This window comes from Psychrobacter alimentarius, assembly GCF_001606025.1.
GTDB classification, from domain to species: Bacteria; Pseudomonadota; Gammaproteobacteria; order Pseudomonadales; family Moraxellaceae; genus Psychrobacter; species Psychrobacter alimentarius.
This window is the reverse complement of record NZ_CP014945.1, coordinates 1,038,083-1,499,455: the sequence shown is the minus strand read 5'-3', so window position 1 is coordinate 1,499,455 and position 461,373 is coordinate 1,038,083. Positions and strand designations below refer to the sequence as shown.

355 protein-coding genes, 3 tRNA genes, 1 other RNA gene and 2 pseudogenes (2 of these 361 only partly in view) are annotated in these 461,373 nt (G+C 42.8%); 175 read left to right on the top strand and 186 right to left on the bottom strand.

What is annotated here, in order from left to right:
* The 11 genes from A3K91_RS06175 to A3K91_RS06125 all read right to left on the bottom strand — a co-directional run.
* On the bottom strand, nucleotides 1-2,014 hold the 5' portion of the coding sequence (locus tag A3K91_RS06175; RefSeq protein ID WP_062844477.1) for an IucA/IucC family protein. Its footprint begins 209 nt before the window's first position; the window shows 2,014 of its 2,223 coding nt (coding positions 1-2,014); its start codon is at nucleotides 2,012-2,014; the stop codon falls past the left edge of the window.
* Nucleotides 2,008-3,939, bottom strand: a complete 1,932-nt coding sequence (locus A3K91_RS06170) for an IucA/IucC family protein (RefSeq protein ID WP_062844476.1) — start codon at nucleotides 3,937-3,939, stop codon at nucleotides 2,008-2,010. The genes A3K91_RS06175 and A3K91_RS06170 overlap by 7 nt, the downstream gene beginning before the upstream one ends.
* A gap of 176 nt (nucleotides 3,940-4,115) precedes the next feature.
* A complete protein-coding gene (locus A3K91_RS06165; protein WP_062844475.1) occupies nucleotides 4,116-5,549 on the bottom strand; it encodes an MFS transporter in 1,434 nt (477 codons plus the stop codon).
* Between the two features lie 68 nt (nucleotides 5,550-5,617).
* Nucleotides 5,618-6,223 (bottom strand): GNAT family N-acetyltransferase, encoded by a 606-nt coding sequence (locus A3K91_RS06160; RefSeq protein ID WP_062844474.1) that lies wholly within the window; start codon nucleotides 6,221-6,223, stop codon nucleotides 5,618-5,620.
* Between the two features lie 98 nt (nucleotides 6,224-6,321).
* Nucleotides 6,322-7,752: a lysine N(6)-hydroxylase/L-ornithine N(5)-oxygenase family protein gene (locus A3K91_RS06155; protein WP_062844473.1), complete on the bottom strand. Its 1,431-nt coding sequence runs from the start codon at nucleotides 7,750-7,752 to the stop codon at nucleotides 6,322-6,324.
* 204 nt (nucleotides 7,753-7,956) lie between these two features.
* Nucleotides 7,957-9,768, bottom strand: coding sequence for an IucA/IucC family protein (locus tag A3K91_RS06150; RefSeq protein ID WP_062844472.1), 1,812 nt, complete (start codon nucleotides 9,766-9,768; stop codon nucleotides 7,957-7,959).
* The gene (locus A3K91_RS06145; RefSeq protein WP_062844471.1) at nucleotides 9,755-11,284 is read right to left on the bottom strand and encodes a pyridoxal phosphate-dependent decarboxylase family protein; all 1,530 of its coding nucleotides are present in this window, start codon (nucleotides 11,282-11,284) and stop codon (nucleotides 9,755-9,757) included. Before A3K91_RS06145 ends, A3K91_RS06150 begins: the two co-directional genes overlap by 14 nt.
* 107 nt (nucleotides 11,285-11,391) lie before the next feature.
* Nucleotides 11,392-12,741: a diaminobutyrate--2-oxoglutarate transaminase family protein gene (locus A3K91_RS06140; protein ID WP_062844470.1), complete on the bottom strand. Its 1,350-nt coding sequence runs from the start codon at nucleotides 12,739-12,741 to the stop codon at nucleotides 11,392-11,394.
* A gap of 387 nt (nucleotides 12,742-13,128) precedes the next feature.
* Nucleotides 13,129-15,354: a Fe(3+)-hydroxamate ABC transporter permease FhuB gene (gene fhuB, locus A3K91_RS06135; protein WP_062844469.1), complete on the bottom strand. Its 2,226-nt coding sequence runs from the start codon at nucleotides 15,352-15,354 to the stop codon at nucleotides 13,129-13,131.
* Nucleotides 15,351-16,364, bottom strand: a complete 1,014-nt coding sequence (locus A3K91_RS06130) for an ABC transporter substrate-binding protein (RefSeq protein WP_228139926.1) — start codon at nucleotides 16,362-16,364, stop codon at nucleotides 15,351-15,353. The genes fhuB and A3K91_RS06130 overlap by 4 nt, the downstream gene beginning before the upstream one ends.
* Before the next feature lie 55 nt (nucleotides 16,365-16,419).
* On the bottom strand, nucleotides 16,420-17,184 hold the full coding sequence (locus tag A3K91_RS06125; protein WP_084387385.1) for an ABC transporter ATP-binding protein: 765 nt from the start codon (nucleotides 17,182-17,184) through the stop codon (nucleotides 16,420-16,422).
* A gap of 144 nt (nucleotides 17,185-17,328) precedes the next feature.
* On the opposite strand from A3K91_RS06125, the gene A3K91_RS06120 reads away from it, so the two are divergent.
* Nucleotides 17,329-18,480, top strand: a complete 1,152-nt coding sequence (locus A3K91_RS06120; protein ID WP_062844467.1) for a siderophore-interacting protein — start codon at nucleotides 17,329-17,331, stop codon at nucleotides 18,478-18,480.
* 59 nt (nucleotides 18,481-18,539) lie between these two features.
* Here the strand turns inward: A3K91_RS06120 and cobA are convergent, their stop codons facing one another.
* The 5 genes from cobA to A3K91_RS06095 form a co-directional block, all read right to left on the bottom strand.
* On the bottom strand, nucleotides 18,540-19,415 hold the full coding sequence (gene cobA / locus A3K91_RS06115; protein ID WP_084387277.1) for a uroporphyrinogen-III C-methyltransferase: 876 nt from the start codon (nucleotides 19,413-19,415) through the stop codon (nucleotides 18,540-18,542).
* A gap of 237 nt (nucleotides 19,416-19,652) precedes the next feature.
* A complete protein-coding gene (locus tag A3K91_RS06110) occupies nucleotides 19,653-22,907 on the bottom strand; it encodes a molybdopterin-dependent oxidoreductase (RefSeq protein ID WP_062844466.1) in 3,255 nt (1,084 codons plus the stop codon).
* Nucleotides 22,904-24,487, bottom strand: coding sequence for an NAD(P)/FAD-dependent oxidoreductase (locus tag A3K91_RS06105; protein ID WP_228139925.1), 1,584 nt, complete (start codon nucleotides 24,485-24,487; stop codon nucleotides 22,904-22,906). Before A3K91_RS06105 ends, A3K91_RS06110 begins: the two co-directional genes overlap by 4 nt.
* 69 nt (nucleotides 24,488-24,556) lie before the next feature.
* Nucleotides 24,557-26,605: a bifunctional protein-serine/threonine kinase/phosphatase gene (locus A3K91_RS06100; protein WP_062845893.1), complete on the bottom strand. Its 2,049-nt coding sequence runs from the start codon at nucleotides 26,603-26,605 to the stop codon at nucleotides 24,557-24,559.
* A gap of 158 nt (nucleotides 26,606-26,763) precedes the next feature.
* A complete protein-coding gene (locus tag A3K91_RS06095) occupies nucleotides 26,764-28,278 on the bottom strand; it encodes a NarK family nitrate/nitrite MFS transporter (protein ID WP_062844465.1) in 1,515 nt (504 codons plus the stop codon).
* A 590-nt stretch (nucleotides 28,279-28,868) separates the two neighbouring features.
* On the opposite strand from A3K91_RS06095, the gene nirB reads away from it, so the two are divergent.
* Together nirB and nirD are read left to right on the top strand one after the other, a co-directional pair.
* Complete coding sequence (gene nirB / locus A3K91_RS06090; protein WP_099046723.1) at nucleotides 28,869-31,490, top strand: nitrite reductase large subunit NirB; 2,622 nt, start codon at nucleotides 28,869-28,871, stop codon at nucleotides 31,488-31,490.
* Nucleotides 31,491-31,575: 85 nt separating this feature from the next.
* Nucleotides 31,576-31,926, top strand: a complete 351-nt coding sequence (gene nirD / locus A3K91_RS06085; RefSeq protein WP_062844463.1) for a nitrite reductase small subunit NirD — start codon at nucleotides 31,576-31,578, stop codon at nucleotides 31,924-31,926.
* Between the two features lie 110 nt (nucleotides 31,927-32,036).
* On the opposite strand, the gene nhaC is transcribed toward nirD, so the two are convergent.
* The 4 genes from nhaC to hppD form a co-directional block, all read right to left on the bottom strand.
* A complete protein-coding gene (nhaC, locus tag A3K91_RS06080; protein WP_062844462.1) occupies nucleotides 32,037-33,443 on the bottom strand; it encodes a Na+/H+ antiporter NhaC in 1,407 nt (468 codons plus the stop codon).
* A gap of 104 nt (nucleotides 33,444-33,547) precedes the next feature.
* Entirely contained in the window at nucleotides 33,548-33,892 is a 345-nt protein-coding gene (locus A3K91_RS06075; RefSeq protein WP_443508795.1) for a 4a-hydroxytetrahydrobiopterin dehydratase, read from the bottom strand.
* A gap of 134 nt (nucleotides 33,893-34,026) precedes the next feature.
* Entirely contained in the window at nucleotides 34,027-34,962 is a 936-nt protein-coding gene (gene phhA, locus A3K91_RS06070) for a phenylalanine 4-monooxygenase (RefSeq protein WP_062844460.1), read from the bottom strand.
* Between the two features lie 185 nt (nucleotides 34,963-35,147).
* A complete protein-coding gene (hppD, locus tag A3K91_RS06065; RefSeq protein ID WP_062844459.1) occupies nucleotides 35,148-36,248 on the bottom strand; it encodes a 4-hydroxyphenylpyruvate dioxygenase in 1,101 nt (366 codons plus the stop codon).
* A gap of 144 nt (nucleotides 36,249-36,392) precedes the next feature.
* Between hppD and A3K91_RS06060 the strand changes: the two genes are divergently transcribed.
* The 5 genes from A3K91_RS06060 (at nucleotide 36,393) to A3K91_RS06040 (ending at nucleotide 42,252) form a co-directional block, all read left to right on the top strand.
* Nucleotides 36,393-37,322, top strand: coding sequence for a LysR family transcriptional regulator (locus A3K91_RS06060; protein WP_062844458.1), 930 nt, complete (start codon nucleotides 36,393-36,395; stop codon nucleotides 37,320-37,322).
* A gap of 164 nt (nucleotides 37,323-37,486) precedes the next feature.
* A complete protein-coding gene (locus A3K91_RS06055) occupies nucleotides 37,487-38,683 on the top strand; it encodes an amino acid aminotransferase (protein WP_062844457.1) in 1,197 nt (398 codons plus the stop codon).
* 379 nt (nucleotides 38,684-39,062) lie between these two features.
* A complete protein-coding gene (fahA, locus tag A3K91_RS06050; protein ID WP_062844456.1) occupies nucleotides 39,063-40,352 on the top strand; it encodes a fumarylacetoacetase in 1,290 nt (429 codons plus the stop codon).
* 110 nt (nucleotides 40,353-40,462) lie between these two features.
* Entirely contained in the window at nucleotides 40,463-41,038 is a 576-nt protein-coding gene (locus A3K91_RS06045) for a VOC family protein (RefSeq protein WP_062844455.1), read from the top strand.
* A 161-nt stretch (nucleotides 41,039-41,199) separates the two neighbouring features.
* Nucleotides 41,200-42,252, top strand: a complete 1,053-nt coding sequence (locus tag A3K91_RS06040) for a TRAP transporter substrate-binding protein (protein ID WP_062844454.1) — start codon at nucleotides 41,200-41,202, stop codon at nucleotides 42,250-42,252.
* Nucleotides 42,253-42,306: 54 nt separating this feature from the next.
* Here A3K91_RS06040 and A3K91_RS06035 read toward each other — a convergent pair whose 3' ends face one another.
* A complete protein-coding gene (locus A3K91_RS06035; protein WP_062845892.1) occupies nucleotides 42,307-43,185 on the bottom strand; it encodes an IclR family transcriptional regulator in 879 nt (292 codons plus the stop codon).
* A 186-nt stretch (nucleotides 43,186-43,371) separates the two neighbouring features.
* Between A3K91_RS06035 and maiA the strand changes: the two genes are divergently transcribed.
* Nucleotides 43,372-44,010, top strand: a complete 639-nt coding sequence (gene maiA / locus A3K91_RS06030) for a maleylacetoacetate isomerase (RefSeq protein ID WP_208855377.1) — start codon at nucleotides 43,372-43,374, stop codon at nucleotides 44,008-44,010.
* 188 nt (nucleotides 44,011-44,198) lie between these two features.
* Here the strand turns inward: maiA and A3K91_RS06025 are convergent, their stop codons facing one another.
* From A3K91_RS06025 to A3K91_RS06015, 3 genes are all read right to left on the bottom strand, one after another.
* Nucleotides 44,199-49,232: a YadA-like family protein gene (locus A3K91_RS06025; protein ID WP_062844452.1), complete on the bottom strand. Its 5,034-nt coding sequence runs from the start codon at nucleotides 49,230-49,232 to the stop codon at nucleotides 44,199-44,201.
* Between the two features lie 411 nt (nucleotides 49,233-49,643).
* The gene (locus tag A3K91_RS06020) at nucleotides 49,644-51,251 is read right to left on the bottom strand and encodes an ATP-binding protein (RefSeq protein ID WP_084387383.1); all 1,608 of its coding nucleotides are present in this window, start codon (nucleotides 51,249-51,251) and stop codon (nucleotides 49,644-49,646) included.
* Between the two features lie 14 nt (nucleotides 51,252-51,265).
* On the bottom strand, nucleotides 51,266-51,952 hold the full coding sequence (locus A3K91_RS06015) for a response regulator transcription factor (RefSeq protein ID WP_062844450.1): 687 nt from the start codon (nucleotides 51,950-51,952) through the stop codon (nucleotides 51,266-51,268).
* Between the two features lie 228 nt (nucleotides 51,953-52,180).
* Between A3K91_RS06015 and A3K91_RS06010 the strand changes: the two genes are divergently transcribed.
* On the top strand, nucleotides 52,181-52,702 hold the full coding sequence (locus tag A3K91_RS06010; RefSeq protein WP_062844449.1) for a Spy/CpxP family protein refolding chaperone: 522 nt from the start codon (nucleotides 52,181-52,183) through the stop codon (nucleotides 52,700-52,702).
* A gap of 167 nt (nucleotides 52,703-52,869) precedes the next feature.
* On the opposite strand, the gene A3K91_RS06005 is transcribed toward A3K91_RS06010, so the two are convergent.
* Complete coding sequence (locus tag A3K91_RS06005; RefSeq protein WP_062844448.1) at nucleotides 52,870-54,471, bottom strand: hypothetical protein; 1,602 nt, start codon at nucleotides 54,469-54,471, stop codon at nucleotides 52,870-52,872.
* A 44-nt stretch (nucleotides 54,472-54,515) separates the two neighbouring features.
* Entirely contained in the window at nucleotides 54,516-56,549 is a 2,034-nt protein-coding gene (locus A3K91_RS06000; protein WP_062844447.1) for a hypothetical protein, read from the bottom strand.
* A gap of 330 nt (nucleotides 56,550-56,879) precedes the next feature.
* Between A3K91_RS06000 and ggt the strand changes: the two genes are divergently transcribed.
* Complete coding sequence (gene ggt, locus A3K91_RS05995) at nucleotides 56,880-58,832, top strand: gamma-glutamyltransferase (RefSeq protein ID WP_062844446.1); 1,953 nt, start codon at nucleotides 56,880-56,882, stop codon at nucleotides 58,830-58,832.
* Between the two features lie 79 nt (nucleotides 58,833-58,911).
* On the opposite strand, the gene A3K91_RS05990 is transcribed toward ggt, so the two are convergent.
* Nucleotides 58,912-59,721, bottom strand: coding sequence for an AraC family transcriptional regulator (locus A3K91_RS05990; protein WP_228139924.1), 810 nt, complete (start codon nucleotides 59,719-59,721; stop codon nucleotides 58,912-58,914).
* A gap of 288 nt (nucleotides 59,722-60,009) precedes the next feature.
* On the opposite strand from A3K91_RS05990, the gene A3K91_RS05985 reads away from it, so the two are divergent.
* The 9 genes from A3K91_RS05985 (at nucleotide 60,010) to cysE (ending at nucleotide 73,097) form a co-directional block, all read left to right on the top strand.
* Entirely contained in the window at nucleotides 60,010-61,005 is a 996-nt protein-coding gene (locus A3K91_RS05985) for a proline racemase family protein (protein ID WP_062844444.1), read from the top strand.
* A 99-nt stretch (nucleotides 61,006-61,104) separates the two neighbouring features.
* Nucleotides 61,105-62,361, top strand: a complete 1,257-nt coding sequence (locus A3K91_RS05980) for an NAD(P)/FAD-dependent oxidoreductase (protein ID WP_062844443.1) — start codon at nucleotides 61,105-61,107, stop codon at nucleotides 62,359-62,361.
* Nucleotides 62,362-62,467: 106 nt separating this feature from the next.
* Nucleotides 62,468-63,334, top strand: coding sequence for a 4-hydroxy-tetrahydrodipicolinate synthase (gene dapA / locus A3K91_RS05975; RefSeq protein WP_062844442.1), 867 nt, complete (start codon nucleotides 62,468-62,470; stop codon nucleotides 63,332-63,334).
* Nucleotides 63,335-63,434: 100 nt separating this feature from the next.
* The gene (locus tag A3K91_RS05970; protein ID WP_062844441.1) at nucleotides 63,435-64,919 is read left to right on the top strand and encodes an aldehyde dehydrogenase; all 1,485 of its coding nucleotides are present in this window, start codon (nucleotides 63,435-63,437) and stop codon (nucleotides 64,917-64,919) included.
* A 129-nt stretch (nucleotides 64,920-65,048) separates the two neighbouring features.
* Nucleotides 65,049-66,497 carry an alanine/glycine:cation symporter family protein gene (locus tag A3K91_RS05965; protein ID WP_062844440.1) on the top strand — a complete coding sequence of 483 codons (1,449 nt, stop codon included), beginning with the start codon at nucleotides 65,049-65,051 and terminating at the stop codon, nucleotides 66,495-66,497.
* A gap of 393 nt (nucleotides 66,498-66,890) precedes the next feature.
* Nucleotides 66,891-70,580: a DNA polymerase III subunit alpha gene (gene dnaE, locus A3K91_RS05960; RefSeq protein WP_062844439.1), complete on the top strand. Its 3,690-nt coding sequence runs from the start codon at nucleotides 66,891-66,893 to the stop codon at nucleotides 70,578-70,580.
* 73 nt (nucleotides 70,581-70,653) lie between these two features.
* The gene (locus tag A3K91_RS05955; protein WP_062844438.1) at nucleotides 70,654-71,034 is read left to right on the top strand and encodes an Hpt domain-containing protein; all 381 of its coding nucleotides are present in this window, start codon (nucleotides 70,654-70,656) and stop codon (nucleotides 71,032-71,034) included.
* On the top strand, nucleotides 71,034-71,936 hold the full coding sequence (locus A3K91_RS05950; RefSeq protein ID WP_062844437.1) for an RNA methyltransferase: 903 nt from the start codon (nucleotides 71,034-71,036) through the stop codon (nucleotides 71,934-71,936). Before A3K91_RS05955 ends, A3K91_RS05950 begins: the two co-directional genes overlap by 1 nt.
* Nucleotides 71,937-72,182: 246 nt before the next feature.
* Nucleotides 72,183-73,097: a serine O-acetyltransferase gene (gene cysE, locus A3K91_RS05945; protein ID WP_062844436.1), complete on the top strand. Its 915-nt coding sequence runs from the start codon at nucleotides 72,183-72,185 to the stop codon at nucleotides 73,095-73,097.
* 158 nt (nucleotides 73,098-73,255) lie between these two features.
* On the opposite strand, the gene A3K91_RS05940 is transcribed toward cysE, so the two are convergent.
* The 6 genes from A3K91_RS05940 to pheA all read right to left on the bottom strand — a co-directional run bounded on the left by A3K91_RS05940 (nucleotide 73,256) and on the right by pheA (nucleotide 80,303).
* On the bottom strand, nucleotides 73,256-73,810 hold the full coding sequence (locus A3K91_RS05940; RefSeq protein WP_228139923.1) for a 2-amino-4-hydroxy-6-hydroxymethyldihydropteridine diphosphokinase: 555 nt from the start codon (nucleotides 73,808-73,810) through the stop codon (nucleotides 73,256-73,258).
* Nucleotides 73,782-74,168, bottom strand: a complete 387-nt coding sequence (folB, locus tag A3K91_RS05935; RefSeq protein ID WP_062844434.1) for a dihydroneopterin aldolase — start codon at nucleotides 74,166-74,168, stop codon at nucleotides 73,782-73,784. The genes A3K91_RS05940 and folB overlap by 29 nt, the downstream gene beginning before the upstream one ends.
* 78 nt (nucleotides 74,169-74,246) lie before the next feature.
* Complete coding sequence (gene rarD, locus A3K91_RS05930; protein WP_062844433.1) at nucleotides 74,247-75,197, bottom strand: EamA family transporter RarD; 951 nt, start codon at nucleotides 75,195-75,197, stop codon at nucleotides 74,247-74,249.
* Between the two features lie 222 nt (nucleotides 75,198-75,419).
* Complete coding sequence (locus A3K91_RS05925; protein ID WP_237182761.1) at nucleotides 75,420-77,762, bottom strand: bifunctional prephenate dehydrogenase/3-phosphoshikimate 1-carboxyvinyltransferase; 2,343 nt, start codon at nucleotides 77,760-77,762, stop codon at nucleotides 75,420-75,422.
* 100 nt (nucleotides 77,763-77,862) lie between these two features.
* The gene (hisC, locus tag A3K91_RS05920) at nucleotides 77,863-79,005 is read right to left on the bottom strand and encodes a histidinol-phosphate transaminase (protein ID WP_062844431.1); all 1,143 of its coding nucleotides are present in this window, start codon (nucleotides 79,003-79,005) and stop codon (nucleotides 77,863-77,865) included.
* Nucleotides 79,006-79,121: 116 nt separating this feature from the next.
* Complete coding sequence (pheA, locus tag A3K91_RS05915) at nucleotides 79,122-80,303, bottom strand: prephenate dehydratase (RefSeq protein ID WP_062844430.1); 1,182 nt, start codon at nucleotides 80,301-80,303, stop codon at nucleotides 79,122-79,124.
* 394 nt (nucleotides 80,304-80,697) lie between these two features.
* Here pheA and A3K91_RS05910 point away from each other — a divergent pair, with 394 nt between their 5' ends.
* A complete protein-coding gene (locus A3K91_RS05910; protein ID WP_062844429.1) occupies nucleotides 80,698-81,639 on the top strand; it encodes a transaldolase in 942 nt (313 codons plus the stop codon).
* 123 nt (nucleotides 81,640-81,762) lie between these two features.
* Nucleotides 81,763-82,281 carry a hypothetical protein gene (locus A3K91_RS05905; RefSeq protein ID WP_062844428.1) on the top strand — a complete coding sequence of 173 codons (519 nt, stop codon included), beginning with the start codon at nucleotides 81,763-81,765 and terminating at the stop codon, nucleotides 82,279-82,281.
* A 102-nt stretch (nucleotides 82,282-82,383) separates the two neighbouring features.
* Here A3K91_RS05905 and A3K91_RS05900 read toward each other — a convergent pair whose 3' ends face one another.
* Nucleotides 82,384-82,950, bottom strand: coding sequence for an adenine phosphoribosyltransferase (locus tag A3K91_RS05900; RefSeq protein WP_062844427.1), 567 nt, complete (start codon nucleotides 82,948-82,950; stop codon nucleotides 82,384-82,386).
* A gap of 355 nt (nucleotides 82,951-83,305) precedes the next feature.
* Here A3K91_RS05900 and A3K91_RS05895 point away from each other — a divergent pair, with 355 nt between their 5' ends.
* Nucleotides 83,306-83,470 (top strand): rubredoxin, encoded by a 165-nt coding sequence (locus A3K91_RS05895; RefSeq protein WP_021814629.1) that lies wholly within the window; start codon nucleotides 83,306-83,308, stop codon nucleotides 83,468-83,470.
* A gap of 27 nt (nucleotides 83,471-83,497) precedes the next feature.
* Nucleotides 83,498-84,535 carry an alpha/beta fold hydrolase gene (locus A3K91_RS05890; RefSeq protein ID WP_062844426.1) on the top strand — a complete coding sequence of 346 codons (1,038 nt, stop codon included), beginning with the start codon at nucleotides 83,498-83,500 and terminating at the stop codon, nucleotides 84,533-84,535.
* A gap of 140 nt (nucleotides 84,536-84,675) precedes the next feature.
* Here the strand turns inward: A3K91_RS05890 and A3K91_RS05885 are convergent, their stop codons facing one another.
* Nucleotides 84,676-85,707: a WG repeat-containing protein gene (locus A3K91_RS05885; protein WP_062844425.1), complete on the bottom strand. Its 1,032-nt coding sequence runs from the start codon at nucleotides 85,705-85,707 to the stop codon at nucleotides 84,676-84,678.
* Between the two features lie 298 nt (nucleotides 85,708-86,005).
* On the opposite strand from A3K91_RS05885, the gene A3K91_RS05880 reads away from it, so the two are divergent.
* The gene (locus A3K91_RS05880; RefSeq protein ID WP_062844424.1) at nucleotides 86,006-86,938 is read left to right on the top strand and encodes a DMT family transporter; all 933 of its coding nucleotides are present in this window, start codon (nucleotides 86,006-86,008) and stop codon (nucleotides 86,936-86,938) included.
* A 97-nt stretch (nucleotides 86,939-87,035) separates the two neighbouring features.
* Here the strand turns inward: A3K91_RS05880 and A3K91_RS05875 are convergent, their stop codons facing one another.
* On the bottom strand, nucleotides 87,036-88,484 hold the full coding sequence (locus tag A3K91_RS05875) for a solute carrier family 23 protein (protein ID WP_062844423.1): 1,449 nt from the start codon (nucleotides 88,482-88,484) through the stop codon (nucleotides 87,036-87,038).
* A gap of 565 nt (nucleotides 88,485-89,049) precedes the next feature.
* On the opposite strand from A3K91_RS05875, the gene A3K91_RS05870 reads away from it, so the two are divergent.
* On the top strand, nucleotides 89,050-90,483 hold the full coding sequence (locus A3K91_RS05870; RefSeq protein WP_062844422.1) for an L-serine ammonia-lyase: 1,434 nt from the start codon (nucleotides 89,050-89,052) through the stop codon (nucleotides 90,481-90,483).
* A 101-nt stretch (nucleotides 90,484-90,584) separates the two neighbouring features.
* Here the strand turns inward: A3K91_RS05870 and A3K91_RS05865 are convergent, their stop codons facing one another.
* The 3 genes from A3K91_RS05865 to xthA all read right to left on the bottom strand — a co-directional run bounded on the left by A3K91_RS05865 (nucleotide 90,585) and on the right by xthA (nucleotide 93,531).
* Nucleotides 90,585-90,983, bottom strand: coding sequence for a DUF4377 domain-containing protein (locus tag A3K91_RS05865; RefSeq protein WP_062844421.1), 399 nt, complete (start codon nucleotides 90,981-90,983; stop codon nucleotides 90,585-90,587).
* A 405-nt stretch (nucleotides 90,984-91,388) separates the two neighbouring features.
* The gene (gene argJ / locus A3K91_RS05860) at nucleotides 91,389-92,612 is read right to left on the bottom strand and encodes a bifunctional glutamate N-acetyltransferase/amino-acid acetyltransferase ArgJ (RefSeq protein WP_062844420.1); all 1,224 of its coding nucleotides are present in this window, start codon (nucleotides 92,610-92,612) and stop codon (nucleotides 91,389-91,391) included.
* Nucleotides 92,613-92,706: 94 nt separating this feature from the next.
* Nucleotides 92,707-93,531, bottom strand: a complete 825-nt coding sequence (xthA, locus tag A3K91_RS05855) for an exodeoxyribonuclease III (protein ID WP_062844419.1) — start codon at nucleotides 93,529-93,531, stop codon at nucleotides 92,707-92,709.
* A 197-nt stretch (nucleotides 93,532-93,728) separates the two neighbouring features.
* Between xthA and A3K91_RS05850 the strand changes: the two genes are divergently transcribed.
* The 4 genes from A3K91_RS05850 to A3K91_RS05835 all read left to right on the top strand — a co-directional run bounded on the left by A3K91_RS05850 (nucleotide 93,729) and on the right by A3K91_RS05835 (nucleotide 98,233).
* The gene (locus A3K91_RS05850) at nucleotides 93,729-94,298 is read left to right on the top strand and encodes a thioesterase family protein (protein ID WP_062844418.1); all 570 of its coding nucleotides are present in this window, start codon (nucleotides 93,729-93,731) and stop codon (nucleotides 94,296-94,298) included.
* A gap of 36 nt (nucleotides 94,299-94,334) precedes the next feature.
* Nucleotides 94,335-95,153 carry an ABC transporter ATP-binding protein gene (locus tag A3K91_RS05845; protein ID WP_084387276.1) on the top strand — a complete coding sequence of 273 codons (819 nt, stop codon included), beginning with the start codon at nucleotides 94,335-94,337 and terminating at the stop codon, nucleotides 95,151-95,153.
* A 112-nt stretch (nucleotides 95,154-95,265) separates the two neighbouring features.
* A complete protein-coding gene (locus A3K91_RS05840) occupies nucleotides 95,266-96,057 on the top strand; it encodes an ABC transporter permease (RefSeq protein ID WP_084387275.1) in 792 nt (263 codons plus the stop codon).
* Nucleotides 96,058-96,541: 484 nt separating this feature from the next.
* Nucleotides 96,542-98,233, top strand: coding sequence for an AMP-binding protein (locus A3K91_RS05835; RefSeq protein WP_062844416.1), 1,692 nt, complete (start codon nucleotides 96,542-96,544; stop codon nucleotides 98,231-98,233).
* 84 nt (nucleotides 98,234-98,317) lie between these two features.
* Here A3K91_RS05835 and A3K91_RS05830 read toward each other — a convergent pair whose 3' ends face one another.
* The 5 genes from A3K91_RS05830 to sohB form a co-directional block, all read right to left on the bottom strand.
* Nucleotides 98,318-99,187 (bottom strand): SDR family oxidoreductase, encoded by an 870-nt coding sequence (locus A3K91_RS05830; RefSeq protein ID WP_084387274.1) that lies wholly within the window; start codon nucleotides 99,185-99,187, stop codon nucleotides 98,318-98,320.
* Nucleotides 99,188-99,387: 200 nt separating this feature from the next.
* Nucleotides 99,388-100,152 carry a histidine phosphatase family protein gene (locus tag A3K91_RS05825; RefSeq protein ID WP_062844415.1) on the bottom strand — a complete coding sequence of 255 codons (765 nt, stop codon included), beginning with the start codon at nucleotides 100,150-100,152 and terminating at the stop codon, nucleotides 99,388-99,390.
* Between the two features lie 36 nt (nucleotides 100,153-100,188).
* Entirely contained in the window at nucleotides 100,189-101,439 is a 1,251-nt protein-coding gene (locus A3K91_RS05820; protein WP_062845889.1) for a phosphotransferase family protein, read from the bottom strand.
* Between the two features lie 228 nt (nucleotides 101,440-101,667).
* Nucleotides 101,668-102,921 (bottom strand): acyl-CoA dehydrogenase family protein, encoded by a 1,254-nt coding sequence (locus A3K91_RS05815; RefSeq protein ID WP_062845888.1) that lies wholly within the window; start codon nucleotides 102,919-102,921, stop codon nucleotides 101,668-101,670.
* Between the two features lie 242 nt (nucleotides 102,922-103,163).
* Nucleotides 103,164-104,150: a protease SohB gene (sohB, locus tag A3K91_RS05810; RefSeq protein ID WP_062844414.1), complete on the bottom strand. Its 987-nt coding sequence runs from the start codon at nucleotides 104,148-104,150 to the stop codon at nucleotides 103,164-103,166.
* Nucleotides 104,151-104,506: 356 nt separating this feature from the next.
* On the opposite strand from sohB, the gene aspS reads away from it, so the two are divergent.
* From aspS to A3K91_RS05790, 4 genes are all read left to right on the top strand, one after another.
* Nucleotides 104,507-106,321 carry an aspartate--tRNA ligase gene (gene aspS, locus A3K91_RS05805; protein ID WP_062844413.1) on the top strand — a complete coding sequence of 605 codons (1,815 nt, stop codon included), beginning with the start codon at nucleotides 104,507-104,509 and terminating at the stop codon, nucleotides 106,319-106,321.
* A gap of 58 nt (nucleotides 106,322-106,379) precedes the next feature.
* Entirely contained in the window at nucleotides 106,380-107,363 is a 984-nt protein-coding gene (locus A3K91_RS05800; protein ID WP_323053123.1) for a lysophospholipid acyltransferase family protein, read from the top strand.
* 133 nt (nucleotides 107,364-107,496) lie between these two features.
* Nucleotides 107,497-108,297, top strand: coding sequence for a hypothetical protein (locus A3K91_RS05795; RefSeq protein WP_062844411.1), 801 nt, complete (start codon nucleotides 107,497-107,499; stop codon nucleotides 108,295-108,297).
* Between the two features lie 93 nt (nucleotides 108,298-108,390).
* Entirely contained in the window at nucleotides 108,391-109,248 is an 858-nt protein-coding gene (locus A3K91_RS05790; protein WP_062844410.1) for a hypothetical protein, read from the top strand.
* Nucleotides 109,249-109,254: 6 nt separating this feature from the next.
* On the opposite strand, the gene A3K91_RS05785 is transcribed toward A3K91_RS05790, so the two are convergent.
* Nucleotides 109,255-110,367: a glycosyltransferase gene (locus tag A3K91_RS05785; RefSeq protein ID WP_062844409.1), complete on the bottom strand. Its 1,113-nt coding sequence runs from the start codon at nucleotides 110,365-110,367 to the stop codon at nucleotides 109,255-109,257.
* 300 nt (nucleotides 110,368-110,667) lie between these two features.
* Between A3K91_RS05785 and A3K91_RS05780 the strand changes: the two genes are divergently transcribed.
* From A3K91_RS05780 to A3K91_RS05765, 4 genes are all read left to right on the top strand, one after another.
* Nucleotides 110,668-111,675 carry a Stealth CR1 domain-containing protein gene (locus tag A3K91_RS05780; RefSeq protein ID WP_062844408.1) on the top strand — a complete coding sequence of 336 codons (1,008 nt, stop codon included), beginning with the start codon at nucleotides 110,668-110,670 and terminating at the stop codon, nucleotides 111,673-111,675.
* An 86-nt stretch (nucleotides 111,676-111,761) separates the two neighbouring features.
* Nucleotides 111,762-112,928 carry a nucleotide sugar dehydrogenase gene (locus A3K91_RS05775; protein ID WP_062844407.1) on the top strand — a complete coding sequence of 389 codons (1,167 nt, stop codon included), beginning with the start codon at nucleotides 111,762-111,764 and terminating at the stop codon, nucleotides 112,926-112,928.
* Complete coding sequence (locus A3K91_RS05770; protein ID WP_062844406.1) at nucleotides 112,928-113,953, top strand: NAD-dependent epimerase/dehydratase family protein; 1,026 nt, start codon at nucleotides 112,928-112,930, stop codon at nucleotides 113,951-113,953. Before A3K91_RS05775 ends, A3K91_RS05770 begins: the two co-directional genes overlap by 1 nt.
* Nucleotides 113,954-114,034: 81 nt before the next feature.
* The gene (locus A3K91_RS05765) at nucleotides 114,035-114,802 is read left to right on the top strand and encodes a hypothetical protein (RefSeq protein WP_062844405.1); all 768 of its coding nucleotides are present in this window, start codon (nucleotides 114,035-114,037) and stop codon (nucleotides 114,800-114,802) included.
* Here the strand turns inward: A3K91_RS05765 and A3K91_RS05760 are convergent.
* From A3K91_RS05760 to glnE, 6 genes are all read right to left on the bottom strand, one after another.
* Entirely contained in the window at nucleotides 114,783-115,931 is a 1,149-nt protein-coding gene (locus tag A3K91_RS05760) for a glycosyltransferase (RefSeq protein ID WP_062844404.1), read from the bottom strand. The genes A3K91_RS05765 and A3K91_RS05760 overlap by 20 nt on opposite strands.
* Before the next feature lie 57 nt (nucleotides 115,932-115,988).
* A complete protein-coding gene (locus tag A3K91_RS05755) occupies nucleotides 115,989-117,080 on the bottom strand; it encodes a glycosyltransferase (RefSeq protein WP_062844403.1) in 1,092 nt (363 codons plus the stop codon).
* 69 nt (nucleotides 117,081-117,149) lie between these two features.
* Nucleotides 117,150-118,016, bottom strand: a complete 867-nt coding sequence (locus A3K91_RS05750) for a glycosyltransferase (protein ID WP_062844402.1) — start codon at nucleotides 118,014-118,016, stop codon at nucleotides 117,150-117,152.
* A 117-nt stretch (nucleotides 118,017-118,133) separates the two neighbouring features.
* Nucleotides 118,134-118,970: a hypothetical protein gene (locus A3K91_RS05745; protein WP_062844401.1), complete on the bottom strand. Its 837-nt coding sequence runs from the start codon at nucleotides 118,968-118,970 to the stop codon at nucleotides 118,134-118,136.
* 104 nt (nucleotides 118,971-119,074) lie between these two features.
* Nucleotides 119,075-120,004 (bottom strand): branched-chain amino acid transaminase, encoded by a 930-nt coding sequence (locus A3K91_RS05740; RefSeq protein ID WP_062844400.1) that lies wholly within the window; start codon nucleotides 120,002-120,004, stop codon nucleotides 119,075-119,077.
* Between the two features lie 287 nt (nucleotides 120,005-120,291).
* Nucleotides 120,292-123,171 (bottom strand): bifunctional [glutamate--ammonia ligase]-adenylyl-L-tyrosine phosphorylase/[glutamate--ammonia-ligase] adenylyltransferase, encoded by a 2,880-nt coding sequence (gene glnE, locus A3K91_RS05735; protein WP_099046695.1) that lies wholly within the window; start codon nucleotides 123,169-123,171, stop codon nucleotides 120,292-120,294.
* Between the two features lie 214 nt (nucleotides 123,172-123,385).
* Between glnE and tusD the strand changes: the two genes are divergently transcribed.
* From tusD to A3K91_RS05715, 4 genes are all read left to right on the top strand, one after another.
* A complete protein-coding gene (gene tusD, locus A3K91_RS05730; protein WP_062845886.1) occupies nucleotides 123,386-123,835 on the top strand; it encodes a sulfurtransferase complex subunit TusD in 450 nt (149 codons plus the stop codon).
* Nucleotides 123,836-123,907: 72 nt separating this feature from the next.
* Nucleotides 123,908-124,231 (top strand): hypothetical protein, encoded by a 324-nt coding sequence (locus A3K91_RS05725; protein WP_062844399.1) that lies wholly within the window; start codon nucleotides 123,908-123,910, stop codon nucleotides 124,229-124,231.
* Between the two features lie 76 nt (nucleotides 124,232-124,307).
* Nucleotides 124,308-124,637 carry a hypothetical protein gene (locus tag A3K91_RS05720; protein ID WP_062844398.1) on the top strand — a complete coding sequence of 110 codons (330 nt, stop codon included), beginning with the start codon at nucleotides 124,308-124,310 and terminating at the stop codon, nucleotides 124,635-124,637.
* Between the two features lie 11 nt (nucleotides 124,638-124,648).
* Nucleotides 124,649-124,978, top strand: coding sequence for a TusE/DsrC/DsvC family sulfur relay protein (locus A3K91_RS05715; protein WP_062845885.1), 330 nt, complete (start codon nucleotides 124,649-124,651; stop codon nucleotides 124,976-124,978).
* A gap of 69 nt (nucleotides 124,979-125,047) precedes the next feature.
* Here the strand turns inward: A3K91_RS05715 and A3K91_RS05710 are convergent, their stop codons facing one another.
* Nucleotides 125,048-125,608 (bottom strand): tRNA (cytidine(34)-2'-O)-methyltransferase, encoded by a 561-nt coding sequence (locus A3K91_RS05710; protein ID WP_062844397.1) that lies wholly within the window; start codon nucleotides 125,606-125,608, stop codon nucleotides 125,048-125,050.
* Between the two features lie 251 nt (nucleotides 125,609-125,859).
* Between A3K91_RS05710 and A3K91_RS05705 the strand changes: the two genes are divergently transcribed.
* A complete protein-coding gene (locus A3K91_RS05705; RefSeq protein ID WP_062844396.1) occupies nucleotides 125,860-126,000 on the top strand; it encodes an entericidin A/B family lipoprotein in 141 nt (46 codons plus the stop codon).
* Between the two features lie 125 nt (nucleotides 126,001-126,125).
* Here A3K91_RS05705 and hemW read toward each other — a convergent pair whose 3' ends face one another.
* Complete coding sequence (gene hemW, locus A3K91_RS05700) at nucleotides 126,126-127,448, bottom strand: radical SAM family heme chaperone HemW (RefSeq protein WP_099046722.1); 1,323 nt, start codon at nucleotides 127,446-127,448, stop codon at nucleotides 126,126-126,128.
* A 321-nt stretch (nucleotides 127,449-127,769) separates the two neighbouring features.
* Between hemW and A3K91_RS05695 the strand changes: the two genes are divergently transcribed.
* The 5 genes from A3K91_RS05695 to accC all read left to right on the top strand — a co-directional run bounded on the left by A3K91_RS05695 (nucleotide 127,770) and on the right by accC (nucleotide 133,302).
* The gene (locus A3K91_RS05695; RefSeq protein ID WP_062844394.1) at nucleotides 127,770-128,267 is read left to right on the top strand and encodes an EVE domain-containing protein; all 498 of its coding nucleotides are present in this window, start codon (nucleotides 127,770-127,772) and stop codon (nucleotides 128,265-128,267) included.
* Between the two features lie 139 nt (nucleotides 128,268-128,406).
* Complete coding sequence (locus A3K91_RS05690) at nucleotides 128,407-129,447, top strand: hypothetical protein (RefSeq protein ID WP_062844393.1); 1,041 nt, start codon at nucleotides 128,407-128,409, stop codon at nucleotides 129,445-129,447.
* A 289-nt stretch (nucleotides 129,448-129,736) separates the two neighbouring features.
* Nucleotides 129,737-131,104, top strand: coding sequence for an MATE family efflux transporter (locus A3K91_RS05685; RefSeq protein ID WP_062845884.1), 1,368 nt, complete (start codon nucleotides 129,737-129,739; stop codon nucleotides 131,102-131,104).
* Nucleotides 131,105-131,351: 247 nt separating this feature from the next.
* Nucleotides 131,352-131,783, top strand: a complete 432-nt coding sequence (gene accB, locus A3K91_RS05680; RefSeq protein WP_062844392.1) for an acetyl-CoA carboxylase biotin carboxyl carrier protein — start codon at nucleotides 131,352-131,354, stop codon at nucleotides 131,781-131,783.
* A gap of 157 nt (nucleotides 131,784-131,940) precedes the next feature.
* Nucleotides 131,941-133,302, top strand: a complete 1,362-nt coding sequence (accC, locus tag A3K91_RS05675; RefSeq protein WP_062844391.1) for an acetyl-CoA carboxylase biotin carboxylase subunit — start codon at nucleotides 131,941-131,943, stop codon at nucleotides 133,300-133,302.
* Between the two features lie 89 nt (nucleotides 133,303-133,391).
* Here accC and A3K91_RS05670 read toward each other — a convergent pair whose 3' ends face one another.
* Both A3K91_RS05670 and leuA read right to left on the bottom strand, forming a co-directional pair.
* Nucleotides 133,392-134,015 (bottom strand): hypothetical protein, encoded by a 624-nt coding sequence (locus A3K91_RS05670; protein WP_062844390.1) that lies wholly within the window; start codon nucleotides 134,013-134,015, stop codon nucleotides 133,392-133,394.
* A gap of 245 nt (nucleotides 134,016-134,260) precedes the next feature.
* The gene (gene leuA, locus A3K91_RS05665; protein ID WP_062844389.1) at nucleotides 134,261-136,045 is read right to left on the bottom strand and encodes a 2-isopropylmalate synthase; all 1,785 of its coding nucleotides are present in this window, start codon (nucleotides 136,043-136,045) and stop codon (nucleotides 134,261-134,263) included.
* A 218-nt stretch (nucleotides 136,046-136,263) separates the two neighbouring features.
* Here leuA and A3K91_RS05660 point away from each other — a divergent pair, with 218 nt between their 5' ends.
* Nucleotides 136,264-136,752 carry an Lrp/AsnC family transcriptional regulator gene (locus A3K91_RS05660; protein ID WP_062844388.1) on the top strand — a complete coding sequence of 163 codons (489 nt, stop codon included), beginning with the start codon at nucleotides 136,264-136,266 and terminating at the stop codon, nucleotides 136,750-136,752.
* A gap of 17 nt (nucleotides 136,753-136,769) precedes the next feature.
* On the opposite strand, the gene A3K91_RS14285 is transcribed toward A3K91_RS05660, so the two are convergent.
* From A3K91_RS14285 to A3K91_RS05640, 5 genes are all read right to left on the bottom strand, one after another.
* Nucleotides 136,770-136,892, bottom strand: coding sequence for a hypothetical protein (locus A3K91_RS14285; RefSeq protein ID WP_257722198.1), 123 nt, complete (start codon nucleotides 136,890-136,892; stop codon nucleotides 136,770-136,772).
* 96 nt (nucleotides 136,893-136,988) lie between these two features.
* Nucleotides 136,989-138,341, bottom strand: coding sequence for an ABC1 kinase family protein (locus A3K91_RS05655; protein WP_062844387.1), 1,353 nt, complete (start codon nucleotides 138,339-138,341; stop codon nucleotides 136,989-136,991).
* A gap of 47 nt (nucleotides 138,342-138,388) precedes the next feature.
* Nucleotides 138,389-139,189, bottom strand: a complete 801-nt coding sequence (locus tag A3K91_RS05650; RefSeq protein WP_062844386.1) for a HesA/MoeB/ThiF family protein — start codon at nucleotides 139,187-139,189, stop codon at nucleotides 138,389-138,391.
* 60 nt (nucleotides 139,190-139,249) lie between these two features.
* Nucleotides 139,250-140,119 carry a peptide chain release factor N(5)-glutamine methyltransferase gene (gene prmC / locus A3K91_RS05645; protein WP_062844385.1) on the bottom strand — a complete coding sequence of 290 codons (870 nt, stop codon included), beginning with the start codon at nucleotides 140,117-140,119 and terminating at the stop codon, nucleotides 139,250-139,252.
* Between the two features lie 86 nt (nucleotides 140,120-140,205).
* Nucleotides 140,206-141,834 (bottom strand): AmpG family muropeptide MFS transporter, encoded by a 1,629-nt coding sequence (locus A3K91_RS05640; RefSeq protein ID WP_062844384.1) that lies wholly within the window; start codon nucleotides 141,832-141,834, stop codon nucleotides 140,206-140,208.
* Between the two features lie 551 nt (nucleotides 141,835-142,385).
* Here A3K91_RS05640 and katG point away from each other — a divergent pair.
* The 4 genes from katG to A3K91_RS05620 all read left to right on the top strand — a co-directional run bounded on the left by katG (nucleotide 142,386) and on the right by A3K91_RS05620 (nucleotide 149,813).
* Complete coding sequence (gene katG, locus A3K91_RS05635; RefSeq protein ID WP_062845883.1) at nucleotides 142,386-144,575, top strand: catalase/peroxidase HPI; 2,190 nt, start codon at nucleotides 142,386-142,388, stop codon at nucleotides 144,573-144,575.
* A gap of 284 nt (nucleotides 144,576-144,859) precedes the next feature.
* Nucleotides 144,860-145,789 carry a LysR substrate-binding domain-containing protein gene (locus A3K91_RS05630; RefSeq protein WP_062844383.1) on the top strand — a complete coding sequence of 310 codons (930 nt, stop codon included), beginning with the start codon at nucleotides 144,860-144,862 and terminating at the stop codon, nucleotides 145,787-145,789.
* A gap of 208 nt (nucleotides 145,790-145,997) precedes the next feature.
* On the top strand, nucleotides 145,998-148,544 hold the full coding sequence (locus A3K91_RS05625; RefSeq protein ID WP_062844382.1) for a membrane-bound PQQ-dependent dehydrogenase, glucose/quinate/shikimate family: 2,547 nt from the start codon (nucleotides 145,998-146,000) through the stop codon (nucleotides 148,542-148,544).
* Between the two features lie 264 nt (nucleotides 148,545-148,808).
* The gene (locus A3K91_RS05620) at nucleotides 148,809-149,813 is read left to right on the top strand and encodes an LLM class flavin-dependent oxidoreductase (RefSeq protein WP_062844381.1); all 1,005 of its coding nucleotides are present in this window, start codon (nucleotides 148,809-148,811) and stop codon (nucleotides 149,811-149,813) included.
* Nucleotides 149,814-150,095: 282 nt separating this feature from the next.
* Here A3K91_RS05620 and A3K91_RS05615 read toward each other — a convergent pair whose 3' ends face one another.
* From A3K91_RS05615 to ispF, 6 genes are all read right to left on the bottom strand, one after another.
* Nucleotides 150,096-151,055: an AEC family transporter gene (locus A3K91_RS05615; protein ID WP_062844380.1), complete on the bottom strand. Its 960-nt coding sequence runs from the start codon at nucleotides 151,053-151,055 to the stop codon at nucleotides 150,096-150,098.
* 131 nt (nucleotides 151,056-151,186) lie between these two features.
* Complete coding sequence (locus A3K91_RS05610; protein WP_062844379.1) at nucleotides 151,187-151,396, bottom strand: ChaB family protein; 210 nt, start codon at nucleotides 151,394-151,396, stop codon at nucleotides 151,187-151,189.
* A gap of 208 nt (nucleotides 151,397-151,604) precedes the next feature.
* Nucleotides 151,605-153,503, bottom strand: coding sequence for a tRNA uridine-5-carboxymethylaminomethyl(34) synthesis enzyme MnmG (gene mnmG / locus A3K91_RS05605; RefSeq protein ID WP_062844378.1), 1,899 nt, complete (start codon nucleotides 153,501-153,503; stop codon nucleotides 151,605-151,607).
* 233 nt (nucleotides 153,504-153,736) lie between these two features.
* A complete protein-coding gene (locus tag A3K91_RS05600; protein ID WP_062844377.1) occupies nucleotides 153,737-154,276 on the bottom strand; it encodes a hypothetical protein in 540 nt (179 codons plus the stop codon).
* Between the two features lie 230 nt (nucleotides 154,277-154,506).
* The gene (gene grxD, locus A3K91_RS05595; RefSeq protein WP_062844376.1) at nucleotides 154,507-154,857 is read right to left on the bottom strand and encodes a Grx4 family monothiol glutaredoxin; all 351 of its coding nucleotides are present in this window, start codon (nucleotides 154,855-154,857) and stop codon (nucleotides 154,507-154,509) included.
* 161 nt (nucleotides 154,858-155,018) lie between these two features.
* Nucleotides 155,019-155,519 (bottom strand): 2-C-methyl-D-erythritol 2,4-cyclodiphosphate synthase, encoded by a 501-nt coding sequence (ispF, locus tag A3K91_RS05590; protein WP_062844375.1) that lies wholly within the window; start codon nucleotides 155,517-155,519, stop codon nucleotides 155,019-155,021.
* 369 nt (nucleotides 155,520-155,888) lie between these two features.
* Between ispF and mnmA the strand changes: the two genes are divergently transcribed.
* The 3 genes from mnmA (at nucleotide 155,889) to A3K91_RS05575 (ending at nucleotide 159,132) form a co-directional block, all read left to right on the top strand.
* Nucleotides 155,889-157,001, top strand: a complete 1,113-nt coding sequence (gene mnmA / locus A3K91_RS05585) for a tRNA 2-thiouridine(34) synthase MnmA (protein WP_237182768.1) — start codon at nucleotides 155,889-155,891, stop codon at nucleotides 156,999-157,001.
* A 70-nt stretch (nucleotides 157,002-157,071) separates the two neighbouring features.
* Nucleotides 157,072-158,463, top strand: coding sequence for an adenylosuccinate lyase (gene purB, locus A3K91_RS05580; protein WP_062844373.1), 1,392 nt, complete (start codon nucleotides 157,072-157,074; stop codon nucleotides 158,461-158,463).
* Nucleotides 158,464-158,490: 27 nt separating this feature from the next.
* A complete protein-coding gene (locus A3K91_RS05575; RefSeq protein ID WP_062844372.1) occupies nucleotides 158,491-159,132 on the top strand; it encodes a DUF2238 domain-containing protein in 642 nt (213 codons plus the stop codon).
* A gap of 1 nt (nucleotide 159,133) precedes the next feature.
* Here the strand turns inward: A3K91_RS05575 and A3K91_RS05570 are convergent, their stop codons facing one another.
* Entirely contained in the window at nucleotides 159,134-159,319 is a 186-nt protein-coding gene (locus A3K91_RS05570) for an NF038104 family lipoprotein (protein WP_062844371.1), read from the bottom strand.
* A gap of 130 nt (nucleotides 159,320-159,449) precedes the next feature.
* On the opposite strand from A3K91_RS05570, the gene A3K91_RS05565 reads away from it, so the two are divergent.
* Nucleotides 159,450-160,622, top strand: coding sequence for a cupin domain-containing protein (locus A3K91_RS05565; RefSeq protein WP_062844370.1), 1,173 nt, complete (start codon nucleotides 159,450-159,452; stop codon nucleotides 160,620-160,622).
* Nucleotides 160,623-160,786: 164 nt separating this feature from the next.
* On the opposite strand, the gene A3K91_RS05560 is transcribed toward A3K91_RS05565, so the two are convergent.
* The 3 genes from A3K91_RS05560 to A3K91_RS05550 form a co-directional block, all read right to left on the bottom strand.
* Nucleotides 160,787-161,479 (bottom strand): hypothetical protein, encoded by a 693-nt coding sequence (locus tag A3K91_RS05560; protein ID WP_062844369.1) that lies wholly within the window; start codon nucleotides 161,477-161,479, stop codon nucleotides 160,787-160,789.
* 11 nt (nucleotides 161,480-161,490) lie between these two features.
* Nucleotides 161,491-164,757 (bottom strand): bifunctional proline dehydrogenase/L-glutamate gamma-semialdehyde dehydrogenase PutA, encoded by a 3,267-nt coding sequence (gene putA / locus A3K91_RS05555; RefSeq protein ID WP_062844368.1) that lies wholly within the window; start codon nucleotides 164,755-164,757, stop codon nucleotides 161,491-161,493.
* Between the two features lie 713 nt (nucleotides 164,758-165,470).
* Entirely contained in the window at nucleotides 165,471-166,766 is a 1,296-nt protein-coding gene (locus A3K91_RS05550; RefSeq protein ID WP_062844367.1) for an NCS2 family permease, read from the bottom strand.
* 585 nt (nucleotides 166,767-167,351) lie between these two features.
* On the opposite strand from A3K91_RS05550, the gene tolQ reads away from it, so the two are divergent.
* From tolQ to A3K91_RS05530, 4 genes are all read left to right on the top strand, one after another.
* Nucleotides 167,352-168,074 (top strand): protein TolQ, encoded by a 723-nt coding sequence (gene tolQ, locus A3K91_RS05545; protein WP_062844366.1) that lies wholly within the window; start codon nucleotides 167,352-167,354, stop codon nucleotides 168,072-168,074.
* Nucleotides 168,071-168,529, top strand: a complete 459-nt coding sequence (gene tolR / locus A3K91_RS05540; RefSeq protein WP_062844365.1) for a protein TolR — start codon at nucleotides 168,071-168,073, stop codon at nucleotides 168,527-168,529. Before tolQ ends, tolR begins: the two co-directional genes overlap by 4 nt.
* A gap of 60 nt (nucleotides 168,530-168,589) precedes the next feature.
* Nucleotides 168,590-169,594 carry a TonB C-terminal domain-containing protein gene (locus A3K91_RS05535; protein ID WP_228139922.1) on the top strand — a complete coding sequence of 335 codons (1,005 nt, stop codon included), beginning with the start codon at nucleotides 168,590-168,592 and terminating at the stop codon, nucleotides 169,592-169,594.
* 143 nt (nucleotides 169,595-169,737) lie between these two features.
* Nucleotides 169,738-171,030, top strand: coding sequence for a PD40 domain-containing protein (locus A3K91_RS05530; protein WP_062844363.1), 1,293 nt, complete (start codon nucleotides 169,738-169,740; stop codon nucleotides 171,028-171,030).
* Between the two features lie 335 nt (nucleotides 171,031-171,365).
* On the opposite strand, the gene A3K91_RS05520 is transcribed toward A3K91_RS05530, so the two are convergent.
* Nucleotides 171,366-171,983: a flavodoxin family protein gene (locus A3K91_RS05520; protein ID WP_062844361.1), complete on the bottom strand. Its 618-nt coding sequence runs from the start codon at nucleotides 171,981-171,983 to the stop codon at nucleotides 171,366-171,368.
* 448 nt (nucleotides 171,984-172,431) lie between these two features.
* Here A3K91_RS05520 and A3K91_RS05515 point away from each other — a divergent pair, with 448 nt between their 5' ends.
* Complete coding sequence (locus A3K91_RS05515) at nucleotides 172,432-173,694, top strand: YeeE/YedE family protein (protein WP_228139921.1); 1,263 nt, start codon at nucleotides 172,432-172,434, stop codon at nucleotides 173,692-173,694.
* A gap of 130 nt (nucleotides 173,695-173,824) precedes the next feature.
* On the opposite strand, the gene A3K91_RS05510 is transcribed toward A3K91_RS05515, so the two are convergent.
* Nucleotides 173,825-174,733, bottom strand: coding sequence for a purine nucleoside phosphorylase YfiH/LACC1 family protein (locus A3K91_RS05510; RefSeq protein WP_062844360.1), 909 nt, complete (start codon nucleotides 174,731-174,733; stop codon nucleotides 173,825-173,827).
* A gap of 106 nt (nucleotides 174,734-174,839) precedes the next feature.
* Nucleotides 174,840-176,063: an RluA family pseudouridine synthase gene (locus tag A3K91_RS05505; RefSeq protein ID WP_084387382.1), complete on the bottom strand. Its 1,224-nt coding sequence runs from the start codon at nucleotides 176,061-176,063 to the stop codon at nucleotides 174,840-174,842.
* An 838-nt stretch (nucleotides 176,064-176,901) separates the two neighbouring features.
* Between A3K91_RS05505 and A3K91_RS05500 the strand changes: the two genes are divergently transcribed.
* The 3 genes from A3K91_RS05500 to rpoD all read left to right on the top strand — a co-directional run bounded on the left by A3K91_RS05500 (nucleotide 176,902) and on the right by rpoD (nucleotide 182,822).
* Nucleotides 176,902-178,119, top strand: a complete 1,218-nt coding sequence (locus tag A3K91_RS05500) for an outer membrane protein assembly factor BamD (RefSeq protein ID WP_062844359.1) — start codon at nucleotides 176,902-176,904, stop codon at nucleotides 178,117-178,119.
* A gap of 157 nt (nucleotides 178,120-178,276) precedes the next feature.
* On the top strand, nucleotides 178,277-180,415 hold the full coding sequence (locus tag A3K91_RS05495) for a DNA primase (RefSeq protein ID WP_062844358.1): 2,139 nt from the start codon (nucleotides 178,277-178,279) through the stop codon (nucleotides 180,413-180,415).
* Between the two features lie 484 nt (nucleotides 180,416-180,899).
* Complete coding sequence (gene rpoD, locus A3K91_RS05490; protein WP_062844357.1) at nucleotides 180,900-182,822, top strand: RNA polymerase sigma factor RpoD; 1,923 nt, start codon at nucleotides 180,900-180,902, stop codon at nucleotides 182,820-182,822.
* 70 nt (nucleotides 182,823-182,892) lie between these two features.
* Here rpoD and A3K91_RS05485 read toward each other — a convergent pair whose 3' ends face one another.
* Nucleotides 182,893-184,389, bottom strand: a complete 1,497-nt coding sequence (locus A3K91_RS05485) for a SulP family inorganic anion transporter (protein ID WP_062845880.1) — start codon at nucleotides 184,387-184,389, stop codon at nucleotides 182,893-182,895.
* A 556-nt stretch (nucleotides 184,390-184,945) separates the two neighbouring features.
* Between A3K91_RS05485 and A3K91_RS05480 the strand changes: the two genes are divergently transcribed.
* From A3K91_RS05480 to yfaE, 7 genes are all read left to right on the top strand, one after another.
* Complete coding sequence (locus A3K91_RS05480) at nucleotides 184,946-185,872, top strand: bestrophin family protein (RefSeq protein WP_062844356.1); 927 nt, start codon at nucleotides 184,946-184,948, stop codon at nucleotides 185,870-185,872.
* A 239-nt stretch (nucleotides 185,873-186,111) separates the two neighbouring features.
* Nucleotides 186,112-186,489, top strand: coding sequence for a YbeD family protein (locus tag A3K91_RS05475; protein WP_084387272.1), 378 nt, complete (start codon nucleotides 186,112-186,114; stop codon nucleotides 186,487-186,489).
* A gap of 505 nt (nucleotides 186,490-186,994) precedes the next feature.
* On the top strand, nucleotides 186,995-189,271 hold the full coding sequence (gene nrdA / locus A3K91_RS05470; RefSeq protein WP_062844355.1) for a class 1a ribonucleoside-diphosphate reductase subunit alpha: 2,277 nt from the start codon (nucleotides 186,995-186,997) through the stop codon (nucleotides 189,269-189,271).
* A gap of 81 nt (nucleotides 189,272-189,352) precedes the next feature.
* Nucleotides 189,353-190,336 carry a DUF4238 domain-containing protein gene (locus A3K91_RS05465; protein WP_062844354.1) on the top strand — a complete coding sequence of 328 codons (984 nt, stop codon included), beginning with the start codon at nucleotides 189,353-189,355 and terminating at the stop codon, nucleotides 190,334-190,336.
* A gap of 313 nt (nucleotides 190,337-190,649) precedes the next feature.
* Entirely contained in the window at nucleotides 190,650-191,006 is a 357-nt protein-coding gene (locus A3K91_RS05460) for a hypothetical protein (RefSeq protein WP_062844353.1), read from the top strand.
* 86 nt (nucleotides 191,007-191,092) lie between these two features.
* Nucleotides 191,093-192,226, top strand: a complete 1,134-nt coding sequence (gene nrdB, locus A3K91_RS05455; protein ID WP_062844352.1) for a class Ia ribonucleoside-diphosphate reductase subunit beta — start codon at nucleotides 191,093-191,095, stop codon at nucleotides 192,224-192,226.
* A 160-nt stretch (nucleotides 192,227-192,386) separates the two neighbouring features.
* Nucleotides 192,387-192,653: a class I ribonucleotide reductase maintenance protein YfaE gene (gene yfaE / locus A3K91_RS05450; protein ID WP_062844351.1), complete on the top strand. Its 267-nt coding sequence runs from the start codon at nucleotides 192,387-192,389 to the stop codon at nucleotides 192,651-192,653.
* A gap of 112 nt (nucleotides 192,654-192,765) precedes the next feature.
* Here the strand turns inward: yfaE and A3K91_RS05445 are convergent, their stop codons facing one another.
* The gene (locus A3K91_RS05445) at nucleotides 192,766-194,085 is read right to left on the bottom strand and encodes a S1C family serine protease (RefSeq protein ID WP_062844350.1); all 1,320 of its coding nucleotides are present in this window, start codon (nucleotides 194,083-194,085) and stop codon (nucleotides 192,766-192,768) included.
* Between the two features lie 357 nt (nucleotides 194,086-194,442).
* Here A3K91_RS05445 and A3K91_RS05440 point away from each other — a divergent pair, with 357 nt between their 5' ends.
* Both A3K91_RS05440 and A3K91_RS05435 read left to right on the top strand, forming a co-directional pair.
* Nucleotides 194,443-195,276, top strand: coding sequence for a Nif3-like dinuclear metal center hexameric protein (locus A3K91_RS05440; RefSeq protein WP_062844349.1), 834 nt, complete (start codon nucleotides 194,443-194,445; stop codon nucleotides 195,274-195,276).
* 996 nt (nucleotides 195,277-196,272) lie between these two features.
* Entirely contained in the window at nucleotides 196,273-197,481 is a 1,209-nt protein-coding gene (locus A3K91_RS05435) for a transglycosylase SLT domain-containing protein (protein WP_062844348.1), read from the top strand.
* Between the two features lie 135 nt (nucleotides 197,482-197,616).
* Here A3K91_RS05435 and A3K91_RS05430 read toward each other — a convergent pair whose 3' ends face one another.
* The 3 genes from A3K91_RS05430 to A3K91_RS05420 form a co-directional block, all read right to left on the bottom strand.
* Nucleotides 197,617-200,619 carry a LysM peptidoglycan-binding domain-containing protein gene (locus tag A3K91_RS05430; RefSeq protein WP_062844347.1) on the bottom strand — a complete coding sequence of 1,001 codons (3,003 nt, stop codon included), beginning with the start codon at nucleotides 200,617-200,619 and terminating at the stop codon, nucleotides 197,617-197,619.
* Between the two features lie 134 nt (nucleotides 200,620-200,753).
* Nucleotides 200,754-201,248, bottom strand: coding sequence for a hypothetical protein (locus tag A3K91_RS05425; RefSeq protein WP_062844346.1), 495 nt, complete (start codon nucleotides 201,246-201,248; stop codon nucleotides 200,754-200,756).
* A gap of 363 nt (nucleotides 201,249-201,611) precedes the next feature.
* Nucleotides 201,612-202,916, bottom strand: coding sequence for a hemolysin family protein (locus A3K91_RS05420; RefSeq protein ID WP_084387271.1), 1,305 nt, complete (start codon nucleotides 202,914-202,916; stop codon nucleotides 201,612-201,614).
* Between the two features lie 516 nt (nucleotides 202,917-203,432).
* On the opposite strand from A3K91_RS05420, the gene yajC reads away from it, so the two are divergent.
* The 6 genes from yajC to A3K91_RS05390 all read left to right on the top strand — a co-directional run bounded on the left by yajC (nucleotide 203,433) and on the right by A3K91_RS05390 (nucleotide 210,120).
* Entirely contained in the window at nucleotides 203,433-203,759 is a 327-nt protein-coding gene (yajC, locus tag A3K91_RS05415; RefSeq protein ID WP_062844345.1) for a preprotein translocase subunit YajC, read from the top strand.
* Between the two features lie 382 nt (nucleotides 203,760-204,141).
* Nucleotides 204,142-206,019 carry a protein translocase subunit SecD gene (gene secD, locus A3K91_RS05410; protein ID WP_062844344.1) on the top strand — a complete coding sequence of 626 codons (1,878 nt, stop codon included), beginning with the start codon at nucleotides 204,142-204,144 and terminating at the stop codon, nucleotides 206,017-206,019.
* Between the two features lie 9 nt (nucleotides 206,020-206,028).
* Nucleotides 206,029-207,288 (top strand): protein translocase subunit SecF, encoded by a 1,260-nt coding sequence (gene secF / locus A3K91_RS05405; RefSeq protein ID WP_062844343.1) that lies wholly within the window; start codon nucleotides 206,029-206,031, stop codon nucleotides 207,286-207,288.
* Nucleotides 207,289-207,491: 203 nt separating this feature from the next.
* Nucleotides 207,492-208,916, top strand: a complete 1,425-nt coding sequence (locus A3K91_RS05400) for an MATE family efflux transporter (protein ID WP_062844342.1) — start codon at nucleotides 207,492-207,494, stop codon at nucleotides 208,914-208,916.
* Between the two features lie 123 nt (nucleotides 208,917-209,039).
* A complete protein-coding gene (locus A3K91_RS05395; protein WP_062844341.1) occupies nucleotides 209,040-209,771 on the top strand; it encodes an AzlC family ABC transporter permease in 732 nt (243 codons plus the stop codon).
* A complete protein-coding gene (locus A3K91_RS05390; protein WP_062844340.1) occupies nucleotides 209,761-210,120 on the top strand; it encodes an AzlD domain-containing protein in 360 nt (119 codons plus the stop codon). Before A3K91_RS05395 ends, A3K91_RS05390 begins: the two co-directional genes overlap by 11 nt.
* 167 nt (nucleotides 210,121-210,287) lie before the next feature.
* Here A3K91_RS05390 and purF read toward each other — a convergent pair whose 3' ends face one another.
* From purF to A3K91_RS05335, 11 genes are all read right to left on the bottom strand, one after another.
* Complete coding sequence (gene purF / locus A3K91_RS05385) at nucleotides 210,288-211,823, bottom strand: amidophosphoribosyltransferase (RefSeq protein ID WP_062844339.1); 1,536 nt, start codon at nucleotides 211,821-211,823, stop codon at nucleotides 210,288-210,290.
* Nucleotides 211,824-212,141: 318 nt separating this feature from the next.
* On the bottom strand, nucleotides 212,142-212,639 hold the full coding sequence (locus tag A3K91_RS05380) for a CvpA family protein (RefSeq protein ID WP_062844338.1): 498 nt from the start codon (nucleotides 212,637-212,639) through the stop codon (nucleotides 212,142-212,144).
* A 124-nt stretch (nucleotides 212,640-212,763) separates the two neighbouring features.
* Entirely contained in the window at nucleotides 212,764-213,798 is a 1,035-nt protein-coding gene (locus A3K91_RS05375; protein ID WP_062844337.1) for a quinone-dependent dihydroorotate dehydrogenase, read from the bottom strand.
* Between the two features lie 211 nt (nucleotides 213,799-214,009).
* Nucleotides 214,010-214,543, bottom strand: a complete 534-nt coding sequence (locus A3K91_RS05370; protein ID WP_228139920.1) for a DUF4870 family protein — start codon at nucleotides 214,541-214,543, stop codon at nucleotides 214,010-214,012.
* A 304-nt stretch (nucleotides 214,544-214,847) separates the two neighbouring features.
* Nucleotides 214,848-215,417 carry a type II secretion system protein GspM gene (gspM, locus tag A3K91_RS05365; protein WP_062844336.1) on the bottom strand — a complete coding sequence of 190 codons (570 nt, stop codon included), beginning with the start codon at nucleotides 215,415-215,417 and terminating at the stop codon, nucleotides 214,848-214,850.
* A gap of 32 nt (nucleotides 215,418-215,449) precedes the next feature.
* Complete coding sequence (gene gspL, locus A3K91_RS05360) at nucleotides 215,450-216,781, bottom strand: type II secretion system protein GspL (RefSeq protein WP_062844335.1); 1,332 nt, start codon at nucleotides 216,779-216,781, stop codon at nucleotides 215,450-215,452.
* A gap of 44 nt (nucleotides 216,782-216,825) precedes the next feature.
* On the bottom strand, nucleotides 216,826-217,284 hold the full coding sequence (locus A3K91_RS05355; protein WP_062844334.1) for a SixA phosphatase family protein: 459 nt from the start codon (nucleotides 217,282-217,284) through the stop codon (nucleotides 216,826-216,828).
* Nucleotides 217,285-217,383: 99 nt separating this feature from the next.
* On the bottom strand, nucleotides 217,384-218,679 hold the full coding sequence (locus A3K91_RS05350) for an NAD(P)H-dependent glycerol-3-phosphate dehydrogenase (protein ID WP_062844333.1): 1,296 nt from the start codon (nucleotides 218,677-218,679) through the stop codon (nucleotides 217,384-217,386).
* Nucleotides 218,680-218,807: 128 nt separating this feature from the next.
* Nucleotides 218,808-219,467 (bottom strand): nitroreductase family protein, encoded by a 660-nt coding sequence (locus tag A3K91_RS05345; protein WP_062844332.1) that lies wholly within the window; start codon nucleotides 219,465-219,467, stop codon nucleotides 218,808-218,810.
* A 157-nt stretch (nucleotides 219,468-219,624) separates the two neighbouring features.
* The gene (gene zapE, locus A3K91_RS05340) at nucleotides 219,625-220,725 is read right to left on the bottom strand and encodes a cell division protein ZapE (RefSeq protein WP_062844331.1); all 1,101 of its coding nucleotides are present in this window, start codon (nucleotides 220,723-220,725) and stop codon (nucleotides 219,625-219,627) included.
* Nucleotides 220,726-220,852: 127 nt separating this feature from the next.
* Nucleotides 220,853-221,512, bottom strand: coding sequence for an alpha/beta hydrolase (locus A3K91_RS05335; protein ID WP_062844330.1), 660 nt, complete (start codon nucleotides 221,510-221,512; stop codon nucleotides 220,853-220,855).
* A 329-nt stretch (nucleotides 221,513-221,841) separates the two neighbouring features.
* Between A3K91_RS05335 and A3K91_RS05330 the strand changes: the two genes are divergently transcribed.
* The 3 genes from A3K91_RS05330 to xseB all read left to right on the top strand — a co-directional run bounded on the left by A3K91_RS05330 (nucleotide 221,842) and on the right by xseB (nucleotide 224,424).
* Nucleotides 221,842-222,210 (top strand): hypothetical protein, encoded by a 369-nt coding sequence (locus tag A3K91_RS05330; RefSeq protein WP_062844329.1) that lies wholly within the window; start codon nucleotides 221,842-221,844, stop codon nucleotides 222,208-222,210.
* A gap of 359 nt (nucleotides 222,211-222,569) precedes the next feature.
* Nucleotides 222,570-224,069, top strand: a complete 1,500-nt coding sequence (gene xseA, locus A3K91_RS05325) for an exodeoxyribonuclease VII large subunit (RefSeq protein WP_062844328.1) — start codon at nucleotides 222,570-222,572, stop codon at nucleotides 224,067-224,069.
* Between the two features lie 109 nt (nucleotides 224,070-224,178).
* Nucleotides 224,179-224,424, top strand: coding sequence for an exodeoxyribonuclease VII small subunit (xseB, locus tag A3K91_RS05320; protein ID WP_062844327.1), 246 nt, complete (start codon nucleotides 224,179-224,181; stop codon nucleotides 224,422-224,424).
* A gap of 5 nt (nucleotides 224,425-224,429) precedes the next feature.
* On the opposite strand, the gene pncB is transcribed toward xseB, so the two are convergent.
* The 5 genes from pncB to A3K91_RS05295 all read right to left on the bottom strand — a co-directional run bounded on the left by pncB (nucleotide 224,430) and on the right by A3K91_RS05295 (nucleotide 232,966).
* Nucleotides 224,430-225,656 (bottom strand): nicotinate phosphoribosyltransferase, encoded by a 1,227-nt coding sequence (pncB, locus tag A3K91_RS05315; RefSeq protein WP_062844326.1) that lies wholly within the window; start codon nucleotides 225,654-225,656, stop codon nucleotides 224,430-224,432.
* 278 nt (nucleotides 225,657-225,934) lie between these two features.
* Entirely contained in the window at nucleotides 225,935-227,734 is a 1,800-nt protein-coding gene (gene msrAB, locus A3K91_RS05310; protein WP_062844325.1) for a bifunctional peptide-methionine (S)-S-oxide reductase MsrA/peptide-methionine (R)-S-oxide reductase MsrB, read from the bottom strand.
* A gap of 401 nt (nucleotides 227,735-228,135) precedes the next feature.
* Nucleotides 228,136-229,095, bottom strand: a complete 960-nt coding sequence (locus A3K91_RS05305) for an ATP-binding cassette domain-containing protein (protein ID WP_062844324.1) — start codon at nucleotides 229,093-229,095, stop codon at nucleotides 228,136-228,138.
* Between the two features lie 95 nt (nucleotides 229,096-229,190).
* A complete protein-coding gene (locus A3K91_RS05300; RefSeq protein WP_062844323.1) occupies nucleotides 229,191-231,119 on the bottom strand; it encodes a glycine betaine ABC transporter substrate-binding protein in 1,929 nt (642 codons plus the stop codon).
* Nucleotides 231,120-231,535: 416 nt separating this feature from the next.
* Entirely contained in the window at nucleotides 231,536-232,966 is a 1,431-nt protein-coding gene (locus A3K91_RS05295; RefSeq protein WP_062845876.1) for a coniferyl aldehyde dehydrogenase, read from the bottom strand.
* Nucleotides 232,967-233,410: 444 nt separating this feature from the next.
* Here A3K91_RS05295 and lipB point away from each other — a divergent pair, with 444 nt between their 5' ends.
* The 4 genes from lipB to A3K91_RS05275 all read left to right on the top strand — a co-directional run bounded on the left by lipB (nucleotide 233,411) and on the right by A3K91_RS05275 (nucleotide 236,354).
* Complete coding sequence (gene lipB / locus A3K91_RS05290; RefSeq protein WP_062844322.1) at nucleotides 233,411-234,265, top strand: lipoyl(octanoyl) transferase LipB; 855 nt, start codon at nucleotides 233,411-233,413, stop codon at nucleotides 234,263-234,265.
* A 200-nt stretch (nucleotides 234,266-234,465) separates the two neighbouring features.
* The gene (locus tag A3K91_RS05285) at nucleotides 234,466-234,996 is read left to right on the top strand and encodes an inorganic diphosphatase (RefSeq protein ID WP_062844321.1); all 531 of its coding nucleotides are present in this window, start codon (nucleotides 234,466-234,468) and stop codon (nucleotides 234,994-234,996) included.
* A 161-nt stretch (nucleotides 234,997-235,157) separates the two neighbouring features.
* Nucleotides 235,158-235,625, top strand: a complete 468-nt coding sequence (locus tag A3K91_RS05280; protein ID WP_062844320.1) for a hypothetical protein — start codon at nucleotides 235,158-235,160, stop codon at nucleotides 235,623-235,625.
* Nucleotides 235,626-235,850: 225 nt separating this feature from the next.
* Complete coding sequence (locus A3K91_RS05275) at nucleotides 235,851-236,354, top strand: hypothetical protein (protein ID WP_062844319.1); 504 nt, start codon at nucleotides 235,851-235,853, stop codon at nucleotides 236,352-236,354.
* 1,152 nt (nucleotides 236,355-237,506) lie between these two features.
* Here A3K91_RS05275 and A3K91_RS05260 read toward each other — a convergent pair.
* Nucleotides 237,507-238,394, bottom strand: coding sequence for an SDR family NAD(P)-dependent oxidoreductase (locus A3K91_RS05260; protein WP_062844316.1), 888 nt, complete (start codon nucleotides 238,392-238,394; stop codon nucleotides 237,507-237,509).
* A 184-nt stretch (nucleotides 238,395-238,578) separates the two neighbouring features.
* Here A3K91_RS05260 and A3K91_RS05255 point away from each other — a divergent pair, with 184 nt between their 5' ends.
* Nucleotides 238,579-238,977, top strand: a complete 399-nt coding sequence (locus A3K91_RS05255; protein ID WP_062844315.1) for a DUF1622 domain-containing protein — start codon at nucleotides 238,579-238,581, stop codon at nucleotides 238,975-238,977.
* A gap of 19 nt (nucleotides 238,978-238,996) precedes the next feature.
* Here the strand turns inward: A3K91_RS05255 and dusB are convergent, their stop codons facing one another.
* From dusB to A3K91_RS05240, 3 genes are all read right to left on the bottom strand, one after another.
* Nucleotides 238,997-240,028 (bottom strand): tRNA dihydrouridine synthase DusB, encoded by a 1,032-nt coding sequence (gene dusB / locus A3K91_RS05250; protein ID WP_084387270.1) that lies wholly within the window; start codon nucleotides 240,026-240,028, stop codon nucleotides 238,997-238,999.
* A 119-nt stretch (nucleotides 240,029-240,147) separates the two neighbouring features.
* The gene (locus tag A3K91_RS05245) at nucleotides 240,148-242,193 is read right to left on the bottom strand and encodes a BCCT family transporter (protein WP_062844314.1); all 2,046 of its coding nucleotides are present in this window, start codon (nucleotides 242,191-242,193) and stop codon (nucleotides 240,148-240,150) included.
* A gap of 278 nt (nucleotides 242,194-242,471) precedes the next feature.
* Nucleotides 242,472-242,912 (bottom strand): HIT family protein, encoded by a 441-nt coding sequence (locus A3K91_RS05240; protein ID WP_062844313.1) that lies wholly within the window; start codon nucleotides 242,910-242,912, stop codon nucleotides 242,472-242,474.
* Nucleotides 242,913-243,130: 218 nt separating this feature from the next.
* On the opposite strand from A3K91_RS05240, the gene A3K91_RS05235 reads away from it, so the two are divergent.
* The 3 genes from A3K91_RS05235 (at nucleotide 243,131) to A3K91_RS05225 (ending at nucleotide 247,534) form a co-directional block, all read left to right on the top strand.
* On the top strand, nucleotides 243,131-243,910 hold the full coding sequence (locus A3K91_RS05235) for a hypothetical protein (protein ID WP_099046692.1): 780 nt from the start codon (nucleotides 243,131-243,133) through the stop codon (nucleotides 243,908-243,910).
* A 191-nt stretch (nucleotides 243,911-244,101) separates the two neighbouring features.
* A complete protein-coding gene (gene ilvD, locus A3K91_RS05230) occupies nucleotides 244,102-245,988 on the top strand; it encodes a dihydroxy-acid dehydratase (protein WP_062844311.1) in 1,887 nt (628 codons plus the stop codon).
* Between the two features lie 301 nt (nucleotides 245,989-246,289).
* Nucleotides 246,290-247,534, top strand: coding sequence for a cation:proton antiporter (locus A3K91_RS05225; protein ID WP_062844310.1), 1,245 nt, complete (start codon nucleotides 246,290-246,292; stop codon nucleotides 247,532-247,534).
* Between the two features lie 23 nt (nucleotides 247,535-247,557).
* Here A3K91_RS05225 and A3K91_RS05220 read toward each other — a convergent pair whose 3' ends face one another.
* The 4 genes from A3K91_RS05220 to A3K91_RS05205 form a co-directional block, all read right to left on the bottom strand.
* Complete coding sequence (locus tag A3K91_RS05220; protein WP_062844309.1) at nucleotides 247,558-248,994, bottom strand: serine hydrolase domain-containing protein; 1,437 nt, start codon at nucleotides 248,992-248,994, stop codon at nucleotides 247,558-247,560.
* 158 nt (nucleotides 248,995-249,152) lie between these two features.
* Nucleotides 249,153-249,809: a protein tyrosine phosphatase family protein gene (locus A3K91_RS05215; protein ID WP_228139919.1), complete on the bottom strand. Its 657-nt coding sequence runs from the start codon at nucleotides 249,807-249,809 to the stop codon at nucleotides 249,153-249,155.
* Nucleotides 249,810-249,862: 53 nt separating this feature from the next.
* Nucleotides 249,863-250,780, bottom strand: coding sequence for a MaoC family dehydratase (locus A3K91_RS05210; RefSeq protein ID WP_062844308.1), 918 nt, complete (start codon nucleotides 250,778-250,780; stop codon nucleotides 249,863-249,865).
* Nucleotides 250,781-251,084: 304 nt separating this feature from the next.
* Nucleotides 251,085-252,485: a 3-oxoacyl-ACP reductase gene (locus A3K91_RS05205; RefSeq protein WP_062844307.1), complete on the bottom strand. Its 1,401-nt coding sequence runs from the start codon at nucleotides 252,483-252,485 to the stop codon at nucleotides 251,085-251,087.
* Between the two features lie 556 nt (nucleotides 252,486-253,041).
* On the opposite strand from A3K91_RS05205, the gene A3K91_RS05200 reads away from it, so the two are divergent.
* Together A3K91_RS05200 and ppk2 are read left to right on the top strand one after the other, a co-directional pair.
* Nucleotides 253,042-254,442 (top strand): acetyl-CoA C-acetyltransferase, encoded by a 1,401-nt coding sequence (locus A3K91_RS05200; RefSeq protein WP_062844306.1) that lies wholly within the window; start codon nucleotides 253,042-253,044, stop codon nucleotides 254,440-254,442.
* A 413-nt stretch (nucleotides 254,443-254,855) separates the two neighbouring features.
* Nucleotides 254,856-255,869, top strand: a complete 1,014-nt coding sequence (gene ppk2, locus A3K91_RS05195; RefSeq protein ID WP_228139918.1) for a polyphosphate kinase 2 — start codon at nucleotides 254,856-254,858, stop codon at nucleotides 255,867-255,869.
* Between the two features lie 124 nt (nucleotides 255,870-255,993).
* On the opposite strand, the gene A3K91_RS05190 is transcribed toward ppk2, so the two are convergent.
* From A3K91_RS05190 to rsmG, 10 genes are all read right to left on the bottom strand, one after another.
* Complete coding sequence (locus tag A3K91_RS05190) at nucleotides 255,994-256,341, bottom strand: PilZ domain-containing protein (protein WP_062844305.1); 348 nt, start codon at nucleotides 256,339-256,341, stop codon at nucleotides 255,994-255,996.
* Nucleotides 256,342-256,447: 106 nt separating this feature from the next.
* Complete coding sequence (locus A3K91_RS05185) at nucleotides 256,448-257,596, bottom strand: DNA polymerase III subunit delta' (RefSeq protein WP_228139917.1); 1,149 nt, start codon at nucleotides 257,594-257,596, stop codon at nucleotides 256,448-256,450.
* A 14-nt stretch (nucleotides 257,597-257,610) separates the two neighbouring features.
* On the bottom strand, nucleotides 257,611-258,426 hold the full coding sequence (gene kdsB, locus A3K91_RS05180) for a 3-deoxy-manno-octulosonate cytidylyltransferase (protein WP_062844303.1): 816 nt from the start codon (nucleotides 258,424-258,426) through the stop codon (nucleotides 257,611-257,613).
* Between the two features lie 60 nt (nucleotides 258,427-258,486).
* Nucleotides 258,487-259,614, bottom strand: coding sequence for a tetraacyldisaccharide 4'-kinase (gene lpxK, locus A3K91_RS05175; RefSeq protein WP_062844302.1), 1,128 nt, complete (start codon nucleotides 259,612-259,614; stop codon nucleotides 258,487-258,489).
* Between the two features lie 92 nt (nucleotides 259,615-259,706).
* Entirely contained in the window at nucleotides 259,707-261,485 is a 1,779-nt protein-coding gene (gene msbA, locus A3K91_RS05170; protein ID WP_062844301.1) for a lipid A export permease/ATP-binding protein MsbA, read from the bottom strand.
* Between the two features lie 98 nt (nucleotides 261,486-261,583).
* A complete protein-coding gene (locus tag A3K91_RS05165) occupies nucleotides 261,584-262,015 on the bottom strand; it encodes an ExbD/TolR family protein (RefSeq protein ID WP_010198193.1) in 432 nt (143 codons plus the stop codon).
* Between the two features lie 70 nt (nucleotides 262,016-262,085).
* A complete protein-coding gene (locus tag A3K91_RS05160; protein ID WP_228139916.1) occupies nucleotides 262,086-262,817 on the bottom strand; it encodes a MotA/TolQ/ExbB proton channel family protein in 732 nt (243 codons plus the stop codon).
* An 84-nt stretch (nucleotides 262,818-262,901) separates the two neighbouring features.
* On the bottom strand, nucleotides 262,902-264,050 hold the full coding sequence (locus tag A3K91_RS05155; protein WP_062844300.1) for a ParB/RepB/Spo0J family partition protein: 1,149 nt from the start codon (nucleotides 264,048-264,050) through the stop codon (nucleotides 262,902-262,904).
* A 158-nt stretch (nucleotides 264,051-264,208) separates the two neighbouring features.
* Nucleotides 264,209-264,988 (bottom strand): ParA family protein, encoded by a 780-nt coding sequence (locus A3K91_RS05150; protein WP_062844299.1) that lies wholly within the window; start codon nucleotides 264,986-264,988, stop codon nucleotides 264,209-264,211.
* A gap of 261 nt (nucleotides 264,989-265,249) precedes the next feature.
* On the bottom strand, nucleotides 265,250-265,966 hold the full coding sequence (gene rsmG, locus A3K91_RS05145) for a 16S rRNA (guanine(527)-N(7))-methyltransferase RsmG (protein WP_062844298.1): 717 nt from the start codon (nucleotides 265,964-265,966) through the stop codon (nucleotides 265,250-265,252).
* 440 nt (nucleotides 265,967-266,406) lie between these two features.
* On the opposite strand from rsmG, the gene A3K91_RS05140 reads away from it, so the two are divergent.
* The 3 genes from A3K91_RS05140 to A3K91_RS05130 all read left to right on the top strand — a co-directional run bounded on the left by A3K91_RS05140 (nucleotide 266,407) and on the right by A3K91_RS05130 (nucleotide 271,208).
* Nucleotides 266,407-269,169 carry an ATP-binding protein gene (locus tag A3K91_RS05140; RefSeq protein WP_228139941.1) on the top strand — a complete coding sequence of 921 codons (2,763 nt, stop codon included), beginning with the start codon at nucleotides 266,407-266,409 and terminating at the stop codon, nucleotides 269,167-269,169.
* A 187-nt stretch (nucleotides 269,170-269,356) separates the two neighbouring features.
* Nucleotides 269,357-270,478 (top strand): helix-turn-helix transcriptional regulator, encoded by a 1,122-nt coding sequence (locus A3K91_RS05135; protein ID WP_062844297.1) that lies wholly within the window; start codon nucleotides 269,357-269,359, stop codon nucleotides 270,476-270,478.
* Between the two features lie 82 nt (nucleotides 270,479-270,560).
* Entirely contained in the window at nucleotides 270,561-271,208 is a 648-nt protein-coding gene (locus tag A3K91_RS05130) for a TerD family protein (RefSeq protein WP_062844296.1), read from the top strand.
* A gap of 103 nt (nucleotides 271,209-271,311) precedes the next feature.
* On the opposite strand, the gene A3K91_RS05125 is transcribed toward A3K91_RS05130, so the two are convergent.
* Nucleotides 271,312-272,295 (bottom strand): ion transporter, encoded by a 984-nt coding sequence (locus A3K91_RS05125; protein ID WP_062844295.1) that lies wholly within the window; start codon nucleotides 272,293-272,295, stop codon nucleotides 271,312-271,314.
* Nucleotides 272,296-273,091: 796 nt separating this feature from the next.
* On the opposite strand from A3K91_RS05125, the gene A3K91_RS05120 reads away from it, so the two are divergent.
* On the top strand, nucleotides 273,092-273,733 hold the full coding sequence (locus A3K91_RS05120; RefSeq protein WP_062844294.1) for an OmpW/AlkL family protein: 642 nt from the start codon (nucleotides 273,092-273,094) through the stop codon (nucleotides 273,731-273,733).
* Nucleotides 273,734-273,901: 168 nt separating this feature from the next.
* On the opposite strand, the gene A3K91_RS05115 is transcribed toward A3K91_RS05120, so the two are convergent.
* Both A3K91_RS05115 and aceE read right to left on the bottom strand, forming a co-directional pair.
* Nucleotides 273,902-275,587: a 2-oxo acid dehydrogenase subunit E2 gene (locus A3K91_RS05115; RefSeq protein WP_062844293.1), complete on the bottom strand. Its 1,686-nt coding sequence runs from the start codon at nucleotides 275,585-275,587 to the stop codon at nucleotides 273,902-273,904.
* A 24-nt stretch (nucleotides 275,588-275,611) separates the two neighbouring features.
* Entirely contained in the window at nucleotides 275,612-278,428 is a 2,817-nt protein-coding gene (aceE, locus tag A3K91_RS05110) for a pyruvate dehydrogenase (acetyl-transferring), homodimeric type (RefSeq protein WP_062844292.1), read from the bottom strand.
* A gap of 660 nt (nucleotides 278,429-279,088) precedes the next feature.
* Here aceE and A3K91_RS05105 point away from each other — a divergent pair.
* The 5 genes from A3K91_RS05105 (at nucleotide 279,089) to A3K91_RS05085 (ending at nucleotide 290,399) form a co-directional block, all read left to right on the top strand.
* Nucleotides 279,089-281,071 (top strand): hypothetical protein, encoded by a 1,983-nt coding sequence (locus A3K91_RS05105; RefSeq protein ID WP_062844291.1) that lies wholly within the window; start codon nucleotides 279,089-279,091, stop codon nucleotides 281,069-281,071.
* A gap of 267 nt (nucleotides 281,072-281,338) precedes the next feature.
* The gene (locus A3K91_RS05100) at nucleotides 281,339-281,803 is read left to right on the top strand and encodes a hypothetical protein (RefSeq protein WP_062844290.1); all 465 of its coding nucleotides are present in this window, start codon (nucleotides 281,339-281,341) and stop codon (nucleotides 281,801-281,803) included.
* 45 nt (nucleotides 281,804-281,848) lie between these two features.
* Nucleotides 281,849-283,993 carry a beta strand repeat-containing protein gene (locus A3K91_RS05095; RefSeq protein WP_062844289.1) on the top strand — a complete coding sequence of 715 codons (2,145 nt, stop codon included), beginning with the start codon at nucleotides 281,849-281,851 and terminating at the stop codon, nucleotides 283,991-283,993.
* Nucleotides 283,994-284,125: 132 nt separating this feature from the next.
* The gene (locus A3K91_RS05090; protein ID WP_062844288.1) at nucleotides 284,126-289,465 is read left to right on the top strand and encodes an SdrD B-like domain-containing protein; all 5,340 of its coding nucleotides are present in this window, start codon (nucleotides 284,126-284,128) and stop codon (nucleotides 289,463-289,465) included.
* A gap of 145 nt (nucleotides 289,466-289,610) precedes the next feature.
* The gene (locus A3K91_RS05085) at nucleotides 289,611-290,399 is read left to right on the top strand and encodes a hypothetical protein (protein WP_062844287.1); all 789 of its coding nucleotides are present in this window, start codon (nucleotides 289,611-289,613) and stop codon (nucleotides 290,397-290,399) included.
* 63 nt (nucleotides 290,400-290,462) lie between these two features.
* Here A3K91_RS05085 and A3K91_RS05080 read toward each other — a convergent pair whose 3' ends face one another.
* The 4 genes from A3K91_RS05080 to glpK all read right to left on the bottom strand — a co-directional run bounded on the left by A3K91_RS05080 (nucleotide 290,463) and on the right by glpK (nucleotide 295,231).
* Nucleotides 290,463-291,155 (bottom strand): TetR/AcrR family transcriptional regulator, encoded by a 693-nt coding sequence (locus A3K91_RS05080; protein WP_062844286.1) that lies wholly within the window; start codon nucleotides 291,153-291,155, stop codon nucleotides 290,463-290,465.
* A gap of 253 nt (nucleotides 291,156-291,408) precedes the next feature.
* A complete protein-coding gene (locus tag A3K91_RS05075; RefSeq protein ID WP_062844285.1) occupies nucleotides 291,409-292,434 on the bottom strand; it encodes an endonuclease/exonuclease/phosphatase family protein in 1,026 nt (341 codons plus the stop codon).
* Nucleotides 292,435-292,685: 251 nt separating this feature from the next.
* Nucleotides 292,686-293,201 (bottom strand): hypothetical protein, encoded by a 516-nt coding sequence (locus A3K91_RS05070; protein ID WP_179288341.1) that lies wholly within the window; start codon nucleotides 293,199-293,201, stop codon nucleotides 292,686-292,688.
* Between the two features lie 449 nt (nucleotides 293,202-293,650).
* Nucleotides 293,651-295,231 carry a glycerol kinase GlpK gene (gene glpK, locus A3K91_RS05065; protein WP_062844283.1) on the bottom strand — a complete coding sequence of 527 codons (1,581 nt, stop codon included), beginning with the start codon at nucleotides 295,229-295,231 and terminating at the stop codon, nucleotides 293,651-293,653.
* A gap of 548 nt (nucleotides 295,232-295,779) precedes the next feature.
* Between glpK and A3K91_RS05060 the strand changes: the two genes are divergently transcribed.
* The 5 genes from A3K91_RS05060 (at nucleotide 295,780) to A3K91_RS05040 (ending at nucleotide 302,080) form a co-directional block, all read left to right on the top strand.
* Nucleotides 295,780-297,432 carry a TolC family protein gene (locus A3K91_RS05060; protein WP_062844282.1) on the top strand — a complete coding sequence of 551 codons (1,653 nt, stop codon included), beginning with the start codon at nucleotides 295,780-295,782 and terminating at the stop codon, nucleotides 297,430-297,432.
* 107 nt (nucleotides 297,433-297,539) lie between these two features.
* Nucleotides 297,540-298,403: a YihY/virulence factor BrkB family protein gene (locus A3K91_RS05055; protein ID WP_062844281.1), complete on the top strand. Its 864-nt coding sequence runs from the start codon at nucleotides 297,540-297,542 to the stop codon at nucleotides 298,401-298,403.
* Between the two features lie 48 nt (nucleotides 298,404-298,451).
* Entirely contained in the window at nucleotides 298,452-299,651 is a 1,200-nt protein-coding gene (locus A3K91_RS05050) for an HlyD family secretion protein (protein ID WP_084387267.1), read from the top strand.
* Nucleotides 299,652-299,654: 3 nt separating this feature from the next.
* On the top strand, nucleotides 299,655-300,881 hold the full coding sequence (locus A3K91_RS05045; RefSeq protein WP_062844280.1) for an ABC transporter permease: 1,227 nt from the start codon (nucleotides 299,655-299,657) through the stop codon (nucleotides 300,879-300,881).
* Complete coding sequence (locus tag A3K91_RS05040) at nucleotides 300,881-302,080, top strand: ABC transporter permease (RefSeq protein ID WP_062844279.1); 1,200 nt, start codon at nucleotides 300,881-300,883, stop codon at nucleotides 302,078-302,080. Before A3K91_RS05045 ends, A3K91_RS05040 begins: the two co-directional genes overlap by 1 nt.
* Before the next feature lie 144 nt (nucleotides 302,081-302,224).
* Here A3K91_RS05040 and sthA read toward each other — a convergent pair whose 3' ends face one another.
* From sthA to ppsR, 3 genes are all read right to left on the bottom strand, one after another.
* Nucleotides 302,225-303,874, bottom strand: a complete 1,650-nt coding sequence (gene sthA / locus A3K91_RS05035; protein WP_062844278.1) for a Si-specific NAD(P)(+) transhydrogenase — start codon at nucleotides 303,872-303,874, stop codon at nucleotides 302,225-302,227.
* Between the two features lie 112 nt (nucleotides 303,875-303,986).
* Complete coding sequence (locus A3K91_RS05030) at nucleotides 303,987-304,391, bottom strand: hypothetical protein (RefSeq protein ID WP_062844277.1); 405 nt, start codon at nucleotides 304,389-304,391, stop codon at nucleotides 303,987-303,989.
* A gap of 84 nt (nucleotides 304,392-304,475) precedes the next feature.
* The gene (ppsR, locus tag A3K91_RS05025; RefSeq protein ID WP_062844276.1) at nucleotides 304,476-305,372 is read right to left on the bottom strand and encodes a posphoenolpyruvate synthetase regulatory kinase/phosphorylase PpsR; all 897 of its coding nucleotides are present in this window, start codon (nucleotides 305,370-305,372) and stop codon (nucleotides 304,476-304,478) included.
* Nucleotides 305,373-305,849: 477 nt separating this feature from the next.
* Here ppsR and ppsA point away from each other — a divergent pair, with 477 nt between their 5' ends.
* The 6 genes from ppsA (at nucleotide 305,850) to A3K91_RS04995 (ending at nucleotide 311,387) form a co-directional block, all read left to right on the top strand.
* Nucleotides 305,850-308,234: a phosphoenolpyruvate synthase gene (gene ppsA, locus A3K91_RS05020; protein WP_062844275.1), complete on the top strand. Its 2,385-nt coding sequence runs from the start codon at nucleotides 305,850-305,852 to the stop codon at nucleotides 308,232-308,234.
* 139 nt (nucleotides 308,235-308,373) lie between these two features.
* The gene (locus A3K91_RS05015) at nucleotides 308,374-309,363 is read left to right on the top strand and encodes an RDD family protein (protein ID WP_062844274.1); all 990 of its coding nucleotides are present in this window, start codon (nucleotides 308,374-308,376) and stop codon (nucleotides 309,361-309,363) included.
* Between the two features lie 291 nt (nucleotides 309,364-309,654).
* Nucleotides 309,655-310,059, top strand: a complete 405-nt coding sequence (gene rpsF, locus A3K91_RS05010) for a 30S ribosomal protein S6 (RefSeq protein ID WP_062844273.1) — start codon at nucleotides 309,655-309,657, stop codon at nucleotides 310,057-310,059.
* 16 nt (nucleotides 310,060-310,075) lie between these two features.
* Nucleotides 310,076-310,306, top strand: coding sequence for a 30S ribosomal protein S18 (gene rpsR, locus A3K91_RS05005; RefSeq protein ID WP_010198808.1), 231 nt, complete (start codon nucleotides 310,076-310,078; stop codon nucleotides 310,304-310,306).
* A 20-nt stretch (nucleotides 310,307-310,326) separates the two neighbouring features.
* Nucleotides 310,327-310,833 carry a 50S ribosomal protein L9 gene (gene rplI / locus A3K91_RS05000; protein WP_062844272.1) on the top strand — a complete coding sequence of 169 codons (507 nt, stop codon included), beginning with the start codon at nucleotides 310,327-310,329 and terminating at the stop codon, nucleotides 310,831-310,833.
* 329 nt (nucleotides 310,834-311,162) lie between these two features.
* The gene (locus tag A3K91_RS04995; RefSeq protein ID WP_062844271.1) at nucleotides 311,163-311,387 is read left to right on the top strand and encodes a hypothetical protein; all 225 of its coding nucleotides are present in this window, start codon (nucleotides 311,163-311,165) and stop codon (nucleotides 311,385-311,387) included.
* Nucleotides 311,388-311,483: 96 nt separating this feature from the next.
* On the opposite strand, the gene A3K91_RS04990 is transcribed toward A3K91_RS04995, so the two are convergent.
* From A3K91_RS04990 to cobT, 3 genes are all read right to left on the bottom strand, one after another.
* Nucleotides 311,484-312,047 carry a histidine phosphatase family protein gene (locus A3K91_RS04990; RefSeq protein ID WP_062844270.1) on the bottom strand — a complete coding sequence of 188 codons (564 nt, stop codon included), beginning with the start codon at nucleotides 312,045-312,047 and terminating at the stop codon, nucleotides 311,484-311,486.
* Nucleotides 312,048-312,074: 27 nt separating this feature from the next.
* Nucleotides 312,075-312,848, bottom strand: a complete 774-nt coding sequence (gene cobS / locus A3K91_RS04985; protein ID WP_228139914.1) for an adenosylcobinamide-GDP ribazoletransferase — start codon at nucleotides 312,846-312,848, stop codon at nucleotides 312,075-312,077.
* Between the two features lie 80 nt (nucleotides 312,849-312,928).
* Entirely contained in the window at nucleotides 312,929-313,981 is a 1,053-nt protein-coding gene (gene cobT, locus A3K91_RS04980) for a nicotinate-nucleotide--dimethylbenzimidazole phosphoribosyltransferase (protein WP_062844268.1), read from the bottom strand.
* Between the two features lie 212 nt (nucleotides 313,982-314,193).
* Between cobT and A3K91_RS04975 the strand changes: the two genes are divergently transcribed.
* Together A3K91_RS04975 and A3K91_RS04970 are read left to right on the top strand one after the other, a co-directional pair.
* Nucleotides 314,194-315,552, top strand: coding sequence for a GntP family permease (locus A3K91_RS04975; protein WP_062845870.1), 1,359 nt, complete (start codon nucleotides 314,194-314,196; stop codon nucleotides 315,550-315,552).
* Nucleotides 315,553-315,661: 109 nt separating this feature from the next.
* Nucleotides 315,662-316,798, top strand: a complete 1,137-nt coding sequence (locus A3K91_RS04970; RefSeq protein WP_062844267.1) for a glycerate kinase — start codon at nucleotides 315,662-315,664, stop codon at nucleotides 316,796-316,798.
* Nucleotides 316,799-316,878: 80 nt separating this feature from the next.
* Here A3K91_RS04970 and A3K91_RS04965 read toward each other — a convergent pair whose 3' ends face one another.
* The 3 genes from A3K91_RS04965 to A3K91_RS04955 all read right to left on the bottom strand — a co-directional run bounded on the left by A3K91_RS04965 (nucleotide 316,879) and on the right by A3K91_RS04955 (nucleotide 320,895).
* On the bottom strand, nucleotides 316,879-317,217 hold the full coding sequence (locus A3K91_RS04965) for a RidA family protein (protein ID WP_062845869.1): 339 nt from the start codon (nucleotides 317,215-317,217) through the stop codon (nucleotides 316,879-316,881).
* Between the two features lie 59 nt (nucleotides 317,218-317,276).
* On the bottom strand, nucleotides 317,277-318,524 hold the full coding sequence (locus tag A3K91_RS04960; RefSeq protein WP_062844266.1) for an NAD(P)/FAD-dependent oxidoreductase: 1,248 nt from the start codon (nucleotides 318,522-318,524) through the stop codon (nucleotides 317,277-317,279).
* A 205-nt stretch (nucleotides 318,525-318,729) separates the two neighbouring features.
* Nucleotides 318,730-320,895: an ATP-dependent helicase gene (locus A3K91_RS04955; RefSeq protein ID WP_062844265.1), complete on the bottom strand. Its 2,166-nt coding sequence runs from the start codon at nucleotides 320,893-320,895 to the stop codon at nucleotides 318,730-318,732.
* Between the two features lie 268 nt (nucleotides 320,896-321,163).
* Between A3K91_RS04955 and ychF the strand changes: the two genes are divergently transcribed.
* The 4 genes from ychF (at nucleotide 321,164) to A3K91_RS04935 (ending at nucleotide 325,282) form a co-directional block, all read left to right on the top strand.
* Nucleotides 321,164-322,255, top strand: a complete 1,092-nt coding sequence (gene ychF, locus A3K91_RS04950; RefSeq protein WP_062844264.1) for a redox-regulated ATPase YchF — start codon at nucleotides 321,164-321,166, stop codon at nucleotides 322,253-322,255.
* A gap of 135 nt (nucleotides 322,256-322,390) precedes the next feature.
* Entirely contained in the window at nucleotides 322,391-322,927 is a 537-nt protein-coding gene (locus A3K91_RS04945) for a hypothetical protein (protein ID WP_062844263.1), read from the top strand.
* 155 nt (nucleotides 322,928-323,082) lie between these two features.
* Nucleotides 323,083-324,501, top strand: coding sequence for a deoxyguanosinetriphosphate triphosphohydrolase (locus A3K91_RS04940; protein ID WP_062844262.1), 1,419 nt, complete (start codon nucleotides 323,083-323,085; stop codon nucleotides 324,499-324,501).
* 100 nt (nucleotides 324,502-324,601) lie between these two features.
* On the top strand, nucleotides 324,602-325,282 hold the full coding sequence (locus A3K91_RS04935) for a TetR family transcriptional regulator (protein WP_062844261.1): 681 nt from the start codon (nucleotides 324,602-324,604) through the stop codon (nucleotides 325,280-325,282).
* Nucleotides 325,283-325,303: 21 nt separating this feature from the next.
* On the opposite strand, the gene gspK is transcribed toward A3K91_RS04935, so the two are convergent.
* From gspK to tsaA, 8 genes are all read right to left on the bottom strand, one after another.
* Nucleotides 325,304-326,371 (bottom strand): type II secretion system minor pseudopilin GspK, encoded by a 1,068-nt coding sequence (gspK, locus tag A3K91_RS04930; RefSeq protein WP_228139913.1) that lies wholly within the window; start codon nucleotides 326,369-326,371, stop codon nucleotides 325,304-325,306.
* A gap of 69 nt (nucleotides 326,372-326,440) precedes the next feature.
* Complete coding sequence (gspJ, locus tag A3K91_RS04925; protein WP_062844260.1) at nucleotides 326,441-327,274, bottom strand: type II secretion system minor pseudopilin GspJ; 834 nt, start codon at nucleotides 327,272-327,274, stop codon at nucleotides 326,441-326,443.
* Nucleotides 327,271-327,774 (bottom strand): type II secretion system minor pseudopilin GspI, encoded by a 504-nt coding sequence (gene gspI / locus A3K91_RS04920; RefSeq protein ID WP_062844259.1) that lies wholly within the window; start codon nucleotides 327,772-327,774, stop codon nucleotides 327,271-327,273. Before gspI ends, gspJ begins: the two co-directional genes overlap by 4 nt.
* Nucleotides 327,775-327,777: 3 nt before the next feature.
* Complete coding sequence (locus A3K91_RS04915) at nucleotides 327,778-328,605, bottom strand: prepilin-type N-terminal cleavage/methylation domain-containing protein (protein ID WP_084387265.1); 828 nt, start codon at nucleotides 328,603-328,605, stop codon at nucleotides 327,778-327,780.
* Between the two features lie 158 nt (nucleotides 328,606-328,763).
* Nucleotides 328,764-329,447: a TetR/AcrR family transcriptional regulator gene (locus A3K91_RS04910; RefSeq protein WP_062844258.1), complete on the bottom strand. Its 684-nt coding sequence runs from the start codon at nucleotides 329,445-329,447 to the stop codon at nucleotides 328,764-328,766.
* A 233-nt stretch (nucleotides 329,448-329,680) separates the two neighbouring features.
* On the bottom strand, nucleotides 329,681-330,469 hold the full coding sequence (locus A3K91_RS04905; protein ID WP_062844257.1) for a TatD family hydrolase: 789 nt from the start codon (nucleotides 330,467-330,469) through the stop codon (nucleotides 329,681-329,683).
* A 161-nt stretch (nucleotides 330,470-330,630) separates the two neighbouring features.
* A complete protein-coding gene (gene tfpB / locus A3K91_RS04900; RefSeq protein WP_062844256.1) occupies nucleotides 330,631-332,418 on the bottom strand; it encodes a type IV pilus assembly ATPase TfpB in 1,788 nt (595 codons plus the stop codon).
* A gap of 137 nt (nucleotides 332,419-332,555) precedes the next feature.
* Nucleotides 332,556-333,410, bottom strand: coding sequence for a tRNA (N6-threonylcarbamoyladenosine(37)-N6)-methyltransferase TrmO (gene tsaA, locus A3K91_RS04895; RefSeq protein WP_062844255.1), 855 nt, complete (start codon nucleotides 333,408-333,410; stop codon nucleotides 332,556-332,558).
* A gap of 445 nt (nucleotides 333,411-333,855) precedes the next feature.
* Here tsaA and A3K91_RS04890 point away from each other — a divergent pair, with 445 nt between their 5' ends.
* Nucleotides 333,856-334,629 carry a ferredoxin--NADP reductase gene (locus tag A3K91_RS04890; RefSeq protein WP_062844254.1) on the top strand — a complete coding sequence of 258 codons (774 nt, stop codon included), beginning with the start codon at nucleotides 333,856-333,858 and terminating at the stop codon, nucleotides 334,627-334,629.
* A 147-nt stretch (nucleotides 334,630-334,776) separates the two neighbouring features.
* Nucleotides 334,777-334,863: transfer RNA gene (locus tag A3K91_RS04885), tRNA-Leu, on the top strand.
* Nucleotides 334,864-335,837: 974 nt separating this feature from the next.
* Here A3K91_RS04885 and A3K91_RS14065 read toward each other — a convergent pair.
* The 20 genes from A3K91_RS14065 to A3K91_RS04790 form a co-directional block, all read right to left on the bottom strand.
* Entirely contained in the window at nucleotides 335,838-335,990 is a 153-nt protein-coding gene (locus tag A3K91_RS14065; protein WP_157769648.1) for a hypothetical protein, read from the bottom strand.
* A gap of 32 nt (nucleotides 335,991-336,022) precedes the next feature.
* Nucleotides 336,023-336,568 (bottom strand): hypothetical protein, encoded by a 546-nt coding sequence (locus A3K91_RS04880; RefSeq protein ID WP_062844253.1) that lies wholly within the window; start codon nucleotides 336,566-336,568, stop codon nucleotides 336,023-336,025.
* Nucleotides 336,569-336,916: 348 nt separating this feature from the next.
* Complete coding sequence (locus A3K91_RS04875) at nucleotides 336,917-338,302, bottom strand: GIY-YIG nuclease family protein (RefSeq protein WP_084387264.1); 1,386 nt, start codon at nucleotides 338,300-338,302, stop codon at nucleotides 336,917-336,919.
* Nucleotides 338,256-340,457 (bottom strand): DEAD/DEAH box helicase, encoded by a 2,202-nt coding sequence (locus A3K91_RS04870; RefSeq protein WP_208855359.1) that lies wholly within the window; start codon nucleotides 340,455-340,457, stop codon nucleotides 338,256-338,258. Before A3K91_RS04870 ends, A3K91_RS04875 begins: the two co-directional genes overlap by 47 nt.
* Nucleotides 340,458-340,519: 62 nt before the next feature.
* A complete protein-coding gene (locus tag A3K91_RS04865) occupies nucleotides 340,520-343,297 on the bottom strand; it encodes a DNA methyltransferase (protein WP_062844251.1) in 2,778 nt (925 codons plus the stop codon).
* Nucleotides 343,298-343,501: 204 nt separating this feature from the next.
* Nucleotides 343,502-343,801: a helix-turn-helix domain-containing protein gene (locus tag A3K91_RS04860; RefSeq protein ID WP_062844250.1), complete on the bottom strand. Its 300-nt coding sequence runs from the start codon at nucleotides 343,799-343,801 to the stop codon at nucleotides 343,502-343,504.
* Between the two features lie 162 nt (nucleotides 343,802-343,963).
* Entirely contained in the window at nucleotides 343,964-344,545 is a 582-nt protein-coding gene (locus A3K91_RS04855) for a TubC N-terminal docking domain-related protein (protein ID WP_062844249.1), read from the bottom strand.
* Nucleotides 344,542-346,737: a DUF3631 domain-containing protein gene (locus A3K91_RS04850; RefSeq protein ID WP_084387263.1), complete on the bottom strand. Its 2,196-nt coding sequence runs from the start codon at nucleotides 346,735-346,737 to the stop codon at nucleotides 344,542-344,544. The genes A3K91_RS04855 and A3K91_RS04850 overlap by 4 nt, the downstream gene beginning before the upstream one ends.
* Nucleotides 346,724-347,083, bottom strand: a complete 360-nt coding sequence (locus tag A3K91_RS14150; protein ID WP_062844247.1) for a CHC2 zinc finger domain-containing protein — start codon at nucleotides 347,081-347,083, stop codon at nucleotides 346,724-346,726. Before A3K91_RS14150 ends, A3K91_RS04850 begins: the two co-directional genes overlap by 14 nt.
* A gap of 2 nt (nucleotides 347,084-347,085) precedes the next feature.
* A complete protein-coding gene (locus A3K91_RS04840) occupies nucleotides 347,086-347,316 on the bottom strand; it encodes a helix-turn-helix transcriptional regulator (protein WP_062844246.1) in 231 nt (76 codons plus the stop codon).
* A gap of 650 nt (nucleotides 347,317-347,966) precedes the next feature.
* Nucleotides 347,967-349,328, bottom strand: a complete 1,362-nt coding sequence (locus A3K91_RS04835) for a tyrosine-type recombinase/integrase (protein ID WP_084387262.1) — start codon at nucleotides 349,326-349,328, stop codon at nucleotides 347,967-347,969.
* Between the two features lie 273 nt (nucleotides 349,329-349,601).
* Nucleotides 349,602-350,399: a tetratricopeptide repeat protein gene (locus A3K91_RS04830; RefSeq protein WP_062844244.1), complete on the bottom strand. Its 798-nt coding sequence runs from the start codon at nucleotides 350,397-350,399 to the stop codon at nucleotides 349,602-349,604.
* Nucleotides 350,400-350,786: 387 nt separating this feature from the next.
* Entirely contained in the window at nucleotides 350,787-352,106 is a 1,320-nt protein-coding gene (locus tag A3K91_RS04825) for a short-chain fatty acid transporter (RefSeq protein ID WP_062844243.1), read from the bottom strand.
* A 257-nt stretch (nucleotides 352,107-352,363) separates the two neighbouring features.
* Complete coding sequence (locus A3K91_RS04820; protein WP_062844242.1) at nucleotides 352,364-352,663, bottom strand: AtuA-related protein; 300 nt, start codon at nucleotides 352,661-352,663, stop codon at nucleotides 352,364-352,366.
* Between the two features lie 3 nt (nucleotides 352,664-352,666).
* The gene (locus A3K91_RS04815) at nucleotides 352,667-354,007 is read right to left on the bottom strand and encodes an acyclic terpene utilization AtuA family protein (protein WP_062844241.1); all 1,341 of its coding nucleotides are present in this window, start codon (nucleotides 354,005-354,007) and stop codon (nucleotides 352,667-352,669) included.
* Between the two features lie 35 nt (nucleotides 354,008-354,042).
* Nucleotides 354,043-355,332 carry a CitMHS family transporter gene (locus A3K91_RS04810; RefSeq protein ID WP_062845865.1) on the bottom strand — a complete coding sequence of 430 codons (1,290 nt, stop codon included), beginning with the start codon at nucleotides 355,330-355,332 and terminating at the stop codon, nucleotides 354,043-354,045.
* A 195-nt stretch (nucleotides 355,333-355,527) separates the two neighbouring features.
* On the bottom strand, nucleotides 355,528-356,901 hold the full coding sequence (locus A3K91_RS04805; protein WP_062844240.1) for a tripartite tricarboxylate transporter permease: 1,374 nt from the start codon (nucleotides 356,899-356,901) through the stop codon (nucleotides 355,528-355,530).
* 93 nt (nucleotides 356,902-356,994) lie between these two features.
* On the bottom strand, nucleotides 356,995-357,420 hold the full coding sequence (locus A3K91_RS04800) for a hypothetical protein (RefSeq protein WP_131694887.1): 426 nt from the start codon (nucleotides 357,418-357,420) through the stop codon (nucleotides 356,995-356,997).
* 113 nt (nucleotides 357,421-357,533) lie between these two features.
* The gene (locus A3K91_RS04795) at nucleotides 357,534-358,817 is read right to left on the bottom strand and encodes a hydroxymethylglutaryl-CoA reductase, degradative (RefSeq protein ID WP_062844238.1); all 1,284 of its coding nucleotides are present in this window, start codon (nucleotides 358,815-358,817) and stop codon (nucleotides 357,534-357,536) included.
* Nucleotides 358,818-359,157: 340 nt separating this feature from the next.
* Nucleotides 359,158-360,525 carry an aminotransferase-like domain-containing protein gene (locus A3K91_RS04790; RefSeq protein WP_062844237.1) on the bottom strand — a complete coding sequence of 456 codons (1,368 nt, stop codon included), beginning with the start codon at nucleotides 360,523-360,525 and terminating at the stop codon, nucleotides 359,158-359,160.
* A 191-nt stretch (nucleotides 360,526-360,716) separates the two neighbouring features.
* On the opposite strand from A3K91_RS04790, the gene dinB reads away from it, so the two are divergent.
* The 7 genes from dinB (at nucleotide 360,717) to infA (ending at nucleotide 369,316) form a co-directional block, all read left to right on the top strand.
* Complete coding sequence (gene dinB, locus A3K91_RS04785) at nucleotides 360,717-361,802, top strand: DNA polymerase IV (protein ID WP_062844236.1); 1,086 nt, start codon at nucleotides 360,717-360,719, stop codon at nucleotides 361,800-361,802.
* A 178-nt stretch (nucleotides 361,803-361,980) separates the two neighbouring features.
* Nucleotides 361,981-363,183, top strand: coding sequence for a tRNA preQ1(34) S-adenosylmethionine ribosyltransferase-isomerase QueA (queA, locus tag A3K91_RS04780; RefSeq protein ID WP_062844235.1), 1,203 nt, complete (start codon nucleotides 361,981-361,983; stop codon nucleotides 363,181-363,183).
* Nucleotides 363,184-363,293: 110 nt separating this feature from the next.
* On the top strand, nucleotides 363,294-365,063 hold the full coding sequence (locus A3K91_RS04775) for a type IV pilus assembly protein FimV (RefSeq protein WP_062844234.1): 1,770 nt from the start codon (nucleotides 363,294-363,296) through the stop codon (nucleotides 365,061-365,063).
* A gap of 55 nt (nucleotides 365,064-365,118) precedes the next feature.
* On the top strand, nucleotides 365,119-366,849 hold the full coding sequence (locus A3K91_RS04770) for a FimV/HubP family polar landmark protein (protein ID WP_062844233.1): 1,731 nt from the start codon (nucleotides 365,119-365,121) through the stop codon (nucleotides 366,847-366,849).
* 162 nt (nucleotides 366,850-367,011) lie between these two features.
* Nucleotides 367,012-368,097, top strand: coding sequence for an asparaginase (locus A3K91_RS04765; protein WP_062844232.1), 1,086 nt, complete (start codon nucleotides 367,012-367,014; stop codon nucleotides 368,095-368,097).
* A gap of 33 nt (nucleotides 368,098-368,130) precedes the next feature.
* Nucleotides 368,131-368,988 (top strand): tRNA pseudouridine(38-40) synthase TruA, encoded by an 858-nt coding sequence (truA, locus tag A3K91_RS04760; protein WP_062844231.1) that lies wholly within the window; start codon nucleotides 368,131-368,133, stop codon nucleotides 368,986-368,988.
* A 106-nt stretch (nucleotides 368,989-369,094) separates the two neighbouring features.
* Nucleotides 369,095-369,316, top strand: coding sequence for a translation initiation factor IF-1 (gene infA, locus A3K91_RS04755; RefSeq protein ID WP_021814850.1), 222 nt, complete (start codon nucleotides 369,095-369,097; stop codon nucleotides 369,314-369,316).
* Between the two features lie 261 nt (nucleotides 369,317-369,577).
* On the opposite strand, the gene A3K91_RS04750 is transcribed toward infA, so the two are convergent.
* The 5 genes from A3K91_RS04750 to leuC all read right to left on the bottom strand — a co-directional run bounded on the left by A3K91_RS04750 (nucleotide 369,578) and on the right by leuC (nucleotide 375,361).
* Nucleotides 369,578-370,699, bottom strand: coding sequence for a L,D-transpeptidase family protein (locus A3K91_RS04750; protein ID WP_062844230.1), 1,122 nt, complete (start codon nucleotides 370,697-370,699; stop codon nucleotides 369,578-369,580).
* A 386-nt stretch (nucleotides 370,700-371,085) separates the two neighbouring features.
* On the bottom strand, nucleotides 371,086-372,189 hold the full coding sequence (leuB, locus tag A3K91_RS04745; RefSeq protein WP_062844229.1) for a 3-isopropylmalate dehydrogenase: 1,104 nt from the start codon (nucleotides 372,187-372,189) through the stop codon (nucleotides 371,086-371,088).
* 119 nt (nucleotides 372,190-372,308) lie between these two features.
* Nucleotides 372,309-373,037, bottom strand: a complete 729-nt coding sequence (locus A3K91_RS04740) for a hypothetical protein (protein ID WP_062844228.1) — start codon at nucleotides 373,035-373,037, stop codon at nucleotides 372,309-372,311.
* Between the two features lie 130 nt (nucleotides 373,038-373,167).
* A complete protein-coding gene (gene leuD, locus A3K91_RS04735; RefSeq protein WP_062844227.1) occupies nucleotides 373,168-373,818 on the bottom strand; it encodes a 3-isopropylmalate dehydratase small subunit in 651 nt (216 codons plus the stop codon).
* Between the two features lie 124 nt (nucleotides 373,819-373,942).
* Entirely contained in the window at nucleotides 373,943-375,361 is a 1,419-nt protein-coding gene (leuC, locus tag A3K91_RS04730) for a 3-isopropylmalate dehydratase large subunit (RefSeq protein ID WP_062844226.1), read from the bottom strand.
* Between the two features lie 321 nt (nucleotides 375,362-375,682).
* On the opposite strand from leuC, the gene A3K91_RS04725 reads away from it, so the two are divergent.
* Both A3K91_RS04725 and putP read left to right on the top strand, forming a co-directional pair.
* Nucleotides 375,683-376,555, top strand: a complete 873-nt coding sequence (locus tag A3K91_RS04725) for a LysR family transcriptional regulator (protein WP_062844225.1) — start codon at nucleotides 375,683-375,685, stop codon at nucleotides 376,553-376,555.
* Between the two features lie 465 nt (nucleotides 376,556-377,020).
* Entirely contained in the window at nucleotides 377,021-378,520 is a 1,500-nt protein-coding gene (gene putP / locus A3K91_RS04720) for a sodium/proline symporter PutP (RefSeq protein WP_062844224.1), read from the top strand.
* Nucleotides 378,521-378,984: 464 nt separating this feature from the next.
* Here the strand turns inward: putP and A3K91_RS04715 are convergent, their stop codons facing one another.
* From A3K91_RS04715 to A3K91_RS04705, 3 genes are all read right to left on the bottom strand, one after another.
* The gene (locus A3K91_RS04715; protein ID WP_062844223.1) at nucleotides 378,985-380,451 is read right to left on the bottom strand and encodes an outer membrane protein transport protein; all 1,467 of its coding nucleotides are present in this window, start codon (nucleotides 380,449-380,451) and stop codon (nucleotides 378,985-378,987) included.
* A 374-nt stretch (nucleotides 380,452-380,825) separates the two neighbouring features.
* Entirely contained in the window at nucleotides 380,826-382,316 is a 1,491-nt protein-coding gene (locus A3K91_RS04710; RefSeq protein ID WP_062844222.1) for a hypothetical protein, read from the bottom strand.
* A gap of 219 nt (nucleotides 382,317-382,535) precedes the next feature.
* Nucleotides 382,536-382,796 (bottom strand): SlyX family protein, encoded by a 261-nt coding sequence (locus A3K91_RS04705; protein WP_062844221.1) that lies wholly within the window; start codon nucleotides 382,794-382,796, stop codon nucleotides 382,536-382,538.
* 239 nt (nucleotides 382,797-383,035) lie between these two features.
* Here A3K91_RS04705 and A3K91_RS04700 point away from each other — a divergent pair, with 239 nt between their 5' ends.
* The 6 genes from A3K91_RS04700 (at nucleotide 383,036) to A3K91_RS04675 (ending at nucleotide 389,381) form a co-directional block, all read left to right on the top strand.
* Nucleotides 383,036-384,979, top strand: coding sequence for an ATP-binding cassette domain-containing protein (locus A3K91_RS04700; RefSeq protein WP_062844220.1), 1,944 nt, complete (start codon nucleotides 383,036-383,038; stop codon nucleotides 384,977-384,979).
* A gap of 495 nt (nucleotides 384,980-385,474) precedes the next feature.
* Entirely contained in the window at nucleotides 385,475-386,059 is a 585-nt protein-coding gene (gene petA / locus A3K91_RS04695) for a ubiquinol-cytochrome c reductase iron-sulfur subunit (RefSeq protein WP_062844219.1), read from the top strand.
* Between the two features lie 22 nt (nucleotides 386,060-386,081).
* Nucleotides 386,082-387,287, top strand: a complete 1,206-nt coding sequence (locus A3K91_RS04690; RefSeq protein ID WP_208855372.1) for a cytochrome b — start codon at nucleotides 386,082-386,084, stop codon at nucleotides 387,285-387,287.
* A complete protein-coding gene (locus A3K91_RS04685; protein WP_062844217.1) occupies nucleotides 387,287-388,003 on the top strand; it encodes a cytochrome c1 in 717 nt (238 codons plus the stop codon). Before A3K91_RS04690 ends, A3K91_RS04685 begins: the two co-directional genes overlap by 1 nt.
* Before the next feature lie 197 nt (nucleotides 388,004-388,200).
* A complete protein-coding gene (locus tag A3K91_RS04680) occupies nucleotides 388,201-388,815 on the top strand; it encodes a glutathione S-transferase N-terminal domain-containing protein (RefSeq protein WP_062844216.1) in 615 nt (204 codons plus the stop codon).
* A 131-nt stretch (nucleotides 388,816-388,946) separates the two neighbouring features.
* Entirely contained in the window at nucleotides 388,947-389,381 is a 435-nt protein-coding gene (locus A3K91_RS04675) for a ClpXP protease specificity-enhancing factor (RefSeq protein WP_062844215.1), read from the top strand.
* A gap of 108 nt (nucleotides 389,382-389,489) precedes the next feature.
* Here the strand turns inward: A3K91_RS04675 and dcd are convergent, their stop codons facing one another.
* The 5 genes from dcd to A3K91_RS04650 form a co-directional block, all read right to left on the bottom strand.
* A complete protein-coding gene (gene dcd, locus A3K91_RS04670; protein WP_062844214.1) occupies nucleotides 389,490-390,065 on the bottom strand; it encodes a dCTP deaminase in 576 nt (191 codons plus the stop codon).
* Nucleotides 390,066-390,207: 142 nt separating this feature from the next.
* Entirely contained in the window at nucleotides 390,208-391,425 is a 1,218-nt protein-coding gene (gene apbC / locus A3K91_RS04665; RefSeq protein ID WP_062844213.1) for an iron-sulfur cluster carrier protein ApbC, read from the bottom strand.
* Between the two features lie 207 nt (nucleotides 391,426-391,632).
* Nucleotides 391,633-392,433, bottom strand: a complete 801-nt coding sequence (locus A3K91_RS04660; RefSeq protein ID WP_062844212.1) for a 3-hydroxybutyrate dehydrogenase — start codon at nucleotides 392,431-392,433, stop codon at nucleotides 391,633-391,635.
* A 145-nt stretch (nucleotides 392,434-392,578) separates the two neighbouring features.
* A complete protein-coding gene (locus A3K91_RS04655) occupies nucleotides 392,579-393,208 on the bottom strand; it encodes a CoA transferase subunit B (RefSeq protein ID WP_062844211.1) in 630 nt (209 codons plus the stop codon).
* 78 nt (nucleotides 393,209-393,286) lie between these two features.
* Entirely contained in the window at nucleotides 393,287-394,000 is a 714-nt protein-coding gene (locus A3K91_RS04650) for a CoA transferase subunit A (protein ID WP_062844210.1), read from the bottom strand.
* A 386-nt stretch (nucleotides 394,001-394,386) separates the two neighbouring features.
* Here A3K91_RS04650 and A3K91_RS04645 point away from each other — a divergent pair, with 386 nt between their 5' ends.
* The 14 genes from A3K91_RS04645 (at nucleotide 394,387) to A3K91_RS04580 (ending at nucleotide 415,152) form a co-directional block, all read left to right on the top strand.
* A complete protein-coding gene (locus A3K91_RS04645) occupies nucleotides 394,387-395,811 on the top strand; it encodes a GntP family permease (RefSeq protein WP_062844209.1) in 1,425 nt (474 codons plus the stop codon).
* Between the two features lie 343 nt (nucleotides 395,812-396,154).
* On the top strand, nucleotides 396,155-398,251 hold the full coding sequence (gene metG, locus A3K91_RS04640) for a methionine--tRNA ligase (RefSeq protein WP_062844208.1): 2,097 nt from the start codon (nucleotides 396,155-396,157) through the stop codon (nucleotides 398,249-398,251).
* 395 nt (nucleotides 398,252-398,646) lie between these two features.
* The gene (locus tag A3K91_RS04635) at nucleotides 398,647-399,696 is read left to right on the top strand and encodes an ABC transporter substrate-binding protein (protein ID WP_062844207.1); all 1,050 of its coding nucleotides are present in this window, start codon (nucleotides 398,647-398,649) and stop codon (nucleotides 399,694-399,696) included.
* Nucleotides 399,697-399,789: 93 nt separating this feature from the next.
* Nucleotides 399,790-400,827, top strand: coding sequence for an ABC transporter substrate-binding protein (locus tag A3K91_RS04630; RefSeq protein ID WP_062844206.1), 1,038 nt, complete (start codon nucleotides 399,790-399,792; stop codon nucleotides 400,825-400,827).
* Nucleotides 400,828-401,146: 319 nt separating this feature from the next.
* Complete coding sequence (locus A3K91_RS04625; protein WP_062844205.1) at nucleotides 401,147-402,046, top strand: ABC transporter permease; 900 nt, start codon at nucleotides 401,147-401,149, stop codon at nucleotides 402,044-402,046.
* A 31-nt stretch (nucleotides 402,047-402,077) separates the two neighbouring features.
* Nucleotides 402,078-402,872, top strand: a complete 795-nt coding sequence (locus A3K91_RS04620) for an ABC transporter ATP-binding protein (protein ID WP_062844204.1) — start codon at nucleotides 402,078-402,080, stop codon at nucleotides 402,870-402,872.
* A 237-nt stretch (nucleotides 402,873-403,109) separates the two neighbouring features.
* The gene (locus A3K91_RS04615) at nucleotides 403,110-405,464 is read left to right on the top strand and encodes an FdhF/YdeP family oxidoreductase (protein WP_062844203.1); all 2,355 of its coding nucleotides are present in this window, start codon (nucleotides 403,110-403,112) and stop codon (nucleotides 405,462-405,464) included.
* A gap of 88 nt (nucleotides 405,465-405,552) precedes the next feature.
* Nucleotides 405,553-406,587 carry a formate dehydrogenase accessory sulfurtransferase FdhD gene (gene fdhD / locus A3K91_RS04610; RefSeq protein ID WP_062844202.1) on the top strand — a complete coding sequence of 345 codons (1,035 nt, stop codon included), beginning with the start codon at nucleotides 405,553-405,555 and terminating at the stop codon, nucleotides 406,585-406,587.
* A gap of 271 nt (nucleotides 406,588-406,858) precedes the next feature.
* A tRNA-Cys gene (locus tag A3K91_RS04605) sits at nucleotides 406,859-406,932 on the top strand.
* Nucleotides 406,933-407,044: 112 nt separating this feature from the next.
* Nucleotides 407,045-407,131: transfer RNA gene (locus tag A3K91_RS04600), tRNA-Leu, on the top strand.
* A 163-nt stretch (nucleotides 407,132-407,294) separates the two neighbouring features.
* The gene (locus A3K91_RS04595) at nucleotides 407,295-408,656 is read left to right on the top strand and encodes a tyrosine-type recombinase/integrase (RefSeq protein ID WP_062844201.1); all 1,362 of its coding nucleotides are present in this window, start codon (nucleotides 407,295-407,297) and stop codon (nucleotides 408,654-408,656) included.
* 98 nt (nucleotides 408,657-408,754) lie between these two features.
* Nucleotides 408,755-410,776 carry an McrB family protein gene (locus A3K91_RS13945; RefSeq protein WP_084387261.1) on the top strand — a complete coding sequence of 674 codons (2,022 nt, stop codon included), beginning with the start codon at nucleotides 408,755-408,757 and terminating at the stop codon, nucleotides 410,774-410,776.
* Nucleotides 410,777-410,821: 45 nt separating this feature from the next.
* Nucleotides 410,822-413,230, top strand: a complete 2,409-nt coding sequence (locus A3K91_RS04585; protein WP_062844200.1) for a DUF2357 domain-containing protein — start codon at nucleotides 410,822-410,824, stop codon at nucleotides 413,228-413,230.
* An 86-nt stretch (nucleotides 413,231-413,316) separates the two neighbouring features.
* Complete coding sequence (locus A3K91_RS04580; protein ID WP_062844199.1) at nucleotides 413,317-415,152, top strand: DUF4209 domain-containing protein; 1,836 nt, start codon at nucleotides 413,317-413,319, stop codon at nucleotides 415,150-415,152.
* 11 nt (nucleotides 415,153-415,163) lie between these two features.
* On the opposite strand, the gene A3K91_RS04575 is transcribed toward A3K91_RS04580, so the two are convergent.
* Entirely contained in the window at nucleotides 415,164-416,222 is a 1,059-nt protein-coding gene (locus tag A3K91_RS04575; protein ID WP_062844198.1) for a hypothetical protein, read from the bottom strand.
* Between the two features lie 111 nt (nucleotides 416,223-416,333).
* On the opposite strand from A3K91_RS04575, the gene A3K91_RS04570 reads away from it, so the two are divergent.
* The 5 genes from A3K91_RS04570 to A3K91_RS04550 all read left to right on the top strand — a co-directional run bounded on the left by A3K91_RS04570 (nucleotide 416,334) and on the right by A3K91_RS04550 (nucleotide 420,853).
* Nucleotides 416,334-417,230, top strand: coding sequence for a competence protein CoiA family protein (locus A3K91_RS04570; RefSeq protein WP_062844197.1), 897 nt, complete (start codon nucleotides 416,334-416,336; stop codon nucleotides 417,228-417,230).
* 35 nt (nucleotides 417,231-417,265) lie between these two features.
* Nucleotides 417,266-417,811 carry a Holliday junction resolvase-like protein gene (locus tag A3K91_RS04565; RefSeq protein WP_062844196.1) on the top strand — a complete coding sequence of 182 codons (546 nt, stop codon included), beginning with the start codon at nucleotides 417,266-417,268 and terminating at the stop codon, nucleotides 417,809-417,811.
* A 112-nt stretch (nucleotides 417,812-417,923) separates the two neighbouring features.
* Entirely contained in the window at nucleotides 417,924-419,015 is a 1,092-nt protein-coding gene (locus A3K91_RS04560) for a hypothetical protein (RefSeq protein ID WP_062844195.1), read from the top strand.
* Nucleotides 419,016-419,200: 185 nt separating this feature from the next.
* Nucleotides 419,201-419,650 carry a hypothetical protein gene (locus A3K91_RS04555; protein ID WP_062844194.1) on the top strand — a complete coding sequence of 150 codons (450 nt, stop codon included), beginning with the start codon at nucleotides 419,201-419,203 and terminating at the stop codon, nucleotides 419,648-419,650.
* A 3-nt stretch (nucleotides 419,651-419,653) separates the two neighbouring features.
* Nucleotides 419,654-420,853, top strand: a complete 1,200-nt coding sequence (locus A3K91_RS04550) for a protein kinase domain-containing protein (protein WP_062844193.1) — start codon at nucleotides 419,654-419,656, stop codon at nucleotides 420,851-420,853.
* Between the two features lie 329 nt (nucleotides 420,854-421,182).
* On the opposite strand, the gene A3K91_RS04545 is transcribed toward A3K91_RS04550, so the two are convergent.
* The 6 genes from A3K91_RS04545 to A3K91_RS04520 all read right to left on the bottom strand — a co-directional run bounded on the left by A3K91_RS04545 (nucleotide 421,183) and on the right by A3K91_RS04520 (nucleotide 426,263).
* On the bottom strand, nucleotides 421,183-421,434 hold the full coding sequence (locus A3K91_RS04545; protein WP_062844192.1) for a helix-turn-helix transcriptional regulator: 252 nt from the start codon (nucleotides 421,432-421,434) through the stop codon (nucleotides 421,183-421,185).
* A 167-nt stretch (nucleotides 421,435-421,601) separates the two neighbouring features.
* Entirely contained in the window at nucleotides 421,602-422,513 is a 912-nt protein-coding gene (locus A3K91_RS04540) for a recombination directionality factor (protein WP_062844191.1), read from the bottom strand.
* Nucleotides 422,514-422,620: 107 nt separating this feature from the next.
* Nucleotides 422,621-423,745 carry a YqaJ viral recombinase family nuclease gene (locus A3K91_RS04535; RefSeq protein WP_062844190.1) on the bottom strand — a complete coding sequence of 375 codons (1,125 nt, stop codon included), beginning with the start codon at nucleotides 423,743-423,745 and terminating at the stop codon, nucleotides 422,621-422,623.
* A gap of 113 nt (nucleotides 423,746-423,858) precedes the next feature.
* Nucleotides 423,859-424,851, bottom strand: a complete 993-nt coding sequence (locus tag A3K91_RS04530) for a DUF932 domain-containing protein (RefSeq protein WP_062844189.1) — start codon at nucleotides 424,849-424,851, stop codon at nucleotides 423,859-423,861.
* Between the two features lie 56 nt (nucleotides 424,852-424,907).
* Entirely contained in the window at nucleotides 424,908-425,189 is a 282-nt protein-coding gene (locus tag A3K91_RS04525) for a hypothetical protein (RefSeq protein ID WP_062844188.1), read from the bottom strand.
* Between the two features lie 138 nt (nucleotides 425,190-425,327).
* Entirely contained in the window at nucleotides 425,328-426,263 is a 936-nt protein-coding gene (locus tag A3K91_RS04520; RefSeq protein WP_062844187.1) for a YagK/YfjJ domain-containing protein, read from the bottom strand.
* A gap of 525 nt (nucleotides 426,264-426,788) precedes the next feature.
* On the opposite strand from A3K91_RS04520, the gene A3K91_RS04515 reads away from it, so the two are divergent.
* The gene (locus A3K91_RS04515; RefSeq protein WP_062844186.1) at nucleotides 426,789-427,787 is read left to right on the top strand and encodes a hypothetical protein; all 999 of its coding nucleotides are present in this window, start codon (nucleotides 426,789-426,791) and stop codon (nucleotides 427,785-427,787) included.
* Nucleotides 427,788-428,423: 636 nt separating this feature from the next.
* Nucleotides 428,424-429,197: a sulfite exporter TauE/SafE family protein gene (locus A3K91_RS04510; RefSeq protein ID WP_228139912.1), complete on the top strand. Its 774-nt coding sequence runs from the start codon at nucleotides 428,424-428,426 to the stop codon at nucleotides 429,195-429,197.
* A gap of 99 nt (nucleotides 429,198-429,296) precedes the next feature.
* On the opposite strand, the gene A3K91_RS04505 is transcribed toward A3K91_RS04510, so the two are convergent.
* Nucleotides 429,297-429,518 carry a hypothetical protein gene (locus tag A3K91_RS04505; protein ID WP_062844184.1) on the bottom strand — a complete coding sequence of 74 codons (222 nt, stop codon included), beginning with the start codon at nucleotides 429,516-429,518 and terminating at the stop codon, nucleotides 429,297-429,299.
* A gap of 295 nt (nucleotides 429,519-429,813) precedes the next feature.
* Here A3K91_RS04505 and A3K91_RS14355 point away from each other — a divergent pair, with 295 nt between their 5' ends.
* Together A3K91_RS14355 and A3K91_RS14350 are read left to right on the top strand one after the other, a co-directional pair.
* Nucleotides 429,814-430,038: a DUF1828 domain-containing protein gene (locus A3K91_RS14355; RefSeq protein WP_084387258.1), complete on the top strand. Its 225-nt coding sequence runs from the start codon at nucleotides 429,814-429,816 to the stop codon at nucleotides 430,036-430,038.
* 24 nt (nucleotides 430,039-430,062) lie between these two features.
* A pseudogene (locus tag A3K91_RS14350) lies at nucleotides 430,063-430,302 on the top strand (DUF1829 domain-containing protein); the annotation flags it as partial.
* Between the two features lie 255 nt (nucleotides 430,303-430,557).
* On the opposite strand, the gene ssrA reads toward A3K91_RS14350, so the two are convergent.
* Nucleotides 430,558-430,916: a transfer-messenger RNA gene (ssrA, locus tag A3K91_RS04495) on the bottom strand.
* An 85-nt stretch (nucleotides 430,917-431,001) separates the two neighbouring features.
* Nucleotides 431,002-431,673 carry an alpha/beta hydrolase gene (locus tag A3K91_RS04490; RefSeq protein ID WP_062844182.1) on the bottom strand — a complete coding sequence of 224 codons (672 nt, stop codon included), beginning with the start codon at nucleotides 431,671-431,673 and terminating at the stop codon, nucleotides 431,002-431,004.
* Nucleotides 431,674-432,032: 359 nt separating this feature from the next.
* Here A3K91_RS04490 and A3K91_RS04485 point away from each other — a divergent pair, with 359 nt between their 5' ends.
* From A3K91_RS04485 to A3K91_RS14060, 3 genes are all read left to right on the top strand, one after another.
* Nucleotides 432,033-432,803, top strand: coding sequence for a response regulator (locus A3K91_RS04485; protein WP_062845863.1), 771 nt, complete (start codon nucleotides 432,033-432,035; stop codon nucleotides 432,801-432,803).
* A gap of 39 nt (nucleotides 432,804-432,842) precedes the next feature.
* Complete coding sequence (creC, locus tag A3K91_RS04480; RefSeq protein WP_062844181.1) at nucleotides 432,843-434,579, top strand: two-component system sensor histidine kinase CreC; 1,737 nt, start codon at nucleotides 432,843-432,845, stop codon at nucleotides 434,577-434,579.
* Between the two features lie 164 nt (nucleotides 434,580-434,743).
* A complete protein-coding gene (locus tag A3K91_RS14060) occupies nucleotides 434,744-434,944 on the top strand; it encodes a hypothetical protein (RefSeq protein ID WP_131539974.1) in 201 nt (66 codons plus the stop codon).
* A 167-nt stretch (nucleotides 434,945-435,111) separates the two neighbouring features.
* Here A3K91_RS14060 and aroC read toward each other — a convergent pair whose 3' ends face one another.
* Both aroC and prmB read right to left on the bottom strand, forming a co-directional pair.
* A complete protein-coding gene (gene aroC / locus A3K91_RS04475; RefSeq protein WP_062844180.1) occupies nucleotides 435,112-436,215 on the bottom strand; it encodes a chorismate synthase in 1,104 nt (367 codons plus the stop codon).
* Nucleotides 436,216-436,276: 61 nt separating this feature from the next.
* Entirely contained in the window at nucleotides 436,277-437,449 is a 1,173-nt protein-coding gene (gene prmB / locus A3K91_RS04470) for a 50S ribosomal protein L3 N(5)-glutamine methyltransferase (RefSeq protein WP_062844179.1), read from the bottom strand.
* A gap of 384 nt (nucleotides 437,450-437,833) precedes the next feature.
* On the opposite strand from prmB, the gene A3K91_RS04465 reads away from it, so the two are divergent.
* On the top strand, nucleotides 437,834-439,216 hold the full coding sequence (locus tag A3K91_RS04465) for a L,D-transpeptidase family protein (protein ID WP_179288343.1): 1,383 nt from the start codon (nucleotides 437,834-437,836) through the stop codon (nucleotides 439,214-439,216).
* A 112-nt stretch (nucleotides 439,217-439,328) separates the two neighbouring features.
* Here A3K91_RS04465 and A3K91_RS04460 read toward each other — a convergent pair whose 3' ends face one another.
* Nucleotides 439,329-439,529, bottom strand: coding sequence for a hypothetical protein (locus tag A3K91_RS04460; RefSeq protein ID WP_062844178.1), 201 nt, complete (start codon nucleotides 439,527-439,529; stop codon nucleotides 439,329-439,331).
* Nucleotides 439,530-439,799: 270 nt separating this feature from the next.
* Here A3K91_RS04460 and A3K91_RS04455 point away from each other — a divergent pair, with 270 nt between their 5' ends.
* The 5 genes and pseudogenes from A3K91_RS04455 to A3K91_RS04435 all read left to right on the top strand — a co-directional run bounded on the left by A3K91_RS04455 (nucleotide 439,800) and on the right by A3K91_RS04435 (nucleotide 446,910).
* Nucleotides 439,800-441,359, top strand: coding sequence for a DUF389 domain-containing protein (locus A3K91_RS04455; RefSeq protein WP_062844177.1), 1,560 nt, complete (start codon nucleotides 439,800-439,802; stop codon nucleotides 441,357-441,359).
* A 158-nt stretch (nucleotides 441,360-441,517) separates the two neighbouring features.
* Entirely contained in the window at nucleotides 441,518-444,190 is a 2,673-nt protein-coding gene (gene alaS, locus A3K91_RS04450; RefSeq protein WP_062844176.1) for an alanine--tRNA ligase, read from the top strand.
* A gap of 289 nt (nucleotides 444,191-444,479) precedes the next feature.
* On the top strand, nucleotides 444,480-445,766 hold the full coding sequence (locus A3K91_RS04445) for an aspartate kinase (RefSeq protein WP_062844175.1): 1,287 nt from the start codon (nucleotides 444,480-444,482) through the stop codon (nucleotides 445,764-445,766).
* A 425-nt stretch (nucleotides 445,767-446,191) separates the two neighbouring features.
* Nucleotides 446,192-446,359, top strand: a pseudogene (csrA, locus tag A3K91_RS04440) (carbon storage regulator CsrA); the annotation flags it as partial.
* A 176-nt stretch (nucleotides 446,360-446,535) separates the two neighbouring features.
* Nucleotides 446,536-446,910 carry a HopJ type III effector protein gene (locus tag A3K91_RS04435; RefSeq protein WP_062844174.1) on the top strand — a complete coding sequence of 125 codons (375 nt, stop codon included), beginning with the start codon at nucleotides 446,536-446,538 and terminating at the stop codon, nucleotides 446,908-446,910.
* Nucleotides 446,911-446,984: 74 nt separating this feature from the next.
* On the opposite strand, the gene A3K91_RS04430 is transcribed toward A3K91_RS04435, so the two are convergent.
* Both A3K91_RS04430 and A3K91_RS04425 read right to left on the bottom strand, forming a co-directional pair.
* Nucleotides 446,985-447,296, bottom strand: coding sequence for a YeaC family protein (locus A3K91_RS04430; RefSeq protein ID WP_062844173.1), 312 nt, complete (start codon nucleotides 447,294-447,296; stop codon nucleotides 446,985-446,987).
* 56 nt (nucleotides 447,297-447,352) lie between these two features.
* Nucleotides 447,353-448,357 (bottom strand): NAD(+) kinase, encoded by a 1,005-nt coding sequence (locus tag A3K91_RS04425; RefSeq protein ID WP_062844172.1) that lies wholly within the window; start codon nucleotides 448,355-448,357, stop codon nucleotides 447,353-447,355.
* A gap of 287 nt (nucleotides 448,358-448,644) precedes the next feature.
* Here A3K91_RS04425 and A3K91_RS04420 point away from each other — a divergent pair, with 287 nt between their 5' ends.
* Nucleotides 448,645-449,367: a Bax inhibitor-1/YccA family protein gene (locus A3K91_RS04420; RefSeq protein ID WP_062844171.1), complete on the top strand. Its 723-nt coding sequence runs from the start codon at nucleotides 448,645-448,647 to the stop codon at nucleotides 449,365-449,367.
* A gap of 104 nt (nucleotides 449,368-449,471) precedes the next feature.
* Here the strand turns inward: A3K91_RS04420 and A3K91_RS04415 are convergent, their stop codons facing one another.
* Nucleotides 449,472-452,309, bottom strand: a complete 2,838-nt coding sequence (locus A3K91_RS04415) for a heavy metal translocating P-type ATPase (protein ID WP_062844170.1) — start codon at nucleotides 452,307-452,309, stop codon at nucleotides 449,472-449,474.
* 409 nt (nucleotides 452,310-452,718) lie between these two features.
* Between A3K91_RS04415 and mrcB the strand changes: the two genes are divergently transcribed.
* The 6 genes from mrcB (at nucleotide 452,719) to purH (ending at nucleotide 460,716) form a co-directional block, all read left to right on the top strand.
* On the top strand, nucleotides 452,719-455,193 hold the full coding sequence (mrcB, locus tag A3K91_RS04410) for a penicillin-binding protein 1B (protein WP_062844169.1): 2,475 nt from the start codon (nucleotides 452,719-452,721) through the stop codon (nucleotides 455,191-455,193).
* A gap of 48 nt (nucleotides 455,194-455,241) precedes the next feature.
* On the top strand, nucleotides 455,242-456,063 hold the full coding sequence (locus A3K91_RS04405) for a tetratricopeptide repeat protein (protein ID WP_062844168.1): 822 nt from the start codon (nucleotides 455,242-455,244) through the stop codon (nucleotides 456,061-456,063).
* Between the two features lie 128 nt (nucleotides 456,064-456,191).
* Entirely contained in the window at nucleotides 456,192-457,118 is a 927-nt protein-coding gene (gene prmA / locus A3K91_RS04400; RefSeq protein ID WP_062844167.1) for a 50S ribosomal protein L11 methyltransferase, read from the top strand.
* 179 nt (nucleotides 457,119-457,297) lie between these two features.
* A complete protein-coding gene (locus A3K91_RS04395; RefSeq protein ID WP_062844166.1) occupies nucleotides 457,298-458,455 on the top strand; it encodes a zinc-ribbon and DUF3426 domain-containing protein in 1,158 nt (385 codons plus the stop codon).
* A 164-nt stretch (nucleotides 458,456-458,619) separates the two neighbouring features.
* Nucleotides 458,620-458,982, top strand: a complete 363-nt coding sequence (fis, locus tag A3K91_RS14280; RefSeq protein WP_062844165.1) for a DNA-binding transcriptional regulator Fis — start codon at nucleotides 458,620-458,622, stop codon at nucleotides 458,980-458,982.
* Nucleotides 458,983-459,135: 153 nt separating this feature from the next.
* Complete coding sequence (purH, locus tag A3K91_RS04385; RefSeq protein ID WP_062844164.1) at nucleotides 459,136-460,716, top strand: bifunctional phosphoribosylaminoimidazolecarboxamide formyltransferase/IMP cyclohydrolase; 1,581 nt, start codon at nucleotides 459,136-459,138, stop codon at nucleotides 460,714-460,716.
* A 101-nt stretch (nucleotides 460,717-460,817) separates the two neighbouring features.
* Here purH and A3K91_RS04380 read toward each other — a convergent pair whose 3' ends face one another.
* Nucleotides 460,818-461,373: the final stretch of a SurA N-terminal domain-containing protein gene (locus tag A3K91_RS04380; RefSeq protein WP_062844163.1), read on the bottom strand. Its footprint extends 1,319 nt past the window's final position; 556 of the gene's 1,875 nt are visible here — the last part of the coding sequence; the start codon falls outside the window, past its right edge — the gene reads right to left on this strand; it ends in the stop codon at nucleotides 460,818-460,820.

The following is a 461,373-nucleotide window of genomic DNA, read 5'->3' as shown; positions in this document are numbered from 1 at the left end:
GCGCTTGATCGGTATCAAAATCGATACTTGCCAGCGCATTGTCGAGACTGCTCATTGCCTCAAGCCACAGCCCCTTTTCACTAAGCTCATAATGTTCAGACAGGGCTTCAATAATGGCGCGGATATTGACCAATATACCCAATGACTGTAAATAAAATATCAATGCTTGCGGGCTGTCTCGGTACAATCGGTTTTTAAAATTGGGCATGCTTAAATACTCAGGGTCTTCGATTTGATGACGCGCAAGCCATGGTAGGTAAATGCGTAACGAATCATGGTCGCGCAGTAATACACTGGTAAAACGATGGCGTTTGCTGACCATCACAACGTTCTGCCCATGCATCTCGGGTGCAAGCCCCAAACGTAAGCAGCGCAGCATCGTACCCAAAAACACATCACACAAGTTTTTGAAGCACTCGATAGCCGCAGATTTTATGTATTCTGCGTTTATAGAGGCTGATTGATTAGACACTGACGGATGACCTGAATACTTTGCTTGAATCATCTCATCAAAAGGATGGTGACTGACGCCATCTTTGTAGACTAACATACCTAAGCTTGCCATAGGCATCAGGCGAACTTGATCCTCGCACAGATCGGCAGGCAAACTTCTGAGCATTGCCCCCAGATGCGTGGGTTTTTCTTGATAGAAATACGGGTTGGTCGAGCGTTTGTCTTGTAGATGCATCGGCGACATATAACCCCACCAAATACGCTCATCCCAAAGCCTCAGCGTCGCTGCCAATGCTTTGTCTATATGTCTTGCCCGCATCAAAATGGCTTGGTTTTTTTCACCATTAATCAGTTTTAGAGCTGGCAAATACCGTTTGGAGTTTAAGGCATACACACCGATCGGTAGCTTGATACTGTGGGGTGTATCCGCACTCAATAACATACTGCGCATTGAAGCACTGGCATAAGTCACTGCCGCATCAAACGTGAGTTTGACAATCGTGCCATCTGTCAGATCGTTGGCATAGCTATCCTTACTGTTATTCGTAGCATCACTATCACTAACAACAGAATCGGTAGCAAAAAAACCCTCACTCAATTGAGTCAGTTGCCAAGGATGGACAGGTAGCGCCATATGCGTATTGCTCAAATGACGCTCTACCATCTCCTCTGCCAATTTTTTCTGCTGCGCTGTATCTAATAAATAAGCTGCTGGATTTTGTTGGTCAATGTTCTCTACCTGATCCGCCACCATAAGATGGGTTTTGGCAACCGCTACCCATGCCAACGCAATGGGCTGATTAAACTCTGCCATGTAATGCTCATACTCTGTGACCGTAAAACCCAGCTTACCCTTTGCCAATGGATGAAAAGGTCGATCCATCAATGAACCCCATTGCTCAGCGGCAATTAAGGTTTGGTACCAATGTGGTTGACCATAAACTGTCGTGGTAATGCTGGCACGAGCAGATTGGGTCTTGGCAATGATCGCTGCTTGTAAGCTCTCTTTTAGCTTTAGTATTCCGCTCTCACTTAAGGAGGAGCGATCCATCGCAGACAGTAAAATATCCAGCAGCGTCTCTACGGTTTCGATTGGTTCTAGTGCCGGAAACGAATAATTACGAGAGCTATCGCCATCGTGGTCAGAGCTTTTGGGATAAGACGTATTTTTTTGGTGGTATAAAACCGGCAAGCAAGATTTATGCAATCGCCACGGCGCCGTATATCCCGGCTCTACCAGTAACAGTAAGCGATCGTCTTTACTTGTCTGAATCACCAATAACGGATTATCCTCAGCAAAAAACGTTTGATAAGCACTTGGTAATGACGTCAAATGCGGTTGCAACTTTTGACTTGCGAGATAATCTGTTGTCGTTGTTACCTCAATCAAAGGCGCTTTTATCCACTCCTCAAGCAAGACACACTCGATCAGATATGTGATTAATGCACTTTGTATTCTTGCCGCATCTGGTTTTATAGCTGGATGATCAGTCTGAACCGGAAATAAAGTTGGCAAGATTGGCATTATCTTTATCTTGGCAGTTTTATCGTTACTTAACATGATGCGTGTGCTCGGCTTTTGGCTAATGGGTTATTGATGTATTTGATTGGAAATACCTGATCACCGAACAAGCGACGCTTCGCCAAAGATTCAATACGCGTTTGCGGAGCGAAGACATCAAACAACTCAAACCTTGCCTCATGCTCTGGGTGACAAGATTGGTACTCTGTGACGCAGTCAGACACCTGTTGCCAAAATTCGGTCTCAGGATAGTGATAATGGGTTTGCATAAAAATAGCAATGTCCGCAAATGCCACAAAAAATAAGCAAGCAACCGTCATGTCTCGAATGCCATCAGTATCCTCTGTTTCAATAAATGAGCCACGATTGAGCGCTGCGTGAACAGCTGGCAGGCTATGAAAATTGGGAATTAAGTCTTGTCGAGCCAGATGTTTTGGGGAATAGCGCACCCCATCATGCAAGTCTTTTAGTAGGACTTTTATAGGAAAGCCTGCTTCGTGTACCAGCACGATGTTTTGCGCATGACACTCGAGGGCAACGCCATGACCAAACAAGATATGCAGTATCGGAGCCACCGTCACCTTGATAAGCTGGGCCGTCCAAGCCTCAATGCCGTACTTTTTAATCCAAGGATCAATAAGTATAGAGCCGTCCATGTTGACATAGCTGACCCCATTTAAAGGAAAGGCCGTTTGATTGCTCGATAAATACTGGCTCACGTTTTCACGCCAAATTGCGCCCAGTCCTCCATAGATATGAGGGTGCTGATAGCCACGCTGCTGTAGCACCTCATGATCTAGACTGACACCCACTGTCTCACCTAAAAAGGCAATAGATAGCGCATGCGCTGTCGCATCCTCTGCCACCAATTGATTCAACCATTTGGTCACGATCGCCGCGTTCATCACCGTGTGCTTGCCTAAAATACGGGTACTTGAGGTATTCATCAGATGCATACTGAGCTTGAGGTAAGCCTTGTCTTCTTGCAACATAGACAAGGAGCGGATCGACTGCTGGGCGCGATATTGGTTACCCGTACTACCCAAATAGATGACGTCTTGTGTCTTAATGAGGGGTTGTAGCGCTAAAATTAAGGTTTTTTGCCATTGCCAAGGATGCGCTGGTATCAAACCATAAGCATTGGCTTTAACATCAGTATTGGCATTGGCGACAATGGCTTCATTTTCACTTTGCTCACTCGTGGTCGTAAGGATATGATTTAGCTTATCATGTAACGCGGCAAACTTATCCATATCCACATAGTCTTTAATCCACTCATCGACATCTATATTGGCAGCGGTATTACTGACCAACAAATCCTTTTTGACCGCCAACCACACCACCTCGATATTTTGATCAAACTCTGGCCCATAGTCATAATTGTCTTGTAAATCAAAACCGATACGCGACTTAAAACAAGGATGATAGGGATGTCCGGCCATCAAATAGCTTTCGAGTTGCTCGTAAGTCAGCCTATCAATAGCCGCTGGCATGTTTGGTACTGATAAATGAGGTGACAGTCGCTGTGCTTGGGTTTCATTAATTAAAGTGTGACGCAGCTCTTTGATAAAACTGTCTTTTAGCGTGGCATCTTCTATCTTTAATAAGATATCGTTAATGACATTCTCAAGCGTAGCATCGTGACTCTTACCATCAATGACGCACTGTACGTTGTGATCATTAAATCGAATGATGTCAAAACTATAATGAATATAGCCTTGAGCCTGATAGTGGATATGATTAGCGGTCTTGATGGTAAAGTCTAAAAGCGTGTCGTCATCGCTCGATGCTGCATTTTCATAATCAAACTCAATAATGTTTTCATATAGTAGGGCTTGTAGTAGTTGTTTAATCACCCGCTGCTCTACGCGCTGCATGGCCTTGTGATCGATTGGCGCTTGCCACGGCGCAGTCACGTCAGTTTTTTGGTTATGGTTTTTTTGGTCTATTTGATGATTTTTCATAATTAAATATCCTCTCTCAAAACTAAAAAATAAGTGGTTGAATAAAGTCGATATAATCAATAAATATTAAAGCGAATGAGAATTATTTACGTTTTTTATTTAAAAAAATGCCTCAATTCGGTTGGTTTGACACATTCACCACATAGGTTCTATAAAGCGTTTGATCACTTACTAATTCAGACCGCTTTTGGTAATCGCCGCGCCGAAAAAATGGTCAAAAATAGAATTACAGCCAAAACAACAAAAATCTCTTGAATAGCCATACCAACACTTTGCCTATTACCCGTCGCTAACAACTGTGCCCCGCGTCCTGCGACGTAAACTGTCACCAATGTTATAAAAATAGTAGAGACGATTCGGCGACTGATGTTGTTAAGTGCGGCACCTTCTGTCACCACCTCTTTGGCTAAGCTACTAAAACCGACCGTGGTGGTGGGCAGATAGGCCATTCCCACACCCACACCTTGTAAACTCATAATCACTATCAATAACCAAAGCCTCGGCTGATACAAGCACCATGCCAACAGTAGCATGGACGACGCACTAAGTACGATGCCCAAAATCCCTATGTCTCTAGCGCCATACTTATCCACGCGCTTGCCAGCAAAATGCGTGGTGATACTAGACAGCAGCGTCGCGGTCATCAAAATCACGCCAGTCCACAAGGCACTCTTACCCATGACCTCCTGAACTAAAATAGGCAATAACAACAAACCCACCATCAGGCCCAAGGTTTGTGTCACGCTGATAATCGTACTGTGCAAATACACGGTATTGCTAAACAGGCGTACGTTGAATAACGGCTGACTCTGATGGCGCTCATACGCCCACCAAACCATAAAAGATATCAAGAATATGGCAGCAATCAGACTGGTCTCAATCACGCTCATAAGATTGCTATAAAAATCTGTTTTGAGCGTGCTCAGCCATGTCATCAAAGCCAGCAGCCAAACCAACAAGCTGACAAACCCTTTCACATCAAAAGTCTTATCAACCTTGGGCGAGCCGATATTTGGTAAAAATCGCCACACCATCAGAGTGACCGCTGCACTTAGCGGCAGCGTCACGGCAAACAGTGTCCACCATGTAAATTGCTCAACCAAGTAAGCGCCAACTAACGGACCAAATGCCAGTGACATCATAATAACGATGCCCCACAGCGCCATCACTCTACCGTGTCTATGCTGCGGATATATCTGGTAGAGCATGCCGATAGATATCGGAATCGTCAGACCACCACTCAGCCCTTGTATAGCACGCGCTATGATTACCATCGTCATGGAGGTCGCGCACATCCCAATCACTGAACCCAGCATAAACCCGATGATTGCGGTCAAATAAACTGGCCTAAACGCAAACTTTTTATGCAAGTAACCACTGAGCATTAGACCCACGCTCATAGACAGCACATAAGCATTCAGCACCCAGCCGCCCATCACAATATCGACATCGAACACCGACATAAAAACAGGAATAGCAGGATTGAGGGCGCTATTGCTAAAGCTGATAACCGTGCCGCCAAGCAACAAGGTCAAAAGCACCTGTCGACGCGGCTTGCCTGTCAACTTCTCACTGCTTAATTTTTTACTGCTATCAAGAGATGCCACCATTTATATCATTGACCTGTGATGACATGACGAGTACAACGCGTTTACTCCAGCAATCACAAAAAATTTAATCATAAAGCAGCCGCACCATAAAATTTGAGATAGCCACTCGATTCAAAAAACTCATCACGATTACAAAAGTAAAGCGATGCCTTTTTTTCAGGCATATCGATCAATCGTTGTAACTGATAGGCAAAACCATCAGCAACCCATTTATAGGCCTCCACCTTACTATCAGGTTCGCCCACTATTTTTTTGGCGTCGGTATGCTCGAAAACAAACTTACTGAGCATCATCACTATTGGTTTGAGATACCCTTTGCCAACGACGGCAGTATCACCCAATAATAGATGCCAGCCCATGTCATTTTCTTCGGCTTTATAATAGTGAGACAAGCGATCGCGAGCACCTTCGTAGATCTCTACATAGCCGATCGGCATATCCTCACAAAGTACGATGTAGAGACGCTGATGGTCATCGGCTAGCATTTTTTCAAAATGTACTTGCAGCTGCGGCATAGGCAGATGTAGCTGCCATTGCTCTACCACATGCTCAGCGTGCATCCATTGATAGAGCATTGGCATGTCTTCAGGATATTTGACCGCTCGTAGCCCAAACGTTTTCTCATAAGCGTCTGCGGCAAAGGTATCTGGCAGATTCTGTGTGATGGTCGGCATAAATAGCTCCTTATTTTGTGTGATTTAGAGGTGAAATCTCTCTCAGTAGAGACGTACACTTTTTAAAATAAAATGACACTGACATTAAGACGACGACATTAGACCGACGCGCCAAATTGTTGGAATACTTCTAACGCATCAGTGTCATATACGGTCTTACCTATCAATTGATTGATGATTTGCCCAGCTCTATAGGCGCCCAATCCCAAGTCAGGTGTGCCCACGCCATGAGTATGAATTTCTTGATTTTGTACGAATATTTTACCGCTATTATTATCATGATTTTGATACACCAATGCGTAATGCCGATCAATCTTTGGTTGTCCAAACTCATCATACTCAATGGCATATAGCAATGAATTTAGGCAGGGAGGCAGCGCATGACGATAACCCGTGCCAGCGATGAGACAGTCGTAATCCGCCATAAACATCTGCTGCTGCTCACACTGTTCAAACGTTATCTTTAAGGTGTCATCCGATAAAGTATCATCAAGGGTTGCCTCAACCACTGCACAATTGGACAACAGTGTCGTGTGTGGTGATTGATTGCCAATGCTGCGCTCATAGAGCTTATGATAAATATCGCGTATGGTGTCGAACCCCATGCCTTTGTAGAGCAAGTCCTGCTTGGGCGCGACTTTTGCTTTGGTCGCGCCGTCCAACTGATAAAAATAATCGGTATAAGCGGGACTAAAATGCTCTAACCCCAATGGCGAGTATTCCATCGGAAAAAAGCCAGATGAGCGGGTTACCCAGTCCAATTGGAACTTTGGTTCATCGTTGCTATCAAGTTGTTGGTCAAACAATTCGCGATATACCTCAGCCGATGACTGACCAGACCCTAAGACCACAATTTTGGTTAATCTATCATCTGCCTTATGACTATTACTTTGGCTATTCTCCTGATTGCCTTGTACTTTAATCGCTTCAAAATCGAAATTATTGGCAAAGTGCGCAGTGTGCATACAGCGCTCAGGGACTTGCTGAGCAAGCTTTTGCAACACAGACGGTAGGGTTGGCTGTGTACCCGTTCCTATGACTAGGTTTTTGGCATAATACGTTTTTCGCTCGCCTCGCTCTTGAACTGTGACGACAAATCCCTGATGCGTAATAGCACTGGCATTGGTATTGGCGCTATTGTCATTATCGAAGCCAGTACCGTTGTCATTAAACGCCACGTCTATCACTTTCGCATCAAATACCAAACTATCTAGTTGCCCTGCTACCCATTGGCAGTAATGATTGTATTCTTTGCGATAAATCTTAAAGTCCTCTAAAAAATAAAACTTGAGCAATCGATGCTGCGTATGTAAGTAGTTCAAAAATGAATGGGGACTGGTCGGGTCTATCAATGTCACCAAATCCGCCATAAATGGGACTTGTAGCGTGGTGTGCGGTAAAATCATACCTTTATGCCAATTAAATCCGGCCTTTTGCTCAAAGAATTTGGCATTGACGTCTGTTTTGTCGAGCAATGCCGCTAGACTAAGATTAAATGGCCCCAAACCGATACCAAGAATATCTAACACGTTGATTCCTTATTGCTTTATAGCACTTATTCACATATTGATTTGTATCGAGCTATCGTCAGGTCACTATAAAAGCCTGTCAGCAGAACTGGCATAAAGGTTCCAAAACCTCTGTCATCGTCGATGCAGCAAGTAAGGAAATGGTTATCAGTTCTGCAGGATAATGACTTGTACCTGTTTCATTGAATATTGACCATACTTGCCCTAAGCGCTCATAGGATTGGGAATATCAACATAGATAGACTGAGTTTCAACAGGCGCCGTCAGCTCATCCAACGCATAAAGTCTAGTCAGCAAATTGCCTTTGAATGGCAATGTCGGACTACGCAGCAATAGATCGATTAAAGAGCAGTGCGGATACTGGCTGTCTAGCGTCTCTAAGCAATCTCGAAACGTCGCTAGTAACGCAGTTTCACTGACAAGCTGGGTGCGAGCTATCGCGGTAATAAGACCAAAGATCGTATTACCCACTAAATAATAAGCAATACGCGAGTCAGCAAAATCTTCTGGAATAACACACTCTGCTTCACTGATGAGCTCAGGATACGCATCGATAAGCGGCTTGGCGTATTCAGCAATATAGCCAAAGCTTTGATTATCTCTTGCCCAAAACTTTGCAGGATAGCCGTCTTTTAGCTCTATCAGACTGTTTTGCTGATGCACCTCAAACGCAAGCCCATGCTTGTAGTACATATGGATGAGCGGTATAAAACCAACTTTTAGATAAGTATCAAACCATTCGGTCGCAATCTCGTCCAACTGCTTACCGGTACGCTCATGAATAGACTGAAATAAAGTGGCAAAGCGATTGGTGAGACGAGTGGGATGGTCTTGACTCAAACTTGCAAGATTGGTGACTTGCATGGACTGGGTAAAAGGATTATCACGCAAGATACAAATGGTCTCATCAATGATTTTGCCGTCTATAGACAACGCAATCCAAGCAGGATCATTTAATACCGCAATCGTGGGATATTCAGCGCCCAACTGCTCACCGTAGTCGCTACGCCATATTCGACAAGCATGCATACCGCGCTTACACTCTTTTGGCAAATTGATACGCACCGAATTGGTAATCGCTACCGACAGCGACAGTTTGAACATCCAAGGTGCCTCAAATGCCGCAAGTGTACGTACCGAGGTTGTCGGATGCAAATGCCACCCAAGTGCGCCCAAATCAAAGAGCTGACCTTTTTCAGTTAACGCCTGATACCATGCTTGTTGCTGCAAAAACGTCGCTTGCCAAGGATGCAATGGCAATAGCTTATGGGTGGGATACTTGGCAATAAGCTGTCGTTGATAATCGCTCATATCCGCGAGCAGCTTGGTCTTTAGCTCAGCGGTAATACTATCGCCATCGACGAACTCTTCGACAATAAAATTAGGATGCACCAGCCAATAGTTCAGCTGTGTTTTACTATTGGTTTCGGGGGCATACTTTGCCCATTCAGCACCATAAAAACCTGCGCGTCCTTTGGGCGTTGGATGCATGGCATGTCCATAAATCAGACTTTGCTCAGTTTGAATAAAATCTTGTGTGTCATCGACAATATCATCCATCTCATCACTACGATGCTCTAAAATAATTTGCAAGCCCTCGTAGCTCTCAAGCCAGCGTTTGAGCACGCCATTACCATCTAGTTTTACATCCTCTTTGTGCTGATGCACGATGTCTTCGATAATAAAAGACGCAAGGCTCATAGCAGAAGGCTTTAGCCATTGGGGTTCTGACTGCGTATCATTTGTCGAAGGTGTTTTTAACGAAGCTGCATTGAATACAGAAGGTGTATCCGCAAAACGGTGCTGACCCAATTGGCTGACTCTATCCACTGGCACCGCCATAATGGTGTCATGCGGGGCAAGGTTTAATACCAAAAGAGGCTTATCTTGTGAGATTTGTTTGTATTGCCCATCCTGCTGCTCTACGGGTACGATCTTGCCGCGACCTGTCTCATAACTGTAGGCGTTCACTAAGTTTTGTAGTGTCAAACGATCAAGCGTTTTATGGTGCATCATAGTATTGTCCCTCATAATTTTGGAGTCGATCAAAACCAGTGATAGTCATCTGTTCTATAATATTGTCGATGTCACAGGCTTGCGTATTAGGATTTAAAATAGTGAATTTTAGGCAAAGATGCTGCTCAAATTGAGTGGTAGCCACGTTGGCAATATTATTGATTAACAAGTCCTGCGCAATTTGGCGATTTAATTGCGACAGCTGCTTGTCTGACAATGCGGTATTTTTTGGCTTAAAATAAAATAAGACACTGCTAATAATCGGCTGATGCACCAACACAAAATCTGCATGGTTTTCAATCCGCTTTGCCGCTTGTCTCGCTGTCCTAAGACAGTTGTCAATCAAAACGCCATAATCCTTTGTCCCCAAAAAATCAAGCGCCATCCAAAGCTTTAAAGCGTCAAATCGACGCGTGGTTTGAAGAGAATAAGTAACCAGATTTGGGATATTGTCTTTTTCATCATCGGGAGAATTGAGATACTCGCTATGATGACGGATGCTCTCAAAGTCTTGTTGATTTTTTAATAAAAAGGCACCGCAGCTGATCGGTAAAAAGAAATGCTTGTGAAAATCCAATGTAATGGAATCCGCTGCTTGGATACCCTCAATAAGGTGTCGATAACGCTGAGATAGAAGTAACGCCCCGCCCCATGCTGCATCTATATGTAGCCATATTTTTTGGTCACGACATATATTAGCAATATCTATTAAAGGATCAATGGCGCCCAAATCTGTGGTGCCAGCCGTAGCGACCACTGCCATCACATTATCCGCGCCTGTCTCCTCTATTTTTTGCTGTAGATGAGACATAAGCATCGCGCCACTCGCATCACTCTTTACCTTTTCAACGCACCGAACGCCAAGCCCTAATAATGCTGCATTTTTTTCGATAGAAAAGTGCGCTTGATCTGAGCAAAGAATGATGCCACGCGGCTGACCCAGCATGCCCTCTTTATGTACATCAACCCCTTTAGCGGTATAGAATTTATTGCGTGCCAACAGCAGTCCCATTAGATTGCTTTGGGTACCACCACTGGTAAACACGCCACCTGCCTTGTGTCTCGCTTGGTTATCAACCGGAGCGTCTGTTTGGGTGTGTATTTGAACATCATCATTGGTTTCAAACTGGCACAGCTGACACAGCCACTCAACCAAATCTTTTTCGATATAAGTGGCGGCAGGGCTTTGATTCCAAGAATCCATGCTTTGATTGGTTGCGGCAATAATCATCTCAGCAATTTGACCGATCACCAAGGTTGGCGGGTGCAAATGCGCTAGGCAATGACGGTGTGCCGTGGACACACAATTGGGCAAAAATTTGTCTTGTATGTCTGCCAGTATGGCCTCGATATCTCGTCCTTGTGGCTGGATATTGATTGAGGTCGCCGCTTGTACTTGCTGCGGTGTGCCGCCTGAATACACATTATTGTCATTAAGCCACTCTTTAATAATGGCGCTCGTTTTGTGTATCTGTGTGAGGTATTGCTCACTGGTTTGCTCGTTTAATAAATGCAAAGTATCCTCACCAGTTTATCTTGCGTCTCTATTCACATGAGAGAGGCGATGGTTGTTATACGTTTTTTTTAAAAAGTCATACAGGTATGACGATGTGCCACTGAGCGCTATTGGTTTTCTTGTAACGCCCGCTCAAGCTTATCTAATACTTGGTGTAGCTCGTCTTTGGTCACGTTAAGCGGTGGTAAGAGACGCAGCACAGTGCCGCCGCGTCCTCCTTTTTCGATGACCAAACCGTGTCTAAAACATGCCTGTTGAATGCTCGCCGCCGCTGCACTATCGGCAGGATAACTACCATCGCTTTGTCTGGGAAGATCTGGATCTATAATCTCCATGCCGATCATCAGACCTCGACCTCTGACATGACCAATTCTAGGATAGCGTTTTTGTAACCCGTTTAGCTCTGCCATAAACCAAGCGCCCATCTCAGCCACATAAGACGCCATATCATGGTCTTTTAGATACTCAAGGGTCGCAAGTCCTGTTGCCATCGCTAGCTGATTGCCACGAAAGGTGCCAGAGTGGTTGCCCGCTTGCCAAGCATCGTATTGTTTTTTGATACCAAGTACTGCCAGTGGCAAACCACCACCAATGGCCTTTGACATGACAATCATATCGGGATCAATGCCTGCATATTGATACGCAAACCAGCGTCCTGTACGGCAAAACCCTGTTTGCACCTCATCGATAATCAATAAGATATCCAGTTCTTTGGTCACCCGTCGCACCTGCTTGAGCCACTCAATCGGTGCTGGATTGACCCCGCCTTCACCCTGAATCACTTCTAAAATAACGGCCGCGGGTTTGACCACGCCGCTCTCTACATCTTTTAAAAAGTTTTCAAAATAAGATATATGAGCGCTAACGCTTTGCTCAGAAGACAAACCAAAAGCGCAGCGATACGCGTTGGGGTATGGTAAAAATTGTACCGGGCTCATCAGGCCTTCGATGCCTTGCTTAGGTGCCAAATTACCAGTGACAGCGAGCGCGCCATGCGTCATCCCATGATAGCCACCGCTAAAGCTGACAATGCCTGAGCGACCAGTGACTTGTTTTGCCAATTTAAGCGCTGCTTCTACAGCATCAGCGCCCGTCGGTCCACAGAACTGTAAGCAATACTCGTCTTTCTCGGTCGCTAAGAGCGTGTACATGAATTCGCTAAATTTGTCTTTTAATGGCGTGGTAATGTCTAAGGTGTGCATTGGTAGATTGCTGTCCAACAGCTGTTTGATACTCTCAGTGACCACAGGATGATTGTGTCCAAGTGCCAGCGTCCCTGCTCCTGATAGACAATCTATGTATTTATTGCCTTCCACATCAGTAATCCAAGCGCCTGTGGCTGATTGGATCGCAAAAGGCAATTTGCGAGGATAACTGCGCACCTTCGATTCGAACTGAGCTTGGCGATGTAAATAGCGTTTGTTATTGTTTTTTTCTTTTAAAAAAGACGTAGACATAGCATCGAACCTTATTCGTTTTATGCACTAAAACTCGACTACAAGTTTTACTGTTTGCAGACTGCTTATGGACATCATTGAACACACAGTTATTGATGTGGTCGTTACAAAGACAGTCGGCATCATTTAAAAAACGTAGTGTAAATCCACTACAACCTCAATAAAAATATTAAATGATAATAAAAGTGATAATCATTATCATTTGTGAGACGTATTATTGATGACCTTTACTCTGCTGTCAACCCACTTTATTCATTTTTAAATGATTGGCTTGAGAATTTACACAAAATGAAGCTGTATTCATGCTTACTAGAACGCGAATAATTCATATTCATGAGCATAAACCCATGAATATGAATTATTCGCCTGTCTCTTTAATATCAGAAGCTATCGACTGACAGCAATCGGTACTTTCCGAATCAGCCATAAGAAATAAGCACCGCCAATAATGGCAGCAACCGTGCCAGCAGGCAGCTCATATGGAAAGATGACATAACGCCCTATCCAATCTGCCAATACCATCACCCCTGCACCCAATAATGCCGCCAAAGGCAATTGACGCTCAAGTTTCACCGCGCCAAGAGAGGTCGCCAAATGTGGCACCATTAACCCGATAAAACTTAGTGGCCCTACTGCCAGCGTACTGACCGTACTTAGCGCTGCCACCAATGCCAGTAATGCTATCGTCACTGGTGTCACCGCCACTCCTAGCGTGCGAGCAACACCTGAACCTAAACCCAGCACACGTAACGGCTTGATGAGTAATAGGCTTAAGACAAATAAGACAAGCGCAATACCAATGAGATACCAGACAGTACTCGGTTGAGCGCTATAAGTCGTTCCTGATAACCAGCTGAGCATCGCCTGCAGACGCGGGTCACCAGAGAGTTTGACCATGTGCATCACCCCATCCATCATGGCGGCAATGCCGATACCGACCAAGAGCAGATACCCTGAGCTTACTCGACGTGCCAGCCAAATAATCAGTAGCAATACGGCTATCGCACCAGATAATCCTGAAATCAGCAAGGTACCTGAGCCAGCAGATAATCCCAAACTGGGTAAGACTAAAAATCCTAAAATAACGCCAAGCGCGGCTCCGGAGCTGACCCCCAATACTTCTGGACTTGCCATCGGATTGCGCGTGAGTGTTTGTAATAATACGCCTGCAACAGCCAGCATCAGACCTGTTGCTGCCGCACTCAAGCTGCGAGGTAGCCTGTACTGCTGAGTAATTGCCCACTCTGTACTCAGCCCCCAACCACTTAAATCTTGTACAAACAAACATGCCAGTACAATCATTACCATCACACCAACGCCCCATCGCCAAAGCACAACAGGCGTATGAGTGCCTGTCAGCATGGGGGTCACCGTCTCTATTCGCTCATGGCGCTGGCGTAAAATCAACCAAATAATGAGCGGTGCTCCCAGTATTCCTGTCATTGCGCCAGCTGGGATTTGCATACTTAGGATTGGTTCAAGCAATAAAGCCAGATTGCTGGTGAGCCACAATAGCAGCGCACCTAAGCAAAAAGCCGCGACCAAACGTTTGCTAATTGATGACACGCCCAGCGCATTGACCAGACTGGCAGCACCAAGACCAATAAACCCAATCAGACCCACCTCACTGACCACTAACGCGGTCACAATGGCTACGATAAGTACCACGATGGCACGTATGCCGTTAATAGGCACACCCAAACGCTTGGCTTGCATGTCGTCTAGACTCATCAAGGTCAATGGCTTCAATAAAGGCAAACACAGAACCGTCATCACAATTGCAGTCATCGCAAGCATCACACTGGTGTGCCAGCTGTTTTGCGCCAAAAATCCTGCCGCCCATGACAACATCCCATTGCTACGTTCAGCAAAAAACAACACCAACACATTGGCAACGGCCGCGAGTAAAATATTCACCACCAAGCCTGCCAATATTAATATCAAAGGATTAAAGCGACTGGGCGCTGACAAGGCAAAGACCAGCCCCATACTGATGATGGCGCCAACAAAGGCCACATAAATCCCGCCATAAATCGCCAAGCTTGGTAAAAAAAGTGTGACGATCAACATCGCCAATTGTGCGCCAACGCCCACACCCAAGGTGGTATCTGAAGCAAGTGGGTTTTTGACCAATTGCTGGAGCAAGATACTAACCACACCAAGTAACCCGCCTGCCAATAGCGCCACAATACTGGTCGCCACTATATGTAGCTGCGTTGCCATACTGGCGATATCCAACTGCGAGCTTGGAAGAAACAACTCGCTTATAGGACGCGTCCACTCCTGAGCAATCAATGCCCAACCACTCCATACACACAAACTTATCAGCATAATGAGCATGAGCCAAAATCGCCAAGAAGCATTAGACGCCAGAACGTTTTTTTGTCGTGGTAGATTCGGTGGTGGGCTATTAGGTTGCCCACGCTGATTTGAACGTTTGTTAGAGTGTGTTTTAGACAGTGTGGTAGATAAAGCCGCTGATGACTGTACTGGCTGAGAAGTAGGAAGTGATGTCATAGAATTGGTATTACTTATAGTATTATCAGTATTGGTGTAATCAGCATTATGATGACCAGTAGTACGGTGCGGATGATTGGTAGTATTGACGGTCATGATGCGTCCCCGCCTTTTAATTCAACTTCCGACAAGTTATTTGCCAAACTTACTAACGATGACATCCCCCCATAAATCCATACAGGCGGTAACTCACCCACACAGCGATTATTGCCATAACCTAAACGCTGCCAAATCAAACTGTCCTTAATCTCGGCTTTTGTGATGGGACTTAAGGGGTCTATGATCAACAAACAAACGTCTTCGTCTAACTGTGCCAAATCTCCCATCCGTATGGGAACAAACCCCCATGAATTGCCTTCACCTAGCACCATAAGCTCTTTTTTCATCTGCGTGAGTGCTGGTTGAAATAGGCTATTGGCGACATACATGCGCATGTTGTTGGCATCAGAGAACTGTACCACCGCAAACTTTTTGACTTTTGGATAACGCTGTTGGAGTCGCGCACCAGCGATGCTTATATCGCTTTGGCTTTTGGCAATATAATCTTCCGCAAGCTTAGGCTCCTCAATCAGTTTACCCAGCTGCCGAGTTGGCTCGGCATAATCCGCCCAAGTCGCACTCTTCCCTTTGGCAGCAAACATCACCGCCTCGGCTGGAACGTCACCATAAAGATTGCGAGCATGCTCATAAAAAAAGTTATCCACTACCATATCGACGGGTAACTGAGCAATCAGTTCAGCATTAGGCTGATAACGGATACCAACATCGACTGTTGAGGTTGGCAGTTCTGGTGTGCCAACCCATCTATCCCACACTCTGACATCGCCTGTCGCAATTGGTGGATAACCCATGGCGGTCAACGTTGCTGCATTGCCCCAATCGGGAGAAGCAATATTGATTTTAACGTTCTCAGGCTTGTCTGTTTGGGCATCTTTTTGTACCATCGTTGGTTGCTGACAGGCAGTAAGCGCAATCGCTAATGTCAATAGTAAGGCAATAGATATAGGGAGCGAGATTGCTTTAGTGCCAGCTGAGCTGAGCCGTTTTATGATTAAAGGTTTTATGATGGATCTAGAGGATTTAACGTTGGTCAGGACAGAGAACATAACAGTCTATCTTTTTAGGCAAATATGAAAGGGATAAATGAAGCGGACTCAGATATTACGCGACGGCAACAGGATGTCCTGTGATAGGGTGGCTCAGCAGTTGCATGTCCACATTGAAGATACTGCGCAGTATGTCCGGCTGCATGGTGCTTTTGATAGTGCCATTGTGACAAATACGACCATTTTTTAGGGCAATAACACGATCAGCATATTGCGCTGCCAAATTGATGTCATGCACGATAATAATCACACTCAAGCCTTGCTCATCGACCAAGCGACGAATGAGCTGAATCACTTCGAGCTGATAATGCATATCAAGCGCCGCTAATGGCTCATCGAGCAACAGATATCGCGTGTCTTGTGCCAAACACATCGCAAGCCAAACTCGCGCGCGCTCGCCACCTGACAGTGTGGTCGTCGTACGCTCAGCAAACGCCTCTACCTGAGTGGTACGCATCGCTTGTTCGACCTTGTCTTTATCAATCTGACTGGGTTTTTGCAACCATTTTTGATGCGGATAGCGTCCGAGCATGACCAGCTCACGTACTGTAAATCCAGCTGCATCTGGCAATTGCTGAGGCAGATAAGCCATTTGCTGAGCGAGCTCCTTATTACTGTAATCAGCGATATGGCGCTCGTCTAGGCTAATACTGCCTCCATTGACCCTCATCTCGCCTGCCAACGCTTTAATCAATGTGGATTTGCCTGAACCATTGTGTCCAACTAAGGCAATCAATTCATTGCTACTTAATTCACAACTTATGTTGTCTAGCAAAGTATTGCCTTGTCGGCTGATGGTTAGTTGGTTTACACGTAGCATATAGATACTCATTATCGATTAAAGTCGTTATGGTCATATTGGAAAGTCAATAAAAAGTGATTTTACTCGTAAATGATAATAAAAACAATTATCATTAACCAATATACTTTCTTTTTTCATTTACTATTGTTCGTGAGTATCCCTATGACCCATTCCTTATCTTCTCTTAATCATGCTGGCTACGACCAAACAAACCTATATACACCCTTGAAATTTCCTGAGATTGCTAGTGCCATCACTCATATCAATGAGGAACATTATGATGAGTTAATTGGATTTTTGACGGCTTTTACTACTTTGTCTTCAGAAGATATAGGCGAGTCAACTGTACAACTGGTTGATATCTATGCCGAGGTCATCGTTTTACAAATACAACCGACAGACGCAAAAAAAACGTCCACTCAGAGCTCTGACCAGACGTTTTTTATTCCCTTTACAGCACCCATCACTCAGTTCAGCGACTTAAATACGCAATATATTTTGCTCAAACAAAAAGCGGATAAAAAGCTTGGCAAAAAAACCATCAAGCTGACCACTCAGACTTTTGTCGTACAAGACAGCTATAAGGTCAGTCAAAACATGCTTCGCCTTGAGTTAATAGGGCCTACTATAGATACTTCTTCCAACAATGCTATTCCCGTTGATGAAGCAGGCTATGCTTATTTGTTTGATTTGGCTCATAACTTCACCAGCGCAAAAAGCGATAACACCACTCTGACACGCGCTCATTGCTATTACACTTTGCGAAAAGCGTGGCAAGCTTCGGATGGCGTACGCGCATGGGTCGATGTATTTTTGCATGGTAATACGCCAGGCGGTGACTGGGCACGCTCGTTACAAGCGGGCGATACGGTCTTGAGTAAGCGCGAGTTTCCTGAAAAAACGGCTCACTTACAAGACGGTCAGGCCTTGCTGATCGCTGATGAAACCTCAATGCCTACCGTTGCCCGATTGTTAGAGCTTTGGGAAAACCCCATACCGCCTTTGGTTATTTGTGTCACTCAAGATGCCGCTGATCAAGCGTACTTTGATGAGATAAAAATGATGACGAGCCAGACAGACATCCAATTTACGCTGATGCCTGTCATAACAGGGAAAGTTAATTCAGGTAAAACGTTGGCTATTTTGATTGACGATATACTGGGCAAATATTTGACCACGCATCCATTGCAGATTGAAAAGGTTTGGGGGGCAATGGAGGCTGGCACAGCCAAAGCACTTCGAGGACTTATCCAGCAAAGGTTAGGGTTAGAGCGCACCGATTCAGTCATTAAGGTCTATTGGCGTCATGATTGATGACTGATTATCAAAGTCTGGTGGTATAAACATGCGTGTGAAAATATCTTGCCACCTTCTTATACACAGCTGACCTCCAAAGTTTGATTAAGTGCGGCAAGGTTATATTGGGCAAACTCTTGATGCAAATTGACCACCTCGCCCATGATCAGCAATGCTGGTGTGGGCAGATTGGCAGATGCTTGCTGCTCAGCAATATCCTCTAATGTGCCAATGAGCACTTGCTGCGTGGGTAGGCTTGCGTGACTGATGATGGCAAATGGGGTCTCCCTGTCTCGACCTGCCGCCATTAGTCCTCTGGTCATCTCAGCCAAACGATGCAGCCCCATATAAAACACCACCGTCTGAGTGCTATCGAGTAATTCACTATAGTCGTCGTTGGGTGCGCCCAGTTTTTTGCAGGCCGTGACAAACTGCACCAATTGAGCATGATCGCGATGGGTCAGCGGAATACCCGCGCGATTGGCTGCCGCACTGGCAGCCGTGATACCCGGAATGGATTCAAAGCAGATACCATGACGCACCACCTCTTGAATCTCTTCACCGCCCCGCCCAAAAATAAAAGGATCACCGCCTTTTAATCTGACCACGGTTTTATTGGCAAGCGCATGTTTGACCAAAAGCTCGTTGATACCCTCTTGTGGTAGCGCATGATTGGCACGGCGCTTACCGACGAATATTTTTTCGGCTGTCACCGCACACATATCCAAAATATCTTCAGAGACCAGACTGTCATAAAGCACCACATCGGCACGCTGCATCACTCTCAACGCTTTGAGGGTCAATAACTCAGGATCGCCAGATCCTGCACCCACCAGATACACCACACCCTTGTCATGAGTCAAGTGAGTATTTTCTAATCTGTTCTCTACATTATTTTGACCAGTCGAGTCATAAGCTGCACTGATGTGAGTAAAGTCAGGTAAATGGGTCATGATGGTCGCTCCTGAGGACAGTATGGATACGCTAAAACAAAGTGATAAAGATCATGTGATAAAAGTAGCTTGATTCAGATAACGTGATAACAATAAAGTAGCTCGGTAAACAGCGATTTCCACTCAGTCAGTTTGAATCGCATAAGTTTGAATCGCATAAGTTTGAATCGCATAAGTTTGAATCGCATAAGTTTGAATCGCATATAAGACACTGCAAGCGACATGCCATCTGCTTTATTAAGCCTGTGCCAATTGCGCATACTCTGCAATCAACTCATTAATCTGACCCACACAAGAGCCACAATTGGTACCTGCTCGGCACTGCTTCCCAACAGCGGCCGCACTGATACAGCCTTGCTGCGTAATCGTTTCAATAATGGTATTTTTGCCAACTGACATGCACGAACAAACCAGCGTTCCAGGATCGACATAGCCACTGGCAGGACGTCCAGCCAATAGCCATTTATAACGTTGATTGACAGGGATTTGGCTGGCATCGGCAAAGCATCTGTCAAGCCAATGTATGCTGGGTAAGTATTTGAGCATTGGTGCAAGATAAACCGCCATGATGAGCAGCTCATGAGATTTCTGATGGCTTGTCTCAATCTGGTCTACCGCTGTCAGATCATGAAGCGATTGGGTCATGATTAGGCGCAATTGATCTTGCTTTTTATTGATGATATGCGCTGTATTGATGGTATGCGGCTGTGATAGCAATGGTTTGGAAGACTGTAATGATTCTGCCATTTGCTGCCAAAAGTTAGGGGCACTCAGTATCTGACTCACATCAATGCTTGGGCAAGCAAAATTGATCAATACGCTGTTTGCTTGACGACTGAGATTCCAAGTAATCACGGTACAGCGGCTTTCTGAATCAGACTTATTTACTATGTCTTGGTTTTTTTTAAGCCCTGTCTTTTGCAGCGTTTTTGCCTCAAAATCATCCAAAATCTTACGCAATTGCCCTATAACAGCGTCTTGCCAATCCGGATGCACCAAAATCTTGCCAAATATGTGCATTGGCACTGCGCTGATACTAATTGCGGAGTTTTTAAGCTCAGGCTGTCCTGAGTGTGGATCGACAATCGTTGGAATAAGTGAGCCCACACGAGCAAAGGTAGCAAACGCGTTGCTCCAATGCATGGGCATAAAGGCATCACCCACTCGCATCGCATCGCTGATCGCCACTTGTACCAGCACAGGACTGGCCCCTTCATCAGCTGACATGCCTGCTTCATCTTGACGCTGGAGTTGTACAAAATCATCGCTCATCAAACCAAGTTGGCTGGCATCATCAGGGTGTATGGTCAACATGGGCACCGATTGATGCTGATTCAGCTGCGATGCTAGCCCCGTACGAGTCATCGTGTGCCATTGATCGCGCAACCTACCAGTAATGAGACGCAAATCAAGGCTTGGCGCACTCTGCCTGAACGATGTATCTCTATCTTGACGTTTGTTCCTTTGCTTTTGTCGGTGCCGATTGGGCACACTGGCATCAGCAGCAGGCACAATGGCGATGAGCTGTGCCTTCGTACAAGACATAGTGGCGCTAGCAGCATCATTTGCTGGCTTAGCTGACCATGCACGCTTGGTATCAATCATGGGTATACGCGTGCCGCCCCACTGAAATGGGGGCATTGCGTCATAATCTTCATTGCTAAGTGCAGCTGGCATGTGCCTACAGTGAGTCGCCTGCCCGCCATTCTCAACCTCTGCCATAAAAACAGACAAGTCTTTAGCGAGATTGAGATAACGAGGCTGGTTTTTGGTGGATAGGGTTTGATTCTTATCATTACCATAGGCCGTCAAAGCCACATGCTCATTGAATATCTCGCTAGGATGCCGATAATCAAACCCTGAAAATCCCATACGTTTGGCGACCTGCGACAATATCCACCAATCAGGCTTTGCCACTCCGGTTGCAGGCACCAAAGCGCGCTGGCGCGAGATACGTCGCTCAGAATTGGTCACTGTTCCTGATTTTTCGCCCCAACCTTGTGCAGGGAGCACCATATCAGCACATTTTACCGTGTCACTGTCCACAGAGCAGTCAGACACAATCACTAAATCGCATTTTGCCAGTGCTTGGCGAAACCTATTTGCTTCTGGCAAGCTCACGACAGGATTGGTGGCCATAATCCAAATGGCTTTAATGCGTCCATCCAATATTGCGTCTGCAGCCTCGCAAGCCTTGATGCCGACATTTGCGGCAATCGACTGCGGTGATGCCCAAAAATCCACCACCAGCTGACGATGATCGATGTTGTCTAAGTCCAAGTGCGCTGCCAACAAATTGGCCAGCGCACCCACTTCTCGCCCGCCCATCGCATTGGGCTGACCGGTCAATGAAAATGGACTTGCCCCTATTTTACCCACACGACCTGTCAATAAGTGGGTATTGATAATGGCATTGACCTTGTCCGTACCACTTTTGGATTGATTCACCCCCATGCTAAACGCTGTCACTGTTTTGTCATTGGCAGCGACCAACTCATAAAACTGACGAATGCGAGCGCTTGATACTTGGCAAGCACTTGCCACCTTGTCGATTGTCCACTCTCTGGCCGCAGTCAAAGCCTCCTCAGCGCCCGTGCTTTGACTGGTATATGTCTTATCTTGGCAGCCTTGTTGTTCTAGGTAATGCAACAAGCCATTATATAAATGCGTATCAGTGCCAGCCGCAATGGGCAAATGCAAATCGGCAAACTCACAAGAGTCGGTACGGCGCGGGTCAATCACCACCAGTTTTTTGTTTGGATTCAATTTTTTGGCAGCCAAAAAACGCCCAAATAGAATGGGATGACACCATGCCATGTTTGAGCCAACCAATACCAATAGCTCACAGGCTTCCAAATCCTCGTAATTACCCGGTACCAGATCGGCACCAAACGCACGCTTATGCCCTGCTACCGCTGATGACATACATAGCCGAGAATTGGAATCAATATTATTATTACCAATAAAACCTTTGATAAATTTATTGGCAACGTAATAATCCTCCGTCAATAGCTGGCCTGAGACATAAAACATAATACTGTCTCGCCCGTATTTTGCGATGGTGTCACTCAAACGCTCAGCAATATCACCCAATATCGTGTTCCAATCGGTATGCTCAATCAGCGGCTGCGTATCAGGCAATTTTATCGCAGTAGCGTCTGCGGATATCTCTGGCGGCATCCTATGATGCTGCCACATGGATGCTGACTTGTTTTGATAATAAGGCTGCGTCAATCGGCGCTCAGTGCCTAGCGTTTGCGCAAGGGCGCTACCTTTTGAGCACAATTTGCCGAAGTTGGCAGGATGCTTAGGATCTCCTTTGACGCTGATTGCGCCTACCTCATCAATCTGAGCAAGCACGCCGCAGCCGACTCCGCAATAAGGGCAAGTGGTGCGAATGGTTTTGGTTGCGCCATTCGCCGTGTCTAGTAATGGTAATTGGTTCACATCTTTGTCAGCGCTTATGGTATGAGTGGCAATCGTTTGAGTCATGACGCCTCCTCCATTAATTCAGTCACCTCTACCTCATCGCTTAAGCGATCAGTGGTGGTATCACTCATGGCCTGTGCGTCTAAATCACAATAAGCACTGCCAAATATTAAGTCGTCTTTGATAAGCGATATATCGACACTGTCAGTGATGAGTTGGCTATAAAAGCTGCCATCATGGACATCACCATAGAGTACGGCGCCGATGACTTTATTGTCCTTTAAATAAAGGCAGTGATAATGGTTTAAGGTAGGCTGATGATACACGAGCATTTCAATGCTCTCAGCCTCCGTGTCGCTAAAGGCGATTTGACCGGCCGAAAATACTGCCACGCCAGATATTTTTAATTTTAATGATAAGGGTTTGCTGATAAAAGGTTGCCAGTGCGCTTGTAAGAATTTGGTATCGCCTGCTGTAGTAGCACTTGATATCACCGCTTCTTTTAATACCGTAACGAGCGTATCGACTTGCTGATTGACAGGCGCAACCATCCCAAACAACTCCCCATCCAGCTCGACACATTCGCCAATCGCATACACATGAGGACAGCTAGTGTGCATACAATCGTCCACCACAATACCGTGACCCACATTCAGTCCGCTGGCTTTAGCTAAAGACGTATTGGGCATGACACCGACTGCCATAACGATAAAATCCGCTGGCAAGGTACGGCCATCCTTTAAAACCAAACCGCACACCTCATCCTTATCATTGATGGCAATGGCTTCTGTATGGGTAGACAGCTCTAGGCTCACACCGCGACGACCCAGCTCGTCTTGTAAAAGCTGAGCAGCAGGCAAGTCCAGCTGTCGATTGAGCACATAATCACCTGTATGCACGACGGTCATGCTCGCACCTTGCACAGCCATTGCACAAGCAGCTTCCAAGCCTAGTACGCCACCCCCGATCACCAGCCCTGTTTTGTTTTGATGCGCATAGTTGGTCAATGCGGTGACGTCGGCCACATCTCGAAACACATGGACGCCTTTTGCCGTATGATTGGGAAATGGGAGGATTCTGGCAGTGGATCCAGTCGCAATGACCAATTTGGCATAATGGCGGACTTGCCCATCATCGAGCTTAATATACTGCTGCTCTGTGTTGATGGTATCCACGCTCAAACCAGCCAGTACCGTAATGCCGAGTGCCTCATAATCCGCTTTGTCATACAAATAAGTGTCCTCAAATGCCGTCTCTCCTGACAAGACAGGCGACAACATGATTCGGTTGTAACCCACCTGCGGCTCTTTGCTAATCAGCGTAATGGGCAATGGCACATCAGCGTCTGTCACCTGCATGCCGCTTAAGTGAGTATTTTTTTGTTGTATGCTGTGCTGCTGCGCTCTCGCAAGCTCAATGGCAAATCGACTGCCTGCCATGCCCGCACCAATGATGATGACACCTGCTCTGTTATTTTTATCATGACCCTGTTTGTTTTTATAACCTTGCGTACTATTGGCGCTATCCGTATCAATCTTATGCGTACTGGGTTTATAAGCGCTGGATTGATGAGTATCCGATTGACTCATACCACGTGTATCAGCAACAAGATTGGCGGCAGTTTTTGATGTATGGAGCAACATAAAGCGAAGTTCCTTAGCAGCATAACGCAGCAGTAAACGGGGGGTGGTATGTCATTGAAAATAGGCACGCTACGACAAATACGCCCACAACAATAAAACGATGATGACAGTCTGTACGAAGCAAATGCCATGCCATACCAACAAAGGATTGCTTTTGATGAGCGGCTCAGAATCACGGCTGCGCGTGCTATTGTCTGGATTGAAGTCTTGTAGAAACTCACCAATCGCTTGATAACGCACCTTAGTATTGGGATGCAGCGCTCGTATCAGCGCTTGTTGGCTCGTGGCTGGGACATTGTGTTGTCGAAGCGGCTTTGTTGGCATGACCAAAGCTTGCTGCGGGTTCATTAATTCTTGTGAACCAAATGGCAGCTGCCCTGTCAATAGCTCATAACCTATCACCGCGATTGAGAATAAATCAGAATGAACCCCTTTTGGTGCATTGGTGTAATACTCTGGTGCAGCATAGTGCAGATCGCCATTGGGTGGTCGCGTACTGTCTTTTAAGATTGACGAGCTTGCAGAACCAAAGTCGATCAATTTTATGGCACCTGATTTGGTCAGCAGAACATTTTCAGGCTTGATGTCTTGATGCAACAGATAGTTGCGGTGCATCACTCGGGCAGCCATGCCGATTTTGGTAAGTAAGTCATAGGTCTGCCAGACATCGCATGGCGCATGACTATTGATAAAATCTCGTAAACTCTCACCTTCTATATACTCAGTTAAGTGATACAAATAGGTGGTACTGGCAGGCACGGGATAATAACGCAGCAGCCCTGATACATTTAGCCCAGATCCGATTACGTGAGCGTTGGCCTTGTTTGACTCCGTTATTGGCAAGTGATTTGGATCGGATTGATTGTAAGCAGACTCGCCAGCTCGGCGGTGTTTTGACAGACTCAGACCAATTTTGCGCTCTTGTAAAAAATCACGTAAATAATGCCCGTCTTCGATCGTGTCGAGACTAGGCGACTTTAGTACAAAGTCATGATCACTCTCATCTTTTACCCAATAGACCTGACTGCGAGCCGTACGTGCAATGATACTCATGACGGTAAAACCATCAATGCTGTCTCCTATATCTAACACTGGCGGCAGCTGATAGTGATGACTGTCATGAATCACGGCATCAGGATTTATAGGTGTATCCAATTTTTCTATATGGTTATCTATGTCAGCACGGTTTTTTATGCATTTAGACAAGGTCGGCATCGCGTTCATACTCAGCATAATCATACTCAAATTATCATGACTGCCCTCTGCAAAAGCCTGCTCGCAAACCGTCTGACTGACACAAAAATCCGCTGGTGAACTAGATGTCTTAGATAACGTCTGACCCATCTGTGTCGCCGCTGTACACAGCTCAAACGCCAACTCGACCTCGTCGATATGCTCATAAACACCATCAGTCATGATGGCCAAGCACTCGTTTTGATGCAGTGTAAATACCGATTGTTGCAAGTCCAGCTGTCCATCTGCGCCAATAGCAGCCGACAGCGCGCCTTTGTCTTGACCACGATGAATCCGGTGGTCGTCACTCAAAACCGTCAGACTGTCTGGTCCAATTCGATAAATACGTGAGTCGCCTGTATGGAACAAATGAATACGATCGCCAATACACAACAATCCTGATAACGTCGATAATAACGGCGGTACTCGCTGGTAGGTTTGCGGAAAATACAGCATATCATTGGCTTTGTTCACCGCCATTTTGATGATGCCAGCCAATTGATCATCATCAAAATCTACTGACATCGTTTGCGCTGAGTGCTGTCTCTCAGGCGATACAGACGCCAGCTTTGATAACGCTAATGTGATTTTTTCTGCCACCGTATTGACGACCAGCTGGCTTGCCTGCTTTGGAAACTGGCAAGCACTGACCCCATCTGCCATGATTACCAAGAGTGGCGCTTTCGACAATGAAGATGGCAACATCGTCGGTTGCGTGGATAGACTTTGCTCACTCAATGCCAGCGGCGACAAACGAGGCAACAGACAAGTGGTGATCAGCAAACTGTCTTGGTTTTCGGCTTTACGACCTTTTGTGGTAAAAAAATCCAGCCACCACAAGGCCATATCTTCTCTAGGATGACTGAGCTCACCACCCGTACTCATAGCAGCACTTGCCTCCGTAGTTGCCTGCTTCGCGCTTATGTGAGCACGGTGTTGATGACTTTTTTGATTGGCGTTTCGCTTGGCTTTTAGCATCGTATTCAATGTCATTCCTATTTATTTTTCTTGTCTTAGCTATAACTGACTTAGCTGTGACTGACTTAGCTGTGACTGACTTGGATCTCGGCAAACGTCCCATCGGGCATCTCTTCAATGATGACCCCTTCCGGTTCTTTGAGTAAAAATAGCGCAAAAAACCCAACCACAGCCGTTGCAGCAATCACAAAGAAAAACACCTGATAAGACACCAAACTGAGAATCGTGAGATACACTACAGAGCCTACGTTGCCGTACGCGCCCGTCATGCCAGCGAACTGCCCTGTCATACTACGCTTAATCAATGGAATCACCGCAAACACAGCGCCTTCGCCTGCCTGCACAAAAAACGAGCAAAACATGGTAATTAATAGTGCAAGCGCCAGTGGCCACGTTGAGTCCAAAATGCCCATCAACAGATACCCAACCGCCAACCCTGCGGTCAAAATCAACAAGGTAATCTTGCGACCGAATTTATCACTGAGCCAACCACCACCTGGGCGCGACATCAGGTTCATAAAGGCATAACTTGATGCCAGCACACCTGCCATCACAACCGATAGATTGAAGGTTTCTTGATAAAATAAAGGCAACATGGAGACAACCGCCAGCTCTGAGCCAAAAGTCGCAAAGTACAAGATATTGAGAATACCAACTTGCTTAAAATCATAACGATGCACCTCTGGTACCGGCGTGGTAAAAACCTCTTTATTAAAGCGGTAACTGCTGATGAACTCATAGACATACAGTACCGCAAGGCCAATATAAATGAGTGTAACGCTAGACTGGCTAAGCAAACTGACACCAGCAGGCGATAGCTTCCACGCCAATAGTGCCAAGGCCAAATACATCGGCAACTTAAAAGCCATCATCAGCCAAAAATCACCAGCGGAAGTCACCATCATCGCACCTGATTTTTTGGGCTTAAAGTAGGTCGCGCCTTTAGGGGTGTTGCGTGCCATTTTATAAAAAACCACACTATAAAGCGCCATCACCACACCTGACATGGCCGTGGCATAACGCCAGCCTTCATCGCCGCCCACAATCGCAGCTGCCACGATTGCCACCGTTGGTAATAGTAGCGCCGCTGCGGCTGAGCCAAAGTTGCCCCAACCGCCATAAATTCCTTCAGCCGTGCCAAGCTCATTGGGCGGGAACCAGTCACTCATCAAACGAATACCCACCACAAAACCTGCACCAACAAAGCCCAATAAGAAACGAGACAGTGCCAAGGTGTTGTAATCTTGCGCGAACGCAAAGGTAAAACAGGGTATGGCACCGATAGCCAAAATCGCTGTATAGACAACACGCGGACCAAAACGATCTGTCAACATGCCAATAATGACACGGGCTGGAATCGTCAATGCCACGTTTAGTATCAGTAGTGTTTTGACTTGGTCGGTTGTGAGATTTAACGTCTCACCAATCGCGGACAAAAATGGTGCATGGTTAAACCATACAAAAAAAGTCAGAAAAAACGCCATCCAACCTAAGTGAAGGATTTTGTTTTTACCTGAGAAAGACAACACGTTCAGCTTATCTTTAGTAGTAGCAACAGAGTTCGATGATGGCGATGACATAGGCGGCAGCTTCCTTAAATGGTGAAGTTCTCGGTTATTACAAAGCGTCAATTGCTCATAAAATACTTTATGAGACATTTGAGGCGGTGCAATGGCTATGCCAGTTACGTTGTGAAGCTGCCTCCAAAAAATGAGTTTGGGTACTCAATCAGTGCTACAACGCCTTTTTATCAAGGTGTGAGCAGTAGTAACAACGTTGGATGAATGTTTAGATATTGATGACTAACTGCTTATAAAAGCAAACATCGTCATTTATTTAATAAGTGGCAGTTAAGTCTAAATTGGTGCATTAATTTGTCTATTTTGGTGCAATAGCCTGATGACTGACTCTTCAAACAGGACAAAAAATTCACCTCCCTATTATGAGTCTAAACAGTGATACCTACGTCCCTTTTGTTTCGGCTGAATCTTTGAAAACCACTAAGACGCTTATGGTTCACGCTTATATGTCAGCCAACGCTTGTAAGCACACTCTTCAAAAACACACCAATATAAAACTGCTTGGCACAATTATTGAATGCTCTGTATCAGTAGGCATCTAAATGTCATTTATCAGCGATATAGAGGACAGACGCATGAGCAGCACTACAATGGGCAAAAACGGCACGATTGAAAAAAACGCAGTCATAAAAAATAAGGGCAATTTGATTGTCATTGGTAATGGCATGGTCGGTCACCATTTTGTTGAAAGAGCCATCGAGCAAGGCTTGCATGAACAATTTGAGATTCATGTCTTTGCAGAAGAAGACCGCCCTGCTTATGACCGCGTGTATTTATCCAGTTATTTTGAACATAAAGACGCTAGCAAGCTGAACTTAGTGGATCTGAGTACTTATGAGTCATCGCAGATACAGCTGCATCTAAACCAGCAGATTGTGACTATTGATTCCGCCAATCAATCTATTACCACAGCAAGTGGCGAGCAGATTGAGTACAGTGAGCTGGTACTGGCAACGGGTTCTTATCCTTTTGTGCCTCCCATTGCAGGGCGCGAGCATCCACACTGTCATGTGTATCGTACGATTGCAGATTTGGATGATATTTTAGCGATTGCTGAACTGCCTAAAGTCAAAAAAGGCGTGGTGGTCGGTGGTGGTCTGCTGGGGCTAGAAGCAGCAAAAGCATTGGTTACGCTAGGGCTGGAGACTTATGTGGTCGAGTTTGCCTCGCAACTAATGGGCGTGCAGCTTGATGCCTCGGGTGGTGAGATTCTAAAGCGCAAAATCGAGGCGCTGGGCGTCACAGTCCTAACAGGTAAGAACACCCAAGAGATTATTTCTCATACAGATAGCGCCTCCGACGCTGATGATACAGACGATGACGCCCGTTATCTCACCATGCAGTTTGCCGATGGCACCACGCTGGACACCGATATGATTGTGTTTAGTGCAGGCATTCGACCACAGGATGCCATCATCAAAAATAATCCTGAGTGCGGTATTGTCATGGGTGCGCGTGGTGGCATTTGGATCGATGAGCACTGTCGCACCAATGCCGATCATGTCTATGCCATTGGCGAATGCGCGGTATGGGACAATCAGATATTTGGCCTTGTGGCACCCGGTTATAGCATGGCCAGTATTTGTGCCGCGCAGATTGCAGGCCATAATGAGCAAATCTTTACAGGCGCTGATATGAGCACCAAGTTAAAACTGATGGGTGTCGATGTCGGCAGTATTGGTGATGCTCATGGCACGACTGAAGGCGGCCTGAGCTATCTGTATCAAAACCCCGCTGAAGGCATTTATAAAAAGCTGGTTACTACTGCTGATAATAAACGCTTGCTTGGTGCGGTGTTGGTTGGTGATACCGAAGATTATAACAATTTATTGCAACTCTACTTAAACGACATTGACCTGCCAGCCCATCCTGAAAGCTTGATCCTACCCAACGTCGAAAAACCCATGATGGGCATCGACAATTTGCCCGATAATGCCATGATTTGCTCTTGTTACAACGTGACAAAGGGCTCAATTTGCTCAGCGGTCGAAAACGGTGCGTACTCAATAGCAGATGTAAAAGCGGTGACGAAAGCAGGTACGGGCTGCGGTGGTTGTGCACCCATGGTAAAAGACACCGTGAGCTATCAGCTAAAAACGCTTGGCTTTGAAATCAAAAACGACTTATGCGAGCACTTTACATATTCTCGTCAGGAATTGTACAGCCTGATTCGCGTACACGGCATCAAGACATTCGATGAGCTGCTAACCGAGCATGGTCACGGTCATGGTTGTGAGATTTGTAAACCGACTGTCGCCTCTATCTTGGCATCGTGCTGGAATGACTATGTGCTCAAACCTGAGCTGACACCGCTACAGGACAGCAACGATTACTATTTGGGCAACATCCAAAAAGACGGCACCTACTCAGTCGTGCCGCGCGTACCGGGTGGCGAGATTACAGCCGACAAACTCATCGTGCTGGGGCAAGTCGCAAAAGAGTTCAATCTCTACACCAAAATCACGGGCGGACAGCGTGTGGATTTATTTGGTGCTCGTATGGAACAGCTGCCAGATATTTGGACACAGTTAGTAGAGGCAGGATTTGAGACTGGTCATGCGTATGGCAAATCGCTACGTACGGTCAAGTCTTGTGTGGGTAATGACTGGTGCCGATATGGGGTCGACGACAGTATGGGTCTGGCCTTGAGGTTGGAGGATCGCTACAAGGGCGTGCGCTCACCGCACAAAATCAAAATGGGTGTTTCAGGCTGCATGAGAGAATGTGCCGAAGCGCAAAGTAAAGACTTTGGCATGATTGCGACTGAAAACGGCTGGAACTTATTTATCGGTGGTAATGGCGGTATTACCCCGCGCCATGCAGAGCTGTTTGCCACTGGTATCGATACCGAAACATTGGTCAGATATATCGACCGTATCATTATGTTTTATATCAAAACAGCCGACAAGCTCCAGCGCACCTCAAAATGGCGCGAAAGTCTAGAAGGTGGGCTTGAGTACTTACAAGCAGTCATCATTGAAGACAGCTTAGGCATCGTAGATGAACTCGAAGCACAAATGGAACTTCTTATCCAAAATTATGTCTGCGAATGGGCTGAGACGATCAATGACACCGAAAAGCTCAAACGTTTCCGTCATTTTGTGAATAGTGAGCAAGGCGATGACAACGTCGTGTTTGTGACCGAACGCGAGCAAATTCGCCCTGCCACTGATTCTGAGAAGTCCGCCATTAGAGTGGTTGAGTTGGCCTAATGACTTTATAACTTTGCATGTGCTTTGTTTTTTAGCAAAGCACACCATCGTCGCTTATCGCTATAACTTTTAAGGATAACACGCTATGAAACAGCACACCATTTGCCCTCTTAACGACATTCTCCCTGAAACCGGCGTGTGCGCATTGATAGACGGCAAGCAAATTGCGATTTTTCGCACCAAAAAAAACGACCTTTTCGCCATTGATAATTATGACCCCTTTAGCCAAGCCAATGTACTGTCTCGCGGTTTGATTGGCGGCACGACGATTGTCAATGAGGCTGGTATGGATGAAGAAGTGCTTTATGTCGCCTCGCCAATTTATAAGCAGCGTTTTAATCTCGCCACAGGACAGTGCTTAGATGATGTGGACGTGACATTAGCTGCCTATCAAGTAACGTTAAATAAAGACACTGTCATGCTAGAAGGCGTTTAAATAAAAGCCCTTAAAAAAGGCATTCAAAAAAATTAGGGCGCACCTTTATTTGAGATGCGCCCTACTTTTTATCACTTTTATTATCAAGACATTAGTGGTTTAAAAACCTCTCACACTGCTTTGACTGGCTCATGGCTTTTTACGCGGCTAATAGTAATACCGGTAAAGCCAAATAGTATCGTCAACAGTAGCGATAGATAACAGAAAAACGCATAAGGCAAGTAATCAAGCACAGGCACTTCTAACGCTTGACTGATAAAGACACCGCAGACACTCCAAGGCACCAAAGGATTGATAACCGTGCCTGCGTCCTCAATCGTACGAGACAAGTTTTTGGGATGCAAATTTAAGCGCTCGAACGTGGGACGAAAGGCTGTACCAGACAGCAAGATACTCAGATATTGCTCGCCGATCAGCACGTTAATACTCAAAGCCGACATGGCAGCCGCAAATATGGCGCGTCCAGACGTGGTCAAAGTGTCTTTAATACCAGATAGCAAGGCAGGCAAAATACCGAGTGCCGTCAGCAGTCCACCAAGGCTCAATGCCAATATCACAATCGCTTGCGTAAAGAACATGCTTTGTACACCGCCGCGTGACAGCATACCACCTACTTCACCCAGCTCTAATGACTCAGCAGGCGCATAACCTGCAAATAAATACCCACCCAACTGACCAAAGCTTGGTGAGCTATGCAAATAAGTAATGATTAAAGCGACTGCGATGGTACAAATGATGGTATAGATCGCATTGACGCGAAAAATAGCCAGCCCAACCAGTACCACAAAAGGCAGCACTGCATACCAATGTACCAAGCCACTCTCTATCAGTTGGCCTTGCAATATGGTCACTTCGCTAAGATCAGAGCCTGCCGTCTGTCCTGAGAAAAACCAAAAAAGGAGAACTGTCAATATCCACGCAGGTACAGTGGTATACATCATATTACGAATGTGTTCAAACAGATCAATGCCCACAACCGATGAAGCGATGGTACAAGTGTCTGATAAAGGCGACATCTTATCACCAAAGAATGCGCCCGATACCACTGCGCCCGCCGCAATCGCCACATTGGCGTCAAAGGCATTACTCATACCAATAAAAGCCACACCCAACGTCGCCGCTGTCGTCAAACTACTACCCAAGGCAATACCAATAATAGAGGTCAAGACAAAGGCAGAAATATAATAGTACTCAGGTGATATCAGCTGAAAACCAAAATACATCAGCGTTGGAATGGCACCTGACATCATCAAGGCGGCGACCATCAAACCAATAAAGAAGAATAAATATATCGCACCAATACCCCGCATGACCCCTGATGCCATTTGCATTTGCATATCATCAAAGCTCAAGCCTTTATACAAACCGATAGCCAATAAAAAACAAATAGCGAGTATCAATGATAAATGTGGTACCCAGCCGAAACCAATCATGGTCACGCCCATGATGGCAATGACAATGGCAGAAATCATAAATGCCAGTTGCGGTGAAATTTGGGTTAATATTTTTGGCGGCATCACACATCCTTAAAGCGCCAGTGCAATCTGGCGTTAGGTTGAATTTAAATATGGAATTTAAGTGGGGCAAGTTTAATGAGTTTGCTTGGCGATTGCCAATCGGATTACGAATCCAATAAGCGATCGGTCTTAGCCGCCATAACAAAATCGTTGTGATGCAAGCCTTTGATGCTATGCGACCACCATGTCACAGTTGCTTTACCCCACTCTACCAAGATACCTGGATGATGCCCTTCTGCCTCGGCGATGTCTGCAAGTTGATTGGCGAACGCCATTGCTTTGACAAAATTTTTGAATTTATACTGCCGCTGTAATTGTTTGATGCCATCCACTTCGATCAATGACCAATCAGGAATTTGTTGTAATAGCTCGTTTGCTTCAGCCGCGTCCACTGTCGGTGCGCCGATACGGCAGGCTTCACAGCTGGCTTGTGATAATGCAGTCATCATAATATCCTTTTATGTTAGAAAGTATTTTTATATTAGAGAGTCTTTTTAATTGATGTATATCCATGTTGATGTGGTGCGACCACCATTCAAACATTTAATCCTAAAACCGTACTGATAGGGTCTTTAGAGAGACATTAACGGGTTTTTATCTGATAACTTGGCTCAAACAGTCCCAATGACATGGCCTTTTTGACCATGCCCATGATGTCACTGTCAACGATATCAAAGAGTGTGTCCAAATCATCAATAACATAGTAAATCGGCTGAATCTGATCGATACGATACGGTGTACGTAACACATCCAACAAGTCAAAGGCTCGGCACTCTGGGCTGGACAGTGATGGGTTTTGCGAATGATTTTGCAACTGATTGCTAAGCGCGTAGATCGTCTCAGACGGCGAGCTGAGAATGCCGCCGCCGTAGATTCTGCGATCCTCACGGCTACGCCCAACCAAACCAAACTCAATGGTGAACCAATAAAGCCGTGCCAAAAACCATCTTTCTTCTTTAGTCGCTTCAAGACCCAACTTGCCATAAGTTTCATTAAAAGTTGCAAATGCAGGATGTGTCAGCAGCGGGCAATGTCCGACGATTTCATGAAAAATGTCAGGCTCTTCGATATAATCCATGTCTTCAAATCGACGGATAAAGGTCGCCACAGGAAAGGACTTATTGGCGAGCAGTTTAAAAAATTTGCCGAAGCTGATTAACGCAGGCACAGCCGCCGTCTGCCAGCCTGTGGTGGCTTGCAATACCTCATCAATGTCACTGAGCTGCGGAATGTGCGTAGCAGGTAGGTTGAGTTTTTTCAAACCTTCTATGTAGGCTGAACAGGCGCGGTTGGGTATCTCACTGGCTTGACGTTCGAGCAGCGCTTGCCACATCGCGTTTTCATGGTCGCCATATTGAATATGACCGTGGCTATCTGGTTGATGCGAAACGTAAGGTTGTTTTTTATTCGTGGCATCCTCTTGACCAAAACCGCCAGTGCTCAGGGGTGCTGAGGTTGAGCCGTTAGCAGCGACATTGGCAGTCTTGGTGTGAGAAGTTGTCTGTTGGAGGCGTTCCATGCCGATATTCCTTTTATTGCAAGGGGTATATTGCTTTTGCATCAATGGCCTTATCATCACTGCCGTACAAGCTGGCGTACTTATGACGGTTAGGCTGATGCGGACAAGACAAACTCCTTTTGCCTTGCCCGTTTGTTGTTTTACTTACCTTTTACTATGGTACTCACGATGGTCGCGTGCGAGCTTTACGGTGTTTCCGTCTCTTGCTGACCGATAGCACCGCGACGTAGCTGGTCGCGCTCTATTGACTCAAACAAGGCTTTAAAGTTACCTTCGCCAAACCCTTCTGCGTAATCGCCTTTACGTTGAATAAATTCAAAGAACACTGGGCTACCCAAGATGGTTTCAGAGAAAATCTGTAATAATAGACGCGGCGTACCATCTTCTGTCGTACCGTCCAATAAGATGCCACGAGTTTGTAATGCGTCAACGTCTTCGCCATGGTTTGGCAAACGCTCATTAAGCATTTCATAATAGGCAGCCGTTGGCGCAGTCATGAGTGGGATGCCAGCCGCTTTGAGCATATCGATACTGGCAAGTAAGTCATCACTAGCTAATGCAATGTGCTGAATGCCTTCGCCATTGAAATGCATCAAATACTCTTCGATCTGTCCACCGCCTTGCTTAGATTCTTCATTCAGTGGAATACGAATTTTGCCGTCAGGGGCGGTCATGGCTTTACTGGTCAGCCCTGTATATTCACCCGTGATATCAAAATAGCGAATTTCGCGGAAGTTAAAAATACGCTCATAGAAGTTTGCCCAATATGCCATACGGCCACGGTAGACGTTGTGAGTCAGATGGTCGATGACCTTAAAGCCATAGCCGACAGGGTTTCTATCTACATTTGGTAAAAACTCAAAGTCGACATCATAGATTGACTCGCCATCTTTAAAACGATCAATCAGATAGATAAGTGAGCCGCCGATGCCTTTGATGGCTGGCAGTCGTAGTTCCATCACCCCAGTTGGGACATTTACTGGCTGTGCGCCCATCTCAATGGCACGCTCGTAAGCTTTTTTAGAATCCTGAACACGAAAACCCATGCTACAAGCGCCTGCACCATGTTCTTCGACAAAATAGCTGGCCGGGCTTAATGGCTCACGATTGATAATGAGGTTGATGTCACCTTGGCGGTATAAAGCCACGTCCTTAGATCTGTGGTTGGCAACATGGCTGAACCCAAGCTGTTCAAACAAAGTAGCGACCGCTTCAGGTTGAGGTGAGGCGAATTCGACAAAATCAAACCCTTGTAGCCCCATTGGATTGTCAAATAAATCTGCCATTGTAATCATCCTTAATTTCAATTGGTGGTAAAAACACGATAAAACGATTTGTCATTAATCTTTTTGGTTGACGTTGTATTTATATTAGATTAGCTTTATTTATAAGACTAATTGTTTTTTATGATTTATTTATCAGGTTTACTTATGAATATCAGCCTTCGCCAATTGACCGCGTTTATCAAAGTCGCTGACTATGGCAGTTTTACTCGTGCCAGCGACCAAATGCATTTGACCCAATCTGCCGTTAGCGGTTTGATCAAAGAACTAGAATCAAGTCTCGGTATTGTGTTGTTTGACCGCACCACACGCCAGCTGTCTTTATCCGCAGTAGGACGGCATTTACTGCCTCAAGCTCGGCGTGTCTTGAATGAGATGCAATTGTTTGAGAATGAAGCCAGCAGCTTAACCAGCCTTGCTCAAGGGCAAGTGCGACTGGCCGTCTCACAGTTTGCAGCGTCTTCCATGCCTGCGGTGATTGCTCAATTTGCCAAAAAACATCCGGAGATTAGCGTGTCGTTATTGGACTGCTCTGCTGAGAACTTACTCAGACATGTGCAAGACATCGAGGTAGACTTGGGCGTCGGTACTGAGCTTGAGTTTATGAAGGCTGACGATGATATCAGTGCTGATTTGTTATACCAGCTACCATTTTGCGTGGTCACGCCTGATAATCACGCCTTGGCACAAAAATCCGAAATCACGTGGCAGGATTTGTTGGATATTCCGCTCATTACCCTACAAGGCCCCTTTATCGAGCAAGTAACGGCGGAGTTAGATGAGCGCATCTCTAGTCATATCCAGCAAGCACGTTATAAGGTCAATTTTATGTCCACTGCGCTTGAGATGACGCGTCAAGGATTCGGTATTACGTTGTGTTTGCCTTACATGCCTGAGGTCATTGACTGGGTTAGCGCCAACGGTTTACAGATGAGACCACTGACCCAGCCCATCAAAATGCGTCAATTTTTTATCTATCAGCGTTCTTCACGCGCCCTCTCGCCCGCCACTATCGCGTTCAAAATATTTTTACAAACCTACTTTTCTAGTCACTTTGATGATCTACAGCATATTTAAATACTGACTGATAAAACGCGTCTGGCGCTGAAATAGCCAAAAACCCAACCCATTTGGGCAATTATTTTGGGAATTATCCAAGATATCTGAATCTCATATTGAGTTAGCCGTCGATTTGCTCTATGATTTTTGGCGGTTCGATTTACATTTTATAAGGAAGCAACATGTTTGAACGTGTCGACTACTACGCTGGTGATCCAATTTTAGGGCTCATGGAAAAATTCTTGGAAGACAGCAATCCAAACAAGGTCAACTTGGGGATTGGTATTTACTATGATGAAGATGGCGTATTGCCGGTACTCGATTGTGTAAAAACTGCCGAGCAGCGTATCGCAGATCCCATCTCGCCTCGTCCGTATCTGCCAATGGCAGGTTTGCCAGGACATCGCAAAGGCTGCCAAGAGCTACTGTTTGGCAAAGACGCAAAAGTCTTACAAGATGGATTGGTTGCGACCATCGCCACGATTGGTGGTTCTGGGGCGCTAAAAGTCGGCGCAGAGTTTATCAATGAATGGTTCCCTCATGCCAAGTGCTATGTCAGCGATCCAACGTGGGCCAACCATATTGCTATCTTTGAAGGCTCAGATGTTGAAGTTGGTAAATATCCGTACTATGACAAAGCCAGCAATAGCGTCAAGTTTGATGAGATGATCGCCTTTTTTAACACCTTGAATAAAGACGATGTGGTGTTATTACATCCTTGCTGCCACAACCCAACGGGTATGGATTTGACTCGTGAGCAATGGGACACTGTGCTAGACGTGGTTCAAGAACGCAGCTTGATTCCATTCATGGATATCGCCTATCAAGGTTTTGGCGACGACATGGACAGCGATGCTTATGCCATTCGTAAAGCGGTCGATATGGGTCTACCATTGTTTGTGAGCAACTCATTCTCTAAAAACCTATCGCTCTATGGCGAGCGTGTTGGCGGCTTATCTGTTGTGTGCCCAACCGTGGATGAAGCCGAGCGCGTATTTGGTCAGCTCAACGCTTTCGTACGCCGTATCTACTCAAGCCCGCCATCACATGGCGGACGTGTCGTCGATATCGTCATGAATGACGAAGCGCTACATGACCAGTGGGTTGGCGAAGTTTATGCGATGCGTGATCGTATCAAAGCCATGCGCCTCAAACTCAAGTCTGTGTTAGAAAGCAAAGTTCCGAATCGTAACTTTGATTATATTACGCGTCAAAATGGTATGTTTAGCTTTACAGGTTTGACGCCTGAGCAAGTCGAGCGCTTACAAAGCGAGTTCGGTATTTATATGATTTCTAATTCACGTATGTGCGTGGCTGGCTTGAACACCAGCAATATCGACTATGTGGCCAATGCCATGGCTGACGTTTTAAAAGACTGATCCCATCAAATTAAGGCATATGATTTGATATAACATCAAATATCATAAGTAACACTGTCATGAAAAAAGGTTGAGCAATGGCTCAGCCTTTTTTTCGTCCAAAACTCATGTAAACCACCGTCAGTACGCTATAAAAAAGCAAAGTGCTACTAAGATAAATTTTGCGAAGCCTCTGTCTGCGCAGGCATAGCAAGCGAGAAAAATTTGTCTTAGTAGCACGTAATAATATGTTTACCTAGGTTATTTAGCATTGGCTGTATTCATACAATAGGTGCTCGCTATATAAAAAACCTTGCAATCTATCTTTCTATAAATTACATTATTCGTAAGCAATTAATTATAACGTAATTTATCATTTATTTTTCGCAAGGAGCATCTTATGTCAACGGTTGACTCAACCCTCACCTCATTTATCGACATCGCAAGCGATTCAGATTTCTCAATTCATAATCTGCCTTATGGCATTTTTAGCAACACTGCTGATGGCAAGCGCCGTGCTGGTGTGGCGATTGGTGAGCAAGTCTTGGATCTCGCTGTCATCGAAGCCGCAGGGCTACTGAGCTTGGATGGTGGTCCCTACTTTGATAAACCAACGCTAAATGCCTTTATTGACTCCGGTCGAGACAACTGGACACAAGCGCGCAAAACCATTCAAATGCTGCTATCTAGTGACAATGATGCCTTACGTGACAATCAAGATTTACAGAAAAAGGCGCTGTTCCAGCAAGCAGACGTCACCATGCACCTGCCGGTACAAGTACCAGGTTTCACCGATTTTTACTCTTCAAAAGAACACGCCACCAACGTCGGCACGATGTTCCGTGACCCAAGTAATGCGCTATTGCCTAACTGGACTGAGATGCCGGTTGGCTATAATGGACGCGCCAGCACCGTGGTCGTGAGTGGCACTGATATTGTCCGTCCATCGGGTCAGCTCAAACCAAATGCCGATGACCGTCCTATTTTTTCTGCCTGTAAGCGTCTAGATTTTGAGCTTGAGACCGCTTTTGTGGTCGGCAAAGGCAATGACATTGGTCAGCCCATCGCAGTAGATGAGGCGTTTGATCACATCTTTGGCATGGTCTTGCTCAACGATTGGTCTGCCCGTGACATCCAAAAATGGGAATATGTGCCTTTAGGCCCCTTTAATGCCAAAACCTTTGCCTCTGAAGTTTCTCCTTGGATTGTGACCATGGACGCGCTCGCGCCGTTTAAAACGGCTTGCCCGACTCAAGAACCAAAGCCACTTGCCTATCTCGACGAAAAAGCAACCGATAATAGCTTTGATATCAATTTATCAGTAGAACTCCTGCCTGAAGACAACGATAGCGCCACCGTGGTTTGTGAGACCAATTTTAAATACATGTACTGGTCCATGGCGCAGCAGCTTACCCACCACACCATCACTGGCTGTAAGGTAGAGGTTGGCGACATGATGGGCTCAGGCACTATTTCAGGCCCAACGCCAGACTCTTATGGCTCGATGCTAGAGATTACTTGGAATGCGACAAAGCCTGTCACGCTAACAGGTGGCGCGACTCGCAGCTTCATTGAAGATGGCGATACCGTCATTATGAAAGGCTATAGCGAAAAAGACGGCATCCGTGTCGGCTTTGGTGAGGTACGCGGTAAAGTACTGCCCGCCATTCAGTTTAACTTTGACAAATAATCTTTAATAAATCGCATTAGCATCACCAGCGTAAAATGGGCGTAAAGGCAAGTAAATGGCACTGTTAGATACCAAAGACTTGCCAAACGCCTTATCAAAAGGAGTTTGATATGAGCTTTAAAATCGAAAAAATTCATCACGTGGCTTATCGCTGCAAAGATGCCAAAGAAACCGTGGAATGGTATCAGAAACACCTCAACATGGACTTTATCCTAGCATTCGCTGAAGACCATGTGCCATCGACCAAAGCCTTTGATCCCTATATGCATGTCTTTTTGGACGCAGGTAATGGCAATGTGTTGGCATTCTTTGAAGTCCCCAATCAACCAGAAATGGGCTTTGATCCCAACACCCCAAACTGGGTGCAGCATCTAGCACTCAAGGTCAAAGACCGTGATGAGTTGCTACGAGCCAAAGAGCATCTAGAAAAGACGGGCATTGATGTGATTGGGGTAACCAACCACGGTATATTCCATTCTATTTATTTCTTTGATCCAAACGGTCATCGCTTGGAGCTGACCTATGATGATCCAACCTCGCACGACAAGGTTTCTATGATTACTGAAGCCATCAAACACGATATGCTAGAAGAATGGTCACGTACCAAGCGCGCACCAACGCATACTCAGTTTTTGCATAGTGACGAGCTTAGCGAAGCAAAAGAGGTCGCACCTGCTGGCGAATAAACACAACCGTTGTTCCGCTTACTGTTTTCTTTAACTTAGATTGTTAAAAAAACAGTAAGCTTTAAGCTTTTTAATGTTGAGACTTTATTCAGACAATCTAACCTGTTGGCGATGACTATTGCCCCTTGATAATTACCGCCTCATCATGAAAGGATTCTATGATGAAAACAAAAACGCACTTAGGAATACTGCTAACTACTTGCATTGCAGTGACTGGCTGTAGCAATAATAATGAGGCAGTTAAGGCTTCGACAGATACAGTCGACGTGACCACTCTCAGATTTTCCCACTTTATGACAGCCAATGACAATATAAATACTGAGGCGCTAGAGCCATGGGCAAAAAAAATCGAAGCCGACTCAAATGGACGTATCAAGGTTGAGATTTACCCTTCTGCCACGCTGAGCAAACCAGGGGCTACGTATGACGCTACGGCCAAAGGCATCGTTGATATTGGTATGCAAGCCCAAGGCTACACCGCAGGACGATTTCCTTTAACCCAAATTGCCGAGCTTCCCGGTATCACCAATAGCGCCCAGCAGCAAAGCTGTATCCTTCATAAGCTTTATGATGAAGGCGTCATTGCAGACGAGTACAAAGACACGCATCTGCTTGCCCTTATCGGAACAGGTCAAGGCGCACTGCATACGGTGGACAAGCCCATACGTACACCTGCTGATATGAAAGGCCTACGGATTCGACAGCCATCTGCCGTGGCAAGCCACATCATTGAAGCAACTGGAGCTGCGCCTGTTGGCATGCCTGCAAGCGACACCTATACTGCCCTTCAGCGCGGCGTCATTGATGGTCTCAGCTTTACATGGCAACCCATTCAAGCGTTCCGTTTGGATGAGCTCATCAATACTCATACCAACATCCCTTTTTATAACTCCACTTTTGTCATTAGCATGAACAAAGACAAATATGATCGTCTACCAGAGGATCTCAAAAAAGTCATTGATGATAATTCAGGTGCGGCACTGGCAGCTAATATCTCCAAAGTCTTTGATGTGAGTAACGACAAAGCCATGGCGGCTGCTAAAGAAAAAGGCGATGTGATGATTGATATTCCTGATCCACTCAATGATCCCAACTGGAAAGGACCGTTGATAGAAGGCTCACAAAAATATCTAGATGAAGTAAATGCCACAGGGTTAGACGCTGATGCTGTATACGAAAAGATCAAAGCAACCAGTAAGACCTGTGCGGTTTAACTCAGATGATTACGCAGGTACTGTTATAACTAATATGGTTACGACTCAAGCATCCTACGCGATTTGATACCGCTGCGCGATGGCTAGGATTTGCTCAACCACATTATGCTGCTTACTCATTGGTAGCTGCTCTGTGGTTCCGATAATCGTAATGGCATATTCTAATGATAGGTTTTCTGGCGGGCGCTTATCATTATTGTCATGGTGAATAGATGATGTGGCAAAAGCATTTGTTGGTTGCGGCAATATAACGGGGATCGTGATGGCGTTGATACCCATTAGCATATCGCCAGTGACCGTCGCATAACCTTGCGTACGAATCTTGGTTTGTAGTTGCGTAAAATGTTGCCATTGTGCGGCTAGCTCCATTTTGTCTTTTGTCTGCCATTCCGCCATGACCAATGGTTCGATGATGGCATCAGGTTGGTAACTGGCAAACAACTGACCTGTCGCTGATGTCGTCAGCGGCATGCGCGAGCCAATACGAGTAATGATACTGATGGGGCTATCTGGCTCGACAGAGTGAATGATGATAGGGCCCTCATTGAACCACTTGGCGATTTGTACTGCGCAGTTTAAAGTATCTTTGATCTCATTGGCGATATGTGTCAGCCGCTCTAAGATATTGCTTTGGTTGTATCCCGTGTGGCCGAGTGCTGCTAAGGCATTGACCCTATCGCCAAGCCCATAACGACCATCACTGAGCTTTCGAGCGTAGTTTTTACGAATAAGACTGACCAGATAGCGATGGCATTTTGCGGGATGCATTTGCATCACTTGGGCGATGTCTTTTAGCATCATAGGTTCGTTATACTCGATCAATACATCCAAGATGGATAGCCCAATTTCAAGGGATTGGACGCCATTTTGATTTTTGTTGGTGGCAAGATTATTTGTCAGATTGCTATCTACAAGGTTGTCAGATGCTGGCATGCTTTGCTCGATAAATGATGTTTTTAATGAATGATTGGTAAGGTTGCGTATTAGCCAAATAAAAATACGACTCAATAACTTTTTATTTAACAATATTCTCTTTTTCTGTATGACATAAGCGCGGTCTTAGTAATTATAACCGCTTATCCCATTGATAACATACCACAATAAAAGGAATGAATGATGATGACACTTTATGGTTATTTTCGCAGCAGCACGTCTTATCGTACACGTATCGCCATGAACTTAAAGGGACTGGATTATGACTATATCGCAGTCAATCTGGCGCAAGACGAACAACTAGAGGCCGCCTTTCAATCTATCAATCCTCAAGGATTGGTGCCTGTTTTACAAGCTGATGATTTACTCCTGTATCAAAGCCCCGCTATCTTAGAGTGGTTAGAAGACATCTATCCTGACACCCCGTTATTGCCTAAGGATGCGGCTGGTCGTATGCAGGTACGTGCGCTGAGTGCGATGATTGGTTGTGACATCCACCCACTTAATAATCGCCGTGTCCTACAGTATCTGCGTCACGAGTTATCAGTGGATGAAGAGGCAGTGCTGGCATGGTGCGGTCGCTGGATGAAAGAAGGGTTTGACGCGTTAGAAAAACGCCTAGCCAATGACAAAACTCGCGGAAAATTCTGTTACGGTAACCACCCTACCTTTGCAGATTGCTATTTGATTCCGCAGGTTTCTTCTGCTCGACGTTTCAAGGTAGATCTAAGTGCTTACCCTAATATTGTCGAAATTGATACGCATTGCCGTACGCTAAAAGCGTTTGCAGATGCTGACCCTATGGTTCAGCCTGATGCGCCATGAGTCGCAATAACTTTATTAAAGCAGTATTTATCTGATGCCAATGGTAAATAAGTGTCTACTGACTAAAACCTTATATTTTTTTATGGTACTCGAACGAAAAATTAACTTTACGTATAAAAAAGCAAGACACTGGTTGTCTTGCTTTTTTGTTTTGCTCATTAGCCTAATACTTGGTCTGGCTTTTTCCATTAATCGAAGTGGAAGCCTGCACCAATCGAAGCGCCAGCATTACCTTGTGTATCTGCGGTACCATTTATCTTCATGACCCAACGACCATCATTGGACAGTTTGGAGAAACCAATAGCAACAGCGCTTTCTCCATTATAAGTACCAATACCGCCTCCAATCATCGATTTACCAGGGAGATAGGCTTGTGGTAGTGAAGACATTGCCATGGCTGCTGAAATACCAGCGTTGGCATCGTCTTCGACCTCATTGATCTTATATCCTAACTGATTCATGTTGTCACCAAGTTGTCTACTAACCGCATCTAATTGACCGAAGTTAACAGCGTCTCTAGGTGCCATACCATCAGCAACATTGGTAATTTTGTTGCTAGCAGCATCGATACCACTTGCCGTCATACTAGGTCCGTTAGCAATGGTAACGCCATTGTTATTCACCGTGGTATTGCCAGTTTTGACACTATCTACGGTGATGTTACTGTTGAGATCGAACTTGATAGCACTACCTTGTGCTGTGGTAGTGATGTTATTACCGCCAGTGAACTTCAGAACACTGCCATCACCTACAGGTTTGTTAATATTAGCGCCACTATCTGCACCAAAGTTAAGTCCTGCATCAAGTCTATCTGTATTGGCCTTGATGTTGGTAGTATTGGTTGTGATGTTTCTGGTGTTCGTTGCGATATTGGTTGTATTAGTGGCAATATTGGTTGTATTGGCTTGCACATTTTCGTTGATTTCAATTGTGCCTTGTCTAATAGAAGCAATCGCACCATCAATACTGCCTTTACCCGTTCCACCAATATTACTATTGGTAAAAGTACCGTTTTCAGCGTTGTAAACCGTGTTGCCACCGATGATACTGCTGATACCACTGCCTTGAGCATAGAGCTGGCTACCATTGATAGCGTCTTGGCTGGTAGCCGTTACTTCACCGTTTTTGACATTGGTGATTTTGTTATCAGCGGCATCAATACCACTTTTAGTGATACTTGGACCACCTGCAATCGTGAGACCATTGCTATTGACTGTTGTATCACCAGCTGTGACACTAACCACATTGATGTCTGGGTTTAAATCAAAGCTGATATCATTAGCACCAGCCGCCGCGGCTACGCCTGAGCTAGCGCCATTACTGGCTAAGGTTCTAGACACTTTGATGTTGCCGTCTCTACTGTTAAGATCAACAGCAGTGCCTTGTTTTACCTGAGTCGCAGCATCGCCTTGAGCTCTGATACCCCAACCTTGATCCAAGACAGTAGTAACTTCTTTTAATTGCTCGACGTTTACAGCATCAGTATTTAGTACACCTTTGCCAACATTGCGGATCGTGTTGCCACCATTATCGAGACCAAAGCTGCTTAGTGCAACCGTTCTACCTGAGCCATTATCAACAAAGGTGAAACCATTATTATTCATGATGCTATTGCCTATTTGAATACTACCCTCTTCTCCTAGATCCAACTGATTGTTAAGTTTCACTTGGACACCAGTCGCAGAAGCAACAGTAGTGATATTGCTGTCTCCTGTCACATTGATAGTATCGCCTAATGCGAATTGCTGATCATTGTCACTATTACCATCACCAATCTTGATGCCTTTAGCTACTTCATTATTGGTGACTGTGAGTTGTGCGAAGTTGACAGCATCACTTGGTGCAATACCTTCACCGACCTTGATAATTCTATTATTGCCATTATCAAGACCTTCATTGCTTAGCGTCACGGTTTGGTTGGGTCCATCTGTGATGGTGACGCCTGCGTTGTTGAGCACGGTGTTTTCCATTCTGACACTACCTGCTCTGCCAAGCACCACATCTTCAGCCAATCTCACGTTTAGTCTGCCGTCTTCATCAGCCACGACACCGATGTTGTTGTCTGTTAAGGTTGTCGCACCTCCTTGAATCGTTAATGTTTGACCTAACTTACGGTTGACGATCACTGCGGTATCGTCTCCAGTAAAGTCGAGCCCCAAATCAACGGTACTGTTGGTTGCCTTCAACTGTCTAACATTGACCCCATCGGTATCATCCGCACCATCGGCCACATTGGTAATACGATTGCCCCCATTGTTAAGACCGCTTTGGCTCAGTCTGACACTGCTACCACCAAGGAAGCGGACGCCTTCTGTGTTGAGCAAGGTATCGCCTGTGGTGACGGTAGTGAAGGACACATCTGGTGCGGTGGCGACTTTGATACCACCACCCTCAGCGGTCAAGACGATGTTGTCGCCTGTGAGGAAGTTGGCACTATTGTCGGTGCTGTTCAGGGTTTTAACCTCATTACCATCGATCTGAGTGACCACACTTTGCATAGCGCTGTCCGCTTTGACTAAGCTTGCTTTACTGGCGTCGCTTAAGTCGACTGCGTAGTCCGTCATGTTGGTCGCGCCATCTTTGGCACCTTGAGTGACGGTGACGGCTGATGAGCCAGCTGAGGCAGTGGTGCCATCGGCATTGACGGTGTAGACGTCTTGTCCTGTGATGCTGTCGGTTGAGAAGTCAACACTGGCAACATTGGTGCCGCTCAGTACTTTGGTACGCGCAGCCGCTGAGGCGCTGTTAAGCTGACTGACGTTGACGGCGTCTTTTGCTTGTACGCCATTAGCAACGTTGACCACTTTTTTATTACCGGCATTGATACCCGCAGTCGTCACGCTTGGACCACCAAGAATGTTAAGGCCGTTACCAGATAAAGTAGTAGTAGAGAATGGATTAGATACAGCAACACCCAAACTGCTCACTGTCGTGTTGATTAATGCGTTACCCGTTCTAACACCTAAACCATCAACGGTGGTATTAAGGAGTGCATTGCCTGTTGTAAGACCAGAACGATCAAGTGTCGTCGTACTACCAAGACCGAAAGGAGAAGCTGAACCCATTTTGACACTACCGTTGTTGCCAAGATCAAGGTTGCTGTTGAGTTGCACTTCTACTTTACCGTTGTTCACTCGCGTGTCGATGTTATTGTTAGAGCCAACCACTTCAACCGCTTGTCCTAGTGGTTTTTGCACGGTATTACCATCGGCCGCTTTTAGACCAAAGCCTAAATTGGTTACGCCAGTAATCGCCGTGTTTACATCACCGATATTGGCAGCGTTAGATTCGATTGTGCCGCCACTTGCTACGCCTTGGATCTGTTGGTTATTGGCATTGATACCTGTTGCGGTGAATGTTGGACCACCTGTAATGCTCAAACCATTGGTGTTGAGCAGGCTATTTCCTGTGGTGACGCTATCTAGCCCCGTCAAATCTTTTGCCAATTTGATGGTTAAGGTGTCATTACCGTCAGCAACCACACCGATATTGTTACCACTGGTGAGTTTTGTAGCATCAGTTTCGCCACCTTTCACCAATAATTTTTCGCCAAGCTTACGATTGACGTTGGTGCCACTATCACCGCCAAAATCTATGCCTTGGTTTAGCGTACCGTTAATACCATTTTGGAGACCGATTAGCTGCGCGACGTTGACAGCATCACTGTTATTGGTACCTGCAGCAACGTTTACAATCTGACGATTACCACCTTGTGCGCCTGTACCCACTGATACAGCACCTAGTGCCACACTTCTCGTTGCGATAATGGCGTTTTCATCAACGGTCAAAGTCCCTACTGGTACAAATCCGGTCGCCCCACCTGCCACACTAGCAACAGATCTTGACCCTAGAGCCACGCCGTCTTGAACATCAGACTTAGCACCTGCGCCAAGCGCTAATGATCCTTGTTTGGTAGCAGAGGCTGCCATACCGAAGGCCGAGGAAGCGGTACCCGCAGAGTTAGCATGTACGCCAACTGCGGTAGATAAATCACCTTTAGATAGGGCTTTTACACCCATTGCAATTGACGCAGCGCCACCCGATTCTGTATTGACATCATACCGATTGGGTTCGACAAGGTTTTTGCCTGCATAGCTATTGAAGGTCGTATTTACGGTGCCACCATTCAATGTAGCACTGGCTGAATTACTTCCGATATTTGTTTTTGAAGCGTCATCTAAATCATCACCGCCAAGTGCGATAGATGAGTGACCTTTTGATACCACATTGGCACCGATCGCAATGGATTGTTGCCCGCTTGCTGTTGTGTTTTGGCCACTTTGACCACTCCCAATTGCAATCGCTTGTCCACCAGCAGCCGTTGCATTGCCACCCATAGCCATTGCATTTGGTCCGGTTGCCCCATCGTTATTGCTATTACCAGTCGCAGTTGAGTTGACACTATAGTATTTGGTTTTGTTGGCGGCAATGCTAGTGGTTAACTGATTGACGTTGACCGCGTCATTACCAGCCACACCATTAGCGACGCCTGAGACAACTTTGTTACCAGCATTGATACCAGTAGCGGAGATCACAACGCCACTGTTAAAACTCGCACTGTTTAAACCAGTCAAATCTTTTGCTAATTTGATAGTCAGAGTATTAGTACCATTAGACACCACACCGATATTGTTACCGCTGGTGAGTTTTGTGGTATCAGTTTCGCCACCTTTAATATTCAGCGTTTCGCCTTGATTCCGTATAATCGTTCCACCAGTATCACCAGCAAACTTTAGTCCAATACCGTTATTACCGTTATTACCGTTATTACCGTTATTACCGTTATTACCGTTATTACCGTTATTACCGTTATTACCGTTATTACCGTTATTACCGTTATTACCGTTATTACCGTTATTACCGCTGTTGCCATTCTCATCATGGCCATACCCATTGCCGTTACCATGAGTTTCGTGGCCATATCCATTACCGTTGCCATGAGTGTCATGGCCATTACCTTGGCTTTGATGACCAGTGATATTGATGAGATTGGAGTAACTGACGTCAGCATTTGTCTGTACAACAAAGCCAGCGGCCAAAAGCCCAAGTCCTATTGTACTCAGGCGCAATGTATTGATAAAAGATAGGTTAGAAGTGGTGTTGATAGTAGCGTTAGAACTAACGCTAGATTTGGAAGATTTGCCGCGTGCCTTGGCATATTCACCGACGGCCGTAAAACAGTTTAAGGCTTCGTTCCATATCACCTTATAGATGCGGTTCATAATATGTACTCCCCTATAGAATTGTCAGATTTGAAAAATCAGAGATACAATCTATGTTGCAGAGAGTTGATACCGCAAAATAAAACGGTTTATAAATTGATAATGCGAAATCCTTTTACAGTGTTACTAATATTAACCTTTCAGAACAAGACGTTTTATCTTGTGGTTTTTTTATCACTCTCTATACATAAGTATTAACAAATGCAAACAAAGTAACAATACAACTAGTCGGGTACTTAGTACCCTTTATCTATTATATTTACTTAAACAAATATATAAATTCGTATATCGTCCGTTTATACCAAATTATGTTCGTTTATCAGAATTTCTATTTTTGAGCCAAAAAAAAGCCCAGGTATGCAGACATCATGAACATCCGCATACCTGAGCCTTTATTATTTTCACCAGCTATTAGTGACCGTTATATTCAGTTGGCAACGTTATCTGCATCATCAAACCTTTTATACCATCCTGTCGATTATAAACATTAATGTAACCTTTATGCGCTATCACCACTGCATGAACGATTGCCAAACCCAGCCCATAACCGCCAGTTTCGCGATGACGTGCAGAATCAAGACGCACAAACGGCTGAAAAATTCGATCTAAATCTTTTTCTGCGACGCCGCCGCCTTCATCTGTTATGGTGATTTCAATAGCATGTGACTTATTATCCATCTCTACTTCTTTCATCTCGGCACTGACCGTTGAGCCTGCCTCTGTATGCATAAAAGCATTGCGAATCACATTTTCAAAGGCACTATGTAGCTGCTCTTGGTTGCCAAGGACTGTCCAAGAAAAATCGGTATCACTCTTTGATAAAAAGCGAGACGGCTGCCACTGCCAGCGCACGTTCTTATGTTGAAACTCAAAGCAAACATCTTGTCCTATCTCACTGATAATCTCAGAAAGATTGACTGCTTCATTCTCTAAATTGTCGATGGTGTATTGCTGCATTTGTAGCGATTGAATATGAATGATTTGCTCAATCAACTCATTCATTCGTGCAGACTCTTTATCAATGCGATCTAGGTAGCGACTGGTATTGGGAGCAAAGTCACGTGTGAGCTCGGTCGCCACCTCTAGACGCGCCAGCGGTGAACGTAGCTCATGAGAGATATCACTGAGCATCTGTTTGCGCGCCAACTCACTCTCAGCCAGTCTTATCGACAGTTTGGCAACGTCTTTAGCCAGTAAACCCAGCTCATCATCGCCCATTTTGGATAAATCTGGATTTGCCTGATAATCCCCATCAATCATACGGTGTACCGTACTCTGTACACGTCGAATACGATAAGTCAGCGTGCGACTTAGCCAAACGCAGACTAAGATACTAAAGAGAAGTATCAACAATAACCGTATTGGAAAATTACTACGTTGCAGCTCTACAACATCTGAAAAACGCAAATGCGGACGCAATTGGATAAGGACTGTTTTTTTGTTGGGCAAGGCAACCGTCACATCAGCCAATTCAGGACGAGTGTCAGGGTCAGCCATCTTAGCCCCACGCGGCATTATCGGCTGCAAAATATGATCTAAAATGGATGGCTTTTCATGGACTCTATTCTCGCCATTGATCATTTTTTCAGTATCGAAGCGAGGTGCGGGCGGCACCGCTGGCTTTGTCTGAGTTGAGTTTGTCCGAATTGATGATTGCTCTACTGCCTGCTCATTCCTTTGCCTACGTTCTGGCTTACGCTGATCGTCTCTTTCTCGATAACGTGGAAATATAATGGCATCTTCTTCATCATAGACTCTAATCTGATTCATGAGCCGCCGGTCTTGGCGATACATCTCTCTAACTGCTGCGAAATCTCCTACCTTTAGCGCTTGCACTATTTCCTCACGCTTAATCAACAAACTGTCAATTTGTACATCCATACGAGCTGTCAGCTCTTTTTCGACCAGCCAGCGCTCTACCATGATGGACAAAACAGAGGTCATCAGAATCGTTAATAATAGGCTCAAAAACAGACGCCAAAACAGCGTGATTCGCACTCTAAAGGTGGCATTTTTCATTGGTGATTCCACCATTACAGTACCAATTGATAGCCTTTACCGCGAACGGCTTTAATCGGTTCATCGTGAAAGGGTTGAAGTTTTTTGCGCAAGCGGGAAATATGAACGTCCAAACTGCGATCAAACGGCTGCAATTCGCGCTGTAGAATGTGCTCTGACAGCCATGTCTTACTCACGACCTCGCCCTTTTGTTTAAGCAACGCGACCAACAGATCAAACTCTGTACCAGTCACTTGCAGCTCGACACCATCTATCTGACACAGCCGCTGATTTTGATCAAGATGCAAGCGGCTCTCAGGCAACGGTGTGTGCTCCGATGCAACCGCATTAGTACGTTTAATCACCGCATTGATACGCGCCAGCAGCTCCCGAGGATTGCAGGGTTTGGTGATATAATCATCAGCCCCAAGCTCTAAGCCAATGATACGATCAATCTCTTCACCTTTGGCAGTCAACATAATAACGGGCACATCACTGATGTTTGGCAGTTGGCGCAGCACACTCAATCCATCAATTTTTGGCATCATGATATCTAGCACCAGCAAGTCATAAGCAGACGCATTGTTACTCGCCGCCTTTAATGTTTGAATCACAGCCTCCCCATCATGAACACAGTCGCAGGTCACGCCATGATTATGAAGATATTCTTGTAATAATTGAGTCAGCTCTTCATCATCATCGCCCAGCAGTATATTCGGCACATCTGTCTCCTTAAGCGGTAAATACCTTTGTTACTCATATTATCAGGCAATTACTGATCGATACGCCATAACCGTTACCTTTCTTAATATTTCATAAATGTTCGTAACCTTTAGCTGTCGTAGAATAGCCTCATCAACAGCGAGTACTGCACTTTGCAATGGACATATTGGCAAAATCAAACGTTGCTGTTCATTATCATTTAACCAAACGACATAAAGGATTACACTATGAAAAAATTACTATTGGGCTCAGTACTGGCAATGTCTAGCGTGTTTACCGTGACTGCATGTACCAGCGTTAATGCAACCACTGATACAGCACCGACCTCCAGCAAAATGCAGCATAAAGATGGTATGAAGAAAGGCGGCATGAGAGGCCCGATGTCTCAGTTAGATCTGACAGCGACGCAGCAAGCGCAAATCAAAGCCATCATGAAAGCAAAACATGGCGACTATAAAGCTGATCGCGCTAAAAATAAAGCAGAGCGTATGCAGATGCATCAGCAAATGCAAGCTTTGACCAATGCAAGTACGCTCAACACTGCTGCCGTAAATCGTCTGGCCGATCAACAAGCGGCTAAAACAAAACAGCGCTTTATTGAACGTGTACAAACTCAGCATGCCATTGCCCAAGTCTTGACACCCGAGCAGCGTGCAAAACTGGCCAAATTAGAAGCTGAGAAAATGGCTAAAGGACATAAAGGTCCAGGTCATCACAAAATGCAGGGCAAAAAACATCAAGGTATGTAATTCTTAATAGGCAGCGTGCATTAAAGCACTGTTGCTTATCATATTAAGTCTACAATCGTACTAAGTCTGCAATATGAGAATATAAAAAAGTGCATCGTATCAACGGTGCACTTTTTTTATAAACGATTAGCATGTTTAAAGATTTATAGCCCTCTTAACCACTTTCTTTAATCAACCGCCCCACTCGCTTCTATAGACATGGGAAATCTACTAAATATCATTTTACCCATAAAAGTACCATTACCATCGCGGTAGTACTGCATCAGCTCTTTGCCATATTTTCTTGCATCAATACTATTACTGGCATTTGGCACTTGCACATCACTTGGCAAGTTAGGAAACGCCATGTCTTGATGACTTATGGCAGAATATTGTTGTAACATATCTACAGTCACACCCTTGCTTGACGTACCAGAAGCGGCTTTGGTTTTACTCAGTAACTCATTGCGCAAATGCTGCCATTTAAGTTGACCCTGTTTATCAAATCCGTAAAGCTCTTGCACCTCTGTATTCTCTGGCAGTGTTACCTCTTCTGTTTCATCCCCACCTTCTATCTGACTTTTTACCATGGTCAAAATTTGCTGCACCAAGGCTTTACTGGTGAACTTATCAGACGTTGTGTTTTCTGATTCATCGGATACATTTGCCTCAATCAATTCAGGATATTGTTTGCTGATGCGGTCATAAAAAATGCGCATATAGTCTTGATAAAATAGCTCATAGCTTTCAGCACTTTGTACACGCCTAATGATGGTATCAGTCGCTAGTATTGGGGTTAGCTGATGCGCTGGTAATTTAGGAGAAAGCGACGCTAGCGTATTGGGCGCCACGTAATCGAACTGACTCACAGGTGCCGCTTCAAATGTCTCATCCATTGCCGCAAAGTGACTTTTTATCACTTCACGACCAAAGCCTTTCGGCAAGGTGCCATCATCCATGGCTATTTTTAACCATTTATTTTGCCATTTCGTACCAAGTGAGTCGTCTAGCATCGAGGAGTTAAACATCGCAACATTGTCTGCCCATAGATAAATATCGCCATTCTTAAGATCGATATAGATAGGCTGATTGATGCTGCTGTGATTATTGCGTGTTTGATACTGGGCGCTGGCAAGCATGGTTGCTCTGCCAGCCATCGGCTGATAAACACCTTGGGCATTGAGAGAGAGTGGCTTGAACCAATAAGCGTCTAACAGTTTTGATTTTTTAATTTCTAGCGGTTTTATCTTGCTGTCATAATTGTCAAATAACTGCTGGTAAGAGGGCGGCACAGCGATGTCACTATCGTATTGATGGTCTACCCACGCTTCATACGCAGCATTGCATTCAAGATAACTGTTTTTTAGCGCCGTACGCTGAGTATCATACTCAGTATCCAAGACATCTTTATTTTGCTCCTCGGCTTGCTCAAGTAAAGCCACATAGGATTGGTCGTGAGTGTCTTCGCAGTATTCGCTTGGAGAATCTGATGCGACCTGATCTTTTGCGGCTACATTGGCAAATTGCTGCTCATTATTAATTTCAATATTACTATGATAGCTAAAGGATTGACGGCGCTGTTTTTGCAATGCAGTTGCTAAGACGGTTTTAGCGACCGCTGACGTTTGTTTTTTGGCCATAGCGTTCGATGGATTTGAGTTATTAGACAGACTGGTAGATTGGCAGCCCGTCAATAACAGTGTACCCGCCAAAAATGCACTGGCAAATAAGGTCTTATTTTTGATAGGTGACGACAGACAATGTTTAATAGCTTGATGATTTGTTTTCATATTTTATCCTTAATAAATATTCGCTTAAACGTGACAAGACAGTGCTACCAAGCCTTTATGTTGTTGTCAGTCTCATCGTCAGTCTGAGTAATGCTGTAATCCTCATTACTATCGTCGTTATAGCTGTCTTCACTATTCTCGTAGTCACGCGGATATTCATCATCTGCACGGTTATCACTATAATCATAGCGAGCGTAACGTGCCGCTTGTAGCCTATCTTCTTGTTGACGTTGGGCGGTCATCCATGCGTTACCATCAATGGCAGGTTTTGCATTGGCCCCAAAAGACTCAGCCAACAAAGGCGTTAGTGCATGCTTATCAAAACTGGCTTTATCGTAGCGTACTTGGTTTAATACAGTGGTCGTCGAACCTAATAAATCGCCACCAATGTTCATACGCTGTTGTTTGGCAAGCAGACGATCTGAGCTGTCCAAATAATAATAATTTATCTGGTTAAATGTAATAGGGCCAATGGCTTCAATAAGCTGTAGTAGCGCTCCCACATCGGCACTCTGATAGCCTTTGTTATACAATGCCGCTTTATCAAGCGCAGCTTTTAGCGGCGCACCGTCAGGGTATTTTTCTGGATGAGTATCGACATACTGCTGAAGTGACTGGGTCATGTATTTGAGTACTTTACCAATCATCTCACCGCTTTGCTGGCTGCCAAAATAGACTTTTACCGCACGGCTGGCGCCGACTTCTTTAGCAAACCGATCTTGACCAATGTCTACCGCACTAAAGTGCTCGGGCGCAAGCTCCGCCATACTGTTTTGTATGGCAGAAATTGCCGCATCATAGAGTACCGCTGGTGGTAATTGTGATGTGATACTTTCAGGCAAACCAAAGCTCACCGTATGTGAAACCATCTGATTGGGTAATGGGGTGTTTTCAGGATTGACAATCGCCACAATAGGCATAATGGCCGATGGATCAATCTTTATCTTGCTGTTATTAAAATCAAACGCCAGCGGTATTTGTATTGATGAGCCAATAGTTGGTGTCAAATAATCATAACTATAGACACTCTGTAGTTGTCTTTTTTGAGGTTGATAATGACTGACACTATTGAATGTTAAATGTTTATATTGATAGGCATTGGAGGCCGCTATCTGCTCTGGTGTACGATGGAACATAGTAAAGATATTACCAATCAGCCCTGTGGATGATGCGGGCTCTTCACTCATTGTCTTCGGCTGTTGCTTTGCCATTTGCATGGCTTCATAGTTTTGTAGAAGGTTCTTTGCCTTTAAGCCTGAAAACCTACCACCTCGCTCATAATCAGTACCACTGTCTTCTTCATTATCATAGTTGTCATTGTAGCTGTCGTCATCACCGCTGTACGTTGACTCATCATTTTCGCCCGCCTCTTCTAATACCCTAGCTATTGCGGCGCTTTCTGCTGCTTCATATTCTTCAGAACTATCCTCAGGCATCGCATTCGATACATTTTCTTCATCGATAACGACTTCGTCAGCAGTGTCGGCATCAGTGTAGTCATAGCTGCCTTCATCGTAATCATTTTCATCATAGCTATTCTCACTATAATCACTTTCTACACCAGATTGATACACGTACGTCTCTATGATCGTCTTCAATAAACTGCTAGAGCCTGCATCAATGCTGTCTGGATGGATAAAGGGTACGGCTTGATAATTGGCCTGCGCAACAGCGACATGTTCTGAGGTTAAATGCTGACGAATAGCCGTCAATAAGTGCGCTTTGGCTTGATTTTCGGTATTGGGGTATTTGTCTTGATTGAATAACTGTTCATAGTGCTCAGAGTCAGCGTTCAAACTGGCATTGAGTGCGCGACCCTGCGCTTGGTTTTGTGCGGTATCAGCGATATTAAAATCTATCATTTTATTTGATACAGCAGTAGACGATAAGTCGCTCAAATTGGATTGACAACCTGCCAGTATCAGCGACGTACTACCGAGCAGTAGTGCACAGCGCGCAATAGAGACCAGTTTATAAGGTTTATGGCTATGGCTGCTTTCATTATGGGTAGAAGAATGATGCAATGCTATTTTAGAGCAATGCTGCCGATTGGGATTTTTTTGGTAAGTGGATGACATAGACGCCCCTTTAGTCAGATAAACAGCCAATAATAAATGCCTACTATTGTGCATATTTATAGCACAAAAAGTTACACTTAAGTAATATTAGTATTTAACCTTTAAGGAAATTTTTATATTTTTTTGAATTATCCTTAATAAAAACATCGAGCTAACGATGATAGTAATTATGTAAACATCAGGCATGTTATGACTATGAACAGTCATGGCTAAAAGTAAAACCTAATAAACAACTTTCTACTACTCAATATTTTCGTTACTATTCATGTGTCCCAATTGTTTCATAAAACTTACAACCCCAATTTTTAATCACGTAAAAAGGAATTTGCAATGGCGCTGCTATCATCTGGTCCTACTCAGCATACGAATAAACAAAATAAGACTCATCATAAACCCTCATTAAAAAAATCTGCCTTACTTATCAGTAGTGCTTTATTACTGTCTGTCTCTGCTCATGCACTAGAGACCACCAACTCAGTAAATAATAACGCGATGAGTGATTCTTCACTCAATACCAGTGCGATCAATCTACCGATCATGACCAACGCACCAACTGTCTTAACTGAAAACCAGCGAATCACCCGCGCAAAAACCAATAGCCTTAAACCGACGACTAAAACTGCCAAAACCGATCAAGCCATTTACTCTGCCGATGCCATTCATCATCCAGTTTGGGCCAAAAACGGCATGGTTGCTACTCAAGAAGCGCTTGCTTCTGATATCGGTCTTCAAATTCTAAAGGATGGCGGCAATGCCGTTGATGCTGGGGTCGCAGTTGGTTTCGCCCTTGCCGTTACTTTACCGCGCGCAGGCAACATTGGCGGTGGCGGTTTTATGATGATTTATGACGCAAAGCAAGGCAAAACCGTGGCGCTCGATTATCGTGAAAAAGCACCAAGCAGTGCCACACGTGATATGTATCTTGATAGCGCTGGCAACGCCGTTAGCGATTTATCACGTTATCATGGTCTAGCCGTTGGTGTACCAGGTACAGTCGCAGGATTGCTCAAAGCATTAGAAGATCATGGCACAATGAGCCGTGAACAGGTCATGGCTCCTGCCATTGCACTGGCAGAGAATGGTATCGAAGTCACAGCTGGACTGTCCGAATCACTAGAAGCCTTAAGCGATCGCTTACAAAAATGGCCGAGTACCAAAAAAATATTTTTTAAACCTGACGGCAGCGCTTATCAACCTGGTGAGCGCTTAAAACAACCCGAGCTTGCCCGCTCACTAAAACTGATCGCGGCTCAAGGGGCAGATGGGTTTTATAAAGGCGAAACCGCTAGTAAATTGGTCAAAGCTGTCACTGATGCAGGTGGTCGGATGAGCTTACAGGATTTGGCCAACTATGAAGCCATCGCTCGCGTGCCCGTCAAAGGCGACTACCGTGGCTATGAGATTGTTTCTATGCCGCCGCCCTCTTCAGGCGGTATTCATATCATTCAAATCTTAAACATCTTAGAAGGCTATCCACTAAAAGACTACGGACAAAACAGTGCCCAAACTATTCACTTAATGGCTGAGGCCATGCAGTTAGCATATGCAGACCGCGCTGAGTACTTAGGAGATTCTGACTTTATTGATGTGCCTGACAGCGGTTTGACCTCACAAGCTTATGCCGATAAGTTACGCGGTTTGATTGATCCAAACAAAGCCACCCCAGCGTCCACGATCAAAGCCAACAATCCACTTCCATACGAGAGTGATCAAACCACGCATTTCTCTATCGTGGATAAAGACGGTAATGCGATCGCCAATACTTATACACTAAACTTTTCTTACGGCACTGGTCTGGTCGCTGAGGGTACAGGTATTTTACTCAACAATGAAATGGATGATTTTTCTGCTAAGCCAGGTGTGCCGAATGGTTATGGATTATTGGGCGGTGAAGCAAATGCCGTTGAAGCCAATAAGCGCCCCCTATCCTCGATGAGTCCGACACTAGTATTCAAAGACAGCAAGCCTTATATCGTCACAGGCAGTCCAGGTGGTAGCCGTATCATTACAACCGTTACTCAAGTTATCTCGAATGTACTTGATCATGATATGAATATCGCTGAAGCCACTCACGCGCCGCGTATTCATGACCAATGGTTACCAGATGAAATTCGTATCGAAAAAGCGCTAAACGTAGACACCATCAACAAATTGGAATCTATGGGACATACCGTTAGTCCACAGGCTACCATGGGTTCAACACAGTCAATCATGATTACGCCAGATGGCGTATATGGATCTTCTGATCCGCGTATTGTTGATGCAGCCGTGGTTGGTTATTGATTAGGGTTTTTAATAATACTAGATCATGTCCTCATTTTTAGTCCATTTAAATGGCTATTGTTTTGACTGAGGACATGCTCTATTTCTTTATCGATAAATGTATTTGGCGGAACTGACTGGGTGACAATCCTGTAAATTGTTTAAACTGACGACTAAAGGCACTATGATCGCTATAGCCGCAATTTAATGAGATTTGTGTGACTGACATCTCAGGCTGAGCCAGCAGTTTTACGGCATACTCCAATCGTAGCTTTTGAACAAACTGTAAAGGCGACATATTTAATACTGCTTTGAAAGTACGCTCTAACTGCGATAGGCTCAAATGTGCCAGCTCTGCCAATTCTATTATATTAATTTTCTGGTCAAGGTTATGGCGTACAAAATGCGCTACTTCAGCCAAGCGTGCATGTTTACGCAAAATGCGTTCGTTATCTTCATCAATATCTACAGAAATACCGACCATGGCTACAATCTGTTGCTTACTATCATAGATTGGAAGTTTGTTGGTAATACACCATCCTAATTGACCTGAAGCATAACTATGCAGTTCCAAATTATCAATAATTGATCGCCCTTCTCTCAAGACTTTCATGTCTTGTAAAATATAATCTTTACTTTGTGGATGTGAAAAAACTTGCTCAGTAGTAAATCCCACTATGTCTTTATGCTGATTCAACTTACAACGTTTTAGTAGGGTTTTATTTGCCAGCTGATACCGTGCCTGCTCATCCTTCACAAAAAAAACCACGTTCTTTAGCGTATCAATCAAGGGTATTAATAGTGAGACATTGCCAACAAATGCCTCTCGACTCTCTGGATGATAGGAGGTCATGCGTTGACGCAACGATATTGTCAACGTAGTTATCGCTGTCTGTTCTAATATATCCATCACTTTATGTCCTCCTTATCGCATCGCCTTTACATTGACCCTACCCAACTAAACGCTGCCTTTTTCTCTTCATTGTTTTATTACATATCTTCTAGTGTACACCGACCTACTATGCAGTAATGCGCATTTTTTCATCGAAAAACAGCAAGACGCACTCATCAAAAAAGTTCAATCTATAAAAAGACCTCGCTGATAGTGTATGAGCGATAAGGTTAAGTACATCACAGGGCACAATACGTTATATAACAGTAGAATATCGACTTTCAAGGATGATTGAGGATGTCAGTTATGAACTCTTCTCTATTTAATTTCAAAATTATTGACTCGCATACGGGCGGTGAACCTACTCGGATGGTCTATGCTGGATTCCCTACGCTCCTCGGCGATACTGTTCAAGACAAGCTTCACTACTTCAAACAAAACTTTGATCATTTGCGCCAAAGCATCATTTTAGAACCGCGTGGGAATGACGTTCTGGTTGGTGCCCTCCTATTACCTGCCACTGACCCTAAAGCCATAGCGGGTGTGATTTTTTTTAATAATACAGGTTATTTGGGGATGTGTGGACATGGCACCATTGGTGTAATCGCATCGCTTGCATTTCAAAAAAAGATATCGACAGGCACACATTGGCTTGAAACTTCAGTCGGCTTGATACAAGCAACCTTACATAATGATGGCAGTTGTAGTATTCAAAACGTGCCTTCTTATCGCTATAAAAAGCACATTGCTCTAAAAGTCCCTGATCTAGGTACTATTCATGGTGACATTGCGTGGGGCGGCAATTGGTTCTTTTTAGTGAGTGATCATGGGCAAGACATTCAAGCAGACAATGTCAAAAAACTGACTGATATCTGTATCCAAATAAAGCGTGCCTTAACTGCCGCTAACATCACAGGCAAAAATGGCAGCGAAATCGACCATATAGAATTGTTTGCAGACAGCACGGATGCCGACATCAACAGCAAAAACTTTGTATTGTGTCCTGGCGCAGCTTATGACCGCTCACCTTGCGGTACTGGCACTAGTGCCAAACTTGCTTGCCTTGCCGCTGATAACCATTTAGCACCTGAACAATTGTGGCAACAGCAAGGTGTGGTTGGCAGTATATTTACAGGCAGTTATCGTTACGCCTCTGAGCAGATTAACGGCTCAGACGCTAACAACAATGTTTATCCTACAAACACTGTTCTCCCGACCATCTGCGGTCATGCGTATGTCTGTGCTGAAACCACTTTAATTGTTCAAGCAGACGATCCTTTTAAATGGGGCATTCCCTCTTAACAGGCATATCAAAATCTAAGTACAGCATCTAAGCAAATAGTATCTAAGTAAGTAAATAACTATCTAAGACATGTTGATTTAAGCAACATAGAGAAATTTATGACTACCTCACAGTTCGACTTGCATATTATTGGTGGCGGAATCATCGGACTTACCACAGCAGTAACGCTGCAAGCCCGAGGGGTAAAAGTGGCGCTGCTTGAAGCCAACGAGATTGGTCAAGGCGCATCTATCGGTAACGCTGGACACATTGCCACTGAGCAAGTCTTCCCTATTGCTGATGCCAGTATGCTTCGTCATATTCCAGCCATGTTATTGAATCCGACAGGACCGCTTCGCTTAGATTGGCGTTATCTACCACGGCTGATGCCTTGGGCCATAAAACTCCTACTGAATATGCGTCCTGAGCCCTTTGAGTGTATTCATCAAGCCTTATTAAGCTTAAATAAAAATAGTCTACAAGCGTGGCAGGACTTTGCAACGCAGTGGCAACTTCATGAATGGGTACAGGCCAATGGCTCATTATTGACTGTAGAAAATCCGAACAGCATAGAGATGTTAACCAAACACAGTCAGCGCCTAAACGATATTGGCGTAGTTAATGAGTTATTGACTAAAAACGCATTGCAAGAGCGTGAGCCTGCCTTGCAAGACAATCAATTGGCTGCATTGTTTTTTCCTGATACAGGTCATATTACCGATTTGACCGCCGTTATTAAGCAACTGACTTATACCTTTAGACAGCTGGGTGGTGAAGTTCTTGAACACTGCTGCGTGCTTGATGCCTCTGTCAGTGACATCGGTATCCACTTAACCACCAGTCAAGGCGATATGATTGCCAAAAAAATCCTATTAGCAGCAGGGGCTCACTCAAAGTCTCTTGCCAAACAACTAACAGGCGTCAACGTACCATTAGATACCGAACGCGGTTATCACCTCATGCTACCGCACGAAAATAAACGCTTACTGATTCCCGTATCGAGTATGGATAGACGTTTTATCATGACGCCGATGCAAGCAGGCCTGCGTTTGGCAGGTACGGTAGAGTACGCAGGGTTAGAGACGCCTGCCAATATGAAGCGGGCGCAAATGCTGCTACAACAAGCGCAGCCCATGCTCAAAAAGACGTTAGATGCCAGCGATAGTATGTCATGGATGGGTTTTCGTCCTTCAACGGCTGACTCTTTACCAATCATTGATAAGGTTGATCAGGTATTTTTAAACTTTGGTCATCAGCATCTAGGTCTAACGCAAGCAGTCGTCAGCGCGCGAATGATTGCCAGTTACTATTTTAATGAAACTCATTCTATCGACCCAAAGCCGTATCAACTGAACCGTTTTAGGAAATTATTTTAAGAAGTTATTTAAAAAAACAGTCATAGCCAGACTCATGGCAGCGCCCAGAAAATTAATCGATTCATTATTAAATCATCATTCAATAAACTGCAATAAGGATAGTCTCATGAACATAAATGGCATTTTGGTCCCAATCGTCACCCCATTTGATAGCAGTGGCAACGTAGATACAACAACACTTACTAAACTGGTTGAAACCTTCATTGAGAAAGGAGTTACTGGCATCGTCGCATGCGGCACCACGGGTGAATACTATACGTTTTCAGCTGCAGAGCGCGAGCTGGTCTTAATCACCATTGCCAATGCAGCAAAAGATAAAGTGACCCTTATCGCTGGCATTAATAGTCTATCGACTGACCACTCTATTGAGCTTGCGGTACAGGCCAAAACCTTAGGTTACGACGGACTGATGTTATCTGCTACTCCTTATAGCTTACCTGAACAAGACGGTATTATTGCTCACTTCGAGAAAGTCGCGAATGCCAGTGAGCTGCCAATTATTATGTATAACTTCCCAGCACGTGTCGGCGTCAGTATTGAGTTTGACACCGTGTCTCACTTAGCCAAGCACCCCAATATCATTGGTATAAAAGAGAGCAGCGGCGACTTTAGCCATGCACTACGTATGCTACAAGCCAATTTTGATAATTTTGAAGTGATTTGTGGCTGTGATGATCAGCCCGTAGATTTCTTCTTTTGGGGAGCCAATAGTTGGATTGCAGGTGCTGCAAACGTTTTTCCTGAAGAGCAAGTCGCCTTATTTAACGCCACTCAGCAAGGTGATTGGGACGAAGCTAAGCAAATCATGAGTGAGATTTATCCTGCCATTCATTCTATGGAATCTGGCAATTATAATCAAAAAGCCAAAGCAGGCTGCTTAAAAGGTAGCGTGGATGTGGGCTCTGTACGTGTACCGCTGACAGACATGCCAACCGATGAAAAATCAGCATTCTTATTACTTCTATCTAAATAACCATCGGTTTTATCAAACACTGTTAAGGATAAACAGTACTAAATATCGTGATTCTCGCAAATACTTCAGCATCGCATGTTTAGCATATAAGGATTACAAGATGAGCATAACCAAAGAGCAGGTATTTGAGCAAGGCAAACAACAAACACTGTGGGCAGGTCACCTGATAGCCGCTGACAATCTATCAACTGCCACAATAGACAATTACACACCAATTAATAACACTTTAATCGGTCAGATTGCTTCTGGTACTAGCGAGGACGTCGATATCGCTGTACGAGTGGCACGCGACAGTTTTGAGAATGGTGAATGGCGTCATCTAGCACCCGCTGAGCGCAAAGCCATTATGCAGCGCTGGTGCGTACTTATGCTTGAACATAGTGAGGAGCTTGCGGCATTGGATTGTATCGATGCTGGCAAGCCTATTACTGAATGCCTAAACACTGATATTCCAGCGACGATTGAGACGTTTGAATGGTATGCCGAAACTGCGGATAAAGTTTTTGGTAAAGTGGCGCCAACTGGTAGCGCAGCGTTAGGTCTAATCGTTCAAGAACCTATTGGTGTTGTCGGTGCCGTACTACCATGGAACTTCCCTGCCCAAATGTATGCATGGAAAGTCGCCCCTGCTCTCATCATGGGCAACTCTGTCATAGTCAAGCCAGCTGAGCTGACATCATTATCTGCTTATCGTTTAACAGAGCTTGCCTATGAAGCTGGCGTGCCAAAAGAGGCCTTACAGATGGTATGCGGTCTTGGCGAAAATGTTGGTGCTGCCCTTGGTCGGCATATGGATGTTGATATGGTGTCATTCACAGGTTCAACGGAAGTCGGACGCTTGTTCTTACAGTATGCGTCAGAGAGCAACTTAAAAGAGATCGTTTTAGAGTGCGGCGGCAAAAGTCCACAAGTCGTTTTCGATGACGCCATACTTGATGAGGCTGCAATCAATAACATACTGACAGCCGCTTTTTGGAACATGAGTGAAAACTGTAGCTGTGGCTCACGTCTGATTGTCCATAGCAGCCAAAAAGAAAGTTTACTTAGCCAGCTAAAAAAAGGTCTCAAAGCGTGGAAAGTTGGTTCTCCTTATGAGTCCGATACCGCCATTGGACCTATGATTGAAAAAACCCATTTTGAAAAAGTTTGCCATTATTTAAAAACAGCTAAAGACGAAGGAGCGACGCTTATTGTTGGTGGTTCTATTCGTGAAGATTTGGGTAGCGGTTGGTATATCGAGCCGACGATTTTTGATAACGTGAGCGCCGATATGACACTATTTAAAGAAGAGGTTTTCGGCCCCTTACTAGCAATTACCAGCTTTGAGACTGAAGACGAAGCTATCAAACTAGCAAATGAGACCAATTATGGTCTAGCGGCTTCCTTTTATACACAAAATATCAAACGCGCTTATCGAGTCGCTTCATCTATTAAAGCAGGCACTGTTTCTATCAATGGCTTTTCAGAAGGCGATATTACAACGCCATTTGGTGGCTATAAACAGTCAGGGTTTGGCGGTCGTGACAACGGTCTTGAGGCTTTAGCACAATACACACAGACCAAGACCATTTGGGTCGTGAATTAACAAACCAATTTAGCAAATACCGTCATGTCAAAAAAAGTAAGTATATGGCGATGTTTATCTACTTTTTCTGCTTCAACATTATATTAAAGGTTTTAGTTACTCATCACATACTTACAAGGAAGTAAGCCCATGGAAGCGATTATTAATGCCCTCGTTGGTTATATATGGAGCGATGCGCTGGTTTATCTAGCACTTGGAGTCGGTACTTATTTTACTGTCATTACTCGTGGTGTCCAATTTCGCTACCTTAAAGAAATGGTCAAGCTTCTGTTTGATAAACAAACGTCAAACCAAGGTATCAGCTCCTTTCAAGCTTTCAGTATGGCGTTATCTGGTAGAATCGGTGTCGGTAATATCGCAGGCGTTGCAACTGCGATTGCAGCAGGTGGGCCTGGAGCAGTATTTTGGATGATTGTCATGGGTTTACTCGGCGGTGCCAGCGCCTTTATTGAGTCGACCCTTGCCCAAGTCTATAAACACACGGTGGATGATCAATACCGCGGTGGTTCTCCATTTTATATCGAGCGCGGGCTTAAAATGAAACCCTTTGCTATTCTGGTTGCTACAGTGACCTGTTTATCTTATGGCGTTTTAGTACCAGGTGTACAAGCAAACACCATTGCAGATTCATTTAACACCGCTTTCAACGTGCCTCCTGTCATGACTGGCGTGATTATTGTTGCCCTACTAGCATTTATTATCTTTGGTGGTATCAAGCGTATTGCTGGTTTTGCAGGGAAGATTGTACCCATTATGGCTGTCGGTTACGTTATGATGATGGTCATCGTCTTAGTATTTAATGCATCGAACTTGCCAACGATGTTTGCACTTATTTTTAAAAGTGCCTTTGGTATGGACGCCGTTTTTGGCGGTATCGTTGGTTTAGCAATTTCTTGGGGTGTCCGACGTGCCGTTTTTTCAAATGTGGCAGGTGCCGGTGAAGCTACTTTCAGTTCAGCTGCCGCTGAGGTCTCCCACCCTGCCAAACAAGGCTTGGTACAAAGCTTTTCTATCTACATCGATACTGTGCTTGTTTGTACTGCCACGGCTTTAATGATTTTATCGACTGGTATGTATAACGTAATTCCTGCAGAAGGCATGGTACTGGTAGAAAATATGCCTGGTGTCGAAGCTGGCACAGCATTTACCCAAGCGGCAGTTTCAACCGTATTTAGCCAGTACGGCAGCGGTTTTGTGGCTATTGCTATTTTCCTATTTGCGTTTACTTGTTTGATTGCCTATTACTATATTGCTGAGACCACACTGGTCTATCTTGATCAAAAGCTGCGTTATCCTATACTAAAGCCTTTGCTCAAAATTATATTCCTTGTCGTATGTTTGACAGGTAGTATGCAGTCTGTAGGTGTCATGTGGGCATTAGGTGATATCGGCTTTGGTAGTATGTGTTATCTTAATTTTATTGCCATTGTACTTTTGAGCAAGCCCGCTATAAAGGTACTAAAAGACTACGACAAACAAATGAAACAAGGACTTAACCCTATCTTTGACCCTAGAAAAGCTGGGGTGGAAAACGCAGACTTTTGGATAGAATATAGTGATAAATATGGTAAACGTTGATGCCTAACCCTTCATAAATACTTTGCTTATCCAAGCCTTCTGTATCAAACTGATATAGAAGGTTTTTTATTATTCAAAAACATATTTCATTTAATAAAGTATGGAAATTAATTACTCTTTAATAACTTGAAGATAAATGCTTGTGCTACCAACTATTTATGATAAAACGTCAGTACTTACTTTATTAATGAGAGCAAACAACTGATCTGGCTGTCATTAGTAAATGCAATCGGTGGCTGTCTACGGCAAATAATGATATTATTAACGACCTGATTTAAAACGAATAAATACAATTCCCTCTGTATTTTTTGTCTCATATACCAGATTAAAGCATTGATAATATTAAATTTATTTTGTTATCAACGTTTTTAATCGTATCCGTAAGAGTCCTCTATGGCATTTGTACACCTTGGCATTCACAGCGAATATTCCATCACTGATTCTATCGTGCGTATCAAGCCGCTTGTCAAAGCTGCGGCAGCGGACAATCAACGCGCACTTGCACTGACAGACTTATCAAACCTATATGCGACAGTGAAGTTCTACCGTGCTTGTTTGGGCGCTGGTATCAAGCCGATTATTGGCAGCGAAGTCATTATGGATAATGAAGACACGCGCCTGACATTGCTGGCAATGAACAACGAAGGTTATCAAAACATCACTCGTATTGTATCGCTTGGCTTTACTGAAGGCCGTGCTGACCCTGTCAATCATGGTACGCCTGTAATTAAACGTCGTCATATCTTAGAGCATGCAGCAGGCGTAATTGTACTGCTCGCTGAAAAATCAGATGTGGGTCAGGCGTTGGTCGGTTCTATGCCAGAAAAAGCCGACGAGCTGCTTGCTGAATGGCAAGCTCAATTTCATGATCGTTTGTATTTTGCCATCAAGCGCACCAATCGCGCGGGAGAAGACGCTTTTATTAAGGCGGCTATACAATCAGGCGCCAAGCATAACATTCCTATTATTGCGCACAATGATGTGCGTTTTTTACAGCAAGACGATTTTGATGCGCACGAAGCGCGTGTTTGTATTGCAGGTTCCTACGTATTGGCTGATCCAAGTCGTCCACAAACCTACTCCGATGAGCAATATCTAAAGACACAAGAGCAAATGGCGCAGCGGTTTGCTGACATTCCGCAGGTGATTGATAATACTTTGCGTTTGGCAACGCGCTGTAATGTGTCTTTGACCCTTGGTATTAATGTACTACCTGATTTTCCAGTGCCTGAAGGCGAAACGATTGAAACGTTTTTTCGTTCAGAGTCGCAGCGCGGTCTTGATCATCGATTAGACAAACTGTTTCCTGTTGAGACACGCAGCGATAATTGGAGCGACATTCGTCAAAAATACGATGAGCGTCTAGAGTACGAGTTAGAAGTTATTTTATCTATGGGTTTTCCCGGTTACTTCTTAATCGTCATGGACTTTATTCGCTGGGCAAAAGCCAATGGCGTACCTGTGGGGCCAGGTCGTGGCTCTGGTGCTGGATCGCTTGTCGCCTATGCGCTTAACATCACAGACCTTGATCCGATTCATTATGATCTATTGTTTGAGCGCTTCTTAAACCCTGAACGTGTATCCATGCCCGATTTTGATATTGACTTTTGTATCGAAGGGCGCGACCGTGTTATTGATTATGTAGCGCAAACTTATGGACGCGAGGCAGTCTCGCAGATTATCACTTTTGGTACGATGGCGGCAAAAGCGGTGGTGCGTGATGTGGCGCGCGTACAAAGCAAATCATACTTTTTGGCAAACAAAATATCTAAACTTATTCCTAAAACACCGGGCATCACGCTTAGCCAAGCGCTAGAGCAAGAGCCGCAGCTCAAAGACTTAATCTCCAATCCTGATAATATGGATTATGAAGATGCCATTGAGATTTGGGAGATGGCCATTAAGCTTGAAGGTGTGTGCCGAAACGTGGGCAAACATGCCGGTGGCGTTCTCATTGCTCCGCATAAAATTACCGATTTTAGTGCCATTTATTGTGATGATGAGGGGCACCGTGTCAGCCAATTCGATAAAGATGATGTTGAAGCCGTGGGACTGGTTAAATTTGACTTTTTGGGTTTGCGTAACTTAACCGTTATCAATGCCGCGGTTGAAAATATCAATCTACGCCGTGCCAAAGAAGGTGTGGATGCTTTGGTATTAGAAGACTTGCCTTTAGATGACGCCAAAGCTTATAAACTACTGCAAGATGCCAAGACCACGGCTGTCTTTCAGCTTGAAAGTATGGGCATGAAGAAATATCTGGCCAAATTACAGCCGACCAATATCGAAGACGTGATCGCCATGTGTGCGTTGTATCGTCCAGGTCCCCTTGACGCTGGCATGGTAGAGATGTATATCGACCGTAAGCACGGCCGTGAAGAAGTTATCTACGATCATCCCAATCTTGAACCCATATTAGAGAACACCAACGGCGTTATTGTGTATCAAGAACAAGTTATGCAAATCTCGCAGGTCATGGCAGGCTATAGCTTGGGCGGCGCAGATATGCTGCGCCGTGCCATGGGTAAGAAAAAACCGGAAGAAATGGCCAAACAGCGCGATATTTTTGTGACAGGTGCCACCTCACAAGGGATTGATGAAGTCACGTCAGGTGGTGTGTTTGACTTGATGGAAAAGTTCGCAGGTTACGGTTTTAACCGCTCTCATTCCGCAGCTTACGGTGTATTGGCATATCAAACGGCGTATTTGAAACAGTACTACCCTGCTGAATTTATGGCAGCGGTATTGACCTCTGATATGAACAACACCGACAACGTGGTGTTCTTTATCAATGACTGCCGCGAAAACTTCGGTTTGACCGTCGTCAACCCTTCTGTTAACCGCAGTGAATGGCATTTTGTTGCTGACACACCGACCAATATCATTTATGGGCTGGGTGCGATTAAAGGGGTTGGTGAGGGCGCGGTTGAATCCATTGTTGAAGCACGCCGCACGGACGGGCCGTTTAAAGACTTATACGATTTTTGTCGCCGCGTAGACATCAAGAAAGTCAATAAACGCACACTTGAAGCTTTGGTGAGCGCAGGCTGTTTTGATGATTTTGCCGCCACTTTACGACCTGATTTGCCAGCAGATACCGCTTATGAGATCCGCGGTGCATTGATGAGTCAATTGCCAAATGCTGTACAAGCAGCTGAGCAAGATCGTCAGAACAATGAGCTTGGCATGATGGATCTGTTTGGTGAAATGGATGGCGTGGTTGCTGCACCGCCACTTGTGATGACGCCAGAGCTGATTTGGGGAGATAAACATCGCCTTAAAGCTGAAAAAAACACCTTAGGTCTGTACTTAACAGGTCATCCGATTAATGAATACTTGGATGAGCTAAAACGCTATACCTCAGGTGCTCGTCTTAACAAGCTGACAGACACTGGCTACAATGGCAGCTGTTACTTCTCAGGATTGATTATAGATATTGCTAACTTTGGTAATCGCAATGTTATTACTTTAGATGACGGTACGTCTCGTCTTGAAGTCAGCTGCTATGCAGAGCGTTTCAACCGTGTTAAAGAGCAACTAAAAGTTGATGAAGTGGTGATTATTAAAGGCAGTATTCGTGAGCGTGATGGACGTTTATTTGCCCGTCTTGATAATGCCATGAGTATCGTTGATGCTCGCTTGCGTTGGCTTAAAAAAATCAGTATCAAGGTTCATGCTAGTGACATTAATCTGCTGATGCGTCTGCAACCTTTGCTTAAATCAGCACAAGCAGACATTATCCCTGCGCCGCGCTTAGGATACAGTGACGAGCAGAACGAATCTGAAAGTTATGGCAGCGATAGCGCTTATGATCCTGCTATGGGGGGAAGTTTATACGATGAAGATGGTAATGACTTATTGGCTGTAGAGAATGAGGTGAGTCAATATGGCAATAATGCACTGAGCAATACAGACACCTCTATTAATGATAACTGTCTGCCGCTTGGGTTAAGCATTTACGAAGAGTTTGGTATTGCCAATGTCAGTTTATCAGAGCACTGGCGTATCTACCCTAACGATGACAATTTACAGCAATTAAAAACCATGGTTAATGAAGACAGCTTACACTTTCATTACAGCTAAAACGTACTTTACGGTCGAAAAATTCATTATAGTAATTTTATTGTATTAATTTAAAAAAACTGGATACCAAACTATGAATAATATGCCCAATAGCAATACGACTGTGCAGACTGATGAAGAAATCATCAATCATGAGCAATTTGAAGACATGCGTGATTTATTGGAAGAGGATTTTGCCGATTTGATACAAGTCTATCTCGCTGATAGTCGGCAGCGTATATCAACGCTTCGAGTAGCACAGCAAGAACAAGACAATACTAACGGCTTTGAGATTGCTCATGCTCTAAAAGGTGCTAGTGCTAACTTGGGTGCAACGCAAGTAATGACTCTGAGTAGCCAGTTACAAGAGCGCTGCCGTGAGCAATTGATCAGTGAGCAAGCTGACCTCATTGAAAATATCGCTGTAGCTCTACAACGTGCTGAACAAGAAATCAATCAAAGACTGGGGCAATAATGAGCCATACTTCTCTGTCATCAACCTCAGCACCTGTTCATACCGTGAGTGATTATCTTGATTGCATGCAAGTGGTTATGGTAAATACAACTTTGCCTGCCAATATTGGTTCGGCGGCACGAGCAATGCATACGATGGGTTTATCGCGCTTGACTGTCGTCGACCCTAAGCTTCCAATTGATGAGTCTAGTGTATCCCATGCAGCTGGTGGTAGTGACTTGCTATCATCTGCCATTATTGCCCCAACGCTGGAGTCGGCGATCGCCAACTGTCAGCTCGTGTTTGCTGCCAGTAGTCGTAGCCGTCATTTGCCACGGCCTGTCGTCACGCCAACACAGGCAGCTCAGATCATGCTGGCCTTTATTGATAGTCAATCTACATTAAGTACTAAAGAGAATCCCGATGTAAATCAGGCAATCGAGAGCAAACAAAAACCAAACATTGCGATTTTGTTTGGCCGTGAAGACCGAGGACTGACCAATGAAGAGTTGGCCTATGCAGATTATCACATCCAAATAGACGCCAATCCTGACTACCCTGTATTAAATGTAGCGTCAGCCGTACAAGTCATCGCCAGCTTCATTTTTGCCTATACACAAAACCACTTTCAGGCCAATGCTAAGACCGGTGATATCAGCTTAGACGATAATAAAATTTTGACAGCTCAGCCAACTGTCGATGTCCATCTTCGTCAACAATGGGATGAGCCAGCTATCACTCAGCAGCAGCTACAACAGCTTACCCAGCGTACGACTGATTTGATGGTTCAGCGTGGCCTAGCAGATAGCGAACATTTAAAGTCCTTACCATCGAGGCTATCGAGACTTGGTTCTCGTCTGCAACTTGACCAAAAAGAATACCAGTTGCTAAGCGCGCTCATTGCCAAACTCTCGAAGGTTTAGATAGTAGATTTATTTTCGATAAATGAATAGAATCTGACGCCAGTGCATCAGTGTCAATGTATCGATAAGCGTTTATATGATATTCATCACTATATTTTATGATGCAAAGCTGATATAACTTGAAAGAATGGGTACAGATAGATCTCAATGCTCATGAAAGTATAATAACTACAAATTAGGAAATGACTGTTTTAATAATAGTATTCTTAATAAAGACATTTTACCGACAAATAGATAGGACGCGTTATGTCATTCCCATCCAAATGGTTCAAGTCGCTTGCCACCATCAAAAAAGACTTAAAAGAAGATATCGATGCCGTGTTCACCCGCGATCCTGCAGCACGTAATAGTCTGGAAATCATACTGACTTACCCTGGCTTTCACGCACTTATCTTACACCGCGGCGCGCATTGCCTTTGGAATAAAGAACAGAAACTGGCAGCACGTGTAATTTCTTATGGCTCACGAATTATTACTGGTATCGAAATTCACCCTGCTGCCAAAATCGGTAAGCGTTTCTTTATCGACCATGGGGTCGGCGTTGTTATTGGTGAAACTGCGGAGATTGGTAACGACGTTACCCTCTATCACGGTGTAACGCTTGGAGGCGTGTCTTGGAATAACGGCAAGCGTCATCCAACATTAGAGGATGGTGTCACCGTTGGTGCGGGGGCAAAAGTTTTGGGGCCATTCACAGTGGGTAAAAATGCCAAAATTGGTTCAAATGCAGTGGTAGTAAAGCCTGTACCAGCTGGCGCGACGATGGTTGGCAGTGCGGCCCGTATGATTTCAGATCATCATGATGAAAAAGGTAATCCCATTACGACCAAAGTCCAAGATGCCAAACAGCAAGAAAAAGTGGCGCAAGCGGCAGGCAGTCCTGAAAAACACCATAGTAAGCAAACCGCCTCCAATACCAAGCGTACCACAACCTTTCAAGCGTACGGTGTCGACCCCTCTTCACAAGATCCGGTCACAGAAGCGTTTGCTAAAATGCTCGAACACATTCAGCAATCAGAAAACCGTCTGGACCAATTACAGGCCGCAATGTGCCAAATCGATCCTGATTTTTGTAAAAAAGAATACGATAAACTGTGTTTAGAAGATTTTGATGTGATTGGTAGTGACGATGTAGATAAGACTGACGCTGAATCAAAGTAAAGATTGCTTTGATTCAGACAGGTTACAATCTACTATATTGATTTATCAAGATTAAACTGCGGGATATCATAGCGATATAGATGGCCATTATGACGCTTTCTATATCGCTATTTTTTTATATAAATTTCGATAATACTTTTTTGGCATTCATTGCTCTGTCATTTTTCAAATGAATCTTTTGCTATCAGTTCGTTAATTCCTGCCACTTCATGTGCTTTAAACGGATAACGATCTGCCATGATTGTCCATTCAGATTCATTTTCTCTGCTTAGGCTATTTTTTTCTATAAGCAAGCGTACAAGTAATATATCGATATCCATTGTGACTTGTTTGATAGACATCTGCTGCTCTATCAATCGTTGTCGATGACACTCCCATTCAAACTGTTTGTAGGTTTGCTGGAGCTGCTGCACTGTCATGGGCGTCTTTAGCGACAGATAGACACACTGATTGGTGTAATCAGGCTTTGGATGCTCAACCGTGGCGGTAAAATCAGGATTTTGGAAGGCGGTTGATAACTGTATCTGACCTAACGCTCCCAATTGCTCTCGAGCAATTGGCAAATACGTTTCTGCTTGATAATTACTGCCCAATGCCAACAGTACCGCCGTCACTGATTGCGCTTGCAATGCTTCAGGCTCACGCCTCTCCAAACTTGCAAAATTCTTCAAACCTGTCAGCGCTTTATGCATCATTGGATGAGGCTTTAGCATAACGCGTGATTTGCACCCCAACCGCATCTGCTGGTTTGATGGCAGTCGGTTTGGCAATGCTGAGTGTGACTTTGTGAGTGGCGTATTTTGCGAGTAAATTGTCAGCAATCTGCCCTACCAGATGCTCAAGAAGTTGTGCTTTGAGTGCTTGGCACCATGCGCTCACATCATCGCACACGGCTTTATAGTTTAGCGCATCGCTGACATCATCTGACACAGCCGCACGGCTGATATCAGTTTCAAGTGCGATATCAATCAGTAGCGGCTGCGTAATCACGCGCTCCCATTCATAGACACCAATAACGGCCTCTACTTTTAAGCCTTTTACAAATACGACATCAGACTGGGTATGAAACATGCTTGCATCCTTGTTGGCTCAATTTTTAACTCAGATTTTTACCAAAAATTTTGTTTATAATAAATTTTACTTAAATACTCACAATGCAGCTTCACGTAAACGCTTGGCTTTTAGCGCTTTGCTGGGACGATGACGCCACAAATCGATGCTGAATAATAACAGACCTAACCAAATTAACCCAAATACCGCTAAGCGATGTAAGTCAAAATGCTCTTTATAATAAAATACTGCCAAGAAGAAAATGAAAGTCGGTGTCAGATAATTCATAAAGCTTAAGATACTAAACGCGACCATCTTAGTCGATTTATTAAACAGCAGTAATGGTATCAGTGTAATGGGACCTGCCAGCATCAATAGCCAAATATTCGGACTAAACCAAAAGCTCAGTTGACTACTGACCACGTCTGCTTGCCAAAACCACCACAAGCAAATCGGTACTAATAGAGTTGTCTCAACAAACATAGCATCGACTGCAGTTAGAGGCGTTTGGCGCTGAATCGTCCCATAAGTACTAAAACTAAATGCCAGTATCAGGGATATCCAAGGCAAGCTACCAAGCATGACCACTTGAATCACCACGGACAAGAGTGCAAAGCCAATAGCAATCCATTGCAGAGGTCGCAACCGTTCTTTGAACAAGACCATGGATAACGCAACACCCACCAAGGGGCCAATAAAATATCCCAAACTGGCTTCAAGTATACGGTCATGATTGACCGCCCATACATACGTGAGCCAATTGGTGGCGATAATCAAGCCAGATATAAAAGAAAACGCAATCCATCTAGGATTTTGCTTAAGCGTATCGATCCACTGCCAACGTTTGGTCGCTACCAATACAACAAGCAAGCATGCAAATGTCCAAATGATACGATGACCGATAATCTCAGTCGCATCATAGGCTGCCAACTGCTTAAAATATAATGGAAAAATACCCCAGATAAAAAAAGCACTGAGGGCAGTCAAAATGCCACTTCTGGTTGTTTTGATGGGCGTAACGGGTTTTTTGATAACGTCTTGGGTAGCCATAGTACAGTACAACGTTTTAGAGCAAAGTGCGCCCTCGCCTCATGATAATTTCTTATATTTATATAAAGGCAAGCACGCAGGGTTACTACAGATAAAATACAAGTTAAAAAGCAATGTGTTGACGCCTGCATAGACATCAATACATTGCTAAAAATAACCACTCGTTTAAAATAAATTTACTTAAAAATTAGAACGTCTTCTTATCTCAAAAATGATATCAGCTTAAATGCTGGTATCTTCAACTTGAATGGACATACCAACTTGATTAGCAAGTTCGGCGAATCCTGGGAAGCTGGTATTGACCGTCTCAACCCCTTCGATGATGATTTGCTCTGATGCCCGTAAGCTCGCAACCGTAAAGCTCATGGCAATACGATGATCATGATGCGAGGTAATCTGACCGCCACCAAAAACAGGCTGGCTATTATTGATCTGATCGTCTTGGCCACCAGTTCCTTTACCTTCGATGATAAGACCATCTTCAGTAACCGTGCACTCAATACCAAGCGTTTGTAACCCTTCTGCCATTACTGCGATACGGTCAGATTCCTTGACACGCAACTCTTTTGCACCTGTCAATACCGTACGGCCTTGCGCGCAACTGGCAGCAATAAACAATACTGGGAATTCATCAATCGCCAGTGGCACTAAATGCTCTGGTATCTCAATACCAACCAAGTTTGACGCACGAATGGTAATGTCTGCAACTGGCTCACCGCCGACATGCGTATTATTACTTAGGCTAATGTCTGCGTTCATCAGCTTTAAAATATCAATAACGCCAGTACGCGTAGGGTTAATTCCCACTTGTGTCAAGGTCAACTCACTACCTTGGCTGATCGCTGCCGCAACCATAAAGAAAGCTGCTGACGAGATATCAGCAGGCACAGCGATATCACCGCCTACTAGAGTACCGCCTCCTTCCACACTGATGCGATTGCCATCGACTGTGACTGGATAACCAAAAGCGGATAGCATGCGCTCAGTGTGATCTCGACTGACTTCTGGTTGAGTAATAGTCGTTGTGCCCTCACTCCACAGACCTGCCAGCAATAAGCAAGACTTAATCTGTGCAGAAGCCACTGGTAGCTCATAATCTATACCCTGTAATGGCTTACCAACAGTGTCTCGGCCAGTAATGCTGAGTGGCGCGGTGCCGCTATGACCGGTACTTTGGATAACAGCGCCCATCATACGTAACGGCGCTGCCACACGCTCCATTGGGCGTTTATTAAGACTGGTGTCACCCAGCATCACGCTGTCGAACGGTTGCGCCGCCAAAATACCTGCTAGCAAGCGCATACTGGTGCCTGAATTGCCCATATACAGCGGTGTTTTGCTGGGTTTTAAGCCATTCATGCCAACGCCATGAATGGTCAAATTACCATTATCAGGCCCCTCGATGGTCACGCCCATATCACGAAACGCTTGCAACGTCGCAAGGGCGTCTTCTCCTTCCAAAAATCCAGTGACATGGGTAACGCCTGTCGCTAAGCTACCAAGCATAATACTGCGATGAGAGATAGACTTGTCACCAGGAATGGTAATGGTGCCAGAAACGGTAGTGCTTGGCGTAATAATATAAGAAGCTGACATGGCAGAAGTATCCGTATAAGGGGTGCTGGCTAACATATGGCCAAAATGTCGCCGCGCGGCTTGCGCACGGCCCAAAAGTCCCATCAGGGCGGTTGAATCTTTATCGATGATCAGCTGACGCATGGTTTGTAAATAGACACCATACTCATCAAGCGCACTGACAATCGCATTTTGATTGGCAAAAAAGATGTCGTGCCACATTTTAGGGTCGCTTGCGGCAATGCGAGTAAAGTCACGAAAACCGCCAGCAGCATAGCGAAACATATCCAAATTGTCATCATGACTGGCCAACTGCTCTACCAGATTAAACGCCAATAAGTGCGGTAAATGACTGGTATGCGCCAGTATGGCATCATGGTGATTGGCCTCCATCGGCATCACCTTTGCTCCCACCGCCTCCCACAACAATCGCAGCTTAGCAATAGCCACATAATTGGTCGTAGGTAGCTCACAAATAATGACACTATGATTGGCAAATAAAGTGGCGCGGCGAGCATGATACCCTGAATTTTCAGCCCCAGCAATCGGATGCGCAGGTACCAAACCTATTGGCAGCGAGGTAAATACCGCTTTGGCGGCATCAATGATGTTCGTTTTTGTGCTACAGACATCAGTAATCATACAGTCAGAAGCGAGCTGTCCGCTATCCATTGCCTGTTTGATATCCATGAACACAGCTTGTACCGCCTGTACAGGTACAGCAATGATAATTAAATCACTACCAGCCACTACTTCGCTCAGAGTTGAGCTGCCGGCTTCCAGCAGACCTTGTTTGATTGCCTCTTCTATACTGGGCGCATGCCTATCGACTGCCACCAAACGCTCACTCAAGCCATTGTCTTTGATGGCTTGCGCAAGGCTGGCACCAATGAGTCCAAGTCCAATCACACAAACTTGTTTAAACAACGACGGCTGAGCATTTAAGAAGGTTTGATTATTATTTTTTTGATTTTTTTGCTGACGACTCACGACTTTTCTCATTGTACAAACAAACGCCAATACGGATAAAGCAATACAGCGTTTGTGTTATAAAATTTAATGGCTGTTTTTTAAAATGGTGGCGATCTTATCAGTCTTCGGTCAAGATAGATTGTAAGGTATCAATCAAGCGTAGATTGTCCTCTGCTACGCCGACAGTGATTCGTAGCCAATTAGGCAGACCATACGCTGTCAATGGACGAACGATCACGCCTTGCTCTAATAATGCTTGATAAATCACAGTAGCCGTGGTGTCCTCCATCTCAACTTCTACCTCGACCATAATAAAATTGGCATGCGACTTGATAAATCCCAAGCCTAACGCATCAAACTGCTTTTCAAGCCAACGCATTTGCTCATCATTCATCTGACGGGTTTTTTCAATAAAATCTTGATCAGCAAGGGCAGCAGCAGCAGCAGCTAAACCAATACGGCTGACGTTAAATGGCTGACGGATACGATTTAACAATTCCGCCACTGCCACTGAGCTCAATGCATAGCCAATACGCAAGCCCGCTAGCCCATAAGCTTTAGAAAAAGTGCGTACGATGACCACGTTATCAAACTCGTCCAGCAGCGCGCGATTGTTGCTCTCGGGACTGTATTCAATATAGGCTTCGTCTAATACCACCAATACGGAACTTGGCACACTAGCCACAAACTCATGTAGCGCTTTATGCTCGAGCTGCGTACCCGTCGGATTATTGGGATTGGCGATAAACACCATCTTAGTATTGGGATTGTCTTGAACTGCCTGACTCATGGCTATTAGGTCATGCCCAAAACGGTGGGCAGGTACTTCTATACCCGTTGCGCCTTGCATTTTTGCCAGCATCGGATAAATAATGAACGCATATTGGCTATATACAATCGCATCATCAGTGCCAGCAAAACTGCGCGCCAAAATATCAAGTAGATCATTTGAGCCATTACCTAAAGTAATCTGCTTAACGTCGACCTCATTAAAATCCGCCAATGCCTGCTTGAGATAATAACCATTACCATCAGGATAGCGTGCCAGTTGCCCCAATTGCTCAGTCACGGCCAGCGTCACATGCGGTGAGCAGCCCATTGGATTTTCATTACTGGCAAGCTTTACCACATCTGCGATGCCATACTCACGCGTCAACTCTTCAACTGGCTTGCCTGTTTGATAAGGTGCCAACTCTAGAATACTGTCATAGGCAGGCACTAGTGGTGATAAATTTGACTCTGGCGCTTGAGTAGACTTCATGATTTATCCTTAGATGTGGTCAGACATCTATTATGGGTTGAGCCTGTTGTGTTAGGTAATGACTACCATATACGTTAACGATAGTCACATACGCTAAAGGTGCGATACATCTTAGGCTATAAGACGGCTTTTGGATAAGAACCCAGTATACGTACATCTTTTACCAATGGACGAATGTCATTAATGGCGGCACTCACATTTGCGTCATCGACATGACCATTCATGTCAATAAAGAAAACGTACGCCCATTTATTAGGACGTTCAGGACGTGTCTCAATACTGGTCATCGAGACGCCATGATAAGACAACGGTTTTAATATTTCGATCAGTGCGCCCGCTTTATCATGCGCTGACACCACGATAGAGGTTTTATCTTGACCTGACGGTGCGATAGACTCATGCCCTATGATAAGGAAGCGTGTGGTGTTACTTGGGTTGTCTTCAATATTTGAATACAGCTTATGTAAGCCATATTCTGCAACCGCTACATCCCCTGCAATCGCAGCTGAATGCCACTCGTTTTTCAAGCGACGTGCCGCTTCCCCATTGCTCGATACCGCCACGCGCTCAACATTGGGAAAATTCACATCAAGCCAATGACGGCATTGAGCCAATGACTGTTGGTGCGAATAAATACGGCTCAAACCATCAATTTTGGTGTGTTCTGCCACTAAGAAGTTTTGATGGATCGGTAATTCAACTTCACCAATGATTTTGAGACTCGAAGACAAGAAGCCATCCAAAGTATGATTGACCACGCCTTCTGATGAGTTTTCAACAGGCACCACACCATACATGGCGGTTCCTGCTTCCACTTCACGGAATACATCCGTAATAGTCGTCATCGGTACCGTATCAGCCGCTTTACCAAAATGTTTGAGTGCGGCTGCATGGGTAAAGGTGCCAACTGGTCCTAGGAAAGCAATGCGCTGCGGCGCTTCTAAATCCAAGCACACCGACATGATTTCACGGAACAAACGGGCCATTTTTTCATCAGCGATTGGCCCAGTATTACGTTCCATGACTGCTTTTAATACTTGAGCCTCTCGCTCTGGACGATAAAAAATAGGGTTACTATTGTCATTAGATGAACTATTGGCTGTGTGGCTTTTTTTCACGGCCGCCACTTGTTGAGCCAATTTCGCGCGGTTGTTGATTAACGTTTGGATTTCGCAGTCTACTGCATCAATATTTTGACGAATATTATCCAAAAACTCTTTTTCAGTTGCAGTGTCGTTAGTGCCTGCGATGGCTTGATTCAGATTATCCATGTTTTGCTCTGTTGACTGCTCGCTCATTACCGCCCATCCTTCTTAGATTTTATAATCTGTTAAGTATTACTGTGTTGATTTCAATATGCAATAGACCAGTCTATCAAAAATATTGTGCCCTACCAGTCTTATCTTTTATGGTTACCATAAGCGAACCATACTCTAAATGGCAAATATGGCAGACAGAAATCTGCTCAGGTCTACTATAACAAAAACTGTGCTCAGTGCCCATTCGTAAATGGGCGTAAACGGGTATAAATAATAGGTAAGCGAATTAAGATCAGCAAAATTATGACATATGTCAGCAGTGCTTAGTGAAACTATGAAGTAACATAGGCTCAAAACTATGGTACAGTTTAATGCCGATAGCAAACCACTTTATGAATAAGACTATAAATCTATAACTGAAAAAGGATACTTGATGAGCGCTTTACAACAACTTCGCACTATGACTACTATTGTTGCTGATACTGGTGATCTAAATGCGATTGCCCGCCTAAAGCCTATCGATGCGACCACCAACCCCAGCCTTATTACCAAAGCACTTATCCATCCTGATAACCAAGGCATGCTGTCTGAAACCATGAGCCGGCATAATGGCAATGTAGATGCGGTAATTGATGCGCTTACCATACAAATTGGCTGTGATATTTTAGCGCTTATTGAAGGTCGGGTTTCTACAGAAGTTGATGCTCGCTTGTCTTATGATACTGGAGCTACCATCGATAAAGCCTTAGAGTTTATGGAAGCTTACCAAAAAGCAGGGATTGATTCAGAGCGTGTCTTAATTAAAATGGCCGCCACTTGGCAAGGTATCGAAGCCGCTCGCTATCTTGAGACCCAAGGCATTCACTGTAATCTGACCTTGCTATTCGGACAGCACCAAGCAATCGCTTGTGCCGATGCTGGCGTAACACTGATATCACCTTTCGTTGGTCGCATTTTAGATTGGCAAAAACGTCAACAAAACCGTCAAAATGTCCCTGCTTCAGACGATATGGGCGTACAGTCCGTAAAACGTATTTACCAATACTACAAGCAGCATGATTACCGCACACAGGTAATGGGAGCAAGTTTCCGCTCAACTGAGCAAATACTAGCATTGGCAGGATGCGATCTATTGACCATCGCACCTGATCTTATCGATGAGCTAGCAGCAATGAATACTGACGTTATTCAGCAGCTATCACCAAGTATGTCACTAGAAATGGCAGATATGGCCCGAGTAAGCTTAACGCATGAAGAGTTTAGTACTGCCTATCAACAAGATACTGTCACACAAGATTTACTGCCAAAAGGTATTGATGGCTTCATTGGCGCTCGTGATGAGCTTGCTCAAATGCTGGCAGCGATGCGCAATTAATACAAGCACATACGGTTATTGACGATATACTAAGAGTAGGCAGTCTTCTTAAAAGATATTTGCCTGCTCACAGTAAGTTGGCTATTATGGCCTACTTTTCACAACCCTATTCAAGGCTTTATTATGAAACGGCTATCAGTATTATTGGCAGGGAGTGCTCTAGCAGTCAGCGCAAATGCAGTGAACTGGTCAAAAGTGTCAGAAAGTCCTAATGGAACTATTTTTAGTGTCGATTTGAACTCTATCGAAAGCTCTGACATCAGTGTCATAGATGAAAAGCCGATGGACAATATCACGGTTTCGATTCGTAGAACCTACCCGACTCAGAAAAACTCTGTACAAAGAAATGATGACAAAGACGGTAAAACACCGAAAGAACCCAAAGTAAATAAAGATAAAGCCAGTAAAGACACCATTCTTCATCATAGTGATCAGCAGTTATTAATCTCCTGCAAAGATGCAAGCTACTATAAAAGAGCTTATGTGGACTATGGCGCTGATAATAAAGTCATCAAATCTTGGCAATCAGAAAAACCCATATTAACGACCAAGGATTTTATCATTACTACTCCCAAAACGATTGCTCGTCTTATCGTCGAACAAGCCTGTAAAAACTATGAAAATGATCAAAAATCGGTTTAATGGCTTAAGTAAAAACTAACCAACAAAAAAGCGCGCTGAACGATATCAGCGCGCTTTTTTTATGTAACCGTCTTAATTTATAAAAACAGCGGAACAATCGGCTTAAGCTTTTAAAACCGTATATACGGGTACAGGAAATTTGCCGTGTAAATCGACCAAATCTAGCAACACCAATGCACCGACCACAGTGTGACTTGCTGATTGGCAAAGCTCATAAGCCGTGGTCAACGTGCCACCAGTGGCTAAGATATCGTCAACAAGCAAAACGCGCTCAGGTGGCAAATTGTTTTGCATCTCAAGAGTATCTTTTCCATATTCTAGTGCATAGGCTTTGTTTGCCACTGGCGGTGGTAACTTGCCAGGCTTGCGTAGCAAAATCATACCCTTACCTAATCTGCCTGCCAGCAAGCTTGCAAACACAAAACCACGTGCTTCGACTGCACCCAAACAGTCGACTTCATCCAATAATCCTTTTGGCAAAGCAGCAAGTAATGCATCGATGACCTCATTAACATGACTGCGCAATAACGGCGTAATATCATAAAAATCAATCCCGACTTTTGGGAAGTCTGGTACGGTACGGATAATTTGCCAAAACTGATGGTCAGTATTGAGCATATCAGAAGGTTCGGCGTCGTTGTTCGCGGATATAGCGGCATTGCTGCTCATAATGACCCTTAATATATATGGCTTAGATAACAGTATAGAGATAATAATTTAACGATCTTAAGTACTGAAAATCGTTATAATTTTTCGGCGATGATTATATCACAGCTGATAGAAATGTTGGGGCATGAGCCATCACAATAGCGCCAGTGATTTTGATAATTCGCAATCAATGACCTTGATAAAAACCAAATTATCTCAATATACAAGTGTAAACTTAACTACGAAAACCCTAGCCATATAGCAAAGGTTATATGCTAAACTACGTGCGTTTTTGCAGTCTAATATAGTGACTGTGACTCTAAATATGCGCGTTAACAACTTACTGTAATACCGGTAATGATCGATAGGACTATTTATGAAACGTTATGAATGTATTGTCTGCGGCTGGATATACGATGAAGAGCTCGGCTGTCCTGAAGAAGGCATTGCGCCTGGCACCAAATGGGAAGACATTCCTGATGACTGGACTTGTCCAGAGTGCGGTGTTGGCAAGCTAGATTTTGAGATGCTTGAGATTTAGTAGATGACCCTCTAATTAGGATACTTCATGACAAAATCAAACGATAGCAATGACACTAAACTGTCTGAAAGCTTGGCTGAACATTCAAGCAGCTACCCAACACCTGAGTGGCAGAAATTTGGTGAACATCAATGGGGTGATTCTGACCTGAGCGAGCATCTCTACCAGGCAATGATTGATATTGGCGATGGTATTGAGCTTTGTGTGGAGGCTGGTGGCAATCCCAACAATCCCCCTTTATTGATGGTGATGGGACTTGGCTCACAGATGGTATTTTGGCCAAACAACTTTATCAAGCGCTTCATTGATGCAGGTTTTTTTGTCATTCGCTTTGACAATCGTGATATTGGCTTGTCTTCTAAAGTCCAAATTGAGGGGCTACCGCGTATCAGTCAATTCAAAATGATGATGCGTCTACAAACAGGGCTTTCTAATAAAGGCGCGCCCGTTGCTTACAATCTGACAGATATGGCAGAAGATACCGCCCGTTTGATTAAAGCCCTTAACCTCGGTCCGACGCATCTGCTTGGCGCTTCTATGGGCGGTATGATTGTACAGATTGTGGCTGCCCGTTATCCAAGCCTTGTTAAACGAATGGCGTTGATGTTTACCTCAACCAATCGTGCATTTTTACGTCCACCAAAACCCAAACAGCTTTACACGCTTATTAACCGTCCTGAAAGTCACTCTGAGCGTGATATTGTACGCCATAGTGTTTGGTTCATGAAGACGGTGGGTACGCCTGGTCATGTCAACGTACGTATGGTGCGTGAAATTGCTAAGTTACGTTATCAGCGCAACTTTCATCCGCTTGGTACGGTACAGCAGCTTAACGCTATTTTGGCATCAGGCTCTATCAGTCGTTTTAGTAAGCAGGTCAAAGCGCCTACTATCGTCCTACATGGTAGCGCAGATGGCCTACTACCTCCTTCACAAGGACGCGTGGTTGCCAAAACCATTCCTAACGCTAAATTCCACTTAATTGAAGGAATGGCACACGATATTCCTGAGTATTATCAGCCTTATATGGTCGATTTGATTAGTAATCACTTATTGGCTAAGTAATCTTAGCATTTGGTTGTCTGAGCAAATCGGCAGTAAAAAAGAGTGTAAAACCTATTGATACATTAATAGGCGTTACACTCTTTTTTATACCAATAACAGGGGGTTTCTCTCATAGTAAATCGTCTATATAGATGTGAGCTTTATTCACAGCGAACCCCTTCCCCTTTTGTGTCAACGCACATCTTATTACCGTTCTTTAAATTACCAATCCAAGCTTTGCCGTCTTTGAATATAAATGCTGACTGGCCTTTATAGCTGCCTTTGGCTGACACACCGCTATTAGAAAATCGAAAAGGTATCACCAGCTCACCGCCGAGATTGATAAATCCCCAGTCCTTACCGATACGTACGCCAGCCAATCCTTCAGAAAATGGCCGTGCTTCATCAAATGAATAAGTAATCATAGTCACGTTATTGTCATCGACGTATCCCCATTTGCCATCCTGCTGACGTGCGTCCAGCGTCGTAAAGCGATTAGATGCCGCTTGCTTGGTCTGGGCGGATGAGCTGCTGCTATTTTTATTCGCCGACGATCTAGCCGCAAATTCGTCACTATCAGCATTACTTGGTTCGTTTGTTGTTTTACCATTTTTATCAAGCCAGCTAACTGCTCGGTTTTTACGTACCCGTGCCATGCCATTTTGATAATCATCAATATCACTAATTGCTGCCGAAAATGGCACAATAATTTTGTTGGCAGTATTAATGACGCCATAATTACCATCTTTTTTTACCACAATTCGTCCATCAGATACCGGACGCGCCCAACCTTGGCTTTCTGAGAGCATATCATACATTGCAGGAACGACTTCGCGACCCTTCATATTGAGATAACCGACTCGATTATTACGCTGCACTGGCAGCAGACCACCTGACAACTTATTGACATCGACTTTTTGATAGCGCGAGAGATCCACCACGCTTTTGCCTTTATTGTTGATCAATGCCACGGGCGCGCCAAAATCTTTTATTGCTAAAAAATAGCCACTGTTCGCTGTACAGGAGACATTTTTGTAGTAGCTTTTGGGAATTTTACAACTGGCTGCTTGGGCAGTTGGCATCGCAATTAGAGCGCCAGATAAAATACTCAGCGTTAAACCATATTGCGACAATGTTCGTGGCAAACTGAGTATCAAAGAGGACTGGCGTGTTGGTAATAAACGTCGAAACATAAGTAGACCTAAACCAATGATATTGAAATTTTTAATACAAATGTAGATAAGATATAACCATTATAAACCACTAAAGCGATAAACACTGTTATCTACGCTAACATCATTCCTGCACGTAGGTGACTCGACTGTATACCTCTCTGCACTTAAAAAAACGCAATACAATGAGCTGCCATTTAAAAAATAAACATAAATGAGCATTTAGGCATTTCAATTTAGGGTCAAACCCTCGACAATATGCCCTACATTGATAACGCTGTTAAACCATTAAAAAATAATACTGATTTAAGGACAGTCTATGGCTATCGCTTCTTCACGATCTGCACCTATTGGCTTAGTCATTGGTTGTGTCATATTTGGACTGGGTAGTTTGATTGTCGCTCACGTAGATGTCGGTGGCTGGGCGATGTCTTTTTGGCGATTGCTGGTTTCTGGTATCGTGTTTGCGGCTTTAGCCAAAATGATGGGACAACGCCTACCTCGCTCAAGGCGTGCTATTTTTTATAGCTTATTGTCTGGTGTGTTTTTAGGACTGGATTTGGCGCTTTGGCACGAGAGTATTTATGCCGTCGGCCCAGGCATCTCGACTTTACTCAATAGTCTACAGATCTTTTTCTTAGCCGCGATTGGGTTTTTATACTTCAATGAGCGTCAATCCATCCTTCAGCTAATCAGCTTATTTTTAGCCATGCTCGGGGTTGCGATGATTGGCAGTCCTGAATTTGCGCACAATACAGCGGCCACTTGGGGGTTTGTCAGTGGTATTCTGTCTGGGGCAATGCTGGCGGCATCTATGACTTTTATCCGAAAAACGCATGATACAGAACCAACACCCATATTTATGCTCATGCAATTGATTAGTATTGGCGGGGTTTTAGCGATGATTGTCCCGATGCTAGTGTTTGATATGGGCAATATTTTACCCAATACGTGGTCGGAGATTGGTTGGATACTGATCTATGGGACGGTGATGCAATGCTTAGCCTGGGGTTTAATCGCCTACTCTATCCCTAAGCTCTCATTGGCATTGACGGGGCTATTACTATTGACGGAGCCTATTGCTGCGTTGGTCATTGATTATAGCTGGCTGGATAAGCCCATCAATACCTTACAATGGAGCGGTGCGCTATTAACCATGTTTGCTATTTACTTGGGCTCTTTAAAACCTAAGCCGCGTGCCCTGCGCCGTTATCGATTTTTTTCACGGTTTTATAAGCGTGATTACAAATAAGCTTGATATTTTTTGCAAAAAAAAGCGCTTCTCTAGATAAGAGAAGCGCTTTTTCAACTATGTGAACTCAATCAATAACCGACTGCTATAGCAATGATTATTTGGCTAGTGATTTGTTGGTATCTTTTGCCTCAGATCCATAATTGAATAAAGCATTGAGTATAATAGCGGCCAAGGTAGCCGTACCAATACCGCCCAAATCAAAACCGCCTAAGTGCAGGCTAAAGTTACCTGTACCCATGATGACAGTGACAGCAGCGATAATCAGGTTGCTGTTTTTGCTAAAATCAATGTGACTGTCTATCCAGATTTTCACACCTGCCACCGCAATCAAGCCAAATACTACAATAGAGGCACCGCCCAACAATGCCGCTGGAATGGTCTGAATAATGGCACCAAACTTTGGCGACAGTCCTAGTAGAATGGCCACCAAACCCGCTACTACAAATATTGTGGTGCTATATACTTTTGTCACGGCCATTACACCGATGTTTTCAGCATACGTAGTGACACCTGTCCCACCAAACCCTGCCGAAAAAGTCGTCGCGAGTCCATCAGCAAAGAAGGCACGGCCCATATAAGGCGTTACTCGTACCTTAGTCATACCTTCAACCGCTTTAAAGTGCCCTAAGTTTTCTGCAACCAAAATAAAGGCTACTGGGGCAATTAAAATAATAGCGCTCATCTCAAAGCGCGGCGTATGAATGCTTGGCAGTCCAAACCATGAGGCCGCTGCCACACTGCTGAAGTCAATGGCTGTTCCAAAGCCCAATATGTTGGTCATCACAAAATAGGCAATATAGGACAGTACCAATCCCACAAGCAATAGCAAACGGCGTAGCATCCCTCTGGTAAACACTGCCACCACACTGATGAGTAATACCGTCAACGTGGCCATCCATGCATCGAACTGATTGGCAGAAACCCCTTGAATAGTAACTGGTGCTAAATTTAGACCAATAATCATTACGATGGCACCTGTAACGATTGGCGGCATCAATCGCTCGATCCAGCCTGTGCCCGTTTTCATTACCAGTAGACCAATCAACGCATAAATAATACCGCAAGCCATGATGCCGCCCAATGCAACGTTCAGGTTGTCATTGAACCCTGCACCTGCATAAGCCGTCACAGCAATCACTGGACCAATAAAAGCAAAGCTTGAACCCAAATAACTTGGCATGCGTCCACCAGTGATCATAAAAAACATCACTGTACAAATACCAGACATCAAAATGGCTAAATTAGGATCAAATCCCATTAAAAGCGGTGCCAGTACGGTCGCCCCAAACATTGCAAAAGTATGTTGTATACCAAGTAATACACTTTTTGATGGTGGCAAATACTCATTAATACCCACTGGATCACGGTCTAGATTGCCTTTGTAAGGCTGCCATGTTGGAAACCAGCGCCCGTTTTCAAAATCTGGATTATGTGAGTAAGTGCTAGAGGCTGAATCTATACCTGCAGCCTCCAAGGTATTATGAGCTGACTGATTTTTAGCGCTGTTTTCTACAGGTGATGAAGGATCTATTTGAGAGGGCATGCGCGCTTGTCCTATGTTGGCTAAAGTAATAGGCTAAAATATCTGGTGAACTAGAAATTGAGTAAAACTGTATGGAGCAAAAGTGTCTTGAGTAAACCATAGAAACAGTCGATAGGATTATTATGTGATTGGCTATTTTATCCATAGCAACTCTATATATTCCCATCTATAATATGCCATCCCCATTCATTCATTTATGTTCTAATATGACAAACCAAAAGTACTATTTGGTATGATGATCATTATTTGATAGAGGTATAAGGCCAGATGTGTTCTACTGAAACTGGTTTCAATCGCCTATGACTCGATGTACACTATGGCGATGATCACTTACAGGATGTTACATAATCACTGGCTCCGAGCATGATAACGGAGTTTCAAAATAAATAAAAGTTATTATTCAGTCACCATGTACACTCTTTGATTTACACATTTTCATAGACAGCGCCTTATGCCCATCTTTACCCGTGCATAAAAATGCAAGCTGTCTCTCATATTTTTAGTAAAAGCGCTCTTGGGAATGGATGTCCCATACTCAAACGCTCCAAATTTTCGGTAATTTATTATGATTAGTGTTTTTGATTTATTCAAAATTGGTATTGGTCCATCAAGCTCTCATACCGTCGGTCCAATGGTAGCCGCAAATTTATTTTTGGCCTCATTGAACCAACAGGCAGAATTACAAACCGTTGAAAAAATAGAAATCGAACTTTACGGTTCTTTGGCCGCCACAGGCAAAGGGCATGCCACTGATACGGCGATACTGTTAGGACTACTTGGTCATACCCCTAGTACCATCGATACTCGTATGACTAGTAGTTATCTGTCCCCTATTTTTTCTGATAAAAAATTGAATGTCTCGGGCGTTCATACCATTGCGTTTGATACAGAGCAAGATATCCATTGGTACGATGATACTGTTTTGCCTTATCATCCTAACGCAATGACCCTTCGAGCAATATTGCAGGATGGTACTCGTTATCAGCAGACTTATTATTCCGTCGGCGGCGGCTTCGTCATTAATGAAGAAGATGCCACCAATCCTGATGAAGATCAAGCCAGCCCAACAATTGATCGCGTTCCTTATCCCTTCAACAACGCGGCAGAGCTTTTAGATCAATGCTCTCAGCATGGATTGAGTATCAGTGACTTGGTCTTAGCAAACGAATGCTACTTCCATGAAAAAGAAGAAATATTTGCCTATTTGGACAGCATTTGGGACGTGATGCAAGACTGTGTCAAGCAAGGTTGTGAAAATGGCGGTATCTTACCTGGTGGTTTGGATGTCAAACGCCGTGCACAGGGCTTATACTTGCAGCTATGTACTGAAAAAGATCAACCCATATCGAAAACAGATAAGCTTGCCGCCATGGATTGGGTCGATTTGTATGCGCTTGCCGTCAATGAAGAAAATGCTAACGGTGGTAAAGTCGTCACTGCCCCAACCAACGGTGCTGCGGGTATCATTCCAGCCGTATTGCATTACTATCGGGATTTTTTGCCCAATTATAGCCAAGATGGCGTGCGCAAATTTTTATTGAATGCCACCGCTATCGGTAGCTTAATCAAGCAAAATGCGTCAATCTCTGGTGCCGAAGTTGGCTGTCAAGGTGAAGTGGGCTCTGCTTGTGCCATGGCAGGTTCGGCATTGGCAGAAATCATGAATGGCTCGCCAGCCAAATGTTTAAACGCCGCTGAAATTGGTATCGAGCACAATTTAGGTTTGACTTGTGACCCGATTGGTGGCTTGGTACAAGTACCTTGCATCGAACGTAATGCCATGGGTGCCGTCAAAGCCATCAATGCGGCACGTCTTGCTTGTAGAGGTAATGGTCAGCACTTTGTTTCTTTAGACAAGGCAATAGAGACCATGAAGCAGACAGGTGCAGATATGTCTGATAAATATAAAGAAACGGCTCGTGGTGGTTTGGCAATTTATGCGGACAATCGCATTCCTACCGCCACTCGCGGTGTTACCGTTAACTACAGTCAATGCTAGTAGCAGTTACCGCTATACTGCCCATACAAAAAAGCCTCTAACGTATTAGAGGCTTTTTCATTACTGTTGACTCATCACTCTAAGTCAGCATCATACTGCTATTATTCAGCCGTTTTTGAAACCACTTCATTTAGAATCCAGATTGGTTGTACCATATCAGAACCTTCAGCAGTCACTGCTTCTTGACGAACATCAAGTACATAGCGATAGTTTGGCTCATAAGTGAAGCCTTGGATGTTACCGTTTAGCGTATTGAAGTTTTTCTGGTGAGTCTGACGGTATTGTAGGCACTGTGACTCTACTTTGCTACCATCAGTGGCTGTCAGATCACATACTGCTTTACGTGGAGCGATCTCTACCTCAAAACTTGGAATGTTGACGATTTTAACGTTCATAGGCTGTCCTTCAACAACCATGGTACGCTCGTTGTCCATACCCATCGTAGAACAACCTGAAAGGGCAAAAGTTGTCATCAATGCTGCAAGTGCTAATTTTTTCATTATCAAATCCTCAGTGAATTAATCTATGTTTATATTTTCTTTATCGCCTACTGGATTGAATTTATTGTTATAAACGTCCTGTCTTGTTTAGTACATACTCAAAATTTGTAGGCAGTTTTAGTGATTATTATGACGCTATTGCCAATATCAAATGAATAAAGTAAGGCTTTTGAAAATTTACTACGTTATTAGCAATGTCGTCTATTGTTTACTGAGGCTAGTATAGGATGCAAGACTGCATTCGCTCTATGACTGCTTTGTAAAGTAACGTCAGCTTTTGCAACTGATGTTAATAAAACGTATAAGATAATGGTATAAAATGATAATCCGCAAATTGCAAAAAGCCAGAGCAATCTATGCTCTGGCTTCATGATAATACTGATTAAACGCTTCGATCTAAAAATATCAACTGCGATAGTCCGCATTGATTTTGACATAATCGTATGACAGATCACACGTATAAACCGTATCACTGGCATCACCACGTGCCAAATCAATATGAATGGTAATTTCAGCACGGCTCATCACAGCTTTACCTGCTTCCTCTGTATAAGTGCTAGCAACGCCGCCATTTTGGCAAATCATTACCTCATCCAAATATACATCGACTTGTTCTGTATCCAGATCTTCAATTCCAGCATAACCCACTGCCGCTAGGATACGACCCCAGTTGGCATCACTGGCAAAGAATGCTGTTTTGACCAATGGTGAATGTGCAACTGCGTATGCCACATCGCAGCATTCTTGCGTTGTCTTACCACCCGTGACTTTTACCGTCATAAACTTGGTCGCCCCTTCGCCATCACGTACAATGAGCTGCGCCAGACGTACAAACACTTCTGTCAAGGCGGCAAAAACTGCCTGATAATGCGGATGCGTTGGACTGTCAATCACATCCGAGCTGGCGTTACCTGTCGCAATCAATACACAGCAGTCATTGGTTGAAGTATCCCCATCAACGGTAATGCGATTAAACGACTGCTCATTGATGGCACTCAGCATTTCTTGTAATACATCAGCCGCAATGTTGGCATCTGTTGCCACATAGCCCAGCATGGTCGCCATGTTAGGTCGTATCATGCCTGAGCCTTTTGACATACCAGTAATGTGATAACTGATACCGTCAATATCGACTTTTTGGCTTGCAAGCTTAGGGATAGTATCAGTAGTACGAATACCATTCGCTGCAGCCAGCCAATTGTCAGACGCTAAATTGGCAAGCGCATTGTCCAAGCCATTAATCACAGCATCACTATTAAGCGGTTCACCAATCACGCCAGTAGAGAATGGCAATACGGCACTGATATCGACGCCTGTTTTGGTTGCTAACGCTTGACAGATATCCATAGCACGGCGTTTACCATCAGCGCCCGTGCCTGCATTGGCATTACCTGTATTGGTGATCAAATAGCGCGGATTGGCTTTGGCAAAGTGCTCGCGCAATATACGCACGGGTGCCGCACAAAACGTATTCTTAGTGGTCACAACTGCAGTGGTGGCCGTATCAACGATCTCAATGACCACTAGATCATCACGATTCTTATAGCGTACGCCTGCTGCTGTGGCGCTTAGTCTAATGCCTTCAATAGGATAAATAGTATTAGGTACTGCAACATTTCCGACAGCCATTATTGAATCCTTATTTCTCAATTTTTAGTGTTATTTGAATAAAAAATTTAACCAATACGATATGAACCCTACTCTATTAAAAGCCCTGCATATATCAAAGCTTACTTAAGTCAAATGCTGACCAAATGGGCGCATGGTCAGAAGGTTTTTCCATGCCTCGCAACTCATAACTGATACCAGCATCGACACATGCCTCTACCAAGTCAGCGGTACATAAAATATGGTCGATACGTAAGCCGCGCTTAGGGTCGTCGTTAAATCCTCCACTGCGATAATCAAACCAGCTATACAAGTCTGTACTCTCTGGATAATGCAAACGATACGTATCGGTCAGCTCGCGTGACATCAAGTCGCTATACCATGCACGCTCTTCTGGCAAAAACGACGTTTTTCTATTTTTTAGCCAGCGCTTTGCGTTGACCTCACCAATACCGATATCAATATCTTCTGGGGCAATATTCATATCCCCCATAATGACGAGTGAACGCCCTTCTGCTTTTAAAGTGTCGATATAAGCCATCAAATCTGCGTAATAAGCACGCTTCATTGGGAATTTGGTGGGATGATCCTGACTCTCGCCTTGTGGAAAGTAGCCGTTAAGCACATCAATTTCGCGACCTTCTATCACGTAACGTGCATGGATAAAGCGCTTTTGTGCTTCTATGTCTTCACCCGGAAAGCCTTTTTGTACAAAAATAGGCGCAACCTTAGACAGTAATGCCACGCCATAATGGGCTTTTTGACCGAAGTATTCAATATGATAACCAAGACTTTCTATGTTTTTTAGTGGAAACTGCTCGTCATGCACTTTCGTTTCTTGTAGACCCATTACATCGGGATCGATGACCTCTCGTACAGCTTCAAGCTGATGTTGGCGGGCGCGAATACCATTGATATTAAAACTGACAAAACGAGGCATAAACCATCCTATACTGATTGATTAGACTATTTGACTAGAGAAGGTACTGAACGAACACATGACTTGTAACGACAAACAAATGACTATGATAACAGACGTAGACAGCCTATCTGTTGCGTGCCTTTGTATCTTAAGTTAGAGTAACGTTTATTATCACATACATCGCTTTTTATTAAATAACTTTACTGAGTCCCACTATGACGACCCCTATAAATAACCATACAGATGCATCCTCAAAACCTGACAACTCTACCACGCCACTATTTGCGACTGATTATAACGTCTATATTAACCATACTGACGCTGGTGGTATAGTTTATCACGCCAATCATTTGGTGTTCTTTGAAAATTGCCGCCGTGACTGGTTTACTCACCTTGGTCTAAATGGTTATTTTTTACAGAGTGACCATGGTGACATACAGCATTTTGTCGTGAGTCAAGCAGATTTACACTACAAAAAAGCCATTCTTTTAGATGAAGTCATCAATGTGCGTATCGATAAAGTCGAGCTCAAACCTGCTAGCATGATCTTTTACCAAAGCATTCATCGCCATCTGCCTGATAATAACGCTACTAGTAAAACCAATGACAGTCTGTTAAGTCGCGCTAAAATTGTGATTGCTTGCGTGCAAAATCAGGTCAAGCCTGACCCAGTGTCTAAAGATGACAATGCTGCTGCTTATAGTACCCCCATGCGCCCTATTCGTGTTCCAAGAGCATTACATGATGCCATCCAAAACGCCATTACTCAGCAGACCCATAAATGATGACGCTAACCTGTTGGCACGCATCAGAAGCGCCTTATGCTAGTATTTGATAACCTTTGGGTACATAGCAAGCGCGCTACGACAGCCGATCAGAGCCACAAAAGCGCTTCTGCTACAGGCTCAATACTGTCTGAAAACTATCACTATTGGCTCAAGAGAATAAGGAAGCCGTCAGCGCTGGATTCCGCTACGCTCACTCATGAACGCACCTTAATAAATGGGATCAGCGGAAAACTGCTAGCAGGACAGATAACGGTCTTAACAGGGTCTTCTGGAAGCGGAAAATCTGTATTGTTGCGTGTTTTAGCAGGTCTGTTACCAATGAGCAGTGGTGAAATTAGCTTACAAAGCGAATCAAACAGCCCTATTTATCCTAACATTAATGAGCGTATTCATGATACTGCCCCTACAGTGTGGCGCTCGCGAGTTTCGCTACTTGCTCAACATCCTCAACTGCTAGAAGGCCGTGTCATTGACAATTTACAACTGCCTTATCGCTTGCAAGCGCACCAATATCATAAGTTTGATATTGATTGGCACATCAAACAGCTTGGCCATCTAGAGCGCAGCGCTGATTTTTTATACCAAGAAGCCACTCATCTTTCGGGTGGTGAGCGGCAACTGGTCAATACGTTACGCCTATTGCAACTAAACCCACAAGTATTGCTATTAGATGAACCGACCGCCGCCTTAGACAGTGATACTTCAGCTCAGCTGGTACGTTTGCTCATTAGCTGGTTGCGAGCTAATCCGCTTCGCACCTTGCTATGGGTGACTCATGATACCCAAGCTATTATGCCATTGGCCGATAGACATTGGCATATGCAGGCAGGTATATTGAGCAACGTATCTTAATGATGCAATCAAAGTATTCTTTGCCTATTTATACAAACCATCACTTATATAAATGCGTTGTCTTCTGCTCTACATTGATACTTTTCCTTAGTTACTTTTATGATGAGCACTTATGAGCGCGACGGACGACATGCAGATATTTCTAACGTATAGCGACATCGCTCTTGCCAGCAGCCTTATTATTATCGTCATTCTTTTATCGTGGCGGCTGCGCTTACAGCTCACCAAAACTTTATTGATGGCTGCTGTTCGTACTGTCGTCCAGCTTAGTTTTATCGGGCTGATACTGGCATGGATTTTTGCTCGCGAACAATGGTATGAAGTATTGGTTATTTTAACCATCATGACACTGATTGCAGGAAGCGCTGCTAAAAACCGTGTCAAACGTCATTATAAGGGCTTATTTACTGATACCCTACTCGCAGTGAGTGCTTCTGGAATATTGGTTACTGCCATCGCTATCGTGATGATTTTACAGGTGCAGCCTTGGTATACTCCGCAGTTTGTCATTCCCATATTGGGTTTGATACTGGGTAACTCTCTGACCGCCATTTCACTAACCACCAATCAGCTGATTAATGCCTTTCATGAGCAGCAAGGACGTATTGAGATGATGTTAAGCCTTTCTGCTCGCCCGTTCGAGGCCGTACATGATCCTATACGCTCAGCAATCATCAACGGTATGACCCCTACTTTAAACTCCATGCTAGTTGTCGGTATTGTCAGCTTACCTGGTATGATGACAGGGCAAATATTGGCAGGTGCCGATCCTACTCAAGCGGTTCGCTATCAAATCGTCACCATGTTTTTGATATGTGTGAGCAGTATGCTTGGCTGTACCATCAGTGCTTTACTCATTTATCGCCGATTCTTTAATAAACATAAGCAGTTAATTCTACCTTAATCACTATTAAGATAATTTTCATGTTCAATAGTCATCGTTTTGACGGGTTAGAATTTCTACCTAACTGACAACGACTCTTTAAACCTTAACGTTACAAATCTGATAAAAAAGAAATTGAATTTTTCAGCTTTATTTGTGCACTCTACAGTCTTGCATACTGGTATTACATTAAAATCTATTCATGCTAATGTATTGCTTAAATGTATTATTTTTTAATACCTTAGTGGTAAACATTAGATAATGTGTATTTGATGCGGTGTATTTTTTATCACCAACTTAACCGTTTATGCCTTCTAACCAGCGAACTCTTTTAGTTTGATTAAGAAAGCTTATATACGGCAATAGAATATAGCAGCCAGTCAATAAGTAAGGATACTACTTCTATCAGCGACAAACGCTACGTCAGCGCTGATGTGTTTTATTGACACGGATATGACTGCTTTACCACAAATTCTAATCTATTTTGAATTCAAGGACGCTGACCATGACGCCAAATAAACCTTGGCTTGCCCATTATCCGAATGGTGTACCTAAAACTGTCAATCCAGACAAATATAGCAGCATAATGGAGCTATACGAAGAGTGTTTCGAGCGCTTTCGTATGCACCCTATGACAATCTGTATGGGCGTCACTCATACTTATGGCGATGTTGATAAAGCGTCACTTGCAGTAGCAGCATGGTTGCAATCGCAAAATCTTCCTAAGGGCTGCGTGGTTGCCTTAATGATGCCAAACATTCCTCAATACTTACCGATCATGATTGGTATTTTACGAGCAGGCTATGTTTGCACGCCAGTTAATCCTCTATATACAGGCCGTGAGCTACGCCATCAGTTAAATGACTCTGGCGCTCAGGTTATTTTTGTGGTCGATAACTTCGCTCAAGCCCTCGAACAAGTCGTTGACGAGACCAATATCAAGCGCATCGTATTATCCAAACTGGGCGATATGATGGGACTCAAAGGCATGTTGGTCAATACCATCGTTCGTCAAGTCAAGCGTTTGATCCCAAAATACAAACTTGACGATCCAAAACACGAAGTGACCAAGTTCCCTGATGTACTTAAGAGGGGTAAAAACCTTCCTTTTCACGCGCCAAAAATGAGCTTAGATCAACTGGCTATTTTGCAATACACAGGTGGTACGACAGGACTGTCTAAAGGCACGATACTCACCCAGCGCAATATCGTATCTGCTGCTTTGATGGCAGAAGCTTGGTATCGCCCTGTTACCTCAGAAATCAATGAGGTCTATATCAATATGGTCATGGCGCTACCGCTTTACCACATCTTTGCCTTTTCACTCAGCCTATTAGGCATGCGTTCAGGTTACACCTTTATATTGGTGCCAAACCCACGTGATATGCCAGGTTTTGTCAAAACTTTATCAAAGCAGCCATTCCATATTTTCCCAGCGGTGAATACTCTATTCAAAGCACTACTGGAGCAGCCAAGCTTCAAAGAGCTGGACTTCAGCTCGCTTCGCATCTCACAAGCAGGTGGTATGGCAGCAACCGAGCAAACAGCAACACGTTGGTTAGAAGTCACAGGTTGCCCTATGGTTGAAGGTTGGGGAATGACTGAAGGGGTTGCCGGCGGTACGGCCAACCTTATTACTGATCGTAAGTTTAATGGCACTATTGGTATACCTGTGCCTAGTATCGACATCATTCTTATCGATGAGGATGGCAATCGTGTGGGCATCAACCAAGCAGGTGAGATGTGTATCAAAGGACCAAACGTGACGTCAGGTTATCTCAACAGAGAAAGTAGTGATGACTTTACCAGTGACGGTTATTTCAGAACCGGTGATATCGCCAGCATGGATTCAAAAGGCTATTTCACCTTACTTGATCGTAAAAAAGACATGATTTTGGTCTCAGGCTTTAACGTCTTCCCTAATGAGATTGAGTCTGTGATGCTGGACTGTGATGGTATTATTGATTGTGCAGTCATTGGGATTCCTGATGAGCGTCAAGGTGAAGCGGTGAAGATTTATATCGTCCCTGCTGATAACAACGTAACCAAAGAAGTGATTACAGAGTTTGCTTTAGACAACTTAACAGGCTATAAATGCCCACGTCACATCGAGTTTGTGAGTGAGCTGCCAAAGAGTAACGTCGGTAAAGTACTGCGTCAAAAGCTGCGCGAGAAACATATTTTAGATAACGCTTAAGTGCTTACTTTAAATAAATAATAAAAAGCCGCTTACAACATGCTGTAAGCGGCTTTTTATTTACTGCGATCAGCGCCAGTTGTGTTAACTGACTGTGCTGACGACTTTAAGTGGCAAGTGTTTTAGTGCCTGACCGACAAATGACCATGGTAAACTTGGTACACAAGCTTCTTCTACGCCCGCTTCAATCGCGGCAACAATGGCCTTCGTGCCTGTGTCAGCATCGACTTCAAACGGTAATGGCTTGGCATTTTCATTAATCTCAGTACGAATATAGCCAGGATAAATGGTAGAGACTTTGATAGGAAGCTTGGTTAAGAGCATATCCGAACGAATCCCTTCTGCCAGATGTGCCAATCCTGCTTTACTTGCCCCATAAGCGGTCAAATGCTTGGGCATTCCGCGCATGGCCGACATGCTTGATATGACCACCAAGTGACCGCTGTTTTGTGCTCTAAAAATACTCATCGCAGCTTCACATTGCGCCAATGCCGATATGAAGTTAATCTCAACGGTACGGCGATTGGTATCAAAACGCCCTTTACCGATACGGCGACTATCACCAATACCGGCATTGACCACCACTCGATCAATGCTACCAAATTTTTCTGCAAAGGCATTAAACACATCAAAAATGGCATCATAATCGCTAACATCAAGCGTCTGATATTCAACACGTATATTAGGATACGCTGCTGTCAATTCTGACTGCAAACACTCCAAACGATCGACGCGGCGAGCGCAAATAGCAAGGTTGTAACCAAGCTTGGCAAAAAGCCTCGCCATCCCTTCACCTAACCCAGAACTGGCACCTGTAATAAGTACTGTTTTGTTTTGTCCAGCCTGCTTTTTATTTAAATCCTGCAAGTAACGAGACGGCTGAACCGCGCTCAATATCTGTTTTTTACTTTGGTTGGCGCTTTTAACGACTAAATTGATCAACTTATTTTGCATGGACAATCCTTTTTTATAGATGTTGGGTAAAGTTGATAGTCTATAATACCGCAAATCTACAGATTGGGTCTGTCAGTTATAAAAATAAACAATAAGCAGGCAAAATGAGACTGCTGACTTTCGATATATAATCAACCGTCATCACCAAATAGTGATCACTATATCAGTCATTCAACGCATCTATGCTACATTCAATCAGCTTAGCGCCAAGTAACAAAGCGTTTGCCTTCACAAAACAGATGGCTGTACTCATTTAAAGACATCAAACGAGTGCTTTGCTCTTTTAGCGTAATGGATGTGACACCTGTGTTTACTAAGCTTTTGTTTAATTGATATGCGATTTGACTGCCTTGTTTTAATAATTGCGCGGTGATTGCGGCAATCACACCACCTGAGGTAAACACCAATACTGTACTATCACAACCTAAATTCAAATCTGCCACTTTTGTACGAACTTGCTCAAGTGCTTGCTGCGCACGCTGATTAAATTGGGGCCAGCTCTCAATATAATCTTGATCATTGTCACCGCCATGCCAACGCTGCATCGCTTGATCGAATAACTCAGCAAGCCTTGTGTTTGGTACTTCTGATTTAGCAATTTCAGCAGCGATCGCAGCACGACTACTAAAAGCAGGATCCGATTTTTTAAATACATCTTGATGATTAAATTCGTCAAACTGTGGCAGAATGTAACTCTCAGGCTCATCGATATTGATTGCGGACGACAAAGGCAGGGCTTTACTACAGTCGGTATTGATCGATGATTGGTAACGCGCCAAAAAATTTCGGGCAGAGTCCTGTTGTCTTACCAAGCTGCCTGTAAAGATGGCATCGATACGGCGCTGCGTGGTTGCATAATGTTTACCCAGCATTTGCGCCTGAGTACTACCCAACTCTGAAAGCTGATCGTAATTTTCTTGTCCAAAAGACGCCTGACCGTGACGCACCAGAAGTATGGTTGTCATAAATGAATCCCTTCTTATCATATCTTTCATAAATTGTTATTTGATTGTTTGCTCAGCAGACTTGTGAGGCGATTGTACAAAGTAACTTCTGGGTAAAATGCCTTTAATAACAGACTGTACAGGACTTGGTAGCTGCTCAATGGTGGCAGCATCAATACCTCTGTCTTGCAAATGAGGCTGTACATGGCTGACAAACAATGCCTCGCCTTCATATTGAGCAATCAATTTAAGACATTTGGCATGCAATACATGCACAATGATCCAAAAATTCTTAAACGCGGGATTGGTCGTTTGTTTGTTGTAGTAACGATAGTAAATTTGCTGGACAATCCCTGCCAGACGGAATAGCCCAAACACTTCATAAAAAGTCCAGTTGTCTATCTTAAGCCCTGTCTGCTCAAGGTAATAATCAACCACTTCCTGACGGGTCATCATGCCTTTTAAATGGGTTGGCTGACGACGAGATTGCTGCATAATGATGTTATCATCTTCTTCAATCCAGTACGCCAAAGCACTACCCAAATCCATCAGAGGGTCACCCAATGTCGCCATTTCCCAATCGAGCACACCGATAACTTCCGTCGGATTATTGGCATCTAAAATTACATTGTCAAAGCGCCAATCATTATGAATGACACAGGTTTTACTGTCCGCAGGTGTGTGCTTACCCAACCATTGCCTCACTAACGCAAAACTTGGGACATTAGGCGTTTTTGCTTTAACATAGCGCTTATCCCAACCGCTGACCTGACGTTCGCAATAACCCTCGCCGCGACCTAAGCTCATTAGATCAGGATGCTGTTTATAATCCACTTGATGCAACTCAATCAATGCGTCGATGACATTGGTACATAAAGCTCGCGTTTGTGCGGTGTCTAAATCGACACCCTTTGGTAAATTAGCACGAGGAATAATGCCTTCCATACGCTCCATGACATAAAAATCAGCGCCAATCACGCCTTCATCTGTACAGAGCGCCACCATTTTTGGCACATAGGGATAAGCATCTTTTAGCGCTTTTTGTACTGTATATTCGCGCACCATATCATGTGCTGATTTGGCTTTAGTGCCTTTTGGCGGACGACGCAAGATCAAATCCTGATTGTCATATTGCAAACGGTACGTCCAGTTTGATGCACCACCTGAAAATTGAGTAACGGTAGGTTCACCTTGTATATCAATTCCTTGATCGCGTAGCCATGTACTGACAGTTTTACTATCAAGCGCTTCGCCATCACGAACCTCGCCACCTTTATCCAGTATCTGACTGTTGATCTCAGTGGACATATTTTTGTCATCGGTTTGGCTTTTAGAATAATCAGTTGCCATAAGATGTTCCTTATCCTGTGGTCATTTATTGTTAAAAATTCAATGTTAAAAACTATCAAACTATCAAGTAATGAAAAATTCACTATTCAATCATTCATAGTGAATCTTTAAACGCCTTATTATGGTTTGATAGCTTTGCTTACTTTTGGGTCACGAGCTGATCGGTAACCCATAATTTGGGCATGCCTATGAGGACTTTTTATGTGCAGATGAGCGACCAAAACCTTGACGCTTTAATTCTAACTTGGCAATCATGGTCTTATGTACCTCATCAGGCCCATCAGCCAGTCGTAGTGCCCGTGCTTGCGCAAAGAAATTTGGTAGCAGTGTATCTTGGCACATACCCATACCGCCATGAATCTGGATTGCCATATCCACCACTTCTTGCAATACAGTAGGAGCGACAACTTTGATGGCTGATATTTCAGTGAGTGCGGCTTTTGTACCTTGAGCATCCATTTTTTGTGCCGCATACAAGGTCAGTAAGCGGGCTTGATCAATTTTGATACGGGCATCGCTGATACGCTCAAAATTTCCACCCAACTGTATTAAAGGTTTACCAAATGCTGTGCGTGCCATACCACGTTTCACTGCCAACTCAAGCGATTTTTCAGCAGCACCAATACAACGCATACAATGATGGATACGACCTGGCCCTAGGCGCCCTTGAGCAATCTCAAAACCCATGCCTGCGCCCCCAATAAAGTGACTGACAGGCACTCGTACATTATTGAAGCTGACCTCGCCATGTCCATGTGGCGCATCATAATCGCCAAATACTTTTAACATGCGCTCGATATTGACGCCTGCTGTTTTGACTGGCACAAGCACCATAGAATGCTGATGATGACGGTCTTTGTTATCGTCAGGCGTGTATGCCATGACAATCAAGATATCAACGGCAGGATCACCAAGACCAGATGACCACCATTTACTACCATTGATGACGATCTCATCGCCCTCTACCACAGCAGTCGCTTGCATATTGGTCGCATCGCTCGAGGCCACATCAGGCTCCGTCATACAAAATACAGAGCGTGTTTTACCTTCCAAAATTGGGGTCAGCCATTTTTCCTGCTGCTCCTCAGAACCGTAGCGCCACAGTAGCTCCATGTTGCCGCTGTCAGGCGCATTACAGTTGAATACATAAGGCGCCAGCAAACTGCGACCGGTTAATTCTGCAATCGGTGCATAATCAGTGACCGAAAGACCAGCACCTAAGGTATCGTCTGGCAAGAATAAATTCCACATTCCAGCTTCCCGTGCTTGTTTGCGTAAGCTCTCGTATTGTTCTGGCCACTGCCAGTTGCGCCAATTACCATCAGGGTTTTGCTCGTGACACTCATGCCAGAATTGCGCTTCAATGGGTTCAATCTGCGTCTCGATAAACGCTTTGACTTTCTTGTACATGGCTTGACCATGTTCTGTTGCCGTAAACATCAATGTATTGTTAGACATAAGTGATATCCTTTTCCTTATTTTCATCAAGTTCTAAAAAAAACTTCTTATAGTGCACGTACGTATACTGTTTTTTGTCTCCTGTATTTATAACACAGCAGTTTTGAATAAACAGCAAAAAGGCGCGACCCGTTAGGACACGCCTTTTACAAAATACAAACAGTGCTCAGATGATTATCGGTAATTCCAAGTACTATCTAAAAATAATCATACTAATAATAGATCTACTTTAAAATGTTCAGACGGCTGTTTAAATCAAAACGAGCCAATGCATCTGGCAATTTATCAACTGCTATCGTTAGCGTCGCCTCTGCCGCCTGTGCAAGTCCAAGCTTTTCTGCCAATGTTGGCTTTTGACGAGAATGCAGCGCATATACCTCACTATCTTCCATACGAGCTAAGATATAACTATCTGACGTTTGTAGACTATCAATCAAGTTCAATTTTAGCGCATCTTCGCCGTACCAATGCTCACCAGTTGCGACTTTGGCTACATCCAACGTTGGACGGTAAGTATTAACAAAATGTTTGAATAACTCATGCGTCTGTTCCAGCTCTTCTTGGTACTTAGCGCGATCTTCTTCGTCATTTTCGCCAAATACAGTCACTGTACGTTTATAGTCACCAGCGGTGAACATCTCATAATCGATGTCATGGTTTTTTAGCCATTTATGGAAGTTTGGCAATTGTGAAACCACACCGATTGACCCAATAATAGCAAATGGTGCAGCCACAACGTTGTCTGCAACACAAGCCATCATGTAGCCGCCGCTTGCAGCAACCTTATCCACACACACAGTCAGCTTTAGACCAGCTTCTTTCAAGCGTACCAATTGCGCGGCTGCCAGTCCGTAACCGTGTACGAGACCACCGCCTGATTCGAGACGGACGACCACTTCATCACCTTTGTTTGCAGCACTAATCAGGGTACTGATTTCTTCCCGCAAATGCTTAACCGCTGCTGCTTTAATATCGCCATCGAAATCCAAAACGAACACTTGTGACTTAGTATTGGTACTAGAGCCTTTTTTCTTGTTTTTAGATTTGGCTTTTAATGCCTGTTTGGCTTTTTTAGCCATTGTTTTTTTAAATTGCTTAAGCGCATCTTTACCTTGTGTGGCTTCCATCAAGTCTTCACGGCGCTGTTTTTGCGCTTCATTAAGATGAAGTATCTTGAGCTCAATAGGGTTCTTAGGTGAATGAAACAACATAATGGTAATTCCTCAATTCAGTAGATATATCGATATGGCTGTTTTTATTAGCGTGCGGTTGATATGCGCACACTTGGCTAAGTTTTCAAGCAAACTGACAATATTTAACCCAATCCAAATGTTACTGAATAAATAAGTCTGATACCGACGTATTACTCTATTCTGATTAAACGCATCTGGTTGTATAACAATGGCAGATTAGGCATAATATGCGTTTGTATCAAATCTTCTGTAGCCAACGTGATGACCTTTGTCTAAATCGCGTTGTTTGTGCTTTTTTTGCAAATGGCTTGAATCGCGCGGCAATGGCTGCATTATTGTACTTTGAATTGGGCTGATAACTGGATAACTATATTATGACGCATAGCGAATACCGAGACGAATATTGCGGAGCCGTAACCGAAAGCTTACTTGAGCAAACCATTAGTGTCGTAGGCTGGGTACATCGTCGTCGCGATCATGGCGGCGTGATTTTCTTGGACATGCGTGACCGCGCTGGTATCTTGCAGGTAGTTGTCGATCCTGATACCCCAGAAGCCTTTGCTACTGCTGATGCGGTACGTCCTGAATACGTACTAAAAATAACTGGTCGCGTACGTCGCCGTTATGAAGGTACTGAAAACAATACCATGACCAGTGGCCAAATCGAGCTATTGGGTAAAGAGATTGAGATACTGGCTAAGTCTGAAACGCCGCCATTCCCATTGAATGACGAAAAAACCACTGTATCAGAAGACTTGCGTCTGAAATATCGCTATCTTGATATGCGCCGTCCGCAGATGCAAGAGCGTATGGTGTTCCGTGCTAAAGCCACATCAGCGATTCGTCGTTACTTAGATGATCATGGCTTCTTAGACGTTGAAACGCCTATCTTGACCCGTGCCACACCAGAAGGCGCGCGTGATTATCTTGTACCTTCACGCACACGCCCAGGTAATTTCTTTGCATTACCACAATCACCACAGCTGTTTAAGCAATTATTAATGGTGTCAGGTTTTGATCGTTATTATCAAATCGCTAAATGTTTCCGCGATGAAGACTTACGCGCTGATCGTCAGCCTGAATTTACTCAAGTCGATATTGAGACTTCTTTCTTAAATGAAGAAGAAATCATGAACATCAACGAAGGCCTCATCAAGCATTTATTTAAAACGATGATGGACGTTGAGTTCGATCAATTCCCACGTATGACGTACGCTGAAGCTATGCGCGACTATGCATCAGACAAGCCTGACTTGCGTATTCCATTGAAATTGGTTGACGTTGCAGATTTGATGAAAGACGTTGATTTCAAAGTGTTTGCTGGCCCTGCTAACGATCCTAAAGGTCGTGTGGCTGCCCTACGCATTCCTGGTGGCGCATCATTAAGCCGTAAGCAAATCGATGCTTATACCAAGTTTGTTGGTATATATGGCGCGCGCGGCTTGGCTTATATTAAAGTCAATGATGCAAGCAGCATTAACAATGGTGTGGATCAAGAATCGGGTCTACAGTCACCCATCATCAAAAACATGACTGATGATGTTCTGGTTAGCCTAATCGAGCGTACTGCTGCAGAAGATGGCGATATTATTTTCTTCGGTGCAGATAAAGCGAGTGTGGTGAATGATGCCATTGGTGCACTTCGTCAAAAGATTGGTCTAGATCTTGAGATGACGACTTGTCAGTGGGCACCACTTTGGGTGACTGACTTCCCAATGTTTGAAGAGACAGACGATGGTCGTTGGACGTCTATGCATCATCCATTTACCAAGCCTAAAGGCTCTGTTGAAGAGTTGAAAAACAACCCAGAATCTGCCCTTTCTATCGCTTATGATATGGTACTAAATGGTACTGAGGTTGGCGGTGGTAGCTTACGTATCAATACCTACGATATGCAACAGGCCGTACTTGATGCACTAGGTATCGGTGAGCAGGAAGCTGAAGACAAATTTGGTTTCTTACTTGACGCGCTAAAATTTGGTGCACCACCGCATGGTGGCTTGGCGTTTGGTTTGGATCGTCTGATCATGCTCATGGTAGGCGCAGACTCTATTCGTGATGTCATCGCTTTCCCAAAAACCAAGACGGCTGAGTGTCCACTAACTCAAGCGCCTGCTGAAGTCGATAGCAAGCAGTTACGTGATCTTGGTATCCGTGTGCGCGAGAAAGCACAAGCTGATACCAAATAATAAACGATGTGATGATGTTTGGTTATTTTTTACGCCACATGTTAGGTGATTTATCACCATATGGATATTCATGAATCCATATCATGTTTTTAAATACGTGCCATTGTCTATATTACAGACAATGGCACGTATTGTTGCCTGGGTAATTATTAAGATGCCTCGTTTAAGCATCATGCGTACCATACATATCAATATGGCGCTGATTGCTCCTACCTTATCTAATTCACAAAAAAAAGCTCTGACTAAAGACATTATTTATCATCAATGTTTGACCAGTATTGAGTCTATCAAAAGCTGGGCAATGCCACCCGAGTGGAGCATTGATCAGATCCTCGATGTTCATAATAAAGATATTTTATTAGAAGGACTGGCCAGTCCCAACGGCATGCTTGCTATCGTCCCGCACCTTGGCACATGGGAGATGATGAACGCATGGCTCAATCAATTTGGCTCACCAACCATTATGTACAAGCCTGTCAAAGGCCGTATAACCAATGATTTTGTGCTAAAAGGTCGTGCAAGGCTTAATGCAACTTTAGTGCCTACTGATGGTAGTGGCGTTAAGGCTGTATTTAAAACGCTCAAACAAGGTGGTTTTAGTATTGTTTTACCAGACCACGTACCTGACCCTTCAGGGGGGGTGGTCGTACCTTTTTTTGGTATTAATACCTTAACCAGTACGCTCGCCTCCAAACTTGCCAGTAAAACCAAATGTGCATTGGTTGGCTTATCTTGTATTCGCCGTGACGATGGACGTGGGTTTGATATTTATTGCTACAAACTTGATGATCCAGACTTGCACGACCGCAATGTTGAAACAGCCACAGAGGCTCTCAATCGAGCCATGGAGCATATGATTAAAGACAACTGTAGTCATTATATGTGGGGCTATCGACGTTTTAAGCGCATACCAAAATTGGGCAACCCTTATAGAAAAGACAAAGCAATTTTAGCAGCCTTTATTCAAGCGCATCATGCTACCACGTCCGATCGTTCTAACAATGGTTTAGGTGGTAATATTAAGTTCGATAATCACGGATAATAACGATAATATGGTTTAACTATATAGAAATATCATCAGTGGCAGTTATGCTAATATTGGCCAAATCTTGCATCTTTATTTTTTTATTGTTCGTCCTTCATTTACCTCACTATTATCTCACTACGAGTGCATTATGACATCTGACGTAACTAAGACCACTTCCATAGATTCAACTCACACCCGCGATGATACTGCTGACCAACGCTATATTATTTGTATGAAATGGGGAGATAAATACGGTCCTGAATATGTCAATCGTCTTTACAATATGGTCAGTCGTCATCTGACATTAGATTTCCAGATGGTTTGTTTGACTGATGACAGCACCGGTATTGATCCTGCCATTATTTGTTATCCTATCCCCGAAATGGACTTGCCGGCAGGTCCTGAACGTGGTTGGAAGAAGCTCACCACCTTTAAGCCTGAGCTTTATGATCTTAAAGGCGTAGCACTATTCTTAGATATTGATATTGTGATTGTCGATAATATCGATGCGTTTTTCACTTACCAAGCGAAGCATGAAGACAGCGTGGTCATTATCCGCGACTGGAAAAAGCCGTGGCGTATGATTGGTAACAGTTCGGTGTATCGCTTTAATATTGGTATGAACACTTATCCTGATTTGCTCGCAAACTTTGAGCGCAACTTTGAAACCATCCGCACCCAAGTACGTCATGAACAAGCATATCTGTCTAACTATTTACGTGAGCATCATCATCTAGAATACTGGGATAAGACATGGTGCGTGAGTTTTAAATATCAATGTATGGCACCTATTCCTTTTAATTTAGTACGTGCACCGACGTTGCCTAATGGTGCAAAAATTGTGGTATTCCATGGAGAGATTAATCCGCCCGATGCGATTGATGGCGGCGGTGGTAAATGGTATCGCCACGCAAAGCCCAGTCCTTGGTTAAAAGAATACTGGCAGTAATTAGCATTTGATAGTAGCTATATTCGAGTGATTTAAAGACAGGGCATTACGGTATAAAATATTTATAGTCGAAGGCAAATACTGGAAAATAGTATGGCGCTCTATTTGAGGTTACCTACTACCGCTAGGTTTAATATTGATAACGAGATTGTCGTTATCAAGGCTTTTAATGCCAATGAGCCCGAGCAAAGCTTACTTGGACAAGACGTCAACATTATCGCTTCAGGCCCATCCATACAGCAATTGCCGTTGCCTGAACTATTGGCCACATCCACTATTTTTGTTAATGGTAGCCTTAGCCTGAGTGGTAATTATCACTTCACCAATATTGTAGGCTATGTCATTAGCGATGCGCGCTTTATCTGCCATCGACCTGAAATTTTAAAGCAGTACTATACTGGTCAACCTTTATACGCAACCTTAGCTGTCTTTGAAGCAATGGCGACCACTCATCCTGAGATTATGCTTACGCATCATCATTCCATGCGTGTACTGTATCCAGTAGATAGGCCATGGGGAGTAAAATCAAACAAACTCTCCTTCAGTAAACTCATCTTTAAGAAAAAACGACTGAATAAAAAGATGCCCCTGTCTTACTTTATAAACCATCCAGACTTTATTATTGATGGCTGCCATAAATCTGCTGAGATTGGTGTCTCTCTTAATGTTACTAATGGATTTGTTGAGGCAGGTACTGTGGCTTATGTAGCCACGCAACTGGCCTTTTCACGTCAAGTTGCTGCTATTCATCTGTATGGTGTTGACTTACTCAACAGCGATCAACCCCGATTTTATGAAAATGACAGTGACAGTGCTCCAAGTACACTCAATAAAGTAACAAGTGAGCGCATTGTCCCTGCATTTAACTTATTGGGTAAAGTGTACAAAGCGCGCGGCGTGTCTGTCATCAATCACTCCCCTGTCTCTCAAGCATTATTCGACTACCTATAATCCTACTTATCTGACAAGTTTTGTACCAAATGCCAAATATTGCTTGGCGATATGATGTGGTAATAGTTGCTGATTTAAGGGTACGACGTACTGTGCTCGATCATTTATTACTTGATCGATGAGCATCGCTAATCCGTCAATATCGTCTACAGGTATCAAGTTTTTGGCTGGTAAGAGCTCCCTTGGACCAAACGGACAATCGGTACTAATTACTGGTACGCTCAGTGCTTGTGCCTCTACAATAACGTAGCCAAAACCTTCAAACTTAGAGGTCAGCACCATCAATGCTGCTGAAGCAATCAACGGATATGGATTGCTTTGAAAGCCTAAAAATCTGACACAGTCACTGATACCAAGTTGACGGGCTAACTGCTTACTATCCGCTTCAAGCTTGCCTTTACCAACTAATACTAAAGGCATTTTGCGCTCCGTTTTTGAATAAGCTTGTAGCAAGTCTAGATGACCTTTCATCGTATCAAACGAGGCAACATGAATAATATAGTTATTTTTTATGAGGCCAAGTTGTTCGATATCTCGTGTTTGCTCTGCTTTAGTCTTAATATTGATCATGTCGCAAGGATTATAAATTGTCGTGGTTTGGGTCACTGCTCCCAAAAGTGACAGCAGATCCTTACGTGCCCCCTCGCTCACGCAGCTACAAGGATGCGCACCATAGACCATTTGTAGATGCTTGAGCGTTTGTATGGGCGCATCTGATAATTGGTTCTGAAACTGCTTGGATAACGCTGTGTGCAATACATTAACGATATTGGGCAATTGACTATACGCCATTATCCAATTTATTTTATATATGTTAGCCAATATCAGATCAGGCGTCCCTATTTGACTTAGCACATAATTATCAATCCGCTGAGCAACAGTTCTATAGTCGGCTGATTGGGTAGAAGATGGTGCCAGATCTTGAGGAAAAAACACCTTATCATATGGCACGACATGATAGTGAATCCCAGCACCCAAGGACATGTCTTGCGTATTTTCCAAACATAAAATATGAACGCTATGGCCCATTTTTACATAAGCACTTGCTAACGTTGTTACCATACGCTCAGCACCGCGACCTTCAAGCGCTTTCAAAATAAATAGAATAGTTGCAGGCATTGTTATTCCAGCTTAAGGTTGTAGAAATATAAGTATGGCAGACTGGTCAAATAAGAATATCGACGGTTACGATTATTGCCAACTTTTGACTTTGTATGCTAGTCTCAGCTACCTTTGGCCCTAAGCTTATACTGATTGAAGTCTGGTTATGCTCTTTCGCATAAAGTAATGTCCAGTCTTTGCTATATAAATCAGTTAGATCTTGCCAATCTCAATACGAGTAAATATCATAGCTGAGCCAAGATAACGACCGAAAAATCAGCATATCATTATAATACGGTCATAAAAACAGGATCAGTCATGAAACAGTCTGACGAAAAAACAGTAGACGTGGTTATTGCTTGGGTGGACGGTGCAGACCCCACGCTCAAACAAAAAAGAGAGCTTTATAAGTCAGGAAAAACAGTCGCGTCAGATGCGATGACAGCGACACGTTTCGCGAGTGACGATGAAATATATTATAATGTGGCCTCTATCATCAAATATGTGCCTTTTTGTCGTCACATTTATATTGTCACCGACCAGCAGCAACCAACGCTCATTGATGAGTTCGCCAAGCAAAAAATCTGTTCAGCAGATAAAATACGTATTATCGATCACAAAGAAATATTTACAGGCTATGAAGCATTTTTACCGACCTTTAATACCCGATCCATTGAAACAATGATATGGAATATCAAAAGACTGTCTGATTATTTTATTTATATGAATGACGATTTCTTTTTTAATCAGCCAGTGACGATCACTGATTTTTTGGATGAGGAAAAACTCATTATTCATGGTAAGTGGCGTAAAAGTACCGCTTTGAACGCCAAACTTAACTTTCGAAAATCTCGCTTTAAGTTATTTGGCACGCCTATTCAACCAAGGCATACGATAGCGCAAATGTTAAGTGCTAAAATACTTGGGATGGATAAATTTTTTGAGATTCATCATTATCCTCATATTGTCGATAAAAATATTTTACAAACATATTGGTTACATCATCCACAATTATTGAATGAGCAGATAAAATATAAGTTTAGAGATGTCGAGCAAGTGAATCCCATCACTCTAATGAACCACCTAAAAATTCAAAAGAGTGAAGCAATTTTAAAACCTGATACGTCTATCAATTATCTAAAAAATGAGCATAGCGTAGAGAGTTTTATCAATGACTTGGAAGACAAAAGCATCAAATATGGTTGTATTCAAAGCTTAGACCTTCTTCAGCCAGATCTATATGAAAAAATTAGCAAAGCCATGAGACAGAAATTTTCGGATTATCTTCCCAATGCTGTAATAAAAAATGACAGTAAGCAGACCTGAATGTATTTGACCCACGCTTGAACTATCATTAGCATCACCTACTCTTGGTTCAAACCAAGAAAAGTTAAAAATTATTTGGATATAATATGAAAATAGCAGTAGTAGGTACAGGCTACGTAGGCTTATCAAACGCAATGCTATTGGCCCAGCACAATGAAGTTGTGGCTGTCGATGTCGTCCCTGAAAAAATCAAATCATTAAATGCAAAGCAATCTCCTATCGAAGATGAAGATATTGAAGATTTTTTATCACACAAAAACCTCAATTTCTCTGCGACACTTGATGCCAAAGACGCTTATCAGAATGCTGATTTTATCATCATAGCAACGCCAACTGATTACGATACCAAGACCAATTATTTTAATACCTCAACCGTAGAGACAGTGATTGAGCAAGTGCTTTTGGTCAACCAACAAGCCACCATTATCATAAAATCTACGGTGCCAGTTGGATATACAGCGAATATCAGAGAACGTTATGCGACTGACCGTATTATTTTTTCGCCTGAATTTTTGCGAGAAGGTAAAGCACTGCATGACAATTTATACCCTTCTCGAATCATTGTAGGCGCACAGTCTGAGCAAGCTCAGATTTTTGCTAACTTGCTACTTGAAGGTGCCATCAAAAAAGATGCGCCTATATTGTTTGTAGAGTCCACTGAAGCTGAGGCGATTAAGTTATTTTCTAATACTTATCTAGCGATGCGTGTGGCATATTTTAACGAGCTTGATACTTATGCACAAACTTTTGGACTTGAGACCAAGCAAATCATAGAAGGTATTGGCTTAGATCCACGCATTGGCAATCATTATAATAATCCCTCATTTGGCTACGGCGGCTACTGCCTCCCGAAAGATACTAAGCAATTATTGGCAAATTATGACGAAGTACCCAGTAACCTTATAAAGGCTATCGTTGACTCTAATAGAACCCGTAAAGACTTTATCGCTGATAAAATTATTGAGAGAAAGCCAAAAATTGTAGGTATACACCGACTGGTCATGAAAAGCGGTTCAGACAACTTTAGAGCTTCTGCCATACAGGGGATTATGAAACGTATTAAGGCAAAGGGTATTGAAGTTGTGGTTTATGAACCCGTATTGAAAGAAGAGGACTTTTTTAACTCACGAGTGATTCGTGACCTAGAAGCTTTTAAATCAATGAGTGATGTCATCGTCGCAAACCGCTTATCTGATGATATAGAAGATGTCGCGGACAAAGTGTTCACACGTGACTTATTTGGGAGCGACTGATGAAAATACTCGTCACTGGTGCGGCAGGCTTTATTGGTTTTCATTTAATCAAAGCGTTGTTAGAAGCAAACCCAAAAATAGACGTAGCTGACAATGAGGATTTGATTGTTGGTATTGATAATATCAACGACTATTATGACGTCGGTCTGAAACAAGAGCGTTTGAAAATACTCAGTGAGATATCAACGCCAGAAAAATTTGTATTCATCAAGCTAGATCTTGCTGATCGCAAAGGCATGTCTGATATTTTTTCCACTTATCAATTTGATACCGTCATTAATTTGGGTGCTCAAGCTGGGGTGCGCTACTCCATTGATAACCCAAATGCTTACATTGATTCAAACGTGGTTGGTTTTGTGAATATATTAGAGGGCTGTCGTCACCACAAGATCAAACACCTAATTTATGCCAGCTCTAGCTCTGTCTATGGCATGAATATCAAGCAACCCTTTACCACTGCTGATTGCGTTGACTTTCCCATCAGCCTATATGCTGCTACCAAAAAATCCAACGAGCTGATGGCTCATAGTTACAGCCATCTATACAATGTCCCTACGACAGGATTGCGCTTTTTTACGGTTTATGGTCCTTACGGACGCCCTGACATGGCATACTTTTCTTTTACCAAAAAGATCTTAGCTGGCGAACCAATCAATGTTTTCAATAATGGCGATATGCAGCGTGACTTTACCTATATTGACGATATCATAAAAGGTATTATCAGAATAATCGACAAGCCTCCCGCTCCTCAGTATTCTACTGTTACGACAGCGACTGCTCCCTACAAAATTTATAATATCGGCAATAATCAGCCCGTGACGTTACGACGCTTTATCACTGCTATCGAAGACGCTTGTGGTAGAAAAGCTCAGGAAAACCTACTACCGATGCAAGCAGGCGACGTGCCGATTACTTACGCCGACATAGATGAATTAGTAGATGATATCGGCTTTAAGCCTGAAACCAGTATCGAGGAAGGTATTGGAAAGTTTGTGGGTTGGTACAAACAATATTATTCAGTCTAGATAAAAAAACATCTCCAACCCCTCATAATTCAACCGTTTGATCTTTAATATCATTATATTTGCTCAAAGGATTCTACACACATGACCACATCTCCAAATTGGCAAAGAAAATTGCTATTGGTATTCCGAAGCGAAAAAAGATTGAATGCAGGTAAGATTATTAAGAATTATGAAGGTAAAAGCTTTGATGAAATGAAAGCAACAACGCTTACTGAATCAATGTGTAATATTGGAGCACTAACCGATGAGCGCAAGAGCACAGATCTAGAAAACCATTTGAATAATTTAAAATACCAATCATTAGGAGAGTCTGAGCTCTGTTTTTATCACAATACGCTTATTATATTGATGCGTCGTAAATACAAGATAGATTACATATTTGCTGAATTCGAAAGGCTATGGCTGGCTGAAAGCGATTATCTATTGGAAAACTTATCTTTACGCTGGATTGTTTCTGCTTGTGATACGTTTATTGATCATTCAGACAATACTCACAGAGCAGCTATATTGATGACTGTCGTGACTTTAATGAACACTTTGAGAGTCTACGAGACCAAGAATTTTTTGCAGCGACCCGTTGACGCTGACTCTATGCCATTGATACCTGAAAAAACCGCCATGCTTTATGCTGGTGACTTACCTCTTTATAACGGTCTTACTTATTTTCGCATAGGGACTGACGACAGTTTGAGAAACATGCGCAAACGCTATTATAAATTCTATAAAGCAGATAAGTTGGCCACAAATATGCTGTTAGCTGTTTTTGAAAAGCTACAACATACTGATAGCGCTTTTGCCACATTACGCGCATTACACAAAGACGATTGGTCTAAATGGTGGCTGGATTAAGAACGCTTTTGACTTCAAGATCAGTTGCAAAGGTTAGATATTTTTGGGCAATAGTAACCGGAAGAAGTGCCTCGTTAAATTCAGCGTGAAATTGTTGAGGGTTTTTCATTGCTAAGCTCAATTTTGCAGCGATAGCATCTATATCTCCCAATGGCATTAAATTATTTTCTGGTAATAACTCACTCGGACCTGACTGACAATCGGTACTAATGACAGGGGTACCCAAAACCAAAGATTCTGCGATTACCAAGGCAAAACCTTCCCAATCAGAGGTCAGCACTTTAAATGTAGCATGTTTTATATAAGGAAAAGGATTTTCCTGAAAACCTAAAAATACCACTTTTTCTTCTAAGTTAAGTTCTACTACCAATTGCTCTATCTCGTCTTTCAGCTTGCCTTTGCCTAGCAGTAATAGCGGCATAGATTGATCTGTTTGAGCATAAGCTCTTAACAATATATCATGGCGTTTCGCTTCTTTAAAACTGCCCACATGAATGATGTAGTTCTGATAATCTGGAACAAAAGCATCAGCCAGCTTTTTGATTCCATCTCTATCAATTGGATTATGAATGGCAATCGTTGGTGTAATATTCCCAAAGCTTTCAACGAAATCTCTTTCGGCGCCCTTGCTGACACATACACAAGGATGCTTAGAGTATATCTCCATCATCTTTGACCTTAATTCGTGATCAGCACCAGTATCGTCAAACTTATATAACAAAGACACAGTATTGTGTATCACATAAAAGATATTGGGCAGCTTACTATTGCTCAGAATACTGTCTGCGCGATCAAGGTTTGACAAGATCAGATCAGTTCTGCCAATGTTTTTTGAGATGTAACGATCTACTACAAACGCAAAAACTTTGTCACGACGCTCTAATTTTGGTATAAGCTTAAAACGCTTGAAATTGAGTAAATGGTAATTAAGATTTGGATTGAGATCGTAGTCGATTCGAGGTTTAAACCTCAAGACATGAACTTCATACCCTAAGTCATAAAACCCCTGTCCTAAAGTAAGGACGACGCGCTCAGCACCACCACCTTGCAGGCAATTTATCACTAAGAGCACTTTTTTCTTATTTTTCTTGTGGGCATTTTCTGTTATTTTTATTAATTTATTAATCATTTTCTAGTCTTTTTCATCGCTACAGGTAATTTTTAATATAAAAAATAGGCAGTTTTATCAACTTTTAGTGTTCACGCTGTGGGCAAAGCCTACATATTCTGCCGCAATCTGAGCTGGGAGAAGTTTTTCATCAAATGATGCATGAAATTTCTGTGGGTTATTCATGGCTTGACGCATTTTTTCGGCAATTGCATCAATATCACCCATTGGCATTAAGTTATTTTCGGGTAATAACTCACTTGGACCTGAAGGACAGTTAGTACTTATGACAGGCGTACCTAGCACCAAAGCCTCAGCGATCACCAAGGCAAAGCCTTCCCAATCAGAGGTCAGTATTTTAAATTGGGCATTTTTTATATAAGGGAAAGGATTTTCACAAAAACCTAAAAACACCACTTTTTCCTCTAGGTTTAACTCTTTAACTAATTGCTCCGTCTCACTTTTATGCTTACCTTGGCCGAGCAACAATAGCGGCATAGACTGGTCTGTTTGAGCGTATGCTTTTACCAATAAATCATGACGCTTTGCATCTTTAAAGCTACCCACATGGATGATGTAGTTTTGATAATCTGGAACAAAAGCATCAGCCTGTTTTTTGATTCCATCTCTATCAATTGGATTATGAATGGCAATCGTTGGTGTGATATCACCAAAGCTTTTTATAAAATCTTTTTCAGCGCCCTTGCTGACGCATATACAAGGATGCTTAGAGTATATGTTGATCATCTTAGATTTTAGGTCGTCAGCCGCACTGGTCTTATTGAACTTATATAATAAAGACACCGTATTATGGATCACATAAAAGATATTGGGCAGCTTACTATTGCTCAGGATACTGTCTGCACGATCAAGGTTAGACAATACAATGTCAGGTTGACCAATATTTTGTGAAACATATTTATCAACCGCACGCGCAAAAATTCTGTCACGCCGCTCTGATCCTGGTATGAGCTTATAAGGTTTAAATCTAAGTACATGATAATTAAGATTTGGACCCAAGTCGTACTCAACTAGCGGCTTGAATCTTAGTATATGTACCTCGTAGCCCAGCTCATAGAATCCTTGACCTAACGTTAATACTACACGTTCCGCACCGCCACCTTGTAGACAGTTAATAACGAGTACTACAATTTTTTTGTGCTGCTTCATAAATGACAACCTATGGATTGATTCTTCACCCATTTGAAAACAGAATATACGATGATTTTACGAAAAAAATTAGCGATTAAACAATTTCGCAAATAACGATTTAGAGGCGGGAGGACGAGTAACTTTATTACCCACATAACCTTGCTGAGATTTTTTCGGAAAACGTCCAAAAGGTTCAACTCTATAACTGTCTAACTGATATCCTGCAGCAAGTGCTTCGTTATAATATTCATCAAAAACCTCAGACAAATCTTGTCTTGGGTGCGGCATAATATTACCATCAAACCAATGCTCAAATCCTTCTGCTTTTACTCTATCTATTGCGTATTTGTGGCTGAACTGCGTGCCCATATCTGAGTAATGTAATATCTTGATATCTTCTATTGGTAAACCTTCACCATCTACGCAATTATAGGTATTAAGGTAAGGCTCGATGAGCTTTCTATTCTTCTTAAGCAGCTTCATCATATGTCTATGGCTATCAGGATCTTTTCTGAGTTGTTGAATCGGCGGAACAACATCCTTTGCCTTGTTACAATCCCAAACGCAGGTACATAAGCGAGTCATATCCGCATTTGTTTTGGCCGCTACTACAGATTTTCCATTGATGGGATGACGCCATAAATTTGCTAAGTCATCTAAAACCACCACATCAGCATCCATATAAATAGCACGCCCAGAGTAACCACAGTATTCTGGAATAGCCCACCTGAACCCTGAAAATGGCGTTGACCATTTGGTTGTGTCCCAGCCCTCGCCAGTTTCAGGATTAGAATACCAATAGCTTTTAGGATCACGCGATAGCTGCATCCATACTATTTCAACAGGGACGCTAGTATGTTTATGGATACTATAATCCAACACCATCATCTGCTCTAAATCACAGTTATTTGGGTCGCAACCGACAAAAACTCTAATAGTATCATTTGGTTTCATAATTACATCCGTTGACTGATAAATACTCTAAGCCTTATACCTATGTGATGATACTTAAATGTGATAAGGCTTAAGTACTGATTTTTTAACATGAAATTCGTTAAAATCACATTGAGCTTATTCTTTCCAATATTTTTCTATCCACCCAACTGGCAAAATAAAGTGACGCAGATGACGGAGCGGTCTTTTTAAGTTTTTAGGCTCAGTGAGTCTCTTCAAATGATCTTTGGCATTGTTAGCAGCGTTTTTGTTATATCTGCCTTCAATAGCATGCGTCGGATACAAATCACCAGGGAAAATGACGATGCGAGCGCCTTTAGGAATTTTTGGTTCCTTAATATAGTTAAGCGGGAATGGCTGACGACATTTGCGTCTAAAATGAGCAACCCACGCCTTTGGAAACAGCTTGACGCCACCTGGCGCGTTACGGGTAACAAAGCGCTGCTCAAAACGATATTCATCAGCGACACCTTGGGGATCGGCTTTGAATTTTTCTTGTAATGAGACAAGTGACCCTATTTTAAATCTAAAGCAAGACGTCTGACCCAAACGTTCTAATGGATTACTTGGGTTATAAGACAAAATAACGTCATCTGGCTCGCCATATTCAAAGAAAGGATCGAGACTATCTACTATAATCACATCCAAATCTACAAACAGCACTGTACCTGTCAAATCACCCAGTTTCTCACCCCACAAGCGAGATTTCGGCCACTTACCAAGGGTATTGGTCGGCATAGTGACATCTAGTGGTGGCAATTCTTGACATTCGATTTCTGGACGCACATCAGTCGTATCATCTGTAAAACAGACAAAACGAAACGGTGGTGTGATGTTACGAGAGACCATGCCATATAATTTATTGGCATAATCAGCGCCGTACTTTGTACCCCATTTAATACAAATAATTTGTTTGATATTATTATTATCTGCTGTACTAGAATCTATTGGCATTGACTGCTCACTTTAATCTTATGGATAAATATGACAAATATATTAGCATAAAAAAGCTGAACGATTACGCTCAGCTTTTTTGATAGGTTTAAATAATATGGCTTTTAGTCGATGAAGCTTAACCAATCCATATATTTTTCATTGCGACCATGCACAGCATCAAAATATAACGTCTGTAGTTTTTCGGTCAACTCGCCACGACCACCATTACCGATAGTACGATCATCATATTCACGAATAGGCGTCACTTCAGCAGCGGTACCTGTCATAAAGATTTCATCCGCTAAATAAAACTCATCACGAGTGATACGGCGCTCAACAACTTTGATGTCTAAATCCGCTGCGAACTGAAGAATAGTACGACGAGTAATGCCGTCTAATGCACCACCAGATAGGTCTGGGGTATGTAGGACACCGTCTTTAACTAAGAATAAGTTTTCGCCAGCGCCTTGGCATACAAAACCTTGTGGATCCATTAAGATCGCTTCGTCATAACCATTACGAGTGACTTCTTGGTTTGCCAAGATAGACACAGGATAGTTGCTAGATGCTTTTGCTTTGCACATGGTGACGTTAGGCATATGATGCGTGTAAGAAGAGGTTTTTACGCGGATACCATTTTTGATACCCTCATCTCCTAAATAAGCACCCCAATGCCAAGCAGCAACCATCGCATTGATACTGTTTTCACGAGATGAGATACCTAGCTTTTCTGCGCCTACCCAAATCAAAGGACGGATGTACGCTTCTGCTAAGTTGTTTTGTTTGACCACATCTTTTTGTGCTTGCTCAAGTGTTGCCGCGTCAAAAGGCACATCCATTTGGAATATTTTCGCTGAGCCTAATAAGCGCTCAGTATGATCTTTTAGGCGAAAAATAGCAGTGCGGTTATCGGCTGTTTGGTAAGCGCGTACCCCTTCAAACACAGCCATGCCATAATGCAAGCTGTGCGTCAGTACATGAACTTTAGCATCTGGCTGTTCGAGCATCGTGCCATTCATCCAAAGCTTACCGTCTTGTGTTGCCATATTCATTTTATAGTCCTTATGCTAGCGCTAACGTCTAACTTTTTAGATAGGTTTTATTCAACAGTATGTGTCAACATCATATAATAACACCGCCGTATCACATTTTATGGTTAAAAATACAATTTCATTATGAATCTATACTGATGGTGAAATTATGATGTGAAGCCGATTATATCATTGGCAGTACGAGCAAATGAAATCTTTTGGTTTACATACTATTTTCATATTATTTATCGTTACTGATTTTATGGTTATTGGTTTTATAGTTATTAGCTTTATGGTTATAGACTCCCTCAAGATGTTGGTAAGGTTGTGTCTGTCAAATTGACACCCATCAAATGCTGCCATTGCGCTTGCAAAAGTGCACGCGTCTCTTTCCATAATGACTCATCGACCAATAACGACTGCTCTGACAACGCTAACTGATGAGTGGCCGCACGAATTCTGAGATAGGCATCCGTCAGATCCTGACAAACACGCTGCTCCCAAATACCTAACGACCCCACTTCCTCGAAAATACGGACATTATCACTCCACTTAGTCAAACTTGGATACTCGTGCGAATAAGCCAGCACAGCGAATTGTGCTAAGAACTCAATATCGACTATGCCACCCGCATCTTGTTTAAGATGGAACTTGCCCGCTTGTTGTTGCCATTGGCTCGTACCCAAATGTTTTTGCATTTTTATACGCATACTGGTGACTTCAGAACGTACTTGTTCTATTGTCCGTGGTAATGCCAACACATCTCGACGAATATCACAGAACTGTGCTGTTACTCGCCTATCACCACAAATTGCGCGTGCACGAACCAAAGCTTGATGCTCCCACGACCATGCTTTTTCAAACTGATAGGTTTCAAAAGCATGGCAGGATACTACCATCATACCTGCGTTGCCTGAAGGACGTAAACGCATATCAATCTCATAAGCGCGGCCATCTCGCGTTTGAGTATTGAGATAATTCATCAATTTTTGTACCAAACGTGCAGCGAATTTCATGCCACTCACCGATTTCTCACCGGTAGTCATACCCTGCTCTTTTATTTTATGCAAGAACACCAAATCCAAGTCTGAAGCATAGGACAACTCTAGCCCGCCAAGTTTACCATAGCCGATGATGGCAAAGCCGCAATCTGCCTCTGTAACTGGATCACCATCTTGACCAATAGGATAACCATAACGCTTCACAAGCTCGGCAAAGGCCCGCTCAAGTGCAGCCTCTAACACTACTTCTGCAATATAAGTCAGAGAGTCCGACACTTTCATGATTGGACGCTCAGCCAACACATCGCTGGCCGCCACGGCCAATACTTGGTTCTTTTTGAACAGTCTTAGGACACTCAGTAATTCTTCTTCATCATTAGGCTCAACCCGCAACAACTGTTGACGCAAAATATCACGTAATTCAAGCTTGTCAGGCAAGTGACGATAGCGCTGCTGTAAGAAGCTATCTAGAAGTACCGGATACTGTGCCAGCTCTTTTGCAATCCACGGACTGGCTGATAACATCGGAATCAACTCAACCGTTGCATTCGGGTTTTCTGCGATCATGACCAAATATATAGAACGGCGACAGATCGCTTCAAGCAAGGCGATAAGGCGAGGTAAAGCAGTATTCGCCAGTTGCTGCTGCTCTTGGTGCGCGAGTAGCGCATGTACAATAACAGGATATGCATCATCCAAGCGCTCACGAGCTTCCTCGCTTAAGTTGGCAACCATTTTTGACTGCCAAAAATCCTGTAGCAACTTACCATTATCTTCTGTCAGGACTTGATATAAACGCGCAATCTGTTTGTCCAGCCGCTCCGGTCCGATATCCGTTTCTTCTTGAGTGGGGACTTGGCGTTCAGTCACCATGCGCTCAAATGGCACATTGACATTGTTTCGATGCTGATTGAGAGTGCTCAGCAGTGCTTCCCAGTTATCAAATCCAAGGGTGATCGCAAGGTTATGCTGCCATTTTGGATCATGTGGTAAACGCTGAGTTTGCTGATCATTGATGGCCTGAATACCATGCTCAAGCCGGCGCAAAAACCGATAAGCCGCTTGCAACTGCTCATATGTTGATGTTTCTAAATATCTAAGTTCACACAATACTTGCATCGCTTCTAAGCAAGACTTGATCTGTAATTGCGGATGCCTACCTCCATAAATTAGCTGAAAGGCCTGTACAATAAACTCAATATCTCTGATACCGCCTGCACCAAGTTTGATATTATCCAAGTCCTCACGCTGAGCCACTTGGTTCTGAATGAGTGACTTCATCTCTCGAAGCGCTGAGAACGCACTATAATCGACATAGTAGCGAAAGACGAATGGTTTGATGAGCGCTTGTAATTCATCATAGAATGGCTGGTCTATGTGGCCTACTACTCGGGCTTTTAACCACGCAAAACGCTCCCACGCACGTCCATGCAAAGAGAAATATTTTTGTAGCGCCGATAAATGGATGGCCAAATCACTACCATCACCCCATGGACGCAAACGCATGTCGACTCGAAAAGCAAAACCATCAGCCGTTTTATTGTCCAATAGTTTGATAATGCCTTGACCGAGTCGCGTCATAAAACGCTTGTTGTCTATACTTCGTGTGCCATTTGCCTTGTTGCCGTTGGTTTCTCCGCGAGCCTGATGAACGAAGATGAGATCAATATCACTCGATAAATTAAGTTCATGAGCACCCAGTTTACCCATCGCCATGATTGCCATATCATCAATTTGCACATTGCCTTGAGCGTTAATAAAGGTTGGCTCACCGTATTGTTTAACCAAATGACGATACGTATAGTCCTTAGCAAACGAGATACAACCATCAGCAAATTCAGACAGCTCATCGGTCAATTGCTCAAGCGCAATCACTTGTAAGGCATCTTGCCAAATCCAGCGCATCATCAGCAGTGTACGCAAGTGTCGTAAGCCGCTCATTACCTTTGCTTCATCAACCAATTGATAGTTCTCATCCAACGTATAGTCTTGAATCAGATCATCAATTTGCTGGCGCGTTAAAGTCTGGTCTAGAGGATAGCTACGTAAAAACGTTTGACACGAGACCGTCCGGCTCTCCCAAATCTGATAAGCAAAGCTACTTGCCGTTTGCAATGTTTGTAGCTGCGCCGCTGTCGGCTGACAATCTGTCGTATTGTTCATAGGTGAAGGCATAGCAGGTAACATAGGGACATAAACTCCTTGCATAGAGTGATAAGACTACGTGAAGCTCGCGCATAAGTTTATTGTTTTTTCTTACGAAGCAGTCACTGTATCCAATAACAGCACTTAATAATAACTGTGGGATATAAAACCACATTTCATGGCAGTGCGCCTAGTTGCTTTGAGTGGCTTTATGGTAGCATAAACAACTTTAGCACAGATGATTGATAAAAATTCTATGACCACCACTACGCCCTTACTCCTCATTACTGCCGACCCAAGCCACCCGCTTGCCAAGCTAGCGCTGCGTTATGCACGTGCCTATCTTCAAAACGCTAAAAATGCAGTTGCTGCAGACGAGCAGCACAATGACAGCGACCACTCCAAAATAAAAAAAGCGTCGTTAAATATCTTTTTTTATGGAGATGCTGCTCATATTGCAAATCGTTTACGTTGGCAGTCTGCTGACCAAATCAATTTGACCAAAGAGTGGCAAAATCTCGCTGAGCAATATGAATTATCGCTACCCGTTTGTGTCAGTACTGCCCTCAGTCGCGGTATCACTGATGCTGATAACAGCGCACGTCATCAGCTTGATAGCGACAACCTTGCCGCAGGTTTTGCCTTAGTTGGACTTAGCGAGCTCGCCATGATGATGCAAGAAAACAATACGCTGATGCAGTTTTGATAAAGTGCAGCTTTAGCAAAAAGCAGCCTTAGATAAAGGCCAGTCAGTGACTACACAGATTAGGAAGTAATCATGAAATTATTAATTCAGCTACATACGGCGACTGAGATGGCCAGTTATGAAGGCTGTGCGCTTGCGCTAACCCTAGCAACTTTTGGCCATGAGGTGCAGCTTTATTTGGATGCGCCCGTCTTTGGCCTATTGATGCAGCCTGAATCACGTTTGCATGGCATGATTCAGTCGCTTGATCTATATGATATGCCAGCCGCATGGCTCCCTGATGATGTCTTTAGTGGTTGGGTGACGGGCATGATACCAGCAGATTTGGCCTCTCAATTAACATTGATACCAGAAGTGGTGAACACTCAAGATTTTGAGCAGATATTGCGATTTTGATGACAAGTAATATCACCAAATAGATCACTATTTGACCCAACGCCTAATATTAAAATAACAACAGCTGGACATACTTATGGCAACCTTATATCAGTTACACAGTACAATGGATACGCTTAGTCACGCTACCGAAGAGATGGCACGCACATGGCGCTCAGGTGACAGTGTGATACTGCTCGGCTCAACCATCGCTTTTATCGATTGGTTTAATGCCCATTTAGAAGAGAGCGAAATACAGGGTATTGCTGGCATCTATGCACTAGCAGATGATGTGGCTCAGCTAACCACCAATACCAGCGCTAAGCTCAATCTAGATGCCAAACTAAATGGTTTATTAACAGATCTAGACTGGGTTAATTTAACCCAAGACAGTCAATTCGAGAAAGTGGTGACGATTACCTTATGAATAACGACAATATGATTCACGACTTGAGTACCGTGGCATTGGATCAGGACGGTCATTTATGTGACCATAGTATTTGGACACCTGCTATTGCGCAGCAACTCGCTAATACCTTAGATGTGGTGTTAGAGACTGAGCATTTGCAAATCTTACAACAGGTACGAGCGTTTTTTGATAAGTTCAATCATGCACCCGCCACACGCCCGCTCATTAAATGGCTACAAAAAACGCTGCCAACCCATGACATTAGCAACCAAAAGCTTCAGCAGTTATTCAATACAGGGTTGGTTGCTCGCCATGTCAATCGCTTAGCTGGTCTACCCAAGCCGCCAAACTGTTTATAAGGTATTAGTCATTGTTATACGTGTCTATAGATATAGGGCATGATATTTGATTAGCCAATCAACAGAGCATTATTTTGGATCATAGACAGTCAATGTCTCATAGCCAATACTGCGCCCCTCGTCACCAGAGAAGCCTTGCTGACGCCATATTTCATACAAGCATATTGCCACGCTATTAGACAAATTCAAACTGCGTGAATCAGCAAGCATCGGTAATCTCAGCCAATTGTCTGCGCCGATGTCTTCACGAATATCGTCAGCCAATCCTGCGGTTTCAGACCCAAACACCAGAGCGATATTAGGCATTGAGTGGTTTTCTACTTCTTCAGTGCCTCGCTGTCCGCTAAAATCATAGTCATAAAAAGGCTTACTAAGCTTGGTGGTTAGCGCGGTAATCGTTCGACAGTCTGCAGCTTGCAATGCCTGTCTTGCCATTATCCAATCATCGTGTACTTGCAAATGCGCATACTCATGATAGTCCAGACCGGCACGGCGCAGTTTTTTATCATCAAGCTCGAACCCTAAAGGTCTCACCAAATGTAGCTGCGCGCCTGTATTCGCACACAAGCGAATAATATTGCCTGTATTGCTAGGCATCTTAGGTGCTACCAGCACGATATGGATGGTCATAATACTCCTCAAGTAATCAAAGCAAACTGTTGTTTGCCTTATATATGGTGTGTAATGAAAAGTTACAGTTTACTAGCGATAATTACATTTTGATACTGTGCAGCGTTTTTAACTTTCACTATTATGTCGGTAACGGATAGCGAGATAATATTTATACATTATCATTTTATTCATTACCCCCTCAGTGAAGTTTAAGCACCTGCTTAGGTCACTGTGATTATTTATAAAAACCCATTTTTGAGGATACTATTATGAAAAAAGTAATTATCGCATCTTTAGCTGCTATGTTTGTTCTAACTGGTTGTAACACTTTTAAAGGTTTAGGCCAAGACGTATCAAGTGCTGGCAGTGCTGTATCTGGTAGTGCACAAGAAGTACAAAACAAAATCTAAGTGTTAACTACTTAGATGTTCTAGAGGGCTTATCATTGATTTGATACGCCCTTTTTTATTGTAAGTTTTTTAAGATGTTTCAGCTGTAAACTGCTGCTTGATAATATGCCGATCAATATTCACTGTCATAAAAACTCTCGTAATATTTGATTTAAGTAACGCTGCCCTAATGCGGTCGGCTGTAGATGCTCAGTACTGTCTATCAATAATCCCTGCGCTATCAGTTTTTTCACTTGCACATCAATGTCATCGTAACTAAGACCCGTTCTAGCTTCAAACAACGACCACTCTACCCCGCCATGCAAACGTAGTACATTCAGCATGAACTCACTGACAAGCTCGTCACTGGCAATTTTCTGCCAGCCAACCATTTTTGGGGCAAGTTGTTGAATGGACGAATACTCAGTTACTGGTAAATCTTTAGCCTCAACGTTAGCAGTATCATGACTGTCAAACTCGTCATTTTTAACCATATAATCTTTAGGCAAGCGCGACTTACTAAAACGGTAAATACCAGACGCTTCTAGCAAGTTATTTTCTAATCTATCGTCTGTTTCTACAGGACGTAGCCTACTCTCAGTTAAGTTTGAGCCTATATCACCAACCGTTACCTTACCATGCGCGCCAGCGCCAATCGCCAAGTAGTCACCAAACTGCCAATAGTTAATATTGTGACGACACGGTTTGTCTGAGGTGCCCACCCAAGCTGAGACTTCATAATTGCTATAGCCCAAGTCCTCCAAAAGCGCTTGACCAGCTTGCTCAATATCAGCCAAATTGTCTTCATCTGGCAAAATAGGCTGACTGCGATAGAATACTGTGTTGGGCTCAATGGTTAATTGATACCAAGAAATATGGGTAGCACCCGCTTCATGCGCCATGCGAATATCGGTCAATGCTTCATCCATCATTTGCTGCGGTAATCCATGCATCAAATCCACATTGACTCGCTCAAAACCCGCGGCACGAGCAGCACGAATTGCTGATAGTGCCTGAGCAGGGTCATGGATACGACCAAGCGTTTTCAATTTATCAGCAGCAAAGCTCTGTACCCCAATAGACAACCGATTGATACCCACTTTCAAATACTCAGCAAAAGGGGCATGCTCAAGCGTACCTGGATTGGCTTCCATCGTTACCTCGATGTCTTCAGCAAAGCTAAAAATACGACGTAAGCCAGAAAACAAACGCTGGTACTGTGCAATTGGCAGCAATGAAGGGGTGCCCCCGCCTATAAATATTGAGCTGATTTCACGCTCTTGCGTCAGTGACTGTTGTAATCGAGCATCTAGCAACAGCGCGTCTACGTATTCATCATACATAGACAGCTGAGAATCTTCTGGTAGCTCGTGTGAATTAAAGTCACAATAAGGGCACTTTTTGACGCACCACGGGATGTGAATATAAAGTGCTAGCGGAATGGCTTTCACGTCCCATACACTCACCATAGAATCATTAAAAGGTCTATTGCTACTTAAGAAATGAGCAGATTGAGTATTTGACATAAACGAAGGGTTCTTTAATAAAGGTATCTGTGAAAAAGCTGTCTGCAAAACGGTCTATACAAATAGGTGGCTGATGTTATCAGCAGAAAGTAGCGCTAGGATAACGGCTAGATGATGTAAAGAAAAGCGCTGCGATGATAAATTTCTCAACAAAACCACTCATAAAAACCGATGTTAAAACGATTGGCTTACAGGCAACATGTTAAAAACGCATTAATCAGACGTTTACGACAAATAACTGACCATACTATAAGGATACAACACATGGCTTATTGGCTGATGAAATCCAACCCGAAATTTTTTGGTATTGAAGATTTAGAGCGATTAGAGAGAGACGACTGGGATGGCGTTCGTAACTACCGTGCTCGCAATTTTATGCGTGATGACATGCGTGTTGGCGACAAAGTTGTCTTTTATCATTCTAGCGCCAGACCGTCAGGCGCAGCTGGCATCATGACTATTAGCAAAGCAGGATTTCCTGATCCCAGCCAGTTTCATCCTGAACATCGCCATTACGATCCACTGGCGACTGAAGACGCGCCGCGTTGGTATATGGTAGAAGTGAGTTTTGAGCTGGCTTTCATAGATGTTTTACCTTTATCAGAGCTGAAGTTTTTGCCAGCACTTGAAGACTCTTTACTCCTTAGAAAAGGTTGCGAGCAGCTTACTATTATTCCACTTGAGCCAAAACATTGGCACGCCATTATGTCTATGGCAGATACTCTTGGCCTACTGCCAGACGAGGCCAACGTCCATCTGTAAGGGTAATATATAAAATTTTATGTTGTAAGTTAACACTTATCCACGTGCGTGCTGTATAAATTTGCTATATTGGCGAGCACAGACTTTTTATCTGCTTACCCTTTTTATAACTGTCATATAACAACGCTAGGATTTAGTTATGAGCGCACCCAAACTGCTATTGTCTGCCTTAACCCTCAGTATGCTCAGCTTGACGCTCAGTGCTTGTGGTAGCGATGGCGACAAGGCCAAAGAAGAGTACGACCGCATAGAAGATCAGGTAAAAGACGAATATGATCGTGTGGAAGACAAAGTAAAAGAAAAATATAAAGAAGTTGAAGACAAACTCAGCGATGACGAAAAATCTATGGCTGAGATTTTAAAGTCAGTATTCTTGCCAGAAGAGTCACTGGATAATTTCCTAGACAAGCTGACACCAGAGGGTGGACGTGGTGGTCTGTATGTTGGACACTTCGTTGAACTCAATGATGGTGACAGCAACGATACTGATATTGGCGCCGTATACTTTGACATCAGTAAAGATGGGGTTGGCAGTGTTGACGGTAGCATTAGCTATCAGCAACAAGCTTGCCAAGAAAATAATAGCTTGGGTGTAAATTCAGCCCTAAAAATCGATAATTATATCGCTGGTAAAGTGACAGGCAGTCTCGATACTTTAGAGTTTTTGGATGTTAAGTATGTTAATGAGTTAGGGATAGAAACACCAAACTTGCTAACTACCTTTGCTGGTAGTTTTGAAGAAAAAGAAGCAGGCTCACCGTGGAAAGGCAGTTTTGAATATCAAGACGGATTAGGCGGCAAAACGCTATCAAGTGGCGAAAACAATTGTAATGTGACTTATACCATTAGTGATCGTTCCAATTTTAGAACCTATCCTCTGGACTATGAACTTGGTCAAATGAACCTTGACATTGTCGGTAATGGAAATCAGAAAAATGCTACTTGGAAAAACCCTGCTAATACTCAGCACGTATTAATCAGTCAAATCGACGTCAATAAAGCAGAATCGGGTGCTAATGGCTATGTACAGAATCTGGTATTGAGTAATCTTGAAACCCAGTTTGCGCCTGTTATTTCTGACAAATCAATTAACTACGCGATTGTCGTACAAGCATTTGACGCGAATAATACACTAATCGGATATCAAGCAGTGGTACAAGATTTACCAGAATCTTTATGAGCTAATATTTTAGTGATAACAAACGCTTCTTTAACGTTGACATCATAGCCCAGCTTCTTTACCATCTTCTTTACTTGTAACCTGTCTATTCACTTTTTGAATTGACGGGTTATTTTTATTTTTGTGCCTTTCATTTTATTTTCAGACTTTGCCCTTATAGGCTTGCTTCTACTGTTTATCAAATTATCATCATTGGCACAACTTCTATCTTACTGTCCGCTATTGATTTGCTGATGACCATATTTGCTCATCCGCAATGACGACCACAAAGAATAAAAAGTTGCTCACTATGGTTTTCCCATTATCTTTTAAAGACTTTAAAAGCTACAGCTTCCGCTTAGGCGTGCTTGCGCTTCCTATTTTGATTACTCAATTTTGCCAAGCAGCGCTCGGTGTCGTAGATGCCATTATGGCGGGTCAAGTCTCTGCACTTGATTTAGCGGCCGTGGCTGTTGGATCTGGTATCTGGCTTCCTCTATTTTTATTGGCTTCTGGTATTTTAATCGCAACCACACCGCTGATTGGTGAAGCGATAGGTAAAGATCAGCACAGTCAAGTACCACATATCACACAGCAATCTTTATGGACTGCTGGTGTCCTTGGTATTATTGGTTTCATCGTTGTCAATTTAGCGCCTAATGTACTCGGAATCATGGGTGTACCTGAGAACATTCAGCCAATTGCCACGCAATATTTGCATGGTGTCTCCTTTGGTTTCCCTGCTTTGGCTGTCTATGCGGTACTGCGCAGCTATTGCGAAGCACTTGGTCGACCTGAGCCCGTGACTGTCATTAGTATCATCGGCTTACTTGCCGATATTCCTCTGAACTATATTTTTATTCATGGTTTATTTGGGATGCCTGAGCTTGGCGGCGCCGGTTGCGGGGTTGCAACTGCCTTAGTTTTATGGATAAACGTGTTACTACTCGCTACTTATACCAGTTTTACTAAGCGTAAACAGTTTGCCAGTACTCGCTTTTTTTATGCGTTTGCCAGTCCTAATCGTGCACAGATCAAAAAACTTCTTAAGCTTGGTATTCCTATTGGTGTGTCCATCTTTTTTGAAGCCAGTTTATTTAGCTTGGGCGCACTCGTTATCAGTCCATTGGGCGAGCTGGCAACTGCATCGCATCAAGTCGCATTGTCTGTCACCTCGCAATTGTTCATGATACCTATATCAGTCGCGATGGCATTAACCATCATGGTATCTAATCGCTTTGGCGAAAAAAACATGATGGCGCTGCGTCAGGTGCAAGCCACTGGTCTCATATGGACAGTATTGATTGCCATTATTTGTATGCTTGGAATATGGCTATTTAGACCACAATTGGCAGCAGCCTTCACTGATAATCCAGCCGTGATGGCTCAATCTATGCATCTGCTTATTTTTGCGCTCGCTTATCAGCTATTTGATGGCTGGCAAGTAAACATCGCAGGGATATTGCGCGGTATGCAAGACACTGCCGTACCCATGTTGGTCACGCTATTTTGTTATTGGTTAGTGGCTTTACCACTAGGTATTTATTTAGTGCGCTTCACTGATGTTGGTGCACAGGGGTTTTGGATGGCATTGATTACTGGTTTGGTTTTGTCGTCTATCTTACTCACATTACGACTACGTTATCAACAAAGACGTTTGAGAGCTTTGTGGGGTTGATCGTGTTTCGATTCATCCAAACAATACTTCTAATGATATTTACTGGCGCTATGAGGTCACATAGATTATGATAAATCGTTAATATTTTCTTACGCGTACGATAGCTTACGTCATAATATGTAAAAAAACTCAGTTAACAACTGTACATCGATTGCTCATTGACCGGAATATAGGTATCATTAGCAATTATCTACACAATATTTAGTTACACTATTTCTCGACTTTGGTACAAGGCAAAATTAAAACTATGGATATTGAAAAAATACGCACCCTGATCGCCCTTATGGAAGAAAGTGAACTGGTTAATTTAGAAGTTAGCTCAGATGATGAGCATATCAGTTTGACTCGTCACTATGATGCGCCTGCGCCAACGATGATGGCTGCGCCCGCTGCTGCTGGTGCACCAATCGCTGCTGAAGCCGCGCCTGCAGCGGTAAAAGCTGGTAGTGTTGAGACATCGCCAATGGTAGGTGTTTATTATTCAGCCCCTAGTCCTAATGATCCGCCATTTGTAAAGGTTGGACAAAAGGTACAGGCTGGTGACACCTTAGGGATTATTGAAGCGATGAAAATCATGAATCCTCTTGAAGCGACCCAAAGTGGTGTCATTGACGAAATCTTAGTGAATAACTCAGAAGTGGTACAGTTTGGTCAGCCTGTCGTACGCTACAAAGCTTAACGACTATTTTTGCCATACTTTATCTCATGATGATAGAGGCTTCGTTATCTTCTGTAAGATGATCTAATTTAGATCGTCTTATACTAAGTGCATTTAATTTGAATATGCCTAAGCTAGCGACTCTATCAATGAATGCCGCTTCGACAAGGATGAACCCATGATAAAAAAACTGCTCATCGCCAATAGAGGTGAGATTGCCCTGCGTATCGTTCGAGCTTGTAAAGCTCTTGGAATAGAAACTGTAGGTGTCTATTCCACAGCTGATGCAAACTTAATGCATTTGCGCTTTGTTGACGAAGCAATCTGTATTGGCAAACCTAACGCCAGTCAGAGTTATCTTGACATCAATACCATTTTGACCGCAGCCGAAATCACTGGCGCTGATGCCATTCACCCTGGCTACGGCTTTTTATCCGAGAATGCTGAGTTTGCTGAACGAGTTGAAGAGGCAGGTCTGACCTTCGTTGGCCCTAACGCTGATCATATTCGTTTGATGGGTAACAAAGTATCAGCCATTAACGCGATGAAAAAAGCAGGTGTACCGACCGTGCCTGGCTCTGTGGGTGCCGTTACGCTCCATAATGCTGAAGAGCAAGCACGCAATATTGGTTTTCCATTGTTGATTAAAGCCGCTTCTGGTGGCGGCGGTCGTGGTATGCGTGTGGTTGAGCGATTTGAAGATATCGTTGGTCAAGTACAAGCTGCCAAACAAGAAGCAGAATTGTGGTTTGGCGATGATACTGTTTATATGGAGCGTTATCTACAAAACCCGCGCCACGTAGAAGTACAGGTATTGGGTGATGGCAACGGCAATGCTATTCATTTGTATGATCGCGATTGCTCGCTACAACGTCGTCACCAAAAAGTATTAGAAGAAGCCCCTGCTCCTGACATCCCTGATGATGTGCGTGAGCCTATATTAAGAGCTTGCGTAAAAGCATGTGAGCTAGTGAAATATCGCGGCGCAGGTACTTTCGAATTTTTATTTGAAAACAACGAATTTTTCTTCATCGAGATGAACACTCGTGTTCAGGTTGAGCACCCTGTTACCGAAATGATTACAGGTATCGATGTGGTCGTTGAACAGCTTAAAATCGCTGCTGGTTATGGATTGTCTTATCGTCAAAGCGAGATTGAGATTCAAGGACATGCGATTGAATGCCGTATTAATGCTGAAGATGCAGCAACCTTTGTTCCTTGCCCTGGTACAGTAAGTCAATTGTTTGCTCCAAGTGGCGCGGGCGTTCGGTTTGATTCACACCTATATCCTGGCTACGAAATACCGACTTATTATGACTCGTTGATTGGCAAACTGATTTGCCACGGTCAAACCCGTCAGCAAGCGGTATCTAAAACATTGCATGCACTTGATGAATTGGTCATTGAAGGCATCAAAACCAACATCCCTCTACATCGTGACGTGATTTTAGCAGATGATAATTTTGTCAATGAAGCACAAAATATCCATTATCTTGAAAGAGAGCTTTTAACAGCGAACAAAGCAAAAAAACAATCCTAGATTGAAAATGTAATCTATCAAAATAAAAAAACCGCTATTTAAAATAGCGGTTTTTTATTTTGAGAATTAAGGATAACCCCTATAGCTGGTTAAGGCAATATTCTATTGAAGTTCATAAAGCACTCATTACCATCAGGATCGGCACACCACTGCATTTGGTTGCCATCATGATTCACAAATGCAATTAATGCTTCATCCGTTTGATCAATTTTATTACCAGAACAATCTACTTCGTTATTATCATAGATAGTTTTAATAGCGATAATAGGTAGTCCCTCTTCACGATGTGTGATGAGATAGCGACCATATGTCAATTCTTTGCCACTGACAGTCCATACCTCATTATCTGCTGCAAAATTATATAGCTCGCGACATTGATTGGAGACTTTAGTAGATGCGATCAAATCTTTGTTAGGATTTGATTGAATATTAAGCGCCCGTTGCTCATCTTGGGTCAGAATACCGCCTTCTGATCCTGCCACTATTCTAGGCTCATCTCTGTCAACGTTCTGTCCATCGACTAAGGCAGCAGCCTGTCTGGCTTCAGCCTCTTTCGTCATGGTGATCTCGCTGTCTAAATCTATCTCCCATTGTCCAGCGATTGCAGGACTGATATGAGTAGTAATCGTTGGCTTACTAATGACTTCACCATTCGCTGGCAATGAGGCCAACAAAGCTGCTAATGAAAATGAAGCAAATGATATAGGTTCCATAATTAACCTTTTATTTATAATAATATGCGTTATATACATTAGCGTAAGTCTTAGACACCAAAAATACAAGTAACATTATGCTATTGATGCTGACTTAGCGCACGCTAAAATAATGCATCATTATAAAATGCTACATCAGAGCCCTAATGCTTCTATAGTAAAAAAAATAACACCATCACTGTACTTGCATATAGCAAGGAGCGATGGTGTCATTAATACATAGGGCCAATACCATTATATAACTATTAGGCGGCAGCGGTGCCTACTGCTTGGGCAAAAGCAGATAACGCGCCTTTAAGCATTGCCGATACCGTACTGCTACAAGTGCCAATACCTGAATAAACATCACCATCTACATTCAATTGAATGTAAGCTGCAGCGTTTGCATTGGTCTTATTGTCCCGATTGGTATCATCATCAATGCCATTACCATTATTGTGCTGTGGATTGATTGCATGCTCAGCATAATTAATGATGTGGAGTGATTTGCCTGTATGCTGTGCAAGACCATCAATAAAAGATGACAATGGACCATTACCAGTACCATCAATGTTGATGATATCACCATTCATTTGTACTTGACCGTTAAAGTAGACCTCGCCACCTTTATTATTGACACTATAATCTAATAGCTCAAACTTACCCTGCTGTAGATATGTGTCTTCAAAGGTCTGCAAAATCTCGTCATTCTGTAACTCACGCGCTACGGCCTCAGCTTGTTTTTGTACCACACCGCTAAAGTCAATTTGCATCCAACGTGGTAAGTTAAACCCATAATTACGCTGCAAAATGTAAGCGACACCGCCTTTACCAGATTGGCTATTGATACGTACCACATCTTGATAACTACGACCAATATGCGCCGGATCAATCGGTAAGTAAGCCACATCCCAAACATTGTCGGTCTCGTCTTGATGCTTTTCATTGTAATCAAGCGATTTTTTGATGGCGTCTTGATGTGAGCCACTAAAGGCGGTAAATACCAATTCGCCCACATAAGGATGACGCGGATGTAAAGGTAAGTTATTACATTCACTTACCACCTGTACAATTTCGCTCATGTTACTAAAATCAAGCTCAGGATCGATACCCTGACTAAATAAGTTCATGGCCATGACCATGATATCCATATTACCTGTACGTTCACCATTACCTAATAGCGTCCCTTCAATACGATCAGCACCCGCAAGAACGCCAAGTTCAGCAGCAGCCACGGCACAGCCACGGTCATTATGCGTGTGCAAGCTGACAATGACATGCTCACGATGGGCAAGATTGCGGCAGAAATACTCAACCTGATCAGCAAAAACGTTCGGCATTGAGGCTTCAACCGTCGCTGGTAAGTTAAGAATGACCTCTTGTCCTTGCTGAGGCTGCCAAATGTTACAAACAGCATCACAGACCTCTACGGCATATTCAGTTTCTGTTTGGCTAAAGCTTTCTGGTGAATATTGAAAAACCCACTCTGTTTCAGGATATTTTGCTGCATATTCTTTTAATAGCTTGGCGCCAGTGATAGCGATTTCTTTAATTTCATCTTTGTTTTTAGCATAAACTTTTTCACGTTGTACACGGCTGGTTGAGTTATAAACATGGACCACCGCACGCTTTGCGCCTTTCAATGACTCGAAGGTACGAGCAATTAAATGCTCACGAGCCTGAACCAAAACTTGCAAGGTCACATCGTTTGGCACATGATTTTCTTCGATAAGTTTACGAGCGAAGTCAAATTCAACCTGTGCCGCTGACGGAAAGCCAATTTCAATCTCTTTAAACCCAACTTCTACTAGCGTATTAAAAAAACGCATTTTTTGTTCAATGGTCATCGGATCAATCAGTGCCTGATTGCCATCACGCAGATCCACACTTGCCCATATTGGTGATTTCTCGATCGTTTTGCTTGGCCAAGTGCGATCTGGTAACGATGGTGCAAAAGCAAATGGACGATATTTACGGAAATCAAAAGCGGCACTTTTTGGTGTCATCTTGGTGGTCGCTTTGGCAACGGTGCTGGTGGTTTGGTTAGACATAATCAATCCTTAGATGATATGAGATTTTAGATATTTAATTGGACAGTTTTTTATTAAAGCGTTATGTATCATACGAGATAACCACTGTATCTGTCATTATAATAGCAAAGTTTATGCTACAGAAATCCGCTTTTTTTCATGCATTTTTGCGTTATTTTAGTGGAAAATCTTGTATTGGTCGTTATAATTAGATAAATTCTCTAGCATGATAATAAATTATGATAACTAGCCATTCAGATACTGCTTTATTGGTAGATTTAGATGAGACCGATAAACAACTATTGCGTTTATTACAGACACAAGCTCGAATGAGTATTACTGAGCTGGCTGAACGAATCAATCTTTCGGCAACTCCCTGTGCGCGCCGTATTAAGCGCTTAGAAGATGCAGGCATCATCACAGGCTATCACACCAAAACAGATGCACAAAAAATTGGTTACCCACTGGCGGTGTTTATCGCTATCAGTATGGATCGCCACACAGCAGAGCGTTTCGAACAATTTGAATCTAAAGTACAAAGCTTTGATGAAGTAGTGAGCTGTAGTATTGTCACTGGTCGTACCGAAGACTATCTGATTAAAGTTCGAGTACGCGATATGGCACATTACGAGGAGTTTTTATTGCACAGGTTGAATCGTATCGAAGGCGTGGCCCAAGTACATACCAGTTTTGAGCTGCGAGAGGTATTTAGCCGTAGTGTAGTATAGGCTATCTTAAGTGTGCATTACGCCGTTATTGCTTGCCATGTAGAGCGCTGAGACACAAACATGGCAATGAGCGCACCGATAAAAACAATCGCCGTTTTACTGGTAATAATTGGAAAAGCACGGCTTTTAAAAGCAGTCATCTTGACAGAGCCATTTTGCGGTAATAAGCACACAATCCATTGTGTTAAAACAGCCAAAAATAAGAATCAGCTCATGATTTAGTGCGTTACAAGCCTTTAAGACAGATTTAAGGTACGCGTTGTCGCGGCTTCACTCTCTGTTTGTCCAAGCATTTGCACTCGCTGATCGCTGAACATATCCATGTCAGGTGCAAGCATGCGCATGAAGCGATCGAAATACAACATCTGCTTAGTCAACAAGGCAAAATCACGGGGAAAGTGAATACCATGACGCTTACCCACTTCGACAATCTCAAGCATCATGGTATTGAGCTCATCTGCTTGCTCTTTACTATTGAAAGGAACACCGCTGGTAAAGGCTTTGTCTTCTGCCATGATGGTCTTCATCATACGTTGTAAATCATTGCCCAATGCCACGACATCAACCTGATTACCACCATGCGTCATCTCCATATCAATCATATGACGCGCCATTGCCTGATAATCATTGTCTTGCATTGCTTGCATCATACCCATACACGCACGCCAGCTTTCAGCTTTTAATTTACCAACAATACCAAAATCTAAGAAGCCAATACGGCCATCGGTTAACAGCATTAAGTTACCGGCATGCAGATCAGCGTGGAAACTGTTACATAACATGAGACTGGCAAACCATGTATTTAAGGTATCCGCCATGACTTGAGCAGGATCAGTACAGTACTGGCGCATCAGCGACTCATCTACCATAGAGACACCATATAAGCGACTCATTGTGAGCACACGCTTCGTCGTCAACGTCTCATATACTTCTGGCGCCGTCACACGGGTGTTACCAGATAATACTAAAAACTGCTGAAAATCACGAATGTTTTGCGCTTCAGCGATAAAATCTGTTTCAGCAAGCATGCGTAGACGGATTTCATCAATAATAGGCGCAATACTGGCAAACTTCATAGATGGCATGAGTAGCTCAAGCAGTTTGGTGACACCATGCAAGACGCCCAAATCTGTTTGCATGATGGTCTCGACGCCAGGCTTTTGTACCTTTAATACCACCTCGTCACCATTATGTAGACGTGCGGCATGCACTTGAGCAATAGAAGCTGAGGCCAGCGGTTTTGGCTCAATATGAGCAAACAACTCATCAAGTGTTATACCGTCGACTGCCAACTCTTCCTTCAAGACTTGCTCAATATAAGCATAAGACAATGGCGTGGTTTGATCCAAACAGCTTTGAAACGCAGTGACATAATCGCGAGGAAACAATGACGGCGTACTAGCAATGAATTGACCAATTTTGATATAAGTCGTACCTAGCTGCTCGAAAGTCTCTTTTAGCAACATAGCATCAGGTTTCTCACCTTTTACGACTCTCAGTGCAGAAAGACCAGCCACGCTCGCCGTTTGGCGAACACGATTAACAACATTGAAAGTGTGTTTCAATAAATGGGGACGATGAATTTTCATAAAAAACAACTATGGTAATAAAAAGGATATTTGAGGATAGATAAAGATTAATGACTGCTACAGACAGGACACTCTGGATCTTTGCGATAGCCCATGAGCCGTTGCTGCATTCGGCTACCATCCCACAATAACAGTTTATTTGTCAGTGGATTTTTGGTTAATCCTAGATATTGCAAGGCGGTATTGGCTTGCAAATTGCCCATAATAGCTGTTGTGCTGGCAAGCACACCTGAATTGGCACACGTACGTTCATCTGCCTCTATATCGTCTACCACTGAGCCAAACACACAATGATAACACCCTGTATCTAAATGTGGCTCGAACAAAGCCAATTGCCCTTGCATCGCAATCGCTGAGGCAGACAATAACGGAATCTGATAACGCACACTAATACGATTAATGATATCGCGTGTGGCAAAATTATCCGTACAATCTAAAAGCAAATCAGGCTTACCTATTACCATATCAAGTAAGTCATAAGCATTGTTTTCGCTCAACCTCGCCATCGTACTATTTACGCTTATCAAAGGATTAATACGCTCAAGCATCTTCGCCGCTGTTAACGCCTTAGATTTATTGATGTCATCAGGTAAAAATAAGGTTTGCCGTTGTAGATTGCTGGCTTCAATGACATCATCATCAATCAGATGAACCTGTCCAAGCCCTGCGCGTACCAACGTTTCAGAAGCTGGGCAACCTAACCCGCCTGCCCCAATGATGACGACACGTGCAGACTTTAACCGCAGTTGAGCATCAATGTCCCAGCCATCAAGCAGTATCTGCCGCGCATAAACCAGCAGCTCTTCATCTGATAACTGCTCTGTCTCTAATGAGTGCGCCCTATCCATTATTAAAACCTATAATTAAAAAACCAATCATAAAAAACCAATGACGATAAATTGGTAAGACTAGATATGACCAAGCGTCACGCGATCATTACCACCGTAATCTTGCACCGTCGTTACGGATTCAAAGCCATTATCTGCAAAAAGTTGACGGACAGCAAAACCTTGATCGAAACCGTGCTCAATGGCTAACAAGCCTCCTATACGCAAATAGGATGGTGCTTGCTGGATAATATGTTCGATATCAGCCAAGCCATGATTGAGCGCACTGAGCGCACTGATAGGCTCAGCTTTTAGCTGTGCTAGATGTTCATCTTCCTCATCTATATAAGGAGGATTGGAGACGATGACATCGAATGATACTTTTTCGTGAGTACGAAGCGCGTCATACCAGCTGCTTTGTATAAATTTGATATTGGCTACCTCATTTATAAGCGCATTGTGCTGAGCAACCTTAAGTGCTGCTGGTGATAAATCAACTGCAACCACTTGCCAGTTATCATTTTTTAACTCATGAGCAAGACTGATAGCGATACACCCTGAACCTGTCCCTAAGTCTAATAAGCGCTTAGTACTGGCATAGATTGATGGGGTATTTATCCAATCCAGTACTTGTTCAATCAGGATTTCAGTATCTGGTCTGGGAATCAGCGTGTGCTCATTAACCATAAAATTCAGTGACCAAAATGCTTGCTGGCCCGTTAGATAAGCAAGCGGCATGCCTTGCTGCATCTTCGTCACACCAGCGTTAAACTGTTTTTGCTCATCCTCTGTCAGCTCGTAGCTTTCATCCGTAATCAAAAACAGCGCTGGCTTATCAATGACGTATAGCAGCCAATCGGTTAGCCAAAAAGAAGGCAATTTACTGGCGGATTCTGTATTCGTCAACTGCTGAATTTGTTGCTTTGTTTGACGAATGGTCACTGATGTCATAAATAACTCTTAAACGTGCGATAAATAAAAAGATGCGACTAATAAAAAGGTATTATCGATGAATAAGTATAAATTTAAAGCTTAGACTATTCTGACGCACGCGGTGGCTCATTGGTATCGGTCAGGTTTGGATTCGCCTTTGTTAATTTATCATTATCACCGTATATATCGTCATTATCACCAATGACAATATGTTTATCGACCAAGTAGATTAAAATCAAGATTGGCAGACCAATGGCAAAAGTAAAAATAAAGAAAAATGGATAGCCCATGTTATCGACAATAGTGCCCGAATAACCGCCCAGAACTTTAGGTAGTAAGGTCATAAGCGATGAAAATATCGCATACTGTACTGCAGTAAAACGAATAGACGTCAGTGCCGACAAGAAAGCGATAAATACAGCACTGGCAAGACCTGCTGCCAAGTTATCAAAAATAACAGCCAAGTACATGACTGGCAAGCTACCTTGATGATAGGTCAATAACACAAACAATAAGTTGGTCACACAGGCCAAGATGGCACCAACCATCATCGCTTGCATCATACGTAGCCTTTGCGCCATTAAACCGCCTAAAAAGCCACCAGCAATCACCATGACCACACCCACAAGCTTCACGGCGTTGGCAATATCTGTCTTACTAAAACCCATATCGAGATAAAAAACGTTAGAGATCACGCCAGCGACGATATCAGAGATACGGTATAGGCCAATTAGTGCCAGCAGTAACAATGCTTTTTTACCATAACGACGAAAGAAATCTGCAATCGGCTCGACCCAAGTTGCTCGTGCGACCTCTTCTTTAACGAGCCCTACTTTGACTAAACCGTAACCAATGACTAATGCCGTCGTCAAACTCAACGCCAAATGTACAATCTCAATCAAAAATCCAATTAATGCACTCTCAGTTTCAGGCAGTATGGCACCCATATTGGCAAATACTAGGACAAAACCAATGACCGATAAAGCAAATACGAGAACCAAACGCGTATAGTCTGATGTCTGGCGTGGCACACGCACCTGCTCACTCACTGGCTCACGGATGATCAGCGTGGTCACTACACCAACGCCCATCACTGCTGCCATGATCCAGTAAGTATTACGCCAAGCTTCATAACTATAGAGTGCTTCTGTAGAACCAAAATAGTCGGCTAAGTACAGGGCACCCGCTCCTGCGACAATCATTCCCAAGCGATAGCCAGCCGTATACATCGCTGATAGGACAGACTGTAGACTGGGAGGTGCAAGCTCAATACGGTAGGCATCAACCACAATGTCTTGCGTTGCAGAAGAGAACCCAAGCAATACAGCACCAACTGCCATCCAAATCAAGCTGCTTTCGTCGATTGGGTTGACGCTAGCCATCAAACAAATAGCCAGAATAATCAATAGCTGAGCAACTAGTATCCAACTACGACGGCGACCCAACAGTTTGGTCAATACAGGCAATGGCACAGCATCAACCAAAGGTGCCCAGATAAATTTAAACGAATACCCTAAGGCCGCCCAGCTAAACATCGTTACCACACTACGGTCGATACCTGCTTCTCGTAGCCACAATGAAAGACTCGAAAAAATAAGCAGAATAGGAATGCCAGCAACAAAGCCTAAAAACAACATGATAATAGCGCGCCGATCAAGATAGGCTTTCGCCGCCTCTCCCCATGATTTTTTGGCAACGGGCTGATTGGGTGGCGAAGATTTGACAGCAGACATAATGACTCACTAACACTTAAAACGAAGAACACAACTTTGCACAATTTTTATCAATCATTATAAGTATTTACCATCAAAAAGGATCGATAAAAATTGCTTAACGTTGCACCAATACTCTTATCGTAACAAAATCCAGTTATGGTACTTGAGAACCTCTACCTTGACTAGATATTTTTACATTAACTTATGGCTCATAAAGAGTAAGATAAGGTAAGCACACTTTCTTATGATTGGTTATTTAAAACTTATAATCCATATATATTTGTTTTGTAAAACTATAATATTTAGCTATGATCTGTGTATAAATAATGCTTACTATAATTAATCATTGAACCTCTCTACCATCATAGTACAGGAGTTATGCCATGACCGACTCAACCTCTACCAACGCCAATAAGAATGAAGCATCAGATATGGGACGTTGCCCTGTAAACCATAATAGCAGCCCAGCGGATGCTTCTACCAATACAACATATGATCAAGGCGACGATAAAGGCCCGACGATTCATAGTGAAAACGTCGATCAAACGCATACGCCGCAGCGTCCTAGTATGGGTGGCTGCCCTGTTATGCATCAAGCCCACACAACCACTGCGTCTGCTGCAACCGACTGGTGGCCAAATAGCTTAAACTTAGACATTCTGCATCAGCAAGACAAAAAAACCAATCCCATGGGTGATGATTTTGACTATGCTGAAGCGTTTAAACAGCTGGACTTAGAAGCAGTCAAAACAGATTTAAAAAACTTGATGACTGAATCGCAAGAATGGTGGCCAGCCGATTGGGGTCACTATGGTGGTCTTATGATTCGTATGGCATGGCATTCGGCCGGTACTTATCGCAGTGCTGACGGCCGCGGTGGCTCTAACACTGGTAATCAGCGTTTTGCGCCGTTGAATAGTTGGCCTGATAATGTCAACTTAGATAAGGCACGTCGTCTATTGTGGCCTATCAAGAAAAAATATGGGAATAAACTGTCTTGGGCAGATTTGATGATTCTAGCAGGCAATATGGCTTATGAATCAATGGGTTTCAAAACCCTTGGGTTCGCTGGCGGTCGTGCTGACATTTGGCATCCAGAAAAAGACATATATTGGGGTTCTGAGCGTGAATGGTTAGCGCCTACCGAAAACCGCTATGAGAGCGATAAAGATCGTGAATCGCTTGAGAATCCATTAGCAGCGGTACAAATGGGGTTAATCTATGTCAATCCTGAAGGGGTTGATGGTAATCCTGATCCACTAAAAACCGCTCAAGACATGCGCACCACTTTTGCCCGTATGTCAATGAACGATGAAGAAACGGTTGCACTGACTGCCGGTGGACATACCGTTGGTAAATGTCACGGTAATGGTGATGCCACCATATTAGAAGATGAGCCAGAGGCAGCAGATGTGCATGAGCAAGGTTTAGGCTGGCGTAATCCTAAAGGTCGTGGCAATGCTGGAGATACCGTTTCAAGTGGTATTGAAGGCGCATGGACCACCAACCCCACTCAATGGGATCACGGTTATTTTGAACTGCTATTGGGGCACAACTGGGCATTAGCCAAGAGTCCAGCAGGTGCTTGGCAGTGGGAGCCAACTGACATTCGCGAAGAAGATCGTCCATTGGACGCTCACGATCCAAGTGTACGCCGTAACCCTATCATGACCGATGCAGATATGGCATTAATCAAAGACCCTATCTACCGCAAAATTTCAGAGAAATTTCACCAAGAGCCAGATTACTTTGATGAAGTGTTTGCCAAAGCTTGGTTTAAATTGACCCACCGTGATCTGGGCCCTAAATCTCGTTACTTGGGTGCAGACGTACCAGGTGAGGATTTTATCTGGCAAGATCCTATTCCAACGGGCAACACTGACTTGACCGATGAAGACATTGCGACCTTAAAATCGCAGATATTAGACAGTGATTTGAGCCGTCGTGAATTGATTATCACTGCATGGGACAGCGCTCGTACTTTCCGTGCTTCAGACTATCGCGGCGGGGCAAATGGTGCACGTATTCGTTTGGCACCGCAAAAAGATTGGGTTGGCAATGAACCGCAGCAGTTGCAGCGTGTGCTTGAAACTTTGACAAGCATTCAGTCTGACTTTGGCAAAGATATCAGCTTAGCCGATCTTATCGTATTAGCAGGTAATACGGCCATTGAGCAAGCCGCTGACGAAGCTGGCGTAAGTATCACAGTACCATTCAAAGCAGGTCGCGGTGATGCTGATGAAGCAATGACCGATGCAGACGCTTTTGCTGATTTAGAACCTTTACACGATGGTTATCGCAATTGGGTCAAAGAAGACTACGCTGTCTCTCCTGAAGAGATGCTGCTTGATCGTAGTCAATTGATGGGGTTAACGGCTCCTGAGATGGTGGTACTTATCGGTGGTATGCGAGTTTTGGATACCAATCATGGTCAGAGTCAACACGGCGTCTTTACAGAGCGGGCTGGCGTGCTTACCAATGATTTCTTCGTTAATCTGACGGACATGAACCACACGTGGCATCCGACAAAGGCTAGCGACACTGCACATAATACTTCTAATATGTATGAGGTGCGTGAGCGAGCAACAGGGAAAACGAAATGGCAAGCAAGCCGCGTAGATCTTGTGTTTGGTTCAAATTCCATACTACGCGCTTATGCCGAGTTGTACGCGCAAGACGATAACTTAGAAAAATTCGTGCATGACTTTGTTCGCGCTTGGAGTAAGGTCATGAATGCAGATCGTTTTGATGTTGCATGAACGCTTTAAAACATGACTTTAAACTCTGTTAGTTATTTAAACAAACTAAAACAGCTACCCTTTGAAGGGTGGCTGTTTTAGTTTGTGGCTCCACAGATATGCTTTTAGTAGATACCATTTATTCAAAAACAAAAACTACATATTCCAAAATATTATAAATTGATAGCTATTTATTATATACAAGAATAATAACTTTGTTTTACACTACTCTATTATCCACATTTATACATTTTTACTTTATGTATACAAATAGGCTTTGTATATCTACCCAATAGGATTAGGTTATGGCAATTGATGTAGTAGTTAATCAGCGACATTTACAAATTCAGCTCAAGCAGCTGGAGACAGTGTGGCATACCGTGATTAATGGCTATAACTTAAGTCAAGCAGCAATGGTATTGCATACCAGTCAATCAAGTTTATCAAAACACATTGCCGCGCTTGAGAATCAACTCAAAACGGAAGTATTTGTTCGTCAAGGCAAACGGCTAACAGGTCTTACGACCATGGGTACTGCTCTCATGCCACATATTGAATCTATTTTTGCCGAAATTCGTACCATTGAAAATCTGAGTCTGGATTTTAATAATCCAAATATCGGCACACTTACCATTGCTACGACTCATACCCAAGCGCGTTATGTTTTACCGCAAGTAGTAAAAGAGTTCAAAGCGCGTTTCCCTAAGGTCAATTTGATTCTACAGCAGGCCGATCCTGAGACCATCGCGCAGATGGTTATTCGTGGTCAGGCTGATATTGGTATTGCAACTGAGTCTTTACTTCACAACAATTATCTCAGATGCTATCGCTACTATGACTGGACGCATCGCGTTATTGTGCCAAGCGATCATGAGCTTGCCAATCAGGAATTTGTTGATTTGCCAACCCTTGCCAGCTATCCAATCGTTACCTACCATGGTGGCTTTACAGGTCGCGGTGCAATTGACAAAACGTTTGCAGCAGCTGGTTTAGAGCCTGATATCGTATTGGCAGCGCTAGATGCCGACGTGATCAGTACTTATGTTGGTCTAGGTTTAGGCATCGGCATCATTGCTGAGATGGCCTTTGAGCCAAGCCACTATAGCAACTTAACGGCGATTCCAGTCGACCATTTTGGACGTTTTACCAGCTGGATGGCAGTACGTGATGATGCTGAAATTCGTCAGTATGGACGTGCTTTTATGGAGCTTTGTCAAAAACAATTTAACAATTAAACCACAGTAGCTAGCCTTATTGATAATGATTCAAACTTACACCTCCTTTACCGAGCTTGTGTATAAATGATAAAATGGAGTCTGAAACGTGATTCAACGTTTCTTTTCCTTATTTATTATTTATGCATGTATTGATGGGCGCCTCATTTTTGCTGGGTGTCGATCAGTGCATGTCCATTTGCTTCTATGTAAACAGGTTATACCGCTCATGGAAAAATTCGTAGCGATCATTATGGCGGTTTTTGCCGTCCCTTTGCTTGTCGGCGGTGCTTACTTGCTCTCTCTAGGAGGTAGTCCGTACTACCTTTTCGCTGGCATTGCCATGCTAACGACAGCATTTTTATTGTTTAAAAAACACTGGAGCGCTTACGGGGTTTACGCGATATTTATCGTTGTAACACTAGTATGGGCGCTTTGGGAATCTGGATTTTATTGGTGGGCACTAGCAACTCGCTTAGGCTTCCCACTTATCTTTGGCGTGTTGATGCTATTACCATGGGTCTTCAAAAAGATGCATGGTGTACCTAATCAAGTAGCGACAGATGCCAATAGCCCAATAACTTCCAACACCGTTAAAAAGAATCCGCTTTATTATTGGGGATTGCTAGCGAGTGTGGTTGTGGGTGCACTACTCTCTTTTGGCAGCTTAGCAAACAACGCTACTGACAAATTGGGCGAACTTGATTTGACTGCCTCTGATAAAGATGATACTTCTGCCAATCTTGGTGACCCATTATCAAATGGTCAGCAGACACCAGAGGGTGAATGGAGTGCGTATGGTGGTACAGATTATGGCCAGCGCTACTCTCCTTTGACTCAAATCAACACTGAAAATGTCAAAGACTTAGAGGTTGCTTGGCAAATCCAAACTGGAGATGTAAAAGGTCCTAATGATGTTGGTGAGACCACTTACGAGGCCACCCCTCTTAAAATTGGTAACGCCCTATATCTCTGTACACCACATAATTGGGCGTTAGCCTTGGATGCTGACTCTGGTGAGACTTTATGGAAGTTTGATCCTAAAGTGGGAGAAAACTTACAACGTCAACATCAAAGCTGTCGCGGTGTGTCTTACTATGCAGGTCAAGCTGGTACAGGCAGTACGACTCCAGCGGTCACTACTCAGGCAAGCGATGATAGTGCTAATAATGTAGCTGTTGCCAATAAAGCAACTACGACCAGCAATGTGGTGGCACAAAAAGTGGCTGGAAATACCTTTGAAAACGCGTCTAAACAATGTGATGCCAAGATATTTATTCCAACTTCTGATGCCAAACTATATGCACTTGATCCAAATACTGGACAACGTTGTCAGAATTTTGGTGAAGATGGTGCGTTAGATTTAATGCACAACATGCCATTTACACAAGCAGGTTACTACTATTCTACGTCGCCTCCAATCGTGGTAGGCAACACGATTGTTGTGGCAGGCGCCGTCAATGATAACTACGACGTTAATTCACCTTCTGGTGTGATTCGCGCGTATGACGTCAATACTGGCGAGCTATTGTGGAACTGGGATTCAGGTGATCCTGATAACACAGCACCTTTCGATGTCAACGACCCAACTCAGACGTATAAAACCAGTTCACCAAACTCATGGTCAACGGCCAGTGCGGATGAAAAACTTGGTTTGGTCTATTTCCCTATGGGCAATCGTGTACCAGATCAATTGGGCAGCTATCGAAATGCAGCTGAAGAGAAATATGCAACATCTGTTGTTGCTTTAGATATCAAAACAGGTGAAGCACGCTGGGTTCAACAATTTGTCCACCATGATCTTTGGGATATGGACACGCCCGCCCAACCAAGCTTGATTGACTTGAAGACCGACAGCGGCGTTCAACCTGCCCTTGTTGTTCCTACCAAGCAAGGCGATGTGTATGTATTGAATCGTGAAACAGGCGAGCCAATCGTACCAATCAAAGAACGTGATGCACCGCAAGGTTACTTGGTTGCAGGCGAACATGCTGCTCCAACGCAACCATACTCTGGTTTGAGCTTTGAACCTGAAAAACTGACTGAAAAAGACATGTGGGGTGCAAGCCTTATCGATCAAATGATGTGCCGTATTGAGTTTAATCAACTTAATTATGATGGTCGCTACACACCACCATCAACCAATGGTACTTTAGTCTATCCTGGTAACTTCGGTACCTTTAACTGGGGTAGCCTTGCTGTCGATCCTGAAAATGGTGTCATGTTTGGCATGCCAACTTACTTGGCATTTACCTCAAAGCTGATTCCTAAAGACACACTTGGGGATGTTGAAACCAATAAAGGTGAGCAAGGTGTCAATGCCAACGCAGGGGCAGATTATGCGGTAGAAATGGGACCGTTTTTATCACCGCTCGGCGTACCTTGTCAGCAGCCACCATGGGGCACGGTCGCTGCGGCTGATTTAGCAACAGGTGAGATTGCCTATCAACGTAAAAATGGTACAGTCCAAGACTTATCTCCTATTCCGTTGAAGTTTGAGCTGGGTGTACCTGGTATTGGCGGACCTATCATAACTAAAGGTGGCGTCGCCTTCTTGTCAGCAGCAACGGAAAACAACTTCCGCGCTTATGATCTAAAAAATGGCGATGTACTATGGAATGTTCGTATTCCAGCAGGTGGTCAAGCCACGCCAATGACTTACTTGAACTCTAAAGGTGAGCAGATGGTAGTATTGGTAGCTGGTGGACATGGTTCAGTAGGTACGAAGATTGGCGATTATGTCGTCGCTTATAAGCTTGGTGGTCAAGCTAAATAATTGGTCTAAGTGATCGACTTAAACAGCCATTCAGCTAAATAACGTCATTTTGAGAAAGCAGGTAACTTAGGTTGCCTGCTTTTTTTATGGAAATACTTTAATCAATCTAAGAATCGTTCAACCATTAAAATACTCAAAAAGCGCACCTAAAGATAATTCACGCTCGTTTGTTATGATTTATTACCACTCAGTAACATGGCTTGAAATCGATACCGATGATAAGCATATCAAGAGAAAATAATTAATAACTTTATTGGACACTTTATGAGTAACACAATCCCCCTATCTTTTTTAGACCTAGCACCTGTGCCTCAGGGCAAAACCATCGCTGAAGGTATTGCTCAAACCGTTGAAACAGCACAACAAGCAGAAAAATCTGGCCTAAACCGTTATTGGATGGCAGAACATCACAATATGCCTGGTATTGCTAGTGCCGCAACTGCAGTCTTATTATCGCATATAGGTAGCCAAACCAAGCGCATTCGTATTGGTGCAGGTGGCGTCATGCTCCCAAATCATGCGCCACTTGTTATCGCTGAGCAATTTGGAACATTACAAGCCTTATATGGCGATCGTGTTGATTTGGGACTTGGCCGCGCCCCTGGTACTGATGGCGCAACATTTCAGGCGCTTCGTCGCCAAATGAAGGATGCAGAGCGTTTCCCGCAAGATGTGCAAGAACTGATGTACTTTTTGGGTAATGATACGGACGGAAGTCCTGTACAAGCATTCCCTGGTGCGAAATCAAACGTGCCTATTTGGATTTTAGGTTCCTCACTTTTTGGAGCAACTTTAGCTGCACACTTTGGACTGCCCTATGTGTTTGCTTCGCATTTTGCCCCACAAATGCTGTCACAAGCCATTGCAGCTTATCGTGAACAGTTCAAACCATCTGCCTATTTAGATAAGCCTTACGTCATGCTGGCGGCAAACTTACTGCTTGCTGATGATGATGCCACGGCAAATTATCACTTTACCTCAGCGCAGCAAAGTTTTGTACGACTGCGCCGCGGTGAAACGGGTCAAATGCCAAAACCAACACATGATATGGATAGTATCTGGAGTCAAGCAGAAAAAATGATGGTGGACAATGCATTGTCAGTCTCATTTGTTGGTTCTGTTGAGACAGTTAAACCCAAACTTGCTGCATTTATAGCCACACATCAACCAGATGAGTTGATTGTTACAGCTAATGTTTATGATCAAGCTGCGCGTTTGCGTTCACTTGAACTTACATCTGAGCTAAACTTGTTTACTTTACAAGCATGATTAGCAATTGCATAATTATTGATAAACTATAACGAGAAAAAGGTCATGGAAACCTCAAGCTTCATTGGTTCATCAATATTTTTGTACATTGTCGCGTTTATTATTGTCATGGCTGTTTTTGCATACCTTACGTATCGTACTAGCCCTAAACGCAAACAACGCCGAGAAGACAGACGCACTCAAGACAATCTTAAGTAGTCAATTTAAACAACAAAAAGCCCTTTTATCCAGTTGGAAAAGGGCTTTTTATTTGTCTTACTTCCTATTATAGAGTACAGGATACTACATAAGACCCAAAGCACGTAAGATTGCTGCGCCAAACGCCATTCCGAACATGCCTACTACCGTGGTAAAAGCTAAGATATTTGCCGCAAGCACATCGTTGCCACCCATGGCTTTTGCCATTACATAACTGGCGGCGGCGGCTGGCGAGGCTACCATCAAAAACAGCACACCCATGTGTACACCTGATAAACCAAACGCCAATCCAATAGCAATGGCCACCAATGGCGCAACAATGATACGTCCGATACTGGCTTGCATGGACAACCCTGACAGACGCAGCATGGATTTCAAATCAATACTAGCGCCCGCACAAATCAGTGCTAATGGCAGGGCGACCGCTGCCAGCAAATCACCTGTGACATGAATAACGCCTGTGATTGGTGGTAATCCAAGCGCCTTGTAGGCAAACGCCGCCAACAATGCCAAGATGAGAGGATTGGTACTCAGTTTTTTGAATACCATGATGATGCGACTGCTCCACGTATCGCCTACTTTTTTAGACACACGGCTCAGAGTAATCACGGCCAAAATATTAAACAATATGGTGACTACGCCCATATAAACCGCGCCAATACTTAAACCTGCATCTCCGTAAGCATTATAAACAGTGGCCAAACCTATAATGGCCATGTTGCTACGAAAAATACCTTGTACGAACACTCCTTGATCAGCAGGTTTGCTAATAAAGTATTTAGCGTAAATTTCTGCACCAATAAATAGAGTAAAGGTGACAAGGATACCAACACCTATCAGCGTGATTTGCTTAGCATAATCAACGTTACTGTCGGCCACACTGAAAAATAGCAGACAAGGCAAGCAATAATTGAAGACAAAATTTGATGACTGGTCAATAAAACTCTGACTGGCTTGACCGCGTCGTTGCATAAAAAAACCCAACCCCATCAAAGCAAGGTTGGGTAGTACAATGGTAATCGCAAAAATAATGGCTTCAATCATAGGTAAACTCGAATCAACAGCATTCTCACAGCCATGTGTTAAAAGCAGTGACAACCTGTCTGTTGTAGGTCAATGTAAACAATCGGAAATGGATTAATTTTTTTATTTTGAGGTATATCGATAGCGCTTTGTTATTTATGATCAGGTTTTTTTACCCATTTATCATCAGCATTTTTTTCATAAACGTTTTCAACAGCAGCCCATGCCGTGGCGAACCAACGCGACTCTTCATCATACTGTTTACTTGCGCTATTAAAGGCCGCTTGAAAAATCTCTTGAGCATGTTTGGGTAAGTTATCTTTTACCGCAGGTGGCAGGTCTGATAATTTATCATAAGGCATAAAGACATTCCTTTTTAGTAAAAAATTCAGTAACAAACTAGCATCATTAATAAGAGTTTTCCATTCTACCTATTATTTACAATCAAAACAGCATAAAGCCGTTTTAAGTTGTTTTGACATTGTTAAAGGATTGGCCATAAAAAAAGCTTATAACAAAATGATGTTATAAGCTTTTACTAATTTGCTTAGCTTTCTAGTTTTGAACTTACTACGACAAATTTAATGCCATGGCTGCTTTTTTCTGTTTTTTAACTGTCATTGCCAATAGCTGTACAGCAGCAGGCGTCACTCCACTAACACGTCCTGCCTGAGCAAGCGTAGCAGGTCGTACTTTGCTTAGCTTCTGTACAATCTCATTAGAAAGACCTGATACTATCGTATAATCAAAATCTACTGGCAACGCTGTATTTTCCAAACGCTTCATTTGATCAATCTCTTCTTGTTGACGATCAATATAACCTGCGTATTTGACAGAGATCTCTATTTGCTCACCCACCTGCGCATCTACTTTTGAATCAGTGATGGCAGCAATATCAGCAAAATGAATCTGCGGACGTTTTAACAAATCATAAGCGGTCGCTTCTTTCGATAACACTTCACCTGTTTGTGCACTCACTTGCTGACCCAATGTATTGGTCGGCGTTGCCCACATGTCTTTTAAGCGTGCAGACTCTGCCGCGATGGCTTCCATTTTCTCTTGATAGGCTTGCCAGCGTACATCGTCAACCAAACCAAGCTTGCGACCCGTCTCTGTCAAGCGCTGATCGGCATTGTCTTCGCGCAGCAACAAGCGATACTCTGCACGACTGGTAAACATACGGTATGGCTCGTTGGTACCATGCGTAATCAAATCATCGACAAGGACGCCAAGGTAGGCTTCATCACGGCGCGGAGTCCAAATATCAAACTCGCTGTTATTGGTCGTAACCAATGCCGCGTTGGTTCCTGCAAGCAAACCTTGTACGCCCGCCTCTTCGTACCCAGTCGTACCATTGATTTGACCTGCAAAATACAAACGATCGATAGACTTGGTTTCAAGCGTTGGCTTCAAGCTCTGAGGATCAAAGTAATCATATTCAATGGCATAACCTGGACGAGTAATATGCGCATTCTCTAACCCTTTCATACTATGAATGAAGTCTAACTGAACATCAAACGGCAAACTGGTCGAAATACCATTCGGATACAGCTCATGCGTAGTCAAGCCTTCTGGCTCGATAAAGATTTGATGACTGTCTTTATCGGCAAAACGATGAATCTTATCTTCAATAGAGGGACAATATCGTGGACCAACACCTTCAATCTTGCCAGAAAACATCGGTGAACGGTCAAGATTCTCACGGATAATATCGTGGGTACGCGCATTGGTATGCGTGATGTAGCAGTTAACCTGCTCAGGATGCATCGACACATCACCCATATAACTCATGACTGGCAGTGGCGTATCGCCCGGTTGTACGGTCATCACACTAAAATCAACGCTGCGCGCATCGATACGAGCTGGTGTACCGGTTTTTAGGCGTCCAACTGGCAGCTTTAGCTCACGCAGACGGTCAGCCAGCTTAATAGAAGGCTGATCCCCTGCGCGTCCACCGTTTGAGTTCTCAAGGCCAATATGAATAACCCCGCCTAAGAAAGTACCTGAGGTTAGTACCACTGTTTCCGTCTTAAAGATAATTCCAGTCGAAGTCACCACTGCTGTGGCACGACCATTCTCTACCAAAATATCATCCGCCGCTTGCTGAAATATATCCAGATTGGGCTGATTCTCAAGCGTATGACGAATTGCGGCTTTATACAGAATACGATCTGCTTGAGCACGCGTGGCTCTGACAGCAGCCCCTTTGCGACTGTTCAATACGCGAAACTGAATGCCTGCTTTGTCTGTTGCAAGCGCCATTGCCCCGCCGAGCGCATCAATTTCGCGTACCAGATGCGATTTACCAATACCACCAATCGCTGGGTTACAGCTCATCTGCCCAAGCGTTTCGATATTATGCGTTAACAGCAAGGTCTGCGCGCCCATACGTGCGGCTGCCAGGGCTGCTTCTGTGCCAGCATGACCACCACCGATCACTACCACGTCGTAATTTTTTGGATATTGCATGCATGCCTCGCTTGAATAACGATATTTTTGCCAACAACGTATTGATTATCACACGCTTGTTGCCTCATAAATAAACGTCACTCGTATTTTAAGAACGAATGATATAAGTGTTTAAAACTTAAATAGATAACCAACAATTATAACAATTTTTTGTCACTTAAAAAACGCTAGAACCAAAACTGTTAAAATTAATGCTAAAAATGAGATGAATCACTCATATTCATTTTTCAAATTTAGTTTGAATGATTACCAGAGCTTAGCGGTACGATCTGATCCGATTGACCACTGCTCAGCATATGGTGACTACCATAACCTTCTGGATTGATTTGCAAATACGCATTCATTAAACCAATGGCCTCACCATCATTCGTGGCTAAGATTTGCTCTTTGATAATATCGACAGGAGGCAATGGCAAATTCTTGAGAAGCGCTAAAAGCTGCTGATTGTCGCCTTTATTAACCACCAATTCGATAAGCTGACGCGCATCAATCGGCAAATCTGGTGTGCTTTGAGCCAATAATGCCAAATGATAAGCACCGGCAGGATCTTGGTCCGCAACAATACGCTGCTCAATAGCAATATAAGTCGCTTCTGTAGCGCCGCCTGCCACACTTAACTGATGGATACACTTAAGGGCTGAGTTGGCTTCATTATCTGCAATCTCAATAATTCTTAAAGATTCATTTTTTAGACGCTCGCGACGCTTTTCAATGAGTGCTTGCTCGTCAGCTTCTTTTTGTACTTGTTGTTGATCATATGCTTGAGTATTCATAAGACTCTCTTGTTGATAGTGGTACTTATTCTTCGTTTTGTTTATATTAATGACTATATGGGGTCAAAACCTACAAAATCAATAAAAGGCGCAAACCATAAAAAACCCAAATAGCCTTATGACTATTTGGGTTCATAGTACTTTAATAGCAAAACTGATTTATGTATTACTGAATTTTTAAAACATCACAACAATGCTATAAATAGTAATGCCATAAGTCGTTTTTAATATTAAGCAGCAGGGCTATTGGCTTCAACCAGTGGCTTTAGCTCACCTGATTGATACATCTGCAAGATAATATCAGATCCACCCATCAACTCACCATCAATCCATAACTGTGGGAACGTTGGCCAGTTGGCAATTTTTGGTAATGTCGCACGGATTTCTGGGTTTTCTAAAATATTGACGAACGCAAATGGACGACCAATCTGAGTCAATACTTCGATAGAACGGGCAGAAAAACCACACTGTGGAAATTGTGGCGTGCCTTTCATATAAAGAATCACTTTGTTGTCACGGATTTGATCACGAATCAATTGTTCGACATCATTTGCAGCAGTATTTGGGGTTTGATCACTCATAAAAACTCCTATTGATAAGGCGGTATATTAAAAAGGCAATATATTAAGATAGCAATATTGCAAAGGTATTGAATGACGATATGGCTGATACATGGGGCGATTATCCCTATATTACAAGCACAATTGATAGATTGGCTTGATGATCAGCGATTACATATTGATTATAGCTCAGCTTTATTAGGGATCAATAATACCACGGCGTTGGCCATGATACCTTCTTGTCGTCCAGTAAAACCAAGTTTTTCAGTAGTGGTGGCTTTGACACTGATATTACCGACCGCTGTTTGCAAGTCGCTTGCGATATTGTCGCGCATGGCTTGATTGTGCGGTGCCAGTTTTGGACGCTCGCACATGACGGTGATATCCGCGTTACCCAAGACATAGCCAGCCTCTTGTACTTTGCTATACACATAGCGTAGAAGCACTCGCGAATCCAGACCAGCGTGTGAAGCATCCGTATCTGGAAAATGCTGACCGATATCGCCAAGCGCGAGCGCCCCTAGTAGCGCATCTGCTAATGCATGCAATACCACATCGCCATCCGAATGTGCGAGCAAACTGTGCGTGTGCTCAATCGGTACGCCTGCCAACATGACATATTGCTGCTGCTGACCATTGTTATGAAACGCATGCACATCGATGCCTTGACCAATTTTTATCATTATTATTTCAACTCAATTAGGACAGGTTAATTAATCGTGATTCAAATAATTCAAAACCACTATCTAAATTTCTAAAGTGATTTTACTCACCCTAAGGTGCCATAGGTCGCCACCAGTTTCAATTAACTGGTATAATGTGACGCTTATTTTATCATAATACCCAATTCAAAAGAAAAACTGGCACTGTTAAAATGCCAATGCTAGCACCTTTAGCATCTGTCATGAGTGCCATTACGATTTTGAATCCAGTATAAATAGTTGAGCCGCTCTATGTCAGCAATCACATCACACCCAGATTTTGTTATCGCCCATCGTCCTTTAACGCTTGCTGATATCGACAGTCCTAGCACCAAACATGTCATCGTAGGTATGTCAGGTGGCGTCGATTCTTCTGTTTCGGCCGTCTTGCTTCAACAAGCAGGCTTTAAGGTGGAAGGCTTGTTTATGAAAAACTGGGAAGAAGATGACGGCACCGAATACTGTACTGCGATGGATGACCTAGCGGACGCGCAGGCTGTCTGTGACAAGATTGGCATCAAATTGCACACGGCCAATTTTGCGATGGAATACTGGGATCGCGTGTTTGAGCATTTCTTAGCAGAATATAAAGCAGGACGCACGCCGAACCCTGATATTTTATGCAACAAAGAAATCAAATTTAAAGCATTTTTAGATTATGCTCTGACACTTGGTGCCGATTATATTGCCACCGGTCACTATACCCGTCGCAGCATCAATTACACTAACGCAAATGGCGAAACTGTCGCACAACTGTTACGTGGACTGGATAACAACAAAGACCAAAGCTATTTTTTGCATGCGGTGGGCGGTGATAAAATTGCCAAAACGCTATTCCCCGTTGGCGAGCTTGAAAAGCCTGTCGTGCGTCAAATCGCTGAAGAGCATGATCTGATCACAGCAAAGAAGAAAGACTCTACGGGCATTTGCTTTATTGGCGAGCGCCGTTTTAAAGACTTCTTGCAGCAGTACTTACCTGCTCAAAAAGGTGAGATCCTCACTGATGACAATAAAACCATTGGTACGCACGATGGGCTTATGTATTACACGTTGGGCCAACGTGGCGGCATTGGAATTGGCGGTGTTAAAGACCGTCCTGAAGAACCATGGTTCGTACTGGCTAAAGACTTGGATAAAAACCGTTTAATCGTCGGTCAAGGGCATGAGCACCCAATGCTCATGAGCAATGAGCTAACCGCTTATAAGCTCGATTGGATTGATGGTTTGCCGCCTACTGATGTCTTTAGCAACACAGGCCTACGCTGTATGGCAAAATCGCGCTACCGTCAGCCAGATCAAGCGTGCTACGTATTTACGACTAATGCTGATGGTAGCGAAGTCCGCGTGGTATTTGATGAACCGCAACGTGCTGTGACGCCTGGTCAGTCAGCGGTATTCTATATAGATGAAGTATGCTTAGGCGGCGGTGTGATTGAATCTATCGATGCGCCTTGTGGGTTTTAATTTTTTATTTATATTTTGATGTTGTTCCTTTTAATCACGTTCACTATTTATAACCATTTGAGGTATCGTTATGACTCCACTTACCGCACTCTCCCCCATTGACGGTCGTTATGCGTCCAAAGCTGATAGCTTGCGCCCTTATCTATCTGAATTTGGTTTGATTAAAGCCCGAGTTACGGTTGAAATTCGCTGGTTGCAATCATTGGCAGACAATGAGGCGATTGGTGAATTGGCTGCGTTTGACGCAGATACCAATGCGTTTTTGAATAGCATCGTGGATGATTTTAGCGAAGCGGATGCACAAGCGATTAAAGACATAGAAGCGACGACCAATCATGATGTTAAAGCGGTCGAATACTTCATCAAAGACAAATTCCGTGGTCAAGACGCGCTTATTGATTCATTAGAATTCATTCATTTTGCGTGTACTAGTGAAGATATTAACAACTTGTCATACGCGCTGATGCTCAAAGACAGCCGCGACATCGTAGTCGCAAAAATGCAGCAAGTCACCGATAGTATCGTAGACTTGGCGATTGCTCACGCTGATCAGCCTATGTTGTCACGCACACATGGTCAAACCGCAAGCCCAACCACACTTGGTAAAGAGATGGCAAACGTGGCTTATCGCCTAGCTCGCCAAATCAAGCAAATCGGTCAAGTAGAGTTACTGGGTAAAATCAATGGCGCAGTCGGTAACTATAATGCACATTTTTCAGCCTACCCTGATGTTGATTGGCAGACTCATGCCGCACAATTTATCGATGAGCGTCTAGAATTGACTTTCAATCCTTATACTACGCAGATTGAGCCACATGATTACATCGCCGAATTGTTTGACGCAGTAAAACGCTTCAATACGATATTGATCGATTTTAACCGTGATGTTTGGCAATATATTAGCTTAGGCTATTTCAAACAGCGCCTAAAAGACGGTGAAGTTGGTTCTTCTACCATGCCACATAAAGTCAATCCGATTGATTTTGAAAACTCAGAAGGTAACTTGGGCGTTGCCAATGCAATGCTGGCACACTTGGGTGAAAAACTGCCAATCTCACGTATGCAGCGTGATCTATCGGATTCAACCGTACTGCGTAATATCGGTGTTGGTCTGGCACAAAGCATGATTGCATTTGACGCCTGTCTAAAAGGTGTTGGCAAGCTTGAATTAAACGCACAGCGTTTGAATGAAGACCTCAATCAAGCACAAGAAGTATTGGCTGAGCCTATTCAAACGGTCATGCGTCGCTACCGTGTCGAAAACCCCTACGAAAAACTAAAAGCCTTGACGCGCGGTAATGCCATGACGCGTGAAGCCATGCTGACATTCGTTGAAAGTGATGAGTTATCTGCAGTGAGCGACGCTGACAAAGCACGCCTTCGTGAATTGACACCGGCCACTTACACTGGTAATGCCGCAGAACAAGCTCGCACTATCAAAGACTGGATCGCTAAAATCTAAGAGCGAATTATTGAGCAAATATTTGCCATGAGCAAGCGCTTAAATTCTGTTACTGTCAGTACTATCACGGTATTCATCGTTATGGTACTGGCAAGTATTGAGCCTCTAGAGTGGTCAAGTTATCTACTCCATCAACTCGGCACACTGCTTTTTTTGGCAGTGATGCTAGGTGCTTACTGCTATAGGAAGATTGGCTCACGCTCTTATATGTTTGCTTCGTTGTTTCTGATCATTCATATTATAGGTGCACGTTATTTATACTCATACGTGCCATATGACGATTGGACACAGCGATTATTCGGTATAAATCTAAACCAAATATTTGGTTGGCAGCGCAATATGTACGACAGGCTTGTGCATTTCAGTTATGGACTTTTGCTGCTTAGTGCTATGGTTGAAAGCTCAAAATCTGTCTTTGGTATTCAGTCAACGAAGCTATTAATTGCTATCGCACTCATGATCAATATGTCATCAAGCCTACTCTACGAGCTACTCGAATGGGGAATTGCCTCAACCTTATCGCCAGAAGCGGCTGAAGCTTATAATGGTCAGCAAGGTGATATTTGGGACGCCCACAAAGACATGGCTTTGGCATTACTCGGTGGGCTGATTGCGGCAGGGGTTATTTTATTTCAAACTCGCACCCATCAGGTGGCTGCCCCAAAATAGATCAATTGTCTTTTTTATCGTCATCGCTATCACCCGGTATGATGGCTTTACCAACAGCAACAGTGCCTTTGACCACACCTTTGGTGGTCTTGTAAGCGATTTTAGCCGGTACAGTGACGATCTTATGTACGCAAGCTTGCAATAAAAATACGCTTGTGAGGATGACGATCAAATGCATTTTTTTCATAACGTTCCTACGATTCAGTGGTAGCTCTGATGAGTGCCATCAGATAGAGGATCATCATAAACTATTAAAACCCTCCTATAAAGCACTGCTCATTATTAATCTCACCCTCATTTAAAATACGGATTTATTCATGACTTCTATACCCCTTTGTTTGCCAGAATCCATTACGCCTGAGCAGTTTTTAGCCGAGTACTGGCAAAAAAAGCCGCTATTAATCAAACAAGGCTTACCCCAGCTTATTGATATGTTTGAACCAGAAGACATGTTGGGTCTTGCCATAGAAGAAGAAGCCTCAGCGCGTTTACTGACACAAGCCAATACCAAAAAAGAAGGTCAAGCGCAGTGGCAACTTAAAAAAAGCCCTCTGACTGAATTGGATTTTGACAATCTACCGAAGCAGTGGACGGTACTGGTACAAAACCTTGAACAGTGGTCGCCTGAGCTTGGTCAGTTATGGCAAGCATTTGACTTCATCCCGCAATGGCAACGCGATGACATCATGGTTTCTTATGCACCCAAGGGTGGCTCAGTGGGCAAACATTATGACGATTATGATGTTTTTCTGGCACAAGGTTACGGCCATCGCCGTTGGCAATTGGGCAAATTCTGCGACCAAAACACAGAATTCGTCGCCGATGAACCAATCAGACTTTTTGATGATATGGGTGAGATTATTTTCGATGAGATATTAGAAGCAGGTGACGTGCTTTATGTACCACCGAAATTATCACATTTTGGTGTTGCTCAAGATGACTGTTTGACGTTTTCTTTTGGCTGTCGTCGTCCAAATCTGATGCAGATCATTGATAGTATGGCTGATATCGCTACCAACGACAGCGATTTGTTTGTACCTATGCTACTTCCGCAGGCTATGCAAGCCTCAGGTGCGTTACAAACCCAAAGTATTGAGGCGATCAAAAATCAATTGTTACAATTGCTCCAATCTGAGCGCGGTGATCACATTATCCGCCAAGCCGTGTCGGAAGTGGTGAGCAAACGTCAGTACGATGCGCTCATGCCAGAAGAAACATTAGACACTGATGAATTGATGCAAGCCTTGTTAGAAGGCGGGACACTACAAGCAGATTATAGCAATCGCCTGCTTTATACTCAGGACAGTAATAACACAGTACTGTATGCCAATGGTCAACGCATTGATGGTCTTGATGAGGCTACAAAGGCTGTTCTTATCCGTTTAGCTAATGGTGAATCTTTACAGCATAGTGATGTGACGGGCATTGACCCAGACGATCTCAGTGAATGGTTAGAAAACGGCTGGGTTTGGATTGACTTTGCTGAGTAATTTTTAACCTGACAGCTCTGTTTGAATGTCTTATAGAAACATAAAAAAACCGATGCCTGAATACTGATCAGACATCGGTTTTTATTTGCTAAATTTTAATATGATGGTAATGACGCTTAATCTTCGATAAAAGCTAAACGCCACTTCACCTTTAATTAAAATCCCTATTCTGTACCAAGCTCAAGTAAGCTGGCGTTACCACCAATGGCAGTCGTATTGATCGTTTTGACTCGTTCTGTAACGAAGCGGTGCAGATAATCAGGCGTTAGCATCTCTGATAAGCCTTCCATATCGCTGACCGCAATCACTTGTGTCAAGATACCATCGGTTTTGGCTAGTTCTTGGCTGATGGTTTGTATCTCACTACCATTACCAGACACCGCAACTTGTGCTAGACGGTCAATATGTAAAAGCGTGATCGTTTGCGAGTCGTTTGCAACGCTCAATACATCATCACTGATACCCGTTTCATAGAGTATTTTTGCCGCTTCATTACACATCTCATCTTGGCTTGGACAATGCAAAATAACTTCATTACCTGTTAATAATGCCGCAATGAGCTGTCCCAATACCGCCATGGCTCTAGCAGATTCACTGCCAATAACCATGGTTTTGCCACGAGCAGTAACATATAGGTCATTGGACTCACCAGTAGCCCCAACCATACGATGCACTTCATCCAAACTCGGCGCAGCTTCTAACAAGTGATTGAATAAGCGTTTTGCTTTATTGGCATCACCCGTCAGCAATGCCAGTTTTGGAACAGCCGATTGTAGATAGGTGGCGCGATTTACTGCGCCAAGTAGTCGCCAGGATTCACAAACCTGGGCATGATTTTTTTTGAATTCAGTTGCCATGTTGCTACTCCTTATACGAGTTCTGTTTGAGTGGTTGAGTTTGTACTATTTGTAGCTGCTGTTTTTTTAGTCACTTGAGGGTTCACTGATGATTCTGTACTTAGTGTCATCAGACGTGCCACATAATGCGGACCACCAGCTTTAGGGCCTGTACCTGATAGGCCACAGCCACCGAATGGCTGTACATTTACTACGGCACCAATTTGGTTACGGTTGATATAGGTATTGCCTACAAAAGCACGGCGCTCGATATGCTCAGCGTTGTTTTCGATACGACTGTGAATACCTAAAGTCAAACCAAATCCTGTGGCGTTAATGGCATCGATCAGTTGATCTAAGTCGCGTGCTTGATAGCGTAGTACATGTAATATCGGCCCGAAGTGTTCGCCACCAATCACATCAATACTTTTCACTTCAATCGCTGTTGGCAATACAAAAGTAGATTGTTCTTGACTGACGACCGAACTGGTACTCATCGGTGTTTGAGCCAAAATACGCGCTGTTGGTTCAGCATTCATACGCTCAATGTGTGCTTCTAGACCTTGCTTAGCATCCGCATCAATCACTGGACCTACGTCAGTCGCTGCATATAGCGGATTACCCACTGACAGCTCTGCCATATTACCTTGTAATAGCTCAATCAAATCATCAGCCATTTCTTCTTGTACGCATAAGATGCGACAAGCTGAACAACGTTGACCTGCTGAGCCAAACGCAGACAATACTGCATCTCTAACCACTTGCTCTGGTAGCGCTGTCGAATCAACGATCATGGCGTTTTGACCACCAGTCTCAGCGATAAACACAGGCAGCTCACCACTGGCTTGGGCATGATCATTTAGACTTTGATTGATGCGTTGCGCCGTTTGGGTTGAGCCTGTGAAGATAACGCCAGCAATATTATCAGCAGCAGTCAATGCACCACCAACGTCGCCTGCCCCGATGACCAATTGTAAAGTTTCTACAGGTATACCCGCTTGATACATCAGTTGTGCGCCGAAATGAGCGATCAAGCTGGTCTGTTCGGCAGGTTTTGCCACAACCGTGTTGCCTGCTGCTAGAGCGGCCACGATCTGACCCGTATAAATGGCCAATGGGAAGTTCCAAGGACTGATACAAACGAAAGTACCACGTGCTTTATAGATTTGACGTGACTGTTGTCCATTTAAATCTGTGAACTCATATGCTGTTGCATCTAAACGCTCGGCTTCATCAGCATAAAAACGGCAGAAATCAACCGCTTCTTTGATCTCATCAATACTGTCTTGCATGGTTTTGCCAGCTTCAACTTGACAAAGCGCCATCAATTCAGCGTAGTTTTCTTCATAAAGATCAGCTGTTTTGCGTAATATGGCAGCACGTTCAACAGCTGGCACATTTTTCCACACACTTTGTCCAGCGACTGCGACATCAATGGCATGACGAGCAAGTTCTGCATTGGCGTAGGTTACTTCCCCTGCGCTCACTTCATGATTCCAAGGAGCACGCACGGTCTGCACACTTAGCTTCTGGCTTGTACCATCCACTTCATATTCGTTAATGGCTTTACCGTTAACGATAGATGTTGCTGACCAAGTTTTATGCAAGTGGCTATCGATAGCAGATTTAAATGGTAGCCATTGTGACTCTACAAATATGTTAGGGCCAAAACTTGCACGGCGTGAGCCATATATTTCTGATGGCAATGGGATATCTGGATTGTGCAATGTCGCATTGGCAAGCAGCTTGTCATAAGGATGCACAGTAAGCTTATCAATAGGATAAGACTTGTCTAATAACTGATGCACAAACGAGCTGTTCGCGCCATTTTCAAGCAAGCGACGTACTAGGTATGGTAGCAAGTCCTTGTGTGCACCAACTGGCGCATAGATACGGACAGGGATTTGATAAGCTTGTAAAATATGATCGTACAGCGCATCACCCATACCGTGTAGACGTTGGAACTCAAACTCTTTGTGCTGACTCATGGTCATAATTGACGCAAGCGTATGCGCATTATGAGTCGCAAACTGTGGCCAGATAAGACCACGCAGATGATCTGACAATAAGAAACGGGCGCAAGCAAGATAAGCCGTATCTGTGCCTTCTTTACGTGTCCAAACAGGATAGCCTGATAGCCCTTTTTGTTGAGCCAGTTTGATCTCAGTATCCCAATAAGCACCTTTGACCAGACGTACTGGAATGCGGTCGCCCACTTCTGATGACAAACGAGCCAGCCATACTAAGACAGAAATGGCACGCTTAGAATATCCTTGAACAACAATACCTAAACCATCCCAGCCAGCGGTTAAGTTGTCACGGTATAAAGACTCAAATAACTTTAATGAAATTTCAAGACGGTCCGCTTCTTCAGCATCAATACTAAGATCGACGTTGACTTCACGCGCAGCTTCAATAAGTAGCAAGCAACGTTGACGCAATAAGCCCATGACTTGCGCTTCTTGAGTGGCTTCATAGCGAGGATGCAGTGCTGATAATTTGATAGACACTGATGGCTTTGGCATGCCTTCTTTGACTTTGACATTAGCCGTAGCTCTGATTGCATGCAGATAGTCATTAAAATACTTTTCAGCATCTCTATGGGTGATCGCTGCTTCACCTAACATATCAAACGAATAGGTATACCCTCTATTGCGGTATGGCTGACTGTTTTTATTAGCGCTTTCGATTGTCTCGCCCAATACAAACTGATGTCCCATAATACGCATGGCTTTTTGCATCGCACTACGAATGACTGGTTCACCCATTTTTTTGGTCATACGATCCAAAAATCCTGAGGCTGTGGTATTGCTATCAATACTGACGACACGGCCTGTCATCATCATGCCCCATGAAGAAGCATTGACCATAAAACCATTGTCATTTTTGATGTGTTTTTTCCAGTCAGCCACACTCATTTTGTCATGAATAAGTGCATCTGCCGTGTAATTGTCTGGTACTCGAATCAAAGCTTCTGCCAAGCTCATAAGCAAGATACCTTCTTGCGTATCAAGACTGTACTCGAGCAATAACGAGTCAACCATTTTGACCGCTTTGCCATCATTACGTACGTGCTCAACCAGCTGACGCGTTTGCTCAGCCGCCGCATTACGTTCTTCATCACTGGGTTTAGCCAGTGGCAGTAATTTAGACAACCAGCTGGTTTCATCCACGCTATATAATGGCGAAATACGCGTATATAGCTCTTTTGATGAGTGAGTAATATATTCTGGCGATAGTAAATCGACAGGATTGAATAAAATTGGTTCTTGCGGGGTAAACTGATCTACTGGGTTCATAACAACTCCATAACTATCGTTTAAAAACCATAATAAATGATGCTTTAGGAGGTCTGATTATGACGCCTAAGTGCCTACGCCCACTGTTGCTTTAAACAGTGGTTAGTAATGATACTCACAGCGGTAATCAAAAGACCAAACGGCGCCATTACAAAACGGGAAAATCCAGCATCGGCTGGAAATGGTTAAGTAGGTCGTTCGAGTGTTAAACGGGCTACATTAACAATACAAAGGCAACAAACAGTTAAGCGACATTAGTGCCTTCTTCTTGTTAGTAGTGAAAGGAGTGTGATGAGCAGATGGTTTTATCGCTAAATCAAAACAAAGATAATGAATTATCACTTTGACTAGGTCTAAATCTGTCATCTTATTTGACGCTAATTCACTGTAAGAAAAACCTCTACGGCGTTGATTGAGGTGATGCGCTTAACTTGGGCATATTAGCATGAAAAAAATTTTCAAACTAACACTATTTACTATTTTTCTAAATTCATATTATGCTGAAAAACAACCAGTTATCAGCACCTTAGTCAGCATGACGCTCTGGTTATATTTTTTTATTTACTATTAACATTTAATTTCTTTAAATCAAATACTTGCGATTATAAGGTAACACTGGATTATCTTTTACGCAAAGAAAAATCCCCTTCATTCATTCAGAATAAAGGGGACTCAAAATAGTCATACAAGGTAAGAAATTAACTATCAGATGCCTATAGCAATACTAGCTTAGCAAGTAAGATAACGGTTAGTACCCAAACAGGAATGGTAATCTCAGAGAATTTACCTGTCATCAGCTTGACCGCGGTAAAGGTAATGAAGCCAAGCGCAATACCATCTGCAATAGAATACGTGAGCGGTGTTAATAACAGTACGACCGCTACCGGAGCAGCTTCTGTTAAGTCTTCCCAGTTGATGTCCTTTAACGTAAATAGCATTAATACTGACACATAGAAAATCGCGCCAGCCGTCGCATAAGCAGGGATCATGCCTGCCAATGGTGCGAAGAAAATACTCAGCACAAACAATACGCCAACCGTTACTGCCATTAGACCAGTACGTCCACCAGACGCCACACCAGAAGCACTTTCTATATAACTGGTCGTCGATGAGGTACCAAGCATAGCGCCTGCCACAGTCGCCGTTGAATCTGCCAATAAAGCTTTGTCCATGTTAGGGATATTACCATCTTTATCAATCAAACCTGCTTTACTGGCGATACCTACTAGGCTGCCTGTTGTATCAAACAAATCAACGAATAAAAAAGCAAAAATAACACTGATCATCCCAACGTCAAACGCGCCTGCAATATCAAGCTCTAACAGAGTCGGCGTAATGGATGGCGGAGCAGACACAATGCCAGCGAAATGCGTATGACCTGTCAGCAAGCTAATCAGAGTAACAATCAAAATACCGATAGTGACCGCACCTGGGACCTTTTTATAGACCAAGCCAATAATGATAAAGAACCCCAAAGCTGCCATCATTGGCGCAAATGAGGTCATATCACCAAGCATTACTAATGTGGCATCACGGCCAACAATAATGCCTGAGCTTTGAAGTGCAATAAATGCTAAGAAAGCACCAATACCTGCCACAATGCCCTGCTTAAGACTGGTTGGAATGGCATTAATGATCCATTCACGAATTTTAAATAAGCTTAAAATAATAAACAAACAACCCGATAGGAAAACAGCGCCTAGTGCCGTTTGCCACGCATACCCCATACCCAGTACGACACCATAGGTAAAAAAAGCATTCAAACCCATACCTGGTGCCAATGCCACAGGCAATCGGGCATAAATCCCCATGATAAAACAGCCTATTGCTGCGGCCAGGCAGGTGGCCACAAACACCGCCCCTTTGTCCATACCAGCCTCAGCCAATACGTTAGGGTTCACAAAGATGATATATGCCATGGTCAAAAAAGTAGTTATACCAGCAAGAATTTCCGTTTTGACCGTGGTGTTTTCACCGTTAATCCCAAAATAGCGTTCAATTGCATTCATAAGTGTCGCGCCCAGCTTGCTAGTGAAAGAACAAATTTATTGGTGCCAAAAATAAATATGACGTCAACAAAAAATTGCGACGTCATAATCAAAAGGCAGCGGTAACAAAGTGCAACATTTTAGAGAAATTGCGGTACAAATTCAATCATTACCCGTGTCTTATGGGTACAAATCTGATTTTCTGACGTCCTAGTGAGCAATGACTGAACAAGGTTTCAATATTACAATACAGTCCTTATGCCTCAAAAATCATAGTACCGTACTCATAGTTTTTTATCTCTTCAACTTATAAATCACAAAGTAAATAAAAAATCTTGTACCTGTACAACGCTATATTCCTACTTTTAATAGAAAGATATGAGCTAACGATGGTTCACGATTGGAATAGGCTAAATTCATATTATTGAGTATTTAACACTTTAATAAATGACCTTTTGTACATTTACCAGTAAACTAAGCGGTTGATAGCAATGTGCAAAATCAAAGTGCATTTTTGGTGTCATATTCTATGTTTTATTAGATGGTCTAACTTGGTTTGCGTGCTGCGCCCTGCCAGTCATTATCAATTATTCATGAGTCTCATACATGCCTGAATCTTTAAATATTATTGACCTTATTACTCAAGCCAGTCTTTTGGTACAGATAGTAATGGCGTTATTGTTATTGGCTTCCTTACTCAGCTGGGTAATTATTTTTCGTATGAGTGCACGGCTTGGGACTGCCAAAAACTTCGATCAGCAGTTTGAGACGTGGTTTTGGTCGGGTGAAGATTTGGCCAAACTGTATCAAGGTGTTCAAGGCTCTCCTGAACGTCAAGGGCTTGAGCAAATCTTCTATGTGGGATTTTCTGAATATTTAAGAATGCATAAAAAGCGCCAACCTAAAGATGACATCATTGATGGCGTTGAGCGCAAGCTGCGGGTCGGTTTAGGGCGTCAGCAGCAATTACTAGAGTCAGGATTAACCACGCTAGCAAGTATTGGATCAGTGGCCCCTTATATTGGTCTATTTGGTACGGTTTGGGGTATTATGAACGCGTTTTTAGGGCTATCTCAAACTGAGCAAGCCACGTTATCCTCTGTGGCGCCTGGTATCGCTGAAGCGTTAATCGCGACTGCTATGGGACTGTTTGCTGCTATTCCTGCGGTACTGGCTTACAACCATTTTACGGCCAAATCGAGCCAACTGTATGACTCACGCGCATTGTTTTGCGATGAGATGACAGGCATGCTCCAACGTGAGACCAGTGCAGAAAGTATCACTGGTAGAGACCATCAGGCTACCGCGAGTCAGGTGACAGGGTTATGAGACAAAGCCCATATCGCCGTGAGAAAAAAGCACTCAACGCGGAGATGAACGTCGTTCCTTATATTGACGTAATGCTTGTGCTACTTGTGATATTTATGGTGACAGCACCTATGCTGATCACGGGCGTCGATGTTGACTTGCCAAAAGAGCAAACCAATACCATGAGCCAAAGTCAGCTACCGGTTATTGTCTCATTGACCGATAGCGGTGAGATTTTTATCAGTTATGAAAACAATATTGATTTGCCCATTAGCGAGCCGGAGTTGATTGACACCCTATCCAATCTACAAAATCAAAGTGCCGATGCTGGGGCGCAACCTTTGCAAGTCATGATTAATGCGGATCAAAACAATCAGTATGGTGCCATCATGACCCTAATGGCGACCTTACAACAAGCAGGTATCCAAAAAGTTGGTCTGTTAACAGGGGCGCCCTTGCCCGCACCTTCATTATAATGACGTCTATTCTTAGCCCAACTTGCTATAATAAAACTGATCATTTGACGAACCTCGTTTTTGAGTATCTCTACCATGCATAATGCTCCTATCGTTTATGTACCAACTCAACCTGAAGGCAATGGTCTTACCTTGCCGACGCTACTCAGTTTGGTGGCACATGCACTTGTGATTGGTGTGCTTATTTATAATTATCAACATGCTGAGGTAGAAACGGCTGGTAGTATTGAGACTGTCATGGTATCACCTGAGCAGCTTGCTGAGATGCAAGGACAGATTTTGGCCAATCGTGCAGCAGCAGCCAGTGCCATGCAGGCTGAAAGCAGCGCTACTAGCATGACGCAAACAGACACATTTGACGATAGTGCTAGTACACAGAACCCAAATCAAACCAATTCTCAGCGCGTACCTGTTTTTACACGCTCTGATGATGCTAGCCAGCCAATGCTCATGAGCGAAGATCAACAACAGCGCTTGTTTGAGCAAAACCAAGATTATGAGCGCCGGATGGCTGAATGGGCAGCGCAGTTGGACGACTCAGTGGCCGAAGAACACAGTCAAATTGAGCAAAATAAACGAGAGCAGCGTGCAGAAGAGCAAGAAAGGTTGGGAGAGTTTCGTAGTAAACAGAATAACCCACCGAAGATTACACGCCCTACTGCAAGTGATCGTAATATAGAAATTAATACAGGTAGTGCGGGTAAAACCTACAATTTATCAGATGGTCAATCCAGTATTTCTGGCGATACAGCCACGTCCAGTCTCACTAAAGGTAGCAGTCGCTCTGCATCCAGTGGTAACCGCGGCGCCAGCAACAGTGAGATTGTTGGTTTGATCAAACGTAATTATAATCCACCGACCGCAGCGAAAGGCTCCACTCAAAGCGCAACGCTAACCATTACTGTCAACGCGAGTGGAAATATTGTTAATGTTTCTGCTTCAGGGCCTGATAGCGCTGTGAATGAGGCTGCCAAGCAAGCCGTATTGGATACAGGCTCATTACCAATCGATACCGACGATCCTAAATACCCTACCTTTACCATACAGTTTAAAGGCAGTAATTAATCCGTTGCTCATGTCTTATATTATTGATAACGTGATGTTAAACCGTTATTACCGTGCGATACACGGCACTACTATCATGACAAGGGCAACCTCCCTTATTTATAAAAATGATAACCATATTGCTTTAGGAGCTCAACTGACTCATGCGTACCCATCAGAAACTATTGACCTCTTTACTCGCCAGTGCCTCTACTCTCCTCGTTTCTCCTAGTCTATTTGCCGCACCTGTCGTTTTAGAATTGGATTATGAAATCCCCGTCCAGCAAAACCAAGTGGCTTTTGTGCCCTTCGCTGGCGATTCGGTTTTATCACCTATTGTCTTAAATGACTTGAGTAAGACTGAGCTAAAAGTCACGAGCCAAAACCTACCACAGCAGCCGCACAGCAGTGGCGAGCTGGCAGGCACATTGCCTGTTTGGCAAAGTATGGGGATTCCTTACCTAGTGGTTGGCACTACACGCAGTAATCGCGGCAAGATAGTGACCGATTATGAAGTGATTGACGTTAAATCTGGTCGAGTCATCGAAGGCAAACAAAGCTTGACGGCTGATAATAATAGAGAAAGCCTACGTTATGCTGGACATGTTATCTCCGATAAAGTGTATGAACTTATCACAGGTATTCCAGGCGATTTTTCAGGGCGTATCGCCTATATTGAAGAGATTGGCGCTGGGAAAGAGAAAGTCTCACGCCTAAAAGTCATGGATGCAGATGGCGAAAACGCCAAAACTATCACAGAAGTTGCAGGCTCAATCTTTTCACCAACATGGTCACCAGATGGCAGTCGTATCGCCTACTCTGTACAGCGTGATAAGTCATACCCTGTTATTTATGTACAAAATGTCAGTGGCGGCGGTGCAAGTGCGTTAACGCCCTTTGCAGGCAGTAATTTAAGCCCTTCATTCTCCCCTGATGGTAGTAAGATACTATTTTCAAGCAGCTTTGAAGGCAGTGCTCATATTTATGAGATGAGTGCCAGTGGCGGTCAGCCTAGAAGACTTACCAATTGGCCTAGTAGCGAAGTGCAACCAAGCTATGCACCCGATGGTAAATCTTTCGTCTTTGTCAGTGATCGGGCGGGCTTTAATAAGCCACAAATTTATCGTTATGAGTTTGGCTCAGGTCGCACGACTAAAGTATCTAATAGCGGTTATGCTACCAGTCCGCAATATAGTAGCGATGGCTCACAAATTGCTTTTTTGAGTGGACGATCAGCTGCCATCATGAATAACAATGGCGCGGTTACTGCTAATCTGGGTAATACAGGTATCGATGAAGCACCAAGCTTTTCTCCAAACGGTAAACGCGTGGTATATGCATCAAAGCAAGGCGGTAAAGGTGTGCTGACCATCAAGTCACTGAATGGTGGTGAAGCATTCGGTAAGTCAGGACAAGGCGTCATCCGCTCACCAGTATGGTCATCTAGTCCCAAATAAGATGATCGGCTTCGCTCTATTAATGTAAAGTATGAAATATAAAAAGCGCCTAACGTTATACGAGGCGCTTTTTATAATATTACTTGTAATGACCAGTATCTTTTTATCCTTGATTGCTTTCTGAGATACCTTTATGAAATCCTTAACGCTAAGCTGTTTATTGACCTCGGTATTGCTAATCACAGGTTGTCAATCGTTTCAATTTGTTGATAGTCCCATACCCGTCACCGCACCTCTTGCTGTACAAAACCATACCCAGTAAAGCAAAAAAACAGATACTAATCTGGCATCTGTTTTTTTATTGAACTATTTTAAGGGCAACCTATCACCTTATCTCAAGGTTTTGCAGAAGCGGGCTGATGTTTGATAATGGTTTTTGCTAAATGGTCACCGAACCAAATAGCCGTATCAATATCGCCAGGCCCTGGCGTTTCTTCTGGCGGTCCATCCAAAGATTGTGTCATTAACCCCAAGAAGCTGGACAGACGGTTTAAATCATGGGCTTCATGACCTGTTGGCATCAAGGGCAACCCAATCCAATTCATGCCATGCTGCATCGCATATAAAGAAATCTGCTGCAATACTGCCAATTTGTCGCCACTTAGCCCACCAGAGTTGGCAAAGGCTGCTGCCCACTTACCTTCCCATACCCGATGATACCAACGCTTTGAGGTTTCATCCATAAAGGTCTTAAATTCAGCCGTCACGCTACCCATATAGACAGCGCTACCAAACACCAACAAGTCTGCTTGATCCAAATAATCCCAATCGACATCATGAACATCGACAACTTTGGCCTGTGATTCTGGTAATTGCTGGTGCGCCCCTTTGACAATAGCCTCAGCAACACGCTTGGTGTGCCCATAGTTACTATGAAAAATCACGGCAATAGAAACGTTGGGTACGTTATCAGTGGATGTGGAGGTTAAAGGCGATTCGACAGATGTATTCATACAAACTCTAATTATGGATTAATTGAACAGACTAAGAGTCTGTTTTTAGGATACTAAAAATGTATGTTATAGATATCTCATTTATTTAGCTAATATGAGGCAAGCTTTCGTAAATTCAACCTGATCTTATTTGCTATATTTATAAGAACTTAATCAGTGTTCTAAAAATATAACTATTTTTAATAAATGAGCGGTCAGTAGATTAAATAAACAACAGGTAAGGAAAAAGATAAATTCGCTGTATTACTATCAATCATTAATCAGCCATTACAATCTTATATATTCCATTAAAGAATATATAAATTCTTCCTCTTCTTGTCACGCTTTTAAAAAACGGGTTTATCATAGGGCGCTTATTCAACTATTCGCGAATATACTGCTTAAATATTCCAAAAAACTATTTAAATAATAAACTCTGAAAACATATATCAGAGAAGGATGTACTCTTTTGGCTATTACAACAACGAAAGTTCAACCCGTAAATGACACACTAGACCCTATTGCTAGAGGGACCTTGGCACTAAATGACCCGCAGAAGCTACTGGTAGTAGGTGGCGCACTTGCTGGGTTTGTTATGCTGATTTATCTATTTGGCACCCAGCCTATGGCTCAGCCTTTACTTTTTATTATCGGCTTATTGCTTGGCTATACTCTGTTTCATGCGCGTTTTGGTTTTACTTCTGCATTTAGACGTCTGATGTCAGTGGGTAATGGACAAGCAATGCGTTCTCATATGCTGATGTTAGCGGTTGCAGTCAGTCTATTTGCCCCTATTCTTGCCTATGGTACGACCCTGTTTGGCGGCTCGGTCGCAGGGTATGTATCACCCGTTGGCGTCAGTTTACTCGTCGGCTCTTTTGTATTCGGTATTGGTATGCAGCTGGGCGGCGGCTGTGCCTCTGGTACGCTTTACGCCGTTGGCGGTGGACGTTCAGTGATGTTCATAACCTTTATCTTTTTCGTCATTGGCGCAACTGTTGGCGCTTATCATCTGCCGTTTTGGACAGAAGAGATGCCCTCCTTTGCCCCTTTTTCTTTAGCGACGTCCACAGGTCTTGGCTATAGTGGTGCTTGGATAGTATCGTTGGCACTATTTGCTCTGATTGCATGGGTCACACTTATTGTTGAGAAAAAAACCAAAGCACCGAAAATGGCACCCGTGCCGACTGAAAAAGGTTGGAGACGCATTTTTCGCGGCTCATGGCCATTATTTGCAGCAGCAATCATCTTAGCCATACTGAATGCGCTAACATTGATCACGCGTGGTCAGCCATGGGGTATCACCTCTGCATTTGCATTATGGGGCTCTAAAATTGCAAGCAACTTTGGCGTTGATGTTGCAAGCTGGGGCTATTGGCAAGGCACCAATGCCGCTGCGCTAAATGCTTCAATCTTTGCTGATTCGACCACGGTCATGAATATCGGTATTATCATCGGTGCTTTTATTGCCTCAGCAGCAGGAGGTTTATTCAAATTTACTCAGATTACTCTAGGTAATTTTGCAGCCTCTGTGATTGGCGGGTTGATGATGGGTTATGGCGCACGTCTGGCTTTTGGCTGTAATATCGGTGCTTATTTTGGTGGTATTGCCTCTTTTAGTGCTCATGGTTATATTTGGGGTATCATGGCAATGGCAGGGACTTTTTTAGCCTTATATCTGCGCCCATTGTTTGGGCTGTCTGTACCAAAATCTAATGATTCTGTATGCTAAAAAATCAATAATTTGTGAATAAAAAATAGCAGACTTATATTAAGTCTGCTATTTTTTTGGACGATTAACATTATAAATGCTACAAACGAATAGCCATCCTTACATCGCTTCTATTAATAAATAGCTTTTATCAAAACGCAGAAAGGCCACGAACAATCACTAGCGCCATACGCCCTGTAGCAGGCTGATTCAAATGCGTCTGACGACGATAGGAGTAATATCGATTATCAGCGTAACTACAATGCTCAGGCAACCCACCCACTAACGTTACACCAGTCGCCTTTAATTGATCGGCAGCCAGCTTTGGTAGATCAAGTTTGAGCTTATCAGCATTGTCTGCCTCGCTATTAACAACGTACCGCTGGTCAAAATTCTCAATATCAGAAGCCGTTAATGACTGAGTTTCTACGCAGCCTGCTAATAATTGGTCACGAACTTGACGACCAACCTCATAGTTTTCTTGACTGATACAAACACCAATCCAAGCACTTATCGGTCCAAACTCTCTAAAACGCTGAACCGTTGCTTGAATAACGCCGCATGCCAACCCTTGCCAGCCTGCATGAATTGCTGCAATCTGACCACTTGCTGGTTGATATAAAACGATGGGAACACAATCAGCCGTCATTATGGCAAGACCAAGACCCTGCTGTTGACTAATTATCGCATCAGCGGGCATTGGCTCCATACCTAGTGCAGTAGCATCAACATCATAAATGTGCTTGCCATGAACTTGACTGACCCAGTGCAAGCTTTTGACTTGAGTGCACAGCTCATTCTTAAAAGATATATCTGTCATTTGCTCATTGATGGCAGCCAATAGACGCATACGATTATTTAATACACTTGTCGCATTATCCTTGACATGCAACCCTAGATTTAGCTCGCCATAATCAGCCCTACTTTTTTCTTCAGCTTGCTCTTTCTTTGAACCAAGCGCCTCAATATGGGGAGTATCATCGCTAGAAAAAGCAGACGTTTGAAAAACCGCCACATCATCAACCTGCGCCAGCAATGTCATAGGAAACGTATTAATCATGGCTGATGTACCGTATTCATGGGTTGTTATTATTCGTATATGGTGATTATGTCGCCGGCAGTCATTAACTCTTTACCAGCTATCACAAGCATTTATAAATACTTGCTTATTTGTCATATTCATCATCATAGCCGTCGCTTAACACTGTTATCAACTGCTGCATATCTTCAGGCAGTGGTGTTGTGACTTCAACGTCTTCGCCTGTCGTTGGATGAACAAATCCTAATGTATAGGCATGCAAGGCTTGACGTGGAAAGTTACTAATCGCTTGACGCTGAGCTTCTGATAGACCCGAACGCAGTTGGCGACGCCCACCATAAACACGATCCCCTACTAGCGGATACGTAATATGACTGAGATGTACACGAATCTGATGCGTACGCCCTGTCTCTAGTCCCACATCTAATAAACAGTAGTTTTCATTGAGCGGTGTGACATTCAACAAATGCGTCACTGCCTCACGCCCGGCGGTCATCACCGTCATTTTGGTACGCTGAGTGCGATGACGACCAATCGGTGCATCAATACGCCTGTGACGAAGTAAGCTTGCTGCATCCCCTGCCACCACACATTGATAATGGCGATAGACCGATTTATCTTTTAGCTGCTCCATCAAAGCCATCTGAGCGGGTTTGGTTTTGCCAATGAGCAAAAGCCCTGATGTGTCCTTGTCAATACGATGTACCAAACCTGCGCGCGGCAGATGATGTTGCTGCGGATAATGATATAAAAGCGCATTGACCAAAGTACCCGTCTGATTGCCAGCGCCCGGATGAACGACCATATCCACCGGTTTGTTAATCACCAGTACGTCGTCATCCTCATAGACAACATCGATATCGATGTCTTCTGGCTGATCTTCACTATGCTGCTGCAACGTCGTTGATAGATGTAGAACATCATCGGCTTTGACACGAACTTTTGGTCGTTGCACACTGCCGTTATAGAGCAAGCTTCCGTCAGTTATCCAACCTTGTACTTGCACACGCGAGAAGTCTGAAAACACCTGTGAAGCGACTTTATCAATGCGCAGGCCAGACTGATCTTCGGTAACAATGTGTGTCATATCTACCACCACTGGTATGGCTTGACCAGCAACAGGGACCTCATCATCGCCATCATCTATGTCGCTATCGTCAATCTCGTCCTCAATATCGCTGTCTTCTTCGAGCAAGTCGTCATTATCAAGAGCATTAGTGTTCTCATCAATCATTTCTTGCATTTCTTGATTGTCAGGCTCGTCATTTTTTAAAACGTTATTTGGCATTGGTGACTCTTGTGCTGATGAATCAGTATCTAGCGACTGATTCGGTGGTAAATGGGTAGTCATAGCATTATTATTCATAGAAGATTTATATAGGGTAAACTTCCTAACATGGCTTGAAATAGCAACATTAAAGGGAGTTTTATAAAAAACAGACGACCGCTCATTGATTACTGATGTATCTTAAAAAGAATCATCGTCAAAAAAAGCGGAAGCAATATGGCGATAGTGTATCATGCCAAGCGCTTAAGCCCTATAGACGCACTGTTTTATCTGTCTTTTTTTGATGGTACATCACCTTGCCGAGCTTCAATTAGTAACTCTCTAGAATATGACATTGCTGTAATTTACTGTATATTTAGCGATGCCAGTGACATTGGAGATCGCTCATAATGGCCGCTCATGTTAAAATGCTAGGCTATAATCAGAGCGCAGATCGAGCGACCTCAAAAGCCATCGTATTTGTGGGTAGATGAACTTCCATGTAACTGTATTAGTATAGTGTGGCCAAAAAATTGCTCTGGCTTATCTGAGTGATGTTAAAATGCCTCAGTACTAAAGATTTATGGATATTTGGCATCATGCCGCTATAATTAGATGGTGAAAAAATAGACGAGGCCAGCGTTATTCTATAAAGTATAGCCATATTTTGCTGTATGCTATGGCACTGTATCTTAAAATAATCGTATTTTATTAGCATAAAATAAGATTTTGATCTAATGCACAAGTTATTAACCATAGCAAAACCGCATTCGATGAAAATCATATTCTTAATGAGTTCGCTTGATCATAAGCATACTCGATAGTAGACAGTTAACTGATGCCATAAGCATCGTTTTTTATTATTAACCTTTTATATAGCATAATGGCGCTGCTATTGTGCGTCTTGTGTCGGAGAAGAAGTATGCAAGCTGTTGGCAATACGTTTATCAAACTGTCCTCAATAACCTTACTTGCGCTTAGCGTAAACCTTGTGGGTTGTCAGACTTTCAAAAACCTGACTGGTAAAAAAGACGTCGATGCAGTAGAAACTGCCGAAAAATCAGAGCAAAACTATTATAACGATGCCATCGCTCAGATCGACAAAAACCGCTACAATCAAGCCATCGAAGACTTGACCAATTTGCGTACTTTTTACCCTACTGGACAGTACGCCGAGCAAGCCCTACTCGATATGATGTACGCACAGTATGCCAGCGGTGAGTTTGAAATGGCCGCATCCAGCGCTGAACAATTCATTCGTCTATACCCATCTAATCCACAAGTCAGCTACGCCTACTATGTACGCGGCGTAGCCAATATGGAAGGCTCATCAGAAGGTTTAAAGCTGTTTAAGTTAAATCAAGCAGAGCGCGATACCGCCTATTTGCGTATTGCTTTTGCCAATTTCCAAGAGCTTATTAATAAATACCCGAACAGCCCTTATGCACCAGATGCTGCTCAGCGTATGACCTTTATTTACAATCAGTTTGCTGAAAGTGAGATGAGCGCTGCCAATTGGTATATCGAACGTGAAGCCTATGTCGCTGCTGTGAACCGTGCCAAATGGGTGTTCCAATATTATCCACTCAGTGAATCTACGCCAGAAGCCATTGCCGTTCTTGCTTATAGCCATGGCAAATTGGGTCTGACTGATTTGGCAAACGAGTATAAAACCCTATTACAAATCAATTATCCCAATTGGTTGACCAATGATGGCCGTGTCAAATTAAAAACCAAACGTGACAGCACGTGGCTCAACAAAATAACCTTTGGAAAGCTTGGTCGCTCAAGTACAACAGATGCTTCTGCTGCCACTGGTCAATATAATGGTGCCACCAAACTCCAAATGATTCGCAACGCCAATCAATTGAGACTGCCTAGTGATAATGCTGCACCAGCTAATGCACCGATAGCGGGTTCTTTCACATCTTCTACAAATAGCAATGGTGTCAATATTGGGTTAGGATTGCCAGAAGCATCGACAGAGCGCGTCACTAGTCAATCAAGCACAAGCTCTACTGCTAGAGAAGCAAACGTTGATCCGCAAAACATCAACCCAACACGCCGCACAACTCTACCTGAGTCTGAGCGCGACGGTATTATGCTGACACCATCGGACACTGATGCAGGCATGAATTAAGTCCGATTTCTTTAGGCAGCGCCATGCTGTCTACTGCGTGTCATAAATAATAAGGTCAACATTATGTTGACCTTATTTTTCTGCCCTCGATATTTTGCTATGACTGATTTATCGGCTGTGTCTTAACCTAATTGACCTATGGTAAACTATTTTTTGTATGAGCATTCCTAACCATATTCTCGAACAATTAAATAGCCAAGCTGACTTAATCAGTATCATTGGACGTCATACCACGCTCAAAAGAGCGGGCAACGAATATAAAGGCTGCTGCCCTTTTCATGGTGAAAAGTCGCCTTCTTTTTATGTCAATCCACAAAAAAACATTTATCACTGTTTTGGTTGCGGGGTTGGTGGTAACGCCATCAGTTTCTTGCGAGACTATGAAAGCTTAACGTTTATTGAAGCCGTTAATGAGCTGTCAAAGCAAACGGGCATTGAGGTGCCAAAAGAAGAACAGCAAAATGTTAGCTATCAACGCACCAAACAGTCCACTGTCAAGCCGACATCTCAAACACCAACAGCTACTCAATCAGACAATCCTACGCCTGTTGGTCAAAATCAAGACAATAGCTCTCTGTCGTATTCAGATTCTGTCATTTACGATGATGGTCATTATGACAACTATCCACCATTAGACGTTTATGACTCAGCGCCTTATTCATCTGAGGGCTACGGCTCAGATTATCAAAGCAGCGGCGACAGCGGTAATGGTTATCCACCTTCGTGGCTGACAGATACTGACGCAATCACAGATCTGCACAGTATGGATCATTCTGCTGATGAAGACGGTAACTTGTATGAGCTACTCGAGCAAATACAGCAGTTTTATCAGCACAACCTTGCTACTCACCCTCATGCCAAGCACTATTTTTTATCACGTGGTATCGCAGAAGACATATTTGAGACGTTCGGTTTGGGGTATGCCCCTTTTGGCTGGCAGCATCTTGAGCATCAATTTCCACAAGATATTGAAGGATTAAAAGCATTAGGTTTGGTTCGCCAATCAGAATCTGGACGAGATTACGACTTATTGCGTGATCGTGTGATTTTTCCTATTCGGGACAATCAAGGTCGCACTATTGGCTTTGGTGGTCGAGCACTCGACAATGAAGTAAAACCCAAATATATCAACTCCTCAGATTCACCCGTTTTTCACAAGCAGCATGTGCTATACGGCTATTATGAGTCACGCCAGCAACGTGCTGACAGCTGGCTTGTGGTCGAAGGCTATATGGATGTCATTGCCCTCTATCAAGCGGGTATTTATGGCGCAGTCGCATCAATGGGTACGGCAATTAATGAGAGTCAGATATCTCGATTGTTGACATTGAACCCGACTTTGACCCTAAGTTTCGATGGTGATAGTGCAGGACAAAAAGCCGCTTGGCGCACGCTTGAAGTGGCTTTGCCTGTATTGGCTGATGATAAAGAGTTGCGGTTTTTAACTTTACCCAACAACCATGACCCTGACACCTTTATCAAAAGTCAGGGGGGCGATGCCATGCGCGAGCAAATCGCCAATGCCATGCCTTTATCTCAGTATATTTTTGCTTATTTGAGTGAGCGTTATGACTTAACCTTGGCTGAAGGCAAAGCCAAACTGATGTCTCAAGTTCGTTCGTTAACGACGGCCTTACCCAAAGGCAGCAGCTTTCGCTATCTGCTTAATAATGATATTTATCAAAAACTGGGCGGCAAACGTAGTCAAAATGTCGAGGCCAAAGATGCGCTGTTAGATTTTGATGGTGACATGACCATCAGTCAGCAACTGCAACTTTGTTTTTTGTTTCAACCGCGCACGCTTATTGATGACCCTATAGAAATCATTTGGCAGCGTGCTGGTATCAACAGTTTGCATTTGCCTCCCCATATCCAACAAAAAGCATCGCCTGACGTTTTGCGTCCTGTGGCTTGGGAGGACTTACAAGACAACGCCTTGCTTGATATTGTCAGTACCATCAAACGCTGTCTCAATTACTTGCCAAAAGATGCCAATGCAGCGGCGCACTTTATCTTATCCAATCTAAAGCCGCTCACGCAAGAGACGCTTAGCCGTGGTTGGGGTGGATTTTATAAAACATTGACCGCAAGAAATGTATTAAGCCTAGATGAGCTGGTTGAAAATTTGGTCATGCAGTTGCTCAAATTACATTTACAAAAAAAGATGCAAGAGCTGATAAAAAATCCAGACCATATCAAACTGGCAATTGTTCGTAAGCAGTCGCAGTTATTGAATGACTGGTTGCGCGCCCAACAAGCCGAACAATCGGCGCAGATGGTCACCGTTCAATCTTAGCGCCTACGCTTAATTTTTGTTTCTCAAACGGTTGCCCTTTAAAAGTATCGTGGCTGCCCCCACTACTAATGATTATGCCCAGTAGCATGTGAAGCCTATTAATCGTTTCGCTGATGGCAAATAATCAGTAAAAAATAGTGGGTAGATATCACTACCTCGTGCTTGACCGCGCTGGTCTGTGTTAAACTGTGTCGCTGTGTATTTGTAGCATTGCTTAGTAAGTGATGATACGCACGCCTCGTTAAGCACACATTTTTTAGGTATCTGTTTTTTAGGCCTCAGTGTTTGAAGCCTTTTTGAATGTTTAGCTGTTTTTCAGCAGTGTTATTGTAGTGTTTTGAGCCTTTATTCATATCAACTCATTTTTGATATTATTGACAACCTCTACGCCCCATTTTGATCAATCGATTGATAAGATCAACGCACCCAACAAGCGATAGCGAGTCACAATATAAAAATGTCCGATGCAAGTAAGCGAGTATTTATGAACGATAAGTCAGTTTCTAAGTCCACATCTCAACTGGCCACCTTAATCCAGATGGGTAAAGAGCAGGGGTATCTCACCTATGCTGAGGTGAATGACCAACTGCCCGACTCTATTACCGAAAGCGATCAGATCGAAGATATTGTGCAAATGCTAACTGACGTTGGTATTAAAATCTTTGAATCAGCACCCGATGCCGATGACATCTTGATGAACGATGATTCAAGTGATGATGATATGGCAGCGGATGAAGCAGCAGCCGTATTGGCGTCTGTTGAGACGGAGCCCGGTCGTACCACTGATCCTGTGCGTATGTATATGCGTGAAATGGGTACTGTTGATCTACTTACCCGTGAAGGTGAGATCTCCATTGCTAAGCGTATCGAAGAAGGTATTCGTGATGTACAGCATGCTATGGCCTATTGGCCAGGTACTGTGCAGTTCGTCCTTGATGAATATCAAAAAGTGCAAGATGGTGAGAAAAAGCTTTCTGACGTCATTACTGGTTTTTTAGATCCTGAAACCGAAGAAGACAAGATTGCTGCCCAAGAAGCCAAAGAAGCAGCAAAAGAAGAGCGAGAGCGAATCAAAGAAGAAAAAGAAAACCCACCAATCATCAAAGCAAAAGCCAATGCCAAGGCACTAGCATTAGATGATGATGACGAAGATGAAGACGACGTTGAAGAAGAAGCCGAAGAAGAAACCAGCGGTCTTGATCCAGAGGAAGTCCGCTTACGTCTAGAAGAAATCGAGCATTTATTCATCAAAGCCAAGCAAGCCTTGTTAGACTACGGCCGTGGTAGTGTACAAGCAGATGACGCTTATGCCCTACTCGCTGAACGTTTTATGATGTTAAAGCTGAACAACCGCTTGTCAGATCAAGTCATGGCCATCATGCATGATGTTTATGATGACGTGCGTAAGCTTGAGCGCCAAATCATGCGTTTGGTTATTCGCCGTGGTCGTATGCCGCGTGAAGAGTTCCGTAAGACTTTCCCAAGTAACGAAACCAACGTCGATTGGCTTATTGAGCGCATCAAGGGCAAACCTGCATTTGCTGGCACACTAGAAAAAGTCACTGATGACGTTATTTTATTACAACGTCGTATCCGTGATTATGAGCAGCAGCTCGACATGAAAATCCACGACATGAAAGACGTGGCGCGTCGTATGGCTGTCGGTGAAGCAAAAGCTCGCCGTGCCAAAAAAGAGATGGTTGAGGCTAACTTACGTCTGGTAATCTCTATCGCCAAAAAGTATACCAATCGTGGCCTACAGTTCTTGGATTTGATTCAAGAAGGTAACATTGGTCTGATGAAAGCGGTGGATAAGTTTGAATATCGTCGTGGTTATAAATTCTCAACGTATGCTACGTGGTGGATTCGTCAGGCAATCACCCGTTCTATCGCTGACCAAGCCCGTACCATTCGTATCCCTGTACATATGATTGAGACCATCAACAAGATTAACCGCGTCTCACGTCAGTTGCTACAAGAAATGGGACGTGAGCCGACGCCTGAGGAATTAGGCGAACGCTTAGAGATGGACGAAGTCAAAGTCCGTAAAGTGTTGAAAATCGCCAAAGAGCCTATCTCAATGGAGACGCCAATTGGTGATGATGAAGATTCACACTTAGGTGACTTCATTGAAGATGGCACGATTTCAAGTCCTGTCGATGATGCGACGTCTGCTGGTCTGCGTGAAGCCACTCGTGATGTACTAGGCAATCTGACTGAGCGTGAAGCACGTGTGCTTAAAATGCGTTTTGGTATCGATATGCCAACCGACCACACGCTTGAAGAAGTCGGTAAACAGTTTGACGTGACGCGTGAGCGTATTCGTCAGATTGAGGCAAAAGCATTGCGTAAACTGCGTCATCCATCACGTTCTGAGCACTTGCGTTCTTTCCTTGAAAACGACTAAGCTTCTAGTAAGCTTAGTATAAAAAAAGCCGAGTTTATCTCGGCTTTTTTTTATGTGTTAATCCAGGCTATTAATGAGCCCCTAAGTTTTTTTCAGCATCGGGTTTATCATGAATACCAAAACGCTCTATCATCGTTTGGCTCGCTTCGTTTAGACCTATTAGTTCAACCTCGGTGCCTTCACGGCGAAACTTGATGATAACTTTATCAATCGCAGCAACTGCCGTCACATCCCAAAAGTGTGCTCGTGATACGTCAATAATGACTTTGGAGACAGACTCTTTGATATCGAAGGATTCCGTCATACGCTCTGCTGATGAGAAGAATACTTGACCGTCAACGTGATAATGACGATTACCTGCAGCATCCATATAGGTATGCACACTCATATAGCGCTCGATTTTGTTGGCGAAAAACAACGCTGATAGTAATACTCCAATGAGTACCCCATACGCTAAGTTATGAGTGGCGACTACCACAGCAACTGTCGTAATCATCACAAGATTACTTTGTAGCGGCTTGGTTTTCAGCTCTTTAAAAGAGCCCCAATTAAACGTACCAATTGACACCATGATCATCACAGCAACCAATGCTGCCATTGGAATCAGCTTTAGCCAGTCACTCAAAAACACGACCATGAGTAATAAAAACACACCTGCAACCAAGGTAGACAGCCTTGTATAGCCGCCAGATTTTACATTAATAATAGACTGCCCAATCATCGCACAGCCTGCCATGCCACCAAAAAACCCGCTAAAGATATTTGCGATGCCTTGACCTTTACACTCTTGGGTACGATCCCCTTTGGTATCGGTCAAATCATCAACGATGGTCATGGTCATCATAGACTCAAGCAAACCGACGATCGCCAAACTAATAGAATATGGAAAAATAATTAATAAGGTATTTAGGTTTAGCGGAATATCTGGTATCAAAAATAGAGGCAAAGTATCAGGAAGCTGCCCCATATCATTAATGGTACGCGCCTCTGCTCCAAACAAAATAGCGATTGCGGTCACCAGTACAATACTGATGAGCGGTGATGGAATCACTTTGCCAATTTTGGGAATGTAGGGATAGCCATAAATAATCACTAGACCTAATGCTACCAGACCATAGACATGTACCAAATTTGAGCCTGCTTGCGGCATCAACTCAGGAATCTGCGACATAAATATCAAAATGGCCAACGCATTGATAAAACCAAGGACAACAGATTGAGAAACATATTTCATCAAATTACCGAGCTTTAAAAAGCCAAAGATAATCTGTATGACGCCTGTCAATACACTGGCTGCTAGCAAATATTGCAAACCGTGCTCTTTGACCAATGTGACCATTAACAGCGCCATTGCACCCGTTGCCGCAGAAATCATGGCTGGACGTCCACCAACGAATGAAATCACCACAGCGATACAGAATGAAGCGTAGAGACCTACTTGAGGATCTACACCAGCAATAATAGAAAAAGCAATCGCTTCAGGAATAAGGGCCAAAGCCACCACCATGCCAGCCAAGACATCGCCTCTCACGTTGCCTAGCCAGTGTTCTTTAATTGTATTCAACATTTTGAGCTCAGTTTTTGAGCGCAGCTTTAGTTTGTCAATAAACAAAGTATTTTGAAAACAGCTGAGCCAAACAATCTGACACATTTTTATCTGAGCATGATGCCCATCAAGTAATGAGTATAAAAATGTGAACTGTCATCGTTAGTCAGTCGTTGTCATAACTTACTTTTCGTGGTTTGAGCTTGATGATTCATTTGATCTTAATGATGCAGTAGAAACATCGAATAATGAGACAAACATAAAAGCAGCGCATATGCATAAGAAAAAGCGTCAGACGCTTTATAAGAGTCATTGCTGTCAATAGCAATGTTTACTGAGGAGAGATGCAACTAGGGTGGCGTATTCATCTTTGTGGTAGGTAGCTTTTTTGAGTGTATGAAATAATATTTGCGGTCATTCTAACATAGATGCGTTCGATTTATAAAATCCTATTTTGTTTGTGAGCGATAGACTTTGATGAACTTATGGTTGGTGGACTTTACACATTTTATTTCTATATTAAAATCTTCGTGTACACTACGTAGCGCATTTATACCCTTATCGCTAGGAAACTGACATGATTGTTCGGCAAAAACCTCACCGTTTTAAAATATTTTTTACCCTTCGCGGTTCAATCATTCCAAAAATCTATCCACAAATTCTGTTAATTGCTCTACTAAGTACTTTGATTACGATTGTGCAGCACTGGATTCCGAACTCATTCCCCTACTATGGGACAGCGACCTTTACTTTACTCGGTGTCGCTTTATCATTGTTTTTAGGATTTCGTAATAATGCAAGCTATCAGCGTTGGTGGGAAGCTCGCAGTCTCTGGGGTCAGCTGGTGTACGAATGTCGCAGCCTCACTCGTCAAGTCTTGTCTTTTATAGACGAAGAAGACAAAGCTGGACAAAATTTGCAGAAAAACATGATTTATCTAACCATTGCGTTTACTCACGCTGTGCGCCATCGCCTTCGTGATACTGAGCCGTGGCAAGATATCGAGCGGTTTGTTGACCCAACGCATCATGTCAGCATGCGTCAAGCGCAAAACTTACCTGATTATCTGATGCGTTTAATGGGGAAAGCGCTTGGGGATATTCGACGTCAAGGGCTTACGTCAGAGCAAGTGATACAAAACATGGACGAACGTCTGACATCGATGACGATTGTCTTGGCTGCCTGTGAGCGTATTCATAATACGCCACTGCCCTTTGCTTATATGCTATTGGTGCATCGTACGACCTACTTGTATTGTATTATGCTGCCCTTTGGCTTGGTTGCCTCTCTAGGCTGGGCAACGCCTCTCATTTGTGCGGTGATTGCCTATACGTTTTTTGGTCTGGATGCGCTGAGCGAGGAGCTTGAAGAACCCTTTGGCATGGCTGCCAACCAACTACCGCTTACCGCTCTGTCACGTACTATTGAGATCAATTTATTAGAAGCCTTGGAAGAACCAGACTTGCCACCTGCTATTGCACCTATCAATGATTATCTGTCATAACGGTATAATGGCAACGCTCGTCGTTGCTTATGACAGCGCCTGACTGATCATGGTTGGATATCACGGTACTTGAAAAATCGTGCAGATACCACCATAAATAGCCCATAAAGAAACTCCCCTTAATAAAGGCACCTGTCCAGCAATTGAGTTCATTAAAAGCCTGAGTCTGTCTCAGCTTTTTGGCTTTGTTAAGGCCAATATTTATATAGCCAAATTCTTAGAAAAGCGAGGCATACATCATGAGTGATGATCAAAGAGACAATAGCCAAAACCCAGCAAACAAAAGAGCGGTGAATGTGACTGACCTCACGCCCAATGAAGGCATCTTAAAAGGCAAAAAAACGGACATTCAAAATCCTGAGCTTTGGGATTTTCCGATGAACTATCCTTTAAGTATTATTGGTCATGAAGGCCAGCACGAAAGCTTGCTTAATGAAGTGAAGCTTATCTTGGGCAGTCAGTTCCCAGATTTTGATTTGGCCTCTATCGAAGTCAAGCCCTCTAGAACGGGTCGTTTTCACTCAGCGCGGGTCAATCTATATTTAACCAATGCCAATCAGGTCAATGCGCTGTATGCGTCACTTGATAACGCCAAAACGGTACGCATGGTTGTTTAATAAGACCGTCGTTATTTAACGGGATGATAGTTGGTTAAAACCACTATCTTTTTCGTCCAAATCGTCACTCGCTATTAATAACATACGGGTGGCGATTTTTTATGGTTTGATGTACAATCTGCGCCCTCATTTTTATTACTAGCCTGCTCTTTATGGCCTGATAATTTGTGAAGGAATCAAAAGCAAACGGTCATTCCATTTTTACAAAAAATTTATTATTTTTCTTATTCTCGCTTAACCCTTGTCCCATCGTCCTTTGCCAAAATATGGACTGTCAGCAACATAGTTTTATCGTAAAATCAATATAGTATTTTCAAAACTTTCCCGCTATATTGTGCCTACCTACTAACAAACACGCTACATGTAGTACTCAATGATTTTAATCATCATCATGAGTAGCGGCAGCTTTTTGCCTAAAAAAACCTGTCGCGCTAGCGTTATAAAGAATGTCTGCCAAGTACCAGCCGGGCAGCATCACTATAAGTAATCAACTTAAGAGGCCAACATGACACATATTGATAAAATCCAAGTAACCAAACGTGATGGACGTTTAGAACCTATTAATTTAGACAAAATTCATAAGGTTATCGCGTGGGCCGCTGATGGTTTAGAAAATGTGTCAGTATCACAAGTTGAGCTAAAGTCGCACATCCAGTTTTATGAAGGCATCAAGACTCGCGATATCCACGAAACCATCATCAAGTCAGCCGCCGATCTTATCTCTGAAACCACCCCTGACTATCAGTATCTAGCCGCGCGTTTGGCCATTTTTCATCTGCGTAAAATTGCCTACAACAGATTTACGCCGCCGCATCTTTATGATCATGTCAAAACCTTAACGGACGCAGGCAAGTACGATCAGCACATCTTAGCGGACTATAGCCGTGCTGAATTTGACGAGCTAGAAGAGTATCTTGACCATTGGCGCGATATGAACCTTGCTTATGCTGCTGTTGAGCAAATGGCGGGGAAATACCTTGTACAAGATCGCGTGACCAAGACGGTCTTTGAAAGCCCGCAGTTCTTGTACATGCTCGTTGGTATGTGTTTGTTTGCTGGTTATGACAAATCAGACCGCCTACACTACGTCAAACGCTTCTATGATGCGACCTCAGAATTCAAAATCTCACTACCGACGCCTATCATGTCAGGTGTGCGTACGCCATCTCGTCAATTTAGCTCGTGCGTCTTAATCGAATGTGGTGATAGCTTAGACTCAATCAACGCGACCACCAGTGCCATCGTACGCTATGTGTCACAGCGTGCTGGTATCGGCATCAACGCAGGCCGTATTCGCGCCCTTGGTAGCCCTATCCGTGGCGGCGAAGCACAGCATACTGGCTGTATTCCTTTTTATAAATTGTTCCAAACTGCCGTTAAATGCTGCTCACAAGGTGGCGTCCGTGGCGGTGCTGCGACGTTGTTCTACCCACTATGGCATTTAGAAGTTGAGTCATTACTGGTACTCAAAAACAACCGCGGTGTTGAAGATAACCGTGTCCGTCATATGGACTACGGCGTACAGTTAAACAAAACGATGTACACGCGCCTCATCAAAGGTCAAGACATCTCGCTATTCTCACCAGGCGATACCCCAGGCCTTTACGATGCGTTCTTTGAAGATCAAGACAAGTTCGAAGAGTTATACACCAAGTACGAAAACGATCCTAACGTGCGTAGCCGCCAAATCCCAGCGGCAGATTTGTTCAGCCTGATGATGCAAGAGCGCGCCAGCACAGGTCGTATCTATATCCAAAACGTCGATCATTGCAACACGCACAGCCCATTTGACGCGACGGTTGCACCGATTCGCCAGTCAAACCTATGTATGGAAATCGCACTACCGACCAAACCACTTGATAACATCAATGACGAAGAAGGCGAAATCGCGCTGTGTACTCTATCAGCGGTCAACTTGGGTAAAGTTGAAAACGTCAGCGATATCGAAGAGCCAGCCGAGCTAATCGTGCGTGCGCTTGATGCCCTGCTCGACTACCAAGACTATCCCGTCAAAGCGGCTCAAAACGGCAGCATGCGTCGCCGTACACTCGGTGTGGGCGTGATCAACTATGCTTATTACTTAGCCAAAAATGGTGTGCGCTATTCAGATGATTCAGCACTAGGTCTAACCCATCAAACATTTGAAGCACTGCAGTTCTATCTCTTGAAAGCGTCAAACAAATTGGCAAAAGAGCAAGGCGCGTGCCCTGCGTTCAATGAGACCACCTACTCACAAGGTATCTTGCCGATTGATACGTACAAAGCCGACTTGGATAAAATCTGCCAAGAGCCTCTACATCTCGATTGGGAAACGCTACGTGGCGAGATCACTGAACACGGTCTACGCAACTCTACCTTAACCGCGTTGATGCCGTCTGAGACCTCTAGTCAGATCGCCAACGCGACCAACGGTATCGAGCCACCACGTGGTCTGGTCTCTATCAAAGCGTCAAAAGACGGCATCTTAAAGCAAGTCGTGCCTGAGATTGACAAGCTAAAAGATCAGTACGAGTTACTATGGCAAATGCCAAACAATGACGGTTACCTAAAGCTGGTCGCTATCATGCAGAAGTTCGTCGATCAAAGTATCTCTGCCAATACCAACTACGATCCTGTTCGTTATGCAGGTGGTCGTGTACCGATGAAGATATTGCTAAAAGACTTGCTAAACGCTTATAAGATGGGTGTGAAGACGTTGTACTACCATAACACGCGTGATGGTGCGAACGATGCCCAAGCAGATATGGAAGATGACTGCGCTGGCGGTGCATGTAAGATCTAAGTTTTGATGGATGATTATGACATGAGTAGAACTATCTACTTATGTCATAAAACTAATAGTTTAACTCTATGAGTAAACCCTATGAACTTAAAGCGCAAACATCACTTTGTGAGTCAGTTTTATCTAAAAAGTTGGTATAACAATGTTGAAAAAATTATTGTTTGGGATGGCGATAAAACTTTTCCGTCACTAACAAAGTCTATAGCTTATGAAAAAGACTTGTATAAGTTAACCCCTCTTACATCTTATCAAATATCTTTTTTTGAAGAACATTTGAGACAAATGAGCCTAGATGATACATCTACCTATAATTATGTAATTAGAAATATACTCGTAATTCACAATGGTTTTAACTTTCTAGACACAATTGAAAATAACTATTCTGAAGAAATATTTGACTTAAAGAAGAAATTTTCTTTTAATTTTCTAGAAGATAAATTCGCTGTTGAAGAAGCGGAATTTAGTAAAGTCATTAAAAAAATAATTCTAAAGCCTAAATCAAAAATATCTTTAAATGACTATTACGCTTTAGTCCACTTTTTTGTGTTTCAACTTTTTAAAACACCTAGAAAAATCAATAGATTTCTAGATGTTAATCAGCAGTCTTCAATCTTTAAAGGCTTAGATTTTACACAACCGGAACTTAGAAGTTACACATTGCTTTTCATACAATGTTTAAGCGAAAGAGCTCATACTTCTTTGATTTCCAGACTTTACAGCATTAAAATTTATAATAATATTTCTGATACCAATTTCATTACCTCAGATGACCCATGTTTTAATCAAAAATTCGATGAAAACGAGTTTTATGTACAGCTTCCAATTTCACCAAAAGTTATGATTGAGTTAGCAGCAAATCCTTATGAAGAAAAATACATAAATTCTATGACTGCGTATTTCAATTTTCATAAAAAAGAAGCTGATAACGTTATATTGACCGAACCTCTTGTGACTTTCCATGAACTAGAACAAACAGAAGTAATTGAGTTAAATAAGAAAATATTTGAAAATAAAGATAGATTTGTATACGCCCAAACTACAAGTGATATTGAGTCTATTAGCTAGCATAGATTGGGTAGAGCTTACGATATCTAACCTACAGGACAGTAATAAGATTAAATTGTAGGGTGAGCCCAAACGGAAGAATCATTAATAAAAAAGAAAGACGCCCTAGCAAGACTTTTTAGTCGCGACTATAGCGGTATCCTGCCAACGACGATGGCGATGCGGTCTGTGACTGAGCGTAGTATCGAGGCAACAGGAATGCGGTCAGCCACGATAGACTGCACGCCAGCGGCAAGGCAGATACAAGCGGTAGGCGGGATTGACTACTGTTATAATTAAAACATACAGATAGAACTAAAACGACGGAGGTCATGTGCACTATACCGCAATCATCAAAGACGGTGGTTTGTTTATCCCAAACGTATTTTCAGACCTAAACGATGGTGGCTCGCATATCGTACAAGTCGAGGTTGATATTGCAGCGGTGCGTCAGCAGTTAGATGCGAGCGAAGCGCCAAAAGCAGACACGCCAAGAGCACCTAAAAAACAAGTAAAAAAGCAGACCAAAAAAGAAGTACAAAAAGCAGCGGAAAATGCTGACGTGAATACCCTACGTAAGAGCGCACTTGATGAATTAGAAGCATTAGATGATAGTGAACTAAGCGAGATATTCAAAGCTTATATGAATGATGGACAAGAATCCTCACAGATATCCTTAGAAAATCTATAATATCGTCGATACATTCGACCCAGTATTTTTACAGCAGCATTTTTAACCTTCACATTAATAACCGTATCACTTATAAAGGCAGTCCCATGACTTACTCGATTTTTTCTCAAACGCCAAACAATGCGCTAAAAGAGCCGATGTTCTTTGGTCAGCCCGTCAACGTGGCGCGCTATGACCAACAAAAACACCCAATCTTTGAGCAATTGATTGAAAAGCAGTTGTCGTTTTTTTGGCGTCCAGAAGAAGTCGATGTATCACGCGACCGTATGGATTTTAGCAACCTATCATCCCACGAGCAGCACATATTTTTGAGCAACCTCAAGTACCAGACCCTACTCGACTCTATCCAAGGTCGTAGTCCAAACGTCGTGCTCTTGCCACTGGTGTCTATCCCTGAGCTTGAGACGTGGATTGAGACGTGGTCGTTTAGCGAGACCATTCATTCACGCAGCTATACCCACATCATTCGCAATATCGTCAATGATCCAAACATTATCTTTGACGACATCATGCAAAACGAACACATCTTAGGCCGTGCCTCTGATATTGCTCAGTATTATGATGAGCTATACCGCAACTCGCAGCTATATAGCTTGTACGGTGCTGGCACGCATAACATCAATGGCAAAGAAATCACAGTCGATTTACGCGCACTGAAAAAACAGATGTATCTGTGCATCATGGCAGTCAACGTCTTAGAAGCCATTCGTTTTTATGTGTCATTTGCATGCTCGTTTGCTTTCGCTGAGCGTAAATTGATGGAAGGCAATGCCAAAATCATCAAGCTCATTGCTCGTGATGAAGCGCTGCATTTGACGGGCACACAGCACATGCTAAACCTCATGCGTAATGGTCGTGACGATCCTGAGATGGTCGAGATTGCCGCCGAGTGTTATGAAGAAAGTATTGAGATCTTCCGCAAAGCGGCTGAGCAAGAAAAAGAATGGGCAGGCTATCTGTTTAAAGACGGCTCAATGATTGGTCTAAACAAAGACATTCTGTGCCAGTATATCGAGTACATCACCAACTTACGTATGGAAGCGGTCGGCTTGCCAGCGGCGTTCCCGAACTCAAAATCAAACCCGATTCCGTGGATCAATACGTGGCTGTCTTCTGACAACGTGCAAGTTGCGCCGCAAGAGACAGAGATTAGCTCGTACTTGGTTGGTCAGATTGACTCTGATCTATCAGACAGTGACTTCGATGACTTTGAACTTTAATAATTTTAAGCTTTAATGCATCTAAGCGTTAATGAATTTAAGCGGTAAGCATCTATTACATTTGCGAACCGCTAGTAAGAAAAGCTTATACCAATTGCGCATTTATATGGTACTCAAAAATTCTGGAACATCAGACAACCAGTGAAATAGGATCAAGACTATGACTTGGGTAATGACCAGTAAAAAACAGTTTTACTTACATGATGATGAAAGCCTGCTCGATGGATTGCTACGGACAGGGCATGAAGTGAATTATCAATGCCGTGAAGGCTATTGTGGTAGTTGTCGCATCAAACGTATTGCCAGCTCCCATACGATTGATTATCCCTTTCATCCGCTTGCCATGATTGAGGACGATGAAATCCTGCCTTGCTGTTGCCGTGTGCAAGGAGTGATTTATATCAATCATGAGGTTGTCGTAAAATAACTGCTTATACATTTAAAAAATCATCAAAAAAGCGCGCTATCTGTTGAGATAGCGCGCTTTTTCTTATAGATTGCTCTGGTTTCTTTGTTTAAAACTTTGCTAAATGTGCCTGTTATAAAGGCGCACCATCTCGCTCGAACAATTTTAATAGCTCTTCACGCATACGGTCACGCTCGGCCTCTGACATCATAGGTACTTCTTGCTGCTCACCTTGTAGGCCTAACTGGCCGTCTTCATCTTGCATCATCACCACTGGCTGCTCAACGGTCTCTTGTGCTGGGCGCTCTTCTAATAATATCTCTACTTGTGCATTTTTACCTTGACGCAATATTTGTGCATTCAGCTTGGTATTAGGCGATTTGCGCGCAACATACTGAATCAGCGTGTTGGCATCTGTCATCTCAACACCATCAATAGTCAAGATAATATCGCCAACACGTAACCCACTCTTAGCAGCAGGGCCACCTTCGATGACATTTAAGACTTCTACCCCTGTTGAGGTTTCAAGCTGTGTCGGATCACGTAGCTGTGATTGTATCTCGATACCCAGCCAACCGCGGCTTACTCGACCATCTTTAATCAGAGCATTCATAACCTGCTCGACGATAGAAGTAGGAATGGCAAAACCGATACCCATAGAGCCGCCAGAGCGTGAGAAAATCACGGTATTGATCCCAAGTAGCTCACCATATGCATCTACCAATGCGCCGCCAGAGTTACCAGGATTGATTGCCGCATCGGTTTGTACAAAGTCTTCAAACTTATTGACGCCAAGGCCTGTGCGCCCTGTAGCTGAGATGATGCCTTGTGTCACGGTCTGACCGACTCCAAATGGGTTACCAATGGCTAATGCCACATCGCCCACTCGAATGGGTTCTTCACGGAAGCCAAGCGGCGTCAGTCCAGTCATGTCTACTTTAATCACGGCCAAGTCACTGTCTGGATCTGTCCCAATGACTTTGGCACGGCTCTTACGACCATCGTTAAAGGCAACCGTAATCTCATCTGCCTTTTCGATGACATGGGCATTGGTCACGATATAGCCATCTTCTGACACAATCACACCAGAGCCTAAATTGGTATTGCCCTGCTCTTGTGATGGGCCACCATGATATTCAAAGAACCGGCGCAATACTGGATCATCCATGTAAGGGTGCTCGGTCATGGTTTGCGTGGTGTAGATATTGACAACCGACTGCGACGCTCGAGCGACCGCGTTATGATACGAAGCAATGGGCGCTGGTGTATCACTGGTAGGCGCTGAAGCTTGTTGCTCAGCTGGCGTGGTTCTTGGCGGCTCCCATGTATCCTTAGACGGCGACTTCATACTCATAAACAACCAGACAAATGCGGCAATCACTATCAGTAATAAAACCCAAGGTAACCATTTTAGCAAAGGCGCCTTGTTGTTGGTGTTCCGAGATGACGACATATAAAACCTCTATAAATTTGATACAAACGAACGAAAGTGAATGAAGTAAGAGAAACGTGCTGACTTCACATAACCTACCTAGTGGCAATTAGTGCAGAGAGGTCATCATAGGTGATGTTGGGTACAGGCTCACGTGCCTAAATTATAACTGTCAACACTGCCGAATTGTAACGTATCGTGTACCATTTCAGTTATTGCCCTTGTCTACTCTTTTGCAGTGTCATGTTAAAATGCAGGCTTTAAGACGCCTGCCATGTACAGTGACAGTCTATTCAGTGATAAGCTATTTGCAGCGCTTTCATCTTGTAGCTCATTCATATTGACTCTAAGCACGCCACAATTATAAGGAAAATAAAAATGATCACCAACTCTGTCTCAACACCTACCATTCCTACTGGTATTAGCGTACAAGACTTAACGCAGTTTTGCGATGACTACCTATCGGTTGGCGCGTTTAAAGACTATGCCCCAAACGGCTTACAAGTTGATGGTGGACGATCTGTTCAGCGTATTGTAACTGGAGTTACTGCCTGTGAAGCGCTGATCGATGCGGCTATCGCAGAAAATGCAGATGTTATTATGGTACATCATGGTTATTTTTGGAAAGGTGAACCCGCTCCTATTACGGGAATAAAAGGACGACGCATCCGCAAACTGATGCAACACGGCATCTCTATGATCGGTTATCACCTGCCTCTTGATGCGCATCCGATCATTGGCAACAATGCCAAACTCGCAGAACTACTGAATTTAACCGTCACTGGTGCGCTATACCCTCATGAGTCGCATCCTGTTGGCAATATCACTACTTGCCAGCCGCAAAGTGCAGGCAGTCTTATTGCTCACATCACTCAAGTATTGGGACGTACGCCATTACACATCTCAGCCAACTATCATGCCTCTAATGAGACCGACACCCGTACGGAGAATGAGCGAATGATTGAACGCATTGGTATCTGTACGGGCGGCGCGCAAGATATGATTGAGCAGGCAGCGATCATGGACTGTGATGCCTTTATCTCTGGAGAAATATCGGAGCGCACTACTCATATTGCTCGTGAGCTTGGCATAGATTATTTTGCCTGTGGTCATCATGCGACAGAACGCGGTGGTATCGAAGCATTGGGTCATGTGCTTGCTGATCATTTTGCGCTGCCTGTCACTTTTATTGATATTGAAAACCCTGCTTAAAAACATCATTATTGAATAGCATTTGGCGAAGACGTTTGAAAAAATAAGACAAAAATATTTATTTTTTGTCTTATCACACCTATTTTTATGACATTCATTTTTATAAACCCATGAATAATAACCCTATTTTTTACCGTCTATAGTTCTATTGTTAAGTTTTATCGCTTATTTCTTAACTCCTCTTGAATAATCTTATCAGTATCTACATATTACTCACTGAAGAAAGAACGTCTTGTCATGAGACTTCCCATTTATTATAGCTTCCGGTTATGGCGCTTTAATGAGAATAACTCTCTAATATCTTATTGCTTTGTGAGGTTTTAGAGTAGTTGTCCACTGACCTTTCACTGTCTCATATATTTTTAGCAGTGATTTTTGCCTTCATTTTGGCGTCTTAATAAGGGTGTTGCATACCTTGATTAATATTTTTGATTGATAGAAAGTTTTGATTGCTGTATTTATCTATCAAGGTTATTTGCTCATCCTTATACCTGAACAATGACATATCTGCACTTATTTGCTTTGTTATAAATGAATTTACAAGTAAATTGCCAAAGATATGAACGTATTGATATTCGAGCGACAGCGGTATGGTAATAATAATTGCCTTCGTTGGCTCATTGATATGCGGCGTTGTTTTGATAACTTATTCATGACCTTACCTATGTTTGATCTACCGTTGTTTTACTATTAATGCTATCTATTGTCGATGAGGGAATCATTCGATTTATATCCTTCACGTTGTTGTGCGTCCGGATTTTAAGGGCGATTTTTTAATCGCCCAAATTTATACCAATAGAGAGCGAATATATAAAACATCCCGCTACGTTATTAAGATAGGTAGTAGCGGATCGATGATAAAACAGAGTGATAATGTGCTTGTCTATCCGATAAGCACCCTGTCATTTGAAATGTGATAGTAATTTGCGCCTGTTGTATCCGCGTGATCAATGTACATTTTAGGGTAAGTAGGATGGCTAAAATCAGGAGACATCCATGCAGCGTATTACTTACCGTGTAAAGGTATCTGCGCAAGGGGCCAAACGCCGTATTTCTTATTTACTGCGTCCGACCAAACGCCGGCTCAACACTAAAAGTAACATCGTTTCATCCGTTACCCCTATTACTTCGACTCGTTTTTCCAAAACCAAGAAGTTGGCACAAATCTCTAGTATCGCCTTTCTCTCGCTCCCCGCTCAGAGTTTGACGACGATGGGCGTGCAAATGCCAGCTTATGATCATGTTATGCTCAACAATACGCTGACGATCGCTGCTGTCCCAGGCGATAGTACGTATTTTGCTACTGATGGTTTCCAACATGGTTTCGGTTTTGATTTGGTGCGTACCTATGCCGATGAGCTTGGTGTGGATATCAGTCTCAAAGCTTATGCTAATGAGGAAGCGGCACTAAAAGCCTTGAGATCAGGTAAAGCAGATATGGCGCTGACCACAGCCAGTACGCAACTAAAAAACAAGCTGAACTTGGCCTCTGTCAATGTCAGCTGCGGATATGACGCCAGTTTGACCAAAAACGGTCTGCACCCCAAGGTAAGCTGGACATTTGGTTCTTCAACTGACCCATTGTCAAAGAAAGCCAGTTATTTCTTATGTGATAGCATCAAGCTAAAAAACACTCAAAAGTTGGCGGCATTCTATAATCAAAACTTATTGAAAGATGCCTATAGTCAAGATCACTTCAAAAAGACATTGACAGAAAAGTTACCTGATTATCAATCTTCTTTTGAAGAACAGGCGCGCAATTATAACCATGATTGGGAGCTGCTTGTCGCAATGGGCTATCAAGAATCACATCTTGATGCCAATGCTGTCTCCCCGACTGGCGTGCGTGGACTTATGATGCTGACTAATAATACTGCTAAAGCCATGGGCGTTTCAGATCGCGTAGACCCTTATCAAAGTATCGGTGGCGGCGCGCGCTATTTAGAACAGGTAAAGAGTGAGTTTGCGGATGTACCAAAAACAGATCGTATCTGGTTTGCGCTTGCTGGTTACAATATGGGACCTAATGCGGTAAAAAGTATCCAGCGTAAATTGAGAGATCAAGGTATTGATGATAAAAGCTGGGCAAACGTTTATGCCTATTTAGCTGACAACAAAGCTTCTAATAGCCGTTACGGTCAGGCGATGCATTACGTCAGTAACATCAGAAGCTACCTTGAGACGATCAAGACCCAAACGGTTTAGCACAGACTTTTATCAATAATTTATAGATAAATAGTCCAATAAAAAAGCTGCTCTTTAAAGAGCAGCTTTTTTTATGCGCTAAGGCTTAAACCTCTAATCGATAAACTGGTATTAGCTTTACCTAATCCTCAATGACTAACGATTTGGTACTGTGAGACGTTGACCACGCTGTAACATAGTATTGGCAGCTATATTGTTCATCTCAGCCAACTCTTGTGTTGATACGCCATACTTACGTGCCAGTCCAATCAAGCTGTCGCCTGAACCTACAGTATAGCTGACGGTTGCCTTTGGTACTTTAAGTGTCTGTCCACGTTGCAGTTGGGCATTGGTTGCCATATTATTGGTCGCAGCCAAGTCTTCTACTGAGACGCCAAATTGACGGGCTAGAGCAATTAATCCATCACCTGATTTGACTTTGTAGCTTTCAGTGTTGCCCAGTTTTTTACCATTGCTAGTACTTGCTGTGCTAGTAGAATTACTGCTTTGCTTAGTACTGCTAGAAGCGCTAGAAGTTGTGACACTGCCACCGGCAGGAATCGTAATGGTACGACCCAATATGAGGTTGGAATTGGTTTTTAGATTGTTGGCAGCGGCCAATTCGCTGATGCCAATATTGTAGCGCTGCGCCACACCTGTCAACGTATCCCCTGACTTCACTTTATAGCTGACTTCTTTGTCGTTAAGCTGACGATCTACCAATTCTCTAGATACAGGTACTTTAATGGTCTGACCACGTTGCAAGCGTGCATTGGCATTAATATTACTATTGACTGCTGCGATATCCGCTGGGCTAACACCCACGCTATTAGCAATTCCGATTAAGGTATCGCCTGACTTAACTTTGTAGTTGGTCGTCGCTACCGAACTTGAGCTACTTACGTTACTACTTGCAGCAGACGTGGTGCTAGTAGCGGCGTTGAAATCAACACTAGCAGGTACTTTTAGTGTTTGACCAACATACAATGAGTCTGTGGCGCCAATACCATTAAGTGTGGCAAGTGTACTCGTTGGAACATTGAACTGACGCGCTAGTGCAATCAGACCATCCCCTGCTTTCACTTTATAGTTTTTGGTAGCTGTACTCGATTTACTTGGTTTACTAGATGGTGCAGCTGGGGTCACAGCAGGCGCAGATACTTTGCCTGGTATTAGCCATAGCTTTTGACCTCTGAGTAAGTCGGCACGGCTGCTAAGATTGTTATAACTGGCAAGCTGAGTGACTGACAAGCCAAAACGATTCGCTGTTCCAATTAAAGTGTCTCCGCCTTGTACCACATAACTTTCTGGTTGCTTAGCCGCTGCACTGCTCTCTGTACTCAAAGGCTCAATGGTTTTGGCATTATATAAATACAAGGTACTACCAGATAGCAGCTTAGCGTTCGCATCTATTTGGTTCCACTCTGCGATATCGCGCCAGTTCACGCCAGCACGACTGGCGATATTAGACAAAGTATCGCCACGTTTTACGGTATACGTTGTACGTGCGCCTTGTGGCTTAGGCTTGCTCGCTGAAGAATTTGCAAAACTCAGTTTCTTTTCTTCACCACTGGCTTCTAGGATAGATTGCTGTGTTTGTACTGCTGATAAGTTAATGTTGCCGTCTGCATTGATGACATTGGTTTCAGACGTACTGGTACGAATTTGATTGGCAATGAAGTCACGCTCTTCTTTGCTCAGCGGTGGCTCTTGAACAATCGTGTTATTCTGGGTAATTTGAGCAGAAGTGGTAGGCAAACTATTACTACTCTTAAGCTCAGCATTGATCTTGCTGGTTTCTGCATTGGTTAGTGGTGGCTCAGTACGGCTTGGCGTACTACTATTATAAGTAGAGCCACTGGTTGGTGTCACAGAGGGTGAGATGTAGCTTGTTGTTTGTTGAGGCACGCTGGCACTCGCCGCATAATCAGCCAATGCACTGCCAGTAGATGGCAAAGACGAGTTGGTATACGGTTTGCTATTGTAACTTGGCGTGGTCGTGGTGGCAGTTGGACTGCTCGTGTTATTAGAAGCCAATACGTTACCTGTACCGTTGCCTCTTAATGTGCTGAGCTTAGCATCTGCATTGAGACTGACGTCATTAGGAATAATGACACGCTGAGGACCTGAAGAGTCAACACGCCCAGAAGTCAGAGCCGTATTCAGTCTTTCTAGTTCATCATAACTCACACCAGTTAATTGTGCTACCTCAGCCAAACTTACTCCATAGTTTACTGGTACACTACGGAAATGCTGGCGGTTAGCAATAGCTGGTAAGTAGACACCATACTGCTCAGGCTTGGCAACGATTTCGGCAACTGCCAAAAAGCGCGGCACATAGTTCATGGTTTCAGTAGGCAGTCTGAGTGACCAGTAATCGGTTGGCAAACCCCGTGCAGCATTGGCATCGATCGCTTTTTGAACACGACCAGGACCGGCATTATATGCAGCGAGCGCAAGCTCCCAACTACCAAATTGATTATGCAATGCTGTCAAAAAGTCATAAGCGGCACGCGTAGACTCGATAACGTCACGGCGACCATCGTAAGTACCGCTTTGATTCAAACCATAAATTCGACCTGTACTTGGTATGAACTGCCACAGACCTGCCGCCGCCGCACTACTCGTACCACTTGGATCGTAAGAGCTCTCAATAACTGGTAATAAAGCAAGCTCTGTTGGAATATTACGGCGCTCCGCTTCTCTTACCGTATGATAAATATAGCGACTGGCACGCGCTGTCAAACGGTTTAGATAATCTTGACGACTGGTAAACCAGCTTTTTTGTCCTTCGATACGTTGGTTATAAATTGGCTGACCACCATTCATGCGATAACCAGCACGTAGACGATTCCATAAATCACCATATTGTTGTATCGCAAGTTTGTTACCTTCCACCATAGTCATGTCAGTGGCTTCTAGCAAATCTGCTAACTCATCCAAGCTTTCCGCATCCAAAAACGCAGTTGAATAATCATCACTGCTATTTGCTTTAGGTGCCTGATTAGAAGGACGCTTAACAAGAACAGATGAGCCATTGGTCACACCTTTATCTTTTACCGCTGACGTATTACTACAAGCACTGATAAGTAAAGTGGATACCGCAAGCGTCAATGGCAACGCGATAAATGAGCGAGATTTTGATAGCACAGTAGACATGATATTGGAAGTTTCCTAACGACAAGAAGTGATAAGATAAAGTTGTTTGGTAGTATAGTATGCAATGTAAAACAAAGACTACTTTAATATTAAAAGATAGTAGACAAAAGCTAGATCCGCATTCATATCAATAATTAGTTAATTGTAACTTGCGATACTGCCCGCAGCAGTACTGCATTGCCAGTTGCCACTGTCAAAGTCACTCTTGATGTCGTCACAAATGAAACCTTTTGACCATCTTTTACCCAGCTTTCATTGGTCGTGACATTTGCTTTGGCCTGTGTGCCAGTAATAACGATATTATCAACAGAAATATCATAATTATAATTGGACGTGTCATTCCAGCTATTCTGCAATAATTTTAGATAGGCATCTTTATCTAAACTGGTAGACTTACCCTTTCTAGATAATGAAATCAGTGCATCATCAGAAACCAGACGAGCAACTTGGTTAATACTCTGGCTATTCGCTGACGACTTCATGGCTGCTATATAGTCTAGTACCAAAGCTTCCGTCATGGTTGCTGCTTGGGCAGTGACACTTACTGTACTTACCGCTGCAGCAACTGCAGCGACGCTTGTGCCTTTTATCAATAGCGCGAGCCACTTTTTACCCCATAATTGTTTCATGGTAATCCTTAGAAACCCTTTTTTCATTGCAGTTAACATCATTGTATTTAAATAATGACAATCAATATTTTTCAGACTTTATATTTTTGTCACTTACCTTTAATACCGAAGATTCATTTCAATAATATGTCAATCGATATCTATGACAGCATACTTGTATCATAGAGTGAGCGTATCATTCAATTCTCACAGCTATGTGACGCCCTGTGTAATTATTGCGAAGACTAAAATACACAGGGTGTGTTATAGAACAATCTTTCCAGTTCCGATAACGCTGCATTCAAACCATCAAAAAAAAGCCTGATCCATCGAACGTACTATACAATTTGCAGCTTTATTCTTTTGTAGCTTAGCAACTTTGTCTTAAAGCTTACTACTACCACTAATGTCTTCGTATTCTTCATCATCGCTAAGCTTCATACCTAAACGCTCTACCCGTCTATCCATCATTTGACGAGCCAACGCTTGCATATCTTCAACGCGATCTATTTCATCTACAATTTCAAGACCCAATAAGGTTTCAAACACATCCTCTAGCGTGACCAAGCCTTTGACTTCACCGTACTCACCCACAGTAATGGCAATATGAATACGATTTTTTAGCATCAGCTCTAATAAATCAAACAGCTTCATTTTGGAGAATACAAAAGTAATTTCTCTTTTGAACTGTGTCAATGGCTTATGCATGGCATGGTTGACTTTCGCCAACAACATATCTGTTTTTAAGACAAAACCGGTAATGTTATCTAAATCACCTTCGTAAACTGGCAACCGTGAAAACGTAAGCTTCGGACGATCAACCAGTAACTCAGCCACCGTTTTATTTTCTTCAAACGCTAACATCACCGAACGCGGCGTCATAATGTCTTCAACCTTAATGGCACCAAACGCCAGTAAGTTACGAATAATACGCGACTCCAATGGATCAATTTGTCCTGACTCTTCACCAATACTGGCAAGTGCAGCAAACTCACGACGGCTAAACGCTTGAGGCTCTTTGCCACGCACAAGCAATTTTGTAAGTCGCTCTGAAATCCAAATCAAAGGATATAGCAGTAAAATAATACCTCGAACAAAGTAAGCGACAACGCCACTTATTTGACGCCAATACATGGTTCCTAATGTTTTTGGAATAATCTCAGATAAAAATAAAATCGCCAAGGTCATAAACGCAGAAAACAACCCAAACCATGCACTACCAAATACAATTGTGGCTTGCGCACCCGCTCCAATGGACCCCAATGTATGAGCCACTGTATTCAAAGTCAAAATAGCGGCCAAAGACTGATCGATATTGTCAACCTTCAGACGTCTTAGCATATTTGCTTTTTTTGGATTATGCTCTTGAATATCAGCAATGTACGACGGTGTCATACTCAATAATGCTGCTTCTGATAAAGAGCAAACAAACGAGATACCGATAGCGATGACCACAAAAAATATCAGTAAAAATATACTTGTGACCGTTGGGTCTGCTATTGCATCTGTCGCTACCGCACCTGCTGCAAAGGAAGAATAAGGCACTAGCAACATCAAAGATGCTATTAGCGCTGTTATTCCAAAAACTGACTGATAACGACTAAGCCGCATGGGATGATGTATCGTCGGAGGAGGTTTGGCAGACGCTTTTTTATGAGCGCGTGAACGACGTAAACGAGGTATAAACATAAGAGTGTTAAACAAGTTAGGGGACCTAAACAGAAAAAAGGAAAAGGGATATAATAAGTAAGTTAAATCAGACAACAAAATCACTTGTCAAAATAGGTCAAGATGTCTGTAAAAACAATGACCAATAGCCGCTCAAAAAAGATTTGTGACTTCATACTAGAACTTTATCACATCTCAGTAGATTGCATGCTAAATACAAGTAATTATTACCATTTGATAGTAGCATTGATGATAGCATTTCACAATAAGTCGCTATTTTTGAGCTTTGATTTTTTAACGTTTCTTATCATATAGCCTTACCTATTAGTCATCAAATACTTAGAATTTGATATACTTTCAAAAATTTGGCAGCACTGTCTAGGTAGAATTACTGATTGGCAGGACAAGTATGAATTATCAGTATACTGTTAACTCAATAAAAACGTACTTCGCCTATGATTAACAGTTACCAAGACTGAGATTTTTTGTTACTATGCGTTTAATTTTATTATTATCTATGACTTACTGAGAGAAATTATGTTTTTATTCATTCAAGCCGCTCATGCTGCTGAAACTGCTGGTGCAGCATCGTTATTCGGTCAGATCCTATTACCAGTCGCTTTCTTTGCCATTTTTTACTTCTTGGTGATTCGTCCACAATCTAAGCGCACCAAAGAGCATCGTGCGATGGTCAATGCATTAACGGTTGGCAGCGAAATCATCTTTGCTGGTGGCTTGATGGGTCGTATTAAAGCGATAGAAGGCGACTATGCTGTCGTAAGCTTAAACAACAACACTGATGTAAAAGTACAACGTGCTTCTGTTATCTCAGTATTGCCTGCTGGCACGATCGAAAGCGTTTAATCATCAATAGTATTTTATTGATGGTGATTTGATGGTCGTATTATCAGTATGTGCAATGATTCAAAATGACCGTAGATGATTTACGGTCATTTTTTGCTATAAAACAGAGATTTAAATCGAATTTGTAGACTTAGAACGATCCGTCCGTACTCTGTTGAGTGACTGTTTTTATAGATCGTATCTGTTATATTTTTAATGACTATATAAAGATACGACTGTATCATTTGCCTTTCTGTTTTACGTTTTATTATTATCGCGGATGATTGCAATGGTGTTGAATAAATAATGCTTAACATAGCATTTGACCATTGTTATCGCTAACTTCCCATCTGCTAACTTGTGGCTCATGTCGCCAGTTGTTTATCAACTTAAAGAAGTGATTATGCAATATCCCGCTTGGAAATACTTACTTATTACCGTCGTGCTAATCATTGCCGGTCTATATGCTGCTCCTAACTTATACCCTGACGAACCTGCTGTGCAGATTACTAGTGCGGCAGCAGGTACACAGCTGTCTGAAGGTATTTTGACCCAGTCTCAAAGCTTACTCGAGGAGGCAGGTCTTGAAAACCATAATGGCACATTTGAGGACAACAGTGCACTGGTGCGTCTCAACAATCCAGTCGATCAGCTGAAAGCTCAAGAAGTACTACGTCAAAAATTGGGCGAAGACTACGTGGTCGCGCTGAATTTAGCGCAGACTACCCCGCAATGGCTACGTGATATTGGTGCAAGACCAATGAAGCTTGGCCTTGATTTACGCGGCGGTGTACGTTTTGTACTAGAAGTCGATATGGATAAAGCGCTCGAACAACGCTTGAATAGTGCCAGTCGTGATGTGCGTCGTGACCTACGTGCTGAAAAGGTTGCAATTAAAGGTATTAAGACTGAAAGTCAAAGCATAGTATTGCATTTTGCTGATACAGATGCGCGTAACCGTGCACAGAACGTTCTACAAAGCTCGATGGGTAGTACATTTAGTTTACAATCCTCTATTGATGCTCAAGGCCCTGCTTTAATCTTAGCATATAATGAAGCTACGCTTGATGAGATCAATAGCTACGCAGTCAATCAAAACTTAACGACCCTACGCAACCGTATTGCCGAGCTTGGCGTTACAGAAGCCTTGGTACAGTCACAAGGTGCCAGTCGTATTGTAGTAGAGCTACCAGGTGTACAAGATACAGCTGAAGCTAAGCGTGTTCTTGGCCGTACCGCAAACCTTGAGTTCCGTATGGTCGCCGAAAACAGTGAAAACTACACTGGTGGGATTCCTCCAGCGGGTACTGAAGCGTTTCCATTTGAAACCCTAGATGGCCCACCTGTACTGTTACAGCGCCAAGCAATTGTCACTGGTGATAAAGTCACCAACGCTCAAACAGGTGTTGATGAAAACGGTTCTCCTGAAGTTAGCATCACTTTAGATAGTGCGGGCGGCAAGCTGATGCAAAACGCCACGCGTACTGCAGTCGGTAAGCAGATGGCAGTATTGTTTATCGAAAATAAGCAAAGAATTACTTATGAAGAAGATCCAGCAACTGGAGAAACTGTCGAAGTAAGAACGCCTTACGCCGAAACTAAAGTCATTAACCGTGCCAATATTCAAGCGGTGCTTGGCTCTTCTTTCCGAATTACTGGTTTGGATAGTACTGCTGAAGCAGCAGAACTTGCACTTTTATTACGTTCAGGCGCACTTGCTGCACCAATGTACTTTGTAGAAGAGCGCACTATTGGTCCATCATTAGGTCAAGAGAATATTGATAAAGGTCTATTTTCTACTCAGATCGGTTATCTATTGGTCTTTGCCTTTATGATTATTTTCTACCGTCTGTTTGGTGTAATTGCTAACGTGGCACTTGCTGTGAACGTCATTATCATCATTGCCATTATGTCGATCTTAGGCTCATCACTAACGTTACCTGGTATCGCTGGTATTGTTTTAACCATCGGTATGGCAGTTGATGCCAACGTACTGATTTTTGAGCGAATACGAGAAGAACTTGCAAATGGAGTACGGCCAAAGTCCGCCATCGTAGCAGGTTTTGATCGAGCCTTTAGTAGTATTTTCGATGCCAACATCACTACCCTATTAATTGCTTTTATCCTATTTGCCATTGGTACGGGTCCGATTAAAGGCTTTGCGGTTACATTGGCTATTGGTATTGTCAGCTCGCTATTTACCGCTATTATGGTGACGCGTGCGCTGGTACAAATTGCTTATGGTAAGCGTAAATCTATCAAACGTTTGAGCATCGGTTAGGAGAATATTATGACGATTGATAAGAATAATCCTTTAGAACAACAAAACAATCCAGATCGAGACGGTTCAAATGGCTCGAATGTTGACGCAAGCACACGTCGCCGTAAAAAACCACGTCGCAACGGCAAAGGTAGCAATACCCAAACCAACAATTTTACTGCCGAGTCAACGACAAGCAAGTCTCGTCGCAGTGGTAAAGGTAGCGAAAAAGACAGTAAGGCATTGGCAACTCAGGTAACTGATCCAAACTTACCGTCAAGTGACGCTGCCGATGATGCAGCTGCAGCTGCTGAAGGTGGTATCAAAGCGGTAGGTGATCAGCGTATCATTCCATTTCTGAAGATAGAAAAGCCAATGATATTTCTATCTTTGTTTCTTGTGATTGGTAGTATTATTGCGATTGCAGTCAATGGCTTGAACTTGGGTCTTGATTTTACTGGCGGCGTCTCAGCAGATGTGCGTTATGAGCAGCCCGTCGAGCAGGTTGAAGTGGTACAATCATTGGCTGATAATGGTTTTGATGATGCAGTAGTACAGTATCTCGGCACTCGAGAAGAGCTATTGATTCGCCTTCCTCCCCAATCGGATAGCGTTGACGGATTGAATGCTAGCCTTAACGAAGCGCTGTCTCTACCTAATAATGACGTCGAAATCAGTAATGTTAATATTATTGGTAGCCAAGTTGGTAATGAAATTTACCTAAACTCAGTTATGTCACTCGTGTTGGCGTTGGTATGTATGTTGGGCTATGTTGCCTTACGTTTCCAGTTCAAACTCGCTCTTGGCGCCGTACTATCGCTGTTTCATGATGCTATCGTAACCATTGGTGTCTTTGCCCTATTTGGTTTTCCTTTCGACTTAACCGTTTTGGCAGCTGTCTTGGCATTGGTCGGTTACTCTATCAATGATACGATTGTCGTGTATGACCGTATCCGTGAGAATTTCCGTCGTGTCCGCGGTATCACACCGCGTCAGACTATTGACTTGTCATTGACAGAGACACTACGTCGTACCATTATGACAATCTCTACCGTGTTATTGGTGGTTTTAGCGATGTTGTTCCTAGGCGGCGATGGCTTGTTCTGGTTCTCAGTGGCATTGTTTATCGGGTTATTGGCGGGTACTTACTCATCAACTTATATTGCCAGCTCAATCCCATTACGTATGGGTCTGTCTCGCGATGATTTCATTGTCAAAGTAAAACCAGAGTTCGAAGAAGAAATTGTTACTTTTAATGATCCAAAAATGTTCGAGCAAGAAAAAATTTAACACTCTCAATATTTAGCTGATTGCAAAAAAATGACTGTTAAATCGAAGCACCTGACTCATGAATAATGGGTCTAGGTGCTTTTATCTTTATGGCTATTTTTTTAATTATCAAACATGCTATGGCGATCTGGTGATTTGATTAACTGACAACCTTAATTAACTAACCGCACTCTCTTTATTACCTAAATATAAACGAGCCGCAAATGTCCATTACTACACCGCCCTCTAGTACGATGCCACCGATTGATACCAGATATGCGCGGATCATTGCTATTGCTTTGCCAGTATTATTGGCCAACTTAGCCATGCCACTACAAAGTGTGATCGATACGGCAATCGTCGGTAACATGAATGAAACTGCCAAACTTGCTGGGATGGGTCTCGCCATACAATTGCTGTCCTTATTACTCGTCAGCTTTAACTTTTTGCAATACGCCTCCTCTGGACTGTCGGCTCAAGCAATTGGACAACTGGCTGGTCATAGTAATGGCTCTGTCCAAGAGACAAATGATTCATCAAACATAATTCCATCGCCTCTACTTTCTATCTTACAGCGTGCCTTACTATTAGCATTTGTCATTGGCGCTATTTTACTATTGGCAAAGCCTTGGATCATTGACTTTGGTTTACAAGCATTATCAGCAAATCCTGAAAGTGGTCTTGCTGCAAAAACCTATTTGGATGTAAGATTTTGGGGTGTGATAGCTGAATTGATGAACTTTGCTTTTATCGGTTGGTTTGCAGGCCAAGGTAAAACACGTTATATGCTGTATCAACAAGGTTTTATTGCCATACTAAATATTATTTTAACCCTATTTTTTGTGTTTGGTCTGCAAATGGGCTTGGTTGGTGTGGCATTGGGTACTACTATTGCGTTTTGGTCAGGTGTTCTACTAGCACTATGGCTAAGCCGTCAACATTTAGGAATATCTTGGACAGAATTATTTCAAGCTGATGCTAAGTATTTTACCAAGGAGAAGATACTTAGGCTATTTTCTCTGAATAAAGATATTTTTATTCGCACTCTCATCTTGACCCTTAGTTTTGCTTGGATCACCCGACTATCAGCCCAAAGTGGAGATGTAATACTGGCAGCCAATGCTATCTTACTTCAAGTGCTTAGCATCTCCGCTTTTGCCCTTGATGGCGTAGCGGTATCTGCTGAAACTTTGAGCGGACAAGCAGCAGGACGGCGAGACTGGCCACGTTTTCGCCTTATTGTTAAGCGAACGGGAATTGTTAGCTATGGACTTGCTATAATTCTAAGCACCATATGGTGGCTTTTGATGCCAACTTATTTACAATTGATGACCAATATTGACACCGTTTTTGCCCTTGCTAATGACTATCGTCTGTACGCTGTCTTGCTACCACTCGTGGGTGTGGGAGCATATTGGCTAGACGGTATATTTTTTGGCTTAACGGCTGGTAGTGTGATTCGCAATGCCGCCTTAATACTTGCTGCCATCTTCTTCCCATTAAGCTGGTTACTGTATCAACAATGGGATATGACAGGTATTTGGCTGAGCGTATGGTGTCTCCTACTACTAAGACTCTTTATTTTGGGTATCTTTTTATATCGTGCTCACCAGACAGGCAGCTATGAAAAGCTACAGCCCACTGTGTGATATTTGCTTAATAAACATGCTCTTGTCTAAATGAATTTTTTAATTCAGTATTTTTGATAATGCTTAATTTTCGATTAACCAATTTAACAACCAAAGAATAATAGTAAAAAACTAGGATGTTACGTGACGACTCGCTCAAATGAATTAAATCAACCGTTTGAAACCAACTATGATTGGGTTGAAGGCTTTAAAAAAAGTCTGCCAGTAGCCATGGGGTATTTACCCGCAGGCATCGCTTTTGGCGTACTGGCGCAAGTTGCTGGTATCCCTATATGGGCAGTAATGATGCTCAGTATCGTTTTGTATGCTGGTGCAGCTCAGTATGCTTGCTTACCTATGCTAAGCGCTGGTTTGCCGATTGGTAACATCGCCACCAATATTGCCGCCATCAACTTGCGTCATGTGTTCTATGGTATGCCGTTACTGAATTACTTACCCAAGCAAAAGCTTGCCAAAGCCTATTGTTTATTTGCATTGACTGACGAGACTTTCTCAGTCATAACCAGCCTACCTAACGAATCAAAACAGGCGTTGATGTTGCCCATAAGTCTGTTTAATCAAAGTTGGTGGGTGTTGGCAAGCTTGGTTGGCGTAATAATTGGAGGTGCGCTTAGTGACTTGGTGCCACACTTAGATTTTGCATTGGTTTGTTTGTTTGCCATTTTGGCTTATGAGCAGTTTCAAAGCATCAAACGCTATTTCCCTATTGTTATTGCTGTCGTTTCTTTAGCCATTGCCTCTTTATTTACGAGTAATTGGTTATTACTGGTGGCTATCACCATTTGTATGGTGATGATTTTAGTACGTGGTATTTGGACACAGCACAATGTAACAGGAGGAACTCATGAGCAGTAGTTATCTTATTTTTGCTACTTTTGCGATGGCGGCTGTTACTTTTGTCACTCGTGCATTGCCTGCTTTGATACCAAAAAAACTTCTAGATACGCCTTGGCTGCATCGGTTGAATGAGAGTCTACCCCTTTCTGTTATGGTACTACTTATTTTAACCAGTCTCTCTTATCAAGGCTTGTCTGCTACTAATGGTATCAAGAGTGCAGAGTTACACTTATTGATGGCACAAGTTGGTGCTCTATTTTTGGTCTTACTCGTTTATCATGTTAGCCGTCATTTGCTGGTCAGCATGGTCGTTGGTATTGCGGCAATCAATGGTCTATTATGGGTGTTTACTCATTTTTTAAGCTAAGCATAATCTCATATTGAATACTTTAATGAAGTCAGTTAATCGCAGCTTGTATTAAGTAAAGCATCAGTAAAGTATGAAATATAGCTTAGTCATATTTTGGACAAAAAAAAGCTGCATTCTAATGAAGATGCAGCCTTTTTTTGGAATTATTTTCTAGCTAGAACTATTTACATCTCTTCAACACCTGTCATATCGACTGGTGTATCAGCGACTATTTGTACGCCTTTTTTACCTGTCTTGGCAGTATCACTACGCTGTTTTTGTAGATGATCAAGGTAGGCTTCATTGATTTGACCCGTGATATAACAACCATTAAAGACGGCACAATCAAAGCCTTCAACTCTACTGTGCTTGGTGTCTTTGACGGCATCAATCAAATCGTCTAAGTCTTGGAAAATTAGACGATCAGCACCAATAATGTCTCGTACCTCTTCTGTGGTATGACCTGACGCAATCAGCTCACTACGCACAGGCATATCAATACCATAGACATTTGGGTATTTTACTGGTGGCGCTGCACTTGCAAAGAATACTTTATTAGCACCCGCGTCTCGAGCCATTTGAATAATCTCATGACACGTCGTACCACGAACGATAGAATCATCTACCAACAGTACGTTTTTACCTTTGAATTCTAACGGTACCGCACTGAGCTTTTGACGAACCGACTTTTTGCGTTGCTGTTGGCCTGGCATGATAAACGTACGACCGATATAGCGGTTTTTCATAAACCCTTCACGGTATTTAACATTCATCTTCAGCGCCAACTCCATCGCAGAAGTGCGCGACGTATCTGGAATAGGAATGACGACATCGATATCGTGATCTTCACCCCATTCAGCCAAAATTTTATCTGCCAGTTTTTCACCCATGCGTAGGCGTGACTTATAGACAGAGATATTGTCCATGATTGAATCTGGACGAGCAAAATAAACATATTCGAAGATACAAGGTGTGTATTCTTTTGGCTCTACACATTGATGCGTATGAAGCTTATGGTCTAAATCGATAAAAATGGCTTCCCCTGGCTTCACATCACGAATAATGCTAAAGCCTGAACCTGTCAATGCGACTGATTCTGAGGCAACCATATACTCAGTGCCACCATTTTCTGCCATACGTTTACCAAAGATAAGCGGACGAATACCATTCGGGTCACGAAAAGCCAATAAGCCATGACCGGTAATCAAAGCCACTACTCCATAAGCGCCTTCACAGCGACTATAGACAGCTTTTACTGCTTCAAAAATATCATCAGCTGTTGGATTGGTTTTACCCAAATTTTGCATTTCATGAGCAAGTACGTTTAGTAATACTTCAGAATCTGAGTCAGTATTGAGATGGCGACGATCTTCAATATACAGTGATTTAGCCAAGCTCTCAGCGTTGGTCAAGTTACCATTGTGAGCAAGCGTGATGCCATAAGGCGAGTTAACATAAAATGGCTGAGCTTCAGCACTACTAGACGTACCCGCGGTTGGATAACGTACATGACCGATACCAAACTTACCAACCAATTTCATCATATGATGATTCATGAAGACGTCACGAACCATACCATTTTCTTTACGTAGATAAAGTCGTCCATCCTGCAAAGTAACGATACCTGCTGCGTCTTGGCCGCGATGCTGTAGCATCGTTAAACCATCATAAAGAATCTGATTGACTGGCTCATGAGCTGCAACCCCAATGACTCCACACATAGTTATATCCTATTTTGACCCATACATTAGTATTACAATAACGGTAATTTTTGACAGCACGCTAGTAAACATTTGAGCTGTCAGTCACCGCTGACCTGATGATGTTAAACGTTTAAAAAGTATATATATCTTTGATTGTTAGAAAAATGAGCTATCGATACTTTATCTATCGTCATTTATGTAGCCTAAATGCTATCAAATAATTTTTTATCAAGGATAGGTTACAAAGACGAGGTTGATGTTATAGAGGCTATAAAAAGCTGAAACCATAAGGTATGAGTATTTGACTCATGAGGACGAAAATTCGAAGTATAACAATTATGACTGGTTGATTTGATCCCAAGCCATACCAAACACATTTGACACAAGCTCTCTGCCCATCGGTGCATAAGGTAATAACTCAGGCGCAAGAACTGAAGTTTGCCATTGCGGCATTTGTACCAATAAGGGCGCACTGACACTAAGGACAACCAATATCATCAGCACGTTTTTGGCAGCACCCAATACGCCGCCTGCCATTTTATCAAAAATGCCCAGCCGCAAGGTTTTTAGCACACCTGAAAACACAAACGCGACCAAATGCATGATGGCCAATATGATAATTACCACTAGTAAAAATGCCAGCGCCAACTGTAACACAGGGTTTTGCACGACTCCTGATAATTGAGGCGACACCGCACTTGCTAAACGCGTAGCAGCAATAAAGGCGATAAACCAGCCTGCCAAACCAACGGCTGTTTTAATCAGTCCTACTTGAAAGCCGCGCCATAAGCCAATCAAGACAACAACAGCAATCACGATATCTAGACCACTCATGTGTTACGCCTCATACTTTATTCATGTTTGTTGGGGTTTGTTCAGGTTCTATAACGTCATAGATGGTTAAAAGCGCTTTCAAGAGCCAGTATTTTCAAGTAAATAGCGAGGTCTTAATTTCACTCTAACCTTCCATAGCGTCGTAATAGCCACCGATTGCTTGAATACAGGATTGTACCAGCCCAGGGCCACGATAAATAAGCCCTGTATAAAGCTGTATCATATCTGCACCTGCCTCTATTTTTTTGACGGCTTTGGCACCACTATCAATACCGCCAACACCGATCAACGTGACTTTATCACCCAACTGATCAGAGAACTGTTGTAAAATCTGGGTACTAATGTGGCTCACTGGTCGACCTGATAATCCACCCATTTGATCACCATCTTGTAAATCTTCAACCCCCACACGGCTCAACGTCGTATTGGTCGCAATCAAACCGTCTATTTCGAAATCTAGTAACTGCTGTGAGATGTAATCGACTTGCATAGGCTCTAGATCAGGTGCAACTTTGAGTACTAAAGGCACATAAAAGCCGTATTCGGTTGCCAGCTGACTGTGACGATTTTTAATCGTATCCAATAGCTGAGTTAAAGCATCTCCACTTTGCAGATCGCGTAAATTCTTCGTGTTGGGAGAAGAGATATTCACCGTGATATAAGAAGCATGCGGATAAGCGCGTTCTAAACAATAAACATAATCATCTGCTGCTTGCTCTACTGGTGTATCGGCGTTCTTGCCAATATTGATGCCAATATTGCCTTTATATTTACAGCGTTTGACATTTTCGACCAGATAATCGATACCTTGGTTATTAAACCCCATACGATTGATGATAGCATCGGCTTGTTTTATTCTGAACAATCTCGGCTTATCATTCCCTACTTGAGGACGCGGCGTAACCGTACCGACTTCTATAAAACCAAATCCCAGTTCCGCAAGGGCATCAATGTAATCACCATTTTTGTCCAGTCCTGCCGCTAAGCCAACTGGATTCGAAAACTGCAACCCCATACAATCGGTTGGTTGCATTGATTGACCATATACCAGCCCTAAGACACGGGCTTTATGAGCTTTGTCTAATAAAGACAAAGTCATCTCATGGGCATGTTCTGGATCCATATTAAACAAAAAAGGGCGAAGTAAGGCATAAGACATAGTAATGACAGACCCTGCTCGAAAGACATAGTGGATGGAAAGTGCTGATAAAATCAAGCGCTGCGATTATATCAGCTTAACAGAAATAAGAGCAAAGTTTCATGCGCTAATTTTTCAGATTTACCTCTTAGCAATCCATAAATCAATTATTACTAATTAATTAGGAGTAGTCACTAAACGTGATTGCTATTCAATGAGTTTTGGATGAGACCTAAGGCACAGGACGATTATCCGTTAATGCGATCCACCCTCGAATGACGCGATAAAGATGCCAAATAAAGGTAAAGGTCATAATAAGAAGACCAAAAGCAGCCAAGAGCACAGAACCAATAGCAATGTTTCCACTGTCTGCCAATACACTCACACCTACACCGCCCAAAGCAAACACAATAATAATAATGCCTAAGAAAAACCAGACGATACTGTACCAAAAGGTTTTGATTTGCCAATCGAAATGCGTGGCAAGCCAGGACCCCTCTGCATCATGGCGCTTCACATAGTTCATGACAATCGGCACAATCCAAAGCAAACCTGCCGTAAAATAGCTGATGACATACAAAAAATAAGTAACGTGATTATAAGTGATTAAAGAACGGCGCTTATTGTCGCTCATCATGCTGTGTTTTCCTCGTTGGGCAATATTGTGATCAGACATTGTATCAACAGAATCATGGTAATGGTGGTCAGCAGTACGAGTTTTTTGACGTACAGCATCATCAGGTTTGCGCTCAGAAGAATGATTCATTGTAATTATCCCTATCTGACAGTGACTAATCATTATTTGATTGTGTCAGAGCAGTGGTTTTTCAATATCAGCAACTATGCGAGTAATAAGCGCTAAACAGCTTCGGTTATCAGCCATCACAGTAGGATATCATTGTATAGTTAATCCTAAATAAAAAAGGCACAACAATGATCATGTATTGCCAACGACATATTTTTGTAGCCTCTGTCTGCGAAGGCATAGCAAGCAAGAAAAAATGACGTTGGCAGCACTGCTTTGGTTTTATATTGGATTGACTATAGGAAAAGGCTAGAGAGACAGCCGTTTATAGGGCAACTGTTGCTTGTACCTGAATGGACTTATTAGCGGGATCTTGTTGCATGGATAATTGAGTGAACTGCCAACCTTGCTGCTCAAGCTTACCAAGTGCTGTACTAACCACTGCTTGACTGCCATGAGTAAAGCTCAATTGAACAGCATCGCCAGCTGCCACTACTTGAGCGTTTGTAATACCAGCACTATTTAGCACTGTACTCACACTATTAGCAGGTGGCAATGCCTCACCATCAGGCGTGTTGGCCTGCATTGTATTGCTATCGATATTACCAGCTTGTGCGCGCAGCCAAAAATAATCAGCCACCTCCTCCTGATAGCCACTCTTGCTATCACTTGCCGCTTGGTGAATGCTATAACCGCCATAGCCACCCACAAATAATAATAAAAATGTAGACAATATGATTAATGCCAACTGATCACGTGGAGATAATGACTGCCAGCGCGTTGACAAAACATTTTGAAAGTTATTAATGCGCTTTGATAATGCATGCGTTTCTATACTGCTACTGAATGCAGGATTGACGTTATGACGTTTGCTACGGCGTAGTAATCTTTTCATTGTTTGACCTTGTTTGCCATGGCTAATAGAGATTATGATGCCGCCGTATTTGCTTGCGTATCGTTATTTTCTATCACGCTTACCGTGATTTGACCACTAAACTGCCCTTGCTCATTGCCGCTCACTTGCGCAAGCTTGGCGCTTAACCCTTGTGCCGTCAGTGTGCTTGTAAATGTATCCAAACTAGTACGGTCAGGCGCTATCAAGGTAAAGCTGAGTGATGAAGGCTGCATCACCAGTGCTTGTGCATGCAAGGAAGACTGTTTGATAAGAGGTGATATGCGAGCCAATGCAGCCATGTGCGAATCAGGCGCTTGGCTGTCACTACGCAATTTTGGTTGCAATTGTACTTGTAGCTTTGTACGAGTGCTCAAAGGCTCATCAGCAAACCACGATTGGTACTGCTTAGCAATCTCACTCTTGGTTGCGATAGCTGCATTATTATATTGATACCATTGCACACCATCCGTCGCCATCTGTAGTACCAATGCACTCAGCGCGACCATCATAGCCACGCGCAAATAAGGTGACAATTGTGAATCTGTGGACTTGATGAAGAAATTTAGCGCATGACGATCAGGGTTCTCAATGGGTTTTGGCGTCGTTGTCAGTGTGGTCAATAACAATTGATGCTCAGTGATCGTTGCTAAGGTTTGTGCCATAAAATCAGTTGGCATGGACGATGTTGGCGTTGACGACTTTTGCAGTCCAATGTCATGAGATGCAATAGAGTCACCAAATGTATCCGTAAGAGGATTACTGTTGAAGAGCGTTGACGTGTCTTCAAAAGACGCTATGGGCGATAATACGTTGACTTCACTAAGATGCGGGAAACGCTCAAAAATCAATGGCAAATAGCTGACCGCCATACCTTGACGTAAAGATTGACGCAGTAGCATGGTTTGAGTGTCTTGATATAACGTCACTTGCTGTCCTGCCCCCTCTTCTGGCGTTGGCAGCAATAAAAAATCAGGCAGTAGCGCTGTGATGGTCATACCAGCAAGTTTGGTACTTTGCTGCCACGACTCGATATCATTTTGTGACAACGCATAAAGTTGATGACGATCGGCATGACTGATTTGTCGAATGGCCAATTGTTCAACTGGGGTCAATGACATCTCTTCAAATAGATACTGCTTACCACTAATGCCCAGTTGTTTAAGTTGGGCAGCCGTAAACTCCGTATCGACTTGTAATAGATGGCTTGAAGGGAAATACAAGCACAATGTTTTGTGAGCATTGTTTTTATGACTACCATAGAGCGCTTGTAGCTGTTGCCACCCATCGACTGTTTGCCATTGTTGTGCATCTTCATGCCATACAGCTAGTGGGCTATGCTGCGCTCGTAACCAAACATGTAACACTAAGCGTGTCCTTAATTATTGAAGCAATGATAGAAGGGCTATTATCAATAAGGCTGATCAGGAACAAAGCGGTCGATCTCTTTTGCCATACCGCTCATGACAAAGTCCATTTCGAACACGCGCGCTTCTGCCAGAGAAAATGACTCAGGATAATCTCCTGTCAGTAATCCAGCAATGTAGGCAACGATGGACATATGGCAGACCACCACAAGACAATCCGCTTCGATATTACCGATATCTATTAAAGCTTGGCGCGCATCATCAGAAGGCGTAATATTATTCTGTGTTGTTGACGGCACTTTTGGCGCTCTTGCTTGGAATTCAGCCAGTGTTTGCTGCGCTCTATCATAAGGGCTTACAACAAAACGATCAGGGTGATAATGAGTTGTCACGTATTCTGCGGTTTGGGCGGCTTGCTTACGTCCAAATTCAGTCAGCTGACGGGCGCTATCAGGACGTGTTTCATCTTCTGCTTGACCATGACGTACTAGTATAATTTTCATGACAGTCCTTGTTAGATATTTTTGGGTACAAGGCATAGCTTAATTTGATTTTATTGCTGCATGATGAAATCAGATGATGCAGCATTAATCGCAATGGCTTTACTTATGGTCAGTGTCGTCCTTATTATTTTCAGCGCTACTACTCGATGTTTTCATATGGGCAGTCAGTGCCGCATTACTATGGTCATGCGCCATGACGAATTCAACATCACTGCGGAAACCAGCTTCCATCAAATGTAGAGCAACCCCTAGAGCCGCTTTATCTTCATAAATGACCGCATACAGAGCGTGAGTAATAGGCATATAGATGCCTTCTTTGGTCGCTTTTTCGTGTACCTGCTGAATGGTATTAACACCCTCAGCTGTTTGACCAAGTTTTTTGACAGCAGCGTCTATGTTCATGCCACGACCGAGCATCGTACCAATGCGATAATTGCGACTCAATTCTGAGCTACAAGTGGCATATAAATCACCAACCCCTGACAACCCTAAAAAAGTGAGTGGGTTTGCACCTGCTTCGACACCGAAACGACTCATTTCTGCCAAAGCACGTGTCAGTATCATCGCTTTGGTATTTTCGCCAACATCATAGGCCGCCGCCATTCCCATCGCAATCGCGTAAATGTTTTTGAGTGCACCACCAAGCTCAACGCCTTTGACATCATCGCTGGCAAAAACTCTAAAAAATGCACTGTGCAGCGCTGCTTGTACCGCATGACGTAACGGTTCAGACTCACTAGCAATGACCGTCGCAGAAGGCATATTTTTCATAATTTCTATGGCCAAATTTGGCCCTGACATCACGCCAAAATTCACTTCTGGTAGCTCATCCTTGATGATATCGCTCATTAAGGCAAACGTGTCCTTTTCCATGCCTTTCGTTAATGAGACGATAGATTGACCACTAATAAATGGGGCAATATTTTTTAAGGTTTCTCTGAAGGCCAAACCTGGTATAGCGATAAAAACAATGTCCTTGTCTTTTACCGTTGCTGCCAAGTCATGACTATATTTTAGACGGTCATCTAGCTTATAACCTGGCAAGTATTTTTTGTTGGTCTGAGTTTTTATCATTGCCTTCACGGTACGCTTATTGCGCACCCACAGTGTGGTATCACAGCCATTTCGTGCGGCCAAGTTCGCCATTGCCGTACCAAAACTTCCGCCACCTAAAAAGGCCAATCGCAGCTTAGTAGGGTTGCTGTGAATCTCTGCCATGTTTTTTGCCACTGCTGATTCGACCGCACTAGGGTTCAGTTTTTTACGACCAAGACCGGATTTGGTCGCACGTTCGATGATACCTAGTAACAAACTGTTTTGCTTATCAGGTGTGCTCTTCTCTGTGTTATTGTCATCGTTGCCAATGTTTTTATTGCTATCATTTGGGCTGGTCATGTTCTTTTATCCATATTGACTGACTGATTATTCATAAAATGTATCATTATGTGCCTACCAAGTTTGGCTACTGCGGCTGACTGTCTTGTTAGAAGGTAATTTTACTTAGTAGACAGCGCTTAGCTATATTATGACTCAAATCGTACCAATGGCTCGATATCAATGGGTTTACGTGTGGGTGCATTTTTTGGGCTGGTACCAGTATAAACAAAAGCCGTCACATAATCATCTGACCCAACATCAAAATAAGCTTTCACAGCAGGCTCGTTACATAGTAGTCCAGTACGCCATACAGTACTAAAACCTTGTGCTTTTAGTGCCAAAATAAGGTTTTGGACAGCAGCACCCGCACTTAACATCTGCTCGAAGGGAGGAACTTTTTTATGCGCTTGTATTTTAGTGACCACCGTAATGATAAGAGGCGCTCGCAGTGGCATACTTTGGGTTTTTTTAATGTCTTTTTCAGACAACACCTCACCCTCTTGTTCCGCTTTTTCTTGAGCAGCTTCAAGCAATGCGTGCCCTAATTGATTACGAGCCTCGCCCTGCGTCACTATAAAACGCCATGGGTTCAACTTTTTGTGATCTGGCGCGGTGGCAGCACATTCGATTGCCGCTTCGATCTGGGCGCGCGTCGGTGCTGGCGCATCTAAGTTGCCCATACTGCGTCTTGAATTGATCCAACCAATCAGCGTCTCAGCAGCCAATGGTGAATCAGTAGCTGTGACGTTCTTAACGGCCAATTTTTTATCATTTTTTGCATTATCATCATTATTAGATTCGGTCATTGTCATTCCTTATTTATTATTATCTATTTCTATTTGTGTTAATACATTCATTCTTTTATACGTTAATTTTTGTCAGCGTATACATTTTTATCAAAAAAAGCTAAAACTGAACGCATCATAGACACTCAGTTTTATCAAAGGGTTTAAAAGATCCCTATTAGGCGCCGTCTTCGACGCGGTGCGCCATCCGTAAATAATCTTCTGACTGCATTTCAAGCAAACGTGAACGCGTACGCTCAATCTCAAATGCCAGCTTCTCACCTTGATATAGATTTAAAATCGACTGCTCTGCTCGAACCAAGAGTTTTACGCGGCGATCATAGAACTCGTCCACAAGGTAAATAAAACGACGCGTCGGATCACGCAAATCATCATCTAATGCTGGTACTGAATTGACTAAGACGGTGTTGAACTGCTTAGCGATTTCAATAAAATCAGAGGCTGAACGCGGCTCCATACATAGATGACGGAAATCGCAAAATAAGATGTCTTCAGTACGCGCGTTAATCTTAATTTCACGGCCATTAATCGTAATCGGAGCATGACTGATTTTTTGGTTATTAGACAAACTGGCAAAACGGTTGGCAAGCCAGTGATGGTTTGCCTTGGTCAAAGGCGACTCATAAAGTTCTGCTTGTTGCAGCACACGTAAGCGATAGTCAATACCAGAGTCGATATTCATCACTGTCGTATGACGCTCAACTTCGGCAATGGCTGGCAAAAAACGGTCACGATGCAGCCCATCTTTATAAAGCCCTGACGGCTCAATGTTTGAAGTGGCAACCAATGTGATACCACGATTGAATAGCATGGTAAATAGATCGCCCAAAATCATAGCGTCAGAGACATTAGATACAAAAAATTCATCAAAACAAATGATGACGGCTTCTGCATGAATAATATCTGCGACTTTTTCTAACGGGTCACTCTCACCTTGTAGCTTATGTAGCTCTTGATGCACACGCTTCATAAAATGATGAAAATGCAGGCGCATCTTACGATCAATAGTCAAAGAATCGTAAAACATGTCCATCATCCATGTTTTACCGCGGCCCACACCGCCCCACATATACAAACCCTTTGGTGCGGTCGGCTTGGACTTTAGGAAGCTAAAAAAGCCTTTTTTTTGCGGCGCAGTATTGATGAGCTGATGATAAATCTCATCAAGGTAGCTCATGGCCTTAAATTGCTGTTCATCTTGAGTAAAATCGTCCGTACTGACGGCTTGCTCGTAACGTTGCAATGGAGATAAACTCATAATACGACTCATCGTTGGATAAAATGAATATGAAAGTACTAACGTGTTTCGGCTTCATCACATCAAGACAAAGCCATCAAAAACTTTATGAAATAAAACGACTATACGCTAAGACGAATGAGAAAAACTACATCTCACTACCAAAGCTGTGTTTTTCTAACAAACCTTTGAGCTCTGATAGGCGACCATGAAAAAAGTGACCTGCGCCATCCACGACGCTGACCTCAATTCCTAAATGATCAGCAAATGCCTGCATGTTTTTGGGATCAATGACTTCATCTGCATTACCATAAATCTCAAACGTCTTATCAACTGGCAAACGTATATCGCTACTCTCATTTTTTTCGATAGAGGGTGCAATCAGGGCAATATTAACAATTTCAAAATCGCTTACGCCCCAGATGTGAGAGGCCTCAATTACTTGCTCAGCCACACGCGCTGTCACATAGCCACCAAAAGAAAACCCGCCAAGCCATAACTTACGAGCATTGGTTTGTTCGGCAATCCATTGTAACACGGTCATCGCATCTACCACTTCACCTTCCGCGTAATCGTGCTCGCCCGTTGATTGACCCACGCCTCGAAAGTTGAAACGTACCACATGCATCCCACTATCACGGGCAAAGCGGTACATAGTCGTCACCACTTTATTGTTCATCGTCCCATCGAATAATGGATTAGGATGACAAAGTAACGCCACGGTATCCGTGTTAGGGTCATTAGGATTGTTTTGTTGCCACAGTGCGTCGACTTCGAGCACGCCAGCAGGAGCAGGAATCAATTGCATAAAATTGCTTACTCGTTAAGAATGAATAGACCAATTATCCTAGATATGGTTTTTATTTCAAGTGATTTGCTGTGTCAGCGTGCAGCTTGTGTCAATTTTTGATAGATAGCGACAAATAAAGTCTATCAATAGTGGCAGTATCAGCACGTTTTACATACCTTTAAACTTAACCTAGTCATAATATAAAAGATAAAATATGCAGTGGTCATGCCACACAATAACAGTCTAGACACCCAAGATAAGAATGAGTTAGATTTATAATCTATATTGAGCAACCCACCACACCTGCTTAACTTTGATAGTCAACTGACAGAAATTAGGAATCATTTATGAATACTTTGAACAAAACCGTTACATTGACGGCCACTTTAGCCGCTGCACTTGCTTTGAGTGCTTGCCAAAGTACGCCTTCATCTCCCGTTATTCAGCGTGCCAACTCGGTTTATGAAACCACTGGCATCGCAGATACTAAAGTCAAAGCACAACAAAATGCGATTGATAATGCACAAAAAACCTGTCGAAGCAAACAAGTCATTATTGTCAATGACACCGTCAAATATAACGGGATTTTAGATGAGCGCACTGGACGTATGGTCGGTCAAGTTGGCGCGGTTGTTGGGTCCATTTTTGGTACTGGCACACCAGACTTATCACGTAAAGATGATTATGAGTACACCATCAATTTCCGTTGCCAATAAAATATATCCGTTGTCTCATTTTTCAGATAACGCCTTAGATCATCTCTGAGACTAAGACATCAAGACGACATTTTTGCTAGGACATATGTTTCGCATTGTCTTTGTTGAATGACGATAAACTTACCTATTGCCAGCAAGTTTGCATGAATTTTATTGCCGCTTGTTGGCTTTACTTTTTGTGTCCGTACTTTTGCGTTAAACTATGATCAGTTTACTATAGCTCCGGTATACAGAAGAAAAGTGAAAATACTAAAAATAGTAGACTGATCGAGTCCGCTTGATAAAAAATTAACTATACCCTACTTAGAGCTTTCATATTTTGGCTCACATCTACGCTCTTCTCATTTTGGTCTAATATTATGCGCAAACCCAAACTTTCAAATCTCAAACATGCTCAAGTATTAACCCCTGCCAAAGACTTGGCGACCTTGGAAGCCGAATTGGCAGAGCAAGAAGACCATCTAGAAAATACAGTATTGCGGTTAAGTGACTATTTGACCGCTGTTGACATGGTTATCAAACAAACCTTTGACCACCGTGTCTGGGTAAAAGCAGAGATTCGCAATCTGTCGAGTAAAGGCGGTCATTATTATTTTGAATTAGCAGAAAAAGATGACGATGGCAAAGTCGTAGCCAGCTGCCGTGGCAATCTGTGGCGCTTTAAAGCGGCGCGTGTTTTGGCCAAGTTTGAGCGGGCGACGGGTATGCCACTTGATCGCGATTTGACTGTTTTGCTTAAAGTCGCAGCTGGCTTTCATGCCCAATATGGCTTCTCACTCACAATCGAAGACATTGATCCTAGCTATACATTAGGCGATTTGGCACGTCAATATGCCCAGATGGTTGATCGCTTAACAGGTGAAGGGTTACTGACCCTCAATCAGCAACTCCCTGCTCCCTTTGATATCGAACACGTGCTGGTCATCGCGCCTGAAAAAGCCGCTGGATTAGGAGATTTTCAAGCGGACGCCGATCGCTTAGCCGAGGCAGGCGCTTGTCATTTTCACTACCATCACGCGACCTTTCAAGGCAATCATGCCCCTGCTGAAATACGCCAAGCCATCGTCAGTGCCCAGCAGCAATTTCAAGACACGTACGGACGCTTGCCTGATTTGTTAGTCATTATTCGTGGTGGCGGTGCGGTCGGTGATTTGGCGTATTTGAATGATTATGAGCTTGCCGCTTTGGTGGCTGAGCAGCCAGTTCCTGTCTGGGTAGGGATTGGTCATGAACGCGACAAAGTCATCTTAGATGAAGTTGCTCATACAAGCTTTGATACGCCCTCAAAAGTCATCGCTGCCATTAGCAGCCACCTAGCACAGTTGATCACTCAGACGCTGCAATATCAAGCACAGATCAAACAAGCTGCCCAGCGTCAACTCAATATGGCGGAACAGCGAGCAGAGCGTCAATTAAGCCAAATACAAACGCAAACCACAGGGCAACTAACTGCTCTACAAAAAGACAGTGACTATGCGTGGCGCAGCATTCAGCAAAGTGCTCAGCGCCAAGTAAAACAAGCGGCAAGACAAACTGCTGAATTAAATACCCAGATTCAAGCCGCGGCTTACCAGCAGTTATCCATTGCTTCTACTTACAGTAACAATCAGCACAAGGCCATCATGCACCGTACTCAGCAGCAGCTGATACAAGCGCAGCGAGACAGCGAGCATCTGCGGGACATTGTGCTACTACATCGCCCTTCCCGCATACTTAAGCAAGGCTACACCTTACTTACAGATGAAAAAGACAAACAGATACTCACCAGTCGTACTCAGCTTCATACTGAACAAATGGTACACATTGTCTTGAAGGATGGCAAAGCAAAAGCACAGATCATGGATGTAAAAGCTACATAAAAAGCTGATTACCAAATATCACTAAAAATAATGACTTTGCGATATTTAGAGTCAGTTTTTTTACTTAATACTAATTACTTAACCTTAATTTTGAACATCAGGACAGATTATGACTACCCCTACTCGCAAACGCAAAAAAGCCGCCCCAAAAACCTTTAAGGCGGCTTACGATATTTTAAAAACCAATGCCACTGAGCTACAGCAACAAGACGAGCCTGATATTGACAATCTGATGACTACCGTCGAAGAATCTATTGCGGCTTATCGCGTTTGTGAAACGCGTATCAATGCCGTACAGCAAGCCTTGGACGCCGCGTTCGCCGAAGAAAACAAGACAGAAAATAACGACCGTTAAACACGCTATTCTAGCTCATCAACCTCAAAAACTTGGCGCAAATAGGCAAGATACGTGTCATTATTGATCATGGTCTTGCCAGGGCTATCAGACAGCTTGGCGACTGGTTGCCCATTGCACTCAACCAGCTTAAGCACGATATTAATCGGTGTGATGCCCATATCATTGGTCAGATTGGTGCCGATACCAAAGCTGGTCTTGATACGACCTTGGAAGTATTGATGCAGCTCCCATGCTTTTTCAAGGTTCAAACCATCACTAAAGGTAAGAATCTTGGTTTTGGGATCTATCTTGAGTTTTTCATAGTGGGCAATGGCTTTATCACCCCACACGTAGGGATCGCCACTATCATGACGCAGCCCATCAAACAGCTTGGCAAAATACAAATCAAAATCTCGTAAAAACGCATCCATTCCAACGACATCCGTCAAAGCAATGCCCAAATCACCACGATACTCATGTACCCACGCTTCGAGTGCCGCTTTTTGTGAATCACGCAAACGCACATCTAATGCCTGAAATGCCTGCATAAACTCATGCGCCATCGTACCGATTGGTGTCATACCAAGCTGTTTTGCCAAATAGACGTTAGAAGTACCGCCAACTATCTTCGGTTCAGCTTTGTGTATTGTCTCAACCACATGCGCTTGCCACGCTTTACTAAAGCGTCTGCGAGTACCAAAATCAGCAACAATGAATGGCGGTCTATTACGATCACCTTTGGCTTGTTCTGCTGCATAATGATGCATTAGTGCAACTTTTTCATCCAGCCTGCGCTGACCTTCTTCAATCACACTGTCATTTGATAAAGCACTAAAATAAAGCTCATTAACAATCGCCAGTACAAAGACTTCAAAGAACATCGCCTGAATCATCGGGCCTTCAATATCGATAAACAAACGACCTTCGCTATCTGTGCTGACAGTGATAAAACGACGCTTGAGTTTAAATAATTCAAGATAATCTACGAAATCTGAGCGCATAAAACGCAGACTGCGCAGATACTCCAGCTCATCTTCTAAAAAGCGCAACTCACATAAACTGTCTAATTGTTTTTCAAGCTGCTCTTTGATATCAGCCAATGGATAGAGCGCTTCTTTATTATTGCGGCAACGGAAACGGTAGACGCCATGCGTTTGTGGGAATTGATGCAGCATGGCTTGTAGCATGGTAAATTTATACAAATCGTTATCAAGTAACGAGGTAATAATAGGTGCATAGGTAACGGTCATACTATGGCCTTAAAAACAAAAGCAAGAATAAGAAATAAACGTCACCTGATACTTAAAGCGACATAATAGAACGATGAAAAAAGCGCACAAACAATCAGCACTCGATAAACCGTTAAGTATAACGAAGTTTGTCGCTTATTTCAGAGTTCACGATTAATCGCAGCAAAATTACTACGCTTGTTTACTATTTTTGCCAACTACCATAAGAGATTTCCCATAAAAAAGACGCTAAGAGAACTCCTAGCGTCTTTTTTATGAATAATACTGTTGCAAAGCTATTATGATTTTACCAGTTTGACCAATGGTGCATAGCCTGATTGGGGCATCACATTGACGGGAATAAATTGCAATGCACCACCATTGATGCAATAACGCAAGCCGCCGCGATCTTTTGGACCATCGGGGAATACGTGACCAAGATGCGAATCCGCGACTCGAGAGCGAACCTCAGTGCGCACCATGTTAAATGCTTTGTCTTCATGCTGAGTGATGACTTGCATGTCAATCGGCTTAGTAAAGCTCGGCCAGCCACAACCAGATTGGTACTTATCAGTGGATAAGAACAATGGCTCACCGCTTACCACATCAACATAAATCCCAGGCGCAAACAATTCATCATATTCATGACTGAATGCTCGTTCGGTTCCTGCATCCTGAGTAATATTATACTGCGCTTTCGTCAATGTGTTCTTTAGAGCGCCTTTGTCGAACCCAGCATAACGCTTAGGATCTAGTACTTCAGCCACTGTATTGGCAGGAGCAAGTTTGGTAGAGGCCGTACCTGCAGGTTTGTCATCTGCCAAACTCAAGTCAACGTGACAATAGCCATTGGGATTTTTTGCCAAATAGTCCTGATGATACGCTTCCGCCAAATAAAAATTGTCTAAGGCTTCATTTTCGACCACGACTTTTTGTTTGTATTGACTCTGCACTCGTTTGAGCGCCGCATCGATAACCGCTTTATCCGCTTTATCGGTGTAATAAACGCCAGAGCGATACTGAACGCCGCGATCATTGCCTTGCTTATTGACGCTGGTTGGATCAACGACACGGAAGTAATATTTTAAGACCGTATCTAAGTCGATTTTATCCGCATCATAAGTCACTTTGACGGTTTCGGCATGTCCTGAACCTCGAATCACTTGCTCATAGCTTGGATTGGCTGTGTCACCATTTGCATAACCTGACACGGCATCTACAACACCATCAACCCGCTCCATATAAGCTTCTATACCCCAGAAGCAACCACCTGCCAGATAAATTGAGCGCGTATTAATCGCCTTGCCTTTATCATTATAGTAGACCCCATCTTTTTGCTTGATGGTTTCGATCTTGCTGTTGTTGTCCAATGCTTGTGCGTTGGCAGGTTTTGCAGTACCTGCTTTGAGCTCAGCAAAATCGTTACCAGCATTTTCAGCCAGCGCATAGGCTTGCTCTGCCGTGAGATTGCCTTTAACCAAATGAACTAAGTTACCTTTTTTATCAAGTATGGCCCAACTTGGATACACCTGCACGCCAAGTTTGCCAATCAAATCACCTGAAGGATCGGACAATACAGGCAGTTTTGGATAATCCGCTTGAACGCCTGCATACCAAGTACTAAAGTCAGTGTCCTCTTTTTCGTTCAAATGACCCGGACTTGCTACAGTAATCACGTTGAGATCAGCGAACTTAGGGTCAGTACGCCACTCTTCCGTTTCTGCCAACGTGCCTAAGCAAAGCGGACACCAACTTGCCCAAAACTTCACCAAGGTTGGTTTGTTAGGATCTATCACATCAGCGCCTGTATCGCCCAGCCCTTTTGTCAGCTGCGGCAACGCTTGTATTTGTTTAAGCATGTCAGAGGGCAACATATCACGAGAAGTTTTTGTCGCACTGGTTTGCTTACCAGCGCTACTGCTCGTTTTATTGTCCGCATTGCTCATTTGACCACAAGCAACTAATATGCCTGCACTCAATACGGTCGTCATGCCAAACGTACTAGCATTTTTAAACCAACGAGACGACGCACGTGGTGAGCCAGAAGCCAATTTATTAGCTTTCTTATGGTCTTTATTTGGAATATGTTTATTTGGCATAATATGTCCCTTCTACGAAGTCTGACGCCCATTGGCTGAATTAAATAATAACTCATGCTCTTTTTACGTTATCAGCGAAAAAGAGTAGATTGAACCTTTTGCAAAGATAAAAACCCCATGCTTTTTTGCATTAGCTCATCTTAACAGTATACATTGACAATGGAATTTACTTTAATAGTAATTAAGAGGTCACTACACTTTTTTAACAACGTAGTAATAGTGGTGATATAGAAAAATCACTACTCTAGAGTAAGCATACTTGTTGTCTCTACATGCTTATATGGAGATAAATTGAGGCAAAGACAAGGTTTTTTATAATCGGTGCTCGATAAGCATGAATATTGTTAAATCTAATACAAGTATTCTCGCAGTACCGAATGAAAAGTATGAAATGACCACGGTTAGTTTTTAACATGCATAAACTGTGCGACATAGTCATCGGCTGGATTGAGACGCAGCTCTTGCGGTGTGCCCGTTTGTATTAAACGTCCGCCATTTAATATGCTGATACGTTGACCGACTTTAATTGCTTCATCAATATCATGAGTGATAAAGACAATCGTCTTGTTTAGTCGCTCTTGCAGCGCTAGCAACTGGTCTTGCAACTGAGCACGAATAAGCGGATCAAGTGCAGAAAACGCTTCATCCATCAACAAAATTGGATTGTCCGTTGCCAGAGCGCGTGCTAGACCAACACGCTGCTGCATACCTCCAGATAGCTCATCAGGATAACTGCGTTCTAAATTGGACAACCCAACCTCATTGAGCCAATGCCGAGCCACATCATGACGCTCTTTAATACTCATTTTGCGCACTCGTAAGCCGTAAGCAACGTTTTGGATAACTGTCATATGCGGTACTAAGCCAAAATGCTGAAAAACCATACTGGTAGTTTGCTGGCGATAATGTTGCAACTCCTTATCATTAAAATCTAGTACGTTGATAGCAGAGGTCGAACGTTCAGTTTCTGATACGTTTGGCGCATCTGTCTGCGTTTTTTTTGTACTCGTCATGGGCTGACGATCGTTGACAATGCTTGTTCCGTTTGCAGACACCGTTTCTTTGGTAGCATGATGTGCGTTGATAGAAGTATCTACCCATATCTTGCCACTGGTTGGATCAATCAAGCGATTGATATGACGTATTAAGGTGGATTTACCCGAACCGGATAGTCCCATGATGCAATGTAGCTCGCCTGCTTTGACCGCGAGATTGATATCATAAAGTCCCACTGAGTAGCCTGTTTGCTCTTTTACTTTGATGCTATCCATACCCTCTGCCAGTAACGCCAATGCAGACTGTGCTTGCGAGCTAGTGGCGTTATATATCTTACTGATATTTTCGAGCTGGATATGGTTCATCATTGTTCTCGCTGTTGGTATTATTTTATGAGCATCGTTTTTGCAAATGTAACTTAACTTATTGACCTGAATTGTCTTTACCACTGATCAAGTGCCTAACCAACTGGGCGTCTGCCGGCTTCGATGGTTTTTTGGCGCGCGCGCTTGCCTTGACCGAATGCCTGAGTGATACGGTCAATGATAATTGCTACAATGACAATGGCAGTACCTGCTTGTAAGCCTTGACCAATATTGAGCGTTTGTATCGATTGTAATACATCTTCGCCAAGACCTGGCGCCCCAATCATAGAGGCCAGCACTACCATTGCAAGAGACATCATCACTGCTTGGTTAATACCTGCCATAATGCTCGGTAACGCTTGTGGCAATTTTATCCAAATCAGTAATTGTAAATGCGTGCTACCGAATGAGCGCCCTGCCTCCACCATTTCATGATTCACTTGCGTGATGCCGAGCATGGTCAAACGAATGAGCGGTGGCAGTGCATAGATAATGGTGGCAAACAACGCAGGCACTTTACCAATACCAAACAACATCAATACTGGTATCAGATAAACAAAGCTTGGCATGGTCTGCATCACATCCAATATAGGCGTCACAATCCTGCGGAGTAACTGACTGCCTGACATGGCAATACCGATAGGGATACCAATGACGACTGTGACTAATACAGAGACAATTAGAAGCGCCAAAGTATCAATCAATGCGCCCCATAATCCGAATGCGCCAATCAAAAACAGTCCTGCACCGCATGCCAGCGCAAACCAAATTTTGCGGACGCCAAACCATGCAAGTATAGTCACCAGTCCAATAATTAACCATGGCGGAATGACGGTCAGTAAGCGCTCAATAGGTAGCAATAAATATGTCAATGCCATGTGACTAATCGTGCGAAACACATCACCGTAGTTTTGGACGACATTTGCTAGCGTATTGTTCAGTGGCGTTTCAAGCGACCACGAAGGGAAACTTGAAGACAAACCTAATAGATTACTGTTGGTTGCTACATTGTCAACACTAGCGGCTCCATCCACGCTAGTACCTAACTTATTCGCAAGATTGGTAGCCGCTTCTTCAGATACCCACTGTTGCCAAACGTTTGGGTTTTCACGTAAAAATACTAACGCTTGCTCTTCGCCGCTACGCTTATTTTCGCTCATCTCCAAAATAGCGCCATTAAGCTCGTCTGAGGTAAACTGTACTTGTTTAAACACCTCTGCCAATTCAGGATTACTTGCGAGGAATGGCGTAGAGACCGCGATGCCGAGAGGTGACACAGGGAACCCAGAGACGCAATTAGCGGTACCATCTACTCGCAATAAATCTTGCCAGCAAGCATCATTGTGAGCAGGAAACGCTAATGGTGCAAAATCATACTTTGCCATCAGCCCTGTGGGCTGCCAATAATAAAATAGGAGTGGTTTATGCTGCTCAAAAGCAGAGGCAATCTCGGCATCAAGTGCCGCACCAGTACCAGGATGGGCATTGTTGAATGTACTGTCTAATCCCGTGTTTTTGAGCAGGCGGGTATTGAAAATCTCACACGTCCAACCAGAAGGACAGTTCATGAAGCGGGATTTACTTGGGTTTTCAGGATCCTTAAATAACTCAGCATATTTGGGCAGATCTTGGTAGCTGCGCAAACCAGGGTTTTCTTCTAGGACATACTTAGGCACATACCAGCCTTGGGTGGCGCCGCCTTTAAGCGTGTCACCGATGACCTCGACTTTATTCTCTTCGATGGCTTGCTCCATAATTGGAGAGCGCCCTACCCACTGTTCACCGATGATTTGGATGTCATCTTGTGACAAGGCAGTCTCAAGCGCAGGGCCTGCGCCTGGCACTTCCTCAATTGTACAATCATAGCCATCTTCAGCGATATATTTGAGCACGCCAGAGATGAATTGGCCACTCTCCCACGTAAGTGCCCCAAATTTGATTGGCGACTCACAAGCGGCAGACGCTGATATGGGCAGTAACAGCATGCTCATCCACAGTACACTTAATGCAATCCATTGACGCATGCTCTGTCCTATTTATTATTATTTATATCAGTAGCAAAATGACTATTAATGTCACAGTCTTTTGGTCGTGCTTCGCCTACTCTCACTGTGACTCAAAACCCTCATTGCTCATTCATGTTTCTATTACTTATTTATGTAGGTGTTTTTCTACACTGTTTAAGCTTATCGACAAAATTTAGCGATTTATAACGTTGATAATAAATACTTATTCACTGGTTGTTAAGGTCATATTTTGATCTGTAACACTTATAGAACACTCATTATCAACTGTCGTGGCTCGTAAATATAGAATTTTTGACAAAAAAAATAGCACCGACTTGCGTAGATGCTATTGTGTATGGATCCATGGATTGGATATGGCTACTTTATCATCGTCGTTTTGACGGTTGCTTAAGGAGCAGTTACCTTAAAAACAGCTACTTCAAAAACAGCGCCATCGCTTTTTTGAATAACCCACCATAAGGAGGCAACAACAGGTTCAAACCATTAAGCTTGGTTTGTACAAAGATAGGCTTCATATGGCTTAAACGCTCAAACCCAGCTTTGCCATGATAAGAACCCGTACCAGAATCTCCAACCCCGCCAAACGGCAAGTCATGCTGCGCCACATGCATAATCACCTCATTAATACATAGACCGCCAGACACAGTATTATTGCGTACTTTTTCTATGTCGTTATGGTTCTCACCAAAGACATATAGGGCCAGAGGTCGTGGGCGTGAATTGACAAACTGAATGGCATCATCTAGCGTTTCGTAATGAACGAGCGGCAAAATCGGTGCAAAAATCTCTTCTTGCATCACATCGCTATCAGACGAAGGCTCGCTCACGATAACAGGCGGCATCAGACGCGTTTCAATATTTGCCTCAACCGACGTCAGCGGATGTATCTCAGTACTCGGTAACGCATTTAAATAGCCTTTGACTCGCTTAAACTGAGCACCATTGATGATACGAGAATAATCTGGGTTATGTTCAATATTGGGATAGTGCTTCGCCATCCATTCTTTTGCTAAACTGATAAACGTTTCGTGATACTGACGCGGGACCAACACATAATCTGGTGCAATACAAGTTTGACCAGCATTCAAGGTTTTGCCCATCATCACACGATTGACGACCGCCTCCAAATTGGCATCCTCAAAGACGATCACAGGTGACTTACCACCAAGCTCAAGGGTCACTGGCGTTAGATTAGGTGCTGCTGCTGCCATCACTTTTTTGCCGACCGCTGTAGAGCCTGTATAAAGCAGATGGTCAAAAGGCAGCTCACTAAACGCCGCAGCGATATCAACCTCACCCAACACCACACAAATCATGTCTGATGAAAAATAACGCGCAATCGTATCCGCAAATGTCTGGGCAAATTGCGGCGCAGCTTCACTCATTTTAATCATGATGCGATTGCCTGCGGTGAGCGCATCAATCATGGGTCCTATTGCCAAAAATAATGGATAATTCCACGGCACCATGATACCGACCACGCCCAATGGCTGCGGCTGAATCTCATTATGAGCAGGTCTATATAACGCTGAAATAGGCGCACGTTGCGCTTTCATCCATTTTTTGCCATGTTTTTTGGCATGGCTGATTCCAGTAAAGCTCGGAAATAACTCGGCAAACTGGGTTTCTGATTCACTACGATAGCCAAAATCGGCGCTGATCGCTTTAGCAAAACTTGCTTGATTGTCGCTCAGCATGATTTCTAAATTGTCGAGTTGCGTCTCACGAGTGACCCAATCGTTGATCGGCTGCGTACGACTCAATGTTTTTAAGTGAGAAAATTGCGCGTGCATCTCATCAATTGTCTTGGCAATACTCGGCACTTCGGGCACTTGGTACTGCATCAGATCAGTATTGGTCGATGTCTGATCATGGCTTGTTTGGTCGGTACTAATCATTTATCTTCCTTGTTATATATTGGCATTGATACGTTATATTGGGTAAGAGACGCCCTATTTCTAGGGACTATCCAAGTTAAAACACCCCATCAGTGATAACCTCTGAACCTATCAATATTACCGAGATCCTATTCATTATACTTCAATGTAGCGCATCGAATACTCAATGAACAGCACATTAAACTGACTGCTGCGTTTGTGACAAACAAGTATTCACTCAGTATATAAGCCAATGATACTACACTCTTTTGTTCCAATTATTCTATACGCATTTACAGTATCAAAAATAACCTGATAAGAGATATTTTTGGGCGTTGCTCTTTAAAACTGCTACACTGAATATCGGTAATTCATACTTCTAAATCTGACAATAATAAGACCTTCATTCTCATGCAAAACCCAATACAGCAACTCAATGACACACTGATTAGTAAATCCATCTTAGCAGCTGACTATGTACCGACGCTCGATGCCATGCTATCACGTACCCTCGCGCGTATCGATTTAAAAAAACAGCAAGGGACGCGTACGCCTGACGAATTATGGATTGTAGACCATAATGATGTATATACGCTTGGACAAGCAGGTAAAGAAGAGCATATCTTGCAGCGTACTGATACACCAATTATCAAAACCGATCGCGGTGGACAAGTAACTTGGCATGGTCATGGGCAACTGGTTATTTACTGGTTGTTTGATTTGGACAGTTTGAACTGGAGTGTGCGTAATCTGGTTTCTCACGCTGAACAAGCCATCGAAGACGTCATCAATGAATGTTTGGCGTCGTCGTCTTCGAACAGTATCAATGATGATAATACTCATATCAGTGCGCATTCTCGCCGTGATGCGCCTGGTGTTTACTTGTATGCTGATATATCCAATCAGGTGACTAGTGATGCGTCTACGACATTCTCTCCCGATGATAAGATTATGCTGGGAAAAATGGCATCATTAGGCTTTAAAATTAAACATGGCTTTAGTTATCATGGTATTGCAATCAATTTAGATTGTGATTTGTCGGCATTCAATGCGATCAATCCTTGCGGATACGCGGGCATGCAAATGTTGCGTCTATCAGATTTTGTGTCCATGCATCGCGATGCTCAGGGGCATGCATGTGACAGCCAAAATAATGAGCAAAATCGCTCTTCATTGAGCTACGACCAAGTCACACAAAAGCTCATTGATAATATTGCTAAGCGTCATGCTGGCCTAATTGAATTACGGGCAATTGCACCAAAATAACTCTTTGAGTCCATTTTTGCATAATATCTTGCACGCTTAGACTTAAGCATTATGAGAAAACTTGAAACAAACTTGTTATAATCGCAAGCGGAACAAAAATAAGGGGCAGCGACCATATTATGTAGATAGTATTATCGCGTTCGCTGATAAACCCTTTTCATTATTCAAACACTTAAAACAAAAGAAAATTGGAGTACTTCATGGCAGATTTTAATAAAATTCTAGATGCAGGCGACGTAGATGGCGGCATCATCAATGTAGTAGTAGAAATCCCAACTGGTAGCAGCCATAAAATTGAGTGGAATCGCGAATTGGCGGTATTTGAGCTTGATCGTATTGACCCACAGATTTTTGCTAAGCCTTGTAACTATGGTTTTATCCCGCAAACGCTTGACGAAGATGGTGATGAGCTTGATGCGTTGATTTTGACTGAACAACCTCTACCGACTGGCATCTTCCTAAAAGCCAAAGTCATTGGTGTGATGAAGTTCGTTGATGATGGCGAAGTGGATGACAAAATCGTTGTGGTACCAGCCGACGACCGTGATACTGGTAATGCATATAACAGCCTAGCCGATCTGCCAAAACAACTTATCAACCAATTAGAGTTCCATTTCAGCCACTATAAAGACTTGAAAAAAGCAGGTACCACTGTGGTTGAATCTTGGGGCGACGTAGAAGAAGCCAAAGAAGTCATCAAAGAATCTATCCAGCGCTGGAAAGATCTATAATCTATCCAAGATTGATATTTATGCTCGTACAGATAAATACGATTCAAATACCGCCGTCACTATCGTGACTGCGGTATTTTTTTGCTTGAACGTTACTTATATAAAATGGTTATAATAAAACATTCTCTTTACCCCTATTGCACGCTGCTATAAGGAAAATCATGTTCAATCCTGATCCCAGCTCCAAATCAGCCAGTAAAAAACTGCCAAAAGCGGTTATCATGATGATCGAAAAAAACAACCTAGTCATGGCCATTAAGACATTGGCAGCCGATGAAAACATCAGTATGGATGAGGCCAAGGTACGAATTGATGCCTACGAAACCCAGCTAAAAGTACAGCAGCAGCAAAAACTCAATACCATTGCCAACAAACAAGGCATCTCTAATCACGCTATTAGCTTTGATAGAGAACAAGAACCTGATGAGGATGAAGACCCATTAGTAAAAAATCGCGTCAAAACTACCAAGTCACATCAAGACTTTCAAACATTGCAAACAGGCGTTGACACTCGGCTCAAAGATTTGGGCTATAAAAAACCACTGATACCTTATTGGCTAAAAAGAGTACTGGTCATTGCGGTGATTATGCTGGGTATGTTTTGGATATTATGGCGGGTGTTTGGGTAATTAGGATCTCTTAGGTTTTCCAATCTGTTTTAAGTAGTTCCAATATAGCGGTCTACTTTAAGTGGTCTATTAATTGATTAAGAGCCCTGTTTTGAAAGTTCCCTTGGGGTATACCCTGGTTTATGATCCTTACTTTAAATCAATGAGTACAAAAAAGATTTACTGGTAATGTTTATATGATTCATATTATCTACACTGGATTAATAGGACATTTAGGGCAAAGCTATGATTTACACCAATCTACTGATGAAAGAGTTTTTAGATATTAATGAAAGTGAAATACGAGAAGGCAAATTAGATAAGGAGTTAGACCTTATCTTAAAAGAAGGGTTTTTACCGATAGGTGACTGCGTTTTTCTAGAAAAAATATTCCCTTCAAGCTATGCTCGCTGTTCAATTGAAAAACATAAGATTGAAAGACAATTTACTGATTTTTCGGGTTATGAAGTTTCTACTAATAGGTTTCATATAGAAGATTTTACAGACCAAGACCCGTTAATCCAGTCCATCATATTTTCTAACAAATTCAAGAAAAAATGGCTTATAGACTTTCCTTTAGAGAGCGTTAATATAACAATAGGTTTTCAAGATGATGAGGTTGGGAGGTTTGCAACTTTTACTTTTCACAAGAGTAGGAACGATGAAGTAGTGCATGATATCAATAGCCTTGAATTATATGCTCAGCCTATATACGTTGAAGTTATATCTGGCAGATCGATGCCTGTATAGCGCACCGAACACGATTTTATGAGATAAGCGCAAGATTGAGCGCATCTATCCACTACCTAAAGTTGGACGTGAAGAACAACACACCCTCGCCATGATATTGAACGTCAAAACAGATATAAAAAGCCTTAGCTAGGATTTGAGAAATAAAATGAAAAAAAGTAGCAAGATAATCCTATTGTGCTTGATAGCTATACTATTTTTAGCTTTTGGTGTTGGGCTATATGTTCTTTATCAAGGCTATCTAGTGATTTTACATTCTGTCTAGTAAGTAGCTTTAAGGATAATAAAAGAATGAATCAAGTCAGAAAAACCTTCGAGTTAATCACATTAATTACACTCACAAGTACATTGATAGCGACCATCAATATAAAAAAATTTAATATCAATAATTTAGGTTCTGTGTTCAAGTCCTCACTAGGGAACCGAACCAGTAAGGGAGCCTGATTGGTTCGGTGTAGATATATCTTAATATAAAAATACCTGTAAGGCATTTAGTTTAGTTGGCTCATATCCTTGTCTATCAGAGTACAGTGGTCAATTTTAAATATTGGATACACATCAATAATAGTCAGTCTTTTAGCGTATAAATCCTGATAATTCAGATATTCTATAATGATCTGATTTTCATATATCATGACCCTCATCGCTCCTTCTTCATATATCTTAAATATTACTGCTTCATCTTGATATACATAAGCAGATATTGAGTTCTGCATATCACTGATAGAAAAAACCATTTTTTATTTTGTGTATCAATGAATGTGGACTCTAGCAAACCATCATTATCTATATGACTCTCGCATCCAAACATCTCCATAAAATCTACATCTTTAGGATAAAAGAACGACATTTTCTTTCCTATGATCAAAGTCTGTGGTCAATTAATTTCGTATAATTTAGGATGATAGACGAAAGAATGCTAATTATGTAGCCAATGCTTCGCTACCTGTATGGCAAATGGAATATGTTCCCATAACGGACGTTATATTAAATAGGTTTTGGATAGATTTTGATCTAGATAAGCCACTAAGAGAAAAATGCTACCAACGCCCTACCCATTTATACTATACGAGCATTAATATAAATAGGTAAGGAATTAAAAAAGGATACCGTCGTATCCTTTTTTATGTCAGGACTAATAACAACATTATTTTAGTGATGCTCACCTGGAAGGATTCTAGCAAAGGCGCGCTGCGCCAAGTTTGGCTTACTGTCAGTTGTCTGCGCTGCTGTTGAACTTGGAAAGATACGATAGCCAATTGACTGCACACCGACGTTAAATGCTGGCATCAAAGAATAGCTGGCTGAGGCAAACTTACCCATATTACTGGCAATACTGTTGGGTTTATGCACAATGGCTTTTGCGACCATCATTGCCGCTTCATCAGGCATTAATGCTGGCATATAACGATACAATTTGGTTGGTGCAATCATTGGCGTACGTACCAATGGCATAAAAATATTGGTCACTTTGATATTATCGCCTTTGACTTCGGCCGCCAAACAGCGACTAAATGCATCTAGTGCTGACTTCGATGCAACGTATGCGGCAAAACGAGGACTGTTTGCCAGTACGCCAATGGATGAGATGTTGACAATTTGACCCGTTTGGCGACCAATCATAGTGGGCAAAAAACCAAGAATAATTTTAACAGCACCAAAATAGTTAATATCCATGGTGCGCTCAAAATCATGAAAGCGATTGACAGACTCATGTACTGAGCGACGAATAGAGCGTCCAGCATTATTTACCAATACATCCACATGCTTAAAATCTTCAAGAATCTTTTTACTGGTTCTCTCAATATCGTCCATGTTAGTGAGATCGCATGGATAATAGCTGGCCTTTCCACCAAGTGTTTCGATATTTTCTTTGACCGTTTTTAGCTTATCTTCAGTTCGAGCCAGCAAAATCACATGAGCACCGCATTCACTAAGCAAAAAGGCAGTACGCTCACCGATACCGCTTGAGGCACCTGTAATGATAATATTTTTACCTTTAACGGTTTTGGTAATTTTTTTCTTAGAGGGATTAGCCATAAAAAGTCCTTTTTGTTGTCCTGTGCCTATGTATGTTCAATTACAGCATAGCAAAAAAGTATATGATAAAGTGAATAAAACAACCAGCTCAGCCAGTTAATTTGACTATTTCAAACGCACATAAAACTGTGTGAGTTTTTTTGTGCATTCGGTTTTTGCTTACTATTAATGAGGAGTATATGCCTTGCTTGAAGACCTTACCTACTATATTGATCTGGTGGCCAAAATCGTCGAGGTTATTGGTGTCTTGATTATGTTTTTTGGACTATTTCTGGCTTTTTATCGAGGTATTTTTTCAACTCATGGATTTAATCATGATACTTATATCGAAGTTAGGCAGACGGTTGGTAAGTCAATTCTGCTAGGATTAGAGGTACTGATTGCTGCTGACATTATGGCCACTGTTGTCACAGAACCCACTTTACGCAGTATTCTTGTATTGGGTTTTATCGTACTCATTCGAACGTTTTTGAGTCTGTCTTTACAAGTCGAGCTCGAAGGTCGTTTTCCGTGGCAAAAGGAAAAAACCGTACCCGAAAGCAACTCAGAGGCAAGTCATGCAATCAAACATGACAGCCCTTAATCTCTTCACCAACGTTTGATTACTCATGCGCGTGTAAAAAATCTTCAACCACCTGAAACTGACCAGCGGTACTCTCTTCACCATACATTGCCTGTCTAAAGGCATTGGAGTTTGGAATACCGGTTGTGTACCAAGCGATATGCTTACGTGCTATCCGGCAACCCGAGTATTCACCGTAAAAATCATATAGTTCTTGTAAATGTGCCAGCACAATTTCTTTGATGTCGCTCACACTAGGTGCTTCCAAATTTTCACCTGTCTGCAAAAAATGTGCGATATCCCGAAATAACCACGGCTGCCCTTGCGCTGCACGTCCAATCATCACAGCATCACAACCTGTCAACTCATAGACTCGCTGCGCTTTTTGCGCACTATCAATGTCTCCATTGGCAATCACAGGAATGCCGATGCTTTCTTTAACTTCACGAATCAGCTCATAACGCGCTTCACCCGTGTACATGTCTTCACGCGTACGCCCATGGATAGCAATCGCTGCAATTCCCGCTTGCTCTGCCCGTTTAGCCACTCGTAAAATATTTTCTCGTCCATTTTCAAAACCCAATCGTGTCTTTAATGTCACGGGAGCATCGACTGCATTTACCGCCGCATCTAACAAACGGGCAACCAAATCTTCGTCTTGTAGGAGCGCTGAGCCTGCCAGTCTACGGCAGACTTTTTTGGCAGGACAGCCCATATTGATATCGATAATTTGTGCACCATTATCAATCTGATAACGGGCAGCTTCAGCCAGTTTATCTGGCTCGGCTCCTGCTATCTGTGCAGAAATGGGAGCTATCTCATTATCAAAATTGGCGCGATATAAAGATTTTTTGCGTGCATAGAGCGCCGTATCAGCGATGATCATCTCGCTGACTGCATGGCCTGCACCAAATGATTTACACAATCGGCGAAAAGGATTGTCTGTGACGCCTGCCATGGGTGCAACCATAAGACGATTTTCAATCGTCAAACCACCGATATTTAATGGCTGTAATAATGGATGATCAGTAGCAGATGAAGACGGAGATACAACAGAAGAGTTATTAGACATAAAAAACGGCTTGTATCACGAGAGGGACAAGCCGTTATTCTAAGGAATCGTACATATAATGCAAGCTATTCACGTGAATAACTTGCATCGATGGACACTAAATTTTTAACAATAAGTCTTTATTTATCAAACACACTGCCCTGTTCTAACGTTATATCTTCATCATGCTCTTGCATGCGCCATGGCAGACTATCAGGTGCCATGTTTAAGAAGTGAAGATATTTTTCGAACTGATCAATGATGTCATTGATGATAGATTCCGATTGATAACCATACAAATCATAAGTTTGACCGCCTCGGCGCAGATACACCTCAGCACGATAATGATGCTCTTGTGGCACACCATCTGCCTTATCATCTATATAATAATTGGGCACATCATACTCAGACAAACGAACCTCATACCAGAATTCGACATTATCACCACGTCTTAACTCCAGCACAGCACGATTATTGATTTCATCATAATTGACATCAGGTAGCCAACCTGTTTCTGCAAACTTCTCTGCCACTTCATTCATCGATGTTAAGACTGTGCCTTTGATATAATTCAGCACTTTCTCGCGCGTTGGCTGATTGGTCATGTAGTCGATACGATCACGCCATGCGTCGAGTTTAAGCAAATGAGGCGGCAAATGATTGTCATTGGCCAAACTTTGATTGCGATGTCCTTCAATCCGTAACGCTCGCCACATACCAAATGTTGAGATCAGTATAATAATGGCAAACGGTAGCGCGCTAACAATCGCTGCTGTTTGTAAGGCGCTTAAACCGCCCGCTATCAATAAAACCGCAGCAACTGCACCTTCAGTTAGAACCCAAAACGAACGTTGCCACCATGGTGTGTCACTACGTCCACCTGCCGCCAGCGAATCAATGACTAATGATCCTGAATCCGACGACGTTACAAAGAAGGTAATAATCAAAAGAACCGTCAACGAAGAAACGATCTGCGTAAATGGTAGATTCTCTAATAATTTGAACAAAGCGATTGCTTGGTTATTTTGTACTTCATCAATCAATGACGTATAGCCATCGACCATGATCATATGTAGAGCAGTATCACCAAAGACGGCAAACCAGAAAAATGTAAAGAACGTTGGTACCAGCATTACACCAAGCACAAACTCACGAATAGTACGGCCACGGCTAATTTTGGCAATAAATAGACCGACGAAGGGTGCCCATGCAATTGTCCATGCAAAGATAAACAATGTCCAACTACCGATCCAATCGCTTGATTGATAAGCTTGCAAGCTAAAGGTACGCTCAACAATATTACCCAAATAGCTTCCCGTATTTTCCATGAAAGCATTTAGAATAAATATCGATGGACCAACGATAAATACGAATATCATCAATGCCGTTGCTAAAAGCATGTTTAAGATGGACAACCGCTTTACGCCCTTATCCATACCTGCTAACACAGATACTAAAGCAGCTGCTGTCACACCTGCAATAATGATGACCTGCACCGTCGTACTCACTGGCACCAGATTTGGTAGCAAATAATTTAGACCAGCGTTAATTTGTGCTACTGAGAGCCCTAAACTGGTGGCGATACCGAACATTGTACCCAAAATTGCAAACACATCTACCGTGTGACCGATAGGGCCATAAATTTTATCACCAATGAGCGGATATAGGGTTGAACGTACGGACAATGGTAATCCGTGACGAAAAGAGAAATATGCCAACGACAAACCTACTACGCCATAAATCGCCCAAATATGAAAACCCCAATGAAAATAGGCAATTTGCATCGCTTCTTTTGCAGCTTCAATCGTTTGCGGTGTAGATATCGGCGGACTGGCAAAATGTAATACAGGCTCTGCTACTCCATAAAACAGTAAGGCAATACCATACCCTGCAGAAAACAGCATAGCAAACCATTCAAGAAACTTATATTCGGCTTCAGCATGGTCAGGACCAAGTTTGATACTGCCATAAGGCGAAAACGCTAAGGCAATAATAAACAGTAAAAAGATAGCAACTGCCAACATATAAAACCAACCAAAAGTATCGGTGGTAAATGCTAGAACTGTACTAAATAAATCGCCAGCAGCTTCTGGATTAATAGCGGTGCCAATCACTAACAATAGCATAATGGCAGCTGCGGGTACGAATACTGGCAGCAAAATGGTGGAGCGAGGTAATTTATTCATGAAAAAATGATTCCCTCAAAAAATGAATAATAAAAGTAGCAACTCCTTCTTCAAGTGAGCACTAATAAATAATGTTAAATATGGAGCAAAGTTTATATAGGTGGCACAGTTTTTATCATAGTATGTCCCAAAACCCCAGATTATCACTGCTTTTGTAACAATACTTTAAGGAATATTACATCATGATTACCAAACAATAAAAAAGACAGCTATTCAGCTGCCTTTCGATTCATTATAAGAAAAACTGATTATTAGGCTAATAATATGCCTGAATACAATTAACTTTCGATAGCCGTAGCAAGCTTTTCAGCCATATCAGCCAGTTGATCATTCTCTACTTGTGTCACAGCATGACGACCCAATTCATGAATACTGGATGGTATGAGATGCACATGATAATGAAAAACGGTCTGCCCTGCTTGCGTGCCATTTAGCTGCATCTGAATGATACCTTCACGCTCAAATACTTGGCGCTGTGCTTGCATCACTTTTTTGCAAGTCATCAAGACGGCGGCGGCATATTCTGGCTCAAGATCTGCCAAATCAACAGCCTTTTGCTTGGGTATGACCAGTACATGACCTTCCGCTTGTGGCATGATATCCATAAAGGCGAGGGTTTTGTCGTCTTCATAGACTTTATGATAGGGAATATCACCACTAAGCATTTTGGCAAAAATATTATTGTCATCGTAAGTCACTTGCTTATTATTTTGGCTCATATTTATTCCTTTATTAGTTTGATGTTAAATAATTCAGTAGGCTTTTCGAGTCATTGGACGGTCTTGAATATAGTGGACTAAACGTTATGTCAGTACAAGATATGATAGTGTGCTTCAAAGAAGCGATAAAGTCTATTCTCACTGTTGTTCGCTAATTTATTAGCGAGCTAGGTGCCTTAAATGTTATATTACTACTCTACTTTAAGAACACAATGCTTATGGATTCGTCTACTTTGCCCACTCAATCAAATATGAATGAGACTCCTACAAACGCTGATAATTTGGCGCCAAAATCTTTGTCAGAAAACGTTGTACCGACGAATTCTGTACATGGTAGCACTGAGAACGAAAACGGTGTACAGACTATTGAGCCTAACGCTATCATCTTAGCAGAAGCCTTGACTGACAAAACCATCAGCTGGCAAATACACAATTGTAAAATCACCAAAAAGACAATCACACAAGATCTACTACTACCCTTTTTGTATCATTACGATAGCTTAGATGAGAGTATTAAGGCAGCCTATCCACTAACGCCTGCATTACTTGCCCAGTTTAATACGCCTATGACGACTCATGAAGCCGCCACGCTGATTGGTATCAATAAAGATGCCTTGTCTGATCCTTGGCATGTAAAAATCATCGGCTCATTGGTCGTGTTTAGTGAGGCATTGCAATTAGCTGTACGTTTGCATTGGACCAATACAGGTAAAGAGACCCAGCAGGTATATACTAAAAACGAAGCAGAAGCCGTTGTTGCCGCTTTTAAAGACTGGCAGTTTTTTGGTCGTGTTGATGTTCTTTATAAAAATGACAAACAGACGTTAGTGAGTATCGATGAACAACAGTCTCAGCCTGAATCGCTATTGACCATTAATGCTAGAAGTGATTATCAACAGCTTTTACCTGCTCATGCATTGGCAGCGATTGCGAAGCTAGAAGCGGACAAAGCAGATCTGACTTGGTTTGATAAGGCTATTTTAGCGCGCCTTGAATAGTGTCTTTAACGTATTTTTGATTACATTCAAACCATTACCATAACTGAGCTATTTTTATTTATTCATAGCTAATGGTATGGTATTGACTTAGTATTATTCACTAGTCCTCACTCTCTATAAAAAGCAAACTATCCTCATCACACTTGAGGAAGCACTTTTAACAAACCTCGCCTATTTGTAAGGAATTTCACATGGATTATCGCTCAAAAACCTCTACTGGTGGTCGTAATATGGCAGGTGCTCGTGCACTATGGCGTGCAACTGGTATGACTGATGGCGACTTTGGCAAACCAATTATTGCCATTGCCAACTCATTCACCCAGTTTGTACCAGGTCACGTACATCTAAAAGACCTTGGTCAAATGGTCGCACGTGAGATTGAGAAGGCCGGCGGTGTGGCAAAAGAGTTTAATACTATTGCTGTCGATGATGGTATTGCGATGGGTCATAGTGGCATGTTGTATTCATTGCCAAGTCGTGACTTGATTGCTGATTCAGTAGAATATATGGTCAATGCACACTGTGCCGATGCGCTTGTTTGTATCTCAAACTGCGATAAAATCACCCCCGGCATGCTGATGGCGGCGATGCGTCTTAATATTCCAGTGGTATTTATTTCAGGCGGACCGATGGAAGCGGGCAAGATTTTAGCCAGCACCGTTGGTAAGAGTCACAACACCGATGGCGATGACAGTAGTGCCATCCGTAAACTTGACCTTGTTGATGCAATGATGGACGCGGCTGATGACAGCATTAGTGATGAAGATGTGGCCGCTATTGAGGCTTCAGCCTGTCCAACTTGTGGTTCATGCTCTGGTATGTTCACGGCCAACTCAATGAACTGTTTGACTGAAGCGTTAGGACTGGCCTTACCAGGCAACGGCTCACTACTTGCCACCCATTCGCTGCGCCGCGAGCTGTTTTTAGAAGCGGGTCGTACCATTGTCTCACTAGCCAAACGTCGCTATGAGCAAGATGATGACTCTGTATTGCCCCGCTCTATTGCAACCAAAGCGGCTTTTGAAAATGCCATGAGTTTGGACATCGCCATGGGTGGTTCAACCAATACGATATTGCATCTACTTGCTGCTGCCAATGAAGCCGAAATCGATTTCAAAATGGCTGATATTGACCGTTTAAGCCGCGGTGTGCCTTGTCTAGCAAAAGTTGCCCCTGCTTCGCAAAAATACCATATGGAAGATGTGCATCGTGCGGGCGGTGTCTTTGCACTACTGGCCGAGCTTGATCGTGCTGGATTACTAAAAACGGATGTGCCAACCATCCATAGTAATACCATGAAAGAAGCGATTGATAAATGGGATATCATGAATCCTGCTAATCATGAGGCGCGCGCACGCTTTCTGGCAGCACCTGGCGGTGTACGAACCACTGAAGCGTTTTCACAATCAAAAGAATGGTCAAATCTGGATGTCAACCGTGAATCCGGCTGTATCCGTAGCGCAAAACACGCTTACTCAAAAGATGGTGGTCTTGCGGTGCTGTATGGCAATATCGCTGAGCGTGGCTGTGTGGTCAAAACCGCTGGCGTCGACGAGAGTATCTTAACCTTCACAGGTCGTGCGCGTATTTTTGAGTCCCAAGACGATGCAGTTGCTGCCGTTTTAGACGACAAAATCGTTGCCGGTGATGTGGTCATCATTCGTTTTGAGGGGCCAAAAGGCGGTCCTGGTATGCAAGAGATGCTCTACCCAACAACCTATCTCAAATCAAAAGGGTTAGGAAAGCAGTGTGCGCTACTGACAGATGGTCGTTTCTCTGGTGGTACCTCAGGTCTATCGATTGGCCATGCCAGTCCAGAAGCTGCTGAAGGCGGTGCTATTGGTCTGGTTGAAGAAGGCGATACCATTCATATCGACATTCCAAACCGTACCATCAATATGCAAGTAAGTGATGCAGAGATAGCAGCTCGTCGTGACGTGATGGAGGCTCGTGGTCGCGATGCATGGAAGCCTGTCAATCGTGAACGTTATGTTACGCCTGCTCTGCGTGCTTACGCTGCCATGACGACCAGTGCTGATACTGGCGCAATACGCGATGTCAGCCAAGTAGAGCGTTAAGCCAAACAGCTATTTATAAATCTTACCTTATAAATTGTTAGAAAATCCTTATAGAAGTATGTAAAGCCTGCACTATGCAGGCTTTTTTTCACCAAAAAACAACACAGCAATCGTTTTGATAACGATTTTTTGCGACATTTGAGTCAATTTATCGTCATGATAAGCAGGTCTCCTACTTCTTATGGCAGACACCTCAATTATCTAAATATATCCACGTTACGTTTAATAGCCAATCATTATCAGTTGCTCATTTTGTACATTTGCAAGTCTTAAAAATCCTATACTGGTGCATGAAAACCTTATGATAGAAAACTATAACTTATTCTTATTAATCTGCGGTGTCGCCTTTTTATTCGGCGCCCTGTTTCCTATTATTTTTAAAAAGACCCCTATTTCATTACCCATGTTACAAGTCACTTTAGGAGTGATAGTAGGCTATTTTTGGATCACTCTTACTTTTTTAGATCCTATTGATAATGGCGTGATTATCGAGAAGCTCACCGAGTTTGTGGTGATTGTTTCGTTAGTCAGCGCTGGTATTAAAATTGACACTCCTTTAAGTTGGCGATTGTGGCGTCCTACGACACGCCTTTTGCTCATCACCATGCCGATCGGTATCTTTTCGATGGCGGTATTAGGCTATTATGCCTTTGGTCTTACTTTAGGAGCTGCCCTCTTACTCGGCGCAGTGTTAGCACCTACTGATCCTGTTTTGGCCTCTAGTATTCAAGTAGGTCCACCCAATACAGGCGGTGAAGACACACCACGTTTCGCGCTAACCTCAGAAGCAGGGTTGAATGATGGATTGGCCTTTCCTTTTGTGTATTTGGCCATAAAGATAGCGGAAGCATTTAGTGAGGGTAATGGTATTACCAGTGAACTGCTTTGGGAATGGTTCACGCACGACGTACTGTGGAAAATTGGTGCGGGATTGGTGACGGGTATCATTGTTGGTAAGGTTATGGCCAAAATGGTATTCTCGAAACATACCAAAGACACAACCATCTCACAAGGTTATGTCGTCATTGCTCTCACCTTAGTCGCTTATGGACTAGCAGAATTCGTTCATAGTTATGGTTTTATCGCTGTGTTTATCGCCGCATTTGCCTTCCGACGTTCAGAACACAAGCACGCATATCATGAAAAGCTACACGACTTTGCAGAGCAATCAGAAGGCCTGCTGATGACTTTGGTGTTGGTCACTTTTGGGATATTTTTGGGTCAAGGATTGCAATCTGGGGTTGAGCTAACGTGGCGTGTATATATCGTCAGTTTTGCTTTCTTATTATTCATACGTCCGATTGGTGGTTTTATTGCTCTTTCAGGGTTGAAGCTTCCTCGTACCGAAAAATATGCAATCTCAGCACTGGGTATCCGTGGTATTGGTACCCTGTACTATTTGGCTTATGCACTCAATCAGGGATTTTTCGGCGAGGAAGATGCACTCAAACTATGGGTCGTCTGTTCAATTGTTATTTTAATTTCGATATTTATGCATGGTCTTAGTGCCAACAGACTACTTAAAATGGTACCAAACAAGACCTAGTAAATGAATATTATCAGCTCATGTTAACTGGCTAAGCGCGTCTCATTGATCAAAAGTAGCACAGCTTCTGTTAATGCGAACTGACGAATATCATTTAGCATGGTGGTATCGAAGTTATGAATAAAAGCGAATGACAATTGACGTGAGGGGTCACACCAGGCAACTGAGCCGTTATAACCCATGTGCCCAAACCCTGATATTTGAGGCTTGAGTGCCTCGTCAGCGCTTTTATCATGGGTGCACAAGGTAAACAACCGATGATAGCCCAAGCGCCATTGCATCGAGGCTGGCATAACGGCATCTGGACCTGTCACTTGCGGTGTAGAGAGCTGCTGAAAGGTTTTATGATCAATAAGCGTCTGTCCTTGCCACTCACCGCCATTTGCTAACATGGCATAAATAGTCGCTAGCGCATCTGCTGAGGCAACACCATTGGCAGCTGGAATGACTGCTTTTAATGTCTCACGCTTGTGATAGTCAATCGGTTGTTTGCTGGCAGGTATGAGTGCTGCCTTGTAGTTTCTTAGATTGAGCTGACTGGTATCAAAGTACAGACGAGTGATACGCGCTGTGTCTAGTTTTGGCAACTCATTATGCTCATCAGAGTCTACTGTGTTCTCATTATCCATGGTCTTCTTATTGGCTACAGCCTGCTGCCGCCAACACGAATAACTGGGTAGATTTTCATAAGTGCGTAAGGTACTTAAAGAATCAGGTTTTAAAACAGGCTTACGATTGTGACGTTTATGACGTAGTAACGCGTCCTCACTCTCTGACGCATCAAAATCTTGAACCAGCGTTGCTACCTGCTCTACTTTGCTATCAGGTACGCCAAAATAGCAGCTGTCTGCAATACCCAAAGGCTCTGTTAAGTAATGTATCAACGCTTTGGCTAACGACATATTGGTGACAGCCTCTATTACACCGCCTAATACCCAGCCGTAGACCAAGGCACTATAAGCGCTATCATAAGCTGCTGCATTTGTGGGTGATGTGATGGGCATAGCCGCCACTTTTTCTAACATAACAGACCAGTCAAGCATTGTTTCGCTATCGGCATCAATGCTTTGAATAGAGAACAAATTTGCCTGATGCGATAGCACACTACGCAAAGTAATGTTTTCTTTACCATTTGCTGCAAATGCTGGCCAGTAGCTAGCAATAAACGCATCATAGTTCAGCAATTGTTTTGAAACCAATACATGTACCAGCGTTGCCAGCACCCCTTTACCAGTAGAAAAATTGATCGCCAACGTATCAGGCTGCCATAGCATATCCGAGCGTGCCATACCTGTGCTTGCCTTGCCAATACACTTTCCCGCTTGATAGACCACCACAACGCCGCCTGCTGGTCCATCTTCTAATTGCAAATCCGTTAATATTTGTTGTAAGCGCTGCTGAAATTCTGAATTAATCTGTTGATCCACGTTCTGATTGTTCTCTTTGTGGTAGTCAGTCATGGTGGCTTTGCTCCATTTTTATAAAATAAAACACAATATATTATCATTTGAGATTGAACGGCCCTATGATAAACACAAATCAAACATTTACCCATAAAAAAGGCCACCTAGTGGTCGCCTTTTATTATCAAACGATGATATATGAATAAAGTATTGGCTTAGCGTGGTACAAGCAAACGCTTAAAAACCTCATCTTCAAGTTTCGTCAAGCCATGACTACGACCACGTTCCATTGCTGTATCCATCTTACGACCACGTAACCAGCCCGCACGCAAAGCAATCGCTGCCCCTACTCGATTGCCAGACCCGCAGTGTACGGCTATTTTTTTGCCATGATGTTGCCGCAAGATATTATCAAACGCCAGTATTTTGAGCTGCTTTAAATCGGCAGCACTGCTAATTGGTAAGTGCTCGTAACCCATGCCTGCGCGCTCAACTGCAGCGGCTTCATCAAAGCTTAACTCTTCGTCCGGTTGCAAGTTGATCACTACGTCGATTCCCGCTTTTGCTAACGCTGCTACTTTTTCTTCGTCAAGCGCACCACATACGACAGTGTTTGCATCGGGACGAAAGTACGGCTCAATAACAGAAGCAAGATCGACGCCATTGTCAGGAGCGTCATTATGAACATAATCGTCATTGATCAAACTGTCGCTGCTCACATTTTCACTCGTAGAACTATTATTAGTCACGTTGTCATTAGCAGCTATATTAATGGCTACTGAACTATCTCGCTGATCTTTGCTTGTAACATTGTCGTGTAAATTGATGTCTTGTGAGCTAGTGTCTTTTGGACTGGTATTTTGTGAAGTCATAGTTATAAATTGGTTCGTTAAATATGGCTATATAAAATAAGAGTTGTCTTATGCTATTTACTACCACTCTGTAAGGTAACAGTGCCAGCCAAATGCGGTTTGTCATTTTTTGAGCTGTACAATCCAAATTGGCAATTATCTTCTGCACTCTCAAGTTGTGAGACTGGATCAGCAATCAGTTCAACCTCAGCTGGCAAAAATATCGGCAGCTTAAATGACACATCAATGGTACAAGCATCAGGCAATTCATCCATCATAGCAAGACATTTGGCCTTTGACCACATACCATGCGCAATCGCTTTGGGGAACCCAAAAGCACGAGCTGACAACGGATGTAAATGGATAAGGTTAAAGTCACCTGAAACAAATGCATAACGACGACCGATATCTTCTGGCACTTCAAAAATACTATGTACGCCCTGCTCTTTAACTATTGGCTTAACCGTTGCTGAACGTGGCGCACTCTTTTTATCTTTGCTGCTACTGGGTTTTTTGCTGCGTGATAGGTAAGTTGATGTTCCTTCCCAAATCACCTCATCTTCTGATTTGACTGTGGTCACAAAGTCAAATTGTTGACCTTGAGCATGGTCACGTAAATTATCAAAAGCCACCGATAGCGCCACTGTTTCGCGCTCACCGATAGGACGATATTGGGTAACACTATTGTCAACGTGTACTAAGCCTAACATAGCAAACGGAAACGGTTCTTTGACCATCATATTCATTTGTAGCGCTTGAGACAGTACAGAAAAATACGTAATAGGGACTTTACCATTGTTAGCAAAACCGCAAATCTTTCGGTAATCGTTTAAGTTTTCTTGATCAATATGCAGATCATCGACATGATAGGTCGCTTGCGGCAGCTGATCTTTACTAATTTTGCCGCTATTACCCATAGGCAGTAAACTTTTTACAATATTGGCGTAGGTAGTATGCGCTTTTGGCAACGCATCATAATGTTTGTCTGACATAAATAAATCCTAAGTGGGGCTTGAACAAATTTTCTGTGTGCATGTAAAGATACTATAGATACGTTGACTAAAGCCTATCGATGCGCAAAATAGCAAATCCTGCGTTTAATCAATCGTACAAGTGGCTATTGCAGCAAAAAACGATCTGGCGTATGGTTCTTGTGTTTTTATCATAAAAAAGCCACCCTTGGGCAGCTTTATTAGCAATTTTTCGTAAGCATATGTGAGGTAAATAAAAAATTACAGGTTATATCAGATATTTACCGACCTCTTTACAACACTTATCTCTGCATAAAAATGGCTGCTATGCCCCAAGTAGGCTCTGACCACAGACGCGCACTGTGTTGCCATTCAGGCCACCAGACGCAGGTGATGCCAACCATGCAATCGTCTCAGCGACATCCACTGGTAGACCGCCTTGGCTCATTGAGTTCATGCGGCGACCCGCTTCACGAATAGCAAATGGAATGGCTTCTGTCATTTGTGTTTCGATAAATCCTGGCGCCACGGCATTGATGGTCATACCTTTTGCATTGTTTTCTAATTGTTTGGCAGTCGCATCAACCAAACCAATAACACCCGCTTTAGAGGTCGCGTAATTGGTTTGACCCATATTACCTGCAATACCTGAGATTGATGATACACAGACAATACGTGCATTTTCTTTTAAGACATCGTTATCTAATAGATAACGGTTTAATTTGGCCACACTCCCCAGATTGATATCGATGACCATGTCCCATTTTTTCTCATCCATTTTTGCAAGCGTCTTATCACGAGTCACACCAGCATTATGAATGATTGAATCCAAGCCACCACGTTTCTGCGCAGCATCTGCAATTTGTGCACCCGCATCTTCACTGGTGATATCAACGGTTAGAATAGAACCACTGATTTCACTTGCTACTTTTTGCAAGTCACCTTGTTGCTGCGGTACATCTAAGCAAATAACATGAGCGCCTTCACGTGCCAATACACGAGCAATCGCTTCACCAATACCGCGACTTGCACCAGTAACTAACATGGTTTTTCCGCCCAGTGGTTGTGTCCAATCAACCTCAACCGAATCCCCCTTGCTAACGCGTACTACTTGACCTGACACATAAGACGAGCGTGCCGAAGTAAAGAAGCGCAGCGTTGAATCCAGATTCTTTTCAGCGCCTTCCTCTACATAAATAAGCTGTGCGGTGATGCCGCGTTTGAACTCTTTACCCACCGATTTTACAAAACCTTCGAGCGCACGCTGAGCCAATGCCGTTTCGATATCTGTAATCTGCTCAGGTGGACGACCAACAACGATCGCTCGGCCTGACGTTTCTACGCGGCGTGCAACAGTATGAAAGAACTCATACACTTGCTTGAGCTCATCCGAATTACGAATATTACTGGCATCAAACAACAATACTTTAAATTTATCATCACCGCCCGTATTGGCTTTTGCTTCTACACTTGCATCAGCCAATGCGTCTTTGACATCGTCATGACTGTTAACGAACACCTCAGCATGCACATCCGATAAGATGCGTGCAACTGATTCACTGACACTTTTGTCTTCACCATTGGCGCGACCCACCAAAACACTACCGCGGACCAAACGCTCACCACTCTCAAAACGGTCAAGTGTGACTGGCAAAGGCAAGCCTAAGTTCTTTGCAACTTTTTTGCCAATAGAAGACTGAACAAAATCACCGTAACGGTCTGACATAATATAATCCTATAAGTAGTGGTTAGAGAATAATGAATAAAGAATGCAAATTGCCTAATACTAAATTACCTAATGCTATAGGCGCTCTGCTTTTATAATTATCGATATTGAATAAATGGCTCTCAAATCGTCTTAACTATACACTCTCATCATAGACAAGTCCAAAAATCGCGACTGTCTACAACAATCTGTAAACAAGCTAGTATACAAGTACGCTACTTTTCCTATCATCAAGCGCATAACATCATGCTAAAATCAAGCCTATAAGTTATGTATAATTAAAAAATAGATAACAATATATTATCAAAAGCGCTGTTAAGCAATGCTGGTAATCAGTACTCATCAGTCTAATAGCTGTCTAATTATTACTTTTTAAGCACCTATTAAATTTGCCTGAGTTTGATATGGTTTGCCAAAGATATACAGTAAGGTCATAAAAACGCCTTATCATAAACAGCTGTATCACGTAATAAATGATAATATTTGCTTATTGTTATTTTGCTGATTAAACCGTATTTTATTTTAAACACTCTTTTTCTCTCTTAAGGATAATACAATGAGTAATAAAAACAATCACGCCGATAGTCCTGTAGTAGAAAGCACTGTTGTAAAAGCCAGTAATGAAAAAAAACAAAAGCCAGCAGCAACCAAAAGTCGTAAATCTGGACTAGCCTCGGGGCAAAATCGAGTGGCTATCTTAGGGGGCAACCGTATTCCGTTTGCTCGCTCAAACGGTTCATACGCTGATGTTAGTAATACAGACATGCTAACGGCTGCTTTAGACGGTTTGATTGAGCGCTATAACCTACAAGATGAAGTACTGGGTGAAGTGGTGTCTGGTGCTGTCATGAAATTGAGCCGCGATATCAATCTTACTCGTGAAGCAACATTGAACACAGCGCTCAGCCCGCATACGCCAACTTACGACATCTCACAAGCTTGTGGCACAGGTTTACAAGCGACTTTCGCTTCTGCCAATAAGATTGCCTTGGGTCTGATTGACTCAGCCATCACAGGTGGTGTTGATACGACCTCCGATGCACCTATTGCCATTGGCGATGGTTTACGCAAAGTCCTTATCAAGTTAGGTGCTGCAAAAGACAATAAACAACGCCTAAAGGCCTTAATGGGTCTAAACCCAAAAGACTTGATTGACTCACCACAAAATGGCGAGCCGCGCACAGGTCTATCAATGGGTGAGCATCAAGCCATTACGACACTTGAATGGAATATCAGTCGTGAAGCACAAGATGAGCTGGCTTTTAATAGCCATAAAAATCTTGCCCGTGCTTATGATGAAGGCTTCTTTGATGACTTAATCACGCCATATAAAGGTTTGACGCGTGATAATAACTTGCGTCCAGACACAACTTTAGAAAAGTTAGGCAAACTAAAGCCTGTGTTTGGCAAAAAGAATGCCAACCCAACAATGACAGCGGCCAACTCTACTCCCTTAACCGATGGTGCCTCTTGTGTACTATTGGGTACTGATGAATGGGCAAAAGAGCACAATCTAAAACCACTGGCTTACATCGTACACCAAGAAACAGCAGCCGTTGATTTCATTGGTAAGTCTGGTACCACAGAAGGCTTACTCATGGCACCAGCTTATGCGGTACCACGTATGCTTGAGCGTGCTGGCTTGACACTGCAAGATTTTGACTTTTATGAGATTCACGAAGCGTTTGCTTCACAAGTATTGTCAACGCTTGCCGCTTGGGAAGACCAGAAGTTTTGCGAAGAGCGCTTAGGTCTTGACGCGCCACTTGGTGCTATTGATCGCAACAAACTTAATGTAAATGGGTCATCATTAGCAGCAGGTCATCCATTTGCTGCCACTGGCGCTCGTATCTTAGCAACTGCGGCAAAATTATTGGACCAAAAAGGATCTGGTCGTGCGCTCATCTCTATCTGTGCAGCAGGTGGTCAAGGTGTGACTTGCATCCTAGAAAAATAGATCCTTCAGCCATTCGTTACTGATTAAAAAGTAACGTAAGCCAAAATATTAAAACATCCTTTAATCTGCTGATTAGAGGATGTTTTTTTGTGCTTATATATCCATCTATATCCATCGAGCTCAACCACGTAATAAAAAATTCACATTTAGACAGACAGTTCTCGTCACTATCTTTATCTTTTGAATTAAATTGTCTTTTGAATTAAAAGTACCTTTACTCTAGGAACTTATAGGTACAACTCTATAGAAATACCCTTGTCTCAATTCTATTTTAGAAGCTTCATACATTCGGTAACAAAATACGTGAAAATAAAATAAGAAAGCACAGCCAAGTCATAGGCCTTCTTACTAAATATGCTAAAGTAAGATGCACAATTAATAAAAACTATAACAATATTTATCAGGAGCTTTTGATGGGTAATATACCTTCAGCCATTGACCCAAAATCTTTAACGACGCAAGAGCGCAATGAGCTTAGCGTGCTTGAGCAGGAAAATTTTGTTGAACGCATGGACAAAGAAGTCTTTAACGATGAGTTGCGTCGTAAGATGCATGAAGATTTGATCGACAATTATGATGAAGAGCTTGAAAACGAGATAGATGATTATATCCGTGACTTTCGTTTTGATGGTATTGAGATGAGTGAAAAAGAAAAGCTAAACCGTCGTACGTATTTTCAAGAATTGGTACGCCTACAACGAGAACTTATCAAGTTACAAGATTGGGTCGTCGATCGCGGTGAACGTATCGTAGTGATATTTGAAGGGCGAGACTCTGCTGGTAAAGGTGGCGCGATTAAGCGTATTACACAGCGCTTGAACCCTCGTGTATGCCGAGTGGCTGCCCTGCCTGCCCCTACTGAACGTGAGCAAACACAGTGGTATTTTCAGCGTTATGTGGCACACTTGCCAGCAGCAGGTGAAATTGTTTTATTTGATCGCAGTTGGTACAACCGTGGCGGTGTTGAACGAGTCATGGGATTTTGTAGCGATGCTCAATACGAAGAATTCTTTCAGTCCGTACCCGAATTTGAACGTATGCTGGTACGATCAGGCATTCGCTTAGTTAAATATTGGTTTTCAATCACTGATGATGAGCAGCATTCACGCTTTATGAGCCGTATTCATGATCCTCTCAAGCAATGGAAACTTTCACCAATGGACTTGCAATCACGAAGACGTTGGGAAGATTATACCAAAGCAAAAGAGACCATGTTTGAACGTACTCATATCCCTGAAGCACCATGGTGGGTGGTTGAAGGTAATAATAAGAAGCGCGCTAGGCTAAACTGTATTGCGCACTTACTTGAGCAAATTCCTTACAAAGAAGTGCCGCGCGAAGAAGTTGAGCTACCTGATCGCAAGCGTGATGATGAATACTATCGTGAACCCATTCCAGATGATATGTATGTACCACCGCGCTACTAATTTCCCATGCTTCATAAAAAACGACCTTATAAGATTATAAGGCCGTTTTCATACGTGCTCAAAATTAAATACAGTTCTGGTAAATACTGCATTCAATAAACAGCACCGCCACTAACTTTCAGCATTACATTGTATAAGTAGATTGTAAGCCATCTATTTTACCGGCCAATAAGCGTTCAACTTCGTTTTTGATTCTTTGACCTGCGATGTCTGTACCAATCTGTACGGCAAAACCTGCTGGACGCCCACCTTGTGTTTTAGTATTTACCCAAACTACTTTACCATTCATTGGTAACCGCTCGCTTGAGTTGGGTAAGGTGATGGCAATAAACACTTCATTACCCAATTTTTGAGGTTGATTGGAAGGCACAAATAATGCCCCATTACTCACAAAAGATAAATAACTGGCATATAACGTCTCAATATTTTCAATATGGCAGGTTAAAATCCCGCCACGTCCTGGCATTGCCATAGTCAGCTTCCTTCATGAGTTAGATTTTTTTATACGACAACTTAGCGGTATATAGCGCATGATAATGATAAATACTCGAACTGCCGCCAGTGGCTATCATGCCATTCTATAAGTACGCCAATTCTTGCATCAGCTTATCATAGGCAAATTTTTCTTGCACATTTTGTTGTAGTGCAATTTTGGTCTGCTGTATGCTACTGGCAAATGCCTCTAATCCATTATCAGCTGGTTGATACGCGTCTAAAACGCTTGATAGATTGACGTCTTTTTGTAGTTCGCCAAGCCCAAGGCAGACACGGCGCATGTCAAGTAGCATCATTTCAGACAAGTGCATAAATTCTACGATACTTAACTGATTTTGCCAGTAGTCGCTCGCCGCCACGCTACTGCGCTTACCGCTACGTAATGCTTGCCACGTCGTTAACCATAAGCTTCGTTTACTGTACCATGGTGCTTGCGCCATGGCTATTGCTGCTAGAGGCGCACCATTTGCTAGTTGAATAAGTTGTTCAATCGCAGCTGTACCCACTGCCTCACGATTGACAGTGTGACCCAATGCATTGGTTACGTAATTGACAGTGTGACCCAATGCATTGGTTACGTAATTGACAGCAACTGTAGTATCAATTGTTTGTAATGGCAACTGCTGGACACGGCTTTTAATGGTAGGAAGCAATTGGGCAGGCGTATCACTGATCAAAAACAAATGCACCTGTGATTGTGGCTCCTCTAGCGTCTTAAGTAGTGCATTGGCAGCCGCAACGGTCATTTGCTCTGCTTGATCTAGTACACAAATACGTATTCCTTGACCACCTTGATAAATAAAAGGCTGCAAGGCACGAATGTCATCTATTTTTATTTTGAGCGCGCTGTTGGATTGGGACGCTTTTTTGTCTTTTGCTTTGCTATTCGACTTTTCTGTATTATCCGTAGACTCTGCACTACTTGGCATACGAACAATAGGTAATACTTGCAAGCTTGGATGCGTGCCTGATCTGAGCCATTGACAGCTCTCACATTTTGCACAGGCCCCTGCTGGATGCGTTGCGCGCTCACGGCACAATAACCAAGCAATCAATCGCCATACAAAAGCACGCTTACCCATGCCTTGCATACCTGCGGCAAGTAGCGCATGAGGCAAGGGCTGTTGTGATTGCACTCGCGTTGTCAGCTGCGACCACAGTGTTTGCTGCCATGGCAACAACGGCGCAAAATAAATATTATCTGTGGTATCAACGACACTGTTGTTTTCCATGATGTTATTCATGACTATTTTTCAGCAGGGTTTTGAAAATTGGCTAGACTCATCGCATTTAAGCGGTCCAAGTCTTCTTGAGTATCAACACCAGCTGGTAATTGACAAGCTGCTGCTGCGATTGCAATATGTCCGCCATTTTCTAAAATACGTAATTGTTCTAGGCTTTCAAGACTCTCAAGTGGTGTTTGGGGCCAGTGCACAAACTGCTGTAATAAGCTGACGCGATAAGCGTATAGACCCAGATGACGATAGGCATTTTTTGGTGCTTGCTTATCCTGATTATTGGCCAAAACCACATCACGGTCACAAGGAATTGGTGCTCGGCTAAAGTAAAGCGCACGCTGTCTGTTATCGGACTGCTGACTGACTACTTTTACCACAGACGGACGATGAAACGTCTCATAATCCTCTATAGGCTCACATAAGGTTGCCATTACGCTCTCATTGTCTGCCACCAAAAGTGCCTTAGCCTGCTCCAGCAATAATGGCGGCACCAAAGGCTCATCACCTTGCATATTGACCACAATATCATGATCTGACCAGCCTTTGATAGCCGCCACTTCTGCTAGGCGATCTGTACCCGATGCATGCTCGCTACTGGTCATCACCACATCAAAACCCGCTTCTATACATACGTGAGCAATGCGCTCATCATCAGTAGCAATACACATATCATCAGCAAAATGTGCAGCCTGTGCTTTTTCGGCAACCCAAAGAATCATTGGCTTGCCATGAATCATTAATAATGGCTTGCCAGGCAATCTTGTGCTTTTAAAGCGGGCAGGAATGACAATGTGGGTTTTAGCGGGCGCAGCAATGGATGACATGATTTATTCCTATGGGGTTTTATATGGTTTGAAGTATCAGCCATTGTTGTTTGTGCCATCTTAATCGTTAATATGACTGTCGGCTTGATCGTTTTGTATAGTAATACCTAATTGACTCAACTGTCGATTTAGATGCGGATAGCAGTTGTTGGACAGTACAGCGCTGACTGGTAAGACCCATAAATTATTTGCAAGCTTTTCATAATCGTCCATTAATGCTTGCTGTGCAGTATGTTCCAACAATAGGGCTCTTATTTTTACTGCATCTTTAGTGGTCACCACAATTGGATAATCGCTGTATTCAGCCAGCTCAGCCAAACTAAACGCATAATGGTCAGGATACGGATGCGCAATGACCTGATAACCAAGCGAATCTAGCGTATCAAAAAAACGCTGTGGATAACCAATGCCGCTTACTGCGTGTACTTGGCTACCTTTTTCAGGCATTCTGCTCCTCATTTTACTGTCAAAGGAGGATTGCCATAAGCGCTGCATATTATCCGCTTCTAGATGCATAGTCAGACGATTGACACGATGCTGATTACTCTCTTTATTATCGTGGTTTGATGCATCAATTGCCCTTTCATGATAAATGACATCCGCCTCTTTTAACCGTGATATTGGCTCACGTAAAAATCCAGTGGGTAACAGTTGCTTATTACCAAAACCTCGTGCGGCATCCACCACAATCCATTCGATATCGCGCTGTAGTGCATAATGCTGCAAACCATCATCTGCAATAATTAATTGTAGGTCTGGATATGTCTCCAACAGCATAGTGATCGCTTGCTCACGGTTTGGGCATACCGCCATCGCCACACCTGTCGTATTCACAATCAGACAAGGCTCATCTCCCACCACATTAGGCAGACTGGTCTTACCGACCAACGCTGGCATCTGACTGGTATCCCCGCCATAACCACGACTAATGACACCGACGTAAACCCCTTGTTTTTGCAAATAGTCGACTAAGGTAATAATCAGCGGAGTCTTGCCACTACCACCCACACTAATGTTGCCAATCACCATGACAGGAACAGGAGCACGATAGCTTGATAAGAGGCCACTTTTGTAAGCTTGATGACGAAGCATCGTAATAAGCCCATATAGCCAGCTAAAAGGCAGCAACAGCCATAACCAAGTGGCCTGACGTTGCCACGCACGCGTCACCGTCGTCTCAATACTCATTGTTAGCCATTTATCCCACTTATTCGTATTACTCAAGCGCAAGAATTGTTTTTAACTACTGCCTGATTGACTCACGTCCTGATTTGATTGAACTACGTAAAGTCTCGAGCATACATTTGCGCATAATGACCTTGCTGTTGTATCAACTCATCATGTGTACCCAGCTCAACTATCTGACCACCATCCATGACAGCAATACGGTCGGCAGATTCGATGGTCGTCAAACGATGAGCGATCACCAATGTTGTACGGTCTTTCATCACGTTATCTAGCGCCTGCTGAATATAATATTCTGATTCGTTATCAAGGGCACTGGTGGCTTCATCTAAAATTAAAATAGGCGCATCTTTTAATAAAGCACGAGCAATAGATAAGCGTTGACGCTGTCCGCCAGAGAGCTGCAAACCTTCAGCCCCGATTTCACTTTGGTAGCCATTTGGCATTTTTACAATAAAGTCATGAGCAAAGGCATCTTTTGCTGCTTTTTCGACTTCGGCTTGGGTTCTATTGGCTAAGCTACCATAAGCGATGTTATTAAATACGGTAGTATTAAAGAGTACCACTTGCTGATTGACCATCGCAATTTGAGAACGTAAGCTTTCTAACGTGATATCTTCAATAGGCATGCCGTCTAAAGTAATCTGCCCTGAAGTCGTCGATAAAGTGCGGGTCAGCAAATTCACCAAAGATGATTTACCAGCGCCACTGCGACCGACCAATGCTACTGTCTCGCCCGCTCGTACATCCAACGTAAAATCACGCAGTGCTATGGTTGAATCTGGATACACCAAACCAACATTATCTAAACGAATCTGTCCTGATAGCTCTGGGCTCAGCACGCCTGTGTCTTTTTCTTCTGGCTCATCCAATAAGGCAAATATCGACTCACCTGCAGCAATACCTTTTTGCAATTTTTGATTGATATCAGTCAATGACCGTACTGGCTTACTAAGTAAGCCTGCAGCGGCAATATAGGAGATAAAAGCGCCCGCCGAGATATTGTCTATCACTGCTGGACGCAAGGCAAGCCATACGACGATTGACATGGCTATTGCCATCAATAGCTGTACGGCTGGCGTATTAATGCTGTTGGTAACAACAACCTTCATCCCTTGACGTAGGTTCTTTTTTGAGGTTTTATCAAAACGCTTGGCTTCATAAGCTTGCCCACCATAATTTTTGACCACTTGGTAGCCACCGATGACCTCATTAGTGATATGACTCACATCGCCCATTGTCTCTTGAATGCCTTTAGACAGCTTGAGATATCGTTTGGAAGCCAGACGAATTAGCCATAATATAGGCGGTAACACGACAAACAAAATCAAAGTCAAACGCCAGTTGCTATAAAGCAAAAACCCAATCAATGCTACGACCGTCAAACCATCACGCAGTAAGGTTTTCATAGAGTCAGTACTGGCGGCCGTTACCTGTTCGACATCAAAAATCAATTTGGATGATATGGTACCAGCTGGATTGGCTAAATAAAATGAGCTCGGCAAGCGTAGCAATTTATTAAAAACTTCTACTCTGAGCTCATAAACCAGGTTACGTGAGACTAATGCAGAATAGTAGTTACCTAAAAAACTGCCAACACCGCGAACAAAGAACAATGCAATTATCAATAACGGGAATAAGTCCTGTTGACTTTGATCATTTTGATTAATAGCATCAGTGATATATTGCAGCAGCTTGGCAATCCAAATCTCAGTACCAGCATTGATGGCAAATCCCAAAACCGTGAGCAATAATGCCCACCAGTATGGTTTTAAATAGCTTAAAAGGCGCAATAAGGTGGCATACCTAGACACACTTGCTGGTGCTACCTTAGCAGAAGTTTTGGCAGAATCAGATTGATAAGTTTGGCTCATAAAAGCCTCAATTCGGGTATCATCATATGAATGGACTGTGCTTAACACACAGCTTTACAGGAATAGTTTTAGCAAAAACTGGCTATATGCCATAGGCATTATTGCGGTAAAGGTTGCCCAAGTGGCACAACAGTACTGATATTAAGATTTAAAAAACCAAGTTTACCAGCGATATCCATTACCCGCACGACTGACTGATGGGTGGCATTGGCATCGGCAGCAATGACAAATAGCATATCACGATTACTGCCTGCTTCTTGTTGTAGCATACTGGTCAATTCTGCTTCATTGCTACTAGCTAGGGTAATACCATTGACCAAATAACTGCCATCTTCTTGCACTGCTACTTCAATGCTGTTTTTTTGCTCTGTCAATGCGACACCTTCAGCCTCAGGAAGAATGATATTCAGGCGACTAAAATGATTGAACGATGTTGCCAACAGCAAAAATACAATCAAAAATAGCAAGCAGTCGATCATCGGGGTTAAGTTAATTTCAAGTGGCTCAACCGTTGGTTTTCTAAAGCGCATATCACTCTCTTTATTCACTCAATACCAATGTGCTCGGTGATGGTTCATATCTTTGCTCGACAAGCTGATATCAGGGAACCACTGTCGTCACTTTATTTTGATCTAACATGCTTGAACGATCATTATTCAACTGCTCGTGTACTGCTCCATACCGGTCAGGCTGCTTAATACCTGTAGCATTGGTATTCTCAAACAATTGATAATCATATAGCTCTTGAATCATCAATCCTGCTTGGGTCTCAAACTGCGCATTGATATCAATGATGCGGCGCTGAAAATAACGATAAGCAACCAGCGCTGGGATAGCGACAATCATGCCCGCTGCTGTGGTAATCAATGCTTGTGACACACCCGCCGCAAGCATCGTCGGATCTTGCATCGCACCATCGGTAATCGCTAAAAACGAAGAAATAATACCCAATACCGTACCCAATAGTCCGAGCAACGGTGCAATCGCCCCTATGGTACCGAGCATATTGATGTTCTTTTCTAATTGATGAATTTGCACGCTCGCACGATTCTGCATATGCATCGTCATCGACTCTAAGCCATACTGGCGGTAAAGCAGACCAGTCGCTAGAATATCGCCAAGCGCGGTCTTTTCTTTGACATTCATCAGCTGTGTTCGACCAATATCACCGTTTTCACGCAAGCGAGTGATCAGCTGTTCGCGCAGCCTAGTGGGTACAATCTTGTTAAACTGTAAAGTATGGCTACGCTCAATAATAATAACCAATGCCAAAATCGAGCACAAAACAATAGGGGTCATTAACCAACCACCTGCTTTCACCAACTCCCACATATTGACTCTCTTCTATTTTTTCTAAAAACAGTGGTTACCAAGATGATTTAAATATGAATAGGCCGTGCAAACTTATTTTAATGCTCAAGCCTGCGCTTCTATGTGCTTAATGAGCGCTGCAAGCTGGTCCTGACTATGGAAGAAAATCTCAACGCTGCCCTGCCCATCTTTTTTATGCTTGAGCTTTACTTGAGCGCCTAACATGTCTGTGAGTCTCTGCGTCAATTGTTCAGCATCACGAGATTGGATTTGTTCGGCACGATTGGCTTTCGGAGCAGGCTGTAAAATGGATTTGACCAATTTTTCAGCCTCGCGTACTGTCATACCACCATCGATGATTTTTTGCGCAATGATTGGCTGCTGTTCTGACGATAATGCTAAAAGTGTACGCGCATGACCCATATCTAAGGTATTGTTCGCCAAATGGTCTTTTACCGTATCATGCAGCTGATTCAAACGTAGTAAGTTTGACACCGTCGTACGCGCTTTACCCACGACCTCGGCAATCATAGCATGACTCATACCAAATTCTGTATGAAAGCGCTGCAAAGCCGCAGCCTGTTCAATCACAGACAAATCTTCCCGTTGAATATTCTCAATCAGTGCCAGTGCGATAGCCAACTCATCAGATAAAGCACGCTCAATCGCTGGGATTACTGATTTTCCGGCCATTTTTGCTGCACGCCAGCGGCGCTCACCAGCAATGATTTCGTGCGTCACAAATGCTTCGCTTTTATCCTCATTCGCCAGTAACGGACGAATCACGATAGGCTGCATCACACCATGTTGCTCGATAGAAGATGCCAGCTCAGCCAAGGCCGTTTCACTCATATCACGGCGTGGTTGATATTTGCCAGCTTGTAAGCGCATCACATCGATTTGTACCAAGCTGATTTGGTCTTCTGTGGCACTAGCCTCTGTCCCATTAGTACGTGACTTATTGGCTGCTGCTTTACTCGCTGTACGTGGCAAACGTGCTTTACGATTGCTGGTATCCGTGGTTTCAGAGCCAAGCGTTTTAGCATCCGTTGGCTTTGTAGACGGTTTGTCGCTAGCCTCAGGGCTACTTAGTTTATCTGATGCACTGGTATCTGGCGTCTCAACTGGCAAAGTATTGTCGCGCACAGCCATATCATCTTGCAAGGCAGAGGCGGCAATTTGCTTTTCTTTTTTGATTGACCCTAATAAGGCATCCAAGCCTCGATTGGCAGCCAATCCTCTTTTCTTTGCCATGATTACCTATCCTCTAACGCTAAAATAAAAGCCAAATAATGATTCATGCGGCTTACTAAAAATACAATGTTAAGTGTTTTGATGTCTCACTGGATATGCTCGCTTCTGACTGGTCGGTTTCATTGATGACCAGTGATTGTCGCTTAAAAGCAAAACAATTAGCGACTTTGTTTCATCACTTCTGCTGCCAATTTTTGGTAAGCACGCGCACCTTTCGACCATCTTTCGTACGCAATAACTGGCAAACCGTGCGCTGGCGCTTCTGCCAAGCGAATATTTCTTGGAATATGTGTGTTATACATGATATCGCCGAAATGTGACTCCAATTCGGCAGACACATCTCGCGCCAGTGTATTACGTGCATCGAATAACGTTCTCACAACGCCACGAATATAAAGGTTGGGATTGAGTTCAGTTAAACGCTCAATGGTTTGTGACAAGTCCGCAAGACCTTCTAATGCATAATACTCACACTGCATAGGAATGATTACCCCATCTGTCGCGACTAACGCATTAATGGTTAGTAGATTCAAACTGGGTGCACAATCGATAATGACATAATCATAAGCAGGCTTTTGAGCAGTGATTTGATCGTTTACCAAATCGGCCATTGCTGTTTTAAACAACTCATGACTATCGGTCTTGCTCATTAAAGTGATGTCCATACCAGCCAAATCGCGATTGGCACCGATAACATCAAATCCTGCTGGGCTGGTGACAATAGCATCTGTCAGAGACACGCCATCAAGCAGCACATCGGCTATCGTCAACGCCAATTCATTTTTGTCTACACCAGTGCCACTGGTCGCATTGCCCTGTGGGTCTAAGTCAATCAGTAGTACATGCTTGTGCTTAGCAGCCAAGCTGGCGGTCAAATTTACCGCCGTCGTGGTTTTGCCCACGCCGCCTTTTTGATTCGCAATTGCTATGATTTCCATACACTCACTCAATTTTATTAGGGTCTATTACCGTTATTCTTGTTTGTTATCTACTTCGTCATTGCCTGCGCCAAGATTGTATCGTCACCATGCCTCAAAGCGCATGCATCATACTTGGATATTGAAGCGACATAAACCATTCATTAGACAAATAGCGCACTTTTTTCAGCGCATTTTCCATACTATGCCATTTAAATACAGGCGTAAACTATGTTTCACAAAAAAATCATTACTGTTTCATGATCAAAAGCTATTGGTAGCTTAGACATTTTTGATAGATAATTCAATTAAATGGCGGCTATCGTGTAAATATGGCACATGAAGTTTGATGGTCTTGATGTTCCACTCACTCTCAAGCGCTTGCAGCTCTTCCTCGCTTGGCGCTTTACCTTTCATAGCACACAGATAACCGTTATCTGCCAGTCTAGGTTGTGCCACTTCAACAAAATCTATCAAGCTGGCAAATGCTCTAGAGGTGACCACATCATAGCTGGCCTCATGAGCTTCAATGCGAGAAGCAATCGGCTGCATATTACTCAAACCAAGCTCACTACTGATTTGCTTAATAAAACGGATTTTTTTCTGGTTACTATCAAGTGCCGTACACTGACGTTCTGGCTGACAAATAGCAATAATAACAGCAGGTAAACCCGCGCCAGTACCAATATCGAGCAAAGATCCTGCTGGTAAATGCGTTATAATAGCCAAACAATCAATCACATGCTTGATCAAGGCTTCTTCTGGATCAGTGATTGCGGTCAGATTATACGCTTTATTCCATAATAAGAGCTGGTCTAAGTACAATAATAACGTGCGTTGCTGCATCTCGCTTAGAGGTAGATTCAGCTTGTCTACTGCTTGCGACAAAGTCTTAGCAAGTGCTGGTAATTGTGAACCAAGCTTTACAAAGCCAGTCGAATCCATATGTACACTGCCTGTACTAGCAGAAGATAAAGAGGTTTTAGCGGAAGCTGACATACAACAAGTTATCCAGTTTTGACATGTGAACCGTCTATTTTATCATGCAGCCTGCTCATTGAATAGTTGCAGATTGCGCCAATGTGAGACATCTTATACTATCTTCCCCTATATGAAGTGCGTTATTCTTCTTTAATGACTTTAAATTGACTATCCTCTTATACCTATTTCTTTCATTTTACTTACCCATTTACTTTATCATGATACAAAACTGCATTTAATGACTTGTCTCAAGTGCAGCCATATCTTGTAATATGCTTTAACGGTTTGTCAAAATGGCATGAAAAAATCAGACTTAGAAAAACAAATACAGAAAATACAAACCTAGCTAAACATTAAAAAATCAATAATGATTCAACGCTTTTAAGACGATCTATCATACGCTTATGACTGAACAACTTCACAACCTTCATTATCAAGTACTAAAAGACACCAATAATATGGCAACATCCCTCTCTGAGTTAAAAGATACCGAGCAAACAGCACCAACCACCCCGCATCCTGTTTTTATTGAGGTCGAGCAACGTTGCCTGATCAGCGCCGAGCAACTCAAGCGTTATAGCAATCCCGATGAGCTACCGACTGACACACGCACAGCGCCTGACTTAGATGTTGGCTTTGGTCAACAGCGTGCCCTCAAAGCTTTGCAAACGGCCCTAGATATCAAAGCCAGTGGCTATCATGTATTTGCCGCTGGAGAAAATGGTTTAGGCAAGCGCACGATTATCAGCCGTTTGCTCACGCGCATCGCAGCTGATGCACAGACACCAAATGATTGGGTATACATACATAATTTTACTGATCCTCGTACCCCTTTGGCTTTACGACTGCCAGCAGGTCATGCAGATCTTTTACAGCAGCAAGTCAATCATCTGTGGCAACAAGCCAAAAAACGTTTGAGTCAACGTTTTCGTAGCGATCAATATCAAAGCAAAATCGAAGCCATCAAAAACAATACGCATCAAAAAGAAAGTCAAGCGTATGAAGTACTAAATGCTGAAGGTAAGCAATATGACTTGGCGCTGACGTTTCGATCGTTTGATAATAAAGCCGTTTTTGTGCATCCTAGCCAGATACAGACTGACAATGAAGATAATGAAAACACCGATCAGCCCGTAAATAACGCCAATAAAAAAGTAGACGTAGAAGATAGCAAAGAAACTTCTGTTAATGGTGCAGAAGACAACGATACTGAATACGGTAATAGTGAATACGAGACTGAACTGAATAATTTTGTACAGAAGAACCATATGCAAAAAAGGCTCAGTCAGTTGACCATCGCTTTGGAGCAGTTGGAAGACGAAGCCAACGATGCGATAGAAGCGCTGCATAGAAACATTGCACAGCGAGCATTACAGCCTTTGTTTGCCCCTGTTTATGAACAATTTACCGCTCACCCACTTGTCGTTGATTATCTCAAAGCAGTGTTTGCGGACATGGTCACTCATGTAGAACGCATCGTCAATGGAGACGATGAAGAATTCGTGACAGCAGTTTTGGCCACAACACCAAGTCGTTATGCGGTCAATGTGATTGTCAGTCATGCACCTGACAGTGGTGCGCCAGTTATCTTCGAAGACCTACCAACTCATTTAAACTTATTGGGTCATGTTGAGCAGATCACACAGTTGGGCACAGTGACCACCGACGTCAGCATGATTCGAGCAGGCGCGCTACACCGTGCCAACGGTGGCTATTTACTATTAGAAGCCAGTCACTTACTAGAGCACCCTTATGCTTGGCAAGGGCTAAAGCGAGCCTTGCAATCTCGCAAAATCAAGCTCTCAAGCCTTGAGCAGATGCTGACCTTAACAGGTAGCTTATCGTTATCACCTGCACCCATTGATTTGGACATCAAGGTTATCTTGTTGGGCGAAGCAGACTTGTATTATGAGCTGCTGGAGCTTGAACCTGAGTTTGACGCGGTTTTTAAGGTTCGCGCTGACTTTCATGACGACGTGGTTCGTACCAGCGAGCATGAACTAGCACTGGTCGCGAAGATGGCTGACATCATCGACTATGCCAACCTTTATCCCTTCGATCGTCACGCCCAAGCCACTTTGCTTGAGCATTTGAGCTTACAAGCCGAAGAACAAGACCGCTTGAGCCTACATAGCGATCTTTTAATCAAACTGCTTCATGAATCAAACCGCCATGCACGCTTGGATAATGAAAACATAGTTACTGCCACGCATGTTACTCAAGCCATTAGTGATATGGATGAGCGCTCAGGATACTTAAGAGATCTGTATTGGGATGAGCTGAAAAACGGTCAGCAATTGATTCAAACACAAGGGCACGCCGTCGGACAGGTAAATGCCTTAACGGTGGTTAGCTATGCGGATAGTGAGTTTGGCATGCCAGCACGTCTCACCGCAGTCATCCAACCAAATATAGGCGCTGGGGAAATTCTAGATATTGAGCGCGACGTGGATTTAGGCGGTAGCTTACATGCCAAAGGCATGCTTATCATGACCAGCTACTTACGGGCACTTTTTAGTCAGCATCATGCTTTAAACTTTAGCGCGTCACTCGCTTTTGAACAAAGCTACGCCCACATAGATGGCGATAGTGCCACCGTTAGCGAAGGTTGCGCCCTATTGTCCGCACTAGCCAACGTACCTATTGACCAATCTTTTGCCATCACAGGCTCCATGAATCAGCTCGGCGAAGTACAGGCCGTGGGCGGTATCAATGCAAAAATCGCAGGTTTTTTTGATGCGTGCCGTGAGCAAGAATTGACGGGACAACAAGGCGTTGTGATCCCTATGGCCAATGTCAAACAACTGATGCTACGCGACGATATTATTGAAGCCGTCAAAGCTGGCAGTTTTCATATTTATGGTGTCCATACATTAAGCGAAGCCCTAACTCTGATGACAGGCCTTCCTATCGATACCATGAATAAAAAGGGCCGCTACCGCAAAGATACTCTATTTGGCAAAGTATTGAGTCGTCTGATGTTATGGGATGAGAATCAGAACGAAGAAGAGGATATTGACGATAAAAAGTCAAAGAAGAAAGACAAGAAAAAGCGTAAAGCCAGACGTCAAAAAAAAGAAGACCATAGAAGAAAAGACACTGCTAAACATCAAAAAAATGAGAGTGAAGTGGTGGACACAATGAATGGTCGTAAAGAGGTTATTGATGACGAAAAGAGCATCGATAATGATGAAAATGCAAAACCACTTGATAGTATTTAATACAAATCATAGTAGGGTGTAATAACGTGATGCTTCACTATATGCGGTATTGGCTTAGCAACACTTAGCGGACGTACACAGTGACGAACGTCCCTAGACGCTACGATATTTTTCTGCGATGATAAATAGTTCTTGGTGCGCTAACACGTATAAAAACTGACTGTAACTTTATAAAGGTTATCTCTTAATGACTGTACATCCTACTGATGCTAACTCTCTTCAAAGACAGACAGATTCTGATGAGCAGACTAACATACCAGTCGCAACGGACAGTCAGGTCTTGAACGATACAAGCGACAATCGCCACGGCGCAGCCACAACAGCACGGCAATGGCAAGTGCTATCTCAGCTACAGCGTAATCGCTGGGTAGGCACAACCCATATATTTGAACAGCTTATCATGGCAGGCTTTGACATCAGTCTGCGTACTGTGCAGCGTGATTTAAATGCACTGGCCAAACGCTTTCCTATTGAAAAAAACAATGCCAATCCACAAGGTTGGCGCTGGTGCGATGACGCACCATTACAGAGCTTGCCTCATATGAATCTATCGCAAGCCGTTGCTTTTAATATGGTAGAAGCCAATCTGACTCAGCTACTGCCCCCTGTTATTTTGGATGAATTGTTTCCTTGGTTTGACTTGGCCAGACGACAATTAAAAAACAGCAAAGTCACGCATTCATGGATAGATAGAGTCCGTATTGAACCTGCAACTCAGCCCTTGATTGCGCCGCATATCAACTTAGAAAGTAAAGACAACATTTATCATGCTTTGTTTTATCAATTACAAATCAAAGCCAGCTATACTCGTGGTGATAAATCTCAGGCCAGTGAATATACTCTAAATCCAATTGCTATTATTCAACGCGGTGTCATCATATATTTGGTCGCCACTCGTACCGACGACACAGAATCCATCATTCGTACGTTTGCTTTGCACCGTTTTGCCAGTGTCGAAATTCTCGACAGCGCCGCAAAAACGCCAGAGAATTTTCAGCTTGATACGTATTTGGACGCAGGTGGCATGGGCTTTAGTCACCCATTATTTAGCGAGCTGCCCAACCGTGGTAAAAATACATCCATTGAGCTACAATTTACCAAGCAAGCCGGTAAAAGCCTAACCGAAAGTAAGCTGAGCGATGATCAAATTGTCATGTCAAACGACGATGACACCTTGACCATCCAAGCCACTGTAAATCTGACGTCACAGCTGGTTTGGTGGTTGCGCGGTTTTGGCAATGGTTTATTAAACGCCAAACCTGAACTGCTATATCAAGCTGTATTAGATAAATCGCTAAATAATGAATAATGCCTAACTATAACACCACTCAAATTTAACTGTATTCACATGGATACAGGCATTTAAAAACTAAGAATTAAAAAGGAATGTTATGTCGACCACTGCCCCATCACCACTACTTTCAGAAAGCTTAAAAGGGCTGGGTATAGATGCGGGAACCTTGTTTTTTGCACTAAATTATGACTTTACTAAAATTGAATCAAAAGGTTTACTCAAACGCTTTAAGAAGAATAAAGAAGCAATTGATATCGATTTGGCGTGCGTCCTATATGATACTCATTGCACCATTCACGACATTGTTTGGTTCAAACAGTTGCGTGATAGAGCTGAGTCGGTCAAACATCAAGGTGATAGCTTAAATGGTAAAGATCGTGGCGAACAAGCCATGTATTTGGCGCCACTTGACCAAGAGCAAATCAGACTGTCTTTAGAAAAAGTGCCACTCAATATTACCCATATTGCCCTGATTGCCAACTCTTATCATGGCCATCCGTTTTCTAGAGTGAAAAAAGGTGAGATTCATCTTAGTGATGATGAAGGCAATCGGTGCTTTGAGGTCAACTTAAAGCAGATTCCGCGTGATTGCACCACGCTTTGGGTAGCGCATTTGCGCCGAGAAATAGAGGACTGGCATTTAACATTACATAATTTACCACTTTCTGCCGAAGACATGGTGGAAGCAGCGCAAGGCGTGTCCCATGAACTTGCACGCGCGCTTCCTATTCCACAAGGCATATAGAACTCTAACAACACCTATTCAATTGCTATATAAAAAGGGGCTACGTTATCAAAACGCAGCCCTTTTTTTAGCTTTATACTCGCCGTTTTTACTGTTTTGTTTTCTATAATGCCTCGCCGCAGTTCGGACAAAAATTCTTTTGTTTGACTTCCACTTCTCTCTCGCGGCGCTCAAGTTCTTGTTCACGTAATACTTGTAGCACGATGCCTTGCGCCTGCTCTTTATCCAAACCAAGCTCACGTCGAATCTTATCTATCATTATCTGATTTTGTATCAAATCAAAATCGCTATCAATCAGTTGCTCTCGAAAATGCTGCTCTAGCTCTTCACGACGCTGAGCAAGCTCATTTGCCAACCCTGTCGCCAAAATACCAGCTGGTAATGCTGCCAACCCGACACCCAATATAGTAATAATTGCACCCAGTATCTTACCAGCAGTGGTAATCGGTATGACATCGCCATAACCAACCGTAGTTAGCGTGACCACCGCCCACCACATAGCTTTGGGTATCGACTCAAACACCTGTGGCTGGGCATGGTTTTCAACCAAATAAATACCACTAGAAGCAGTGACAATCATGATGATCAAAATAAAAATCACCGCTTGAAATGAGCCTTTTTCTTTATTAATGACTACCAGTAGAATACGTAAAGAGGCGAAATATCGTGTCAATTTGAGGATACGGAATAGACGCAAAATGCGTAAGAAGCGCAGATCAATATTCACAAAGAAGTTAAGAAACGCAGGTGCTATCGCCACCAAGTCTATCAACGCTGAAGGGCTTTTTAACCATTGCCAACGCTGATGCCAAGTCGTGTTTGTTGGCTTCGCCTCAGCCACACTCCACAATCGCAGCAAATACTCAATAGAAAATATCACAATAGAGAAATTCTCAAACCAAGTAAAATAGGTTTGATAGCCGTAATACCATTGATCAACAGACTCTGCAATGACCGCTGCTACATTGGTCATGATCAAAAATATTAAAAAATAATCAACGCAGCGGCTAAAGAACGTGTCATGGTCATCGTTCTGCAAGATATTGTAGACAAAAAGACGCAAGCGCCGTATAGATTGGAGTAGCATGACGTCCCTAATTGGTAAAACACTGATCTTATGTTAATAAAACATACATCGTAAATATATTTTTTGGATTTTAGCGCAGTCATCGCTGATGACAATTATTCGGTACTACGTTAAAGAACGTTAGTGACACATAGTTCTATTTACTTGAGTCAAACGTCATTGATTATACAAAATTTGAATAATAAATATAGGCAGATGTGAGTAATATGAATGCGATGAGCAAAATAGCAAACTGTAACACCTTTTCCTCTAAGCGTAATTGCTGGCTTATATCTTGGGCAGGCAGTAAATATAGATGACATTCAGGACAACACGAATCTACCTGATTCAATGCTTCCATAGAACGTGCTTTTTCACAGCGTAGAGGAGAATTACTACAGTAGCCGAGCATAATATATACGCCTTTTTTATAACATAATTATCAATCCAAAAAGTGTTAGGTAAACAAGACCAAATTTGAAATCAGGACTTTAGTTTTGAAGTTTTATAGATAAAGCATATATGAAGACAGTTTTGTTTCATGTGGTCACGATATAAAAAACAACTATCATCCCATCATGATAACCAATTCTCTCAAAACTCCCAATTTTTTGACTAAAACGTTAGTTGACATAATCTATCGTATAAAACCGTCTCATATACATTTAAAAAACCTTACAGTTAGCATGGTTTTATACTATAATATAATCTCAATGTTACTCTTTAGTGAGTAATCATAACATTGTGTATCGGTAGCTAATGTCATCCCTCATTAGATCTCTACCAAAAACCATCTATCATGTTGAGGAATAAAACGATGAAACTACAATCCCTAGTTTTAGCTGCTATCACTGCATTGACTGTGAATACTGCTTTTGCAATCCCTGCAGGTACTTGGTCAGTTGCTGCTGGTGCCCATATGGTCGATCCTAAGAATAACAATGGCACCCTTGCAAATGGAGCGATAGATGTTGATGTAGATAGCGATATCCGTCCAACCATCAGTGGCGAGTACTTCATTGCCGACAACGTAGGAGTCGAGCTATTAGCAGCAATTCCTTTTCATCATGACATCACTTTAACAGCTGGTGACACCACAATTGATGCAAAGACTCAGCATCTACCGCCTACCCTATCTCTACAATATCACTTTGACGGCTACAATATGCCTATGAATGTAAAACCTTTTATTGGCGTAGGTGTGAACTACACAACCTTTTTTAAAGAAAAAATTTATAGCGATACATACGAAAACTTAAAGCTGGATGACAGTGTTGGCGTTGCTGGTCATCTCGGTCTTGATATTCCTTTCACCCCCACTGAATCCTTTCGTATCGATGCTCGCTATATGGACATCAAGACCGACGCAAGTGTAGACGTTGCTGGTAAAACGCTAGATATTGGTGAAGTTGATATCAGCCCTTGGGTATACGGCGTGGCATTTGTTAAACAATTCTAATATATCAAAGATATCACAGATGAAATAGCGTAAATAAAGAAGTCAGTTTGATAACTGACTTTTTTTATTGATGGTAATGATTGTTTTCCAAAAACTTCCAAGCATAAAAAAGACCATCCGTAGACAGTCTTTTTTTAAATCAATTATGTTAAGAGCTGATAATCAAACCTAGAGTAAAATACGGCGTGGATCAGCCAATAAGGTAGCGACATAGCGGGTAAATACCGCTGCATCAGCACCGTTGATGACACGGTGGTCATAAGACAATGAAAGTGGCAGCATTAAGCGCGGCTCAAAAGTCTGCTTTGCAGCATTCCAAACAGGCTGCATGGTCGCTTCAGATGCTCCCAAGATACCCACTTGTGGCCAGTTAACAAGTGGTGTAAACGCCGTACCGCCTAAGATACCTTGGCTTGAGATAGTAAAACTTGCACCTTGCATGTCTTTCGTGGTGAGCTTTTTATCACGTGCTTTGCCTGCTAACTCGCCGATTTCGATGGCGATCTGCTTGATGCCTTTATCCTGTGCGTTTTTGATCACTGGCACCACTAGACCGTCATCAGTCGCAACCGCAATACCCATATTGACGCTCTTACGCAAAATCACTTGGGTGTTGTCATCACTCAAATGACTGTTAAAGCGTGGGTGCTGCGTGAGGGCATATGCCGTTGCCTTAACAATGAAGGCCAAGATAGTCAGGCCAATACCTTCAGCTTTCATACTGCCTTTTAGCTCACCGCGCAGTTTTTCAGTCTCAGTAATGTCTGACAAATCAAACTGAGTGACCTGTGGCAATAACGTATTATAGTTAAGCTGAGGTATTGAGACCTTTTGAAGACGGCTAAGGTCTTGCGTTTCCGTCTCACCCCAAATCTCAGTTTTACTCATGTCAGGTAGCTTTGGCAGTCCTGAGCTAACAGCGCCCTGAGCAGCTGGCGCGGCTTGCTGAGTGGTCAAACGGTTTTTGACATGCGCAAACAGATCTTCTTTTAGAATACGATCGTTTAGTGCTGAGCCATTTACCTGTGTGATATCAACACCTAGTTGACGCGCCAGTTTACGTACAGCAGGGCCTGCGTATACATCTGCAAGCTTTTCATTGACTTGTGCTTCGGTCAATTTTTTATCCGTAGATGCCGCAGTTGAGGTCGGCGCAGGTGCTTGCTTTGGCTCGCCTGTTGGAGCTGGCTGCGGTTTATCGCCAGCTTTTGGTGCAGGCTTATCCGCTTTTTTAGCAGTGTCGGCTTTTGGTTTTGCATTAGAACTACCTGCCGCTTTAATGACAATAAAGTCTTGCCCATTAGCAACAGTGTCACCAGCATTTACCAAGATTTTTTCGACCACACCTGCTTCTGGTGCAGGCACTTCAACTGAGGCTTTATCTGACTCAATCAATAAGATAGACTCATCAGCACTGACCGTATCACCTACACTCACCATAATTTCAGCTACTTGCGCTTCGTCAACGCCTATATCTGGTAGTGCATGGGTGGTCGATGCGCCTTCACTAGCATCCGCAGCCGATTCTTCTACGTCTGTATCCTCTTCAGCTGCGTCTTCAGTACTCTCGTCTGCTTGTTCTGCATCAGTTACTTCTTCGGCTTTGTCGTCAGCATCGTCACTTACCTCAGCACTCTCTAGTTCAATCAATACCATGCCTTCGGTGACTTGATCACCAACAGAAACGCTGATTTTGGTGACTTTACCAGCGGCAGAGCTTGGTACTTCAACTGAGGCTTTATCTGACTCTAGCAAAACGATGTTGTCATCTTTTTCGATAACATCACCCACTGCTACCATAATCTCGCTGACTTCGGCGCTATCGACACCCAAATCGGGGGCTTTAATATCCATGTTTATCTCCTAGTCTTATGATTATTATTCTTTGACATCACCGTCATTGAGTAAAGTTGCATCTGCTTGATCTTCAGCACGACCTTCATTGCTGATTTCTTCATCGTCTTCAGCGACAAACTCAGGTACAGGGCTTGGGTTTACTTTGCCTGGTGCTGGTGCATCTGGAGAATGATCATAATAAGACTGTTGGTGCCATGCAGGTGGCTGATCCACATCGATACCTAAACTTGAAATAGCATCTTTAACCAAACGCATTTCCACTTCGCCTTCATCTGCTAAGCGCTTAAGCGTTGCAACAACGATGTGAGCTGCATCAACATTGAAGAAACTACGTAAGTTTTCACGAGTATCAGAACGGCCATAACCATCCGTTCCTAAAGTGGTATAAGGACGGTTGTCCGGTAACCAAGCACGGATTTGTTCTGAGTAGTTACGCATATAATCGGTTGCTGCTACTACAATACCTTCGTGCGGTGCTAATTGCTCAGTAACCCATGGCACTTTCTCTTCATCCATTGGGTGTAGACGGTTGTAGTCGTCACAAACCATACCATCACGAGTCAACTCGTTAAAGCTAGTAACACTCCAAACGTTTGAGGTGATATTAAACTCATCTTTTAGGATCTTAGCGGCTTTTTGTACTTCACGTAAGATCACACCTGAGCCCAATAGCTGCACCTGAGTTGAACCATTGTCTTCAAGCAGATACATACCACGCTTGATACCTTCTTCGGCACCTTCAGGCATAGCAGGTTGATCGTAGTTTTCGTTCATCAAGGTCAAGTAATAATAAACGCGCTCACCTTCTCCATACATACGGCGTAGGCCATCATGTACGACAACTGCTAGCTCATAACCATAGCAAGGATCATAAGTCACGCAGTTTGGTACGACGTTAAATAAAATTTGTGAATGACCATCTTGATGCTGCAAACCTTCACCATTCAAAGTCGTACGACCCGCAGTGGCACCTAGTAAGAAGCCTTGTGCTTGACAGTCGCCTGCCGCCCAAGCCAAGTCACCTATGCGCTGGAAACCGAACATTGAGTAGTATATGTACATCGGAATCATTGGTAGCGCGTTCACAGAATAACTGGTTGCTAAGGCAATCCATGTACTCATTGCACCCGCTTCGTTGATACCTTCTTCTAGCATATGACCATCGATGGCTTCTTTATAACCCATCAAGGCTTCGCTATCTTCTGGCGTATATTTTTGGCCAACTGCAGAGTAAATGCCGAGTTGACGGAACATACCTTCCAAACCAAAAGTACGCGCTTCGTCTGGTACGATTGGCACGACGCGATCTTGGATGTCTTTATTTTTCAGCATGGCTGATAGTAGACGTACAAATACCATTGTCGTTGATTGCTCTTTACCATTGCTACCTTTCAACACTCGATCGAATATTGACAGTTCAGGAATATTCAATGGAATGTGACCACTGCGACGATTTGGTAGGTGACCGCCTAATGCTTCGCGGCGACCTTTCAAGTATTTCATTTCTGCCGAATCTTCTTCAGGACGGTAGAACGGTAGCGTTTCTAGCTGCTCATCTGTAAATGGCAAATCAAAACGATCACGGAAATAAACGAGCGCCTCTTGATCAAGTTTCTTGATTTGATGCGATTTATTGACCGCTTGTGTTGTGCTGGACAAACCATAGCCTTTGACAGTTTTGACCAGTACGACCGTTGGCTGACCTTTGGTTTTCATCGCTTCACTAAACGCAGCATACACTTTTTGTGGATCATGACCACCACGGTTTAGACGGGCAATATCCTCATCAGTCAATGCATCTGCCATTTCTTTTAATTCAGGATATTTACCAAAGAACTCTTTGCGAGTAAATTCAGGCGTACGCGCTTCGTATAGCTGGTACTCACCATCGACCACTTCTTCCATACGATGTTTGAGAACGCCAGTATCATCATTGGCAAGCAGGCTATCCCATTTACCACCCCAGATAACCTTAATCACACGCCAGCCCGCACCGCGGAATACCGACTCTAGCTCTTGGATAATTTTACCATTACCACGTACTGGACCATCAAGACGCTGTAAGTTACAGTTAACAACCCAAATCAGATTGTCTAACTTCTCACGACCAGCAAGAGAGATTGCACCCAAGCTTTCTGGCTCATCCGTCTCACCATCACCTAAGAATGCCCAAATTTTACGACCTTCTTTCTCTAACAGTTTACGGTTTTCCATGTAGCGATGCACATGAGCATGATAGATCGACATGATCGGACCTAGGCCCATTGAAACGGTTGGGAATTGCCAATAATCAGGCATCAGGTACGGATGCGGATAACTTGATAAGCCTTTACCACCGACTTCACGGCGGAAGTTATCAAGCTGATCTTCAGTCAAACGACCTTCTAAATAAGAGCGCGCGTAGATACCTGGTGCTGAGTGACCTTGATAATAAATCATGTCACCACCGAAGTGATCACTTGCCGCGCGGAAAAAATGGTTAAAACCCGTTTCATAAAGCGTTGCGCTAGAAGCAAATGAAGCTAGGTGACCACCCAAATCATCATCATTTTTATTAGCACGCATGACCATCGCCAAAGCGTTATAGCGAATCAACGCACGGATCTTACGCTCCATACCCAAATCACCTGGGTACATTGGCTCATCTTCAACAGCAATACTATTGATATAGGCTGTATCGAGGCGGTTAAATGGTAACCCCTCTTGAACCGCCATGTTGTATAGCGCTTTTAATAAAAACTGAGCACGATCCTTGTCTGCATGCTTGAGAACAGACTCAAAGGCTTGAAGCCATTCTTGGGTTTCGGTGCTATCAGCATCCTTATAATAATTCATCATTACTGTCCTTTTCTGTCAGTCAGCCCTGCCTAAAAACAGGATGTTGTTAAGTCAAAGTATTGTTCAATACTGTCTTAAGGGAATGGTTTGCTCAATGACTTCCTTGTTAATTCAAGAAATTACATTCAGTATTCTGCATGTATACGGCTGCATTTGATCATTTCATAATCTTGGGCATCCAACGTAATTAAAGTAGAAACGGTACTACTGTGCATCTATATATCGTATGCTAACTGAATAATCAGATAGTAAAATACGCTCTCAGCCTAGCTCCTATAATCAACCATCAAACGATAATAACCCTTTATTATAGGCGTTTATGCCACAGTTGTTTATAGCTATAAAGAAATGGTGATATGACAAGTATTTTTGAAATAAATATTGATTAGTGATTAGGTAAATATTTACAGTCTTACCAAATTATTTTAGTTTTTCATTATAATGGAATTGATAATCATATGGTTACTCATCGCACTAAATGAACCTTTCATCCTCTTTAAAAAGCTTTTAGTAATGATCTTAGATATATTGAGTTAATAAAAATTACTAATCTTTACTTTTCTTACACAGTAATTTTCATTTGATACAAACTTGGATCGGGGTGGTTAGATGTGTATCGATAGATATCCAATCTTGGGTAAATACCTTAACGTCAGTCAAATGCTAAATTTTATTATATCTGCTCTATTCTTGAGTTTGATACTTACTATTAATAGTGCTCGTGCTGATTTTGCATCAAATGAAACCTCTACGACTGGTATGTGTCCTGCCAATCATAAAATGTACTATATTGGTGCCAATCCTCCTGCTTCTACTTCGTCGTCTCTTGTCGTTTCCCAGACGTTGACCTGGACAGCTGGACAAACAACCAAAAGTTTTACTTTCACAGAGTCATCTGGAAATAAAACATTTACGATTGCCTTTTCTAACATACTAGACAAAACCACTACTGCCATTAGCACACCGTCAAATGCTGAATCCCCTTTTTACGATAGCTTGAGCGGTGTAACCACTTCAGCTATAAACTTGGTTCATAACTCTCCTGTGTCAGCAACCTCTAAAACCAACCATGTTTTAGATGTCAAAGTGGGTCAATCTACGAGTAAAACTGGATATAAAATTCAAGATCTAGACTCAACTGGCGCTACTGGGCAAGTACCTTATATTGAACAAGTGGATGTCTCTTCTAGCAAAGGACAACTAACCGCTAATAATAACTTCCATACAATAAATGCTTCTCGCGATATTGTAACAGCTCGTTCAGGGCTGAATTGTGGTGCCGGAGGATGTACTATAGATGCCGCTTGGAACTACAATATTGCAAATATTGCTCTAAACCTTAAGCACAACAATACACTTTCACAAGTAAATAGCCCACACGCTGTAGGCTACTCTGACTTTTATTTTTGCTTGGCACCGCCTAAACTGATAATCAAAAAGGCACTCAATGGCAACCGCGTGAATGATAGTGACACTAAACGAGATCAATTTGAGATAACTGCTACTGGAGGCTCAATAGCGACAAACAGCTTTACCACAACTGGCACAGGCTCAACCATTACAAACGGTACTAGCGCTACACTGACCTTGGCTGAGAACACAAGCTACACTATTACAGAACGAGCCATCAATGGTACAGCACTTGGTGATATCGCAAGCTACAACGCTACCTATACATGTACCAATGCCACGACTGGTAGTACCACAGTTATGCCAACTGCTGCAATGACTTACAACGCCACTGCTAAAACTCGCTCGTTTACACTTGCTAATACGACATATGGCGATGAGATAACTTGTACTATCACTAACTCGATAAACAATTATAACTTCTCTGGCACTGTGTTCAATGACAATGGCGGCATCACTAGTGCCAATGCCTCTAATGCCGATATTGCGACTGGTCCTTACGCCAATAATGCTAATTACTTTAATGGCGTATTCGATAACACTGCACCCAATGCCGAAACTGTTATTTCCGATAACGATAGTACGGTCGAGCTGACCAATTGCTCAGGGACAATTATTGCTTCACAACCAGTCGCAGTTAATGGATTGTATTCGATCAATGTTTCTGCAGCACAATTGGCAGGATATTCCAATCTATGTTTAGTGGAAAAAAGAAAGGAAGGTTCTACTTCTTTTCCAATACGCACTACTTTAGGCAGTAGGTCCCTTAATTTTCAATCGTCTACTTATAACTATCCAAACAATAACTTTGGTAGAGTTATTGTTGAGAACTCAGCTTTAGTACTAGAAAAAGAACAAGCAGCAAATAAGTGCGACATCATCTCCTTTACAGATACCTCGCTCAAATACAGCAAAGACGCTTTGAATGAAAAAGGTGACAACCCTGATATACGTCCAGGCCAATGCATTGCTTATAGAATTACAGCGACCAATCGCGCCAATATCCCTATTGATAATTTTATCATGCAAGACATTTTACAGAAAAAAGGGGTCAATAATGCGACTGTAACCTCAGTCCTGACTACCCCTGCTCGTGAAGCAAATGTGTTCAACGATGGCCTGAACAATGGACAAAATGGCACGATTAGAACCATATCTCAGACATTGCCTAAAAAGGATAAACGCATATTTTATTTCAACACTAAATACGGTACTACCGTAGACACTCAGTAGCGATCAATCATTACTTCTCACCTACTCTACTAGCCTCCCTTTTTACGCTAAAAAGCCCTATCTGCCAAGATAGGGCTTTTGCCGTTTGGTCACCTTAATAAACCCTTTGTCGTCTTTATAGTGATTATTTGTATCGTTTACGTGAAAATCACCAAAGAGGAAACTACCTATTTTTTATGCGTACTTTCTATAACAGATTCAGGTTAATTATTCCGCGATTTGTAAGTTAACACCTTATTAGCATTACGATCGAGACAAGGATTCTATATGAAACGATTTAAGCTTGTACCCAATATTTTATTAGCAGCATTGGCTTCTACCTGTGTATTAGGTACCGCTCATGCTGATGATACATTGAAAATGGATTTAACTGCTAACCAAGTTATCAAAAATGCAGAAGGTAAAACGGTTTATTCGCCAGTACGCACAGCACCAAAGGGTACTGTTATTCAGTACAAAGCAACTTATACCAATACTATCAATAAAGATATTAACGACTTGATGGTAGCACTACCAATTCCTACCAACATGGTATTTACAGGTGACGCCATGCCTGCCAGCGCTCAAGCCAGTACTGATGGTCAGAACTATGCTGACATGCCTTTGATGCGTAAAGTAAACGGCAAAGTAGTAAAAGTGCCATTTTCTGAATACCGTAGCCTTCGTTGGAATATCAAGCTACTACCAGCCATGAAATCCGCCACCGTATCACTCAACACGGTAGTCAACTAATACTTACACAATGCTTTTATCTTAAACCTTCTGGAGATTGACCGCATGAAACCTAATTTATTCCAATACTCAGTGTTGACCGTTGGTGTCGTTGCTGCTATGGGTATTACTACTGCCAATGCAGCTACCCCAACAGGTGGTACGTCCGGCTCATTTAATGTAAATAACAAAGCGACAGCTTCTTATACTGTCGCTGGTAATACGACTGTTCAAACTGCTGAATCAAATGTCGTCACCGTTAATGTTTCTGAGACGGGTTCTTTTAGTTTGATTTCTACTGTTGTTGATGCCAATCCTAACGATGATTTTGGTAGAGATCGCGCTATTAATGCACAAGCCGTTTCGACCGTAGATTTTACCCATACCTTGGCTAACGCCGGTAACATTAATGATACTTATACCGTCAATATTGCCAATGCCACTGGCGATGATTTTGATTACAACCTAGGTAGTAGTGTTATTAAGTACCAAAAAGTCGATGCTAGCGGTGCTAATACGGGTGGTTTAGTGACCATTGCTAACGGCGGTACTATTGCATTAGCACCAGGCGAAAAAGCGTTAATCACTGTGACAGCGCAAGCCGATACTAAGCGGGTTGCAGATGCTAATGGTATCTTAACCGTTACTGCTCAAAGTGCCTATTTAAAATCGAAACCTAGTAACAGCGCTGTTACTACTTATACTGCCACTAACACTGATAATGCGTTAACCAAAACGCCACTTTACGCTATCACAAAATCGGCTATTACCAATCTTGGTAATAGTAACTTAGATCTAAATAGTACCACTGCTTATGTTGATTATACGATTACCGTCAAAAACGAAGGTAATATCGCTGGTACTGCAATCAGTATCTCAGATGATCTACCGTCAGGCTTGGTAGCAATCGCATCGACAGAAGCTAACTATGTAGCCCCTACTGTTACTGCCTCTAATGGTAGTGCCGCTGGCACAGCTGTCATCTCTAATGCCAACAAAACAATCACTGTCGCTGGCCAAAATATCAAAGTTGGCGAAACGATCACCGTCACTTTCCGTGCCGAAAAAGCAACTGGCGCAACCGCTACTAGCTCATTCGTCAACTATGCAGTCGTCAGAGACAATACCAAAGACGATGCTACTGCGAATACGCCTGATATCATCGATAGATCTGATAATGGCACTAATCCAGGCGGTCCTACTGAAAGCACTTATGAAGATCCCGCTAAACCTCTAGTAGGTAAAGACGATAACACCAATGCAACCGTAAACACGACCAATCAAACGCGTGCTATTGCCATCACTCCTGGTGCCAATAAAGAAATTGCGCTTGTTACCCCTAATACTATTAATGACGTGACCAACAGTTACACTTATACCATCACTAACAATGGTACTGACGTTATAGAAGCAGCAGGAACAGGCAATAATGCCAATGCTGTCAAACTGTCTATAAAACCAACGGCTACTCAAGATGGCGGGATTATTGATAATCCTAATATCAGTATCGCACGTGTCTATGTAGACGCTAACAACAATGGTAAGTTTGACACTGGTGAAATTGAACTTACTGGTGTAAATGGTATCTACGATCTTAATGCTGCCACTCCTTTTGTGACAGGTAGTACGACCACTCGCAAAGGGTTAGCGCCTGGCGAGAGCGTCAAAATTGGCGTACAGGTTGCTTCAACAGGTAAAGGTAGCAACGATCCAAACTCTACAACAGATAACGTAAACAACATCGGTGATTTTGAGACTTTAACAGTCGCTGTACAGCCTAATGGTGCCGTTAGCGGTACTGCCGCGCCTACTAGCACTGCTGGCAACCCATTATCTACAACCTCTACGACGACCTTGCAAGGTATTAATCTGAAGAAATACCAAATAGCGGCTAATTGTGACGCTAATCCTACTGTTACTGCTGCTGCGTGGTCGACTGGTAATGTAACTGCTAATGCTGATCAATGTGTCTTCTATAAATTAGAAGCTAAAAACACATTCATGGATGTGGCCAAAATTGTTAACAACCTTGTGGTTTCAGATACGTTAGACAGCAAACTTACTTATCAAACCAATAGCTTCTCAGCGTCCCCAACAGCAACGACTCAAACGCTCGGTCAGTCAATCCAAGTGACATTTGCGAGTATCGCTGCTAATACGACAGCCAACGTTGTGTTTGCTGCAAAACCTTCGCAAACAGGCACTAATTGATAATCAAGTAACCTATAAGCGCCATAAGGTGCTTATAGAACAAATCTCTAGCTTGAACAGTTAAAAATGATTGGTTCAAGCTAGAGATGTTCCACCCTGTTACCTCTTTATGTTTTATTGGATAAGCGACATATGACTCTATCTATCATGACACCGTCTAATCGTACCGCATTGTGTACAGCGAAGATCTCGGCGCTGTCATTGGCAATGTTGCTTATGCAATCAAATATGGCATTCGCTGCGCCTGAATCACTTGTGCAGATAATCAACAATACTGCTCAAGCCACCTACAATGTCAACAAACAAAATGACATAGCTATTACTAGTGCCTCAAACAAAGTACAAGTTAAAGTCTCAAACCTACCGGAATACGGTATCAGCTTGACTCAGCAGCCATTACTTACTGTCATGCCAAATGCCTTGGTAAACTGGGTCAATGTTCTCACCAATACCAGCTACAGCGATGAGACGGTCAAGCTGACATTAGACGTATCGCCAACGCTATCGAACTTAAAGGTTTATCAAGACCTTAATAAAAACGGCATTGTTGACAGTGCTGATAGTGAAATACTTTTTGATAACTTAAGCGCCCAGATCAAGCTTGGGCATAACGAAAGCCTTCAGCTTATTGTGCAAGCTTTGTCAGATGCAAATGGTAAAAGCGGCGATACGGCTGATATCAAAATTGGCGCGGTGGTCTTAGAAGATCCGTCTGTATCAAAAGCTCATGCTACTGATGAGTTAATCATTGTTGAGCCTGATATAGCTTTTACTACTCCTAAGTTCGATGAAAACAAAACCACCTCTCAGCTCAATGAAAACGTCTATATCGATGCCAGCTACGCCCAGTGTAATGTTCAGCCTGAAAAACCAGATCAAGTATGGGTGACAATTATCTCTTCACTAACAGGTGACAAATACTCATTAAAAGCGATTGAGACAGGCAATAACACAGGTAAATACCAGCTGTCGGCACCAACGCAAAACAATGCCAATGCTATTGATGACAAAATTATTCAGACATTAGTAAACGATACCTTAACTGCCAGCTTAGACGCTTGTATTGCTCCTTCTGTCGGTACGGGTGTAAATGAGCTACCAAATGATAGCGACTTTACGGTACGTATTGACGACTTAGATACGCAAATCAATATTATCGATGATACTCCAAGCCTTATTGTGACCAAAGAGAGTGATGTCAAAAGTGCCGAGCTTGGTGATTACGTCAGTTACACCATCAATGTCACCAATAGCAGCACCTCTACCGCTTTTGACGTGCAGCTAAAAGATGCGTTGCCGCGTGGTTTTGATTACGTTAATGGTAGCGTGCGCGTTGGCCAAAGCGCTGAGATCAATAAAGCACAAACGACCGAATTTAAGACTGACGGCAAGTATCAGGTGCTAAGCTTGGGTAACATGCCAAGCGGTGAAAGTAAAAAAATCACTTACCGTGTGTTAGTCGGTGCAGCCTCATTGGGCGGTGATGGTATCAATCGTGCGACGGCGGTAGCGAATAACGGCCAAGGTCAAAGCGTGGCGTCAAGAGAAGCACAATGGAAAATTGAGGTAGAGCGCGGCACAATAAACACTGATGGTATCATTGTCGGCAAGGTCTACCATGATATCAATCGTGATGGTATTCAACAAAAAGAAGATGGCGAGCTGGGTGTCGCAGGCGTACGTATTTACATGGAAAATGGCAATTTTGTCGTGACCGATCCTGAAGGTAAATATAATTTTTATGGTGTGAGTGCCAAGACTCATGTTTTAAAAGTTGATCGTACAACGCTTCCTAACGCAACTGAAATGGTCACTCAAAGCAATCGTAATGCTGGTGATGCGGGTAGCCGATTTGTTGATTTAAAATATGGTGAATTGCATCGTGCTGACTTCGGTATCGTAGGCGGTATGGATGATAGTACTGATCGCTTAAACGCAGAGCTGGTAGCTCGTAGCAAATCAGTGGGCACTAAAAATGACACCCTTGAGCAAGCCGTAAAAACAGAACTGACGTTAGACCCTGACTACAATCGCAGCTACAAAGATAATATTCAAGCCAGCGGCTGTAACATCAATGGCGAACTAGACTTAGGCAGTAACTGCGACTCCGCTATCGTCAATGACATGGTTCATCCAGTAGCCAGTCGTGTAGATATGGCGGTTACTACTATAACGCCACCAGCAGAAAAAGAGCTAGAAGAATATCTAAAAGAAGTGGCAAACAATGAGGTTGGTTTTATCAATCTCAACGAAGGCCAACAGCTCAGTACTTATAAGCAAATGGTACAAGTCCAAGCACCGCTTGGCTCATTATTTACCTTATACGCCAATGGCAAAGCGGTATCAGAACAACAAATTGGTAAAACTGCTGAACAGAAAAAACAAAGTGTCGTAGCTTTTGATTATTATGCGGTTGACTTACAACGCGGTGGCAATACCTTACGCGGCGTGGCTACCGATGTGAATGGTAAGATTATTTCTGAGCAAACCATCAAGGTATGGACACCAGAAAAACTACAAACGATTGGTTATCGCACTCAAGAGCAAATGGTTGCCGCTGATGGTATAAGCGAATATCAAGTCGTTATCAGCCTAAAAGATCGTGATGGTCGTCCTTATATTGCTTCAACGCCAGTCACTATCGATACCAACATTGGCCGTATCAATCTTAGTGATAGCAGCAAAGATCAAGCGGGCACTCAAGTCATCGTATCGGGTGGCGAGCTGTTGATACCAGTCACCGCGCCGAGCGTACCAGGTAAAGGTGAGCTGGTAATCGATACTGGTAGCAGCAAACAGACCATTCCATTACAGTTCACAGCCAAACTGCGTCCACTGATTGCCGTTGGTATCGTCGAAGGTGCTATTTCACTCAAAGACTTTGATGATAGTAGTATCACTGATGCTCAAGGTGCATTTGAGCAAGAGCTGAATGATTTTGCTGGAAACGACGACTATACCGCATCAGGTCGTGCAGCCATGTTCCTCAAAGGCAAAGTACACGGCGACTATTTGTTGACCCTAGCTTACGACAGTGACAAAAAAGGCGAGCGCCTGTTCCGCGATATCGACCCTGGCGAGTATTATCCAGTCTATGGCGATTCATCTGCTAAAGGCTTTGATGCGCAATCAACTAGCAAGCTCTATGTGCGTCTGGACAAAGGCCGCTCATTTGCTATGTATGGCGATCTAAAAACCCAAATTGACAATGATGAAGGTATCAAACTTGGACAGTACAACCGTACGTTGACTGGTCTAAAAGCGCAGTTTGAAGACAATAATACTCGCGTAACTGCATTTTTGGCAGAGACCAGCACTAGCCAGCGTGTGAACGAGACTCGCGGTTTAGGTATTTCTGGGCCATATCCACTTGCTGAAGATTTTGATGCGGTACTAGAAAATTCTGAAACGGTTGAAGTAATCACCCGTGACGCCAATAACCCTGGACTCATCATTAATCGTGAAACTCTGACTCGCTTTGCTGATTATGAAATTGATCCGATTAGCCGTAGCTTATTTTTAAAATCACCAATTGCCAGCCAAGATATTGAAGGCAATCCTATTTATATTCGTGTCACTGTAGAAGTGGATGAAGGTGGTGAGGACTATTTAGTTGGCGGTATCGCTGCTAAACAACAGCTTACTAACAAAATCTCTATCGGTGGTAGCTATATCAATAGCGATGACCCATTGAACAAAGAAGAGCTTGCTAGTATCAATAGCGTTATCAAATTCAATGACAAATTAAAGCTGGTTGCTGAATACGCGATGAATAAAGCCGAGAACCCAAATTTTCAGGCAAGCAATCAGATCAATACGACAGAGTTAGACGACAACAATGTGAAAGGTGATGCATTACGTGTCGAGCTTGACTTTGACAATAAGAAAAACACGCGTGCCAAGGCTTATTATAATGATGCTGACGAAGGGTTTGTCACTGGTGCATCACCGCTTACCGCTGGACGTACGGAGTCTGGCGTAGAAGTTATCCATACGCTAAACAATAAAAAAACTGCCCTAAAGTTAGAAGGTGTATATACCGAAGATTATACTACCGAAGCGAGTCGTGAAGGCTTACAGGCCAGTATCGAGCAACGCCTGAGTGAAAACATCGTTGGCGAAATCGGTGTCCGCTACTATAAGCAAGACGCCACTGCTGCCTCGCGTAATACGCAAGCCGCCACAGATGTTGTAGATATCACTGATGACACACTGTTTAACGATGACATCATCAACCAATCTGCATTAAGTAGCGTGAGTAATGCTGATAAAGACATCGAAGGCACGACCGTTCGTGCTCGTATTACCTCTCGCCTACCTAAACTAAATAATAGCTTGGTATTTGCAGAATACGAGCAGGATATTGACAACGGCTCACGCAATGCCACGTCTATCGGCGGCGAAACGCCTATCGGAGGCTTGGGTCGATTGTACGCACGTCATGACTTGATCAATAGCCTATCTGGCACTTATGGTCTTGACGATACGGATGAGCGTCAACGCACCGTGGTTGGTTTTGATGCCAATTACATGAAAGATGGTAAAGTCTATAGCGAATATCGTATGCGTGATGCTATTAGCGCACGTGAAGCTGAAGCCGCTATTGGTCTAAAAAACAAATGGTATGTACAAGAAGGTTTGACGGTAAACACGTTACTTGAGCGTGTTGAATCACTCGAAGGTGAAGAAAACAACACCGCAACAGCGGCAGGTTTTGGGGTTGAATACCTTGCCAAACAAAATTACAAAGCTTCAGGTCGTGTCGAAAAACGTTGGGGTGAAACGAGTGACACGTTACTTGGTAGCGCCGGCATTGCTTATCGTTATACTGATGAGATTACCTTACTTGCCAAAGATACCTATTCACGCATTGACTATAATGATGGCGATCGCACAATCAATCGCTTCCAATTAGGCGCGGCTTATCGTGATTACGATAGCAATCAGCTAGACATGCTTGCAAAGCTTGAGTATCGCTTGGATGATAATAATACGGGTGACGACACTTATCAAAAAGACACGACCGTTTGGTCATGGAATGGTAACTATCATCCAACGCGTGCCCTAACCTTGTCTGGTCGCTATGCAGGTAAGTATACAGAATATGAGGCAGACAACATTACTAGTGACAACACAGCTCATGCTCTTTATGGTCGTGGACTTTATGACATCAGTGAGCGCTGGGATGTTGGTTTGCAAGCGGGTACATACTGGAACAATCAAGCAAATGACTTGGCTTATATGCTTGGCGCTGAAGTGGGCTATAGCCCGATGACCAATCTTTGGTTGTCTCTTGGCTACAATTTCATGGGTTTTGAGGACGAAGACATTGCTTATGATGACAGCACTCAAGAAGGTGCTTACTTTAGACTGCGCTTCAAGTTTGATGAAAACCTGTTCAAGCGTGAAGACCCACGTAAAAATAAGCGTCTAAATAGTGACTCTACTCAAATCGGCGACACTAGCTTATAGTGTTGCTGATGTTGTCTTAAATCCTATCTGATAACAATGTCACCCTGACGGTAGTGGTATTTTGATTTGCTAGACCAGAGACAACAAAATCAGCGCTAAAAATGGTAAATACCAATACTTATTACCTTCATATAAGGTTTGCATCATGTTTAAAGCTGCCATTAACACCATTGCTTATACCCGACCAATACAGGCTACGCTCTCAGCACTATTACTTGTGAGCGTGGCCTCACCTGCGTCAGCGGCAGATAGCATCGCTACTGATAAGGTTCAAACCGCTAATACAAAAAGCACTAGTGACTGTCGCACTGATATCGAGACTCAAGTCCCTTCTTATAAATACCAAAGTGAGCAGCAACGTGTGCTTAACTGTATGATAAAGCAGCTACAGCCCTATCAGCAAAAAGACAAAACAGCGCGTCAGCAATATCTGGCATACAAAGCACAAGCATGGCTTAATTATGCGATTCATCAAGACAGTATGAATAGCCGCTCACCTGCTGGCCTCGTTGCGGTAGGCATGGCAGAGTCTATATTGCAAGCGCTGAAAAATGACACCGCGCAAAATATCCAGTTACAGCAGGACATCCCGATGACCTCTGCCCTAATGCGCCCTGATCTGTGGGCAACGCTAAGCGCGCTCAAAGACAGTGATGGTATAGAGTCAGCACCACGTGAGATGGCATTCAGTGAAGTGGCATTGATCTGGGCTGCAACCAATCAGTGCGAGCGAGGTTGGCGCGAGTCCGGTATACATTTTCGTATGGCAGATCGCTGGCTTGAGCAAGCACGCGAAGCTTATATCAATGTCCATGATTCTCAGACTAACGTCGCTTTGGAAAAACGAATCGTCGATTACTATAAGCAGTATGCACCTTTAGATGCCAGCGATGACGTCTGCCGTGGACAAATATTGACACCCTCAAAACAATAACAAAAAAGCCGACATTTAATGTCGGCTTTTTTATCGCTACTCAATAGTATTTAACCAGCTGTCTTAGCGATTTTTACGCGGTAACTTCTCTGGCAAGTAACAACGTAAATAAGCAATGAACGCTGTATTCGCTTCTTGGATGTATTCATCCGTAATACTCTGATGACGACGATAAGACAACGTGAATATCGCATTCACAATGCTATAGGCAATTAACAGGGTATCTTGCACGTCTTCAAAGTTTGGCATCTCATAACGCTCTGACAAACGCTTATAAACCAAATCGACGATTTGATGATCCATGTCTTCACCAAAACTGTCACCTTCAAAATCAGGTGTATTGGTATCATAAATAAGCTTGGCTTTGGTCTTGTCGTTATGGAAGATCATCACACATTGGTCAATCAGAGCCGTTAAATACCCCTGCCATCTGTCATAATTACCCACATCAACCGTTTCTACGATTTCTAATATCTCGATCGCATTCAAAAAACGCAATGCTAAAAAGATTGCTTCGATATTAGGGAAGAAATGATAGGCAGAAGCTCTTGGAATACCTGCCTCTTCACACACAGCCGCCAACGTAATATCGTTAATCGCTTGTGTTTCACTTAACTTCTTGGCACCCGCCAAAAGTTTTTGACGACGTGCACGGCCTTGCTGGCTGGTAAACTTAAATTTATTTGGAACAAGTTTTTTTGCCAGTTCCGAATCTACCAACACATCTTCAATTTTTTCGTCTTTGTTTTCGCTCATTGTAAGTCTCTTAAAATTACACCCTAATTTATAAAAGTAGTCTTCATTGGAAGATATTCCTCCTAATTGAAGAAATATTTCCTATCAGTCAATAATATAATGCTAGTATCAGCGCTATAAGACTCATTGGAAAGGCATCATAAACGCTTGTACACTATCAAGCAAGGGAGATGAATGGGTTAAAATAATGTACAGATCAACAATTTAGTCAAGCTGACCATGAATTGTAATAAAATTAATCGTTCAATTAAAACTAATCATTAAGTTTGATTTTCGCCCTTATAATACCATGATCAATGACTCTATCTGCATAATCCCACTTCAAATGGTCATTAAAATAGTCTACTCGCTCCACTTGACCAAGTGAAAACTTGCTATCAGGCAAAAACTCTTCTGATACAAACAATTGATCGATTACTTCGGGCATACCCTGATATATATGAGTATAGGCCACATCTCTCATCCAATCATAGCGTGACTGAATACGAGCTGCATCAAATAAGGCAACATCACGCATACTCTTATCATAGTTAACTTCGCCAGTCTCAGCCATTAACTGCGTGGTAACGCTACCAGTGACATCGTTCATGTCCCCTAACAAGATTAGCGGCTCGCGAGTATGGTGTAAGCGCTCTATAATAGACATACGAATAGAGGCTGCCTCTGCAGCACGCATACATAAACTACGAAGTTTGGCACGGACTCGAATATTTGGATCATCCATATCTTCTAATAAATGACCATTTTCATCACGCAAGAAAAAAGCACGTTTACTTTTTAAATGGGTCGTCACAATCGTTATTGGCTGACCATATGCATTGACACGTAACATTAGTGGCGGACGATTAAAACGTTTATATAGTCCAATGTCAGGTATATCAATCACAGCTTTTGGCAAAATGTCTTCTAGCAAACTGCATTCTAATTGCTCGAAACGGCTGATAATACCAACAGCAGGCGTATTTTGTGCCCCTCTACCTTGAGTATATGCACTGGCACTATCATTACTCGCCAGTGGTGCTACAACATGCTTAGGCTCAAACCCTAGAGATACAGCCAGCTCTTCAAGTGCCTGACTGTCCCATACCTCTTGTACTGCAATAATATCGGCATGCGCCTTTGCTAGTAGATCAGTAATACCGCGCAATTTATGCTGATATTGGCGCTGACTATAGGCGGGCGCATTTTCATAATAAATACGATCAGGATTGGAAAAATTGAGTAAATTGGCTGTCGCAATATAAAACTGTTTCTGACCACTATCTTCCATATTACTCATCCTAAATGATCTCTTATTATATTTATTGAAAACTTATATTGTAGAGTTTAATTTATTTGCAGCAAAAAAGCCTCCAAAGATTACTTTGGAAGCTTTAAATTAGCACAAATCTCACTGGTTTTGTTTGGTAAAAGAATCAACTCTACAATCAAACTAACTCTTGTTATATGAGAGTAATATAATAGGTTATTCAATTACGCAAAGCAGATAAGCGCCTAAAAATACTATCCTTTTTCAAATCTGTAATGATATTAGGAAATACGGTTCCAAGCATCAGCTGATGCTCTACGGGCTTCATTCCATTCCATACGAGACTCACCCTTTACTTCATGCCATGAGCGTTCTAAATCTGCTTCGTGATCTTCAAAACGAGCATCGGCAGGATAACGGGCGCGGTTAGCATAACCTACTGCGTATGCTGGGTGTAAATCGCGATCAAAATCATAACCTTCTTTATAATAATCTGCATTTGCATGCTCAGCGCGCCAGTAAGCTTCTTCATGCGTTGGATCAATGGCTTCTGCCGCTGCATGTCCTGCACCGCCACCAACGATAGCACCGATAGCACCGCCAATTAGAGTACCTAATGGACCTGCCATCGTACCAATAGCTGCACCTGCTGCTGCTCCGCCTACGCCACCAATACCTGTACCCACTGGATGAGAACCTGGTTCACCTGTGATGATATCAGCATTTAGGTCTTTTTTTGTCTCTTTAGACATGTGTTTTACTTCGCTACGATCGATAGCGTCATGATTGTCTATCATATTGTCATTGTCATGTAAGACACCTCTATTACCGTCTAACATAGGATCAGCATCAGCTACTCTACGCTGATTGTCATCAATAATTCGTTCTCTATCACCGACTTCTAAGTAATCATCATCAGCAACTACACGGTTATTAGGGTCTGTAATGCGGCCATCGTTATTCATAATATCTTCCTTAAATTCGTTTTTATATATTAGTATTTATTGGTTACTAACTTATTTTTAAATAATAAATTAGTGGTCTTACTTAATTCTTCTAAAGTATAGAAACTTATAGGGGAAGACAGATAGACGGATTATGTAAACTATGTCCTACTTGCGATTGTCTTGCGTTACAGCCTGTATCTTTATAACTATTTTGTAGAGTGGCAGAGCACTTTACGTAATATCTCATTATCTAGTTATTGTGTTTTCATGTATACAGTCGTTCATTGATAGAGTATTTTTTATAAGACAATCAACGCTCTATCAATGGCTTGCTGCCATTTGCTTAGATGTTGCTCACGCATATCGTTCGACATCTGAGGTTCAAAAATTCGATCAACTTGCCAAGAAGCTTGTATCGTAGCTTCATCGTACAAGCCAGTTTTTAGACCAGCAAGTAACGCTACACCTTTAGCCGTGACCTCTGTGTCTTTTGGACGTAATACTGGTACATTAAGCAAATCTGCTTGAAACTGCATTAACAAGTCATTATTCGCGGCCCCACCATCTACTCTTAATTCAGTAAGTGGATGAGGACTGTCTTTTTGCATTGCTATCAGCACGTCGTAAGTTTGATAAGCGACTGCTTCTAATGCTGCACGTGCGATATGCGCCTTGGTCGTACCGCGACTCATTCCAGTAATGCTAGCACTGACATCTGAACGCCAGTAGGGTGCACCAAGTCCCGTAAAAGCTGGTAATAACACCACATCTTCACTACTATCGACCTGCCTTGCCAACTGCTCAATCTCATCACTTTTTTGAATCATACCCAGATTATCACGCAGCCATTGGACGATTGCCCCTGCCATAAACACACTGCCTTCGAGCGCATAAGTGACTTCTTTTTTGGGCGGTTGCAACATGCGTCGGCCTGACTTTACAATTTGCTCAAGTGATAGACTGTCAGAGCGAAACGATGCCGATTTTTTTTGCCAAGCAATGGTAGTCAATAGCTTATGTTCACTAAGCTTAGGTTTTGTCCCAATGTTCATTAACAAAAAACACCCTGTACCATACGTATTTTTTGCCATGCCAGCATCGAGGCAGCCTTGTCCAAAAAGTGCGGCATGCTGGTCACCCAACACTGCGTGTATAGGGATTTGTTTGGCAAAGAGGCCTTTTTTAGTTTTACCGAAGTCACCATCAGATGGCAAAACTTTGGGCAACAAATTCATAGGTATGGCAAAACGTGCACACAACTCCTCTGACCACTCCATTTTATTGATGTCATATAGTAGAGTGCGAGAAGCGTTGGTGACATCAATGACATGCTCACCGCCTGTTAGCTTATATATGAGCCAACTGTCTATCGTACCGACAGCTATTTCGTCGTTGTCAATGCGCGCCCGCCATTTAGGATTGTGCTCTAACAGCCAAGCAATCTTACTGGCGCTAAAATACGGATCCAAGCGCAGGCCTGTTATACGTTGCACATCGCTTGATATATCGCTTTGGCTATCATGAGAGGTGTTAGTAGTCAGCTTTTTGCAATAGCTTGCTGTACGTCTGTCTTGCCAAATAATTGCCGGCGCTAATGGTTTACCAGTTTTTTTGTCCCAAACCACGATAGACTCGCGCTGATTGGTAATCGCAATACTGGTGACATCAGTTGCAAGCAGTCCTGCCTGATTGATAACATCATGCGCGCAACTAATTTGCGTCTGCCAGATTTGTTGTGCATCTTGTTCAACAAATCCTGCCTGCGGCGTTTTGAGGATCGTTGGCTGCTGTACCATTTTGATTGGACGCGCATGATCGTCGTACAATATTGCCCGACTTGAGGTTGTCCCTTGATCTAAAGCCAAAATATATCCTGACATCACTCACACCCTATCTTATCTCAGTCATTTATCATTGATATTTTATAGTCATTTATCTGTTACTTGCACATATTTATAGTCTTTCACATGATCAGTCATTAAAATATGGTTAGTCAAGCATGAAGGCTCTTAGCGGTTATATGTGGTAGTCAGACAAATAATTCAGATTTTTGGAATATAACATACATCAGCACCGGCAACGCGTAATAGCTCTTTAATCGACACACAATAATATGAACGCCTCTGTAACTTATCCCTTAACTGTTTGATAAACCTTTTATTGTGGTTAAATAAGCGATGTGGTTGCCTTTTTTGAATTCAAACAGCTAACATAAAACCATTGTGCATTCAACGCAAAATAGACAAATACTGAGCATTGACCCGTCACCATTGTGCCACTACAGTGTACGTTTTATCATGAGTAACAAAATTCTAGTTTCTGATACTGGTTTTCATTGATGATCTTTAGCACTCCTTGCTTTTGATAATATTCATGCTTTACACAATTTTAAAATATTTTGCTTTCTAATTAATGGCTTACATGACTTATGAAATTTGCCTTATCGATGCTGTCTACTGCTGTGATAACGACTATGCTGATGGGTTTGGCTACTCCAGCCATCGCGCAAGCTCAAGACACTGATCTTGCGCAACAAGATGACGTCATGCCAATCACTGTGACCCAAATTATTGACGCTGATGATCCAAGCAATGTCCAAAATGAAAAAGCCACCGTTACGAATAATAAGCCGTATCCAGTAGAACCACCGACTGGCTTGACCACCCTTATCGATCCTATTACTCATAAAAGCGTTGATAACAGCTACCCATTAGAAGTGTCTAGCTTATTGAGCCTTGAACAAGCTCAAAATATTCTATTGCAAGTTTCACCAAAAATTGCCGCCAATCAAGCAGCGATTGCCGCTAGTGAGTATCAAACGGACGCGCTTAAAACCATAGACAACCCTTTGGTGTTTGCGCGAGTATCAGCCAGTGCTTATAACTTGGATACAGATCTTGATTTATCCACGCTAAAAAGTGGCCTTATCAATGAGGTGAATGACGGTGTTACCCCTTCTCTTCCTACGCTACCTGACTTGCCAAATTTTGGAGAGTTAATCGGTGAACGTATCCCTGATTCATACGAATTAAAGCGCTCAGGTTCAACAACAGGAGCAGGCCTTGGCGTTGTATGGCCAATTTATACTGCTGGACGTACTGCGGCGTTAACAGGTGCATCTGATGCTCGAACCCAAGAAGCGCGAGCAGACAGTTTGTTAGATAAAAACGAGCTGTATAACACGTTAATTGAGCGTTATTTTAAGGCACAGCTGGCCATTATTGCTGCCTACTTACGTGACGATGCTTATGACACATTGCAGAAGACCGACCATATGGCGCAGCGACTTTTTGAAGAAGGGTTTATCTCACGCGTTGATCGCTTAGAAGCACAGTCAGCACTAGCGGATGCACAAAGTGAATCCGCTAGTGCCAACAATGACGCAAGGCTTGCCATGATGGCTTTACAGCGTCTGTTGCGTACTGACTATCGTATCAAACCCTCAACACCACTATTTGTCTCCAGCCGACCTTTGCCAGACGTTACCTATTTTCAGGATTTGGCGCTTAATAATCACCCAGGTCTACAAAAAGTGGCTGCCAAACGCGCACAGGCTCAGCAATTACATGCGTTATCAGATACAGGTTATAAACCCACTGTTTTACTATATGGTTATGGGCAATTTGAAAAAGATCCCAGCTGGGTCGCTGGGGTTTCTGCAAGCTGGAAACTGTGGGGTGGACTCGATAAAACCGCTTCATTGGCATCCAGCAATGCCAAAATACGTCAAGCAGATTTGTCCGAGATTGAAGTCAGTGACAATCTGTTGTTATTGGTCGAAAAGAACTGGCACGATGTCAACAATGCCCAATCACGTTATCAGGCACTGCAAAGTAATGTTGATTTGGCCGCTGAGGTCTTGCGTCTACGACAATTGGGACTCCAAGAAGGCGTGAATACACCTATCGACGTCGTGCAAGCACAGACGCAGTCACTCAAAGCACGTACGGAACAAGCACAAGCAGCAAACAGTTATGTACAATCATTAGCGGCGCTGATGCAAAGCTGCGGCACACCGCTGGCTTTCAATACTTATCTCAATGCCGCCGACATTCAATTGCCGACTTTGTATACTGAATGATGATTTTATATTAAAAATCGTAGGGTACGTAGATAAGCGCTTATACTGACTATCATACAACCACTCATCACCCTACTATTATTAATCTTATTGTGAATAACTGTCTTATGAAAAAAATAACTTCCAACTTGACCAGTGGACTGCACCCTTTATTAGAAACATGGCGTATTGCGAATAACTCCAATATTTGGGCACATTGTGCGAGTGTCGGGTATTTTGGCTTTTTGTCTATTTTTCCAGTCATGGCAGTATTTGTACTGATTTATGGTCTTGCGTTTTCGCCCGCTGAGATGCAAGAACAAATCTCACTGTTACGTGCCTTTATACCAGATACTGTTTATGACGTTCTTAATATGCGCTTGAGTGAGTTGGTCTCTAACACCACGTCCACACTAACTTTTAGTCTCTTATTATCGAGCTTTCTCGCCCTTTATGCAGGCTCAAAAGGCATAAAATCTTTGATTATTTTGATCAATCTTGCCTTTCATATCACTCAAGAACGCAGTTTTATTCAGGGTACGATTCGAGCGGTTGGTTTAACTTTCGGGGCAGTAGTAGTCTTGATTATAGCCATCTCCTCTATCGCTATCATTCCTTTGGGGGCAGACTATTTTCCCTTCCCTCAAGTAGCTAAGACCATTGCGCTTTGGAGCAGATGGCCGATATTGGCTTGTATTATTTTCTTAAGCTTTTTAGGCTTATATCGCCTAGCCCCAAATCGTGACGCTATCGTGCTAAAACAGTTGATGCCAGGAGCGGCTTTGGCGACTGTGCTTTGGATCGTATTGTCTCTGCTGTTTTCGGTTTATGTGCAAAACTTTAATAACTATAGCGCTGAGTTTGGTGCCCTATCAGCGGCTGTGGTCATTATGCTATGGCTTTATTACTCAGCATTTATCATCGCCTTTGGTGCTATTTTTAACTCTCAAGTCATAGAAAACGGCAAACCTTATGCCATTCGTGTGTATTAATTATAAAACCTTTACTCTCAACCTTGTCGCTTTAGGAACCCTTCTGTCATGACTGAATTACCACACGAATCAGACAACTCACGCAAACCAACTGATTCGACCGAGTCAGTGACCTTTCAAAATGAGCAGGCTTCTATGGATTCGACAGAAGATGTGCATGAAGCTAAAGCCGATCAGCCCACACTCGCCTATAATCGTAGTGACGCCAAACCCAAAAGAGCTGCCTTGATAAAAAAAGGCATTCTCGCTTTAGTGTTTTTGATAGTAGTGGGCGTCATTGCTTACGGTTTGTATAAGAGCAATCAGCACAGCAAGCCTGAAATTGTCACCTTACAAGGTCAGATGCAAATGCAGCAAACCTCCATTGCAGCAAAAGTATCTGGACGTATTGCTCAAATATTAGTGACAGAGGGCGATACTGTGACGGTGGGTCAGCAGCTGATTGAAATGGACTCACCTGAGATTAATGCCAAAATCAACCAAGCACGCGCTGGCAAACAGATGGCACAAAGTCAGTTAGATAAAGCAGAAAACGGTGCGCGTCCACAAGAAATCGCTCAAGCAAAAGCAGCATGGCAGGCCAATAAAGCTGCTTCTGATTTGGCAGAAAATACGTATCAGCGTGTCAATCGCCTGTATGAAGAAGGGCTCATGGCGCGGCAAAAACGCGACGAAGCCTATGCACAATATTTGGCCACTCAAGACCAGACCGAAGCGTCGCGCTTACAATACGACTTGGCGATGGAAGGCACACGCAGTGAAGACAAGTCTGCTGCTAGCGCGCAAGTCGCCCAAGTCGATGCTCAACTAGACGAAGCTTTAGTCGCAAAAGAAGAGGCGAATCTGAAAAGCCCCATTTCTGGTATCGTCGATAATATTATTGTCAATGCAGGTGAAGTTATTGGGCAAGGCGTACCGATCTTAACGCTCGTTAATACCAACAATCAGTGGGTAGTACTCAACGTCACCGAAGCGCATTTGAATCAGTTTGCGATTGGTCAGCAATTTAACGGTACGATTCCAGCACTATCATCAACCAATAAGCCTTATACCAAGCAGTTTACGGTTTATGCCACTTCGACGTTATCTGACTTTGCCACTTGGCGCCCAACCAATAATGATGATGGCTTTGATGTGCGTACGTTTGAAGTGAAAGCACGTCCGAGCACGCCTGACGCCCGTATACGTTCAGGTATGAGCGTTGTTGTACGTATTGATCCTACTACTGTTCGTCAGACCCAAGAGTAAGTCATGAGTTTAACTAAGCTGAGTGGGGCTTTTATACGCAGCGCTGCCTATGAACGGCGGTTTTTAACCAAAAACCTATGGGATCTTAGTATGGTGGTTTGGCTACCGCTAATAACCGTACTTATGATCTGGTGGATATTCTCACAGACTCAGATTACAGACTTGCCCATTGGCGTGATGGATCAAGACAATGGCCCTGTTGCCAATACTGCTGTACGTTATTTGGAAGCCAGTCCTACTTTGACCGTAAGACAGCTTTATTACTCAGATACTGAGGCACAGGCGGCAATCTTACAGCGCGATGTGTATGCCATCGTGGTTATTCCTGAGAACTTTTCTCGCAATATTTTGTCTGGTAAGTCAGCTCCGCTAGTATTGCGAGTCAATGCGCAGTATGGCACGCATTCAGGCATTATTCAGACCAGTGTTCAGGCGGTTGCTGGTACGTTATCAGCAGGGGTTGAGATACAGCGTTTGGTCAAAAAAGGCATGTCACCAGCACAAGCAGCCATTGCCTACTCGCCTATTAAAATACAGCGTGTCAGCTTGTTTAACGCCGCCACCAATTATCAACAGTTTTTGGCATCAACCGTTATCCCTGCTTTATTACATATTTTGGCGATGGTTATTGGTGCAACCACGATTGGTCGTGAGTTACGCGATAAAAACCTTGGTCATTGGTATGGTTTTATCAATAAGCATCAGTCAGGTCATAAAGTCGATGAACCAGCCAGCATTTTGGTCATATTATTTGGGTTGTTGGGCAAATATTTCTGGCCTACAGTGGCGTATAGTGTTTGGGCAATGCTGGCATTATGGCTCGCCACACCTCAAACATCGGTCGCCATTGGCTCAATTGTTACCACCTACATCGGTCTGATACTGCTGATGATGCTGTCTTTTTGGCTGGGCGCTATCTTTACCTTGGGTGCATTCTCATTGCGTATGGGATTGTCTTCTACTGCCTTTATCTCAGCACCTTCATACGCTTTTGCTGGGGTGACTTTTCCTTATATTGCCATTAGTGACAGTGCCAAACATTGGTCAGATGCATTGCCACTCACTCATTATTTAAAGTTGCACATTGCGCAATTACAGATGCAGGCGCCTGTAGCCGTGTCGCTACCGATTGTTTATGGCCTGACCCTTGCAACAGGAATTGCTATGGTTTTAACTGCGCTACTGACCAAACGTGCGCTTGCGCATCCTGAGCGTTGGGGAGCACGCTAATGTCATTAACATCGAAAAACCACTCATCTACCACGGCAGATGATTCCAGCGAATACTCCTCACAACATTTTTTAGGCAGTTTTTTACAGACGCTTAAAGACGTATTTTCTGATAAGGGGGTGCTTCTATTACTCATGATTGCGCCAATTATTTATGGATTCTTTTATCCTTGGCCTTATTCAACAGAGGTGGTTAATCATGTGCCTGTGGGTATCGTTGATAACGACAACAGCAACTTATCGCGAACCATCGTTCGTTATGCAAGCGCAAGCCCGCAACTAGATACACAGCGTTTTCTTAGTGAACAAGAAGCCAAAGCGGCTATGTGGTCAGATGACATTGCTGGCTATATGGTGATTCCCAGTGGACTTGAGCAGCAGGTAATGTCCGGAAAAGAAGCCAGTGTCAGTGTTCTGGGTAATGGTGGTTACTTTTTATTGAATAAAAACGTACAAACTGGATTTTTAAAAGCCGTTAGCACGGTGTCTGCTGGCATTGAAATCAAAAAAAATGTGGCTCAAGGCGCTTATCTCGCAACTGCAGCCGCTAATACCCAAGCGGTACCATTAAAAATTATCCCTTTATACAATCAAACTGAAGGTTATGGCGCTTACGTTGTGCCAGCAGTGTCTATTCTTATTTTGCAACAGACGCTTTTGATGTCAACCGCTATGCTGGTCGGTACATGGTATGAACAGCGACGTCATAGAGCCAGTGTAAGGGGCTGGCTTGGTCGTATTGCAGCTCTAAGTACGTTTGGTTTTATGACTGGCTGCTTTTATTATGGCTGGGCCTTTGAGCTACATCATTATGCGCGCGGACAGAATATGATCGGTAGCCTGCTATTTTTACTACTATTTTGTCCTACAGTGGCGACGCTTGGCTGTGTGCTTGGACTGTGGTTCCGTCAACGTGAGCGCAGTATGCAGCTTTTGATTTTTAGCTCACTACCGATGTTCTTTGTCAGCGGCTACCCTTGGCCTGCCTATCAACTTCCAGAGTTTTTACAAATCATTCGTTGGCTCATACCGACCACGCCTGCCATCAATACTTCTGTCCAGCTGAACCAAATGGGCGCCAGTCTCTCTCAAGTTGCACTGGGATTCTATGCATTGGCAGGACTGTGGGTACTTTATTTTATGTTGCTGATGCTGATACGTTGGTACGACTGCGTACAGCAGCGTAAAGCTCTGCTATAACCTATTCTACCCTTTATAAACAGTGAAGCTGCCTTTTAATTAATGTTTTTATTAATACAGAGATGAAAAAAAAAGCGCCTCCTTGTTCGGTAGACGCTTTTTTATTTGTACTATTTGCAAGACCTTACGATCAATAACGACACATTAAAAGATTCGATTCAAACCATTCAATGCTGCAACGCGATAGGCTTCTGCCATCGTTGGATAGTTAAAGGTAGTATTTACAAAGTACTCAAGCGTGTTATTGCTCTTACACTTCATAACAGCTTGACCGATATGGATAATTTCTGAAGCATGGTTGCCATAGCAATGAATACCAAGAATCTCTAACGTCTCACGGTGGAACAATATCTTGAGTACCCCACTACGCTCCCCGATGATTTGTGCGCGTGCTAAGTGCTTAAAGAAGGCCTGTCCTACTTCATAAGGCACTTTTTCATCCGTCAGCTCTTGTTCTGTTTTACCAATACATGAGACTTCAGGAATCGTATAAATCCCTGTTGGGACACTAGATACTGGTTCAGCATCACTATCACCAACCATAAAGGCTGCCGCACAGCGGCCTTGGTCATAAGCCGCAGAAGCCAGCGATGGCCAACCGATGACATCACCAGCTGCATAGATGTTTTTGACTTCGGTACAATAGGTATCGTCAACTTTTAATTGGCCGCGACTGTTGGCTTTGAGACCAATAGCTTCCAAATTCAGACCCTCTGTATTACCCGAACGTCCGTTTGACCATAGAATGGCATCAGATTTGATTTTTTTACCACTTTTTAAGTGTAAAATGACACAGTCATCGTGCGTTTCTAAATGGTCAATTTCTTCATTACTACGAATAAGCACACCGAACTGTCTAAAATCATGTGCGATAGCATCACTAATTTCGCTATCCAAATAGCTGAGTAATTGATCTTGGTTATTAATCAAATCAACTTTATAGCCAAGACCGGTAAAGATAGAGGCGTACTCACAGCCAATAACACCTGCGCCATAGATAATGATTTTTTTGACGATATAATCCATTTGTAAAATTTTATCAGAGTCAAAAACCCGTGGATGATTAAAATCTAGAATGTCTGGACGATATGGACGGCTACCAACAGTCACGATGGCTTTATTAAAGGTAATGGTCTCAAACATATTGTCATCAATTTCGATGCGCAACGTATGGGTGTCAACAAAACTTGCCCAACCTTGAATCACCTCAATGCGGTTACGCTCATAAAACCGTGTGTGCGTATTTACCTGACGACGTATGACTTGACGAGCATTAGCCAGTACGCTATTTAAAGGTACCTGCTTGTACTCCATCGCCTTAGTAAACATAGGGTCACGGCGAAAGTTAATTAAGTTGAATACCGATTGACGTAAGGCTTTACTTGGAATGGTGCCTACATGAGTAGAGTTGCCACCTACTTGGTCACGCGGGTCTACAACCACCACTTTTTTGCCTGATTTTGTCAGCTTCATGGCAGCCGCTTCACCAGCTGGCCCAGCTCCTAAAATGACCACATCGTATTCATACTCATGATCATCGCCTTTTATGCGATTCAAATCTTTGGCAAAACCAGATTTGATATCAATACGCGTGTCATCGAGTGGGTTCACAAGATGCGGATGGTGCATGATATCATCCGTCACTTGCTCGTGGGTTTGCTCAATCTTTTGTTTTTTATCTTTACCTTTTGTATGTTCAGAATCAGGAGTAAGGTTGCTTTCTTTGTTTGAGACTTCAGTCTGAGTATCTTCGCCAACTTCATTGGTCGCGTCGTTTGCTTTTTTACTTACCATCATGTCCTCTTCATATTTACTTATTTATGTGGTGGTTAGACCATGAGTAAATCAATACTTGGTTGAGTCAAGCTCATCGTACCAAGCTCAAATACTGTATCAAGCTCAAGTGCTAAGGCATGGTCACCATACGTTGTGACACTATATTTTGCAATGTCCAATACCCCGTCGGGCTTTGTTTGGCTTGATCAATCTGTGGGCGGGCACTGATCACATACTCTGTGCCAAGGGTTGGTTTGAAGTCATCAACCCAGTCATAAGGAATCTGAAACACGCTGCCATCTTTATTTGATTTGGCGAGTAAGCATTGCATGGGTAAGGCTGAGGCGCAGGCAACTCGGTTTGGCATAATGGTTAGCGTTTGTGCTTCGCCCAAGACGATGGTTGGGATATAACGCGGCTCAGGAACTGGCTCACGTGAGAATGGTGATGTTTGACAGGCACTTAGCAAGGTCGCCACACTCAGTAAACTGGTCAATAATAAAGGCGTTTTACTCGATTTATAGGATGAGATCATAATATTCTCTGTATGATAATGACATTATAGTGAATGGCGTATACTAATAATTTTTTAGCGCTTATTTTTATAATACCTATGGCATCAGCCAATGCGGCGTTTAAGACCAGTCATCTGCAAAATACGGGTGGCAATCTCTTCCACAGACATCTCAGACACATCTAAGCTTGGGATACCATGAGTAATATAGATGCCTTGTATCGCACGCTGCTCTTGCTGGCATTGTTGATAGCTAGAATAACGACTACCCGCACGGCGTTCTTGGCGGATTTTTACTAAACGGTCAGTATCGATTAGTAGGCCGAATAGCTTGTCTTTGTGATCACGTAAGGCTTTTGGTAATTGATTGTCATACAGGTCGTCCTCAGTCAAAGGATAGTTAGCAGCGCGAATACCAAACTGTAAAGCTAGGTATAGTGACGTTGGTGTTTTGCCTGAACGTGATACCCCAATCAGAATAATGTCAGCGGCATTATAATGACGAGTACGTGCGCCATCGTCATTGTCTAAGGCAAAGTGAACCGCATCAATGCGTTCTTTATAAGTCTCAGAGTCCACATCGTCATGGGCATGACCTGAATGTCCATCTGGCTCTACCCCTGTTTCTTCAGCAACGCGTCCAATTAGCCCTTCATACATGTCCAGATTACAGCTTTCGGCGGCGTTGATTTTTTCACGTATCTCAGGATTTACAATCGTATCAAACACTAATGGTAACAAACCATCTCGTTGATAGGCCATATTGATTTGTTCAACCGCATCATCAGCGCGCTCTAAGCTATCTACGTAAGGCAATACTCGCGTCTCAAAAGGTACCGAGGCAAATTGACTCAAAATAGCACGTCCCAGCGTCTCAGCAGTAATCGCTGTACCATCTGAGATAAAAAATGCCGTTCTAACGGCTTGTGAGCTGTCTAAATTTAGCGCATTTCGATTTTGAATAGTGGGTTTCACTTGTTCAGCAGGATTGCTTGAGTACATAACGTTGGCACCTCGATTGATAACACAATAGTAACCTTCATGTAGCGCTTGATTCTCATCTGTCTTTGACTGCTCTGATATAGCATGTAATTCGGTACTTAATGTTTTGGTACTTGATATTTTGACACCGAGTATTAAGTGCTGAAATTGAACACCTATATAATGATAAGCCTCTACTATTTATGCTCTCCATTATACGCATATTAAAGAACTAATAGAAATCAATGTTACAGGCGTTCACTTAGAAACCAACATCACTTCCAGTCTTTGAAGGCAGATACTACCTCATTTTTTGCTAAAAGTTTTTAGCCCAATTATTAACAAAAGCTCGGAGCGACATCAGAAATTATGTAGTAAACCTGACAATTTGTATTTTTTTAACAAGTTTTTTAATTTACCCCCTCGAAATTCTCAGAATATAGCGGTATAATCCACCATTATAATCTTTACTAAATAACCTTATTTTCTGGAGTTATCATGGCAGCTCAATCTACAGCACTTGTAATCAATCTTGATCAGCTAGGAAAAGACGACATTGAAGTGGTCGGTGGTAAGAATGCCTCACTTGGCGAGATGATTAGCCATCTTTCTGATTTGGGTGTCAGTGTTCCAGGCGGTTTTGCCACAACTTCAAATGCGTTTAATCGTTTTTTGACAGAAACAGGCTTGCTGGACAAAATCAATGGTGAGCTAAAAACATTAGACGTCAATGATGTCAACAAACTTGCTGCTACTGGTAAAAAAATCCGTACGTGGATTATTGAGCAAGAGCTGCCAAAAGATCTTGAGCAAGAAGTTCGCCTAGCATTTGAAACCATGAGTGGCGGCGAAGACATCGCGGTTGCGGTACGCTCTTCTGCCACTGCTGAAGATTTGCCAGATGCGTCATTTGCTGGTCAGCAAGAAACTTTCCTAAACATTCGCGGCATCGATAATATCCTTATTGCTATTAAAGAAGTATTCGCTTCTCTTTATAATGACCGTGCTATCTCTTACCGTGTACACAAAGGTTTTGAGCACGAGGGCGTTGCTTTATCTGCTGCCGTACAGCGTATGGTACGTTCAGAGACTGGCGCAGCTGGCGTTATGTTCACGCTAGATACAGAAAGTGGCTTTGATCAAGTGGTGTTTATCACATCAAGCTATGGTCTTGGCGAAATGGTTGTACAGGGTGCGGTAAACCCAGACGAATTCTACATCTCAAAACGCTTGCTAGAAAATGGTAAGCCTGCGGTTATTCGCCGTAACCTTGGTAGCAAGCACAAGAAAATGATCTACGGTGATGAAGGCAGTACGGCAAAATCAGTCAAAACCGTTGATGTTGAAAAACAAGATCGTATGCAGTTCTCATTGTCTACAGAAGAGCTAACCTCACTTGCCAAGCAAGCCATGACCATCGAAAAGCATTATGGTCAAGCGATGGATATCGAGTGGGCAAAAGACGGTGACACTAACGAGATCTTTATCGTTCAGGCGCGTCCTGAAACTGTTAAGAGTCGTCAAGACAGCAACGTTATGGAACGTTACATCATTGATACGAGTAATGCCAAAATATTGTGTGAAGGTCGTTCAATCGGTCAACGTATTGGTTCAGGTAAAGTCCGTATCGTGACCAACCTAAACGAGATGGACAAAGTAGAAGAAGGCGATGTATTGGTATCAGATATGACTGATCCTGATTGGGAGCCGGTCATGAAGCGTGCTTCTGCCATCATCACCAACCGTGGTGGTCGTACGTGTCACGCTGCTATTATTGCACGCGAGCTTGGTGTACCAGCCATCGTTGGTTGTGGTAATGCCACTGAATTATTAGTCGATGGTCAAGACGTGACTGCTTCTTGTGCCGAAGGTGACACAGGATTCATTTACGAGAGTCAGATTGATTTTGAAGTCCAGACCAACTCTGTCGAGTCTATGCCAGAGCTTGCATTCAAAGTAATGATGAACGTCGGTAACCCAGATCGCGCCTTCTCATTCACCCAAATGCCAAACGAAGGTATTGGTCTTGCGCGTCTTGAATTCATCATCAACCGTATGATTGGTGTGCATCCAAAAGCACTACTAAACATGAACAGCTTGCCACGTGAAATCTCACAAGCAATCCAAGAGCGTATTGCAGGTTATGCCTCACCTGTTGACTTCTATGTTGATAAATTGGTTGAAGGTATTTCAACCCTAGCCGTTGCTTTCATGGATCAACCAGTTATCGTTCGTATGTCAGATTTTAAATCAAACGAATATGCTAACCTGCTTGGTGGTAAGTTATACGAGCCATCAGAAGAGAACCCAATGCTTGGTTTCCGCGGTGCTAGTCGCTATGTGTCTGACAACTTCCGTGATTGCTTTGAGCTTGAGTGTAAAGCGCTAAAGCGTGTACGTGACGAGATGGGCTTGACCAACGTTGAGATTATGATTCCATTCGTTCGTACCACGGGCGAAGCGGCACAAGTCATTGAACTGCTTGAGAAAAACGGTCTAAAACGTGGTGAGAATGGTCTACGCGTCATCATGATGTGTGAACTACCGACCAACGCGCTACTGGCAGAAGAATTCCTAGAATACTTTGATGGTTTCTCAATCGGCTCTAACGATTTGACTCAGCTAACATTAGGTCTCGATCGTGACTCAGGTATCGTCTCACATCTATTTGATGAGCGTGACCCTGCTGTTAAGAAATTGTTAACTATGGCAATCGACGCCTGTCGTAAGCAAAACAAATACGTTGGTATCTGTGGTCAAGGCCCATCAGACCATCCAGATCTAGCATTCTGGCTCATGGAGCAAGGTATTAGCTCTGTGTCATTGAACCCAGACTCAGTACTTGATACTTGGTTCTTCTTAGCGGGTGAAGAAGCAAAATAAGCCATCACGTTAAGTCACAACATTAAGTTACTATGTTAAATTACTACGGTAATTCACACAGTCATTAAAGATATAGCATCTAGGGTCTATTTGATTTTTTCAGATAGACCCTAATATAATGACTTAGATATGACTAACTATGCAGGCAATTATGCAGATTTTCCTTGCTCGAAATAACGTACAAGCTGGCCCATACACGTTGGAGCAGCTCAATATCATGTTGGCATCTGGTGAAGTATTACTGGATGACTTGATATGGCATGAAGGCTTAGATCAATGGCAACGTGTTGGTAACTTAACCAACAATCAAACTGTTTATAGAATCAATAATGTCCCTACTTCAGATGTTAACGATTCTATTGTCAATAACGTCACCATCTTTCCTGAAAACAATGCCAATAATGCTCAAGGTGATAAGTCCGTATCGTTAGACAGATTATATGGCAAGCCTGAACGTTCAAAAGACTCAAGCAAAAATGCAAAGATGGACATGACAGCCAACCGTCATCAAACACCGCATCATAATGTGTCTTTGAATAAGTCTGCCCTTAACAAATCTAGCAAAGACAAAGTCGTCGGTGACCTTGTGCTTGCGCCTATTATGTCGCGTATATTAGCGACGGCCATTAATGGTCTACTGTATATATTGGCCATTATTCCACTTGTCTTGGCTTTGACTAAGATGGATGTGGATTATAGTAAATTCCAAAATATTCAAAACATGGATGTTGCTTATCAATATTCAATGACGTTGATGGAAAGTCTTCCTAGCAGCACATTGATGATGTCACAAGTCATGGTTTTTGGATTATTTGCCTTACAATTGATCTTTATCACGCTACGTGGTCAGTCACTTGGTAAATTGCTGACGGGTATTCGTGTGGTGGATCAAACCACGCATCGTTTGCCATCATTTACCAAACTGGTAGGTATGCGCACGCTGTTTTTGTTTATTATCTATAATCTGTTGTTTTCATTCACCAGCTTCTTAGGTTTTGTCATTGTTGCTATCCACTATTATATGGCAGCGAAAAGCCCTGAAAACATTGGTTGGCACGACAAACTTGCCAAAACATTGGTGGTAAAAGCAGATAGTAGTCAATTGGTAAAAGAACCTAAGATCAAATAGCTAATTTTTGAGTCAGTGGTTTTTGATTCAAGCTCAACTACCGATTTTATTAGTTAGATAAAAAAGCAACGTCTTACCGTTGCTTTTTTGTTGGTAGAAAAAGAGTCATTTTTATAGCTTATTTTTAGTGCTAAGCGATTAACCTTTGTGTTAATGCTGAAGTACTGTTATAATACGGCGCTTTATAAACTAAGCTTATTCCTTACCGTATTGGCTAAGAGTCAGGCTTACTTTATAAATCTCCTTGCTATTAACATAGGGTTAATAGCTACTAATCCGTAAGGAGTCATAATGCGACATTACGAACTGGTGTTACTTGTACACCCAGACCAAAGCGACCAAGTGGTTGGCATGGTTGAGCGTTACATCAAGTTAGTTCAAGACAACAACGGTGTTATCCATCGTTTAGAAGATTGGGGCCGTCGTCAACTGGCTTATCCAATCAACAAGATTCACAAAGCTCATTACGTTCTTTTCAACATTGAAACTGACGGTGAAACTTTGGCTGAACTTGAAGAATTATTCCGTTATAACGACGCGATCATTCGTAGTCTAGTTATGCGCCGTGACGAAGCTGTCACTGAAGAGTCGCAGTTAGCCAAGAATGCCGATGAAAAACGCGCACGCAAAGCAACTACTCGTCGTCCAGACAATCGTGAAAACGATCATGACGACAACGACAACAGTGAAGACTAATTAAAGGAGAATACTCATGGCACGTTTCTATCGCCGTCGCAAATTCTGCCGTTTCACTGCTGAAGGCATCACTCACATCGATTATAAAGATGTTGAATTGCTAAAACAGTACATCAGTGATAATGGTAAAATCGTACCAAGCCGCATTACCGGTACATCTACTAAATATCAGCGTCAGTTGGCTACTGCTATCAAGCAAGCTCGCTATCTTTCGCTACTTCCATACACTGATAACCATCAAGGTTAACCGTTAACTAGGAATGACTCATGCAAATTATTTTGTTACAGCGTATCGTCAACCTTGGTAAACTCGGTGAGACTGTCGATGTAAAACCAGGTTACGGACGTAACTTTCTTATCCCTCAGGGCAAAGCACTACCTGCTACTAAAGCTAACATTGAAAAGTTCGAAGCACGTCGTGCTGAACTTGAAGCTGAAGAAGCAAAAGAAGTAGCGGTTGCTCAAGAACGTGCTGATGCGTTAACTGACGTTAATGTTATCATGCGTGCTAAATCAGGTGATGAAGGCAAGCTATTCGGCTCTATCGGTACTCGCGATATCGCTGAAGCATTGACTAACTCAGGTCTAGAAGTAGACCGTGCTGAAATCAAGCTTCCTGAAGGCACTTTACGTCAAGTTGGCGAATACAATGTTGATATTCAGCTACATCACGACGTTACTGCTAGCATCTTAGTTACTATCCTATCTGAAGATGGTAATGACGAAGAGCAAGAAGAAGCTGCAGACGAGAGCGAAGACTATTCTGAAGAGTAATCTTTCGAATATCTAAGTTCAGTTTACACGAAAACCAGTGGCGTTAAGTCACTGGTTTTTTTATATTTGTATTTTGGCAGAGTGCCACTACGTTAGTGAGATAAATATATTGAGCAACGACAGTTTTGACTGTATGAGGCACCATAGACTCTACGCAAGTTTACCCATACATCGTTCTTTTCTTTTTACTGCATCCTAACAACCACTTGCAATAAATCTGTTAAAAAACTTATACTTAATAATAAGATTATGTATATAAAGTCATCTATAAGGTTACTTAGTAAGTTGATATTCTACGTGCCTCTTAATTACTGACAAGGTGTACTAATATGATAAACACTGATGATAAATTATTATGTATACGGGGTAATGATTTTTACTCAGAAGGTGAGATTTACACAGTCGGTAGAATTGTGAATAATAAATACTTCCAGCTATTAACTGGCAATAATGAAGATCATTGGTACGCCACTTTGGATGATCAAGGTATCTATGTGAGCTTTGATTCTATTACCGCCAAAAACAGCAAAGCCTGGTTCGATAAAATTGCTTAACTGGTAGATAATGATTAGTAGTAGTATGCTCCATGCTAAATATTAGTACGTCTTATTTTTGAAATGAATGGTCATGATAATTGGCTATTTTTTTGGTCAAAAATCCAATTGGCTACGTTCTAGATAATCTACAGGACACGGCCACTTATTGGCTGTAGTTGGCACACTCTTACCTTCAGCAATCATTTTTGCTGCGTTAATCCAGCCTGCATGCCCTACAGCCATTATCGGTACGCTAGCATCGTTAATACCTTTCTCAATAGTCATGATATTCATCCAACGCTCGATCCTTATAAACAGTTGATACAAGCTTTCACCACCAGTAGGGGCAAAATGTGCAAAATCATTGCACCAGTCATCAATGTCTTGCTTAGCAATCTCCTCCCAAGAGCGACCTTCCCAAATACCAAAATCAATCTCAGCAAGCTCCGGTACAATGTAATACTGGAAACCACGCTCCTCCAATATCTGTCCCACAGCTAAAGAGCGCCTTAATGGACTTACTAAAATGACTTTGGGCAATTGATGTAAACGAACAAAACGCTCAATTTTGTTCGCAAGACGTTTTATTTTACGCACATCTACCGCTATGTCTGTCTGTCCAATGCACAAACCTTTTGCCTCGATGGGTTTAGGATGACGCCAAATATACATAATCATAAACGGTTATTTTAATGAGTTTGAGTATTAGATAAATGGCATAGATACTGCCAGCCCTATATAGATTGCCACTTCGCTCACTTGTTGCGTCGCGCCTAATCCATCACCTGTATAGCCTTCTAATCGTCTACGCAGCAATCGTCGCATATAATCTGTTGCAATCAGAGCCAATAATAATGTCAGCAGCCATTGACCAAGACCAATTTGATGCATCGTATTAGGAAAGATGATAGTGACTAATACGCCAGCTAATATCAACCAACCACTACTGAGCACTCCTTGTAATGGTGTTAATTGTTGTGCCATCGGTTTGGCTTTGGCATGTTCAATCTCACCACCATAGGGCAATAAAGCGAGTAAGCTGATGCATAGCAAGCGCGAAGCCGTATGACCGATAATGAGGGCAATAATGGCAACTGACAGTGGCATAGATGCCAATAAGGTAACTTTTAACAGCAGTGCTGACACCAAGCCCAGAACACCGTAAGTCCCTAAGCGCGAGTCTTTCATAATGGTTAGTGTGCGCTCGCGTGTCAGACCGCCGCCCAAACCATCACAACTGTCAGCCAAACCGTCTTCATGAAAAGCACCAGTAAGTCTAATACTAAACACTGTGCTTATTACCGCAGCCACCAGCGGTGTAAATAAAATGCTGCCGAGCCAAAACACACCTGCACAAAGCAATCCAACCAGTAATCCTACAGCCGGAAAATGACGACTGCTCTGATGCAACCATTGCGGATTGTAATGAATAAATGGCGGTACTGGCAATCGCGTCAAAAACTGTATAGCAACTAGCAACAGTCGGTATTCATACTTTATAAATTGTATGACAGTAGGTCTAGATGAAGACGGCTTTGGATTTTTTAATGGTGATAGCATCAGCTGTTTTGCTCACTAATACCTGCTTCACTAAAACTCGCCATCTCATTAATAATGGCACAAGCTGATTGAAGTAGCGGATAGGCAAGCGCTGCACCGCTTCCTTCTCCTAAGCGCATACCCATATCAAGTAATGGTTGCGCATTCAATAACTTTAACAAATGTATATGACCTGGCTCAACTGAATGATGGGCGAATATAGCATATTGTATGACACCAGGCGCTAAGCGCTCAGCCACCAGTAAAGCGCTACTGGCGATAAAACCATCGATTAGGAGAATACGGCGCTCGCTAGCTGCTTTAATCAACGCTCCTGCCATCATAGCAACTTCCAAACCACCTAAGGCAGCAAGTGCGGATAAAGGCTCTTTTACGTCTTTATGTTGTGTTAACACTTGTTTTAAAATCTCTGTCTTATGCTGTAATCCTTTATCATTCAGCCCCGTGCCACGACCAATACAATCAGCAATTGGTACATTGCCTAACCTTGCTAATAACAAACTGGCGGCTGAGGTATTACCAATACCCATCTCTCCTACAATCAGTAAGTTACCAGGTAACTCTTTAACCACTGTCATACCGCGTTCTAACGCTGCCAAGCACTCCTCTTCTGTCATGGCAGGTTCTACGAGGGCATCACGACTACCATGACGGATTTTATGATTCAGCAATTGTGGATGTGGCTCAAAATCTGTATCCACGCCCGCATCAACTACCTTTAACTCGATATTATGTTGACGTGCCAATACATTAATCGCGGCCCCACCTTGCAAAAAGTTATATACCATTTGTGCAGTCACAGCACTCGGATAAGCGGATGTACCGTGCTTGGTTAAACCATGGTCGGCTGCAAATACTCGAATTTGTGGTTGCTCAATCTGCGGCTTGGTGGTGCCTTGAATCATACCCAATTGCAATGCCAATGTCTCTAATCGTCCTAGTGCACCAAGTGGCTTAGTTTTCAGATCTATAATCTGCTGGAGTTGCTGTCGAAGTACCTTGTTTTCTATACTGGCTATCGTAGGCGCGGTGAATGTGGTCAAAGCAAGCATCCTGATGTTGTGACATATAAAATAAAAAACCAATATTAGCAGAATACGAAATTTTTACCATTAACAACGTCATATCTGCGTTGAATAGATTTCCTAGGAGCGCGTATTTAAGATAGAATATGCCCCTTTAAAAACACATATCGCTATTGATGCCCAGCTCAGTGACAGCTGCATGGATAATTCACAAAGATATCAACTATATAGAGGCTGTAATGATCGTATTTTGGCTGGTGCTGACCATTCTTTTTATTATTTTCGCCACGGCAAAATTAAAGTGGCATCCTTTTTTAGTGTTAATATTGTCAGCTTTTTTGGTCGCACTTTTTTACCAAGTACCGCTTAACACTGTCGCTAAGACGATCTCCGATGGCTTTGGTGGTATCTTAGGTTACATTGGTCTGGTCATTGTATTCGGTACTATTATCGGTTTAATTCTTGAAAAAACCGGTGCTGCCATTGTGATGGCAGAGTTTGTGATCAAAGTATTGGGGCCACGCTTCCCTACTTTAACCATGTCTATCGTTGGTGCTGTGGTATCAGTCCCTGTCTTTTGTGACTCAGGCTACATTATTTTGAACTCTTTAAAAGAGTCTTTGGCCGAGCGCTTAAAGGTATCGAGCGTGGCGATGAGTATCGCATTGGCAACAGGTCTATATGCAACCCACACCTTTGTACCACCAACACCTGGTCCGATTGCTGCCGCAGGAAACTTAGGACTGGAGTCAAATCTAGGCTTGGTTATTATGGTTGGTGTGGTTGTGACAGCAGTTGCCGTATTGGCAGGCTGGTGGTGGTCGAACCGTTTTCTTAATGCCACGCCTGACAACATAGATGCCGCAGACGCGCCTGCAGCGGTAATGCCTGATGGCATGAAAACGCGCGATGACTATAGTCAGCTGCCTTCAGCAACGATGGCATTTTTACCTATTATTGTCCCTATTTTACTCATCTGCTTGTCGTCTGTTGCCAATCTTCCAAGCGCCCCTTTTGGTAGTGGCATGTTGACAGATATTCTCATATTTATTGGCAATCCTTTAACTGCCCTACTCATTGGTTTATTTTTGTCATTTCTACTTATCAATACTGACCAAAAAACGCAGCAGATTAGTGACAGCATCTCTCAAGGCTTGGTAGTGGCGGCACCTATTCTATTAATCACGGGTGCTGGTGGTGCGTTTGGTGCCATGCTAAAAGTGACGCCTATCGGTGACTATTTGGGTACAACGTTATCCGCATTGGGTTTAGGCGTCTTTATGCCGTTTATCGTTTCTGCTGCGCTAAAAACAGCACAAGGCTCAACCACGGTTGCTTTGGTTACCACCTCTGCAATGGTTGCGCCTTTACTGGATCAAATTGGTCTTGATAGTGAGCTTGGTCGTGTATTCTGTGTGATGGCTATTGGTGCAGGCGCAATGACCGTTTCACATGCTAATGACAGTTTCTTCTGGATTGTCAGTCAGTTTAGCCGTATGAGTGTGGCTCAGGCTTACAAAGCGCATTCGATGGCCACTGGTATTCAGGGTGTCACCAGTATCATATTTATCTGGCTATTAACCTTGGTATTTATTTAACATATTAGATTCGACTTGCAATGACAAATGCACCAAAAGGTAATTGGTCGATGATTGTATTTGGCCAATCTTGCCTAAATGCCTTTACTGAAATACTCAAAGGATTTTCATGAAAATTTTAATCGCCCCCGACTCGTTCAAAGAAAGCTTAGAGGCATTGGATGTTTGCCATGCCATTCAGTCTGGATTTAGTCAGGTGTTTCCAGACGCTGATTATACGTTGCTGCCTATGGCTGATGGCGGTGAAGGCACGTCAGCGGTGTTGTCATACGTATTGGGCGGACGATGGAAAGAAGTGCGTGTACATGATCCTCTGATGAGACCCATTACCGCAAAATACTTGCTATTACCAGATGCAACTGCAGTGATTGAAATTGCTCAGGCTTGCGGATTACATCTACTAACTGTCGCGGAGCGAAATCCTGTTATTGCCAGTAGTTATGGTGTTGGTGAGCTGATTGCAGATGCTTTGGGTGAAGGTTCCAAACGCATTATCATCGGTTTGGGCGGTAGTGCGACCAATGATGCAGGACTTGGTATGCTAACCGCGCTCGGTATGACGTTTCATGGCGCTAATGACAATGTACTGGGTCAAGGTGGCGGTGAGCTTGCCAACTTACAGCGAGTGGATAATACTCGTTTTCATGCAGACATCTTAAACACGGTGTTTGAAGTGGCTTGTGATGTGACCAATCCTTTATGTGGTGAATCTGGTGCCAGTGCTATTTTTGGCCCTCAAAAAGGCGCTTGTCCTCAGCAAGTCATCGACTTAGACAATGCGCTTGGTCATTTTGCCACTATATGTAATGAACATGGCTATGAGAGATGTCAAGAAGTTGCTGGTGCTGGTGCCGCTGGTGGGCTTGGGTATGCGTTGATGAGCTTTTGCCGCGCTCAATTAAAATCAGGTTTTGATACGGTAGCAGAAGTTGCCAACTTATCACAGCATATCGCTGATGCTGATCTTGTCATCACAGGCGAAGGTAAGCTTGATGAGCAAACAGCCATGGGTAAAGTCGCGGGCGGTATCAGCCAACTTGCCAAAGCCACTCATACGCCAGTTATCGCTATTTGCGGTAGTGTTGATGGGCTAAAACCTGCTCAAACCACTCAGTTCGATGTGGTTATGCCTAGTATTCAAAGGATAGACTCCATTGACAATGTGTTAAGTGCGGCTTACCACAATATTGAAACCACCGCTGTCAATATTGCCGCAGCCATGCGATTGGGTCAAAGTGTGAAATAACTGATTTTAATGATTTAAAAAAAGGACATGATATCGATATCATGTCCTTTTTTGTTTAATACAGGTACTACAATCCGCTATTATTCAGCAGCGATGGCAATCATCTCAACCAATAATTCAGGACGTGCCAATGCAGACTCACCACACGCACGCGCTGGCGGCTCTATGCCTTCAAACCATTTGTCATAGACTTCATTCATAGCGGCAAAGTCTGCCATATCTTTGATCCAAACCGTGACAGATAATAGCTTCGACTTATCGCTACCCACTTCTTCTAATAACGTTTGGATTTTTTCCAAACAAGTCAATGTTTGCGCTTTGATATCGTCTTCTGCATTACCGACCTGACCACATAAGTATACGGTCTTGTTATGGACGACAATTCTGCTCATGCGTGGAGTACTATGTAGCTTTTTTATCATGTCATATACCTTCAATTTATAAATTTAAGTCTGTGCTAAATATGCTGAACGCGCGTTTAGTTAGAAAAACGCTGGGCACTAAATGGTGCAAGATCGACCAGTAAAGGCTTCTCATGAATCATCTCTTCAACAAGACGCCCTGTCATCGGCCCTAAAGTGAAGCCTTGATGACTGTGACCAAATGCAAACCAGAGCTTGTCATGCTTATCAGCAGGACCAATGACTGGCTTCATATCCGGCATACAAGGACGTGATCCTGCCCATGCTTCACTCTCGACCGCATCTTCTAGCGGCAAGATTTTTTTGGCAAGCTTCAATACGGTTTGTAATTGACCAAAGTTCTTTGGTGCATTCATGGTGGTCATCTCAGCACCCGTCGTAATACGGATACCTTGCTGCATTGGACCCATCACAAACCCTTTGTCCATATCAAACATACTATGATGGATGGTATTTTTTTCCGTCACTTTGAAATGCTGATGATAGCCACGCATTGGGAACAATGGCAGATTGTAACCAAGTGGTTTGATCAAATCATTAGACCATGGGCCTGCAGCGATGACCAATTTATCACTATAATAAGTATCTTTATCAGTGATGATTTTCCAGCCCTCTGCATCTTGAACGATTTCTTTAACATCAGTCTCTTTGATCGTGCCCTGCATCTCTTGGAAGTTTTTCGCATAGGCTTTTACAAGCGAGCTTGGGTTTGATACTTGCCATGAATTCAACCAATGAATAGCACCAACGAAACCGTCAAAGTTGGCGCGCGGCTCCATGGCTTTTAGCTGTTCGAGATTGAGTACATTATGCTCAACGCCTTGGTTACGAGCATCAATGGCTGATGCTTGCGCTTCTTTAAACGTCTCTTCTGAACGATGTAGTTGCAACCAACCATCACGAGTAATCAGCTCATCAGCACCAGATGCACTAATCATGGTCTGATGCTCACTGGTGCAATGCTCAATCAGCGTCTGCCACTCAGATTCGATTTTTTTAACTGATGCAGGCGTCGAGTATTTCCAGTACTGAAGCAGAGCTTGGTGATAACGCAAAATGGCTGGAATACGATAGCGAATATCCGTACCTTGATTGGGCAATACTCGAATCATCTCAGTCAGCTGACGGGGGAAAGGATGCGTATGAATGGCTTCACGCTGAATCAATCCAGCATTACCATATGACGTCTCTGATCCTGGTAGCTTCTTATCTAATAACAATACGTTTGAATTGTTTTTTTGCAAATGCCACGCAATTGAGGTACCAACCATACCTGCACCGATAACGATCACTTCATAGCGCATAATCTGTCCTTCTCATAGGATATTAATACAGTGTGTCAAAATATAGGAGTGTAAAAATAGAGGGTCTAAATTATAAGGTGGTAATATAACGCATTGCGCTGAATATTAAACCCTTATCTAAAAAATATTTTTACGACGACATATCTTTGGTTATACATTTAACAAAAAGCCATTTTTAAACGGAATAAGATTGCTGAATCAATACTCACCACCACACTGGCTCATCACTTTCTATCACTGGCTGTTTCATCGTTTCTACCTTGACCTTATCTATGGACAGCTCAGCGATAAACCGTGAGGCTTTGTCAAAGTATCCTGAGTAACTCGAAAAATAATCTGGTGCGGTTAAAAACAATCGATGCTTGGCACGACTACAAGCAACATAAAACAGTTTACGCTCCTCCTCCAACTCTGCAAAATCATTCAATGATCGATAGTGTGGCGTGATACCATCAACCAATGCATTCACGAATACCACAGGCCATTCGAGTCCTTTAGCGCTATGAATAGTAGAGATGGTTAGTTTATCGGTTTCCTCTTCGCCTTGTTCAAACTTACCTGCGGTGGCAACTGAGTCATTAGGCGGATCGAGTGCAAGATTTTCTAAAAAACTATCAAGACTGTCATGCTCATTCGCTAAGTTTGTGAGGACACGAAAATCCTCACTACGCTCCCGCCAATTGTCTTCATTGATTTTTAAGACAGGTATATAAAATTCAAGAATCAGCGTAATAATTTTTTCAACTGAGTCCGCTTGATTGGCTTGGCTTAGCATCTTGTATAATGGCATCAGTTGATCGCTCTTTTTGGCAAATCTTGCGGTCAGTAATGGCTCAAAAGAATTGTTATCCGCTGTGATTGCTTGGGTTAGACGCGTTGCAGTGACTGATCCAACCCCTTTAAACAAGGTCAAGATACGATGCCAGGATATGGTATCGTTGGGGTTATAGAGGATTTTGACAAATGCCAGTACATCTTTGATATGACGCCTCTCAATGAACTTAATACCGCCGATAACAATGAATGGAATATGACGATCCATAAATTCCAGCTGTATATAATTAGACTGAAAAGACGTTCGGCACAATACCGCAAAATCTTGATAATCATATTCTGACTTTAGCGCGATGATTTTATCAGCGATATATTTGGCTTCTTTGGTTTCGTTACTCAAGCGGCAAAAAACAGGCTTCACTCCCTCTACTTGAGAGCCTGAATACAGCTGTTTTTGATAGCCTAATGTAATTTCATCTGATAAGGCATTAATATAATTTAAGACAGCAGGCGTACTACGATAATTCTGCTCAAGCTTAATAAGCTTGGCATCAGGATACGTCTCACCAAATAAAAGAATATTCTCATAATTGGCACCGCGAAAGGCGTAGATGCTTTGGTTATCATCACCGACCACCATCAGTGAAACCGATTCAGGAGTACAAATAAGATCAATCAGCTCTTTTTGCGGAATATTGGTGTCTTGATATTCATCAACCATAACATAACGATAATGCGTTTGGAGCAGCTGACGGAATTTGTCATTGGTTTTTAGATGACGTACCACTTGGCCGATAATGTCATCGAAGTCGTATAAATGATTGGCGCGTTTGTATTCGTGAAAGTCAATCGCCAATTGTTCTATAGCAGAAATATGGGTAGCAATATCGGGATAGCCACTTTCAATTAATTCACGGATATGGATACGCCGATTTCTAGACGTGGAAAATATTTTTTGCAACGTCTTTTTGCGCGGAAAAGCTTGGCTAGTGATATTGGTTGCGTATTTTTTCTCTTTATTAATCAAGTCGATTGCATCTTCGCTATCGCCTGTATCCAAAATGGTAAACCTTGGATTGATACCAAGCAGTCCTGAATATTGGCGCAGCAGAAGGATACAAAATGAGTGAAAAGTACCGCTGGTAATCGCATTGAGCGCTTGACTGTCTTTTTGATTCTCACCATCACCCGTGAGGCTACTTGCCAGCAAGGTCTTGGCGCGACCTTTGATTTCATTGGCGGCTTTACGGGTAAAGGTTAGTAGCAAAATCTCTTTGGGCGACACGCCATTTTCTATCAAATAACTGGTTCTATAAGTGAGTGTTTTGGTTTTGCCAGAGCCTGCACCCGCGATAACCAAAACCTTCCCTTCAATGGTCGTGGCAGCCAAGAGCTGATTAGCGTTTAGCTCACTGGCATAGTCAATCTCTAGTCCTAAATCATCGGCAAGCCGTTGCTGCAACAAGTCAGTATCTGCGGTCATCAAGTTGGCTTCAAGCTTCTCAATCGCTTTTTTAAGACGCGCAAGCTTGGGTTTCATCTCAATGAAGTTTTGTGGATAGTTATAATGATGTGTGTCAAAAATCGTGGGTTTCATGATACGGTCTTGCCTTTGATGGGGTTTGCAGCGCGCTCGATAGTTAGAGTAACGCCACTGAATAATCGTTTAACGTAAGCAATAAGTCCTAGCTTATCATAATAGTGCGAGTAGCTAACCTGACAGATGCTGTGTCATGAAAATCCATTTATCCAATATAACAACCTCACCCCTATTGAGTGAAATTTGCTACAATATGCGCAATTTTGATTTACTATTTGAGCAAGTTGTACATCAACTGATTTTATTAATACAATGAGAGAACGTTATGGGTTTTAATTGCGGCATCGTCGGCCTACCAAACGTGGGTAAATCCACCCTGTTTAATGCCTTGACCAAAGCGGGTATCGCCGCTGAAAACTTTCCATTTTGTACCAAAGATCCCAACACAGGTATCGTACCTGTACCAGACCCACGTCTAAAAAAACTGGCTGACATCGTCAATCCTGAGCGTGTATTGCCAACGACGATGGAGTTTGTGGATATCGCAGGTTTGGTCGCGGGCGCGTCTAAAGGCGAAGGCATGGGCAACCAGTTCCTAGCCAATATTCGTGAGACCGATGCGATTGCCCATGTGGTACGCTGTTTTGATGATGACAACGTCGTGCACGTTGATGGCCGTGTCAGCCCGATTGATGATATCGAAACCATCAATACCGAATTGGCATTGGCAGATTTGGAAGCCGTTGAGCGTGCAATCCACAACCAAACTAAAAAAGCTAAAGGTGGTGATAAAGACGCGCAAGCATTGCTTGATGTATTTAAAAAAGTTGAGCCATTATTAGCAGAAGGTAAAGCAGCACGCGCGGCAAACCTTGATAGCGATGAGAAGAAACTCATCAGAAGCTATGGCTTGATTACGCTAAAGCCAACCATGTACATCGCCAACGTCTCTGAAGATGGCTTTGAAAATAATCCATATCTAGATGCCGTCCGTAACTATGCCACGGGTGAAGACTCTATTGTCATCGCTCTATGTAATCAAATTGAATCTGAAATTGCCCAACTCGACGAAGACGACAAAAAAGACTTCTTGGCTGAGATGGACATGGAAGAGCCTGGCCTTGATCAAGTAATTCGTGGCGGCTATGACCTGCTTGATATGCAGACTTATTTTACCGCTGGTGTCAAAGAAGTACGCGCGTGGACAGTAGCCGTAGGTGCCACAGCGCCGCAAGCCGCTGGCGTAATTCATACGGACTTTGAGCGCGGATTCATTCGTGCTGAAGTCATTGCTTATGATGACTTTATTGAATATAACGGTGAAAAAGGTGCGGCTGCCGCTGGTAAGTCACGCCTAGAAGGCAAAACCTATATCGTACAAGATGGTGATGTGATGCACTTTAGATTTAACGTGTAATATACCTTGTCTTAAACGTAAAAACCAATGTAGAGCAATCTATGTTGGTTTTTTTTATGGTTTATATGTTATATTATAACGTAACAAAATAGCAACTTTCATCCACCTACTTTTATATTTGTAAAGGCATTTTCCATGATAGCGCTTACCCCTACTCACTCTAAAACGGCTCTACTTTGCGTGGCTTTTCTATTGGCAGGCGCAGGCTGTGAACAAAAGACCGAGTCTTCGCAAGCTCCTAGTGAAGCGGCAACGACAGAGGACGTCCATGCTGAGCACGAAGACCACGACCATGAAGAGCATGACCACGAACACAGCCACGACGAGCACGATCATGCAGGACATGATCATGCAGACATGACAACCTATAACTGCCAGCCTGAACAAACCATTGAAGCTCACTACGATCCTGAAGATAGTGCACAGCCTGCCACCAGCGCCCACTTATTGATCGATGGGGTTGAGTACGATTTAACCGCAATGACCTTACCTCAAAATAATAGTACTGGTGCTGCGTATGAGACCGATATTGGTATTGCGAATGATGCTGGTATGACATGGCAGTTGAATGCTGACGCCACCAAAGCGGTATTGAGAAATAAAACGTTGGACGGCAGTGTCGCTACAGAGGCTGAAGCCGTGTTGTTTGATTGCCAAAAAGCAGACAGCTAAGATGTATTCTTAAACATATAGAACTAAACCCTTAAAATGCGTCGTTGTCTGGTTAAAATCAGGCAGCGACAACAGATGAACCCGTGCGACTATTTTGCTATGCTAAGAAGCAATAGAACAAATACTGTCCGTTCATCACTGGGATTATAATAATAATGTCTAACCACCTATCGTTCTCATCTACCACCACACAATGGTCACACTTACTCAGCGCTCAACGACTTGGTTCAACCAAAACGCCTAAAGCTGGTGAAACCACCCGCTCCCACTTTCATAAAGATTACGACAGACTGGTTTTTTCTCACTCTTTTCGCCAGCTCAATCAAAAAACCCAAGTTCATCCATTGACCAATCAGCTTGGCATTCATACTCGCTTGACCCATTCACTTGAAGTCTCTTGTATCGGGCGCTCTTTAGGTATGATGGCGGCAGAAAAACTACATGACCAATTAAGCAGTGGTCTCCCTGCTGGCGTCTCGCCTGCTGACGTTGGCGTTATTGTACAAGCCGCCTGTCTTGCTCACGACATCGGTAACCCGCCCTTTGGTCATGCGGGAGAATACGCCATTCGTGATTGGTTTCGACAACCCAATCCTCAAGTTATTTTACAAAACCTAAGCATGAATGAGCAACTGGACCTATTGGCATACGAAGGCAATGCACAGGGGTTTCGACTATTGGTGCGCAACGAGCATCATCCTGATAAAGATGGCATGCGGCTGACTTGTGCCACACTAGGTGCTTTTATGAAGTACCCTTGGCTTGCCACTCACAGCAACGATGTTAATAACCCCAATATGGCCAGTAACGTACAAAAATTTGGCTGTTTTAATAGCGAGTCAGCACAGTTAGAAGTACTGGCTGCAACGTTACACTTACCTCGCTCAGAGCAGCACGATGGCTTTGCCCGTCATCCGCTGGCGTATTTGCTAGAAGCAGCTGATGATATTTGTTACGCCTTGATTGATTTAGAAGATGGCATCAATTTGAATATGCTCACCTATACCGATGTGGCCAGTATCTTTTATGAGTTAATCGGCGAACGCCCTAGCGATATTCAACTACCAGCCCATATGTCGGTCAGACAAAGTTTGGCTTCATTACGTGCGCGCGCCATGATGCGTCTGGTCAATACCGTGACCGATGCTTTTGTCGATAATAATGACGCTTTGCTGGCTGGCAAGCTGCACGGTAGTTTGTTCGATCATTGTGAAGCAAGCGTGCAAAATGGCATCCATCAAGCCAAACAACTGGCACGTGAGCAGATATTTAATCACCCAAGCAAAGTCAGAATGGAGTTAATGGCAAATAAATGCTTACATCGTCTACTAGATGCCTTTATGCCACTTTCTTGGACAAGCAATCAAACGGCACCCACATCATTCTCTATGTCCTTTGAACAACAGCGCCTACTTAGATTACTCCAACCCCATCTTGATGAGCATCACCGCGAACTTACAGACAATCATTATCATAATATCTTAAATATATTGGATTTTGTTACAGGTATGAATGATCATGAAGCGTATCGTTTGGCGCAAGAGCTACAAGGGCATTGGGGAACCATGGTGTAGTGCGTACCAGTTGAACGGATTAAAACAATTTGCGTATTTCAGTCGTATTTGTGCGCTGAAATGAGTATGATAAACCCCTATCGGATAATTTTGAACCATTATGAGCAGTCGCGAACAAAAGAAACTTCAGACTCGGCACGCCTTTTTTAATGCAGTGCTCGATCTGTGTATGACAGGACAGTCTTTTAGCTCTATTAGCCTCAGGCAGGTAACCCGTGAGGTAGGGGTTGTGCCAACTGCATTTTATCGACATTTTGATGATATGGAGTCGCTAGGTCGTGCGCTTGTGGTAGAAGAGCTGGGCGGTACGTTGGCCATATTGAGCGACAGCTTACAAATAGGCCGCAAACGCAGCTTTGATCGCCAAATTGCAAAAAGTATTCAGCTGTTTTTGTATATGGTCAGCGATCAGCCTTATTACTGGCAATTTTTAGTCAGTGAGCGTTATGGCGGCTCAGAAGCCGTGCGCAAAGCCATCAATGAGCTGGTTAAAAAACACGCACACAGTTTAGCGGAAGATTTGGCGCTGCAGCCAGCCTTTACTCACATCAATGGGTATGACCGTCGCTTATTGGCTGAAGCGGGTGTCAATATGTTCTTTTCTTGGATCATCGACTGGCTAGAGCTGACCTATACAGAAGATCATGACGATGAGGTCGATTTGAATGAGATTGAAGAGAATAAGCATCTCATGCTACATAACTGTACTCGCCAAGCGCAGATGCTGTTTTATGGTGCTTATAACTGGAAGTCGAGTGAAGAGACTCGTTTGAAAGATTAATCATTGGCTTTTTGATACCTATCAAAAACTGGGTCTAAAAGCCCAAAGGCGCTGCGCCACTATCTCAATGGTCTTGGCTTTTTCCTTGTTATCAGTACCACTATTATTATTAGCGCTATCGGCACCGCCATTATTAGCATTGCCATTACTACTTTCTGCAGCGCTGACGTCAGTTGGCGTTTTGCTAATCAGTACGGTTGCGAAGCGTTGTCTGGTTTGACCGATACTGCCACTATCGGTGGCCGTAATCAGCGCCAAAAATGCCTGACTGTCTACTGCTAATAAGGTCGAAAGATCTTTACGCTGCGCGTCATCCAAACTGCTCAACACGGGTAATTGCCACAGATCATCGATGGTTGCGATTGCCTGCTTCGATCTCATATCGACCAGCCCTTGCATCTGCTCACTTGTGCCACCGTCCATTAAGGCAGCTAGCAACACAGGGTTGGCTGTATTCACATTCACTGGTACAAAGTAAGGTACCGCCGTAATATACGGACGCAGTGTCTTTAATGCCTCAGCGGTGACGCCTCGTACCTCTTGCAACTGATCGATACTTACAAAAGACTGATTTGGTAAGGTCGTATTCGATTGCTGCGTATACACCGCATCCTCAGCACCGCCATCTTTATATACCTCACTGTCGCTGTCTTGATAATCAAGTACCGCAATAGCAATATCAGGCTCTAGATTTAATTGAGTCAACAGTCTTTGAAACATGGCGACAGCAGCTGTATCAACCGCGCCATTTTGATACAAATTATTAATATTAAAGCGGCTGGCCTCATCACGCACTTCGATACCAATACTATGACCACCCAAGGCGTATGGCGGTATCGGCTGTGCCCAAATGTCCTGTGCGCTGTCCGTATCATTCAGCTTATTATCAGCACGAATCATGGTAAGCGCTAATTGCTGACCAGCACTAATGTCTTGTAGTAATTGATTTTGATCAAACAACAAACCACTGCGCCTAATAGCAATTTTTTGACTGGCAAGCATGGCACCTGCGACCACAGTGATACTGACGACCAATAGTAAGATAGTCAAGAGCGCTACGCCGCGCTGAGAATGCGCTGTCATTGACATAAGTGGTCGCCTTGGTTATTGATCCTGTGGTACATTTTTAACGTTACCTTCTCAATTGATATTATCTTCTCAATCACTGTTCTCTACGCCATCGTTGGAGCCACTTTGAGCGTCGTTGCCAGTACGGTCGCTGTTATTATTTTGGTCGTCAGGAAGGTTTTGGTCATTAGAAGGGTTTTGATTGTTACTGGCACTTTTATAACTACGTGGTATCGGCTGAGGGGCAAGCGCCCATTGCCAAGTGATTGGCATATCTTGATAAGTGAAACTAACAGCCGTGCCTTTTGGTAGTAAAGGCAATTCAGACTTCGCGCTGCCATCAGTATTTATCTGCGTAGCGCTACTATTCACACTACTATTACTATTGTTTTCGTTAGGGAATTTGGTACTTAACTCCGGTAAATAAGCTTGCCAACGTCCATCAGTCACGCCTTCAAGCAACACACTATCTAAGCTGATACTGTCACGTTCACCGCCTAGGCTGGTGTATTGACGGCGAATCAAGCGCTCATCTACAAAAACGTATTCGACATGCTGGATGCTGGCACTGCTTTGATAACGCGGATCAGGATCGGCATAGCGTACAAAGCTGACATGCTCACCATCCAAACTCATAAAAGGCTCTGGCGCTTTCTCGTTGGCTTGGCTATCCGCATTGAGACTGTTATTTGCAATATTATCTGATTGAGTATCAACTGCTTGGTAAGGGATGATCTGACTCATGTCTTGCTGCAACTGCAAATAGGCATATTGCAACACAGCCAAATTATCGGCATGAAATTGTGCCCGCTCACGAGCGCGATTGACACTATCAAACACTTGCCATCCTGCTACCGCTAGCATGGCAAATATAGCCATAGCAACCATGAGCTCAAGCAGAGTGAATCCATGCTGATGCTTCATAGGCTGTCCCCTATTTGTCCTGACGTACCTGCGCTCTGACTACCCATATTACCCAGATCCAAACTGCCCATGTCTTGCTCAGGATTGCTTAAGATCACATCAATATCTGTCACGACGTTACGCGTCTGTCCTTCCACCATAGGGGCAACAGCAATATTTACTTTTTTCAATGCAGGCGTGATGGCATTACTGACTGTCATCACCACTTGCCAATCACGACCTTGAGCATTGATTGTCTGTGTACGATTTGCAGTTAGCCATGTCTTTTGAATATGTAAATCGGCCGCAGCATTTTGTGCGACGAAGTGGGCCAGCGTGCGAGTACGCAATGTATCGACAGAGCTGAGATATGCACTACTTGCACGGCTCGCAGCAACAGCAACCACTGCCAAAATGGCTAAGGCAACCATGACTTCGATCAGAGTAAAGCCACGCTCGTGTTTGGATTTAGAAGATGCTTTCTTGATAACAGCAGGAGATGATTTGGATAAAGGAGCCATCAATTATAACTCCTGCCCGATCATCATACTACCATCAGGCATAATCGTAATCACCTCCCCCACCAAACGCGAATCATGAATCACTTCAATAGTCACTGGTGTCGCTTGCCCAGTACCAAACCATAATATCTGTGGTACGGCTTGACTGGCAAACCAAGGTTGTAGTGTCTGATTTTGATTAGCATTTGATACGTTACTAGAATCCAAACTCTGTATCCGCAGAATGACGCCAGTAGGCAACTCAGGCAAGCTGACCTCTGGCTCAACTTCCCAGCTCGGCGTAGGCTGTTGTTCACCAATCATACCGGACATACCTGTCAGGTCTGACGATAATTCCATCGCGTTTTTAGGACGACTGTCCATACTATTGGAGGTGATTTCAGGTGTTTGATAAGCAATATAAGCGTTTGATAAAGTGACAATCACAGGCGCTACCTGACCTTGCTTATCAGCTTGCAAGCTTAGACCCATTGGTTGCATACGCTCCGCCGATAACAGTCGAACATAACTTAATGAATCGGTAAGATGTTCATAAAATGCGCGGTTTTTGCGAGATTCACTACTACCAACGGATAAGCTCATCATGCCAGCAAAGATGGATAAAATAACCACGACAACGACAATCTCAACCAAAGTAAACCCTGATTGTGAACGTGGCAAGTAAAGCAGACGAGAAGCAGGCGCGTAAGGATTTTTTTGCAAAGAGTGTTTATCAGAATAAGGACAATCTAACGGATTGATAACTGTTGTATCATATGACAGACTTTTATGGATTAAGGCAGTATAGTCACTGGTCGCTGAGCTGGACTGGATCTTGGCAGTGACCGTCATATTGCACCTATAAGCCCATAATAAGCAGGTTGTTGTGTATACAATGGTATGAGTAGCAGTACGCTAAAAGAACAGAATAGCATGTGTCGCCATAGCCTGTACGACGACACAGATTCTTGCACGCGCTCATTTATATGATTAACGCGTTAAAAAAGATATTAGTAACTGGTGTTGCGGTGCTCTTCTGACTCAGTATCGATTTGCTCTACCAGCTCTTGCATGTCCTCATCCATCACTTCATCCTCATGAGCAGGATAGTGGCTCGGCAGTTCAAGCATTTGCTGCACAAAAGCATAACGTAGGGTATCACGGCGACCCAAATAACGCTGATAGAAGCTCGAGTTCAACAACCCTGCTCCACCTTGCCCCATTGCCCAAATAGAAGATAAATAATCACGAGTACTTAGGCTACTGTGCTCGTCTTTTAGATAAGCACTAATGATGTCAATTAAACGCTTCATACGTTGACGGCGAATATCATATAACTCGCCAAACAAGCGATTGAGACCCGTCACCGATGCCGCCAAGCGTTCTTCAATTTGATTGAGTAACATCGCTTTTTGTGGATTAAATAGCTGCTGAAAAATCATTCGTGCCACGCCTGCCGATGGACAGTCGTCAATACGGTTAATCGCAAACAGCTGCTCCTCATAACGAATAATAATACGCAAATAAAGCTCATCTTTACTGGAAAAATGCTTATATAGTGTGCCTTTAGCCAAATCAAGCTGGTCTGCCAAACTGTCTAAAGTGATATCACCATCGCCCGACTCAAGTAGCAGTTGCTCTGCCATCGCTAAGATATTCTCTTCTCGTGCTTTGAATTGGTGCTGACGACTCATAATATCTCCTAAAACCTGACAAGATTGGACATACGACCGTTGTTTGGATTAGAGTATGGGCAATGCAAGTATAAATCTATACAAAGACGGCTCAAAAACGACAACAGAGGATATGCTTATATTTGCGAAATAGTGACTAACGACCATAAGGTTATACTTGTCATTTGAATGGCTTAGCACTTGAAGTTTCAAGGCTAGCTGATAAATGACTGATTGGTCATAGCATAACGATTTTAATGATACTGTGCCAGTAAATTTTCAAAGTTTTTTGCAGTTAGTTTGCCTACCTCTTCGGCACTACAGCCATACATATCTGCGATATAAGCTGCCACATAGGGTACATAAGCGGGTTCATTCGGTCTACCACGTTTGGGTACGGGCGCTAGATAAGGGCTGTCCGTTTCGATAAGTATTCTGTCTTTAGGCATTTTTCGTGCCGCGTCTTGAATCATTTGAGCACTCTTAAAGCTTACAATACCTGAAAATGAGATATAAAACCCCAAATCCAATGCCTGTTTTGCAGTTGCCCAATCTTCAGTAAAGCAGTGAATAATGCCATGTTCAGCGCCCTCACTTTTTAGGATATCGATGGTGTTTTTTTTGGCATCACGCATATGTATCACGAGTGGTTTCTTTAAATGTTGGCTGGCATGAATATGACGAGCAAGGCTGGCTTGTTGCTCTTTTTTGTTTTCAGTCGACCAGTAATAATCGAGCCCTGTCTCTCCTATGGCCCATACGTAATCGTTGCTGGCCGTCTCTATCAGTCGCTCGACGGTCGCTGATTGCAAGACCTGAATATCTTCACAAGGATGGATACCCACACTCATACCCAGATTGAGCGTCTCATTATTATAGGTGCTAACAATCTTGGCAATATCTTCATATTCATTAAAATCACACATGATCGCCATCGCACGAGTGACATTAGCGGCTTTCATCGCATCTATTGCGCCAGACAATTGACCATCGTATTTGGTTAAATCTAAACGATTCAGATGGCAATGGGTATCAGTAAACATATACTCTCTCGTTAATAAAAATGGATAAATAGCAAAATTGAGTTAAAAATTAAAAATGTTATGGGTATGTATTGCCCTAAAGACAGCTGTTTTCAAGTAAATTAAAAGTACCTTATTTATCAAGCCTATTTATAACTACTTAAAATCATAACGACTTGAAATCAGTGCAATGGTACGACGCGCATCACCTCTTCTATGGTGGTCACTCCTTCGCTAATACGTTTTGCGCCAGACAAACGCAGTGGTTGTACCCCTTCTCGGTAGGCTTGCTGTTTGAGCACGTCCAAATTGGCATCAGCCGCGACCAGTTTTTTTAACTCATTGGATAAGGGCATGATTTCGTACAGACCCACACGACCCTGATAACCGGTGTGACGACAGTGCTCGCAACCTTGTGCCGTATAGATTTGAGCAGGTAATGACGCACGCCAAGGCTGAACTAACTCTTGCCACTGAATGGCAATCTCGCTATCAGGCGCCACGTCTACTGCTTGCTTACAGTGTGGACACAGCGTCCGTAATAAACGCTGAGCCATCACTCCTAAAATAGTCGCTGACGTTAAAAACGGCTGGATGCCCAAATCGTGTAGACGAGTAATCGAGCTTGGCGCATCATTGGTATGTAATGTCGATAGTACCAAATGCCCAGTCAGAGAGGCTTGTACTGCCATATTTGCCGTTTCGGCATCACGAATCTCACCCACCATAATGATATCAGGGTCTTGACGCATTAATGAGCGAATACCATCTGCAAAATGCAGCTCGACGCCAGGATTGACCTGCATTTGGTTAAAGGCTGGTTCAATCATCTCAATCGGGTCTTCAATCGTACAGACGTTGACTTGCTCAGTGGCTAGCTGCTTGAGCGTACTGTATAAAGTGGTTGTTTTTCCTGAGCCTGTCGGACCTGTAACCAAGATAATACCGTTAGGATTGGCAGTCAACTCATGCCATGTCTCAAGCTGCTTGCCAGATAAGCCAAGCTGAGCAAATGAGCGTACCAATACTTCAGGATCAAACACTCGCATGACCAGTTTTTCACCGAAAGCTGTTGGCATGGTCGATAAACGTAGCTCAGTCTCCAACCCTTTTGGTGTACGGGTTTTAAGGCGACCATCTTGCGGTTTACGCTTTTCAGCAACATTAAGTCGACCTAAGATTTTAATACGTGCCGTCACTGCCACTATAATTGCTAGCGGCATCTCATAAACGGTATGTAGCACACCATCAATACGAAAACGCACCTTACCTGTCTCACGACGCGGCTCTAGATGAATATCACTGGCGCGTTGCTCAAAAGCGTACTGCAATAGCCAATCAACCACTCTAACGATATGCTGATCATTGGCATCGGGGTTGGTGTTGTCACCCAGTTGCAATAATGCCTCGACATTGGTGACGTCCGCTGCCGCCCGTTTATGGACACTATTTGCCCCAGCAATCGCTTGGGTTACTTGATAGAACTCTCGTCGATAGCGATGAATCTGGTCAGGACTGATATAAACCGTGCGATAGTTTCTAGACTTAACGAGCTTTTCAATATTTGCTTGCCAGTCCGTATAAAATGGCTGATCTGTCCCAATGACCACTTCATCATTCTTCACTTCAATCGGTAAGATATGCTGCGAGCGTGCATATTCAAAGGACATCAACTGAGTCGCAGCAGGGACATCCACTTTTAAGGGATCAATACGAACCAGTATCATACCTGCTTTGCTAGCCAACCACTGATTCAGCCACGCAAGGGTCAACTTGGTCTCAGCGTTTGGTTCAAGGGCATGACCATTTGGTAAACCAAACTCACTGATGGTAATCAATGGATGCTGCGCTTTATCACGACGACTGGTAATAACTAGGTTGTAACCGCGCTGATCAATGACTTTATCTGCCAACAACTCATCGAGACACCAACGCAGATCAATCACTATCGAATAATTTTGAACAGACATATTTTTCTTCTTGTATTATTGGCAACGAATTTCGGTAAAGATATGAATGTAAATAGAGACAAATGTCAGTTTAAATCTTTATCAATCGCTACTCTATCATTCACAAGCGACTAATAAATAAGTACGACGAGGCGATTCTAGCGCTGCACACTCACCTCTACCACATCAGTTATTTGTAAATGCTTTGATTCTATCAACCGAAACATCACATCGACAGATTTATAACGCATCACAAACGCCGTTTTTGTATCATCACGGCGGTAGGCTGGACGTGGGTCTTGAGCGATAAGCGCTTTAATCGCATCCATATCAGAGACCAGCAATTGCTGCTGTATTTGATGAATATGCGCAGCCACTGTATCAAGCTCTGCCCCAGTGGCGTTATCGGTACATTGTTTGTTCTGCTCGATATTCACCAAACCCATGAACTGCTCGTGAGCAGATTCAGTCATCGTTACTTCCGACAATATGGGGGCTGATGGGGCAAAGCCACTTTCTGCCTGCACAATGGCATCACTGTAAGCGACATAAGGTTTGACATCGATGATTGGCGTGGCATCGATCATATCGGCTCCGCTAATAACCAGTAATACGCGTCCTTCTACGATCTCAATACGTTCAAGCTTCACCACAGACAAGCCTAAGGCAGAAGGTCGATACATACTACGACTGGCGAATATACCTATTTTTTGATTACCACCGAGCCTAGGAGGACGTACTTGCGGGCGAAAACGGGTGTCTGTTTTATCACGACTATTGTTTTTATTAATATAGTTGTGATGAAAATGCCAACTGATCCAAATATGACTAAACGCCTCCATACCAATAAAAGCAGCCGGATCATCATAAGGCGCTAACATCTCAATAATACTGGTCAGTGCTACCAAGTTTGGCTGTCTTGGCGCACCAAATTTTTGCGTCAGCGGCGCACGATGATAGCCAATAATTGGCGCGTGATAACCATCACTTTGAGACGCATTTTCACCAAACATAAACCTACTCCGTAAATAACAGTGCTCTTTTATCAAGCAAAACTGCCCAATCTTACAAAATTACTCGCTAACGATATTCCATTTTATCATGCTGCATCGCTGCTACTGGACGGATTTTTATTTTAAAGTTTGGTATTATGAGCGAGCGCTTCGATGACAGCCGTTTAATTGCTTACCTTTCTATAGACCTTCAAGCCACCTCTACATACTGACAACATCACATAAAATGTTAGAATAGCGCTCAGATTTTGGTCAATGAATATGTGATATTAGTGAACGCTTGCAAAATTGATGTTTTAAAAACAACAATTTATACCGTCATCAATGCTCGATACCTTTTTATCATTTTAATATCATTTATCATTTTTAATGTAACATTGAAAAAAATATATTTAATACTCATTTAATTTAACGACACAGATAGCAACTTATTGACGAGGACTTTATGTCAAAACTTCGCACCGAAACGGTCACTGAGGTTCATCATTGGAATGACTCTCTATTTAGTATCAAAACCACTCGTGACGACGGCTTACGTTTTCGTAATGGCGAGTTTGCGATGATTGGAATCGTTGTCGATGGCAGACCGCTATTACGCGCTTACTCAATTGCCAGCCCTAACTACGAAGATCATTTGGAATTCTTTTCTATTAAGGTTCCAGACGGCCCTCTGACCTCACGCTTACAGCATATCAAGGTTGGCGATGAGTTATTGGTCAGTAAAAAACCCACCGGTACGCTTGTATTAGATGATTTGTTACCGGGCAAACATTTATACATGCTCTCAACAGGAACGGGCATGGCACCGTTTTTAGCATTGGCGCGTGATCCTGAAGTCTATGAGCGTTTTGAAAAAATAATTTTGGTACATGGGGTACGTAACGCAGAAGACTTGGCTTATCGCGACATGTTCGAGAACGAGCTTCCTAATGACGAAATCTTTGGCGAATGGTATCGCGAAAAATTCATCTACTATCCTACCGTTACTCGTGAAGAATTTAGAAATCAAGGTCGTGTGACGGATTTGATGAAATCAGGCAAGCTTTTTGAAGATATTGGATTGCCACCAATCAATAAAGAAGATGACCGTGTTTTGATATGCGGCAGCATGCCATTTAACGCAGATGTTTCAACCATTTTGGATGATTTTGGTTTGACCGTATCACCACGTATGGGTGTACAAGCAGACTATGCTGTTGAACGTGCGTTTGTTGGATAATAGGTATTTTTTCGAGTTAATCAAAAATAATTTAAAATAATTCTTGACGGCTAAAAATAGGCTGCTATAATACGCAGCCTATACAGAGTTAACCCTGTAGCCCAATTTGATAATCTCTATTCTACATTAGATGTTATCTCCTTACATGCCAGTGTGATGGAATTGGTAGACATGACGGATTCAAAATCCGTTGCCTTTAAAAGCGTGTCGGTTCGAGTCCGACCACTGGTACCATTTTCAAAAGCTAAGTAGCTGATAATAAATGGTTTAATGATTAAATAATGATTAGCGTGTACATCTTAGTGTACACTTTGCAATTTGGTAAGACTGCTTATTGCCTAATGATATAATTTATCAATCACCAAAACCTATCATCAACATAGCGACAATCCAGCCTCCATATCCGGAGGCTTTTTTGTGTCTGCCATTCACCAAATTTGCATTGTGCTCATGTTTAAGGTCACGTCTAACTTCGCTCGATATATTTAACTTCGCTCACTATATCGCTAAAATTAAGCGTTTGTCGCGCGTTTTTTTGCGCGTTTTTCCTGTAAAGTCCCGTAATACCTACGTTGCGGTTTATTTTTTTGCGCTCAATAGGGCTCAAAGGGCGCGCGAGAACGAGCGGAATATGAACACCTATACAACTCTAACCTGCACAATACACACAATATGTGCACTTTTGCGCGTAAAAACACCCGTTTTCGCGCGCAAAAAAGCCCACATTTCTGACTGTGATTAGCTGCGTTTATGTGCATATGCTCGCACCAATTCGCATGGCTCAACTATTCACACTTAAAGTTAAGCGTTTAGCAGTCAATTACTAAGCGTTGGCTATTTGCGCCTGTAGTCACGTTGAGGGTGGATAAGATCATTTACTGAACTTGTATGCGGCGCTGATTGCAAGTGCTTTGCTGCTCACTCCATGGCTAATTTTGTGGCGGTGCCAGTCTGTTTTGAGTGTGAGGTTGTGCATTGTTTAAGGAATCAGTAAACGCCCCATTAGCTTGATTCCTGATTTCATCACTCCATCTTGATTCCGTTATAGCACTTTACTAGCATATGTTTGCGACTTTGGAATCAATAAATATTCCGCGTTTTTTGATTCCTGATTCCACCATTTATGACTGCTATCGCTTTGTTTGATTGGTTGCGTTAATTCCTACTTTACTGGTTCCATGATTTTACTTTGGTTCCGCTATGACCCATTACAGATATAGCTTTGCCACTTTGGAACCAAAAGATATTTCGCTATTATTGGTTCCGCTTTCACCGCTTTTTGGCTGCTTGGTTCCATATTTAATAACTTTTTCACCTTTGCCAGCGCTGATACGTGCCAGCACAAAAAAGGGCAGACGCATAACGCCTGCCCTTTACATACTCACTAACTTTATTATTCGCTATAGCCACAGTAATTAGACTCACTTTGCAGATCTAATAGTTCTAGCTCTGATATAGCTCTTTGGTCACCTGCTAACACACGTTTAACCAGTTTTGCACATTTGGAATTAGGTTCATACGCATAAAGATGTGCTGCATTGCTAGCACCAACACCTGATAAGCTTGTTTCATCCGAAAGTTTGATGTGGGCGTATTCAAAATCTCTTCCAGCAGTTGAGCGGTTATTAAGTCCCAGTACCTCTTTAATACCCTCTACCTCCGAGCGTCTGACATACCCTGTATCTATCATTTTTTCAGTAAAGCCATCATCCTCACTATAACCGCATAACTCCGACACTACCGATTCATGATAGCGATTAAAGTAACCGTCTAAGCCGTCTATCAGTCTTGCTTCTATCGCTAGGGCTGCCATATTGTCGTGATAGTCATCATTGCCATACTTAACGTCTTTACATTCAAGGGCGGCATTTGAAAATGTTGCAGCCATAGAGAAAACAATGCTAACGCCTATCTGACTTATTACTGAGTGTCGTTTCATGAATAAAACCTCCATTTAGTGTGTTTGATGATACCAGTGCTGATACGTGCCAGTACAAAAAAGGCAAACGATGCACGCCTACCTCTGATTACTTTGTCTTAACGTGATTTTAAGGTTAAGATAATGGCTTTGGCAATGTCTGTTACGATTTCGGGATCAAGGTTTGGTTTGGGTTGGCTTGTCTTCATCTTTTGACTCTAATAGATTGTTTTGAGTATAGGTTATAGGTAAAGGGGAAAAATATATCCAGTCTCCTTTGTTTGTAGCAAAATCATACATCGGTTAGTTATTAAATTTGTGACTAAAGCATGTTGAAAATCAAACGTACTTTGTGTCTACAGTAAATTTCTAATTCGGTACAACCTTGCCAGCTGCACCATCCATCCGATAGTTTTTAATATCTCCTGCAATAACCAGATTAATGGCTTTCTCAATCTCATCAAGCGGAACATTGAACCATTCTGTCGCCTTGTAGAGGTTATCGTTTGCTGCTTTTAATGATACTTTGACTCTTTGATCATAGAAGAAGGCATGTAGTACACCCTCCACGCTCCGAGCATTGGCATCATAAACCTGCCACTCAGCAATAATATCTACAGGTTGCTGCAGGAATGCGGTATCCCTAACTGAGTGCTTGGTTCGCGCCTCACCTGTAAGGGTTGAGAAACCAACTTTATGAAGGTGTTTATAGTGCGCCAAGGTGTTTGGGGTTTCAGTCAGCTTGGCAACATAAATGACTCCAGTAAGTTGCCGATCATCGCCAAATTTTTTGGCCAGTTCATCATCCATCCAGTCAGGATCAGTGATTAATAGCTGGTAGCTGTTTTCATATTTATACTGTGCGGTAGCCAATGAATAAGTGAGCATATTCGACTCTGTACCATTAGAGAAGATTAAGCGTAGTCTCTCCTGGCTACGAACATTCTTTCTAGCCTCTGCTTTATAAATATTAGCCACATAGCAAAGCATGCCATTTAAAACAAAGACACTGCCGATGTTGATTGCTTTCACTGATGAAAAGTTAGTTTTAGTAAAAGCACCCGTTTGAATGGCTTTAGATATGCGCTCAAACGTCGCTTCAAATTTATAAAAGTCCTTACATTCGAACCGGCTGGCTATATCTTCGTCATTATATTGATCGTAGCTGGCACGTGTATTGCTCTGATGGTCATTGACTAAGATTTCAGAGTGAATATTGTCAAAAATTCCTAGGTCATCGCTATTAAAGATATCGTCTAAACTGTTAATAACAGGTGGCTCGCTAACCGCTTCGATTACAGCCTCAGTTTCTTTAATAGGAGCTTGCTTCTTAGCAGTATTATCTTCTTCATTGCTCACGTTTATATCTGAAAGTATCGGCTGTTCAGGTAGGGTGGAAGTAGTATTTTGAGTGGCCAATAAACCATGCTTGTCTAAGCCAAACAATTCTTGAGAACTTGAGTTGTTAGCCTGTATCGTGGTTAACAGTCGGGCGAGTATTTTTTCATTGATATCGCTGGCACTGCTACTGGGAAAACGTCCATGCTTATCAAGAAAATTGTTTATATCGTTAAACTGCTGGGTCAAAACACTATTGTTCGCTGAGCTTTTAGTAATGGGCTTTATATCATCTAATAGCCCCGTACTGTCGTTAGAAAAAATATCGTCTAGTGTTTTGTACTCACGACTTTGATAGATATCATCGAGTTTAATCATGACTATTGGCTTCTCGCTTGGCTTTTTGGTTTCTAACATAGGAGATAACTTCAGTCATGCGCCGCTCGATAGCGTCTTCTGAGTTTCTATTCGGCTGACGACCTTTACTCTTGATAAAAGCAACTATCTTTGGCCACATCAGTACCGCTTCGGCCTCAGTGACGGTAGAACGGCTGGCATGCACGACGTCATTAATTGTTTGTAGTACTTCTTTATCGACGGTTCTAGAGAGGACTTCATACGCGTCATGAAACGGGTTGACCGATTTCACAAGGTCAATGGGAAGATTGTTTACATTGACAAACTTACTGCCAACTTTCACAAAGCCGTTGCTAGGATTTGAGTCATTGCTACTGCTTGATTTGGTTTTAGGGTCATATATTTTTGCGCCAGATGGCAGGTGACGCTCTTTAATAATATCGTTTTCATTGAGCTCACTTTTTCGTTCAGCATTTAGAGTAGCGATATCTACATATTCATGACCTTGCTTAATGAAACAGCGTTCATTTTCGATGACCGCATCATTAGGAATATCCTTACCTTCAACCACACCGCCTTGACGGTTGATGGCCATATACTGCATGACGCCTTCTTGCACTTGCCGTACTTCATTGGTATCCAGCGCTGGGTACTTACTACGAATAATACTTGGAATGACGGTATCTGACACAGCTTCGGTTTCTACGTTATTGGTTTCAGCGGCGATATACTTTTTGATGTTCTCTGTATTTTGGGCTAACTGCGCCAATATCTCATCACGGTCTTGGTTGAGTATCTTCATGACACGATCAGAGGGAGGGTTTACTGTATCGTCAATGATAATGGTACCTGCCGGCAAGTCTGCCTTACCTAATATATCCAGCTCACTACGACGTTTAAAGTTAATGTTAGGTTTGAGCACTTGTTCCATCAGCAGCGATAAAGTAATGGCCTTTAATAAGTCATTAACAGAGCTTGTCACCTCAGACTTATCAGCTTCTGGCTCAGCAATTAGATTGGTAAATTGAGCATGGTGTTTGCCCGCGCTATCGCGTGTTGAGCGGCCAATAATCTGCACCACCTCAGTCAGAGAGCCTCGATAGCCAATGGTCAATACATGTTCACAATACTCCCAGTCAAAGCCTTCTTTTGCCATACCAAGTGCGATAATGATATCCATCTGATCGCGAGAGGTAATATCAGCTAAATAAGCCTGAGTATTCGCCCGCATAGCGTCATCAGTCACCAAGTCAGCTAATAGCAATTGCTTACCGTCATGTGCGCGTATTGTCATAACACCAGTAATATCATCACGAGACTCAACTTCACCAATGACATCTATGATACGGCCAACGGTCTCATATTTGTCTGTCTCAGCAGTGAGGCTGTTGACGTTAGGAATGTGGATGATAGTTTTTTTGCTGGTATCTAAGCATTCATCTAAGGCATCGAAAAATGATTTTTTATAAAAGTGATAGCCGAGTCCCAATGATTTCAAGTGTTCATAACCATTAAGCTGTTCGTAGTAGGTGTAAGTTACCTTATCGAACTTTTCTTCGTCGCTATCTGACAAGATGGGCACTGAGTCACCACGGAAATATGAGCCCGTCATTGCCACAATATGTGCGCTAGTCCGCGTCATAATGCCATCTAGTATGGCACCTAAGCGATTTGATTCACCTGCTGATACGTGATGAAACTCATCAATACCAATAAGAATATCATTGAATAACTCAATACTACCGCCGTTCTCGATTATCTTATCAAAGCCATATCTAAAACTGTGATGAGTACAAACTAAAACCTGAGGTAGGGAATTATCATCTACGTCTGAAGTGAGAAACTCTGAAAATATAGCACTCTTGCTAGAGTCACTTTGAGCAATATTTAAGCATAAGTTATAGCGATCTGCTACTTGCCAATCTGCAAAGAAACCATAGTCACTGAGCGCTGTTGACTTAAAAGACTTTCCAATACTCATCTCTGGTACGGCAATGATGACTTTCTTGATACCTTGGTTGATAAGCTTATCCAATGCCAAAAACATCATGGCACGTGACTTACCAGAGGCCGGCGGCGACTTAATAAGCAAATACTGGCTATGACGCTTCTCAAATGCACGCGCCTGCATTTCACGCATGCCCATCGAATTATGTGTCTTGCTTTGACCAGTACGGGCGTAAGTCTGGTTTAAAATATTAACGGGCTGAGACATGGTTTACTCTACTATAGACAAGATGTGTGGCGTTATTTTTTAGGCTGCGGATCGTATAAAAGCTACTTAGCTTTCTTTTTACCTTTGCGCTGCTGCTCTGCCTCGATAAGCTGCTCATAACGTGCCAGCAAATGGGCCAAGCGCTCTTCAGTGTTAGAAAAACCTTGTGGGCGATACAGCTTGTCCACCGCATCATCGAGATTGCTATGCGCTTGTTTTAAATCTTCTGGCATCTTATCGGGATCATATAGCTCAGCTAGGGTCATGCCAGCATTACTGGCTCGGGCTAGCAGAATTTCTTCCGCAAGGTTTTCAATTTTCTTCTTCTGATCATCAGTCGCATCAGGGAATATAAAAGTATTGTAAACTGTAGTGATAGAATAGTTATAACGACTTTCTAAGCGACCTGTTACCAATCGCATCCATTCGTTATGGAGAATTGAGTTTAGAATACCGAATGTATACATTGAACCATTTGGAATTAATTGATTTCGATCAGTTGAAATAACTTCATAACTTATAAAATCCATTGGAACATATTTGCGCCGCTCTGATGATACTCTTGGGACTAAAATATAATTTCCTGTTTTTTGTTGTGCAATCTGTCTAAATATATGTGGGTATTTGGAAAATTCTCTAGTAGATTTAGCAGGGCTTTTTAACCTACTTTGTCTTACCCCATCTAACCTGCTCTTAATTAAAGGAAGCTGCTCAAGCATCTCTAGTTTTTCATCTGGAAACCATAAACACCATCTTTCTTTGCCATTCAAAAACTCATCAGAACCTAAAAGCTTTCTTATCCATTGTTCCGCTTCTGGCTCTTTATTAATCAACTCATTTTTTTCTTCAGTCGTCATTAATAAGTTACCACCATCAGTTGGCATATTACCTTTAATCATTGGTGAGCCACCATGAATTGCTTTACTTCTACCAAGAACAGCAAAGTTTGAACCTGAGACTAAGTAAGGGCTAATATTAGATACAAATTCTGTATGCCAGATTTTATCTATATATTTATATATGTGTTTTTCTTTAATCGATATTGCCGATAACCCAATAATAACAACATGTACTCCAGCATTATGTTTAGCGTTATTACGCCACGGGAAAGACTGATATGCAAAGACAATGTTTATCCCTAATTCAAAAATATCAGGAAATAACATGCCAACTTGCTCACCTTGCGTAATTGAGTTGGTAGCAACTAAAGCAAGCTTGGCATTAGAGTTAGTAATATATTGTGAGCCTTTCCAAAACCAAGAAGTGACATAGTCCAAGTACTTTAGCTTTTTTTTGCCAAAAACGATTTTCATATCTTCAGATTGTTCATCAGTTCTATTGGTTGTGCCTCCAAACGGTGGATTACCAATAATATAAATCTCATCACTGCCATTATTTGGGCAGACCTCATTCCAATCTATACGCAAGCTATTACCATAAACAATATGCCCACTATCTTTGAGTGGCAGCATAGGCTGAGAGGCACCAAACTCTTGCTCGAATAGCACATTCATTTGGTGTTCAGCGAGCCAAAGTGACAAACGCGCTATTTGACTGGCAAAGTCGTCATACTCGATACCGTATAAATTATCTAAGCTGACCACACTATCAAAACCTAGACCCAATAAGTTGTCATTAGAGCCTAGTAAGTCGCGTTGTGCTTTTAATACATCAATTTCTAGTTTGCGTAACTCTTTATAAGCAATAATTAAGAAGTTGCCTGACCCGCAAGCTGGGTCAAATACCTTGATTTGGCTGATACGCTTAAGTAAGGCATCTAAGCGCTCAGCTTTATTATTCTTATGGCGATTGTCATTACTCAGCGCTATAACTATGTCCAGCTCTGCACGCAGCTCATCTAAGAATAGCGGCTGTATGACTTTCATGATATTACTAACACTAGTGTAATGCTGTCCTAAGCTGCCACGCTGCTCAGGATCGATCACTGCTTGAAACATGGAGCCGAAAATATCTGGGTTAATCTCGGCCCAGCTCAAACGGGCACACTCTAGCAAGATACGACGGGTACGCGCATCAAACTCAGGAATGGCAAACTGATATGCGAACAAGCTGCCGTTCACATAGGGGAATGCGCTTAAGTGAGTGGGCTTAGCATCGCGCTTTGGGCTAGACTCAGGTAAGTCGAGAACTTCAAACAGCTCATATAAGACGCTATCGACGTCACTGCCATCTATATTGGTGGTTCTATCAATAACGTCATAGAACTGGTTAGTCTCAAAAATACCAGTGTCTTCGGCATAAAAGCAGAACAGTAGTCGCGTCAAAAATATATTGAGAGCATGTAAGTCATCAGCAGTATTAAACTCATTGAGCTTACGGATATGGTCAAACAAGCGCCCCATCTTCTCTGACGCTTGCACATCAGCCGGATGCTCTGAGTACTCGCGAGCACGCTCTAGGCCGGCAAGTGGCAATAGGAAGTGATAGTTTTTATAAAGATCAGCAAAGTCGCAGTCAAGCGTCTCATCATACTTAGTATCGTTAATCAGTACGGTGTTGAAGTCTGTCACCATTACCATGCGGATTTTGTGCTGATTGATGATTGTGCTGCTTACCACCTCACTTAGCGCTTTAGCAAGGTCTTGGCCTGCATCGATAGGCTTAAAGTAAATGCGCTGCTTATTGGCAACCTCGCCAGCTTCAGGATTGGCTGCTACGTTAAAACGACCGTCATTTTTTTTGAGTGATGTGATAGTAGATTTTGAGACATCTAGCAGTGTTAGGAAATCAAAGATAAAGTCTTCTTTTTTATTTTTATCAATGACTTTAGTAGTTAATTTTTCTAGATCTTCAAAAAACTGGGTTTGGTTAAATGCCATTTTAATCTCTAATTATTTATTATTGGTTAATGGGTTATGGTAGATTTTATTTAACTTATTTAAACAGGATTTATAATATTGGGTCAGGGTTACCGCAGTCCGTTACTTGGCTTGACTCATTGGTTACCATCACCTCAGGTATTAGATTATAAGATTTAAAACAAGTTATAAAAGTCCTGAGGGTTCGCCTACAGACTGAGGCTGCTATATCAAGGTGACTGTATGATCAGGCATCTTAGCGATAATACTCACCTCACCGCCTAACGCTCTGACATAGTTTTGTAAGGTCGATAGCTGAATATCCTTACCGCTCTCAACCTTTGAAATATTCGCTTGCGATACATTCATCATGGCTGCAAGCTCAGTCTGTTTCAGCTGCTTGATCTTGCGTAGTTTGGCAAGCTCGATAGATTGACTTAGTAGTTTAGATTTGTCATTAATAACTTGCTGTCTATCGGCTGGCAAGGATGCCATATAATTACCTAGTGGTGTAAAGTCAGTCATGGATCAGATCTCTATTTTTTATATCCCCTCATAATACAACAATACAGTTATATTTTGTCGGGTTTTAGTCGTTGGCTGTGATTTCTCACTTATAAGTGCAAGCCACAAAAAAAGGCAGACGGTGAACGCCTACCTTTAACCATAAACAATAATGTTAATACCTTAGTAGTTCATCATATATTCATATAATCCGATCACAGTATTAGATGGTAACTCTCTCATTCTGCCATGATTAACAATGCCAGTTGGAACCCAAAAAAACTGCTTCCCAATACCTTTAGTTTCTGCCCACTCAATAAATTCATCAGCTGCTATCTCAAAATCAGGTGTAGTTCGTTCTACACTCTCAAACATATTATTAAAATACACCCATTTGCTAGCTCTTAAATCTTGCTCTAAGCGCTCAGTCTCCCAGTCATTAAGTGATAACGCTATCTGATAACGCTTACGCCAGTCACGCCGCTGTATTTTTACAGGTGCTTTGGTATATAGCATCTGCTCGCGCTTTTGCTTAACCATATCATCAATGATAGATAACGCCACAAGCCAGCGAGTCGGTAATGGCTCATCATTGGCGGCGGACTGTGTTAAGACCTCGATAATCTCAGTTTTATTCGCTTTTAGTGCATTGATGACAGACGGAGTGATAACATTGATATCGCCCTCATAATGCAAACCTTCATCGTCTGCCCATAACGTGACACCTTGCCCTTCTAGCTGCTCAATAATAGTAACGGCATTCATATCACACCTCGCACTTTATTGGCTGATTGACTGCTATTCTCGTTAGCGGCACCATGTTGGGGGTCTCTATGCGTTACACCGTTACAAGCCTTGCCCACCAACGCTTGTAACGGTTTTTTAAGTGTTACATTACTTTGCGTTGTAACACTTACTTTTTCGCTGTATCCCTTGCTATCATTGACTTGTAATGCTGTAACGGATTGAGAGGAGATAGCTGACAAGTAACGCTTAAAAGTATCTTGGAAATAGGCAATATCGTAACCCCTTCTATTGCCATTTGCGGTGCGCATCTGCTTTGGTGAAATATTGTATTCACCTAAACGATTAGAAACTTGCTTTTGTGTTATTGGTTTACCTCTGTTATAAGTTGACCAATTCATTTCAGGGTCAGCACATAAAGCAGTAATCAAATCGTCACTAAAAATACGTGTAACCTTTTTTAGTTCAAAGATGACTTTAATATCTATAAGCAGTTGCTCATTCAAACTTGGCTCGTCATGCTCAATACCTGATATTTCAATACAAGCGCTATTAGCATGTTGTAACCACTCATCACCCAATATGGCGGCGACCTTTAGCAGTATCTCCCAGTTATCTTGCATACGGTCATTTATAGCCTTTGGTAATAGTGGTGTGGCATCCTTAACTACTTGCAAGTTGTCATCACTCCACCTAGCAAGCTTTGCCTTGATAGTGTTGGTAGTATCACGCGATAAGTCGCGTACACGGTCTCTATGCTCATTACTAAGTTTACGGCGTAGCGTCAAACTAATTGACCTATCCATCAATGTACTAGGTATTTTGCCGATACCAGATAACGCTTTTGCACCATAAACATAAAACTCTTTCGGCTCGTTATCGTCACCAGCACAGCGGATAATATAAGGATTGTCACGGCTATGACCTGCATTCAATACGCCGCGTAAATCCTCATTATCATTCACAAAAGTATCAACCTCATCGATGATTAGCGTAGGTTTGTACTTCTCGATACAGCGAAATAACGCCGCCGCTGTGATATTAGACGATGGGAGGGAACGCTTACTCATTAGTGCTATTAGCGTTAGTAGTTGGGATTTTCCGCATCTTTTTTCAGGCGCGTTAATCCATGCAATCGGTGCGATATGACTGGCTTCAATTACCCATGTGAAGATAATCCATAAGGTTGAAGCAATCGCCACCGCATCCGTACAAGCGATATGACGCGTTACTAGCTTATATATCTCATCAGCCACCATTGCCCCATTTACGGGGGTTTGGTATGGCTCAGTATCAATCACAAGGCTTTTAGTTGTTTCAGCTTCAAGCTCACATCTAACCTGTTTGACTAACTTATCAAGTGTGCCAACTGACATATTATTCAATGCTTTGGCGGAGATACTACGCTTTAGTTGATACTCAAGCTCAGGCAACGCTGCCAGTTGCTCAATGATAATTTGTGCCAGCTCAGGCGTTACTTGCTCACCATCCTGTGGTAAAATCAAACTCGATGGCTCGGCTATGTTATCACTTAGAAATACGAGCTGCTCATCTGCTAGGATGGGCAGCTTTTTTATTGCTTCGGCTAATTCCTCATTTATTATGTCAGGCTTAACTTGTCGCTGCATTGCTACCCAGTCCACAATATCGCCTTTTTCAGGCAGTCCCAGCTTATCACTATCTATCACACGGACATCACAACTGAGCGCTTTAAGCGTGTTATATAGCTGCTCAAGCCAGCCAGCACCAGCACTGTCATTGTCTGCCCACAAATAAGCTGTGTGCCCTGCTAGCGGCTGCCAATGATACTTGTCTATCTGAGTGCTACCGCCTGAGGTCGTAGCTATAAATCCCAGCTTGCTTGCTAAGTCTGCCTTTTGCTCTCCCTCAAAAATATAGACAACCGCATCAGTACCAGCTTGCAAGTCATGTCTTTTATAGATGGGTTTTTTACCGCCGCCCTCAGGATAGACGATATTAAAATCAGGCTCTTTCATCTGCCACTTGCCAGCGTTATCTTGACTGATAGAACGTATGTATTTATCACCAGTATCAATGTTTTTTAATCTCAGCTTGGCGTATAAAAAACTGCCCTCCTTATCAGTGTAAATATGCAAGTGAGTAGCAGTAAATCCCTTAGCTTTTTGAGATTGGGTAACTTGTGCTGCATACGTTTTAGCCGCTTCAATAATCTTTATATTATCTGTCATCATTACACCCCTCAATCAGCTGTAATGACTGACACGCGTCTATAAAGCTGACGCTGTACCATTGCATATAAAAACCAATACAGTCACCACACGCGCCGCATGCGTGGCATCTATAGCCGCCATGCTCACGGTTTACGCCCATTGACGCGTGGGTGTCATCATGAAAAGGGCATTTGACCATCTGCCAGCCTGAGCCACCTTTAACAGTGATATCAAACTGACGATAAAAGTCGCTTGGATTTGGCAGACGCGACTTATTTACCGTGCCGCGTTTTGCTTTGTGAGTTGATCGCTTGGTGGTAGCTGCTTGCTGCTTAAGCTTTAAATGATTGCGGATAAAGTCAGTCATAGCTACACCTCCGCATCATTGGTAGCGCTTTGAGCATCAAGCCACGCGATAACATCGGCATTTCGCCATGCAGTGATACCGCCAGTGACACGGACAGGCGCAGGGAACTGACCAGACTTTGAGAATTTCCATAGGCTGGCGCGTCCGAATGGTAATAGCGGTAAAATATCTTTAGCGCGTGATAAGCCTTGCAGCGGTAAGGCGTGACTAGGTACTGAATTTTGATATGACATGATAGGTCTCTCTTATTAGATTTTTGAGTCAAATAAGCGATAAGCCAAAAAAAGGTAATAAAAAACCTATTCCGCCTTAGAACATTAAAGGCGGAATATAAGTAAACTTATAATTTTTGTAAGCGGCTGTACGCTATATTTGACGTGTGATTACGTCATTAAGAGAGGGATAAATCATACCTGATAGGTAATTATTAGTTTGCTAATAACTAGGGTTATTGGCATTATAGGTGGGTATTTATTATAAATAAATAATAGATACCTAAGCCTACTAAAGACAAAGCCTAGATGTAACTATCCCTCTCTTTTTGGTGGTTGGTTATCTCATGCTTTTACTCCTTCTTTATTGGCTCTCATAAAATAGGTGGGCGGATAAGTCGCTTGATAAGTTTGGCGACTGTTAGCGGCTTATCTGCTCACACTATTATCTATTGATACTCAGATTGAGTATGACTTCTTAAAAAATACGTTCTATCCTGTACTAAGTTAGACTAATTTAGCGCGAAAACCTTAAAAGTACTACATTGATTTTATCGAGATAGTATGTTGTCTAAACGCTGTAAAAGGTCTGTTTTTTGGCAAATCCTTCTATGACAAGGGTTTTGGGCAAATAAGACAATAAGGATTTTTTTGTAAAAATTCAGTTTATTTTAACTTATAGATTGATTACGTGGTTTTCTAGGCATTTTTATCACATTATCAGTCTCACCAGTACTCAAGCCATCTATATAGTCCGCCCAATGCTGCATCATATCCGCCCTCTCCTCTAAAAACTCCCATCTATCGTATGCTGTACCGTTTGGGTCTTTGGTGACGTGTCCTAGCGCCATCTCTATTATATCTAATTCATATTTGAGTTTATGCCTGAGCATTGTTCTAGCAGACGCTCTAAAACCGTGGGCACAATGCTTGCCTTGATACCCTAACGTCTTTAACGCGTCATTGGCTGCATTCTCGCTAATGATTTGGTTCTTGGTGGCTGTATCGCTATAAAAGACATAATCGGTATGTCCTGTGGTTTTGTGCTGCTCTTTGAGTATCTGCACCGCTTGGCGTGAGAGTGGCACTACCATTTCTTTGACCATGCGCAGCGCGCTTGCCCCTTGCCCTTTCATGGGTGTTAGACAGATATGGTTTTCAGAAAAATCCACATCCTGCCACTTCAAACTCCGCAAGTCACCGTTACGGATAAATAGCATTGACAATAATTTCAGAGAGTGAAAAGTGTTGGGGTGTACCTCGTTTTTCATCGTCTCAATATCACGCATCAGCTGTCCAAACTCATCAGGTGTACTAATAGATGGTCGATTGCCGTAACGATAGCCGTCTAAGTGGGATTTGACTAGCCTTGCTGGATCGCTTGTACAATAACCATTGACGATAGCATAGTGAAATATGTCGCTTGCGATCACAGCGCACCTGTCCGCTTTGTCAGTTGGGGTTCCATCGTCCTTAAGTGAGTTTGCTTGAATGTCTTTTAGAACTTCGAGCATTTGCCGCGGTTCAATATCAGTGATTGGCGAATCGCCTAAATATGAGCATAACAGCTCATAACGTCCCTGCTTACGTTTTAAAGTAGTGGCTTTTTGCTTAGTTTGTATTTGTTCAAAGTGAAGCCACGCTAAGCGACTAAAAGTGCTGACAAGTGATTTGTGTTCGTCTTTTAATTGCTGCTCACGGTACGCTTTGGGGTCGATACCTTGTTTTAATAGCTGCTCATACTCTGAGCGTATGGCAGTCGCTTGCGCTAACGTGACGCTCGGATAGTTGCCTAATGACAGTTTGTGCTTAGATTTTAGTACCGGATGAGTATAACGATATAGCCAAAGCTTGGCATCTGCAGCGTTGACTCTCAAAAATAATTTAGGATTGCCTGCCACCTTGCATAGCATTTCACCTTTGGCAGGCGCGACTACGCTTTTGATGGTTCTATCTGATTTGATGGTAATACATTGACTGGTCATGCTGGCGTGTACCTTTAGGCTTAGCGTGTACATCGGAGTGTACACCATGAAGCTGGCTTGATACGTATTTATTTGGACTGATTTAGACAGTCAGCAAAGACTTATTTCTTTGAATCTCAATGAAATAAAGGATTTATTCAGATATATTAGATTGTTACAGATTGTTATGGACAATTGGCTAAAATATCAATGGTTCCGACCACTGGTACCAATATATAGTTCTATACTATCTTATAGAATGGCTAAAGCCCCTGATATCAGGGGCTTTGTTGTATCTGGCGTTAGTGCTAGATTTAGCACCGTAGATACTACTAATATTAGCTACAACTCATCACAACTAGGCTGATATCCATTGTCACAAGATTTACTATACCACTCTTGCGATTTGGCCTTATCTTGCTTCATACCTCTACCTTCGAAGTACATCAAACCAAGACTGTTTTGCGCTTCAGCTATTTCTTGATTTGCAGCTTTTAGATACCATTCGGCTGCTTTTGTGTCATTGAGCTCAACCCCTTTACCCGTTTCGTACATGTCGCCGATATTGTTTTGAGCGCTCGCATATCCTTGAGCAGCAGCTTTTCTTAGCCATTTTATTGCCTCTGCGTAATCCTGACTCACTCCTTGACCCTCATAATACATTGTAGCCAGATTATACTGAGCGGGTGCAAAACCTTTCTCAGCTGACATTTGGTACCATTCAACTGCTTTATAAACATCTTGCGGGATACCGTCGCCATTTTGATAAAGCGTTCCAAGATTGTATTGAATTTTAGCATTGCCCTGTTTGGCAGCTTTTTCATACCACTCAATGGCCTTAGTATCATTCTGACGTACGCCTGTGCCATTGCTGTACATCTCTCCGAGCGCATATTGCGAGAATGCTCGACCTCTATAAGCGGCTTCTTTAGTCCTTTCAAACGCTTTAACATCATCTTGACTAATACCCTCTCCAGTAAGATATATATGGCCAAGAGTGGCTTGAGCAGTCGCTATGCCGTTATTCACTAACGTGCTCACCTTCCCAAGATCGGCAGTAGCTGACATGGTTAACCCACACGATAATCCCACTACCATTACTTTATAAATGAATGTCTGTTGCTGTGTTTGTAAAGTCATAACTCTTTCTCAAAAATAAAAATACTATCGCTTGAACACTGCAGGTGCAGGTAAGCCCGTAACCAGTCTACCGGTACCTTTTAAATCTTGTATTCAGTAAAAATCCTGTCAAATTAAAGCAGTCGTATATGCTATTAAATATAGTCAATCCCCTTTAAAAAAGTATAGTTCTACTGGGATGAATTTTGCAAAGCATCTGTCACGCCGCCAAACAGCCAGCAAAGAAAATTTATACCAGCAGGATATGACGTCCGTATATACCATCTTTATTTTCTAACATTTACCATTTTCCGATAAACCATGGATAGTAGTCATCCTTTTGGTATTCAAGCGTAGAAAAGCCTTACCCCTAAAGGCAAGGCTATATATGCATCTTTTAAATTGTCTTTATAAGAACAGCAATCCCAAACCAATCACAACGCCACTGACAACCAAAACAATGACACAGAAACCCATGATGTCTTTGGCTTTTAGTCCTGCAATGGCAAGTGCTGGTAATGCCCAGAACGGCTGGATCATATTGGTCCATGCATCACCCCACGCTACTGCCATCGCCACTTTTGCTGGATCACTACCCAGCATCTCTGCCGCTTCTAGCATAATTGGCGCTTGTACCGCCCATTGTCCACCACCTGAAGGGACAAAGAAGTTGACAAGTCCAGCACTCAGAAATGCAAAAAGCGGTAATGTTTCTGCTGTCGAGATATTAACAAACGCCTCTGACATAATAGCCGCCAAACCAGAGGCAGTCATCATGCCCATAATACCAGCATAAAATGGGAACTGTACGATGATAGCGCCCGCTCCTTTGACTGCCTCTTGAACCGCTATCAGATACTTACGAGGCGTGCCGTGGAATATAATCCCAAAGAATAAGAACATAAAGTTCACCAAATCGAGCGTTAAGGCAAAACCATTCTGCACAAAGTAATAAACGATAAAAGCAATGCCCATCAGACCGATAACCATTGATAACATCCAGCTATTCTCTAACCGCTCTGCTGGCGTCATATCAGCTTTTGCTGGAACGTCCTCGACGATGGGATCAACCAAGAGTTTGGGATCGACGGTCACTGTGTCTTCTGCCTTTGGCATCATCAGACGGTTTAATACAGGTACGATAATCACGAGCGCAACAACGATAATTAGGTTATAAGTGGCAAAGATAGTGGCACTCGTTGGAATAATACCAATCTTGTCCGCGAATGGATGACCCTCTGTCGCAATCGATAAAGGGATGGATCCTGAGAACCCTGCATGCCAAATAATAAACCCAGAGTAAGCACTGGCAATCAGCAAGCGATAATCAACGCCTTCAACGCGCTTCGCCAGCTCTTTGGCAAATAGCGCACCAATCACCAAGCCAAATCCCCAGTTTATCCAACTGGCAGCCAGTGACACTAAGGTCACTGAAATAATGGCACTGCCTGGCGAATTAGCAAAGCTTGCAAGTTTACCAAGTCCCTTTTTAAATATGGGACTGCTTGCAAGTACAAAGCCAGTTACTAGTACCAGCACCATCTGCATGGAGAATGCAAGTAATGCCCAAAATCCTTCTCCCCAAAATGCGACCATCTGTATGGGTGAAGAGTCAGTCAATCCTAGACCAAGGATAAAGATGACAACCGTCAAGATAATGACGAATAAAAATGGATCTGGTAAATACTTTTCCATTAAACTATTCGAAAAACGTGTAATTCCTTTCATTTTTTAATTCCCTTTTAGCCAAATGTAGACTTGATTTATAACCCTGATGCTACCTTACTCTTTCTTTTTATTCTTGTTCATTTAACCACAAGCTGTCTCGTTAATATGACATTTTTTGATGTTTTGCATTTTTACTTTCATACTCATTCACAAACTTTCAATAAAAAAGAGCACCTTGATATAAAGGCACTCTTTTGGATACTTGGCTTTGAAAAATGCTATATAGCCGCCAGACCTACGACAAATTACTGACTCATTTATATCTCTAAATCCAATAATTTAGAGCTTAGGCTTTTACCATGCATATCTTGCGCTAACGACTTGGTCACCCCGCCACCCAACGCGCCATACATCACAAAGTTGAATGCATTGAGAGTCGGCAGCTCATAACGAACAACCTCCCCTTGCACAATGTCTTTAAACCATTCTTTGACAATGTCTTCAGTGACCTTGTCTTTGAGAAGCTCGTAATCTTCTTCTTTGAAAGCGATAAGAGAGATATTGGATATATTGCCTTTATCACCTGTTCGGGAATGGGCTATTTCACGTAATTTCATTTATCATACCTCCCAATATGAAACGTTGATATCAGTGTCTGGTTCGGGAATGAGTATTGAGCCTATAGATACTATCTCTTTGATATTTGAGCGAATACCACCGCCGCCTGCTGGCCCATTGGTGTAGAGTGACATTGCTTCTCGTACAATAGCATTAGCGACTGCCTCATCCTCGGTTCTTGCAGCAATACGAAGCCGCGTTTCAGATACTTCTTGAGTGTCAAAAACCTCATTGGCATACAAAGAGTTGAGTCCAATAAAATCATAGCGCATTTCAATAGGTTCAATATCTTGAGCCGCCAGTCTTTTTTCCATAATGGTTTTAGCCAGCTTGGCTCTTTCAACTGAACCGGCACCGCCGTAGCTGATTTCTGCCTCGGCAATATAACCATCTTTGTATCCGATACTCGTTTTTAGCAAGCCCGTCTTTGGTTTGCCCGAGCCACCAAATACCTTAACGACATCTTTTGCTACTTCTTCAACTTGAACACTAGAAAAATCAGCAATGACATCTGGCGTCAAATAGTTAGCGGGGTCATGAATCTCATAAAGCAATTGCTCTTTTACGGTGGCTAACGATACCAAACCGCCAGCGTTCGCCAATTTAGTTATGTGGTATTCTCCGTTTTCAGTCACTTCCATGATTGGAAAACCTACGTTCCACAGCTCTGGCACCTCTTTGTAGCCAGGATCGGCAAAATACCCACCCGTGATTTGAGCGCCGCACTCCATTAAGTGCCCGCCTATGGTGACTTTACCTAATAATTCAGCATTTTCAAAGGACCAGCCAAATTCGTACATCATGGGGCCAAGAAATAATGAAGGATCAGCAGCTCGGCCTGTGATGACTATATCGGCGCCTGCCTTAAGCGCTTGCACGATACCTGCCGCGCCAATATACGCATTTGCCGAAACGATTGACGAGCCAAGCTCTTTAATTTGCTTGCCATTTTCTAGCAGTGTTTCATTCTGATAACGCTCAATTTCTGAGAATACATCGTCACCAGTAACTGCTGCTATTTTTAAATGTTGCAAACCTTGTTTTTCAGCGATTTGCTTCACCATTTCGGCAGCCGCTTTTGGATTGGCCGCGCCCATATTGGTGACTATTTTGACGTTGTTTTCTACACAAAGCGGTAAGACTTGCGCCATTCGATACTCAAGCAGACTGTCATAACCTTGCTTTGAATCTTTCATTTTTCGCTGCTGTGCAATGGCAATCGTACGCTCTGCAAGGCATTCAAACACAATATAATCAACGTCGCCATCTCGAATGATATCAAGAGCGGGTTCCAATCGGTCATCAGAATACCCTGCACCCGACCCAATTTTGATAGATTTCATGATGTGTTTCCTTTTTTTCTATTTATATATTCTATTTATATGATGACACCAGTGATGACTGCCACGATGGTCATAACGATGGTCGTACCAAACGCCCATTTGAATACAAATTTTTGATGATCAGCAAGCTCTACTCCTGCCAATCCAATCAATAAAAATGTCGAAGCCGTAAGAGGACTTAAGGGAAACCCTGTGGTCATTTGTCCAAGCATAGATGCCTGACCAATTTGAACAGGATCCAAGCCATAAGCACCAGCCGTCTCTGCCAGAATCGGCATGACACCAAAATAATAAGCGTCTGGCGTGAATATCAGACTCAATGGCATACTGATGGTAGCGACAATCACACCCATAAAACCGCCTACTTGATTAGGGATGATATTGACCAAGGACGTCGCCATCGCCGTAATCATGCCTGTACCCGATAGAATCCCTGTAAAAATACCAGCAGCAAAAATGATCGAAACAACCGTAATCATGCCAACCGACTGCGCGCGTATCTGATCCATTTGATCATTCGGTTTGGGATAATTGATAAGGACAGCAACGGCAAACGCCACCATAAAGACAATTGGTAACGGTAGCCACACTTGAACTAATGCCACAATGGTTAAAACGGTTAACACCAAATTGAACCAAAACAGCTTAGGGCGACGCATACTACGTTCTTCTTCAGTGAGCTCATCCTGCAAGCTATGCTCCATCTCCTGAACACCCAAACGTTTACGCTCTTTTTTTCCGACCAGATATGCCACAAAGATGATCCAAACGATACCCGCTATAAACGCGGGAATGATAGGATTAAATAGTTGGGCGGTGCTAACCTCTAGTGCCGCCGCCGCTCGTGCGGTTGGCCCGCCCCAAGGCGTTAGATTCATGGTGCCTGCGCCAAGCGCTACCATGCCTGCCAGTACAATTCGGCTCATACCTAATTTATTATATAGCGGTAATAATGCAGGAATGGTAATCAAAAAAGTAGATGCACCAGAACCGTCCAAATGGGCAATCATCGCAATGACAACCGTTCCTATGGTGATTTTCACTGGGTCGCCTTTGACCAGTTTCAAGATTCTTGTAATTAATGGATCAAATAGTCCGGCATTGTTCATCACACCAAAAAAAAAAATAGCAAACCCTAACATGATGCCCGTTGGCGCCACACTCACAATACCGTCCAACATAAAAGTGCCTAACTCGCTGCCAAAACCACCTATTAACGCAAAAACAATCGGTACTAAAATCAGCGAAACAATCACGGATACCTTTTTAGTCAATATAAGAACCAAAAACACAGCAATCGTCAAAAATCCTAATAAAGCCAACAAATTCACTCTCCCTGTTAAAATTACTTTCTTCCTGATTCATTCACCTTAGCACCTTTATTCATGCTCAGTAGAATTCATACCAAATCTTTTAGTCATGTCTTACCATCATTGTCGCTATTCTTTGTTTAAGAACGCATGGGAGCGCCGAACCCTACTCAGCGCTCTATTAGAAATGTTACTCATCAAGATTAAACATCACATAATCGCAGGGATTGACAACACAGCCACGTAATAACCCATGAACTGACAGCCTGTATTAAATGAGAAGTGTTTTGATAAAAGACCACCCAGTAAACCCAATCCTAGAACGGTAAACACACCAACCAACCCCCCTTCCCATATACTAATGACCAAAATCAGACCGATAAAAGTGGCGATAATCGCTTCGTGGCTGATTTTTTTTACTACAAATAAAGCGGCGTTTCTGGCGTAGTTCATTGAAAAAGGATACGCGATGATAGCGGCCAGTATGACCGATAGGACACCGTAAAAAAGAAAATCCATCGGACTGAGTAAGTGATGCAAGTTATTACCTGCTACTTCAGCTGTCTCCACATTAAAAACAGGGGGCGCATTGAATAAAGGCGCGGCAGGACCAGCAGCGACCGGACTGAGCGGCAGACCAAAAGCAATTAATGGGATCAAGGCTTCTGCAATATAGGTCGATTCAGTCACGCCATTCTTAGAAGACAAGACCGTCGTTAGCCTGTGATACGTATTTTTGATACGCGAACCCACAAACTCACCCAATATCACGGTCATTGCCACTGGGCTAAATACAAAAGTGGCACTCGATATTAGGGAGGTTATCACCGTAAATTTAATCTGTGTCTTGTTCAAAATTTTAAATGGATTGGGAAAATAACCCTGCCAAAGCTTCAAATCTGGCGCGACTTGAACCTCGTTATTTTTTGCTCGAGATTGCAACTTTCTACCAGCAGGACTCATAACAGTAAACAAATCTGCTATTAGGGGGCCGATAGCAATGGCTAAAAAGTAAGTCACGCCCAGACTGGTATCATATTGTGCTGTAAAGGCTTTCAGCGCCAAGATGAACGTCACAAAGGGAATGAGTAGCAGTACCGATGCCCACTTACCTTTTGAAAAATAAGCAATGGATATGGCCGCTATTAAAAAGATCCATGGCGCAAACTTAGTAATAATGTCGCCAAATGGCGCTAAAATTAAGGCAAACCCAACAGCGGCAACCACCGCAATAAAAGCCGATATAATTGAGCTTGAGATCATCTTTTTGAGGGCAATATGCGGTATGCCCAACTTCCGTAAAAGATCTGCCTCCTCAAGCATTGGCGTCGCCATCGTATCACCAGGAATCCCCAGCAGCGCTGTCGGTATGGCATGCGTCATGTGTTTGGACACCGCACCTGCCATCCAAAATGTAAACACGGCTGCTGGCGGCGCCCCAATGATAATCACCATCAAGGTAAGCGGCACCATGGTCGCGGTCTCATCTGTTCCTGATACCATACCAATTAGTGAAAAAATAATAGCGCCAATAACGCCATACATCAGCGCTGGCCAAAACTGAATCAAAATCTCATGTAACATCGCCTTCTTCCTTGAAGTCTGTATTCTTAGCCACTGGCTGTCGTATATCGGCTAATGGCTCTTATATAAATGCTTAGAAAAACCGTCCATTTGTTATTGTTTTTTCTTTGCTATCTCTTCTGCTTCTTGAAACACGGTCATTAATTGCAACAAATTCAGCTCTTCTTTTACTTCAGAAGGTAAATCATTGACGCTGGTGTAATTGGGATCGTCTTTAATTAAGTCGACAATGAATGCTTTGACATTATCGCTATTGTCTTCTTGACTGGATATCACTGTCCTTGCTGGTTTAAACATAATGGAGCAAATAAAGCCTGAGAGCAGACAACCTCCTAAGCCAATGAGCATTGCATAACCATTAAGCAGGGTCGTGTCTCCAGAGGAAGAAGACAGAAAAAACTTAGCCAATAAAAAAGTCCCTGTACTCACGACGCTACCTATCACGATAGCGAATAGCATCGACTTAAAATTAACCGTATCCCCCCAGACCTCTACCAAATTATTGTTTGAACTGTCCATAGTCATATTCATCCTTGTCATCATAGTCCGTATAGAATGACCATCTAAAAATCAGTATTGAAGCATCGACCTTGGTGCTAACTAAACTTTTATTTCTTATCGATGTGCACTGGTTACCCGCTCTTGTGACGCAAGGTTGCTAAGATCTCCTCGGCCACATCGATACGCACTTTGCCGCTCTGAACTAATAGCTCAGTTACTTTGTCAACCTCATGGGCTTTGGCACCTGCCATCACCGCGATGTTTTTTGCATGCAGTGACATATGGCCTTTTTGAATACCTGTGGTCACCAAGGCCTTCATTGCCGCAAAGTTTTGTGCCAATCCAACCGCACACGTAATCCTAGCCAGCTCATCTGCAGAATCAATGTTCAAAATCTCTAAGTTTTGCTGCGCCGTTGGGTGCACTTTGGTTGCACCACCAATCAGACCGACTGCCATTGGCAATTCTAAGCTGCCGCATAAATTGCCGTCTTTATCAATACCCCAACTGGATAAACTACGGTATTGACCTGTCTTACAAGCGTAGGCATGTGCACCCGCTTCTATCGCTCGTGTATCATTCCCTGTTGCCAGAATCACAGCGGATATTCCATTCATAATGCCTTTATTATGGGTCGTTGCCCGATAAGGATCAGTATCTGCAAATCGGAATGCTGATAACATCGCATCTCTAACGGCTTCTCCCCCTATCTCATCCGTAGGCCACGTGGCACGAGCCATCGACAGGCGTTTGTCTGCAAGGTTTGACAAAATCCTCATATTTGCTTTGGCAGATGTCCAGCCCTCCAAGGCTGGCGATAATGCTTCAACCATAGAGTTGACTGCATTTGCACCCATGGCATCGCAGGTATCTACAAGAATATGTACGATAATGTTGTATTCATGACCATCATCCAACACTCTCACTTCTAACCCTTTGAACCCGCCGCCTAACTTCACTAATAATGGATCTACATCGTTACAGATAGCTTTAATATCGTGCTCATTTTCAAGGATAACTTGTTTGGTAATCATGGGATTGATGACATCAATCAATTGAATCTGGCCGATCATAATGTGTTCAGAAGTATGGGTATAAAAACCACCAGTAGCCCGGCATTGTCTGGCTGCATTACAAACAGCAGCCACTACGGACGACTCCTCTGTCGCCATAGGAATCAGTCTGTCTTTACCATCAATTATCATATTAGTAGCAACACCAATGGGGATATTCATCGTACCAATGGCATTCTCAATCATATTATCAACGGTCTGAAACTCCGTATTACCTGTGTTCAAAAAGTGATCTTGACTGAAATCGCTTTCACCTAAAAATTCAGCAATTTTTTCTAAACGTTGCTGGTGCTCAAGTTTGTAAAAACTAGAAATGCGCGAAGAAGAGGTTGATTCTTGCATGGGTATACATCCTGTAAAGTGATTCCTTTAAAAAGGGTTTGATATAGCAAAACCCTAAGACTGCTCGTAGCAGTACTACTTAAGTCCGTTATTATAGAAATACCATGTGCGCAATGTTCTTCCAAGGGTACAGAAAGGCTTTTACCCTCAAAACTGTACCCATCCTTATAGAAAGACGTTATTGTGGCGAACACAGTCGATTGAATACAAGAAGAGACCATTGGGTAAGTAAGATAAGTAAATAGATAGGTAGTGAAATCATACTGAGCGTGAACAATGGGTGACACCCAGCGGTTCCTTTTTGGACAACGGCTTTAAAGCAGTTATAGAAAATCATAGGCTAACGCGTATTAAAAATCTCTTCTTCAATGAATGTAACGGTGGTTTGGTCTATATAGAATTTATTGATTCTCAAGGCAAAATACGTATTCTCACAAGGAAAAAACAGATTGCCTGGTGCCATAAAAATATTGTTCTTTCTGGCGTAGTTGACGACTTTTTTGTCATCCATTGGAATACGAAACCACAAAAAATGACCACTGGGATTGTGAGGATAAAGCTTTAGGCCTTCGATAGTACTCAGCGCCGTTATTGATTCGGCCGACTTTTCATGTGACAGATTTTTTAGTGCTTGAAGATGATTGTCTAGCGTGCCACTACTGATCATATGATTAAGGATGTTTTCGGTGATGGATGACGTATTGATGACCGTTATCATTTTTAGACGCGTAAGTGATTTTATTAATGGCTTAGAGGCGACGATAAAACCACATCGTAACGAGGCAGAAACGGTTTTTGAAAAGCTGCTTAGGTAAATGACAGGCTCGTCTTCACTAAATAGATAACTGGCGGCTTTTTCTCGAATCAGTAAAAAAGGATCATCTTCAACGATAATGACGTTATTTTCTACGCAGACCGACTTAATGGCTTCAAGGTTTTCTACGGTTAAGTCTGTCCCTGTTGGATTGTGCGCGCAGGGCTGCAGAAATAACATTTTAGGGTGCTTTTTTTGAATAATGGCTTCTAGATTGTTCACATCTAAACCAAACTTGGTTCTTTTGAGCGCAATCATATTCACTTTATTAAGCTTAAGCTTGCTGAATAAAGGGTAATATCCAGGCGACTCTACGATAACGTTATCGCCTTCTGACAAAAAATGCCTAATGATTAAATCCACACTGTGATTGGTACCATACGTCATTAACACATTTTGCGGATCAACGTTAAGAGAATGATTTTTCAGTATGTCAGTGATCAGTCCTCGAAGCATGCTGTTACCAGCTGGATCGCCATATCCATAGTCAAGATAGGAAGGTTTGTCGCCACAATTCGGGTAACCCAGATAACTGTCTAGCTTGAGCTTATCCATATACTCTCTTGGATATCTACCCTCGCCAGGTTTGTGACTGTACTCGTTGACCAGCTGTTGCTCAAGTAAATCGACGCCATTATAAACATTGGTCAAATCCAACATGGTATTGTGCATCTCTTTGCTGGATAAATCTTCACTGATATAAAACCCTGATTTGGGTAACGCCTTGATCCAACGCTGTTCGAGTAAAATGCTATACGCGTTCACTATGGTATTTTTTGACACGTTATATTGTTTTGACATGGCACGAATTGAAGGTATTTTGTCTCCAATTTTTTTTCTACCAGACTTAATGTCATCAATGATTATTAAACATATTTCTTCAAACTTTTTCACACTGCAACTCCATCTTTAGTATAAGCCTTATCGCAAGGTTTTAGAGATATGTCGCTCATATTATGCCGTTATCTGACCAACAATCACACCAATGGCTTAAACAAGTCAGTATCAAAACGTAGGACTATATTAGTTGTATTACCGAATAATTGATACTGAACTCAAACTGTCTGTCAGGTAAAATAAGTACTATGACAACCTTCAAAAGCCCCAGTCCTCGTAAGATTATCCATATAGATATGGATGCCTTTTATGCCAGTGTTGAACAGCGCGATTTTCCAGAGTTGCGAGGTAAACCGTTGGTCGTGGGCGGCGATCCAAATGGTCGCGGTGTGGTGGCGGCGGCCAGTTATGAAGTGCGTCAATTTGGTGTGCGTTCTGCTATGTCTTGCTACGAGGCACGCAAACGCTGTCCAGAAGTGATATTTGTACGACCACGTTTTGAGGTTTATCGCACTGTTAGCAGTGAGATACGTCAGCTTATGTACCACTTAACACCACATGTTGAGCCGTTGTCGCTGGATGAAGCATATTTAGACGTCACAGGGCTAACAGCTCACCAAGGGTCGGCAACTTTAATGGCCAATTGGTTACGCGCCCAGATTCTCGAGCACACCGGGTTGACGGCTTCTGCTGGGGTATCTTTTAATAAAATGCTGGCCAAAATTGCCTCTGATATTAACAAGCCCAATGGTACAGCCATCATCACACCAGAAGATAGCGAGGCTTTTATTAGCACCTTACCTATCGAGCGCTTTCACGGTATAGGTAAGGCAACTGCTCAGCGTTTACACGCGATGGGCGTCAATACTGGTGCTGATCTTCGGAATCTGTCAGCGACTCTATTGGTGCAAGAGTTTGGTAAGCGTGGACAGTTTTATCATGATATTGCACATGGGCGTGATGAGCGTGCGGTAAAATCAGAGCGCACGCATAAGTCTGTTGGTTCGGAGACCACTTTTACAGAGAATCTCAACGATGATAATGCCTTACGCGTTCAGATTTATGAACAAAATGAGGATGCATTTAATCAACTACAAAAGAAGGCGCTCATCGCTCATACCATTACCCTAAAAGTAAAGTACGCAGACTTCACTCAAATCACGCGTACACACACGCTCTCTACAGCTTTTGATAGCGCTGAATCCGCTCATTACTGGCTTGATAAGTTGTTTTTAGATATTCCGCGCCAGCTTCCCATTCGACTAGTGGGCGTTACCTTTTCATCATTAGTGCCAGCAGCACAACTGTTGCCTCAGCTCAATTTGTTTGAGTAGTTTTATAGCTAATAAATTTTAGATGGTTTTGTTCATCATCTATCATTACAAATTAACGCTTAGGCTATTTATAAAATTTAAGCTACTCTTAGGTGTGAGTAATCATATTTAGCTATCCTCTCACAATCTCATTTCTGCTACAATTGTGCCAAAATTTCTATTCATTTAAAGACTCATTATGACCGATTCTCATGCGCTAGACTCTACGGCTCCTGCCTTAATTGACAACGATACAGACAACAACGTCTTAGACTATTTGAGCGTTGATGATTATGATTATGAGTTGCCAGATAGCCTTATTGCTCGCTATCCACTGGCACAACGTTCTGCCTCAAAACTGCTATACCTAGCCACTGATAATCAGAAAAACACAGCCAGTGTGCAGGATCGTTTGTTTGCTGAGTTACCCGATTTATTAAATGCAGGCGATTTGATTGTGTTTAATGACACCAAAGTGATGAAGGCGCGATTATTTGGTCAAAAAGACACAGGTGGGAAGATTGAGGTATTGATTGAGCGTTTGGTAAACCTCTCAGATTTGGATGTAACCACTCTACACGTAGAAACCATAGACGATACGACTATCAATAAAGAACATATTGCGCTTTGTCATGTAAAAGCCAGTAAAGCGCCTAAGCTTGGGCAGCGCGTATCGCTGGCTAATGGTCATATGAACGCGGTTATGATTGGTCGTCAAGACAATCTATTTATCTTGGCGTTTGAGGCCCCTATTTTGCCTCACCTAGAACTGTATGGCGAGCTACCTATTCCACCTTACTTTGAGCGTCATGCAGATGACACTGATAATACGCGTTATCAAACTGTCTTTCATGATCCAGCCAAGCTTGCGAGCGTGGCTGCCCCTACTGCAAGCTTACATTTTGATGAATCCGTATTGAACCAACTGACAGAAAAAGGCATCAATACAGCTTTTGTCACGCTGCACGTTGGCGCTGGTACTTTTGCGCCCGTTAAGACAGACAACTTGCTCAATCACACCATGCATAGTGAATATGCCCATTTACCGCAGGCAACCGCTGATCTCATCAACCAAACTCATGCAAACGGCAACCAAGTCATTGCCATTGGTACAACGGTCACTCGCGTCCTTGAAACTGCGTATCAAAAGACTGCAGTAGAAGGTCAACCACTTTCTAGCTGGTCAGGCGATACAGATATATTTATTTACCCTGGTTTTAAGTTCGGGGTAATAGATCGTTTACTGACCAATTTTCATTTGCCCAAATCTACTTTATTGATGTTGGTCTCCGCTTTTTCTGGCAAAGCTGCCATCGAACATGCCTATCAACATGCTATTGGAAAACAATACCGTTTCTTTAGTTACGGCGATGCTATGTTGCTCGATAAAAAAGCAAATTAAACACGATACAAACATTTTTTTATTGGTCACAACAGTTGTGAAATAAACTGGTAAACTGGTTAGTATTTTGCTATAACAGCAAAGACAACTTATATCCTAAAGGGCGGCTCATGTCTTGTCATCTCTCTTATCGCTTGACTACTGTACATCGCGCGATTTCGATGGCATTACTGTATTCTGTCGGCTACGTGGCTCTGACTTCAAGTGCTCAAGCAGCAACGATTGGCAAGACGGTAGTCACCTCTGCCCAACATGAGCCGCTAGCAGCAAGTATTGTCGTCACCGATATTCGAGCAGCAGACTTTTCAGCAAGCTTAGCAAATCCAGCCATTTATCAGCAAATGGGATTGACCAAAACAGATTCAATGATGGTACGCTTCACGCCAACTTCAGCTACCAGCGGTCGAGTCATTATCACCACATCACAGCCGGTATCGAAACCTTTTGCTGATGTGGTATTAACCATCAACGACAAAGGTCAGAGTAATGTTATTCCCAAAACCTTGCTGATGCCGCTCGATGATGGCTTGCCTATTAACACATCTACTAACATCAACACAGGGGCAAAAAAGCCCAACTTACCAAGTGTATCTGCAAGTACTGCCAAGCCGTTAACGCTCAGAAGAGGTGCACCGCCGCCATTGGTACCAACATCTAGTCTGCCAGCAGTCCATTCATCGACAAGTGAATTGATCGCTGCAAAATCGCCTGTGCCCAGTATGCAGGCAACTCGCATACAAGCGCCTACCGTTACTGCCTCAGCAGGCAATAGCCTTTCTTATGCACCTAGCCGTTTGGATAATGGTCGTTTGACGGATAAAGCTAATAGCGCAACCCAGCAAAGCAGCGTTGGCGTCAATTCTATTGAGAGTATAGCCAACGATAGGCTCAATAATAATAGTACCACTGCCAATGATGCAAACAACAGTAAAGATGTCATTGCAGTTGATAAGGCACCCACTCAAGCCATTACTGACAAACAGCTAGATATTTTGAATATACAAGTCACTCGTCAGATACAGCCAAGAAGCGAAAAAGAAGTCAGCACCGTTGCTGCCTCTACTCTCAATACCAATATGGCTAAAGATTTGGCTGTTAAAAACTCAGAGACAAACCTTGGTACGAGCGATGCCACTTCTGCAATTGCTTCAACTGGCAATATACCGGCTAATATCGCAAACTCTGAAGCCAAAGTTAATAATAATCCTGAGATTGTTGCCAGTGCTAATTCTAGCAATATGACTAATAGCGTGACTGCTCAATACCAAGTACAACGCAACGATAGCTTATGGATGATAGCGCAGCAGATTGCACAAGAAAATAATCTGAATGTGCAGACCGTGATGAAGCAGATTCAATCACAAAACCCTGATGCTTTTATCAATAGAGACGCAGGTCAACTAAAAGCAGATGCGAAGCTAAGCTTACCCAGCTACGATGTAATTCCGTCACAGAAAAAATTAGAAGCCGCTATTAGCGCACAAAGACAATATAGTCGGCGTTCAAACGCTTCTGTCATACCGGAAACCACCGAAAAGCGCTCTCCATCGTCATCTGAGAGGGCTCAAACAACCAAACCACGTGTAGAGCTTGCAACCACTAAGACGCAAACGTTGCCAAAAGCTCAGTTTTCAGTACTGGCTCCTGATTACAATGGAAGTGCCGATGGCACGCAGGCAAAATCAGCAGCGACCAAAGGTAATGGGCTTAGCACAGATATATTAGCGACTCTAAAATCATCAAGACAGAGTACAGCAACACAAGCGCAGCGGTTATCAAAAACCAGTAGTACACTTGATAACTATGCTAAAAAAATTCAATTACAAAATCAAAAACTGGCTGAGCTACAAGCTCGTCTTAAAAAACTACGCAATCAATAATTGCCTGATTGATCAATGCAATACGCCATGATCATAGATAGGCGTTGGAGTAATTATGGACAATATGCTATATATCATCGCCGGATTGGTGCTCATCTTATTGGTAGCTGTTTTAGTATTGCGCAAAAAGAAAGCACAAGAAACGTCAATACCACCCGCTATTCAATCAGGAAAAAAGGCCGCTACTCTAACGCCGACTGCCAAAACCAATGATAATATCCCTGCTCATAGCCGTGAAGATATTGATAAGAAATTTGATCACATTACAATCGCCCAGCGTTTTATTGATCAACAGCGCCATGACAAAGCCATTGAGACACTAACTCGTGGACTTAATGAGAAGCCGAACGATAGTCAATTATTGCTTAAGCTACTGAGCATTTATGCCACGCTAGATCAGCCCGAAAACTTTAATAATGTTTATAACACTATCAAGACTCAGAGCGATCCACAAAGTATCACTCAGGCCAATGAATTAAAAGCTTTGTTCTTTGGAGAGCAAGCGCCTGTTGCTGCAGAAGTAGCGCCAGTAGAAGATCATACTAACTTTGAAAGCATAGATTTTGACTTACCGATCAGTCAAACTGATGATCAAAAAGTACTGTCTGATCAGCCAGCTGTACAAGATAGCAATCCTACTTGGGCAAATGAGCAAACCCATCAAACTGCAACATCAAATGAGTTTGATCATATCAGCTCTACTAATGAGTCAGTAGAAAACGACTTTGATCTTACCCTCAGTGACTTTGACAATGATTTTGAAGATCATGGTTTTGAAGAACCAGTCACTACTAGTGTAGCGCCTGTAACCTCATTGAACGACACAGAAGAGCAAAGTTTTAATACCGCTACCGTCGATGAGACTACTAGCGAAGACAGCGATATCATTGATTTTGACTTTGAGTTTGATTCATCTGAGACCGATAAGACTCAAACAAACACACCTGTAGCTTCACGCAATGCTGATAGCGCTAACGAAGATATGACGTTAGATAGCGAAGAGTTCATCTTAGATTTTGATGATTTAGTAAGCGATGCTGAGACCGATACGATTACTGATAATAAAGAATCAATCGTCGAAGAATTGAGCATTGAGGCTAATCAAAATGAAAATGAAGATGATTTCGTCTTATCATTAGATGATTTTGATGCATCAAATAATACCGAGACTGTGTCAGAAAGCATTGTACCTGCTCTTGAAGAAACCAATGATATCGATAATTTCATTCTTGAAAATACTGACTTTGAAGACAGCAGTTCTAAAGACAATATCTCTAAAGACCACACTTTTGAAAATACTGACTCTAAAAACAGTAGCTCTGAAAGTAGCACCCTTGACGATAGTAAATTTGAAGACATCAGGTTTGAAGAGCAACGATTTGACGACAACTCTGTAGAACACGAAATTACGGATACGCCACAGGTTACTAATTCTTCTGAGCCACTATTATTCGATGACAACACCGTATTAGAGGAAGACTTTGACTTTGAGCTAAGTGGTGCTTTAACAAAGCCGACGTCATCAGCACCTGTCGAAGCAGATAACAGCGTTATTCTTGAAAATGAAATTGATACCGAATCAACAGAGGATTTTGCATCTCGTTTTTCAGCAGACTTTGATTTTGTAAAATCGCTGGATAGTAATCAAGTGACGTTAGATTTGGCCACTCAGTATGTACAATTGGGTGAATACGATAGCGCCAAACGTTTACTCAATGAAGTTATGGTTCAAGGCAACCATGAACAACAAAATCAAGCCAAACTTCTGCTTAAACGCACAGCGTAATTACAGATACCAGTATCACAAATAACTTAGTTTTTCATCAGCAAGTATTCTATGAGTATATGACATAGAATACTTGCTGATTTTTTTGCATTTCGCCTTTATATTATCTATTATTACTGCCTTATCTTCTTTTATCGTACCAATACTATGCCATCCTCTACTATGACAAAGACTCTATCTGATCCTATTCAACTGATTTATGCTGGTGGCACCTTTGGTAGCTATGGAAAACCTTTATCATCGTTATCAGCAGACGTGTTTTTACCTATCGTGCAGGAGCTATTAGCAGCTCAAGCGCACACAGCTCATCTACCAAAAAGCTCATGGTTAGACAACACGTTGTTCAAAGACAGCAGTCAATTGACACCCAGCGATTTTGCCCATTTTTATCAGCTTCTATTGGCTGCCTATACGCAAGGTGGTAGACGTTTTGTGTTGATTACTGGGACAGACACGCTAAGCTATTTGGGCGCTTTTTTGGCAGAAGCTTTTGCTGGTAGTGATATCTGTATTGTCTTAACTGGGAGTATGCGTCCTTTACTAGACAGTGAAGTGATCCACTCTTATTGTATCGATGAGCATAGCGATGCTTGGGACAATCTTAATCAATCACTACAGTTGGCAGCAGCGGGTGAATCTGGCGTCAAAATTAGTTTTGGTGGTGAGGCATGGCCGGCCCAAACGGTTCAAAAAATTCATAGTCATGATTTGATGGCATTCACAGGTCATTTTAGAGCCGCGTATCCGGCCAACAGTTATGTAAGAAGCCTACCAGATACCCGCCGTCAGCATTGGCTAGATGACCAACAAGAAGTACTAAACAATATTCAAAGTCGTGCGAAAAGCGTGCGCGTTAACGCTTTGTATTGTTTGCCCAATGATGCTGAAGCAATAAACAGTCAATTACAAGCCTTACTATCACAGCCGCCTTCTGGCATTATTTTAATGGGGTTTGGTGCTGGTAATGTTCCTTATTCAGCAGCATTGGCAGAAACCTTAGAGCTTGCTCATAAAAAAGGACATTTGCTGGTAGGTACGAGCCAATGTCCGTTTGGCGGTGTTAGCGATAGCTATGCTGCTGGCAGTTGGCAATACGATCACCATGTCATCTCTGGTGGGCGTTTGACCATTCCCGCGGTTTATGCACGCTTGCTGTGGTTGTTGCTACGCTATGATAGTCCAGCGAGACGCCGACAGCGCTGGTTAAATAATGTGACCCAAACTGGCACGACTATCAAAAAACGGTAAATTCTCTTTCATTTTATAAGCGTTAACAATACAATGCCCAATACTGCAACACTGGCTGATATAGAAACCAGCAAGCCTGAATCCTTACCAACCTATACCTTAGCAATTGCTATTGAGTTTTTAGGTACGAATTATCATGGGTGGCAACGGCAGCGAGAAGTACTGGGTGTACAAGAAGCGTTGGAGCTAGCCATCGGTAAGGTCGCCAACGAGCCAGTAGAAGTCATCGCTGCTGGCCGTACTGATGCCAGTGTACACGCTAGTAATATGATTGCTCATTTTACCACGCGTGCGTATCGACCTACACATAACTGGTTGCGCGGTGTAAACAGCCTACTGCCCGATGATATCGCGCTACGCTGGATTCAGCCTATGCCAGCTGACTTTCATGCACGCTTTGGTGCCATTGCACGTCGATACCGTTATATCACCCTCAATCAAGCCCAGCGTCCTGCGATACTCAACCATCAGGTGACGCATATTTATGAGCCGCTTGACTTAGAAGCAATGCAATTGGCGGCAGCCGATATCGTGGGTACACATGACTTTAGCAGTTATCGTGCTGCGGCCTGTCAATCCAACCAACCTGTGCGTCAGGTTAGCCATGCAAACTTGTTTTCTCACGGTCAGTTCATCGTTTTTGATATTCAAGCAGATGGATTTTTGCATCACATGGTTCGTAATTTAATGGGCACGTTATATGCTATTGGTAGACACGAACTTGATCCGACAGATTTTTTGAATATTTTAAACAAAAAAGATCGCACCATAGCACCGCCAACCGCATCTGGTGACGGTTTGTATTTTATTAATGCTTACTATCCTGATCGCTTTCAGAAAATGCTTCCAAAAGCGCCTTTAACGCCACTTTGGCTCAACTTGCCTGATTGATATACATATCACTTACAGACTGTCAAGTCAAAACCAGGTTCTGTATTGCTTTAACCAGCCAACTTACGTATAATATGGGCTTATTTTTAATTGATTGATACAAATTATGGCAAAAGACGATATCATTGAATTTGAAGGCGAAGTCATTGACACCCTTCCAAATACTTTATTCAAAGTGCGTTTAGAAAACGGACACGAAATCATCGCTCACATTTCTGGTAAGATGCGTAAACACTATATCCGTATTTTAACAGGCGATAAGGTTAAGGTAGAAATGACACCTTATGACTTGTCTAAAGGTCGCATTACTTATCGTGGTAAGAACTAAATTCTTATCAATTAAGATGGTTATAAAAGCATTTACATGTACCACCAGTTGTTACGTTGTTTTTTACCGCTGATATGAATGTTTGAGTGGTTTAACTGATAATAATAATGAAAATACTAACCTACTCATTATTGCCTATCAATGTTTTAGTTTTGACTGCAAGCAACTTATTTCATTAAAAAAATACCGCTAATATCAGCGGTATTTTTTTGTCTGCTTTATAGGCCATGAGAATATTGATTCTAAATCATGAACCAGCTTTTATTTGAATTCAACAGTGGCACCGTTTTCGATTACCCCTAAAAGTGCCAGTGCATCCCAGTTGGTTAGACGGATACAACCTGCCGATGCTTGGCGACTGATACGAGCAGGATCTGGCGAACCATGAATACCATACGTGGGTTTGCTGAGTCCAATCCAGACTAGACCAACAGGATTGTTGGGCCCTGGCGGAATAATAGACTTGCTACCATCATCAGCGGTGTACGTGTAATTAGGCTCATGTACCTTCACTTCTACGGTATGCGTTCCTGTTGGTGACGGTGTTGCTGTACTCCCTACCGTAGTGGGATAACTGGCAATCAATTTATTATCACTGTCATAGGCATATAATGTCTCAGTAGCCTTATCTGCAACGACTCTGCTGACAGGTTTGGTGTTAGGGTTACTGGGGTTATAGACAGTGATGGTCTCGCCAGCTGTAAACTTAGCATTAGGATTCAATGCTTTTAAATAATCTTCACTGATATGAAATTTTTCTGCCAGCGCTTCAGTGAGGCTTTCATAATACATGCCGTCGAGCTTAGCCTTTTCTTTTGTGTCAGTAGGTATTTTAGTCGTTTTGATGTTTACATCATCATCACTCAATTGGTAACTCACCAACACAGGCTGGGCAACCAGCTTTTCATTTTTAGTTAATGCTTGCCATGTCTCATTATTCAAATTTTCAGTAACGCTCAGACCGTTTGCTTTCTGAAATGCTTGCATTGCTTTGCGAGTATTCTTACCCCAGTATCCATCTACGGGACCCACACCATTATGATGCCAGTTTAGTAGTGTCTGCAACTTAGTCCCTGTGGTACGGTCTATTTTTGCCCCTGTTTTCCAATTTGCTGCATTTACCTTTGTTGCCATAGGAGACAAGTTATCTGTCGTATAGTTAATAACAGGGAGTAAGTTCTTGAGTGAACTGACCGTTTTGCTATTACCCATCGGCTTTTGACTGACACCATTAGTAACTGGACTGACATCATTCATAGCCATACTGGTTGTGTCATTTGCACTCTGATCAGTATTGGTCGCTGCAACGCTCTGGCTCATAAAAATTGCTGTCGATAAACCTGCCGCTACGAGTGCAGCGCTTACCTTTTTCAATTGATACATGTAATGCTCCTAATTTTTTATTATGCTGTTGTTATTAAGGATTTTGTTATTAAGACTTATTACTTCGAATGCCCACTTACTCGATACATAACTTTATTAAGCTATTCCGAGCGTTACTTTTTAAGTTTAACAAACAACTCATGTTGACACATTATTCTGTGAGGATGTAACAGCTTTATGTTAAAAGCATCTGAATTGTGCAGCATATCTGTTAACACTGCTGATAAGAAGATTTTTAATGTGGCGTAAACCGTTGCTGTCCATTTTTATCTTCAATGAATAAGCAATAAAAAACCCATAAACTGCGAAGCAATTTATGGGTTGATAAAGTATCAGTTGACGCTTTTTAACAATCCTAAGAGAAAATTGATTTCCTCAAATGGGCTTTAGAGCAGTTTGGTCAATACTGCCTGTCCCATCTCTTGACAGCCAACTTGCTTGAGTCCCTCTTCGTTACGATCTAAGATGTCGACAGTACGCAAACCATCATCCAAGACATCGCTGACTGCTTGCTCAATGGCTTGCGCCGCCTTTTCTTGTTTGAAGGTATAGCGAAGCATCATCGCTACAGATAAAATAGTTGCCAGTGGATTAGCCTTGTCTTGACCGGCAATATCAGGTGCTGAGCCATGACACGGCTCATACATCCCTTTACCAGCTTCATCAAGACTTGCTGATGGTAGCATGCCGATAGAACCCGTCAGCATCGCTGCTTCGTCAGATAAAATATCGCCGAACATATTGCCTGTGACCATAACATCAAATTGCTTAGGATCTTTGATAAGTTGCATACAAGCATTGTCAGCGTACATGTGCGATAACGCCACATCGCTGTAGTCTGCTTGCTGCATCTCGATCATCGTCTGCTTCCACAATTCAGTCACTTCTAAGACATTTGCCTTATCTACCGAACATACCTTTGGCGCTGTACCTGCGGCTTGCGCCCGCGTTTTTGCCAACTCAAAAGCCACTTTACCGATGCGCTGTATCTCGCTGGTGCTATACACCATGGTGTTATAGCCTTGCTGCTCGCCATTTTCTAATGTACGAATACCGCGTGGCTCGCCAAAATAGATGCCGCCAGTCAATTCACGAACGATCAATAAATCCAAGCCTGAGATGATCTCAGGCTTGATGCTTGATGCATTAGCAAGCTGCGAATATAGTTTTGCTACTCGAAGGTTAGCAAACAAACCAAGCTCACCACGGATCTTAAGTAGGCCGCGCTCTGGGCGTTTACTACGTTCGATACTATCCCATTTAGGACCACCAACTGCTCCTAGTAATACAGCATCTGCAGCACGTGCACGCGTCAGAGTTTCCTCTGGTAAAGGCTCGCCAGTTGCGTCAATCGCTACCCCACCAATAAGTCCTGATTCAAGTGTCAAACCCAATGCAAACTTCTTATTGACGGCTTCGAGCACATCAATGGCTTGAGTCATGATTTCAGGGCCAATACCATCGCCTGCTAATGTTAAAATCGTTGCCATACTGGTCCTTTTAAACGAATAAGTTTTTATTAATTGATAATTTTTATTAATTGACAGTGTTATGACGCATTATTGCTCACTATTATTTGAGCGTTCATACGTGATTGCTAAACACACTGCTATGCTTTGACTTTTTTAGTGTTCGACACTGCTGATAATCCTTGCCTTACACTCGCTTCTACAAACTCACCTTGGTGCTCAGTGTCGAGTTGTTTGCAGAATCGGCGCTGTACTTGATTGTCTTGCAGCAGATCGACACATAAAGGTTCAGGTGAAGCAGTCTCTAATAAGCTACCAGAGTTTGTATCAGATTTTTTTTGATAAGCCCGCAGCTTATAAGTACCTGTATCAACAAAGTCATGAATCATCGCAAAGCGTTCTACATAACCCTCATTGTTTTCTGGGTAAAAATTGACATGTACCTCGCGTTTTGCAGGCATGACTCGAGCATAATAATTGGTCAAACCCGGCATTGCTGATGCGGATAATGGCACTACTTTGATTGCATATTTATTGGTCAGCGGTGCCATGTCCATATTTATCGGTGCATTTGCCGTTTTTTTAATACCATTACGATTTGGTAAAGTTACCAACATATTAGGATTGACTGGCTCATGAGTGTCAGGTGCAATAATCAACGTTCTGTCTATCTGCACAATTTCACAGTGATAAGTACCCGCACAAGCAATATTTACCTCGCCATCGAGCGGTTGAATGCTGCCTACCAATGACCTAGCACTTTCTGCTTCATCTATCTTTTGATAGCCAGTTAATACTTGACAGCCAGACACCAATAAGGTTGCGGCAAAAATTGTACTGGTCCATAACGCATAACGTTTTTTATTCATAATGGCGGCTACTATTTGTGATAGAGATAATGAAGAACTGTCCTTTATTTTAGCCAGTTCATCACTATAACTCAACGCTGCATTATTACTACTCAGAGCTTTTATTACCTGTCTGCTAGAAACTGACTACTTAGGCTCGCACCTCGTTAAATATCCAAGGTGTTTTCTGCATCATTTTATGCTCGTAATCTTTGATCGCATCGCTTTGCTGTAACGTTAAACCAATGTCATCAAGACCATTTAACAAGCAATGCTTGCGAAACGCGTCCACTTCAAAAGCGTACTCTTCACCCGTTGGGGTGATCACCACCTGACGCTCAAGATCGGCAGTCAGCTCATAACCTTCATTAGCAAAAGTCGCTTTCATTAAAGTATCGACAATCGCTTCATCTAATACAATGGGTAACATACCGTTTTTAAAGCAGTTATTATAAAAAATATCAGCAAAGCTTGGTGCAATGACTGTACGAAAGCCATACTCAGACAACGCCCAAGGTGCATGCTCACGACTAGAGCCGCAGCCAAAGTTTCTACGCGCCAGCAAAATCGTAGCGCCTTGATAGCGTGGTTTATTCAATACAAAGTCTGGATTGATGATTCGTGTGCTGTTGTCTTGACCTGGGTAGCCTTCGTCCAGATAGCGCCAATCATCAAATAAATTCACACCAAAGCCTGTCCGTTTAATGGATTTCAAAAACTGCTTTGCGATAATTTGGTCGGTATCTACGTTTGCGCGATCAAGTGGACAAACGATACCTGTTTGAGTGTTATAAGCTTGCATAAAATATCCTATCAATTATGTTGTCGCTAATGTGTGGTAGTCATTAAACCGCTGGAAAACAATCAGTCTTTACTTCTCTTACAATGTACTTTTATCGACACCGACCGATCATCAACCATTAGTATTAAAACGTTCTTACGTCAACAAAGTGACCTGCGAGCGCTGCTGCTGCTGCCATTGCTGGACTGACCAAATGCGTACGTCCACCATTACCCTGGCGACCTTCAAAGTTACGGTTAGACGTTGAAGCACAGTGTTCTTGGGGCTCAAGCTTATCCGCATTCATGGCAAGACACATAGAGCAACCCGGCTCGCGCCACTCAAACCCAGCTTCAGTGAACAAGGCATCAAGACCTTCTGCTTCTGCTTGTAGTTTTACTTGTCCTGAGCCAGCGACAACGATCGCTTCTTTAATATTATCAGCAACTTTACGGCCTTTGATAACTGCCGCAGCATCACGCAAATCTTCAATACGCGAATTGGTGCATGAACCAATAAAAATACGATCAAGCTGAATGTCTGTGATTTTTTGCCCAGCTTCTAATCCCATATAGGTATAGGCACGTAACCAACCCTCTTCTTGCGCTTCATCAACCGCTTGATCAGGCGTTGGTACTGATTGCGTGATATCGACAACCATTTCAGGCGAGGTTCCCCACGATACTTGCGGTGCTATCTGGCTACCGTCAATTTCAACCACAGTATCAAATACCGCGTCGTCATCTGAATACAAGGTACGCCAGTAAGCTTCAGCTTGCTGCCATTGTGATTCTTTTGGCGCATATGGACGACCTTTAACATAATCAATGGTGACATCATCAACAGCGACCATACCCACACGAGCACCTGCTTCAATCGCCATGTTACAGACAGTCATGCGACCTTCCATACTCATGTCTTCAAACACTTGTCCTGCAAATTCAATCGCATATCCTGTACCACCTGCCGTACCAATTTTAGCAATAATGGCTAATACCACATCTTTTGATGTCACACCAGCACCAAGCGTACCAGTGACGCGAATTTGCATGTTTTTTGATTTCTTTTGAATCAAACACTGCGTGGCTAGCACATGCTCAACTTCTGACGTGCCAATACCATGAGCCAAACAACCAAGTGCGCCATGTGTCGCCGTATGCGAGTCGCCGCACACTACTGTCATACCTGGCAATACCAAGCCCTGCTCAGGACCCACTACATGTAGGATGCCTTGACGAGCATCATTGATAGTAAATTCAGCAATATCAAACTTGGTACAATTGTCATCCAATGTGACCACTTGCAAGCGTGATACTTTGTCTTTAATACCAGACACCCCTTCTAGGCGCTCTTTAGACACTGTTGGCACATTATGATCAGGACTTGCGATATTGGCAGACAAGCGCCATGGCGCTCTATTTGCCAACTCCAACCCTTCAAATGCTTGCGGGCTTGTCACTTCATGCAGCAAATGGCGGTCAATATAAATCAGGCTTGAACCATCGTCACGTTTGGTGATCTCGTGAGCGCTCCAAAGTTTGTCGTACAACGTTTGACCGGCCATGTTCTTATCCTTTATTGGTTACTAATCATTGAATATTTCACTCGCCCATATAACAGTAGCAGGCAAAGTGCGTGTTCAAATAGCATTTCTATCTTGTATTTATTACCGTATTGGGGCATTGAGACTTGCTTTATATGCCAAATTTCTGAGTTGCTACAATAAATATGCCACAATACGCCTTGATGTCTTGTGATTATAGCAGGCTAATCCTATAATAATAATTGATGATTTTTAACCAGATGCAAACTTTTATTTCTAATACACTGTGATTAAGTCAGTTAACTTTTATTTATAGTTCGCTACATAGCTAAGGACATTCGCTTGAACACCACAAACTTAACGACATTTGTTACTGTCATGCATACAGGCAGTATCTCGGGCGCAGCAGAAAAGCTGTTCATCACACAGCCTGCTGTCAGTAAGCGTATCAAAAATCTGGAAGACGAATTCAACATTACTTTGTTTGACACAGTTGGACGAGGGATCGTGCCGACCCAAGCTGCTAGCGAAATGCTACCTCATGCCAAGCGTTGGTTAGAAGATTATGAAAATTTTAAAATCAATCTGCAGCATTCTCAGCACATTGTCTCTGGTAAATTGGTCATCGGTACCAGTCATCACATTGGTTTGCATCATTTAGCTCCTGTACTTAAGCACTTTATTCAAACCTACCCAGCGGTACAATTAGAAGTACACTTTGTTGATTCAGAGAAAGCTCACAAAGCGGTACTGGATGGCGATTTGTCCCTAGCCTTCGTCACGTTACCTCCTGTTTATGATAAACGTTTGAGCTATCATACATTATGGTCTGACCCTCTGTACTTTATGACAGGCACACTGTCTCCTTTGGCCACCAAATCTAATGTCACTTTGGAGCAATTGGCACGCTATCCTGCTATTTTACCATCGGCCAACACGTTTACCAGTCAGATTACGTTGGCTGAATTTGCAAAGCACAATCTCAAGCCTTATGCCACCATGAGCACCAATCCACTTGAGTCTATTCGCATGTTGGTTTCTGTCGGTCTTGGTTGGTCAGTACTGCCACAGACTATGATTAGTCAAGATTTGGAACGTATTGATATGGCGGATAATATTGAATTACAGCGTTACTTAGGCGTCGTAATCAACCCAAAATTAACGCCATCTAGCAGCGTGACTGCCTTATTAGACTTACTTGCTCCTATTGAATAGTGAGGCGCATATACTTATTATATTCAATTTATAAAATAAGCTGTTCGCATTTGTGATAGTCATACGTTATAATGCAGTTGACGTTGTTTTCCAACAAAAATTTACCATAAGAGCACTGATAGTCATATATTGAATACTTCGAGTAAGATATGATGGTTAACAGTAGGTTTAGTGGTTTTAAATGATTGGTTTTATAGGCGGCTACTATCTACAAATCAATAGTAAAACGAGCAACCAAAGTAAATATAGGGGATACGAAATTCCCATTGCTCCTTCTTTATGATTTGAATAGTCGCTCTAGAAACTACCAATCATATAAAACTAACAGCAAATACTGAGAGAAGCCATTATGTCCTACTTAATGGCTTTTTTTGTTTTTAAATATTGTTTGAAACATCGCTTTTGAGATCAAATTTGACAGTTATAAATAATTACAGCCAATAATATTGGTTAAGGACAATTTATATGAACGGAGTTTCTAGTGGCGTACTAATATCACTTGGCGCCTATTTTTTAGTGATGATTGGGATTGGCATTTACGCTTATTTTAAGCAAGCCAATGATACGGAAGGTTACCTATTAGGGGGACGTAATTTAGGACCAGCGGTCACTGCACTTTCTGCTGGTGCTTCTGATATGTCAGGTTGGTTATTGCTTGGTCTGCCAGGTTACATGTATGCAGATGGTGTGGTCAGTATATGGATTGCGCTTGGCCTGACGCTGGGTGCCTTTTTAAACTATCTTATCGTGGCACCGCGACTTCGTGTTTATACCGAGGTTGCTGATAATGCTATTACCCTACCAGATTATTTTGCTAATCGTTTCGAAGATAAATCGCACATGCTGCGCGTTATTTCGGCTGTGGTTATCATCTTATTCTTTACCGTTTATACAGCCGCAAGTTTAGTAGGCGGTGGTAAACTATTCGAAAGCTCACTCAATCTATCTTATAGCACAGGTCTATGGGTAACCGCAGGTGTGGTTGTCGCTTACACACTATTTGGTGGCTTCTTAGCGGTTTCTATGACCGACTTTGTACAAGGTATCATCATGCTGTTTGCAATGGTCATTGTACCTGTCGTCGCCTTTACTGATCTTGGTGGTATCTCAGCCACTACGCAAGCGGTAAGAAATATTGATCCAACCATGCTAAATATCACCAATGGCATGAGTGTTATTGGCATTGTGTCGTTAATGGCATGGGGTTTGGGTTATTTTGGTCAACCACATATTATTGTTCGCTTTATGGCTATTCGTTCAATAAAAGATGTTCCTACTGCACGTAATATCGGTATGAGCTGGATGATTGTCAGTCTTATCGGGGCATTGATGACAGGTTTTGCAGGTCGTGCCTATGTACAAAAAACAGCCATGACTCTAGACGATCCAGAGACCATCTTTTTAGTATTCACCCAGTTCTTATTCCATCCATTGGTTTCAGGCTTCTTATTAGCTGCAATCTTGGCAGCGATTATGAGTACTATCTCATCACAGCTACTCGTGGTGTCAAGCTCATTGACCAAAGACGTTTATAAACTGTTTTTTGACCAGGATGCACCTGAAGCTCGCCAAGTATTGGTCGGTCGTATTTCAGTGATTGTCGTCGCTGTTGTGGCCATTTTGTTGGCTTCAAATCCAGATAGCTCAGTATTGAGCTTGGTATCTAACGCTTGGGCAGGATTTGGTGCCGCGTTTGGACCATTAGTAATCTTCAGTCTTACTTGGCGCGGTATGAACCGTAACGGCGCTGTTGCCGGTATGGTTATTGGTGCCTTAACTGTTATCTTATGGATCTATGGTCCTTTCCAAGTAAACGGTATGGCATTAAATAGCTGGTTATATGCTATTGTTCCAGGCTTCATTTTAAGTACTATTGCAATCTTTGCGGTTAGTATCATGACTGGTGGTCCAAGACCTTCAGTGGCTGCGAAGTATAAAGAAATGGAACTCAATTTGAACAAGTAAATCGATAAAGTACTTTATCACTAAAAAAACCTCGCCAACACTGGCGAGGTTTTTTTATGAGTAACTGTTCATCCGACAATGTGGGCCATTACAGCTGATGTGATAAAAACCATCTTTGTCTAAAGACTCATGTTTAAGATTAGACTATGGCATTTACAGATCAAATCTGAAAATTTGTCGTACTATTAATTCCATGAATACTTTTAGAAGTTATTTTTGACCACTGTTTATATCTATTCACTGAGTGATTTCTATAAATACAGTATCTCTTGTTATAACCAAACAACCTGCGCAATCATGTGACCAAAATTTTAGAGAGTACACAAGCCATATAGGTGTCTAAAAACTTTATGATTGATTTTTTCTCGGTGCGTTCTATATAGACAATTTATTAATAATTTTCATAAAAAAAGCGACCCATCACGGATCGCTTTTTTATCTAGTAGTACTGCTAAACATGGGTACTATTTGATATCTTGATAAGAAAGTTTCAAACCTAAGATATAACCATCATTGTCTTGGAAATCTCCAACAATCTTACCCGTTGGTAAACGACCTTTGGCATCACCGAACCACAAGTATTTACCACCTGCCGATACCGCCCAATTTTCAGTAACATTATATTTGGCACCAAGACCAACACTATAGTACCCTTCAACAGGACCTAATGAAGTTGTTGGGTTACCCGCACCACTGTCCCAACCAACTGTACCACTGACTCCTAATGCTGGTGCTAAGCGTTTAGAAAGACCAAGCTCTACCTGCCACTGATCGTCATCATAATTTACGATATCTAACCCATCTTCTGCATATAGAGGATTAAGCTTACTCACGTCATTATAAAGCGGTGGCGTCAGAACAAAATCACTCCATGGTACCCAGCGAACCTTTGCGGTAGCTAATGTCGTTGGATTGATACCTGTTTGAAAATCAAAATTGACTGATTTAGGGGTAGTAACTTCGTATTCACTGGTTCGATTTGCTGCTGCTGCCCCTAAAGCGGCAGCTTGTTCTGGAGTAGCTCCTTGTTGAAGAGCACCTGCTTCAGTTCTGATACCTGCTAGAGGATAAGTTTCAGCTATTTTTATGTCATGATCAATTTCAGAACGGTAAGTCAACGCAGCCTTTAAAGCAATTTCAGGCTTACTGAAAGAAACACCTGCGATATAACCATAATCCATATCAGGGTTACTGGTTGATGTATAGCCAGTAGCAGGGCCGTAAGCCAGTCCACGCAATTGGACATCAGCTCGTATACGCTGTGCTACTGGACCACCATAAACTTGGAATTGTTTATTGGCACCAAACTTCATGCCAAGAATCCCTGTCAAGCTTTCGCTACGAACCTCTGCCTTAGTACCTTCCCCTGCACTTTCCGCCTCTGCTCGAGCTGTTGCTCCTATAGTACTGAGATTCGTTATTTGTTGAACAATACCTGCTCGTATCTCCGCATCAGGTTCTGCTGCGGCTTGGGCTGTTAAAACGTCAATAGTAGGTTGAAGAGTTTGTGCGTTAACTCGTCCTCCAGACAGTTGTTGGATAGAAGCATTAACATCGCCTTTTGAGACAAAATTGCTATCGCCTCTATAATCAACAGCGGCACCGAAAGGTTCATCGTATAAAACACCAACGCTAAAAGTATCGTTGATATCGGTCTTTACACCATAACGGAAAAAGTCATAAGCTTCGGCGATATCACCAGTATCATTACCTTCAACATAGGTATTATTGCTAGGGACGTTATTGGCACTGTCTTTACCACTTACATCAGCACTGATATAGGTATAAACGGCTTCTGCATACGTTCCATCTTGTAAGAAAGCGGTGACGTCTTGCCCTGAACGATCAAGACCAGCAGCATTGGTTACACTAGCAACAGAAAGTGTGGCAATTGCTACTGCAAGGGTTTTTAAATGAAAGGTAGTGCGCATTGTGTATCTCCAAACGTCCTCGTTGTTTTAATACTTGAATCATCAATACTTAGCATTCCTATGCGTGATATTTCGATGATTCAAGTAGTGTCCTAAGTTGAATACTAATGCCTTTTTGACACTAAGACAACAATTAAAGCACTTTATTTCTCAAATATGACTGAACAGTACATATAAAATATAAACAACATACGGATTCTTATTTATGAAGACACATTTTTGATTACTATAATGTTGGAGAAACGGGATTCATTAATTTTAGATTGATAATTAAAATAAAGTTTTATATATCAAGGACTCAATAAAAAAGCGACCCATTACGGATCGCTTTTACTTCATTATTAAAGACTTTAACAGTACAACTCTTCTATACGTTATTTTGCTTGATAAGAAATCTTTGCACCAAGGATGAAACCATCATTATCTTCGAAGTTACTAACTATAGTTTTATTTGGAATCTGTCCTTTGGCATCACCGAACCACAAGTATTTACCACCAGCTGATACTGCCCAGTTTTCGGTAAGGTTATATTTTGCGCCAAGACCAGCACTATAGTAACCTTCAATAGGTCCTAATGAAGTGACAGGATTACCTGCACCACTATCCCAACCAACTGTGCCAGTTACAGCAAATGCTGGCGTCAAGCGCTTGGCAAGACCTAGCTCTACCTGCCACTGATCATCATCATAGTCAACCAAGGGTAACCCTTTATCATCATTAGTAGAACGCTTACTAACTTCATTATAAAGCGGTGGAACGATAGCAAAATCACCCCAAGGCACCCAGCGAACCTTTGCAGTTGCTAACGTAGTTGGGTTAATGCCTGTTTGAAAGTCAAAATTGACTGATTTAGGCGTAGTTATCTCAAGCACATTGCCTTGTGTAGGATTACCACCTAATGCAGCAACCAAAGGGTAGGTTTCACTGATACTTGCACTGTGTTCAATTTCAGAACGATATGTTAGAGCAGCTTTAAGGGCAATTTCAGGCTTGCTATAGGCAACACCAGCTAACCAACCATAGTCTTGATCAGGGCTAATATGTGCTGTATAGCCAGTTGCTGGACCATAAGCAATACCACGAAGTTTCACATCTGCTTCGATACGCTGAGCAACAGGACCACCATATATTTGGAAGTTTTTATTTTGACCAAGTTTGGCACCCAAGATACCAGTGATATTGTGCGTACGAACTTCAACGTTTGTGCCTTCACCAGTAGTCGCTGCCTCTGCACGTGCAGCTGCTACAGCGGCTCCAAGAGATTGTGCTTGACCAGCTAGAGTTTGGGCTTGAGCTTGGGCTGCTTGAGCTTGTTGTGCAAATTGTGCTGCTGCTTGCGGAGTAGTAGCAGTTTGTGCTTGTGCTGCAAAGTTTGCTGCGTCTATACCTGCTTGTCTTGCACCTGCAGTCAATCCATCAATTTTTATTCCAGCATCTGCTATGCTGCTTGCGTTACCGTTCGAAATTGCATTAACTGATGCATCAAGGTCACCTCTTGCAACAAAATTATTATCGCCACTATAATCTGCGGCAGCACCAAACGGCTCGTCATATAGAATGCCGACGCTAAACGTGTCATTAACGTCTGCTTTTACGCCATAACGAAAAAAGTCATATGATTCAGCAATGTCATCAATCTTCTTACCTTGTTGATAGGCATTCTTGTCCGAACCAACATACGCATTGTCACGCCCCGTAACATCAGCATCGATATAGGTATAGACAGCTTCGGCATAAGTGCCATCTTGTAAGAATGCGGTGATGTCTTGGCCTGAACGATCAAGACCAGCAGCGTTAGCAACGCTAATAACAGAAAGGGTAGCAACCGCTACTGTAAGAGTTTTTAAGTGAAAATTCGCCCGCATTGTATATCTCCAAACATCCGCATTGTTTTACTACTAAAACCATTTTGATTAGGCAAGCAGTATCCGAGATGAGCGATATTAAAGATATTCGAACATGAAAACAACTATAAAAACACCTTATTTCTCTATTATGACCATACAGTCATTCAACGTTACACTTGTCTAAAAATAGGCTTATAGTTTTTATTTATTTTAATGTAGATGACTCTTTTATGAATATTAATAATGCGGTGGCTTGTCTGCCATTACATCGAAAGGCGCAATCCCACCTTCTGTATCCTGACTTTCAACTTGTTTATAAATAAGTTGTAGCTGTCTTTGAAGCGTTTGAATATCCTTGTCTTGTCTTGCAATAACTTCGTCAAGCCTCTCTACTGTCAGCTCAAGATGTGCCATGCTCATTTGTAGGTCAATAACTTGCTGTGTTTGCCATTCATGGGGTGCAATAGAGGCGTCATTTTGAGTATTAGATTGGTTCATATTATTCTCTAAATTGTGATAAATAAGGCAAGATTTATTGGCTAATGACAAGGATTAGCAATCAATGAATAGTGGCACTAAATATTGATTAATGGCCATAACATAATAGCTTGCCGTAAAAGTTATAAATAGTACTTATAAAACCATTTACGCTCACTACAGTCACGTGGTGGCATGTTATACTGCTAGCAATTTTGCAACAACCCCTACTTCTCTATTATATAAGCTTAAGATAATCTATGGCACTGATACATTTAAAAGATATTCACTTAGCATTCGGCGTCGCACCAGTTCTTGATGGCATTGATTTTGCTATTAATGCAGGTGAGCGTGTGTGTTTGATTGGCCGCAATGGCGAAGGCAAGTCTACGTTATTTAAACTGATTAATGGCTCATTACAGCCTGATAGCGGTGAGATTATTACCAATAGCAGCATGCGTGTTGCTATGCTAGAACAAGACGTCCCTGAAACGAGTGGACGTATTTTAGATATCGTCATGGGTGGCAGTCGCCGCACTGCTGACTTATTGATTAATTATAATAAACAAGTTGATCTGTGTGCCAATGGTGACATGGATGCTTGTGAGCATATGGCAACGCTACAACATGACATCGATGCGGTGCATGGCTGGGACTTAGAGCGTGATGCTAGACGTCTGATTACAACGATGGGATTGGATCCAGAAGACGATTTGTCATCACTCTCCGGTGGTCGTAAGCGCCGCGTCCTACTCGCCAGATCTTTGGTCACCAAACCTGATGTATTGTTACTGGATGAGCCAACCAACCATTTGGACGTTGAGAGCATTGAGTGGTTAGAGCGTTTCTTGCTTGATTGGCAAGGTTTGACGCTATTGTTTGTAACCCATGATAGAGCCTTCGTTAATAAATTGGCCACTCGTATTGTCGAGCTTGACCGTGGTCAATTGACCAGCTATGACGTCACCCAAGGTGCCAAAGGTTATGCTCGCTATCAAGAGCTCAAAGAGCTGCAATTATTGGCTGAAGAAAAGAACAATGCCAACTTTGACAAAAAACTGGCGCAAGAAGAAGTTTGGATTCGCCAAGGTATCAAAGCGCGCCGCACTCGTAATGAGGGCCGCGTACGCGAACTAAAAGCATTACGTGAAGAGCGTAGTGGTCGACGTGAGCAAGTTGGTAACGTCAATATCACGATGGGTGAAGGCGAGAAAAGCGGTAAGCTGGTTTGTAAAGTTAAAAACCTGCACCTCGAATACGATGGTAACGTCTTGGTTGACAACTTTAGTACGACGGTTATGCGCGGTGATAAAATTGGTATTGTCGGTCCTAACGGTGCGGGTAAAACCACATTAATTAAAGCCCTACTCGATATGTCTGATGCTGAAGTAACCAAAACAGGCAATGTTGAGCTTGGTACCAATTTACAAATTGCATTTTTCGATCAATTGCGTGACCAGCTAGACCTTGAAGCCAGCGTGGCGCAAAACGTTTCAGAAGGTTCTGATTTTGTCGAGGTTGGTGGTCGTAAGACGCATATCATGAGCTACTTACAAGACTTCTTATTTGCACCAGAGCGCGCTCGTACCCCAGTAAAAGCGCTATCAGGCGGTGAGCGTAATCGTGTACTATTGGCCAAGCAGCTATTAAAGCCTGCTAATATTTTGGTACTAGATGAGCCTACCAACGATTTGGATATGGCCACTCTCGAACTATTAGAAGAATCAGTCAGTAGCTTTAACGGTACTATCTTACTTATCAGTCATGATCGCTCATTCATGGACAATGTCGTCACGTCTACCTGGGTGTTTGATCAGGATGAAGATGGTAAAGGCATTGTTAAAGAATATGTTGGTGGTTATCAAGAGTATCTGATACAAAAAGTCCGCGAAGAAGCTGCTCGTGCTGCTAGAGCACCAGTCAATAATAGTGCTAATACCAAAGCGGCTAATAAGTCGACAGTAACGGCAAAACCAGCAAAAGCCATCAAAAAGCTCAACTATAATGAACAACGTGAACTTGATAATTTACCCAAAGAGATTGCGGCCTTAGAAGCAGAGCAAAGCCAGTTAGAAGAAAAGCTGGCGGACGGCTCATGGTTTACACAAGATATTGAAGCAGCCACCGCTGCTAGTGAACGCTTACTGGTTATCGAAGAAGAAATGATGAATAAGCTTGAACGCTGGAGTACGCTTGAGAGCTAATAGCAATGTATGGCCTATTATCCCTTTAGAAAGACTGACTACACGTTTCTCATTTTTGCATCAATAAACACTTAAAGGTCGTAAATTAATCACCACTTTATGAGATAAAGTGGTGATTATTCGTTTATAGAGCAGTTACAATCTGTTTAGATACTGAAAGTTAGTGAACATTACCGCAATTTCAAGTATCATGCGCTATTACTAAATATCCTTATTAATTATAAGGTCATCACATTTACAATCCCTAGTAAAAAGATAGATGCTAGACATTGATAATATTAGTCATTTTATGCTGGTCATCATATTCAACCTTATAATATGTCCTATAAAGGTTGCTTTATTTTTAACGCAATAATTTATTTTATCACCGAAATAGCTTAGAATAGCAACAATTAGCAAGATTAGGCACAGCTAAAGTGGCTTGATATTGTATATTTTCTAAGCCACAAACCCAGTGTGGGGTAATCCCATTTCATTCACCTGGAGGAAGTATTAATGAGCCAAGCCGAAGGCGTTAATGTACAACGCCGTAGAGTTCTTATTGCCTCGACTGCCGCAATTGGTGCAGCTGGGGTAGCTGCTGTGGCAACCCCTTTTGTCCGCTCTTGGTATCCAAGTGCTAAAGCTGAGGCTGCAGGGGCTGCAGTGACCCAAGATATTGGTTCTATCGAAGCAGGACAAATGATCGTTGTCAAATACCGTGGCAAACCTATTTATGTGGTTAAACGCACCGAAGATATGGTCGCAGGACTAGAGTCAGTTAAACCTTTACTGTCCGATCCTGAGTCTGATGCGTCTTTACAGCCTGAATACTGCAAAAACCCTACTCGTTCTTTGGATCCAACCGTATTGGTTGTTGAAGGCGTTTGTACGCATTTGGGTTGTGCACCGAACTACCGTCCTGATGTGGGCGCGGTGGATTTAGGTGGTAACGATTGGTATGGTGGATTTTTCTGTCCGTGTCATGGGTCAAAATATGACTTAGCAGGCCGCGTATATAGTGGCGTTCCTGCACCGCTTAATTTACCCGTCCCAGAATATGGTATGGATGGTACCATTTTGACGGTTGGGGAGGCTTAATATGAGTATGGGTAAAAAGTTAATGCACTGGGTGGACGCGCGTTTTCCAGCGACAGAAACCTATGAATACCATATGTCAAAGTACTATGCACCAAAGAACTTTAACTTTTGGTACTTTTTCGGCGTGCTGTCGATGATTGTATTGGTCAACCAATTGGTGACCGGTATATGGCTTACAATGATGTACAACCCAAGTGCCGAAGGAGCATTTGCGTCTGTTGAATATATCATGCGTGATGTAAAAGGCGGCTGGCTAATCCGCTATATGCACTCGACAGGCGCCTCTGCGTTTTTCGTCGTAGTGTATTTGCATATGTTTAGAGCGCTACTATACGGCTCATACCAAAAACCTCGTGAGCTTATTTGGCTCATCGGTATGGGTATTTACTTAGCGCTTATGGCAGAAGGTTTCTTTGGATACCTACTCCCTTGGGGCAACATGTCATTTTGGGGTGCACAGGTTATTTTGAACCTTCCTGCAGCGCTACCAGTCATTGGTGACGGTCTTGCTGAGTGGGTACGTGGTGACTATATTATTTCAGGCATTACCCTAAACCGCTTCTTTGCTCTACATGTGGTTGCTATCCCATTAGTATTGGTGGGCTTAGTGTTTATGCATATTGTGGCGCTACACCATGTGGGTTCAAACAATCCTGATGGTATCGATATCAAGAAGCTAAAAGACAAAAACGGTGTGCCATTAGACGGTATTGAGTTCCATCCCTACTACACTGTGCATGATATGGTTGGTATCGTAGTCTTCTTTATCTGTTTCTTTGCAGTGGTATTCTTCTTCCCAGAAGGCGGCGGCTTCTTCCTTGAGCCACCAAACTTTGAGACGGCCAACTCCCTGAAAACACCAGCGCATATTGCACCAGTATGGTACTACACGCCGTTCTATGCCATCTTGCGTGCGGTTCCAGATAAGCTTGGTGGTGTTATCGCCATGGGTGCTGCTATTGCTGTATTATTCTTAATACCTTGGCTTGATAGATCACCTGTACGCTCGATGCGCTATAAAGGTATTTTATCTAAAATTGCACTTACTATCTTCGCCATTAGCTTTATCGTCTTGGGCTACTTAGGTGCAACGCCTGCAACACCAACAGCTACTATCATGGCTCGCGTGTTTACTATTCTATATTTCTTGTTCTTCTTATTGATGCCGTTCTACACTGCCATTGAGAAGTGTAAACAGCCACCAGAACGCGTTACCGGAGGTCACTGATGAGCACGCTAATTAAATCCTTAGCTGGTCTAGGCTTAGGCGCGACATTGACCTTAACTGCTGGTACGGCATTGGCAGCTGGTGGTCATGGATGTGGTACATTCGTGAACGCTGAAGGTGTTGAAGAGCATTTAGCTTGTAGTACTGCCCCTATTGATTTTACCAATAAGGGCTCACTACAAAACGGTGCGAAAACTTTTATGAACTACTGTGCGGGTTGTCATTCAGCCAAGTATGTTCGTCACTCTCGCATTGCTAAAGACTTAGAGATACCGCCAGAGCTGGTCGAGAAGTACCTGATGGTAACGACCGACCAAATTGGTGACCATATCGACGCTGAGATTGACCCTGAAGTACAGGCCTCATGGTTTGGCGCAGCGCCTCCAGATTTATCATTGGAGACAAGACTGCGTGGTGATGACTGGGTATATACTTACCTACTCTCGTTTTATGAAGATCCAAGCCGTCCTTGGGGCGCTAATAACTTAGTGCTACAAAATGCAGCAATGCCTCATGTATTACACAATATGCAAGAGCAGTTGAGTGCCGAAGAGTTTCAAAGCGAGGTTGGTGACTTAGTTAACTTTATGGCATGGATGGCAGAGCCAGCACGTCATGACCGTCAAGTGATTGGTTTCTTTGTTATTTTATTCTTACTTGTTTTACTAATCCCAGTCTACTTATTGAATAAAGAATTCTGGAAAGACGTAAAATAATTAAGTATTAAATATATAGATGTTATAGATAAGATTGGGCACTACATTGGTAGTGCCTTTTTTGTGCCTGAATAACACGTATCTTATAAAAGAAGTAGATAAATAAGGGGCTGACAAGCAATGTTTACGTACGTTACCTTGATAAATAAGGCGACTTTGTTTACGATGACAGGCTTTACTACTAACATTAGGCTTTCATGATTGATGCGAATGACATACCAAGCAGTCAGCTAATTTTATACGCTGATGACGGCTACGACAGTCATGTGGTACGCCTATTACTTGAAGAAAAAAAGCTTGCTTACTATTTATCACGCCTGCACTCTGAGCGTCCTGAAGACTTAACCGAGCTCAATCCTTACCATACTTTGCCTGTCTTGCAGCAGCGCGAAATTGCACTCTATGAAATTAACGTCATTTTTGAGTATCTTGAAGAACGTTACCACACAAATAAGTTATTACCTGAAACACCACAAGAGCGCGCGCAGTTCCGGCAGCTGGCTTGGCGCATTCAGCGTGATTGGCTATCACTTGGTAAACGCTTACTGACGCATCCGGATAGCTTCAATAAAGCGCAGGCAGCGATGGCTAAAAAACAATTAAGTGATTCTTTAATTACCCTATCACCTTTGTTCGCTCATAAATCTTATTTTATGGCGGATGATTTTGGTTGGTGCGATGTTTTGCTAGCCCCTTTATTATGGCGACTCGAAGAGATGGAGATTGAATTGCCACGTGCTATTAGTCGTCCGTTATTTGAGTATCAGAAACGGGTTTTTGAGCGAGATAGTTTTCAAAAAAGTGTGCGCTGATTAGACAGTTAGACATCACTGCCTTAAAATAAAAAACAATAAAGAATATGAATCCTTGGTAAATCAACGCAAAACTGAAACCATTACTTTAACCGTAATCATTTAATGCAATCAATATAGGAAGCCAAACAATGAGCGAAATTACCTCTATTACTCCAACCCGTCCCTATATGGTGCGCGCGCTATATCAATGGATAGAAGATAATGATCTTACCCCGTACTTAATGGTCGATGCCACTGCTGAGAACGTACAGATTCCAACAGAGCATGTGCAAGATGGTCGTATCGTACTAAATATTGCCAGCCGTGCCACTGGTAACATGAGTATGGAAAATGACTATATCAATTTTAGTGCTCGCTTTGGCGGTGTATCACAAGAGATTTGGGTGCCACTCACAGCAGTCATGGGCATTTATGCAAAAGAAAATTCGCAAGGTATGTTTTTTGACCCGAATGAATACGAAAACTATCAGCCTGAAGAAGATTCAGTAACGACTTCTAAAAAGACGACTGCCGCTCCTAAACCTAAGCGTGATAATAAAGCTGGTTTAAAAGTTCTAAAATAATCAGCTCCCTATAAGAAAAAAGCCAGCCATATTTGATATGGCTGGCTTTTTTCTTGTGTCTTTAAACAAATTAAAACCTGTAAATGAATTAAGACATCAATGTATCCATTACGTTCTAGGTAACGTCACACCGCGCTGACCTTGATACTTACCACCACGATCTTTGTAACTCGTCTCGCACACATCGTCAGCATCACTTTGGAAGAACAACATTTGTGCTACGCCTTCCCCCGCATAAATACGCGCTGGTAAATTGGTTGTGTTACTAAACTCTAAGGTGACGTGTCCTTCCCATTCAGGCTCAAGCGGCGTGACGTTGACGATGATACCGCAGCGCGCGTACGTTGATTTGCCGAGACAAATAGTTAATACGTCGCGTGGAATACGGAAATACTCCATCGTACGTGCTAGCGCAAACGAGTTAGGCGGGATAATACACTCGTCACCCACAATATCTATAAAGCTTTTTTCATCAAAGTTTTTAGGGTCAACGACAACTGAATGAACGTTGGTAAATACTTTGAATTCAGGGGCACAGCGCACGTCATAACCATAGCTTGAAGTGCCGTAACTCACCAAACGTTCGCCATCATTATTAACACGTACTTGACCTGGTTCATATGGCTCAATCATGCCGTGCTCTTCGGCCATTTTACGAATCCAGCGGTCAGATTTGATAGACATTGTTATTCCTTAGCAAATATTTAGTAGCGACGATTATACGGAATTGATGACTCAATTTATAGGGTCGCAATGACTTAAAACCTTACGAGCTTATAAAACAGTTTTCTGTATAAACGTATTTTTTAATTAAGCGTTTCAAACCTCAAAAAATTCGCTTGTCATCAACGGGCTTGGCAAATTTATCAATATTGGTTTCGATATTTTTAGCGATGTTCACATAATATGACGCAAACTCATCGTCAGCCAATACACTCGGCTCCCCTTTATCCACTTGAGCACGGATACTACTAGCGAGTGGTAACTGCCCTAATAAAGGCACCTGATACTGCTCAGCAATTCGTTCGCCACCACCCGTACCAAAGATGGCTTCGGTATGATTGCAGTTGCTACAGGTATGTAATGCCATATTCTCAACCACGCCAAGCACAGGAATATTTGTTTTGTTAAACATCTCAATGCCTTTTTGCGCATCGAGTAGCGCAACATGCTGGGGCGTTGTGACAATCACAGCACCTGTCACTGGAATGCGCTGCGCCAATGTCAGTTGAATATCACCTGTTCCTGGCGGCATATCAATCACCAAGTAGTCTAGCTGCGGCCAATTGGTTTGATTGTATAGCTGCATCAAGGCCCCCGTCGCTTTAGGACCGCGCCAAGCAACAGGCGTATTATCACCATCCAGCAGGCTACCAATCGATAGCATCGCTAAGCCATGCGCATTAACAGGGACGAATTGCTCATTTTCCAGCTCAGGTTTTACGCTATCTACACCCAACATCGTTGGCATACTGGGCCCATATATATCTGCATCAAGCACGCCAACACGGTTGCCAAGTTTTTGCAGTGCTAGCGCAATATTGACGGTCGTGGTTGATTTACCGACGCCGCCTTTGCCTGATGCCACAACAATGATATGACGTATGCGTGGATGCGCCGCCAATGATGCTTGTGTTGGTGCTGACTTAGTAATTGGTGGTTCAGCATTGGCATTGTTGGTTGCAGATGATTGGCTTTGATTATCCATGGCATTGGTTGTCTTTGGCATGGGTTTTGGTAAGGTCGATCCTGCTCCTTTTTCTGGGGCAGGCAAACGTACGTTCATATGTATGGTCTTAATTCCATGCGGTTGAAGAAGTTGTCCCAGTTCCTGTTGAATGCTTTCAGGGCGACTGTTTTGAGGTAAGCGCAAATCCAAAGTAAGCTGGTCACCCTTACGTTCAAGACCTGTGACCATGGTCGCGATACTCACCATACCAATTTCATAACCGAGTAGTACTTTATCAACGGCACTATCTCGCTCTGCTTTTTGTTGCGGCGTTTCAGGTTCCGAGTTGGTTTTTTTCTTCATAAAATTAAACATAGCTACCGTTACTACCTATACAAGTGGGTTGGTATGGCAAGACAAATCAAGCACTACTCTAATATTAACAACGATATAGCCGACAAGCCTTTTGTCCAAACCTTTTCTCGTGACAGTGTAGCTTAATTGCAGACATAAAAAAACCACAACGCCAGTAGGAATGACCTTGTGGTTTGACACCAGTAACAGACATTTATCAACAAAGTATCAATTCATAAACCAACCATGACTGGCAACAATAGATTGTCCAGTGAAGACATTGCTCGGGAACGCTGCTAAAAACAAGGCCAGTTGTGCAATATCATCGACAGTCGTGAATTCCTTATCGACTGTATTTACTAGCATGATGTCGTTAACGACTGATTCTTCACTAATCCCCTTTTCAGCTGCTTGTTGCGGAATTTGCTTCTCAACCAAAGGCGTTTTGACAAATCCTGGACAAATGACATGCGCACGTACATTATGCTCAGCCCCTTCTTTTGCAAGTACACGGCACAGTCCAAGCAAACCATGTTTGGCCGTCACATAAGGTGCTTTATATAGTGACGCTTCATGTGAATGTACTGAGCCCATGTAAATAACCGTGCCGCCCTTGTCGTCTTTATACATATGTTGCAAAGCCGCTTTAGTAGTCAAAAAGGCGCCATCCAAATGAATATCTAGCATTTTTTTCCAGTCAGTAAAATTCATTTTGTGGATGGGATTAATAATTTGAATACCTGCATTGGAGACCAAAATATCAATACTACCAAAGGTATCAACCAATTTTTGCACCCCATCGTTAACGGCGATTTCCGACGTCACATCCATCGCGATGGCGAATGCTTTGCCACCACGAGCTTTGATAGCATCAACAGCTTGCTGAGCGGCATCAATGTTTATGTCTGCGATGCCAACCGCTGCTCCTGCTTGAGCGTAAGTATCAGCAATATCACGCCCAATACCACTTGCTGCGCCAGTAACTAAAGCTACCTTGCCCGTCAAATCCTGTTTTAATTGAGTCGCCATATATTTTCCTTAATAAAATGGATGAAAGCTTGTTGAATGATAGTATTTGAACCATAAGGTCAAATAGGCAATAGGCAGGTGAATAAGCCACTAAAATCTAGTGGCTATAAAATCAAAATAAGTAACGAGTTTGAACGCTCAATCTCTACTGAGCAATGCTGACAGGGGTTTTTTCTTGCAACTCATCAAAGCTAACCCCGTCTGCCAATTCAACCAGCTTTAGGCCGTTTGCTGTGACGTCTAATACTGCAAGTTCAGTAATGATACGGTCAACCACACCTTTGCCAGTCAGTGGTAGCTCACAGTTGGCAAGAATCTTTGGCTCGCCGTGTTTATTGACTTGTTCCATCAGTACGATCACTCGCTGTACGCCAGCGACCAGGTCCATAGCGCCGCCCATGCCTTTGACCATTTTTTTAGGAATCATCCAGTTAGCAAGATCGCCTTGCTCTGAGACCTCCATAGCTCCTAGTATTGCAAGATTGACATGACCCCCTCGAATCATCGCAAACGATTCTGAGCTACTAAAATAACTGGCCCCTGATTTTGCAGTAACGGTTTGTTTGCCAGCATTAATCAAATCAGCATCGACGTTCTCTAAGGTTGGAAACTCGCCAATTCCTAGCAGACCATTTTCTGACTGTAACCATACATCCACATCTTCAGGAATATAATTGGCCACAAGCGTTGGTAGACCAATTCCTAAATTGACATAATAACCGTCTTTTAGCTCTTTTGCGGCACGCTGTGCCATCTGCTCTCTTGTCCATGCCATGTTAACTTCCTTATTATTACAATGTTCTATTATTAATTTAGCAATATTTTAATGTACTACCCGATAACTTTAAGAACGCTAACCGCCTTCGACTGCTTTGGTCGTGGTTTTTTCAATGCGCTTTTCAGGCGTATTGTTCAATACGATACGTTGCACAAATATACCTGGCAAATGAATCTCATCAGGATCAAAGGTACCAACCTCTACGATCTCTTCTACTTCAACAATGGTAATTTTACCTGCCATCGCACAATCTGGATTAAAGTTACGAGCGGTCTTATTAAATATGAGGTTACCCGCTTTGTCTGCTTTTTGCGCTTTGATGAGTGCCACATCCGCACGTAATGAATGCTCAAGGACATAGGTGCGACCATCAAAATCACGCGTTTCTTTACCTTCAGCCACAAGAGTGCCCACGCCAGTTGCCGTATAAAATGCAGGAATACCCGCACCGCCCGAACGAAGTTTTTCAGCCAATGTGCCCTGCGGTGTCAACTCTACCTCAAGCTCCCCTGCTAAGTATTGACGCTCAAATTCTTTATTTTCACCAACATAAGAGGAGATCATTTTTTTGATCTGACGGGTTTGTAATAACAATCCCAAACCAAACTCATCGACACCTGCGTTATTACTGATACAGGTCAAATCCTTTACACCACTATCACGCAGTGCTTCAATCAATACTTCGGGAATACCGCACAGACCAAAGCCGCCAATAGCAAGCGTTTGACCACTACTTACGACATCTTTTAACGCTTCTTTAGCACTGCTATATACTTTTGATTGACTCATGCTTATCTCCTTGCAAGTCTATTCTTTGTTATTGAGGCTGCTCAATCATCATTGATTTTTGCTTTCTTCCGTTACTTCTAATAATTTTATCAATACTCAATTCATAGTTTTATCCATACTTAACATTATATTAATACACTTTATATCGATATATCATGTATTGAATATTTATGCTAACTTACCATATTATTCCCGCAGCGACTAGAAAATAAGATTGCAGGTGTCCGAGCTAAAGGAAGTGCTCAGTATATGGTAGGTCAACATCGTATCAGTCTAGATTGCTATTTAGCAATACACAGTGAATCCGTCTGTTATTATCCATTCTGTTGACTTGTGATCATAGGCTTTGCCTTCTCAATGCTTTAACTTTGCCAAGGAGGGCGATTATGTTTAGCACATTTGCTATTGTCATTACTTTATTATTATTGATGTTCTTCGCGTACCGCGGTTACTCAGTGTTGATTTTAGCACCGATTATGGCGGTACTAGCGGTATTACTGTCAGGGGATTTTTTAAGTAGTATTCCTGCCTATACCGACGTCTTTATGAGCGCACTGAGTGGATTTTTGCTCAAATTTTTCCCGATTTTCTTGCTGGGAGCGCTATTTGGGCGTTTGATGGCAGACTCTGGCGCAGCCACAGCTATTGCCAATACAGTGGTTGAGAAGCTTGGTGCCAGTAAGGCCATTTTAGCCGTTATTTTAGTTTGTGCGATTTTGACCTACGGCGGTGTGTCATTATTTGTCGTAGCGTTTGCTATCTATCCTATTGCCAAAGATCTATTCAAAGCCGCCGATATACCTAAACGCTTGATTCCAGCAGCCATTGCTTTGGGCTCTTTTACCTTTACCATGACGGCATTGCCCGGCACGCCTGCCATTCAAAACGCTATTCCGATTCCTTACTATAATACCAACGTATTCGCTGCGCCTGTACTGGGCATCATCGGCGGTACTATTATGTTTATTGGCGGCTGGTTATGGTTGCAGACTCGCGCTAGAAAAGCCAATACGGCAGGTGAAGGCTACGGTCAGCATGATGAGGAAGACACAGGCAGTCTTGGCAGTAGTACAAAAGAAGTTAAAAAAACTGAAGCATTAACTACTCAGCACACGTCATTTATCGTTGCCATGATTCCACTGGTGCTGGTTATCGCCCTAAACGCCTTATTGACGTATGCGGTTTTCCCGTCGATGGATTTTACCCCTCTACAAACCCAGTTCCCAGACTTGAATATCGCAGGTTCACTCGGATTATGGTCGATTATTATCTCCTTGATCGTAGCTTGTGTGGTATTGATTCTGCTACGTATCGGGCATTGGAACAACCTACAAAAAACCATCAACCGTGGTACTTATGATTCCATGCTACCTATTTTTAATACTGCCTCGGAAGTGGGCTATGGTGCCGTCATTGCCTCATTGGCAGGTTTTATTATCATTCGTGATAGTATCCTTAACTTAACGCCTGACAATCCACTTATCTCAGAAGCGGTCGCGATGACTACGCTGGCTGGTATCACAGGATCCTCCTCTGGTGGTTTGAGTATTGCTCTATCCACTTTAGGAGAAGACTACCTCAGAATGGCGGTAAACGCAGGTATTGACCCTGAGCTGATGCACCGTGTGGCCGTCATGGCAGCGGGTGGTTTGGACACGCTCCCTCATAGTGGCGCTGTCATTACATTACTGGCGATCTGTGGTTTAACACACAAGCAATCTTATTTGAACTTGGCCATGGTCACCATCATAATCCCATTAGTAGCGGTAACCATTATTATTATCTTAGGAACGATGTTTGGCTCGTTTTAAAGTCAATATAGATGTTTATTGTTATGGAAAAATTGTATTCACACAAAACCCCACTTAGCAGCTCGCTTCGTGGGGTTTTTATAGCAATTTTATCAAATATAAAAATGGCTGGAACCTATCAGCCCTGCCTGATAAGTAAGAAGAATTGTATATGATGTCTTGCGTCAATTACCGTATTAATTAAAGAGGAACATCACAAAGGTGGTCGAATTACGGTATCATAGGCACACTTTTTAAACTTTCTTCGTTTTTGGAAGTTTTTAGCATTGATAATATCGCGTCTGATAGCCATAAATGGCTAACAATGTTTGATAACCAACCCGTTTATATAAAAATATAGGTGATGAAAGTGCGTGAGATTCTAGTAACCAGTGCGCTGCCCTACGCCAATGGCCATATCCATTTGGGGCATCTTGTAGAATATATTCAGACAGACATTTGGGTACGCGCAATGAAAGCGCAAGGCCATCAAGTCAACTATGTCTGCGCGGATGATGCACACGGTACGGCAATCATGCTCAAGGCAGAAGCCAACGGCGTAACACCAGAGGCGCAAATTGCTTCAGTGAAAGCGTCGCACGAAGCAGATTTCAGTAAATTTTTGATTGATTTTGATAATTACCACTCCACGCATTCTGAAGAAAACAAGCAATTCTCTGAGCTGATTTATCGTCGCCTTAATGATGCTGGCCATATCAGTACAAAAGATGTTGAGCAACTTTTTGATCCAGAAAAGCAGTTGTTTCTAGCAGATCGTTTTGTCAAAGGAACTTGCCCAGAGTGTGATTCACCAGACCAGTACGGCGATAACTGTGAAGTTTGTGGCACCACTTATGATGCGACAGATCTGAAAGATCCGCACTCAACGTTGTCTGATGCAACGCCTGTACTCAAAACTTCTAAGCATTATTTCTTTGATTTGCCTGAGTTTGAGCAGTTCTTAAAAGACTGGACACGCAGTGACAGTCGTCTACAAACATCAGTCGCTAACAAACTACAGGAATGGTTTGATGCTGGACTTGCCAGCTGGGATATCTCACGTGATGCGCCCTACTTCGGCTTTCAAATTCCAGATACGCCAAGTGATGAGCCGGACAAATACTTTTATGTCTGGCTCGATGCGCCAGTCGGCTACATGGCAAGCTTTAAAAACCTATGTGATAAACGCATAGGTACTGAAAACGCGCTGGATTTTGACCGTTACTGGATGCAAGAAAACGAGCACAAAACTGAAGTTTATCACTTCATCGGTAAAGACATCGTTTATTTCCATGCTCTATTTTGGCCAGCCATGCTTGCGGGTAGTGAGTTCCGTACACCAACGGGCGTTTTTGCTCATGGTTTCTTGATGGTCAATGGCGAAAAAATGAGTAAGTCGCGCGGCACCTTTATCAAAGCCGAAACTTACGCTGAGCACTTGCATCCTGAGTACCTGCGTTATTACTTTGCCAGTAAGCTGTCTGACAAAGTCGAGGATATCAACCTTGACTTAGAAGACTTTATGCAAAAGGTCAACTCTGACTTGGTCGGTAAAGTGGTCAATATTGCCAGTCGTAGCGCGGGTTTCTTGGTCAAAAAATACGATGGCATGCTGTCAGAGGTTTGCGTAGAGCCTGAGCTGTTAGAAGACATCACCAAAACTGGCGATGAGATTGCCGCGGCTTATGAAAATCGTGAGTTCTCACGTGCGATGCGTTTAATCATGCAATGTGCGGACAAAGCCAACGAATATATCGATGGTAAAAAACCGTGGTCACTAGCGAAACAGGAAGGCACTGAGCAAGAAGTACAAGACGTTTGCTCGGTGGCGATTAATATCTTCCGTCAATTGATGGTCTATCTTGCGCCAGTACTGCCTGAGCTGACAAATAATGCCAAAGAGTTTTTGAATATTGATGATTTAAGCTTTGCCAGCCGCAACGAGTGGTTGCTTGGACATAAAATTAACAAGTTCAAACCCTTGATGCAGCGTATTGAAGAAAAAGACATTATTGCGATGGTAGAAGATTCAAAAGCGTCGTTGACACAAGCCGCATCACTAGCGACTAGCGAAGACAGTACGCCAGTCAAGCAAAACCAGCAGCCTGCACCCATCGAGACTGAACAGACTGACTATATCGGTATCGAAGACTTTGCCAAAGTCGAGATGAAAGTGGCGCACGTCTTAGCATGCAATCACGTAGAAGGTGCTGATAAGCTACTACAGTTCACCTTGGATGTTGGCGAAGAAAAGCCACGTAATGTGTTCAGTGGTATTCGTAAATTTTATGAGCCTGAGCAGCTGCTTGGTAAAAAGGTGATTTGCGTCACCAACCTTGCGCCGCGCAAGATGAAATTTGGTGTCTCAGAAGGCATGGTGCTATCAACTGGCAATCCAAAAACGGGTTTAACAGTCGTCACATTGCCTGATGATTGTGTCGTTGGGGACACTTTGGCTTAATAACTCTACCCGATGTGAAGTCATAAAAAAGATGTCCTAAGCGGCATCTTTTTTTATTAGTAAAATAAATGAAAGATTAGGCCGTAAAACTGTCAAGACTGGCATAAATAATACCTGTGACGAATACGCTTTAATTTTTTATTGCGATAACTTACATTACTGTCATAATATGAACATAATGATCGATGGAACGATTACCTTATTGTTAGCCTACTATTTTGGCATCAGCTTTGACATCAATATAGTATTGACTCGGCTAACCTGCATTTTCCAATATCATTTGTAAAACGCAAGCCAACAAAGACATGCATAATCGCAATCATCAGTGCGCTTAGTACGACTAAACCTATTGGCTTGGTTTCCAAAACTGATATAACCGACGAGTTCACCTAATAATGACTATTGCTTCTCCTTTACGCCTAAGCCTATTCGGTGCTGCTATCAGTGTCACTCTTGGACTGATTGGCTGCTCGAACGCAACCGATACTGCTGCTACCAACGAAAGCGCAGCTGCTGATACTGACAAGCCTGCCAAAACGTTAGCCATCACCCAAATTGTCGAGCATCCGTCATTAGATGAGATGCGTCGCGGCATTATTGATGAGCTCGCAGAGAGTGGCTACGTTGAAGGCCAAAATTTAACTGTTAACTTTCAAAGCGCTCAGGGCAATACAGCGACAGCAGGTCAGATTGCAAAACAGTTTGCAGGAGACAATCCAGATGCTATCGTCGCCATCTCGACGCCATCTGCTCAATCTATTGTAGCGTCAACCAAGACGATTCCTGTCATTTATACGGCCATCTCAGATCCTGTGGCGGCAAAGCTCATCGATGAAAAAGAGGTGCCAATCCAATCTAATGTGACCGGGCTTTCTAGTCAGCTACCGATTGAGCCACAGCTAGATAATATCCAAAAAATCGTACCCAATGCCAAAACCATTGGTTACGTTTATAGCCCAGGCGAAGTAAACTCGGTCGTCGTGCTCAACCAGCTTAAAAAAGCAGCCACGGCGCGCGGACTGACTATATTAGACGTCACGGCCAATCGCCCAACAGACGTTGCCATGGCGACTCGTAGCCTATCTGGCCGTGCTGATGTTATTTACACGTCATTGGACAATAATGTGGTATCTGCTTTCGAAGCGATGGCTGGCGCTGCTAATGAGCTAAAAATTCCCGTCATTGCCTCAGACGAATTTAGTGTCAGACGAGGTGCGACTGCTGCAATGGGCGTCAATGATTATGACTTTGGTCGCACGACAGGCAAGATGGTTTATAGAGTGTTAAATGGTGAGGCCGTCAATACCATTAAGCCTGAAGTCATGAACACCCTAACGTTATATGCAAGCCCGAAACATGCGGCTGAGCAAGGCGTCAATTTGACAGATGATTTATTAAAAAATGCCATCAATGTCGATAAAAAAGCGCAAAGTGCTGAGAAATAACCTTTAGATAGTGGCTGTCTGTTTAGATGGCCTGTATGAACTTTTATTTATTCAATAATGTACGGACACATTATTATTTCAGGAGTGAAACCTATGTTGTATCAAAATCGTTTTGGTCATTTTAAATTTAGCAAGGCGCTATTATTGGGCGGCGTTTGTACCGCTATCTTGACGGGTTGTAACCAGTCAGCACAAGATACCGGTGCGACAGATGCTGCTACTGGCGATGCTGCAACAGAGATGAAGACGGTCGCTATTACCGCTATTGTTGAACATCCAGCACTTGACGATGTACGCAAAGGTGTCATAGACGAGTTGAATGAAGCAGGCTTTAAAGACGGTGAAAACTTGACTGTCAACTTCCAAAGCGCCCAAGGCAATACAGCAACTGCTGGACAGATTGCGAAGCAGTTCGTTGCCGATGCGCCAGATGTGATCGTCGCTATCGCAACCCCGTCTGCTCAGTCTGTTGCTGCCTCAACCAGCAGCATCCCTCTGGTATTCTCAGCGGTCACTGATCCAGTCGCTGCCAAATTAGTACCCAAGCTTGATGGCTCCGGTACCAACGTGACAGGCGCATCAGATGCGCTACCGTATGAACCACAGATCGAATTGATGCGTCAAATCATTCCTGATTTGAAAAATGTCGGTTATGTTTATAGCCCAGGTGAGGTGAACTCAACCATCATCTTAAAAAATCTAAAAGAAAAATTAACGCCACTTGGCATCAATGTGCACGAAGCACCAGCTCAGCGTAGTAATGACATTGCGATGGCAGCACGTAGCCTTGAGGGTAAGGTTGACATGATTTATACCTCAACCGACAATAATGTGGTATCGGCTTACGAGTCGCTCTATCAAATCGCCAAAGAAAGTAAAATCCCACTTATTGCTTCAGACACCAGTTCAGTTGAGCGCGGTGCGGTGGCAGCATTGGGTGTGAATTATTACAATCTTGGTCGCGAAACTGGCAAAATCGTTGTCCGTATCTTGAATGGTGAAAAAGCAGGCGCTATTCCTGTCTACACCCCACAAATGTTAGACCTGTATGTCAGTCCAAAGCATGCTAAAGAAGAAGGCATTACTTTGTCACAAGCGGTTATCGATAAAGCAAAAGAAGTGGTAGAATAACGCACATTCATACTTGGCTTTTCATAGCAAAAAAAGGTAGCTGGTGGTTGTGATCACGTTGTCATCCATTATCTACTCTTACGCTAGAATACCAAGTATTTACTATAAGAAACCCAGCTATGAATCAGTAGGCTGGGCTTCTTTTTGATATGTTTTGGTTTACCCTAACCGCAGATTGCTTAATCTGTTAAATTCACCGCTCAGCCGTTTAGATAACTTGATTCATGGATAAAATAGTACCGATTTTTTTGGTTGCTTCACTCTATGAATAGCGACAACGTTATTTGCTAAACGCTTGGTTATGACTTACTGATCTCTTATGTCCTTAATTGCTTTTTTTGGTGCGCTTGAAAGCGGTCTGATTTATGGCCTAGTAGCACTTGGTGTGCTTATTTCATTTCGTACTCTCGACTTTCCTGACTTGACTGCTGATGGTAGTTTTCCACTTGGCGGTGCAGTCGCTGGTATTTCTATTATCGCTGGTATCAATCCATGGCTTGCCTGTGCGTTTGGTATGCTGGCAGGTTCAGTCGCCGGTATTGTCACTGCATGGTTGCACGTCAAGCTTGGAATTTTGCAATTACTTGCCAGTATCTTGGTGATGGTCGCGCTATATTCTGTCAATCTACGCATCATGGGTGCGCCAAACTTGCCGCTATTGGGCGAAACCACCGTGTTTAGTACGTTAGTGTCCGATGGCAACGGTTATTGGATGCGCTGTCTAATTATCGGCACTGTTGTACTATTAGCCATGTTATTCTTAAACTGGTTTTATAGTACTGAAACTGGCTTATCCATGCGTGCTACTGGCTCAAACCTCAGAATGGCACAGGCTCAAGGTATCAATACGTCGTGGATGACCATTATTGGTATGGCAATCTCTAACGGTTTGATAGCATTGGCTGGCGCGTTATTTGTGCAGACCCAAGGTGGCGCAGACATATCCATCGGTATTGGTACGATTGTCATTGGTTTGGCAGCCGTTATCATTGGTGAGACTATTATTCCTGCTAAGCGGATTTGGTTAATTACTTTTGCGGTGGTAGTCGGTGCGGTGCTATACAAACTCTTTATTCAGGTCGCCCTGTCCAGTCAAACCCTGCGTAGCATCGGTTTTGGTCCGCAAGATTTGAACTTGATTACAGCATTACTCGTGGTCTTGGCTCTGGTATTACCAAAAGCCAAAACTAAATTTTTAAGTCGTAAAGTTCGGGCTTAATGTCAATGTGCAACCATAAGGAATAATTATTATGATGCAAGCTACAGATTTGCGGTTGACCTTTAATCCTGGAACGCCCATTGAAAACCCTGCATTACGTGGTATCGACCTAAATATTGCAGATGGTGAATTTGTGACCGTCATCGGTACCAATGGTGCTGGTAAATCAACTTTTTTGAACGCCGTTAGTGGTACCACACGTGTCGATAGTGGCTCAATCTTGTTGAATGGTATTGATGTTACTAAAAAGACGGCACATCAGCGCGCTCATTGGGTGGCTCGTGTATTCCAAGACCCGATGGCGGGGACTTGTGAAGCATTAACCATCGAAGAAAATATGGCACTGGCCTATAAGCGTGGTGGCAAGCGTGGCTTGAGTTTTGCACTCAATCAAAACAATCGTGATTTGTTTAGAGAAAAGTTGTCGGTGCTAAAACTGGGATTGGAAAACCGTCTGACCGATCGCATGGGCTTGTTATCAGGTGGTCAACGTCAAGCAGTCAGCTTACTCATGGCCTCCTTACAGCCCTCTAAAATCCTATTGCTTGATGAGCATACGGCAGCGCTTGATCCAAAAACAGCGGCTTTTGTTTTGGAGTTAACTGATAAGATTGTGACGGACAACAAACTGACCACTATGATGGTTACACACTCCATGCAGCAGGCATTGGCGCATGGTACTAGAACGGTGATGCTGCACCAAGGTCAAGTCGTACTAGATGTGTCAGGCGATATTCGTAAAGGTATGACAGTACATGATTTACTCGATATGTTTGAGCAAACGCGCGGTGAAAAAGTTGAAGATGACAGTTTGATTTTAAGCTAAGCTATATAAAGATAACCGTGATAAACGTTTATCAGTAAGCTGATGTTTTGCCAGCTTTTATTGACGTACTCTTTTTTTTCAATGCATCATTTTTTCAACGTATAAGCACACTATAAACCTTCAAGAAAACACGTTTTTCTTGGAGGTTTTTTTGTTATCTATAGTTAATAATCGTATAAAACTTTTCCTCATAGGGATATAGTTGTTATATATCGCTATTTATCTGTGAGATCTGTCATGCGTAAAATTCCTGTTTATACCCATCCTGCTGCTGGTTGGCCCGCCCTATTCTCTTCTACTCGTAAATTGATGGACTATAAAACTTTTTTGCGAGGCAGTATGAGTGTGTTAAAAAGCAATCAGCCCCAAGGTGGGTTTGACTGCCCAGGTTGCGCATGGCCTGATCATAATTCTCATAAAACCCTCGATGTTTGCGAAAATGGCATCAAAGTCATCGCTAGTGAAACCATGACTACCAAAGCAGATGCAGCCTTTTTTGCAAAACATACGGTCACCGAGTTACAACAATGGTCAGGCTACGAGCTAGAACATATTGGCCGCCTATCAGAACCTGTCTATTATGATGCAACGCAAGATCGCTATGTAGCGATTTCTTGGGAAGCCGCTTATGAACGTATTGCAGCCCAGCTAAAGCAGCTTCATTCGCCAGATGAGGCGTTATTTTATACCTCAGGTCGGGTTACCAATGAACCCGCTTTCATGTATCAGTTATTTGTGCGCTGTTTTGGCACCAATAACTTGCCAGACTGCTCGAACATGTGCCACGAACCCACCTCAGTGATGCTAAGCAAACAATTGGGCGTTGGTAAAGCCACCGTAAAATTAGAAGATTTTGGGCAAGCAAAACTGATATTGATGTTTGGTCAAAACCCAGCAACCAACCATCCTCGCATGCTTGAAATGCTTGCTCATTCTCATGAAAAAGGTGCTCGAATTATTTCTATCAATCCTATGCGCGAACAAGGTTTAAGTAAATTTAGAAACCCGCAGAAGCCCATACACATGGCAGCGGGTTCTAGCGACACTATGGTTGACGAGGTTGTTCAAGTTCAAATCGGCGGTGATGCAGCTTTACTGACAGGTCTTGCTAAATGGCTGGTTAAAAACGATAAGATCAATAGTGACTTTATTACGACCCATACTTCGGGTTTTGAGCCGTTAAAACAATGGCTTACTGAGCAATCATGGGTAGATATTGAGCGTGGTTGTGGTATCACTCAGGCAGAAATCATCAATCTTGCCCAGCTGGTGGCTGACAGCCCAGCAACGATTTGCACATGGGGTATGGGTATCACCCAACACGTGCAAGGCGATGATAATGTAGCGATGATTACTAACTTATTACTACTGATGGGTATGATTGGTATTGATGGCGCAGGTGCTTCTCCAGTCCGTGGACATTCCAATGTACAAGGTGACCGTACGATGGGCATCCATGAACGCCCTGCTCAAAAACTACTAGATAGTCTTGAACGGGTGTTTAAACACCCTATGCCGCAAGCGCACGGTTACGATGTCGTGACAGGCGCAAAAGCGTTGATTGCTGGTAAGTTTAAAGTATTTATGGCGATGGGTGGTAATTACGCTGTGGCAGCGCCTGATACTAAAGCCATTCAACAAGCTTTGACCACCACTCAGATGAATATTTTTGTGGGAACCAAGCTCAATGAGACAATGTTATACCCTAGTGCAAACAATCTTATCCTGCCTTGCTTGGGTCGTACTGAACGCATCATTACGGCTAAAGGTGAGCAATTTGCCACTATCGAAGACTCTATGTGTCAGATTGTTCGAACTCAAGGCAATTTGAAACCCGTTAGCGAGACCTTGAAGTCTGAAGCGCAGATTGTGGCAGATCTTGCTACTCATGTATTCGAAGATCATTCGAACATTCCATGGCAAATGATGAGCGAGGATTTTGATGTCATTCGTGATTATATTGCTCAGGCGATTAGTGGGTTTGAGAATTTTAATCAACGTATTCGTGAGATTGAACGTGGCTTTCATTTGTATCACCCTGCACGCCACCGCGTATGGAATACCAGTGACGGTAAAGCACAGTTTGAAGTACCGCAATATCCGATTACTTATGTCGCTGCACAAATGGCAGAGGCAACGTCGTCATTTCAAGATGACACAGACATTACAACCTCAAGCAGTGTCACTCAAGCCAATGAGCAAAAGATTTGGCAGTTGACCAGTGTTCGTAGCCATGACCAATTTAATACCATGATTTTTGGTTATCAAGATCGTTATCGTCACACCGATCGACGTGATGTGCTGTTTATGCATCCTGATGAGATGAACCGTCTAGGATGGCAAAAAGGCGATAAGGTTATGATAACCCGACACCTAAGTAAAGACAGCACAGACCAGGCACGTATTTTAGGGCCACTAATATTGACCGAAATGGATATCGCTGCAAACGCCGTAGCGACTTATTACCCTGAGTGTAATGATTTATTTGATTTGGACACCCATGCGCCAGACTCTCATATACCTGCCTACAAATCAACGACTGTGGTTTTACAGCGTGTGAATGCAGATACGGAGATGGCAGACCCTGCTTAGTTTTTGAAAGCCGAGTCTCTCGGTAACGACGATTTACAACAAAGACGGCAAAAATATTATCGATAATTAAACACTGTGACCACCTATAATGACAGACAAGACCAATGCGACAAATCAAGCGAATGAGCCATTTTTATCAGATAAGCAACCTAGTGTTATAGACTTGCCTACAACGCCGCTTGCACGTGTTCATTTGTCACAGAAACACGCTTATTCTTCAGATAGATACGATCACAGTGGCGCAGCTCAACCTTATGTTGATAATCAGCCAGCCAGTTTAGCAGTAGAAGCCGCTGTTGCCATTGTCATCAATGGCATACATTACGCGGTACTGATGGCAAGTCCAAACCAGCTTGAATACTTAGCAGTTGGGTTCTTATTTAGTGAAGGCCTAATTCGACATAGTCATGAGTTATTAGATTGGGAGGTGACGCTGCTTACTGATATTTCAAGTTACCGACAATTTGCTCAAGACTTAGACGATGAAAGTAATGAACCAGCTACCTTTGAGAAAATTTCCGAGCAACTGCAAGATTACGACGTTTATGTGGTCGAACTGGTTCTAAGCCAGCGCTGTCATCAACGCATTCAGGCTCAAAGGCGTCAACTAGCAGGACGCACAGGATGCGGCATGTGCGGTATTACTGGATTGACACAAGCACTGCCCGATCTTAGTAGCTATTCACAAAAGCGCTTGCCTCATACGCCTCAAATTCATTCAATTAAGAGCGCAGCAATACCAAGTCTTGAGTATCTGTTGGACATGCGACAAAAAGTTGATGCGTTGCAACATACACATCAATTGACTGGCGCAGTACATGCAGCCGCTACGATACATGAACAACAATTGTATCTATTTGAAGATGTAGGGCGTCATAATGCCCTTGATAAACTGATAGGCTGGCAATTGCGTCAGAAAATAGAGGTGGGCTGTGTACTAATGACCTCACGTTTATCAATTGAGCTGGTGCAAAAATCTATTCGTAGTCATATCCCTTGGCTAATCGGTATGTCTGCCCCTACCAGTACAGCGGTTCGCGTCGCTGAACGTTACGGATTGGGCGTAGCTGGATTTTTGCGTCATGATAGAGTGACGTATTATTCAAGTTATCTAAACGCTTAAAAAGCTATATAAGACTTCTCTAATCTATCACGCTATTAAAAAATCAAAACACAATTGATGATGATAGACTGCGATAAATAAGCCTAGTTGATAGTATTAATCTGTATGTTCGCCATCAGATGCCTGCTCAGCACAGAGCCTATAAAGACTTTTTATAGTATAAATAAGTGCAAATAGCATCTAAATATAGGTAAGCGAGCAAATAACCTGTTTTTAATTAAAAAATGACTTGTAATTTAATATATTTTTGCTAATATAGTCCACCTTGATTGGCTGGATGGCAGAGTGGTCATGCAGCGGACTGCAACTCCGTTAACGCCGGTTCGATTCCGACTCCAGCCTCCAATTATTTATTAACTTTACGTTAATTTTAGCTTGCATTATTAGCATAACCGCTTATAATAGCCAGCACTTATCTAGCTAGTAGAATGATTACTTAGTAGATATTACAAGTTTTGCCCGGGTGGTGAAATTGGTAGACACAAGGGATTTAAAATCCCTCGCTAGTAATAGCGTGCCGGTTCAAGTCCGGCTCCGGGTACCATTACATAGTCCTATACTATCTTATAGAACAGCTAAAGCCCCTGATATCAGGGGCTTTGTTGTATCTGGCGTTCTATACTGTCTTGCTCTATCTATCCCAATCCATGAGTCTGATGTACACTACTATGTACACTGGTTTTTAAATGTACATTGGGGTGTCAGTTATGGAAGCACGCAAACCTATCAGCTCCGACCGCAGCATAAGCAGTCATAAAGCCGATGACAAGGAATACCTAGTCTCTGTAAAAAATCATCCTATGCTTTATCTCATGGTCAGACCTAACGGAACTAAGTCTTGGGTTTATCGCTATCTGTCCCCTACTCATTCAAAAAACAAACGTATATCGCTTGGAGTGTATCCAAACGTATCATTTTCTCGTGCCTGTGAAATCTGGCGTGATTATGAAGGGCTACTAAGCCGTAACATTGATCCTAAAAACCATCGTGAAGAATTAAAGAATAGTATTATTAGTAAAACTAAAAACTCTTTTAATCATTTTGCTTGGGAGTATTTCGATAGCTTGGAGCAAACTCAAAAGGGTAATACACTTATTCGTAAGAAGGGCCGTTTAGAGCTTATATGCTCTTATATTGGTAATGAACCTATTAGTGAGATTGGCTCACCTAGAATGCTCGAAGTGTTACTAGACATCCAAGCTAACTCCTTAAATAAAGCTGGCAAGCTCACAGATAAGGCTGAACGCTGTGCAGGTATTGCTAGTGACGTGTTTGTCTATGCGGGTGCTCGTGGATTCTGTAGTAGCAATCCTGCGGCGCTTATTAAGAGTCAATTGGCTAAATCTAGCTATGGTCACCGCCCTGCCATCACTAAGCCTAAAGATTTGGCTAAGTTACTGCGAGCTATTGAAACCTTAAATTGTGATTTGAATACCATAAGCTCCCTTAGGCTATTAGCTATGCTCTTCGTGCGTAACGGCGATCTACGCCGTATGAAATGGGATGATTTAGACCTAGAGACTGGTAGGTGGCAATTGAAGCCACTCAAGGGTCAAGGTAAGGTAACTATGGTTAAGGATATGGTGGTTCCCCTACCGCATCAAGCTGTAGCTATATTGCGTGAACAGCAAAAGATTAATGGCCATACTGAATATGTCTTTTTTAGCGAAACAGCAAAAAAACACCATATCATTTCAGACGCTACTGCTAATAATCAACTACACAATTTGGGTTATCAAAACATACATTGTGCTCATGGTTTTAGAGCCGCTGCGAAGACTATCCTGCAAGAGCAGCTAAAGTACTCTCTTGTGCTTGTTGAGATGGCATTGGGTCATACCACTAAAGATCCTAACGGCTCAGCTTATGGTCGATTTGAGTACATTGACGATCGTGCGGAAATGATGCAGAAGTGGGCTGACTATTTAGATGCTTTGCGCGAGGGCAGAGATACGGCAGAGTTTAGAGCGGATGCGCAAACCAAGGCTGACTCTACCTTGCAGCTGCAAGCGTTGATCGATCAGCTGGGAGAGGATAAGGTGTTAGCTATGTTAAAAGACAGGAAATAAGACATTGATGTATTCTAATAAACCATAAATCACTTCAAAATTTAATAAGTTATACTCTCTATCTAGTTGCACTTATAAATATAAAAAAGGTACATGTAATGCCATACATCTCTCTTGAGACTCTAGTTTCAGCTAGAAAAGATATTAAAGATACAGTATCAAAACCAGAAGAGTTCTTCGGTATAGTGCTCTTTTTGATATGTACTTGCGAAACCAAGATTAATGGTAGTTACTTAAAAGTTGATATACAAAAATTCTCCGAATACGCAGATAATGCATTCTATTTCTCAGACAGTGAACAAGATCATCAACGTGGATTTAAATATGGGTTGTTAGTACAAAACTGGAGAAAAAACTTAAGAAATAGGTACTTAAAAAGAGGTCAAGTATCTCTAAAAAGTTTCATGTACTCTTTGTATTGGAACGCTACAGAGAAGGAAATACTTACGTTACTAAAAAAAATTCCAGAAGATTTTAGGAATGAATTTTTTATAGATGATATTTCTACTACTGACTTCAATTGTTCTAAATCTATTCAAAGACAAGACTTACTTAAAATAACGGGTAATACTTTTTCTGGATCAGCTGACACTTATACAAAAAAAGGAGTTTTAAGATTTGATAATGTAGTTATAAACAATACAAGGGCTGGAACTTTCAATGGCGGAAGTCCTTTCACTTTTGCACTTTTCCCTAAAACTGTCCCTAAAGATCTTGATAAAATATTATTAACTTATGATTTTGATATTTTTGAAGGTTATAGCTTTTTACCAAATAGCATAGGAACCACTGATCAAAGTTTAGAAAACACAACATCAAAACTTGAACCCTCAAAGAACAAAGTAAAACCCATTAAAATTAATAGAAACTATGATAATAAAGCTATTTCAAAGCCTTTCCTACTCTTAGCTGGGATATCTGGTACGGGGAAAACCCGCTTTGTCCGTGACCAAGCTATACTCACAGGCAGTCTTAGCGATACTTATTGCCTTATCCCAGTACGCCCTGACTGGCATGAACCCAGCGACATACTTGGTTATATATCACGATTGGGCGGTAATGGTAACGCTGAATATATTACCACTGACGTACTACAATTCATTGCCAAAGCATGGCGTGCCATTATTGATGCAGGTCTTGAACTAGAGTCTGAGGGTAATGGTCTCGCTGTCACAGGTGACAAAAGCGAGCTTGATCAAGTATTGCCTTACTGGCTATGCCTGGATGAAATGAATTTAGCCCCTGTCGAGCAATACTTTGCTGATTATCTATCCGTTCTAGAAACACGCGAATGGCAGTGGGACGATGAACAATTCATTTATTGCTGCGATCCACTTTTAAAGTCAGCGACTATCGAACAATTAGAAGATAAAAGCAAACTGCGTGATGCATTAGGTTTTGCAGATCAGCAGTACGATGATGCTTGGGACTTGTTCTGTGAGCATGGGTTAGGTCTGCCCTTTAATTTGATCGTAGCTGGTACAGTCAATATGGATGAAACTACACATGGTTTTTCGCGTAAAGTCATCGATCGTGCTTTGAGTTTTGATTTTGGCGATTTTTTTCCTAATGAATTTGATCACTTCTTTGAACCGACAGTCACTCATAACGCCTTGAACTACCCTATTGACTCTCAAGCCTCTATCGATAAGTTACCGCCCATAGATAGTGATGGTAATAAGAGCATTAATTTTCTAAAATCAATCAATAAAGTATTGGATGATACGCCTTTTCAACTGGCTTTTAGAGCATTGAATGAGCTACTGCTTGCTGTGATTAGCGCCTATCCTGAAGATGAGAAGCAACTGCAAGCTGTATGGGATGACTTTTTGATGTGCAAAGTATTGCCGCGCATCGAAGGAGATCATGATAAATTAGCAGTTATAGATGACTCTGTAAGCAGCCATGAGGAGTCGTTACTCACAGAATTAACAGCTATCTTAAAACAGGAACTTGTTGATATTTGGTCTATGGAAGATGATCAAGATAAACTACGTCCTGATCTATATCGTAAAAACATAGATGGTAGCGTGTTAAATATCACTTGCCGTAGCAAGGCTAAACTGGCTTGGATGCAACAGCGCTTAGAGCGTTCTGGCTTTACTAGCTTTTGGCCATAAAACTTGCAATTATAGAATAGATATAGCAAAACCAATGGAGTAATAATGCCAGATCTGTTAAGGATACAAACCCCTGATTTTGAGCTGTCCATTTGGTGCAATGACATTGAGAAACGTCAAAAGACCTATCAGTCTACTTTAGAGAAACGTGAGGCCATAAGCGATTATAATGCTCAACCATCTATAGTGCGCTTTTCTCCGCCCTTAGATATGCTTAACGCTGATTTTATGAATGAGCCTTTGGTTATAGAGGATAGCCTGTCTCCTTCAGGCTTGGTAGATTCTTTAGAATTAGATAATTTTATCTTTTTTGAGAACCTTCAATATCAGTTTGAAGTCATATTTACTGGTGACGTGGAAAAGGCGTATCTGAGCCATCGTAGCCACGCTATTAACAAGAGCTTTCGGTTTATTAAGGCAAATAAACAACGTTCAACGCTAGCACGCCTAACAGGTACGATCAATACTGCAAATGATGTTGGTTGGCTACGCCTACCCTTTAATTACATCAAGTCATCTCAAACCTTTAAAAGTACCATTTCTTTTGAAGTGCTACCTACTAAGATGAGTTTGCATGATGACTTACCTAAGATGTATCAAGCGATTGATAATGCCTTTCCACTTTGGCGATTTAGTTTAGTCGAGAAGACGGAACAAGATAGTGGGCAAACCAAACAACGCCATCAGTTTCCACTGCTTTGGCTGGCAAACTTCAGTCATTTGCGTCATCAACTGTTTCATGCCTTAAAGGTCATCAGCCAAGCACCACATAGCCGCTTACAGGCTCAAACGTCTTATACAAAAGCTGCGAGAATAAAAGGTAAAATACCTGCGCGATTAGGAGCAAAAATAAAGGAAGATCTCGCTAACGGTCTGCATGAACAGCGTTATCAAGTCACAAAAAAACAGCTCAGTGTTGATACTCCAGAAAATCGTTTTATCAAAATGGTTGTCTCTACTACTAAGAAACGACTGGCTGATTTTGAGTATAAGCTCAGGCAAGATAATAAAAAGTCAGTTTCTCAAAGACTATCAAATGCATTCTTAGATGAGTTTCATCAGTGGCAACAGCCCCTACAAAAGATGCTGAAGCAAGGCTTTATGGCTAATGTTGGCGACTATAATGGTCATGGTCGAGAATCATTGGTGTTGCAACAAAAGGTAGGCTACAGTTCTGTATATAGAATTTGGCAAGAGTTAAAGTTTTACTTGGATGTGTTTGATAATCAATCCAGCATTTCCATGAAGTCAGTTGCAGAAATCTATGAGGTGTGGTGCTTTCTTACTTTAAGAAATATCTTAATAGATGAGTTAGATTTTAAGGAAGTCGCTACTAAGAAACAAGAGTTACAACTTAAGAAGTTTTTTGAATATCAGCTTAAAGACGGCTTTGCTGGTGCATTTAAATTTGAACGTGATGATGGCGTTAAAGCTAGATTGGCTCATGAACCGCGATTTAGGAAAACGACTAAACCGATTCGAACTTATTCTGTCAGCCAAGAACCTGATATTTTATTAGAAGTTACCTTCCCTAATAATAGACAGTTTATCTGGTTATTCGATGCAAAATACCGTATCAAAACTAAAAAAAATCAGTACGACGATGTCAATCAAGATATAGAAAAGAATGATTATGTACCTGATGATGCTATCAATCAAATGCACCGTTACCGTGATGCCTTGATCCGCGTCAATGAAAGCAAACACGAGAACGGTGTGGATAAGAGTCGTCCTGTTTTTGGTGCCTTTGCGTTATATCCCGGCTATTTTGATCAAATAAGTAAAGCCAACCCTTACTCTGATACTATCGATGAAATAAGTATTGGTGCTTTTGCGTTATTACCTAGCCTAACTCAAAACAGTCCAGAAGCTGATAACAGCTGCTATTGGCTACTAAACTTCTTACGTCAAAATATCGGTAAACGTATTTCTAGTGCTGTTTCAGATTTATCGACCTCTCAATACAAGTCAAGCATGGAAGAGAATATTTACTTACAGGATGCCGCGCGTATCCCGTACGATGGTATGCAACAAATACTGTATCAAGACTTGACTCTAACACTCGCCGTAGATAAGAATGATAACGATTACAGGCTCGTTAAAGACGGTACTGTCACGCTTTATACTTTACCTAAAAATAGTATTTTCACTAGATATGACTACCATATTTTAAAAGAAGTTCGCTATTTAAGCTTAGCCATCTGTTCTGATATGGACTCTAACTGCTATGACATTGAATATGTATGGCCTGTGAAAAAAATGGTCGCTCTCACAGACCATTTTATTTTTGAGCTTGATCAGCCGTTAAAGTTACAAAGCAAAATCAATAACGTACCTGATTCTACTCAACAATACTTTAAGCTGACCACTTTAAGATGCTTACAAAGCGTCAGTGACTTCAACGATATTGAACCAGTATATCAAGAGTTGTGTTCCAAGATAACGGTCTCATAGCAACCAATCGTAGCTCAAGTCAAAGCAGCCGTCATAATAAAGTTTATTTGAGTACAAATTATTTATAAAAAACAAGGAAAGCATCAATGTCAGATTCTACTTTATGCTCCGCTACTGAGTTTATCAATAATAGCAATCTGAACATTAATGATCCATTTGAGCTTGGATACTTCTCTATATCTGTAGCTTACTACAAGCAAGCAAATCTGGAACGAGGACAAGGTAATGAAGCTTTAGCTAATGCGTTACAACTTGCTTCAGATATTTGCTCAATGGCAATCAATCCAAGTAGTCCTAACGACCCTTTTAAGGCTGGCACCACTTACTCTGATGGAAATACTATTCAGCGATCAGCTATTCCAGATGATTTAACAAGTGAACAGCTAGATTTCATAGCAGGTGTTTATACTGACATAACAGACCCTATGATTAGAGCTCGCTTTGCTGACATACTTTGGTTATGCGCAAGTCCAAGAAAAGTCGATTACGCACAAGCTGCTATAGAAAGCTATATGCAACTTCCGATCGACCCTGAAACATGGCACCCTGATATAAAACAGTGCTGGGAACGATGCGTTCAGTTAGCTAGACAAACAAAAGATCGTCAAAAAATACAAAATATCGAGTCAATACTAAAAATTGCTTTTGAAAAATATTACTCAGATAGCCATTTTATGAATCTCTGGCTTGGTGAGATGATTGGACATCACCATCTACTTAGAGACGACCTGACAAAAATTTCAGAAGAGCTATGTGGTCATGGTATAAACCTTTTAAATTCAGGTAACTATTGGCAAGCTCGTGATCATCTTGCTGTGGCTGAAAAGTTTTTTAGGGCTCAACAAGAAGATGATAAGTGGCTAAACTGTTTGCTCTTGTCAGCTGAATGCTTTGTACTTGAAGGTGATTCTCAAGTAACAAATAATATTCAAGGTCAAATGGCTGCTAATCATAGCTATGAAAATGCTCTTCAAACTTATCGAAAAGTTCCAAAAGCGAAGAGAAGTTTGTACGCTGTTAATGAGAAGATGGTTTCTGTCAGAGATAAGATTATTGAAACAGGTCACAACATATTAGATGAAATGCCTGTTTTTCAGCTACCCAGTGTTGATATAACTGACACCGTTAAGGCGTCTATAGAACATGTATCAGATAAGCAAGATCTAAATCATGCTTTATTATATTTTACTGCCTTTCCTTCTCCCATATATAAAGACCTGCGATCTCAAGCCTTAGAAAGTCACCAACAGTATTTTCTGAGTAGCTTGTTTGGTAACATTCATTATTCTGGAGATGGGCGAGTTACTGCTAAAACTCCAGCATTAGGTCTTGATTACAAAACAGAAGAAGAAAGCGAACCAGCAATATTTAGTAAAATGACTCAAGACTTTCAGTTAAACATACAGTTTATGGTGCAAGGAAGCATCGTCCCAGCATTAAACCAAATACTTATGGATTTTAGGGTAACAAAGGAGTACTTAATACAGCTATGTGAACTTTCACCCATAGTTCCTGAAGGTCGAAAGTACCTTTTAGCTAGTGCTCTATGGAGCGGTTTTGAGCACGACTTTAGAAACAGCATTCATTTACTTGCTCCTCAAGTCGAACATATAGTGAGAATTTGTTTAAAAAATAATGGCGTTCATACCACTACTATCGATAAAGGTGGTATTGAAAATGAAAATGGTTTATCAACATTGCTCAAGCATGAGCAAGCTGAGGAGGTACTAGGTGAAGACCTACTGTTCGAATTAAAAGCTGTCTTCACCGAATCTATTGGCGCTAACTTACGCAACGATGTTGCTCACGGTTTACTGGATGATCAAAGCTCTGGTTCTCAAGTATCGGTTTATGCGTGGTGGATGATTTTGAGATTGGTAGTCAGGTCGTTATTTGACTCTAGCACATCTAATGTTGAATAAATTTTTTAAGTCTAAAGTCCAAGTGCATTATTCACGGAATAATCTTTCATACCTAAAAAGCACCCCCTCATCGTCATCCGATCAAAGCTATATACATGAGCATGAGGCGCTTCCCTACAGCGCCCTACTAGCGGCTGCTTTTGATCTGGTTTACCTTTAGCAAGCTCGATTACGCCAGAGCAAATTGGACAGGTTGCAGTGAACTCTGTAATCCTTGCTATGTTGAGCTTATCTTTATTTCGGTACATTTCAATATCTGTATTATCGACATTGATATTAGCAAAGAACATAGGCGCTTTAACGACACGGTGATAAGGCAGCATATATAGTGGCATAAAAAAATACCGCCAGTTTAGATAAGCTACAGGAATGAATGCTACGAAAAGCATAGCTTGCCAAAGCTTAAAATTTTGTAATTCGCTTAGTAATAGGATGACAAGTAACGCAAAGATAGCAACACAGATATCTACCAAAAAACTTAGCATCAGCAAGATCATTAGCAAAATGCCTCGAAAGCTTAAGATCTTTAGCTCACCTTTTTTGAAGAATAGCTTAGTGAATAAAGATGGCTTAATCTCAGAAGTCGCTTTGCGCTCATAAGTAATACTACTTAAATCTTCATAATCCTCAGATTCAAAGACAGCAGATTTAGCTATCTGCTCTTCCTCATTTTCAATAGCTCTAATACTCATCCACACGTAGGTTTTGTTTTTGGCACCACCCTCTGATACAGATGAAATAACTTCTGGTAAATAACCTATATCCTTAAAAGCCTGTTTACAGTCTGGTTGTGATTCGATAAATTTTTCTAACTCTACATTTAATCTATCCGTTTTTATCTTATTTTTAGCAACTTGACTGCTCACAGTATTTTTATTCACGCCCCTCGCTTTGGCATAGATATCTTGTCTTGATAACTTATTAGGTTCAAACCCTTCATCCGAATACTTTAGTTTATTGAGCTGTGCTTCGACTATTATTCTGAGGCAATGATCATAAAAAGTATTTCTTGGAAAATTAAGAAATTGTTTTTCGAGCTCTTCAAAGACACCTAAGTGTATGTTTTTCATAGTTAAATACCGATTAAAATCCTATTACGCCCCCAATAGCAGTCTGTTTTAGAGGCAGAATTCTTCTCATAATTACCTCACTCCTAACCAACTAACAAGAGGATGGTAACTATGACTATGTCAATAGCTGTTAATGAGCAAAAGCAAATCGTCAATGTTAAACAAGTCGAGCGAGGGCTGGCTTGTATGTGTTTTTGCTTTGAATGTGGTGAGCCTGTAGTAGCTCGTAAAGGTGAAAAGAATGAGCACCATTTTGCACACTTAAACAATAAAGAAAGCTGTACTATTCATCCTGAAAGTATCCTACACAAGTTTGCTAAACAAGTCATTATGGAAGAGAGGTATTTAACACTGCCATCACTACCTGACGACGAAAACAGTGAGGATAAAACGTGGCAGTTTGATCATTTGATTGAGGAGCAGTCTGTTGGCTGTATCCGACCTGATATAGTCGCAACGGTCGATGATGAAATAATGTTTATTGAAGTCGCCGTGACCTCTTTCATCGATACTGATAAAGCGGATTTTATTAAGCAGCTAGGCATTACGACTGTTGAGATAGATTTAAGAGAAATCATCACGCAAGGTATTGAATTACCAAGTGAGGAAGCTAAAGATTATATTCTAGACTGTGTGAGTAATAAGCAGTGGATCTTCCCATCACCGAAATCGTTAACAATACCAGTGGCCCCTACGCCATTACCTGAGCCTATCTATAATTGCCAGAACAGCACTAACGAGAATAGTAGTGGAAGCTTTGATAAAGGCTATATCATCTATCGCTTTACCATCAAACACGCTTGGGTAGATGTCAGGGTTTTTAATTCAGGCATGGTGTCTATTAAGTGTGTGACCTACAATCATGATGTGATTGAGATACTCAAGCAATGGCGTAACGAAGGCGGTGGGCAATATAATCAAAAATATAAGTCATGGAATTACTTCAAGCCGTTTTCAGACACTGTTTTTGAACGATTGCAAGAAATGGATATGACTCCCAAGAATTAAAGATAACTCAATTCAATAATACGGAAAATAAGATCATGACTCTTACTACGATACTACTAATTATAATCTTGCTAATGATGGCGCTACTTGTGTGGACTATACAGCGAATACAATTGCAAAATAAGGCTCTACTGGAGAGCGAGCGGGATATTGCGCAAATTAAGAACGATATGCTTGAAAAAGAAGCAGGCTTTCAACAGCGATTAGATAAAGATATTAAAGAGGCGCAAAAGCGTTCAAACAACATGCAGCGTAACGTCCTAAAAGGTCAAATTGGTGAACAGTTCACACCCTTTATTACTGATTTTCCTTACAACCCTTCAGACTGCCGATTTATGGGGGAACCGATTGACTATGTCATCTTCCAAAATTTACACGAGTGTGCTGATGGCAATGTACCTATCGAGGACGTGCATCTCATTATTGCAGAAGTTAAAACAGGAAATGCGAGACTCAACCAGCGACAGAAGATTATTAAGCAAGTAATCGAAAATGGGCAGGTCAGCTTTAAAGAATTGAGGATAGGATACTGTGAGGATACGGAAGTGATGCGTGTTCAGGTAAACTGGCGGGAATCCTAATTTGTTGAGCTTATACATCTGATACGCCTTATGAAACCCCTGACGTTAGGAATCAAAATTTAAAAAATTCTCGTTAAAAATGATTATTAATCAACTGTAAAGGAATGACTTTATGACTGATAATACTAAGAAACTAAGTATGTACTTAGACCAAAATGCTTTAGATAAATTAAGAAAAAGAGGAACAGATGCCCATTTTTTTGCTCTTAGAGATAAGTACAATTTTGTTTATTCCAACGGTACTTTGAGAGAAGTTCATAAAGCTGGAATTAATGCTGATGATAGTCAAAAGATAGCAGAATTTATTACTGTTTTGACTAAGCTAGAGGCGACTTATTTTCAATTACCTGACATTTCATCTAATGTTGATGCTAGACCTTATGAATGTATTGATACGCCATGTAATGTTTATCTCAAATTTGTTGACGAAGACCTTAGATATGATGAATTTACACAGCCTATGGAGAAAGTAGGTCTGGCTGTTTACAATGGCATCGAGGATTATGATGAGTTTAGTGATATCCAAATAAGTTCTATGTCGTCTCTAAACGATTTTCTGTCAGATAACCTAGCCACTTTAGAGCTTGAAAATGCAAATTGCACTGATAAAAATATTAAACCGCACTTAGAAGCATACATTGACCTGTGTCATCAAAGGATGCAATTTCTTGAATCTCAACTTCATGATTTTCAAAAAGACATAAGGTTGATGAATGAAAAATTCAAGGAGGCTAATCAAGACCAGAGCATGAGTAAGGCTTTTCGGGATGCATATTGTATCAATGTCGATAATCTTAAGAAAATCGAAGGGTTTAATGCTTTAAGCAGAATATTTGCATATTTAGATGAGGTTAAGCCTAAGAGTTTCCCTCCATTAAGAGAGCTTTATAAGGATATCTTCGATGAGGATAAAAGAATATTCAACAGAATTTTCATAATCTATGATTTTTTAAACTTGATTGGTTATTACCCTGATGAGTCCCTTAATAAAGAAAATAAGTTTTTACGATCAAATCTTGACCGGAATCATGCTGCATTAGGTTGCTTCTGCGACATTTTCGTGACTCACGATAAAAGGTTTATAAAAAAAATGAAAGTAATATATGAACATTTTAATATAGCTACCAAAATATACGATATTGAAGTATTAGACGACCAAACCAGTTTTAAAGTGCTTTATGATTTAGCAGAAGGCATAATCTAGATGATTAATTATGCACTTTATGAGAGCATGATCTCATCCCAAAAAACTGCACAACTACATACTCTCTATTAATGGACTATAGTTAAAATATGTTAAAAATATCCTTAAATATAACTTATGACTTTGTTAGTAAGGGTTACGTTATCTATATCGTTCAAATTATATAATTCATAGGACATTAATCCATGAAAATATTCAGAGGATTTACAGGTTCAGTAAAGTTTGGCTTAAATGAAAATGAAAATTTGATAAGACCGAGAAGACCAAGACATTCTGATTGTTTTGTACATGAAATTGTAGACCAATGGTTTTACTGTAAATTTGGAATTAAAGCCAGAAGCGAGACTATTTTTTGTACTCCTAATTGTCACCAAGCCACTAAATACGGCGAAGCTTATGAGATAACCGTTCCAGATACTATTAAATATAAACTAATATACAGTGTTAAAGTTGATGATTTGATTGATATTGAGGAAGAGGTTGATGATTTAAAAAACAAAGATGAAATTATAGCCTGGTTAGAAAGTAAAGATTATGCTGTAGTGTCTAACTTCGATAAATTACCTATAAAATTCAGAGGCGAAATTATGTTGTACTGTACTCATTTTAATATTGAAAAAGACGGTGAGAAATAGCTCATGATTGTTGACACGTTACTAAAGAATTCGGATCTACTAAAAATAGGTGGCTTTAGGTTTATTGAAAAACTGGCTAGAAAAATCACTTTAAGTGATTTATGCGGAAAAGATGATGAAGATGTTTACGCGTTACTAAAACAGCTGAGGCTACTAAAAATAGGTGGCTTTAGGTTTGTTGAAAGATTAGGTGGGCAAAGTGCTTTAAGTAGTTTGTACGAAAAAGACGATGAGAAAGTCGTTTTCAAGTTTTTGATTGCACCTAGAAACTCTGTTGAAATAGAGAGATTTAAGCTTGAATATTCAGTTCTAATGTACAATCCAGCTAATTCAGCATGGTTGGGAGATAATCAATTTATTCCTGATATAAGTCGATTTATAGGACCTGAGACCAGCTATCCGTTACCTACTATAAAGGTTTCTTTAGAAAGTCTATACAATAATTCAGTTTACTACTTCGCTTACTTATATGAAGAGGGTGATATTCTCGATGATTTAGATACGAGTAAATATACAATTGAAGATAAAATTTCACTTTTGCACCGTATTGCATCTAGTATGCATTATTTTAATAGAGTTGGTTACGTACATAGAGACTTACATCCAAAAAATATATTATTACTTGCAAACCATTCGATGGATCCAAATAGTATAGAAAACGACCCAAGAGTTAAGTTTCTTGATATGGGTAACTGTCAAAGAGATAATAGTGCTGGAAATTCCATATTTAATGAAGTTTATAAGAATGCGAGGGATTTAGATGAATATGCTGTGTTTCAGGATAATAACCGTAGAGTTTTATCGTCTTTTGTTTGTATGCCGCCCGACTTCTTAGAAAAAGGTAATGATACAGAAAACTACGATTCTTGGGCTTTCGGTGTTTATGCTTATACATTAATTTTTGGAAAAGAGCCATTTGATGTAAAACACATAGAGGATATTACCGCCATTCGTCGTCATTTTGTTAATCTTCCTCAAGAATATAGAAGAAATCTAAATGATGCCCCTTTAGGTTTAAGACTAATTTTAGAACATTTACTGTCAATGGAAGGTGAAAATCGCCCTTCGATAGATTCGATTGTTCGTCTATTTAGTTGGTTGGTGTATAGGAGTGATGATTTTCAAGAATATAATTTTATTATGAGTGTTATAAGAAATAGTGGGTACGATCCAAATGATGATTGGGTTCAAAGCAACTATTAATAAGTAAAATTAATACTCTGTTACCTGAACTATAAAGTCAGATATTCAATTCCTCACTAGAAAATTAAACCAGTGAGAGGCCTGACTGGCTCCCTATAGATATATCCTAAGAGAATCAGTCCAATATACCTGTAAATGCAGTTGTAAACTACTCAAGAAAGCCTCTGCTATCAGACTGTCTTTGATTATGTTTATAAAAGCTGACTTAGTAATGTTTTATATGAGAAAAACTCTTAAGGCTCTTCAAAATAATTTTACTTACCTTACAAAACCGCAAAATTTAACAAAAAAAACCGCCCTACTCTTAGTGGTAAGGCGGTTCAGTAAGCCTAGGCTGAACGCTCAGCTATCTTAGCTTCAATCCATTCAGCAATCTCACTCGCTACCCACACTACCCTAACTTGCGTAAGCTGTACTTTCTTAGGAAATGTTGAGTCATAACGGTCGGAATCTTCGTTGATAAGCTCATATATCGTGGAACGACTAAGACCTGTGTAATGACCCACATCTTTGATACTCAGTAGTTGCGGTATATGATTGCATTGCTTGATTACAGGCTGTGTTGCGTTTAAGTTTTCCATGACTATCTCCTTATGAGTGAATGAGAGCATTTCCTCTCATACAGTTACGGAGTCCCATATTTTTTTACGGCGTCCTATACTGACCACGTGTAATCCTTATCAATCACATAAAAAAAGGAGCTGAATGAGTCAGCTCTTTTTTTATGCCGTCTATCCTTACCATTGCTTTAACTTATAGCTGTCACACTCTCCCTTAGACTTCTTTCGATATTACCGACATTGTAGGGAGCAATACCATTTTGCGACGCTCCTTGATGATCACTATTAGCCTCATCTGCCTCTACTGGATAAAACTCTTCTGCCACATCCAATAGATTATCGTCATCAACCTCAAAGCAAGAATTGACATAGCCTTGCTTAGCAGCTATCTCTAGCGCTGCTTGGTCAAAACCGTGTTCACTTAACTCTTCATCAATGGCACCAGCATCTTGTACCGCTTGCTTTAAAGTCACGTCATCACGTAGCGTCAAATCTACAAAGTAGATTGGTGTTCGATAGCTTTGCGTGGTGCTTTTACCTCTTAGCGTGAGTTGTAGTGGCAAGCATGAAAGCTTATTGCCCGACACCGCTGCGAAGTAGCTCAATCTTGCTGCCAATGTACGAATACTATTGAAACCCGTCGTACGAAAGATAAAAGTGCCAAGTTCGTCGTCTTCACTAAGATTAACGTAGAGCCTCCCATAGGGTTTACAAGCACCGCCTTGCGCTAACGGACAGCGATCGGGTGATGGGCATGGAAGCTGCTCAACACCGTTGCTCGTTCTACGTTGGCAATATTCACCATCGCCTACGCAAAGTGGGCGTCCAGTTTGCCTATCAAATAGCGTGTATTCAGCTCGCAAATTAAGTTCAGGATCATTGAACAACATGCGTACGGGTATTTGTCTGAGCTTACCGTCATTCTTTTCGCGTAGCTTTGTATCGAGTGGATGATTAATCCAGCCATCCTTGTTTTGTATTTGGCTGGTAATGGTGAATTGGTCATCCTTAGCAGGGAAACGCTTACCATCTTTTTGCACGACTTTACCGATGCTAATGCGACCTAATACTGGTGGGGTTATAGTGAGACCTTTAATCATGGTGATATTCCTTATAGGTTTAATAAAATGTGTTTAGCCATAAAAAAGCCCACCGATAAGGGTGGGCAGTTATGCGCTTGTTTTGGTTAAGTATAGTAGGTTTCGGCTTAGTCGTTTAAGATGACGAAGCGGCGACTGCCTTGCTTGGTTTTACTAAATTTAGCTAATAACTCAGGATGCGCTTTGATAGCGGCCTTATTATCCAAGCCGACACTATCTTTAGAGCGTTTCCATGAGATCGCACCTTTCTCGAACACAGCCACTTCGTTATCGGCAATCAGCGTTTGTAGCTGATGCTTCACTTTATCGTGACGTTCTTCTAGCTCCTGCATATAGTCACGGTAACTAAGCAGCTGCTCAAACAAGCTGTTGGCACCATCATCTGCACTTAAATCAATTTTGCTTGAGGGTTTGGGCTTTGGATACAACAGCTTTAGTGCACGGGCAGCTGACTCGCTGTGGTCAGGGGTTGGTGGCGTGTCCGTCTCTACGTAGTGCCAGAATAGACGCTCATGACGGGTAATGGATTCAATCAAGTGCTCATCGCGCTCAACCTTGTATATCTTGGCTTCGTGTCCGCATAGAAGAACACAGATATGCGCCGCTTGCTTACCCGTGACTGCTAGCTGGTGCTGTACTTGGCAAGTCACATACAACGGCACACCATCTTTCCATAGCTTGGCCCCATGTTCTCCTGCTGTTTTGCATTCTAGTATCTGCGCCTCTGTACACCCAGTGATGGCATAGTCTAAATTCGCCAGCATAAAAGCTTTGTCAGGATCAGGATGCTGCAAGATGGCATTGACGCGGCGTACCTTATTGCCTGTATGCTCTCGATAGTATTTAGCGACCATTGGTTCAAGCGTATTACCCCAATACAGCGGTGAGTAACCCTCAATACCGCTATTACTACTGGCATCGATGTTTGAGCTCATGCGTCCCGTCTTTATCATCCATAGCTCAAGCATGGATAAATACGGATGGATACCGCAGGCAGCGGCTGCATCAGAGCTACCAATACCTTGCTTGCGAACGGCTAACCAGTCCTCACGGCTCAAATCTTTGGTACTGACAAGGCGTTTAGCAGTGGTTGATTGAGTCGATGGCACCAAAGGCGTTGAGTAACGAGTGTTGGTTTTCGTTTTTGAAGGTAGACGTGTTGTTTTAGCTTTGATTGTTGAACGCTTTGCGCGTCTTGATTGAGTTGTCGTGTTTAATGCGATGGTTTCCATAATACATTCCTTATAAATGGCTTCATGAATTAATGCGGCTCGTTAAATAATGGGCATAAAAAACCACGCGCGAAGGCGTGGTTGATTGTTTGACAGACTTTAAACATTCCTGATTAAGCAAGCATCAGTAGCGATTCCTCTAAGCCCTTTTGCTTAAGCTTAGCCCCAGCACCGAACCATGCTGAATTAAGACGATTATCGGTACTCATGGCCCGGCGTTCATGGTCAACGTATTCAGTGATAGAGCATAACAGTCCATAAGCGGTATCACGAGCGGCATCTAAATCAGCCCCGCGCCCTTGACCGTTAAACATCTGCATCACCTGATTCATCGCTTTGGCATTAGGAACAGCATCCTTTTGCTTTTTAGCGCGGTTAAATAGAATGAGGTCATTGTCCTGATCATTGAATACACGGCTTAAATAATTGGCCGCTTCTGCTTGGGTCACACGGCGCTCAGATAGCTGCTTCATCTCATAGCTATGCTCCTCCCAATGCTTCACTGACACGCCTAATTGCTGCTTGACGCTATCAGCATCAAAGGAGGTACTATGCGGCACTTTGACCACACCACCACTTCCATTGGCTAAGCTAACAGCAAGCGTGTTATTACAGACCACACGAATATTAGTGAACTGTGCTGTGGTCGCAAGCGTGCCATCACAAGCCGTTGCCAGTAATAGATAGCCGTTACTCACATCACCACCTTTAAGCGTTGCTGATTGACCTGTACGAGCGAGTGCCCATAGCTTACGACCGCCTTTAAGCACCCCAGCCGTTTCCAGCTCGAAATCCGACTGTTCTGTGAGATCGCGATAGAACTCTAAAATCTCGCGCGGTTGTACTTCTTGATAGCGTTGACTGACCACTGATAACGGCTCTAGGTTGTCACTGCGATAGAGCACCTTGTTCTCAGCGAAGGGCATGATGAGGTTATGCCCTTTGTCATTGCTTGACATGTAGCTGACGTCCGATGACTCAATACGCCAATCCAGACCTGCCTCGCGTGCCCAAACCTCTAACGGCTGCTTAGGTGATAGCTCATTGCCAAGACCATGCCAAGGGGTTTCGCCTGTGTAAGCCATACTTTCGACTAAATGTGCCATGATAATTTTCCTTTTTATTGATGATTAAGTAAGGTAAGTGAAGTGGGTTAACTAGATTAATGAAAGCTGGTGAAGACATGCGTGCAGTCATCACAGCGATATTGCTGATTGACGAGCCTCGGTAGCGCCTGATGAGACTGAGTCATCTCTATAAGCGCTGCGACTGTCGTACCTGCAACCATACCTATAGCAGGATGAACTTTAAGCGTTTTGCACAGACTAACGCTAAGGCTGACGAGAACCGAAGGAGACAACAGCTGGTCGATCAAATTGATACTGATGCCATCAGTCATCTCATAGACCGCAGTTGACTGACAACATGGACAGATGGTTTTCATAAGCACTCCTTTTATTTTGGGCATAAAAAAGGCCTGCACGAGGCAGACCTTTAATGGGTAAATATTGATTGGATTAGGCGCTTTACTAACTACTAACGCGCTATCTCATTAAAATAGTATGTATTTGAAATTATTTTGTTATGGGTTAAAAGAGGAATACTTCTTCTTTTTCTCCTTATCTTTAACAATCCCACGAGTAAAGGTTTTCATTTTAGGTAGCTTGACCTTTAAATGCTGATCAAGCCTGTCAGTATAGCGGTCAGTTTTACCGGGGTCAGTGAGGTATAAGGCTGTTCTTATCGCATTCTCAACGCCTTGTGCATCGTGACGACTTATCATGCCGATACCGAGTGTGCCACTCTTTTCATAAGCCCTCTTATTTGCTGGATGGTTGCAATTGTAGTAAGAGCCTAGACCATCAGTAATACTCTCCCACTTCTCTCCTACTGCTTGGCCTAAATAGGTGTCTTTCCGGCGTTTAGCACCGTTATAGATTAACAGGACATGACAATGGTAGCCATGTTCATGCCCTTGTTCTATCGCTATAGCATGGCCTACCAAACCTTCAAAGCATGTGTTTTTATTGCCTATAAAGTCTCTAAGCTTTTTTAGGTGTCGATGTAAATCTTCGATATCAACTAAATGCATGGTGTCTTTTAAGTAGGCTAAATCAACTCTGACAAACAACAGCCTAGAATACCTCCTGAATAGCTTGCGTAAATCTACTTCAAGCACCTTGCTATTACTTTTCTCTTGCTTATTCAGCTTAGCATCTTCGGCTGTAATGAGAGCTTTATAAGTGCCTAGGTAATCCATAAATTGAGCCGTATTGTAATCGTCCCACCTCTGAGCTTGCGAGTGTGGGTCAGCCATCACTTTTTCAGCACTATGTCTGAATGCTTCAACAGTTTGTGCGTACTCCAATGCGGAATCGTAATCGTCTAGCAACGGTAAATACAAATTTGATAGCTGGACTCTGACTTGACTGATATCGATATCATCAAATAGCACACCTCTGACTAATAAATCGATAGTACTAATAAGTTTGGATTGATGAATATGCGGGTATGACATGAGACTACTCCTATGAATGAGAATGGATTGTTCATAGAGTAGTGTTGACTCGTATTTTTTAATGATGATTAGTAAGTATTACTAATCAATAACATAGATACCAACCATATGTGAGAAATTCAGGAGCAGAGTTTCCAGTACCTTTTCGCTAACTGAATACCGAGTTTTCAGACTTTTTGAGTGATAAAGATAGGGATGGAGTTAGCTCTAATAGCAGGACACCGAACATGACCACTGTATCGATATATCTTAGTTGAGAGAACATTATTGCTGTACGGCTTTGTTATTTAGTAGATTAAACAGAAAAAATATTAAAAAACCTAAGAAATTAAGGAGTTTAAGAGCTATATTCATCACGTATCCCTCGATAAATAAGGAAGCTACTAAATTTAAAATATTTTTCTCTTATTATTTTCTTACTGTTAAATTATTAAAATATAACTGTCTAAATATGTATTATTGATTGAATACTTACTGTAATATTACTAATAACTTGCATAATCGATCACGTTCTTGGACCTCATAATGATGGATGTTAATTCAAACTTAAAGCTAGAGTACAAAGATATCAGAACCATTCTGTCTAAATTGACAAGTAGACAGCTCTATATCCTTGTCTATGAAATGCACCTAAACAATATAGACATTGTCATCAATGATAATTTAGATTATATAATCAATAAAATTCAAGCATTAGAATGGAATACTCTTCAATTAAACAACTATATTGAAGAGTGCATAAGTTTGGTTATTGAAGATAGATACATAGACTGGATTGAAAAAGACCTTAGAGCAGCAATATGGTTTGATAAGTATTGGTCTTATCATAGATATAGAATGGGTATTGAAAGATTCTCTCTCTATACTGATTTTGAGTCAGACTTTCTAAGATCTTTCGATGCGTGTCGTTTATTAGGTAAACAAGAAACTGCTAATAAATTAATGAACGATCAAAGAAAACTTATATTAGCCAAACTTATATTTCGAGACGTACTACCAGAAAAGCCTCCTGAACCCAAATCATCTAGAAATGCGGATAATAAAAGTAGACAGAATAAAATTAAAATAGACTTTATAATTTCAGCTAAAAGCAGATATTTTTTAGAATCAGCAAGTAAAAAAGATTTGAAGTGGCTTGATAGTAAAAATGAGCAACAAATTGACTGGGCAATCAACTATCTAGAAGCGCTAAATTTACTACTGAAACCACACCTCTTTATAGCTAGTAATTCTAGAGAATGCTACGATCAAGTTTGTGCGTCGATAGATGCATTTTCAATTCTACGGAATAATTTGAAACGTAACAACGAGATCATTACACTTGATCAGAAAGGTTTCATAGATAGGATGAAAAATTCTTGGTATCAAGTAAAATCTAGAAGCAAAGCTTCTAAAAAATCCTTGGACAAGCAACTATTAGATAAAACATATCAGAAAAAGCTTCTAAAATTATGTGATAGTTACGGTGTGGACTCATCTACCTACTTGAAAGGTTTGATTGATGATGAGTTAAAGAAACTATAAAATCTATGTGAAAGGTGTTGTAAGTGGTTAGTCGTTCAATAGGTATAAGCAAAGATATATTACCTGAATATATATCATCAAATATGAAATTCAAACTCCATGTACACCTATATGTACACTGGATAAATAATTATTATTTTAAATTAAATAAATCATATACTTAACCGAGTAATATCGTTCCGGCTCCGGGTACCATATAGCAGTACAGATTAGCCCAAACGTCATAAACGTTTGGGCTTTTTTGTGCGCGTCTATATCTATCAATCAATCTAGGCTTATTTTATCCTGACGACACAGCCTACAAGACCAATTTATCGTGACACTCATTAGATTGCTCATACTCATCCTTTTCAAAGCACTTGATTGTAGGGCTTGCTATACGATAGAAAACATTGCATCATTGTTTTCATTACTGAAAGATACCGTTAGTATTAATAATCCGCTAATATTTACTTGCCTACTTGATAAACCTTAACTGGTTTTCTTAAACATTTTTGTCTTTTTTCAAGCGAACAAATGGACGATTATTGAGTGGACAAACATATCTATTCACGCCTCTACCCAGCATTTTACAGGCTGTATATTAATTAAGTACATAATCATCATTCAATATAACTCAGGGAAGAGGATTTTATATTGTTCATTGTTTTAGACCTACTACAAACGATTCCAAATTGGCATTTAGCAGGCTTGTTTATCGCTGGTATGGTCGCTTTTATCATCTCTGTTATCTCTGGTGGCGGCGGCGCTATACTACTGATACCAGTTACTTCTTGGATGCTAGGGGCAGCAGCAGCGCCACCAGTGATCAATTTGGCTACCTTTATAAGTAATGGCTCTCGGATTTATCTATTCTGGCATCACATTGATTGGTCATTGACGAAATATTATGTACCCAGTGCAATCTTAGGCGCATGGCTAGCCGCACTGATTTTTAGTCGTTTAAATGCCAATTGGATACAGTTATTAGTTGGCATATTTTTAGTATCTACCATTTTCCAATATAAATTTGGCAAGGTGAGCAAAACCTTCAATATGCCCAAAATAGGATTTATACCTTTGGGGTTTATCATAGCTTTTATGAGCACATTGATAGGTGGTCTCGGCCCTATACTCAACCCTTTTTATATGAATGCTGGGCTGGAAAAAGAGAGTCTAATTGCCACCAAAACTGCCAACTCTTTTTTTATGGGTGTGGTGCAAATCGGTAGTTATGCTTTTTTTGGTTTACTCACTGCCAAGATTTGGCTATATGGGCTTGTACTAGGACTGGGTGCAGTTATTGGTAATATTATTGGCAAACGCTTTTTGGCAGGCATGAGTGTGAGTCAGTTTAGGATAATGCTGCTCATACTTATGGTCGTTAGTGGCTTGATAATGATCATAAGGAACATTGATATACTTTTTTAGTTGCTTACTGGTATCAAAATCAAACCAAAAAAATCCGATCACCTAAGTGATCGGATTTTTTATTTAGCGGAAGATTCTGCGGTAAAACTTTTTACATATTTATGGGCAATTATCATCTATTTTCTTATCAATCATTGTTGTAATCTTTTCTTTTATACTCATGAGCTCTACGCTAAATGTATCAATATTATCATTCATTTCGGCTTCATCATCATCAGTTACTAAATCATTTCTAAATTCTTCTATGTTAACCATACGATCTCGTAGGGAGTTTTGAATTATCCCTAGTTCATAAACTGAAAGTTCCGTATCTTCTTTCATTATATTTCATTTCCTAGTCGCGGTAATTTGATTTAATTAAAAAGTAAAGAGAATGAATTATAGTGAAATAAAGTCGATTAATAAAGTAGATATTAGTTTTATGGTATATGAATAATTTCTTAGTTCTTAATAAATATTGCCTCAGACACAAAAAAAGAGCGCAGCTTGTTGGAAGGGATTATGTCAGATCACTTAGGATATTTTGAACATGGCAATTAATAATGTGGTCCGTCCTTGAAAGCCTTCCAGTCGCCGCCCAACTCAAACGACATGCCAACATCTTTAGCAGCTTGAAATTCTTAACAAAATTCTACAAGTGTTTGGTGATCAGTTAATAAAGGGTAATAAGTTATTCAACAATGCAAATACTAAAAACTTTCCTGTAAAGAAAAATAATTTTATCCAAGCTATGTTATCAGTTAATGACATGTTTGCTTTGGCAAGCAGCAGTGTTGCCACTCTATTCTTTAAAGATGTAAAGGACTGGTTAGACGAAAAAAATATTAGGTATGTCCCATAAGTAAAATTTGATGGAAAATCGGGATTTGACTTTCGTTTTTATTTTGTAGTTGCTAAATATAAGAAACATCTCGAACGTATATTGCAAGTTATAAATCAGCCCATCAAATCTAACGTTGAGCAATTATTATTCAGCTGGAGCAATACTAAGGATGTAAGGCTCAATAATTCAGAGTTATCTGCAATTATTAATGATATGAACCAAAAATTATCTGCCGCTATAAAGCAATCACTTGAGATTTATAATGTACCCCCAATTGCTTGAAGTGAAAGGGAGGATTTCGTAGAAGAATTAGCAGCATAGAGACAATCATGCTCCTAGATAACTTTCTAATATCTTATAAAAAACTCACTTTTCCAGTGGATTTTTATTGTTCAGTTAATAAGCCCGTTACTTCATAGTAAACTTTAAAACACTGTCCAAAAACGAACAGTGATATACTTTTGCCATCCAATCATGTCAAAATCATGTTATAAAAAAAAGTCAGCCACCTAAGTGACTGACTTTATTTAATATATTTGGTGGAGATGGCGGGAGTTGAACCCGCGTCCGCCGGCATTACGCTCATGAATCTACATGTTTAGTTTCTGTCTTTAGTTTTAGTCCGCACCGATCCGACAGTCAGGATGGATTGGACGATTCTCTACTTTTGAACCCAAGCGATTGAGACAATCACTTGTGGCGAGCCTACATGCGGACGCTTCAACTTAGTTAACCAACTGTAGGTGATCAGCAACTAAGTAAGCAGGGTTTAAGCTGCTAGAGCGTAAGTTTCGTCGTTTGCGACTATAACAATATATGTTTGATTAACGAGAGGACATACACTCTCGACATGCATCATTGAGTTTCATCACCAGCGTCGAAGCCAGAACATCCCCAATAAGGTCGACTATTATATAGCACTTATCAGCTGACTTTCAACCTATATGACAACTGCATTACATTACGTTACAGCTTAATAATTTAAGCCAATGCGGTATTTAACCATTGACCAATATTTTGAATTTGCGGCATACAAACCTGGTGCGCCATCGGATAAGTCCGATAAGTTACATTGTACCCTTTGTCAGATAGCAACCGCTGAGCCTGCTCACCCAAAATAACGGGAACCACAGGATCATGAGAACCGTGCTCAATGAGAATCGGCATGTCCTTATTGGCAGTACTATAGTCAATATTATCATTGGTTGCCAGATACGTAGAGAGCGTCATCAAACCTGCTAGGCGCTCTGGATAGCCTAGTGCCACATGATACGCCACTGCCCCACCCTGTGAAAATCCTGCAATGACGATATGTTCAGGTGCGACGCCTTGTTCAATTTCACGGCGAATCAAATCTTGTATCTGCTGAGAGGACTCTTCAATTTGAGCCGTATCCACTTTGCGATCTAGGCTCATCTCCAAAATATCATACCATGCCGGCATTATCATACCACCATTGACTGTCACTGGACGCTTCGGCGCATGTGGGAAAATAAAACGCACAGCCATATCATCAGACAAGCCTAATTGCGGAACCACTGGCTCAAAATCATGACCGCTGGCACCCAAGCCATGCAGCCAGATGACGGCTCTATCTATTTTTTTTTGTGCTGGATTATGCTCAACAATGACAGTATCTAAATAATTACTCATATTTTCTGTATTCCTTTAAAAGTGGGACGTAAACACGTTTGTATTTTAAATAAATTGAATTATTGCCGTATATTATATTCTTCTTTTTAGTGGCGCTGATTATTTTACAGTCTCTATTCAAAACTGACAGTCAAAAGATTAATGATGAGCCGTCTAATTTCCATTAACTTTTCACACGTTTTTAGGACTTGAATTAAAACCTTAAACAGCTTTTATGCTACGATTATTTAGTAAATATATGGTTAACACTCTAGTTACTGTATGACGTCCTACTATTATTTTTCAACGCCCATACCTCAACGAGTATTAAAAAATCATTTATTCTAATTCATTTTCTCTTATATAACGATGCAATGCTTATGACACATATTTTATTAGTAGAAGATGACCCTGCCATTGCAATGTCGCTCAAAGTCACATGCAAGCGTGAAGGTTGGGACATAACATGGCTTGATAATGCCAGTAGCGTCTTGCCAATGCTGCGCAGTGATGAGGCAAGAAACCTATCGGCCATTATTTTGGATGTTGGGTTGCCAGATGGTGACGGTTTAAGCTTGTGCCAACAAATACGTCATAGTGCTGGTATCGATGCATTAAAAGATATACCTATTGTGTTTTTGACAGCTCGTAGTGATGAAGTCGATCGTATCTTAGGTCTAGAGATGGGCGGTGATGATTATTGTGCAAAACCCTTTAGTCCTCGAGAGCTTGTCGCTCGCTTAAAGGCTATTTGGCGACGCGAGCAGCTACTTTCTCAGCAGTCCTCTAGTAATATAATAACCGATAATACCGTTAATGATACGCTAATGTCGGGACAAGCTTTAACGTTCAACTGTCAATCTGGGGTTTGGCATTACCAACCACTTAATTATTCTTTAATGTGGCAAGAGCAAAAACTTGAGCTGAGCAACACTGAGCGCAAAATTTTATTAACCTTGTTACAAGCACCGAATCAGGTCTTTAGCCGCGAGCAACTCCTAAGCGCCGTTAGTGATTATCCAGATCATCGCCTAGCGCGGACGATAGACAGTCATATCAAGTCCATTCGGAAGCAGCTGGCAACCATTGACGCAAGCACTGATGTTATTCATACACATCGCGGGTTGGGGTATGGTTTATGTCCAGCTTAGTATTATCATCTCACAATTTCAAATTGCTTTGCTTAAATCATGACTCATAAAATCGGCAAAACTAGCCAAAGCAATTGGTATGCAAAACTGCATCCTATTGGTACAGCGCAACAAATTGATGAGCCAAAACGCTTACTGAACCTGAGTATTTTTTTTAGGATTTGGTTGGCAGTGGCTTTGGTTTTAGTAATTTGCGGTGTGGTGGCCTTCACTCAGTTGTTTGGCTATGTCAAACCGACTGCCCAGCAAGTCATCGAAGACACCTTGCTCGATACCAGTAAATTTCTTGCGGCAAATTTGCAGTTACCGCTATCTTCAGGGCAACTATATGATGCTACTTATCAAGCCAATTTAGATACGGCATTCGTCGGCCTACCGGCAATTAACAGTGACATAACGCCAGAATATAAGCACGAAGGTTATAGTAGTTTTCGGGTATACGTAACAGATAAGACAGGCGTTGTCATTTATGACTCACTACCTGAGCCTAACAATGACGAAGGACAAGACTATAGCCGTTGGAATGATGTGTATTTGACTTTGAATGGTCAATATGGCGCAAGGAGTACCACCCAAAACCACAATCAGCGTGATGGCACGATCATGTACGTGGCACAGCCTATAAAAAATCCTAGAGGCGCGCTGATTGGTGTGGTGAGTGTTGGTAAGCCAGTCGCTAGTGTGCTGCCTTATTTGGATAACACTCGCAATCGCATGTTTATCACTGCATTACTGATGAGCATTGCAGCTCTTATCTTGGCAGGATTGGTGGCATGGTGGCTCAAGCAAAGCATCACTTTAGTGACTCAGTATACCAGCGCACTGGCTGAAGACACCAAAAAGCCTTACTTCTACCTAGGCCGTGAGCTCAATAGCCTAACAGATACGATTGAGTCTATGAAACATCAGTTAGAAAATCGAGACTACGTCACCGACTATGTTCATACTCTTACCCATGAACTCAAAAGCCCCTTAACCGCAATTCGCGCCAGCAGTGAATTGTTAGAGGACAACGGACTCGAAGAAGACGATCGGCAAATGCTTATTCACACCATTGGTGAGCAAAGCATAAAAATGCAGCATCTGATTGATCGCTTACTGCTACTTGCCAAAATTGAACAGCCGACCTTTAAGCTCAATCGCAAATTAACGCCATTATTGCCATTGTTACAAAGTCTGGCAAAAGACAATGCTGCCAAGCTACAACAGCAGCACTTACCACCCATCGAAATCTATATTGATAACGTCTGTTTTACCGAAACAGATCGTTCACAGTCTAGTCTAACTGCCGACATAAGCGTTTTTGCTGATCAGTTTTGGCTGGTACAAGTGCTACAGAATGTATTAGACAATGCGATTCATTTTGCCGAAAACACGATCATCATTGATATACGTCAGACACCAAATACGGTGACGATTGATATATTTAATGATGGAAAATTGCTACCTGAATATGCGGTTGATAAAGCGTTTGATCGTTACTTTAGCTTATCGCATCAAAGTCAAACCACACATCACTCGACAAGCTACTCTGCCAGCAACATGGCGAACAATGACTCGTCTCAATACCTTGGGCAAGAAACACCCAGCACATCTCACAATGTGATCAAGAAAGGGACAGGTCTTGGTTTAACCTTAGTCAAACAAGTCATCGAACATCATGGCGGTCTAGTTGCTATTCACAATATGATGACAAATGATGGTCAAGATAATATGGCTATGAGCCAGCTTTCTGGCGTGATGGTCAGTATCACCCTACCCTTGGCTAAAGAATAAATTTTTCAAGCAACTCTATACATCTTATTTTAGTAGGCGACTTTAGTATCTTATAAGCTAATGACAGTTCATTAACTTTCCATCATTACTGCATAGATTTTCTATCTCTTTATTTTACGATAGCGTCAGTCACATTCGTCATCACTATTAGAGGTAAAAAATCAATGCAACATCTGACTCAGCAATGCCAAATAATAGAAGATTGCTTAGGACATAGTCGTCATTCTTGTCTGCTCGCCTTATCACAGGCAGGTGTTAATAGCATAGCTTTTGGGCATTGGCTTGCCGTTCCTAGCCAGCAGCTACTGTTGGTGTTTCGACATCAGCAATGTGTGGCGATAGAGGGTTATCAGTTGGCAGCTTAAGCCATTGCATATTAAAAGACATTACCCATTAAACTGGCGCGTTATTATCTTGATTAAGTACCTTCTATACGGCCACAAACCACACATCCACAAAAAAGCCCTTGGTCATTTCTAATAAACTACTATTAGAAATAACCAAGGACTAATAAGTATCTCTAACGAGCTGTCTAAATAATCGCCTGCACTGGCGGCTCTACATCTGCATTTTGACCGCGATGACGCAGGTAATGATCGAGCAGTACAATCGCTAGCATGGCTTCAGCAATAGGCGTTGCACGTACCCCAACGCAAGGATCATGACGACCCTTGGTCAACATATCAATTGCCTCACCTTGCGTATTGATACTTTTGCCCGCCGTTGTAATACTAGACGTTGGCTTGAGGGCGATACTCACGCGAATATCTTGACCAGACGAGATGCCGCCCAAGATACCGCCTGCATGATTGGCTGTAAATCCATCTGGCGTCATCTCATCACGAGAGCGATGCCCAAACTGTCCGGCTACTGCCATGCCGTCGCCAATTTCAACCCCTTTTACAGCATTGATGCTCATCATGGCATGGGCAATATCTGCATCCAAACGATCAAATACAGGCTCACCAAGTCCAACGGGAACGCCACTGGCAATGACTTCAAGCCGAGCACCACAGCTAGTTCCTTCACGGCGTAAGCTATCTATTAATGTTTCAAAACGGGATACGGCGTCCGTATCCGCACAAAAAAACGGATTACTATTTACAAACTCCCAATCAATTTGGCTGGGGTCAAGCACTTGACTATGTTCATTGCCGATCTGAGTCACATGACCATGAATTTGCACGCCTAAGCGATCTTGCAAATATTTCTTAGCGATAGCACCCGCCGCTACTCGCATTGCTGTCTCGCGTGCTGACGAGCGACCGCCGCCACGGTAATCACGAAAACCATATTTCATACTATATGTATAATCGGCATGACCGGGACGAAACGTGTCTTTGATGTCGCTATAATCTTTTGACTTTTGATTGGTATTACGAATCAGTAAACCGATGGAGGTCCCTGTCGTCCTACCTTCAAAAACACCAGAGATAATCTCGACTTCATCAGACTCACGGCGCTGGGTCGAGTATTTAGAAGTACCGGGTTTGCGGCGATCCAAATCTACTTGTAAATCTTCTTCAGACAGTGCTAGACCTGGTGGTACACCATCGACGATTGCCATAAGACCTGCACCATGTGATTCGCCACAAGTGGTCACAGTAAAAACCTGTCCAATACTATTGCCTGCCATATCTATCCTTAAACAAGTAAATGCGACTGATGCTTAGTTGACCAATCCTTTGTAATGTTGCTTATTGAATGCTATCTAATAACTGGACATAAGCCGCAAACAGCTGACGATTTGTCACTAACTCATCATAAGTAATAGCAAAAACCCCATGTCCACCATGGGCAAACTTGAGCCAATCAAACTGGATTTCAGGATAGGCTTGTTTTAAAGCCCATTCACTATCGCCCACTTCACAAATCAGCAACCCTTCTGGACTGAGATAATCTGGCGCTTCAAATAAAATACGATGTACCAAATCTAAACCATCTTGACCAGCCGCTAGCGCATGCTCAGGCTCATATAAAAATTCAGGTGGCAGGTCTGCCATGATAGCGGCATCAACATAAGGAGGATTGGTAACGATTAGCTCGTACTGATTTTCAGTCGGAATCTTAGCAAATAGATCAGACTCGATCACATTAACTTGATGACCAAGATCATGATGATCGACGTTGACCATTGCTACTTCTAACGCCCCTTTATCAATATCTACGGCATCAACTAGGGCATCAACAAAACGCGTTGCAAGGGCAATAGCAATACAGCCTGAACCCGTACACAAGTCTAAAATACGCTCAGGCTGCGACAATTGCTTAACATCTAAGCCATGATCGTAAAAGCTTGCCGTCTGCTCATTCATACCAATTTTGAGTGGTTTGGCCAGCTCACTCACTTCAAAGTAAGGATAAAACTGTTGGCGAATCAATTCTGCTATGGGTGAGCGTGGGATTAAAACACGTTCATCAACGTAAAAAGGCAGATCACAAAAATAAGATAAGTTGATTAAATAACTCAGTGGTTTGCGCTCAGCGATACGCTCTTCCAATAAGTCCAGTACCACTTGCTTCTCTGATGTCGTCAAACGGCAATCTAAAATCTGCTCATTGGCCGACCAATCTAACGCTAATGAATGTAAGACAATAGCAGATGCTTCTGCAAATTCATCCGTAGTGCCTTGCGCAACGACCACATCATAGTTACGCAGTTGCGTGACCGAAAAACGAATGAAATCGCGAATACTCACCAGCTGCTCGCGTGCTTCTTCTAGCTCGGCATGCAAGTTGGCAAATTCACCCTGCTCAGCAAGAAGTCCTGTCTCCAAATCATACTCTACCTCATTTTCAAAGTTCTGAGACTCATCATTAAGATATTGATTTTGAAACTCTTCTGCACTCATGGTTTGGTCTTCTGACATATGGCACCTTACTGATTGCATGGTCACTAAACACACGCGAATGGGTTAAATTGCTTTTTACGAAAAGCCAATCTATTAAATAAAAATCTAACCTCACATTATAGACATAAACAAGGAGGAGCGCCAATATTTGCATTTATATCGGTTTCTTACCCTATATCGATTTTTCACCCTAATGGTAAGTAGCTTTCATACTTAGAAAGAGCCGTAAGAGTTGAATGGTATCAAATACACATCTTCGCTAGGTTATTACCCAAATGTAGTGAATACGTCAACAGTTGACGTTTAGCAAGGCTTAAGTGAAAAAAGATGTGTCAAAAGTTTGCGAAGCAGCCAAATTATGCGCATAATAGCCGCATTAGTAGCAACTACAAGTGATTCAATATTATGAAAATAAAGCCCATTATTACTGCCATATCTATCGCTATCGTTGGTGCCAGTGTTAGCGCGCTTGCCGCCCCTACTGAGAATACTCGCACATTGCCAGTACGTACGGCTGACTCACTACCTAGTATCGCTCAGAAAGTTAGCCTTAATGTGCAAGAAAACCGTAGCAATTCATTAGATACTCGTGTGCAGTCTGAATCCGCTGATCGTATGACGCAGCTGATTGATTCAAAGCAAAAGTCTGAAGCGCCTCAAGCGGTCGCAGCAGATAACATGAGTGCGGCTGAGTTGACGCTAAAAGATGAACAATCTGACAATACTGACGATATCAGTGAAGGTCAAGCGGTTGCTGCCCCTAGCAATGTGGCTTCTATTGATTCTTCTGATCCACTCGCTTTTGATCTACCTGAAAGTGAAAAACGTCAAGATTTCAGTGATGATCCGACCATTAAGAATATTGAAGACAAAGATGGCAAAAGATATACCACACTGAATTTGTCAAACTACGCTAAGCAGGTCAATGAGGCCACTTGGTCACCTAACATGAAAGTTAACTCAGCAATGACCATTAAGATGCAAGCATTGCTGGATTGGAACCATGCTTCTCCTGGTCCTGTTGACGGTGGCTGGGGTATGAACAGCAAAAAGGCCCTCATCAACTTTCAGGCCATGAAGGGATTACCAACAACAGGTAAAATGGATCAAAAAACATGGGATGCCTTAGTTAAAAACATTCCTGCTAATAAGCCTGTATTGGTTACTTATACGATTACTGAAGACGACATCAAGACCAATTTTGCATCTACACCTGCTGGCGCAGAGGCAAAATCAAAGATGAAAGGTCTTTATTACCAAGACATTAAAGAGATGTTTGGTGAACGCTTCCATATGGATGTGCGCTATTTAGACAAGTTGAATAAAAACAAAACTTATAAAGCGGGTGAGACCATCACTGTTCTTAATACTCGTGGTCCACTTAATCAGCGCATCAATCGTGTGGTTGCCAATAAAGCAGACAAAACACTATATGCTTACAATGACAACAAGCTGGTTGCCACTTATCCGACTACCGTAGGTAGTGATGCTACACCGTCACCAAAAGGTACTTTTAAGATCATCAATAAAGTAAAAATGCCTTGGTATAAAGCCACCGTTGGTGAAGGTGCCCAGAAAAAAGTTCATATGTTGCCACCAGGACCAAACAATCCTGTCGGCGTCGTATGGATGGGTTTATCTAAGCCTTCTTATGGATTACATGGTTCACCACAGCCTGAAGGTATCAGTCGCCAAGGATCAGCGGGCTGTGTTCGCTTGACCAACTGGGATGTGTTAGAGGTTTATGCTAATATTGAGAACGGTGCTACTGTCGAGCTAAAATAACTGTCAGCACTAAATGCATTAGTATGAATATAAAAAAGACCTTGATATCAAGGTCTTTTTTTATGGCCGAATTTATGAGCACTGAAGCGTCTTATGATTAAAGTCTTATGTTTTAAGCTTCATTCCCCGTAATGCTACCCACCTTTTTAGAAAAAAATAGTGCCTCAGGAATAGCAACTATCATTCCTAATATTGCTACTATGAGGATATGTGCAATTTCATTAAACCCTGTGACTAAGGCAGCAACTATAAAAACGCCCATCGTGACCGTTACGACTATCAGATAAACAACACAAAACAATGACCAGTTCATACTTTATTCCTCATTTATATTGTGGATATAACCACTTTATACACTATACCCACATAAAAAATAAGGTTTTACTATAACTCTTGAGGTCAACCCTACTAAATGACCAATCATAAAAACCATGCTACTATTAAGGTTTTTGTTTTTACTCTGAAAAAGTCCTAATTTCTATCTACCTAAGAATAAATAATCATCCACAAAAAACTTCTATGCCTTTGTATATTTATCATTACAATAACGACTCTCTTTTATCTTCTAATCAAGTTATTTGCTATGACAAAACCCAAAGACACTTCTTCCGACAAGTTGACAGCTTTTCAGGATTCAACAGAGATAACGGATGCTAAAGATACGGCTGCTCAGTCTGATTTTTTGACGCAGACCGATACTGATATTTCTATGATAGAAGAGACAGAAGATGATGATTTAGACGAAACCGTTGAAGATACGGCTTGTGCGCAGCCACCTGAAGCAAAAGTCAAAATAGAATCACTTGCGCCTGATGTCGTAGTGGCCTCGCTTGAAACCTCTGAACCAGAAGAAGATTCAGTTGAAAATGAGTCACAAGCACACTCAGAAGATGTACCAAAACAAGAAGACATCGAGCTAGAAACGCCTCAAGAGTTGGACTTACCAGAACAAGAAAGCGATGAATTGACAACTTATCAATCATCAACAGAGAGTGATGACACACAAGACGAAGTCAATAAAGAAGAAGATCGAGAAGAAGAAGTCAAAGAAAAAAAGGAAGCCAAACTTGAGTCTTATAAGCAATTTGTAGCAGAGCAATTTAGCAATCAAACAGTAGATTATCCAGAAGTCAGAGTCACCATTGAGGCAAATGCGCTACCCAGTAAAATGTATTTCATTATGAATATACTGTCTGCCATCATCGCAAGCTATGGACTGGTGACCAACTCGGCAGCGGTAGTCATTGGCGCAATGTTGGTTGCAATGATGCTAGGTCCAATTACAGGGGTTGCATTAGCAATCATTGATCACCGTATGCCATTGCTACGTAAATCAATTCTTACTGTGCTCAGCGGTGTGACGTTAGTGGTATTAGTAGGGTTTATTGTAGGATGGTTGCACAAAGATCAGTCATTGACAGCAGAAATCCTATCGCGTACCCAGCCTACTTCTATGGACTTGATGATTGCTTTAGCAGGTGGTACTGCTGGTGCCTATGCCATGGTATCACCCCATCTTTCAGTTGCTGTGGTTGGAGTTGCTGTTGCCACTGCGTTGGTGCCACCTCTTGCTGCTAGTGGGATTTTATTTGCCCATGGCGAGCCTCAACTGGGCTTGGGTGCACTTTTATTAGCCGCGACAAACATCATTGCCATCCAATTTACCAATGCGCTTGTATTATGGGTATTGGGGTTTCGTCGTCTGGTCGATGACGACTATCAATCAAATACTTATCTCACGTTTTTGCAACGCAACGCTGTCACTTTATTATTACTGGGTGGATTGGGTACATATTTGACCATCAATTTGCAGACTAATGCCAAACAGCAAGCCTTTGAAAATAATGTTAAAGAGACCATCACTACGTACTTTACTGATAAAGGCAATGTATTGACCAATACTCAATTTGATGTCACAGATGAGCGCCAAGTCGTGCGTGCAATTATTCGCGGTGAAACCACGCCTAGCGCTTATGATGTACGCCAAATCGAAACCACGATTACTCAGGACATGACAAAAAACTTCCCCAGTTATTTACCAATTAAACTGCAACTGCGCTATTTACCTGTGCAAGTGATTGAATCTGATCCATTAATACAAGATAAGCTCGATGAGACTGATGCGGCAATTTTGACCAATTAATCTCTATTTTGGTCAGCCATTTTTGGTCCACAAAACTGCTGGCTTTATTCACACAATACGTTAGCGGTTGTATATCTTGTACCAAGAGCCTTGGCGTTTGTGCTAAAATCGCATGCAAAATTATTTTACTCAATTCTATCCGTCAGTAAGGAGCCGCTGTGAGCCAGCCATTTCGCTCAGCCGATATTCGCCAAGCCTTTATCGATTTTTTCATAAGCAAGCAGCATACCCAAGTTTCATCGTCCAGCTTGATTCCACATAATGACCCAACATTGTTATTTACCAATGCAGGTATGAATCAATTTAAAGAGACATTTTTGGGTATGGAGACGCGCGACTATACACGCGCTGTGACCTCACAAAAATGTGTACGTGCTGGCGGTAAACATAACGATTTGGACAATGTCGGCTATACGGCACGTCATCATACGTTTTTTGAGATGCTTGGTAACTTCTCTTTTGGTGACTACTTTAAACAAGCAGGTATTGAATATATCTGGGAGTTTTTGACATCGGCTGAGTGGTTAGCGATTGACAAAGACCGTCTATACGTCACTATTTATGAAACCGATGATGAGGCCTTTGATATTTGGCACAAAACAATCGGTATTCCAAGCGATCGCATCATTCGTATCGGTGATAACAAAGGCGCACCTTACGCATCAGACAATTTTTGGACCATGGGCGACACGGGTCCTTGTGGGCCTTGTACTGAAGTCTTTTATGATCACGGCGCGGATATCGAAGGTGGTCTGCCGGGCACACCAGAAGAAGATGGCGATCGCTATATTGAGATTTGGAATTGCGTATTTATGCAATTCAATCGTCAAAAAGACGGTACGTTACTACCGCTACCAGCGCCAAGTGTGGATACTGGTATGGGGCTTGAGCGTATTAGTGCGATCATGCAAGGCGTTCATGGCAACTATGAGATTGATTTATTCACGCATTTGATGGATGCAGCAGCTGAGATTTTAGCGATTAAAAATGAACAACAATCGTCGTTAAAAGTCATCGCTGATCACATTCGTGCCGTGGCATTTTTGATTGCGGATGGTGTCACGCCAAGCAATGAAGGTCGTGGATATGTACTACGCCGTGTGATACGCCGTGCAGTACGCCATGGTAATAAGCTTGGTGCGGACAGTGATTTCTTCTATAAAATGGTTGCGCCACTGGTTGCTGAAATGGGCACTGCCTATCCAGAATTAGTAGACAAGCAAAGCGTCATAGAGAATGCCATTCAAAAAGAAGAAGCGCAGTTTGCCAAGACACTTGCCCAAGGATTACGTTTGCTTGCCAGCGAGCTTGAAGGCTTGCAAGATGGTGACACGCTTTCTGGTGAAGCCGCCTTCAAGCTGTATGATACTTATGGTTTTCCGATTGATTTGACCGCTGACATCACACGTGAACGCGGTATCGCCATTGATGAAGCGGAATTCGATGAACATATGCAGGCACAGCGTGAGCGTGCTCGCGATGCTGGCAAGTTTGACGTCGATTATAGCAGCATTATCCAAGTCGAAACCCCAACGACATTTATCGGTTATGAACAATTAGAAGAAAATGGCGTTACTGTCAATGCGCTTTATCAAGATGGCAATGCCATTGATCGCCTAACTGAAGGCACAGAAGGTGTGGTCGTACTTGACCGCACCCCTTTCTACGCTGAAGGTGGTGGTCAAGTTGGTGAGCTTGGCGAAATTCGCACCGAGTCAGGTGTATTTGAAGTTCAAGATACCAAAAAATCAGGGCAGGCAATCATTCATTATGGTGTGGTAACCATGGGTGATATCAGCGTTAAGCAAGCAGCAGAGGCTCAAGTGCTGTCTAGCATTCGTGCAGCAAGTGCCAAAAACCACTCTGCCACTCACCTTTTGCATGCAGCACTAAGAGAAGTATTAGGCGAAGAGGTTACCCAAAAAGGCTCACTGGTCTCAAGCGAAGTACTGCGTTTTGATTTTTCGTATGATAGACCCGTTAGTGCCGCTGAAATCGCACGCGTAGAGCGTCTTGTCAATGAGCAAATTCAAGCCAACACCCCTGCTCGCATTGAGCATATGGCGATCGATGAAGCGATGAAACAAGGTGCCATGGCGCTGTTTGGCGAAAAGTACGGCAGTGACGTTCGCGTCCTTACCATGGGTACAGACAGCATTGTCGATGGTCAGCGCAAACCTTTCTCTATCGAGCTGTGTGGTGGTTTGCATGTACAACGCACTGGTGATATTGGGGTACTCAAAATCACTAGCGAATCAGGCATTGCAGCTGGTATTCGCCGTATCGAAGCCGTCACTGGCATGAATGCGATTAAAAATATTCAGCAAAGCGAAATACAGCTAAGTGAATTGGCCAGTCAACTAAAAGTGAAACGTCCTGAAGTAGCGCAGCGTGTACGTACCATGGCTGATAAGCAACGCGATCTAGAAAAACAATTAGAGCGCTTGCAACAAAAAATGGCCAGTGCTCAAGCGGCGAATCTACTGGATGACGTTCAGACCATCGCTGGCACACCCGTTCTTATCAGCACCTTAAGTGGTATCGATGGCAAGTCCATCCGTACGCTAATGGATGATATCAAATCCAAACTGCCTGATAGCATTATTGTTTTGATTGGTGATAAAGACGAGCAATTAGCCCTAGCAGCCAGTGTCTCAAAATCTCTCACTGCTAAAATAAAAGCGGGCGATATCATCCGTCATTTAGCAAGTGAGCTTGGCGGTAAAGGCGGCGGTAAGCCAGATTATGCTCAAGGTGGTGCCCCTAAAACTGGTAATAGTGCAGCTGTTATTAATGCCCTACCTGCTTGGGTCGAAACTCAGCTTGGCTAAATGTCAATAAGTATTATCTGCAGGATATGTGATTGGTTATAACGGTTATAACCAATCGCCATACATCTAAGCCACACGGACACTTAACGTGGTGGCGCAGATATGATATAAAGGTCAACGCTTGAACACATTGTTCACTCATCCAGTCTAAAGCACATATTATTGAATAAATAAAAAGCATAAGACGCAACTCTCATAATACGGCTTTGTCTATGCACGCATTGATCGATTGTCATATTGACTCTCATTGATGATGAAAAGGCCATTAATGAATAATAGGTAGGTTTTTATGGCGTTAATAGTACAAAAATACGGCGGCACCTCGATGGGCAGTATCGACCGCATTAAAAACGTCGCCAAACGAGTCAAACGCTGGCATGACAATGGTCATCAAGTGGTCGTTGTGGTATCTGCCATGAGTGGCGAAACCAACCGTTTAATCGATCTGGCACGCCAAATTAGCAATCAGCCTGATCCGCGTGAATACGACCAAATGGTCTCAACAGGTGAGCAGGTTTCTATCTCACTACTCGCTATGGCAATCAAAGAACTTGGTATTGGTGCCCGCTCATTCACTGGTCGTCAAGTGGCCATCAAAACTGATAACGCCCATAATAAAGCGCGTATCGAAAGCATTGATGATGAAAATATTCGTGAACAGCTGGACGCGGGCAATATCGTTATTGTGGCAGGCTTTCAAGGTATTGATGACGAAGGCAATGCGACCACATTAGGCCGTGGTGGCTCTGACACGACAGGTGTTGCTATTGCTGCTGCTCTGGGTGCTGATGAGTGTCAAATTTATACAGATGTCGATGGCGTCTACACCACTGACCCACGTGTTACCTCAAAGGCCAAAAAGCTTGAAAAAATAACCTTTGAAGAAATGCTCGAAATGGCAAGTCTAGGCTCTAAGATTCTTCAGATTCGCTCAGTCGAGTTCGCTGGTAAATATGGTGTGCCTTTGCGTGTACTCTCTAGCTTTGATGAAAATACCGACGGTAGCTTTGACCAAGAGTTTCAAGATAATGTTGGCACACTAATTACGATAGACGAAGGAGACAATATGGAACAGGCAATCATCTCAGGTATCGCATTCAACCGAGACGAAGCGAAAATTGTAGTGCGCGGTGTACCTGATCATCCTGGTATTGCCTCTGCTATCTTAAGCCCGATCGGTCGTGCCAACATTGAAATCGATATGATCGTACAAAATTTATCGGTCAATGGCACAACAGACTTCACGTTTACAGTCAATCGTTCTGACTTAGACAAAACCATGAAAGTACTCAATGATGAAGTTAAAGACGAGATTGGTGCCAAAGAAATATTGGGCAATAGCGAAGTCGTTAAAGTCTCTTTAGTTGGTGTTGGTATGCGTTCACACGCAGGCGTTGCCAGCTTAATGTTTCAGACTTTGGCTGAAAACAATATCAACATCCAAATGATATCTACTAGCGAAATCAAAGTGTCTGTACTGATTCAAGATCAGCATTTGGAAAAAGCCGTCAAATCGCTACATACTGCTTTTGGTCTTGATCGTGAAGAAGGCGAAAGTAAAATCGCTGGACTATAGTATCCGTTGAGAGACCAAATGACGGTTCTATAACACTATTTTTAGTAACTGAGCCATCATATTTGTCAAAGCTTATGAAATGCGGATTTGACTTGCATGGTTTTTCACGGGTTAACTATAAGTTATCGACAATAATACGTAGATAAAATAGGGTCTTTTTAGATCCTATTTTTATTTCTTATTATTGCTCGGGTGAGTATTTACCTAATAGTTTTGTGAAAACCCGTGACAGTATCTGTTATGGCACCTATAATGGGCTTTCATTTGGGCTAAATGAATCTACCTATCATCGCCGCTATCGGCACAACGTTTAGCATTGTAGTTATGATTAATATAATGCGTGTTTAGTGCTTCGGTGATGTCCTGCAATTGAGAATTAATCTAATGAGTAATAATTTGTTGATGCGACATAAGGAGTGTGACGCATGTTAATTTTGACACGCCGCGTGGGCGAAACGCTAATGATTGGCGACGAGGTCAGTGTAACTGTACTAGGCGTCAAAGGTAATCAAGTTCGCATTGGTGTTAATGCACCTAAAGATATCGCTGTACATCGCGAAGAGATCTACCAACGTATTCAGCATGAGCGTTCTGTACAGTCGCAAATGCAGCATCTTGAGCAAGGCAGTTTTGCGCCTTCATTTGATGATGAAGACTATTTTAATCGCTAAGCCTATCTTTGATACCTAGTAATTAACTATTATTGGGTATTATATTTTTAGAATTACTGTGTTTTTGCTTTTTTAATCTGCTCTGAGGTCATTTATTTATGAGTATTCGCCAATCAGATGTATCGGCTCTACTTAATGGTTTGAATAAAAAAGCCATTGGATTCAATGATGTCATCAGCTTTATTGATGATTTTTATCGCTATGCACCTGCCCCATTCGTGAATGGCATGGTACATAATGCAGCTGGTGAAAACGAAGGTAGTGCAAAAATTTTTGGCTTTGCCAAGCACCATGGTCTAAACCAGTTAGACACGCTAAAACTGTTTGGCGAGCATTATACCAAGGTCCAGGCCACTCCTAACGGTACTGATCATGCCAATATTCGTAACTTTCTACATTGGGGCTGGCAAGGGTTTTTGATGCAAAAAAACCCCCTAACCGTGCGCCCAAGCGTTGATACGACTGCACTTTAATTATCTATTAAGCACAAAAAAGCCACGCTAACTAGCGTGGCTTTTTTGCAGCAGTCTACTATCAATCATTCAATTTATTTATTATGAAACTTAATAGGCTGTACTGCGCCTTTAGGGTTGGGCATATTAGGATAGTGATGCTCGTGCTCCACATCACATTCTGCGCCAACGATATCACCATTGTCTTTGACTGGTTTATGAATAAAGCCTGTGCGCTCGGCAGGTGATAAATGTTCATGCTCCCAAATCATCACTGCTTGCATACAGGTCTCGCGTTGCTCAGCGGTCAATTTACGACCATCAGGCCACTTCCCCAGCTCAATTGCCATACGGAACTTGTCGACCAAATCTGGCGTTAAACTTGCTAATATTGTTTGCTTATCCATCTTACCTACTCTCCAACACTATTTTCTATATAACGTATTTTATATCACCGATTCAATTACTCATCGTCCATAATATCATCATCGACATCGAGACTGAATTCTTCTGCATGGACGTTCCAGTGTAGTTTTGTTCGGCAAGCTTCATAAAAGTCGAATCCAGGTGGATGCAATAAAGTAAGTTTATCAGGATGCTTACGAATATAAAGACGTTGTTCTTGTTCAAGCGGTACACTTGGCTTACCATCTGCACTAACCATTGGTTGAGTGCGATTGTCCTCATGAATACGAATGCAAACTTCACTATTACCACTTACCACAATCGGTCGACTAGATAGCGTGTGCGGATGCATAGGAACCAAACAAATGGCATCCATGCTTGGATGAATAATGGGACCACCACCAGACAAAGCATACGCCGTTGATCCTGTTGGTGTGGCCGCTATTAAGCCATCGCTATGCTGCCTGTAAACGTCCTGACCGTCAATTTTCATCTGAAAGTCAATCATATGTACCGACTTACCCGCATGTAAAACCACGTCATTGAGTGCCATATCTTCATGGATGATTTTACGCCCTTCGCGTATTTCCATGGTCAAGAGAAACCGATGATCGAGTTGATAGTCACCCATTAATACTTGACGCAACTTAAATGCAGCCTCGTCCGGTTTGACATCCGCCAAAAAACCTAAGCGGCCACGGTTAACACCTAATACTGGTACACGATAGCGCGCCAGCGCTTCAGCAGCATGTAAGATTGACCCATCACCGCCAACGACAATGACCAGATCACAAATCTCGCCAATCAGGCCACGCTTCACAATTTTAACTTTTTCAATTTCGGTTAGATCTAATGTGGGCAAGTTTGCCGTTTGCACATCCATAATCAGCGTGAGATTCATCTCATTAATGGTCTGGGCAATCTGTACCAAGCTTTGAGTAACGCTACGCTTACCCGCACGTCCCATCAAACCAATACGTCTAAAAGCTGGGTTTTTAATAGCGTGGAATAGCTCTGATTCATGTAAGTGTGGCAATCTGGCTGACTGCGCTGAGTTTTCCATAAAACGACTCGGTATAACGGTAAATTACAGAGCAATGATAGCGATAAATGAACGCTTAGACTAGCACGTTTATGAATTATCCTTGTTAACTGTCGTAATCTGGTTCACAAGAGTCGCCTCACTCACTCTTTGGGTCGGTAGATTGAGCGGTGCAGCATTTTTTCAATCAGTACACGATGTAAAGTTATGCTCAAACTCAGACTGTTGTCACGCAAACACAGTTGACAATAATGGCGGTTTTGCTAAAGTAACTGATATTTATATAATTTATTATTAAGGATACATGTATGGCCAATCCTATTGTCAGTCGTGCAGAACTTGCGATCGGCGGTAATCCAATGACGGTCAAGGGTGTGATTCAAAAGACCAGTCTGTTACTTGGCTTATCTGCTATCACTGGTGTAGGCTTTTTCTTTTATGCCCTTATGGCAGGGCTATCGCAGGGTTTTATTACAATGGCAGCTTTTGGTAGCATGATTGCTGCATTTGTTCTCGCCCTTGTGATCACCTTTAAACCACAAAAAGCCAAGACGTTGGCAGTGCCTTATGCATTGCTAGAAGGTATATTTTTGGGCGGTATTTCCCTATTCTTTATGAGAATGTATCCAACAGTGCCCGTCACTGCAATGTGCGCAACCTTTGTCACAGCAGCAGTGATGCTAGGACTATATCGTTCAGGCTTGGTTAAAGTCACCGAAAAGTTCCGTTCAATTGTGACCTCAGCCGTTATCGCCATTATGCTTGTTTACGTCGCACAGTGGGTGCTTTCTTTAGCATTTGGCTCAACCTTACCGTTTTTGTTTGAAGGTGGCGCTATTGCCATTGGCTTTAGTCTGTTCGTGATTGTCATTGCTTCTTTTACACTTTTATTAGACTTTGACAACATCGATCGTGGCGTGGCAATGGGTATTTCTGAAGACTACGAATGGTTATTCAGTATTGGTATCCTTGCAACACTGGTATGGATGTATATTGAGTTTATGCGTCTATTAAGCTATCTACAAGACTAATCTAATACTTACCACCAGTCTTTAAAACAAAAAACTATTTTCAATAAAAAACCGTCTTTTACCGAAGGCGGTTTTTTATTGAGCTGAATAAAACAATTACCAATCTAAGCACGCTTTAAACGCAGCGCATTTAGTACGACGAACAATGAGCTTAGTGACATACCAATGGCAGCAAGCCATGGTGGCACATAACCTAATGCCGCTGGTATCAATACGACGCCATTATAGATAAGCGCCCAGCGAAAGTTTTGTTTGATAATGCGTTCAGCTTTATCAGCGATACGCTTGGCAGCAGTAATGGCTTCGATTTGTCCATTTAAAATAATACTATCACTAGATACTTGTGCCAAATCTGCTGCACCTGCAATTGAGGTTGAGACATCGGCGGCGGCCAATACTGGCGCATCATTAATACCATCGCCCACCATGAGCACTACCGCACCTTTCGCTTGCAACTGCTGAATATGGTTGACTTTATCAGTGGGCGATAAGCCATTATAGGCATATTGCATGCCTAAATTTTGGGCCATGACCAGCGCTTGGTGACTTGGGTCGCCTGTCAACATGACTGCTTCAATATTCGATGCTTTGAGCGTATCAAGCATCGCTTTTGCACTATCGCGTACTTTGTCATTAAAATAGAAACAGGCCAACGCTTGCCAAGATGCTGACTGATTTCGCTGACAAGACAGCACCACCGCTGAGCTGGCTCGATGCATCTCCAAATCAATACTAAGGTCTTGACCGCTTTTAGTGTTATTTATGCCATCCAGAGCAAAGTCTATATGACCAATGCGATAAAGTATCCCATCGATCATTGCTTCCACACCGCCCGCTGGGTAATGCTGTAAGTTTTGTGTTGCTGGCAAATGCAGTTGGTAGGCTGCGGTTAGTAAAGCGTGGGCAATAGGATGACGACTCCCTACTTCCAGCGCAGCAGCAATTGCTAGCACTTCGTCTTTTTGCGCAGACGTTGTGAGATTGCGATCCTTATCTGTACAGTTAAGCACTATTTCATTATGAGAAGCGGTTAACTCAATATTGAGCAAATTGGGTTTGCCATAAGTCAACGTACCTGTTTTGTCAAACGCTACATGGGTAATTTCGGCAAGCGTTTGCAGGGTATGGCCACGCGTGGTCAAAAATCCATAGCTTGCCAGGCGATTGGTAGCCACTGTCAGCGCGATGGGCGTCGCTAAAGAGAGCGCACAAGGACAGGTTGCCACCAAGACTGCGACCGTGGCCCAAATGGCTTGACTTGGCTCAACGATGTACCAGCCTACAAAGACCAAAACGGACAATACCAAAATTCGAGCAACAAACCAACGTGCCAGTTTGTCCGCCTGCTGTGCAAGTTTTGGTTTTTCACTCATGGCTCGGTTCATCAGTCGATCAATCAAGCCAATCTGACTGTCTTCTGGTAGCGCTGTTATCAACATCTCAAAGGGTTGGCTGTCGTTTTGCGCACCGCCAACAATATAATCTCCTTGAGTCTTTAAAATCAAATCACCCTCACCCGTTAGTAGGCTTTGTGACACGGTTGCGGTTGGGCTGAGTAGAATGCCGTCACTAATAATCTCAGAGCCCGCCTCAATCATAATGATGTCACCCACCTGCAAACTATGGGCAGTCATCATCTGTTTTTCTTCCAGACTGTCCGGCTGTGACATAGCTGATGATTGATGCCTTGTTTGCTGCCAATCTTGTGCAATCTGTGAGGTTATTTGATAGACATTGGCATCCATACTCTGCATAAAATTTGGCATAACGCTGGCAGTGCTTTGCAAATTGGCATCGCTTACGCCCAAGTCATCAACCGGATTACTGGTATCTGCGTTTTTCTTCTCAATACTCACTTGCGTGAGCACATTTTGCTCTAACTGCTGCAAAATTTGCCGCGCTGCTGCCTTATTTTCAGCAATTTTTTGTACCAGCACAGGTTCAACCACCACCAGATCGTTTGCCATTGTGGCCGCTTTTAGGCGTGCATTGTGCTCAATGTAACGCCCTGCTAATAAGAAGAAAACAAACATACTGACTGAATCATAATAGGTTTCTCCTTGGCCCGTCACAGTGGCATAAAGACTTGCAAAGAAAGTAATGATTAAAGCAACGCTGACGGGCACATCCATATTGACTTGACGCGCGCGAATCGCTGACCATGCAGAGGTAAAAAAAGGAATAGCAGCATAGAAGAAAACGGGCGTACTAACGAATAAGGATACCCAACGCAAAAAGTCCCGTTGAAAAACCAACATGTCACTGTACTCGCCAAAATACAGCGCAACCGCATACATCATGGCTTGCATAGAACCTAGAGCAGCAATGCCTAGGCGCAGTATCATTTGGTTATTGTGACGTGCCAGCATGGCCTCATGAGTATCTTGCCGATAAGGCTTTGCCTCATAGCCAATTTCATTGATAACAGCTAAGATACGACTGATGGGCAGTTTGCTCTCATCCCAAATCACTCGCATACGCTGACTGGTTAAGTTTACCTGACACTGACGAATACCATCTAGCTCGTCTAGCCGCGATTCAATCAACCATGTGCAAGCAGCACAGCGTAAGTTATTGACGGACAGCTCTGCGACTGAAAGCCCATCTTGTGCATAGACAAACTGCGACTTTATTTCATCGTGATCATAAACTTCGAGGCGGTTCAATTGGGTTGGTAGACTTGCAGTGCGATTAATCTCTGAACGGTCTAGATAATACTGCTCAAGCCCTGCTTCCACAATGCTTTGTGAGGCCAGTTGACAGCCCATACAGCACATTTCACGTGACTTGCCTAATATCTCAGCATGAAAGGGTGGCTGCGGCACTGGATCACCGCAGTGAAAACAGTGACCAGCGAGCGGTAGTACCAAGCCTTCGATGATAGAGTTATCTTCATAAGGATGGCTGCTACCCGATGCCGCTTGTGATGGAGTACTAGACATAATCGCACTTACTTCCTTTATATAAGTTTTCTCAAACCCTATTTATTCTTAGTAAACTTGCTATTATTGATAGTGCTGAACACCATCCAATATAGCGGTTTGCAATAGTATCGATGCCAGTTAGTTTACGCAGAATAAAAACTCAATGACGAATTCATAGAAAATACATCGTGATAGCAGTCGTAAATTGCTATCTTAATGCCATTCATAAATCCAATTAAAAGCGGCCGACGATTTATTACCAATATGAGTATTTAGAGACAGATTATACTATAAGCCGTCGCTGCAAGTAGCATAACTGCTTGTAGTCTACTAACAATGAATGACTGCATTGACGATGATAGATTGAAAAATTTGTCATTTTACGTCATTATGAGGCAGTTTTTTATCCAAAAATGGTGCGACATCAGTGCAAAAATCCAATCCCAAGCTATTACCTTCCTCTAAGCCTACTCATCATACGCTGCCCTCACAACAGCGCGGCTTGGTATTTAGTAGTCTTCTATTAATCATCGTCATCGCTGGTATGGTCCTATTGGCACTATATCTAGTGAAACTTGATCGCACCATTACCCATAAGTTTGAGGGTAAGCGCTGGGACATTCCTGCAAAAGTATATTCCCAGCCACTTGAGTTGTATCAAGGTGCGAATGTTGATAGAGATACGATGAAGACGTGGCTTGAGCTTTTAAATTATCAAAGCAATAAGTCCTATGATCGCACGGGTACTTATCATCGCTCAGGCAATACCTATTTTATCCATACGCGTGGCTTTACTTATAGCTCAAGTGATGTCGACAAAGAGCAGGTCATTAAAATGACCATTGCTGGTAATAAAATCGAGTCGATTCAAAGCACTTTACCTGCTAAAAGTGGCATCATTCGTTTGGAACCTGTCAATATTGGCGGTATCTATCCAGATAGCAACGAAGATCGCTTGGTCGTCTCGTTAGATGAAGTACCCCAGCCATTGATCGATGCATTGATAGCCACGGAAGACCGTGCATTTTATGAGCATAAAGGGGTTTCGATACGTGGTATTGCACGTGCTGTTCTCAATAACTTTTCAGGTGGCTCTAGACAGGGTGGTTCAACCATTACGCAGCAGCTAATTAAAAATTTCTATCTGAATTCTGACCGCACCCTAAAACGTAAAGCCAATGAAGCCTTAATGGCCGTGCTACTTGAACTGCACTATAGTAAAGATGAGATTCTCCAAACTTATTTGAATGAGATTTATTTGGGCCAGAATGGCAATCGCTCGATCAATGGTTTTGGTTTGGCATCACAATTCTATTTTGACAAACCTTTGAATGAGCTGCGTTTGGATCAACAAGCCATGCTTGTCGGGATGGCAAAAGGTCCAAGTATTTATAATCCTCGTCGCAATCCAAATGATTCAAAAGCGCGCCGTGATATTGTCCTTAGTAATATGCTGGCAGTGGGTTCAATCAGCCAAGAAGACTACGATAAAGCAGTGAAGCAATCACTTGGCATCGTTGATAAGCCTGTTGAGGGCAAGAGTCAATTCCCAGACTTTCTAGATATCGTGAAACGTGAATTAAACACTGTGTACTACTCTGACGATCTCAAAAACGAAGGTCTGATTATCATTAGTACGCTAGATCCTATTGCTCAGTTAGCAGCAGACAAAGCCGTTGATAAAAAGCTTGGGGAGTTGCGCCGCAACAATAGTAAAACCAAAAATCTACAGGGTGCTTTGGTAAGTGCCAATCCTGAAACGGGCGAGCTTGTCTCTGTGGTCGGCAGTGGTAGTGAATTTACAGGCTTTAACCGCGCCGTCGATGCTAAGCGTCAAGTGGGCTCGTTGTTAAAACCTATTATCTATATGACAGCACTTGAAAGCGGTCGTTATAATCTGGCCAGCTCAATAGACGACTCGCCAATTACGGTGAATTTGAATGACGGTACCAAGTGGAATCCTAAAAACTATGACAATCGTGATCATGGTTTTGTGCCACTCACCACTGCTTTATCAAACTCCTATAATCACAGTGCCGTACGTTTAGGTATGGAGTTCGGAGTAGACACCTTTGCCAAGCAGTTACAGCGCATGGGGGTTAAAGAAAAAATACCACCTTATCCTTCTGCTTTATTAGGCTCAGTTAATCTTAGCCCAATGGATATGCTTGGCGTCTACCAAGTGTTTGCGACGGGTGGCTTTCGCACGCCGATTCATAGTATTCGTACTGTGATTGATGATCGTGGTCGCATTTTGCAACGTACTGGTTTAAACACTCAGCGTAGCATCCCACCTGAAACCAATTTTTTGACCAACTATGCGTTACAACAAGTGGTTGCAACGGGTTCTGCTAAACGTGCGCAATCGCTTGGTAGCAATCTAAACTTGGCGGGTAAAACAGGCACTACAAATGATTTCCGCGATGCTTGGTTTGCAGGCTACAGTGGCAACTATGTCAGTGTGGTTTGGGTAGGTCGTGATGACAACAAGCCAATTGGTTTGAGCGGTGGTACAGGTGCCCTACCAGTTTGGGTTGACTATATGAAACGCTTAAAACTTACCCCTGTGGCACTGCCTGAACCTGAAGGTATCGAATGGTTATGGCTTGAAAACAATTCAGGCAAATTATCGAATGAGCGCTGTGCTGATGCTCGCTACTTACCAGTAATGTCTGCGCATTTGCCAGAAGAGGCCAGTAGTTGTGCAATTGGTCTTTATCAACAAGATCGTAATCGTGAACAGATGCAAGGACAGGATCAGGAAAGCGCTATCAACCAGCAACGTCGCCGTGAAGGTTTGGAGATTCCAAATGGCGAAGCGGTTGACTCTGACAATCAAGAAGGTGATGATGCAGAAAGTCGTGCTGATACTTGGTATGACCGTGCCGTTGAGTGGTTTTAGAGTTCAATGACGCTAAAACTGTTTTTAAAACTTATAAAGGGTTTCGACATGATGTTATCTCTCAATCAAACTGTATTAGCTAAGCAGGTGTTTATAATGCCACTCAAAAAGAGCAGCACTGCCAATACCTCATTGACAGTTGGTGTACTGATCGCCATGTTAAGTTTGAGTGCCTGCCAGACTGCACCAAGTATGTCTACTACAGCGCAGAGTACACCTATACAAGCCAGCTTACCATCACAGGAACAAGTGTCAGAAGCCGTTACCACAGTAAAGGTTACGCCTGTCACTCAAGCGCCTATCGTGAGAGCCGATGATGAAAGCGATTATGCGATTGAGTCTGATGGTTCTTCTGAACCATCAAATCCCTTGACGCAAGAGACACCTGTTCTTAATACACCTAGCTCCGCATCGATTCCATCTAATACCATCATCCTCACTCCTTCTCGTGATGATTATATGATCTCAGAACCAATAGTACCCTCACGCAACGAGTTACTAGAGCAAGCAAGAAAAAATTCACAGCAAAGGACTCAGAGAGCAACAAGCAACAACAGTGATCTGCCAGCATTTCGCAATTTGATGCAAACTGGCATCAATCAACTGAAATCTGGCAATCTGACCAATGCTGAAAACAGCTTCACTCGTGCACAGCGCCTAGCGCCTAAGTCTTCTGCCGTATACTTTTATCTGGCGCAAGTGGCATTGAAAAAGAACCAACCTCGCAAAGCAGAGGCGATGGCTAGACGCGGGCTTACGGTTTCGCAAGATTCTAGTCGTAGGCGAGCCTTGTGGCAAATTATCTTGCAGTCTGGACAAGCTCAAGGTAATTCGCGTGTCATACGTGAAGCAAAGCAAGCCTTACGCTAATAAATTCAGTACTTGAGCCATCAAGCACTAGACAAGAAAACCATACTATTATTTTTTAAATTTGGTACGTTCATCGTTCACTCAAAACATATCTATATTCATTTTTATTCAAGCTTAAGGTTATCGTTATGGCATGGCAACAACTGCATTTACAATGTGAAAAAGCAAACGTCGATTTGGCTGAGGCACTGCTACTAGAAGCAGGGGCATTATCCATCGCTTTAGACGACGCAGGTGACCAGCCTTTATTTGAGCCATTACCTGGTGAATCACCACTATGGGATGATGTCATCTTAACCGGACTGTTCGATGCCACAACTGACACGGGTAGCCGCCAAGCCGTTGAGCAGCTGAGTCATGAGATTGCCGCGCAAGTACAAGCCACACGTATTTGGCTGAGCGCCGTTGATGACAAAGACTGGGAACGCGAATGGATGAGTAACTATCATCCTATCGAATGTGCCAATAACTTATGGATTGTGCCAAATTGGATAACGCCGCCTAACCCTGAGGCAACCAACATTATTATGGACCCAGGACTTGCTTTTGGGACTGGCTATCATGCCACCACTCGTTTGTGTCTTGATTGGCTAACAGAACAAGATTTAAATGATAAAGTTGTCATCGATTATGGTTGTGGTTCGGGTATTTTGGGCATTGCCGCTTTGTTATTAGGTGCACGTCACGTATTTGCCGTCGATATCGACCCTCAAGCCGTATTGGCCACCAATCAAAATGCAGCACGCAACCAAGTGGGTGACCGTCTACAAGCATTTTTGCCAGAAGCCTTCACTGATTATTGCTCAGAGCATGATATCTTGCCTGTCAATGTGATCGTTGCCAATATTTTGGCCAAGCCTTTGATTGGCTTAGCGCCTTATTTTTCTACCTTAATCGCACCAAAAGGTCGTATTGTTTTGGCGGGATTGATTGAGTCTCAAACTGAACAGGTCATGGCAGCTTATCAGCCCTATTTTACACTTGATCCGAAACATGCTTTCACTGCCCAAGAAGAGCAGCACTGGCAGCGATTATCTGGTACATTTACAGGCTAGCAACATTTAATTACATCTGTTACGATAGAGGGTAGTCAAATGTTATGTGTTTGATGCCACTCTATCTTTAGCTGTAACTCATCAATTTGTTGTACGTTTGAATGCAAGTATGAGCGTGATAGGCAGTTTTTATAAGTGGCTGAGCGGTATTGATAACCATCTTTTTTGGATTCGACCCTATGACCACTGCCATAAAAACTCAATGCCCCCATTGCAAAGCTTGCTTTGACGTACAGCAGACTCAGTTAAATAAAGTAAATGCCATCGTCAACTGTGAGCAGTGTCAACAAAGTTTTTTGGTCAATCAACATCTTATTGTCACTCATACTAGCTATCGTACTAATACTCGATCAGAAACCAAATCACCCAATCAAAATATGCCGTCTACGAATAGGCAACTGGTAAAAGAATTGTCATCTGATGATTTGATTTATGATGATATGGATATTGATGAGGCCTCAGATACCGAGTTAGAGTATGACTCACTAGACAGTATGGATGCATGGTTGACTCAAGCAAGTCATGCATCCACTCCTGTTAATACACCTTCGTATAATACCTCTAAAGCAGCAAATAAAAACAGCCACGCCTCTACGAAACCTCTATTAAATGACCATACGTCAATAGCACCCTCTGCAATTAGCTCAGTAGCAGCTAATGATATTCATGCAAGCGTAGATCAAAAAACAGACAATGCATGGCTTGAGGAGCTTCTAAAAGAACAAAATAAGCGTGAAGAGACACTGCAAGATGATACAGATTTATCACAATTATTGCTGAATATGGGTGTGCCTCTTAAGGACGAAAACAACATTCCCGAAAAGCATATTAGAAAATCTCAAGCAAAATTTTCACCAACGTCTGAAAAACAGTCAATTGCCTCATTACTATGGGTACTTGGATGCTCAGTACTGGCTCTCTTACTTTTTGCCCAATATGTCATTTTTAATTTAGAAAATCTGGTCAAAAATCCAGTTTATGCTGAACGCCTACAAGCCATCTGTTCTATCGCTGCTTGTAGTTTGCCAAGCGCTGATTTAAATGCATTATCAATTGTTAACACCAATCACCGTTCAAGCCTAGTTAATGATGCCAGCACCTTTAGCGATGTAAGTGCGACGTTAAATAATCAAAGTGCAAAAGCACAGCTTTACCCAAATCTCAAGGTCAGTGTTTATAGTGCGAATAGTATGATTGGCGAATTTATCGCGACACCAGAAGAGTATTTACTGAGTAAACAAAACTATTTGGCTGCTGCTAGTGCTAGGCAGCTTTTGTTTACAATTCCCGTAGCTGATACAAAAATCCGCGAAATCACTATAAATCCTTTGTACTGATTTCGCTGTTGAGCAGCAAAATAGGCGGTCATTTACAGTATAAAACTGTTCTTACTCGATAATCCTACTGAAGATAACAGCCAATCTGTCAGCGCTAGACAAAATTAGTTTGATATAATACCCTACCCTCTCATGGTTTGATTCTCTCTAAAGGACATTATCTTATGGCAACTCATGCACAGCATAACGCCAATCATTTTGCCAAAAGCTCTGATCATCTTGCCGATTATAATGAGAACGACTATCGTCATCCAGCGCATGGTTTTTGCTCTTCTTTAGGTAGTGATACCAATCATGCACAGGAGCCTTTACGTGTACATGTAGAACGTGTGGTAAGACAGTATTTCGCCATGCTGGGTGACGAGACACCTACTGATTTGTATGAATTGATCTTAAAACAAATTGAAGAACCCCTCTTATCTGTCGTGCTCGAAAAAACTCGAGGCAATCAAACCAAATGTGCGCAAATTCTTGGTCTTAATCGCGGTACTTTACGCAAAAAACTCAAAACTTACGACTTAATGTAGCACAGGCTATATGAGCGCTTTTATATTCATTAATCTTCACTATGTATGGCAATTTGACGTTCATGATTTTATCCTCAGCGATATCGTCTACAATAATTGTCATTATCCCCTTGCCAGACGTTTACGTCAGGCTTTTTTTATGGAAGTTTTTTTATGAGTACAACCCCACTTGCACTATTATCGGTCTCTGATAAATCTAATATCGTTGAGTTTGCCGAGGGTCTTATCAAAGCAGGTTTTGGCTTACTATCTACTGGCGGCACTTATCGGTTACTCACAGAAAACAATATTGCTGTCACCGAAGTATCTGACTACACAGGCTTTCCTGAGATGATGGATGGTCGTGTTAAGACCCTGCATCCTAAAATTCATGGCGGCATCCTCGGACGTCGCGGTACAGATGATGCTGTAATGAGTGAGCATGCAATCGAACGTATTGACTTGGTTGTGGTGAATTTATATCCTTTTGCTGAAACCATTGCTCGTGCTGATGTAACCATGAACGATGCCATCGAGAATATTGATATCGGTGGTCCTACTATGGTACGTTCAGCGGCAAAAAACCATGCCCACGTTGGAATCGTCACTGATCCAGGTGACTATGAGCGTATACTTGTTGCATTGGGTGATGGTACTGAACTGACAGCTGCTTTACGTTACGATTTGGCAGTGAAAGCTTTTGAACATACTGCACAATATGACGGTATGATTGCCAACTTCTTAGGTAGCCGTGTCAATGAAGACCAAAGCGCTGAGAATTTTTCGCGTACATTTAATGTGCAACTTGAAAAAGTACAGGACCTACGCTACGGTGAAAACCCACATCAGAATGCCGCTTTTTATGTAGAAAATAACCCATTAAAAAGCCAGCAAGCCTCTATTGCGACCGCTAAGCAATTGCAAGGCAAAGCACTGTCTTATAACAATATCGCCGATACTGATGCAGCGCTTGAATGCGTAAAAGCTTTCAGTACACCTGCTTGCGTTATCGTTAAGCACGCTAATCCTTGCGGTGTCGCTGTTGATGCTGATCAGGTAACGGCTTATCGCACGGCTTTTAGCACAGACCCTGAGTCTTCTTTTGGCGGTATCATCGCTTTCAACCGTCCGTTAACGTTAGCAGCTGCTCATGCCATCATCGACAACCAGTTTGTTGAAGTGATTATCGCCCCTAGCGTTGAAGAAGGTGTACTCAAAGCAACGGCTGCTAAGAAAAACGTGCGCGTATTGGTATGCGGCGAACTACCTGCACCGGATCAGCGTGATACCCAGCTGGACTACAAGCGCGTTAATGGTGGTCTGTTAGTACAAGAGCAAGATCTTGGTTTGATTACTGCTAATGACCTGACCATCGTCACAGATGTGCAGCCAACCGAAGCGCAAATTGCCGATCTACTTTTCAGCTGGAATGTGGCGAAATATGTCAAATCTAATGCCATTGTTTATGCAAAAGGTCAGCGCACGATTGGTGTGGGTGCAGGTCAAATGAGTCGCGTTAATTCAGCCCGTATTGCAGCTATCAAAGCTGAGCATGCGGGATTAGCTACTGAAGGTGCTGTCATGGCATCAGATGCCTTCTTCCCATTCCGTGATGGTATTGATAATGCTGCCCAAGTTGGTATTTCTGCCATTATTCAGCCAGGTGGTTCTATGCGTGATGATGAGACCATTGCTGCAGCAAATGAGCATGGTATCGCGATGGTATTTACAGGTATGCGCCATTTCCGCCATTAATAAGTCGAAGCTGTAGATAATAAAAAAGCCACTGTCAAAATACAGTGGCTTTTTTATGTTTCATTTTCATAATTGGTCAGTTTCAATAATCAGTCAATCGATTAACGCCCCTGTGCGTTTTTCATGTTGGCTTCATTGATTTCAACTTTATATACCAAGCGCAGATAATCTAGATAGTCCTGTAGTTGATCTTGTCCCAAATTATCACGAATGATAGTAGCGGTTTGCGCTCTTTGCATCTCAGACAATGGTGACTGTTGTTCTGTCTTAATACGATCACCCACCAATAACGTGGCACCTGTCTCAGTTTCACTAGCGACAGCAACGACACCATTATCAGCAGCTTGCTGACTGAATGCCAATCCACGCTCTTTTTCTGTCAATCGAGTTGTCTGACGGTTGACACTGCCTAGTGATTGAAGACGTACTGGTTGTTTACCGATATCAGCTGGCGTCTTAATACCAGCAGCCAATGTTTTGGCTTGCTTCACTGCCAATGCTGTGGCTTTTTGCTGGCGTAATATTTGAGTAATTTTCGGGGTTGCCGCTGCTAAAGTAAGGGTCTTAGTAGGACGATAGTTACTTGGTTGCACCCAAACATTACCATTTCCAACTTCGATACCAGCTGTTACTGCCTGATCTTGAATAGTGAATTCA

Bases quoted from the DNA above. Each gene is read 5' to 3' on its own strand.
- A3K91_RS05295 (WP_062845876.1), bottom strand. From the start codon at position 232,966: ATGCAGTACCAAGTGCCCGAAGTGCCGAGTATTGCCAAGACAATTGAT.
- A3K91_RS05710 (WP_062844397.1), bottom strand. From the start codon at position 125,608: ATGACCATCCATATCGTGCTGGTAGCACCTAAGATGCCTAGCAATACA.
- prmA (WP_062844167.1), top strand. From the start codon at position 456,192: ATGGCATGGCAACAACTGCATTTACAATGTGAAAAAGCAAACGTCGAT.
- A3K91_RS05075 (WP_062844285.1), bottom strand. From the start codon at position 292,434: ATGAGTAATATGGAAGATAGTGGTCAGAAACAGTTTTATATTGCGACA.
- A3K91_RS06160 (WP_062844474.1), bottom strand. From the start codon at position 6,223: ATGCCGACCATCACACAGAATCTGCCAGATACCTTTGCCGCAGACGCT.
- A3K91_RS04585 (WP_062844200.1), top strand. From the start codon at position 410,822: ATGCCAGATCTGTTAAGGATACAAACCCCTGATTTTGAGCTGTCCATT.
- A3K91_RS04740 (WP_062844228.1), bottom strand. From the start codon at position 373,037: ATGAATAAAAAACGTTATGCGTTATGGACCAGTACAATTTTTGCCGCA.
- A3K91_RS05390 (WP_062844340.1), top strand. From the start codon at position 209,761: ATGAGCAGTAGTTATCTTATTTTTGCTACTTTTGCGATGGCGGCTGTT.
- A3K91_RS05755 (WP_062844403.1), bottom strand. From the start codon at position 117,080: ATGAAGCAGCACAAAAAAATTGTAGTACTCGTTATTAACTGTCTACAA.
- A3K91_RS05440 (WP_062844349.1), top strand. From the start codon at position 194,443: ATGATCACCAACTCTGTCTCAACACCTACCATTCCTACTGGTATTAGC.
- fdhD (WP_062844202.1), top strand. From the start codon at position 405,553: ATGACAGACAAGACCAATGCGACAAATCAAGCGAATGAGCCATTTTTA.
- metG (WP_062844208.1), top strand. From the start codon at position 396,155: ATGAAAGTGCGTGAGATTCTAGTAACCAGTGCGCTGCCCTACGCCAAT.
- A3K91_RS14150 (WP_062844247.1), bottom strand. From the start codon at position 347,083: ATGACTGACTTTATCCGCAATCATTTAAAGCTTAAGCAGCAAGCAGCT.
- A3K91_RS06010 (WP_062844449.1), top strand. From the start codon at position 52,181: ATGAAAAAATTACTATTGGGCTCAGTACTGGCAATGTCTAGCGTGTTT.
- A3K91_RS05285 (WP_062844321.1), top strand. From the start codon at position 234,466: ATGGCAGATTTTAATAAAATTCTAGATGCAGGCGACGTAGATGGCGGC.
- A3K91_RS05685 (WP_062845884.1), top strand. From the start codon at position 129,737: ATGGTTTTCCCATTATCTTTTAAAGACTTTAAAAGCTACAGCTTCCGC.
- A3K91_RS05550 (WP_062844367.1), bottom strand. From the start codon at position 166,766: ATGAATGCAATTGAACGCTATTTTGGGATTAACGGTGAAAACACCACG.
- ppk2 (WP_228139918.1), top strand. From the start codon at position 254,856: ATGGGTAATATACCTTCAGCCATTGACCCAAAATCTTTAACGACGCAA.
- A3K91_RS04795 (WP_062844238.1), bottom strand. From the start codon at position 358,817: ATGCAAGAATCAACCTCTTCTTCGCGCATTTCTAGTTTTTACAAACTT.
- purF (WP_062844339.1), bottom strand. From the start codon at position 211,823: ATGTGTGGAGTCATTGGGGTTGCAGCTCATGAGCCAGTCAATCAGATT.
- fis (WP_062844165.1), top strand. From the start codon at position 458,620: ATGGCAACTCATGCACAGCATAACGCCAATCATTTTGCCAAAAGCTCT.
- A3K91_RS05720 (WP_062844398.1), top strand. From the start codon at position 124,308: ATGGCAACCTTATATCAGTTACACAGTACAATGGATACGCTTAGTCAC.
- A3K91_RS06120 (WP_062844467.1), top strand. From the start codon at position 17,329: ATGACCCATTCCTTATCTTCTCTTAATCATGCTGGCTACGACCAAACA.
- A3K91_RS04995 (WP_062844271.1), top strand. From the start codon at position 311,163: ATGATAAACACTGATGATAAATTATTATGTATACGGGGTAATGATTTT.
- A3K91_RS05510 (WP_062844360.1), bottom strand. From the start codon at position 174,733: ATGATTAATACGTTTCCTATGACATTGCTGGCGCAGGTTGATGATGTG.
- A3K91_RS04960 (WP_062844266.1), bottom strand. From the start codon at position 318,524: ATGCGCTATGAAGTGATCGTTATCGGTGCAGGTATGGTTGGTACCTCA.
- A3K91_RS05030 (WP_062844277.1), bottom strand. From the start codon at position 304,391: ATGATCTCATCCTATAAATCGAGTAAAACGCCTTTATTATTGACCAGT.
- A3K91_RS04855 (WP_062844249.1), bottom strand. From the start codon at position 344,545: ATGAATGCCGTTACTATTATTGAGCAGCTAGAAGGGCAAGGTGTCACG.
- tolR (WP_062844365.1), top strand. From the start codon at position 168,071: ATGAGACAAAGCCCATATCGCCGTGAGAAAAAAGCACTCAACGCGGAG.
- A3K91_RS05615 (WP_062844380.1), bottom strand. From the start codon at position 151,055: ATGATTGAAGCCATTATTTTTGCGATTACCATTGTACTACCCAACCTT.
- A3K91_RS05200 (WP_062844306.1), top strand. From the start codon at position 253,042: ATGAGTAATAAAAACAATCACGCCGATAGTCCTGTAGTAGAAAGCACT.
- petA (WP_062844219.1), top strand. From the start codon at position 385,475: ATGAGCCAAGCCGAAGGCGTTAATGTACAACGCCGTAGAGTTCTTATT.
- secF (WP_062844343.1), top strand. From the start codon at position 206,029: ATGACGATTGATAAGAATAATCCTTTAGAACAACAAAACAATCCAGAT.
- A3K91_RS05830 (WP_084387274.1), bottom strand. From the start codon at position 99,187: ATGCAAAATAAGTTGATCAATTTAGTCGTTAAAAGCGCCAACCAAAGT.
- nirB (WP_099046723.1), top strand. From the start codon at position 28,869: ATGGGCAAAAACGGCACGATTGAAAAAAACGCAGTCATAAAAAATAAG.
- A3K91_RS05965 (WP_062844440.1), top strand. From the start codon at position 65,049: ATGGAAGCGATTATTAATGCCCTCGTTGGTTATATATGGAGCGATGCG.
- A3K91_RS14060 (WP_131539974.1), top strand. From the start codon at position 434,744: ATGCAACATCTGACTCAGCAATGCCAAATAATAGAAGATTGCTTAGGA.
- A3K91_RS05885 (WP_062844425.1), bottom strand. From the start codon at position 85,707: ATGTTTCGACGTTTATTACCAACACGCCAGTCCTCTTTGATACTCAGT.
- A3K91_RS13945 (WP_084387261.1), top strand. From the start codon at position 408,755: ATGCCATACATCTCTCTTGAGACTCTAGTTTCAGCTAGAAAAGATATT.
- sohB (WP_062844414.1), bottom strand. From the start codon at position 104,150: ATGTTGTTTCATTCACCTAAGAACCCTATTGAGCTCAAGATACTTCAT.
- A3K91_RS04705 (WP_062844221.1), bottom strand. From the start codon at position 382,796: ATGAACCAATCTAATACTCAAAATGACGCCTCTATTGCACCCCATGAA.
- A3K91_RS04460 (WP_062844178.1), bottom strand. From the start codon at position 439,529: ATGAACTGGTCATTGTTTTGTGTTGTTTATCTGATAGTCGTAACGGTC.
- A3K91_RS05420 (WP_084387271.1), bottom strand. From the start codon at position 202,916: ATGTTTATACCTCGTTTACGTCGTTCACGCGCTCATAAAAAAGCGTCT.
- A3K91_RS04825 (WP_062844243.1), bottom strand. From the start codon at position 352,106: ATGAAAGGAATTACACGTTTTTCGAATAGTTTAATGGAAAAGTATTTA.
- A3K91_RS04660 (WP_062844212.1), bottom strand. From the start codon at position 392,433: ATGGCGACTCAATTAAAACAGGATTTGACGGGCAAGGTAGCTTTAGTT.
- A3K91_RS05480 (WP_062844356.1), top strand. From the start codon at position 184,946: ATGATTGTTCGGCAAAAACCTCACCGTTTTAAAATATTTTTTACCCTT.
- A3K91_RS05900 (WP_062844427.1), bottom strand. From the start codon at position 82,950: ATGAGCAGCAATGCCGCTATATCCGCGAACAACGACGCCGAACCTTCT.
- gspI (WP_062844259.1), bottom strand. From the start codon at position 327,774: ATGGCTCCTTTATCCAAATCATCTCCTGCTGTTATCAAGAAAGCATCT.
- A3K91_RS05015 (WP_062844274.1), top strand. From the start codon at position 308,374: ATGCAGGCAATTATGCAGATTTTCCTTGCTCGAAATAACGTACAAGCT.
- rarD (WP_062844433.1), bottom strand. From the start codon at position 75,197: ATGGCTACCCAAGACGTTATCAAAAAACCCGTTACGCCCATCAAAACA.
- A3K91_RS04445 (WP_062844175.1), top strand. From the start codon at position 444,480: ATGGCGTTAATAGTACAAAAATACGGCGGCACCTCGATGGGCAGTATC.
- A3K91_RS04395 (WP_062844166.1), top strand. From the start codon at position 457,298: ATGACCACTGCCATAAAAACTCAATGCCCCCATTGCAAAGCTTGCTTT.
- A3K91_RS05850 (WP_062844418.1), top strand. From the start codon at position 93,729: ATGACGACCCCTATAAATAACCATACAGATGCATCCTCAAAACCTGAC.
- nrdA (WP_062844355.1), top strand. From the start codon at position 186,995: ATGACACATATTGATAAAATCCAAGTAACCAAACGTGATGGACGTTTA.
- A3K91_RS05465 (WP_062844354.1), top strand. From the start codon at position 189,353: ATGAACTTAAAGCGCAAACATCACTTTGTGAGTCAGTTTTATCTAAAA.
- A3K91_RS05345 (WP_062844332.1), bottom strand. From the start codon at position 219,467: ATGACCGAATCTAATAATGATGATAATGCAAAAAATGATAAAAAATTG.
- A3K91_RS05165 (WP_010198193.1), bottom strand. From the start codon at position 262,015: ATGCGCTTTAGAAAACCAACGGTTGAGCCACTTGAAATTAACTTAACC.
- A3K91_RS04905 (WP_062844257.1), bottom strand. From the start codon at position 330,469: ATGTTTACTGATACCCATTGCCATCTGAATCGTTTAGATTTAACCAAA.
- A3K91_RS05300 (WP_062844323.1), bottom strand. From the start codon at position 231,119: ATGCGTCAATGGATTGCATTAAGTGTACTGTGGATGAGCATGCTGTTA.
- A3K91_RS04835 (WP_084387262.1), bottom strand. From the start codon at position 349,328: ATGGTGTACACTCCGATGTACACGCTAAGCCTAAAGGTACACGCCAGC.
- nrdB (WP_062844352.1), top strand. From the start codon at position 191,093: ATGACTTACTCGATTTTTTCTCAAACGCCAAACAATGCGCTAAAAGAG.
- A3K91_RS04800 (WP_131694887.1), bottom strand. From the start codon at position 357,420: ATGGACAGTTCAAACAATAATTTGGTAGAGGTCTGGGGGGATACGGTT.
- A3K91_RS05630 (WP_062844383.1), top strand. From the start codon at position 144,860: ATGGCAATTGATGTAGTAGTTAATCAGCGACATTTACAAATTCAGCTC.
- A3K91_RS05980 (WP_062844443.1), top strand. From the start codon at position 61,105: ATGACTACCTCACAGTTCGACTTGCATATTATTGGTGGCGGAATCATC.
- A3K91_RS04710 (WP_062844222.1), bottom strand. From the start codon at position 382,316: ATGCGGGCGAATTTTCACTTAAAAACTCTTACAGTAGCGGTTGCTACC.
- lipB (WP_062844322.1), top strand. From the start codon at position 233,411: ATGCAAAACCCAATACAGCAACTCAATGACACACTGATTAGTAAATCC.
- ychF (WP_062844264.1), top strand. From the start codon at position 321,164: ATGGGTTTTAATTGCGGCATCGTCGGCCTACCAAACGTGGGTAAATCC.
- A3K91_RS05520 (WP_062844361.1), bottom strand. From the start codon at position 171,983: ATGAATACATCTGTCGAATCGCCTTTAACCTCCACATCCACTGATAAC.
- A3K91_RS05335 (WP_062844330.1), bottom strand. From the start codon at position 221,512: ATGCAATTGATTCCTGCTCCTGCTGGCGTGCTCGAAGTCGACGCACTG.
- rpsR (WP_010198808.1), top strand. From the start codon at position 310,076: ATGGCACGTTTCTATCGCCGTCGCAAATTCTGCCGTTTCACTGCTGAA.
- leuC (WP_062844226.1), bottom strand. From the start codon at position 375,361: ATGGCCGGTCAAACGTTGTACGACAAACTTTGGAGCGCTCACGAGATC.
- dcd (WP_062844214.1), bottom strand. From the start codon at position 390,065: ATGTCTATCAAATCTGACCGCTGGATTCGTAAAATGGCCGAAGAGCAC.
- katG (WP_062845883.1), top strand. From the start codon at position 142,386: ATGGGTGGCTGCCCTGTTATGCATCAAGCCCACACAACCACTGCGTCT.
- A3K91_RS05600 (WP_062844377.1), bottom strand. From the start codon at position 154,276: ATGAATACTCAAGCATATGATCAACAACAAGTACAAAAAGAAGCTGAC.
- A3K91_RS04945 (WP_062844263.1), top strand. From the start codon at position 322,391: ATGATAGCGCTTACCCCTACTCACTCTAAAACGGCTCTACTTTGCGTG.
- A3K91_RS06125 (WP_084387385.1), bottom strand. From the start codon at position 17,184: ATGCTACGTGTAAACCAACTAACCATCAGCCGACAAGGCAATACTTTG.
- mnmG (WP_062844378.1), bottom strand. From the start codon at position 153,503: ATGCAATATCCAAAAAATTACGACGTGGTAGTGATCGGTGGTGGTCAT.
- A3K91_RS06105 (WP_228139925.1), bottom strand. From the start codon at position 24,487: ATGTTGCTCCATACATCAAAAACTGCCGCCAATCTTGTTGCTGATACA.
- A3K91_RS04430 (WP_062844173.1), bottom strand. From the start codon at position 447,296: ATGGATAAGCAAACAATATTAGCAAGTTTAACGCCAGATTTGGTCGAC.
- xseA (WP_062844328.1), top strand. From the start codon at position 222,570: ATGCGCAAACCCAAACTTTCAAATCTCAAACATGCTCAAGTATTAACC.
- leuA (WP_062844389.1), bottom strand. From the start codon at position 136,045: ATGTCTAACCAAACCACCAGCACCGTTGCCAAAGCGACCACCAAGATG.
- fahA (WP_062844456.1), top strand. From the start codon at position 39,063: ATGTCAACGGTTGACTCAACCCTCACCTCATTTATCGACATCGCAAGC.
- A3K91_RS04540 (WP_062844191.1), bottom strand. From the start codon at position 422,513: ATGATTAAAGGTCTCACTATAACCCCACCAGTATTAGGTCGCATTAGC.
- dapA (WP_062844442.1), top strand. From the start codon at position 62,468: ATGAACATAAATGGCATTTTGGTCCCAATCGTCACCCCATTTGATAGC.
- glnE (WP_099046695.1), bottom strand. From the start codon at position 123,171: ATGTTACCTGCTATGCCTTCACCTATGAACAATACGACAGATTGTCAG.
- A3K91_RS05620 (WP_062844381.1), top strand. From the start codon at position 148,809: ATGAGTAACACAATCCCCCTATCTTTTTTAGACCTAGCACCTGTGCCT.
- A3K91_RS04555 (WP_062844194.1), top strand. From the start codon at position 419,201: ATGAAAATATTCAGAGGATTTACAGGTTCAGTAAAGTTTGGCTTAAAT.
- pheA (WP_062844430.1), bottom strand. From the start codon at position 80,303: ATGAGCGAGCAGTCAACAGAGCAAAACATGGATAATCTGAATCAAGCC.
- A3K91_RS04420 (WP_062844171.1), top strand. From the start codon at position 448,645: ATGGCCAATCCTATTGTCAGTCGTGCAGAACTTGCGATCGGCGGTAAT.
- A3K91_RS04685 (WP_062844217.1), top strand. From the start codon at position 387,287: ATGAGCACGCTAATTAAATCCTTAGCTGGTCTAGGCTTAGGCGCGACA.
- A3K91_RS05705 (WP_062844396.1), top strand. From the start codon at position 125,860: ATGAAAAAAGTAATTATCGCATCTTTAGCTGCTATGTTTGTTCTAACT.
- A3K91_RS04715 (WP_062844223.1), bottom strand. From the start codon at position 380,451: ATGCGCACTACCTTTCATTTAAAAACCCTTGCAGTAGCAATTGCCACA.
- A3K91_RS04435 (WP_062844174.1), top strand. From the start codon at position 446,536: ATGAGTATTCGCCAATCAGATGTATCGGCTCTACTTAATGGTTTGAAT.
- A3K91_RS05575 (WP_062844372.1), top strand. From the start codon at position 158,491: ATGAGCAAGCGCTTAAATTCTGTTACTGTCAGTACTATCACGGTATTC.
- A3K91_RS05280 (WP_062844320.1), top strand. From the start codon at position 235,158: ATGTTCAATCCTGATCCCAGCTCCAAATCAGCCAGTAAAAAACTGCCA.
- A3K91_RS06170 (WP_062844476.1), bottom strand. From the start codon at position 3,939: ATGAAAAATCATCAAATAGACCAAAAAAACCATAACCAAAAAACTGAC.
- A3K91_RS05670 (WP_062844390.1), bottom strand. From the start codon at position 134,015: ATGGAACCTATATCATTTGCTTCATTTTCATTAGCAGCTTTGTTGGCC.
- A3K91_RS04955 (WP_062844265.1), bottom strand. From the start codon at position 320,895: ATGAAACCCACGATTTTTGACACACATCATTATAACTATCCACAAAAC.
- accC (WP_062844391.1), top strand. From the start codon at position 131,941: ATGATAAAAAAACTGCTCATCGCCAATAGAGGTGAGATTGCCCTGCGT.
- A3K91_RS05690 (WP_062844393.1), top strand. From the start codon at position 128,407: ATGAGCGCACCCAAACTGCTATTGTCTGCCTTAACCCTCAGTATGCTC.
- A3K91_RS05205 (WP_062844307.1), bottom strand. From the start codon at position 252,485: ATGTCAGACCGTTACGGTGATTTTGTTCAGTCTTCTATTGGCAAAAAA.
- A3K91_RS06025 (WP_062844452.1), bottom strand. From the start codon at position 49,232: ATGAACCGCATCTATAAGGTGATATGGAACGAAGCCTTAAACTGTTTT.
- A3K91_RS04970 (WP_062844267.1), top strand. From the start codon at position 315,662: ATGAAAATTTTAATCGCCCCCGACTCGTTCAAAGAAAGCTTAGAGGCA.
- A3K91_RS04560 (WP_062844195.1), top strand. From the start codon at position 417,924: ATGACTGATAATACTAAGAAACTAAGTATGTACTTAGACCAAAATGCT.
- A3K91_RS05775 (WP_062844407.1), top strand. From the start codon at position 111,762: ATGAAAATAGCAGTAGTAGGTACAGGCTACGTAGGCTTATCAAACGCA.
- lpxK (WP_062844302.1), bottom strand. From the start codon at position 259,614: ATGAGTATTGAGACGACGGTGACGCGTGCGTGGCAACGTCAGGCCACT.
- sthA (WP_062844278.1), bottom strand. From the start codon at position 303,874: ATGGTAAGTAAAAAAGCAAACGACGCGACCAATGAAGTTGGCGAAGAT.
- A3K91_RS04455 (WP_062844177.1), top strand. From the start codon at position 439,800: ATGACAAAACCCAAAGACACTTCTTCCGACAAGTTGACAGCTTTTCAG.
- A3K91_RS04525 (WP_062844188.1), bottom strand. From the start codon at position 425,189: ATGAAAACCATCTGTCCATGTTGTCAGTCAACTGCGGTCTATGAGATG.
- A3K91_RS04615 (WP_062844203.1), top strand. From the start codon at position 403,110: ATGCGTAAAATTCCTGTTTATACCCATCCTGCTGCTGGTTGGCCCGCC.
- A3K91_RS06150 (WP_062844472.1), bottom strand. From the start codon at position 9,768: ATGATGCACCATAAAACGCTTGATCGTTTGACACTACAAAACTTAGTG.
- A3K91_RS04890 (WP_062844254.1), top strand. From the start codon at position 333,856: ATGTCAAAACTTCGCACCGAAACGGTCACTGAGGTTCATCATTGGAAT.
- A3K91_RS04680 (WP_062844216.1), top strand. From the start codon at position 388,201: ATGATTGATGCGAATGACATACCAAGCAGTCAGCTAATTTTATACGCT.
- A3K91_RS05765 (WP_062844405.1), top strand. From the start codon at position 114,035: ATGACCACATCTCCAAATTGGCAAAGAAAATTGCTATTGGTATTCCGA.
- cobT (WP_062844268.1), bottom strand. From the start codon at position 313,981: ATGCTTGCTTTGACCACATTCACCGCGCCTACGATAGCCAGTATAGAA.
- A3K91_RS06035 (WP_062845892.1), bottom strand. From the start codon at position 43,185: ATGCCAGCATCTGACAACCTTGTAGATAGCAATCTGACAAATAATCTT.
- A3K91_RS05695 (WP_062844394.1), top strand. From the start codon at position 127,770: ATGGCTTATTGGCTGATGAAATCCAACCCGAAATTTTTTGGTATTGAA.
- leuD (WP_062844227.1), bottom strand. From the start codon at position 373,818: ATGCAAGCTTATAACACTCAAACAGGTATCGTTTGTCCACTTGATCGC.
- A3K91_RS05055 (WP_062844281.1), top strand. From the start codon at position 297,540: ATGAAAAAAATAACTTCCAACTTGACCAGTGGACTGCACCCTTTATTA.
- purB (WP_062844373.1), top strand. From the start codon at position 157,072: ATGACTCCACTTACCGCACTCTCCCCCATTGACGGTCGTTATGCGTCC.
- rpoD (WP_062844357.1), top strand. From the start codon at position 180,900: ATGAACGATAAGTCAGTTTCTAAGTCCACATCTCAACTGGCCACCTTA.
- A3K91_RS05760 (WP_062844404.1), bottom strand. From the start codon at position 115,931: ATGATTAATAAATTAATAAAAATAACAGAAAATGCCCACAAGAAAAAT.
- A3K91_RS05495 (WP_062844358.1), top strand. From the start codon at position 178,277: ATGAGCATTCCTAACCATATTCTCGAACAATTAAATAGCCAAGCTGAC.
- msrAB (WP_062844325.1), bottom strand. From the start codon at position 227,734: ATGCCAAATAAACATATTCCAAATAAAGACCATAAGAAAGCTAATAAA.
- rpsF (WP_062844273.1), top strand. From the start codon at position 309,655: ATGCGACATTACGAACTGGTGTTACTTGTACACCCAGACCAAAGCGAC.
- A3K91_RS05125 (WP_062844295.1), bottom strand. From the start codon at position 272,295: ATGCTACTCCAATCTATACGGCGCTTGCGTCTTTTTGTCTACAATATC.
- A3K91_RS05985 (WP_062844444.1), top strand. From the start codon at position 60,010: ATGAACTCTTCTCTATTTAATTTCAAAATTATTGACTCGCATACGGGC.
- A3K91_RS05725 (WP_062844399.1), top strand. From the start codon at position 123,908: ATGAAATTATTAATTCAGCTACATACGGCGACTGAGATGGCCAGTTAT.
- A3K91_RS04575 (WP_062844198.1), bottom strand. From the start codon at position 416,222: ATGAAAAACATACACTTAGGTGTCTTTGAAGAGCTCGAAAAACAATTT.
- A3K91_RS04490 (WP_062844182.1), bottom strand. From the start codon at position 431,673: ATGAGTAATTATTTAGATACTGTCATTGTTGAGCATAATCCAGCACAA.
- A3K91_RS04840 (WP_062844246.1), bottom strand. From the start codon at position 347,316: ATGTCATATCAAAATTCAGTACCTAGTCACGCCTTACCGCTGCAAGGC.
- A3K91_RS04770 (WP_062844233.1), top strand. From the start codon at position 365,119: ATGGACAATATGCTATATATCATCGCCGGATTGGTGCTCATCTTATTG.
- A3K91_RS04570 (WP_062844197.1), top strand. From the start codon at position 416,334: ATGACTATGTCAATAGCTGTTAATGAGCAAAAGCAAATCGTCAATGTT.
- A3K91_RS05210 (WP_062844308.1), bottom strand. From the start codon at position 250,780: ATGTCAGACAAACATTATGATGCGTTGCCAAAAGCGCATACTACCTAC.
- A3K91_RS04915 (WP_084387265.1), bottom strand. From the start codon at position 328,605: ATGACGGTCACTGCCAAGATCCAGTCCAGCTCAGCGACCAGTGACTAT.
- A3K91_RS04595 (WP_062844201.1), top strand. From the start codon at position 407,295: ATGGAAGCACGCAAACCTATCAGCTCCGACCGCAGCATAAGCAGTCAT.
- A3K91_RS05485 (WP_062845880.1), bottom strand. From the start codon at position 184,389: ATGTTGAATACAATTAAAGAACACTGGCTAGGCAACGTGAGAGGCGAT.
- maiA (WP_208855377.1), top strand. From the start codon at position 43,372: ATGACACTTTATGGTTATTTTCGCAGCAGCACGTCTTATCGTACACGT.
- A3K91_RS04675 (WP_062844215.1), top strand. From the start codon at position 388,947: ATGAGCGAAATTACCTCTATTACTCCAACCCGTCCCTATATGGTGCGC.
- aroC (WP_062844180.1), bottom strand. From the start codon at position 436,215: ATGGCAGGCAATAGTATTGGACAGGTTTTTACTGTGACCACTTGTGGC.
- queA (WP_062844235.1), top strand. From the start codon at position 361,981: ATGACCGATTCTCATGCGCTAGACTCTACGGCTCCTGCCTTAATTGAC.
- A3K91_RS05050 (WP_084387267.1), top strand. From the start codon at position 298,452: ATGACTGAATTACCACACGAATCAGACAACTCACGCAAACCAACTGAT.
- A3K91_RS04865 (WP_062844251.1), bottom strand. From the start codon at position 343,297: ATGGCATTTAACCAAACCCAGTTTTTTGAAGATCTAGAAAAATTAACT.
- A3K91_RS05445 (WP_062844350.1), bottom strand. From the start codon at position 194,085: ATGTCGTCATCTCGGAACACCAACAACAAGGCGCCTTTGCTAAAATGG.
- A3K91_RS05045 (WP_062844280.1), top strand. From the start codon at position 299,655: ATGAGTTTAACTAAGCTGAGTGGGGCTTTTATACGCAGCGCTGCCTAT.
- tsaA (WP_062844255.1), bottom strand. From the start codon at position 333,410: ATGTTTGGTGAAAATGCGTCTCAAAGTGATGGTTATCACGCGCCAATT.
- ppsR (WP_062844276.1), bottom strand. From the start codon at position 305,372: ATGTACTCAAGCAATCCTGCTGAACAAGTGAAACCCACTATTCAAAAT.
- secD (WP_062844344.1), top strand. From the start codon at position 204,142: ATGCAATATCCCGCTTGGAAATACTTACTTATTACCGTCGTGCTAATC.
- apbC (WP_062844213.1), bottom strand. From the start codon at position 391,425: ATGTTTAATTTTATGAAGAAAAAAACCAACTCGGAACCTGAAACGCCG.
- A3K91_RS05790 (WP_062844410.1), top strand. From the start codon at position 108,391: ATGGCGCTCTATTTGAGGTTACCTACTACCGCTAGGTTTAATATTGAT.
- A3K91_RS05215 (WP_228139919.1), bottom strand. From the start codon at position 249,809: ATGACTTCACAAAATACCAGTCCAAAAGACACTAGCTCACAAGACATC.
- A3K91_RS05275 (WP_062844319.1), top strand. From the start codon at position 235,851: ATGATTTACACCAATCTACTGATGAAAGAGTTTTTAGATATTAATGAA.
- A3K91_RS04990 (WP_062844270.1), bottom strand. From the start codon at position 312,047: ATGATTATGTATATTTGGCGTCATCCTAAACCCATCGAGGCAAAAGGT.
- A3K91_RS04425 (WP_062844172.1), bottom strand. From the start codon at position 448,357: ATGGAAAACTCAGCGCAGTCAGCCAGATTGCCACACTTACATGAATCA.
- A3K91_RS04520 (WP_062844187.1), bottom strand. From the start codon at position 426,263: ATGTCATACCCGCATATTCATCAATCCAAACTTATTAGTACTATCGAT.
- gspJ (WP_062844260.1), bottom strand. From the start codon at position 327,274: ATGAAGCATCAGCATGGATTCACTCTGCTTGAGCTCATGGTTGCTATG.
- rplI (WP_062844272.1), top strand. From the start codon at position 310,327: ATGCAAATTATTTTGTTACAGCGTATCGTCAACCTTGGTAAACTCGGT.
- cobA (WP_084387277.1), bottom strand. From the start codon at position 19,415: ATGACCCATTTACCTGACTTTACTCACATCAGTGCAGCTTATGACTCG.
- A3K91_RS05220 (WP_062844309.1), bottom strand. From the start codon at position 248,994: ATGACTGACTACCACAAAGAGAACAATCAGAACGTGGATCAACAGATT.
- A3K91_RS05100 (WP_062844290.1), top strand. From the start codon at position 281,339: ATGAAACGATTTAAGCTTGTACCCAATATTTTATTAGCAGCATTGGCT.
- A3K91_RS04750 (WP_062844230.1), bottom strand. From the start codon at position 370,699: ATGTATCAATTGAAAAAGGTAAGCGCTGCACTCGTAGCGGCAGGTTTA.
- A3K91_RS05330 (WP_062844329.1), top strand. From the start codon at position 221,842: ATGAATACTTTGAACAAAACCGTTACATTGACGGCCACTTTAGCCGCT.
- A3K91_RS05940 (WP_228139923.1), bottom strand. From the start codon at position 73,810: ATGCTAAAGCCTCATCCAATGATGCATAAAGCGCTGACAGGTTTGAAG.
- prmC (WP_062844385.1), bottom strand. From the start codon at position 140,119: ATGACATCAGTGACCATTCGTCAAACAAAGCAACAAATTCAGCAGTTG.
- A3K91_RS05120 (WP_062844294.1), top strand. From the start codon at position 273,092: ATGAAACTACAATCCCTAGTTTTAGCTGCTATCACTGCATTGACTGTG.
- A3K91_RS04765 (WP_062844232.1), top strand. From the start codon at position 367,012: ATGACAAAGACTCTATCTGATCCTATTCAACTGATTTATGCTGGTGGC.
- A3K91_RS04550 (WP_062844193.1), top strand. From the start codon at position 419,654: ATGATTGTTGACACGTTACTAAAGAATTCGGATCTACTAAAAATAGGT.
- A3K91_RS04860 (WP_062844250.1), bottom strand. From the start codon at position 343,801: ATGACTGACTTTACACCACTAGGTAATTATATGGCATCCTTGCCAGCC.
- yajC (WP_062844345.1), top strand. From the start codon at position 203,433: ATGTTTTTATTCATTCAAGCCGCTCATGCTGCTGAAACTGCTGGTGCA.
- A3K91_RS05370 (WP_228139920.1), bottom strand. From the start codon at position 214,543: ATGAATCATTCTTCTGAGCGCAAACCTGATGATGCTGTACGTCAAAAA.
- A3K91_RS05260 (WP_062844316.1), bottom strand. From the start codon at position 238,394: ATGGCTAATCCCTCTAAGAAAAAAATTACCAAAACCGTTAAAGGTAAA.
- A3K91_RS04635 (WP_062844207.1), top strand. From the start codon at position 398,647: ATGACTATTGCTTCTCCTTTACGCCTAAGCCTATTCGGTGCTGCTATC.
- A3K91_RS05955 (WP_062844438.1), top strand. From the start codon at position 70,654: ATGAATAATATGCCCAATAGCAATACGACTGTGCAGACTGATGAAGAA.
- A3K91_RS04815 (WP_062844241.1), bottom strand. From the start codon at position 354,007: ATGAAATCTATCAAAATTGGGTCGGGTGCAGGGTATTCTGATGACCGA.
- A3K91_RS04625 (WP_062844205.1), top strand. From the start codon at position 401,147: ATGTCCTTAATTGCTTTTTTTGGTGCGCTTGAAAGCGGTCTGATTTAT.
- phhA (WP_062844460.1), bottom strand. From the start codon at position 34,962: ATGGAACGCCTCCAACAGACAACTTCTCACACCAAGACTGCCAATGTC.
- A3K91_RS05095 (WP_062844289.1), top strand. From the start codon at position 281,849: ATGAAACCTAATTTATTCCAATACTCAGTGTTGACCGTTGGTGTCGTT.
- A3K91_RS05625 (WP_062844382.1), top strand. From the start codon at position 145,998: ATGGAAAAATTCGTAGCGATCATTATGGCGGTTTTTGCCGTCCCTTTG.
- A3K91_RS04875 (WP_084387264.1), bottom strand. From the start codon at position 338,302: ATGTTAGAAACCAAAAAGCCAAGCGAGAAGCCAATAGTCATGATTAAA.
- A3K91_RS05425 (WP_062844346.1), bottom strand. From the start codon at position 201,248: ATGAAACAATTATGGGGTAAAAAGTGGCTCGCGCTATTGATAAAAGGC.
- A3K91_RS04415 (WP_062844170.1), bottom strand. From the start codon at position 452,309: ATGTCTAGTACTCCATCACAAGCGGCATCGGGTAGCAGCCATCCTTAT.
- A3K91_RS04940 (WP_062844262.1), top strand. From the start codon at position 323,083: ATGTCTAACCACCTATCGTTCTCATCTACCACCACACAATGGTCACAC.
- A3K91_RS05235 (WP_099046692.1), top strand. From the start codon at position 243,131: ATGGATTCGTCTACTTTGCCCACTCAATCAAATATGAATGAGACTCCT.
- A3K91_RS05820 (WP_062845889.1), bottom strand. From the start codon at position 101,439: ATGTCCACTGAGATCAACAGTCAGATACTGGATAAAGGTGGCGAGGTT.
- A3K91_RS05305 (WP_062844324.1), bottom strand. From the start codon at position 229,095: ATGAACCATATCCAGCTCGAAAATATCAGTAAGATATATAACGCCACT.
- hemW (WP_099046722.1), bottom strand. From the start codon at position 127,448: ATGGTGAGTGTATGGGACGTGAAAGCCATTCCGCTAGCACTTTATATT.
- A3K91_RS05560 (WP_062844369.1), bottom strand. From the start codon at position 161,479: ATGGCAACTGAATTCAAAAAAAATCATGCCCAGGTTTGTGAATCCTGG.
- kdsB (WP_062844303.1), bottom strand. From the start codon at position 258,426: ATGTCATCCATTGCTGCGCCCGCTAAAACCCACATTGTCATTCCTGCC.
- A3K91_RS05530 (WP_062844363.1), top strand. From the start codon at position 169,738: ATGCGTACCCATCAGAAACTATTGACCTCTTTACTCGCCAGTGCCTCT.
- prmB (WP_062844179.1), bottom strand. From the start codon at position 437,449: ATGTCAGAAGACCAAACCATGAGTGCAGAAGAGTTTCAAAATCAATAT.
- hppD (WP_062844459.1), bottom strand. From the start codon at position 36,248: ATGGCAGATTTATTTGACAATCCAATGGGGCTACAAGGGTTTGATTTT.
- A3K91_RS05970 (WP_062844441.1), top strand. From the start codon at position 63,435: ATGAGCATAACCAAAGAGCAGGTATTTGAGCAAGGCAAACAACAAACA.
- folB (WP_062844434.1), bottom strand. From the start codon at position 74,168: ATGTTTCATACCCAGTCTGATGTCGTATTTGTAAAAGGCTTAAAAGTA.
- A3K91_RS05640 (WP_062844384.1), bottom strand. From the start codon at position 141,834: ATGTCTGCTGTCAAATCTTCGCCACCCAATCAGCCCGTTGCCAAAAAA.
- yfaE (WP_062844351.1), top strand. From the start codon at position 192,387: ATGACTTGGGTAATGACCAGTAAAAAACAGTTTTACTTACATGATGAT.
- msbA (WP_062844301.1), bottom strand. From the start codon at position 261,485: ATGAGCCAAACTTATCAATCTGATTCTGCCAAAACTTCTGCTAAGGTA.
- pncB (WP_062844326.1), bottom strand. From the start codon at position 225,656: ATGACCGTTACCTATGCACCTATTATTACCTCGTTACTTGATAACGAT.
- A3K91_RS06060 (WP_062844458.1), top strand. From the start codon at position 36,393: ATGAATATCAGCCTTCGCCAATTGACCGCGTTTATCAAAGTCGCTGAC.
- A3K91_RS05895 (WP_021814629.1), top strand. From the start codon at position 83,306: ATGAAACGTTATGAATGTATTGTCTGCGGCTGGATATACGATGAAGAG.
- A3K91_RS05870 (WP_062844422.1), top strand. From the start codon at position 89,050: ATGATTAGTGTTTTTGATTTATTCAAAATTGGTATTGGTCCATCAAGC.
- A3K91_RS04910 (WP_062844258.1), bottom strand. From the start codon at position 329,447: ATGAGTCGTCAGCACCAATTCAAAGCACGAGAAGAGAATATCTTAGCG.
- A3K91_RS04975 (WP_062845870.1), top strand. From the start codon at position 314,194: ATGATCGTATTTTGGCTGGTGCTGACCATTCTTTTTATTATTTTCGCC.
- A3K91_RS04530 (WP_062844189.1), bottom strand. From the start codon at position 424,851: ATGGCACATTTAGTCGAAAGTATGGCTTACACAGGCGAAACCCCTTGG.
- A3K91_RS05430 (WP_062844347.1), bottom strand. From the start codon at position 200,619: ATGTCTACTGTGCTATCAAAATCTCGCTCATTTATCGCGTTGCCATTG.
- A3K91_RS05090 (WP_062844288.1), top strand. From the start codon at position 284,126: ATGACTCTATCTATCATGACACCGTCTAATCGTACCGCATTGTGTACA.
- dusB (WP_084387270.1), bottom strand. From the start codon at position 240,028: ATGTCTAATAACTCTTCTGTTGTATCTCCGTCTTCATCTGCTACTGAT.
- A3K91_RS04830 (WP_062844244.1), bottom strand. From the start codon at position 350,399: ATGACTTTACAAACACAGCAACAGACATTCATTTATAAAGTAATGGTA.
- A3K91_RS06075 (WP_443508795.1), bottom strand. From the start codon at position 33,892: ATGATGACTGCATTATCACAAGCCAGCTGTGAAGCCTGCCGTATCGGC.
- A3K91_RS05715 (WP_062845885.1), top strand. From the start codon at position 124,649: ATGATTCACGACTTGAGTACCGTGGCATTGGATCAGGACGGTCATTTA.
- A3K91_RS05080 (WP_062844286.1), bottom strand. From the start codon at position 291,155: ATGAGCGAAAACAAAGACGAAAAAATTGAAGATGTGTTGGTAGATTCG.
- A3K91_RS04850 (WP_084387263.1), bottom strand. From the start codon at position 346,737: ATGATGACAGATAATATAAAGATTATTGAAGCGGCTAAAACGTATGCA.
- A3K91_RS05910 (WP_062844429.1), top strand. From the start codon at position 80,698: ATGAGCGCTTTACAACAACTTCGCACTATGACTACTATTGTTGCTGAT.
- A3K91_RS04935 (WP_062844261.1), top strand. From the start codon at position 324,602: ATGAGCAGTCGCGAACAAAAGAAACTTCAGACTCGGCACGCCTTTTTT.
- xseB (WP_062844327.1), top strand. From the start codon at position 224,179: ATGACTACCCCTACTCGCAAACGCAAAAAAGCCGCCCCAAAAACCTTT.
- A3K91_RS05655 (WP_062844387.1), bottom strand. From the start codon at position 138,341: ATGAAAATTCATCGTCCCCATTTATTGAAACACACTTTCAATGTTGTT.
- glpK (WP_062844283.1), bottom strand. From the start codon at position 295,231: ATGTCAGGATATATTTTGGCTTTAGATCAAGGGACAACCTCAAGTCGG.
- A3K91_RS05435 (WP_062844348.1), top strand. From the start codon at position 196,273: ATGCAGCGTATTACTTACCGTGTAAAGGTATCTGCGCAAGGGGCCAAA.
- hisC (WP_062844431.1), bottom strand. From the start codon at position 79,005: ATGAAGTCTACTCAAGCGCCAGAGTCAAATTTATCACCACTAGTGCCT.
- A3K91_RS04515 (WP_062844186.1), top strand. From the start codon at position 426,789: ATGATGGATGTTAATTCAAACTTAAAGCTAGAGTACAAAGATATCAGA.
- A3K91_RS04700 (WP_062844220.1), top strand. From the start codon at position 383,036: ATGGCACTGATACATTTAAAAGATATTCACTTAGCATTCGGCGTCGCA.
- A3K91_RS04535 (WP_062844190.1), bottom strand. From the start codon at position 423,745: ATGGAAACCATCGCATTAAACACGACAACTCAATCAAGACGCGCAAAG.
- A3K91_RS05785 (WP_062844409.1), bottom strand. From the start codon at position 110,367: ATGCCTGCAACTATTCTATTTATTTTGAAAGCGCTTGAAGGTCGCGGT.
- A3K91_RS05780 (WP_062844408.1), top strand. From the start codon at position 110,668: ATGAAACAGTCTGACGAAAAAACAGTAGACGTGGTTATTGCTTGGGTG.
- A3K91_RS05875 (WP_062844423.1), bottom strand. From the start codon at position 88,484: ATGCCCTCTCAAATAGATCCTTCATCACCTGTAGAAAACAGCGCTAAA.
- aceE (WP_062844292.1), bottom strand. From the start codon at position 278,428: ATGATGAATTATTATAAGGATGCTGATAGCACCGAAACCCAAGAATGG.
- tfpB (WP_062844256.1), bottom strand. From the start codon at position 332,418: ATGTCTGTTCAAAATTATTCGATAGTGATTGATCTGCGTTGGTGTCTC.
- A3K91_RS04485 (WP_062845863.1), top strand. From the start codon at position 432,033: ATGACACATATTTTATTAGTAGAAGATGACCCTGCCATTGCAATGTCG.
- A3K91_RS05990 (WP_228139924.1), bottom strand. From the start codon at position 59,721: ATGGATATATTAGAACAGACAGCGATAACTACGTTGACAATATCGTTG.
- A3K91_RS06110 (WP_062844466.1), bottom strand. From the start codon at position 22,907: ATGACTCAAACGATTGCCACTCATACCATAAGCGCTGACAAAGATGTG.
- grxD (WP_062844376.1), bottom strand. From the start codon at position 154,857: ATGAGTGATCAAACCCCAAATACTGCTGCAAATGATGTCGAACAATTG.
- A3K91_RS05350 (WP_062844333.1), bottom strand. From the start codon at position 218,679: ATGACCAGCCCAAATGATAGCAATAAAAACATTGGCAACGATGACAAT.
- gspM (WP_062844336.1), bottom strand. From the start codon at position 215,417: ATGAAAAGATTACTACGCCGTAGCAAACGTCATAACGTCAATCCTGCA.
- A3K91_RS04580 (WP_062844199.1), top strand. From the start codon at position 413,317: ATGTCAGATTCTACTTTATGCTCCGCTACTGAGTTTATCAATAATAGC.
- A3K91_RS04655 (WP_062844211.1), bottom strand. From the start codon at position 393,208: ATGGCATGGACAAGAGAGCAGATGGCACAGCGTGCCGCAAAAGAGCTA.
- ilvD (WP_062844311.1), top strand. From the start codon at position 244,102: ATGGATTATCGCTCAAAAACCTCTACTGGTGGTCGTAATATGGCAGGT.
- dinB (WP_062844236.1), top strand. From the start codon at position 360,717: ATGACAACCTTCAAAAGCCCCAGTCCTCGTAAGATTATCCATATAGAT.
- A3K91_RS05105 (WP_062844291.1), top strand. From the start codon at position 279,089: ATGCTAAATTTTATTATATCTGCTCTATTCTTGAGTTTGATACTTACT.
- A3K91_RS05815 (WP_062845888.1), bottom strand. From the start codon at position 102,921: ATGTTTACGGCAACAGAACATGGTCAAGCCATGTACAAGAAAGTCAAA.
- A3K91_RS05150 (WP_062844299.1), bottom strand. From the start codon at position 264,988: ATGGAAATCATAGCAATTGCGAATCAAAAAGGCGGCGTGGGCAAAACC.
- A3K91_RS04805 (WP_062844240.1), bottom strand. From the start codon at position 356,901: ATGTTACATGAGATTTTGATTCAGTTTTGGCCAGCGCTGATGTATGGC.
- A3K91_RS05660 (WP_062844388.1), top strand. From the start codon at position 136,264: ATGATAACTAGCCATTCAGATACTGCTTTATTGGTAGATTTAGATGAG.
- A3K91_RS05475 (WP_084387272.1), top strand. From the start codon at position 186,112: ATGAGTGATGATCAAAGAGACAATAGCCAAAACCCAGCAAACAAAAGA.
- creC (WP_062844181.1), top strand. From the start codon at position 432,843: ATGACTCATAAAATCGGCAAAACTAGCCAAAGCAATTGGTATGCAAAA.
- A3K91_RS05740 (WP_062844400.1), bottom strand. From the start codon at position 120,004: ATGAATATGGCAACACAAGACGGTAAGCTTTGGATGAATGGCACGATG.
- A3K91_RS04820 (WP_062844242.1), bottom strand. From the start codon at position 352,663: ATGAAATTACGTGAAATAGCCCATTCCCGAACAGGTGATAAAGGCAAT.
- A3K91_RS05795 (WP_062844411.1), top strand. From the start codon at position 107,497: ATGACATCTGACGTAACTAAGACCACTTCCATAGATTCAACTCACACC.
- accB (WP_062844392.1), top strand. From the start codon at position 131,352: ATGGATATTGAAAAAATACGCACCCTGATCGCCCTTATGGAAGAAAGT.
- A3K91_RS05865 (WP_062844421.1), bottom strand. From the start codon at position 90,983: ATGAAAAAATTAGCACTTGCAGCATTGATGACAACTTTTGCCCTTTCA.
- putA (WP_062844368.1), bottom strand. From the start codon at position 164,757: ATGAACCCAGTAGATCAGTTTACCCCGCAAGAACCAATTTTATTCAAT.
- A3K91_RS05115 (WP_062844293.1), bottom strand. From the start codon at position 275,587: ATGGATATTAAAGCCCCCGATTTGGGTGTCGATAGCGCCGAAGTCAGC.
- A3K91_RS06040 (WP_062844454.1), top strand. From the start codon at position 41,200: ATGAAAACAAAAACGCACTTAGGAATACTGCTAACTACTTGCATTGCA.
- A3K91_RS06095 (WP_062844465.1), bottom strand. From the start codon at position 28,278: ATGTCATCGCCATCATCGAACTCTGTTGCTACTACTAAAGATAAGCTG.
- fhuB (WP_062844469.1), bottom strand. From the start codon at position 15,354: ATGACCGTCAATACTACCAATCATCCGCACCGTACTACTGGTCATCAT.
- dnaE (WP_062844439.1), top strand. From the start codon at position 66,891: ATGGCATTTGTACACCTTGGCATTCACAGCGAATATTCCATCACTGAT.
- A3K91_RS05070 (WP_179288341.1), bottom strand. From the start codon at position 293,201: ATGATAGACAATCATGACGCTATCGATCGTAGCGAAGTAAAACACATG.
- mnmA (WP_237182768.1), top strand. From the start codon at position 155,889: ATGTCAGGTGGCGTCGATTCTTCTGTTTCGGCCGTCTTGCTTCAACAA.
- A3K91_RS05130 (WP_062844296.1), top strand. From the start codon at position 270,561: ATGTCGACCACTGCCCCATCACCACTACTTTCAGAAAGCTTAAAAGGG.
- zapE (WP_062844331.1), bottom strand. From the start codon at position 220,725: ATGAGTTTATCTCCATTGCAACGTTACGAGCAAGCCGTCAGTACGGAC.
- A3K91_RS05155 (WP_062844300.1), bottom strand. From the start codon at position 264,050: ATGGCAAAGAAAAGAGGATTGGCTGCCAATCGAGGCTTGGATGCCTTA.
- A3K91_RS04630 (WP_062844206.1), top strand. From the start codon at position 399,790: ATGTTGTATCAAAATCGTTTTGGTCATTTTAAATTTAGCAAGGCGCTA.
- nirD (WP_062844463.1), top strand. From the start codon at position 31,576: ATGAAACAGCACACCATTTGCCCTCTTAACGACATTCTCCCTGAAACC.
- A3K91_RS06165 (WP_062844475.1), bottom strand. From the start codon at position 5,549: ATGGTGGCATCTCTTGATAGCAGTAAAAAATTAAGCAGTGAGAAGTTG.
- A3K91_RS04880 (WP_062844253.1), bottom strand. From the start codon at position 336,568: ATGAAACGACACTCAGTAATAAGTCAGATAGGCGTTAGCATTGTTTTC.
- ggt (WP_062844446.1), top strand. From the start codon at position 56,880: ATGGCGCTGCTATCATCTGGTCCTACTCAGCATACGAATAAACAAAAT.
- A3K91_RS05185 (WP_228139917.1), bottom strand. From the start codon at position 257,596: ATGGAAAACAACAGTGTCGTTGATACCACAGATAATATTTATTTTGCG.
- A3K91_RS05950 (WP_062844437.1), top strand. From the start codon at position 71,034: ATGAGCCATACTTCTCTGTCATCAACCTCAGCACCTGTTCATACCGTG.
- aspS (WP_062844413.1), top strand. From the start codon at position 104,507: ATGACGCATAGCGAATACCGAGACGAATATTGCGGAGCCGTAACCGAA.
- A3K91_RS05135 (WP_062844297.1), top strand. From the start codon at position 269,357: ATGACTGTACATCCTACTGATGCTAACTCTCTTCAAAGACAGACAGAT.
- tusD (WP_062845886.1), top strand. From the start codon at position 123,386: ATGACCACCACTACGCCCTTACTCCTCATTACTGCCGACCCAAGCCAC.
- A3K91_RS05140 (WP_228139941.1), top strand. From the start codon at position 266,407: ATGGCAACATCCCTCTCTGAGTTAAAAGATACCGAGCAAACAGCACCA.
- rsmG (WP_062844298.1), bottom strand. From the start codon at position 265,966: ATGTCAGCTTCCGCTAAAACCTCTTTATCTTCTGCTAGTACAGGCAGT.
- A3K91_RS05190 (WP_062844305.1), bottom strand. From the start codon at position 256,341: ATGGCAATGCCAGGACGTGGCGGGATTTTAACCTGCCATATTGAAAAT.
- nhaC (WP_062844462.1), bottom strand. From the start codon at position 33,443: ATGCCGCCAAAAATATTAACCCAAATTTCACCGCAACTGGCATTTATG.
- A3K91_RS05750 (WP_062844402.1), bottom strand. From the start codon at position 118,016: ATGAAACCAAATGATACTATTAGAGTTTTTGTCGGTTGCGACCCAAAT.
- A3K91_RS06000 (WP_062844447.1), bottom strand. From the start codon at position 56,549: ATGTCATCCACTTACCAAAAAAATCCCAATCGGCAGCATTGCTCTAAA.
- xthA (WP_062844419.1), bottom strand. From the start codon at position 93,531: ATGCCTCGTTTTGTCAGTTTTAATATCAATGGTATTCGCGCCCGCCAA.
- ppsA (WP_062844275.1), top strand. From the start codon at position 305,850: ATGGCAGCTCAATCTACAGCACTTGTAATCAATCTTGATCAGCTAGGA.
- A3K91_RS05245 (WP_062844314.1), bottom strand. From the start codon at position 242,193: ATGAATAAATTACCTCGCTCCACCATTTTGCTGCCAGTATTCGTACCC.
- purH (WP_062844164.1), top strand. From the start codon at position 459,136: ATGAGTACAACCCCACTTGCACTATTATCGGTCTCTGATAAATCTAAT.
- A3K91_RS05240 (WP_062844313.1), bottom strand. From the start codon at position 242,912: ATGAGCCAAAATAATAAGCAAGTGACTTACGATGACAATAATATTTTT.
- A3K91_RS05500 (WP_062844359.1), top strand. From the start codon at position 176,902: ATGCAAGCTGTTGGCAATACGTTTATCAAACTGTCCTCAATAACCTTA.
- A3K91_RS04690 (WP_208855372.1), top strand. From the start codon at position 386,082: ATGCACTGGGTGGACGCGCGTTTTCCAGCGACAGAAACCTATGAATAC.
- A3K91_RS05085 (WP_062844287.1), top strand. From the start codon at position 289,611: ATGTTTAAAGCTGCCATTAACACCATTGCTTATACCCGACCAATACAG.
- gspK (WP_228139913.1), bottom strand. From the start codon at position 326,371: ATGTCAATGACAGCGCATTCTCAGCGCGGCGTAGCGCTCTTGACTATC.
- A3K91_RS05160 (WP_228139916.1), bottom strand. From the start codon at position 262,817: ATGTGGGAGTTGGTGAAAGCAGGTGGTTGGTTAATGACCCCTATTGTT.
- A3K91_RS05840 (WP_084387275.1), top strand. From the start codon at position 95,266: ATGAGCGCGACGGACGACATGCAGATATTTCTAACGTATAGCGACATC.
- A3K91_RS06055 (WP_062844457.1), top strand. From the start codon at position 37,487: ATGTTTGAACGTGTCGACTACTACGCTGGTGATCCAATTTTAGGGCTC.
- A3K91_RS05905 (WP_062844428.1), top strand. From the start codon at position 81,763: ATGAAACGGCTATCAGTATTATTGGCAGGGAGTGCTCTAGCAGTCAGC.
- A3K91_RS05835 (WP_062844416.1), top strand. From the start codon at position 96,542: ATGACGCCAAATAAACCTTGGCTTGCCCATTATCCGAATGGTGTACCT.
- A3K91_RS05770 (WP_062844406.1), top strand. From the start codon at position 112,928: ATGAAAATACTCGTCACTGGTGCGGCAGGCTTTATTGGTTTTCATTTA.
- A3K91_RS05745 (WP_062844401.1), bottom strand. From the start codon at position 118,970: ATGCCAATAGATTCTAGTACAGCAGATAATAATAATATCAAACAAATT.
- infA (WP_021814850.1), top strand. From the start codon at position 369,095: ATGGCAAAAGACGATATCATTGAATTTGAAGGCGAAGTCATTGACACC.
- A3K91_RS05890 (WP_062844426.1), top strand. From the start codon at position 83,498: ATGACAAAATCAAACGATAGCAATGACACTAAACTGTCTGAAAGCTTG.
- A3K91_RS04870 (WP_208855359.1), bottom strand. From the start codon at position 340,457: ATGTCTCAGCCCGTTAATATTTTAAACCAGACTTACGCCCGTACTGGT.
- argJ (WP_062844420.1), bottom strand. From the start codon at position 92,612: ATGGCTGTCGGAAATGTTGCAGTACCTAATACTATTTATCCTATTGAA.
- A3K91_RS05825 (WP_062844415.1), bottom strand. From the start codon at position 100,152: ATGACAACCATACTTCTGGTGCGTCACGGTCAGGCGTCTTTTGGACAA.
- A3K91_RS06130 (WP_228139926.1), bottom strand. From the start codon at position 16,364: ATGTTCTCTGTCCTGACCAACGTTAAATCCTCTAGATCCATCATAAAA.
- A3K91_RS04405 (WP_062844168.1), top strand. From the start codon at position 455,242: ATGATGTTATCTCTCAATCAAACTGTATTAGCTAAGCAGGTGTTTATA.
- A3K91_RS04505 (WP_062844184.1), bottom strand. From the start codon at position 429,518: ATGAAAGAAGATACGGAACTTTCAGTTTATGAACTAGGGATAATTCAA.
- A3K91_RS05040 (WP_062844279.1), top strand. From the start codon at position 300,881: ATGTCATTAACATCGAAAAACCACTCATCTACCACGGCAGATGATTCC.
- A3K91_RS05060 (WP_062844282.1), top strand. From the start codon at position 295,780: ATGAAATTTGCCTTATCGATGCTGTCTACTGCTGTGATAACGACTATG.
- A3K91_RS06005 (WP_062844448.1), bottom strand. From the start codon at position 54,471: ATGAAAACAAATCATCAAGCTATTAAACATTGTCTGTCGTCACCTATC.
- A3K91_RS04545 (WP_062844192.1), bottom strand. From the start codon at position 421,434: ATGGAAAACTTAAACGCAACACAGCCTGTAATCAAGCAATGCAATCAT.
- A3K91_RS14065 (WP_157769648.1), bottom strand. From the start codon at position 335,990: ATGCGTCTGCCCTTTTTTGTGCTGGCACGTATCAGCGCTGGCAAAGGT.
- A3K91_RS05610 (WP_062844379.1), bottom strand. From the start codon at position 151,396: ATGCCTTATGATAAATTATCAGACCTGCCACCTGCGGTAAAAGATAAC.
- A3K91_RS05375 (WP_062844337.1), bottom strand. From the start codon at position 213,798: ATGTCTTATGCCTTACTTCGCCCTTTTTTGTTTAATATGGATCCAGAA.
- A3K91_RS04645 (WP_062844209.1), top strand. From the start codon at position 394,387: ATGTTTAGCACATTTGCTATTGTCATTACTTTATTATTATTGATGTTC.
- truA (WP_062844231.1), top strand. From the start codon at position 368,131: ATGCCCAATACTGCAACACTGGCTGATATAGAAACCAGCAAGCCTGAA.
- A3K91_RS05845 (WP_084387276.1), top strand. From the start codon at position 94,335: ATGCTAGTATTTGATAACCTTTGGGTACATAGCAAGCGCGCTACGACA.
- tolQ (WP_062844366.1), top strand. From the start codon at position 167,352: ATGCCTGAATCTTTAAATATTATTGACCTTATTACTCAAGCCAGTCTT.
- cysE (WP_062844436.1), top strand. From the start codon at position 72,183: ATGTCATTCCCATCCAAATGGTTCAAGTCGCTTGCCACCATCAAAAAA.
- A3K91_RS05565 (WP_062844370.1), top strand. From the start codon at position 159,450: ATGACTTCTATACCCCTTTGTTTGCCAGAATCCATTACGCCTGAGCAG.
- A3K91_RS05380 (WP_062844338.1), bottom strand. From the start codon at position 212,639: ATGAGTGGTCTAGATATCGTGATTGCTGTTGTTGTCTTGATTGGCTTA.
- A3K91_RS06100 (WP_062845893.1), bottom strand. From the start codon at position 26,605: ATGAGTACGGGTGGTGAGCTCAGTCATCCTAGAGAAGATATGGCCTTG.
- A3K91_RS05570 (WP_062844371.1), bottom strand. From the start codon at position 159,319: ATGAAAAAAATGCATTTGATCGTCATCCTCACAAGCGTATTTTTATTG.
- ispF (WP_062844375.1), bottom strand. From the start codon at position 155,519: ATGATAAAAATTGGTCAAGGCATCGATGTGCATGCGTTTCATAACAAT.
- A3K91_RS05650 (WP_062844386.1), bottom strand. From the start codon at position 139,189: ATGGATAGGGCGCACTCATTAGAGACAGAGCAGTTATCAGATGAAGAG.
- A3K91_RS04775 (WP_062844234.1), top strand. From the start codon at position 363,294: ATGTCTTGTCATCTCTCTTATCGCTTGACTACTGTACATCGCGCGATT.
- A3K91_RS06140 (WP_062844470.1), bottom strand. From the start codon at position 12,741: ATGTCTACGTCTTTTTTAAAAGAAAAAAACAATAACAAACGCTATTTA.
- A3K91_RS04565 (WP_062844196.1), top strand. From the start codon at position 417,266: ATGACTCTTACTACGATACTACTAATTATAATCTTGCTAATGATGGCG.
- A3K91_RS04650 (WP_062844210.1), bottom strand. From the start codon at position 394,000: ATGAGTCAATCAAAAGTATATAGCAGTGCTAAAGAAGCGTTAAAAGAT.
- A3K91_RS05400 (WP_062844342.1), top strand. From the start codon at position 207,492: ATGTCCATTACTACACCGCCCTCTAGTACGATGCCACCGATTGATACC.
- A3K91_RS06020 (WP_084387383.1), bottom strand. From the start codon at position 51,251: ATGAAAAATGCCACCTTTAGAGTGCGAATCACGCTGTTTTGGCGTCTG.
- putP (WP_062844224.1), top strand. From the start codon at position 377,021: ATGAACGGAGTTTCTAGTGGCGTACTAATATCACTTGGCGCCTATTTT.
- A3K91_RS05505 (WP_084387382.1), bottom strand. From the start codon at position 176,063: ATGACTACCCATTTACCACCGAATCAGTCGCTAGATACTGATTCATCA.
- A3K91_RS04620 (WP_062844204.1), top strand. From the start codon at position 402,078: ATGATGCAAGCTACAGATTTGCGGTTGACCTTTAATCCTGGAACGCCC.
- A3K91_RS05225 (WP_062844310.1), top strand. From the start codon at position 246,290: ATGATAGAAAACTATAACTTATTCTTATTAATCTGCGGTGTCGCCTTT.
- leuB (WP_062844229.1), bottom strand. From the start codon at position 372,189: ATGGCAACGATTTTAACATTAGCAGGCGATGGTATTGGCCCTGAAATC.
- A3K91_RS05355 (WP_062844334.1), bottom strand. From the start codon at position 217,284: ATGAAAATTATACTAGTACGTCATGGTCAAGCAGAAGATGAAACACGT.
- A3K91_RS05880 (WP_062844424.1), top strand. From the start codon at position 86,006: ATGGCTATCGCTTCTTCACGATCTGCACCTATTGGCTTAGTCATTGGT.
- A3K91_RS14285 (WP_257722198.1), bottom strand. From the start codon at position 136,892: ATGACTGCTTTTAAAAGCCGTGCTTTTCCAATTATTACCAGTAAAACG.
- A3K91_RS06045 (WP_062844455.1), top strand. From the start codon at position 40,463: ATGAGCTTTAAAATCGAAAAAATTCATCACGTGGCTTATCGCTGCAAA.